The 459,438-nt window shown below is 65.5% G+C and carries 412 protein-coding genes and 1 tRNA gene (1 of these 413 only partly in view); 218 read left to right on the plus strand and 195 right to left on the minus strand.

Going from position 1 to position 459,438, the window contains the following annotated elements; genetic code table 11:
* Positions 1-222: 222 nt before the first annotated feature.
* The 4 genes from R2676_RS10210 to R2676_RS10225 all read right to left on the minus strand — a co-directional run bounded on the left by R2676_RS10210 (position 223) and on the right by R2676_RS10225 (position 4,703).
* On the minus strand, positions 223-2,409 hold the full coding sequence (locus tag R2676_RS10210) for a TonB-dependent siderophore receptor (protein WP_206274513.1): 2,187 nt from the start codon (positions 2,407-2,409) through the stop codon (positions 223-225).
* Between the two features lie 116 nt (positions 2,410-2,525).
* Complete coding sequence (locus R2676_RS10215) at positions 2,526-4,148, minus strand: PepSY-associated TM helix domain-containing protein (RefSeq protein WP_206274514.1); 1,623 nt, start codon at positions 4,146-4,148, stop codon at positions 2,526-2,528.
* A gap of 7 nt (positions 4,149-4,155) precedes the next feature.
* Positions 4,156-4,422 carry a hypothetical protein gene (locus R2676_RS10220; protein ID WP_027679673.1) on the minus strand — a complete coding sequence of 89 codons (267 nt, stop codon included), beginning with the start codon at positions 4,420-4,422 and terminating at the stop codon, positions 4,156-4,158.
* The gene (locus tag R2676_RS10225) at positions 4,419-4,703 is read right to left on the minus strand and encodes a hypothetical protein (RefSeq protein ID WP_027679674.1); all 285 of its coding nucleotides are present in this window, start codon (positions 4,701-4,703) and stop codon (positions 4,419-4,421) included. The genes R2676_RS10220 and R2676_RS10225 overlap by 4 nt, the downstream gene beginning before the upstream one ends.
* Positions 4,704-4,828: 125 nt before the next feature.
* Here R2676_RS10225 and R2676_RS10230 point away from each other — a divergent pair, with 125 nt between their 5' ends.
* On the plus strand, positions 4,829-5,062 hold the full coding sequence (locus R2676_RS10230) for a hypothetical protein (protein ID WP_206274515.1): 234 nt from the start codon (positions 4,829-4,831) through the stop codon (positions 5,060-5,062).
* A 13-nt stretch (positions 5,063-5,075) separates the two neighbouring features.
* Here R2676_RS10230 and R2676_RS10235 read toward each other — a convergent pair whose 3' ends face one another.
* Together R2676_RS10235 and R2676_RS10240 are read right to left on the minus strand one after the other, a co-directional pair.
* Positions 5,076-5,585 (minus strand): hypothetical protein, encoded by a 510-nt coding sequence (locus tag R2676_RS10235; protein WP_206274847.1) that lies wholly within the window; start codon positions 5,583-5,585, stop codon positions 5,076-5,078.
* The gene (locus R2676_RS10240) at positions 5,582-6,115 is read right to left on the minus strand and encodes a hypothetical protein (protein ID WP_410482494.1); all 534 of its coding nucleotides are present in this window, start codon (positions 6,113-6,115) and stop codon (positions 5,582-5,584) included. Before R2676_RS10240 ends, R2676_RS10235 begins: the two co-directional genes overlap by 4 nt.
* A gap of 214 nt (positions 6,116-6,329) precedes the next feature.
* Between R2676_RS10240 and R2676_RS10245 the strand changes: the two genes are divergently transcribed.
* Entirely contained in the window at positions 6,330-6,755 is a 426-nt protein-coding gene (locus R2676_RS10245; protein WP_206274516.1) for a MarR family winged helix-turn-helix transcriptional regulator, read from the plus strand.
* A 66-nt stretch (positions 6,756-6,821) separates the two neighbouring features.
* Positions 6,822-7,520: an SDR family oxidoreductase gene (locus R2676_RS10250; protein ID WP_206274517.1), complete on the plus strand. Its 699-nt coding sequence runs from the start codon at positions 6,822-6,824 to the stop codon at positions 7,518-7,520.
* Here R2676_RS10250 and R2676_RS10255 read toward each other — a convergent pair.
* A complete protein-coding gene (locus R2676_RS10255) occupies positions 7,505-8,344 on the minus strand; it encodes an AraC family transcriptional regulator (RefSeq protein WP_206274518.1) in 840 nt (279 codons plus the stop codon). The two genes, R2676_RS10250 and R2676_RS10255, sit on opposite strands and share 16 nt — an antisense overlap.
* Before the next feature lie 98 nt (positions 8,345-8,442).
* Between R2676_RS10255 and R2676_RS10260 the strand changes: the two genes are divergently transcribed.
* The 3 genes from R2676_RS10260 to R2676_RS10270 all read left to right on the plus strand — a co-directional run bounded on the left by R2676_RS10260 (position 8,443) and on the right by R2676_RS10270 (position 12,150).
* On the plus strand, positions 8,443-9,336 hold the full coding sequence (locus tag R2676_RS10260) for a DMT family transporter (RefSeq protein WP_206274519.1): 894 nt from the start codon (positions 8,443-8,445) through the stop codon (positions 9,334-9,336).
* A gap of 113 nt (positions 9,337-9,449) precedes the next feature.
* The gene (locus tag R2676_RS10265) at positions 9,450-10,490 is read left to right on the plus strand and encodes a LacI family DNA-binding transcriptional regulator (protein WP_009240151.1); all 1,041 of its coding nucleotides are present in this window, start codon (positions 9,450-9,452) and stop codon (positions 10,488-10,490) included.
* A 406-nt stretch (positions 10,491-10,896) separates the two neighbouring features.
* The gene (locus R2676_RS10270; RefSeq protein ID WP_206274520.1) at positions 10,897-12,150 is read left to right on the plus strand and encodes a hypothetical protein; all 1,254 of its coding nucleotides are present in this window, start codon (positions 10,897-10,899) and stop codon (positions 12,148-12,150) included.
* A 57-nt stretch (positions 12,151-12,207) separates the two neighbouring features.
* On the opposite strand, the gene R2676_RS10275 is transcribed toward R2676_RS10270, so the two are convergent.
* The 5 genes from R2676_RS10275 to R2676_RS10295 form a co-directional block, all read right to left on the minus strand.
* Positions 12,208-13,134 carry an NAD-dependent epimerase/dehydratase family protein gene (locus tag R2676_RS10275; RefSeq protein WP_206274521.1) on the minus strand — a complete coding sequence of 309 codons (927 nt, stop codon included), beginning with the start codon at positions 13,132-13,134 and terminating at the stop codon, positions 12,208-12,210.
* Between the two features lie 137 nt (positions 13,135-13,271).
* On the minus strand, positions 13,272-14,474 hold the full coding sequence (locus R2676_RS10280; RefSeq protein WP_206274522.1) for a sugar ABC transporter permease: 1,203 nt from the start codon (positions 14,472-14,474) through the stop codon (positions 13,272-13,274).
* A 6-nt stretch (positions 14,475-14,480) separates the two neighbouring features.
* Positions 14,481-16,028 (minus strand): xylose ABC transporter ATP-binding protein, encoded by a 1,548-nt coding sequence (locus tag R2676_RS10285; protein WP_206274523.1) that lies wholly within the window; start codon positions 16,026-16,028, stop codon positions 14,481-14,483.
* A gap of 42 nt (positions 16,029-16,070) precedes the next feature.
* Positions 16,071-17,081 (minus strand): D-xylose ABC transporter substrate-binding protein, encoded by a 1,011-nt coding sequence (gene xylF / locus R2676_RS10290; RefSeq protein ID WP_004632537.1) that lies wholly within the window; start codon positions 17,079-17,081, stop codon positions 16,071-16,073.
* A 31-nt stretch (positions 17,082-17,112) separates the two neighbouring features.
* Positions 17,113-18,468 carry a carbohydrate porin gene (locus tag R2676_RS10295; protein ID WP_027679690.1) on the minus strand — a complete coding sequence of 452 codons (1,356 nt, stop codon included), beginning with the start codon at positions 18,466-18,468 and terminating at the stop codon, positions 17,113-17,115.
* 297 nt (positions 18,469-18,765) lie between these two features.
* Between R2676_RS10295 and cynS the strand changes: the two genes are divergently transcribed.
* A complete protein-coding gene (cynS, locus tag R2676_RS10300; protein WP_027679691.1) occupies positions 18,766-19,209 on the plus strand; it encodes a cyanase in 444 nt (147 codons plus the stop codon).
* 4 nt (positions 19,210-19,213) lie between these two features.
* On the opposite strand, the gene R2676_RS10305 is transcribed toward cynS, so the two are convergent.
* Positions 19,214-20,068, minus strand: coding sequence for a FadR/GntR family transcriptional regulator (locus tag R2676_RS10305; protein WP_206274524.1), 855 nt, complete (start codon positions 20,066-20,068; stop codon positions 19,214-19,216).
* A gap of 355 nt (positions 20,069-20,423) precedes the next feature.
* Between R2676_RS10305 and R2676_RS10310 the strand changes: the two genes are divergently transcribed.
* The 7 genes from R2676_RS10310 (at position 20,424) to R2676_RS10340 (ending at position 27,773) form a co-directional block, all read left to right on the plus strand.
* A complete protein-coding gene (locus R2676_RS10310; protein ID WP_206274525.1) occupies positions 20,424-21,623 on the plus strand; it encodes an ABC transporter substrate-binding protein in 1,200 nt (399 codons plus the stop codon).
* Between the two features lie 84 nt (positions 21,624-21,707).
* A complete protein-coding gene (locus R2676_RS10315) occupies positions 21,708-22,565 on the plus strand; it encodes a branched-chain amino acid ABC transporter permease (protein ID WP_206274526.1) in 858 nt (285 codons plus the stop codon).
* Positions 22,565-23,533 (plus strand): branched-chain amino acid ABC transporter permease, encoded by a 969-nt coding sequence (locus tag R2676_RS10320; protein WP_206274849.1) that lies wholly within the window; start codon positions 22,565-22,567, stop codon positions 23,531-23,533. The genes R2676_RS10315 and R2676_RS10320 overlap by 1 nt, the downstream gene beginning before the upstream one ends.
* The gene (locus R2676_RS10325; RefSeq protein ID WP_206274527.1) at positions 23,530-24,300 is read left to right on the plus strand and encodes an ABC transporter ATP-binding protein; all 771 of its coding nucleotides are present in this window, start codon (positions 23,530-23,532) and stop codon (positions 24,298-24,300) included. The genes R2676_RS10320 and R2676_RS10325 overlap by 4 nt, the downstream gene beginning before the upstream one ends.
* Positions 24,297-25,013 carry an ABC transporter ATP-binding protein gene (locus R2676_RS10330; protein WP_206274528.1) on the plus strand — a complete coding sequence of 239 codons (717 nt, stop codon included), beginning with the start codon at positions 24,297-24,299 and terminating at the stop codon, positions 25,011-25,013. The genes R2676_RS10325 and R2676_RS10330 overlap by 4 nt, the downstream gene beginning before the upstream one ends.
* A gap of 11 nt (positions 25,014-25,024) precedes the next feature.
* On the plus strand, positions 25,025-26,278 hold the full coding sequence (locus tag R2676_RS10335; RefSeq protein WP_206274529.1) for a Zn-dependent hydrolase: 1,254 nt from the start codon (positions 25,025-25,027) through the stop codon (positions 26,276-26,278).
* Positions 26,279-26,297: 19 nt separating this feature from the next.
* Positions 26,298-27,773 (plus strand): M81 family metallopeptidase, encoded by a 1,476-nt coding sequence (locus R2676_RS10340; protein ID WP_206274530.1) that lies wholly within the window; start codon positions 26,298-26,300, stop codon positions 27,771-27,773.
* On the opposite strand, the gene R2676_RS10345 is transcribed toward R2676_RS10340, so the two are convergent.
* Positions 27,704-28,903 carry a cupin domain-containing protein gene (locus R2676_RS10345; RefSeq protein ID WP_206274531.1) on the minus strand — a complete coding sequence of 400 codons (1,200 nt, stop codon included), beginning with the start codon at positions 28,901-28,903 and terminating at the stop codon, positions 27,704-27,706. The two genes, R2676_RS10340 and R2676_RS10345, sit on opposite strands and share 70 nt — an antisense overlap.
* An 88-nt stretch (positions 28,904-28,991) precedes the next feature.
* On the minus strand, positions 28,992-30,347 hold the full coding sequence (locus R2676_RS10350; protein WP_206274850.1) for a polyhydroxyalkanoate depolymerase: 1,356 nt from the start codon (positions 30,345-30,347) through the stop codon (positions 28,992-28,994).
* Between the two features lie 256 nt (positions 30,348-30,603).
* On the opposite strand from R2676_RS10350, the gene R2676_RS10355 reads away from it, so the two are divergent.
* Positions 30,604-31,263, plus strand: a complete 660-nt coding sequence (locus tag R2676_RS10355; RefSeq protein ID WP_206274532.1) for a glutathione S-transferase family protein — start codon at positions 30,604-30,606, stop codon at positions 31,261-31,263.
* A 77-nt stretch (positions 31,264-31,340) separates the two neighbouring features.
* On the opposite strand, the gene R2676_RS10360 is transcribed toward R2676_RS10355, so the two are convergent.
* From R2676_RS10360 to R2676_RS10370, 3 genes are read right to left on the minus strand one after another with little or no spacing between them, the layout of a single operon-like run.
* Positions 31,341-32,594, minus strand: coding sequence for an NAD(P)/FAD-dependent oxidoreductase (locus R2676_RS10360; protein ID WP_206274533.1), 1,254 nt, complete (start codon positions 32,592-32,594; stop codon positions 31,341-31,343).
* Positions 32,595-32,607: 13 nt separating this feature from the next.
* On the minus strand, positions 32,608-32,964 hold the full coding sequence (locus R2676_RS10365; RefSeq protein WP_027679703.1) for a RidA family protein: 357 nt from the start codon (positions 32,962-32,964) through the stop codon (positions 32,608-32,610).
* 59 nt (positions 32,965-33,023) lie between these two features.
* Positions 33,024-34,616, minus strand: coding sequence for an N-acyl-D-amino-acid deacylase family protein (locus R2676_RS10370; RefSeq protein WP_206274534.1), 1,593 nt, complete (start codon positions 34,614-34,616; stop codon positions 33,024-33,026).
* Between the two features lie 342 nt (positions 34,617-34,958).
* Here R2676_RS10370 and R2676_RS10375 point away from each other — a divergent pair, with 342 nt between their 5' ends.
* Positions 34,959-35,888, plus strand: a complete 930-nt coding sequence (locus R2676_RS10375; protein WP_206274535.1) for a hypothetical protein — start codon at positions 34,959-34,961, stop codon at positions 35,886-35,888.
* Positions 35,889-35,891: 3 nt separating this feature from the next.
* Here R2676_RS10375 and R2676_RS10380 read toward each other — a convergent pair whose 3' ends face one another.
* From R2676_RS10380 to R2676_RS10395, 4 genes are all read right to left on the minus strand, one after another.
* The gene (locus tag R2676_RS10380) at positions 35,892-37,343 is read right to left on the minus strand and encodes an efflux transporter outer membrane subunit (protein ID WP_206274851.1); all 1,452 of its coding nucleotides are present in this window, start codon (positions 37,341-37,343) and stop codon (positions 35,892-35,894) included.
* Entirely contained in the window at positions 37,343-38,659 is a 1,317-nt protein-coding gene (locus R2676_RS10385; RefSeq protein WP_206274536.1) for an efflux RND transporter periplasmic adaptor subunit, read from the minus strand. The genes R2676_RS10380 and R2676_RS10385 overlap by 1 nt, the downstream gene beginning before the upstream one ends.
* Positions 38,652-41,858 (minus strand): efflux RND transporter permease subunit, encoded by a 3,207-nt coding sequence (locus R2676_RS10390; protein WP_206274537.1) that lies wholly within the window; start codon positions 41,856-41,858, stop codon positions 38,652-38,654. The genes R2676_RS10385 and R2676_RS10390 overlap by 8 nt, the downstream gene beginning before the upstream one ends.
* Before the next feature lie 171 nt (positions 41,859-42,029).
* Positions 42,030-42,503 carry a MarR family winged helix-turn-helix transcriptional regulator gene (locus R2676_RS10395; RefSeq protein WP_147217618.1) on the minus strand — a complete coding sequence of 158 codons (474 nt, stop codon included), beginning with the start codon at positions 42,501-42,503 and terminating at the stop codon, positions 42,030-42,032.
* Between the two features lie 187 nt (positions 42,504-42,690).
* Here R2676_RS10395 and R2676_RS10400 point away from each other — a divergent pair, with 187 nt between their 5' ends.
* From R2676_RS10400 to R2676_RS10425, 6 genes are all read left to right on the plus strand, one after another.
* A complete protein-coding gene (locus R2676_RS10400; RefSeq protein WP_206274538.1) occupies positions 42,691-43,524 on the plus strand; it encodes a p-hydroxycinnamoyl CoA hydratase/lyase in 834 nt (277 codons plus the stop codon).
* A 38-nt stretch (positions 43,525-43,562) separates the two neighbouring features.
* The gene (locus tag R2676_RS10405) at positions 43,563-45,026 is read left to right on the plus strand and encodes an aldehyde dehydrogenase (protein WP_206274539.1); all 1,464 of its coding nucleotides are present in this window, start codon (positions 43,563-43,565) and stop codon (positions 45,024-45,026) included.
* Positions 45,027-45,107: 81 nt separating this feature from the next.
* Positions 45,108-47,012, plus strand: coding sequence for a feruloyl-CoA synthase (locus tag R2676_RS10410; RefSeq protein WP_206274852.1), 1,905 nt, complete (start codon positions 45,108-45,110; stop codon positions 47,010-47,012).
* Positions 47,013-47,072: 60 nt separating this feature from the next.
* On the plus strand, positions 47,073-48,821 hold the full coding sequence (locus tag R2676_RS10415) for a tannase/feruloyl esterase family alpha/beta hydrolase (RefSeq protein ID WP_206274540.1): 1,749 nt from the start codon (positions 47,073-47,075) through the stop codon (positions 48,819-48,821).
* A gap of 29 nt (positions 48,822-48,850) precedes the next feature.
* Positions 48,851-50,071, plus strand: coding sequence for a 3-(3-hydroxy-phenyl)propionate transporter MhpT (mhpT, locus tag R2676_RS10420; RefSeq protein ID WP_206274541.1), 1,221 nt, complete (start codon positions 48,851-48,853; stop codon positions 50,069-50,071).
* Between the two features lie 122 nt (positions 50,072-50,193).
* Entirely contained in the window at positions 50,194-51,330 is a 1,137-nt protein-coding gene (locus R2676_RS10425; protein WP_316857219.1) for a porin, read from the plus strand.
* 21 nt (positions 51,331-51,351) lie between these two features.
* Here R2676_RS10425 and R2676_RS10430 read toward each other — a convergent pair whose 3' ends face one another.
* Positions 51,352-52,212 (minus strand): SDR family oxidoreductase, encoded by an 861-nt coding sequence (locus R2676_RS10430; RefSeq protein WP_206274543.1) that lies wholly within the window; start codon positions 52,210-52,212, stop codon positions 51,352-51,354.
* Positions 52,213-52,368: 156 nt separating this feature from the next.
* Here R2676_RS10430 and R2676_RS10435 point away from each other — a divergent pair, with 156 nt between their 5' ends.
* From R2676_RS10435 to R2676_RS10460, 6 genes are all read left to right on the plus strand, one after another.
* Positions 52,369-52,860, plus strand: a complete 492-nt coding sequence (locus R2676_RS10435) for a DUF421 domain-containing protein (RefSeq protein ID WP_206274544.1) — start codon at positions 52,369-52,371, stop codon at positions 52,858-52,860.
* 34 nt (positions 52,861-52,894) lie between these two features.
* Positions 52,895-53,161, plus strand: coding sequence for a hypothetical protein (locus R2676_RS10440; RefSeq protein WP_027679721.1), 267 nt, complete (start codon positions 52,895-52,897; stop codon positions 53,159-53,161).
* Between the two features lie 7 nt (positions 53,162-53,168).
* A complete protein-coding gene (locus tag R2676_RS10445) occupies positions 53,169-54,440 on the plus strand; it encodes an Nramp family divalent metal transporter (protein ID WP_206274545.1) in 1,272 nt (423 codons plus the stop codon).
* A gap of 98 nt (positions 54,441-54,538) precedes the next feature.
* Positions 54,539-55,810, plus strand: a complete 1,272-nt coding sequence (locus tag R2676_RS10450; protein WP_206274546.1) for a zinc-dependent alcohol dehydrogenase — start codon at positions 54,539-54,541, stop codon at positions 55,808-55,810.
* On the plus strand, positions 55,807-56,529 hold the full coding sequence (locus tag R2676_RS10455; protein WP_147217599.1) for a PIG-L deacetylase family protein: 723 nt from the start codon (positions 55,807-55,809) through the stop codon (positions 56,527-56,529). The genes R2676_RS10450 and R2676_RS10455 overlap by 4 nt, the downstream gene beginning before the upstream one ends.
* On the plus strand, positions 56,513-57,436 hold the full coding sequence (locus R2676_RS10460) for a glycosyltransferase family 2 protein (RefSeq protein WP_206274547.1): 924 nt from the start codon (positions 56,513-56,515) through the stop codon (positions 57,434-57,436). The genes R2676_RS10455 and R2676_RS10460 overlap by 17 nt, the downstream gene beginning before the upstream one ends.
* A 39-nt stretch (positions 57,437-57,475) precedes the next feature.
* Here R2676_RS10460 and R2676_RS10465 read toward each other — a convergent pair whose 3' ends face one another.
* The 11 genes from R2676_RS10465 to R2676_RS10515 form a co-directional block, all read right to left on the minus strand.
* Complete coding sequence (locus tag R2676_RS10465; protein ID WP_027679725.1) at positions 57,476-58,498, minus strand: UDP-glucuronic acid decarboxylase family protein; 1,023 nt, start codon at positions 58,496-58,498, stop codon at positions 57,476-57,478.
* Positions 58,495-59,487: a glycosyltransferase gene (locus R2676_RS10470; protein ID WP_206274548.1), complete on the minus strand. Its 993-nt coding sequence runs from the start codon at positions 59,485-59,487 to the stop codon at positions 58,495-58,497. Before R2676_RS10470 ends, R2676_RS10465 begins: the two co-directional genes overlap by 4 nt.
* Positions 59,484-60,629 carry a glycosyltransferase family 9 protein gene (locus tag R2676_RS10475; RefSeq protein WP_206274549.1) on the minus strand — a complete coding sequence of 382 codons (1,146 nt, stop codon included), beginning with the start codon at positions 60,627-60,629 and terminating at the stop codon, positions 59,484-59,486. Before R2676_RS10475 ends, R2676_RS10470 begins: the two co-directional genes overlap by 4 nt.
* Positions 60,626-61,678: a glycosyltransferase family 2 protein gene (locus R2676_RS10480; RefSeq protein WP_206274550.1), complete on the minus strand. Its 1,053-nt coding sequence runs from the start codon at positions 61,676-61,678 to the stop codon at positions 60,626-60,628. The genes R2676_RS10475 and R2676_RS10480 overlap by 4 nt, the downstream gene beginning before the upstream one ends.
* Positions 61,675-63,501 carry a carbamoyltransferase family protein gene (locus tag R2676_RS10485; protein ID WP_206274551.1) on the minus strand — a complete coding sequence of 609 codons (1,827 nt, stop codon included), beginning with the start codon at positions 63,499-63,501 and terminating at the stop codon, positions 61,675-61,677. Before R2676_RS10485 ends, R2676_RS10480 begins: the two co-directional genes overlap by 4 nt.
* A gap of 52 nt (positions 63,502-63,553) precedes the next feature.
* On the minus strand, positions 63,554-64,765 hold the full coding sequence (gene waaF / locus R2676_RS10490) for a lipopolysaccharide heptosyltransferase II (protein WP_206274552.1): 1,212 nt from the start codon (positions 64,763-64,765) through the stop codon (positions 63,554-63,556).
* The gene (locus R2676_RS10495; RefSeq protein ID WP_316857218.1) at positions 64,762-65,439 is read right to left on the minus strand and encodes a D-glycero-alpha-D-manno-heptose-1,7-bisphosphate 7-phosphatase; all 678 of its coding nucleotides are present in this window, start codon (positions 65,437-65,439) and stop codon (positions 64,762-64,764) included. The genes waaF and R2676_RS10495 overlap by 4 nt, the downstream gene beginning before the upstream one ends.
* Positions 65,430-66,191, minus strand: a complete 762-nt coding sequence (locus tag R2676_RS10500; RefSeq protein WP_206274553.1) for an SDR family oxidoreductase — start codon at positions 66,189-66,191, stop codon at positions 65,430-65,432. Before R2676_RS10500 ends, R2676_RS10495 begins: the two co-directional genes overlap by 10 nt.
* Positions 66,192-66,226: 35 nt before the next feature.
* The gene (locus tag R2676_RS10505; protein ID WP_206274554.1) at positions 66,227-67,540 is read right to left on the minus strand and encodes a glycosyltransferase family 4 protein; all 1,314 of its coding nucleotides are present in this window, start codon (positions 67,538-67,540) and stop codon (positions 66,227-66,229) included.
* Positions 67,541-67,907: 367 nt separating this feature from the next.
* Positions 67,908-68,342 (minus strand): hypothetical protein, encoded by a 435-nt coding sequence (locus R2676_RS10510; protein ID WP_316857225.1) that lies wholly within the window; start codon positions 68,340-68,342, stop codon positions 67,908-67,910.
* Between the two features lie 146 nt (positions 68,343-68,488).
* Positions 68,489-71,407 (minus strand): ABC transporter transmembrane domain-containing protein, encoded by a 2,919-nt coding sequence (locus R2676_RS10515; RefSeq protein WP_316857217.1) that lies wholly within the window; start codon positions 71,405-71,407, stop codon positions 68,489-68,491.
* Between the two features lie 238 nt (positions 71,408-71,645).
* Here R2676_RS10515 and R2676_RS10520 point away from each other — a divergent pair, with 238 nt between their 5' ends.
* Positions 71,646-72,881 carry a cystathionine gamma-synthase family protein gene (locus R2676_RS10520; protein ID WP_206274555.1) on the plus strand — a complete coding sequence of 412 codons (1,236 nt, stop codon included), beginning with the start codon at positions 71,646-71,648 and terminating at the stop codon, positions 72,879-72,881.
* A 518-nt stretch (positions 72,882-73,399) separates the two neighbouring features.
* On the opposite strand, the gene R2676_RS10525 is transcribed toward R2676_RS10520, so the two are convergent.
* The 7 genes from R2676_RS10525 to R2676_RS10555 all read right to left on the minus strand — a co-directional run bounded on the left by R2676_RS10525 (position 73,400) and on the right by R2676_RS10555 (position 79,307).
* Positions 73,400-73,726: a cytochrome C oxidase subunit IV family protein gene (locus tag R2676_RS10525; RefSeq protein WP_206274556.1), complete on the minus strand. Its 327-nt coding sequence runs from the start codon at positions 73,724-73,726 to the stop codon at positions 73,400-73,402.
* Between the two features lie 8 nt (positions 73,727-73,734).
* Positions 73,735-74,433: a heme-copper oxidase subunit III family protein gene (locus tag R2676_RS10530; protein WP_206274557.1), complete on the minus strand. Its 699-nt coding sequence runs from the start codon at positions 74,431-74,433 to the stop codon at positions 73,735-73,737.
* Positions 74,430-75,041: a cytochrome c oxidase subunit 3 gene (locus tag R2676_RS10535; RefSeq protein WP_206274558.1), complete on the minus strand. Its 612-nt coding sequence runs from the start codon at positions 75,039-75,041 to the stop codon at positions 74,430-74,432. Before R2676_RS10535 ends, R2676_RS10530 begins: the two co-directional genes overlap by 4 nt.
* Positions 75,038-76,834, minus strand: a complete 1,797-nt coding sequence (gene ctaD, locus R2676_RS10540) for a cytochrome c oxidase subunit I (RefSeq protein WP_206274559.1) — start codon at positions 76,832-76,834, stop codon at positions 75,038-75,040. The genes R2676_RS10535 and ctaD overlap by 4 nt, the downstream gene beginning before the upstream one ends.
* A 12-nt stretch (positions 76,835-76,846) precedes the next feature.
* Positions 76,847-78,004 (minus strand): cytochrome c oxidase subunit II, encoded by a 1,158-nt coding sequence (locus tag R2676_RS10545; protein ID WP_206274560.1) that lies wholly within the window; start codon positions 78,002-78,004, stop codon positions 76,847-76,849.
* A gap of 234 nt (positions 78,005-78,238) precedes the next feature.
* On the minus strand, positions 78,239-78,751 hold the full coding sequence (locus tag R2676_RS10550; RefSeq protein WP_147217571.1) for a hypothetical protein: 513 nt from the start codon (positions 78,749-78,751) through the stop codon (positions 78,239-78,241).
* Between the two features lie 97 nt (positions 78,752-78,848).
* Positions 78,849-79,307, minus strand: a complete 459-nt coding sequence (locus tag R2676_RS10555) for a DUF3293 domain-containing protein (RefSeq protein WP_206274561.1) — start codon at positions 79,305-79,307, stop codon at positions 78,849-78,851.
* Positions 79,308-79,444: 137 nt separating this feature from the next.
* Between R2676_RS10555 and R2676_RS10560 the strand changes: the two genes are divergently transcribed.
* Positions 79,445-79,900 carry a universal stress protein gene (locus R2676_RS10560; protein WP_102065550.1) on the plus strand — a complete coding sequence of 152 codons (456 nt, stop codon included), beginning with the start codon at positions 79,445-79,447 and terminating at the stop codon, positions 79,898-79,900.
* A gap of 105 nt (positions 79,901-80,005) precedes the next feature.
* Positions 80,006-80,704: a YceH family protein gene (locus R2676_RS10565; protein ID WP_206274562.1), complete on the plus strand. Its 699-nt coding sequence runs from the start codon at positions 80,006-80,008 to the stop codon at positions 80,702-80,704.
* 48 nt (positions 80,705-80,752) lie between these two features.
* Here R2676_RS10565 and edd read toward each other — a convergent pair whose 3' ends face one another.
* Entirely contained in the window at positions 80,753-82,582 is a 1,830-nt protein-coding gene (gene edd / locus R2676_RS10570; RefSeq protein ID WP_206274563.1) for a phosphogluconate dehydratase, read from the minus strand.
* A gap of 586 nt (positions 82,583-83,168) precedes the next feature.
* Here edd and zwf point away from each other — a divergent pair.
* The 3 genes from zwf to R2676_RS10585 are packed head-to-tail and all read left to right on the plus strand — an operon-like array spanning position 83,169 to position 86,387.
* Positions 83,169-84,638: a glucose-6-phosphate dehydrogenase gene (gene zwf / locus R2676_RS10575; RefSeq protein WP_027679746.1), complete on the plus strand. Its 1,470-nt coding sequence runs from the start codon at positions 83,169-83,171 to the stop codon at positions 84,636-84,638.
* Positions 84,638-85,342 (plus strand): 6-phosphogluconolactonase, encoded by a 705-nt coding sequence (gene pgl / locus R2676_RS10580; protein WP_027679747.1) that lies wholly within the window; start codon positions 84,638-84,640, stop codon positions 85,340-85,342. The genes zwf and pgl overlap by 1 nt, the downstream gene beginning before the upstream one ends.
* Complete coding sequence (locus R2676_RS10585; RefSeq protein WP_206274564.1) at positions 85,323-86,387, plus strand: glucokinase; 1,065 nt, start codon at positions 85,323-85,325, stop codon at positions 86,385-86,387. The genes pgl and R2676_RS10585 overlap by 20 nt, the downstream gene beginning before the upstream one ends.
* Positions 86,388-86,412: 25 nt before the next feature.
* Here R2676_RS10585 and R2676_RS10590 read toward each other — a convergent pair whose 3' ends face one another.
* Positions 86,413-87,246 carry a MurR/RpiR family transcriptional regulator gene (locus tag R2676_RS10590; RefSeq protein ID WP_206274565.1) on the minus strand — a complete coding sequence of 278 codons (834 nt, stop codon included), beginning with the start codon at positions 87,244-87,246 and terminating at the stop codon, positions 86,413-86,415.
* Between the two features lie 215 nt (positions 87,247-87,461).
* On the opposite strand from R2676_RS10590, the gene R2676_RS10595 reads away from it, so the two are divergent.
* From R2676_RS10595 to R2676_RS10610, 4 genes are all read left to right on the plus strand, one after another.
* On the plus strand, positions 87,462-89,186 hold the full coding sequence (locus R2676_RS10595; RefSeq protein ID WP_410482493.1) for a S53 family peptidase: 1,725 nt from the start codon (positions 87,462-87,464) through the stop codon (positions 89,184-89,186).
* Between the two features lie 94 nt (positions 89,187-89,280).
* Positions 89,281-90,024, plus strand: coding sequence for a response regulator transcription factor (locus tag R2676_RS10600; RefSeq protein WP_027679751.1), 744 nt, complete (start codon positions 89,281-89,283; stop codon positions 90,022-90,024).
* A gap of 3 nt (positions 90,025-90,027) precedes the next feature.
* Complete coding sequence (locus R2676_RS10605; protein WP_206274566.1) at positions 90,028-91,344, plus strand: sensor histidine kinase; 1,317 nt, start codon at positions 90,028-90,030, stop codon at positions 91,342-91,344.
* Between the two features lie 147 nt (positions 91,345-91,491).
* On the plus strand, positions 91,492-92,973 hold the full coding sequence (locus tag R2676_RS10610; RefSeq protein ID WP_102065542.1) for a DegQ family serine endoprotease: 1,482 nt from the start codon (positions 91,492-91,494) through the stop codon (positions 92,971-92,973).
* A gap of 124 nt (positions 92,974-93,097) precedes the next feature.
* Here the strand turns inward: R2676_RS10610 and R2676_RS10615 are convergent, their stop codons facing one another.
* Positions 93,098-93,676, minus strand: a complete 579-nt coding sequence (locus tag R2676_RS10615; protein ID WP_410482492.1) for a chorismate mutase — start codon at positions 93,674-93,676, stop codon at positions 93,098-93,100.
* Positions 93,677-93,884: 208 nt separating this feature from the next.
* Here R2676_RS10615 and R2676_RS10620 point away from each other — a divergent pair, with 208 nt between their 5' ends.
* The 9 genes from R2676_RS10620 to R2676_RS10660 all read left to right on the plus strand — a co-directional run bounded on the left by R2676_RS10620 (position 93,885) and on the right by R2676_RS10660 (position 100,717).
* A complete protein-coding gene (locus R2676_RS10620) occupies positions 93,885-94,235 on the plus strand; it encodes a hypothetical protein (protein ID WP_027679755.1) in 351 nt (116 codons plus the stop codon).
* Positions 94,236-94,304: 69 nt separating this feature from the next.
* Positions 94,305-94,631, plus strand: coding sequence for a hypothetical protein (locus R2676_RS10625; RefSeq protein WP_027679756.1), 327 nt, complete (start codon positions 94,305-94,307; stop codon positions 94,629-94,631).
* 157 nt (positions 94,632-94,788) lie between these two features.
* A complete protein-coding gene (locus R2676_RS10630; RefSeq protein ID WP_206274567.1) occupies positions 94,789-95,562 on the plus strand; it encodes an ABC transporter substrate-binding protein in 774 nt (257 codons plus the stop codon).
* Positions 95,563-95,668: 106 nt separating this feature from the next.
* Positions 95,669-96,841, plus strand: a complete 1,173-nt coding sequence (locus R2676_RS10635) for a GGDEF domain-containing protein (protein WP_316857216.1) — start codon at positions 95,669-95,671, stop codon at positions 96,839-96,841.
* 69 nt (positions 96,842-96,910) lie between these two features.
* Positions 96,911-97,471 (plus strand): dihydrofolate reductase family protein, encoded by a 561-nt coding sequence (locus R2676_RS10640; RefSeq protein ID WP_206274569.1) that lies wholly within the window; start codon positions 96,911-96,913, stop codon positions 97,469-97,471.
* A gap of 207 nt (positions 97,472-97,678) precedes the next feature.
* Positions 97,679-99,292, plus strand: coding sequence for an alpha,alpha-trehalase TreA (gene treA / locus R2676_RS10645; protein WP_206274570.1), 1,614 nt, complete (start codon positions 97,679-97,681; stop codon positions 99,290-99,292).
* 35 nt (positions 99,293-99,327) lie between these two features.
* On the plus strand, positions 99,328-99,591 hold the full coding sequence (locus R2676_RS10650; protein ID WP_027679760.1) for a DUF2164 domain-containing protein: 264 nt from the start codon (positions 99,328-99,330) through the stop codon (positions 99,589-99,591).
* A 45-nt stretch (positions 99,592-99,636) separates the two neighbouring features.
* On the plus strand, positions 99,637-100,008 hold the full coding sequence (locus R2676_RS10655; protein ID WP_102065535.1) for a 2OG-Fe(II) oxygenase family protein: 372 nt from the start codon (positions 99,637-99,639) through the stop codon (positions 100,006-100,008).
* 16 nt (positions 100,009-100,024) lie between these two features.
* Positions 100,025-100,717, plus strand: coding sequence for a Crp/Fnr family transcriptional regulator (locus tag R2676_RS10660; RefSeq protein WP_206274571.1), 693 nt, complete (start codon positions 100,025-100,027; stop codon positions 100,715-100,717).
* Here the strand turns inward: R2676_RS10660 and R2676_RS10665 are convergent.
* From R2676_RS10665 to R2676_RS10675, 3 genes are all read right to left on the minus strand, one after another.
* Entirely contained in the window at positions 100,714-101,727 is a 1,014-nt protein-coding gene (locus tag R2676_RS10665) for a 2-dehydropantoate 2-reductase (RefSeq protein WP_206274572.1), read from the minus strand. The two genes, R2676_RS10660 and R2676_RS10665, sit on opposite strands and share 4 nt — an antisense overlap.
* 27 nt (positions 101,728-101,754) lie before the next feature.
* Entirely contained in the window at positions 101,755-103,380 is a 1,626-nt protein-coding gene (locus tag R2676_RS10670) for an alkaline phosphatase D family protein (protein ID WP_316857213.1), read from the minus strand.
* A 244-nt stretch (positions 103,381-103,624) separates the two neighbouring features.
* On the minus strand, positions 103,625-105,043 hold the full coding sequence (locus R2676_RS10675) for a discoidin domain-containing protein (RefSeq protein WP_206274573.1): 1,419 nt from the start codon (positions 105,041-105,043) through the stop codon (positions 103,625-103,627).
* 940 nt (positions 105,044-105,983) lie between these two features.
* Here R2676_RS10675 and R2676_RS10680 point away from each other — a divergent pair.
* Positions 105,984-106,736, plus strand: a complete 753-nt coding sequence (locus R2676_RS10680) for an autoinducer binding domain-containing protein (protein WP_206274574.1) — start codon at positions 105,984-105,986, stop codon at positions 106,734-106,736.
* Positions 106,737-106,752: 16 nt separating this feature from the next.
* On the opposite strand, the gene R2676_RS10685 is transcribed toward R2676_RS10680, so the two are convergent.
* A complete protein-coding gene (locus tag R2676_RS10685) occupies positions 106,753-108,567 on the minus strand; it encodes a phosphodiesterase (protein ID WP_316857211.1) in 1,815 nt (604 codons plus the stop codon).
* Between the two features lie 226 nt (positions 108,568-108,793).
* On the opposite strand from R2676_RS10685, the gene R2676_RS10690 reads away from it, so the two are divergent.
* Positions 108,794-109,822, plus strand: a complete 1,029-nt coding sequence (locus R2676_RS10690; protein WP_206274575.1) for a MerR family transcriptional regulator — start codon at positions 108,794-108,796, stop codon at positions 109,820-109,822.
* 102 nt (positions 109,823-109,924) lie between these two features.
* Here R2676_RS10690 and R2676_RS10695 read toward each other — a convergent pair whose 3' ends face one another.
* The 8 genes from R2676_RS10695 to urtA all read right to left on the minus strand — a co-directional run bounded on the left by R2676_RS10695 (position 109,925) and on the right by urtA (position 117,415).
* Positions 109,925-110,224 carry an FmdB family zinc ribbon protein gene (locus tag R2676_RS10695; protein WP_206274576.1) on the minus strand — a complete coding sequence of 100 codons (300 nt, stop codon included), beginning with the start codon at positions 110,222-110,224 and terminating at the stop codon, positions 109,925-109,927.
* 66 nt (positions 110,225-110,290) lie between these two features.
* Positions 110,291-111,472: a formamidase gene (fmdA, locus tag R2676_RS10700; RefSeq protein ID WP_206274577.1), complete on the minus strand. Its 1,182-nt coding sequence runs from the start codon at positions 111,470-111,472 to the stop codon at positions 110,291-110,293.
* 25 nt (positions 111,473-111,497) lie between these two features.
* Positions 111,498-112,520, minus strand: a complete 1,023-nt coding sequence (locus R2676_RS10705) for an aliphatic amidase (protein ID WP_206274578.1) — start codon at positions 112,518-112,520, stop codon at positions 111,498-111,500.
* Between the two features lie 25 nt (positions 112,521-112,545).
* A complete protein-coding gene (gene urtE, locus R2676_RS10710) occupies positions 112,546-113,235 on the minus strand; it encodes an urea ABC transporter ATP-binding subunit UrtE (RefSeq protein ID WP_027679771.1) in 690 nt (229 codons plus the stop codon).
* Between the two features lie 16 nt (positions 113,236-113,251).
* The gene (gene urtD, locus R2676_RS10715; protein ID WP_316857209.1) at positions 113,252-114,013 is read right to left on the minus strand and encodes an urea ABC transporter ATP-binding protein UrtD; all 762 of its coding nucleotides are present in this window, start codon (positions 114,011-114,013) and stop codon (positions 113,252-113,254) included.
* A 14-nt stretch (positions 114,014-114,027) separates the two neighbouring features.
* Positions 114,028-115,164, minus strand: coding sequence for an urea ABC transporter permease subunit UrtC (urtC, locus tag R2676_RS10720; RefSeq protein WP_206274579.1), 1,137 nt, complete (start codon positions 115,162-115,164; stop codon positions 114,028-114,030).
* A gap of 10 nt (positions 115,165-115,174) precedes the next feature.
* Positions 115,175-116,092, minus strand: coding sequence for an urea ABC transporter permease subunit UrtB (urtB, locus tag R2676_RS10725; RefSeq protein ID WP_027679773.1), 918 nt, complete (start codon positions 116,090-116,092; stop codon positions 115,175-115,177).
* Positions 116,093-116,179: 87 nt separating this feature from the next.
* Positions 116,180-117,415 carry an urea ABC transporter substrate-binding protein gene (urtA, locus tag R2676_RS10730; RefSeq protein ID WP_027679774.1) on the minus strand — a complete coding sequence of 412 codons (1,236 nt, stop codon included), beginning with the start codon at positions 117,413-117,415 and terminating at the stop codon, positions 116,180-116,182.
* 263 nt (positions 117,416-117,678) lie between these two features.
* On the opposite strand from urtA, the gene R2676_RS10735 reads away from it, so the two are divergent.
* Entirely contained in the window at positions 117,679-121,077 is a 3,399-nt protein-coding gene (locus R2676_RS10735) for a hybrid sensor histidine kinase/response regulator (RefSeq protein ID WP_206274580.1), read from the plus strand.
* Positions 121,058-122,044 carry a response regulator gene (locus R2676_RS10740; RefSeq protein WP_206274581.1) on the plus strand — a complete coding sequence of 329 codons (987 nt, stop codon included), beginning with the start codon at positions 121,058-121,060 and terminating at the stop codon, positions 122,042-122,044. The genes R2676_RS10735 and R2676_RS10740 overlap by 20 nt, the downstream gene beginning before the upstream one ends.
* Positions 122,045-122,109: 65 nt before the next feature.
* Here R2676_RS10740 and R2676_RS10745 read toward each other — a convergent pair whose 3' ends face one another.
* Positions 122,110-122,994, minus strand: a complete 885-nt coding sequence (locus tag R2676_RS10745) for an aldo/keto reductase family oxidoreductase (RefSeq protein ID WP_206274582.1) — start codon at positions 122,992-122,994, stop codon at positions 122,110-122,112.
* Between the two features lie 116 nt (positions 122,995-123,110).
* Here R2676_RS10745 and R2676_RS10750 point away from each other — a divergent pair, with 116 nt between their 5' ends.
* Complete coding sequence (locus R2676_RS10750) at positions 123,111-124,013, plus strand: LysR family transcriptional regulator (protein ID WP_206274583.1); 903 nt, start codon at positions 123,111-123,113, stop codon at positions 124,011-124,013.
* A gap of 204 nt (positions 124,014-124,217) precedes the next feature.
* Here the strand turns inward: R2676_RS10750 and R2676_RS10755 are convergent, their stop codons facing one another.
* Entirely contained in the window at positions 124,218-125,057 is an 840-nt protein-coding gene (locus tag R2676_RS10755; RefSeq protein ID WP_206274585.1) for a DUF4349 domain-containing protein, read from the minus strand.
* A gap of 155 nt (positions 125,058-125,212) precedes the next feature.
* Positions 125,213-126,859 (minus strand): APC family permease, encoded by a 1,647-nt coding sequence (locus tag R2676_RS10760; RefSeq protein WP_206274586.1) that lies wholly within the window; start codon positions 126,857-126,859, stop codon positions 125,213-125,215.
* A gap of 361 nt (positions 126,860-127,220) precedes the next feature.
* On the opposite strand from R2676_RS10760, the gene R2676_RS10765 reads away from it, so the two are divergent.
* Positions 127,221-128,576, plus strand: coding sequence for an MATE family efflux transporter (locus R2676_RS10765; protein WP_206274587.1), 1,356 nt, complete (start codon positions 127,221-127,223; stop codon positions 128,574-128,576).
* A gap of 20 nt (positions 128,577-128,596) precedes the next feature.
* Here R2676_RS10765 and R2676_RS10770 read toward each other — a convergent pair whose 3' ends face one another.
* A complete protein-coding gene (locus tag R2676_RS10770) occupies positions 128,597-129,196 on the minus strand; it encodes a helix-turn-helix domain-containing protein (protein ID WP_206274588.1) in 600 nt (199 codons plus the stop codon).
* A gap of 87 nt (positions 129,197-129,283) precedes the next feature.
* On the opposite strand from R2676_RS10770, the gene kbl reads away from it, so the two are divergent.
* The 10 genes from kbl to R2676_RS10820 all read left to right on the plus strand — a co-directional run bounded on the left by kbl (position 129,284) and on the right by R2676_RS10820 (position 141,630).
* Positions 129,284-130,519 (plus strand): glycine C-acetyltransferase, encoded by a 1,236-nt coding sequence (gene kbl / locus R2676_RS10775; protein ID WP_206274589.1) that lies wholly within the window; start codon positions 129,284-129,286, stop codon positions 130,517-130,519.
* Complete coding sequence (locus R2676_RS10780) at positions 130,519-131,502, plus strand: NAD-dependent epimerase/dehydratase family protein (RefSeq protein WP_206274590.1); 984 nt, start codon at positions 130,519-130,521, stop codon at positions 131,500-131,502. Before kbl ends, R2676_RS10780 begins: the two co-directional genes overlap by 1 nt.
* A gap of 82 nt (positions 131,503-131,584) precedes the next feature.
* Positions 131,585-131,854 (plus strand): hypothetical protein, encoded by a 270-nt coding sequence (locus R2676_RS10785; RefSeq protein ID WP_316887250.1) that lies wholly within the window; start codon positions 131,585-131,587, stop codon positions 131,852-131,854.
* Positions 131,855-132,441: 587 nt separating this feature from the next.
* Positions 132,442-133,452, plus strand: coding sequence for a LuxR C-terminal-related transcriptional regulator (locus tag R2676_RS10790; RefSeq protein WP_206274592.1), 1,011 nt, complete (start codon positions 132,442-132,444; stop codon positions 133,450-133,452).
* Positions 133,453-133,525: 73 nt separating this feature from the next.
* Complete coding sequence (pgaA, locus tag R2676_RS10795) at positions 133,526-136,000, plus strand: poly-beta-1,6 N-acetyl-D-glucosamine export porin PgaA (RefSeq protein WP_206274593.1); 2,475 nt, start codon at positions 133,526-133,528, stop codon at positions 135,998-136,000.
* A gap of 5 nt (positions 136,001-136,005) precedes the next feature.
* Positions 136,006-138,201, plus strand: a complete 2,196-nt coding sequence (gene pgaB, locus R2676_RS10800) for a poly-beta-1,6-N-acetyl-D-glucosamine N-deacetylase PgaB (protein ID WP_410482491.1) — start codon at positions 136,006-136,008, stop codon at positions 138,199-138,201.
* Between the two features lies 1 nt (position 138,202).
* The gene (gene pgaC, locus R2676_RS10805; protein WP_206274594.1) at positions 138,203-139,489 is read left to right on the plus strand and encodes a poly-beta-1,6-N-acetyl-D-glucosamine synthase; all 1,287 of its coding nucleotides are present in this window, start codon (positions 138,203-138,205) and stop codon (positions 139,487-139,489) included.
* Positions 139,486-140,496 (plus strand): PgaD family protein, encoded by a 1,011-nt coding sequence (locus tag R2676_RS10810; protein ID WP_206274595.1) that lies wholly within the window; start codon positions 139,486-139,488, stop codon positions 140,494-140,496. Before pgaC ends, R2676_RS10810 begins: the two co-directional genes overlap by 4 nt.
* A gap of 380 nt (positions 140,497-140,876) precedes the next feature.
* On the plus strand, positions 140,877-141,107 hold the full coding sequence (locus tag R2676_RS10815) for a hypothetical protein (RefSeq protein ID WP_206274596.1): 231 nt from the start codon (positions 140,877-140,879) through the stop codon (positions 141,105-141,107).
* A 238-nt stretch (positions 141,108-141,345) separates the two neighbouring features.
* Entirely contained in the window at positions 141,346-141,630 is a 285-nt protein-coding gene (locus R2676_RS10820) for a hypothetical protein (RefSeq protein ID WP_316857203.1), read from the plus strand.
* Between the two features lie 106 nt (positions 141,631-141,736).
* On the opposite strand, the gene R2676_RS10825 is transcribed toward R2676_RS10820, so the two are convergent.
* Positions 141,737-141,931: a hypothetical protein gene (locus R2676_RS10825; RefSeq protein WP_206274597.1), complete on the minus strand. Its 195-nt coding sequence runs from the start codon at positions 141,929-141,931 to the stop codon at positions 141,737-141,739.
* 145 nt (positions 141,932-142,076) lie between these two features.
* On the opposite strand from R2676_RS10825, the gene R2676_RS10830 reads away from it, so the two are divergent.
* Positions 142,077-143,099, plus strand: a complete 1,023-nt coding sequence (locus R2676_RS10830; RefSeq protein WP_316857202.1) for an SDR family oxidoreductase — start codon at positions 142,077-142,079, stop codon at positions 143,097-143,099.
* 18 nt (positions 143,100-143,117) lie between these two features.
* Here the strand turns inward: R2676_RS10830 and R2676_RS10835 are convergent, their stop codons facing one another.
* Positions 143,118-143,501 (minus strand): hypothetical protein, encoded by a 384-nt coding sequence (locus tag R2676_RS10835; protein ID WP_206274598.1) that lies wholly within the window; start codon positions 143,499-143,501, stop codon positions 143,118-143,120.
* A 58-nt stretch (positions 143,502-143,559) separates the two neighbouring features.
* Positions 143,560-144,189 (minus strand): UdgX family uracil-DNA binding protein, encoded by a 630-nt coding sequence (locus R2676_RS10840; protein WP_206274863.1) that lies wholly within the window; start codon positions 144,187-144,189, stop codon positions 143,560-143,562.
* Positions 144,190-144,316: 127 nt separating this feature from the next.
* Between R2676_RS10840 and R2676_RS10845 the strand changes: the two genes are divergently transcribed.
* On the plus strand, positions 144,317-144,892 hold the full coding sequence (locus R2676_RS10845; protein WP_206274599.1) for a diguanylate cyclase: 576 nt from the start codon (positions 144,317-144,319) through the stop codon (positions 144,890-144,892).
* 11 nt (positions 144,893-144,903) lie between these two features.
* The gene (locus tag R2676_RS10850) at positions 144,904-146,154 is read left to right on the plus strand and encodes a phosphatidylserine decarboxylase family protein (protein WP_206274600.1); all 1,251 of its coding nucleotides are present in this window, start codon (positions 144,904-144,906) and stop codon (positions 146,152-146,154) included.
* A 36-nt stretch (positions 146,155-146,190) separates the two neighbouring features.
* Here the strand turns inward: R2676_RS10850 and R2676_RS10855 are convergent, their stop codons facing one another.
* The 4 genes from R2676_RS10855 to R2676_RS10870 form a co-directional block, all read right to left on the minus strand.
* Positions 146,191-151,125: an NAD-glutamate dehydrogenase gene (locus tag R2676_RS10855; RefSeq protein WP_206274601.1), complete on the minus strand. Its 4,935-nt coding sequence runs from the start codon at positions 151,123-151,125 to the stop codon at positions 146,191-146,193.
* A 159-nt stretch (positions 151,126-151,284) separates the two neighbouring features.
* A complete protein-coding gene (locus tag R2676_RS10860) occupies positions 151,285-151,614 on the minus strand; it encodes a DUF2322 family protein (protein ID WP_206274602.1) in 330 nt (109 codons plus the stop codon).
* Between the two features lie 77 nt (positions 151,615-151,691).
* Positions 151,692-152,084: a DUF1801 domain-containing protein gene (locus R2676_RS10865; protein WP_102065498.1), complete on the minus strand. Its 393-nt coding sequence runs from the start codon at positions 152,082-152,084 to the stop codon at positions 151,692-151,694.
* Positions 152,081-152,452 carry a hypothetical protein gene (locus R2676_RS10870; RefSeq protein ID WP_206274603.1) on the minus strand — a complete coding sequence of 124 codons (372 nt, stop codon included), beginning with the start codon at positions 152,450-152,452 and terminating at the stop codon, positions 152,081-152,083. Before R2676_RS10870 ends, R2676_RS10865 begins: the two co-directional genes overlap by 4 nt.
* Before the next feature lie 104 nt (positions 152,453-152,556).
* Between R2676_RS10870 and R2676_RS10875 the strand changes: the two genes are divergently transcribed.
* From R2676_RS10875 to R2676_RS10895, 5 genes are all read left to right on the plus strand, one after another.
* On the plus strand, positions 152,557-154,941 hold the full coding sequence (locus R2676_RS10875; protein WP_206274604.1) for a HAMP domain-containing protein: 2,385 nt from the start codon (positions 152,557-152,559) through the stop codon (positions 154,939-154,941).
* Complete coding sequence (locus R2676_RS10880; RefSeq protein ID WP_206274605.1) at positions 154,941-155,657, plus strand: methyl-accepting chemotaxis protein; 717 nt, start codon at positions 154,941-154,943, stop codon at positions 155,655-155,657. The genes R2676_RS10875 and R2676_RS10880 overlap by 1 nt, the downstream gene beginning before the upstream one ends.
* Before the next feature lie 11 nt (positions 155,658-155,668).
* Positions 155,669-156,202, plus strand: a complete 534-nt coding sequence (locus R2676_RS10885) for a hypothetical protein (RefSeq protein ID WP_206274606.1) — start codon at positions 155,669-155,671, stop codon at positions 156,200-156,202.
* 32 nt (positions 156,203-156,234) lie between these two features.
* Complete coding sequence (locus R2676_RS10890) at positions 156,235-156,600, plus strand: response regulator (protein ID WP_004631346.1); 366 nt, start codon at positions 156,235-156,237, stop codon at positions 156,598-156,600.
* 117 nt (positions 156,601-156,717) lie between these two features.
* A complete protein-coding gene (locus R2676_RS10895) occupies positions 156,718-157,050 on the plus strand; it encodes a hypothetical protein (protein ID WP_027679808.1) in 333 nt (110 codons plus the stop codon).
* Between the two features lie 11 nt (positions 157,051-157,061).
* Here R2676_RS10895 and R2676_RS10900 read toward each other — a convergent pair whose 3' ends face one another.
* The 3 genes from R2676_RS10900 to R2676_RS10910 form a co-directional block, all read right to left on the minus strand.
* A complete protein-coding gene (locus R2676_RS10900) occupies positions 157,062-157,922 on the minus strand; it encodes a class I SAM-dependent methyltransferase (protein WP_206274607.1) in 861 nt (286 codons plus the stop codon).
* A 48-nt stretch (positions 157,923-157,970) separates the two neighbouring features.
* Positions 157,971-158,636, minus strand: a complete 666-nt coding sequence (locus tag R2676_RS10905) for a glutathione S-transferase (RefSeq protein ID WP_206274608.1) — start codon at positions 158,634-158,636, stop codon at positions 157,971-157,973.
* Positions 158,637-158,700: 64 nt separating this feature from the next.
* Entirely contained in the window at positions 158,701-159,663 is a 963-nt protein-coding gene (locus R2676_RS10910) for a GlxA family transcriptional regulator (protein WP_206274609.1), read from the minus strand.
* 89 nt (positions 159,664-159,752) lie between these two features.
* Here R2676_RS10910 and R2676_RS10915 point away from each other — a divergent pair, with 89 nt between their 5' ends.
* The 6 genes from R2676_RS10915 (at position 159,753) to R2676_RS10940 (ending at position 166,725) form a co-directional block, all read left to right on the plus strand.
* Positions 159,753-161,012: an MFS transporter gene (locus R2676_RS10915; RefSeq protein WP_206274610.1), complete on the plus strand. Its 1,260-nt coding sequence runs from the start codon at positions 159,753-159,755 to the stop codon at positions 161,010-161,012.
* 107 nt (positions 161,013-161,119) lie between these two features.
* Positions 161,120-162,526: an alkaline phosphatase family protein gene (locus tag R2676_RS10920; protein ID WP_206274611.1), complete on the plus strand. Its 1,407-nt coding sequence runs from the start codon at positions 161,120-161,122 to the stop codon at positions 162,524-162,526.
* Positions 162,527-162,596: 70 nt separating this feature from the next.
* Positions 162,597-162,941 carry a hypothetical protein gene (locus tag R2676_RS10925; RefSeq protein WP_206274612.1) on the plus strand — a complete coding sequence of 115 codons (345 nt, stop codon included), beginning with the start codon at positions 162,597-162,599 and terminating at the stop codon, positions 162,939-162,941.
* A 52-nt stretch (positions 162,942-162,993) separates the two neighbouring features.
* Positions 162,994-163,398, plus strand: coding sequence for a GNAT family N-acetyltransferase (locus R2676_RS10930; protein ID WP_206274613.1), 405 nt, complete (start codon positions 162,994-162,996; stop codon positions 163,396-163,398).
* 152 nt (positions 163,399-163,550) lie between these two features.
* Positions 163,551-165,098 carry a methyl-accepting chemotaxis protein gene (locus R2676_RS10935; RefSeq protein ID WP_206274614.1) on the plus strand — a complete coding sequence of 516 codons (1,548 nt, stop codon included), beginning with the start codon at positions 163,551-163,553 and terminating at the stop codon, positions 165,096-165,098.
* Between the two features lie 190 nt (positions 165,099-165,288).
* Entirely contained in the window at positions 165,289-166,725 is a 1,437-nt protein-coding gene (locus R2676_RS10940) for a M20/M25/M40 family metallo-hydrolase (RefSeq protein ID WP_206274615.1), read from the plus strand.
* Between the two features lie 302 nt (positions 166,726-167,027).
* Here the strand turns inward: R2676_RS10940 and R2676_RS10945 are convergent, their stop codons facing one another.
* Together R2676_RS10945 and R2676_RS10950 are read right to left on the minus strand one after the other, a co-directional pair.
* Positions 167,028-167,801, minus strand: a complete 774-nt coding sequence (locus tag R2676_RS10945) for an SDR family NAD(P)-dependent oxidoreductase (protein WP_206274616.1) — start codon at positions 167,799-167,801, stop codon at positions 167,028-167,030.
* Between the two features lie 117 nt (positions 167,802-167,918).
* Entirely contained in the window at positions 167,919-168,500 is a 582-nt protein-coding gene (locus R2676_RS10950) for a CGNR zinc finger domain-containing protein (protein WP_206274617.1), read from the minus strand.
* A gap of 149 nt (positions 168,501-168,649) precedes the next feature.
* Here R2676_RS10950 and R2676_RS10955 point away from each other — a divergent pair, with 149 nt between their 5' ends.
* On the plus strand, positions 168,650-169,720 hold the full coding sequence (locus tag R2676_RS10955; RefSeq protein WP_206274618.1) for an NAD(P)H-dependent flavin oxidoreductase: 1,071 nt from the start codon (positions 168,650-168,652) through the stop codon (positions 169,718-169,720).
* A gap of 334 nt (positions 169,721-170,054) precedes the next feature.
* On the opposite strand, the gene R2676_RS10960 is transcribed toward R2676_RS10955, so the two are convergent.
* A complete protein-coding gene (locus tag R2676_RS10960; RefSeq protein ID WP_206274619.1) occupies positions 170,055-170,972 on the minus strand; it encodes a LysR substrate-binding domain-containing protein in 918 nt (305 codons plus the stop codon).
* 158 nt (positions 170,973-171,130) lie between these two features.
* On the opposite strand from R2676_RS10960, the gene R2676_RS10965 reads away from it, so the two are divergent.
* Entirely contained in the window at positions 171,131-172,396 is a 1,266-nt protein-coding gene (locus R2676_RS10965; RefSeq protein WP_206274620.1) for a serine hydrolase domain-containing protein, read from the plus strand.
* Between the two features lie 71 nt (positions 172,397-172,467).
* Here R2676_RS10965 and amaB read toward each other — a convergent pair whose 3' ends face one another.
* From amaB to R2676_RS11005, 8 genes are all read right to left on the minus strand, one after another.
* Positions 172,468-174,000, minus strand: a complete 1,533-nt coding sequence (gene amaB, locus R2676_RS10970) for an L-piperidine-6-carboxylate dehydrogenase (protein ID WP_206274621.1) — start codon at positions 173,998-174,000, stop codon at positions 172,468-172,470.
* Between the two features lie 67 nt (positions 174,001-174,067).
* The gene (locus R2676_RS10975; protein WP_051530925.1) at positions 174,068-175,132 is read right to left on the minus strand and encodes an ABC transporter substrate-binding protein; all 1,065 of its coding nucleotides are present in this window, start codon (positions 175,130-175,132) and stop codon (positions 174,068-174,070) included.
* A 26-nt stretch (positions 175,133-175,158) separates the two neighbouring features.
* Positions 175,159-176,292 carry an NAD(P)/FAD-dependent oxidoreductase gene (locus tag R2676_RS10980; RefSeq protein ID WP_206274622.1) on the minus strand — a complete coding sequence of 378 codons (1,134 nt, stop codon included), beginning with the start codon at positions 176,290-176,292 and terminating at the stop codon, positions 175,159-175,161.
* Positions 176,285-177,715 (minus strand): FAD/NAD(P)-dependent oxidoreductase, encoded by a 1,431-nt coding sequence (locus R2676_RS10985; protein WP_206274623.1) that lies wholly within the window; start codon positions 177,713-177,715, stop codon positions 176,285-176,287. Before R2676_RS10985 ends, R2676_RS10980 begins: the two co-directional genes overlap by 8 nt.
* On the minus strand, positions 177,715-178,041 hold the full coding sequence (locus tag R2676_RS10990; protein ID WP_206274624.1) for a (2Fe-2S)-binding protein: 327 nt from the start codon (positions 178,039-178,041) through the stop codon (positions 177,715-177,717). Before R2676_RS10990 ends, R2676_RS10985 begins: the two co-directional genes overlap by 1 nt.
* 13 nt (positions 178,042-178,054) lie before the next feature.
* On the minus strand, positions 178,055-178,849 hold the full coding sequence (locus R2676_RS10995; protein WP_027679828.1) for an ABC transporter permease: 795 nt from the start codon (positions 178,847-178,849) through the stop codon (positions 178,055-178,057).
* Positions 178,850-178,859: 10 nt separating this feature from the next.
* Complete coding sequence (locus R2676_RS11000; protein WP_092971011.1) at positions 178,860-179,717, minus strand: ABC transporter permease; 858 nt, start codon at positions 179,715-179,717, stop codon at positions 178,860-178,862.
* Positions 179,714-180,778, minus strand: a complete 1,065-nt coding sequence (locus tag R2676_RS11005) for an ABC transporter ATP-binding protein (RefSeq protein WP_206274625.1) — start codon at positions 180,776-180,778, stop codon at positions 179,714-179,716. Before R2676_RS11005 ends, R2676_RS11000 begins: the two co-directional genes overlap by 4 nt.
* A gap of 187 nt (positions 180,779-180,965) precedes the next feature.
* Between R2676_RS11005 and R2676_RS11010 the strand changes: the two genes are divergently transcribed.
* Positions 180,966-181,808, plus strand: a complete 843-nt coding sequence (locus R2676_RS11010; protein WP_206274626.1) for an IclR family transcriptional regulator — start codon at positions 180,966-180,968, stop codon at positions 181,806-181,808.
* Here the strand turns inward: R2676_RS11010 and R2676_RS11015 are convergent.
* Genes R2676_RS11015 through hglS form a run of 3 tightly spaced genes read right to left on the minus strand, consistent with a single transcriptional unit; the run spans position 181,793 to position 185,926 of the window.
* Complete coding sequence (locus R2676_RS11015) at positions 181,793-183,232, minus strand: FAD-binding oxidoreductase (protein ID WP_206274627.1); 1,440 nt, start codon at positions 183,230-183,232, stop codon at positions 181,793-181,795. The two genes, R2676_RS11010 and R2676_RS11015, sit on opposite strands and share 16 nt — an antisense overlap.
* Positions 183,233-183,269: 37 nt before the next feature.
* Positions 183,270-184,520: an aminotransferase-like domain-containing protein gene (locus R2676_RS11020; RefSeq protein WP_206274628.1), complete on the minus strand. Its 1,251-nt coding sequence runs from the start codon at positions 184,518-184,520 to the stop codon at positions 183,270-183,272.
* Entirely contained in the window at positions 184,517-185,926 is a 1,410-nt protein-coding gene (hglS, locus tag R2676_RS11025) for a 2-oxoadipate dioxygenase/decarboxylase HglS (protein ID WP_206274629.1), read from the minus strand. The genes R2676_RS11020 and hglS overlap by 4 nt, the downstream gene beginning before the upstream one ends.
* 135 nt (positions 185,927-186,061) lie before the next feature.
* Between hglS and R2676_RS11030 the strand changes: the two genes are divergently transcribed.
* Positions 186,062-186,982, plus strand: a complete 921-nt coding sequence (locus tag R2676_RS11030) for a LysR substrate-binding domain-containing protein (RefSeq protein ID WP_206274630.1) — start codon at positions 186,062-186,064, stop codon at positions 186,980-186,982.
* Between the two features lie 40 nt (positions 186,983-187,022).
* On the opposite strand, the gene R2676_RS11035 is transcribed toward R2676_RS11030, so the two are convergent.
* The 4 genes from R2676_RS11035 to R2676_RS11050 form a co-directional block, all read right to left on the minus strand.
* Complete coding sequence (locus tag R2676_RS11035; protein ID WP_316857196.1) at positions 187,023-187,988, minus strand: MBL fold metallo-hydrolase; 966 nt, start codon at positions 187,986-187,988, stop codon at positions 187,023-187,025.
* Between the two features lie 109 nt (positions 187,989-188,097).
* Positions 188,098-189,573, minus strand: coding sequence for an MFS transporter (locus R2676_RS11040; RefSeq protein ID WP_206274631.1), 1,476 nt, complete (start codon positions 189,571-189,573; stop codon positions 188,098-188,100).
* Positions 189,574-189,621: 48 nt separating this feature from the next.
* Complete coding sequence (locus R2676_RS11045) at positions 189,622-190,218, minus strand: TetR/AcrR family transcriptional regulator (RefSeq protein WP_206274632.1); 597 nt, start codon at positions 190,216-190,218, stop codon at positions 189,622-189,624.
* Positions 190,219-190,305: 87 nt separating this feature from the next.
* Positions 190,306-190,821, minus strand: a complete 516-nt coding sequence (locus R2676_RS11050) for a GNAT family N-acetyltransferase (RefSeq protein ID WP_206274633.1) — start codon at positions 190,819-190,821, stop codon at positions 190,306-190,308.
* A 161-nt stretch (positions 190,822-190,982) separates the two neighbouring features.
* Between R2676_RS11050 and R2676_RS11055 the strand changes: the two genes are divergently transcribed.
* Entirely contained in the window at positions 190,983-191,519 is a 537-nt protein-coding gene (locus R2676_RS11055) for a PadR family transcriptional regulator (RefSeq protein WP_027679836.1), read from the plus strand.
* A gap of 3 nt (positions 191,520-191,522) precedes the next feature.
* Here R2676_RS11055 and R2676_RS11060 read toward each other — a convergent pair whose 3' ends face one another.
* The 7 genes from R2676_RS11060 to R2676_RS11090 all read right to left on the minus strand — a co-directional run bounded on the left by R2676_RS11060 (position 191,523) and on the right by R2676_RS11090 (position 197,600).
* Complete coding sequence (locus R2676_RS11060) at positions 191,523-192,527, minus strand: NAD(P)H-dependent flavin oxidoreductase (protein ID WP_206274634.1); 1,005 nt, start codon at positions 192,525-192,527, stop codon at positions 191,523-191,525.
* A 20-nt stretch (positions 192,528-192,547) separates the two neighbouring features.
* A complete protein-coding gene (locus R2676_RS11065; RefSeq protein WP_206274635.1) occupies positions 192,548-193,018 on the minus strand; it encodes a nuclear transport factor 2 family protein in 471 nt (156 codons plus the stop codon).
* A gap of 115 nt (positions 193,019-193,133) precedes the next feature.
* On the minus strand, positions 193,134-193,601 hold the full coding sequence (locus tag R2676_RS11070) for a universal stress protein (protein ID WP_206274636.1): 468 nt from the start codon (positions 193,599-193,601) through the stop codon (positions 193,134-193,136).
* Positions 193,602-193,693: 92 nt separating this feature from the next.
* Positions 193,694-194,593 (minus strand): LysR family transcriptional regulator, encoded by a 900-nt coding sequence (locus R2676_RS11075; RefSeq protein ID WP_027679839.1) that lies wholly within the window; start codon positions 194,591-194,593, stop codon positions 193,694-193,696.
* A gap of 26 nt (positions 194,594-194,619) precedes the next feature.
* Positions 194,620-194,940, minus strand: a complete 321-nt coding sequence (locus R2676_RS11080) for an AtuA-related protein (protein ID WP_147213727.1) — start codon at positions 194,938-194,940, stop codon at positions 194,620-194,622.
* A 1-nt stretch (position 194,941) separates the two neighbouring features.
* The gene (locus tag R2676_RS11085; RefSeq protein WP_206274637.1) at positions 194,942-196,297 is read right to left on the minus strand and encodes an acyclic terpene utilization AtuA family protein; all 1,356 of its coding nucleotides are present in this window, start codon (positions 196,295-196,297) and stop codon (positions 194,942-194,944) included.
* Positions 196,298-196,301: 4 nt separating this feature from the next.
* Positions 196,302-197,600 carry a CitMHS family transporter gene (locus R2676_RS11090; RefSeq protein ID WP_206274638.1) on the minus strand — a complete coding sequence of 433 codons (1,299 nt, stop codon included), beginning with the start codon at positions 197,598-197,600 and terminating at the stop codon, positions 196,302-196,304.
* Positions 197,601-197,798: 198 nt separating this feature from the next.
* Here R2676_RS11090 and R2676_RS11095 point away from each other — a divergent pair, with 198 nt between their 5' ends.
* Together R2676_RS11095 and R2676_RS11100 are read left to right on the plus strand one after the other, a co-directional pair.
* Positions 197,799-198,347: an RBBP9/YdeN family alpha/beta hydrolase gene (locus tag R2676_RS11095; protein WP_206274639.1), complete on the plus strand. Its 549-nt coding sequence runs from the start codon at positions 197,799-197,801 to the stop codon at positions 198,345-198,347.
* Between the two features lie 56 nt (positions 198,348-198,403).
* Entirely contained in the window at positions 198,404-200,791 is a 2,388-nt protein-coding gene (locus R2676_RS11100) for a heavy metal translocating P-type ATPase (RefSeq protein WP_206274640.1), read from the plus strand.
* Positions 200,792-200,821: 30 nt separating this feature from the next.
* Here R2676_RS11100 and R2676_RS11105 read toward each other — a convergent pair whose 3' ends face one another.
* From R2676_RS11105 to leuA, 4 genes are all read right to left on the minus strand, one after another.
* Positions 200,822-202,399: a mucoidy inhibitor MuiA family protein gene (locus tag R2676_RS11105; RefSeq protein ID WP_206274865.1), complete on the minus strand. Its 1,578-nt coding sequence runs from the start codon at positions 202,397-202,399 to the stop codon at positions 200,822-200,824.
* A gap of 135 nt (positions 202,400-202,534) precedes the next feature.
* Positions 202,535-203,011 (minus strand): Cd(II)/Pb(II)-responsive transcriptional regulator, encoded by a 477-nt coding sequence (gene cadR / locus R2676_RS11110; protein ID WP_102065455.1) that lies wholly within the window; start codon positions 203,009-203,011, stop codon positions 202,535-202,537.
* Between the two features lie 16 nt (positions 203,012-203,027).
* A complete protein-coding gene (locus R2676_RS11115; RefSeq protein ID WP_027679847.1) occupies positions 203,028-203,414 on the minus strand; it encodes a four-helix bundle copper-binding protein in 387 nt (128 codons plus the stop codon).
* A 127-nt stretch (positions 203,415-203,541) separates the two neighbouring features.
* Positions 203,542-205,254, minus strand: a complete 1,713-nt coding sequence (gene leuA / locus R2676_RS11120; protein ID WP_102065454.1) for a 2-isopropylmalate synthase — start codon at positions 205,252-205,254, stop codon at positions 203,542-203,544.
* A 628-nt stretch (positions 205,255-205,882) separates the two neighbouring features.
* Here leuA and R2676_RS11125 point away from each other — a divergent pair.
* From R2676_RS11125 to R2676_RS11150, 6 genes are all read left to right on the plus strand, one after another.
* A complete protein-coding gene (locus R2676_RS11125) occupies positions 205,883-206,341 on the plus strand; it encodes a (2Fe-2S)-binding protein (protein WP_004631388.1) in 459 nt (152 codons plus the stop codon).
* A gap of 19 nt (positions 206,342-206,360) precedes the next feature.
* Positions 206,361-208,604 (plus strand): xanthine dehydrogenase family protein molybdopterin-binding subunit, encoded by a 2,244-nt coding sequence (locus tag R2676_RS11130; protein ID WP_027679849.1) that lies wholly within the window; start codon positions 206,361-206,363, stop codon positions 208,602-208,604.
* Positions 208,605-208,746: 142 nt separating this feature from the next.
* Positions 208,747-209,181 carry an organic hydroperoxide resistance protein gene (locus R2676_RS11135; RefSeq protein ID WP_027679850.1) on the plus strand — a complete coding sequence of 145 codons (435 nt, stop codon included), beginning with the start codon at positions 208,747-208,749 and terminating at the stop codon, positions 209,179-209,181.
* Positions 209,181-209,777, plus strand: coding sequence for a nucleotidyltransferase family protein (locus tag R2676_RS11140; RefSeq protein WP_206274641.1), 597 nt, complete (start codon positions 209,181-209,183; stop codon positions 209,775-209,777). Before R2676_RS11135 ends, R2676_RS11140 begins: the two co-directional genes overlap by 1 nt.
* Before the next feature lie 152 nt (positions 209,778-209,929).
* Positions 209,930-210,826: a LysR family transcriptional regulator gene (locus R2676_RS11145; RefSeq protein ID WP_206274642.1), complete on the plus strand. Its 897-nt coding sequence runs from the start codon at positions 209,930-209,932 to the stop codon at positions 210,824-210,826.
* A 94-nt stretch (positions 210,827-210,920) separates the two neighbouring features.
* Complete coding sequence (locus tag R2676_RS11150) at positions 210,921-211,979, plus strand: AI-2E family transporter (protein WP_206274643.1); 1,059 nt, start codon at positions 210,921-210,923, stop codon at positions 211,977-211,979.
* A 33-nt stretch (positions 211,980-212,012) separates the two neighbouring features.
* On the opposite strand, the gene R2676_RS11155 is transcribed toward R2676_RS11150, so the two are convergent.
* A complete protein-coding gene (locus tag R2676_RS11155; RefSeq protein ID WP_206274644.1) occupies positions 212,013-212,729 on the minus strand; it encodes a TetR/AcrR family transcriptional regulator in 717 nt (238 codons plus the stop codon).
* A 363-nt stretch (positions 212,730-213,092) separates the two neighbouring features.
* On the opposite strand from R2676_RS11155, the gene R2676_RS11160 reads away from it, so the two are divergent.
* From R2676_RS11160 to R2676_RS11185, 6 genes are all read left to right on the plus strand, one after another.
* Positions 213,093-214,259: an efflux RND transporter periplasmic adaptor subunit gene (locus R2676_RS11160; RefSeq protein WP_316857192.1), complete on the plus strand. Its 1,167-nt coding sequence runs from the start codon at positions 213,093-213,095 to the stop codon at positions 214,257-214,259.
* Positions 214,256-217,423, plus strand: a complete 3,168-nt coding sequence (locus tag R2676_RS11165; protein ID WP_206274645.1) for an efflux RND transporter permease subunit — start codon at positions 214,256-214,258, stop codon at positions 217,421-217,423. Before R2676_RS11160 ends, R2676_RS11165 begins: the two co-directional genes overlap by 4 nt.
* A 2-nt stretch (positions 217,424-217,425) precedes the next feature.
* The gene (locus R2676_RS11170) at positions 217,426-218,889 is read left to right on the plus strand and encodes an efflux transporter outer membrane subunit (RefSeq protein WP_206274646.1); all 1,464 of its coding nucleotides are present in this window, start codon (positions 217,426-217,428) and stop codon (positions 218,887-218,889) included.
* Positions 218,890-218,988: 99 nt separating this feature from the next.
* Entirely contained in the window at positions 218,989-220,314 is a 1,326-nt protein-coding gene (locus R2676_RS11175) for a paraquat-inducible protein A (RefSeq protein WP_206274647.1), read from the plus strand.
* Between the two features lie 47 nt (positions 220,315-220,361).
* The gene (locus R2676_RS11180) at positions 220,362-221,957 is read left to right on the plus strand and encodes a PqiB family protein (protein WP_206274648.1); all 1,596 of its coding nucleotides are present in this window, start codon (positions 220,362-220,364) and stop codon (positions 221,955-221,957) included.
* Positions 221,957-222,628 (plus strand): PqiC family protein, encoded by a 672-nt coding sequence (locus R2676_RS11185; RefSeq protein ID WP_206274867.1) that lies wholly within the window; start codon positions 221,957-221,959, stop codon positions 222,626-222,628. The genes R2676_RS11180 and R2676_RS11185 overlap by 1 nt, the downstream gene beginning before the upstream one ends.
* 43 nt (positions 222,629-222,671) lie before the next feature.
* Here the strand turns inward: R2676_RS11185 and R2676_RS11190 are convergent, their stop codons facing one another.
* Complete coding sequence (locus R2676_RS11190) at positions 222,672-223,427, minus strand: TetR/AcrR family transcriptional regulator (protein WP_206274868.1); 756 nt, start codon at positions 223,425-223,427, stop codon at positions 222,672-222,674.
* A 148-nt stretch (positions 223,428-223,575) separates the two neighbouring features.
* Between R2676_RS11190 and R2676_RS11195 the strand changes: the two genes are divergently transcribed.
* From R2676_RS11195 to R2676_RS11215, 5 genes are all read left to right on the plus strand, one after another.
* Complete coding sequence (locus R2676_RS11195) at positions 223,576-225,279, plus strand: bifunctional 3-(3-hydroxy-phenyl)propionate/3-hydroxycinnamic acid hydroxylase (RefSeq protein ID WP_206274649.1); 1,704 nt, start codon at positions 223,576-223,578, stop codon at positions 225,277-225,279.
* Positions 225,280-225,289: 10 nt separating this feature from the next.
* Positions 225,290-226,360 (plus strand): VOC family protein, encoded by a 1,071-nt coding sequence (locus R2676_RS11200; protein WP_206274650.1) that lies wholly within the window; start codon positions 225,290-225,292, stop codon positions 226,358-226,360.
* A 48-nt stretch (positions 226,361-226,408) separates the two neighbouring features.
* On the plus strand, positions 226,409-227,362 hold the full coding sequence (locus tag R2676_RS11205) for a fumarylacetoacetate hydrolase family protein (protein ID WP_206274651.1): 954 nt from the start codon (positions 226,409-226,411) through the stop codon (positions 227,360-227,362).
* 5 nt (positions 227,363-227,367) lie between these two features.
* Positions 227,368-229,308, plus strand: coding sequence for an acyl-CoA synthetase (locus tag R2676_RS11210; protein WP_206274652.1), 1,941 nt, complete (start codon positions 227,368-227,370; stop codon positions 229,306-229,308).
* A gap of 159 nt (positions 229,309-229,467) precedes the next feature.
* On the plus strand, positions 229,468-230,193 hold the full coding sequence (locus R2676_RS11215; protein WP_206274653.1) for an OmpW/AlkL family protein: 726 nt from the start codon (positions 229,468-229,470) through the stop codon (positions 230,191-230,193).
* A 602-nt stretch (positions 230,194-230,795) separates the two neighbouring features.
* Here the strand turns inward: R2676_RS11215 and R2676_RS11220 are convergent.
* Entirely contained in the window at positions 230,796-231,959 is a 1,164-nt protein-coding gene (locus R2676_RS11220) for a GGDEF domain-containing protein (RefSeq protein ID WP_206274654.1), read from the minus strand.
* A gap of 881 nt (positions 231,960-232,840) precedes the next feature.
* On the opposite strand from R2676_RS11220, the gene R2676_RS11225 reads away from it, so the two are divergent.
* A complete protein-coding gene (locus R2676_RS11225; protein WP_027679852.1) occupies positions 232,841-233,044 on the plus strand; it encodes a hypothetical protein in 204 nt (67 codons plus the stop codon).
* Between the two features lie 70 nt (positions 233,045-233,114).
* On the opposite strand, the gene R2676_RS11230 is transcribed toward R2676_RS11225, so the two are convergent.
* Complete coding sequence (locus tag R2676_RS11230) at positions 233,115-235,793, minus strand: putative bifunctional diguanylate cyclase/phosphodiesterase (RefSeq protein ID WP_316857190.1); 2,679 nt, start codon at positions 235,791-235,793, stop codon at positions 233,115-233,117.
* Positions 235,794-235,930: 137 nt separating this feature from the next.
* Positions 235,931-236,290 (minus strand): hypothetical protein, encoded by a 360-nt coding sequence (locus tag R2676_RS11235; RefSeq protein WP_206274656.1) that lies wholly within the window; start codon positions 236,288-236,290, stop codon positions 235,931-235,933.
* A 459-nt stretch (positions 236,291-236,749) separates the two neighbouring features.
* On the opposite strand from R2676_RS11235, the gene R2676_RS11240 reads away from it, so the two are divergent.
* From R2676_RS11240 to R2676_RS11250, 3 genes are all read left to right on the plus strand, one after another.
* Complete coding sequence (locus R2676_RS11240) at positions 236,750-237,040, plus strand: H-NS histone family protein (RefSeq protein WP_009240021.1); 291 nt, start codon at positions 236,750-236,752, stop codon at positions 237,038-237,040.
* Positions 237,041-237,146: 106 nt separating this feature from the next.
* Complete coding sequence (locus R2676_RS11245) at positions 237,147-237,875, plus strand: GntR family transcriptional regulator (protein WP_102065424.1); 729 nt, start codon at positions 237,147-237,149, stop codon at positions 237,873-237,875.
* A gap of 260 nt (positions 237,876-238,135) precedes the next feature.
* Entirely contained in the window at positions 238,136-239,197 is a 1,062-nt protein-coding gene (locus tag R2676_RS11250; RefSeq protein WP_027679856.1) for a porin, read from the plus strand.
* Between the two features lie 123 nt (positions 239,198-239,320).
* On the opposite strand, the gene R2676_RS11255 is transcribed toward R2676_RS11250, so the two are convergent.
* The 4 genes from R2676_RS11255 to flgA all read right to left on the minus strand — a co-directional run bounded on the left by R2676_RS11255 (position 239,321) and on the right by flgA (position 242,410).
* Positions 239,321-240,043, minus strand: coding sequence for a response regulator transcription factor (locus tag R2676_RS11255; RefSeq protein WP_316857188.1), 723 nt, complete (start codon positions 240,041-240,043; stop codon positions 239,321-239,323).
* Positions 240,044-240,500: 457 nt separating this feature from the next.
* Complete coding sequence (locus R2676_RS11260; RefSeq protein WP_206274657.1) at positions 240,501-240,962, minus strand: flagella synthesis protein FlgN; 462 nt, start codon at positions 240,960-240,962, stop codon at positions 240,501-240,503.
* 127 nt (positions 240,963-241,089) lie between these two features.
* On the minus strand, positions 241,090-241,410 hold the full coding sequence (gene flgM, locus R2676_RS11265; protein ID WP_206274658.1) for a flagellar biosynthesis anti-sigma factor FlgM: 321 nt from the start codon (positions 241,408-241,410) through the stop codon (positions 241,090-241,092).
* 121 nt (positions 241,411-241,531) lie between these two features.
* Entirely contained in the window at positions 241,532-242,410 is an 879-nt protein-coding gene (flgA, locus tag R2676_RS11270; RefSeq protein WP_206274659.1) for a flagellar basal body P-ring formation chaperone FlgA, read from the minus strand.
* 429 nt (positions 242,411-242,839) lie between these two features.
* On the opposite strand from flgA, the gene flgB reads away from it, so the two are divergent.
* The 12 genes from flgB to R2676_RS11330 all read left to right on the plus strand — a co-directional run bounded on the left by flgB (position 242,840) and on the right by R2676_RS11330 (position 254,353).
* Positions 242,840-243,295 (plus strand): flagellar basal body rod protein FlgB, encoded by a 456-nt coding sequence (gene flgB, locus R2676_RS11275; RefSeq protein WP_065855914.1) that lies wholly within the window; start codon positions 242,840-242,842, stop codon positions 243,293-243,295.
* Between the two features lie 208 nt (positions 243,296-243,503).
* Positions 243,504-243,911: a flagellar basal body rod protein FlgC gene (flgC, locus tag R2676_RS11280; protein ID WP_004631403.1), complete on the plus strand. Its 408-nt coding sequence runs from the start codon at positions 243,504-243,506 to the stop codon at positions 243,909-243,911.
* A 27-nt stretch (positions 243,912-243,938) separates the two neighbouring features.
* On the plus strand, positions 243,939-244,595 hold the full coding sequence (locus R2676_RS11285) for a flagellar hook assembly protein FlgD (RefSeq protein WP_206274661.1): 657 nt from the start codon (positions 243,939-243,941) through the stop codon (positions 244,593-244,595).
* A gap of 54 nt (positions 244,596-244,649) precedes the next feature.
* Positions 244,650-245,858 (plus strand): flagellar hook protein FlgE, encoded by a 1,209-nt coding sequence (gene flgE / locus R2676_RS11290; RefSeq protein WP_206274662.1) that lies wholly within the window; start codon positions 244,650-244,652, stop codon positions 245,856-245,858.
* Between the two features lie 45 nt (positions 245,859-245,903).
* Positions 245,904-246,641, plus strand: coding sequence for a flagellar basal-body rod protein FlgF (flgF, locus tag R2676_RS11295; protein WP_027679863.1), 738 nt, complete (start codon positions 245,904-245,906; stop codon positions 246,639-246,641).
* 40 nt (positions 246,642-246,681) lie between these two features.
* Complete coding sequence (gene flgG, locus R2676_RS11300; RefSeq protein ID WP_009240010.1) at positions 246,682-247,464, plus strand: flagellar basal-body rod protein FlgG; 783 nt, start codon at positions 246,682-246,684, stop codon at positions 247,462-247,464.
* Between the two features lie 33 nt (positions 247,465-247,497).
* A complete protein-coding gene (locus R2676_RS11305) occupies positions 247,498-248,232 on the plus strand; it encodes a flagellar basal body L-ring protein FlgH (protein ID WP_102065418.1) in 735 nt (244 codons plus the stop codon).
* Between the two features lie 10 nt (positions 248,233-248,242).
* Positions 248,243-249,361, plus strand: coding sequence for a flagellar basal body P-ring protein FlgI (locus R2676_RS11310; protein ID WP_206274663.1), 1,119 nt, complete (start codon positions 248,243-248,245; stop codon positions 249,359-249,361).
* A gap of 16 nt (positions 249,362-249,377) precedes the next feature.
* Entirely contained in the window at positions 249,378-250,463 is a 1,086-nt protein-coding gene (flgJ, locus tag R2676_RS11315; RefSeq protein WP_206274664.1) for a flagellar assembly peptidoglycan hydrolase FlgJ, read from the plus strand.
* Between the two features lie 115 nt (positions 250,464-250,578).
* The gene (gene flgK / locus R2676_RS11320; protein WP_206274665.1) at positions 250,579-252,516 is read left to right on the plus strand and encodes a flagellar hook-associated protein FlgK; all 1,938 of its coding nucleotides are present in this window, start codon (positions 250,579-250,581) and stop codon (positions 252,514-252,516) included.
* A 66-nt stretch (positions 252,517-252,582) separates the two neighbouring features.
* Positions 252,583-253,542, plus strand: coding sequence for a flagellar hook-associated protein FlgL (flgL, locus tag R2676_RS11325; protein WP_206274666.1), 960 nt, complete (start codon positions 252,583-252,585; stop codon positions 253,540-253,542).
* A gap of 67 nt (positions 253,543-253,609) precedes the next feature.
* The gene (locus R2676_RS11330; RefSeq protein WP_206274869.1) at positions 253,610-254,353 is read left to right on the plus strand and encodes a YoaK family protein; all 744 of its coding nucleotides are present in this window, start codon (positions 253,610-253,612) and stop codon (positions 254,351-254,353) included.
* Positions 254,354-254,367: 14 nt separating this feature from the next.
* Here R2676_RS11330 and R2676_RS11335 read toward each other — a convergent pair whose 3' ends face one another.
* The 9 genes from R2676_RS11335 to fliL form a co-directional block, all read right to left on the minus strand.
* On the minus strand, positions 254,368-255,030 hold the full coding sequence (locus R2676_RS11335; protein WP_206274667.1) for a hypothetical protein: 663 nt from the start codon (positions 255,028-255,030) through the stop codon (positions 254,368-254,370).
* Entirely contained in the window at positions 255,030-255,758 is a 729-nt protein-coding gene (locus R2676_RS11340) for a 3-ketoacyl-ACP reductase FabG2 (protein ID WP_206274668.1), read from the minus strand. The genes R2676_RS11335 and R2676_RS11340 overlap by 1 nt, the downstream gene beginning before the upstream one ends.
* An 85-nt stretch (positions 255,759-255,843) precedes the next feature.
* Positions 255,844-256,638, minus strand: a complete 795-nt coding sequence (gene fliR / locus R2676_RS11345; RefSeq protein ID WP_206274669.1) for a flagellar biosynthetic protein FliR — start codon at positions 256,636-256,638, stop codon at positions 255,844-255,846.
* A 33-nt stretch (positions 256,639-256,671) separates the two neighbouring features.
* Positions 256,672-256,941 carry a flagellar biosynthesis protein FliQ gene (fliQ, locus tag R2676_RS11350; protein ID WP_004631435.1) on the minus strand — a complete coding sequence of 90 codons (270 nt, stop codon included), beginning with the start codon at positions 256,939-256,941 and terminating at the stop codon, positions 256,672-256,674.
* 19 nt (positions 256,942-256,960) lie between these two features.
* Entirely contained in the window at positions 256,961-257,710 is a 750-nt protein-coding gene (fliP, locus tag R2676_RS11355; protein WP_206274670.1) for a flagellar type III secretion system pore protein FliP, read from the minus strand.
* Complete coding sequence (fliO, locus tag R2676_RS11360) at positions 257,707-258,108, minus strand: flagellar biosynthetic protein FliO (protein WP_206274671.1); 402 nt, start codon at positions 258,106-258,108, stop codon at positions 257,707-257,709. The genes fliP and fliO overlap by 4 nt, the downstream gene beginning before the upstream one ends.
* Positions 258,109-258,176: 68 nt before the next feature.
* The gene (fliN, locus tag R2676_RS11365) at positions 258,177-258,629 is read right to left on the minus strand and encodes a flagellar motor switch protein FliN (RefSeq protein ID WP_065855871.1); all 453 of its coding nucleotides are present in this window, start codon (positions 258,627-258,629) and stop codon (positions 258,177-258,179) included.
* Entirely contained in the window at positions 258,619-259,629 is a 1,011-nt protein-coding gene (gene fliM, locus R2676_RS11370) for a flagellar motor switch protein FliM (protein ID WP_102065409.1), read from the minus strand. Before fliM ends, fliN begins: the two co-directional genes overlap by 11 nt.
* 1 nt (position 259,630) lies before the next feature.
* The gene (gene fliL / locus R2676_RS11375; RefSeq protein ID WP_147213698.1) at positions 259,631-260,128 is read right to left on the minus strand and encodes a flagellar basal body-associated protein FliL; all 498 of its coding nucleotides are present in this window, start codon (positions 260,126-260,128) and stop codon (positions 259,631-259,633) included.
* A 513-nt stretch (positions 260,129-260,641) separates the two neighbouring features.
* Here fliL and R2676_RS11380 point away from each other — a divergent pair.
* Positions 260,642-262,378 (plus strand): putative bifunctional diguanylate cyclase/phosphodiesterase, encoded by a 1,737-nt coding sequence (locus R2676_RS11380; protein ID WP_206274870.1) that lies wholly within the window; start codon positions 260,642-260,644, stop codon positions 262,376-262,378.
* A gap of 5 nt (positions 262,379-262,383) precedes the next feature.
* On the opposite strand, the gene R2676_RS11385 is transcribed toward R2676_RS11380, so the two are convergent.
* Positions 262,384-263,019, minus strand: a complete 636-nt coding sequence (locus R2676_RS11385; protein WP_206274672.1) for a LuxR C-terminal-related transcriptional regulator — start codon at positions 263,017-263,019, stop codon at positions 262,384-262,386.
* Between the two features lie 406 nt (positions 263,020-263,425).
* On the opposite strand from R2676_RS11385, the gene R2676_RS11390 reads away from it, so the two are divergent.
* The 4 genes from R2676_RS11390 (at position 263,426) to R2676_RS11405 (ending at position 267,406) form a co-directional block, all read left to right on the plus strand.
* Positions 263,426-264,247, plus strand: a complete 822-nt coding sequence (locus tag R2676_RS11390) for a flagellin N-terminal helical domain-containing protein (protein ID WP_206274673.1) — start codon at positions 263,426-263,428, stop codon at positions 264,245-264,247.
* A gap of 197 nt (positions 264,248-264,444) precedes the next feature.
* Positions 264,445-266,493: a flagellar filament capping protein FliD gene (gene fliD, locus R2676_RS11395; protein ID WP_206274674.1), complete on the plus strand. Its 2,049-nt coding sequence runs from the start codon at positions 264,445-264,447 to the stop codon at positions 266,491-266,493.
* 60 nt (positions 266,494-266,553) lie between these two features.
* Positions 266,554-266,991 carry a flagellar export chaperone FliS gene (gene fliS / locus R2676_RS11400; RefSeq protein ID WP_206274675.1) on the plus strand — a complete coding sequence of 146 codons (438 nt, stop codon included), beginning with the start codon at positions 266,554-266,556 and terminating at the stop codon, positions 266,989-266,991.
* Between the two features lie 58 nt (positions 266,992-267,049).
* Positions 267,050-267,406, plus strand: coding sequence for a flagellar protein FliT (locus R2676_RS11405; protein WP_206274676.1), 357 nt, complete (start codon positions 267,050-267,052; stop codon positions 267,404-267,406).
* On the opposite strand, the gene R2676_RS11410 is transcribed toward R2676_RS11405, so the two are convergent.
* The 6 genes from R2676_RS11410 to fliE all read right to left on the minus strand — a co-directional run bounded on the left by R2676_RS11410 (position 267,400) and on the right by fliE (position 272,142).
* On the minus strand, positions 267,400-268,482 hold the full coding sequence (locus R2676_RS11410) for a glycosyltransferase family 2 protein (RefSeq protein ID WP_206274677.1): 1,083 nt from the start codon (positions 268,480-268,482) through the stop codon (positions 267,400-267,402). The genes R2676_RS11405 and R2676_RS11410 overlap by 7 nt on opposite strands.
* A complete protein-coding gene (locus R2676_RS11415; protein WP_024977608.1) occupies positions 268,479-268,922 on the minus strand; it encodes a MarR family winged helix-turn-helix transcriptional regulator in 444 nt (147 codons plus the stop codon). The genes R2676_RS11410 and R2676_RS11415 overlap by 4 nt, the downstream gene beginning before the upstream one ends.
* A gap of 76 nt (positions 268,923-268,998) precedes the next feature.
* On the minus strand, positions 268,999-269,178 hold the full coding sequence (locus R2676_RS11420) for an OsmC family protein (protein ID WP_316857180.1): 180 nt from the start codon (positions 269,176-269,178) through the stop codon (positions 268,999-269,001).
* An 80-nt stretch (positions 269,179-269,258) separates the two neighbouring features.
* Complete coding sequence (locus R2676_RS11425; RefSeq protein ID WP_206274678.1) at positions 269,259-270,608, minus strand: glycosyltransferase; 1,350 nt, start codon at positions 270,606-270,608, stop codon at positions 269,259-269,261.
* A 36-nt stretch (positions 270,609-270,644) separates the two neighbouring features.
* Positions 270,645-271,763, minus strand: coding sequence for a glycosyltransferase (locus R2676_RS11430; RefSeq protein ID WP_206274679.1), 1,119 nt, complete (start codon positions 271,761-271,763; stop codon positions 270,645-270,647).
* A gap of 37 nt (positions 271,764-271,800) precedes the next feature.
* Positions 271,801-272,142 (minus strand): flagellar hook-basal body complex protein FliE, encoded by a 342-nt coding sequence (gene fliE, locus R2676_RS11435; RefSeq protein WP_206274680.1) that lies wholly within the window; start codon positions 272,140-272,142, stop codon positions 271,801-271,803.
* Between the two features lie 281 nt (positions 272,143-272,423).
* Here fliE and fliF point away from each other — a divergent pair, with 281 nt between their 5' ends.
* From fliF to R2676_RS11465, 6 genes are all read left to right on the plus strand, one after another.
* Positions 272,424-274,259, plus strand: a complete 1,836-nt coding sequence (gene fliF, locus R2676_RS11440; RefSeq protein WP_316857177.1) for a flagellar basal-body MS-ring/collar protein FliF — start codon at positions 272,424-272,426, stop codon at positions 274,257-274,259.
* Positions 274,256-275,248 carry a flagellar motor switch protein FliG gene (fliG, locus tag R2676_RS11445; RefSeq protein ID WP_027679900.1) on the plus strand — a complete coding sequence of 331 codons (993 nt, stop codon included), beginning with the start codon at positions 274,256-274,258 and terminating at the stop codon, positions 275,246-275,248. The genes fliF and fliG overlap by 4 nt, the downstream gene beginning before the upstream one ends.
* A gap of 35 nt (positions 275,249-275,283) precedes the next feature.
* Positions 275,284-276,021: a flagellar assembly protein FliH gene (gene fliH, locus R2676_RS11450; protein ID WP_206274682.1), complete on the plus strand. Its 738-nt coding sequence runs from the start codon at positions 275,284-275,286 to the stop codon at positions 276,019-276,021.
* Complete coding sequence (fliI, locus tag R2676_RS11455; RefSeq protein ID WP_206274683.1) at positions 276,011-277,447, plus strand: flagellar protein export ATPase FliI; 1,437 nt, start codon at positions 276,011-276,013, stop codon at positions 277,445-277,447. Before fliH ends, fliI begins: the two co-directional genes overlap by 11 nt.
* Before the next feature lie 108 nt (positions 277,448-277,555).
* Positions 277,556-278,020, plus strand: coding sequence for a flagellar export protein FliJ (fliJ, locus tag R2676_RS11460; RefSeq protein ID WP_004631467.1), 465 nt, complete (start codon positions 277,556-277,558; stop codon positions 278,018-278,020).
* A 38-nt stretch (positions 278,021-278,058) separates the two neighbouring features.
* Entirely contained in the window at positions 278,059-279,639 is a 1,581-nt protein-coding gene (locus R2676_RS11465) for a flagellar hook-length control protein FliK (protein ID WP_206274871.1), read from the plus strand.
* 379 nt (positions 279,640-280,018) lie between these two features.
* On the opposite strand, the gene R2676_RS11470 is transcribed toward R2676_RS11465, so the two are convergent.
* A complete protein-coding gene (locus R2676_RS11470; protein WP_206274684.1) occupies positions 280,019-280,996 on the minus strand; it encodes a DedA family protein/thiosulfate sulfurtransferase GlpE in 978 nt (325 codons plus the stop codon).
* 168 nt (positions 280,997-281,164) lie between these two features.
* On the opposite strand from R2676_RS11470, the gene R2676_RS11475 reads away from it, so the two are divergent.
* The gene (locus R2676_RS11475) at positions 281,165-281,701 is read left to right on the plus strand and encodes a GNAT family N-acetyltransferase (protein ID WP_206274872.1); all 537 of its coding nucleotides are present in this window, start codon (positions 281,165-281,167) and stop codon (positions 281,699-281,701) included.
* A gap of 100 nt (positions 281,702-281,801) precedes the next feature.
* Here the strand turns inward: R2676_RS11475 and R2676_RS11480 are convergent, their stop codons facing one another.
* Entirely contained in the window at positions 281,802-281,969 is a 168-nt protein-coding gene (locus R2676_RS11480; RefSeq protein WP_175402352.1) for a DUF6726 family protein, read from the minus strand.
* Between the two features lie 420 nt (positions 281,970-282,389).
* Between R2676_RS11480 and R2676_RS11485 the strand changes: the two genes are divergently transcribed.
* The 4 genes from R2676_RS11485 (at position 282,390) to R2676_RS11500 (ending at position 285,040) form a co-directional block, all read left to right on the plus strand.
* Entirely contained in the window at positions 282,390-282,815 is a 426-nt protein-coding gene (locus tag R2676_RS11485) for a hypothetical protein (RefSeq protein ID WP_206274685.1), read from the plus strand.
* 127 nt (positions 282,816-282,942) lie between these two features.
* Complete coding sequence (locus R2676_RS11490; RefSeq protein ID WP_206274873.1) at positions 282,943-283,245, plus strand: hypothetical protein; 303 nt, start codon at positions 282,943-282,945, stop codon at positions 283,243-283,245.
* A gap of 89 nt (positions 283,246-283,334) precedes the next feature.
* Positions 283,335-284,006 carry a DUF1345 domain-containing protein gene (locus R2676_RS11495; protein WP_206274686.1) on the plus strand — a complete coding sequence of 224 codons (672 nt, stop codon included), beginning with the start codon at positions 283,335-283,337 and terminating at the stop codon, positions 284,004-284,006.
* Complete coding sequence (locus tag R2676_RS11500; protein ID WP_206274687.1) at positions 284,003-285,040, plus strand: AI-2E family transporter; 1,038 nt, start codon at positions 284,003-284,005, stop codon at positions 285,038-285,040. Before R2676_RS11495 ends, R2676_RS11500 begins: the two co-directional genes overlap by 4 nt.
* Before the next feature lie 289 nt (positions 285,041-285,329).
* Here R2676_RS11500 and R2676_RS11505 read toward each other — a convergent pair whose 3' ends face one another.
* The gene (locus R2676_RS11505; RefSeq protein WP_206274688.1) at positions 285,330-285,491 is read right to left on the minus strand and encodes a hypothetical protein; all 162 of its coding nucleotides are present in this window, start codon (positions 285,489-285,491) and stop codon (positions 285,330-285,332) included.
* Positions 285,492-285,778: 287 nt separating this feature from the next.
* On the opposite strand from R2676_RS11505, the gene R2676_RS11510 reads away from it, so the two are divergent.
* Positions 285,779-287,020: an MFS transporter gene (locus R2676_RS11510; RefSeq protein WP_206274689.1), complete on the plus strand. Its 1,242-nt coding sequence runs from the start codon at positions 285,779-285,781 to the stop codon at positions 287,018-287,020.
* A 185-nt stretch (positions 287,021-287,205) separates the two neighbouring features.
* Here the strand turns inward: R2676_RS11510 and R2676_RS11515 are convergent, their stop codons facing one another.
* Positions 287,206-287,832 carry a LysE family translocator gene (locus tag R2676_RS11515; RefSeq protein WP_206274690.1) on the minus strand — a complete coding sequence of 209 codons (627 nt, stop codon included), beginning with the start codon at positions 287,830-287,832 and terminating at the stop codon, positions 287,206-287,208.
* A 101-nt stretch (positions 287,833-287,933) separates the two neighbouring features.
* Here R2676_RS11515 and R2676_RS11520 point away from each other — a divergent pair, with 101 nt between their 5' ends.
* Positions 287,934-288,800, plus strand: coding sequence for a LysR family transcriptional regulator (locus R2676_RS11520; RefSeq protein WP_206274691.1), 867 nt, complete (start codon positions 287,934-287,936; stop codon positions 288,798-288,800).
* Between the two features lie 12 nt (positions 288,801-288,812).
* On the opposite strand, the gene R2676_RS11525 is transcribed toward R2676_RS11520, so the two are convergent.
* From R2676_RS11525 to R2676_RS11535, 3 genes are all read right to left on the minus strand, one after another.
* The gene (locus R2676_RS11525) at positions 288,813-289,085 is read right to left on the minus strand and encodes a hypothetical protein (protein WP_102065366.1); all 273 of its coding nucleotides are present in this window, start codon (positions 289,083-289,085) and stop codon (positions 288,813-288,815) included.
* A 126-nt stretch (positions 289,086-289,211) separates the two neighbouring features.
* Positions 289,212-289,976: an SDR family oxidoreductase gene (locus R2676_RS11530; RefSeq protein WP_206274692.1), complete on the minus strand. Its 765-nt coding sequence runs from the start codon at positions 289,974-289,976 to the stop codon at positions 289,212-289,214.
* 49 nt (positions 289,977-290,025) lie between these two features.
* Complete coding sequence (locus R2676_RS11535) at positions 290,026-290,700, minus strand: histidine phosphatase family protein (RefSeq protein WP_206274693.1); 675 nt, start codon at positions 290,698-290,700, stop codon at positions 290,026-290,028.
* Positions 290,701-290,931: 231 nt separating this feature from the next.
* Between R2676_RS11535 and R2676_RS11540 the strand changes: the two genes are divergently transcribed.
* A complete protein-coding gene (locus R2676_RS11540; RefSeq protein WP_206274694.1) occupies positions 290,932-292,155 on the plus strand; it encodes a M20/M25/M40 family metallo-hydrolase in 1,224 nt (407 codons plus the stop codon).
* A gap of 80 nt (positions 292,156-292,235) precedes the next feature.
* Here R2676_RS11540 and copD read toward each other — a convergent pair whose 3' ends face one another.
* Positions 292,236-293,165, minus strand: a complete 930-nt coding sequence (copD, locus tag R2676_RS11545; protein ID WP_206274695.1) for a copper homeostasis membrane protein CopD — start codon at positions 293,163-293,165, stop codon at positions 292,236-292,238.
* Between the two features lie 4 nt (positions 293,166-293,169).
* Positions 293,170-293,550, minus strand: coding sequence for a copper homeostasis periplasmic binding protein CopC (gene copC, locus R2676_RS11550; RefSeq protein ID WP_410482490.1), 381 nt, complete (start codon positions 293,548-293,550; stop codon positions 293,170-293,172).
* A gap of 200 nt (positions 293,551-293,750) precedes the next feature.
* Here copC and R2676_RS11555 point away from each other — a divergent pair, with 200 nt between their 5' ends.
* Positions 293,751-294,872 carry a beta-ketoacyl-ACP synthase III gene (locus R2676_RS11555; RefSeq protein ID WP_206274696.1) on the plus strand — a complete coding sequence of 374 codons (1,122 nt, stop codon included), beginning with the start codon at positions 293,751-293,753 and terminating at the stop codon, positions 294,870-294,872.
* A 28-nt stretch (positions 294,873-294,900) separates the two neighbouring features.
* On the opposite strand, the gene R2676_RS11560 is transcribed toward R2676_RS11555, so the two are convergent.
* The 3 genes from R2676_RS11560 to R2676_RS11570 form a co-directional block, all read right to left on the minus strand.
* Complete coding sequence (locus tag R2676_RS11560) at positions 294,901-296,013, minus strand: alpha/beta hydrolase family protein (protein WP_206274697.1); 1,113 nt, start codon at positions 296,011-296,013, stop codon at positions 294,901-294,903.
* A gap of 2 nt (positions 296,014-296,015) precedes the next feature.
* Positions 296,016-296,855, minus strand: a complete 840-nt coding sequence (locus R2676_RS11565; RefSeq protein ID WP_206274698.1) for an AraC family transcriptional regulator — start codon at positions 296,853-296,855, stop codon at positions 296,016-296,018.
* Between the two features lie 78 nt (positions 296,856-296,933).
* Positions 296,934-297,788, minus strand: coding sequence for a LysR family transcriptional regulator (locus tag R2676_RS11570; protein WP_206274699.1), 855 nt, complete (start codon positions 297,786-297,788; stop codon positions 296,934-296,936).
* A 102-nt stretch (positions 297,789-297,890) separates the two neighbouring features.
* Between R2676_RS11570 and R2676_RS11575 the strand changes: the two genes are divergently transcribed.
* The 3 genes from R2676_RS11575 to R2676_RS11585 are packed head-to-tail and all read left to right on the plus strand — an operon-like array spanning position 297,891 to position 298,988.
* Positions 297,891-298,283 carry a tautomerase family protein gene (locus R2676_RS11575; RefSeq protein WP_027679939.1) on the plus strand — a complete coding sequence of 131 codons (393 nt, stop codon included), beginning with the start codon at positions 297,891-297,893 and terminating at the stop codon, positions 298,281-298,283.
* 16 nt (positions 298,284-298,299) lie between these two features.
* On the plus strand, positions 298,300-298,866 hold the full coding sequence (locus R2676_RS11580; protein ID WP_206274700.1) for a DUF4865 family protein: 567 nt from the start codon (positions 298,300-298,302) through the stop codon (positions 298,864-298,866).
* Positions 298,863-298,988, plus strand: coding sequence for a hypothetical protein (locus R2676_RS11585; RefSeq protein WP_269321395.1), 126 nt, complete (start codon positions 298,863-298,865; stop codon positions 298,986-298,988). Before R2676_RS11580 ends, R2676_RS11585 begins: the two co-directional genes overlap by 4 nt.
* Here R2676_RS11585 and R2676_RS11590 read toward each other — a convergent pair.
* Positions 298,978-299,943, minus strand: coding sequence for an SRPBCC family protein (locus tag R2676_RS11590; RefSeq protein ID WP_206274701.1), 966 nt, complete (start codon positions 299,941-299,943; stop codon positions 298,978-298,980). The two genes, R2676_RS11585 and R2676_RS11590, sit on opposite strands and share 11 nt — an antisense overlap.
* Entirely contained in the window at positions 299,927-300,283 is a 357-nt protein-coding gene (locus R2676_RS11595) for an ArsR/SmtB family transcription factor (RefSeq protein ID WP_027679942.1), read from the minus strand. Before R2676_RS11595 ends, R2676_RS11590 begins: the two co-directional genes overlap by 17 nt.
* A 117-nt stretch (positions 300,284-300,400) precedes the next feature.
* Between R2676_RS11595 and R2676_RS11600 the strand changes: the two genes are divergently transcribed.
* Genes R2676_RS11600 through R2676_RS11610 form a run of 3 tightly spaced genes read left to right on the plus strand, consistent with a single transcriptional unit; the run spans position 300,401 to position 302,504 of the window.
* The gene (locus tag R2676_RS11600; protein WP_206274702.1) at positions 300,401-301,288 is read left to right on the plus strand and encodes an alpha/beta hydrolase family protein; all 888 of its coding nucleotides are present in this window, start codon (positions 300,401-300,403) and stop codon (positions 301,286-301,288) included.
* Complete coding sequence (locus R2676_RS11605) at positions 301,285-301,719, plus strand: MarR family winged helix-turn-helix transcriptional regulator (protein ID WP_027679944.1); 435 nt, start codon at positions 301,285-301,287, stop codon at positions 301,717-301,719. The genes R2676_RS11600 and R2676_RS11605 overlap by 4 nt, the downstream gene beginning before the upstream one ends.
* Entirely contained in the window at positions 301,716-302,504 is a 789-nt protein-coding gene (locus R2676_RS11610; protein WP_206274703.1) for an enoyl-CoA hydratase, read from the plus strand. Before R2676_RS11605 ends, R2676_RS11610 begins: the two co-directional genes overlap by 4 nt.
* A gap of 49 nt (positions 302,505-302,553) precedes the next feature.
* Here the strand turns inward: R2676_RS11610 and R2676_RS11615 are convergent, their stop codons facing one another.
* Entirely contained in the window at positions 302,554-303,486 is a 933-nt protein-coding gene (locus tag R2676_RS11615; protein WP_206274704.1) for a diacylglycerol kinase catalytic domain-containing protein, read from the minus strand.
* On the minus strand, positions 303,483-304,526 hold the full coding sequence (locus R2676_RS11620; protein ID WP_147215432.1) for an SPFH domain-containing protein: 1,044 nt from the start codon (positions 304,524-304,526) through the stop codon (positions 303,483-303,485). The genes R2676_RS11615 and R2676_RS11620 overlap by 4 nt, the downstream gene beginning before the upstream one ends.
* A 94-nt stretch (positions 304,527-304,620) precedes the next feature.
* Here R2676_RS11620 and R2676_RS11625 point away from each other — a divergent pair, with 94 nt between their 5' ends.
* The 12 genes from R2676_RS11625 to R2676_RS11680 all read left to right on the plus strand — a co-directional run bounded on the left by R2676_RS11625 (position 304,621) and on the right by R2676_RS11680 (position 328,493).
* Entirely contained in the window at positions 304,621-305,355 is a 735-nt protein-coding gene (locus tag R2676_RS11625; RefSeq protein WP_206274705.1) for an NUDIX hydrolase, read from the plus strand.
* 205 nt (positions 305,356-305,560) lie between these two features.
* On the plus strand, positions 305,561-306,274 hold the full coding sequence (locus R2676_RS11630; protein ID WP_316857173.1) for a TonB C-terminal domain-containing protein: 714 nt from the start codon (positions 305,561-305,563) through the stop codon (positions 306,272-306,274).
* Entirely contained in the window at positions 306,264-306,776 is a 513-nt protein-coding gene (locus R2676_RS11635; protein ID WP_206274707.1) for an RNA polymerase sigma factor, read from the plus strand. The genes R2676_RS11630 and R2676_RS11635 overlap by 11 nt, the downstream gene beginning before the upstream one ends.
* A gap of 170 nt (positions 306,777-306,946) precedes the next feature.
* Positions 306,947-307,954, plus strand: a complete 1,008-nt coding sequence (locus R2676_RS11640) for a FecR family protein (RefSeq protein ID WP_206274708.1) — start codon at positions 306,947-306,949, stop codon at positions 307,952-307,954.
* A gap of 127 nt (positions 307,955-308,081) precedes the next feature.
* Positions 308,082-320,408 (plus strand): filamentous haemagglutinin family protein, encoded by a 12,327-nt coding sequence (locus tag R2676_RS11645; RefSeq protein ID WP_206274709.1) that lies wholly within the window; start codon positions 308,082-308,084, stop codon positions 320,406-320,408.
* Positions 320,409-320,801: 393 nt separating this feature from the next.
* Positions 320,802-322,382 carry a ShlB/FhaC/HecB family hemolysin secretion/activation protein gene (locus tag R2676_RS11650; protein ID WP_316857171.1) on the plus strand — a complete coding sequence of 527 codons (1,581 nt, stop codon included), beginning with the start codon at positions 320,802-320,804 and terminating at the stop codon, positions 322,380-322,382.
* A 56-nt stretch (positions 322,383-322,438) separates the two neighbouring features.
* Positions 322,439-324,289, plus strand: coding sequence for a DUF2341 domain-containing protein (locus R2676_RS11655; RefSeq protein ID WP_206274711.1), 1,851 nt, complete (start codon positions 322,439-322,441; stop codon positions 324,287-324,289).
* A 7-nt stretch (positions 324,290-324,296) separates the two neighbouring features.
* On the plus strand, positions 324,297-324,710 hold the full coding sequence (locus R2676_RS11660) for an ExbD/TolR family protein (RefSeq protein ID WP_206274712.1): 414 nt from the start codon (positions 324,297-324,299) through the stop codon (positions 324,708-324,710).
* 13 nt (positions 324,711-324,723) lie between these two features.
* The gene (locus tag R2676_RS11665) at positions 324,724-325,440 is read left to right on the plus strand and encodes a TonB family protein (RefSeq protein WP_206274713.1); all 717 of its coding nucleotides are present in this window, start codon (positions 324,724-324,726) and stop codon (positions 325,438-325,440) included.
* Between the two features lie 40 nt (positions 325,441-325,480).
* A complete protein-coding gene (locus R2676_RS11670) occupies positions 325,481-327,262 on the plus strand; it encodes a putative porin (RefSeq protein WP_316857169.1) in 1,782 nt (593 codons plus the stop codon).
* 11 nt (positions 327,263-327,273) lie between these two features.
* Positions 327,274-327,978, plus strand: a complete 705-nt coding sequence (locus tag R2676_RS11675) for a hypothetical protein (protein WP_206274714.1) — start codon at positions 327,274-327,276, stop codon at positions 327,976-327,978.
* 32 nt (positions 327,979-328,010) lie between these two features.
* Entirely contained in the window at positions 328,011-328,493 is a 483-nt protein-coding gene (locus R2676_RS11680; protein ID WP_206274715.1) for a YbjN domain-containing protein, read from the plus strand.
* Between the two features lie 115 nt (positions 328,494-328,608).
* Here the strand turns inward: R2676_RS11680 and R2676_RS11685 are convergent, their stop codons facing one another.
* A complete protein-coding gene (locus R2676_RS11685; RefSeq protein WP_206274716.1) occupies positions 328,609-329,844 on the minus strand; it encodes a substrate-binding domain-containing protein in 1,236 nt (411 codons plus the stop codon).
* A 508-nt stretch (positions 329,845-330,352) separates the two neighbouring features.
* On the opposite strand from R2676_RS11685, the gene R2676_RS11690 reads away from it, so the two are divergent.
* On the plus strand, positions 330,353-331,096 hold the full coding sequence (locus R2676_RS11690) for a hypothetical protein (RefSeq protein ID WP_206274717.1): 744 nt from the start codon (positions 330,353-330,355) through the stop codon (positions 331,094-331,096).
* Positions 331,093-332,067 (plus strand): type II secretion system minor pseudopilin GspK, encoded by a 975-nt coding sequence (gspK, locus tag R2676_RS11695; protein ID WP_206274718.1) that lies wholly within the window; start codon positions 331,093-331,095, stop codon positions 332,065-332,067. Before R2676_RS11690 ends, gspK begins: the two co-directional genes overlap by 4 nt.
* 9 nt (positions 332,068-332,076) lie before the next feature.
* Here the strand turns inward: gspK and R2676_RS11700 are convergent, their stop codons facing one another.
* The 6 genes from R2676_RS11700 to R2676_RS11725 all read right to left on the minus strand — a co-directional run bounded on the left by R2676_RS11700 (position 332,077) and on the right by R2676_RS11725 (position 336,863).
* Positions 332,077-332,700 carry a PulJ/GspJ family protein gene (locus R2676_RS11700; RefSeq protein WP_206274719.1) on the minus strand — a complete coding sequence of 208 codons (624 nt, stop codon included), beginning with the start codon at positions 332,698-332,700 and terminating at the stop codon, positions 332,077-332,079.
* On the minus strand, positions 332,700-333,104 hold the full coding sequence (gene gspI, locus R2676_RS11705; RefSeq protein ID WP_206274720.1) for a type II secretion system minor pseudopilin GspI: 405 nt from the start codon (positions 333,102-333,104) through the stop codon (positions 332,700-332,702). The genes R2676_RS11700 and gspI overlap by 1 nt, the downstream gene beginning before the upstream one ends.
* Entirely contained in the window at positions 333,091-333,591 is a 501-nt protein-coding gene (locus R2676_RS11710; protein ID WP_206274876.1) for a GspH/FimT family pseudopilin, read from the minus strand. Before R2676_RS11710 ends, gspI begins: the two co-directional genes overlap by 14 nt.
* Before the next feature lie 3 nt (positions 333,592-333,594).
* Complete coding sequence (gspF, locus tag R2676_RS11715) at positions 333,595-334,806, minus strand: type II secretion system inner membrane protein GspF (RefSeq protein WP_206274721.1); 1,212 nt, start codon at positions 334,804-334,806, stop codon at positions 333,595-333,597.
* 109 nt (positions 334,807-334,915) lie between these two features.
* The gene (locus tag R2676_RS11720) at positions 334,916-335,371 is read right to left on the minus strand and encodes a DUF3005 domain-containing protein (RefSeq protein ID WP_206274722.1); all 456 of its coding nucleotides are present in this window, start codon (positions 335,369-335,371) and stop codon (positions 334,916-334,918) included.
* 73 nt (positions 335,372-335,444) lie between these two features.
* Positions 335,445-336,863: an aminotransferase-like domain-containing protein gene (locus R2676_RS11725; RefSeq protein ID WP_206274723.1), complete on the minus strand. Its 1,419-nt coding sequence runs from the start codon at positions 336,861-336,863 to the stop codon at positions 335,445-335,447.
* Positions 336,864-337,112: 249 nt separating this feature from the next.
* Between R2676_RS11725 and R2676_RS11730 the strand changes: the two genes are divergently transcribed.
* The 4 genes from R2676_RS11730 to R2676_RS11745 all read left to right on the plus strand — a co-directional run bounded on the left by R2676_RS11730 (position 337,113) and on the right by R2676_RS11745 (position 341,580).
* Positions 337,113-337,631, plus strand: a complete 519-nt coding sequence (locus R2676_RS11730; RefSeq protein WP_316857166.1) for a rhodanese-like domain-containing protein — start codon at positions 337,113-337,115, stop codon at positions 337,629-337,631.
* 48 nt (positions 337,632-337,679) lie between these two features.
* The gene (gene epsC, locus R2676_RS11735) at positions 337,680-338,705 is read left to right on the plus strand and encodes a serine O-acetyltransferase EpsC (RefSeq protein ID WP_206274724.1); all 1,026 of its coding nucleotides are present in this window, start codon (positions 337,680-337,682) and stop codon (positions 338,703-338,705) included.
* A 90-nt stretch (positions 338,706-338,795) separates the two neighbouring features.
* Complete coding sequence (locus R2676_RS11740; protein ID WP_004631502.1) at positions 338,796-339,734, plus strand: family 2A encapsulin nanocompartment shell protein; 939 nt, start codon at positions 338,796-338,798, stop codon at positions 339,732-339,734.
* Positions 339,709-341,580, plus strand: coding sequence for a family 2A encapsulin nanocompartment cargo protein cysteine desulfurase (locus R2676_RS11745; RefSeq protein ID WP_206274725.1), 1,872 nt, complete (start codon positions 339,709-339,711; stop codon positions 341,578-341,580). The genes R2676_RS11740 and R2676_RS11745 overlap by 26 nt, the downstream gene beginning before the upstream one ends.
* A gap of 691 nt (positions 341,581-342,271) precedes the next feature.
* On the opposite strand, the gene R2676_RS11750 is transcribed toward R2676_RS11745, so the two are convergent.
* The 3 genes from R2676_RS11750 to R2676_RS11760 are packed head-to-tail and all read right to left on the minus strand — an operon-like array spanning position 342,272 to position 344,893.
* Positions 342,272-342,925, minus strand: a complete 654-nt coding sequence (locus R2676_RS11750) for a methionine ABC transporter permease (protein WP_004631504.1) — start codon at positions 342,923-342,925, stop codon at positions 342,272-342,274.
* Positions 342,906-344,042: a methionine ABC transporter ATP-binding protein gene (locus tag R2676_RS11755; RefSeq protein ID WP_206274726.1), complete on the minus strand. Its 1,137-nt coding sequence runs from the start codon at positions 344,040-344,042 to the stop codon at positions 342,906-342,908. The genes R2676_RS11750 and R2676_RS11755 overlap by 20 nt, the downstream gene beginning before the upstream one ends.
* A gap of 20 nt (positions 344,043-344,062) precedes the next feature.
* On the minus strand, positions 344,063-344,893 hold the full coding sequence (locus tag R2676_RS11760; protein WP_206274727.1) for a MetQ/NlpA family ABC transporter substrate-binding protein: 831 nt from the start codon (positions 344,891-344,893) through the stop codon (positions 344,063-344,065).
* Between the two features lie 159 nt (positions 344,894-345,052).
* Between R2676_RS11760 and R2676_RS11765 the strand changes: the two genes are divergently transcribed.
* Positions 345,053-346,579 carry a M20 family peptidase gene (locus R2676_RS11765; RefSeq protein WP_206274728.1) on the plus strand — a complete coding sequence of 509 codons (1,527 nt, stop codon included), beginning with the start codon at positions 345,053-345,055 and terminating at the stop codon, positions 346,577-346,579.
* 10 nt (positions 346,580-346,589) lie between these two features.
* Here the strand turns inward: R2676_RS11765 and R2676_RS11770 are convergent, their stop codons facing one another.
* On the minus strand, positions 346,590-347,546 hold the full coding sequence (locus R2676_RS11770; protein WP_206274729.1) for a TauD/TfdA dioxygenase family protein: 957 nt from the start codon (positions 347,544-347,546) through the stop codon (positions 346,590-346,592).
* 252 nt (positions 347,547-347,798) lie between these two features.
* On the opposite strand from R2676_RS11770, the gene R2676_RS11775 reads away from it, so the two are divergent.
* Positions 347,799-348,161 carry a DUF2917 domain-containing protein gene (locus R2676_RS11775; protein WP_102065340.1) on the plus strand — a complete coding sequence of 121 codons (363 nt, stop codon included), beginning with the start codon at positions 347,799-347,801 and terminating at the stop codon, positions 348,159-348,161.
* 9 nt (positions 348,162-348,170) lie between these two features.
* Here R2676_RS11775 and R2676_RS11780 read toward each other — a convergent pair whose 3' ends face one another.
* Both R2676_RS11780 and R2676_RS11785 read right to left on the minus strand, forming a co-directional pair.
* Entirely contained in the window at positions 348,171-349,601 is a 1,431-nt protein-coding gene (locus R2676_RS11780; RefSeq protein ID WP_316857164.1) for a heavy metal sensor histidine kinase, read from the minus strand.
* Positions 349,601-350,275, minus strand: a complete 675-nt coding sequence (locus R2676_RS11785) for a heavy metal response regulator transcription factor (RefSeq protein ID WP_206274730.1) — start codon at positions 350,273-350,275, stop codon at positions 349,601-349,603. Before R2676_RS11785 ends, R2676_RS11780 begins: the two co-directional genes overlap by 1 nt.
* A 191-nt stretch (positions 350,276-350,466) precedes the next feature.
* On the opposite strand from R2676_RS11785, the gene R2676_RS11790 reads away from it, so the two are divergent.
* Genes R2676_RS11790 through R2676_RS11805 form a run of 4 tightly spaced genes read left to right on the plus strand, consistent with a single transcriptional unit; the run spans position 350,467 to position 356,497 of the window.
* A complete protein-coding gene (locus tag R2676_RS11790) occupies positions 350,467-350,820 on the plus strand; it encodes a hypothetical protein (protein WP_206274731.1) in 354 nt (117 codons plus the stop codon).
* Positions 350,820-352,091 carry a TolC family protein gene (locus R2676_RS11795; RefSeq protein ID WP_206274732.1) on the plus strand — a complete coding sequence of 424 codons (1,272 nt, stop codon included), beginning with the start codon at positions 350,820-350,822 and terminating at the stop codon, positions 352,089-352,091. The genes R2676_RS11790 and R2676_RS11795 overlap by 1 nt, the downstream gene beginning before the upstream one ends.
* 24 nt (positions 352,092-352,115) lie before the next feature.
* A complete protein-coding gene (locus tag R2676_RS11800) occupies positions 352,116-353,306 on the plus strand; it encodes an efflux RND transporter periplasmic adaptor subunit (protein WP_206274733.1) in 1,191 nt (396 codons plus the stop codon).
* 11 nt (positions 353,307-353,317) lie between these two features.
* Positions 353,318-356,497: an efflux RND transporter permease subunit gene (locus R2676_RS11805; protein WP_206274734.1), complete on the plus strand. Its 3,180-nt coding sequence runs from the start codon at positions 353,318-353,320 to the stop codon at positions 356,495-356,497.
* 9 nt (positions 356,498-356,506) lie between these two features.
* On the opposite strand, the gene R2676_RS11810 is transcribed toward R2676_RS11805, so the two are convergent.
* The 3 genes from R2676_RS11810 to R2676_RS11820 form a co-directional block, all read right to left on the minus strand.
* The gene (locus R2676_RS11810; protein ID WP_027679964.1) at positions 356,507-356,941 is read right to left on the minus strand and encodes an HIT family protein; all 435 of its coding nucleotides are present in this window, start codon (positions 356,939-356,941) and stop codon (positions 356,507-356,509) included.
* A gap of 96 nt (positions 356,942-357,037) precedes the next feature.
* Positions 357,038-358,483: an MFS transporter gene (locus R2676_RS11815; protein ID WP_206274735.1), complete on the minus strand. Its 1,446-nt coding sequence runs from the start codon at positions 358,481-358,483 to the stop codon at positions 357,038-357,040.
* Between the two features lie 41 nt (positions 358,484-358,524).
* Positions 358,525-359,190 (minus strand): TetR/AcrR family transcriptional regulator, encoded by a 666-nt coding sequence (locus tag R2676_RS11820; protein WP_206274736.1) that lies wholly within the window; start codon positions 359,188-359,190, stop codon positions 358,525-358,527.
* A 229-nt stretch (positions 359,191-359,419) separates the two neighbouring features.
* Here R2676_RS11820 and R2676_RS11825 point away from each other — a divergent pair, with 229 nt between their 5' ends.
* Positions 359,420-360,676, plus strand: a complete 1,257-nt coding sequence (locus tag R2676_RS11825; protein ID WP_102065330.1) for a branched-chain amino acid ABC transporter substrate-binding protein — start codon at positions 359,420-359,422, stop codon at positions 360,674-360,676.
* Between the two features lie 32 nt (positions 360,677-360,708).
* Here the strand turns inward: R2676_RS11825 and R2676_RS11830 are convergent, their stop codons facing one another.
* Positions 360,709-361,641: a 2-hydroxyacid dehydrogenase gene (locus R2676_RS11830; RefSeq protein ID WP_206274737.1), complete on the minus strand. Its 933-nt coding sequence runs from the start codon at positions 361,639-361,641 to the stop codon at positions 360,709-360,711.
* Positions 361,642-361,920: 279 nt separating this feature from the next.
* Here R2676_RS11830 and R2676_RS11835 point away from each other — a divergent pair, with 279 nt between their 5' ends.
* The 8 genes from R2676_RS11835 to R2676_RS11870 all read left to right on the plus strand — a co-directional run bounded on the left by R2676_RS11835 (position 361,921) and on the right by R2676_RS11870 (position 373,769).
* The gene (locus R2676_RS11835) at positions 361,921-362,625 is read left to right on the plus strand and encodes a glycine zipper 2TM domain-containing protein (protein WP_206274738.1); all 705 of its coding nucleotides are present in this window, start codon (positions 361,921-361,923) and stop codon (positions 362,623-362,625) included.
* A gap of 101 nt (positions 362,626-362,726) precedes the next feature.
* Positions 362,727-364,571 (plus strand): methyl-accepting chemotaxis protein, encoded by a 1,845-nt coding sequence (locus R2676_RS11840; protein WP_206274739.1) that lies wholly within the window; start codon positions 362,727-362,729, stop codon positions 364,569-364,571.
* A 741-nt stretch (positions 364,572-365,312) separates the two neighbouring features.
* Positions 365,313-367,424 carry a glycosyl transferase family protein gene (locus R2676_RS11845; RefSeq protein ID WP_206274741.1) on the plus strand — a complete coding sequence of 704 codons (2,112 nt, stop codon included), beginning with the start codon at positions 365,313-365,315 and terminating at the stop codon, positions 367,422-367,424.
* Complete coding sequence (locus R2676_RS11850; RefSeq protein WP_206274742.1) at positions 367,421-369,154, plus strand: bacteriophage N4 adsorption protein A; 1,734 nt, start codon at positions 367,421-367,423, stop codon at positions 369,152-369,154. The genes R2676_RS11845 and R2676_RS11850 overlap by 4 nt, the downstream gene beginning before the upstream one ends.
* 260 nt (positions 369,155-369,414) lie before the next feature.
* On the plus strand, positions 369,415-370,674 hold the full coding sequence (wecB, locus tag R2676_RS11855) for a non-hydrolyzing UDP-N-acetylglucosamine 2-epimerase (RefSeq protein ID WP_316857159.1): 1,260 nt from the start codon (positions 369,415-369,417) through the stop codon (positions 370,672-370,674).
* Between the two features lie 9 nt (positions 370,675-370,683).
* Positions 370,684-371,136 (plus strand): hypothetical protein, encoded by a 453-nt coding sequence (locus tag R2676_RS11860; RefSeq protein WP_206274743.1) that lies wholly within the window; start codon positions 370,684-370,686, stop codon positions 371,134-371,136.
* Between the two features lie 23 nt (positions 371,137-371,159).
* Complete coding sequence (locus tag R2676_RS11865; protein WP_206274744.1) at positions 371,160-372,878, plus strand: DUF2334 domain-containing protein; 1,719 nt, start codon at positions 371,160-371,162, stop codon at positions 372,876-372,878.
* Between the two features lie 3 nt (positions 372,879-372,881).
* Positions 372,882-373,769: a hypothetical protein gene (locus tag R2676_RS11870; RefSeq protein ID WP_206274745.1), complete on the plus strand. Its 888-nt coding sequence runs from the start codon at positions 372,882-372,884 to the stop codon at positions 373,767-373,769.
* On the opposite strand, the gene R2676_RS11875 is transcribed toward R2676_RS11870, so the two are convergent.
* The 3 genes from R2676_RS11875 to R2676_RS11885 form a co-directional block, all read right to left on the minus strand.
* Complete coding sequence (locus R2676_RS11875) at positions 373,759-374,892, minus strand: mechanosensitive ion channel family protein (protein WP_206274746.1); 1,134 nt, start codon at positions 374,890-374,892, stop codon at positions 373,759-373,761. The genes R2676_RS11870 and R2676_RS11875 overlap by 11 nt on opposite strands.
* 53 nt (positions 374,893-374,945) lie before the next feature.
* Complete coding sequence (locus R2676_RS11880) at positions 374,946-376,046, minus strand: GGDEF domain-containing protein (protein WP_206274747.1); 1,101 nt, start codon at positions 376,044-376,046, stop codon at positions 374,946-374,948.
* 142 nt (positions 376,047-376,188) lie between these two features.
* Positions 376,189-377,508 (minus strand): Nramp family divalent metal transporter, encoded by a 1,320-nt coding sequence (locus tag R2676_RS11885; protein WP_206274748.1) that lies wholly within the window; start codon positions 377,506-377,508, stop codon positions 376,189-376,191.
* Positions 377,509-377,742: 234 nt separating this feature from the next.
* Here R2676_RS11885 and R2676_RS11890 point away from each other — a divergent pair, with 234 nt between their 5' ends.
* From R2676_RS11890 to R2676_RS11900, 3 genes are read left to right on the plus strand one after another with little or no spacing between them, the layout of a single operon-like run.
* Positions 377,743-378,420 carry a response regulator gene (locus R2676_RS11890; RefSeq protein WP_004631528.1) on the plus strand — a complete coding sequence of 226 codons (678 nt, stop codon included), beginning with the start codon at positions 377,743-377,745 and terminating at the stop codon, positions 378,418-378,420.
* Positions 378,417-379,904, plus strand: a complete 1,488-nt coding sequence (locus R2676_RS11895) for an ATP-binding protein (protein WP_206274749.1) — start codon at positions 378,417-378,419, stop codon at positions 379,902-379,904. Before R2676_RS11890 ends, R2676_RS11895 begins: the two co-directional genes overlap by 4 nt.
* On the plus strand, positions 379,867-380,475 hold the full coding sequence (locus tag R2676_RS11900; RefSeq protein WP_206274750.1) for a hypothetical protein: 609 nt from the start codon (positions 379,867-379,869) through the stop codon (positions 380,473-380,475). The genes R2676_RS11895 and R2676_RS11900 overlap by 38 nt, the downstream gene beginning before the upstream one ends.
* On the opposite strand, the gene R2676_RS11905 is transcribed toward R2676_RS11900, so the two are convergent.
* The 4 genes from R2676_RS11905 to R2676_RS11920 all read right to left on the minus strand — a co-directional run bounded on the left by R2676_RS11905 (position 380,476) and on the right by R2676_RS11920 (position 382,690).
* Positions 380,476-381,087: an NAD(P)-dependent oxidoreductase gene (locus R2676_RS11905; RefSeq protein ID WP_206274751.1), complete on the minus strand. Its 612-nt coding sequence runs from the start codon at positions 381,085-381,087 to the stop codon at positions 380,476-380,478. It lies immediately after the preceding gene.
* A gap of 97 nt (positions 381,088-381,184) precedes the next feature.
* On the minus strand, positions 381,185-381,622 hold the full coding sequence (locus R2676_RS11910) for an Rrf2 family transcriptional regulator (RefSeq protein WP_102065315.1): 438 nt from the start codon (positions 381,620-381,622) through the stop codon (positions 381,185-381,187).
* Between the two features lie 74 nt (positions 381,623-381,696).
* Positions 381,697-382,341 (minus strand): FMN-dependent NADH-azoreductase, encoded by a 645-nt coding sequence (locus tag R2676_RS11915; protein ID WP_206274752.1) that lies wholly within the window; start codon positions 382,339-382,341, stop codon positions 381,697-381,699.
* Positions 382,342-382,360: 19 nt separating this feature from the next.
* Complete coding sequence (locus R2676_RS11920; protein WP_024541774.1) at positions 382,361-382,690, minus strand: DMT family transporter; 330 nt, start codon at positions 382,688-382,690, stop codon at positions 382,361-382,363.
* 294 nt (positions 382,691-382,984) lie between these two features.
* On the opposite strand from R2676_RS11920, the gene R2676_RS11925 reads away from it, so the two are divergent.
* The 8 genes from R2676_RS11925 to R2676_RS11960 all read left to right on the plus strand — a co-directional run bounded on the left by R2676_RS11925 (position 382,985) and on the right by R2676_RS11960 (position 392,778).
* Positions 382,985-384,073 carry a tartrate dehydrogenase gene (locus tag R2676_RS11925; protein ID WP_206274753.1) on the plus strand — a complete coding sequence of 363 codons (1,089 nt, stop codon included), beginning with the start codon at positions 382,985-382,987 and terminating at the stop codon, positions 384,071-384,073.
* A 27-nt stretch (positions 384,074-384,100) separates the two neighbouring features.
* Complete coding sequence (locus R2676_RS11930) at positions 384,101-385,570, plus strand: NAD-dependent succinate-semialdehyde dehydrogenase (protein WP_206274754.1); 1,470 nt, start codon at positions 384,101-384,103, stop codon at positions 385,568-385,570.
* 71 nt (positions 385,571-385,641) lie between these two features.
* On the plus strand, positions 385,642-386,043 hold the full coding sequence (locus R2676_RS11935; RefSeq protein ID WP_027680002.1) for a winged helix-turn-helix transcriptional regulator: 402 nt from the start codon (positions 385,642-385,644) through the stop codon (positions 386,041-386,043).
* A 64-nt stretch (positions 386,044-386,107) separates the two neighbouring features.
* Positions 386,108-386,635: a hypothetical protein gene (locus tag R2676_RS11940; RefSeq protein ID WP_024974200.1), complete on the plus strand. Its 528-nt coding sequence runs from the start codon at positions 386,108-386,110 to the stop codon at positions 386,633-386,635.
* A 113-nt stretch (positions 386,636-386,748) separates the two neighbouring features.
* The gene (locus R2676_RS11945; RefSeq protein WP_206274755.1) at positions 386,749-388,095 is read left to right on the plus strand and encodes a TolC family protein; all 1,347 of its coding nucleotides are present in this window, start codon (positions 386,749-386,751) and stop codon (positions 388,093-388,095) included.
* Positions 388,092-389,312, plus strand: a complete 1,221-nt coding sequence (locus R2676_RS11950) for an efflux RND transporter periplasmic adaptor subunit (protein WP_206274756.1) — start codon at positions 388,092-388,094, stop codon at positions 389,310-389,312. The genes R2676_RS11945 and R2676_RS11950 overlap by 4 nt, the downstream gene beginning before the upstream one ends.
* Positions 389,309-392,458, plus strand: a complete 3,150-nt coding sequence (locus R2676_RS11955) for an efflux RND transporter permease subunit (RefSeq protein WP_206274757.1) — start codon at positions 389,309-389,311, stop codon at positions 392,456-392,458. Before R2676_RS11950 ends, R2676_RS11955 begins: the two co-directional genes overlap by 4 nt.
* Complete coding sequence (locus R2676_RS11960; RefSeq protein WP_206274758.1) at positions 392,455-392,778, plus strand: P-II family nitrogen regulator; 324 nt, start codon at positions 392,455-392,457, stop codon at positions 392,776-392,778. Before R2676_RS11955 ends, R2676_RS11960 begins: the two co-directional genes overlap by 4 nt.
* Positions 392,779-392,885: 107 nt before the next feature.
* On the opposite strand, the gene R2676_RS11965 is transcribed toward R2676_RS11960, so the two are convergent.
* Positions 392,886-395,126, minus strand: coding sequence for a M1 family metallopeptidase (locus R2676_RS11965; protein ID WP_206274759.1), 2,241 nt, complete (start codon positions 395,124-395,126; stop codon positions 392,886-392,888).
* Positions 395,127-395,421: 295 nt separating this feature from the next.
* Here R2676_RS11965 and R2676_RS11970 point away from each other — a divergent pair, with 295 nt between their 5' ends.
* The 3 genes from R2676_RS11970 (at position 395,422) to R2676_RS11980 (ending at position 397,526) form a co-directional block, all read left to right on the plus strand.
* Complete coding sequence (locus R2676_RS11970; protein WP_206274760.1) at positions 395,422-395,610, plus strand: hypothetical protein; 189 nt, start codon at positions 395,422-395,424, stop codon at positions 395,608-395,610.
* Between the two features lie 81 nt (positions 395,611-395,691).
* Positions 395,692-397,179, plus strand: a complete 1,488-nt coding sequence (locus R2676_RS11975; RefSeq protein ID WP_206274761.1) for a sensor domain-containing diguanylate cyclase — start codon at positions 395,692-395,694, stop codon at positions 397,177-397,179.
* Positions 397,176-397,526 carry a hypothetical protein gene (locus tag R2676_RS11980; protein WP_206274762.1) on the plus strand — a complete coding sequence of 117 codons (351 nt, stop codon included), beginning with the start codon at positions 397,176-397,178 and terminating at the stop codon, positions 397,524-397,526. Before R2676_RS11975 ends, R2676_RS11980 begins: the two co-directional genes overlap by 4 nt.
* Positions 397,527-397,550: 24 nt before the next feature.
* On the opposite strand, the gene R2676_RS11985 is transcribed toward R2676_RS11980, so the two are convergent.
* Complete coding sequence (locus R2676_RS11985) at positions 397,551-398,387, minus strand: class I SAM-dependent methyltransferase (RefSeq protein ID WP_206274763.1); 837 nt, start codon at positions 398,385-398,387, stop codon at positions 397,551-397,553.
* 219 nt (positions 398,388-398,606) lie between these two features.
* Between R2676_RS11985 and R2676_RS11990 the strand changes: the two genes are divergently transcribed.
* Positions 398,607-399,869, plus strand: a complete 1,263-nt coding sequence (locus tag R2676_RS11990) for a TIGR03862 family flavoprotein (RefSeq protein ID WP_206274764.1) — start codon at positions 398,607-398,609, stop codon at positions 399,867-399,869.
* Between the two features lie 9 nt (positions 399,870-399,878).
* Here the strand turns inward: R2676_RS11990 and R2676_RS11995 are convergent, their stop codons facing one another.
* Positions 399,879-401,033, minus strand: a complete 1,155-nt coding sequence (locus R2676_RS11995; RefSeq protein WP_206274765.1) for a methyltransferase — start codon at positions 401,031-401,033, stop codon at positions 399,879-399,881.
* A gap of 299 nt (positions 401,034-401,332) precedes the next feature.
* On the opposite strand from R2676_RS11995, the gene R2676_RS12000 reads away from it, so the two are divergent.
* Genes R2676_RS12000 through R2676_RS12015 form a run of 4 tightly spaced genes read left to right on the plus strand, consistent with a single transcriptional unit; the run spans position 401,333 to position 405,658 of the window.
* Positions 401,333-402,064 (plus strand): DUF3348 domain-containing protein, encoded by a 732-nt coding sequence (locus R2676_RS12000; RefSeq protein WP_206274766.1) that lies wholly within the window; start codon positions 401,333-401,335, stop codon positions 402,062-402,064.
* Positions 402,065-402,082: 18 nt separating this feature from the next.
* Positions 402,083-404,389: a DUF802 domain-containing protein gene (locus R2676_RS12005; protein ID WP_206274767.1), complete on the plus strand. Its 2,307-nt coding sequence runs from the start codon at positions 402,083-402,085 to the stop codon at positions 404,387-404,389.
* A complete protein-coding gene (locus tag R2676_RS12010) occupies positions 404,386-405,039 on the plus strand; it encodes an OmpA family protein (protein ID WP_206274768.1) in 654 nt (217 codons plus the stop codon). Before R2676_RS12005 ends, R2676_RS12010 begins: the two co-directional genes overlap by 4 nt.
* Positions 405,017-405,658 carry a DUF2894 domain-containing protein gene (locus R2676_RS12015; protein WP_206274769.1) on the plus strand — a complete coding sequence of 214 codons (642 nt, stop codon included), beginning with the start codon at positions 405,017-405,019 and terminating at the stop codon, positions 405,656-405,658. The genes R2676_RS12010 and R2676_RS12015 overlap by 23 nt, the downstream gene beginning before the upstream one ends.
* Before the next feature lie 114 nt (positions 405,659-405,772).
* Here the strand turns inward: R2676_RS12015 and R2676_RS12020 are convergent, their stop codons facing one another.
* On the minus strand, positions 405,773-406,198 hold the full coding sequence (locus R2676_RS12020; RefSeq protein ID WP_206274770.1) for an HU family DNA-binding protein: 426 nt from the start codon (positions 406,196-406,198) through the stop codon (positions 405,773-405,775).
* Between the two features lie 193 nt (positions 406,199-406,391).
* On the opposite strand from R2676_RS12020, the gene R2676_RS12025 reads away from it, so the two are divergent.
* Together R2676_RS12025 and R2676_RS12030 are read left to right on the plus strand one after the other, a co-directional pair.
* A complete protein-coding gene (locus R2676_RS12025) occupies positions 406,392-407,594 on the plus strand; it encodes a DUF2252 family protein (protein ID WP_206274771.1) in 1,203 nt (400 codons plus the stop codon).
* A 135-nt stretch (positions 407,595-407,729) separates the two neighbouring features.
* The gene (locus R2676_RS12030) at positions 407,730-408,599 is read left to right on the plus strand and encodes an NmrA family NAD(P)-binding protein (protein ID WP_206274772.1); all 870 of its coding nucleotides are present in this window, start codon (positions 407,730-407,732) and stop codon (positions 408,597-408,599) included.
* A gap of 39 nt (positions 408,600-408,638) precedes the next feature.
* On the opposite strand, the gene R2676_RS12035 is transcribed toward R2676_RS12030, so the two are convergent.
* Complete coding sequence (locus R2676_RS12035) at positions 408,639-409,934, minus strand: Nramp family divalent metal transporter (protein ID WP_206274773.1); 1,296 nt, start codon at positions 409,932-409,934, stop codon at positions 408,639-408,641.
* A gap of 144 nt (positions 409,935-410,078) precedes the next feature.
* Between R2676_RS12035 and R2676_RS12040 the strand changes: the two genes are divergently transcribed.
* The 4 genes from R2676_RS12040 to R2676_RS12055 all read left to right on the plus strand — a co-directional run bounded on the left by R2676_RS12040 (position 410,079) and on the right by R2676_RS12055 (position 412,718).
* Positions 410,079-410,948 (plus strand): manganese catalase family protein, encoded by an 870-nt coding sequence (locus R2676_RS12040; RefSeq protein WP_206274774.1) that lies wholly within the window; start codon positions 410,079-410,081, stop codon positions 410,946-410,948.
* A gap of 87 nt (positions 410,949-411,035) precedes the next feature.
* A complete protein-coding gene (locus tag R2676_RS12045; RefSeq protein WP_037026699.1) occupies positions 411,036-411,218 on the plus strand; it encodes a hypothetical protein in 183 nt (60 codons plus the stop codon).
* Positions 411,215-411,460, plus strand: coding sequence for a DUF6566 family protein (locus tag R2676_RS12050; RefSeq protein ID WP_206274776.1), 246 nt, complete (start codon positions 411,215-411,217; stop codon positions 411,458-411,460). Before R2676_RS12045 ends, R2676_RS12050 begins: the two co-directional genes overlap by 4 nt.
* 88 nt (positions 411,461-411,548) lie before the next feature.
* A complete protein-coding gene (locus R2676_RS12055; RefSeq protein ID WP_206274777.1) occupies positions 411,549-412,718 on the plus strand; it encodes a zinc-dependent alcohol dehydrogenase in 1,170 nt (389 codons plus the stop codon).
* Positions 412,719-412,753: 35 nt separating this feature from the next.
* Here R2676_RS12055 and pdeM read toward each other — a convergent pair whose 3' ends face one another.
* From pdeM to R2676_RS12085, 6 genes are all read right to left on the minus strand, one after another.
* A complete protein-coding gene (gene pdeM, locus R2676_RS12060) occupies positions 412,754-413,413 on the minus strand; it encodes a ligase-associated DNA damage response endonuclease PdeM (RefSeq protein WP_206274778.1) in 660 nt (219 codons plus the stop codon).
* Positions 413,410-416,025 (minus strand): ligase-associated DNA damage response DEXH box helicase, encoded by a 2,616-nt coding sequence (locus R2676_RS12065; RefSeq protein ID WP_206274779.1) that lies wholly within the window; start codon positions 416,023-416,025, stop codon positions 413,410-413,412. The genes pdeM and R2676_RS12065 overlap by 4 nt, the downstream gene beginning before the upstream one ends.
* Positions 416,022-417,668 (minus strand): ATP-dependent DNA ligase, encoded by a 1,647-nt coding sequence (locus tag R2676_RS12070; protein ID WP_206274780.1) that lies wholly within the window; start codon positions 417,666-417,668, stop codon positions 416,022-416,024. Before R2676_RS12070 ends, R2676_RS12065 begins: the two co-directional genes overlap by 4 nt.
* Positions 417,665-418,729, minus strand: coding sequence for a ligase-associated DNA damage response exonuclease (locus R2676_RS12075; protein ID WP_206274781.1), 1,065 nt, complete (start codon positions 418,727-418,729; stop codon positions 417,665-417,667). Before R2676_RS12075 ends, R2676_RS12070 begins: the two co-directional genes overlap by 4 nt.
* 1,537 nt (positions 418,730-420,266) lie before the next feature.
* Positions 420,267-420,343, minus strand: a tRNA-OTHER gene (locus R2676_RS12080).
* Positions 420,344-420,441: 98 nt separating this feature from the next.
* Positions 420,442-421,503: an SDR family oxidoreductase gene (locus R2676_RS12085; RefSeq protein ID WP_206274783.1), complete on the minus strand. Its 1,062-nt coding sequence runs from the start codon at positions 421,501-421,503 to the stop codon at positions 420,442-420,444.
* 105 nt (positions 421,504-421,608) lie between these two features.
* On the opposite strand from R2676_RS12085, the gene R2676_RS12090 reads away from it, so the two are divergent.
* The gene (locus R2676_RS12090; RefSeq protein ID WP_206274784.1) at positions 421,609-422,514 is read left to right on the plus strand and encodes a LysR family transcriptional regulator; all 906 of its coding nucleotides are present in this window, start codon (positions 421,609-421,611) and stop codon (positions 422,512-422,514) included.
* A 117-nt stretch (positions 422,515-422,631) separates the two neighbouring features.
* Positions 422,632-423,585, plus strand: coding sequence for a chemotaxis protein (locus R2676_RS12095; protein ID WP_206274785.1), 954 nt, complete (start codon positions 422,632-422,634; stop codon positions 423,583-423,585).
* A 73-nt stretch (positions 423,586-423,658) separates the two neighbouring features.
* Here R2676_RS12095 and R2676_RS12100 read toward each other — a convergent pair whose 3' ends face one another.
* Together R2676_RS12100 and R2676_RS12105 are read right to left on the minus strand one after the other, a co-directional pair.
* On the minus strand, positions 423,659-424,171 hold the full coding sequence (locus R2676_RS12100; RefSeq protein WP_206274786.1) for a hypothetical protein: 513 nt from the start codon (positions 424,169-424,171) through the stop codon (positions 423,659-423,661).
* A 109-nt stretch (positions 424,172-424,280) separates the two neighbouring features.
* Entirely contained in the window at positions 424,281-425,432 is a 1,152-nt protein-coding gene (locus R2676_RS12105) for a zinc-binding metallopeptidase family protein (RefSeq protein ID WP_206274787.1), read from the minus strand.
* A gap of 244 nt (positions 425,433-425,676) precedes the next feature.
* On the opposite strand from R2676_RS12105, the gene R2676_RS12110 reads away from it, so the two are divergent.
* From R2676_RS12110 to R2676_RS12125, 4 genes are all read left to right on the plus strand, one after another.
* Positions 425,677-429,093 carry a transglutaminase family protein gene (locus R2676_RS12110; protein ID WP_206274880.1) on the plus strand — a complete coding sequence of 1,139 codons (3,417 nt, stop codon included), beginning with the start codon at positions 425,677-425,679 and terminating at the stop codon, positions 429,091-429,093.
* 21 nt (positions 429,094-429,114) lie between these two features.
* Positions 429,115-431,703 carry a circularly permuted type 2 ATP-grasp protein gene (locus R2676_RS12115; RefSeq protein WP_206274788.1) on the plus strand — a complete coding sequence of 863 codons (2,589 nt, stop codon included), beginning with the start codon at positions 429,115-429,117 and terminating at the stop codon, positions 431,701-431,703.
* Positions 431,703-432,605 (plus strand): transglutaminase family protein, encoded by a 903-nt coding sequence (locus R2676_RS12120; RefSeq protein WP_206274789.1) that lies wholly within the window; start codon positions 431,703-431,705, stop codon positions 432,603-432,605. Before R2676_RS12115 ends, R2676_RS12120 begins: the two co-directional genes overlap by 1 nt.
* 123 nt (positions 432,606-432,728) lie before the next feature.
* The gene (locus R2676_RS12125; protein ID WP_027680038.1) at positions 432,729-433,013 is read left to right on the plus strand and encodes a hypothetical protein; all 285 of its coding nucleotides are present in this window, start codon (positions 432,729-432,731) and stop codon (positions 433,011-433,013) included.
* On the opposite strand, the gene R2676_RS12130 is transcribed toward R2676_RS12125, so the two are convergent.
* The 3 genes from R2676_RS12130 to R2676_RS12140 all read right to left on the minus strand — a co-directional run bounded on the left by R2676_RS12130 (position 433,014) and on the right by R2676_RS12140 (position 436,043).
* Positions 433,014-434,399: an LLM class flavin-dependent oxidoreductase gene (locus R2676_RS12130; RefSeq protein WP_102065267.1), complete on the minus strand. Its 1,386-nt coding sequence runs from the start codon at positions 434,397-434,399 to the stop codon at positions 433,014-433,016.
* Positions 434,400-434,404: 5 nt separating this feature from the next.
* Entirely contained in the window at positions 434,405-435,244 is an 840-nt protein-coding gene (locus tag R2676_RS12135) for a hypothetical protein (RefSeq protein ID WP_206274790.1), read from the minus strand.
* A 154-nt stretch (positions 435,245-435,398) separates the two neighbouring features.
* Positions 435,399-436,043 carry a TetR/AcrR family transcriptional regulator gene (locus R2676_RS12140; protein WP_182594742.1) on the minus strand — a complete coding sequence of 215 codons (645 nt, stop codon included), beginning with the start codon at positions 436,041-436,043 and terminating at the stop codon, positions 435,399-435,401.
* Between the two features lie 125 nt (positions 436,044-436,168).
* Here R2676_RS12140 and R2676_RS12145 point away from each other — a divergent pair, with 125 nt between their 5' ends.
* The 9 genes from R2676_RS12145 to paaE all read left to right on the plus strand — a co-directional run bounded on the left by R2676_RS12145 (position 436,169) and on the right by paaE (position 443,307).
* On the plus strand, positions 436,169-436,600 hold the full coding sequence (locus R2676_RS12145; protein WP_027680042.1) for a YybH family protein: 432 nt from the start codon (positions 436,169-436,171) through the stop codon (positions 436,598-436,600).
* Positions 436,601-436,697: 97 nt separating this feature from the next.
* Positions 436,698-437,129 (plus strand): VOC family protein, encoded by a 432-nt coding sequence (locus tag R2676_RS12150; protein WP_009239862.1) that lies wholly within the window; start codon positions 436,698-436,700, stop codon positions 437,127-437,129.
* A 233-nt stretch (positions 437,130-437,362) separates the two neighbouring features.
* Positions 437,363-437,890, plus strand: a complete 528-nt coding sequence (locus tag R2676_RS12155) for an SRPBCC family protein (RefSeq protein WP_206274791.1) — start codon at positions 437,363-437,365, stop codon at positions 437,888-437,890.
* A 40-nt stretch (positions 437,891-437,930) separates the two neighbouring features.
* Entirely contained in the window at positions 437,931-439,379 is a 1,449-nt protein-coding gene (locus R2676_RS12160) for a DHA2 family efflux MFS transporter permease subunit (protein WP_206274792.1), read from the plus strand.
* A 166-nt stretch (positions 439,380-439,545) separates the two neighbouring features.
* Positions 439,546-440,565, plus strand: coding sequence for a 1,2-phenylacetyl-CoA epoxidase subunit PaaA (paaA, locus tag R2676_RS12165; protein WP_004635036.1), 1,020 nt, complete (start codon positions 439,546-439,548; stop codon positions 440,563-440,565).
* A gap of 17 nt (positions 440,566-440,582) precedes the next feature.
* On the plus strand, positions 440,583-440,870 hold the full coding sequence (gene paaB / locus R2676_RS12170; RefSeq protein ID WP_004635034.1) for a 1,2-phenylacetyl-CoA epoxidase subunit PaaB: 288 nt from the start codon (positions 440,583-440,585) through the stop codon (positions 440,868-440,870).
* A 9-nt stretch (positions 440,871-440,879) separates the two neighbouring features.
* Entirely contained in the window at positions 440,880-441,680 is an 801-nt protein-coding gene (gene paaC / locus R2676_RS12175; RefSeq protein ID WP_206274793.1) for a 1,2-phenylacetyl-CoA epoxidase subunit PaaC, read from the plus strand.
* Positions 441,681-441,703: 23 nt separating this feature from the next.
* Complete coding sequence (paaD, locus tag R2676_RS12180; protein WP_316857221.1) at positions 441,704-442,186, plus strand: 1,2-phenylacetyl-CoA epoxidase subunit PaaD; 483 nt, start codon at positions 441,704-441,706, stop codon at positions 442,184-442,186.
* A gap of 20 nt (positions 442,187-442,206) precedes the next feature.
* Positions 442,207-443,307, plus strand: coding sequence for a 1,2-phenylacetyl-CoA epoxidase subunit PaaE (gene paaE, locus R2676_RS12185; RefSeq protein ID WP_206274795.1), 1,101 nt, complete (start codon positions 442,207-442,209; stop codon positions 443,305-443,307).
* A 3-nt stretch (positions 443,308-443,310) separates the two neighbouring features.
* Here the strand turns inward: paaE and R2676_RS12190 are convergent, their stop codons facing one another.
* Positions 443,311-443,949 (minus strand): TetR/AcrR family transcriptional regulator, encoded by a 639-nt coding sequence (locus R2676_RS12190; RefSeq protein ID WP_206274796.1) that lies wholly within the window; start codon positions 443,947-443,949, stop codon positions 443,311-443,313.
* Positions 443,950-444,024: 75 nt separating this feature from the next.
* Positions 444,025-444,840, minus strand: a complete 816-nt coding sequence (pcaD, locus tag R2676_RS12195) for a 3-oxoadipate enol-lactonase (protein ID WP_206274797.1) — start codon at positions 444,838-444,840, stop codon at positions 444,025-444,027.
* Positions 444,841-444,951: 111 nt separating this feature from the next.
* Here pcaD and R2676_RS12200 point away from each other — a divergent pair, with 111 nt between their 5' ends.
* Positions 444,952-445,902 (plus strand): LysR family transcriptional regulator, encoded by a 951-nt coding sequence (locus R2676_RS12200; RefSeq protein ID WP_206274881.1) that lies wholly within the window; start codon positions 444,952-444,954, stop codon positions 445,900-445,902.
* Positions 445,903-445,957: 55 nt separating this feature from the next.
* Here the strand turns inward: R2676_RS12200 and R2676_RS12205 are convergent, their stop codons facing one another.
* Positions 445,958-446,563, minus strand: coding sequence for a cysteine dioxygenase family protein (locus tag R2676_RS12205; protein ID WP_206274798.1), 606 nt, complete (start codon positions 446,561-446,563; stop codon positions 445,958-445,960).
* 154 nt (positions 446,564-446,717) lie between these two features.
* On the opposite strand from R2676_RS12205, the gene metC reads away from it, so the two are divergent.
* Positions 446,718-447,962 (plus strand): cystathionine beta-lyase, encoded by a 1,245-nt coding sequence (gene metC, locus R2676_RS12210; protein ID WP_206274799.1) that lies wholly within the window; start codon positions 446,718-446,720, stop codon positions 447,960-447,962.
* A 30-nt stretch (positions 447,963-447,992) separates the two neighbouring features.
* On the opposite strand, the gene R2676_RS12215 is transcribed toward metC, so the two are convergent.
* The 12 genes from R2676_RS12215 to R2676_RS12270 form a co-directional block, all read right to left on the minus strand.
* The gene (locus R2676_RS12215) at positions 447,993-448,850 is read right to left on the minus strand and encodes an amino acid ABC transporter ATP-binding protein (protein ID WP_206274800.1); all 858 of its coding nucleotides are present in this window, start codon (positions 448,848-448,850) and stop codon (positions 447,993-447,995) included.
* Entirely contained in the window at positions 448,837-449,520 is a 684-nt protein-coding gene (locus tag R2676_RS12220) for an amino acid ABC transporter permease (protein WP_027680055.1), read from the minus strand. The genes R2676_RS12215 and R2676_RS12220 overlap by 14 nt, the downstream gene beginning before the upstream one ends.
* The gene (locus tag R2676_RS12225) at positions 449,513-450,295 is read right to left on the minus strand and encodes an amino acid ABC transporter permease (RefSeq protein ID WP_206274801.1); all 783 of its coding nucleotides are present in this window, start codon (positions 450,293-450,295) and stop codon (positions 449,513-449,515) included. The genes R2676_RS12220 and R2676_RS12225 overlap by 8 nt, the downstream gene beginning before the upstream one ends.
* A 14-nt stretch (positions 450,296-450,309) precedes the next feature.
* Positions 450,310-451,158 (minus strand): transporter substrate-binding domain-containing protein, encoded by an 849-nt coding sequence (locus R2676_RS12230; RefSeq protein WP_316857144.1) that lies wholly within the window; start codon positions 451,156-451,158, stop codon positions 450,310-450,312.
* A gap of 89 nt (positions 451,159-451,247) precedes the next feature.
* The gene (locus R2676_RS12235) at positions 451,248-452,375 is read right to left on the minus strand and encodes an acyltransferase family protein (RefSeq protein WP_206274803.1); all 1,128 of its coding nucleotides are present in this window, start codon (positions 452,373-452,375) and stop codon (positions 451,248-451,250) included.
* 49 nt (positions 452,376-452,424) lie between these two features.
* Positions 452,425-453,603, minus strand: a complete 1,179-nt coding sequence (locus R2676_RS12240) for a sigma-54 interaction domain-containing protein (protein ID WP_206274804.1) — start codon at positions 453,601-453,603, stop codon at positions 452,425-452,427.
* Between the two features lie 23 nt (positions 453,604-453,626).
* Positions 453,627-454,829, minus strand: coding sequence for an acyl-CoA dehydrogenase family protein (locus R2676_RS12245; protein ID WP_206274805.1), 1,203 nt, complete (start codon positions 454,827-454,829; stop codon positions 453,627-453,629).
* A gap of 30 nt (positions 454,830-454,859) precedes the next feature.
* Complete coding sequence (locus R2676_RS12250; protein ID WP_206274806.1) at positions 454,860-455,636, minus strand: ABC transporter ATP-binding protein; 777 nt, start codon at positions 455,634-455,636, stop codon at positions 454,860-454,862.
* Positions 455,637-455,647: 11 nt separating this feature from the next.
* A complete protein-coding gene (locus R2676_RS12255) occupies positions 455,648-456,904 on the minus strand; it encodes an acyl-CoA dehydrogenase family protein (RefSeq protein WP_206274807.1) in 1,257 nt (418 codons plus the stop codon).
* Between the two features lie 45 nt (positions 456,905-456,949).
* A complete protein-coding gene (locus R2676_RS12260; RefSeq protein WP_206274808.1) occupies positions 456,950-458,281 on the minus strand; it encodes an ABC transporter substrate-binding protein in 1,332 nt (443 codons plus the stop codon).
* Between the two features lie 58 nt (positions 458,282-458,339).
* On the minus strand, positions 458,340-459,419 hold the full coding sequence (locus tag R2676_RS12265; protein ID WP_206274809.1) for a branched-chain amino acid ABC transporter permease: 1,080 nt from the start codon (positions 459,417-459,419) through the stop codon (positions 458,340-458,342).
* 3 nt (positions 459,420-459,422) lie between these two features.
* Positions 459,423-459,438: the 3' portion of a branched-chain amino acid ABC transporter permease gene (locus R2676_RS12270; protein WP_206274882.1), read on the minus strand. It continues 866 nt past the right edge of the window; only the last 16 of its 882 coding nucleotides appear in the window; its start codon lies off the right edge, out of view; the stop codon is at positions 459,423-459,425.

Consider the following 459,438-nt stretch of genomic DNA (forward strand, 5'->3'; position numbering starts at 1 on the left):
AACCCCGTGCGTTTGCACTCAACCTTGGGCTACCTGTCGCCCTGCGCCTACGAGGCTAAACGAACAGCGAAACAACCTAGTGACGTGTCCGAAATTACTTGACCACGACAGCCATCTCGGGCGCGCCTTTCTTTGCTTACTTTCTTTGGCAAGACAAAGAAAGTGAGTCAGCCCCGGCAGGGGATGAAACAAGGGATGCGCCATCAACAAAAAACCAAAACATCAAAAATAAACCGTAGCACTAGCCCTAAACGTCCGAGGCGCCCCCTGCACCAAAATGAACCCCCAACTCGGCAACCAGTACTTCTCATTCGTCAGGTTGTCGACATTGAACCGCAGCGTCACCGGCTTGCCGCCCACCTTGGTCGAATACCGCGCCCCCACATCAAACGTGTGATACCCCGGCACGATGTTGCTGTTGTCCGCTTCAAGCGCCGAGTTGCCGACGTACTGCCCACCTGCCGACAGCACGAGCCCAGGCACCGGCGGCACGGCATATTCCACATAGGCCGTCGCCTTGAAGCGCGGCGACCCGTAGGCGCGCTTGCCCAGCACGGAGGCATCGGACTCCGTGTTCTCGGAATTCATGAACAGCACCCCGCCCAGCAGCGTCCAGTCCCGCGCGAGCTTGCCGCGCGCGCTCAATTCGAGCCCGCGATAACGCGTCATGCCGTCTTGCGTATAGACGTTGTCCGGCCGCAGATACGCCAGCCCGCGTTGTACCTGGAACAGCGCCGCGCCGAATGTCCAGTCGTGCAGTTCAGCCTTGGCGCCCACCTCGATCTGCTTGCTCTTGAGCGGCCCGAATACCGTGCCGGCGTTGAGTGCGGTGATCGGTGCGGTGGCGCCGGCTTCAAGCGATTCCACATAGCTGGTGTACAGCGTCACCGGCTGCACGGGTTTGAACATCACCGCCAGCGTGGGCGTGATCGGCTCGCGGGTGTATTTGGCCGAGGTGCTGCCGTCGGCGTTGTAGCCGGTCTGGTTGAAACGCGTATAGCGCAACCCGCCAAGCACCGACCAGTGCTCGTTGAACTTGGCCGTGTCGCTCGCAAAGACGGACGTCTGGTCGATCCGGGACGTGCGAGCCAGACCGTCGGACGCGGGCACCCGCATCGGTGTCGCCCCCGACGACACGAACGCCGACGTGTCGTACAGGTTGCCGGTGCCGAGCAGCGTGGAAGCAAAGCCGCCCGTGGCTTGCGTGAGACTCTGCCACGAGGTGCCGAAGACGAGTTCATGCTCGATCGGGCCCGTGCGCACCTTGCCGTTGGCCATGAGCTGCGCCTGGCTGTATTGGTAGCGCTGGTACGAGCTGTACTGCAGCTCGCTGAAGTTGCCCGCGTTGTCCGTCAGCTGGATCGCGCTGTCGGCGTTGCCTCGGTTCTGCTGCGTGTAGCGATAGGCGGCGCGCACGTTCCAATCCGGCGTGGCGGCCCAGTTCAGTTCGGTGCCGACGGATTTGATCTCGGTCTCGTAATACGACCCGCGCGACGACACGCGTTGGCTGCCGTCAATGGCGCGCGGCGTGCGAACGAATTCCGTGACCGGCACACCAAAATCCTGGCCGGGGATGATGCCGTAGTAGGCGCCCTGCACGTTGCGCTGCATGTACAGGCCGTCGAACGACCACTGCAGATCGGGCGTGATGCGCGCATCGAGTGCGAGCGATGCGGAGTCGCGCTTGATATGGCCGCCGTCGACAAAGGTGTCGCCCTCTTCATGCACCACACCCAGGCGCGCGCCCAGGGCCTTGGTGGGGCCGAAGCGTCCGCCCACATCGAGCGATTCCTTGAGCGTACCGCCGCTGGTGAAGCCGAACGTGGCGCTGCCGCCAAAGGTGTTGGTCGGGCGTTTGGTCACGAAGTTGGCGATGCCGCCCGGCGTGCCGAAGCCATACATGAAACCCGATAGCCCCTTGAGCAGCTCCACGCGTTCGAAGTGTTCGAGCGGCACATCGCTGCCCCAGTTGGGGACGGCCAGACCGTCGACCTTGTAGCCCTCCAGCAGGTCGAGCTGCAAGCCGCGGATCGTGATGTTCGACGCCTCGCCGATGTACCCGTCGTTGTTGGCCGTGACCGCCGGATCGCCCTTGAAAACCTCGCCGATGGTCTGTGCCTGACGGTTCTGGATCAGCTCCTGCGTGGCAACGTTGATGGTGAACGGCGTATCGAGCACGGCCTTGTCGCCCAGTGCGCCGGTGCTGGCCTGCTTCGCACCATAGGCGGCCGATTTGCCGGCGGTGACTTGCGTGGCGGGCAGGTCGACCTGCGTGGTGTTCTGCTGCGCGTAGGCCGATGCGCCTGCGCCCATGGCGGCAAAAGCCAATGCGAGCCTGCGTACCAGCGGCGTTGGGCGAAGGCGGTTGATGGAACGGCGTGAAGCGGGTGGTAAAGCAGCGGCTCGCATGATCAGCTCCCCTGAATCCATGTTGTGTGCAGGCGTGCGCAGTCGCGTGCGTGCCGGCGAGCGGCATGCGCGAATCCTGTGCGGGTGGTTGTGGTTTCTTGCGCCGGCGTGTGGCGCTATGGCTCTCTGGCGACGCTCGGATGCAGGTCGTTGCCGACGCGCGATTCGCGCACCGGCATGGCCCAGACGGAATCGGGCGCACCGTGGCGCGCCCGGCGCAGCGTCGCCCGTGCGAGGCCGACAAAGCCGCACGCGAGCGCCAGTGCGCCCAGGTCGAAACCGGCCACCATCCAGTCGCCGCGCGCCATCGTGCGCAGCAGGTGGTCGCCGGTCACGACGGCGTTGGTGACGGGCGCAAGCACCGCCGCGATGGCGGCAGCGCTCAGCAGTTCGACGGCGCCGCGTGCGGGCGGCCGCAGCATCGCCCACGCAATCGCCGCGAAGAACACGGTGTAGTACGTCACGCCCGCCGAGCGCTCCGGCCAAAGCAGCGCCGCTGGGAACGTCGCCATCACGCCGACGCAGCATCCGACGCACACGCCAACCGTGGCGCGGGCCAGCAGTTGATGCAGACGCGGTTGTTCGGCCTTGCGCTGCTTGCGGCGCGATTCGATCCACAGCAGGTTGCCCGAGTAGAAGACGAAGGCCCCCGCGAGGCCCATCACCAGATAGGCGAGACGCAAGGCGATGTCACCGTAAGTGCCGAAATGCAGGCCGTAGACGAGGCTGTAGAGGGCGTGATTGATGTCGCGCGCATCGGGCGTCTGGTTGCCGACGAGCTTGCCGCTGTTGGGCTGGTCGGCCGCTGCGTGAATTGCCACCGAGCCGTAGTCGCCGACCGCGCGCGTGCTGCTGCCGCGTAGTTCCGCCACGGCATTCGCATCGCCAATCTGCTGGTAGTGGATTGACTTGACGGTGAAGTTGGGGCCGGCCGCCTCGCGTGCACGGGCCAGCAGCAGCTCGGCCGGCAGCATCGGCGCGGCGCGCTTGGCGGCCACCACCGTGCCCGCCGCCGTGGTGACACGCGGCACCGCGTCGAACAGCTTGCCGTTGAGCGCCACGGTGTTGAACACGGTCATCAGCACGATGCTCAGACACAGCACCGGCGCGGTGATCGCAAAGATCAGGTGGAAGGGCAGGCTGAACAGTCCGAGCACGTTGTGCATGTCCATCCAGAAGCGCTTGAGATTGCGCCCCGGGCGCACGGCCAGCAGATCCTTCTTCAGGCGCGGCAGGTGCAGTAGCACGCCCGAAATGAGCGCCACGCCGTAGAGCACCGAGATCACGCCCATGAAGTACATGCCCGGCTCTTCCAGCCCCAGCGAGTAGTGCAGCCGGTTCAGGAAATTGGCCAGCTCGCCCTTGGAGGGTTCGATCGACAGGTCTTTCGGCGAGGTCTTGCCGGCCGCCAGCCCACTGCCGGTCGTCATTTGCCAATCGCCCTTGCTGTTCTGCCAATACGCAGAGAATTCCGGCTCGCCCTCGTTCGGGAAGATGACGTACGCGCTGGCTGCCGCGGCCGGATGCGTGCGCACCAGCGCGTTCACGAAGTGGTCGATATCGGCAGGCGTGGTGGCAACGGCCGCATGGTCGGCGCGCAGCGGGTTCTGCCACGCATGCAGCTCTTCATGGAATACGGTGAGCGCACCGGCAAAAAACGCGATGAACAGCGCCCAGCCCGCCATCAGGCCCACCCAGGTATGCAGCGTCTGATACAGACGTAAGGTCGTCGATTTCATGGCGAGGTCAGGCCACCATCAGGCGCGGCAGCCACAGCACGCCGAATGACACGGCATTGGCAGCCGCCAGCACGCCCCACGCGCGGGCGCTGGTCGGAAACAACACGCTCACACTGATGATCACCGCCCACAGCGGCAGGCAGACGAGCAGTGCCCCGATGACACCGCTTTCCCAGCCCCCCGGCAGCCACAGGATCGCCAGCGTGCACAGCGCAATCGACAGCGGCAGCCCCAGCACGGTACCGGCCAGCCACTTGGTGCCCATGCCGCTCATGACGGCGTCTCGCTGCTTGCGCGCCGTTGATGCGTCCACGCGCCCAACATGGGCCACAGCGACAAGGCCCCCGTGACCACCAGCGCCACGGCGATAACCGCCCCTGCCCAGCCGAGCACATCGTTCCACAGCACCACGGCGATGACCGAGAGCACACCGGCGATGCCGCACAGCAAGCGCCCGCGCAGGCGCGAGGCCGGTGCGAGCAACACTTGGTTGGGCGCGGCCGCATACAGGCAGCCCGCTGCAAGCAGCCCGAGCAGGAGGGCAATACCGTGCATGGCAGTGCTCAATTTAACTAAGAACACAAATGATAATGATTCGTATTAAAAATACAAGACGGGGCAGCATGACCTCGTAAGCGAAGGGGAGATGCGATGTGCATGCGCCGGCTGATCGTTGGCGCATGCTCAAAGGAGTGTGCCGGGCCGGCCTGTATCAGCAAGAGATGCGCAAAGGGCACGCGATCCTCGCGCAGCGTCTGGGGGACGACGATGCTGCGTGGGCGAAGATTGCGCAGTTGGTAGGTGCCATCCATATCGCGCGGGCCATGCCTGACGAGGCCATGCAGCGCATGATCGTCGAGGCGAGGAAGCGGTTTCTGCAGGATGCCGTGACGCGCCTTGCCGCCAAGTCCTGACGGACGATCGACGCTACTGCAGGTTGCCCCAGCGCGGCACGGCGGGCTCGGCGTTGGCCCATTGCCATGTGCTGCCGTTCTGACACGCGTAAATCGTGTAGCCGGCCCCCGGCGCGTTCTTGGGCGCGAGCGCTTCCTGAACGGTCAGCACCGCTTCGCGGCACGTGGCCAGCGGTGTCGTGAACGTGCGCACGAGCACGACCTGGCCGTGCGCCTTGGTGAAGCCCATCATGCGTTCGAGCGACCAGTTGAGCGACGGCGTGCTGTCGCTCAACCGCCCGACGGCCATGGCCAGCGCATCCTGCTCGCTGGCGGCCCATTTGCGGGTCGCATATTTGATCGACGCATCGGTCGCGGCGTTGACCGACACCGCCACGCCATAGGCCACCGCCGGGTTGCCTGTGACGGTGCCGGTGGCCACGCCCGCTGCGGCGCCGGTCAACGGCCCCACCGACGAGCAGCCGGCCATCAAGCCAGCCATCAGGCCCGCACACGCTGCTACAAGCCAGCGCGCGCGGCTCATTGCAGCGATCCCCATCGCGCCGTGGCCGGTTCTGCCGTCGCCCACTTCCATTGCTTGCCGTCATGGCAGATCGACGCGACGAAGAAGTCGACCTTCGCCGCACCGTCTTCAACGCCGTCCACGGTGAAGAGGATTTCCTTGCAATTGACGAGCGGCCCGTTGATCGAACGCGTGACCACCACGCGCCCGTGTTCGTCGGGCTCCAGGGGAATGCGGTGCTTGATCTGCCAGTTGCCGACGGTGTTGTCGGCCAGCGTCCCGGCGATCTGCGCGATGTGGTCTTGGGTTTCGGTGTGGACCACGCGCTGGCTGTGTTGCAATGCGGCCCGTGCGCCGGCTTGGACGCCCAAGCCGATGCCGGTGGCCACGGCCGCGTTGTCGGTCACCTTGGCGGCGAGGGCTGCACCGCCGATACCGGCCGCGGTGGTCGTGCCTTCCGACATCAGCGAACTGCAGCCGCTGAGTGCCAGCGTGCTCAGGGCGAGCGCGCTGCCCAGCATCCGGGCAGATGCGAACCGTGGTGTGCGCATGTGTGGACTTCCAAATCTGCAACAGACGAATTCTAAAGGACACAGCAGCCCGCAAACGGCGATGCGGCGCGGTTTCTCACAATTGTTTTGAGTTGTGCCGCGCGCGCCATCCAGTCGCCTGTCAGCGACGCACACAGCCTTTTGCTCGGTTGAATCGATATCGTCCGATACGGAATCGCTTGACATGTGCATATGCACTGATAAACTGCAGCGCATGTCGCAGTTACCTGAAACCCCCAAGTGCACCGCGCTTGCCGTCCGTCAGGCGGCGCGTTATGTCACGCAGCTTTACGACCGCCATCTGGGCGAGGTCGGACTCACGTCGTCGCAGTTTTCGGTGCTCGTCGCAATTGCCACGGCCGCCGCTGAACCGACGATGGCGTCGGTGGCCGAAGCCTTGGTGATGGATCGAACCACCCTTGTGCGCGCCCTGCAACCGATGCAGCGCGATGGCTTGCTCGTCCAGAAGGCCGCATCCAGAGGACGTGCGACGGCGTTGCATCTGACGCCGCGGGGGCTGGCGCTGCTCAAAGCCGCCGAGACGCATTGGCGGGCGGCTCAGCAGGAGATCGACGACAAATTCGGGGCTGAGCGGGCCAGCGCGCTTCGCGAAGCGCTGTTTGCCCTCACCACGACTTGAACCCGCGCCGGGCAACGACGCATTCTTTTGCAGCAAAACTGTGCATATGCACATATGGAGATCGACATGGATATCAAAGGTAAGACCATTCTTGTGACGGGCGCCAATCGTGGCTTGGGACGGCAGTTCACGCAGGCGCTGCTGGCCGCCGGTGCGGCCAAGGTCTATGCGGGTGCCCGCGACCCGCAGTCCGTCACGCAGCCGGGCGTAGAGGCCGTGCGCCTCGACGTAACCGACGCGGAGTCGATCACCGCCGCCGCAGCAGCGCTGACGGACGTGGATGTGGTCATCAATAACGCAGGCATCATGCAGCCGGCGTCCTTGCTTGCCTCCGGCGACATCGGCGCGATCCACAAGATCTTCGACGTGAACGTGTGGGGCCTGCTGGCTGTCACTCAGGCGTTTGCGCCGGTGCTCAAGCGCAACGGCGGCGGCGTCGTTGTCAATGTGCTGTCGGTACTGAGCTGGGTGGCGCTGCCGGGCAGCGGGGCCTACAGCGCATCGAAAGCCGCGGCCTGGGCGCTCACCAATGGCTTGCGGCCCGAGCTGCGTAGCCAGGGGACGCGCGTGGTGGGCGTGCACCCGGCCTACATCGATACCGACATGACGGCGGGCGTGACTGCACCGAAGTCGACCCCCGAGCAGGTCGTTGCGGAAGTGCTGCGCGCACTCGCGGACGGCCGCGACGAGGTGCTCGTCGATGACGTTGGCCGCCACGTGAAGCAATCGCTTTCGAGCGCAGCGCCCGCTTACCTTGCGGCCTGATCGGTGATGTGCATGGCGGGGCGTTCGGTCTCGCCGCACATCTGCCGTCGATAGCGTTCGGGCGAGAACCCGACCTGCTTGCGGAACATCGCAATGAACGCCGACGGTGCTCCGTAGCCCAGCGCGAGCGCAATGTCCTGCACCGATCGATCTTCCTTGAGCCACACCAGCGCCCGCAGCAGGCGCACGCGGTTGCGCCATTGCACGAAGCTCATGCCGAGTTCGGTCTGGAAGCGCCGCGCAAGGGTCCGTTCGGTGCTGTGCACGCGCTCGGCCCATTGCTGCAGCGTGGTGGTGTCGGCCGGGTCCAGGCGGATGGCTTGCAGAATGGGCTCCAGCTGGCGGTCGGTGCTGTCGGGCAGGTAGCTGTCGGCGTGGCCGGCACGCACCAACGTTTCGACCAGCAATTCGAACTGGCGCAAGTCCCACTCGTCAGCCATGGCGGTGACGCGGCGCGCGGCGAAGTCTTCGAACAGCGCACGCACCAGTGGTGTCTGCGGAATCAGGCAGGCCACGGGCGGCAGCCGCTGCGCGAGCGGTTCGGCCATGTACAGCGAAAGGAAATCCGTCGCCTGCCGGATCGATGCCGAATGCGGCCGGTTGGCCGGCACCCAGATCACGTATTCGGCAGGCGCCGTCAGCCGGCGGCCATCGACCACCACCTCCATCAAACCGAGGCTGATGCGGTTGATCTGGCCCCACGCGTGCGTGTGCGGCTCGATATCGGTTTCGGGCTCGAAATGGTCGTAGCGAAAGTAGAACGGCGCTCCCTTCGGCACCCGCAGATCGGCTTCTCGGTAGGCGGTGTATAGGGTGTCGGCCACGGTTGTCGCGTTCGAGGGGTGAGGTTGTCTGGTTTGCAGTCTATGTTTTGAACCGGACATTACTACACTGCGGTCTTCCAGTGCTCGAGGAGGCCGCTGTGCCTGTGCTGTATCCCTTGCTGGCGGTGCTGATCTGGGCCGCCAACACAATCGTGTCGAAAGCCGCGGCCGGCGTGGTGGACCCGGCGGCCATTTCGTTCTACCGGTGGTTGCTGGCGGCCGCCGTGCTCACGCCGTTCTGCGCCCGGCCGCTATGGCGCCAGCGTCATGCCGTGTTGGCACAGTGGCGGCGCTTTGCGGTGCTCGCCCTGCTTGGCATGGTGATGTACCAGTGCCTGGCGTACTACGCCGCGCACAGCACGAGCGCGACCAACATGGGCGTGATCGGCGCCCTGATCCCGATGCTGGGCCTGACCCTGAACGTGGTGGTATTTCGTCAGCCGGTCGGGGCGCAGGCCGTGACCGGCGTGGTGGTGTCGCTCCTGGGCGTGCTGTATCTGCTGGGGCGCGGCGAGCCGACCAACCTGTTCGACGGCGGCATCAACCATGGCGACGTGCTCGTGCTTGCCGGCGCCACGGCTTACGCGCTCTACAACATCCTCTATCGCCGTTGGGCGCTGCCGTTCGGGCAGTGGATCAACCTGTACGTGCAGGTGCTCATGGCCGTCGTCATGCTCGTGCCGGTGGCCATGACGGCGCACAGCCTGGCCGTGCCCGCCAAGGGCATCGGGCTGGTGGTGTTTGCGGGTATTGCCTCGTCGATCGTCGCGTCGTATCTGTGGATGCAGGGGCTCAAGCGCATCGGCAGCGAACGCACGGCGGTGTTGATGAACCTGATGCCCGTCTTCACGGCCGGCATGGCCGCGGTGATGCTGGGCGAAACGGTGCACGGCTATCACTGGATCGGCGGCGGCCTCGTCCTGCTGGGCGTGAGCCTGGCGCAAGGCATCGTCCGGCTGCCGATGGGCCGTTCGGGATTGAGCGCCCGTTAGTTTTTTTCGGCCGCGCCGCGTGGGGGTTGGCGGTAAAATCGAACACGTTGGCGGGCGCATGATGGCGCCCGTTCCGTGTTTCAGAACCACACTCGCCAGACCATCGCCAGACCATGAAGCGCAACGCCGGAGCCGTCACTGTCGATGATGTTGCCGCGCATGCGGGCGTGTCCATCAAGACCGTCTCGCGCGTGCTGAACCACGAGCCGAACATCAGCGAGAAGACGCGTGCGAAGGTGGTCGAGGCGATGCAGACGCTCGACTACCGGCCCAACCCGGCTGCGCGCCGACTGGCGAGCAAGCGCGCCGACATCATCGCGCTGGTCTACGACAACCCCTCCGACAACTACATCGTCAACATCCAGCATGGTGCGCTCGAAGCCTGCCAGGCGCTCGACTACAGCCTGCTGCTCACGCCGTGCAACTACCGCGATCCGAACCTCGCCGACCAGATCATCCAGAGTGCGCGCCAGCGTGCCCTGGCCGGCATCATCCTGACGCCGCCGGTGTCGGACGTGCCGTCGCTGATCACGGCGCTGGATGAAGCCGGCATCGACTACGTGCGCCTGGCCCCCGCCGATCGCGAGCACAAGGGGTTGTCCGTCAATACCGAAGACCGCGCCGCCGCGCGCGACATGACGCTGCACCTCATCGGGCTCGGCCATCGCCGCATCGGCTTCGTGGTGTGCGACCCCGCTCACGGCGCGGCGTATCAGCGCGTATTCGGCTATCGCGACGCGATGGCGCAGGCCGGCATCGAAGTCGACGAACGGCTCGTCGAGCAGGGCGAGCACTCGTTCGAATCGGGCGTCGCCTGCGCTGAGCGATTGCTGTCCTGCGAGCCACGCCCCACCGCCATCTTTGCCGGCAACGATGACATGGCCGCCGGCGTGCTCCGGGTGGCCCAGGCGCGCGGCATCAAGGTGCCGGAAGAACTCTCCATTTGCGGCTACGACGACACGCCGCTCTCACGCCAGCTCTGGCCGGCGCTCACAACGGTGCGCCAGCCGATCCAGGCGATGGCGCATGCGGCGGTGGAACAACTCATCGCGATTCATCGCCCGCACCTGCCGGGGCTGAAGCCGCATTCGGTGCACGAGAATTTGCAGTATGAGCTGGTGATTCGGGAATCGACTTGTGCGCCGGCGCGTTGAGGTTTTGCGACGTTGGTCAGGAAGTCAATCTGGCATCGGCCCCCGATAACGGTGACGTAACCATCGGCTTGCGGTGTCGTCGGGCGAATCCCTTCTCCGGAGAGGGGTCGCGGTTCGCTCATGAACTGCTATTTTGGTACGCCAAGCATCCAAGAGTGACGTCACGTGATGCAGCATTGGATATCAATGCGTATCGCTCCGCCAGCATGCCTCACTAATTGACATTCAGAAATCCTGATGGCTGGTATAACCACGCGACTTGTCGTACACGTGCGGGACCGGTTGAGCTGCCTTTGGTTTTGATGTTGGTGTTAAGGGCCAACGGTTATTCTCAAATGGCGGAGTCGAAAGCCTCGGAGTCGCACCGTGATTTCCAAAATTGCCGATATATAAAAGGAAAAAAGGGATGGGTGCGCCGACCGTTAAGGCTGACGACCGAAGTGCCAGCACAGAAGATGAGCTGCTCGATCTGTCAGTGTTGCTCAAACGTAGCTGGCGATTGCGTCGGCAAGTCTTTCCACTTTCAGTTGTTTTTGCACTGCTGATATTTGCAACTGTATTCTGGATGCGGTGCCAGTATTCCAGTGAAGGGTTTCTGCGCGCCCCGCGTAAATTTGCGGAATACAACGCCCATAAGGCAGCGCTGTGGGATAGGGAAACACTTCGAGGCTATCTCAGGGATAGCAAGAAACTCGACGACAAGAACAGCCGCTATTTCCTGGATGCGCTAAATGAGCGGTTTGTGCAGACCCATTTGAAGGCGGTCCAGCCGTTGTCGAAAGAGGATCTGCGTTACATCGCGGATGCAAAGAGTACAGCTGAGGCTGCGGGTATCTTGGGCTTCTGGATTTCGTTCTCCGATCGATCGCCCCAAAATGCGCAAGCTCGTGTGGAGTTGATGGGCAATTTCGTCAGGGACACCATGCTCAGTGAAGATCTGCGCGATATGATTTACACGAAGTCTGGCGAGACCAAGGCCAAGAAACAGCTCATCGATAACCAGATCATCCAGAAGCGGGTTGCATTAGAGCAGTCTGGCAGACGGCTCCAAGCAGCTCGGGCCATTGCGAGCAGGTACCCCCAAGCCTCGAAGATGGAGTCACGACAGTTGCTCTCAACCGGCAACGACAAAGATTCGTCGCGCTACTTGTCTCCAATGGCGCAGCTCGTCGGAACCGAGACGGAGATGGCGGAGCTGAAATCCCAGCTTGCGTTGCTTGAGCGTGATGCCGAACAGAATGCGCTGCGCGGTGAATTCTATGGGCGCATTGAGCAACGCAGCAAGCAAGTGGAGTCCGGTCAAGCGCTACTTGCAGAGTTCGTGAAAACCGGCCAGAGCGTTTTCAAGGATAGAAACCTTGAAGACGACAAGACGCGTGAGGTTTACAACCAGATCATGCTGGTTGCCGACCAAATGCAGAACAGGCACATCACGGAGGCGCGATTCGTGTCAGGCCCCACGCTTCCAGAGAATCGGTCTGGCCCCGGACCATTTGTTTTGGCGCTGTGGTCTGTGATGGGCGGGACCGTGTTGGCGATCATGATGGTGTTGTTATTCGACAAGGCGCGCATACCCGAGGTGCGCCGCCGTGCCGATGAGGCACCACCCGCAGATAAAGGGGCGCAGAAGGATACCCCCCAGCCATCGCATGCAGCTTGACGTCCAGCTGTACGCATGAAAAAGCCCGGTCATGTGCGCCGGGCTTTTTCACGCACCTTACTGCGGCTGCCGGATCAACGCATACAAATCATCCTGCGGCTCATACCCCAGCAGCTCGCGCCCGGTCTCCAGACCCCAATCCATTCCACGGTTGTTCGACACGCCGTTTACGACGATAGCCGGCGCAGGCCAGCGCGCCGGGTCCGCCGTGACGGAGCACAGGAACAGCCGGCGCAAATCCCCATTCGATAGCCACATGTTGCGGAACCAGCGCAGTGCGACGCGGCTGGCTTCGTCGGGCAGTTCGGTGGGGACGGGCGTGTCGGCGGTGCCGGAATAGTTGATGTCGTTCGGGTCGTTGTCGTCGGGCAGTGCCCAGCCGATGCGCAGCGACACGATCGACAGCTTGCCGCCGTTGGCTGCCGAGACAGCGCCCACCGCGCTGCAGAGCCGTTCGCCCATGGCCTTGGACGTTCCGTAGGCCAGCGAGTAGACGTCTTCCGTGCCGTTATTCCAGCGCGTGCCTGGGGCAGGGGCCAGCTCTGCGGTGAGTTTGCCGGGGCCGATGGTGCCGGCCAGGGGTTGGTCCTTGTATGCGCCCATCGCGTGGTTGGACGACGCAAACACGAAGCGGCGCACCCCGTGCGTGGCGGCGGCCTGCAGCACGTTGAGCGTCATGCCGTAGGAGGCCAGCGCCTGTTCCCACGTCGCGTCGGGCGTGGAGTGGATGGCGGCCAGGTGGATGACCGCATCGACGTTGCCCAGCAGATCCGTCCATGCGCCATCGGCTTGCGTGAGGTCGGCCGTGACCCATTGAAAACGTTCGGCCGCTTGCGGCGAAAACTCGACGTTCTGGGCAACCCAGTCGACGCCGATGATGGACGTGCACCACGGGGCGGAGGCCAGTGCCTCGACGACCTTGCGGCCCAGGTTGCCGGCGACGCCGGTCACAAGAACGCGAGCAGGGGTTTGGTAGTCAGCCACGATGTCGAATTCCGTTCGGGATGAGGAGAAAAAAGGACGATCGGCGGCTGGCGCTGCAACGTCGCGCGCCGCCGTGTCGTTCCGGATCAGGGAGGGTGGGCCGGATGGGCCCTGGAGTGATGTGAACCGAGCCGCTGTCAGCCCCGATTGGAGCCCGACAGCACGTCGATCAGCACCGCGACGACCAGCACCACGCCCTTGACGATCATCTGCCATGAGGCGTCGACGTTCATCTGCTGCATGCCGTTGTCGAGGCTCGCCATGACGAGCGCGCCGATCAGTGCGCCGTACACGGTGCCCGAACCGCCGCGCATCGACGTGCCGCCGATGAAGCAGGCGGAGATGGCATCCAGTTCGCCGCCCACACCGGCGGAGGGCGATCCCGCAGCCGAACGCGCGGTGGTGATGATGCCCGCGAAGGCGCACATCAGGCCCATCAGCACGAACACCAGCAGCTTGACGCGGCCGACGTTCACGCCAGACAGGCGTGTGGCCTCCATGTTGCCGCCGACCGCATAGACGTGACGGCCGAAGACCGTTTGTGTCGCGACGTACGAGAAGATGGCCAGCAGCACGAGCAGGATCAGCACCGGCAGCGGCACGCCGCTGGCCTGGTTGAGTACTGCGACAAAGCCGAACGAGGCGGCAGCGATGGCCAGGAGCTTGAGCCCGTCGGCCCACATCGGGGTGAGCGAGAGCGACAAGCGGGCGCGCTCGCGACGGCGGCGCACGGTCAGCACAACCGAACCCGCCACGATCACAGCCGCCAGCGACCACGCCAGCCATGCCGGCACGAAGCTCTGCGCGAGGTTGCCGAGGTCATCGGGCACCGGGGCGATGGTCACGCTGTCGGTGCTCCACTGCAGCAGGCCGCGGAACGCCAGCATGCCGCCCAGGCCGACGATGAACGACGGCACGCGCAGCTTGGTCGTGATGAAGCCGTTGACCACGCCAATGGCCGCGCCCGCCACGAGCACCGTCCCCACGGCCAGCCAGGTGTTCCAGCCCAGGTTGACGGTGAGGATGGCGACCAGCCCGCCCAGCAAGCCAAGCAGCGAGCCGACGGAAAGATCGATTTCCCCGGCGATGATGACGAACACCATGCCGCAGGCCAGCATGCCCGTCACCGACATCTGCAGAAACAGGTTGGAAATGCTGTTCGGCTGGAGGAACGTGCCGTTGGTCCGGAAGTAGAAGAAGACCCAGATGAGCGCCACGGCCAGCAGGAGCGCAAGCACCTTGTAGCGCACGAACAATTGCTGGATGGCGCGGCCGTCCAGGCGCGGGCCGCCACTGCCACCGTTCTGACGGGCGAGTTGGGATTGCAGGATATTGGACATGGCAATTCAAGCCGCTTGGCGGCCGGGTTCAGCGTTGATTGCAGCAGCCAGGATGCGCTCCTGGGTGAGGCCTTGGTTGACGAAGTCGCCGCGCAGCTGGCCTTCGCCCATGACCAGGACACGATCGCTCATGCCCAGGATTTCCGGCATCTCGGACGAGACCATGATGATGCCGACGCCGCTGGCGGCCAGGTCGGCAATCATCTTGTAGATGTCGTATTTGGAACCGACGTCGACACCGCGCGTCGGTTCGTCGAGGATCAGCACCTTCGGCATCGCCAGGACCATCTTCGTGACCACGGCTTTCTGCTGGTTGCCGCCGGAAAGGCTCGCAATCGCCAGCGCCGGGCTGGCGGTCTTGATGCGCAGGCGCTTGATTTCGCGGTCGACGGTGGTGAGTTCGGCGCCCTTGTCGACACGCAAGCCGCGCGCGTATTGCGCCAGGGTGGCGAGCGTGATGTTCTCGCCCACGGCCATCAGCGGGACGATGCCGTGACGCTTGCGGTCTTCCGGTACGAGGCAGATGCCGGCGGCGATTGCATCCGCCGGTGAGCCGACCTTGACGGGCTTGCCTTCCATGAGGATCTCGGCGCTGGAGCGGCCGGGGTACGCGCCGAACAGCGCAGACACCATTTCCGTGCGCCCCGCGCCGACGAGGCCCGCCACGCCGAGAATCTCGCCGCGGCGCACGGCAAAACTCACGCCGTCTGTGCGCTTGCGGTTGGGGTTGGTGACATCCCAGCAAGTGACGTTGCGCGCTTCCATCACCACTTCGCCCACCGTGTGTTCCACCTTCGGGAACAGCGACGTCATTTCGCGTCCGACCATCATCGTGATGATGTTGTCGATGGTCATGTCGGCGGCGGGGCGCGTGCCGATGTGCTTGCCGTCGCGGATGACGGTGACGGTGTCGCACACGCGCTTGACCTCATCGAGCTTGTGCGAAATGTAGACGCACGCCACGCCGCTGCGCTTGAGGTCGTCGATGATGGACAGCAGCACCTCGATTTCCTTGGCGGACAGCGACGACGTCGGTTCGTCCAGGATCAGCAGGCGCGCGTTTTTGGCGAGCGCCTTGGCAATCTCGAAAAGCTGCTGGTGGCCGCTACCGTAGTTCATTACGGGGGCGGCCACGTTCACGTCGGTCAGGCGCAGGCGGGCGAGGAGTTCTTCCGCCTTGGCGTGCATGGCGTCGTAGTCCATGCGGCCCCCCGGCTTGGTGATTTCGTTGCCGAGGAAGATGTTCTCCGTGACGGAGAGCTGCTGCACCAGCATCAGTTCCTGATGGATGATGACGATGCCGGCGCGCTCGCTGTCGCGCACGGAATGCGCGCGCAGCGGCTCACCTTCCCAGAGGATCTCGCCTTCGAAGGTGCCGTAGGGATAGACCCCCGACAGCACCTTCATGAGGGTCGATTTCCCGGCGCCGTTCTCCCCGCACAAACCGACGCACTCACCCGGCTTCACTGCCAGGCTGACGCCGTCGAGCGCGCGCACACCGGAGAACGACTTCACGATGTTGCGCATCTCGAACAGGGTGCCGTTACTGCTCATGGCGTTCTCCTACTGACTACCACTGACCACTGCATCGGCGGCTTACTTGCCGAAGATCTGCTGATGCGTATAGAAGCCATCCTTGACGACGGTGCTGTCCAGGTTGTCCTTGGTCAGCAGCGTCGGGGTCAGCAGCACGGTGTCGACATCCTTCTTGCCGTTGTTCAGCTTGGTGTTGAACTTCGGCGCCGTGCCCTTCACGAGGTCGACGGCCATCTCGGCGGCGGTGGCGGCGATCTGCTTGATCGGCTTGTACACCGTCATGGCCTGCGTGCCTTCTGCCACGCGCTTCACGGCGGCCAAGTCAGCGTCCTGGCCCGACACCGGCACCTTGCCCGCCAGCTTCTGGCGTGCCAGCGCCTGGATCGCGCCGCCGGCCGTGCCGTCGTTGGAGGCGACGATGCCCTGGATGTTGTTGTTGTTCGCGGTCAGCGCGTTCTCAACAATGTTCTGCGCCTTGGAGGGGTCCCACTCCGGCGTCCACTGCTCGCCGACGATCTTGATGTCGCCCTTGTCGACGTACGGCTTGAGCACCTTCATCTGGCCTTCGCGCAGCAGGCGTGCGTTGTTGTCGGTGGCGGCGCCGCCCAGCAGGAAGTAATTGCCCTTCGGTGCGAGCTTGACCACGCCCTGCGCCTGCAGCTCCCCGACCTTCACGTTGTCGAAGGTCACGTAGCCGTCGATGTCGGCGTTCAGGATCAGGCGGTCATACGACACCACCTTGATGCCTTTCTTCTTGGCGCTGGCAATGGCGTTGCCCAGCACCTTGGAGTTGAAGGGCACGATCACGAGCACGTCGACGTTCTGGGCGATCAGGTTTTCGATCTGGGCGATCTGCTTGGCTTCGTTGGCGTTGGCCGACTGCACGTTGACGGTCGCGCCCAGCTTCTTGGCCGATTCGACGAAGTAATCGCGGTCGTGCGTCCAGCGCTCCACGCGCAGGTCGTCGATCGAGAAACCGATGACCGGCGCTTCCTTGCTGGCATGGGCCGAGGTGGCGGCGAAGGTCAGGACCGCCGCAGCGGCGAGCGTGTTCAGTACGCGGGAAATCATAAAAGGTCTCCTATTGTGCGCAAATGCGTTCTTAGAACGTGACGCCGGTCTTCAGGCCGACGACGAAGGCATTCTTGTTTTGCGAAGTGCCGCCCGGATGAAGGATGTACTGCAGATTAGGACGGAAGTACACAGACTTCACCGGCGACCAGCTGTAATACAGCTCGCTCACGTATTCGTAGCCGTCACCCACCACGGTATTGGCGCCGGTGCGGGCATTTGTCTGTCGGACAAAGTCGGCATAGCGGCCGTTATTGTGCGTGGCACCCACGGCAAAGCCGACGGTGTCGGACAGGCGATCGAACGGTCCCTTGTACTGCACGCCCACCGAGATCTGGTGATCGGTCTGCGCCGTGTTGCGATCGGCCTGCGAGAAGTTCAGGAACACCGTGGCGCCGCGTCCGTCGGGCGCCCCCGTGATCTGCTGCTGCAGGTTCAGGTAGACGCCGTACTGGCCGTTGCGTTGCTTGGCGTCCAGGCCGGTGATGCCGCGCGCGTTGCCGTTCACGTCTTCGTACAGGTCTTTGCCGTTCGAGGTGTTGTACCAGACGCCTGCGCGGTACGTGCCCGGGCGGCCCTCGATGGTGGGCATCCAGCCGAATTCCAGCGGAATCAGCGCGCCGGTGGTGCCGCCGGGGTTGTTCAGCTTCCAGCCGTTGCGGCGGGCCCAGCCGTCATCCACGTAGTTCGGGTTGACCTGGTACACGCCGATCTGCGCATAGGTTTCGGCCGAGGTGTGCACCTTGGCGCGTGCGCCCCACTGGCTGGTCGGCCAGTTCACCCAGTAGCCGCCCACCAGGTTGCCCGGTTGCGAGCCGCAGAACGTCAGGTTCTGGAAATCGCACGAGAACGAGAAGAAGTCTTCACCCACCGTCACGCGGCCTGCCTTGATTTCCAGGCGGTCGTTGAGCAGCTTCTGGTTCAGCCAGAACTGCGTCAGGTGCCAGGTCTGGCCGCGGCCATAGACTTCCTGGATCAGCATGTTGTTGCCGATGTTCGCGTCGCTGCCCAGGTTGCGGCCGTTGCGGTCGGTGACGGTGGCCTGGAACGTGGCGCCCTGCCAGCCGACCAGTTTCTGCAGGTCCAGCGCCGTACCGATGACCCATTGATCGGTGTAGCGCGTGAGATGTTCGGTACCGCCGCTGAAGTTGTGCGCAACTTCGCTGCCGTAGCCGAGGTTGAAGGTCACGCCCTGTTCGGCCAGACGGGTTCGCAGGCCACCCCAGTCGCCGGTCAGATACGGGCTGGTGGTGATGTCATACGCGTGGGCGCTGCCTGCGCCCAGCGCGAGTACGGCGGCTGCAATGGCCGACGCGCCGACGCGTTGACCAAAGCGCGTGTTGCGGGATTGACGACGTGCGGCCGGACGTGCGGCTTCAAGCTCCATGGACTGTCTCCTGATATTGGACCGGCTGCCATGCATGACAGCGGTGTCAGCGTTCTCTTCGGAATCGTGTGGCGTGCCGACGGACGCAAGAATGGCCACAATTGACAGCGCTGTCAATCTCGGGGTTTGCCCTAGTTCGAGGCTTTCCGCAACGCGTTGAAACGGTTGCCGGACGGATGTTGCGATGCGGAAATTTTTACATCGGGCGCAAGCGTCGCCGCAGGCGCGGCGTTGCATGCATGGCATCGACCTTGCTCATGCTGCGCGCCGTTTCCTCAACCCACCGGAGGTGCCGATATGCAACGCGAAGATGTGACGGAAATGATCGTCCTGCAGAAGATCAAGAAGCAGTTGAGCTGGGCGCAGTTGGCCGAGGTGATCGGCCACAGCAAGGAGTGGAGCACTGCTGCGTTGCTCGGTCAGATGACGTTGACCGAAGCACAGGCCAAGGCCGTGGGCGCGGCATTGGATTTGTCGGAAGAGGCCGTCGCGCTGCTGCAGGTGCCGCCGTACAAAGGCTCGCTGCCGACGGCCGTGCCGACGGATCCGCTGATCTACCGCTTCTATGAACTCATCAGCGTGTACGGCACGACATTCAAGGCGCTGATCCACGAAGAGTTTGGCGACGGCATCATGAGCGCCATCGACTTCAACATGGATCTCCAGCGCGAGCCCGACCCCAAGGGCGATCGCGTGCGCATCGTCATGAGCGGCAAGTTCCTGCCCTACAAGACTTACTGAACCATCACGCGCGGTCTTCGCTGTGGTTGTGGTCGCTGTCGTCGTGATCGTCGATCAACGGCCGATGGCGGCGCGGCATCTCTGAGTCGAGCACGAGGCGGCCGTGCACGCGGCCCTTCATGCGCGTGACGTGATGCGTGCAGTCATCCATGTGCGTACTCATGAGTGCACGCACGGTGTCGGCGTCGCGCGCGCGGGCCGCATCCAGAATCTGCCGGTGGAACTTCACGTTGGAGGCGCCGAACTTCGCGTGGTCCTTCGGCGAGGTTTCGTTGCCGAACACCACAAGCTGCCGAATCATCTCGTTGATCAGCTCGCAGCAGAACCGCAGCATCGGGTTGGGATTGGCAGCGGCCAGGATGTCGTGAAAGCTCAGGTCTTCCTGGCGCTGGTCCAGCGGCGCCGCGGCCTTGGTCGACGCTGGGTCGCACAGGTCGATGGTGTGCTCGAGCGCGCGGAAATCGTCTTCGGTCAGATGCGGCACCGCACCCGCGGCCAGTTCAGGTTCAAGCAGACACCGCACGGTGTAGACGTCTGCAATGCCGATGTCTTTGAAGAACAGATAGTTCTGCATGAGCTGGAACGTGCGGTCCAACGGCACCTCGACGATGGTGCCGCCGCCGGCGGGCCCCGTGCTCACACTCACCAGCCCCTGCACCTCCAACGACTTGAGCGCTTCGCGGATGGTGCCCTTGCTGACCCCGAAGGTCTCCTGCAGCTTGACCTCCTGCGGGAGCTTGTCGCCGGGCTTGAGGTTGCGCTGCGTGATCAGCCGCTTGAGTTCTTCGGCAACGAGGTCGGCGCGCTTTTGCTTGCGGATGCCGATCGACGCCGTCTTGCCTGCTCCGAGTGTGGCCATGGATGTCCGTTCCTTGTAGCGCGCATTCTAACTGCGGGCCCGCGTCGTGCCGACTGGCCGGCGTGGTGCATGTGTGCCCCGCAATCGTGCGTGCGCACCGGTTTCCCACATCGTCGTGCGGGGCGGCCGTGTCGCACACCTTGGAGTAAACACCGACGCCTTTGCCGTTGACGCATCGCCGATGCGGCTTCTATGATGATTTCGCCTATTTATCATAACAAATATAAAAAACTGGTCTGGTTCTTGCTCGGCGTGATGGTCGGCGAAAACCTCGCCGGTCAAGGCTAGGAGGAAGCTGCCGCCGGTGGTGGCTCCGAGCGCTGTTCTGTATTCACACGAACTTGAGGAGTGCGCTTTGAATCGTCGAGATTTGCTCAAACTGGCGGCGCTGTCCGCCGTGCCCGCGTCGCTGCTGCAGGCCCGTTCTGCGTGGGCTGCCGACGCCATCGAACTGGGCTGTCCGGTGCCGATGTCCGGCCCGTTTGCCGCCAACGGCAAATTCGCCGACCTCGGCATGAAGCTGGCCGTGGAGCAATACGGCAAGGTGTTGGGGCGCCCGTTGGCGTACAGCGTGCTCGACACCGAAGGCAAGCCGGCGACGGCCGTGCGCAAGGTCCAGGAACTCGCGCAGCAGAAGAACGCGCGCTACTTCGCGGGCGGCATCCTGTCGTCCGAGTCGCTGGCGATGGGCAAGGAGGCGGAGAAGTTCGGCGGGGTGTTCATCACGACTGCGGGTGCCGATGAAATTACCGGCAAGGACTGCAACCGTGCGACCTTCCGCTGGTCGGTGCCCACATACGGCGCCATCGAGCGCACCGTGCGCCCGCTGATCGAATCGATGCCCAAGGCCAAGCGCTGGTACACCATCACGCCGCAATACGTGTTTGGCGACGGGTTGCTGTCGGCGGCCAAGAGCATCTTCAAGGAAAGGGGTATCGAGCATGTGGGCAACAGCTATCACGCGCTCACCGAGAAGGAATTCAGCGGCTACCTGACCAACGCGATGGCCGCCAAGCCCGACGTGCTACTGATCCTGAACTTCGGCTCGCAATCGTCCGACACGCTGCGCCAGGCGGTGAGCTTCGGCATGAAGAAGAACACGACGATCCTGGTGGCGTGGGCGTCTGGCCTGGAGCAGTTCGAATCGCTCGGCGCCGACCTGTGCGACGGCGTGTACTTCGGCGCGCAGTACTGGCACGACGTCGATACGCCTGCCAACCGCGATCTGGTCAAGCGCACGCAGGCGGCGTTCAAGACCAACCCGAACTACAGCCTGGCCGGCTCGTACACCTGCACCAAGATCCTGCTCGACGCGATGGCCAGGGCCGGCAGCGCCGATCCGAAGGCCGTGATTGCCGCGCTGCAGGGCATGAAGTACGACGGCCTGACGGGCCCCGAAGAAATTCGCGCGGCCGACCACCAGGTGCTCAAGAACTACTACCTGCTCAAGGGCAAGCCCAAGAACCGCATGAAGGACAAGGACGACTTCGCCGAAGTGGTCGCCGTCGGCAAGGCCTTCCTGCCGGTCGAACAGACGCAGTGCAAGCTGGCCTGAGGGTCTGATCTGCGGCACGCCCGGCTGGCTTCAGTTGTTGAAGCACGGGCGCTTGTCTTCCTGAGTGCCATTTCGGTCAACGCAATGAACGTCTACCTGCTCCAGGTCGTCAACGGCGTGGGGATCGGCATGCTCTACTTCCTGCTGGCGGTGGGGCTGTCGATCATCTTCGGGCTGTTGCGCTTCGTCAATTTCGCCCACGGCGCGTTTTATGCGCTGGGCGCGTATCTCTGCTTCCAGGCCCTGCAGATGGGCATGGATTTCTGGCTGGCGCTCGTGCTTGCGCCCATTGTCATCGGCGCGCTGGCGTGGGTGACGGAGAAAATGCTGCTGCGCCACGTCTACGCGCAGGCGCACGAATTCCACATCCTCGTCACCGTGGGTCTGGCCCTGGTCGTGCAGGAACTCATCATCGTGGCGTGGGGGCCGCTGGGCGTCGATGTACCGGCGCCCGATGCCTTGCAGGGCGTGGTGATGTGGGGCGATTTCGTCTACCCGAAATACCGCCTGTTCGTCATCGGTTTTACAGCCGTGCTGGCGCTCGCGCTGTGGTGGCTGCTGGAGGGCACGCGCCTGGGCAGCGCGGTGCGCGCGGGCAGTGAATCGACCGAGATGGTCTCGCTGCTCGGCATCAACGTGTTCCGCCTGTTCAGCTTGATGTTTGCACTGGGCGCGGCGACGTCGGCGGTGGCCGGTGTGCTGGCGGCGCCCATTCGCGGCGCGGAACCCTTCATGGGCGTAGAGGCCCTCGGCGTCGCCTTCGTGGTTGTGGTGGTGGGCGGCATGGGCAGCTTTGCGGGGGCGCTGGTCGGCGGCCTGCTGGTCGGCATCGTGCAGAGCCTGATGAGCACGCTGTGGCCCGAGGGCGCACGGCTGATGATCTACGTGGCGATGGCGGCCGTGCTGCTGCTGCGCCCGCACGGCCTGCTGGGGAGGGGATGATGCAAGCCGCATTCCATGGAATTTCGCGTCATCGCTTCTGGTGGCTGGCGCTGGGCGTGACGTTGCTCCTGCCGCTGGTGCTCAGGTCCGGCACGTTGGCCACCGAAGTGCTCGTCTACGCGATGGCCGTGATGGCCTGCAACGTGCTGCTCGGCTACACGGGGCTGCTGTCGTTCGGGCAAGGCATCTTCTTCGGGCTCGGCGGCTATGCCGCAGGCATCGGCCTCACACAACTGGCGCTGCCGACGCCGGTGGCACTTGTCCTGGCCGTGGTGGTGGGCGCGGTCGTGGCGGCGGTGGTCGGCTGGTTTGCCATCCGCCAGCGCGGCACGTACTTCGTCATGCTGACGCTGGCTTTCTCCCAGATGTTCTATTTCCTGGCCTACACCACGCCGTCGCTCACAGGCGGAGACAACGGCCTGCTAGACATTCCGCGTCCGGCGTTTGCGGCGTCGCCGTGGGCGTTCTACGCGTTTGTCGCAGCGCTGTTCCTCGTCGTGTTTTTCGTCGTGCAGCGGGTGACGGAATCGGTGTTTGGCCGCACGCTGCTGGCCATTCGCGACAACGAAGAACGTGCGCTCGCCGTCGGCTACAACGTGCGCGCCTTCAAGCTGCTCGCGTTTGTCATCTCCGGTGCGGTGACGGGGCTGGCGGGCGCCCTGCACGCCATGCTCACGGGCATCGCGCCGCTGGCCAATATCGACTACCACGTCAGCGAGATGATTCTGGTGATGACCGTCATCGGCGGCACGGGCAACGTGTTTGCCTCGGTGTTGGGCGCAGCGTTCTATGTGTTGCTGTCGGACTGGCTCTCGAGCCTGTGGCCGCGCTGGCTGATGCTGCTGGGCTTCCTGTTGATTGCGGTGAGCCTGTTCATGCAGCGCGGGCTGTTCGGGCTCGGGCAGAAGCTGTGGCAGCGCGTGCGCGCGCCGCGTCACGCACCGGCGGTGCAGGAGGAACGCGCATGACCACCACGCCCATCCTCCAGGCCACCGGCATCGTCAAGCAGTACGGCAAGTTCACCGCACTGGGCGGCGTCGATCTGCGCGTGATGCCCGGCACGGTCCACTCCGTCATCGGGCCCAATGGCGCGGGCAAGACCACGCTGTTCCACATGCTCACGGGCACGCGCATGATCACCAGCGGCACCATCGTCTTCGATGGCCACGACGTGACGCATGAAGCCGACTACCAGCGCGTGCAGCGCGGCATCGCACGTTCGTTCCAGGTGACGAGCCTGTTCCCGAGCCTGTCCGTGCGCGAGAACCTGCGCCTGGCCGCACTCGGCACCACGCCGCGTCGCGCCATGCACGGCTGGCGCCTGCCGCAGGGCGATCTGGCTTGCACCGATACGGTCGACCGCGTGCTCGATCGGCTTGAGTTGCCGCGCCTGGCCGACACGCCAGCCGCCGCGCTTTCGCACGGCCAGCAGCGGCGGCTGGAAGTCGGCATGGCGCTGGCCGCCAACCCGCGCGCGATCTTTCTCGACGAGCCGACCTCCGGCATGGGCGTGGACGACCTGCCCGCCATGAAGGCGCTCATCCGCGGCCTGGCGCAGGACCACACGGTCGTGCTGATCGAACACAACATGGACATCGTGATGGACATCTCCGACACGATCACCGTCATGCAGCAGGGCAAGGTGCTCATGGAGGGCACGCCCGACGCCGTGCGGTCGGACCCGCGCGTGCGCGCCGCGTATCTCGGCAACATGATCACGGGAGGCAAGAAATGAAGACGACGGCGATTCTCGACGTTGCAGACCTCCACGGCTATTACGGCAAGAGCCACGTGCTGCAGGGCGTGGCGCTCACGGTGGGCGAGGGCGAACTCGTGACGCTGCTCGGCCGCAATGGCGCCGGAAAGTCGACCACCCTGAAGACGATTGCCGGCGTGGTGACGCCGCGCGGCGGGCAGGTGCGTTTTCGCGGCAAGGACATCGCTGGGCAGCCGCCGCATCGCATTGCCGCGCAGGGCCTGTGCCTGGTGCCGGAGCATCGCGGCATCTTCAAGCTGCTGACGGTGGAGGAAAACCTGAAGCTCGGCGCGCGGCGGGATTCTCCGTGGCAGCTGGCCGACATCTATCGCATCTTCCCGCGCCTGCATGAGCGGCGGCGCAACGGCGGCGCCAACCTCTCCGGCGGCGAGCAGCAGATGCTCGCCATCGGGCGCGCGCTGATGAACCACCCGCGCCTGCTGATGCTCGACGAACCGGTCGAAGGTCTGGCGCCCGTCATCGTGGAAGAAATCGTCGCGCAGCTGAAGGTCATCAAGCAGGCGGGCGTGTCCATCCTGCTCGTCGAACAGAACCTCGAAGTCTGCACGCAGCTCGCCGATCGCCACGTGATCATCGAACAGGGCCGCGTGGTCTACACCGGCACCAACGAAGCCTTCCGCGCCGACGACGCCATCAAGGACCGCTACCTTGGCGTCGGCCTGGCCGCTTAAACGTACACATCATGACGACCACCCAACTCGATACCACTTTGCGCATCAACGGGGCGCGCCTGTGGGACACGCTCATGCAGCAGGCGCGCATCGGCGCCACGCCCAAGGGCGGCGTGCGCCGCCTCGCGTTGACCGATCTCGACCGGCAAGGCCGCGACTTTTTCGTCGCCCAGGCCGAAGCCGCGGGCTGCACCGTGCGTGTGGACGCCATCGGCAACCTCTTCGCGCGCCGGCCAGGGCGCAACAACGCGCTGCCGCCCGTCATGACCGGCAGCCATATCGACACGCAGCCGACGGGCGGCAAGTTCGACGGCAACTACGGCGTGTTCGCGGGCATCGAGGTGGTGCGCGCGCTCAACGATGCGGGCATCGAAACGGAAGCGCCCATCGAAGTGGCCGTGTGGACCAACGAAGAAGGCTCGCGCTTCGTGCCGGTGATGATGGGCTCCGGCGCGTTCATCGGCGAGTTTGCGCTGGACGCCGTGCTGGCCGCGCAGGACCGCGACGGCGTGGCCGTGGGCGAGGCGCTGCGCAGTATCGGCTACGCGGGGAGTGAGCCTGTCGGCGGCCGAGCCGTCGGTGCCTACTTCGAAGCGCATATCGAACAGGGGCCGGTGCTGGAGGCGCACGCCACGACCATCGGCGTGGTGACGGGCGCGCTCGGCCAGCGCTGGTACGACGTGGTCTTGACCGGCATGGAAGCGCACGCCGGCCCCACGCCGATGGAGCTGCGCCGCGATGCGTTGCTGCCCGCCGCAGAACTCGTCGGCATTGCCAACCGCATCGCGCTCGAGCGCCCGCCGCATGCGCGCGCCACGGTGGGCTGCCTGAGCGTGCATCCGGATTCGCGCAACGTGATTCCGGGCCAGGTATCGATGACGATCGATTTTCGCGCGGCCGACGACGCGGTGTTGTCCGACATGGATGCGGCACTGCATGACGCAGTGGCGGAGTTGCGCACACGCAGCGGCATCGACATCGCATTGCGCCAGGTCGTCTACTTCCCGCCGCAGCCGTTTGACGCCACGCTGGTGAACGCGGTGCGCAGCGGCGCGCGGCAGTTGGGGTTGTCGGAGATGGACGTGATCAGCGGCGCAGGCCATGACGCGGTCTATCTGGCGCGCGTGGCCCCCACCGCGATGATCTTCGTGCCGTGCAAGGACGGCATCAGCCACAACGAGATCGAAGACGCCCGCCCCGAACATCTGGAAGCCGGGGCCAACGTGCTGCTGCACGCGATGCTGCAGGCCGCTGGCCGCGTTTGACACAACCCCCCGACCGCCCATGCGCATCCTGATCGCCCGCTTCAATCACGAGACGAATACGTTCTCGCCGGTGCCGACGCCGCTGGCATCGTTCCATCCACACTACGGCGCCGACGCGTACCGCGCCGCCAAGGGCACGCGCACGGCGGCCGGTGCGTTCATCGATCTGGCGGAGGCGGCAGGCGCGGAAATCGTCGTGCCCGTCGTGGCCGGAGCGAACCCCAGCGGACGCGTCGCTGCCGAGGCGTACACCACGTTGTGCGACGCCATCGTCGCGGCGGCGCCGGGGTGCGATGCGCTGTTGCTCGACCTGCACGGCGCGATGGTCGCGGAGAACAGCGACGATGGCGAAGGCGACCTGCTCGAACGCCTGCGTGCGGTGGTGCCCGATGTGCCGATTGCCGTCGCGCTCGACTTGCACGGCAATCTCACGCAGAAGTTCATCGACTTGGCCGACATCGCCGTCAGTTTCAAGACGTATCCGCACGTCGACATGTACGAAACCGGCGAGCACGCCGGCCGCCTGCTGTTCGACAAGCTGGCCGGCCGCGCGAACCCCGTGCTCGCGTGGCGCCGCCTGCCGATGGTCACGCACACCCTACGCAGCCGCACCGACGAAGGCGCGATGCACCGCGCCGTGGCGCTCGCCAAACAGGCCGAGAACGACGGCATGCTGGCCGTGTCGGTCCTCGCCGGATTCGGGCTGGCCGACATTGCCGCGCCGTGCCTTTCCGTCGTGGTGGTCGGCAACGGCGACAAACATGCCGCCGACGCTGCAGCGCAACGCATTGCCGATGCCATCTGGGCTGATCGCGAAGGGTTCGTCTACCGCTCTGAACCGTTGACCGAATCGATCTCGCGTGCGGCCAAGTTGGCCGATGCCCCGGGCAGCGGCCCCGTGCTGCTGCTCGACCACGGCGACAACTGCATGTCGGGCGGCACGTGCGACGACATGCACGTCCTGCATGAAGCGTTGCGGCAAGGCTTGAGTGGCATCGCTGTCGGGCCGGTGTGCGACCCGGAAGCCGTCGCGGCGATGATCGAGGCGGGCGAGGGTGCCACGGTCACGCTGCCGGTGGGCGACAAGGTGCCGCTCGTGCAGCTCGGCATCTACCCGGTGCCGCGCGCGCTGACGGGCAAGGTTGTCGCTATCAGCGACGGCGAATACACCATCACGGGGCCGACCTATACGGGCCAGCGCATCCGCATGGGCCGCACGGCGCTGCTCGACATCGGCGCGGCGCAGATCGTCGTCACGGAGACGCCGCAGGAGCATTGGGACCTCGGCATCTTCACGCACATCGGCGTGGACCCGCATGCCGCGCGCTTCGTGCTGTTGAAGTCGCGCATGTATTGCCGGCCCGTGTTCGTGCCCATTGCCAAGGCCGTGGTGGAGTGCGACGGCGGCGGCGTGACGAGTTCCGACTACACCCGCTTTCCGTTTGCCACGCTCAAGCGGCCCGTGTTCCCGTTGGATGCCGCGACGGTTTCGTAGAGATACCCGACCGGCTTACCTTCGGTCCGTTGCGGGCGCGTCTCCGTCCTGTTGATGATCCGGCCCGCCAGGCCGTCGATCTCGTCGCATTGCGCGCGCGTCCAGCTGCGCAGCTTTTCGATGTTGCTCAGCAGGCCGAGGCGGAGGATCTGCGTGTCTTCGCCCATGCCGACGAGCCTGACCGAATGCTGGCCTGCCGTCACCACGTCGCCGGCGGCCAGCTCGAGCATGTTGCCCGCGCCGTCCTTGAATTCGGCCGTGCCGCGAATGACGCGGTAAACGACCACCTCGCCTTTCGAGAAGGACGCCGCGTCCACTGCCCCTGCCTGGCTCTTGGGGAGGCTCGACTGGCCGCGCGGGTCGGTGGCAATGATGTGTCCCGTCACAAGCTGGCCGCTGGGTGCTTCGATGCCGGTGTCGCGCACGTAGACCGGTCCGGGCGATTGGATGGAGCCGCCGGCAAGCGGCTTGTACAGCGCATGCAACTCCAGCGGGTCTTGCACCCAGAAATCTGCACCGGGCGGCCGGTCATGTGCTGGATGACTCCAGGCGATGCGCGGCGTCTCGGCTTCGTCGATCAGCGCAGACGGCACAATCGTCGGGTTGGGAAACGTTGTCGGATCGGTGATGAACGCTTCGAGAAACTTGCCCGAGCAGCCCATGGAAAGTGCGTCGGGCACCACGGTTTGCGGCGTGCTCAGGTTGTCTTCGGTCGACAGGCCCGACCACGTGTAGAAAAGCTGCCGATGCACGATCGCGCTTTGCAGTATCACCGAACCGGGGCCGACGTAATGCAGCCGGCCATCGTAGTCGAACGTAAATACGCCCGAGGTGACCAGCACAAACTGAAACGCGCCCGGCGGCAGATGCAGATGGAAATCGGTCGGGCCGGTGTCTTCCAGATAGATCGGCCGGTTGGTGGCGACCTCATGCAGCAAGAAGGCTTCGTTGTTGGCGGCAAAGCCTTCGTCGGCGCGGCTGTACAGCGCCTGTGGGCGATAGGTCGCTTCGTACTTGGCATCCTGGCGGCGATCGACCGCAACGAAGTCGCCTGTATTGAGCCGGATGGGATTGCCGTCCGGATGCAACAGGCTCGAAGCGCGTTGGAACTCCGTGGTGTGAGTGTTCATCGCAACCCTCCGTGAATCGATCAACATCGATGGAGAATGACCTGCCCCGCTTCGATACTCGCCCTGTTGAATGACGCCTCGCTGACAGTCAGTGCGTGAGCGCCATCTTGCGCGAGCGTCGGCGGGTGGCGGCCTGGCTCGACGTTCGCGCATCGAGCAGCGCGCGCAGTGTGACGCGGTGCGCGTTGTCTTCGTCACTGGCGGTGGTGCTGGCGTCGAAGGGCTCGTTGTCGTGGATGGTGGCGCGCACGATCGGGTAGATCTGCTTTTCCCATTTGCTGCCGTTGAACACGCCGTAGTGGCCCGCACCGGCCTGCACATGGTGCGTCTTCAGGTAGGGCGGCAGCCCCGAGCACAGATCCTGCGCGGCGACGGTCTGCCCGACCGCGCAGATGTCGTCCTTCTCGCCCTCGACCGTCAGCAGCGCGGTGCGATGGATCGCCGCCGGTTCGACCAGCCGACCGCCGACCATCAACTCGCCGCGCGGCAATGCGTATTGCTGAAAGACCTTCTCGACCGTTTCCAGATAGAACTCGGCGGTGAGGTCGCACGTGGCGAGGTATTCGTCGTAGAAGGCGCGGATCGTGTCGGCCTTGGCCGGGTCGCCCTTGGCGCGCTGGTAATACATCTCTTCAAACGACTGCACGTGGCGTTCCGAATTCATCGACATGAACGCGCTCAACTGCACGAAGCCCGGATACACGCGGCGCTGCTCGCCAGCAAAGCCGGGCGGCACCACGCCGATCAGGTTCTTCTCAAACCATTCGATCGGTTTGCTGTTGGCCAACGCATTCACCGCGGTGGGGCCCACGCGACAATCGATGGGGCCGGCCATGAGTGTGAGGCTGGCGGGCTGCGCGGGGTCGTTGTCGGCGGCCAGGAGCGAGACCGCCGAGAGCGCGGCCACGGTCGGCTGGCAGATGGCCAGTACGTGTGCGTCGGGGCCGATGTGGCGGATGAAATCGATCAGGTGGCCGACGTATTCATCGAAGCCGAAGCGCCCGGCTGACACCGGAATGTCGCGCGCGTTGTGCCAGTCCGTCACGTACACGTCGTGATCGGCCAGCATCGTGCGCAGCGTGCCGCGCAGCAGCGTGGCGAAGTGCCCGGACAAGGGCGCGGCAACCAGCACGCGCGGTTGCGGCGTGGGCGTGGTCTTGCGGAAGTGCACGAGGGTGCCGAACGGCGTTTGCATCGCGGTCTCTTCCACGATCGGCACCACGCGGCCGTCGACCTCGACGCTGTCGATACCGAACGATGGGCGGCGGTGCGTGATCGCGCTGCACTCCAGCAGTTCGAGCCACGCATCCACTGCCCGGGCAGTGGGATGCTCGGTCGACTGTGGCCACTGGGCCATCGCCAGCCGCGAGAACGAGGCCCATGCACGCGCGGGCCGCAGGCATTCGGACAGCCACTGGTAGAGGGGATACGCGAGCAGGTTCATGGCAGCTTCCGTGATGGCGTCGCAAGACACGTCAAGGCCGGTGGAACGAAGCAGGCAATACATGTGCCAACTCACATGCCGGTGGGCGCCAAACCGCATCCGCGCTGATGATGACTGGCACAGGCTTTGCGCGGCATCCACGCAGGGTGCGGCGTGGCACGCGTCTTTGCAGCGCGCGGGTGCAACCAGCGCACCGGCAAGGTGCTTGGCGCCGGTCATGCACCTGATTGGAAAACGGGGACAACCGGGGACCGATATGAGATCCGTCGACCTGACAACGCTGACGATCAGCAGTCGTAACTATTCGTCGTGGTCGATGCGCGGCTGGCTCCTCGCCAAGCTCAGCGGCCTGCCTTTCGAGACGGTGAGCGTGCCGATCGACGCCTCATCGCGGGCGGAATTGCTGCTGCTGTCGCCGTCGATCCTGGTGCCGTGCCTCACGCACGAAGGCCGCAAGGTGTGGGACGTGCTGGCGATTGCCGAATACCTCAACGAACTCTCGCCCGAGGCCAAGCTGCTGCCCGCCGACCGACATGCCCGCGCGCATTGCCGAGCGATCTGCGGCGAGATGCATTCGGGCTTCAGCGCGTTGCGCTCGGCGCTGCCGATGAACCTGCGCGCACATTTTCCGAACTTCCGCATCTGGTCCCGCGCGCAGCACGACATCGAGCGCATCACGCTCATCTGGCGCGAATGCCTCGCCCAGTACGGCGGCCCCTGGCTGTTTGGCGAAATCAGCATGGCCGACGCGATGTACGCGCCAGTCGTCATGCGGTTCCTGACCTATGACGTCAAGCTCGATCCGGAGATTGCCGAGTATTGCCTGCGCGTGCTTGAGCACCCGCACGTCGCCGAATGGATTGCCGGGGCGAAGGCTGAGCAGGCAGATATCGATGAGCTGGATATGGAGTTTTAGGCGGGCGAGGGCGCCGAAGGACCGGCGCGACGATGACCTGCCGATCAAATACCCGCCCCGCACCCGCGCGGATGGAACTAGCCCGCTGAATCCCAGAACCGCTGAGCACGGAACGGGCGAACATCCACAGCCGGTGTTTCGCCCATCATCATTTCCGCAATTAAGCGCCCGGTAATCGGACCCAACGTCAAGCCGTGGTGTGCATGGCCGAACGCGAACCACATGTTTGCGTGGTGCGGCGCCGGTCCGATGATCGGCAGCATGTCGGGCGTGCAGGGGCGTGCGCCCATCCAGGGTTCCGCATCCACACGTTCGGCCAGCGGAAAGAGCTTGCGGGCGACGGGCTCGACGGCATTGAGCTGCACGGGCGTCTTCGGAGCATCGCGGTGTGCGAGTTCCGCGCCCGTCGTCAGCCGGATGCCGCGTGCCATCGGTGCCAGCACATAACCGCCGTCCGCATCGAGCACGGGATGGTTCAACTGCGCACCTTGCGCGGGTGCGTAGTGCATGTGGTACCCGCGCTTGACGGCCAGCGGCAGGCTGTAGCCCAGGCGCGATGTCAATACATCCGCCCACGGCCCCGTCGCCACGACGACGTTGTCTGCGCGCAGCTCGCCTTCCTTGGTTTGCAACAGCCACGGGGCGTTGGGCGTCAGCGTGTTGGCATCGGCTTCAAACAGGCGGCCGCCGAGTTGCTTGAAATACGTTGCGTAGGCCGTGACCAGCGCGTTCGGGTCGCTCACGGAATCCGCTTCCGTATAACGCAGGCCGCCGAGCAGCGATGTGTCCAGATGCGGTTCAACGCTGCGCAGGCGCGCCGGGTCAAGCGCTTCAAAGGCGACGCCGTATTCGCGTTGCCAGCGCTCGACGTTGCGCGTTTCCTTGTCTTGCGTGGCGGCATTGCGGAAGACCTTGATCCAACCGCTGGGCCGGATCAGATGCATGGCGCCGGCGGCTTCGGCCAGCGCGCGGTGCTCGCTCACGCTGTGCGCGATCAGCGGCGCATACGCACGCGCAATCGCCGCGTGCCGCGTGGGGTGCGAGTTGCGCCAGTACTGCCACAGAAACGGCAGCAACCGCGGCAGGTCGCCGGGGTGGTAATGCACGTCCGCCGACGTGTTGCCCGCATAACGCAACAACGTCGACAGGTCGCGCGGAAACGCATACGGATACACACCCTCGCGCTGGATCAGCCCGGCATTGCCGAACGACGTCTCAAAGCCCGGCGCACGGCGGTCCACCAGCGCAACGGCGCGCCCGCGTTTCTGCAGATGCACCGCCACCGACACGCCGACAATGCCGGCGCCCAGCACAAGGGTGTCAAAGCGCATGGCGGCTGGCTCCTTAACCCTTGGCCAGCGCCGTGACGGCGATTTCCACATCGATGCCCGGGCGCATCAGGCCCGACTGCACGCAGGCGCGCGTGGGCGCGTGGCCGGCCGGCACCCACGCTTCCCACGCGGCGTTCAGCTCGGCGAAGTGCTTGGCGTCGGTCAGCCAGATGTTGGCGGAGATCAATCGCGTCTTGTCGACACCCGCTTCGGCCAGCAAGGCGTCGATGCGCGCGAGGATGTTGTTGGTCTGCTCGGTGATCGACTTGAAGTCGCTGTCGGGCACTTGGCCGGCCAGATGCACGATGCCGTTGGCGATCACGATCTGGCTCATGCGGGCGTTGGTGTGGAAGCGTTGGATGTCGGTCATGTCGATTCGGGTGTGGATAAAAAAAACCAAAGAAGCGTCGATGGTAGCGCTCCTGGGCGTCACTTGCGCAACGCCTGCCCCGCCAGCACATCCGGCACCGCCTTGCCATCGGCCACGGCCACCGTGCCGTTGACGAGCACCCACCGCACGCCCACGGGCGGCAGCCCAGGCCGTTCATAGCTGGCGCGGTCGGCGTAGGTGGCGGGGTCGAAGACGACCAGGTCGGCAAACTTGCCAGCCTGCACGGTGCCGCGGTCCTTGATGCCGAAGATTTCGGCCGTGCGGGCGCTGGCCTGGCGGATGGCAAACGGCAGCGTCATCACGTGCTTGCGCGTGACGTATTCGCCCACGCGGCGTGCGAAGGTGCCGGCTTCGCGCGGGTGTCCGGCAATGCCGTCGGAGCCGCCCACGACGAAGTCCTGCTTCATGAACGCTTCCAGGTCGGCATCGCTCATGTTGAACGACACGATGTTCGTGCCGCCGTGCTGGATCACGCTGATGGCCGCATCGACGGGGCTCACGCCGAGCTTCTTGCCCAGCGCCTCGAGCGACTGGCCGTTGTATTCGGGGTTGGCGGAGATCAGCACCTGCGCCGCCGGCCCGTTGCGCTGTTGCATGGCCTTTTCCATGTCGGTGGCAATGCGCGCGCGCGTGGCCGGGTCTTCCAGACGCTTGAGCAGCGCGTCGTTGCCGCCGTCACGCGCCCAACCCGGCACCAGCGCCGGAATGATGTGCGTGCTCGACGCCGTGTACGGATACTGGCTTGCCGATACGTTCATGCCGTTGGCCTGCGCCTGCCGAATCAGGCTGATGATCTCGGCGCTCTTGCCCCAAGAATCCACGCCCAGCGCCTTGATGTGCGAGATGTGGATCGGGATGCCGGACTGCTGGCCGATGTCCAACGCCTCCTTCACGGCGTTGACGAGGCCGGTGCGAAAGTTGCCCTCGTCGCGCAGGTGTGTGTCGTAGATGCCGCCACGCGCGGCCACGGTCTTGGCCAGCGCGACCACCTCGTCGGTTTTGGCGAACACGCCTGGCGTATAGACCAGGCCCGTCGACATGCCGAATGCGCCGTCGCGCATGCCGTCTTCCATCAGGGCTTGCATGGCCTTGAGTTCGTCGCCGGTCGGTGCGCGCGCCACGTCGCCCATCACGCGGTGGCGCACGGCGTTGTGGCCCACCAGCATGGCCACGTTGGTGCCGATGCGGTTGTCGTCCAGCGCCTTGAGCGTCGGCCCGATGCGGTCGAGATCCGGCCCGTCGCCTTCGAGCACGATGCCGTCGTTGCCGATCACCACCGTCGTCACGCCTTGCAGCAGGTACGGCAGGTTCTGGCGCCGGTCTTTGGAGATGAGGTTGTGATAGGCGTGCGTATGCGGATCGATAAAGCCCGGCGCCACCACCAGCCCGCGCGCGTCGAGCACCGTTTTTGCCGGCACGCCCGTGGCGGAGGGCTGCACCAGCACGATGCGGTCATTGCGGATGCCCACGTCGGCCACGAAGGGCGCGCCGCCACTGCCGTCGACCACCGTGCCGTTGCGGATGAGGATGTCGAGTGGTTCAGGCTCCGGCGCGGTACGGGCTGGGCCGGCAAGCGCCAGGCTCAGGGTGAGGGCGGACAGCAGGCACTGCGGCAGACGGTGTGGGCGCATATCGGCTTCCTGTGAGGTTGCAGCGAGTGTAAGGAGCCTCGTCGCACACATCGCATGCAAATGGTTCCGACCGGTATGCGCAGCGGACATGCGGGCCGTTGCCGGCCAATGCGCCCACATAAGGCGCCGATACAACACTCGGTGATTTCAACATCTGATTTAAGAACAACTAATCACCCGCAATCCCTTGCCGGCATTGGGCCTGGCAAGACATTGGCGACAATGTGCTGCCGCCCCCACTCTAGAGGGGGGCGCCCGCTTTGCCCCAATGACACAATCGCCGAAATTCAGAAATCCATGCTGCGCCGCGGCGCGGCGTGGCAGACCCGGATGAGGAGCTTCATGCAAGGAAGGTGGATTGCGATATCGGCGGCGCGTGCGCGGGCGCATCGGCTGTATGGCGTTCGCGGCTGGCTGGTGACGCTGCTGTGGCTGAACACGCTGCCGGCGCTGGTGGTGGTGCTGGCGATCGCCATGGTGCTGATATCGGGCGAGACGGGCGACGGCGCGGCGCGGTCGCTGCCGGCGCTGGCGGGGCTGGCGTTTCCGTTGGGGCTCGTGGTGGTGGCGTTCTTGCGTGTGCGCTGGTTTCCGTGGGTCTGGCTGGGATATTGCCTGCTGCAATTGGCCGCCACGCTGGGCATGAGCGGTGGGATCAAGGCGTGGGCCGCGCAGGCATCCGGTGCGACGTCGGCGGGATGGCCGCTTGCGCTGTTGCTCGCGGCGGAGGTGTTGGTGCCGATCGGGACGCTCGCGTATCTCGCCCGCTCGCGCCGCGTGCGCGTGACGTATCGGCACGAGGTGCGCGCGAGCGATCCGGCCGCCGCGCCTGCCGTGTTCGACAGGCTGAACCCGAACGAAACGCCGTCCGACGCCACCGACCACGCGCGCGAACGCGCTGCGCTGCGCCGCGTGACGCAGGAACTCAGTTCCGGCGTGCTCGACACGCAAACCTGGATGCACGTGATGCGCCATCACGCCGAGGCCACCGATGGGGCGCGCACCACGGCATATGTGCGGGCGCGCATGGCTGTGCTGTGTCCGCCGGCGCATGTGCATCCGCCGCTTGTACGCACACTCGCATCGGGTTTGGGCGCGCTGCTGGTCAGCCTGTTCGCGGCGGCTGCGTTGATGGCCGCAGTGATTGCGGTGGCGATGAGCGTGCCGGGCGATGCGACCGCGCTGCTTGAGTTGCTCGTTGCCGTGGCGCTGACGTTGAGCTGGCTGGCCGGGCTGTTTGTGGGCGCGCGCTTCCTGCGCGCCGTTGCCTGAGGCTTAACGGTTGGCCGTTGGCGGGGCCATTACGTGGTTCCAATCGCCGCCCACCGCCTTGACGAGGAACACGCTCGTCGTCATCTGCTGGCCGAGAATCTGCACCGCCGTGCGCTGGTTGTTCAACAGCGACTGCTGCGCGGTGATCACGTCCAACGACGTTGCCAAGCCGCCCTCATAGCGCGCGCTGGCAATGTCGTAGACCTTGCGGGCGCTTTCCACGGCGTGGCGCGCCTGGCTTGCGGCACGGTCCAGCGATTGCAGTCCGGCCAGACCATCTTCGACTTCCTGCAGCGCGCCCAGCACCGTCTGGCGGTAGTTGGCGATCGCACCTTGGTAGGCCGCGTTGGCAATGTCCACACGCGCCCGCGTGCGGCCGGCGTCAAACACCGTCTGGGCGATCTGCGTGCCGAACGACCACAGCAGCGTCGGCGCAGAAAATAGCAGGGCCAGATCGCGGCTTTCCCAACCGGCGCCGCCGTTGAGCATCACGCTCGGGAAGAACGCTGCGCGTGCCACGCCGACTTGCGCGTTGGCAGCGGCGGCCCCGCGTTCAGCGGCCGCCACGTCGGGGCGGCGTTCGATGACGTCGGACGGCAGCGCCACCGGAATCTGTGGCGCCGTGCCCTTGAGCGGGTTCGGGTCGAGATGGAACGCAGGCGCCGGTGTGCCGACCAATGTGGCCAGCGCGTGTTCGTACTGCGCGCGCTGCTTGGTCAGCAGTTCGGCCTGCGTGGCGGTGCTGTCGACCAGCGCCTGTTGCTGCGCCAGATCGAGCCCCGATGCCACGCCGTCCTGATGCCGTGAGGTGACGAAATCGAGCGCCTTGCGCTGCAGCGCCAGCCCTTCCTGCACCACGGCGATTTCCGCATCGGTCTCGCGCAGGTTGTACCAGGTGGTGGCGACCTGCGCGGCCAGCAGCAGGCGGAAGTTCTCGAGATTGGCGCCGGCCTGCGCTTCGCTTGCCGCCGCGTTGGCGACGGTGTTGCGCACGCGGCCGAACAGATCGGCTTCGTAACTTACGTCGGCGCGCACCACGAAATCGCTTTGCACGGTCGACATGGTGGGGCTGGTGTACGACGAAAGCGGCCGTTCCGACGAGGTGCGCGTGCGCGTGTCGTTGTTGGTGGCCGTGATGGTCGGCAGCAGGCTGGCGCGTGCCACGCGCGTCTGCGCCTGTGCCTGCTCCAGGTTCGACAGCGCAACCTTGAGCGATTGGTTTTCCTGCAGCGCCTTTGTGATCAGCCTGTCGAGCTGTGGATCGTTGAAGCGCTGCCACCACGGGCCTTTGGGCGTTGCATCGGCGGGTTGCGCGGCGCGCCACGGTGCTTCGGTCTGCCAGTGCGCCGGCACGTCCATGGCGGGGCGCTCGTACGTCGGTGCCAGCGAACAGCCGGCCAGCGAGACGAGCAGCCAAGCCGCCAGCGCGGCAGAGCGCAACCGCGGTCGACCCATCATGATGCGCGCGGCGCCGATGCCGCCGATGCCGCCGGTGCCGAAGCGGGCGCGGGCGTGACGATGGTCACCGCCTCGCCTTGCTCGATGGAATCCGCCGGGTTGAGGATCAGCGCGTCGTTGGGCTTGAGGCCCGAGACGATCTCCACCGTGCGGCCGTAGTCGCGCCCGATGGTGACGGGGCGCAGGTCGACGCGGCCGTTTTCTGCGATGGCGATGCGCGGGCCTTCCTTGCGGAAAAGCAGCGTGTTCGTCGGCACGAGGTAGGTGCCCTGTGCGCTGGCGCTCGCGCTCGCACTATCGCCGGACGATTTGCCCTTGATGGCGACCTGCACGTACGCACCCGGCAGCAGGCGGCCGTCCTTGTTGGGCAGCTGCACTTCCACCTGCATGGTGCGGGTCGTGGCGTCGATGGCGCCCGAGGCGCGTGCGATGGTGCCGTGGAAGGTCTGGCCGGGCAGCTCCGACAGCGTGACGGCCACGTCCTGCCCAACCTTCACCTGCTGCGAATACGCCTGCGGCACATACAGGTAGATGCGTAGCGGATCGGTCTGCGCCAGCGTGAACAGCTCGCGGTTGGCGCCCGCGTTGCCGGCATTGACGAGCGTGCCGACATCGACATTGCGCTTGGTCACCACACCCGCAAACGGTGCCACCACGCGGCGGAAGCCTTGCAGCTCCTGCAGGCGGCGCACGTTGGCTTCGGCGGCGGCCAGGTCGGCCTGGGCCTGGTTGGCGGCGCTGGTGCGCTCGTCCAGTTCCTGTTGCGAGACGGCGTCTTTCTGGCGCAGGTTCTGCCAGCGCGTGAGCGACGTCTGCGCCAGCGCCTTGCGTGCGGCGGCCTGGTTGCGTGTGGCTTGTGCCTGGTTCAGTTCCTGGTCGACTTCGGGCGTGTCGAGCAGCGCCAGCACTTCGCCCTTGTCCACATGGGCGCCGATGTCCTTGAACCAGCGCAGCACGTAGCCGCTGGTGCGGGCATAGATGGGCGATTCAACGTAGCCCTGCAGCGTGCCCGGCAGCGTCAGCTCGCGGCTGGCGTTGGCCGGTTTGGGTGCAGTGGTGGTGACGTAGCGGCTGGTCTGCGCGCTCACCTGACGCTCCAGCGCATGCGCGTTGTAGTAGCGGCTGACCAGCGTGCGCCCAGCGCCCAGCGCCAGCAGAACCACCACGACGATCACGACCCAGCGTGCACGGCGCATGGCCGGCGCGCGGTCCACCTGTTCGATCGGGTCGACGGTGACGACGTGGTGCGGCGGGCCGTCCGCTGGATGCCCGGAATGCGCCCCAGGATGGGCACTGGATGTTTGCTCAGACATGTCCTTCGCTTCCCCGCAAATCGTCACTACGCCGGGCGGCGCGCCGCTGCAATCTGTTGTGCACGCTGGCAAACACCACCGGAACAAAGAAAAGGGTCGAGACGGTCGCGAACAGCAGACCGCCGATCACCGCGCGCCCCAGCGGCGCGTTCTGCTCTGCGCCCTCGCCGAGGCCCAACGCCATGGGCACCATGCCGATGATCATCGCCAGCGCCGTCATCAGCACCGGACGCAGGCGGGTGGCGCCGGCTTCGAGCGCCGCCTGCACCGGCGCAATGCCTTCTGCCAATCGCTCGCGCGCGAACGAAATCAACAGAATCGAGTTGGCGGTCGCCACGCCCATCGTCATGATCGCCCCCGTGAGCGACGGCACCGACAGCGTCGTTCCCGTCAGGAACAGCATCCACGCAATGCCGGCCAGCGCGGCGGGCAGGGCGGTCACGATGATGAGCGGGTCGATCCACGACTGGAAGTTCACCACGATCAGCAGGTACACCAGCACGATGGCCATGACGAGCCCGACGCCCAGGCCAAGGAACGACGATTCCATCGTGTTGACCTGACCGCGCACGGTGACCTGCGCGCCGCGTGGCAGCTTCGGGCGGATGTCGTCGACGGCCTTCTGCACTTCCTTGGCGACGGCGCCCAGGTCGCGGCCCTGCACGGCAGCATAGACGTCCACCACCGGCGTGATGTCGTAGTGCGACACCACTTGCGGCTGCACCGCGGGGCTCACCTGCACGAGGTTGCCCAGCAACTGCGGCCCGCCTGCCTGTGCAGCGCCACCGCGCGAGCTTGCCACCGGCGTGCGCAGCAGTGCTTCGAGCGAATCGACGCGGTACTGCGGGCTGGTGACGGCCACCTGGTACACCACACCGTTGATCGGGTTGAGCCAGAACGTGGGCGAGGTCTGGAAGCTTGAGCTGAGCGACACCAGCAGGTTCTGCGCCACGTCGCGCCCTTCCAGGCCGACCTGCTGGATGCGCGTGCGATCCATGTTCAAGGCGAGCGTGGGCTGGTCGAAACGCTGGTGCACATGCGTATCCACCGCGCCAGGAATCTGCTTGATGCGGTTGGCCAGAATGCCCGCAAGCTGCTGGTTGGTCGCCACGTCGGCGCCGGAGAACTGCACGTCGATGGCCGACGGCAAACCAAAGTTCAGGATCTGGCTGACGATGTCTGCAGGCTGGAAGGCGAATTCCACACCGGGGAAGCGTTTCGGCAGTTCCTCGCGCAGGCGGCGGATGTATTCCGCGCTGGGTTTGCGCTCGCCCTCGTGCAGGGCGATGAGGATTTCACCGTCGAGCGTGCCGATGGTGCCCGCGTTGCTGTAAGACAGGTTGATCCCCGAGTTCGGCACGCCCAGGTTGTCGAGGATGGTCGACAGCTCCTGCTTGGGAATGATCTCGCGGATAGCGGTTTCCACTTCGTCGGCCAGCCGTGCGGTTTCTTCAATCCGCAGGCCCGACGGCGCGCGCATGTGCAGGCGGATCTGGCCGGCATCCACATCGGGGAAGAAGTCGCGCCCGAGCACGAGGTACAGGGCGCACGACGCCACGCAGAAGCCCAGGAACGACAGTGCGAACACGCGGCGGTATTCCAGCAGGCCGCCGAGGATGGCGGCGTAGTTGCCGCGCATGTGTTCGAACTGCGTGTTGAATGCCCGGTAGAGGCGGCCGAAGGTGCTCGGTTTTGCGTCGGCTTTCCGGGCGTCTTGCGTGTGGCCGGTCATGAGCATCATCACCAGCGTCGGCACCAGCGTGCGCGAAAGCACGTATGAAGCCAGCATCGCAAAGATCACCGCTTCGGCCATCGGCACGAACAGGTAGCGCGCCACGCCCGTGAGGAAGAACATCGGCACGAAGACGATGCAGATGCAGAGGGTCGACACGAAGGCCGGCACGGCGATCTCGGCGGCGCCGTCGAGGATCGCGGTGATCGGCTCCTTGCCTTCGTGCAGGTGGCGCTCGATGTTCTCGATGGTGACGGTGGCGTCGTCCACGAGAATCCCGACCGCCAGCGCCAGGCCGCCCAGCGTCATCAGGTTGATGGTCTCGCCGATCAGGTGCAGCACGATGATCGACGACAGGATCGACAGCGGAATCGACACCGCAATGATGGCCGTGCTGCGCCAGTTGCCCAGGAACAGCAGGATCATCGCGGCCGTCAGGCATGCGGCGATCAGCGCCTCGCGGATCACGCCTTCAATGGCCGCCTTCACGAACAGCGACTGGTCGAACAGCGGCGTGATCTTCAGGTCTTGCGGCAACACGGCGGCCGCGGCCGGCAGGAGCTTGTAGATGTTGTTGACGATATCGAGCGTCGATGCGCCGCCGTTCTTCAGGATGGAGAGCAGCACGCCGCGCTGGCCGTCCTGACGCACCACATTCGTCTGCGGCGAGAAGCCGTCGCGCACATTGGCCACGTCACCCAGATAGAGCGTGGCGCCGTTGCTCGTCTTGACCGGAATCGCATTGAGCGCGGCGATGCTGCCCGGCGTGCCGTTAAGCGTGACGCCGTATTCGGTGGCGTCGATCTTTTGCGTGCCGGCCGGCAGGATCAGGTTCTGCGCGCCCACGGCGTTGACGATATCCACGGGCGTCAGGCCCTGGGCCAGCAGCTTCTGCGTGTCGAGGTCGACCGTGATCTGCCGGCTCTTGCCGCCATACGGGAACGGCACGGCAATGCCCGGCACCGTGATCAGGCGCGGGCGCAGGAAGTTCACCGCCGCATCGTTGAGTTCCTGCTCCGACAGCGTGTTGCTCGACAGGCCCAGTTGCAGGATCGGAATGCTCGACGCCGAATACTTGATCACCAGTGGCGGCGTGGTGCCGGGCGGCAACTGCCGCACCTGCGCCTGCGTGCTCGCCACGATCTGCGCGAGTGCGGTCTGGATGTTGGCGTTGGGCTGGAAGAAGACCTTGATGATCGACACGCCGCCCAACGATTGCGACTCGATGTGCTCGATGTCGTTGACGGTGGTCGTCAGGCTGCGCTCCGTGACCGACACGATGCGGTCGGCCATCTCCTTGGCAGGCAGCCCGTTGTAGTTCCAGATGATGCTGGCGACCGGAATGTCGATTTCCGGAAAGATGTCCGTCGGCGTACGCATGAGCGTAAACGGCGTCGCCAGCAGGATCAGCAGGGCGAGGACGATGAACGTCAGCGGCCTTCGCAGCGCGAGTTGGACAATCCACATGGAGGCGTTTCAGAACCGCGGTGCGTTGATGGAGGGCGACGGTTGTTCGATCCGGCCCGACAGGCAGGGACCAACCATTCTAGCGCCGGGGGCCGCCGATCAATATGTCGCTTTGATCTGACTTTATTACATTGCATAACGGCAACTGCCGTGGCAACTGAAGGGCCCCGCTCAGCGCAGATTGCGCCCGCATTGCAGCAGCAGATCGTGCAGCAATGCCGCGTGCGCGGCGTCGATTCCCTGCAGCATTTCCTGCTCGAGCCGGCTGACGGCCTCGTCGCACAGCGCCAGCAAGGCGAGCGCTTCGTCGGTCAACCCGAGCATGACGATGCGTCCGTGCGTTGGGTCGGGCGTGCGCGTCACCCAGCCGCGCGCTTCCATCGCCTTCACCACTTCATTGGCCGACTGCGGCGACATGAACGAGCGCTCCGCCAGTTGCGCGTTCGACAGGCTGCCGCGCGCGTGCAGCACGGACAGCGCCGTGAATTGCGGCACCGTCAGCCCGTGCGGGGCGAGCGCCTCACCCAGGCGGCGCTTGACGATGCGGTCGGTGCGGCCGATCAGGTAGGGCAGTCGTGCAGACGTTGCGGGTGCGCCGTCTTGTGCGGGCTGAGGTGTGTTGCGTTTGGTTCGTGTGGCCGCCATGGATGTGAGTGGGTGTGCACCTATGCAGATGCGCACATTCTGCTACGTGTCGTTCGGATCAGGGTTTACGGCAATGATAATCTCCTTGTTATATCAGGCTACCTGATATTAAATTGGCACCAAGCTGAGACGCGCCGCACACAAGACGGCGGGCGTCTCAAGCAGCCGACAGATCAAGGAGACGGAAATGGCTGATTACCAAGGGCGCTGGCAAACCGTGGACGTAAAGGTGGACCAGGGCATTGCATGGGTGACGTTCAACCGCCCCGAGAAGCGCAATGCCATGAGCCCGACGCTCAACTCGGACATGATCCAGGTGCTCGAAGCGCTGGAGCTGGATGCCGATGCCAAGGTGCTGGTACTGACCGGCGCAGGCGATGCGTGGACGGCCGGCATGGATTTGAAGGAGTACTTCCGCGAAGTCGACGCCGGCTCGGAAATCCTGCAGGAGAAGATCCGGCGCGATGCCTGTCAGTGGCAATGGAAGCTGCTGCGCATGTATGCCAAGCCGACCATCGCGATGGTCAACGGCTGGTGCTTCGGCGGCGGGTTCTCGCCGCTGGTGGCGTGCGATCTGGCGATTGCGGCGGACGAGGCCACCTTCGGCCTGTCGGAAATCAACTGGGGCATTCCGCCGGGCAACCTCGTCAGCAAGGCGATGGCCGATACCGTGGGCCACCGCCAGGCGCTCTACTACATCATGACCGGCGAGACCTTCACCGGTCAGCAGGCCGCCGCCATGGGCCTCGTCAACGAGAGCGTGCCGCGTGCCCACTTGCGTGCGCGCACCGTGGCACTGGCCGAGAAGCTGCTGGAGAAGAACCCCGTGGTGCTGCGCGCCGCCAAGCACGGCTTCAAGCGCAGCCGCGAGCTGACGTGGGAGCAGAACGAGGATTATCTGTACGCCAAGCTCGACCAGGCCACGCTGCGCGATCCGGAGGGCGGCCGCGAGCAGGGCCTCAAGCAGTTCCTGGACGACAAGTCGATCAAGCCGGGCCTGCAAGCCTACAAGCGCGCCTGATCTGGCCCGCTCACGCCAACGCCCCCGGAGACGAACCCATGCCTGAGGTGACTCAGCTTGTGACCCTGCTGATCGGCGGTGAAAGCCGGCCAGCTGCCAACGGTGCCACCTTCGAGCGCCGCAACCCCGTCAACGACGCGGTCGCATCGCGCGCGGCGGCGGCCACGCTGGAAGATGCCGACGCCGCCGTGCAGGCTGCTGCCGATGCGTTCCCCGCGTGGGCGGCCTTGGCCCCGGGCGAGCGCCGCAAGCGGCTGCTTAAGGCCGCCGACCTGATGGACCAGCACACCGACGCCTTCATCCGCGCCGGCGCGGCGGAGACCGGCGCCAGCGCCAACTGGATCGGCTTCAACGTCATGCTGGCGGCCAACATGCTGCGCGAAGCCGCCTCCATGACCACGCAGATCGACGGCAGCGTGATCCCCTCGGATGTACCGGGCAACGTTGCGATGGCCGTGCGCCAGCCCTGCGGTGTGGTGCTCGGCATTGCACCGTGGAATGCGCCGGTGATCCTGGGCACGCGCGCGCTGGCAATGCCGCTGGCATGCGGCAACACGGTCGTGCTCAAGGCGTCGGAACTGTGTCCCGGCGTGCATCGGCTGATCGGCACCGTGCTGCAGGAGGCGGGCCTGGGCGATGGCGTGGTGAACGTGGTGACCAACGCGCCGGCGGACGCCGCCCAGGTGGTGGAGCGCCTGATCGCGCATCCGGCCGTGCGCCGCGTGAACTTCACGGGCTCGACGCATGTGGGGCGCATCATTGCGCAGCACGCGGCGCGGCACCTGAAGCCTGCGCTGCTGGAGCTGGGCGGCAAGGCGCCGGTGCTGGTGCTGGACGATGCCGACCTCGATGCCGCGGTGGACGCGATTGCGTTTGGCGCATTCTTCAACCAGGGGCAGATCTGCATGTCGACCGAACGCGTGATCGTCGAACGCAAGATTGCCGATGCCCTCGTCGACAAGCTGGCCGCCAAGGCGCGCACGCTGCGCGCAGGTGACCCGACTGACGCGACCGCGCAACTGGGCGCGATGGTGAGCGTAGATGCGGCCCGGCGCGTGCAGGCGCTGGTGGAAGACGCCCGCGCGCACGGCGCTGCGCTGCCCGTCGGCTTGCACATGGATGGCGCCATCGTGCAGCCGGCCATCGTGGATGGCGTGACGCCGGCCATGCGGCTGTACAACGAGGAATCGTTCGGCCCCGTGGTGACGGTGGCGCGCGTGGATGGCGATGAAGAGGCGATCCGCCTGGCCAATGACAGCGAATACGGCTTGTCGGCCGCCGTGTTCAGCCGGGATGTGTCGCGCGCCATGCGGGTCGCGCAGCGTATCGAATCGGGCATTTGCCACATCAACGGCCCCACCGTGCACGACGAGGCGCAGATGCCGTTTGGCGGCGTGAAGAGCAGCGGCTACGGCCGGTTTGGCGGCAAGGCGTCGATTGCCGAATTTACCGAGCTGCGCTGGATCACCTTGCAGAATACGCCGCGCCACTATCCGATTTAACCGATCTGAAGTTCGGCAGCCGCCCACCACAACCATAAAACGGGCGGCGCATTCAGGAGACAAGACGTGAATCACGTCGAAATGCAGGCTCAGGGCCCGCAGGTTCAAACCGGGCATCACACGCCGCCCCCGGCAGGTGTGCCCGATCACCCCTACAGGCAGGTTGCCGTGAGCGATGCGCCTGCGCGTTGCGAGATGGACGCGCGCGACCGCGGTGTCTGGCACGTGCGCAATACCGAAGCGCTTGCCGAGCATCCGGCGCGCATGACCGACTGCCTGGTCGCGGGCGCGCAGCGCCACCCCGATCGCGTGCTGGCGGCACGTCGGGGGCCGGACGGCGCATGGATCAAGCTGACCTATCGCGAGATGCTGGAGCGCGCACGCGCCATCGGCCAGGCGCTGCTGGATCGCGGCGTCTCCACCGAGCGCCCGCTGGCGATCCTGTCCGGCAACGATCTTGAGCACTTGCAGCTGGCGCTGGGCGCCATGTGGGCGGGTGTGCCGTACGCGCCGGTGTCGCCGCCGTATGCATTGGTGTCGACGGATTTCGGCAAGCTGCGCCACGTGTTTGACGTGCTCACGCCGGGGCTCGTCTATGCCGCCGATGGCGCGGCCTTTGCCAACGCCATCAGCGCGGTGGTGCCGCCCGGCGTGGAAGTCATCACGCGCGACGGCGTATTGCCCGGGCGCAGCGCCACCGCCTTCGACACGCTGCTGCACACCCCCGTGACCACGGCAGACGCCGCGCAGGCCGCAACCGGCCCTGATACGCTGGTCAAGGTGCTGTTCACCTCCGGCTCGACGCGCGCGCCCAAGGCCGTGCCGACCACGCACCGCATGCTGTGCAGCAACCAGCAGATGCTGCGCCAGACGATTCCCGAATTCGCCAAGGAGCCGCCGGTGCTGGTGGATTGGCTGCCGTGGAACCACACGTTCGGCGGCAGCCACAACGTCGGCATCGTGCTCTACAACGGCGGCACGCTTTACATCGACGACGGCCGTCCCGTGCCCGGCAAATTCGACGAGACCCTGCGCAACCTGCACGAGATCGCACCCACCGCGTATTTCAACGTGCCCAAGGGGTGGGAAGAACTCGCGCTGGCGCTGGAGCGGGACCCGGCGCTGCGCGAGACCTTCTTCTCCCGCGTGAAGCTCTACTTCTTTGGCGGTGCGGGCTTGTCGCAAGAAGCCTGGGACCGGCTGGAGCGCGTGACCGGCCAGCACTGCGGCGAACGCATCCGCATCATGGCCGGCCTGGGCATGACCGAGACGTCGCCGTGCTGCTTGTTCACGACCCGGCCGATCATGCGTTCGGGCTATGTCGGCACGCCAGCGCCGGGCTGCGAACTCAAGCTCGTGCCCGTGGGCGACAAGCTGGAGGCGCGCTTTCGCGGGCCGCACGTCATGCGTGGCTACTGGCGCCTGGGCGAAGAGCCTGGCGCACCGGTCTTCGATGAAGACGGCTACTACTGCAGCGGTGACGCGCTGCGTTTCTACGACGCGGACCACCCCGAAAAAGGCCTCGTCTTCGATGGCCGCATCGCGGAGGACTTCAAGCTCAGCTCCGGCACGTTCGTCAGCGTGGGCCCGTTGCGTGCGCGTGTGATCGCCGCGGGCGCGCCGTATGTGCAGGACGTGGTGATTGCCGGCATGAACCGTGACGACATCGGCTTGCTGGTGTTCCCGCAGATGGAGCGATGCCGGCGGCTATCGGGCCTGCCGCAAAGCGCAAGCGCAGCCGAAGTGCTGGCCGCCCCTGCCGTGCGCGCCGCATTTGCCGCACTGCTGCAAGAACTGAACGCCACGGCCACCGGCAGCGCGACGCGCGTGGCGCGGCTGCTGTTGCTCGACGTGCCGCCATCGCTTGACCGCGGCGAGATCACCGACAAGGGCACGCTCAACCAGCGCGCCGTGCTGGCCCACCGTGCCGAGCAGGTCGACACGCTGTATCGCGATGGCGATCCCGCGGTGATTCGCGCGGGCTGATTCCAACGCAGCACGACACCCAACCGGCAAAGACCGGTTCATCCACCCAGGAGGAGACTCATGAAGACCGTCATGTCACGGGGCATGGCGCTGGCCGCGCTCGCCCTCGCGCTGAGCTGCGCCGGCTGCAGCGACGACAGCACAGGCGACGCACCGTCGTCGCAAGCATCGCAGCTGCCGCAGCTTTCGCCTGCCACGGGTTTGAATCTCGCCAGCGCATGCGAGAGCTTTGCCGGCAAGCTGAGTTTTGCCAACACCAGCATCACCGCCATCTCGACCGTGGCCGCCGGCACGTTGAGCGTGGGCGGCAACGCCGTGCCCGAGCACTGCCTGATTACCGGCACCATGAACACGCGCGTGAGCCCGGTGGACGGCAAGACGTACGCCATCGGTTTCGAGATGCGTCTGCCCAAGGCATGGAACGGTCGCTTCTACTACCAGGCCAACGGCGGGCTGGATGGCGCGGTGGCCACGGCGCTGGGCGCGTTGGGCGGTGGTCCGGTCAGCAGTGCGCTCGGCTCCGGGTTTGCCGTCATCAGTTCGGATGCCGGGCATAACGGCAGCCAGGTGCCGCTGTTCGGGCGCGACCCGCAGGCCCGCCTCGATTACGGCTACAACGCCGTTGCCACGCTCACGCCGATGGCCAAGTCGATGATCGCGCAGGTGTACGGCAAGGCGCCGGACCGCAGCTACTTTGGCGGGTGCTCCAACGGCGGGCGCCATGCGATGGTGGCCGCCGCACGTTCGGCCAATGCGTATGACGGCATCGTGGCCGGCGACCCGGGCTTCCATCTACCCAAGGCGGCCATCAACGAGGTGTACAGCGCCCAGCAACTGGCGACGGTGGCGACCGCCAACACCAGCGCGGGCTTTCCAGACATCACCACGTCCCTGAGCGCCGCGGAGCGCGCCATGGTCGCCAGCCACGTGCTCGCCAAGTGCGACGCATTGGATGGCACGACCGACGGCATGATCAACAACCTCAAGGCGTGCCAGACCGCCTTCAGCCTCGCCAACGATGTCCCGACCTGCACCGGCGCCCGTGACGGCACCTGCCTGACCGCCGCGCAGAAAACCGTGATGGCGAACCTGTTTGCCGGCGCGCGCAACAGCGCAGGGCAGGCGTTGTACTCGGGCTTTTCGTTTGACGCCGGCATCAGCGGCAGCAACTGGGCGGCGTGGAAGCAAGGCAACTCGATCCAGCTGGATCCTGCAGCGCTGGCGTTCGTGTTTACGACCACGCCGCAGCCGGCGTCGGCCATCACGTCACTCACCGCGTATGGCTTGGCGTTCAACATGGACACCGACGCGCCGAAGATCTTCGCCACAGACGCCACGTACACCGAATCGGCGTGGTCGTTCATGACGCCGCCGGATGAGACCAACCTCGGCACGCTCAAGGGGCGCGGCGCCAAGCTGATGGTCTATCACGGCACGAGCGACCCGGTGTTCTCGTCCGACGACACGACCGACTGGTACCAGCGCCTGGCCGCAGCCAACGGCGGCGATGCCAGCAACTTCGCGCGCTTCTATCCGGTGCCCGGCATGAATCACTGCGCGGGTGGGCCGACCGCCGACCAGTTCGACATGCTCACGCCGCTGGTGGCCTGGGTGGAACGCGGCGTGACGCCCGACAGCGTGGTCGCCACCGCACGCGGCCCCGCCAACGCCGTGCCGAATGCCGAAGTGCCCAGCGACTGGAATGCCGCCGGCCACGACCGCACGCGCCCGCTGTGCGCCTACCCCAAGAACGCGCGCTACACGGGCACCGGCAGCATCAACGACGCCTCGAGCTTCAGTTGCCAATAACGGCCGGCCAACATCCGGAAGGAGACGCCATGCAAACCACCACCACGACGTTGAGCCGGGAGACCGTTGGCCCCGGCGTCGCCATGACGCTCGGGCTGTGCTTCATCGTTGCACTGCTTGAGGGGCTCGATCTGCAATCCATCGGCGTGGCTGCGCCGCGCATGGCGCGCGAGTTCGGCCTGTCGGTCGGGCAGATGGGCCTGGCCTTCAGCGCCGGCACGTTCGGCCTGTTGCCGGGCGCCATGCTGGGCGGCCGGCTGGCCGATCGCATCGGCCGCAAGCGCGTGCTGATCCTGGCGACGGCGCTGTTCGGCATCTTTTCGATCGCCACCGCGCACGTGTGGGATTTCAACAGCCTGTTGGCGATCCGCGTGGCCACCGGCATCGGCCTGGGGGCCGCCATGCCCAACCTCATCGCGCTGTGTGCCGAAGCGGTACCCGCGCGCCTGCGCAACACCGCCGTGAGCGTCATGTATTGCGGCATCCCGTTTGGGGGCGCCATCGCCGCGGTGGTCGGCATGTTGAGCGCCGGCGATGCCGGCTGGCGCCACATCTTCTACGTGGGCGGCTTCGGCCCGCTGGTGGTGGTGCCGCTGCTGCTGACGCTGCAGGAATCGCGCCGGTTCGACAGCGCGCAGCGCGGCGCCATCCAGCCGCCGCCGGTGTCTTGGGCGCTGTTTGGCGAGCGCCGCATGGCGGCCACGCTGTTCCTGTGGGTCAGCTATTTCTTCACGCTGATCGTGCTGTATTTCCTGCTCAACTGGCTGCCCTCCCTGATGGCCGCACAGGGGCTGAGCCGGCCGCAGGTTGGCATGGCGCAGATCCTGTTCAACATCGGCGGCGGTGCGGGCGCGCTGGGCATTGGCATGCTGATGGACGCGGCGCGCCCGCGCTGGGTGGTGTCGGGCATGTATGTCGGCATCATCGCGGCGTTGTCGTTGCTGGCTGCGGCGGGCGGCATGGCATCGATGTCGGCCGGCGCCTTCATGGCGGGGCTGTTCGTGATCGGCGCGCAGTCGGTGCTGTATGCGCTGGCGGCGGCGTACTACCCGACCGTGGTGCGCGGCACCGGCGTGGGCGCTGCGGTGGCGGTGGGCCGGTTGGGCTCGATCGCCGGGCCGCTGCTGGCCGGTCAACTGCTGGCGATGGGGCAGCATGCCACCACCATCATCGGCGCCAGCATCCCGGTCACCATCATCGCGGCGCTCGCTGCGCTGCTGCTGCTCAAGCGGCCGCGCGTGCAGGACTGACACAGCGGTTCTGTTTTTCGCGCCGTCCGGCCGGATGGCGCCTTCCACATCCACATATTCCAAACTGCCGGCCCGCCAGACATTGGGGGGCGGGACCGGCTCGACCCTAGGAGGGGCCCCACATGCAAACCACCAACTTGCGTACGCACTGTCTCGTGCTGGCTGCTGCCACGTGCGCGCTCGCCAGCGGCGCGGCCAATGCGCAGAGCGTCACGCTCTACGGCCTGATCGATACCGGCATCGAATACGTAAGCCATGCCAATACCAATGGCAACGGCCTCACGCGCATTCCGTCGGTCACGGGCACGCTGCCCTCGCGCTGGGGCCTGCGCGGCGCTGAAGACCTGGGCAACGGCATGAAGGCCGTGTTCACGCTGGAAAGCGGCTTCAACACCGACACCGGCACTTCCGGCCAGGGCGGCCGCCTGTTCGGCCGGCAGGCGTGGGTCGGCCTAGCCAGCCACTACGGCACCGTCACGCTGGGCCGGCAGTACAGCATGGTGTTTCTGTCGCTGGCCGATGCAGACATCCTCGGCCCCAGCCAGTACGCCATCGGCTCACTCGATGCCTACATTCCAAACGCGCGCACGGACAACACCATCGCCTACAAAGGCACCTTCAGCGGCCTGACGGTCGGCGCCACATATTCGTTCGGGCGTGACGCGGCGGGCGGTGTGCCGGCCTCCGGCACCTGCGCGGGCGAGGTGGCGGGCAATGCATCGGCGTGCCGTGCCATGTCGGCCATGGTGAAGTACGACGCGGCCACCTTTGGCGTGGCCGGCGCTTATGATGAGCAGCGCGGCGGCACTGGCGCCACCGCATCGTTCTTCAACGGCAGCGCGCCCATTGCGCTCACCGATGCGGGCGACAAAGACCGCCGCATCGTCGCCAATGGCTATGTGAAACTCGGCAACGCCAAGCTCGGCGTGGGCTGGATCGGTCGCCACGTGCAAGCCGTTGCCGGCGACGTCCGTTCCAACCTCTACTTCGTCAACGGTAGCTATCCGCTCACGGGTGCGCTCACGCTCGATGCGGGCCTGATCCGCCTGGTCAATGCCGACCGGAGCCGCAGCGCGACCATGGCCGTGCTGCGCGGCGTCTATGCGCTATCCAAGCGCACGGCGCTGTACGCGCAGACCGGCTATCTGTGGAACAGCGCCAACGCGCAGTATTCCGTCAGCGGTGGCGGCGGTGGAACCACGCCGGGCAAGGGCGTGAACCAGCTCGGCGCGATGGTGGGGATGCGGACGGCGTTTTGATGCGGCCGGGGGGCGGCACCGTCACCCGTTGACGATCTCGCCCCCATTCGGATGCAGCGTCTGCCCCGTCATGTAGCTCGCATCGGCAGACGCCAGAAAGATGTAGCACGGCGCAACCTCATCCGGCTGGCCGGCCCGGCCCAGCGGCTCGTTGCTGCCGAATTTGGCGACGTGCTCGGCGTCGAAGGTAGACGGGATCAGCGGTGTCCAGATCGGCCCCGGCGCCACGGCATTCACCAGGATGCCCTTGTCCGCCACCTGCTGCGCCAGCGAGCGCGTGAACGCCACGATCGCCCCCTTGGTGGCGGCGTAGTCCACCAGGTGGCCGCTGCCGCGAAACGCCGTCACTGACGTCGTCGTGATGATGCGCGCGCCTTCATGCAGGTGCGGCAGCGCGGCCCGGATCAAATAGAACATCGCAAAGACGTTCGTGCGGAACGTCCGTTCCAGCTGCGCCGCATCGATGTCGGCCAGGCTTTGCTGCGGGTGCTGTTCTGCTGCGTTGCTCACCACGATGTCGATCTTTCCAAACGTGGCGACCGCCTGCGTGACGACCGCGCGGGCGTGGGCCTCGTCGCCCAGGTCGCCGGCAATGGCTTCGCAGCGGCGGCCGGTCGCGCGGAGGAGGCGGCAGGTCTGGTTGGCGTCGTCGTGTTCGTCCAGGTACGCGATCAGCACATCGGCGCCTTCCTTGGCAAAGCCGATGGCGACCGCGCGGCCGATGCCGCTGTCGCCGCCGGTGACGATGGCAACCTTGTCTGTGAGCTTGCCGCTGCCGACGTAATTTTCCATCTCGGATTGCGGGCGGGGCGTCATGTTGCCTTCGGCGCCGGGCTGGCGGTCTTGGTGCTGTGGCGGTTGCTGTTGGGGCTGGTCGGGCATGGTCGGCTCGCTATGGAAGGGTGGAGATACCGGCTTTCAGCACGCGCCATGCCATTGCGCGCGAATGTGATGCGAGAGCGAAATCTCAGGTGCATGCCCGGAGGCACGCGGCTTGCTCCGTGGTGGAAAACACTTCACATCACCACGGGAGGCGCCATGGACACGCTGCTGTTCCTCTTTGGCGAAGGCAAGGATCTCAACCCGCTGCAAACCGCGATGCGCGCGGTGGTGGTGTTCGCCATCGGGCTGGCGCTGGTTCGCCTCTCTGGCCGACGCTCGTTCGGGCAGCGTGCACCGTTCGACTTTGTGGTTGCCGTGTTGCTCGGGGCGACGTTGAGCCGCGCGATTGTCGGCGCGTCGCCGTTTGTAGCAACGATATCGGCCTCACTCGCGCTGGTGGCCGTGCACCGTCTGCTTGGGTGGGCGTGCGTGCGGCTGCCTCAGCTCGAACGGCTCATCGCGGGCCGCCAACGCGAGGTCTATCGCGAAGGCCGTTTCAACCAGGGCGAGATGGATGCGGCACTCATTACCGTGGGCGATGTGCACGAGAGCGTGCGCCAGACCTTGGGCTCGCGCACGCTGGACGATGTGGAGGCCGCCATCCTGGAGCGCAACGGACAGGTCAGCCTGATCCGCAAGCGCCGCTGATTTTTCACACCTGCATACCACTGCGGAGCCAACCATGCGAGACAAGCAACAGAAGGAAAACCGGGACGCCGAACAGCGTCAGGCCGATTGGGAACAGGCCGAGTCGCACCGCAAACCGGACGACCGGCCCGCCAATGCGGAAGCGGGCCGCACCGGCAGCACGGCACCCAAGCCGCAAAGCCAGCACGACACGCTGCGCCGCATGCGCCAGGGCGAAGTGCCGCCCGGCATCACCCGCGACAAGCTGCACGACCCAGGCGAGCAGACGCCCGACGCGCCGCCCACCGACAACCGCAGCTGAGCCCAGCGTGCCCGCAGCAGACGACACCCCGTGGTACCGCCGGCTGGGGCCCGGCTTCATCACCGGCGCCGCGGACGACGATCCGAGCGGCATCGCCACGTACGCGCAGGCCGGGGCACAGGTCGGCACGGCCATGCTGTGGACGCTGTTGCTCACGCTGCCCCTGATGATCGCCATCCAGCTCGTCAGTGCGCGGCTGGGGCGGGTGTCCGGGCAGGGCGTGGTCGCCAACATCCGGCGGCATCATTCGCCGTGGCTGGCGTATGCGTTCGTGGCGCTGGTCACGGTGGCCAACGTCATCAATGTCGGTGCCGACATTGCAGCCATGGGCGACAGCGTGCGGCTGCTCGTGGGCGGTGCCACGGCGTGGTACGCCTGCCTGTTTGCGGTGGTGACGCTCGTGCTGCAAATCTGGATGCCATATCGGCGGTATGCGCGCTATCTGCAGTGGATTGCGTTGTCGCTGCTGGCATACGTGGCTACGGCATTTGTCGTGAAGGTCGACTGGGCGCATGCGCTGCACGACACCGTGGTGCCGCGAATGCAGTGGTCGAAGGAGTATGCAATGACGCTGGTGGCGGTGTTTGGCACCACCATCAGCCCGTATCTGTTTGTCTGGCAAGCCGCGGGCGAGGTCGAAGAAACGCGGCTGGCCGAAGACGAAGCCCCACTCAAGCAAGCGCCGTGGCAGGCGGAAGACCAGTTCGCACGCATCCGCATCGACACGACGGTCGGGATGGCGGTGTCGGCGCTCATCGCCTTCTGCATCATGCTGACGGCCGCCTATGCGCTGCACACACACGGCGTCACGCAAATCGAGACCTGTGCGCAGGCCGCCGAGGCGCTCAAGCCGGTGGCCGGCCGCTTTGCACAGATGCTGTTTGCCGTGGGCGTGATCGGCACGGGGCTGTTGGCGGTGCCGGTGCTGGCGGGGTCTGCGGCCTATGCCGCTGCCGAGGCCTTCAAGTGGCATAGCAGCCTGGAAGCCAAGGTGCACCACGCGCCCAAGTTCTACCTGTTCCTGACGCTGGTGATGGCGGCCGCCATGGTGATGGTGTTCCTGCCGATCGAGCCCTTCAAGTTGCTGTACTGGTCCGCCGTGCTCAACGGCGTGGCCGCCACGCCGGTCATGGTGATGCTGCAGTTGATGTCGCGTCGCAAGGCGGTGATGGGGCCCTTTCGCAGCTCGCCGCTGCTGCATGGCACGGCCTGGGTGGCGACGCTGTGCATGTGCGCCAGCACGCTGCTGTTCTTCGTACTGGCTGCGCGCGGTTCCTGAAAAAAAACAGCCGGCTGCGGCGCAGGCACCGGGGTTGCGTGTCTTGGGCGAAACCGCGTTTCCGGAGCGGTGTCCTGTTCACCAACCAGGGGTCAATCATGAAAGCTGTTGTATTTCACGGCATCGGCGATATCCGTCTGGAAGACGTGCCCGAGCCGACACTGCGCGAGCCCACCGACGCCATCGTGCGCCTGACGGCCAGCGCCATCTGCGGGACGGATCTGCACTTCGTGCGCGGCACCATGGCCGATGTGAAGGAGGGGCGCATTCTCGGCCACGAAGGCGTGGGCGTGGTGGAAGCGCTGGGCGACGATGTGCGCAATCTGTCGGTGGGCGATCGGGTGGTGATTCCGTCCACCATCGCATGCGGCGCGTGCGCATATTGCCGTGCTGGTTACACGGCGCAATGTGACGTGGCGAACCCGCACGGGCACCTGGCCGGTACCTCGTTCTACGGCGGCCCCGAAGAAGCCGGCGGGTTCGACGGCCTGCAGGCGGAAAAGGCGCGTGTACCGTTTGCGCACGTCAACCTCGTGAAGCTGCCCGACGAGGTGTCGGACGACCAGGCCATTCTGCTGTCGGACATCTTCCCCACCGGCTACTTCGGCGCCGATCTGGCCAACATCAAGCCAGGCCATACCGTCGCTGTATTCGGTGCGGGGCCGGTGGGGCAGTTCGTGATCGCCTCGGCCAAGCTGATGGGCGCGGGGCGCATCTTTGCGGTGGACCACCTGGCGGACCGGCTCGACATGGCGCGCGCCCAAGGCGCCGAGGTGATCGACTTCGAACGCGAAGACCCCGTGCAGGCGTTGCGCCGGCTCACCGGCGGCATTGGCGTGGATTGCGCAATCGATGCCGTGGGCGTGGACGCGCAGCATGCCGACCACGGCCCAGCCCGCCCCGACGACAAGACGGCCAAAGCCTTTGCCGCCGAGCGCAAAGCCACAACGCCGCAAGCGCGTGGCACGGGTGCCGTATCCGACGCCAACGAGAACGCACCGTGGCAAGCCGGCGATGCGCCCTCGCAAGCGCTGCGCTGGGCCGTCGAAGGCCTGGCCAAGGCGGGCACGCTATCGATCATCGGCGTATATCCGCCCAACGACACGACGTTCCCGATCGGCATGGCGATGAACAAGAACCTCACCATCCGCATGGGCAACTGCAACCATCGGCGCTATCTGCCCAAGCTGGTCGAGCTGGTGCGCACGGGCGCGATCGATCCGGCGACCGTGCTGTCGGTGCGCGAGCCGATGGCGGCGGCGCTCGATGCCTACCGCGCCTTCGACACGCGCGAGCCCGGCTGGATGAAGGTCAAGCTCGACCCGCAAGCCACTGACGGCGCTCGCACGCCCCGCGCCTCGCGCGCATGAGCCGGGCGCTGCACGATCGCGTCGCCAGTCTCGGGCCGGTGCTGGTGATCTCACCGCACTTTGACGACGCGATCTTCTCGTGCGGTGCGTTGCTGGCAGCGCATCACGGCAGCCGCACGGTCACGGTGTTTGGTGGGGCGCCTGAAACCCCGGTCTCAACGACCTGGGACCAGGAGGCGGGCTTTGCCGATTCCACCCAGGCGGTGGCGGCGCGCAGGCTGGAGGATGCGCAGGCGCACGCGCAGGTCAGCGCCACGGTGCATCACCTCGGTTTTTGCGACAGCCAGTACGGGCAGACGCCCACCGTGGCCGAACTGGAGCGTGCGCTCTATCGCCTGGTGGAAAGGCGCGCGGCAGACGCGGTGTTCGTGCCGCTGGGGCTGTTCCACAGCGACCACGTACTCGTGCACGAAGCGGCATTGCTGCTGCTGCGCAAGCTGCCGCAGCGGCTCTGGATCGGCTACGAGGACGCGCTGTACCGGCGTGGGCGCGGCGCCGTGCAGGACCGCATCGTCGCGCTGGCCGCGCAGGACATCGTGGCCACACCGGTATCGCCCGTCACGGCCGTCGATGGCCGTCAGAAGCGCCGCGCCGTGGCCTGCTACGCCAGCCAGCTGCGCGCCTTCGGCCCCGGCGGCGTGGAAGACCTGCACCAGCCCGAACGTTTCTGGCTACTGGAACCCAAGCAAGGAGAACCCGATCATGCAACCGTTGGATGACGCCCGCAGGGCGCAGGCACCGTGTTCCATCGTCGTGCTGACGTACAACCGTGCAGCCACCGTGCTTGAAACGCTGGGCAAACTCGTCGCGCTCGATGAGCCGTGGCCCATTGTGGTGGTGGACAACGGCTCGACCGACGGCACCGCCGACCAGATCGCCGCGCGCTTTCCCGACATCACACTCGTGCGTGTGCCGCGCAACTACGGCGCGGCGGGTCGCAACTTTGGCGTGGCCAGCGTCGATACGCCTTACGTGGCTTTCTGCGATGACGACACCGCGTGGCTGCCGGGCTCCGTGGCACGCGCGGTGGATGTGCTGCAGCGGTATCCGTCGGTGGGCGTGGTGGCGGCGCACGTGGTGGTCGGCCCCACGCGGCGCGACGACACTGCGTGCGAGCCCATGGCCACCAGCACGCTGCCTTCCGACGGCTTGCCCGGCCCGGCGTTGCTCGGCTTCATGGCCGGCGCCTGCGTGGTCCGCACGCGCGCCTTTACCGAGGCCGGCGGCTACCGGCGCGATCTCTTTATCGGCGGTGAAGAAAGCGTGCTCGCGCTTGACCTGGCCGACGCGGGCTGGCGCATCGTCTACTGCCGGGAGGTGGTCACCCATCACAACCCCTCGCCGGTGCGTGATGTGACCCAGCGGCGTGCGCTGCTGACGCGCAACGAGTTGCTGAGCGCCTGGCTGCGCTTGCCGCTGGATCTCGCCTGGCGGGTGACGGGCCGCGCCATCCGCGCGATGGCCGAACAGGGCGTGCTGGCGGAGGCATTGCCCGCCGCGCTGGTGCGCCTGCCGCGCACGTTGCTGCATCGGCATACCGTGCAGCCGGCTACGGTGGCACTGTGGCGGCAGATGGATGCCGACCGCCAGCGCCGCCGCGCCATCCCCACACTGTCGATCGGTTGAGCCGGCCGGAGAGAAACGCCCGCGGAGGCCGGCCGAACGTCACGCCAATGCGGGCATCGGCGCCAGGAAGAACTGCTGCCGGAAGTACTCCACCGTACGCGCCAGCCCAACTTCAAGTGCCGTGCGGGGTTCCCAGCCGAGCGCTTCCCGGGCCAGCGTGATGTCGGGGCAGCGCTGCGTCGGGTCGTCCTGCGGCAGCGGGTGGAAGACGAGTTCCGACGTCGAGCGTGTGCAAGCCACAATCTGCCGCGCGATATCGAGCATGCTCATCTCCACCGGGTTGCCCACGTTGACCGGTCCGGAAAAATCCGGCGGCGTGTTCATCAAGCGCACCAGTGCGTCGATGAGATCGTCCACGTAGCAGAAGGCGCGGGTCTGGCGGCCATCACCGTAGAGCGTGATCGGGTCGCCGGCCAAGGCCTGCATGATGAAGTTGGAGACAACGCGCCCGTCGTTCGGGTGCATGCGCGGGCCGTAGGTGTTGAAGATGCGCGCGACCTTGACGTCCAGGCCATGCTGGCGGCGGTAGTCCATGAACAGGGTCTCGGCGCAGCGCTTGCCTTCGTCGTAGCACGAGCGCACGCCGATGGGGTTGACGTTGCCCCAGTAGCGCTCGGTTTGCGGATGTTCGTGCGGGTCGCCGTACACCTCGCTGGTGGAGGCCTGCAGGATGCGCGCGCCCACCCGCTTGGCCAGCCCGAGCATGTTGATCGCACCGTGCACGCTCGTCTTGGTGGTCTGCACCGGGTCGTGCTGGTAGTGGATGGGCGAGGCGGGGCAGGCCAGGTTGTAGATGTCGTCCACCTCCACATACAGCGGGAAGGTCACGTCGTGGCGCAGCACCTCGAAGCGCGGGTGGCCCAACAGGTGGGCGATGTTGCGCTTGGTGCCGGTGTAGAAGTTGTCGACGCATAGCACATCGTGCCCGTCGCGCAGCAGGCGATCGCACAGGTGCGAGCCGAGAAAGCCCGCGCCGCCCGTGACCAGCACGCGGCGCTGGTCGCGCCAGTGGTGGTGCGGCTCGGGGTGGCCGGGGTGGTGTGCGTCTCCGTGGTGTCTCATGCCGCCTCCTTGTTGTTTTCCATGACGGTGGCAAACGCGTCCAGCCAATCGGCGACGAAGCGGTCGATGCCGAAACGCGTGCGGGCCGTCTCGCGCGCCGCGTCGCCCCAGCGGCGGGCCAGCGCCGGATCGCGCAGCAGCGTCTGCATGACGCCTGCCAGCGCATCCGGGCTGGTATCGACGTAGCCGTTGTGGCCGTTGCGAATGACCGTGCTCATCTCGGTGGTGGCCAGGCCGACGATCGGCATGCCGATGGTCATCGCTTCCACCACGGCCAGGCCCAGGCTGGTGTAGCGGATCGGGTTGAAGAAGAAGCGGTAGCGCGCGCAGAAGGCGGGCAGGTCGAGGTTGCCGACTTCGCCGATCCCGCCCGCGGCTTCCGCCCCCATGCCGACCAGATCAAGCGGCACGTGCTGGCGCAGCGACTGGAACACGTCGGCACCCAGCCGTCGCCCGCGCTTCTGCAAGTGGTTCACGACCACGATGCCGCGCTCCAGCTCGCCGGTGTAGCTCGCCGGCACGGGCAAGTGCACGCCGTGCTCGATCACGCGTGCGGGCGTGATGCCGCTGTCCCACATCAACGCGTTGAACGGCGTCACATGCACCAGCAGCACGTTCGGGTCTTGCACCCAGTGCCGTGTGTTGGTGGGGTGTTCCTGCGGCGGATCGTGTTCGAGATAGATCGTCGGCAGTGCCCGCTGCGCCGGGCTGAGCACCGACAGGCGATCGTTTTCCCAATGCGCGCGCGATTGATACAGCACCGCATCGAAGTGCTGCCCGGCAACGGCATCGAACGGCACTTCGTGCACGTTGTCACCCCAGGGCAGCACGCCGACTTTGCCCGCATAACCGGGCGGCACGCGGCCCGAGGCATCGGGCGGCCGCGTCACCAGATAGAAGTCGTGCGGCACCTGCGACAAGTAGTACAGGTAGTTGCCGTGCACGTGCCACGTCAGGATGCGCAGGCGTTGTCGCGTAGGGTGGGTCATGAGGTCGAATTCTCGATCGTGTGCGATGCGGTGGGAGCGTCGGCGGCTTGCGGTGCATGCGATGCGCGCAGGTGCACGTCGGGGTCGAACAGCGCGGCATACGCGGCGTCGAGCACTTCGTGCACCGTCACATCGCGCGCGCATTCGTGCCCGGTGGGGCACGTCCAATGCATGCAGGGCCGGCACGGCGGGTGCGCGGCCAGCACGCGGTGCAGCGTGCGGTCTGCCGGCGCCCAGCGCTCCACGTCGCTGCCGCAGGCAATGACGAGGCTGGGCGCCCGCACCGCCGCCGCTACGTGCGACACGCCGGTGTCGTTGCAGATCAGCAGGCGCGCCAGCCGCAGCAGTGCCGCGAGCCCGCCAAGCGAGGTTTGCCCGACCGCCGAGGCCGCACGCTGGCGCATGTGGCTGCGGACCTCTTCAACCAGCGCCGCCTCCGAAGGCGCACCCGTGATCACCACATGAAAACCGCTGACGATGAGCGTGTCGGCCACCGCAGCAAAGCGCTCCGGCCACCAGCGTCGCGTGGGCATGCGCGCGCCGGGGTGCAGGCAGACCAGGCGGTCGCGGTCCAGCGCGTGGTGGCGCAGCAGGGCAAGCGCTTCGGCATAGTCGTCGCGCATGAGCGGAAAGTCGGGCGTGGCCGACACCGCCGGCGCCCCCAGGTGATCGAGCAACGCCAGCAGGCGCTGCGCCTCAGGCAACTGCGTCGGCCACGGGAGCAACCCCGGATCGGGCTGCCGCGGGATCACGCCATTGGGTTGAAACCCGAACACATGGTGCGCACCAAACTGGCGGACCACCTCCGTCGATTGCGGTCCGCTGCCGTGCAGCTGGATGGAGACATCCAGGCAGCGTGCCCGCATGCCGGCATAGAACGCGTGTGTCGCGTCTGCATCGGCAGGCCCGGCTTCCGGAAAGCCGTCGCCGCCCGGAAAGGCGACAAAGTCGTCGAGCAGATCGGCATAGCGCTCTTGGAACTGGCGCGCCCACGGCAGGCCCACGAGCGTGATGTGGGCCTGGGGCGCGGCGGCCCGCAGCGCGTGCAGGGCGGGCACGGCGCACAGCATGTCGCCGAGTTGCAAGGCGCGAAAGACGGCGATGCGGCGTGCGCCGCGCAAAAGTTCAGCTGCGGGCGTCATAGGAACCAGACCCGAAAATGCCATGCACCGCGCAAGCGCCAGTACAGCGCGAGCGGCGGGATGGCGATGGATGTCCAGAACATTTCCAGCACGTGCCGCGCGGTGTGTGCGGTGCCGCGCAGCCGCATGGCGGTGAAGCGCAGCGTGAGTGCCAGCCACACCACGGCGGCCGCAGCGGCCACCCAGGGCAGATGCGCGGCCAGCGCGGCCACTGCAACCACCACGGCAGCCCCCACGCCGTAGTAATGCCACGGCGGCACCGGGCGGATGCGCGTGCGGTAGAGCCGGGGGTGTTTCTTGTAAAGCAGCGCGTCGTAAAACACCTTGCGCTGCTGCGACACGCTCACGCCCCACGGCGCCGGCCGCACGGGGTGATGCATCAAGGCGCGCGGCGCCTGCACGATGCGCCCGCCGGCATCGAGAATGCGGAACTGCAGGTCGGAATCTTCCCGCCACGCGAGCCGGAAGCGCTCGTCAAAGCCGCCGACGCGCTCCAGCATCGCGCGCCGTACAAAGCAGTTGGCGGTGACGAATTCGGCGCGGGTGAGGCCGCTGGCATCGCGCTCGTAGTCCGTCGGACGCTCGGGCAACGGCATGCGCACTGCGCCTGTGGCGGCGTCGGGCGGCCCGCCGTTCTCAGCACCGGCAGCGCTGTCGGCCGTGGTCATGACGCGCCAGCCTTCCGCCAGCCACGTCGGCGCCGGAATGGTGTCGTCGTCGGTGAAGGCGATGATGTCGCCGGTGGCGGCGCGCCAGCCGCGGTTGCGTGCGGCGGCGGGGCCTTGCGTTTCGCGCACGGGCACGTACTGCACGCGCCAGCCCGGGGACGCTGCGGCAAAGCCGTCCACGACCGCGCGGGTGGCGTCGTCGGGGCCGTCGTCGGCAACGACCAGTTCCAGCCGGTGCGCGTCGAACGTCTGCGCCCGCAGGCCGTCCAGGCAGCGTTGCAGCATCTGCGGCCGTCGCCATGTCGCAATCACGACGGACATGGCGGGCGCCCCTTGCACGGAGGTCACCGACGACACGTCAAACGGCATCGGCTGGTTCATGCGACCCCCGCCAGGCCGGGCACGCGCCGCAACCCGTCGACATTGCGCACGGCGCCGTCTTCCTGGGTCTGCGATTGCTCCGGGCGCAGGGCCGTCTTGCGCAGCAGGAACGGCCCGATTACCAGCGCGTCGAGCGGCGATGTCCAGAACGACTCCACCGCATCGCGCGGGCTGCACACCATGGGCTCGCCGCGCGTATTGAACGACGTGTTCACCAGGATCGGCACGCCGGTGCGCCGCTCGAACGCGGCCAGCAGGTCGTAGTACAGCGGATGCTGGCGCCGGTTGACGGTCTGCACGCGCGCGGTGCCGTCGACGTGGCGCACGGCCGGGATCTGCGTGGCACGGTCTTCGCGCACGTCGAAGATGAACAGCATGAACGGCGCGGCTTGCGCACCGACAAACCAGTCGGCGGCGCGTTCTTCCATCACCACCGGAGCGACAGGGCGGAAGTCCTCGCGGTCCTTGATCTCGTTCAACCGCGCCTGCATGTCGGCGGGGATGGGCGAGGCGAGGATGGACCGCGCACCCAGCGCGCGCGGGCCGAACTCCATGCGCCCCTGGAACCAGCCGATCACCTGGCCCTGCGCCAGCAGCTCCGCGGTCTGCTCGGCAATGTTGTCCAGGCGCTCGAACGGCAGCTTCGACCACGTCAGGAATTGCTCGATCTCTTCATCGGCATACGACGGGCCGAGATAGGCGTGGTCCATTTTCCACAGGCGCTGCTTGTTGCCGCGCGCCTGGTAATCCGTCCACAGCGCGGCACCGAGCGACGTGCCGGCATCGCCGGCTGCCGGCTGCACCCAGACGTTTTCGAACGGGCCGCGGTCGCGGATGCGCGCGTTCATCACGCAGTTGAGCGCCACGCCGCCGGCCATGGCCAGGTTGCGTGCGCCGGTGGCCTGATGCAGCCATTGGCTCATCGTCAGCACCGTCTCTTCCAGCACCTGCTGGAGCGAACGGGCGATGTCAAAGTGGCGCGGTTCCATCGGGCCGCCACGCTGGCGCGGCGGGCCGAAGCGCTCTTCCAGGCGCAGCGGTGCCACGGTGTAGCGGCCGTCGGGGTCAACGCGCACCATTTCGTGGAATGCGTCGACATAGCGGGGCTCCCCGTATGACGCCAGCGCCATCACCTTGTATTCGTCGGACGAACGCAGAAAGCCCAGGTAGTCCGTCACCTCTTCATAGAGCAGGCCGAGGGAGTGCGGCAGGTCGACCTGCTGCAGGCGTGTGTATTCGCCGTTGCGGAAGAGGCCGTAGGACGTGGTCGCGCGCTCGCCGCGTCCGTCCATCGTGAGCACGGCACAGTCGTCGTAGGGCGCCGCCAGGAATGCGCTGGCCTCGTGCGCCAGGTGGTGCTCGACAAACGACCAGCGGAACGGCCCGGTGTGCTTCACGTTGGCGAAGCGCGCCCGCAGATGATGCGGCGCGCCGTCGGCCAGCTGGCGCGGGGCGTTCAGCACGTACGACAGAAACAGCGGATCCCACGGCGCGGCGCCGGGCGGCAGATCCATTTGCGCCGACGGCTGCAGCGGCAGCGCGATATGCGTCTGCGCCTGCAGGTCGGTCAGCAGGGCCGGGTCGAGCGAGTAGGCGACCTGATCCACGCGCGCCAGGTCGATGCCGGCCTCGGCCAGGCAGTAATCGATGGCGTGATACGGCAACTGCCAGGTGGAAAACGGCACCGGCCGCTTGGCATGCTTGACGTGCGTGAAGCGTTCGTCTTCAGCGGCGGCGATCACCACACCGTCACGCACCAGCGTGGCGGAAGAATCGTGATACGCCGCGTTGATGCCGAGGGTGTAGAGCGGTTTGGCTTCCATGCGGGGCTCCATCAATCGGTTCAGTCAGTACAGGTCGGGGTCATGGGCAAACTCAAGCGACCGGCGTCGGCGCGTTCGACGCCGCTAGCGCAGCGGCAGCCGGTGCGGGCCACAACGCCCGCGCCACGCGCGACGACTGCCATAGCGGGTGCGCCGCCGCGATGACTTCTTCTTCCGTCACGCCGGTCAGACACGCCTGATGGCCGAGCGGGCACACGCTGCGGTAGCAATAGCGGCACGGCACCTGATGCGAGAGCACCGCGTGCGGCACGGCCCACGGCGTGTGCTGGGGATTGGTCAGCGCGTAGAGATCGACCACCGGTGTTTGCGTGGCCGCCGCCAGATGCACGGGGCCGCTGTTGTTGGACACCAGCAGCGCTGCACCTTCAATCAGCGCAGCCAGTTCGCCGAGCGTGAGCGCCCCCGCGAGGTTCAGCACGCGCTGCCCCGCGATCAGCCCGGGCAGGCACACCTGCTGCACCAGTTCCGCTTCAGCCGGCGCACCGGTCACCAGCACCGGACACCCATAGCGGTTTGCCAGCGTGCACGCGATGTGCGCGAAGCGTTCGGGCGGATAGCGCCGCGACGCCGCAGTCGCCCCCGGATGCAGCACGATCCACGGTGCGTCCGTGGTGATACCGCGCTCGGCCAACTTGGCGCGCACGGCATCGCGATCCGCCGCGCGTACGTTGAAGCGCAGCCGATGCGGCAGGTGCGCGGCCACGTCGGTCACGTGCTGCACGAGGTCCAACTGGCGTCGCACCTCGTGGCGCACGTCGCCGGGTGCGGTGGCGGCAATGCGCGCATCGGGGTCGGCAATCCAGTCGGTCAGCAGCGCGTACGGGTTCTCGCGGCAGTGCGCGAGGCGCAGCGGAATGCCCGCCAGAAAGCACAACATGGCGGCCGGCAAAGGGTTTTGCGTGTGCACGGTAAAGATGACGGCCGCGTCGAATGCGCCGTCGCGCAAGGTGTCGACCAGCGCGCGGGTCTGCTCGGCGTCTGCCGCGTTGGCGTGCTTGGCCCACGGCACATCGCAGACGATCACGTCGTCGATGTCGGACAGGTGCGGGGCCGCCGTGGCGCCCGATCGCGAGGTCAGCAACGTGAGATGACGGCTCGCGCCGCGCGCGTGTTCGTCGGCCTTCAGCGCATGAAAGGCCGGCGTGGTCATCACCACGTCGCCCAGGTTGTCCGGCCGCACGCACAGGATGCGGCTCGCGTTGGCCCACACCGCGCGGCGCTCGGGAATGCCAGCCGCGATCATGCGACAGCCCTCAGATGGTGCGCGGACGATGAGGGCGACGCGGGCGACGTGGGCGACGTGTGCGAAACGCGCGAAACGTGCGAAAGGTGTCGCGCCTGCTGCGCGATCACGATGGCGGCAGCCTCGTCAAAGCGGCCGACGATGTAGTCCGGCACGCGCAGGGGCCCCGGCTGCCACCGGGTCTCGTTGCCGTTGGCAATGAGGATGGTCTGGCAGCCCGCGCGGCGGCCCGCTTCCACATCGTTGAGGATGTCGCCGATCATCCACGAGCCTTCCAGGGTGATGCCGTGCGCGGCGGCGGCCTGGCGCAACATGCCATCGCCGGGCTTGCGGCAGGCGCAATGGATGCTGCCGTCAGCGGCGGGTGCATGCGGGCAGAAGTAGAAGCCGCCCAGCGTGGCCCCGTGCAGTGCAAACAACTCGCCGAGCCGCTGCGCGACACCTTCGAGCGCATGCTCGGGAAAGTAGCCCAGCGCAACGCCCGGCTGATTGCTCACCACGATGAGCGGCAAGCCCGTGGCGCCCAACAGCCGCAAGCCGTCGCCAGCGCCCGGGGCCAACGCAATGCGCGCCGGGTCGACGTTGTAGGGCACGTCTTCCAGCAACGTGCCGTCCTTGTCGAGAAAGATGGCCGGGCTCGGCTGCGGCCGCATCGGCCCGCGCATCAGGGCCATGACGTCTCCCGCATCGGCAGCACCATCACTTCCGGGATGACCGTCTCGGGCGGCTGCAGCAGCACGAAGCGCACGGCGGCGGCCACGTTGGCGGGGTCCTGCAGGTTGTTCACGTCGATGTCGGGAAAGCGGTCCAGCAGGAACGGCGTGCGCATGCCGCCGGCAATCACCGCAGAGACCTTGATGCCGTGCGGGCGCAGCTCGGCATGCAGCGCATGCGACAGCCCCAGCAGGCCCCACTTGGTGGCGTGGTAGACCGACGCATTCGGCCACGCGCGGCGCGATGCGGTGGAGGCGATGTTGACGATGGCGCCGCTCGCGCGCTTGCGCATCAGCACGCTGGCGTGCTTGGCCAGCAGGAACGGGCCGCGCAGGTTCGTGCGCACCACGCGGTCCCAGTCTTCGACGTTCAGTTCGTCAATGGGCAGCGTGATATCGATGGCCGCGTTGTTGATGACGGCATCCACGCGGCCAAAGCGGTCGACCACTTCATCGAGCGCGCTGCGCACGGCGGCTTCGTCGCCCACGTCCAGCCCTATGGCGTGCGACTGGCTCCCTTCGGCGATCAGCTCAGCGGCGGTGCGGTCAGCGGTGCCGGCATCGTAGTCGGTGGCGACCACCGTCGCCCCTTCGGCGGACAGCACGCGGCTGATGGCGGCCCCCAGCCCGCGCCCCGCGCCGGTCACGATGATGACCTGGTCGCGCAGCGTCGGTGTGGTGTTGGGATTGGAGTTCAAATCGGTCTGGGTCATGGCGGCGTGAAAACGCGGGAGTGGAAAAAATCAGGTCAGGCCGCAAGCCCCGCCAGCGCCGCAGCGTTGGTCGCGGGCGCGGCATCGGGCATGCGGCCCATGGCGCGCGCGTGCGTGTCGATGGCCTTGAGGTAGGCGCGCTCGAGTTGCCCTGCGACGCCCAGCCACGTGTAGAGCATGCGGGCGCGCACGAGCCCGGCCTGGCCGAGTTCGCGGCACAGCTCGGGCTGTTGAATCAGTTGCAGCAGGCGCGCGGCCAGGGCCTGCGGGTCCTTTGGCGGGACGAGGAAACCGGTGCGCTCGTGCCGCACGGTCGAGCGGATGCCGCCCACGTCTGCGCCAATTACTGCGCGCCCGCACGCCATGGCTTCCACCGGCGTGATGCCGAACGGCTCGTACCAAGGCGTGCTGACGAACACGTCACAGGCGCTGTACCAGGTGCGCAGATCGGCGCGGCCGCGCTTGCCGACAAAGGTGGTCTGTGCGCTCACACCGGCGCGTTCGGCAATGCCCTGCAGGCGGCCGAGTTCCGGCGTGGCGGCCACATCCGGCACCACGGTGTTGCCGCCCACGACATACAGGCGCACGCGCTTGCGCGCATCGGGCGGGAGCTTCCCGATGGCCTCGATGACGTTGTCCACGCCCTTGCGCGCCACCATGCGGCCCAGTTGCAGCACGACAAACGCATCGGCCGGCACGCCCAGGCGGCGTCGTGCTTCAGCGCGGTCGATGGGCGCAAATTCCGCGGCGTCAAAGCCGCAAGGCACCACGTCGATCTGCTCGGCGCGGGCGCGGTAGAGCGTTTCCAGATCCGCCTGATCCTGCGGGCATTCGGCAATGACGCGGTCGGCACGCTGCACCAGCATCTCTTCAATCGCGAAGCGCGCGTCGGGAAAGCCGTCCGCGCTGCCCTGGTGCAGCCGGCGCACGCGGCCCAGCGCGTGGAAGGTCATGACCAGCGGCAAGTGCAACCGGGTGGACGCCGCGAGCGATGCCAGGCCCGACATGAAGAAGTTGGCATGGATGACGTCGTAACCGTCGCCGCTGGCCTGGGCGCGCGCGCAGTGGTTCAACAGGTGGCGGCCAAAGGCATGCATGTGCGGCAGCAGCGCTTCCTTGGGCAGCACGGCCGCTGGCCCTGCCGGCACGTGGACGACACGGCATCCGTCGTCGAACGGCACCACCTCCGGGTCCCGCGGACGCTCGCGGCGCGTGAAGACATCGACACGATGGCCCAGCCGTGCAAGCTGGCGCGCGACATGGCGCACGTAGACGTTTTGTCCGCCGCAGTCGACACCGCCCAAGTCGGCGAGTGGCGATGCGTGTTCACTGACCATGGCGATCCGCATGTCGTTTCTCCTCTTATCGTCGCGGCCTGTGTGGTGAGGTGTTTGGAAGCCACGTGCGAAGACCCTCAGCAGTCGGCGTGCCATGGCGCGCAACCTTGTGCCGCAAGGCGTTCCGATAAGGAGAGACAAGCCGAGCCCGGGAAGCGCGTTTCGCTTGTCCGGACAAGCGATTGCGGGAAATGAAGCGCAGGGTGGCGTGCCAGTCGTGCACGCAGTGCCGCCGCCATGGCGCCCCGCGCTTGCATGTGCTGCTGTGGGGGGACCGCGCAATTCTTACGCGGCGTACAAGGAGAAACGGCGCGACGACGGCATCACGCCTGTCGCGCCGCGCGTGAACGAAGAGTCTGAGGAGACTGAGGAGACGACGTCAGGCGAGCCGCAGCGTGCCGCCCGTGGCGGCGGCGGCCTGCTTGGCGATGGCACGCAGGCACGCCGCCACCACGTGCGCAAAGGCTTCGTCATAGAACGGCAGTGCGCCGCTCACGCCCACCACGATGCCGTCGAGCACGGCGCTGCCCCACAGGTTGGTGTCGCCTGCGCGCAGCACGTGCGGGCGCAAGCTCTGCAGCGCGTGCGTGCTCATGCCGTGCTGCCACGCCAGCCGTGCCTTGGCGCGCGCGTAAGCGGCGTAGTCCGCATCCCATTGCGCACGGTCGCCCACCGAATATTCGTAGAGCACGGCTTCATCAAAGGCGCACTCCACCGGCGAGCGTGCGGGGTCCATCACCACGATGTGGAGGAAGCCGCTGTCGCCCACGTCCTGTGGACGCGTCATCGCTTGTGTAATGAGCGGCAGTGCCATCTCCACGGCACGGCGGGCGGCGTCTGCGCCGGCGAAGTACGAGGCGGGCTGTTGCGTTGGCTTGTGCGGTGCCTGTGGTTGCTGTGGTTGCTGTGGTTGGAGCGTTTCCTGTGCGGAGGCGGAAGGATCGAAATCGGCCAGCATGTTTATGGAGACTCCTGGGCTGATTGGAGGGAAACGGAGGCGTGCGATTCACGCGCGGGGGCACGTCGCGCGCGGATGACGCTGAGGATGGCGGTGACGAGTTCGCCGTGTTCGGTGGGCTTGGCCAGATGCAGCTGGAAGCCGGCCAGCAGGGCCCGCGTGCGGTCTTCCGGGCGGTCGTAGCCGGAGAGCGCGACGGCGGGCAGCCGGGCATCGAGCGGCATGTCGCGCTCGCTCTCCAGCAGGCGCACGTTGCGAAGCAGCGCGTAGCCGTCTTCGTCGTCACCCAGCGCGATGTCGGAGACCAGCACATCGGGCCACGAGTTGCTGGGCGCCGCGCGCAGGGCCGCGAGGGCGGGCTTGGCAGCGCCATACGCAGTGACGGTGGCGCCGTAGTCTTCCAGCAGCAGCTGGAGTATTTCGCGGGCGTCTTCCTGGTCGTCGACGATGAGCACGTGCACACCGGACAGCGCATCCGGCGGCGGCAGCGCGGTGCGCTCGGCCCGCGGCGCCTGCGGCGCGGTAGTGGGCACGGCCTCGCCCGGCGCGACGGGAAGCGGCGCCACCGCGCGGATTGGGAAGTCCATCACATACGTGGTGCCGTCACCGTGGGGCAGCGGCACGACGGCAAAGCGCCCGCCGTGCTGTTCCACCACCGAGCGAATCCACAACGGGTCAAGCGTGGCTGCAGGCGTGGCGGCCGTGTCCTGCGCGGTTGCCGCCAGCGCGGTGTCGAACGCACGCGGCTCCTGCCGCAACGGCGCGAGCGGATCCACCGGGTCCAGCACGTCGAACGGCGCGGGCGCCGGCGGGGTGGTCGTGGGCCCAAAGGCCGACAGGGCGGCGTCGGGCTCCATCTCTGCGGGCGTGTGCGACGCGGTGGGAATGGCGGCCGCCGCCACCGCCGGTATGGCAATCGTGTCGGTCACGCGCAACTGCGCCATCCCTTCCACGCGCTCCAGCACGATCTCGATGCGGCTGCCCGGGTGGCTGGCCAGCACGGCGTGGCTCAGCACATCGCCCACGATGCCTTGCAGGCGGCTCGGGTCGCCCGTGATGCTCGGCGTTTCCGAGCGGATGACGGAATACACGGTGATGCGGCGTGCGTCGATGGCCTCGCGCAGGCCGTCGAGCACGCTCACCACCAGCGCCACGAGATTGATCGGCTGCTGTGCAAGCCGGTGCTGGGCCTGCTCCAGGTCGGACTGCTGGCGTTGCAGCGTCCAGAGCTGGGCGTAGACGCCGTTGGCGGCCAGCAGGTCGGTATGGCGGCCGCGCTCGACAATGCGGCCTTTTTCCAGCACGACGATTTCGTGCGCGTCCACCACCGTGGAGAGCCGGTGCGCAATCACCAGCGTCGTGCGGTGTGCCGAGAGGCGATCCAGCTCGCGCTGGATGGCACGTTCTGAGCGGGTGTCGAGGGCGGAGGTCGCCTCGTCGAAGATCAGGATCGACGGGTTCTTCAGCAGCGCCCGCGCAATGGCAATGCGCTGTTTTTCACCGCCCGACAGCTTGAGTCCGCGTTCGCCCACCATGGTCTGGTAGCCCTCGGGCAGCGCGGCGATGAAGTCGTGCACATAGGCCGCGCGCGCCGCCTCGATCACCTCGGCCATCGTCGCGCCTTCGCGCCCGTAGGCGATGTTGTAGGCGATGGTGTCGTTGAAGAGGATGGTGTCTTGCGGGACGATGCCGATCGCGCGCCGCACGCTGTCTTGCGTGACCACGCGCAGGTCTTGCCCGTCGATGGACACGCGCCCCGCCCAGGGGTCGTAAAAGCGCAGCAGCAGCCGCGCCAGCGTCGATTTGCCCGAGCCGCTGCCGCCCACCACGGCCACCGTGTGCCCGGCCGGAATGTGCAGCGACAGGTCGTGCAGGATGGGCCGCGTGTTCTCGTAGCCGAAATCCACATGGTCGAACTGCACCTCGCCCTGCGTCACGCGCAGCGGTGCGCCGTTGGGCAGGTCCACCACGTCGGCCCGCTGTTCAAGCAGCTGGAACAGGCGCTCGGCGTTGATGGCAGCGTCTTTGGCCTCGCGGAACATGAAGCCCAGCGCGTTGAGCGGCAGGCACACCTGGATGATGTACGCGTTGATCAGCACGAGATCGCCCACCGAGAGCACGCCGCGCGTCACGTCCTGCCCGGCCAGCAGCATGACGGTCGCTACACCGGCGGCGATCACGCCGCTTTGCGACACATGCAGCAATGACAACGCGCGCTGGTTGGCGACCGCCGTCTCGATGCGCTGGCGCAGGATGTCGCGGTAGCGGTGGGCCTCGAAGCGCTCGCTGGTATACACCTTCACGGCTTCGTGATTGAGCATGCTGTCGAGCAGCCGGCTGCCCGCCATCGAGTCGAACTCGTTCATCTGCCGTTGCAGGCGCACGCGGCGCCGCGTGAGCAGCACGGTGGCGGTGCAGTAGGCGGCAAATGTCGCCAGGATGGTGACGAGATACCACCCGCTGTAGCGGCTCATCATGATGATGAGCACGGAGCCGATCTCCACCATGGTCGGCAGGATCGTGAACAGCGCGACACCCAGCAGGAACTCGATGCCGGTGGTGCCGCGCTCCACATCGCGGATCAGCCCGCCGGTCTGCCGGCTTGCATGGAAGCGCGGCCCGAGCTGGTGCAGGTGCTCGAACGCCTGCGCCATGAAGCCCGCCACCGTGGGCTGCGACACGCGCGAGAACACCATGTCGCGCAACTCGCCGAACAGCGTGCCGCCAAAGCGCAATACCGCATAGGCCAGCAGCAGGAAGGCCGGAAACACGCGCGCCCGCGTGGCATCGCCAAAGCCGTCGACGATCCACTTGAGCACGATCGGCACGCCCACCGCGCACAGCTTGGCGAGCACCAGCAGCCCCACGGCCACCAGCACGCGTTTGCGGTAGCGCCAGATGGCGCGCCACAGCGCGCCCACGATCCGCTGCTGCAGGCTCGTCGCCTCAGCAGGATGGGGAGGAGGGGAGGATGCAGGAGATGGGCTCGTCACCAGGCGTGGAATCCGGTCGGTCTTGCAACGCGAGGTGCGACGCAAGCCACGTTCCACGCCCGCCCGGCTTCCGGCGCCCAGGTGGCTCCGGAATCGCGCGATAATGCAGAACTTTCCTGCTGTTTCCAGCGCCTCCTAGCTTTTCCTGCCTTTCTGCTGCCCCGCCATGACCGGACTGACCACCGCCCTCCTGCACGCCGACCGCGAAGCCGGCGTCGAGCACTACGCCATTCACAAGCCGCTGCATACATCCACCACGTACGGCTATGCCGATACGCGCGAGCTGATCGACGTGTTCCAGGGCAAGCCCGGCTACACCTACGCGCGCCAGGGCAACCCGACCACGGCCGCACTCGAAGCCAAGATCACGATGATGGAATCGGGCGTGGCGACGGCGTGCTTCGCCACCGGCATGGCGGCCATCATGGCGGTGTTTTCCACCCTGCTGCGCGCGGGTGACCACGTGGTCTCCAGCGCCTTCCTGTTCGGCAACACCAACAGCGTGTTCGAAACGCTGCGCAACCTGGGCGTGGACGTGACGTTCGTCGATGCCACGTCGGCCCAGGCCGTGGCCGACGCCGTGCAGCCGAATACGCGCCTCGTCTTCGTGGAAACCATTGCCAACCCCCGCACGCAAGTGGCCGATCTAAAGGGCATTGGCGATATCTGCAAGGCTCGCGGCCTGATTTACGTGGTCGACAGCACGATGACGTCCCCATGGCTGTTCCGCGCGCGCGACGCGCAGGCGAGCCTCGTGGTGCATTCGCTGTCGAAGTACATCGGCGGGCACGGCAACGCGCTGGGCGGCGCGGTGGTGGATACGGGCCTGTTCGACTGGGCGGCCTATCCGAACATCTATCCGGCCTACCGCAAGGCCAAGCCGGAAATGCAGGGCATCCAGCAAATCCGCAAGAAGGGCCTGCGCGACCAGGGCGCCACGTTGATTGCCGATGCCGCGCACCGCATTGCCGTGGGCGCCGAAACAATGGCCCTGCGCGTCGACCGCACCTGCAGCAACGCGCTGGCGCTGGCCCGCACGCTGGCGGCGCACCCGAAGGTGGCACGCGTTTACTACCCCGGCCTGCCGGAGCACCCCCAGCACGCCCGCGCCACCGAGCTGTTCCGCCACTACGGCGGCCTGCTCAGCTTCGAGCTGGTGGACGGTGCTGATTACGTCGACATGCTCGACCACCTGCGCTACGCCGTGCGCGCCACGCACCTGGGCGATACGCGCACGCTGGTGATTCCGGTGGCACCGACCATCTACTGGGAAATGGGCGCCGAGCGCCGCGCGTCGATGGGCATTGCCGATTCGCTTGTGCGCGTGTCGGTCGGCATTGAGGATGAGGCCGATCTGGTGGCCGACTTCACGCAGGCGCTGGACGCCATCCATCTCGGCTAAATCTCATCGCCCTCGCAACGCGGCGGCCCCGGGGCAGGGCCGCCCGTTCGCCTGCGAGTGTTGGAGCATCGCGCTCCACGGTCGAACACTCGCATTCCACCCTCGGATGGTGGCGCTCCAGGCACAAACACTGGCGCTCCACCGTGCGAGCGTCGAGCGTGACGCTTTGAGGCTCGAACGCCACCGTCACGGGGTCGTGCCCCAATGTCAAACACACGATTGCCGCGCTCGGAGGCTGACGTTTCAGCCTCGGAGGCTCGAACGCCACTGTCCGAGGCTCACGCTCCGCCCAAAAACATTCGATCCATCCGCGGTCCGAGGCCCGCGCTCCGCCGTCGGAGGGTCAAGCTCGACGGGTTGAGGCTGGCGTTCCACGGTCTGAGGGTGGAATGCGACAGTCTGAGGTCGAAATTTTGGACCTCAGACTGCGGAGCGCGACGGTTTGAGGTCCACGCTCCGCCCTCCGGGGGCCGGATGCGAGCCTCGCCGGGCCGTGCTCGGCCCGCCCAGCCCGGGGCTCAATGGAAGAACAGCATGCGCATGCCAAAGGTGTGATGCGCTTCCGCCGCCATCAGCACCATCAGCACGAGCAAGGCCAGCGGCGGCAGCAGGATCGCGTACACCAGGGCCAGCCGCTCCCACAGCATGTGCATGAACACGGAGACGATCAGCCCGGCCTTGGCGATCATGAACACGATGATCAGCGTCCAGCGCATCAGCCCCTGCACGTGGAAATAATCGACGAGGTACGACATCGTGCTCAGCACGAACAACAGGCCCCAGATCTTCAGGTAGAGGCCGATGGGGTGTTGTTGCCCGTGGGCAGAGGGTTCCGTGTGGTCCATGACTGGCCTCACCACAGGTAGAACAACGCAAAGATGAACACCCAGACGAGATCGACGAAGTGCCAGTAGAGGCCCGCGATCTCCACGATCTGGAAGTTGCCGTGTTCGGCAAAGCCCGGCTGCACGATCTTGCGCGCCACCAGCAACAGGTAGATCACGCCGCACGTCACGTGAAAGCCGTGGAAGCCGGTGATCATGAAAAAGCACGCGCCAAACTGCGCCGCGCCCAGCGGGTTGCCCCACGGGCGGATGCCTTCGTGCACGATCAGCTTGGTCCACTCGAACGCCTGCATCGACACGAACGCCGCGCCCAGGATGGCGGTCGCCAGCATGAGCAGCGCCGCCCGCTTTGCCTCGCGCCGGTAGCCGAAGTTCACCGCCATGGCCATGGTGCCGCTGCTGCTGATGAGCACGAACGTCATGATGGCGATCAGCAGGAGCGGCACCTCCACGCCGCCCACCGACAGCCCGAACACCTTGGAGGGGTCCGGCCACGGCACGGTGGTCGACATGCGCACCGTCATGTAGCCGACCAGGAAGCTGCTGAAGACAAAGGTGTCCGACAGCAGGAAGATCCACATCATGGCCTTGCCCCACGGCACCTTGAAGGTTTCGCGGTCGGCCGACCAGTCGTTGACGATGCCGGGCCAGCCTTTGGCGGCATCTGCCGAGACGGCCGGGTCGGTTGGAAGCGTGGAGTGGCTCATGGCGTGGCTCCATACAGCGGCCCGCAGATGGCGCTGACGAATGCGGGCGTGATCCACCACATCGCGGCCAGCAGCACGAGCCACACGGCCAGCAGGAAGTGCCAGTACGTCGCGCAGAGGGCAACGGCCCGCCGGGTGCGATCGGCATCCTTGCGCAGGCGTGCGACCGTCATCGCCCAGACGACCAGGCCACCGACGACATGCGCCGCATGCAGGCCCGTGAACACATACAGAAAGCTGTTGGACGGGTTGACCGCCACGCCTTGCCCGGTGGCCGACAGTTGCTGCCACGTTGCCCATTGGCCGAACACGAACAGCGCGGCCAGGGCGCCACCGGCCAGCAGCCAGGGCGTGCGGCGCGCCTCGGTGCGCCTTGCCCCTTCCATGGCGACGCTCGCCAGCACCAGCACGCCGGTGTTCCACCACAGCAGCACCGGGTGCGGAACCGGCATCCAGTCGGGCTCGCGCATGCGCATGGCATAGGCGAGGACCAACAGCGAGAACAGCGTCGTCACCACGGCCATGAAGACGCGCAGGCCAATGCGCCCAGCGTGCGGCGGCAATGCAGGCGATGTGTCGGGCGCGAAGTGGCGGGGCAGGGTCGTCATGTGCGCACCCCGCTGGCGTGGAGGGGGATTCCCCGCTGCGCCTCCACCTCCGCTCCCATGTCGGGGGTGCCGGTGGGCGGTTCGTTCTGCGGCACGAAGTCATCCGCACGGCCGGGCGGGCTGTACTCGTATGCCCACCGGTAGACCACCGGCAGCGTCGGCCCCCAATTGCCGTGCACGGGCGGTGTCTGCGGCGTCTGCCATTCGAGCGTGGTGGCCCGCCACGGGTTGGCCTCGGCCTTCCTGCCGCGCGCGAGGCTCCACGCCAGGTTGAAGAGGAACAGCAGCTGCGCCAGGCCCACGATGATGGCGATGACGGTGATGAACGTGTTCAGCGTCTGCGCGGACGGCGGGATGAAGCTGTAGCCCTCATACGCGTAGTACCGGCGCGGCATGCCGAGCACACCCAGGTAGTGCATCGGAAAGTAGATCAGGTACGTGCCGACGAAGGTGATCCAGAAATGCGCGCGGCCGAGCGTGTCGTTCAGCATGCGGCCCGTCACCTTCGGGTACCAGTGATAGAGCCCGCCGAACACCACCAGGATCGGCGACACGCCCATCACCATGTGGAAGTGCGCGACGACGAAGTACGTGTTGGACAGCGGAATGTCCACGCTGACATTGCCGAGGAACAGCCCCGTCAGGCCGCCGATGACGAACGTGCTGATGAAGCCGATGGCAAACAGCATCGGTACGGTCAGGTGGATGTCGCCGCGCCAGAGCGTGAGCACCCAGTTGTAGACCTTGAGCGCGGTCGGGATGGCGATGATCAGCGTGGTGGTGGCAAAGAAGAACCCGAAGTACGGGTTCATGCCCGACACGAACATGTGGTGCGCCCACACGACGAACGACAGCACACCGATGATGAGGATGGCCCACACCATCATGCGGTAGCCGAAGATGTTCTTGCGCGCGTGCGTGCAGATGAGGTCGGACACGATGCCGAAGGCGGGCAGCGCGACGATGTAGACCTCGGGGTGGCCGAAGAACCAGAACAGGTGCTGGAACAGCAGCGGGCTGCCGCCGGCATGCTGGAGTGTTTGTCCCATCGACACCACCGCCGGCATGAAGAAGCTGGTGCCCAGCGTCTTGTCGAGCAGCATCATGATGGCCGACACGAACAGCGCCGGAAACGCCAGCAGCGCCAGCACCGTCGCGGTAAAGATGCCCCACACCGTGAGCGGCATGCGCATGAGCGTCATGCCCCGCGTGCGCGCCTGCAGCGTGGTGGTCACGTAGTTGAGCCCGCCCATGGTGGCCGCCACGATAAAGATGGCGAGCGACACCAGCATCAGCACGATGCCCCATTCGGTGCCGGGGGTTCCGGGCAGGATCGCCTGCGGCGGATACAGCGTCCAGCCTGCGCCGGTGGGCCCGCCCGGTACGAAGAAGCTCGCCACCAGCACCAGCACGGCCAGCAGGTAGACCCAGTAGCTGAGCATGTTCAAGAACGGAAACACCATGTCGCGCGCGCCCAGCATCAGCGGGATCAGGTAGTTGCCGAAGCCGCCCAGGAACAGCGCCGTCAGCAGATAGATCACCATGATCATTCCGTGCATGGTGACGAACTGGTAGTAGTGGTTGGCGTCGATGAAGGCGAACCGGCCCGGAAAGCCCAGCTGCAGCCGCATCAGGTTCGACAGCACGAGCCCCACCAGCCCGATGGCGATGGCCGTGAGCGAATACTGCACCGCGATGACCTTGTGGTCCTGGCTCCAGACGTAGCGCGTCCAGAAGCTCTGCGGTGCGTGATCGTGACCAGGGGACGCGGGGTCGGTGTGGGCGTAGGACATGGCGTCTCCTCGCTACGGTTTCGCCGTGGTCGATGCGGCATCGCCACCTTGCGCCTTGATGTACGCAACCAGCGCTGCGAGTTCCTGCTCGCTCAGGTCGAACGACGGCATGATCGGTGCGAAGCCTTTCACCACGCGGGCCTTCGGGTCGCGGATGAACGCACGCAGGTACGCCTCGTCGACGTGCGCGGTGCTGCCGTCGGCCATGGTTTCGGTCTTGCCGTAGAGCCCTTTCCACGTGGGGCCCACGCGCGGGCTGCCGTCGACGCTGTGGCAGGCAACGCAGCCCTTGGCCTGGGCGAGCGTCTGGCCCTGCTCGGCCAATGCCTGCGCGCTTCCGCCGGCAGCGGCGGGGGCGGCCTGCACCTTGGCCTTCTGGCGCTGCTCGAAGGTGGGCTGCTGGGCGAGCCAGCGTGCGAACGACGCCTCGTCTTCCACCACCACCACGCCGCGCATGTTGGAATGCCCGATGCCGCAGAGCTGCGCACACAGGATGTCGTAGCGCCCCGCCTTGGTCGGGGTGAACCAGAACGTGGTGATCATGCCCGGCACCATGTTCATGCGCGCGCGAAACGGGGGCACGTAAAAGTCGTGCAGCACATCACGCGAGCGCGCCAGCACCTGGATCGGGCGGTTGATCGGCAGGTGCAGCTCAGGCGTTTCGATCAGGTAGTTGTCGCGGCCGTTCGGGTCAGCCGGGTTCATGCCGAACGGGTTGTCGTTGCTCATGTAGCGCACGTCGGTCGTGCCGAGCTTGCCGCCGGGGCCGGCAAAGCGGAAGCGCCATTGCCACTGCTGGCCCAGCACTTCCATCTGCAGGGCGTTGGGCGGCGGGCGGACGTAATCCGCATAGACGAAGAGGCCCGGCGCGAGGAGCGCCGCCACACCCACGGTGGTGATACCGATCAGCCACCATTCCAGACGCTTGTTGTGCGGCTCGTAGGCGGCGCGCTGGTTGGGCTGGCCGTTGCGATGGCGATAGCGCAGGAGCGCTGCCACGACGAAGAGGTTGATGGCGACAAACAGCACGCCGGTGATGACGATGGTGATCGTCAGCGTGTCGTCCATGCGCACCCAGTTGGAGGCGATCGGGGTGATCCACCACGGGCTGGCAAAGTGAAACCCCACCGCCAGCACGACGATCAGCACGAGCGCAATCGCAAGGGCCATGGGCACCTCCCGGCGAGGGACTCCCTCAACACGCTAAAGACAGGCTAGGTCGCGCACCCCGATCGTGCAAGGCAACGTAAGGACGAGGCGCACCCCGCGTATGGATCGCCCCGATGCGGCATCTGCATGCTGCGCCGCAATGCAAAACGGCCGCCTCCGGCATAAGTTGCCCGAGGCGGCCGCCTCCTGAAGGCGCTGCTCTGCTTGCGGCGCCGCAGGAAAAAGGCGGGGGTGTCAGTGCATGGGTTTGGGCATGGGTCGCTCCAGCATGCCGTACGTGATCGCCGTCACGACGCCAAACAGCAGGTTGGCAAGCAACGGCCCTGAGCCGCGCTCCGACACGAACCACGGGAACACGGCGGTCATGCCGTAGAAGTTGACTACGTACGCCACGATCCCGAAGACCACGCCAATGGCCGCGAGCATGCCGGGGCTGGAGTCGAAGTGGAACGGCGCGATGATGGCCGCGAGGATCATCCCCATCAGGGCGCCCAGCACGAAGTGCAGCACGAGCGCCGTCCCCACGATGCTGAAGCTGAACAGGGACATCTCTTCCAGCGCGCCGCGACCCATGATCATGGCGGCGATCTTGTGGGTCGGGCGCCAGGGGCTTTCATTGAGCACCATGGTCGACCAGAAGAACTCCAGCACGATGACCAGCGCGCCGCCCACGATGCCGGCCACGCTGGCGGCCAGCCAGTCGGGCATGCGGCGCTCCCAATGATGCGATTGCATGTGCAGTTCCATACGAACCTCCTGCTGATGTATCTACGCCGGCACTTAGGAATCGGAAGCGCCACTTGCGGTGCTGCAAAGCGCTGTGCGCCAAGTGCCCTGTGCAGAATCAGTCTGGCAGATACGGGTGCCAACGCAAGGTACAAAAACCCTGCGCATCGCACAGCACGACGGCGTTCTGCTCGAACGTGAGCATCAGGGTGTCGGCGATGGCCGGGTCATCGATGAACAGGAGCAGGCTCGGTTCGGGCGACCACGTGTTCGCGGGCGCCTCTTCCGGCGGCCCGCCTTCACCCGAGAGCCAGGCCATGCCGCGTGCGGTGGCCCAGGCAAGCAGCTCGGCCTGGCGCGCAGCGTTTTCCTCGGCGGACACCGCGCGCGAGAAAGGCTGGTGCGCTGTCACGAACACGGCCCACGGCGCATCGGCTTGCGCGAGCATCGCCGCCACGCAGGGGTTGATGGCGTCGACCCGCAGCAGGACGTCGCCCTGCGGCGCGCTTACGCGATACCGGGCGGTGCGGTAGGCGGCAATCAATTCGGGTGTCGGCGCGGGCGGATGGCGGTGCATTGTTGCGTCGCATGGTCGCGGCCATCTGATTTGGCGCAACGCAAACGGGTGGTCGATGTCACAGAATAGCGTGTGGGTGGCCCAAGCGCCGCCCCAGAACAGTCTTCCGACAACCACTCTCCTGCGAGGCTCGAACCATGTACAAGAAAATCCTGGTCGCCATTGATGGCAGCGAAACCAGCAAGCTGGCCCTGGCCGAGGCCGTGCGCCTTGCCAAGGCGTTCCAGAGCACCATCCGCGCGGTCTATATCGTCGACAGCCCGGCCATGCTGTTCGACGTGGGCTATTACGACCCGACCGAGCTGCGCAAGTCGTTCATCGAAGCCGGCACCGCGTTGCTGGCCGACACCGCCGCCACGCTCACCTCCGCGGGCTTGCAGCAGGAAACGGTGCTGGTGGAAACCCAAAGTGTTGGCGAGGATGTGGCGGGTGCCCTGCAGGGTGAAGCGGTGCGCAGCGGCGCCGATGTGGTGGTGATCGGCACGCACGGCCGCCGTGGGCTGGCGCATGCGATGTTGGGCAGCGTGGCCGAAAAGTTCATCCGTCAGGCAACCACGCCGGTGTTGCTGGTGCGCGGTCCCGCCAAGGGCTGAGCTTCGGTTGTTGTTGCGCAGGCAGGGCCGCTTGCCTGCGCGCGGCGGATATGATGTCGGCGTTCGAATTTGCCCCAACACAACCGTATCCGTCGCCGCCCCATCATGAATATCCAATCCGACGCTCCACAGCGTCGCGCCATCCGTACCCTGACCGCGCTTGAAGGCCGCGTGCTGGGCGTCCTGGTCGAGAAGCAGCACACGGTGCCCGACATCTATCCGCTCACGCTGAACGCGCTGGCCGCCGGCTGCAATCAGAAGACCGCACGCGCGCCGGTCATGTCCGTGACCGAAGCCGAGATCCTCACCGCCATCGACGGGTTGAAATCGCTCAGCCTTGTCATGGAAGGCAGCAGCAGCCGCGTGCCGCGCTTCGAGCACAACATGAACCGCGTGCTGGGTGTGCCGAGCCAATCCATCGCGTTGCTCACGGTGCTGTTGCTGCGCGGCCCGCAGACGGCGGCCGAGCTGCGACTGAACGCGGCACGGTTCCACGCCTTTGCCGATATTTCATCCGTTGAAGCGTTTCTGGACGAGCTGGCAGAGCACGATCCGCCCTATGTCGTGAAGCTGCCGCGCATGCCGGGCGAGCGTGAAAGCCGCTGGATGCACTTGCTGTGCGGTGAAGTTGCGCAGGGCGAGATTCGGCAGGCCGGCGCCGCTGACGAGTCGATCGCGCCGTCGGAGTTCGAGGCGCTGAAAGCGGAGCAGAAGCAGTTGGCCGACAAGGTGGCCAGGCTGCAGGCACTTGTCGAGCAGATGGCCGGTGAATTGGGCATCTCGATCGACAAGTCGATGCTGTAAACGCAATCGGCCCCGGCGTTGTACCGGGGCCGATTGATCGTCTTCGGTTTACGCGCCGGCCGATACGAACAACGTGCAGGCGCCTTCTTCCGCGGCCGACACATTGCGGCGGAAGCCCGAGAACAGATCCCGCCCAACGCCTGCGTGGTAGTGCGACAGGTCCGGCGCGGTGACTTCGCGGGCATTCCACTCCGCCTCCGGCACGCGCACTTGCAGCGTGCCCGCTTCCGCATCCAATACGACGATGTCGCCATCGCGCACACGCGCGAGCGGCCCGCCGTTGAGCGCTTCCGGGGTGACGTGGATGGCGGCCGGCACCTTGCCCGACGCGCCGGACATGCGGCCGTCCGTCACCAGCGCGACCTTGAACCCGCGCTCCTGCAGCACCGACAGCGTCGGCGTGAGCTTGTGCAGTTCGGGCATGCCGTTGGCGGCCGGGCCCTGATACGGCAGCACGGCCACGAAATCGCGCTCCAGTTCGCCGGCCTTGAACGCGTTGATCAGATCGTCCTGCGCGAGGAAGACGCGTGCCGGCGCTTCCACAAAACGATGTTCCGGCTTGACCGCCGACACCTTGATGACCGAGCGCCCGATGTTGCCGTCGAGCACGCGCAGGCCGCCGTCCGGCGAGAACGGCTCGGCCACGCCGCGCACGATGTTGGTGTCGAGCGAGGCGGCGGCGCCATCGCGCCACACCAGCTTGTCGCCTTCCAGGAAGGGCTCTTGCGCATGACGGCGCAGGCCCTTGCCCATGATCGTCGTCACGTCGTCGTGCAGCAGGCCGGCGTCGAGGAGTTCGCGAATCACGATGGACAGACCGCCCGCGGCTTGGAATTCGTTCACGTCGGCCTTGCCGTTCGGGTAGACCCGCGCCAGCAGCGGAATCACGCCCGACAGATCGTTGAAGTCGTCCCACGTGAGCAGGATGCCGGCCGCACGCGCCATCGCCACCAGGTGCAACGTGTGGTTGGTCGAGCCGCCCGTGGCCAGCAGGCCGACGATGCCGTTGACGAACGCGCGCTCATCCAGCACGTCGGCAATGGGGGTGTACTGGTCGCCGCTGAAGACGAGCTTGAGCGCCTGGCGCGCCGACTCACGCGTGAGCGCTTCGCGCAGCGGCGTGTTCGGGTTGATGAAGGCCGTCCCCGGCAGGTGCAGGCCCATCACCTCCATCAGCATCTGGTTGGAGTTCGCCGTGCCGTAGAACGTGCACGTGCCCGGGCCGTGGTACGACTTGGATTCGGCTTCCAGCAGGTCGGCGCGCGAGAGCTTGCCCTCGGCGTACAGCTGGCGCGTGCGCGCTTTTTCATCGTTGCTGATGCCGGTGGTCATCGGGCCGGCCGGCACGAATACGGCGGGCAGGTGGCCGAACGACAGCGCACCGATCACCAGCCCCGGCACGATCTTGTCGCACACGCCCAGGTACAGCGCCGCGTCGAACATCTGGTGCGACAGCGCCACGGCCGTCGACAGGGCAATCGTGTCGCGCGAGAACAGCGACAGCTCCATCCCGTCCTGCCCCTGCGTCACGCCATCGCACATGGCCGGCACGCCACCGGCAAACTGCGCGGTGCCGCCCGCGTCCAGCGCGGCCTGCTTGAGCCACGCCGGAAACGCCTCCAGCGGCTGGTGCGCCGACAGCATGTCGTTGTAGGCGGAGACAATGCCGAGGTTCGGCCGCTCCAGCGCTTTCAGGCGGATCTTCGCTTCGCCCGGCATGGCCGCAAAGCCGTGCGCGAGGTTCGTACACGAGAGCAACGTACGCTCGACCTTGCGGCCGGCATTCTTGCGGGTCACGTCCAGATAGGCCTGGCGCGGGCCGCGGCTGCGGTCGATGATGCGTTGGGTGACGGCGGCCAGAGTGCGGTGCAGGGCCATGCGGGTTCTCCTGGAGGGGGTAGGTCCGGGCGGGACGGAATGCTGTAATTTTCCTACAAATGCGTCGGATGTGGTGCAGGGTTTTCCACAGGTACCCCATCCGATGCTCCGCCATTAACGCGGGCGAGCACGCGAATTGCGTGCCAGAAGCCACGCCGGAGGCCATGCTTCGGCGCAAAAGATTTGCCGGAAACGCTTGCCCGGGCAGTTTCACGAACGTCTTGCTCGCGATGTAGTAATACTACAAAATGAGCTGAAAAGACGTGGCCCGGGACCTGTCATCCAATGAAACGAGCACGCGTTGACCCGAGCCGGGGCCAGCTACGCGAAGGACGCCGCCGCAAATGGTCATTCCATTTGCAAGGCGAGCCGACAAAGTAGATGGCACCGGCCCGGGCCAACCCGGAGGGCAAGGGGCATTTGGGCCACATGGCGTCGTTGTGACCGGCTTGCTTAGCCGGCTAAGCGGCGCCGTCCACGCCTAGCCCTGCGACCCAAATGCCCCTTGCGCGTGCCCGTTTCATTGGATGACAGGTCCCAGTCAGCTAGGCTAGCCTAATCGATGGCTCACACACAGGAGATGACGATGTCGGTGCCCGCATTCGACATGGTGTTGTTCGGCGGTACGGGCGATCTTGCCCGCCGCAAGCTGATTCCGGCCTTGTTCGATGCGCATCAGGGCGGCGAACTGCACTCGCGCGGGCGGATCTTCGCCATCGGCACGCAGCCGCTGGAAACTGCCGGCTACCTCGCCCTGCTGGAGCGCGAAACGCGCCCGACCATGCGCCTGTACTCCGGCGCGCCCGTCTCCGACGACGCCTGGGCTTCGTTTGCCGAGCGCATCGTCTACCAGCAGGTGGACGCCCGCAAACCCGAGCAGTTCGACGCGCTGGCCGCCGCGCTGGGCGAGGACCGCGCGCCGGTCACGGTCTGCTACCTGGCCACGGCGCCCGGCATTTTCGTGGACATCTGCGCGCAGCTCGCCCGCGTCGGGCTGAATACGCCGAATGTGCGGCTGGTGCTGGAAAAGCCGCTGGGCACTGATCTTGCGTCGAACGAGCGCATCAATTCGGCCGTGGCGCAGTTCTTTGCCGAAGACCAGATCTACCGGATCGACCACTACCTCGGGAAAGAGTCCGTCCAGAACCTGATGGCGATCCGCTTCGGCAACGCGCTGTTCGAGCCGCTGTGGCGCCGCGAATGGATCAAGGACGTGCAGATCACGATTGCCGAGCAACTTGGCGTGGAAAAGCGCGGCGATTTCTACGACGGCGTCGGCGCGCTGCGCGACATGGTGCAGAACCACCTGCTGCAACTGCTGTGTATCGTCGCCATGGAACCGCCGTCGAGCCTGTCACAAGACGCCATCCGCGACGAAAAGCTGAAGATCTTGAAAGCGCTCAAGCCGATCCCGCTGCAAGAGGTGCCTGAAAAGACCGTGCGCGGCCAGTATCAGGAAGGCGCCATCGCGGGGCAGCCGGTGCAGGGCTATCTGCATGAGCAGGGCATTCCGCCGGACAGCCGCACGGAAACCTTCGTCGCCATCAAGGCCGAGATTGCCAACTGGCGCTGGGCCGGCGTGCCGTTCTACCTGCGCACCGGCAAGCGTATGCCGCAACGGCTGGCGGAGATTGTGGTGCGCTTTCATGACGTGCCGCATGCGTTGTTCCCCAAACCGCTGATCCAGTTTCCGGAAAACCGCCTCGTTATTCGCCTGCAGCCGGAAGAGAGCATCCGCCTGCAATTCCTGACCAAGACGCCGGGCGCGGCACTGGGCCTGCAGCCGTCCACGTTGGACCTGGACTTTACCGACCACGGCGGCGTGCGCCATGCCGGCGCGTATGAGCGTCTGCTGATGGATGCCGTCAACGGCAAGCTCGGCCTGTTCGTGCGCCGCGATGAGCAGGCCGAAGCGTGGCGCTGGGTCGAGCCGATCATCGAGGCGTGGAACGAAGCGCGCATTCCGCCCAAGGGTTACACCGCCGGCAGCTGGGGCCCGGCGGCATCGAGCGCGCTGCTCTCGCGCGACAACGCCGCGTGGCACGAGGAGATGTAATGGCGATGCGCTGGCACGCAGTTCCGGAGGCCGCCGCGCAGGTGCAAGCGCTGGCAGCGTCCATTGCGAACACGCTCACGCATGTGATCGAGGAGCAGGGCAGTGCGTGCCTGGCCGTCTCGGGCGGACGCTCGCCCATTGCGCTGTTTGCCGCGCTGCGCGTGTTGCCGCTACGCTGGGCCGACGTGTCGATCACGCTGGTCGACGAGCGTGCCGTGCCGCCTGAGCATGCCGACAGCAACGCGCGGCTCGTCCGCGAGCACCTCTTGCAGGATGCAGCAGCGGCGGCGCGCTTCTTTCCGCTGGTGTTGTCGCCGCATGTGCATGGCGAATCGGTTGACGTGGATGCATGCGTGGCGACCGCCAACGATCCGTTTCAGCAACCCGACGTAGTGATTCTCGGCATGGGCGACGATGGGCATACCGCATCGTTGTTTCCCGACGCGCCCGAATTGGACGATGGCATCGACCGCACGCGTGCGCCGGGGTATCTGCCGGTACGCCCGGGCGCCGCGCCGCATCGGCGGATCAGCCTGAATCTGTCTGCGCTGTGCGCGGCGCGGCGGCTGTTCCTGTCGATCTCGGGATCGGTCAAGCGCGGTGTGTTCGACGAAGCCGCGCGAGGCGTGGCACAGCGCGCACTGCCGGTGAGCTATGTCATTCATCAGCGGGAGGTGCCGCTCGATGTCTATTGGACTGCATGACGTGAACGCGGGCAGCGCGGCCGAGCTGGCCGACACCTTGGCCTACCCGCGGCTGGTGGCCGACGTGGGCGGCACCAACGTGCGCTTTGCGCTGGAGATGGCGCCCATGCGCCTGGCCCATATCGGTGTGCTCGCCGGCGACGATTACCCGTCGCTCGAAGCGGCGATGCGTGCCTACCTGGCATCGCTGCCGCCGGAAATCGCGGCGGCTGGCGTGCGGCATGCCGCCATCGGCATCGCCAACCCGGTGCTCGGCGACCAGATTCGCATGACCAATCGCGACTGGGCCTTCTCGATCGAGGCAATGCGCCAGTCGCTGGGCTTCGACACCTTTGTCGTGCTTAACGACTTCGCGGCGCTGGCGCACGCATTGCCGTATCTGCCCGCCGAAGAGCTGCAGCAGGTGGGCGGCGGTGCCAGCCTGGCCGATGCACCGCGCGCGCTGCTGGGCGCCGGAACCGGGTTGGGCGTTGCATCGCTGCTGCCGACACCGGAAGGCCGCTACATCGCCGTGGCCGGCGAGGGCGGTCATGTCGCCTTCCCGCCGATGAACGACGAGGAGGTTGTGATCTGGCGCTTCGCGCGTGAGCGCTTCGGCCACGTGTCTGCGGAGCGGCTGATCTCCGGCATGGGTCTGGAGCTGATTTACGAGGCGCTCGGCGCGTGCTTCGATCTCTGGCAGCAAGGCCCCACCTTGCGCCGCGCCGCCGACATCACCGCCATCGCATTGGGCGAGATGGAAGATGCCGCAGGCGATCACGCACGCTGCCGTTATGCCGTCGATACGTTCTGCGCGTTTCTCGGCACCATCGCGGCCAACCTGGCGGTCACGCTGGGCGCGCGCGGTGGCGTATATATCGGCGGCGGCATCGTCCCGCGTCTGGGGCCGGCGTTTGCCAACTCACCGTTCCGGCGGCGTTTTGAAGACAAGGGCCGCTTTTCGGCCTATGTGGCATCGATGCCGGTGTACGTGATTCATTCACCGTACCCGGGACTGATCGGCCTCTGCGCTGCCATGGACCACGCGGTGGCGCAGGGACACTGACGCCGCGTTGGCGCTGGCGTTGGTGTTACTCAGGCTGATCGGCGTGCTGCAGTGCGCTGCCCTTGCGCAGCGCCACTTCCAGCACCAGCGCATCGAGCAGCGCCAGGTGCAGCAGGCGCGCGACCATCGAGCGGTCGGCCACGGCATCGTCCACGCCGGCGGGTAGCACCACATCGGCGAGGGCCGCGAGCGGGCTGCCGGGCGCTGTCACGGCAATCACGCGCACGCCGAGTTCCCGCACGCGCTCCACCGCCGTCTGCAGTTCGGGCAAGGCGCCCGATTTTGAAATGGCGATCACCACGTCGCCCGCCTGCAGCACGTTCAACGACATCGACACCAGATACGGATCGCTATACGCATTCGCGGGAATGCCGTAGCGGAAGAACTTCGTCTGTGCATCGAGCGCCACCACGCCGGAGCTGCCGAAGCCGTACAGGTCGATGCGGTGCGCGCTGTCGACCAGTGCCACCGCCGCATCGAGCGTGCGCGGGTCGAATCGATCTTGCAGCGTAGTGAGCGCATCAATGGCGTTCTGCAGGACGCGCGTGCCCGAGGGCGACACGATGCGTGCCGGGGCGGTATCGCGGGCGACGTTGCCTTGCGCGAGCCGCAGCTTGAAATCCGACAGGCCATGGCAGCCCATTGAGCGGCAGAAGCGGATGACGGTCGGCTGGCTGACGCCGGCCTCACGCGCGATGGCAGCCACCGGCAGGCTCAGCACCGTGCCGGGCTGGCGCAGCACCCAGTCGGCCACCTGGCGTTCGGCCGGAGAGAGCGACGGGCGCGCCGCGCGAATGCGCTCGCGCAGGTCGGTCGGTGCATCAGGTGTGGCGGAGGAAGTGGCTTGCTGGGCGCTCATCTGCGCGCGGGTTCGAATGGCGGATCGCATCACGATAAAGGCAAGCGCACCCGTGCGCAACCGCCCGGCGAGGGGTTGCTAGATGCAGTGCGCTCCGACTGCAACTGACAGTTTTTGCACTGTTGCCAGGCGAGCGCGTTGGCTACGGTGAACGACGCCCACGTCGTCACAAGCGGCGTGGTTCTGCAACGTCGTACTCCTCAAAAGGACATCCGATGCTCCGTACTGCTCTCCCCATGCAGCGTTTTTCCACCCTGTGCCGCCATCTGGCGTATGCATGGCCGCTGGTGTTCGCGGCCGGGCCGCTGCATGCCGCCACCGATTGGGTCGATACCCACACCAAGGCGTTCGTGACCGGTCCGCAACTCATGGCGCGCGGTGCTGCCAACGAGGTCGCCCCCGGCCAGACCACCGATGTGCTGGTCAGCCTCAAACTGCGCAACGAGGCCACGCTGAAGGCGCTCGCGCACGATGTGAACGACCCGCGCAGCCCGCGCTACCGCAAGTACCTGACCAGCGAGCAGTTCCTCGCCGACCACGCGCCCACGCAGGCGCAGGTGGACGCCGTGGTGGGCTATCTGCGGCAGAACGGCTTTATCGATATCGATGTGGCGCCCAACCGGCTGCTGGTGTCGGCGCGCGGCACGGCAGGCACGGTCAAGGCGGCCTTCAACACGCCGCTGGTGCATTACCAGCTGGCCGGCCGCAGCGGGTTTGCGAACAGCGGCAAGGCGCAGGTGCCGCGCGCGCTGGGCGGTATCGTCGGCTCGGTACTGGGCCTGCAGAACGTGGCGCGCGCGCGTCCGCTGCTGCGTGTGGGCGATGTGGCGGAAGCGCGCACGCTGGCGGCGGGCACCGCGACGGGCCACTACCCGAAGGAATTTCCGGCGCTGTACGGCGCGACCGGCGTGCCGACGGCGGCCGGCACCACAGTGGGCATCATCACCATCGGCGGTGTATCGCAAACATTGCGTGACCTGCGGACGTTCACGAGCAGCAACGGCTACGCCGCGGTGTCCACCACCACGATCAAGACGAATGGCACCAGCGGCAACTACACCGATGACCAGGAAGGCCAGGGCGAGTGGAACCTCGACAGCCAGTCCATCGTGGGTGCGGCCGGCGGCGCGGTCGGCAAGCTGGCTTTCTACATGGCGGATCTGAATGCGCCCGGCAACACGGGCCTCACCAAGGCGTTCAACAAGGCGGTGACCGACAACACGGCCAAGATCATCAACGTGTCGCTCGGCTGGTGCGAGAACGACGCCAGCGCCGACGGCACGCTCGATGCCGAAGAGGCCATCTTCACCACGGCCGCAGCGCAGGGGCAGACGTTCTCCGTGTCTTCCGGCGACGAGGGCGTCTACGAGTGCAACAACCGCGGCTATCCGGACGGCGGCAACTACAGCGTGTCGTGGCCGGCATCGTCGCCGCACGTGCTGGCCATTGGCGGCACCACGCTCTACACCAGCGGATCGAGCTTCGCCAGCGAGACCGTGTGGAACGAAGGCCTGGACGGCAACGGCAAGCTGTGGGCCACGGGCGGCGGCATCAGCCAGATCCTGCCGGCACCGAGCTGGCAGGGTGGCAATGCGCGGCTATTGCCCGATGTGTCGTTCGACGCGGCGCAAAGCACCGGTGCCTACATCTACAACTACGGGCAGCTGCAGCAGATTGGCGGCACGAGTCTGGCCTCGCCGATCTTCGTCGGCTTCTGGGCGCGGCTGCTGGCGGCCAACGGCAACCTGGGCTTTCCGGCGGCGCGCCTGTACAGCGCCATTCCGGCCAACGCGTCGCTGCTGCGCTATGACGTGGTCTCGGGCAACAACGGCTACCAGGGTTACGGTTACAGCGCAGCGAAGGGCTGGGACTACCCGACGGGTTGGGGCAGCCTGAACATCGGTGCGTTGAACCAGTTGATCAAATCGGGCGGATTCTGATGCGGAGGTGAGTTTGCGGGCGGTTTCGCACAAAGCGCGAGCCGCCCGCGCGACGGTTCTACAATGAGCCTCCCCCGGCTTATTTTGATTCGTCATGCGCGTACTGCTCGTGGAAGACGACGACATGATCGGCGACAGCGTGCGCAAGGGCTTGCGCCACGACGGTTTCGCCATCGATTGGGTGCGCGACGGCGAGGCTGCCGTGCACGCCGTGACCGCCCCCAGTGCCGCCGGTGCCGCGGGTGCGGAACCGGGCACCACCATGTTCGACCTCATGCTGCTCGACCTCGGCCTGCCCAAGCGCGACGGGCTCGACGTGGTGCGCGAGGTGCGCCAGCGCGGCATCGCCATCCCCATCCTGATCCTGACCGCGCGCGATGCGGTGGCCGATCGCGTGGCCGGTCTCAATGCCGGCGCAGACGACTACCTCGTCAAGCCGTTCGACCTGCAGGAGCTGGCTGCACGCATGCACGCGTTGCTGCGCAGACAGGGCGGCCGTGCCGATCCGCTCATGCGCCACGGCGAGGTGCTGCTCAACCCCGTGACCCGCGAAGTGCTGCGCGCGGGTGTGCCGGTCAAGCTGTCGGGCCGCGAGTTTGCAGTGCTGCATGCCTTGCTCGCGCGGCCGGGCAAGGTGTGGTCGATCGCACAGCTGCAGGACAACCTCTACGGCTGGGATGAAGAGGTCGGCAGCAACACGGTTGAGGTCTACATCCATGCGCTGCGCAAGAAGCTCGGCAGCCATTTCATCCAGAACATCCGCGGCGTGGGGTATGTGATTCCACGTGAGGCGCCGACGTCGCCTGCGGAACCTGCCGGCGGCGACGCGCACCAATAACCCATGCAATCGATCCGTAAAACCCTGCTGTGGTGGCTGGCCGGCGGCCTGCTGGCGGGCATCGTCATCGCCACCGGCCTGATCTACGCACAGGCGCGCCAGGAAGCCAACGCGCTGTTCGACTACCAGATGCAGCAGGTGGCGGCCGCGCTGCCGAGCCAGTGGATCGACCCGCCGCCCCCGGCGCTCGCGGGCATTGCGCGTGACGACGACGTCGTGATCCGCATCTGGGACGGCACCGGCCGCAGCCTGTATCTCTCGCACGCGCGCCCCAATCTGCCGGACCAGGCCGAGTTGGGCTTTTCCGACGCAAATACGCCGGAGGGCCCCTGGCGCATCTACAGCGTCGCCTTCGGGCCTGCCGTGGTGCAGATCGCCCAGCCTTACAGTGCGCGGCACGAGGTGGCGGCGCGTATGGCATTGCGCACGGTGGCGCCGCTGCTGATCCTGTTGCCGCTGCTGGGCTGGATCGTCTGGCTGGCGGTCGGGCGCGGGTTGGCGCCGCTGGGCTCGGTGGCCAAGCAGGTGCAGGCGCGCGACGCGGCCGCGCTGTCGCCGTTGCCCACGCACGATTTGCCTGACGAGATCCGCCCACTGACAAACGCGTTGAACGATCTGCTGGCGCGACTCGGCACCGCACTGGCACACCAGCGCGCGTTTGTCGCCGACGCCGCCCATGCGCTGCGCACGCCACTGGCTGCGCTGAAGCTGCAGTTGCAGGTGGCCGACCGCGCCGAGAACGAAGACGAACGCCGCGCCGCGCATGCCGATCTGCATCGCGGCGTGGAGCGCATGATCCGCCTTGTTGGTCAGCTGCTGACGCTCGCGCGGCAGGAGCCGGGCGCTGCCGATACGCAGCGTGCAACGGTTGCACTCGACGCCGTAGCGGCCGACGTGGTTGCCGAGCTATCGCCAGCGGCAGTGCAAAAGCGCATTGACCTGGGGATCGCGGTGGAGTCGCGACCGGCCTCCGTGATCGGCAATGCCGATGCGCTGCGCGTGCTGCTGGTCAATCTGGTCGACAACGCACTGAAATACTGTCCGGCCGGCGCGCGCGTCGATGTGTCGACCGCGCATACGCCAGACGGTGGCGCCCAGCTCGTGGTCGAGGACAACGGCCCGGGCATCCCCGCCGACGAACGCGACCGCGTGCTGGACCGTTTCTATCGGCCTGCGCAGGCCCCCACCGGCGGCAGCGGCCTGGGGCTCGCCATCGTTCGGGAAATCGCACAGGCGCATGACGCGGCCCTCGCGCTGGAAGCGCGCGAAGGCGGCGGCTTGCGCGTGGTGCTGCGCTTCCCATTCAACGCCGGCGCGTAGAAACATTTCGTTTCGTGTGATGTCCGGGCGCGCCGCCCACCTTTAAGTCTCGTTTAAGTCTGCCCGCCTACGATGCCTTCAACCGATGGGCACGGCAGGCGACTCCGCAAGCCGTGACCCTCGTGCTCAGCAAGAGAGGACACGACAATGACGCGTCAAACCCTGGCACGCAGTGCGGCTGGCCTGGCCGCTGTGGTCGCCGTTGCAGGCGGCTATGCCTATCTTCAGAAAGACATGATTTCGCGCGCGGTGGCGGCACCCGTGGCCACCGCAACGGCAACGACCGCGCCTGCTTCCGGTGCGGCTCCGGTGGCCGTGGCCGCGCCGATGGATTTCTCCGGCATCGTCGACCGTTACGGCCCTGCGGTGGTCAACATCAGCACCACGGCGCGCGCGCAGCGCACCAGCATGCAGGGCCTGCCGCCCGGCATGAGCCCCGACGATCCGTTCTCCGAATTCTTCAAGCGGTTCATGCCGCAGATGCCGCAGCAGCGTGGCGACCAGATCGTGCGCGGTCTGGGCTCCGGCTTCATCGTCTCGGCCGATGGGCTGATCCTGACCAATGCGCACGTGGTGGACGGCGCCCAGGAGGTCAACGTCAAGCTGACTGACCGCCGCGAGTTCAAGGCCAAGGTGCTCGGCGTCGACAAGCAATCCGACGTGGCAGTGCTGCGCATTTCTGCCAAGAACCTGCCGGTGGTGCAGATCGGGAGCCCCGCCAACACCAAGGTGGGCGAGCCCGTGCTGGCGATCGGTTCGCCGTACGGTTTCGAGAACACCGTCACGGCAGGCATCGTGAGCGCCAAGTCGCGCTCGCTGCCGGATGACACCTATGTGCCGTTCATCCAGACCGACGTGGCCGTGAACCCCGGCAATTCGGGCGGCCCGCTGTTCAACCAGCGCGGCGAGGTGATCGGCATCAACTCGCAGATCTACAGCCAGACCGGCGGCTACCAGGGCCTGTCGTTTGCCGTGCCGATCGACGTGGCGATGAAGGTGGAGCAGCAGCTGGTGTCCACCGGCAAGGTCACGCGCGGCCGCCTGGGCATTGCGGTGCAGGAAGTCGACCAGTCGCTGGCCGATTCCTTCAACCTGCCCAAGCCCGAAGGCGCCCTGGTCAACTCCGTGGAAGACGGCGGCCCCGCAGCCAAGGCCGGCCTGCAACCCGGCGACGTGATCCTGCAGATCGGCGATGCGCGTATCGACCGGTCGGGCGATCTGCCTGAGCAGGTGGCTGACATCAAGCCGGGCTCTACCGTGCCGCTGCAGATCATCCGTCAGGGCAAACCGACCACCCTGACGGTGACCATCGGCGCCGCCAAGGACGCGAAGGTGGCATCCAGCGAAAAGGCTGCCCCGGACCAAGGCCGCCTGGGCCTGGCGGTGCGCCCGCTGCAACCGGAAGAAAAGCGTCAGAACGGTTTGCCCGGCGGCCTGGTGGTGATGGACGTGACCGGCCCTTCGGCCAAGGTCGGCATCCAGCCGGGCGATGTGATCCTGTCGCTCAACGGCACGCCGGTGTCGTCGGTGCAGGAACTGCGCACGCTGGTGGATCGCGCCGGCAAGCATGTCGCCCTGCTGGTGCAGCGTGACGACACGAAGATCTTTGTCCCTGTGGATTTGGGCTGAGGCCAATGCCGGCTTTGCAGTGCCGGGAACATCGCCTCGTCTCGAACAAGCCGGTCTTTTGGGCCGGCTTTTTTGTTCTAGTTTGCGGCGTGCCCGATGCTGGCCACGCCGTTCTTTCACTGGATCAGCGGGCGGTGCACAGCCGCGCCGTCGCACGATCCAGCGCAATGCGATGCAGGCTGTCGAGCGATTTCTCCTGCGACACTCGGCCGATTTCCTTTGCCACCTGCGCCGGGCAATCCGCCTGCCCGCGTGCCGGGGCTGCCTCGCGCAAGGCTTGCAGGATCGATTTCTGCAGTGCGTCCAGCTTGGGCCGGATCACATCCGGCAGGCTCTGCCGCTGCGCGGTGGGCGCGGCACCGGCCCGTCGCCAGTCGTTCAGAAGGGCGTACTGGACTTCCTTGTTCGCCTCGATCTGGTCTGTGAAGACATCGCTCACGTCGGCTGCGGCCAAGCCGTAGGCCGGCGCCTGCGCCGAGACATTGGCGATGACCTTGGCTTCGCGCGCCGGGTCGTAGACGGACTGGCCGCTGTCCCATTTGCTCAGCGCGACCTGGTCTGCGGTGACAAGGCGATCGGCCAGATGGCGCAGCAATGGCGCAAAGGCGCTGTCGTGCGCGTGAGCCGGAGCGACGCAGCTTGCCGCCAACAACAGGCCGCAAGCGATTCGGGGTGTCATCAACGTGTTAAAGGCGTTCTTCATGCTGGGTAGCGGTCGGTTGCCGCGCGTCTCGGGACGGGGAGCGGCCATCATACCGAAGCGCCGAGTGTGCGGCGTGCGCAGCGTTGCTCCGATGCGCGCCGCTAGGCCATTTGCACGTGCTGTCTGCCATAAACCCAGGTATCATGCGGGCTACGCGCCGTTTTTGTCTGCAAAGCCTGCGGCGGCGCGGCTAGCTGAGCATACGACGATGGATTTCTACCCCGATCTGGAAGGTTTGCCGCTGTTCGCCAAACCCGCTTTCGGCTGGGAGGAACCCGTGTCGGCATCGACAGCCGAAACGCCCCCCGCCAAACCCCGCCGCCTGCGCCGATGGCGCGGCCCAATCACGCATTGGGAACGCGGCTACCGCTCCCACTACTACCGTGACAAGCGCGGCAAGAAGCTCGGTGAAATTCACCTGAGCCCGCGCGGTCAGGCACCGTTGCTTTACCGCTGGCTGGCCGGCACGCTCTCGGGCATCGAGGGGTCGCTCACGCACGCGCGCATGCGGGTGGAAGAAGCGATCGGGTTCGGGATGCGCCAGATGGCGCTGTTCTGAGCCAAAAGTCGGGCGCGTCGCCGGGCACGGCCGATGCGTCAATTCTGGGTTCACCACGAGGAGAACCCCATGCCGACCATCGTCCGCATCTTCACAGACCATGCCGCTGCGGAAGCAGCCCGCCAAGCCGTATTGAATACCGGCCTCGCGCTGGATCGCGTCGCGCTGTCGCACCAGGGTGACGAGGCCGGTGCGTTGTGCGGCAACTTCCTGTGCGGCGACTACGAGCCCGGCGGCGAGAACGCCGAGACCTACGAACGCAAATTCCAGAACGTCGTGATCGGCGGGCGCTTTCTGCTCACCATCGACGCCGAACCCGCCCAGGTGGATGCCGCCGAAGCCGCCTTGCAGCCCGTCGGCGGCCATGCAGTAGACGATCTCGGCCCGAAACCGTGATCTTTTCGTGCGGTGGTTGTGGGATGCAGGCGTTGCAGTCACCGCCCCGCTTGTGTCGCGCCAAGGATGCATCGGGCATGATGCGCACATCTGCCCCACACGCGTGACGCCATCTCCAAGCGCTCTCGCGTCCTCACGCCTTAGCCGGCACATAACCATGGCCATCGACTCCGCCTTGCTTGCTGCCCTTGCGCCCACCGGCGTTCTGCGCGCTTCCATCAATACGGGCAACCCCATTCTGGCGAGGCCGGATGCGCAGGGGCAGGCCGTCGGCGTGTCCGTGGATCTGGCGCACGCGCTCGCCGAACGGCTGGGCGTCGCGTTGAAGCTGCTGGTGGTCGATGCGGCCGGCAAGTCGGTCGACGTGGTCTCGCAGGAGCAGGCCGACATCGGCTTCTTCGCCATCGACCCGCGTCGTGCCGCCAGCATCTCCTTTACCGAGCCGTATGTGCTGATTGAGGGCTACTACCTAGTGCGCAACGACTCGCCCATCCGTTCCAACGCGGATGTGGACCGCGCCGGCAATCGCGTTGTGGTCGGCAAGGGCAGTGCGTACGACCTGTATCTCACGCGCGAGCTGCAGCACGCAGAGATCGTCCGCGCACCCACCTCGCCTGCGGTGGTGCAAACCTTTCTTGAGACGCATTGCGAGGTGGCAGCGGGCGTCAAGCAACAGCTCGAAGCCGACGCAGCCAACGTATCTGGCGTGCGCCTGCTGGGCGAGCGCTTCATGGTCATCCGCCAAGCCATGGGCGTGCCGGCCAGCCGCGGCGCGCAAGCGGCGGCCTATGTCGTCGGCTTTGTCGAAGACATGAAGGCCTCGGGGTTTGTCGCGCAGGCATTGCAGCGGCATGGGGTGACGGGCGTCACGGTGGCACCGGCAATCAAGAATCCGGGCGCGATTGTTTCGCGGCTTTCGGGCCACGCTTGATCTGCACGGCGGTGGAGCCGCGCGCGCCTTGCCCCACCACCCGGTGATGTCCGCAAGGCGCCACTTTTCGTAGAATCCCGCCACAAAAGACCTTGCGGGAGTGCTCATGCTGGATCCAGGCGTCGCCATTGCCACGTCGGCGCTGATGAGCTTCGTACTGCTGGGGTTGCTCGGTTCATTGCTGCGCGCCGGCAAGCCGGGCATTGCCGAATGGTTTGGGGCCAATCTGGCCGTGGTGCTGGCGCTGCCGTTGATTCTGCTGCGCGGAAACATTCCCGACAGCCTGTCTGTCGTGGTGGCGAATGTCCTGTTGGCGCTGGGTGGGGCTGCCTACTACGCCGGCTGCGCGAGGTTTCTCGGGCGTCGGCCGCAGTGGCCCATCCTGCTGGCCGGTGTGGCGGCGGTGGGCGTGGCGGTCATCTACTGGCGCTACGCCGTCGACAGCATCCCCATGCGGGTGTTTTCGACCACGCTGTTTTCGGCGGCCTTCTGCACGGCCCTGGTGTGGATGCTGTTGCGCCATTCGCCCGCCGGTCGATCGACGTATCCGTATCGGGTCACGGCCGTCATTGCTTTTGTGTTCGGCGTTTGCCAGCTCGTGCGCGGCATCTATTTCCTGACGCTGGACTCGGCGTCCAGCCCCACCATGTTCGCCACCGCCGGCAGCGTGCTGCTGCTCGTGGTGGCGGCGGCCATCATGCCCATCCTGTCGATGTCGGCCATGCTCATGGTGCACGACGCGTTGCTGGCGGACGCCTGCGATGCCGCCAATCGTGATTTCCTGACCGGTGCGCTGTCGCGCCAGGGCTTCGAGGCGCTGGCACGCCGCCATGTCGGCCGTGTGCAACATCACGCCAGGCCGCTGGCATTGCTGATTCTCGACCTGGACCACTTCAAGCGCATCAACGACACCCTCGGCCACGCCGCTGGCGACGCCGTGTTGCGCGCGTTTGTGCAGATGGCGCAAGCGCAGTTGCGGCCTACCGACGTGCTCGGGCGCATCGGCGGCGAAGAGTTTGCGCTGCTGCTGCCCGACACGGACAGCAGCAACGCCATGCACCTGGCAGAACGCTTGCGCAAGGCCGCTGCCGCGCATGTTGTCGCGGCCGGAGCGCAGTCTTGCTGCTACAGCATCAGCGGTGGCGTGGCGGCGTGGCAACCCGGCGAATCGTTCGACCGGCTGAGCGCACGCGCAGACCGCGCGCTGTACGACGCCAAACACCAGGGGCGCAACCGGATCTGCGCGGCCGACGCGGTGAACATGGCTGCGGTGGCGTAGCGGCGCGCGCAAGGCAACGGCAATTCGCGCGGCGTAGCATTTCGCTCCTGAATATCAACGGGAGGCGACATGTCGAAAACGCAGTACTACGCCGCGGCGACCCTGGACGGCTTCATCGCCACGACGGATCACTCGCTCGATTGGCTGATGCAGTTTGGCTCGCTGGAAGGCACAAGCTACGACAGCTTCATTCGCGACGTCGGCGCGCTGGCGATGGGCGCGTCCACCTACGAATGGCTGCTGCGCGAACTGGCCAAGCCCGGCCCCGCGGGCGAAGCCCAGCCATGGCCTTACGCGCAGCCTGCGTGGGTCTTCACATCGCGCACGCTGCCGGCGGTGCCAGGTGCGGACATCCGGTTCGTGCGGGGCGATGTGCAGCCCGTGCATCGCGACATGCTGGCCGCAGCCGCCGGGCGCAATCTCTGGATCGTGGGTGGCGGTGAACTCGCCGGCAGGTTTCTCGATGCGGGGCTGCTGGACGAACTGATCGTGCAGGTGATGCCCGTCACGCTTGGCACGGGCCTGCCGCTGTTGCCGCGCCGCATCGTGCAGCCTGCGCTCAAGCTCACTTCCGCCGTGCCCTACAAGAACACGTTCGTCGAGATGCGCTACGAGGTCGTGCGCGGCTAGCGCGGTCTGACGCCGCACGCTCGCGCGGTCGAATGGGCGATCGAAGCATCGCCGCGCATCAGCAAGTTGCTTGCCCGCAGAGCTTGATATGGCGCCATTTCTAGCGCTTCCGTACGCGGCCGCTTTGCGCAAAAGCTGTCGATTTGACAACGCTGTCGGCGTCTCCTTTTCTGGACTGGCTTTCCGTCAATCAGGCAGGAGACGACGATGCATCGACAGGCTCACTTTTTGATCCGGCGCCGTGTGGCGAACGTTGCCGCATGGCTGGCGTTCGGTTTGGCGGCCTCGTCCGCGTTGGCCGATGTTGGCGTGGGCGCCGCGCTGCCGCCGTCGCCCGACAAGCTCTACGGCGACTTGTTCGTGGCGGTGCAGACCGCGCAGGTGTATCCCGATCAGAAGACGTTTGTCGATGCGGTGCCCAAGGCCGCGCCCGCGGTCATCCTGCAGGCGTATCAGGCGCAGAAGAACGTGCCGGGCTTCTCGCTCAAGGCGTTTGTCGACCAGTACTTCACGCCGCCGGTCGATACGCCCGTGACGCCGCCCGCGGGGCAGTCCTTACGCGCGCATATCAACTGGCTGTGGCCGGCGCTCACGCGCACAACGACCACCGCGCCCGACAACAGCTCGCTCATTCCCCTCCCCAAGCCGTACGTGGTGCCCGGCGGCCGCTTCCGCGAGGGCTATTACTGGGATACCTACTTCACCATGCTGGGCCTGCAGGAGGCCGGCCGCGAAGACCTGGTCGACAACATGCTCGACAACTTCGCCTATGCGATCGACCAGTTCGGCCACATCCCGAACGGCAATCGCACGTACTACCTGAGCCGTTCGCAGCCGCCGTTCTTTGCATTGATGGTGGAGCTGGCTGCGCAGAAGGAGGGCGACGCGGCGCTCAAGCGCTACCTGCCGCAGCTGCGCAAGGAATATGCGTACTGGATGCGCGGCGCGGCCACCACGCCTGCCGGACAGGCGAGCAGTAACGTCGTCGTCATGCGCGACGGCACTGTGCTCAACCGCTACTGGGACGATCAGGACACCCCGCGCCCCGAGTCGTATCTGCAAGACGTGACCACCGCGCAGCAAACACCCGCACGCCCCGCCAACGAGATCTGGCGCGACCTGCGTGCGGCGGCCGAAAGCGGCTGGGATTTCAGCTCGCGCTGGTTTGGCGACAACGCCACGCTGGGCACTATCCGCACAACGTCGATCGTGCCGGTGGATCTGAACAGCCTGATGTTCCAGCTTGAGAAGACGATCGCGCGCGGTTGCACAGCGGCGCGCGATTTTGCGTGCACGGTCGAATATTCCGTGCGCGCCGGAAAACGTGCCGTCGCCATCGAGCGCTACCTGTGGCACCCCGCCGGCTACTACGCCGATTACGACTGGCAGTTGGGCCGCGTGCGCGACAACAAGTCCGCCGCGATGACGTATCCGCTGTTTGTGGGTGCCGCGCGCCCCGACCGCGCGTGGAAGACATTGCAATGGACGCAGCAGGCGCTGCTGCAGGTGGGCGGGTTGTCGACCACCACCTTCAAGACCGGCCAGCAGTGGGATGCGCCCAACGGCTGGGCGCCGCTGCAATGGATCGCGTTGCGCGGCGCGCAGCGATACGGCTGGCAGCCGCTTGCCCAGGCGATCGGCGAGCGCTTTCTCGGCAGCGTCGAGCAGCTCTATGCCAGCCAGCAGAAGCTCGTCGAGAAATACATCGTCGATGGAACGGGCAGCGGCGGTGGCGGCGGCGAATATCCGTTGCAGGACGGCTTCGGCTGGACGAACGGCGTCACCCTCAAGCTGCTGGATGCGTATGGCCGCGGGCAGTAAGCTGGTGGCCTTGTCCGCCATCGCGAGCCCTGCGCATGCCCATCGAACTTGACCGCGACGTCCGCGAAGAGGCCGTCCAATCCATCCAGCGCTACTTCACCGAGCAGTTGGACGAGCGCATCGGCAACATCCAGGCCGGTGCGCTGCTCAGTTTCTTTCTTGAAGAGATCGGCCCCGCGGTCTACAACCTCGCCGTGCAGGAGGTGCAGGAACGTCTGCAGACGCGCGTGGCCGAGCTGGACTACGAGTGTCACCAGGAGCCGTTCGGGTACTGGAAGAAATTCGACAAGCGCCGATAGTTCCCGGCTACCATGCCCGGATTCCATTCCGGCCGCTTCGTTTCCATGTCTTCCTTGCGCGCATTCTTCAGCACCGCCTTTCGCTGGCAGCGCGGCCGCCAGGGCACGGGCTACGACAAGATGCTGCTGGCCACCGCGCCGTGGCCCATCCCGTTCGACAGCTACCTGATCCGCTATCCGGACGGCTCCGAAATTCCACCGCATACCGACCCCGTCACCAACGGCCGGCACTACCGGCTGAACATCGTGCTGAAGTCGCCACGCGCGGGCGGCGAGTTTGTCTGCGCGAAGCCGATCTTCCAGACACGGCGCATCAAGCTGTTCCGCCCCGACGCGTGCGAGCACAGCGTGACGCGCGTGGTGGGCGGCAGTCGATATGTGTTGTCGGTGGGTTGGGTGTTGGGGCGCCGCGGCTAAGTGCGGGAATTGAATCATGACGAACGCATTCGCCTCCAACCCCTGGTTCCGGAGCCTCCCGCCGCACGTTGCTGACGCGCTGCTCGAAGCCACGGTGCCCATGCACATCACAGCCGGCGCATTTCTGTTTCGTCAGGGCGATCCGATGGACGCCGGTTCGCATGCGTTCTTTGGCGTGGCGAGCGGTGCGCTCAAGCTTTCCGTCTTCAATGCCGAGGGCGACGAGGCGATCCTCACCTTGGTGGAGCCGGGCAACTGGTTCGGCGGGGTCTCGACGCTCGATCAGCAACCGCGCGGGCATTGCGCAATCGCGCTGGAAGATTCGGACGTGCTGGCCGTGAGCGTGGCGCAATTTGAAGCACTGATGCGCGATGCCGCATTTGCCGGCGCAATCGCGCGGCTGGTGGCGACGCGCTTGCGGCTGGCGTATGGCTCGCTGGCGAGTGCGGCGCTGCACGGTACGCGGGCGCGCGTGGCGCGGCGTATCGCTTCACTCGCGCACGGCGATGTGTCGCAATCGGCAGAGGGGCGCGCGAGCATCTCGACCTCGCAAGACGCGTTGGCGATGATGCTGGGCATCAGCCGGCAGACGCTCAGCAAGGAGCTGCAGGTGCTGGTCAAACTTGGCGCGATCCGCCTGCGCTATGGCCACATCGAGATTCAGGACATGGCGCAGTTGCTGGCTGCAAGCGAAGCCGGCACCGACTAACCTGCCGCCCGCAACTCTGCCAGGAGATCGTCGCCCGACCAGTTCGGGCGTGTAGCGGCGGATTCGGCGGCATGCACCAGCGCACACAGTTGCGCATTCACCGGCGCGCGTTGCCCGAGGCGCTCTGCCAAACGCACCACTTCTCCGTTGATCCAGTCGACCTCGGTCATGCGCCCGGCGGCCAGATCGTCGGACATGGATGAACGCGCGAGCGGATCCATGGCGAGCATCTTGCCGGCCAGCCGCGCAAACACGACATCCGGCGTGGCGAGCAGGCGTGGAATCCAAGCGGGCGGTATCGGCGTCAGCTTGGCAGGCCGGATGCCCGCGCGCGCCAGCAGCCGGAGTGCTTCCGTTTGTGCCAGCGCCAGGCAGCGCCGGTACGCACGCTGCGACAGCTCTTCCTTCAGCGGCCGGTTGGCCAGCGCGTTGATGGCGTTGTTCAGGTTGAGCAGCAGCTTGGCCCATTGCACGGCCGCCATGTCGGTGCGTTCCGTGAGCGGCAGACCCGCGCGGCGGAAGTCATCGAGAAACGGTTGCAACGCGGGGGATGCTGCCACTTCCAATTCACCGGCCGTGCCCTGATGAAAGGCACCGGGGCCAGGCTGCATCACGTTGAAGGGCACCATGCCGGCCAGCACGGTCTGCTGTGGCAGCGCGGCGCGCAGGATATCGGCATTGCGCAGACCGTTCTGAAAACTGACGACGATGGCACCCGCGCGCAGCACGGGCTTCAGTTCATCGGCAACGGATTGCGTGGCGGCGGATTTGACGGTCACCAACACCAGATCGGCATCGGCGGCGGCGCTGGGATCGGCCGTGTAGCGGATCGCCGCAGGCGGCACCTGCCAGCGGCCGTTGCGGTAGTCCGTCAAGGTCAGGCCGTGCGCGCTGAGTTCGTTACCGATGCGTGCGCGGCCCACGAGCGCAACATCGGCACCGGCCGCCAGCAGACGGCCACCCACGTAACAGCCGATCGAGCCGGCCCCCACGATGCAGATCTTCGCCATGCGTCTCCTTGTTGTTGTGCTGGCCCGTCACGCCAGGCGCGGCACCTCGTACACCAGGGCCGGCTGCAGCGTATCGATGGCGTCCACCGGCTCGGGCGGGCGCCACATGAACAGCGAGAACGTCATCTTCTCGGGCGTCACGTCGATGATGGTAAAGCCGTTTTTCTCTGTTGGGCGCAACGCTTCATGCATGGCGACCGACAACGCAGGCGTGGTTTCGATGCTGCGGAATGCCGAAGGGAAGGCGAGGTCGCCGGTGCCGAGCGTGCCGGTCATGACCGTGTGCACGGGCTGTGCGAAGGCGAGGTCTGCGGAGCGCGACATCGACCCGGCTGCTGATGCATGGAAGTCACCCTGCACGATGACGGCCGCGCGCTGTTTCTGCTGGGCAAGCGCAGCCACCAGGCGCTGGTGCTGTGCATGCCAGCCGCTCTGCCAGCCAGCTTTGGGCTCGTTGGCGACGAGGCGGCCGGTCTTCCTGTCGAGCAGGTCCGGATACCAGTCGCCCAGCTTGCCGGACGAATACGCAAACGGCAGCGAGGGCACGTGGAAGAAGTGCGCGGTGTCCTCAGCGCGGGTGCGCGCGACTAACCAGTCTTCCACCCATTGCGGGACCACGCGTGCATGCACGCCCTTGTTGTCGAGAAAGCGCCGGCAGTCGTACAGCACGGCTTCGAGCAGCGCGCCGTAGCGCAGCGTGCCGAAGGCGCTGTTGGTGTCGCTGGGCATGCCGGCCTTGTCGCCACCGGGCAGCCACACGGGCCGGTTGGCGTCGGGCAGGAACTCCGGGTAGTAGCGGCGCTGCGTCAGCTCTGCACCCACTAGGCCGTAAGGCTCCGGCGGCAGGGTGGCGACCTTGTCGTCGAACTCGTCGTTCTCGAAGGTGTCGTGGTCGTCGGTCAGGAAATACGCGGGCGTAGAGCGCAGCGTGGTGCCGTACAGACCGCTGATCTGGTAATCGCACACGCGCGTGAAGATGGCTTCGTTCTTCGGGTGCGACATCGGCACCGATGTGTCGAGCGGGCCGCCAAACTTTTCCCACATCAGTTCGCGCACCTGGCCTGCGAACGGCTTGTTCTGCGAGGTCTGCAGATCCCAGTAGATGTGATCGCCGTTGGCGATGACGGTGTCGGGCGCAAACGACATGCCGCGCGCGAGCAGCCGGCGGCGTGCGTTCATGTCGAGCCATGCGGTCTTGCCGGCCAAGGGTGGGCCGTCATAACCGCCGGCGCAGGTATAGGCGAGGATGCGCAGTCGCGCGGGCGTCGCATCCGGTGCCGGAAAGGTGCGCAGCGGCCAGGCGTCGGCCAGCGGCTTGCCGGCCGTATCGACAATGCGCAGCGCGTATTGCGTGGCGGGCTGCAGACCGCGCACGTCGAAGCGCCAGAAGCGGCCGGCGGCATCGGTCTGCTCGCCGGCGACGCGCTTGCCGTTGACCACCAGCCACGGCGCTCGCGCAAGCGGTGCCTGAAGCGACGCCTTGATGAGAAAGCGATTGTGGCTGGCCGCCGGGATCAGGTGCGCGAGCTGGCCGGCATGCCAGTTGGCGTCGGTGGCATGCGCGGCGGCCCGTGCGTTTTCCGGCAGGGTTACGCCCAGCGCGCCCAGGCCAGCTGCGGCGGTGCCAAGCGTCAGGAAATCGCGCCGGCTCATGCCGTGCGGGGGACTGTTCGGTGGTGTGCGGCAGGGCATCGTCATCCTCTGGCGTGGTGCGGAGACGCCATCGTGCCGAGCCGTGCCCAGGCTGAATGTTCAGCTTTTGACAATCTAGGGGTAGGTCCCGATGCGGGCCGGTCATCGACCGCGTGACCAATGACAAACGCCCCGATGGCCGAAGCCACCGGGGCGTTGTCATGTCAGGCGATGCTGATGCTGGTGCTGATGCAGATACCGCGGCTTAGTAGCCCCACACCTGCATTTCGTCCAGCGAGTAACCCCACTGCGTGGCGCGCTGCGTGCCGTACATGCGCACATAGCGACCGCTGCCCTTGAGGTTCGCCAGCGACGTGTGGCCCCACGAAGCGCCGCTCGACGTCGAGTAGATGTTCGTCCACGTCACGCCGTCGTTCGAGGTCTGGATGGAGTACACCTTGGCGCCTGCGTCCCAGTACAGGTCGACGCCGGTGATGGTGCGGGTCGAGCCCAGATCGACCATCAGCCATTGCGCGCCGGCCACGCCTTCCACCGAATCCCAGCGCGTGCTGGTGGTATTGCCGTCGAACGCGTAGGCCGGGCCGAGGCTGGCGCTGTAGCTGGACGACGCGCTCGCCGGCTTGCCCTGCGAGAGCAGCGTCACCGCCTGCGCCGCAGCCGTGGGCGTGCCAGCGTAGTAGTTCGAGCCGAGCTTGGCCTTGGTCGTGTCGGAGTTCACACCAAACTGCGACAGGCTCCAGCGCTGGCCCGTGCTCGCGTCGCCCAGATAGAGCTGATAGCCACCGGCGCTCGTCGACGAGAAGAACACGTAGTTCGTGTTATTCACGGGCGACGGGTCGGAGTTGTTGCTGTTGCAGTCGTTGAGCGTGAGCTGGTTGGGCGTGTCGCTCGGGTTGACCTTGGTGTAGATCTGGTCAGCCTGGCTCGTGGCGTCGTGCCAGCGGGCGTAGAAGACGGTGCCGTCGGCACGCACGACCGGGTAGTACGTCGCCAGGCCGGCAGGCGTGTCGAACGCCACCTTGGCGGTGCTGCCCACGGTCTGCTTGTACAGGCCCATGCCCGAGCCGGTGCCGGTGGTGTAGAAGACCGCCGTGCCGTCCGGCGTTGCATACGGCATGGAGTTTTCCAGCGTCGGTGCCGTGCGTGTCAGGTTCACCGTGGAAGTGAAGACCGGGCCCGAACTGGTGTACGACAGCGCGGCCTGGATGACATCGCCGTTCTGCTTGAAGAGCAGCGATTTGCCGTCGGTGCTGAACTTCGGGTCTTCATTGCGCGTCTGGCCGGTGCTGTTGGTCAGGTTGATCGGCATGCTGGTCGAGCCGACTTGCCAGAAGAACACGTTCCACGCGTTGTTGGTGATGCCCATGAAGGCGATCCACTTGCCGTCGGGGCTGAACACGGCGTTCATCGGGTCCTTGATGCCCCAGGCCGCCTTCGACACCTGTTGCAGCGTGCGGGCAGAAAAGTCGTAGATGAAGATCTGGCTCGTGCCGTCGCCGTAGCTGACGTAGCTGTGGTACGCGAGCTTGCCGGTCAGGCTGGCCGGGAAGGTGGTGTTGGATTGCGTGGGCGGATTGGCAACGCAGTTGGCTTGGGCGCCGGCCGAGAACAGGCCGAGTGCGGCAGTGGCGACGAGACCAAGAGACATCAGAGTGGAGCGCATGAAACGGGACTTCCTAAACAAGTGGGTCAGTGGGGCGGGACAACCGCCGCATTAAGTCCGCGTCACTTTTCTGAATTTGGGCAAAGCTCCGCCAATTCCGGGAAATCCGGATTTGAAAAAGCGCCACAAACCGGGGGAGTGACGAGGATGAAGACGCGCCTAAAAACCCTGTTGCTTCGTACCGTCGTGTTTCTTGTCGGGGTCTCGACCAGATCGAGGGGCGAGTCGCGGACCAGACTGTAAGGGTTTCGCTGACACTGTGAAACCCCAATAAGAAAGCCGTTCTCGCCCTAATTCTCTGCCGTGGGGGCAAATCGGCACACGTGCGTGTAAATCTGACACGTTAATTTTTCCGGACGTTGATTAATCTGCACGTACATCGCCGTTATTGTTATTTTTACTGCGGCGTTTTGCCGCATGACGGCGGTGCAATCCTTGCTGGGTGTCGCGTTCTCGCACCAAGCCAATGTGGCGTCGGCGCACGATTTGCGGCGTATTCGGCACGGCATTTACTGCATGCGTACCAAGGCGCATCTTTCGAACAAGGCCGAGCCATGTCGGAAGACGATAATACGAATTCCGCCTACGTGACTGTGTGAGAAATAACAGCTGCCCGTAGAGAAATTGCAATGGCGACTGGGGGTATGTCGCGCATAGGCGGAATATTCAAATACTGGTTGAGCATTTGCGTAAACGGATTGAATTATCAATTCACTTATTTCTGTGTTTCGGAATTCCGATATTCGAGAAACTCTACTAACTGCGTTCATCATGCGCTGCATGCAATTCGTTTCGGATTATGTATAGTTCGAGCACGCCAACGATTGCCATCAGCAAAACGCAAGACTGATCAGGCTTTCCATCCATTTGGAAATCAGGAGAGCTGCTGAGCGGGAGGAATCGGCATGGCGACTCAGCGTGTGTTCTGGAGGCCGATGGGATGGGCGCTCACAACCAATTGCCGCATGACCACGCGACATCCTGGCGTGCAGCATTGCTGCGCGAGTTGAACGCCTTGCACGATGCCGATGCGGTATTCCGCTGCCTGCAACCGGCCGTGGCGCTGCTCGGTTTCGACTATTACGCCTATGCCCTGCGCGGTGCGCTCCCGATCACGCGCTTTAACACCATCACGTGGAGCACGTATCCGGAGCCGTGGCGCGAGCACTATCGCGCGCGTGGCTATGCCGCCATCGACCCCGTGCTGCAGCACGGGCAGCGCTGCGTCAAGCCAATGCTGTGGTCCAGCATCGCCAGCGCGGATGCGCCGTTCTGGACCGACGCGCGTCAGCACGGGCTCAATCATGGGTGGTCACACACCATTCGCGATCACACCGGCATCTTCGGTACCTTCAGCCTGGTGCGCCGCGCCGGGCACATCACGGAAGACGAACTGGCTGCCTGCGAGCCCGAAATGATCTGGCTGAGCCAGCGCGCACACGCGAGCATCAGCGTGCTGATGGCCAACAAGGTCTTGCCGGATGCCGCCACACGCCTGAAAGACGTCGAGCGCCAGATGCTGCATTGGACGGCCGAAGGCAAGACGGTCGCGGAAGTTGCGGCCATCCTGGAGATGACCGAGCGCAACGTGAACTTTCACCTCCGCAACGCCATCACCAAGCTCAACGCCGCCAACAAGACGCATGCGGTGGTGAAGGCTGCGTTGCTCGGGCTGATCCCGGCGATGCTGTAGCGCCGGCCCGGCGGTGTCAGGCCATGGCCCGCACGGAGCGGCTTGGCCGCATGGCTTCCAGATAGAAACCATTGTCGCTTTGCTTGGCGCGCCGTTTGGCGAGGGCCGCGGCTGTGCCGATGTCGTCGCTGTTGTGGGCCGCGCCCGGGTGCACATGCAGCGCGCCAACCGCCATCGTCACGAAGCGGAAGAAGGCCGGCAGGCCCTTGCGGTCTTCAGCATGGATGCCGCCCGCCGCGCGGTCAGCGGGCGTGTACATGGCGAGTGCGTTGGCATTGAACGCGGCCATCGCTTGCGTGATGCGCGTCTGCCAGTCGGCGCTCTGGAACAGGATCAGGAAATCGTCGCCGCCCACGTGGCCGAGAAAATCGCGCGTGGGCTCGCATGCGGTGGCCAGTACGGCGGCGGCCATCTTCAGCATCTCGTCGCCCTGCCAATAGCCGTACTGGTCGTTGAAGGGCTTGAAGTGGTTCAGGTCCACATAGCATGCATAGAACTCCGCGTGCGCTTCCAGCAAACGTTCAATGTGCAGGTTCAACGGAATGTTGCCCGGCAGGAATGTGAGCGGATTGGCGTAGCGGGCGGCCTCGATGCGGATTTCGGTCACCGTGCGCACCAGCTCCTCGCCGGTGCCCAGGCCCAGGTAGCGGCCATGTTCGGTGATGATGAAGCCGTCGGTCAGGTAGCGCTGGTCTTCGCTCATCAGCAGTGCCGACATGTCTTCCAGCGAGGCGGATTTTTCCACCAGCACCGGCTGCCGGTTCGCAAACGCCAATGCCGGTTTCTTGCCGTACAGCTCGCGGTGATACGGCATCGCATAACGGTCGATGAATGCGCGGCGCGCGATCAGCGCGAGCGGGCGTTCGTCTTCGTCGAGCAGCGCCACGGCGTGCAGATCAGGGTGGCGGTTGAACAGGTGCAGTACGTCGTCGTTGCTGCTGCGCAAGGGCAGCGTGGGGGCGACGCGCAGCAGCTTGCTGGCCGTGATGGCACGCCAGCCCACGCGCACGGCCTGCGGAAACACCGCAATCTGCGAAGACTGCAGCACGCGCGCCGCCTGGCTCGACATGTCGCTGGCGGGTTTGTCCTGTGGGCGCGCAAGAAAGAAACCCTGGCCGAAACGGATGCCCAGGTCGCGCACCACGCCCAGTTCGTCTTCGGTCTCCAGCCCTTCGGCAATGATGCTGGTGGCGCCGCCCTTGAGCGTCTGTTGCAGCGTGCGGGCCATGTCCAGCTTGGCCGGATGTTTGGCAATGTCGCGCAGGAAATACTTGTCGAGCTTGATGAAGTCGGGCGTGAGTTCGATCAGCAGGTTCAGATTGGCATTGCCGGTACCGAAATCGTCCAGCGCGCATTGCAGGCCAAAGTCGCGCGCCACCGACAGGGCGTCGGCAAAGCTGGCCAGATCGTCGATGGGCGTCTGCTCGGTCAGTTCGATGACGATGCGCGACGGATGCAAGTCGTGGTCGGCAATCGCATGCAGCAGGCGGGCATGATCCTGCAGCAACTGGCGTACGCCCTGCGCGCTGAAGTTCAGGAACAGCTTGCCCGGCAGGCGCATGGCCGAGAAATTGGCAATGGCCAGACGCGCGGCGGTGGTCTCCAGGGCGATCGTGCCTGCCGTGTCCGAGGCTGCAGCAAACAGTGCCGCCGGCGATTCCATGGCCGAGCCCACCGGCCCGCGCAGCAGGGCTTCATAGCCGAGCACCTCGGTGGTCGACAGGCGGAAGATGGGTTGGAACACCGTGCGCAGCATCTCGGGCGCAATGCCCGCGGGCAAGGGAAGCGGTGAGAAAGTCATGACGTTGGCGGCAGACGCAAGATCGGACATTCCGCTAATCGACCCGCTGAACACAGAGTTGAATGAACTTTTTGTGACGCACGCAGCGGCGCGGGTTCGCGGGACGCGTTCCCCACCACAGAGGGGCGTCGTTCAGAATGCAGGATGCGCCTGCGTCTTCGCGGGGCGCTGCCTATTGCTGTCCATTCACGCCGTGCTTGACCCTCACATTGTGTGAGGTCCTAGCCTGTGTCCAAGCCAGAAGACAGGAGCCACCATGTTGTTGAAAGTGGGCGATCTCGCCAAACGCTGCGGCCTCTCGGTGCGCATGCTGCATCACTACGACACCATCGGCCTGCTCACGCCTTCGGCCCGCTCCGATAGCGGTTACCGGCTGTACGACAAGGCTGACGTCGCCCGTCTGCACAAGATCCAGGCGTTGCGGCGCTTCGGCATGTCGCTGGCCGATGTCGGGGCTTTCCTGGCCAATCCGGACATCCCCTTCACCACGATCGTGGAACGGCAGATTGCGATGCTCGATCAGCAGATCACGCAGGCCAGCGTGCTGCGCGATCGGCTGTCGCGGCTGCACGGCCAGCTCGTGCGCGAGGAGGAGCCCGAATTGACCGAGTGGCTCACAACCTTGGAATGGATGACCATGTACGACAAATATCTCTCGCAGGAAGAACGTGCCCGCGCCGAACGCATGGACGCCGATACCGCCCGTCATGCGCGGTGGGCGGCGCTGGTGTCGACTGTGCAGGATGCGATGAACCGCCAGGTGGCCTCACGCAGCAGCGAGGCGCAGGCGCTCGCCAGGCAATGGATGGCGCTGCTCGCGCAGGATGCGGCGCTCGACCCGGTGCTCTCGGCCAAGCTGCACAAAATGCACATCAACGAACCGGCATTGCAGGAGCGCACCGGTATCAGCCTGGAGATGCTCGACTTCATCATGGAGGCGGCCAACGAAACCAAGCTGGCGATCTACGCGAAGTATCTGTCGGCGCAGGAGCTGCAGTTCATGCGAGAGAACTTTGGCAAGCGCGCCAACGAGTGGCCGACCTTGATTGCAGAGGTGCGACAGCATCTGGCCAAGGGCACGCCGGCACATGCGCCTGCCATGCAGCAGCTTGCGCGGCATTGGATCGAATTGTTCCGCTCCTATGCGGGGGACGATCCGCAGACGCAGGCGAAGGTGCGCCTGGCGATGGAGCAGGAGCCCGAACTATCCGCCAGCCCGTGGATGGGCCCGGACCTGATCGCCTATGTGCGTGAGGCGATGGAAGGTTTGAAGGCCGCAGCGTAAGCCACGGCTCGCGCAACCCGGGGCGCCTGCCGGTCAAGCAGGCGCCTAGGGTGCGCGTTGTTGTGCGTGCAAGAGGCCACCATCAGGCGCCAGCGTCTGGGCTTACACGCCGCAGATCGAACAGTGCTTTCCGCCGCAGACATGGAGGACGCTGTTGCGGCGGCCGGAGCCACCCGCGCTGCCCGGCCCGGTGATTGGTTTGCCCGCCAACTGCTCATGCAGTGAACTGGGTTGCCAGCGTGAAACTGACTTCAATGCAACGCGCCCACCGGTCGGCATTGGCGCGGCGGCCGTGTCTTCGTCGCAATAGGGGCAGGGTGTGGGCGCGTGCAGTTTCGCAGCCGGAATCAGCCGTTCGAAAATGCCGTCGCAAGCGGTACAGCGGATGTCGTATAGCGGCATGCATGCCTCCGTTGCTGCGCCGGCCGCAGCGGTGCCGCCATGGCCGGCGCGTATTGGTCATCAACGTCAAGCGGGCTTGCGGCCCCAGTGCGATTTGTCGTTCAGCATGCCCTTGGGGGTGATGTCCTGATCGAAGATCGCCGTGGGAACCGACACCGTGCACGCGCAGTTCGGAATGTCCACGATGCCGCCGATGCGCCCCTCCACCGGCGCGGCCGTCAGCAGCATGTAGGCCTGGCTGGCGGTGAAGCCAAAGTGCGTGAGGTAGTCAATGGCCTTCAGGCACGCCTGCCGATAGGCGACGGTGGCATCCAGGTAGTAGTTGGTGCCGTTTTCCACGCTGATGCCCTCGAAGGTCAGCCACTGGTCGTAGCGCGGCTTGACGGGGCTCGGCATGAAGATCGGCGCGCTCAGGTTGTACTTCGCCATGCCGCCCTTGATGAGATCGAACCCGACACGCGTGGCGCCGTCCATTTCGATCGCGCCGCAGAAGCCGATTTCGCCGTCGCCCTGGGAGAAGTGCAGGTCGCCCATCGAGAAGCCGGCGCCCTTGACGTACACCGGGAAGAAGATGCGGGTGCCGATCGACAGATCCTTGATGTCGGTGTTGCCGCCGTGCTCGCGTGGCGGCACCGTGCGCGCGGCCTCGCCTGCCATGCGATCGAATTCCGCGCCGGACACGCCGCGCAGCACGGCGGTGCGCGGATCAGGCGGCTGGGCCAGGCCCTTGGCGGCCAGCGGTGCTTCGCGGCGGTTCCATTCGTCCAGCAGTTCGCGGGAGGGCAGGCAGCCCATCAGCCCCGGGTGCGTCAGGCCGGCCAGCCGGACGCCGGGAATATGGCGCGACGTGGCATAGACGCCTTTCAAGTCCCAGATGGCCTTGTCGGCATCGGGAAAGTAATCCGCCAGGAAGCCGCCGCCGTTGGATTTTGCGAACACGCCCGAAAAGCCGATCGGCGTGACGGGCTTGATGTCGAGCAGGTCTACCACCAGCAGGTCGCCCGGCTCCGCGCCTTCAATGTAGAAGGGCCCCGTGAGCGGATGCGCGCGGGTCAGGTCGACATTGCGTACGTCGTCGACCTTGTCGTCGTCGCGAATCTGCGCGTCGAGAAAATCCAGCGATTCGATGATGATCTCTTCGCCGGGCTTGACCTTGGAAAGGAACGGGATGTCCGGATGCCAGCGGTTATGGCCGAGTTCGGCCTGCTCTGCCAGCGGCTTGCCGGGCTGGATCTTGAAATGCTGCATGGTGGTTTCTCCTCAGGAAGTGGCGTCAGGCGTGGGGGATGCCATCGATGGGGCATTCGGGCGTGCCGGCGGTGCGGCGGGTGAGGGCCTCGACCTGGGCGCGCGCGGCGGACGGATCGTTCACCCAGGTCTTGTAGAAATCGAAGGGGCAGGCGGCCACGCCTTCCGGTGCTTCTCCGGAGTTGATGGTGCCGGTGTAGCCGCGGTGCAGCAGCTTATAAAGATGGTTTTGCGATTGCAGGTGCTTGCGCGCATCGCGGATCAGCGCGACCGACAGCTCGGCGTACTGGATGCCCATCTCTTCGGTGCCGCATTCGCCCAGCGTGCGGCCGTCGAATCCGACGATGGCCGAGTGCCCGAAATAGGAATACACGCCGTCGAAGCCGGCCGCGTTCGCCACGGCCACGTAGACGTTGTTCATCCAAGCCATGGCTTTGGACACCATCACCTGCTGCTCCTTGGCCGGATACATGTATCCCTGGCAGCGGACGATCAGCTCGGCGCCCTTCATTGCGCAGTCGCGCCAGATTTCGGGGTAGTTGCCGTCGTCGCAGATGATCAGGCTGATCTTCAGGCCCTTGGGGCCTTCCGATACGTAGGTGCAGCCGCCGGGGTACCACCCCTCGATCGGGCACCACGGCATGATCTTGCGGTACTTCTGCACGATTTCACCCTGGTCGTTCATCAGGATGAGCGTGTTGTAGGGCGCCTTGTTGGGGTGGTCTTCATGACGCTCGCCGGTGAGCGAGAACACGCCCCACACCTTCGCCTCGCGGCATGCCGCGGCAAAGATGGCGGTCTCCTCGCCGGGGATGGTGGCCGCCGTCTCGTACATCTCCGCAGCGTCGTACATGATCCCGTGCGTCGAGTATTCGGGAAACACCACGAGGTCCAGCCCCGGCAGACCTTGCTTCATGCCGACCAGCATCCGGCCGATGTTGCGCGCGTTCTCCAGCACCTCGGCGCGCGTGTGCAGGCGCGGCATCTTGTAGTTGACGACGGCCACGCCAACGCAGTCCTGGCTGCTTGAAATGTCCCCGTGACGCATGCTTGCTCCTATGGTGTGAGGTGAGTCAAACCGAGAGGTATCGGCTGATGGTGGCGGCATCGACCTTGTCGCGCGTTTCTTCGTAGACGAAGCGCCCTTTGTCGATGACGAGAAAGCGGTCGGCGATATCGAGGGTGAAGCTGAGCACCTGTTCCGACACGACGATGGTGAGCTGGCGGAGCTTGCGGATCTCCTTCAATGCCCGCGCGATGTCCTTGATGATCGATGGCTGGATGCCCTCGGTCGGCTCGTCCAGCAGCAGCACCTTCGGGTTGGTGGCCAATGCACGCGCAATGGCGAGCTGCTGCTGCTGGCCGCCCGACAGGTTCCCGCTCTTGCGCCCGCGCATGTCGTACAGCACGGGAAACAGCGCATACAGTTCGTCCGGCACGCGCCCGCCTGCGGAGGCCGGCAGGCCGGTCTGGATGTTCTCCAGCACCGTCATGCTCGAGAACATCATGCGGCCCTGCGGCACGTAGGCGATGCCGCGCGCCACGCGCTGGAACGAGGGCAGGGCCGTCAGTTCCTGGCCGTCGATCGACACGCTGCCCGAGCGCGTCGGAAGAATGCCCATCAGGGTCTTGAACAGCGTTGTCTTGCCCATGCCGTTGCGGCCCATCACGGCCACGATCTCCTGCGGCGCCACCTGCAGGTTGAGGGCATGGAGCACCTGGCTCTGGCCGTATCCGGAAACGAGGTCGGTCACGTTGAACATGTGCGGCTCCGGGGGCTCAATGGCCCAGATAGACTTCAATGACTTTCGGGTCGGCCTGCACCGCATCCATGCTGCCTTCGGCCAGCACCTTGCCCTGGTGCAGCACGGTCACGCGGTGGGCGATGCTCTTGACGAACTCCATGTCGTGCTCGATGACGAGCACCGAGCGCCCCTGGCTGATGCGGCCGAGCAGCTCCGCTGTCTTCTCGCGTTCCGACACGCTCATGCCGGCCACGGGTTCATCGAGCATCACGAGTTCCGGCTCCTGCATGAGCAGCATGCCGATCTCCAGCCACTGCTTTTGCCCGTGCGAGAGCAGGTCCGCCTGCTGGTGCAGCAGCTCGTGCAGGAAGATGTCGCGGGCCACGGCTTCCACGCGTTCCACCACGTCGGGCGAGCGGCGGAACGCGAGTGCGCCGAGCACCTTGCGCCCGCGCGGGAACGACATCTCCAGGTTCTCGAACACCGTCAGGTTTTCGTAGATGGACGGTGTCTGGAACTTGCGGCCGACGCCCGAGCGCACGATGTCGTGCTCGCGCATCTTTGTCAGCTCCAGGTTGTTGAAGCGGATGCTGCCGGAGGTGGCGCGCGTCTTTCCGCAGATCAGGTCCAGCACCGTGGTCTTGCCCGCGCCGTTGGGGCCGATCACCACGCGCACTTCGTTGCGGTCGACATACAGGTTCAGGCTGTCCACCGCCTTGAAGCCATCGAACGACACCGTCAGGTCTTCGATCGCCAGCACGGGCTTGGGCATTTCCACGCCGATCGGTTGGGTCATGGTGGTCTCCGGGTTTAGCCTTGTGCGGTGGCGCCGGGCGCCGGTTTTGCGGCCGCACGGCGGCCTTGCAGCAGCCGTGCGATCCATTTGCGGCCGTGGCTGTCGTACAGGCCGGCCAGGCCGTTGGGGAAGTACATGACCACGGCGATGAACAGGCCGCCCATCAGGAACAGCCACAGCTGCGGGAAGGACTCGGAGAAATACGTCTTGCCGAAATTGACGAGCAGCGTGCCGTACACCGCGCCCAGCAGCGAGAGGCGTCCGCCCACCGCGGCATAGATCACCATCTCGATCGACGGCACGATGCCGACGAACGACGGCGACATGAAGCCCACCTGCAGCGTGAACATCGCCCCGCCGATGGCCGACATGGCCGCCGCCACGCAGAACACGAACACCTTGAAGCTGGCGACGTCGTAACCGGAGAAGCGCACGCGCTCTTCCTTGTCGCGCATCGCCATCAGCAGGCGGCCGAGTTTGGAGCGCAGGATGAAGCGGCCGAGCACGATGCAGCCCACCAGCAGGCCGGCGGTGACGAAGTACAGGATCAGCTTGCCGGAGTCGGTGCGGATGTCCCAGCCGAGCAGCGTCTTCAGGTCGGTGATGCCGTTGACGCCGCCCGTCCAGCCCTGCTGCCCGATGATGAGGATCGACAGGATCGCCGCGATGGCCTGCGTGACGATGGAGAAATACACATCGCCCACGCGCCGCTTGAACATGGCGATGCCGATCAGCAACGCAAGGAGCGTGGGCACCAGCACCACTGCAACCACCGCGAAGCCGAAGTGGCGGAACGGCTCCCAGAACAGCGGCAGGGCGGTCAACTGGTTCCAATCCATGAAGTCGGGAATGCCGGGCGTGGATTGGATCTTGGTGCTGACCGGGTCGGAGGCTTCCAGCTTGAGGAACATCGCCATGCAATAACCGCCGAGCCCGAAGAACACGCCCTGGCCCAGGCTCAGGATGCCGCCGTAGCCCCAGCACAGCACCAGGCCGACGGCCACGAAGGCGTAGCTGAGGTACTTGCCGATCAGGTTCAGGCGGAACACGTCAAACGCCAGCGGCATGACGACGAAGATGACGGCGCAGAGTACGGCCAGGCCGAGCCAGTCGCGCCTGCGCTCTAGCCATGGATGAAGCGTGGGGTTCATGTCGGACTCCTTATTTGCGGACCTTGACCGAGAACAGCCCCTGGGGCCGCATCATCAGGATCAGGATCACAGCCGAGAGCGTCAGCACCTTCGCCATCGAGCCTGTGAGGAAGAACTCGGTGGTCGATTGCGTCTGGGCGATGGTGAAGGCCGACGCGATGGTGCCCAGCAGGCTTTGCGCGCCGCCGAACACCACCACCAGGAAGGTGTCGACGATGTACAGCGACCCCGAGGTCGGGCCGGTCGAACCGATGGTGGTGAACGCGGCGCCCGCCACACCCGCCACGCCGCAACCCAGTGCGAAGGTCATGCGGTCGACGCGCCGCGTGTCGATGCCGACCGCACCGCTCATCACGCGGTTCTGCACCGTGGCACGCACCTGCAGACCCCAGCGCGAGCGGAACAGCAGGAGGAACAGCGCACCGGTCAGCAGCGTGGTCAGTGCCATCACGAACAGGCCGTTGATCGGGATATCGATGCCGCCGCCCGGCGAGAACGATCCCATCAACCAGTCGGGCAGCGCGGGGCTGACCTCCTTCGCGCCAAAGATGGAGCGGAAGGCCTGCTGCATGGCGAGGCTCAGGCCCCAGGTGGCGAGCAGCGTGTCGAGCGGGCGGTTGTAAAGCCGCGAGATCATCAGCCGCTCGACTGCGTAACCGATGGCCGCTGCCAGGACGAACGACAGCACCACGGCCGCGAAGAAGTAGTAAGGCTGCAGTGCCGGCGCGTAGCTGGCGGTGAGCGTCGACAGCAGGTACGTGGTGTAGGCGCCGATGGTGAGGAACTCGCCATGCGCCATGTTGATCACGCCCATCTGCCCAAAGATGATGGCCAGGCCCAGTGCCATCAGCAGCAGCACACAGAAGAACGACAGGCCGTTGAAGCCCTGCATGGCGAAGATCGCCCCGAATTCCGACAACGAGGTCATGGCGGCTCCACGAAGACGATGGATGCGGTGGGAAGCGGTCCGTCCGGCTTGCAAACCCTGCTGCGGCCGGACCGCGTCTGCGGCGGGTTACTGGTAACCCTTCGGGAACGGATTCGGTTCGATCAGACCGGACTCGTAGACCACCTTGAACTGGCCATCCGTCTGCACTTGCCCGATGCGCGTCTTGCTCCACAGGTGGTGGTTGGCGTGCACCTTCACGTAGCCTTCCGGCGCGGTGTTCAGCTCGATGCCGGGCGAGGCCGCGACCACCTTGTCGACGTCAAAACTGCCGGCCTTTTCCACCGCCGCCTTCCACAGCCACGGGCCGAGGTAAGCCGCCTGCGTGACGTCGCCGATGACGGCCTTGGCGCCGTACTTCGCCTTGAAGGCCTCGACGAATTTCTTGTTGTTGGGGTTGTCCAGACTTTGGAAGTACTTCATGGAGGCGTAGAAGCCGGCCATGTTCTCGCCGCCGATACCGAGCAGTTCATCCTCCGTGACGGACAGCGTCAGCAGCGTCTGCTTGTCGGCGGTCACGCCCGCCGCCTTCATCTGCTTGTAGAAGGCCACGTTGGAACCGCCGACCACGGCGGCAAAAATCACGTCGGGCTTCTTCAGCTTCATCTTGTTGATCAGCGAGCCGAACTGCGTGTTGCCCAGCGGGTAGTACTCCTCGCCGACCACCTCGCCGTGCAGCACGTTTTCGATGTGCTTGCGCGCGATCTTCATCGACGTGCGCGGCCAGATGTAGTCGGAGCCGACCAGATAGAACGTCTTGGCCTTCTTCTCCTTGGCCACCCAATCCAGCCCGGCCAGGATCTGCTGCGTGGCTTCCTGCCCGGTGTAGATCACGTTCTTGGATTGTTCGAGCCCCTCGTAGAACGTGGGGTAGTACAGCAGGCCGTTGTCTTTCTCGAACACCGGCAGCACGGCCTTGCGCGAGGCCGAGGTCCAGCAGCCGAACACGGTGGCGACACGGTCAGCTTCGAGCAGCTTCTTCGCCTTCTCGGCAAAGGTCGGCCAATCCGATGCGCCGTCCTCCTGGATGATCTTGATCTTGCGGCCCAGCACGCCGCCCGCGGCGTTGATCTGGTCGATGGCCAGGCGCTCTGCCTGGATCGACCCGGTCTCGCTGATCGCCATGGTGCCGGTGGCCGAATGCAGTTGGCCCACGGTGACCTCGGTGTCGGTCACGGCAAGCTTGGTGGCATTGACCTTGGCGGTCGGGTACGACTGCGCGAGCGCGGCGAGCGGCGCCGCCAGCAGAGGCGTGACGGCAAGACACAAGGCGAGGCGCCGAAGGCGCGAGGGGTGGCGTGACATCGTGGTTTCTCCCGGTTACGGATGGTGGTCGTTGTGAACAGGCATGGAGGCAAGCCTAGGCGGGGGCCCCGATTGCCGGAATACGTCAACCGACGTACAGCGCAGCCGCATTGCACGGCGCAGCCATCCGCAATCAAGAACACAGCGACATCACAGGGGTGAACCGGCCGAGTGCGAGGGCGGAACGGAACTTGCATCGCCCGCCGCGCCTACTCGCCTAGAGCACGAAGCTCAGGCGCGGTTCACCGAAACGGGGAGCGTTCGTGCACCAATCCGGCACCCAGCGCATCGTCAAGATCCGTCGTGACTACAACACGTGGGTCGCCGACGAGACGCTGGAAGACTACGCATTGCGCTATACGCCGCGCGGATTCCGCAAATGGTCGGAGTTCCGCGTGGCCAACACCGCGCTGGGAGCCACGTCGTTCCTGGCGCTGGAGGCCATTGGCGGTTCGCTCGCCATCAACTACGGCTTTACCAATGCGTTCTGGGCGATCGTGGTGGTGAGCGTGCTGATCTTCCTGACCGGGCTGCCGATCAGCTATTACGCAGCGCGCTTCGGCGTCGACATGGATTTGCTCACGCGCGGCGCCGGCTTCGGCTACATCGGCTCGACGGTCACCTCGCTCGTGTATGCGACCTTCACATTCATCTTCCTGGCGCTGGAGGCGGCCATCATGGCGCTGGCCGTGCAGCTTTACATCGGGCTGCCGCTGCCTATCGCCTATGTGCTGTGTTCGCTGGTGATCATCCCGCTGGTAACGCATGGCATCACGGCCATCAACAAGCTGCAGAGCTGGACCCAGGTGCTGTGGCTGGTGTTGCTGGTGCTGCCCTACGCTGCGGTGTTGCTGCGCAATCCACGCGCCTTTGCCGACTGGCCGAGCTTCGGCGGCTTGTCGGAATCAGGCCGCGATTTCAACCTGCTGGCCTTTGGCGCCGGCTGCACCGTGGCCTTTGCGCTGATCGTGCAGATCGGCGAGCAGGTCGACTACCTGCGCTTCCTGCCCGAAAAGACGCGCGCCAACCGCGGCAAGTGGTGGCTGGCCTTGCTGGCGGCCGGGCCCGGCTGGGTGGTGCCGGGCGCGCTCAAGATGCTGGGCGGCTCCTTTCTGGTCTTCCTCGCCGTTCAGCACGAGGTGGGCACGGCGCGCGCCGTGGAGCCCACGCAGATGTACCTGGTGGCCTATCAGTATGTGTTCGGCTCGCCTGCGTTGGCGATGGCGGCCATGGCGTTGTTCGTGGTGGTGTCGCAGATCAAGATCAACGTCACCAACGCCTACGCCGGTTCACTGGCATGGTCCAACTTCTTTGCGCGCCTCACGCATAGTCATCCGGGCCGGGTGGTGTGGCTCGTCTTCAACGTGCTCATCGCACTGCTGCTGATGGAGCTGGGCGTGTTCGAGGCGCTGAGCGAAGTGCTGGCGCTGTACGCCAACGTCGCCATCGCCTGGATCGGCGCGCTGGTGGCGGACCTCGTCATCAACAAGCCGTTGGGATACAGCCCCGCACACATCGAGTTCAAGCGCGCTTACCTGTACGACGTCAATCCGGTTGGCGTGGGCGCCATGCTGATCGCCTCGGTGGTCGCGACGCTGGCTCACCTCGGGTTGTTCGGTGCCGTGACCGAAGCGCTGTCGCCGTTCGTCGCATTGGGCATGGCGTTCCTTTGCGCGCCGCTCATCGCCGTAGCCACGCGCGGGCGGTTCTACCTCGCCCGCAAGGTGCACGCCCCCGCCGACGCCGAACATGCGCATGCCGGCGCCATGCGCTGCGTCATCTGCGAGAACGTGTTCGAGCGAGAAGACATGGCGCATTGCCCCGCATACGCCGGCAGCATCTGCTCGCTATGTTGCTCATTGGATGCGCGCTGCGGCGATGCCTGCAAGCCGCACGGCAGACTGTCTGCGCAAATCGCACAGGCTTGGCGGCATTGGTTTCCAAACACTGAACTGCCGCGACTGCACGTGCGTGTAGCGCAGTACGCCGCCGTGCTGCTGATCGTGCTGGGCTTGCTGGCAGGCGTACTGACGCTGATCTACTACCAGACCGCCGTCACCCTGAGCGCAGACCAATCGCCGTTGCAATTGCTGGCGCGCGGTTACATCAAGGCGTTCTTTGCGCTGGCGCTGGTCGGCTGCGTGGGCGCATGGTGGCTGGTGCTCGCCAAGGAAAGCCGCAAGGTCGCGCAGGAAGAGTCCAACCGCCAGACCATGCTGCTGATGCGCGAGATCGAAGCGCACCGCAAGACCGACGCCATGCTGCAGCAGGCCAAGCAAGCCGCCGAGTCTGCCAACCGGGCCAAGAGCCGCTACGTGACGGGCTTGAGCCATGAACTGCGCACGCCGCTCAACAGCATCCTCGGCTATGCGCAACTGCTGATGCGCGATCCGTCGATGGAACCGGCGCGCCGCGAGGGCCTTGCCACCATCTTCCGCAGCGGCGAGCACTTGCTGGCCCTGGTCGATGGGCTGCTCGACGTGGCACGCATCGAGGCCGGCAAGCTGCAACTCGACGTGAGTCAGGTGGCGTTTCCAGCGTTCCTCACGCAGATCGAGGCGATGATGGAGCCGCATGCCTCGGAAAAAGGACTGGCCTTCCGCATGGAGCATGTAGGCCGCATTCCCGACGCGGTGCGCATGGACGAAAAGCGCGTGCGCCAGATCCTGATCAATCTGCTGGGCAACGCGGTGCGGTTTACCGAGAGCGGCACGGTGTCGCTGCGTGTGGCCTACGCGCGTGAGCTGGCGACCTTCGAAATTCTCGATACCGGCATCGGCATTGCTTCGGACGAATTGGAACGCATCTTCCTGCCGTTCGAACGCGGCGCCGCAGCGCACGCGCAGGACAACGGCGCCGGCCTCGGCTTGACCATCTGCCGCATGCTCACCACGCTGATGGGCGGCCAGCTGAGCGTGGACAGTGTGCCTGGCGAGGGCACGCGCTTTACCGTGCGGTTGTTCCTGCCGGAGGTGCGCGAGCCCCGCGCGGTCGACCGCATCCGCCATGTCAGCGGCTATCGCGGTGCGCGGCGGACCGTGCTGGTGGTGGATGACCAACGCGAGCAGCGCCGTATCGTGGTGGGCGCGCTCGCGCCGCTGGGCTTCACGCTCGTCGAAGCCGCCAGCGGGCCCGAGGCGATGCGCCAGCTCGGCACGTTGCAGGTCGACCTGATCGTGATGGATGTCTCGATGCCATCGATGGACGGCTTCGAGGCCAGCCGACTGATCCGCAAGCAGGCACTCAGCGTGGCGCCGATCCTGGTGTTGTCGGCCAATGCGTTTGCCGGTGACCGCGCACGCGGTGCCGCCGCCGGCTGCGACGACTACCTTGCCAAGCCTGTCCACCTGCCGCATCTGCTCGACAAAGTGGGCGAGCTGCTCAACCTCGAATGGATCGCCGACGGCGAAGCAGGTGCAGAAGCGCCGCCGCCGGCACGCTCGCACGCGCCGCTGCCGGCCGAGCTGGCCGCACAGTTGCGGCCGTTGCTCGAGATCGGTTACATCCGCGGGCTCATCGAATTGCTGGACGAAGCCGAACATCGCCATCCTGACCTTGCCGGCGCGGTGCAACCTGTGCGATCGGCCGCGCGGCGCTTCCGATTGACTGAACTGGATAGGTTGCTGAAAGGAGCCCCTTCAGATGAACACAGCGTGGATTGACCATGGCGGCGCGGCGGCGCTGCATCTGCCATCGGCCCCGCAGACGATCGGTGCGGCCGCTGGGGGTTCCGGCGTCGTGCTCATCGTCGACGATACGCCGGACAATCTGGCGTTGCTGTCCGATGCGCTCGACGCCGTCGGCTACACCGTGCTGGTGGCGCTGGACGGCCCCAGCGCGCTGGACCGCATCGAGCGTCTGACGCCCGACATCATTCTGCTGGACGCCGTCATGCCCGGCATCAGCGGCTTCGAGACCTGCGAGCACATCAAGGCCAATGCCCGCCACGCGCAGATTCCCGTGATCTTCATGACGGGGCTGACGGAGAGCGAGCATGTTGTGCGCGGCTTCCGTGCCGGCGGAATCGACTACATCACCAAGCCGATCCGCCCCGAAGAGGTGCTCGCGCGCGTCGCCGCGCATCTGGAGCGCGCCCGTGCGCACCGGCAGGCAGACGAAATCGTTGGCCTGGGCGGCCGCGCGGCGCTGGTGGCCGATGTGCATGGCGCGATCCACTGGCGCAGTTCGCGGGTCGCGCCGTTGTTGGCGCGCTTCTATCCGGACCACGGCGACATGCAACGGCTGCCGCCGGTATTGCAGCAGTGGCTGGCGCAGAGCGTGGGACCCGTCGGCGTACCCGAAGCCGGCCGGATGGCGGAAGACGGCGAGGGCGTGCGGCTGGTGGCGAGGCTGGCTGGCCCCGCGCCGCACAGCGCATGGGTCATCCAGTTGGAAGAGCACGACGACCGCAAGGTGAGCGATCGCCTTTGCGCAAGGTTTCGTCTGACCGCGCGCGAGGCCGAGGTGCTGCTGTGGATTTCACGCGGCAAGACCAACCGCGACATCGGCGACATCCTCGGTATGCGCCCGCGTACCGTCAACAAGCATCTCGAGCACATCTTCGAGAAGCTTGGTGTGGAAACGCGTGCGGCTGCTGCTGCGCTGGCTTTGCAGGCTCAGCCGGGTTGAGCGTCCGTCGGGCTGCGCCGGCTTTGTGGCGGCACATCGCCGGAGAACAACCGCCATGCGCAGCATCACGCCGCCTCGTTCGAGGCATGTGCGACGGCGCTGAGTTCGCGCATCGCGTCTTGCGGCATTGTCATCGCCGCCGCGCCCAGGTTCTCGCGCAGGTGGGCGACCGACGAGGTGCCCGGGATCACCAGGATGTTCGGCGACCGGTGCAGCAGCCAGGCGAGTGCGGTCTGCATCGGTGTTGCATCCAGCCGCGCTGCGACATCGTTGAGCGTGGACGACTGCAGCGGGCTGAACCCACCCAGCGGGAAGTACGGGACATATGCAATGCCGTCGCGGGCCAGTGCGTCGATCAGCGCGTCGTCGTTTCTGTGGGCGAGGTTGTAGTGGTTCTGCACGCAGACGATCTCGCAGATCCGCCGTCCTTCTGCGATCTGGTTGGCCGTGACGTTGCTCAGCCCGATATGCCGCACCAGCCCCTGACGTTGCAGTTCGGCCAGGGCCGTGAGGGGCGCCTCGATCGACCCTTCGGCGGGGCCGTGCGTGTCGAACATGATTCGCAGGTTCACCACGTCCAGCACCTCCACGCCGAGGTTGCGCAGGTTGTCGTGCACCGCTTCGGTCAGCGCCTGCGCAGAAAACGCCGGCAGCCACGCGCCCTTCGCGTCACGCCGGGCACCGATCTTGGTGACGATGAGCAGGTCGTCGCGATACGGATGCAACGCTTCGCGGATCAACTGATTCGTGATGTGCGGGCCGTAGAAATCGCTCGTGTCGATATGGTTGACGCCCGAGGACACCGCCTCGCGCAATACGGCAAGCGCCGCGTCGCGATCCTTGGGTGGGCCGAAGACGCCCGGGCCGGCGAGCTGCATGGCGCCATAGCCGAGACGGTGCACCTGGTGGCCGCCGATGGAAAACGTGCCGGACTGAACGATGGGGGACATGGTCACACTCCTGTGTTGAAGATCGACGAAGAAAAAGGGCATGACGGCAGAGTAGGCGCAAGCGCGGTGCGCGATAAGGGGACATAATCCGCACGGGTTGTGCGTAAAGGCGAACAATGAAAGTCGATCTGGGTGACCTGAATGCCTTCGTGGCGGTGGCGCAGGCCAAGGGCTTCCGCGAAGGCGCAAGGCTGATGGGCGCGAGCGCATCCGGGCTGAGCGAGGCGGTGCGGCGGTTGGAGACGCAGCTTGGTGTGCGCCTGCTGAACCGCACGACGCGCAGCGTCTCACCCACTGAAGCGGGGCAGCGTCTGCTGAGTCGCCTGCGGCCCGCCTTGAGCGAGGTGGAAGCCGCGCTCGATGTCGTCAACAGCTTTCGCGAAAGGCCCGCCGGCACGCTCAAGCTCAATGTGCCGATGAGCGCCGCGCGGCTGGTGCTGCCCGCCATCATCCCGGGCTTTCTCGACGCTTATCCCGAGATACAGCTGGAGGTCGTGGCCGAAGAGCGCTTTGTCGACATCCTGGCTGCAGGTTTCGACGCAGGCATTCGCTACGACGAGCGGCTCGAACAGGACATGATCGCCGTTCCGATCGGGCCGCGATCGCAGCGGTTCGCAACGGCGGCAGCACCCGGCTATCTCGATCGACGCGGCCGGCCCGCTCATCCACGCGACCTGCTCGACCACGCCTGCCTGCGCGGCAAATTTGCAAGCGGTGCGATGCCGCCGTGGGAATACGAGCGCGATGGTGAAGTGGTTCGGGTAGAGCCGTCGGGTCCGCTGCTCGTTCGCATTGGCGGCGCGACCGATCTTGTCGTGGACGCGGCCTTGGCCGGCGTGGGCGTTGTCCATCTGTATGAAGACTGGCTGCGTCCGCACCTCGCGAGCGGTGCGCTCGAGCCCGTGCTGGAGGATTGGTGGCGGCCGTTCCCGGGGCCGTATCTCTACTATCCCGGGCGGCGCCTGGTTCCGGCGCCCCTCAGGGCGTTCATCGATTTCATCAAGGCCGCCTCGGACTAGGACGGCGCTTGCCGTCGCGCAGCAGCGTCGCGTGATTGTTTCCACTCTTCGTGGACCAGGTTGCCGGACGACTTGGTGCGTGCCTCACAGCCGATACGAGCTTCTGGCGGTGCTTGGCGTGTGGAGCGCGCGGCAGCGGTGTTCATGGGGCGCGGCCAAGGCGCGAAGATCCACCGTTGCCGGGACTGCCGCTCAGCTTGATGCTTATGGCGTCGTCTTGCGCTGGCGCCATTTGCGCCGCAGCTTGATGAACAGGGCCACCACGATCGACAGAACGATCGCCCACGGCAATAGATAAGCCACCGCTTCAATCACGCTCGCACTCGCGCGCACCAGCGAAGGCAGGAATTCGCGGAACGCATTGCCGATGGGCGCCCACAGGCTGCGCGCTGCCGTCTGCCGCGTGCTCAGGTCGATCGAGAGCACCTCGCGGTTCACGCGGTCCATGAGGTGGGTGTTCTGGCCGGTGGCCGCCTCCAGCTCCGATTGTGTTTCCGCCAGCTTTTCTGCGATCAGGATGAGGTCTTCCACCTTGGTCGCCTTGCGCTGCAGGTCGAGCAGGCTCGCACGGTAGTTCTTCAGCATCTCCAGGCGCTTGCCGACTTCGGCAATCGGCTGGCCGAGGTCGTCTACGTGGGTGCCCTGGCTGACGACGCCACCGCTGTCCGCCAGGCGTTTGCGCATGGCACGGACGCCCTCCGGGCTGGCGCGCAGATTCAGATGGGCGGTACCGCCGCGCTGGTCCCGTTCGAGCTGGATGCTGGCATCCATGACCGTGCAGTGCCACGTGGCTTCGTTCACGCAGGCGTCCTGCAGTTCACGGTACAGGCGCTCGAGCTGCGGCGCGTCGACCTCCAATGAGACGCGATGTTCGTAGGCGAGAAAGCGCTGCTCGGCGCGATCGGCCATCTTGGCGCTTTCCGCAGCTACAGGCGCGGCAGCCATCATCGCGGGCGATGCACCGCCGCCTGGGCCGGATTCTTCTTTCTTGCTGCAAGCGCTCAGGGACAGCGCGATCAGGATCAGGCCGAGGAGTCGAGTCATGGGCAAATGAAATGGCGTGGGGTTGTACGCAAAGTCCGCGGGATTGCGGCGCAGTCTAGCGCACACAGCTGAGCAGACCCCACAGCCCGCAGACAAGAAAAAACGCCCGCCGGCAGAACCGGTCGGGCGTTTCTTTGCAGCGTGCAACCGTGGCGTCAGACGCCTTGCGGGACTTCGCGTGCGGCGCGCTTGCGGTCACGCACTTCAGTTTCTTCGTGCACGCTGTCCACCTCGTCCAGGTAGCGCGTGTGCCAGCCGCTGGCCACGCCCCAGTGGTAGAAGAACAGCGAAAGCACTGCGACGATGCCCATGTCCCAGCCGTAGGGGATGTAGCCGTGGCCGCCGAACTCCGTGCTGCCGCAGTACGACAGCGCGGCGATGGTCGGCAGGTAGGCGATCATCCACCACGCGCCCTTGAGTTCCGTCTTGAAGTCGGGCCAGCCGGCCTTGGCCTGGTAGTAGAAGTACACAGGCAGCGCCACCAGCATCAGCACGATGATCTCGCCGGTCAGCGGCCACTTGGCCCAGTACAGGATTAGCGATGCGCACACAAACGCGAACGGCGCGATGAGCGAGAGCCCCGGCAGACGCAGTGGGCGATGCAGTTCCGGCGACGTACGGCGCAGCGACATCACGCTGATCGGGCCGGTCAGGTACGAAATGACCGTCGCCACCGAGATGACCGCCGCCAGCGCACCCCAGCCGCGGAAGAAGAACAGGAAGATGAACGACACCGCCAGGTTGAACCACATGGCCGGGCGCGACACGCCAAACAGCGGGTGCACGCGACCGAAGATGGCCGGCATGGTGTTGTTGCGCTCCATCGCGTAGATCATGCGCGTGGTGGTGGCCATGTACGTGCTGCCGGTGCCCGACGGGCTCACGAACGCATCGATGTACAAGACGATGGCCAGCCAGTTCAGGTTCAGCGCGATCGCCAGCTGGGCGAACGGCGAGTGGTAGTCGATGCCGTGCCAGCCGTTGACGAGCGACTCAGGCGGCACCGCGCCCAGGAAGGCCACCTGCAGCGCCACGTAGATCACCGCGGCCAGCAGGATCGAACCGATCACCGCGATGGGCACGTTGCGCCCCGGGTTGCGTGCCTCGCCCGCCAGGTTGATCGGGCTCTGGAAGCCGTTGAATGCAAACACGATGCCGCTGGTGGCAATCGCGGTCAGCACTGCAGACCAGCCGTACGGGGCAAAGCCCTGTCCTGCCGCATTGGCGCCGGTGGCCGTGCCGAAGTTGCCCGGGTGGAAGCCCGCTGCAACCAGCGCCACCGCCGTGGCGGCGGGAATGATGAACTTGAAGATCGTGATGGCGTTGTTCGCCTTGGCAAACACCTTCACGCCCCAGTAGTTCAGCAGGAAGTACACCACGACCAGCACCGCCGACAGCACCAGGCCCGGCGGCGTCAGCTCACCGTGCTGGAAGAGCGACTGCGCCCAGGGCCAAGGCCAACTGCTCATGTACTGGATGGAAGCCTCGGCCTCGATGGGGATGACGGTGACGATGGCGATCCAGTTGGCCCAGGCCGCCACGAAACCCACCAGCGAGCCATGCGAGTAGCGCGCATAGCGCACCATGCCGCCCGATTCCGGGAACATCGCGCCCAGTTCGGCATACGTCAGGGCAATGGCGAGGATGACGACGGCGCCGATGACCCAGGTGAAGATGGCAGCGGGGCCCGCGACCTTTGCCGCGTGGCCGGCGCCAAACAGCCAGCCGGAGCCGATGATCGAGCCCAAGCCGGTCAACATCAATGCCCAGGCGCCGAGATTGCGTTGTACGTTTTTTTCCAAGAGGAGTCTCCGCCCCGGCGAGTCGGAAGTTCGACAGGGCACCGCGGTTTGCTTACCAGTCCGCTTAGTTCTACCGAGGCGACGCTGTTTGGGCGCCGCCCGCCGTCCTATGTGGTGGGTGTCACCAGCCCAGGACATGCGTGTGCTGGCTGACGCGTAGCATCAACCGCACCCGTCCGGCCGCGATGAAAGGCAGAACACGATGTCTGCCTTCCGGGGGGATTCGCGTATAGTCATCGGCGACGTTGTGCGGGGTGCCGCACTTGCCGCCCGATTCCGGAGCCCGCAATGGGGCGCAATGATAGCGAAATCGTGAGCGGTTGCACCGCCTTTTTCATCCTTCCGCGCAGTTTTTGTCCCCATGGAGTCCTCTCTCGCCACTTCGGTTGCACCTGCGTCACGTGCGCAGTGGCACCGGCGCGTGCTGATGCTGGCGTTTCCCATCGTGCTGGCCAACCTGACCCAGCCCATCCTCTCGGCGGTGGATACGGCCGTGGCGGGGCACTTGCCGGGGCCGGAATACATCGGTGGCGTGGCGCTGGGCGGGGTCTTCTTCAACTTCGTGTTCTGGGGGTTCGGCTTCCTGCGCATGGGCACCACGGGGCTGGTGTCGCAGGCGCACGGCGCGGGCGATACGCAGGCGTTGCGGGCGAGCGTGGTGCGCGCGCTGCTGCTGGCCTTTGCCATTGGCGCGGCATTGCTGGTGCTGCAGGTGCCGGCCATCCGCATCACGCTGGCGCTGCTCGGTGCGAGCGAATCCGTCACCCGCATGGCCGAGGTCTATTGCCACACGCGCATCTGGTCGGCGCCGTTTGCGCTGGCCAACTACGTCGTGCTGGGCACGCTGCTCGGGCGCCAGCAGGTGCGGCGCGCGCTGCTGCTGCAGGTGTTCATCAACGCCGTCAACATGGTCGCCGTGCTGACCCTGGTATTGGGCGCTGGCATGGGTGTCGCCGGTATTGGCGCCGCAACGGCGCTGGCCGACATTGCCGGGTTTGGGTTGGGCATGTTGCTGCTCTGGCTGCAACGGCCGATGGGGTTGCCGCCGCTCACCCGCGCCGAACTGCTCGCCCGTGACGCCTGGCGCCGCCTGATGGGGCTGAACACCGACATCTTCCTGCGCACGTTGTGCCTCCTGGCCGCCTTCGGCTGGTTTGCGCATGCCGGCGCCAAGCAGGGCGATGTGGTGCTGGCCGCCAACGCGTTGCTGCTCAATTTCCTGACCTTCATGGCCTACGGGCTGGACGGCTTTGCGCACGCGGCCGAAGCGCTGGTGGGCGCCGCCATGGGCGCGCGGGATCGTGCTGCGCTGCGCATGGCCGTGCGCGTGTCGACGTTCTGGTCGGTACTGGGCGCTGGGCTCTTTGCGGCCGTGTACGCGCTGGCGGGCGCCAGCATCATCGGCGTGCTGACCGATCAGCCTGCCGTGCGTGAAGCCGCACGTCACTATCTGGTTTGGGCGGCGCTGCTGCCCGTCGTGTCGGTATGGGGCTTCCAGTTTGACGGCGTGTTCATCGGCGCGACGCGCACGCGCGAACTGCTGGTGACGATGGCCGTGGCGGCCGCCGCGTTCTGGGGCTTGTCAATCACGCTGCAGCCGTTGTGGGGCAACCACGGGCTGTGGTTGTCGATGCTGGGGTTCATGGCGCTGCGCGGGCTGATGCTTGGGATGCTGCTGCCGCGCGTGTGGCGCGCGCCCGAACTGCAGACAGCCTAGGCAGCGCCAATCTGCGGCGCCTACTGCTGCGCGTATTCCACCACCAGCAACGCCGTCGCCACCGTCTTGCCAGCGTTCGAGATGGCGTGCTGCACATCCACCGGATAGCGCGCCGATTCCCCATGCCGCACCTTCTTCTCGCTCGGGCCGGATTGCACCGTCACCGTGCCGCTCAGCACGGAGATGTGCTCCTTCGAGCCCAGCTCATGCGGCTCTGACGCCAGCACGCCGCCGGGCTGGATCGCCAGTTCATACCATTCAAAGCGCGCCGCCAGGTCAACGGGGCCAAGAATCTTCAATTCGCACTTGCCATCCGGGCTTTTGATGACTGGGATGGAGTGAGCGGGGATGACCGTCACTGCGGGCGCCGCATCGGCCGCGCCTTCGGGCGAGAGGAAATCCGCCAGCCCGACGCCGAGCGCAGTGGCCAGGCGCCACAGCACGGCGACGGTCGGGTTGGCCAGGTTGCGCTCGACCTGCGAGAGCATCGATTTGGACACGCCCGCGCGGCGCGACAGTTCATCGAGCGACAGCTTGCGCGCCTGGCGCAGTGTCTGCAGCTTTGCGCCAACGGCCGGTGGGCCATCGGTGAGGGCATCGGTGGCGGGGGCTTGTGCCATCGGTTGGTATCTTGTAAATTGAACGAATTATTCGATATATCGAACTTGTTCGATTTATCGATCAACGCAGTCTACAGGAGCAGCACCATGGGGACAACGCAAGCCAACGCTTCCGCCGACGCCACCGGGGCCACCGACGCCTTCTACGCGCACATCCGCCGCGAGCTGAAGGCGATCGAGGAAGCCGGCCTCTACAAGACCGAGCGGATCATCACCACGCCGCAGGGCGCCGTGATCCGCACGGCTGACGGCAAGGAGGTCATCAACCTCTGCGCCAACAACTACCTCGGCCTGTCGTCGCACCCGGCGGTGCTGAAGGCCGCGCACGAAGCGCTCGACACGCACGGCTTTGGCCTCAGCTCGGTGCGCTTCATCTGCGGCACGCAGGATCTGCACAAGACGCTGGAAGCGCGGCTGGCGAAGTTTCTCGGCACGGAAGACACCATCCTCTACGGCTCGGCGTTCGATGCCAATGGCGGGCTGTTCGAAACGCTGCTCGGCGCGGAAGACGCCGTCATCAGCGATGAACTGAACCACGCGTCGATCATCGACGGCATCCGCCTGTGCAAGGCGCAGCGCTATCGCTACAAGCACAACGATCTTGATGATCTGCGCGCGCAATTGCAGGCCGCCGACGCGGCGGGCGCTCGCTTCAAGCTGGTGTTTACTGACGGCGTGTTCTCGATGGACGGCACCATCGCGCGGCTGGATGAGATCCGCGCCATCTGCGATGAATTCGGCGCGTTGCTGGGCATTGACGAATGCCATGCCACCGGCTTTCTCGGCAAGCGCGGTCGCGGCTCGCACGAGCACCGCGGCGTGTTCGGCAAGATCGACATCATTACCGGCACGCTGGGCAAGGGGCTGGGCGGCGCGTCGGGCGGTTTCACGAGCGCGCGCAAGGAAGTGGTGGCACTGCTGCGCCAGCGTTCGCGTCCGTATCTGTTCTCGAACACGGTGGCGCCGTCCATTGTCGGGGCGACCATCAAGGTGCTCGACCTGCTGGAAGCCGACACCGCGCTGCGCGACAAGCTGGAAGACAGCGCGCTATATTTCCGCCGCAAGATGGTCGAACTGGGTTTCGATATCAAGCCGGGCGACCATCCGATCGTGCCGATCATGGTGTACGACGCGCAGAAGGCGCAGGCGCTGTCCAAACGCCTGCTGGAACTGGGCGTGTACGTGGTCGGCTTCTTCTACCCGGTGGTGCCGAAGGGGCAGGCGCGCATCCGCGTGCAGATCAGCGCGGTGCACGAGCGCGCGCAACTTGATGCGGCGCTCAAGGCATTTGAAACCGCCGGCAAGGAACTGGGGATCGTCTGATGAGCACCGGTACGAGCGCGAATGTTGGAACGGCGCCGCGCATCCTCATCATCGGCGCCAACGGGCAATTGGGAACGGAGTTGGCCGTCGCGCTGGCAGAGCGCCACGGCAACGGTAACGTTGTGACGAGCGACATGGTGCCTCGCGGCCGCCATCCGCAGATTCGCCACGAAACGCTGGATGTGACCGATCGCGGCCAGTTGCGCGAGATCATCGAGCGCCACGGCATTACGCAGATCTATCACCTGGCGGCCGCGCTGTCGGCCGCGGCAGAGCAATCGCCCACGTGGGCCTGGGCACTCAATATGAATGGCCTGCTGAACGTGCTGGAAGCCGCGCGCAATCATCAGCTCGAGCGCATCTTCTGGCCCAGCTCGATTGCCGCGTTCGGGCCCACCACGCCCGCAGACAACACGCCGCAGAGCACGATCATGGAGCCCAAGACGGTCTACGGCATTTCCAAGCTGGCGGGCGAGGGCTGGTGCCGCTGGTATTTCGAGCACCACGGTGTGGACGTGCGCAGCCTGCGCTATCCGGGCCTCATCTCGTACAAGACCGCGCCGGGCGGCGGCACGACCGACTACGCCATCGACATCTTCCATTCGGCCGTGAAGGGCGAGCGTTATACGTGCTTCCTCGAGCACGACGAGGCGCTCCCCATGATGTATATGCCCGACGCTGTGCGCGCCACCATCGAGCTGATGGAGGCCCCCGCCGAGCGCATTACTGAGCGTGGCAGCTACAACCTGGCCGGCGTGAGCTTTACGCCAGAGCAACTGGCGGCGGAAATCCGCCGGCATCGTCCGTCGTTCGAGGTGGCCTACGCGCCGGATTTCCGTCAGGCGATTGCGGCCAGCTGGCCCAACTCCATCGACGATTCGGTCGCCCGCCGCGATTGGGGCTGGAAGCCCGAATACGGCGTGGCGGAGATGACGACCGACATGCTGCAGAACCTGGCGCACTTGGCCGCGCACCCCGCCTAGGCAGTTTCAGTCAGGGGAATTACGGGCATTGCACGGCGCTGTTTTCTGTTTCGCTTCGATCGGTTGTGTTCAACAATGCAGCATGGCCATCACTTCTCGCCCCTGCCGCATGCCCTGTTCGACGCCCGACCCCGCGCCGCGCCACCGCGACGACCCCCCCGCCAAGCGCACATGGTGGGTGCCGGTGCTGCGCATGTCGGTGGCGGCGGGCGTGGTGGCAGCGATTCCGCACACGTCGATCCAACTTCCGTTTGCCGACGGTGCCTGGATGCTGCATACGGCGGCCGGCCTCATCTTCATGGTGGGCGCCATCGATAGCCTCTTCCTCTTTGCCATGCGCCATAAGCCCTGAAGGCGGCGCATCGGTCATCTCCCGCCGACGGCGTCGCTCGATATGTGGCGCCCGCCGCGCCCGCTCGGTAAGTTTTAAAACAGGTTGTAAAAACGTTCAGTGGACAGCCGATGGCATGACGGCACCAGTCGTCACACTCCGCGAATTCGTAACTGAATCGTTACAGAAATGAAGCAATTTGCGGCACTGCACCAATCAAGGCGGCCGCCCAGCAATCCTTTGCCACAGCGGCTTTTTCGCCTGTTTCCCGCACCGCTATTTGTGCTGCAAGTGTAAGCAGATGTTGCGCTGCACGGAGGTGGCCCGATGCTTGCTCTATGTGGTGCGGTCAGTCTGTATGTGCAGGGCAGTTCCGCCACATGCAGAACACGTTTTTCCAAATAAGCGAATCCGGAACCGGATTGGTCCCCACGGTCACACGGTCCCCACGGCATTCGCACTTCGCTTCTCCACAGCCGGCATATCGCCGGTGGCAGGGCGCTTCTCTCGGACGGTCCCGGGGTTTCGACGGTCATGTGCGTGCTCGCCCGCAGCGGCTGGCCTGCGCGCGCCTGACCGGAATCGCTTCACAAGAGAACGAGGAAACCATGAAAGCAGTCCTGCTGGAGAATCATCCGTTGCTGCGAGCCGGACTTGCGCAGTTGCTCGCGCATCCGACCCTTGGTCTGGAGGTCGTCGCCCCGGCATTGCCTGCCGGCGTCCCCGGTGAATTGCCTGCTTGCGATGAACGAGCCGACCTGCTCGTCATCGGCCTGGACGAGGCCCATGGGCCGTTTGAGCCAAGCCAGTTCGCCGCCCAATTGCGCGAAGCCATCGACGCGAGCGAGGCCAGCCATGTGGTGCTGCTGGCCGCCAGCCTGTCTGCTGAAGAAGCGCACGTCGCCATGACGTGCGGTGTGGACGCCTATTGCGCCAAATCGCAATCGCCCGAAGTCCTGCTCGCCACGTTGCGGCTCGTGCTGGCGGGTGGCCAGTCCTATCCGGCGCTGATGCCGCGTGCCGCCAGTGCGGCCCTGCCGATGCTCTCGCTGGATGCATCTGAAGCGGCGCAGCGGCTGAATGTTTCGCTGCGCCAGTACGAAGTGCTGGTGCTCCTGTCGCGCGGCCACTCGGTCAAGGGCGTCGGCCGCCTGCTGGGCATTTCGGAAGCCACCGTCAAGACGCACGCCTGCACGCTGTATCGACGCCTGAACGTGCGCAACAAGAGCGAAGCGGTGTATGCCGCCATGCGCCTGGGCATTCCGCTGGAGCTGCAGGGCGGGGCTGCCGCCACCACCAGCGGTGCATCTGCGCAGACATCGGTCCAGGTGTCTGGCGATGCGCAAGACGCCGACGTGTTCGTGCACACCGCGGCACGCACACCGACTCCGCTCCCGGCCGGCGCACGGCCCCGGGACGCGGTCATGGCGTCTTCCTCCCCCCAGACGGGGGCGGTCGGCCGGACCACCGCATCGGTGTCCGCATCGGCCGCTGAACTGGGCGCTGAGTCTCGCTGGGCCGCCATGACGCGCGCCTTCGGGGGCGTGACCAGCGTGACGCCCGCCAAGCCCATGCGCGCCCCGGTGCGCACCGCCAACGGGACGGCCCGCCTCGGCTGACTCGGCCCAGGCAGCTCTTCATGCAATGCGGATGACGTGCGCCCGCACGCCCCGCTCACTGGACACGACAACAATGACAACCCACGAGCCAATTTCCTCGAGCCTGCCGGCCGCGCGCAGCGGCGCCGCTGCGGCATGGCATCCACGCCGCTGCGCAATTGCTGCCGCCACCGTTGTGGTCGTCGGCACGGCGCCGATGATCGCGCACGCCGCGATCGACGATGCTTCGAACGCCGCCACGCGGCGCCTGATCGACACGCAGTTGGGCGACGCGGCGGCCAAGGGCGCGGCCACGTCTGCATCCACCACCGTCATCGTCGGCGGTGACGATCTGCCGGCGTCGCCGGCCGGCACGCTGCTGGTGGCGCAACAGGCCGTGCCGGCCGCCGATTCGCCCCTGACGGCATCCCTGGCATCCCCGGCAGCCGCTTCGCCCGCCACCGCGGCGCCGATGCCGGCTGTTGAGGCAGCGCCCTCGGCGCCTCCGCCCGCACCGCAGTCGCCCACAGTGATCCTGCCCCCGGGCACGCCTTCGCCCGATGCAGCTGCACAGGCCCCGGCCGCGCCTTCAGGCCCGCGTGCACAAGGTCCGGGCGCGCTGGAACCGCTGCAGGTGTCGCCGGAAGCGGCCAACGCCGCGGCCACGCACGCCGCCGGCAATGCCCCCGACAACGCGCCCGTCGGCCCGATGCCGACCGACCGCCAGGCCTTCCACGATGAAGTCATGCGCGAGTCGCGCGAGGGCGCGGCCACGCTGGCGCAAGAGCACCTGCGCCAGCATCCCGACTGGTTCAAGGAAGCCGAGTCATGGCATGTGGACCATGCCGCCGCTGCCCAGCGCATCCGCTGGGGGCGTCAGCAGTTGAAGGTCATCAACGGGCCGGAACGCTTCGTCATCATCGATCAGGCGGTGGCCGAGATCGAGGCACTGCTCAAGAAGGTGCCCGATACGCCCGAGAACGCGGAGTTCCGGCAGGAAATCGTGGCGGATGAAGTGGTGGCACTGTCCTCACGCGGGCGCATGAAGGATGCCGTCAAGCGCTACGAAGCCATGTCGCAGACCGGCAAGGTGCCCGCGTACACACGCGTTGCTGCGGGCGATGCGTACGCGTATCTCGACACGCCGGACAAGGCCGCTGCGGCGTACGCGCAAGCGCTCAAGGATGCGAGCCCGGGCGAGATCGAAACGGGCGACGTCCAGGAAGGCCTCTTCTACGCCATGCTCGATACGGGCCGCTTTGAAGACGCCCGCGCGCTGCTCGACAAGATGAAGGCCGACAACCCGGAATACGTGCGCCTGGCGCCGGAAGCCGGCACGCCCAATCCCGATTACTCGCGCATCAAGCGCCTGGAAGCGCAGTACCTGATCCTGACGGGCCGCACGCACCAGGGCATTGCCGAGCTGGACAAGTGGCGCCACGAAGCACCGTTTGCCGCATCGCTCGTCAGCGCACGTGCCGACGGCGCGATGGTGCAGACCGAGCCGTATCGTTCGCGCGAGATGTACAAGACCGCGCTGGCCGAGCACCCGGATGACTTGAGCGTGGTGGCCGGCTATGGCCGCGCATCGTTGGCGGTGGACGATCTGAAGACCGCCAAGGATGTCGCCAACGGGCTGGACGAGCGCTTTCCCGAGAACGGCTCGGTGCGTGCGCTGCGCAAGGATCTGGATGTGTACCAGAGCCCGCAGCTGATCATCGAATCGACGGCGGACAAGGGCAATTCGGTGTTCGCCAACAACGAATTCGGGGTCAGCACCAAGGCCTACAGCGGGCCGTTTGCGGATCACTATCGCCTGTTCTTCCACAACTTTGCGGGCCGCGCGCAGTTTGACGGTGCCACGCAAAGCCGCGTGCGCAACGGCGCAGGCCTGCAGTGGTTCGACACCGGCGTCGAAGTGAACGGCGAGGTGCACCAGTCTGTTGGTGCGGCCGGCAAGACGGGCGGCACTTTGGATGCGACGTGGATCCCGAGCGACCACTGGAAGGTGTCGGGCTTGGTGACCACCGATGACCTGGAGGTGCCCTACAAGGCGTACCAGGTGGGTGTGACCGGCAAGACCTTGAGCGGCAACGTGCGCTACACGTGGGATGAAACGCGTTACGCGTCCCTGACGTACGGTGTGTCGCGCTACTCCGACGACAACCTGCGCCAGCGCTGGGCCGCGAACTTCTACCAGCAGGTGTTCACCTCGCCGCGCCACACGGTCGGCGTGCTGCTGGGTGCCGATACCAGCAACAACACCATGACGGGCCTGAACTACTTCAGCCCATCACGCGACTACAGCGGCACGGCCACCGCCATCTGGTCATGGACGCCATGGCGCTACGCCGACAAGTCGTTCACGCAGCGCCTGTACCTGACCGGCGGCCTGTACAACCAGCAGTCGTTCGGCAACAGCCCGATGATGGAAGCGCGGCTCGAACATGTCTGGCAGATCAATCGCAAGACGCAGGTTTCCTACGGCATCGGCTTTGGCCGCCATCGTTACGACGGCCAGCCCGAGAACCGCAAGTTCCTGTACCTGAACCTCAACATTCCGCTGTGATGCCCATGCAAGCTCTCCGACAACCGTCATTGCGACGATTCATCGCCTGGATGGCATTGACCGTGGCGCTGGCCCTCGTGGCCGCCGTTCGTCCTGCCGGCGCGGTCCAGGTGGACTTCCTCCCCAAGCCCGATCCGGACGACGGCAAGACCTTCCGCGTGCTGTGCTTCCACGACATCCGCGACAACCTGCGCGCCAGCTTCGAGACGTTGCCCGACGCGTTTGCCGTCGACACCAAGATGCTGACGAACATGTTCAGCTGGATCCAGGCCAACGGCTATCACCCCGTCACGCTCGCGCAGATCGACGAGGCGCGCCGTGGCGGCAAGCCGCTGCCGAAGCGGCCGATCCTGCTGACGTTCGACGATGGCTACGAGAGCCATTACACGAAAGTTTTCCCGCTGCTCAAGCAGTTCCGCTTCCCGGCCGTGTTCGGTCTGGTGACGGAATGGACCAACGCGCCGCCGGGGGCAAAGATCAAGCTTTCGAACACGCAGATCGTCGACCGCGATTTCTTCATGAACTGGAACCAGATCCGCGAGATGCAGGCTTCGGGCCTGGTCGAGTTCGCCACGCACACGCACGACATGCACCACGGTGCGCTCGGCAACCCGCAGGGCAACGAGATGCCGACTGCGACCACGCATGAGTATCTGCCCAAGCTCGGCCGCTACGAGACCGACGACGAGTATCGCAAGCGCGTGCGGGGCGACCTGCAGCGCAGCGTCGACATCATCCAGAAAAACGTCGGCACCAAGGTGCAGACGGTGGTGTGGCCGTATGGCGCCCACAACCTGATGGCTGACCAGGAGGCCGCCAACGTGGGCCTGAAGTACATGCTCACGCTCGAGCCGGGGCCGAACACGCCGGATGTGCCGCTCACTGCCATCCGCCGCAGCCTGATGGGCTACGACACCAACACGGGCGACCTCGAGCGCTCGCTGCGCGAGCCCGTGACGCACCACGGCATGATTAACCCCGTGCAGCGCGTGGTGCATGTCGACATGGATTACATCTACGACCCGGACCCGAAGCAGCAGGAGGCCAACCTCGGCAAGCTGATCGACCGCATCAAGGACCTCGCGCCGCGCGTGGTCTACCTGCAGGCCTTTGCAGACCCGAAGGGCAACGGCGCCGTGGACGCGGTGTACTTCCCGAACCGCCACATGCCGATGCGGGCGGACCTGTTCTCGCGCGTCTCGTGGCAGTTGAAGACGCGTGCGAAGGTGGAGGTGTACGCGTGGCTCCCGATGCTGTCGTACAAGCTGCCGGCCAACAATCCGGCGGCCACGCACCTGGTGCAGTCGGTGGCCGGTGCGCCGCAGAAGCCGGGCACGGTCAAGCCGCCGCGGCTGTCGCCGTTCGATCCGCAGGCGCGCCAGATGATTCGCGACATCTATGAAGACCTGGCCAAGAACGCGACCATCGACGGCATCCTGTTCCACGACGACGGCGTGCTCGACGACTACGAAGATGCCAGCCCCGCTGCGCTCAAGGCCTACGAGGCGATGGGCCTGCCCGGTGACATCAACCAGATTCGCCAGTCGCCCGAGTTGATGCAGAAGTGGTCGCGGGCCAAGACGGCTGCGCTGATCTCGTTCTCGAAAGAGCTGATCTCGGTGGCGCAGGGCTATCAGAACGGCCGCGACATGCTGACCGCGCGCAACATCTTTGCGGGCCCGGTGCTCGATCCGAAGGCTGAAACGTGGACGGCGCAGAACTATGACGACTTCCTGGAGGCGTACGACTACGTGGCGCTCGAAGCCATGCCGTACATGGAAGAAGCCAAGGATCCGAAGGACTGGATGAAGAAGCTGACGGCCGCCGTGGCCAAGCACAAGGACGGCCTGAAGAAGACCATCTTCGAGCTGCAGGCAGTGGACTGGCGCAACCAGGACAAGCCGATCCCGTCGACCGAACTGCGTGACCAGATGCGTGCGCTGCGCTCGGCCGGTGCGCTGAACTACGGCTACTACCCCGATGACTTCATTGCCGGTCGGCCCGATACCGAGGTGCTGCGCGAAGTGATGTCGCTCAAGACGTATATCGAGACGCGCAAGCCGGCCGGCGGCGACAAGGGCAGCGTTGAAAAGCTCAACAGCTCGTCGCTGCCGCAGAGCCAGCCGCCGAATGCGGGCGTGGACAGGAAACCTGCGACCACCGAAGCCGCAACGTCGTCCAACACCAAGGCGGGAGGCTGACATGGAAGTGGACTTCCTTCTGGCCAAGCGCTGGATCTCCGACTTCGTCTTCTACTACCCGTTTTTCATGTCGTATTTCTGGATGATCGGCGGGCTGCTGCACTACTTCCTGCTTGAACGCGGGACGGAGCACGTGCGGCACCCGCTGGCACTGCTGGGGGTGAAGAGCTACCCCAAGGTGTCGATCATCGTCCCTTGCTACAACGAAGAGGCGAACGTGCGGGAGGTGATCAGCCATCTCGCACGCATGCGTTATCCGAACTACGACATCATCGCCGTGAATGACGGCAGCTCCGACCGCACGGGCGAGCGGCTGAACGAACTCGCTGCGGAGTATCCGCAGCTGGTGGTGATTCACCAGTCGTCCAACCAGGGCAAGGCGATCGGCCTGACCACCGCCGCACAGGTGACCGATGCCGAGTACCTGATGTGCATCGACGGCGATTCGATTCTCGACGTGGATGCGATTGCCTGGATGATCCGTCACCTGATGGAGAACCCGAACGTTGGCGCAGTGACGGGCAACCCGCGCATCCGCACGCGTTCGACATTGCTCGGGCGCATGCAGGTGGGCGAGTTCTCGTCGATCGTGGGGCTCATCAAGCGGACGCAGCAGGTCTATGGTCGGCTGCTGACCGTGTCGGGCGTGGTCGTGATGTTCCGCAAGCACGCCATCGAGGATGTCGGCTACTGGAGCAACGACATGCTCACCGAGGACATCGACATCAGCTGGAAGCTGCAGGTGGGCGGCTGGATGATCCGCTACGAGCCGCGCGCGCTGTCGTGGATCCTGATGCCCGAGACCTTCCGCGGCCTGTACAAGCAGCGCCTGCGCTGGGCCAAGGGCGGCATCCAGGCGCTGATCAAATACGCACCGGCGATGGCGAGCCTGCGGCAGTCGATGATGTGGCCGATCTTCTTCGAGTACGCACTCTCGGTCGTGTGGGCGTACAACATGCTCATCGTCATCACGTGGTCGATGGTCAGCTTCTTCGTCGACTTGCCGCCCGAGTGGCGCATGGAAGCGCTCCCACGCTGGCACGGTACGTTGCTGTTCATCACATGTGTGCTGCAGTTGCTGGTCGGCTGCTTTATCGATCGCCGCTACGACGACAACATCCTGCGCTACTTCATCGACACCGTCTGGTATCCGGTTGCGTTCTGGATCCTGAACCTCGTCACCACGGTGATCGGCTTTCCGGCCGTTGCCTTCCAGCGTACGCGTGCGCGTGCCCGCTGGACCAGCCCCGACCGGGGCATCCAACAACAACAGGGGAATTCGCCATGACCATGCTCGTCATTGATGTTTCGCGAAACTCGATCCGACAGTCGTTCTCGGACAAGGGTGTCGTCGGTACCTTGCACCACGTACTGTGGTTCCGCATCTTCCGCCCCTTGCTCGTGATCTCGATCTGGGGGCTGCTGGGCCTGTATGTGGGCTACTCCATCAGCAGCGTGGGCCCGAGCGGCCTGCCGTTCGAACAACTGCGCATGTACGGCAACATCATCGCGGGCATGGGCGGCGTGCTCGTGGTGTGGATGATCCTGTCGCGCATGGACCGAGCGATCCGCCGCAAGATCGCGCGCGCGCCGGTAGCGCGGCCAGTGTCGGGCGGCGCTTCGGCGCGCGCCTCGCGTGGGACGCCGCATGCGCGGCAGCCTGCGTGGCAACGTCCGCGCAACACGCGCCTGCTGGTGGTCGACCACGACGATGATGGCGACATCACGCACGTGCGCTCGTGGCAGGAATGGGCAGGCCGCCCGGCACCTGCCGGCACCGCCACGCCGCCCACGCCGTTCACCCGCAGCCCGGAATACGACCCGGAAGAGCCGGTGCTCGGCTCCCGTCCTGTCGGCGAGGCGATCGTGCTCGAGAACCTCGATCGCGAAGAGCCGTCGCTGGCAGGTTCGGACGCACCTGCCCAGCCGCCGCGTGACATCGCGAAGGCCGTGGATGCCATCACGGCGGATGCAGCGGGCTTCCATCGCTTCGGCTATCGCGGCCGTCTGGGCCGCAGCGACTGGGTCGAGCCGACCGCAACTGAATCATCGGGCGCGCAGACGTATGCGATGCGCCCTGGCATGGCGCGCCACTACGGCAGCGTGACGGCCGTCGTGCATGGCCGTGCTGCAGTGCAGGCAGCGGACCGGGCGACCGAACACCACCGCACGTTGCATGCATTTGGTGCGCATGCACAAGTGGAGGATCCGTACGCGCGACTGCAACGCGTCGAGAAAATCGACCCGCTGCACGGCTTCGGCCGCCGCGCCAACATCGTCGCCAACGACGCGTAAGGTCGAATTCGAGCGCAGTCCCAGGCGCCCCGCTGACGCGAGTCACCGGGGCGCATTCTTTTGCGCAATTGACTTAGCGCAAACGGACGAGGGCGGACTTTTCTGCAATGCGCAATCGTTGCCGCCCGTGCGCTTCACCGCACGGCAAACGGTTGGCGCGGGGGCCTTGGCGATAGGGCGGGCGATGCCGACGGAAGAAACGCTCCATTGCCCTCTTGAATGCCGCTGCGCGGGTGCCTATGCTGGCTTCTCCTGCAAGCCCAGTTGCTCTCTCCCGGTGTTCTCGGCGGCTCTTGCAGTGCTCATGGTGTCAGTAAAAACCAAGCCCACCCACCGTCACGGATTGCGTGCCGTGGCCCACAGACAAGCTGGAGCCGACTGTGCTGAGTCCCCATGAATTTGCCGTCCTGCTTCTCGTCAACGACGGTGCCGAATCCGACGACCTCGACCGCGCCGATGTCGAAGCGCTCATCGAACGACAGCTCGTGACGCTGGAGCGCCGCGGCCCGGATCACTGCTATGCCCGGGTGACCCTCCAGGGTTACGTTCTGCTCAAGGCATCCGGACACGTTCGCAACGGCGGCCGCCGCGCGCTGGCCGTGTCCCACTAGACGATCCTTCCTCATCACAGTGCACGCGGTGGCTGCCCGGGCGCGAGTCCGGGCGTCCGCGTGACGTGCGCGCGATCGATACAAACAGAAACACACTGGTCGTGGCGCAGGCGCGGCGTATGCACGCCTGCGCCCGCCCAAGGGACGGCTTCTTGCTGAATTGCAGATGCCTATCCGCAGATTCGACGCAGCTGCGTCAGCGGGAAGGCACGCATGACCACTCAAGAGGAGCCACCCCATGAAGAAGAAACACACCCTGCTTGCGGCGCTGTTTGCGCTGACCGGTACGGTTGCGCTCGCGCAGCCCATGCCGCCGCCGCATCCCGAAGATCACGACCGCGATCACGACCACGAACGTGCCGAACGCATGGAACGCGAGCGACACATGGAGCGTCACGAAGAGCACCGTGAACTCCGTGCCGAGCACCGCGACATCAAGCGTGACCGTGAAGCCCTGCGACACCGCGAACACGACGCACGCGAGCGCGCACATGAAGTCCATGAAGACATGGAACATCGCTGATACAGCGTGACCAACCGGACGCCCGAGCGCGAATACGGCAACGCCGGCGCGTCGGGCGTCATCCTGATGCGGATTTTTCCGGCGCCGCCTGCGATCCGGTCAGCCGTCAGCCTCCGCCAATCCCCTGAATGATCTTGCCGCTGCCCTCGCACGACCGGCACGGGCTGCCGTCGTCGCGCTGGCCCGTTCCGTTGCACTCCGGGCAGACGGCTTCGCCGCTGCCGGGCGCGCCAGGTGCTGCTTCGTCACCCGGCGCAGCCGGTGCGGGCGGCGTGCCGGGGATGGGGTTTTCATTGTTCACGTGTCCTCCTGTCTGGCGGGTGTGTGAGGAGCGCAGCGCAGAAATCGTGCCGCTCTCACACCCTTCGCGAACGGGAATCGCCCTTGCTTGATGCAGCGTTCAGGCGGGCCGGTGTTCGGCCTGCTCCCCGATCAAGGAGCAGCTCGTGGCAGACGACGATTTCTTCAAGGCGCGCCGCAAGGTCATGCAAGGCGCGACCGCAGCACTTGCAGCGGCGGTGACAACGCCGGCACTGGCGCAACCCCAATCGCAACCCGGCACCGCAGCCGGCGCTGCATCCGCGAAGAGCGGCGTGCAGGACCCGCGCCCGCTGTACCCCCATCCCCCGTTTCCGGTGCAGTCGCAGCCGTGGCCAGGCCTGGCTGCGCGCATGACGCCGCGGCCCGATCACGGAGAACGCAGCTACCGGGGTAGCGGCCGCCTTACGGGGCGACGGGCGCTCATCACGGGCGGCGATTCGGGCATCGGCCGTGCGACGGCCATCGCTTTTGCGCGCGAGGGGGCGGACGTGGCCATCAACTATCTGCCGCAGGAAGAGGAAGACGCACGCGAAGTGGTGGAGCTGATTCGCGCGGCGGGGCGCAAGGCCGTGGCGTTGCCGGGCGACATCCGCGACGAAGCGTTTTGCAAATCGCTGGTCGATAAGGCGGTCAGCGCACTGGGCGGCTTGGACATCCTCGTCAACAACGCGGGGCGGCAGCAGAGCCACGATTCCATCCTCGACATCACGACGGATGCATTCGACTGGACGCTCAAGACGAACGTCTACGCGCTGTTCTGGATCACCAAAGCGGCCATCCCGCACATGCCGGCCGGCGCGGCCATCATCAATACGGCGTCGGTCAATGCATACGATCCTTCGGAAAACCTGCTCGACTATGCGTGCACCAAGGCCGCGATCGCCAACTTTACAAAGGGGCTGGCCAAGCAGATGGCCAAGCGCGGCATTCGCGTCAACGCCGTGGCGCCGGGCCCGTTCTGGACGCCCCTGCAAGTGAGCGGCGGACAGACGGAGGCCAACCTCAAGGAGTTCGGCGCGAAAACGCCCATGGGCCGCCCGGGCCAGCCGGCGGAAATCGCCACCGTCTATGTGCAACTGGCCAGCAGCGAGTCCAGCTATGTGACCGGTCAGGTCTACGGTGCCTCCGGCGGCAGCGGCCAGCCCTGAGCGCCTGCCCGCCGACGGTCAAGGGTGCGTTGCCGGAATGTTGGGCGGGCTGGCCGGCGGACGCTCGCGCCCCTGCGGGCTGCCGCCCGTGGATTGGTCTTTGACCACGTTGCCGTTCTTGTCCTGATGCGACGTGGAACCCGTGCGCGGTACGTATTCGCCGGAAGGGTTGGCGCTGTCGTTGCGCGTGCGGTTGCGGGTGGCATCGCGCCCCGTGGGGCTGTCGGTCCGGCTTGTGGTGCCGGTGGCGGTGGTGCTGTCTGGGCGGGCTGCGGGTGCGTTGTCGCTGCTGGCGGATTGGCCGCCCGTGGCTTGCGCGAACACTGCGCCGCTGGCGAGTGACACGAACATGGCTGCCGTCGCGCACAGCGCACGTGCCGGATAGGTAGTGCGGTTCATCATCGTCCTCTCGTGAAGTGTCAATGTCGATTCCACCGCCGCAACTCACGCGCCCGTGCTGCTAGTTGCCCGCGGCAAGCCGCCGAGCATGTTTGAGCCCAGTCACGATGTCGAGATAGGCGTGTTCCCGTGCGGCGGGGTCCGGGGCGCGAAGTGCGTAAGACGGATGCCATGTCGCGAGCACCATGCGGCCGTCATGGCGGACGGGCTTGTTGAAGTGGTCTTGCAGGCGCGCATGTGCATCGTCGAGCAGCGCCTTCAACGCAGTCGCACCCAGCGCGACGACCACGGCCGGCGCTTCCTGCTGCAGTTCGCGCTCGAGCCAGTACATGCAGGCCTGCACCTCCCGCTGGCCCGGCGTCTTGTGCAGGCGCCGCTTGCCGCGCAACTCCCATTTGAAGTGCTTGACCGCGTTGGTGATGAAGACGTCGTCGCGCGGGATGCCGGCGTCTTCCAGTGCGCGATCCAGCAGCTTGCCCGCGGGGCCCACAAACGGTTTGCCCGCGAGGTCTTCGCCGTCGCCTGGCTGCTCGCCGACGAGCATGATGCGCGCCCGTCGCTTGCCTTCACCGGGTACGGCTTGCGTGGCGTGGCGCCAGAGGTCGCACCGCCGGCACGCGTCGAGCGACGCCGGCTGCTGGGTCGGGTCGGTGTCGTCTTCTTCTGGTGGAGGGGCGGCGGGCTTTTTCATGGGCAGATCCGGCTGCGCAAGCTGCAGCAACGTCGATGCCACTGCCCGTGCCACTGCCGCTGGAACGCCGGTTGCGTGGGCAGTCGGCCTGCCAGACATGTCGCGCAATCTTCGTTGGAGCCGGCCCATGCATGAGCCATTTGAGTCGTACCTGATGTACTTCCTGATTCCGCTATGGGTGGCGGCCGGGGTGGCCGACTGGTGCTGCCATCGCGCCGCGCGCATTGAAAGAACCTCCGGCGCCAAGGAGTCGATGCTGCACCTGCTGATGCTTGCCGAAATGGGCGTGCCGGTGCTTGCAGCGTTGTTCCTGCGGATCAACGCGCTGGTGCTCGCGGCGATGGCCGTTGCCTATGTCGTGCATCAGGCCACCGCCATGTGGGACGTCAGCTTTGCCGTGGCCCATCGCACCGTGAAGCCATTCGAGCAGCACGTGCACAGCTTCCTGGAGATGATCCCGCTGATGGCGTTGTCCGTTGTCGCGCTGCTGCACTGGGACGAGGTGCTCGGCCTGTTCGGTATGGGGTCTGCGTCGCCCGATTTTTCGCTGCGCTGGAAAGATCCGCCGCTGCCGTGGGGCTATGTCGCGACTGTCTTGCTGGTTTTCGTGGTGCTGGAGCTGCTGCCGTATGCGGAGGAGCTGGTACGTTGCCTGCGGCAACGGCACGCTCCGCCTCTGGTTGCCGGGCAGCGGCGCGTTTAAGGAGAAGATTTTTGGAAGCTGCATCGAATGTTCCGCTGGACCGGCGCCGCCGGCTGGGCAACTGGCTGCCCGAAGGCGAAGCGCAGTTGGCCGCATTTCGCACCGAGCTGGTCGCGCAAGCGCTGTCACGCCCGTCGAAGACGCCCTTGGTGGCGGCTGTGCGCGCGCTCGCCAACCTGATCGACAGCGAGCCCGTATTGCGCATGCACCTTGCACGCGCCATCGACGAAGCGCGGGACCGGGGATACGAACTCGGCTACAAGGACAGCACGGAACTGCTGGTCGCCATCGACCACATCGTCACGTGCGCACCGCGCTTCAGCGAAAAGACGCTGGTGATCTGTCCGCTCAACGCGCTGCTCGACTGGCCGATGTGCATGCCTTCCGGCTACGCGCTGTTCCGTGATCGGCGCATCAACGATGCATTGAAGGCGGTGCTCAATGGCTGGAGCGCCTTCCTCAGCGGCCCGCACTCGCGGGCCTACCTGAACACCAACGAGCCGGACGGCTGGTTCAGCGCCGAAGCGACGCGCCGCGTCGGCATGGATCAGTTTCTGTGCGATCCATCCCTGCCGTATTGGGGCTTTACCTCGTGGAACGACTTCTTCACGCGCCGCTTTCGTGCCGGCATGCGGCCGGTCTCAGGCGAAGACGACAACAAGTTGATCGTCAGCGCGTGCGAGGCCGCACCCTACAACATCAGCCACGACGCACGCTATGAAGACGCCTTCTGGATCAAGGCACAGCCGTATTCATTGCGTGACATCTTCGGGTCGAGCAAGGCGCATCTGGCAGAGCGGTTTGCCGGCGGCAGCGTGTACCAGGCGTTCCTGAGCGCCTACAACTACCACCGCTGGCATGCGCCCGTTTCCGGCACCATCGTCGACACCTATCACGTGGAGGGTACGTACTACTCGTGTGTGGAATCGGAAGGCACCGACCCGGAAGGGTTGAACGATTCGCAGGGCTACAGCGCCGCCGTGGCCGCGCGCGCGGTCATCACCATCGCCTGCGACGACCCGGCGATCGGCACCGTGGGCTGCGTCTTCATCGGCATGGCGGAGGTGTCGTCGTGCATGATCGACGTCACGCCCGGCCAGCATGTCTGCAAGGGCGAGGAGCTGGGCTTCTTCCAGTACGGCGGGTCGACGTACTGCCTGTTCTTCGAACCCGGTGTGGTGGACACATTCTTCGTGCAGCCACCGTTTTCGCACGACACGCCGCCGGTGCGCGTCAATGCCGCGCTGGCGCGTGCCCGGTAGTGCCCGGAGCGCCCGCAGCGTCCGGGATTGACCTCATCACGCATCGACCTCGGCCAATGCCTTGAGCCCGACAGACAGCATCGCCAGGTCGGCCGAGCCCGCTGCAACCTGATCGGCAATCACACGGTTGTAGCGTGCCAGCGCCTCTTGGCGCGTCGTTCGCCATGCATCGATCAGGGCGTCCGCGCTCGCGCCGGGGGCTGCGCCTTGCAACACCGATTGCGTGAGACGGCGCCGCAGCTGCCCCAGCTCTTCGAGCAACGTGGCGCGCGCCAGCATCTGCCAATGCGTTTGCGTCGGCAGGCCGAGGATGCCGCCTTGCAGCCAGCCGTAACCGAGCGGTTGGTCGTGCGCAAAGTACACGCGCGCGGCCAGCCGCGCATCACAGCCGCCAGCAGCAGCCACTTCGGCAATGTCGAGCAACGACACGCGCGCGGGCACGCCGGTCGCCACACGCGCCAGCGTGTCGGGCACGCCGGCTTCGCTGAAGCTCTGCCGCTGTTGCGCGGCGGCCAGCGCAGATTCTTCGGTTTGCAGCGTGTCGATGTCGGGGGCGAGCGCATCCACCGCGGCCCGGAAATGTTCCACCGCGGCCGGCACATCCGTCACCCGGCGCCGCAGGAACCACAGCGTGGCGCGCTCATGCAATTGCGCCAGCGAAGTGAACAGGGCTGTTTGCGTTTCGTGCGGCACCTTCGCGTCCAGGGCATCGACGTCTTCCCACAACGCATCGAGCCGGTAGACGGCACGGGCCACGAGGCTGGCCCACACCACGGCAAGCGGTTCGGCGCCGGTTTCTTCGGCCATCCGGTGCACGAACGTCACGCCGGCGCGGTTGACGAGCGCGTTGGCGTGCATCGTCGCCAGAATCTCCCGCCGCAGCGTGTGGCGGGGGATCGACGTGGCGCAGCGCGTGTGCAGCGGCCGTGGAAAGTACGCCGGCAAGCCATCGGCCACGAACGGTTGATCGGGCAGGTCGCTGCCGAGCAGCACGTCGTACAGCCACATCTTGCTGTAGGCCATCAGCACCGCGCGTTCGGGCGTGGTCAGGCCGCCGCCGCTGGCCCGGCGGACGTCGATCTCTTCATCGGCAGGCAGGAATTCGATCGCGCGGTTGAGCCGACCGCTGCGCTCCAGATGCCGCATCAGCCGTGCTTCCGGGTCGAGCCACAACGCCGTGCGCGTGCGCGCAAGTGACAGCGCCTGCGTCTGGAAGTAGTTGTCGCGCAGCACCAGTTCGCCCACCTCGTCGGTCATCTCGGCCAGCAGCGTGTTGCGCTGCTTGAGCGTCATCTCGCCGTCGGCCACCACCAGGCCCAGCAGGATCTTGATGTTGACCTCGTGGTCGGAGCAGTCCACCCCGGCCGAGTTGTCGATGGCGTCGGTATTGATGCGCCCGCCATGCTGCGCGTATTCGATGCGGCCGAGTTGTGTGCAGCCGAGGTTGCCGCCCTCCGCCACGACCTTGCAGCGCAGCTCGGCGCCGTTCACGCGCAGGCCATCGTTGGCGCGGTCGCCCACCTGGGCATGCGTTTCGGTGCTGGCCTTGATGTACGTGCCGATGCCGCCGTTGTAGAGCAGATCGGCGGGTGCCTTGAGGATGGCGTGCAGCAGGTCGTTCGGCGCCATCTCGGTCGCCGTCATGTCGAGCATGGCGCGCACCTCGGGCGTAAGCGTGATCGACTTGACCGTGCGCGGGAAGATGCCGCCGCCCGGGCTGATCAGCGCCCGGTCGTAATCGGCCCAGCTTGAGCGCGGCAGGTTGAACAGCCGCTCGCGCTCCGCAAAGCTGGTGGCCGCGTCGGGCGACGGATCGAGAAAGATGTGGCGATGATCGAACGCCGCCAGCAAGCGGATATGGCGCGAGAGCAGCATGCCGTTGCCGAATACATCGCCCGACATGTCGCCCACGCCCACGACGGTGAAGTCCTGCGTCTGCGTATCGACGCCCATCTCGCTGAAGTGCCGCTTGACCGATTCCCATGCGCCGCGCGCGGTGATCGCCATCTTCTTGTGGTCGTAGCCCACCGAGCCGCCCGAGGCGAATGCATCGCCCAGCCAGAAGCCGTATTCGGCCGAGATGGCGTTGGCGTAATCGGAGAACGTGGCCGTGCCTTTATCGGCGGCGACAACAAGGTAAGGGTCGTCTTCGTCGTAGCGCACGACATCGGGCGGCGGCACGACGCGGCCGTCGACGTAGTTGTCGGTCAGGTCGAGCAGCCCGCGCAGGAAGGTCTGGTAGCACGCCACGCCCTCGGCCAGATAGGCATCGCGGTCGCTGGCCGGCGGCGGTTGCTTGACGACAAAGCCGCCCTTGGAACCGACGGGCACGATGACTGTGTTCTTCACCATCTGCGCCTTGACCAGCCCCAGCACCTCGGTGCGGAAATCCTCACGCCGGTCAGACCAGCGCAGCCCGCCCCGCGCGACCTTGCCGCCGCGCAGGTGCACGCCTTCCACGCGCGGCGAATACACCCAGATCTCGAACATCGGCTTGGGCTCGGGCAGGCCCGGCACGCGCGACGGGTCGAACTTGAACGACAGATACGGCTTGGGCTGTCCCTGTTCCTGTCCGCGCCCTGTGTCCGGCAGGCTCTGGAAGTAGTTCGTGCGCAGCGTGGCTTCCAGCACGCCCAGGAACTGCCGCAGGATGCGGTCTTCATCGAGGTTGGGTACGTCTTCGAGGGCCTCGTCGATCTGCTTGCGCAGCGTTTCAGCCGCACGCGAGCGCTCGGCCTCGGCCAGCGCGGGGTCGAAGCGCACCAGGAACAGCCGCACCAGCGCACGCGCAATCGACGGATTGCCGTTCAGCGCGCTCTCCATATACGCGTTGCTGAACGTCGAACCGATCTGGCGGATGTAGCGCGCATACGCACGCAGGATGCGAACCTCGCGCCAGGTCAGGCCGGCCTGCAGCACAAGGCGGTTGAGATCGTCGTTCTCCAGCTCGCCGGTCCAGATGCGCGCGAAGGCGTCTTCAAAGCGTGCGCGGGCTTCGTCGAGATCGACTTCGCTGCCGTCGATGGTCTCCATGCCGAAGTCGTGCATCCAGATCGGTGCGGCGTCGGCGGGTTCGATGCAGTAGGGGCGCTCCTCGTTGACGCGCACGCCCAGGTGCTCGAGCATCGGCAGGCTGTGCGACAGCGATGTCGGCTGCCCGGCGCGGTAGATCTTGAAGCGCAGCGCACCGGGCGGCGCTTCGAGCGGCCGGTAGAGCTGCATGGTCAACACGTTGTCCGCGGCGTTGGCGCCGAGCAGCGGCTCCATCAGTTCGATGTCGCGCACGGCAAGGCGGGCGGCGTAGTCTTCTCGGAAACCGGCGGGAAACGCGCCCGCATAGCGGCGCAGCAGGCGGTTGCCGCGCTCTTCGCCGCCACGTTCGAGCAGCGCGTCGGCCAGGTCGTCCTGCCAGCGCCGCGCCGCCTGCACGATGCGGTCTTCCAGCTCGGCCACGTCAACGTCGGGCACGTTGCCGGGTTGCGTGCGCACCGTGATGTGGATGCGCGCGAGCATCGACTCCGACAACTGCGGCGTGAACTCCACGGCGGTGCCGTGATACGCCGCCTGCAGCAGGCTCTGGATGCGCACGCGCAGGTCGGTGTTGAACTTCTCGCGCGGCACGAACACGAGGCACGACACGAAGCGGTCAAACGGATCCCGGCGTACGAACAGGCGCGTGCGCTGCCGCTCCTGCAATCGCAGGATGCCCAGGGCGATGTCGTGCAGCGCTTCGGCGTCCATCTGGAACAGCTCGTCGCGCGGATATTGCTCCAGGATCGTCACCAGCGTTTTGGCCAGGTGCCCGTCGGGAAGAAAGCCGGTGCGCCGGATGACGTCGGCCACCTTGCGACGCACCAGTGGAATGTCCTCGGCCGGCACCATGTAGACGTTCGACGTGTACATCCCCAGGAAGCGCCGTTGCCCGCAGACACGGCCCTCTGCGTCGAACAGTTTGATGCCGATGTAGTCGAGATAACCGGGCCGGTGCACGGTCGCGCGCGAATTGGCCTTGGTGAGAAAGATGGGCTCCGGTGCGTCGATGAACTTGGCTGCGCCGGGTGCCAGGCGCGTGGTGTCCGGCGTGGAGCTATCGCGCAGCGTTTCGCGCAGGACACCCAGGCCCGTGCCGGGGATGCCACGCAGGTAATGGCCGTCGTCTTGCGTGATCAGTTCGTAATCACGGTAGCCAAGGAAAGTGAAATGGCACTCGAGCATCCAGCTCAGGAACGCCTGCGTTTCGGCAATCTCGGCGCGTTCCACGTCGGCCGTGGAGGGCTGGGCCGCGCGTACGGCCAACCCGTCGATGGCGGCGTGGACGGCGGCCTGCATGGGCTTCCAGTCTTCCACCGCGGCACGCACGTCGCCCAGCACACGCATCAGGCCGTCGTGCAACGCCTGCAGGCGTTCGGGTTCGGAGAACCGGTCGACCTCGATGTGGATGGTCGACTCGAAGCGCGCCACGCCCTGGGTTTCCCTGTCCGCATCGGCGGGCGTGTCGGGCATGTCGCCTGACAGGGCCGCCGGGCGCTGTACGCCGCCGCCGGCCGAGACCGCCACGCGCATTCCGGCTGCATCGCGCTGCACGCGGTAGACCGGGTGGAAGGCGGAATGCAGCGCCAGCCCTTGCCGGTTGATCTCCATGGTCACGGAGTCAAACAGGAACGGCATGTCGTCGTTGACGATCTCGACGACCGTGTGACTGCAGTACCAGCCGTGCTGCTCGAGGCTCGGGTTGTAGACGCGAACGCGCGGTTGTCCCGACACGAATTTCTGGCCCAACTGCCAGTGCGCCATCGCCGCGCCGTAGAGATCGGCCACGCTGCGCGAGATCACGTCTTCGGGGTCTGCCAGACCGTAGTAGTGCCGCAGGAACGGCTCGAACAGGTCGGCAATATCGGGCGCGCGAACGCGCGCCAGGGCCACTGCATCCGCCATGTGCTGGCGGACCTTGTCTTCGTGCTGGTCAGGCATGAGGCGGCTCCCGAAGAAGGGCTGCCTCATGCTACGCCGCGTGCCCATGGCTGGCAATCAGCGTCCGCGGCGCTGCACTTTGTTGATGCGGCTGTGTGCAGTGCAGCGAGAAAACGGGTGGTTCACTCGCTACTTGCTGCCGGCATCAGCGATGCGTCATCAGGCCTTCACGACGTTGATGCGCAGTGCCGGCTCACCGGCCGCGATGGCCAGCAGGCGGTCGACATTCGGGTGGGCGCCGGGACGGTTGCGCGCGTCGATGGTGTGCTCGGCAAACACGGCCAGGCCGTGCTCGGCGGCCTTGGCATCGAGCTGGCCGAACGTCTGCTGCAGGTAGTGGTACACCGCCACCGAACCTTGCTTGCCCGGCTTGTTTTCGATGTCGGCGACCACGGCGCCCTGGCCGTCGACCAGATCGATGCGCTCGATGCCGTCAATGGCCGGCAGTTGGGCGAGGTTGTCCTTGAATACGTGGGTCGGTTGAATCACTGCGGTTGCTCCGTTGGTTGATCAGGCGGGCCGTATGTTAACGGCTCCGGCCCGACGCGCGCGAGCTTGCCTGTGCTTCAACGCTTGGCTCCGGCCTTGTTCACGGCGATGGCCGCCTGGATGAGCGCCTTCAACGCTTTCTCGTTCACCTTGTCGCCTTCGCGGAAATCGATGGCGCGGCGCGTGTTGCCGTCGAGGCTCGAATTGAACAGGCCCGCTGGGTCGGGCACGGAGGCACCTTTGGCAAACGTCATCTTGACGGTCTGCTTGTAAGCCTCGCCGGTGCAGATCAGGCCATGGTGCGACCACACGGGCACGCTCCATTTCCATTCCTCCACCACGTCGGGATCGGCCGCGCGGATGACGGCGCGCAGGCGGGCGAGCATGTCGCCGCGCCAGTCGTTCAGCTCTGCAATGCGTGCGTCGATCAGCTCGGACGCGGGTGCGGTGTCCTGCGTGCTTTTCTTCACGGATGTCTGCCTCCAGGTTGACCCAGCAGACCATTCTGGCAGGAACACAGGCCGGCAGCCAGCCGGCACTGACGTGAGGGGAACTGCGCCGGCCATTGAATGGAAACTTGGAAATGCCTTTTTTCCGTATTTGAAATATCGGTAAAAAAGTACCGGCGGAAATTAAAACGGAAATAAAGCGGCGGCAAGTAAACGGCGAGCCGGCAAATAACTTTAGCGCGCTTTCTAAATTCCCCACTTGAGGGGGGTGCTAAGAGGGCGTGCGCTGCGCTTTTGCCGAAAATCCAGGCTTGATGCGGGCTTGAAGCGTCATGTCCGTTTGCATCCATGCGATGTCGCAATGCCCCGACGAGCCGGATGGCGGTCATCGAATGTTCATCTTTCGACTTTAATAATTGCGCCTCCGATGTTTAGGCAAGCATATTGAATGACCCCCTTCTTTCAGGGGGTGGTTGAATCGAGAGAATTTCAAATGACCATTCGTCATCGCATTACATTGCTGGTGGTGCTGATGTTTGTCGCGCTGGCGGCCATCGGCGGATACGCGGTCTACCAGACCCGCGGCAGCGCGGCTGAGGTGCGCCAGGTGACGGAAGGCGTGGTGCCGAGCGCGCTGGCGTCGGCGGACCTTGTCTCGCTCGTCAAGGACGTGCAGCTGGCGACGATGGTGTTGGTGTATGCGCCTGACGCCAACATCGTCGCGCAGGCCAAGGACGATCTCAAGGCGAAAGAAGCCGCCCTGCGCGCAGCGTTGGACGTGCAGGCCAAGCGCGCCAACAGCCACGCGCAGGAAGGCCTGGTTGCGCAGGCCAAGGAAAGCGTCGACAGCTATGTGGAGGCGATCCAGCAGACCACCGACATGAAGCTTGCGGGCAAGGACGAACTGGCGCAGGCCTTCCTGTTTGCCAACGTGGCCAGTTACCGCGACGTGCTTGAGAAGATTGTCGAGACGCTGCGCATCGAGAAGAACCGCGAGAAGGACGAAGCCATTGCGGGCCTGAACGGCAAGCTTGCGAGCACCGCCACCACCATCGGCGTGGTGAGCGGAGTGGCCGTTGTGCTGCTCACCGCCATCGGCATGCTGCTGTATCGGCAGATCACCCGGCCGCTGACGCGCATGCAGGCCGAGATGAGCGAGATTGCTGCCAGCCAGGACTTCACGCGCCGCGTGCCGGTGGGCCGCATGGACGAGATCGGCCATTCGGTCGTCGCGTTCAACCAGATGATCGAGAAGATCCAGGAGAACGCGGCGCTGCTCAAGCAGAAGACGGCCGACATCCAGGCGATGCTGCAGAACATGCAGCAGGGCATCCTGACCGTGGTCGAGGGCGGCGTGGTGCACGAGGAGTATTCGGTCTACCTCGAATCGATCTTTGAGACGCAGGCCATCGCCGGCCGCCGGCTGATGGAGCTGATCTTTGCCGATACCAGCCTGGGCGCCGATACGCTGTCGCAGGTGGAGGCGGCGGTCGATGCGTGCCTCGGGCAGGACATCATCAACTTCGCGTTCAACCAGCATCTGCTGGCGAGCGAGGTGGAAAAGCGCATGCCGGACGGGCGCACGAAGACGCTCGACCTGTCGTGGTCGGCCATCACCGATGAGAGCGACACCATCCTGCGCCTGATGCTGTGCGTGCGCGATGTGACGGAGCTGCGCAAGCTGGCGGCCGAAGCCAGCGAGCAACGCCGCAACCTGGAGATGATTGGCGAGATCCTGGCGGTGAGCCAGGAGAAGTTCCAGCACTTCATCGACAGCTCCACCACCTTCGTGCACGAGAACGAACGGATCATCCGCCAGTATTCGCAGGCGGACAGCGCGGCCATTGCGGCGCTGTTCCGCAACATGCACACCATCAAGGGCAATGCGCGCACGTACAACCTGCAGCACCTGACCAACGTGGTGCACGAGACCGAGCAGACCTACCACGCGCTGCGCGAACCCGACGGCGAACACACGTGGGACCAGGACTGGCTGATGGAAGAACTGACGCGCGTGCGCGAAGCCATCGAAAACTACGCCCGTCTCAACGAGGTGAAGCTGGGCCGCAAGGGCGATGCGTCGCCAGGCCGGGCCATGCAGGCAGTGCCGGAGGTGACGACGCGCATTCAGGAAAGCCTGCGCCTGCTGGAATCGGCCAACCCGGCCAACCTGCACGAGCTTGTGGCGATGCGCGATTCCGTCCATCAACAGCTGCGCCTGCTATGCAGCGAGCCGGTAGATGCGCTGTTGTCCGGCGCGCTGCAGTCGCTGCCGTCGCTGGCGCAGGAGCTGGGCAAGGAGCCCGTGGCGGTGCGCATCGACGACAACGGCTACCGCGTGCGCACGGAGGCCCGCAGCATCCTGCAAAACGTGTTCACACACCTGCTGCGCAACTCGATCGACCACGGCATCGAACCCGCCGACGAGCGCATCGCGCACGGCAAGCCGGCTGCCGGCACGATCGACATCGAAGTCGGTGTGGACCAGGGCATGCTGCAGATCACGCTGTGCGACGACGGCCGCGGCCTCGCGCTCGACCGCATCCGCAGCATCGCCGTGGAGCGCGGCTGGATCGGTGCAGACCAACACGCCAGCGACGAAGACATCGCGCAGTACATCTTCCGCCCAGGCTTCTCGACCGCCGACAAGGTGACGGAGGTGTCCGGGCGCGGTGTGGGCATGGATGCCGTGCAGGCGTTTCTCCAGCGCGAGCAGGGCCGTATCGAACTGCGCTTTACCGACGACCGCAAGGGCGCCGCATTCCGCCAGTTCCAGACGGTCGTGTGCCTGCCGGAACGTTTTGCGGTCGACAGCGTGAACGCGACGCTGAGCGCACCGCCTGCGGTACGCGTGGATCTCGACAAGGAAGCATCGTGATGGGGACGATTGTTCTGGGTTTCATCGCTGGCGGCGTGGTGGCTGGCGTGCTGGTGTGGCTGATCCGTCAGCGCAAAGTGAATGCGATGACGCGCGCCTTGAGCGATGCCGATCGCCGCATCGCCGATCTGTCGGCCGATCTTGCGAAGCACGCCGCGCAGTTGGAAACGGGTGGGCGGGAAGTGGCCGCACTGGAAACCACCGTGGCCCAGATGCGCAATGCTGCTGCCGACCAACTGGAAGTCATCGAGCAACTGCGTACCGAATTGCAGTCGGCCACGGCAGCCAAGGAACAATGGGCGGGCCGCGCCCGGCAGATTGCCGAAGAAGCGGCGCGCCTGCGCGGCCTGGCGTTGACGTTCGAACGCTGGCACGAGCAGATGATCTCGCTCATGGAGCAGAACCACGACATGCACGCCAAGAACCAGGAGCTGCAGTCCATCGTGCGGCATGTGGTGATCGTCTCGCTCAACGCGTCCATCGAGGCTGCGCGTGCGGGGACGGCGGGGCGCGGCTTTGCCGTGGTGGCCAGCGAGGTGCGCGCGCTGGCCGCACGTTCGGAAGAGCTGTCGAAAAGCTATCGCAACAGCCTGCACCTGAACGACCTGACCACCACCGCCACGTTCCAGGACATCCAGGCGGGCGGCAAGATGATCACCGCGTCGCTGTCGAGCGTCGAGGCGCTGGCCAGCCAGTTTCAACACCAGCTTCACTAGGCAGGCCCGACGTGATCCGCAGCAACGCACAAGAGAGTTTTGATCGCATCTTCCGCAAGGCCGCGCGTACCCGGCTTGTCCGGCAGGCGGGCGACACGTGTCATATCGACACCGCCGCAGAAGGCGACACGCTCAGCGGAGACGAGGCCCTGATCCTCACCATCTCGTCCATCGCCTTCCGCCTGCTGCTGGTGCTGCGCTTTGATGCCTCCGAGGCCACGCGCGCGTATTTCACGGGCGACGGCGTCGGGCGTTCCTTTGAAGAGGCACGCCTGGAAATCGGCAACCTCTGCTGTGGCGCCGTGAACCAGGAACTGCTGCAGGTGTTTCCCGACCTGGGCATGTCCACGCCTTATGTGGTGAGCGCGCGCTGCCTGCCGTATCTGGACGTGCTCAAGCCCGGCTACGTAGCCGCTTATGCGGTGACCATCAACGACACCGTACGCGTGGATGCCACGGTGTGCGTGTGCGCCCATGCGCCGCTGGACTTCGTGGCCGATGTCAGCGACGAAGTGGAATCCGGTGGCGAGCTGGAATTGTTTTGATTGGAAAGAGTGAGAGCGAGGAAGGAATAGTCATGAGCAAGATTCTGGTTGTCGACGATTCGAGCACCGTGCGCGACGAGGTGGCGGGCTTTCTGAAGAAGCACGGCCTGGCGGTCGACACCGCAGTGGACGGCAAGGACGGTCTGGCGAAGATCAAGGCCAACCCGGGCGTCAAACTCGTCATCAGCGACGTGAACATGCCCAACATGGACGGTTTGACCATGGTCGAAAAGGTCCGCGGCGAGCTGGGCAACAAGACCGTCAACGTCATCATGCTCACCACCGAAAGCAGCCCCGCCATGAAAGACCGCGGCAAGGCTGCCGGCGTGAAGGGCTGGATCGTCAAGCCGTTCAAGGGCGACGCCGTGCTCGAAACGTTCAAGAAGCTGGCAAGCTGACACGCCGGCAGCACAGCCGGGTGCGCGATGGTCGACCCGGTGCGAGAGGGCATGGCGCCCGAGCGATTTTGGAGCCAAACTTGCTTGCCTGAAGCTCGTTTGGCCGAGGGAGCCATCATGCAAGAGCTCGCCTTTCGCACCCTGCTGTATCGCTACTTCTTCTTCGGCTGGCTGTTCAAGGATGCCAGCCGCGGCAACCTGTTCGAACGGTCGGCGGCATGGCGTTTCAACCAGGCGCACGCGCACTGGCTGCTGGCGTATATGCGGCGCTGGCTGTGGTGCGGGTTGCTGTGTTACGCACTCGGCGGCGTGCTTGAGCTTGGGCTCAAGACGCCGGGTCTGTCGGTGCTGTTCTATGTGCCGAGCGCGCTGAGTGTGCCGGTCAACGTCGTCATCGTGGTGTTGTGGATCGGCCTGAAGGCGCTGCCCGGGCCGCTGCGCGACCGGTAGGCATTTGGCGTCTAGACCGTCGCCAGCAACAGTTCCTCTGCATTGCGCGGCGGGCGCAGGCCATCGGCCCGGCCCGCGAAGTAGCGCTCCGTCAACATGTCTGCCGAGATGTGCTGGGCATCGCGAAAACCGTTTTCGCGCGCCAGCGCGAGCATCTCCGGCGGCGTAAAGAAGCTGATGAACGGTGTGCCGCTTGCGCGCGCGCCTTTCTCCGCCATCTCGAGGCCGGGGCGGACGTCCGGGTCGGCCATTTCGAGCGGCAGCAGGAACGTCATCGCCAACATCGAACCGGGCGCCAGCGACGCCACCTGCCGCAACGTGGCCGCATTGGCTTCCTTCGACAGATACATGCTCACGCCCGTGGACACCACGATGGCGGGCCGGCTTGCATCAAACCCGGCCGCGACCAGCGCCTCCTGCCAGGATTCGCGCGCCTCGAAATCCACCGGCACGAAGCGCAGCCACTGTGGAACGCCAAAGCCCAGTTCTGCCAAACGTTGGCGCTTCCAGCCTTGCGGGCCAGGCTGATCGACTTCAAACACCGTCATGCGCGATGCCACATCGGGCCGGCGTTGCGCAAAGCTGTCCAGCCCGGCGCCAAGAATCACATACTGGGTCCAGCCACGGCCCGCGTGTTCGATGACGAGGTCCTCGATAAAGCGCGCACGCGCCACGATGGACGCGCGAAACGGCCGCGTGAATTGCGGGTCCATGTCGCCACGTTGTTGCCAGCCCGGTTCCGGGGCGAGCAGCTTCAGGCCAACCTCGTCTTCCAGCACGTGCGGCGGTGCATCGCTGTGCACGTGCAAGGCGCGCCACAACGCGACGCGCGCTGCGGTGCTGTCGGGGGATGCTGTCTGTGGGTCGTTCATTGCACACACGCCTCCATCGGTGGACCTGCCGGTGAGCTGGTCAGTTGATCAATCGGGTTGGTGATACTCCGGAAATACGGCAACGGCCTGCACGGGCTGCTTCGTCATGCACACCTCGAACAGGCGGCTGGCGAGCCACTCGGCCAGCCAGGCTTGCACCGCGGGCAGGGGCTGGCCGGCAAACCAGTCGGGTTCCACCGCCGCAAACTGCCGCACGAACGGGAAGATCGCCAGATCGGTGGCGCACGGCGTCGCGCCACCAAGATAGCGTTGCGCAAGCAAGCGGGATTCCAGCGGTATCAGCAGCGTTTCGGCTGCCCGGGCACGGGCCGTCTCGCGCGGCGCGGTTTCTTGCGGATAGCGATCGGGGTATTTGTAGCGATCGAGCTGGCGCTTGAACTCGCTATCGTTGGTGCGCAGCAGCGCGAGGTTCTCGTCGGATTGCGCGCGGCTCCACCAGCCTTGTGGGTCGCGTGCTTCGAAGGCCCACTGCATGATGTCGAGGCTCTCTTCCAGCACGCTGCCGTCGGTCAAACGCAAGACGGGAACGGTGCCTTTCGGCGACAGCGCCAGCAGTTCGGCAGGCTTGTCGCGCATGACGATCTCGAAGGTCTGGAAGCGTCGATTGGCTTGCAGCATCGCCAGGCGCGCACGCATGGCGTAGGGGCAGCGGCGATAGCTGTAGAGCAGGGGCAGGGCTGGATTGTCGGACATCGGTACGAATGCGGGGCTACGGATTTCAGGCGCGTCAGGGTAGCGGATTCATGGGCGTGGCGTGCTAGGCGGCCAGACGTGTGTGCCCCGACCGCCCCGAGCGCCGCACCGATTGCGGCGGCTGCCCGAATACGCGAATGAACGCACGCCGCATGCGTTCGGGGTCTGCAAAGCCCACGGCGCGCGCGATGTGCTCCAGCGATTCATCGCCGGCTTCCACGCGCGGCCGGGCGATTTCGGCACGGAGTTTTTCGATGGCCTTGGCGGGCGTCTGGCCGGTCTCGGCCACGAAGGCGCGGTCGAACTGGCGGCGGCTCAGGTGAGCGACTTCGGCCAGGCGGTCGACGTCCAGCGCTTCGTGCAGGTGTTCGCGCGCGTAGCCCAGCGCACGCGCGATGCGGCTCGATGCGGGGTCCAGCTCCAGCAAGGTTGAAAACTGCGATTGCCCGCCGGGCCGCCGGTGATAGACCACCAGCTCGCGGGCCACGGCGCGCGACACGTCGACGCCAAGGTCTTCCTCGATGAGCGCCAGCGCCAGGTCGATGCCCGACGAGATGCCGGCCGACGTCCACACCGGCCCGTCGTGGATGAAGATGTGGTCGCTCTGCACCTGCACGCGCGGATAGCGCCGCTGCAGCAGCGCCGCCATGCGCCAATGCGTGGTGGCGCGGCGGCCATCGAGCAGGCCTGCCGCCGCCAGGGCAAACGCGCCGGAGCACACGCTCGTCATGCGCCGCGAGTGCGCCGCTGCTTCCCGCACGAAAGCGATCAGCCGCGGCGAGAACGCGTCTTCACGCGGGCCATTGCCGCCCGAAATGATCAACGTATCGAAGGCCGGATCGTCCAGCCCCTGCGTCTGCATGACGAGGCCGGGCGCGCTTTGCACCTGCGCGCCGCCTTCGGACAGCACGTCGATCCGGTACGCCGGCTGGGCTGCCAGGCGGTTCGCTACGTCAAAGGCCGTCAGCGGGCCGGTGAAATCGAGCAGGCTGCAGCCCGGAAACACCAAAAAGCCGATTCTGCGCATGATGGCTTGAAATGAGGGATTAACGTCATTTAGGCCTGATGTTGCTCCGCCAGACTGCTGCTGTCAAACGCATTTCTGGAGAGACGATCATGACAACCGCGATGTGCTTGCCGGCCACGTCGACGCCGATGTCGCGCCATCACCGCTGGAAGGTGCTGGGCGTGGGGGTGGCCGCCAATGCGAGTTTTTCGGCCGCGTTTTCGGGCATCCCGACGACGGCCGTGTTCATCCGCTCGGCGTATCACCTGGGCAATGCGGAGCTGGGCGTGGCGTTGGGCGCGCTGGGGCTGGGCATCGCCATCAGCGAGCTGCCGTGGGGCTTGCTGACCGACCGCTGGGGCGATCGCACGGTGCTGCTGGCGGGGCTAGGGCTGACCGCGCTGGCGCTGTTCGTGATGGCATGTTGCGTGGTGCCGCTGCATGGCAACGTGCCGCCGCTTGCGTGGCTGGTGGGCGGCATGCTGAGCGTCGGCCTGCTGGGCGGCAGCGTGAACGGATCAAGCGGCCGCGCGGTCATGGGCTGGTTTCGCGAAGGCGAGCGCGGATTGGCCATGAGCATCCGCCAGACCGCCGTACCGCTGGGCGGCGGCATTGGGGCGCTCGTGCTGCCGAGCCTGGCCGCGCATGCCGGGTTTGCCGCCGTCTACGGCGCGCTGGCGGCGGCGTGTGCATTGACTGCGGCGCTGACGTGGCTGTGGGTGCATGACGCGCCGGACATGGTGAATGCCGTTGCGCAAGCAGCCACGCCGGGCAGCACCGGCCCGCTGCGCGATCCAACGCTGTTGCGCATGGCGCTGGCCATCGGGCTGCTGTGCGTGCCGCAAGGGGCCGTCGTTGCGTTCGCCACGGTGTTCCTGCGCGACTTTGCGCACGCCAATGTGCTGACGCTCAGCCTGACCATGGCCGCGGTGCAGGGCGGGGCGGCCGTCATGCGCGTGTGGAGCGGCCGCTGGACCGACCGCCACGGCCATCGCCGCGCTTATCTGCTGGCGTGTGCGCGGTTGAGCGTCGCGCTGTTCGTCGTGCTGGCCGGCGTGGCATGGATGACCTCGGCGCTGTCGGTCGATCCGTCGGTCATGCGCGTGGCGCTGGTGGCGGCTGTGGTGGCGGGCGGCATCTGCGTATCGGCGTGGCATGGCGTGGGCTATACCGAGCTGGCGACACTGGCCGGTGCTCAGCGCGCCGGCACGGCGCTGGGGCTTGGCAATACAGGCGCGTTTGCCGCGCTGGGGCTCACGTCGCTGTGTCTGCCGCAGGTGCTGGCGTGGTCGTCGTGGCCGGTGGTGTGGCTCGTGGCCGCGGGCAGCGCGCTGGTTGCGTGGCGTGTGCTGCCGACGCAGCGTCCATAGGCGCACGCAGCGCCAATCCCCTCGTTTCTTCCTATAGTGAGCCGCAGGGCGCCGCCCGCCGCGGCCCCGCAAAACGAAGCAACGCAACGAAACGAGGGGGGGGCACCATGGCAGGCTTGGGCGCAATCGACCACGTGGTCGTGCTGATGTTGGAGAACCGGTCGTTCGACAACCTGTTCGGCACGCTGTATTCAAAGAGCGCGGAATTCGACGGTCTGTCGGGCGAAGAGACCAACCCCGACGGCGGTGGCCAGCCGATCCGCGTATGGACGACGCCCGCGCCGGCCAACGTGATGACGCTGCCCAATCCCGACCCGGGCGAACTCTTCACCGATATCAACCAGCAGCTCTTCGGACAGCAGATGCCGCTGGGGCAGACGCCCACCATGCAGGGCTTCACCACCAACTACGCCAAGAACGGTGGCGACCCGCGCGACATCATGCATTTCTTCACGTCGGACCAGCTGCCCGCGCTCAGCACGCTGGCACGCAATTACGCCGTGTGCGATGCGTGGTTTGCCTCGGCGCCGTGCCAGACGTGGCCGAACCGGTTCTTTGTCCACACCGGCACCGCGCACGGTTATCCGAACAACTCGCCGGTGCATTTTCCGTACTTGATGCCGACGCTGTTCAACGCGCTCGACGGCGTGGTGCCCGACGACTGGGCCGTCTATTACCACGACTTCGCACAGTCGCTCACGCTCACGCGGCTGTGGCTGCATCTGGACCACTTTCATCTGTTCGACGATTTTCTCGACGATGCATCCAGCGGCAAGCTGCCCTCGTACAGCTTTATCGAGCCCCGCTACTTTGCCGATCTCGACTGGCCCAACGATATGCATCCGCCGCACGATGTCGGCTACGGCGATGCCCTGGTCGCGCAGGTGTACAACGCGCTGCGCAGTTCGCCGCAGTGGCATCAGACCCTGCTCATCATCACTTTCGATGAGCACGGCGGCTGCTTCGACCACGTGCCGCCGCCCGCCGTGGTGCCGCCCAGCCCGCCGCAGCCGGGGCAGCTTTTCGCGTTCGACCGGCTGGGCGTGCGCGTGCCGGCGGTGGTGGTGTCGCCGTGGATTCCCAAGGGCACGATCTTCCGCTCGAATGTGGCGCAGCCGTACGATCACACCGCCATCATCAAGACGCTGCGCATGCGCTACAACATCCGGACTCCCCTCACCGCCCGCGACGCCAGTGCGCCGGATCTCGGCCACGTGCTCGAATTGAGCGCGCCCGATGACGACCGCGAGCCCGTCGTGGCCCGTGTCATGGCCGCGAACCCAGCCGGTTTGCAGGCCGCCCGCAACGCCCCGCTCAACGACTTCCAATGGGCCATGCACGAGTCGGCGTCGATGCTGGCGCCGCTGGGCACCGGCATCAGCATTGACGACCACGTGCGCAACCTGTCGACCGATCAGCAGCCGCCGGTGCCTGCTGCACAGAATGCCCAGCAGGCGGCGCAGCACATCAAGGACGTGCTGGCATCGATGGATTTGCCGTATGCGGGGCAATAAGGGCAGATTATTTTTTAGTGATAACCCGGGCATAATCGCCACGCCTAGTCATCTATAAAAAGGGGGTTACGTGGCGTCGGTTCATATTTCCGGTTTTCCGGCATTGGTTTGGGCAGCAGGCTTTGTGGCAGTTGCAACTGTGCCGGTTTGGTTTGGCGCACAAGCTGTGGGCGCAGATCGGGCGACCATGCCCCGCTCCGCACTCGCATTGGTGCTTGCCTTGGTGGCGTCTTATGCATCCTTGTTTGTTGCCGGTCCCGTCGCGATTATTGTGGCGCCGCTTCTCTGCATGGCGATCTTCAAATACGTCCTAGACAGCTCGTTTCTAGGTTCCTTCTTTCTAGTCGTGATTTCTGCCACTGGTTTGTGGCTGGCGGCCAAGTTGTTTATGTCTGGCATCACGCTTTCGGTCTAACGGGTTGCCGTGTTGCTACCAGCGTTGTTGATCCGTCCTGTTGGAGCTGGCGATGAACCCGCGCTCCACGCCCGAACAATGTGAAGCCTGGGCCCCGACCGACTACGACGTCGCCCAATGGAATGAGCGTTTCCGCCGCATCCAGCCCTTCGTGGCGGAACTCGACGGGCAGCCTGTCGCTTATGCCGATTTGCAGGCGAACGGCTATATCGATCACTTCTTCGTATCAGCCGCGCACGCGCGACGAGGCATTGGCCAACAACTCATGCATCACATCCTGGAGCTGGCGGCGCAGCGTGAGGTGTCGCGCATGCAAGCGCATGTGAGTTTGAGCGCCGAGCCGTTCTTTGCCAGCAACGGGTTTCGGGTGGTCGTGCGCCAGACCGTGACGGTGCGCGGTGTTCCGCTGGATAACGCGTTGATGGAGCGGATGCAGGCCGAGTGTTTCACCCGTTGAACGCGCGTGCAGCCAGCTGCAGTACCGACCGTATATTCAGTACAAACCACTAGAACTTGATTAAAGATTGCTGACTACCTGTCGTTAGTTTTGCTAAGGTCGGCGCCCCACCGGCAACCGCGACGTTTTACTCCTAGCAATCCACGGCAGATATGAAGACGCTCTCCATCAAGGCCCGGCTGGCGCTGGTCCTGTTTGTTCTGGCTGTATTCCTGGCGGGCGTCGGCGCGCTGGGGCTGTACGGCAACATGCGCTCCAACAACGCGCTCAAGGAAACCTATTCGAACCAGCTCGCATCCACGCGTGCGCTGGGCCAGGCGATTTCGCGGCTGGTGCAGGCCCGTACCGCGCTGGATCGAGCCGTCTATGAGACGAACGATGCCAAGATCGCCGACCTGGTGAAGGCGGCCCGCGAGCAGATCAAGGCAAGCGACGACGGCTGGAACGCCTACAACGCCCTGCCGTTTGCCACGCCGGAAGAGGAGCAGACCGCTGGCGAGGCCAAGCGCCTGCGCGATGCATTCTTCAACGACGGTCTGAAGCCTGCTCTGGCAGCGTTCGACAGCCACGACTACGCCACCGCGCGCCCGCTGGTGCTCGACAAGCTGTACGAACTGTTCGTCCCGTACGCCGTCAAGGCCGATCGCCTGAACGCCATCCAGGCGGAAATTGCCGCGACGGCTTACGGCAATGCCCAGTCGTTCTTCAGCGGTCTGGTGTGGGCGTTCATCATCGTGATTGCCGTGGGCGTCGCGCTGGCCGCCGGTTGCTACCTCGTCCTGTCGCGCGCCATCTCGCGCCCGCTCGCAGAGATGCTCGTGCACTTCCATGAAATTGCGGGCGGTAACCTGACCACCGACGTGCGCATCCACTCGCGTGACGAGATGGGCCTGCTGATGGAAGGCCTGCAGCAGATGCAAGCCAAGCTGAAGGAAACCGTGGTGACGGTGCGTCGCGGCAGCGAGTCGATTGCCTCCGCCACGCAGCAGATCGCCGCGGGCAACACCAATCTGTCGCAGCGCACGGAAGAGCAGGCCAGCTCGCTGGAAGAAACCGCATCGAGCATGGAAGAGCTGACGAGCATCGTGAAGCAGAACGCCGACAACGCGCGTCAGGCGAGCACGCTGGCCGTCAACGCCTCCGAGATTGCCGTGCAGGGCGGTGCGGTGGTGCAGGACGTGGTGACCACCATGGGCGAGATCAGCGAATCGTCGCGCAAGATCACCGACATCATCGCCGTGATCGAAGGCATTGCGTTCCAGACCAACATCCTGGCGCTCAACGCCGCGGTGGAAGCGGCGCGTGCCGGTGAACAGGGTCGCGGCTTTGCCGTGGTGGCCGGTGAAGTGCGCACGCTGGCACAGCGCAGCGCAGGTGCTGCCAAGGAAATCAAATCGTTGATCGAAGATTCCGCCGCGCGTGTGGAATCCGGCTCGACGCTGGTGGCACGTGCGGGCAAGACGATGGAAGAGATCGTCGTGGCCGTGAAGCGCGTGACCGACATCATGGGCGAGATCAGCGCGGGCTCGGCTGAGCAAAGCACCGGTATCGAGCAGATCAACGAAGCCGTCACGCAGATGGACGACGTGACGCAGCAGAACGCTGCGCTGGTTGAAGAAGCCGCGGCCGCTGCGCAGGCGCTGGAAGAACAGGCGGATGAGTTGCGTCGTGCGGTGGCGGTGTTCCGTGTGGCGATGTAAAGCACGTTCCTGATGGGTTGCCCCGGCAGCGAAATGGCTGCCGCGGCGCTACACTCCGGGGTCGGCCTTCGGGTCGGCCCCGCTTTGTTTTATGCGGTGCACTCAGAAGCCGCTCATGGCCTTGCTACGCCCCTCGAGCCGCTCGCGAAGAGCCATGAGCCGGTTCACATAACGATTATTCGGAGGTGTCATGCGTTTCCAGTGTCGTCGTGTTCCCGTTCGCGTCTTGGTGTCTGCAGCCGTGTTGGCATGCAGCGCCGGCGCGTTCGCTCAGAGCATTCCCGCCAGCAAGCCCGCGCCCACCACGCTCACGCCCGAGCAGCAGCGCTACCACGACATCTATAAAGAGCTGGTCGAGATCAACACGACGCATTCGGCCGGTGACACGACCAAGGCCGCCCGTGCGATGGAAAAGCGCCTGCGCGATGCCGGCTTTGCCGCCGCCGACATGCAGGTGTTGGAGCCCTTCCCGAAGAAGGGCAATCTGGTGCTGCGCTTCAAGGGCAGCGGTGCCAAGAAGCCGATGCTGCTGCTGGCCCACATTGACGTGGTGGAAGCCAAGCGCGAAGACTGGAAGACCGACCCATTCACGCTGCAGGAGACCGACGGCTATTTCACCGCGCGCGGCGCGATCGACGACAAGGCGATGGCCTCGGCTTTTGTGTCAGTGCTCGGGCAGCTCAAGCAGGAAGGTTTCAAGCCGTCGCGCGACATCATCCTGGCGTTGACCACCGACGAGGAACGCGGCGATGTGCCGACCAATGGCGCGTACTGGATCGTCAACAACAAGCCGGAGCTGGTGAAAGCCGAATTCGGCATCAATGAAGGCGGTGGCGGCGAGCTGCGCAACGGCAAGCCGGTGCTGCACCGCATTCAGGTGGCCGAGAAGATGTACACGACGTATGAGTTGGAAGTGCGCGACGTGGGCGGACACAGTTCGGTGCCGACGAAGACGAACCCGATCTATGCATTGTCGGCGGCGCTGGATCGGCTGGGGGCGTATCAGTTTCCCGTCAAGCTGGCCGACGTGACGCAGACGTACTTTGCCCGCAGCGCGCCGCTGGCCACGGGGCAACTGGCGGACGACATGCGTTCGGTCGGCACCGGCAAGCCGGACCAGGCCGCGATCGATCGGCTCTCGGCCATTCCGTTCTACAACGCCCAGTTGCGCACGACGTGCGTGGCGACCATGGTCAACGCCGGCCACGCCGAAAACGCGCTGCCGCAATCGGCCAAGGCCACTGTCAATTGCCGCATCCTGCCGCACGATGATCCGGCGGATATCGATCGTCAGCTGAAGCAGGTGATCGGCAACGAGAAGATCAGCGTGCGCTACATCAACAAGCCGCTGGCGAGTCCTGCGTCGCCGCTCAATGGCGACTTGGTGAAGACGGTGGAAGCGCTGACGCAGCAGATGTGGAATGTGCCGGTGATTCCTGCCATGAGCACCGGTGCGACGGACAGCCGGTTCATGCGCAATGCCGGCATTCCGATGTATGGCGTGTCGGGGTTGTTTACCGAGCCGGCTGACCTGCGCACGCATGGTCTGGATGAGCGTATCGAGATTGCGCGGTTGTATGACGGGCGGGAGTTTCTTTATCGGCTTGTGAAGCAGTTGGCTGAGTAAATCGTTGGGCGCGGCTTGTTCGTGTTGGTTTTTGTTGGGTTTCGGCCCCTGGCGGGGCCGACTTACTTTCTTTGTCTTGCCAAAGAAAGGTAAGCAAAGAAAGGCGCGCCCGATGCGGCGACCCCTTCCTTGAATTTCCGTGACCGCGCGGGGAAGGAGGCAAACTCGCTGCGCTCAGACAGCCTCCTTCCTTTTTCCGCCCGCTCACAAAAATTCAAGGCGCCGCATAGGGCAGGGTACGGCCACACCGTCCGTGTACCTGGGCTGGCGTCTTAGCCAGCCTCGGCAGGAGGAGCGGGTTGTTAGATGAAGCCGCCGTCGGTCATCAGGGTGCGGCCGGTGATCCAGCGGGCGTCGTCCGAGGCCAGGAAGGCGATGGCGTCGGCGATGTCTTCCGGCTCGGCCAGGCGGCCCATCGGGGTTGATTCGCGCATGCGCGCTTTCACTTCATCGGGAATCGGGGCGGTCATGTCGGTGCGCGTGAGGGCGGGGGCCACGGCGTTGACGGTGATGTTGCGGGGGCCCAGTTCTATGGCAAACGCGTGGGTGAGGGCGCTGACGGCCGCCTTGCTTGCCGCATACACCGCCAGCCCTGCGCGGGGCCGGTACACCAGGCTGGAAGACACGTTCACGATATGTCCGCCGCGTGCCGGCACATGCGGCAGCACCGCTTGCGTGACGAGAATCGTCGAGAACGCATTGGTGCGGAACTGTGCGTCGAACGATGCGAGGTCGATGCTGCCGACCGGCTGGTTTTCCAGAATGCCGGCATTGTTGACGAGGATGTCGATGGCGCCGAAGGCTTCGCGCACGGTGCTCACCATTGCGTCAACGGACACGGCGTCGCTCACGTCGGCCTGCACGGCAATGGCTTGTGCGCCGGTGCTGCGGATGCGGTTCACCACGGCGTCGGCTTCCGCAGCGTTGCTGCGATAGACCACGGCCACGCGCGCGCCGTCGGCGGCCAGTCGATGCGCTACGGCGGCGCCGATGCCGCGTGATCCTCCGGTGACGATGGCGGTGCGGCCCGCCAGGCGTTGCGCGTTCGTCGATGGGGTGGTTTGAGTTTCGGACATGCTGTTCTCCTGAATGGGTGCGATGTTTCGGGAGAACAGGTTACGAACCCGCCAGCTTGTGCGCAGCCCGTTTGGCCGCGACGCGGCGTTCCAGCATTGGAACGACCGAGGCTGCGATCAGCCCTGCTGGCGTTTGCGGTATTCCGCCACCTTATGCCGGTTGCCGCAGACGGCCATGCTGCACCAGCGGCGCTTGTGCGACTTGGTGCGGTCGTAAAACCACAGCGTGCATTCGGGGTGTTCGCACACGCGCACGAGCTGGAAATCGCCTTCGGCGAGCAGATGCGCGGCGGCTTCGGCCAGCGGCGCCAGGCATTGCTCGACCGAATCGGTGGGGCGCAGGCGCTCGACGCGCGGGGTGCTGTTTTCCCAGACCAACACAGGATGGCTTGGCGCCTGCCGCAGGAACACGTTCAGCGCATCGGCGTTGGCCGCACGGCCTGACTTGCGTGCTTCCACCAAGGTGCGAATCACTTCGCGCAGGTGCCGCGCCACGGCCAGCAGTACGCCAGGCGCATAGCCGCCTGCCACGGGCTCCGCGAGCCAACCGGCGCGCACCAGCCAATCGGAGACATCGACGTCGTTCTGCCAGAAATCGTGCGGCTGGCCGTTGACGTTGGCCACGGTGTTGAGCATGTCCAGCACCGGATCGTCGGCGATCAGCAGGGGAGCATCGGCGGCAGCAGCGGGTGCGGGCATGGCGGTGTTTAAGGAAGGCGGCGAGCTGAATTGTAACCAAGTTAACGCGCTATACAGGTTACCTGTTGCGACTGCGTTCCAGCGGTTCCATCCGGTGAAAAGCCTGCCGCATTACCATGTGTCATCCAAGTAACTCGCCGGAGACGATCATGAGCGCATGGCCCGATGCTCGCGTGCTGGAGTTGTTCAACATCGAAGTGCCCATCGTGCTGGGGCCGATGGCGGGCGTGGCCGGCGTGGAGCTGGCAATTGCCGTGGCGCGGGGCGGGGGCCTCGGATCGCTGCCGTGCGCGATGCTCAACGTCGACCAGATCCGCCAGCAGGTCGAGCAGTTCCGGGCGGCCGTGCGCGGCCCCATCAACCTGAACTTCTTCTGTCACACGCCGCCGCAGCCGGACCCCGAGCGCGATGCCAAATGGCGTGCTCATCTGGCGCCGTACTACGCCGAGTTCGGTATCGATTTGAATGCGCAAGCGCCGGCCGTCAACCGGGCGCCGTTCGACGAGGCGACCTGCGCGCTGGTGGAGGAATTGAAGCCGGAGGTGGTGAACTTCCACTTTGGCCTGCCGACACCGGAGCTGCAGGCCCGCGTGAAGGCCGCAGGCGCGAAGATCATCTCCGCCGCTACCACAGTGGAAGAAGGGCGCTGGCTGGAAGCACGCGGCGTAGACGCCATCATCGCCATGGGCAACGAGGCGGGCGGCCATCGCGGCATGTTCCTCGCCAAGACGATCGAATCGCAGGTCGGCACGTTCGCGCTGGTGCCGCAGGTGGCCGATGCGGTGAAGGTGCCCATCATTGCAGCCGGCGGCATCGGCGATGCGCGCGGCTTGGTGGCAGCGTTGGCGCTGGGGGCATCGGCGGGGCAGATCGGCACGGCCTACATGCTGTCGCCGGAGGCCAAGACGTCGGCCATTCATCGCGCGGCGCTCAAGCAGGCAACGGATGCCGACACCGCGCTCACCAATTTGTTTACCGGCCGGCCGGCGCGCGGCATCGTCAACCGGCTGATGCGCGAGATCGGCCCGATGAGCCCGTTTGCGCCGGCCTTCCCGACAGCCGGTGGCGCGTTGGCGCCGCTGCGCGCCAAGACGGAGCCGACCGGCTCGGGCGATTTCATCAATCTGTGGTCGGGCCAGGCCGGCCAGCTGGCCACGGAAGACTCGGCCGAAGCCATCACGCGGCGCATTGCGGCACAGGCGCTCGAGCGGCTCACCTGAGTTTTTCTGCTGCATTGTTTCCCGCGCGGGCGCGCCAGACGGCGTGCCCGTTTTGTTTCGCATCACAAATCGGCATGCGAGCGATGGGAAAATTTCATGTAACTTGAAAAACTAAATTTAAGGAGTTAGTCCGCCGCCGCCGCAGCAGCTGCTCGCGGTGTGGGCCGCAATGACACCATCTTCATTCCGCCCGACACGGAGGCCTTCCACCGCGACCTGCCGGATGCTGATCCACTTTGTCGACAGCGGCCACGTTGCGCTGGAGACGCACCATGCGGAAATTGGTGCCCGCATGCTCGACTTCCTTGGCCGCGCGGTGAAGTAACGTGCGGCGTCAAGGCATCGGCTGCATGGTGGCTTCGGCGGCAAAGCGTTCGCGCAAGAACGCCACCAGCGCCTTCACTGAAGGCGGCACGCCTGCGCGCGACGGATAGAGCGCGTGCAGGTCGGCCGGTTCAGGCGTCCAGCCGCGCAGCACCCTGCGTAGTTGGCCACTGGCAAGCGCCGCATGGCAGCAATGCTGCGGCAGGATGGTCAGGCCCAGGCCCGCGATGGCGGCTTCACGCAGGGCGATGATGTTGTCGCTGGCAAAGCGCGGGCGAATCGGCAGCGACAGCCGATGGCCGCGCGCATCCTGCAGCACCCAATCGCGGCTGCGGGTGAGCGAGCCCTGCCCCAGGCAGGGAAAGTCTTCCAGCGAAGCCGGCGTGTCCGGCTCGCCCACACGCGCAATCAACGCGGGGCTGGCCACCAGCACGCGCGGCGAGACCACCAGATGCCGCGCCACCACATCGCGCGAGGGCAGCGGCCCGGTTGCCGCGCGGATCGCCACGTCAATGCGCTGCTCGATCAGATCGACGTATGTGTTGGACAAGTCCAGCTCGATGCGCAGCTTCGGATGCGCATCGGCAAATTCGGCCAGCCAACCCGCCAGCAGCGTTTCAGCGAGCAACGGCGAGGTGCCGACGCGCAGCACACCGGCCGGTTCGCTGCGTGCTGCACCGGCCAGCGCTTCAATGGCCGCAGACGCATCGGCCATGTCGCGCGCATGCCGGTACACCGCCTCGCCAACCGGCGTGACCGATACGCGATGGCTCGAGCGCTGCAGCAGCCGCGTGCCGAGCTGCGCTTCCAGTTCGGCAATGCGCCGGCTCAGGCGCGACTTGGGGATGCCCGTGGCGCGCTCGGCGGCGGAAAAGCCGCCGGCTTCCACCACGCGCGTGAAGAGGTACAGGTCGTCGAAGCGCTTCATGTCGGGACGGGGTTGCGGTCGAACCGCATTGAAGCATAGGCGCCGGCAGGCGCACTCGCGGCCCATGGTTCGGCGCTGTACAGTGTCGCTGGGCGCGCTGCACGGGTCAGCGTCGGCGCAGGCCGGATCGGAGTCTGGCATCAATGCAAGGAGAAGGCATGGACAGGCAAGGCACGCAAACGCAGGGGATGTCCCGCGATCGGCTCGATCGCGTCGAGCGCTTTATCGACGACGCCTACATTGCGACCGGCAAGCTGCCCGGTACGCTCACTCAGGTGTGGCGGCGCGGCGCGCTGGCGTTGAACTCCGTGCTGGGTTGGGCCGACCGCGAGCGCCAAGTGCCGCTGGCTGAAGACTCGATCTTCCGCATCTATTCGATGACCAAGCCGATCACGTCGGTGGCGTTCATGATGCTGGTGGAGGAATGCAAGGTCGCGCTGGACGATCCGGTCAGCAGATTCATCCCCGCATGGAAAAACCTGGGCGTGCACGTTGGCGGCTTCATGGAAGGTTTCCAGTCGCGCCCGGTCAAGCGCCCGATGCGCATGGTCGACCTGCTGCGCCACACCTCCGGCCTGACTTACGGCTTCCACCAGAACACCAACGTCGATGCGGCGTATCGGCGGCTGAAACTGGGTGACGTCGTCACCGGTGGCACGCTCGACGAGATGATCGAGAAGCTGGCCGGCGTGCCGCTTGAGTTCTCGCCCGGTGAGGCGTGGAACTACTCCGTTTCCACCGATGTGCTCGGCTACCTCGTCGGCAAGATCAGCGGCATCCCGTTCGAGACGTTCCTGAAGGAACGGATCTTCGATCCGCTGGGCATGGTCGATACGGCCTTCCATGTGCCGGAGGAGAAGGCGTCGCGCTTCTGCGCGTGTTATGCCGTGGGCGCGCTTGGCACGAACGCGGTGTCCGATCGCGCGCCGGTCTTGCAGGACGATCCCCGCACCAGTCCGTATCTGAAGCCGCCCAGTTTCATCTCGGGCGGCGGTGGCTTGCTCTCGACGGCGGCCGACTACCTGCGCTTTTCGCGCATGCTGCTGCAGGGCGGTGAGCTGGACGGCGTGCGCCTGCTGGGGCCCAAGACGGTGGCGCTGATGACCGCCAACCATCTGCCGGGCGGGGCCGACATGTCGAGCTTGTCGCCGCATTCGATGTTCAGCGAGGCCGCGTATGACGGCGTCGGATTCGGACTGGGCTTCGCCACCACGATCTCGCAGGCCGCTACGTTGATTCCCGGCAGCACGGGCGATTTCTTCTGGGGCGGCGCGGCCGGCACCTTCTTCTGGGTGGATCCGCAGGAAGACCTGATCGGCCTGTTCCTGACGCAGGTGCTGCCTTCGTCTGCCTACCCTGTGCGGCGGCAATTGCGCACGCTGGTCTACAGCGCGATCACGGACGTGGGCGGCGCGGCGCGTTGAGCGCCTGTTGACCATCAAGGCGGCGGAGCATCGCGCGCCGCCGCCCGAACATCACATCGATCAGACGCGGATCAAACGTCGAACCGAACGCCCTGCGCCAGCGGCAGCGCGCCGCTGTAGTTGACGGTGTTGGTGGCGCGGCGCATGTAGCCCTTCCACGCGTCCGAGCCGGATTCCCGGCCGCCGCCGGTTTCCTTCTCGCCGCCGAATGCGCCGCCGATCTCGGCGCCCGACGTGCCGATGTTGACGTTGGCGATGCCGCAGTCGCTGCCCGCCGACGACATGAAGCGTTCGGCGTCGCTCAGGTTGGCTGTGAAGATCGCAGACGACAGGCCCTGCGGCACGCCGTTCTGGATCGCGATGGCCTGTTCGGTGTCGCCGTCGTACGTCACGACATAGAGGATCGGCGCGAAGGTTTCGCTTTCCATCACCTTGGTCGGCTTCGGCATCTTGACCAGCGCAGGACGGACGTACCAGGCGTCGGCGCCGAGGTCTTCACGCACGCGCTCGCCGCCCAGCACTTCGCCGCCTTCGGCGCGGGCCTGCGCGAGTGCCTGCTGCATGCCGTCGAAGGCGGCCTGGTCGATCAACGGGCCGACCAGCGTGCCGTCAGCCAGCGGGTCGCCAATGGCGATGCTCTGGTAGATCTTTTCCAGGCGAGCGAGCAGCGTATCGGCCACCGAGCGGTGCACGATCAAACGGCGCAGCGACGTGCAGCGTTGGCCCGCGGTGCCGACGGCGGCAAACGTGATGGCGCGCGCCGCCAATTCCAGATCCGCTGACGGCGTGACGATCATCGCGTTGTTGCCGCCCAGCTCCAGGATGGAGCGGCCGAAGCGTTCCGCCACCTTCACGCCCACCTGGCGGCCCATGCGCGTCGAGCCCGTGGCGCTGACCACCGGCACCAGGTGGCTGGCGACCAGCGCTTCGCCCACGTCGCGCCCGCCGATCAGCAGTTGGCTCAGTCCGGCAGGAATGGCGCCCGGCTTCTCTGCATTGAACGCGTCGACCACCTGCTGCATCAGGTGGTGGCATGCAATGGCGGTGAGCGGCGTCTTCTCCGACGGCTTCCACACGATGGCGTTGCCGCACACCAGGGCGAGCGCGGCGTTCCACGACCACACCGCCACCGGAAAGTTGAACGCCGAAATGATGCCCACCACGCCCATCGGATGCCACGTTTCCATCATCCGGTGCCCAGGGCGCTCGCTGGCGATGGTCAGGCCATGCAGTTGCCGCGACAGGCCGACGGCGAAGTCGCAGATGTCGATCATCTCCTGCACTTCACCCAGGCCCTCGGAGGTGATCTTGCCCGCCTCCAGCGACACCAGTTCGCCCAGCGCCGCCTTGTGCGTACGCAGCACCTCGCCCAGGCGGCGCACGAGTTCGCCGCGCACGGGTGCCGGCACGATGCGCCATGCCAGATACGCCTGATGCGCACTCTGGATGGCAGCCTCGGCCTGGCCGGCGGTATGCGATTTCACGGTCGCCAATACCGTGCCATCGCGCGGGGCGCGGCTCGTCCAGTCCGTGCCTTCATAGGCCTTCAGGTCCAGGCCGAGGGCCTTCAGTACGGTCTGCAATCGTGTTCGGGAATCTGACATGGCGTGAGTCCTTGCTCTTCTCTCGTGTTCAATCGAAAAACTGTTGCGATGCGGTGATGTGTAAGGCTCAACGCTCGACGATGCGGTTCCAGCGCTTGCTCCACTCGGGGCGCTCGGCGTTGATCACGTCCCAGTCCAGCGCAACGGCCGTCTTCAGGATGGTGTTCATCTTGTTTTGCTCTTCTGCCGCCTTGCCCTTGAGCGGGGCCTTCGGGTTGACTGGATTGTAGGAGCCGTTTTCCATGGCGAGCGCCTGAGCTTCGGGACTGATCAGATAGTCCGCCAGCTTCTGCGCCAGCTCGGCATCCGGATTGTTGGCCAGCACGCACTGCGCTGTGAGCAGAACGACGGCGCCTTCCTTGGGCGCGACGAATTCCATCGGGATGCCCTTGGACTTCATCAGCTCCACCTGCGTGAGCGTGTACGGGAACAGCGCCGCATCGCCGGCCTGCATCATCTCTACCACCTTCGACGAGTTGGGGATGTACTCGACCACGTTCGGGCCGATGGTGGTCGGCCATGCCTTGAAGGCCGGGTCGACGTTCTTTTCCGTGCCGCCCTTCATGCGGTTGAACATCAGGAAGGCATCGAGCCCGAACGAAGAAGCCGGCATGGATTGCACGACCACCTTGCCCTTGTATTTCGGGTCAGCCAGGTCGCCCCACGAGGTGGGCGGCGTCCAGCCCTTGTCGGCAAAGATCTTGGTGCTGTAGGCCAAGCCCGTCAGGCCCATCGACAAGCCCACCGCGTAGTCCCCCTTGAGGTGCGCAATGGCGGGCACCGCCGACAGGTTGGCCGAGGGCTTGAGCTTTTCGCACAGCCCCATGCCGATCGCGCGGAACATGACACCGTCGTCCAGCGTCATCACGTGCATCTGCGCCTTGCCTTTGGTGGCTTGCGCCTTGGCGAGGATGTCGGTCGAGGTGCCGGGCACGACGACGACCTTGACGTTGTTGGCCTTCTCGAACGGCGGGAATACGAACTGCGTGTAGGTGCGTTCCATGTTGCCGCCGTTCATGCCGATGTATAGCGTCTTGGTGTCGGCGTGGGCGGCGCCCGCGGCGAGCAGGGCCATACCGGCAGCCGCAGCAATGACGGACGTGAACGATGTTTTCGCGTGTTTCACAAGCATGGTGATCTCCTGGGGCATCAAGTGCATCAAGCTGCGGGTGGCAGAAAGCGTTGGATGGAAAAGGGCTCGATCGGCGTGGTGGTGCGGCCTTCGGCGATCAGCTCGGCCATGACATCGCCCACGCCCGGGCCGAGTTGGAAGCCGGCGCCGGCAAAGCCGAACGCGTGGAACAGGCCGGGGCGGCGGGCACTGGGGCCAATCACGGGCTGGTCGTCGGGCAGGTTGCCTTCGGTGCCGCTCCAGGTGCGGATGATGTGGGCACCGGTGAGCTGCGGCAGCAGCGCCGCCAGTTGCGGCAGCTGGCGCAGGATCGCCACGTGCGACGAGCGTGCGCGCTGGTCATCCAGCACGTAGCCGCGCCCGCCGCCGAACACCACATTGCCGCGCCGAACCTGGCGGCAGTAAATGCCGCCACCTTCCACGCCCAGGCTCCAGGGCAGGAAGAACGGCAGCGGCTCGGTCACGCCCATGGTGGGCGGGATGGTGAACATCGGTACGGGCTCGCCCCATTGCGCGGCAAACTGGGCGGCCCAGGCGCCCGCGCAGTTGACGAGCGCAGAGGCTTTGACCTCCAGATCGCGATCATGCTGGCGCGCATGGACGACGAAGCGCGCACCATCGTGCTCGACCGATTGCACCGGCGCGTGCTCGCGCACATCGGCGCCGGCAGCCTGCGCGGCGCGAGCGAACGCGGGCGACAGCAGGCGCGGATTGGCTTGTCCGTCTTCCGGGCACAGCGAGCCGCCGACGATCTGTTCGCCGCCCATCGGAAAAACTCTCTGCAGCGCGGCCCGGCCCTCGATGAGCTTCAGCCCGAGGCCAAACCCCTCGCTGCGCGCTGCATAGCTGGCCAGCGATTCCATGTCCGCCACGCTGCGCGCGATCTTGAAGTGCCCGCTGCGCTCGTACTCGGCCTCGGTGCCGATCAGCTCGGTCAGGCGCCCCCAGATCTCGTGCGAACGCTGGGCCAGCGGCAGCTGCTCGATGGAGCGCCCCTGGCGCCGTACACCGCCAAAATTGACGCCGCTGGAGCGCGAGCCGCACAGGTCGCGTTCGAGCAAGGTGACGGCCAGCCCGCGCCGCCGCAGGAACAGCGCCGTGGCGCTGCCCATGATGCCGCCGCCGATGATGGCCACGTCGCATGCAAGCTGCTCACGCATGGTGGTCCTCCGGTTCGATCACCTCGGTCACATCCAGCGGCAGCGGCTTGATCGGTGCCTGCCCGCGCAGTCGCCCCACCTGTGCCAGCGGCACGGACTGCGCGTGCGCCAGGATTTCTGCGGCCGACGCGCCGCACATCCGGCCCTGGCAGCGGCCCATGCCGACCCGGCACAGCGCCTTCAGGCGGTTCAGTTCATGCACGCCGCATTCCGCGGCCGTCTGGCGCAGGGTGCCCGCGGTGACGTTTTCGCAGCGGCACACCACCAGGTCGTCGCTGGCGTGCGCGGCCCAGTCATCGGGAAACGGGAAGGCGATTTCCAGCGCGTGGCGGAACCGCTCGATCTTCTGCAGGCGCTGGCGCAGCGCAGCCACACGATCGGTATCGACGGTGATTTGCCGATCCTGCAACACGGCGAGCGCGGCCAACTCACCGGAGTACTCGGCTGCGTCGGCACCCATGATGCCCGCGCCGTCGCCCGCCAGATACACGCCCGCGACGGAGCTGCGCCGCATCGCATCGATGCGCGGCACATGGCAGCGGTGCAGCGCAGAAAACTCGAACGCGCAGCCCAGCAGGTCGGCGAGTTGGGTTTCGGGCCGCAGCGCGTAGCCCAGGCCCACCGCGGAGCACGCCGTGCGCTGTTCGCGGCCGGCGCTGTCTTGCCACACGAGCTGCTCGACCGCCGCATCGCCTTCGGCGCGCAGCAGTCGCACGCCATGATGCATGGGAATGCCGTGCAGCTTGAGCCAGCAGACCAGCGCCAACCCCTTGGCCATGACGGCGGGCTGGCCCAGCATGGCCGGTGCCGCCTTGTAGCGCGCGGAGACCGGTGCGGTGTCGAGCACCGCCACGACATTCGCGCCGGCCTTCGCGTACTGGCAGGCCACCAGATACAGCAGCGGGCCGGTGCCGGCAAACACCACGGCATCGCCAATCGCACAACCCTGATATTTGAGCGCGACTTGCGCACCGCCCAGCGTATAGACGCCGGGCAGCGTCCAACCTGGGATGGGCAGCACGCGGTCGGTGGCGCCGGTCGCGACGATCACATCGCGCCAGGGCAGGCTGCTGACCGCGCGCGTTGGCACGTGCAGCAGGTCGAGCAGATCGGGCTGGGCATTCCAGACCAGGGTCTGCGGGTGGTAATCGATCTGCGGTTGGAGGCGGTCGAAGGTGGCGTGTATTGCCTGCGCACGTTCGGCTTCGGTGCCGTACAGATCTGCGGCGCTCCGGGCGAAGCCGTCCGGCTGGCGGCGATAGATCTGGCCGCCCGAGCGCGGCGCTTCATCCAGCACGACGGGTTTGAGGCCGTGCGCCAGCAGCGTCTGTGCCGCACGCACACCTGCCGGCCCGGCACCGATGATGACGGGCTGCAGGTCCACTTGCGATTGCCGCTGCAGCGTGGGGGCGGGTTGCGTCATCACGCGGCTCCCTCGTTGCCGGCCGGCTGCGTGCAGATGTGCATGCCGGGTTCGATCATGGTCTGGCAGGCGCGCAGCGATCTGCCGTCGGCCAGCCGCACCCAGCAGTCCTGGCATGCGCCCATCAGGCAGAAGCCGGCGCGCGGCTGCTGGCTGAATTCATTGATGCGCAACTGGCGTGTGTGCGTGAGCACGGCTGTCAGGACGGTGTCCCCGGCGAGGGCTTCAGCGGGCTGGCCGTCCAGCACGAAGGCCACCGTGGGGCGGTTGCGCTCTTTGAGGCGCTGGAGCTGCGCGCAGGCAGAGCGGTTTGCAGGAGCATTCATCGTGATCTCTGTCTCAATGCTTGCCGATCAGGATTCGGTCCAGGCCGTAGACCTTGTCCAGCAGCAGCATCAACGCGAGCGTGAGGAAGACGATCAGCGCCGAGACGGCGGCCATCATCGGGTCGAGCGATTCCGTGGCGTACATGTACATGCGCACCGGCAGCGTGACGGTGGCGGGCGACACCACGAAGATCGACATCGTCAGTTCATCAAAGCTGTTGATGAAGGCCAGCAGCCAGCCGCCCGTGATGCCCGGCAGGATCATCGGCAGCGTCATGCGGCGGAACACCGTCAAGCTGCTTGCGCCCAGCGAATAGGCGGCGTGCTCGACCGAGTGGTCAAAGCCCACCAGCGCCGCCATCACCAGCCGCATCGTGTACGGCGTGACGATCAGCGCGTGCGCGAAGATCAGCCAGCCGAAGCTGCCTTGCCCGCCCACCAGCGAGAACATGCGCAGCAGCGCCACGCCGAGCACAAGGTGCGGAATGATCAGCGGCGACAGAAACACGCCTTGCAGATACTGCAGCCCCGGCGCGCGGTAGCGCACGATGGCCATGGCTGCCGGCACCGCCAGTGCGGTCGACAGCGTGGCTGCCGCCAGGCCCAGCCAGAGGCTGTTCCAGAACGACTGCACGAAGTCGGGGTGATGCAGCACCTGGTCGAACCAGCGCAGCGAGAAATGACTGGTGGGCAGCGTGAGCGTTTCTTCGGGCGTGAAGGCGACGATGCACACGATCACCAGCGGGGCCAGCATGAAGGTGATGACGAGCGCGTTGAAGATGAGCGCGAGCGGTCCGTTCTTTTGCATGTGCGCTCCTTCAGCCCAACGTCTTCTTGTAGCGGCCTTCGATCATGCGGTTCCAGCCGAGCATGATGACGAGGTTGGCCGCCAGCAGGATCAGCGCGATGGCTGCGCCCAGCGGCCAGTTCAGTTCGTTCAGGTATTCGTCGTAGATGAGCGTGGCGACCATCTTCACGCGGCGCCCGCCCAGCAGGCCCGGAATGGCGAACGAGCTGGCCGCCAGGCCGAACACGATCAGGCTGCCCGACAGAATGCCCGGCATGACCTGCGGCAGCACCACACGGCGCAACGTCGTGAAGTGCGATGCGGACAATGAAAGCGCGGCGTTTTCCACCCACGGATCGAGCTTTTGCAGTGACGTCCACACCGGAATCACCATGAACGGCAGCATCACGTGCACCAGCGCAATCACCACGGCCGTCTCGTTGTACAGCAGCTTGACCGGGCCGATGCCGACCGCCTTGAACGCCGCATTGATCAGGCCTTCGGGCCCGAGCAGCATGCTCCAGCCGAATGCGCGCACCACGACCGAGATCAGCAGCGGCGCAAGGATGATGAGCAGGAAGATCGAGCGCCAGGGCTTGCGCATCCGGCTCAGGATGTAGGCCTCGGGCGCGCCGATCAGGATGCAGATCAGCGTCACGAGCGCCGAGACGCGCAGCGTGCGCCAGAAGATTTCGTAGTAGTACGGGTCTTGCACCACGTGCAGGTAGTGCGCAAACGTGAAGGTGCCCGCAATCGGGCCCTTGTCGGCGTCGAATGCGTTGAACGACAGCATCACGCTCAGCGCGAGGGGCACGAACAGCATCACGCCGAAGAGCGCCAGCGCAGGGCCGGTCATGCTCCACGGCACCCAGATCGGTCTGCGGCTCATGCTGCGGTCCCCTGGGTGCCGATCACGCGCACATAGCGGTCTTCCCAATCCACGCCGACGGTCTGACCCACTTCGCGCGGGGCATCGCCATCGTTCACGGCGGACACCAGCATCGCGCCAAGCGGCGTGTCGACGGTGTACATCCACTGATTGCCGAGGAAGAAGCGTTCGGTCACGCGGCCTTCGCAGCGGCCGGTGCCGTCGGCGTTGCACGTCATTTTTTCGGGGCGCAGCGCCAGCACGACCTTGTTGCCCAGGGGCGTGCCAGGCGGCAGTGCCAGTTGCACGGCCCCGACCGTTGCGCGACGTTCGCCATCGGCACCGGACACCACTGCCGCATGCAGCAGGTTGGCCTTGCCGACAAACGTCGAGATGAACGCGTTGCGCGGGTGCTCGTACACCGCCAGGGGCGTATCCACCTGCGTGATGCGGCCCGCTTCCATGACGACGACGCGGTCGCTGATCGACATGGCTTCGGCCTGGTCGTGCGTGACCATGATGGTGGTCGTGCCGACCTTGCGCTGGATTTCACGCAGCTCGAACTGCATCTCTTCGCGCAGCTTGGCGTCCAGGTTCGACAGCGGCTCGTCCAGCAGCAGCACCGGCGGTTTGATGACCAGCGCGCGTGCCAGGGCCACGCGCTGGCGCTGGCCGCCCGACAGCTCACGCGGGTAGCGGTCGATATGTTTGTCCAGATGCACGAGCGCCAGCGTCTGCAGGGCGCGCTCGCGGCGTTCCGCTGCCGGGCACTTGCGCATCTCCAGCCCGAACTCCACGTTCTCGCGCACCGTCATGTGCGGAAACAGCGCGTAAGTCTGGAACACGATCCCCAGGCCGCGCGCGTTGGCCTTTGCGCGGGTGATGTCCTTGCCGTCCAGCTCGATCGAGCCCTCGGTCACCTCTGCAAAGCCCGCAATCATCTGCAGCGTGGTCGTCTTGCCGCAGCCGGATGGGCCCAGCAGCGAGACGAATTCGCCCTTGTGCACGTTCAGGTTGAAGTCCTGGACGACCCGGAGGTCGCCGTACTGCTTGGAGACATGGTTCAGGCGCAGAAAACTCATCGGTGATCCTTTGCGACCGGGGGCGTCGCCAGACTCTTCCAATTGAACAATATGAATATGCTATTGCAACAGGTGTGCCAAAACATCGATTTCGCCTAGGTGTATACGCTGTAGTTGGAATTTTTCTCGTATTTATTCCGTTCATCGGAATACAATCGATCAACCAAATTCAGTCCATTCCAGCTTTATGTCCGTAGATTCCGACGACGACGCGCATCAGCGCAGCGCCATGCACCGCACCTTCCAGATCTTGCGCACCATGGCGGAGCAGCAGCACCAAGGTGTGCGCGTCACGTACCTGGCCAAGACGCTGGGAATGACGCCTGCCACCACGCACCGCCTGCTGCAGGGGCTGACGCAGGAGGGCATGGTCGAGCAGGATCAGCAGAACAAGCTGTACCGCCTGAGCCTGGATCTCTTCTGCCTGGCGGCCCAGGCGGGCGCGGTCAACGACTTGCGCTCCGTCGCCCGGCCGGCCCTGCTGCGGTTGAATGCCAGCCTGGGCGACACGGTGCTGCTGCTGGTGCGCTCGGGCTTCGATGCGGTATGCCTGGACCGCGTGGAGGGGCAATACCCGATTCGAACCTTCACCGGCGATGTGGGCGGCCGGATCGAACTCGGCGTCGGCCAGGGCGCGCTGGTGATCCTTGCGCACCTGCCCGAGGCCGAGCAGGAGGAAGTGCTGCGCTACAACCTGCCGCGCATCCGGCACTACAGCGTCTACGACGAGGTCTATCTGCGCTCCGAGGTCAGGAAGGCACGCGAGCGCGGCTACAGCGCCAAGACGGACGGGCTGCTCGAAGGCATGGCCGGTATTGCCGTGCCCGTGTTCGATCGCAACGGCAACGTCGTCGCCGCGCTTTCCGTGGGTACGCTCGCCAACCGCCTGAGCGCCGATCGTCTGCCCATCGTCTACGACATGCTGCTGCGCGAGGCCAATCGCCTGACTACGCAGATCAATCCGTTCGATCCGACGCTGCGCCGCCCGATGCAGTCGATGGCCGTGAGCGATACCTATCGCGCCATCTGACCCGGCCGCCGTTCGAGCACGCGCCCCGGGTTCAGCAGGCATTGCGGGTCGAGTGCCTGCTTGATCGTCTGCATCAACTGCAGGGCCACCGGCGCCTTGTAGTGCGGAAGGTGGTCGCGCTTGAGCGCGCCGATGCCGTGCTCGGCCGAGATCGAACCGCCAAAGCGGTGGACGGACTGGTACACCGCATCGCCAATCGCAGCCTCATGCGCGGCAACGAACGCCGCAGCGTCCGCACCGGCCGGCGGCTGTACGTTGTAGTGCAGGTTGCCGTCGCCCAGATGCCCGAAGTTGATGAGCCGCAGGCCGGGCGCGAGCGCGTGCAGTTGCGCATCGGTCTGCGCCACGAACTCGGGGATGCGCGAGATCGGCACCGAGACATCGTGTTTGATGTTGGGCCCTTCGGCGGCCTGGGCCAGGGTGATGCTCTCGCGGATGTGCCACAGGTCGTGCGCTTGCCGGATGTTTTCGGCAATGATCGCGTCGGTCACGATGCCGTCTTCCATCGCCGTTTCCAGCAGGTGTTCGAACTGTGCGCGGGCATGCGCCTCCGATTCACTGTCGGACGCTTCCAGCAGCACGCACCACATCGTTTCGCGCCACATCGGCACGCGCAGTTGCGGATAGTGCGTGTCGACCAGCCTGAGCCCTTCCTGGCTCATCACCTCAAAACCCGTGAGCGCCGCAGACAGATGCCGGTGCGACAACGCCAGCAATGCCGTGGCGGCTTGCAGCGAAGGCACCGCGGCCCACGCCGTCAATTGCGCGGCCGGTTGCGGATACAGCCGCAGCGTGGCCGCCGTGATGATGCCCAGCGTGCCCTCGCTGCCGATGAACAGATTGCGCAGGTCATAGCCGGTGTTGTCCTTGCGCAGGCCTTGCAGGTTTTCCCAGACCTGGCCGTCGGCCAGCACGACTTCCAGCCCCAGGCACAGCTCGCGCGCATTGCCATAGCGCAGCACCTGCGTGCCGCCCGCGTTGGTCGCCAGGTTGCCGCCGATGGTGCAACTGCCTTCCGCACCTAGGCTCAGCGGGAACAGCATGCCGGCATCGCTTGCCACGCCCTGCAGCGACTGGAGCACGCAACCGGCGTCCACCGTCATCGTCATGTTGGCGGCGTCGATGGCGCGCACGGTCTGCATGCGGCGCAGGCTCAGGATGATTTGCTCGCCGCTGGCATCGGGCACCGAGCCTTCCACCAGCCCTGTATTGCCACCCTGCGGCACGATGGACACACCGGCTTGTGCGCACGCGCGCACGACCGCAGCCACATCGGCCGTGCAGTCGGGCCGCACCACGCACAGCGCCTTGCCGCGCACGCGCTGGCGCCAATCGGATTCGTATTCGGCGCAGTCGTCGCCGGTCAGAACGTTGGCGTCGCCCACGATGTCGCGCAAGGCCGGAATCAGGTTGTCGGGAGTCATGGCAATGCGATGAAGGTGGTGTCTGTCTGAGGAGGCGTCAACGCATGGCCAGCGCGACGGCGGCCGCCAGCCGCTGCACTGCCTGTTCGATCTGCGGCACCTCGGGCGCGGCAAACGACAGGCGCATGGTGTTGAGTTGCGCGTTGTCCGGGTAGAACGCCTTGCCGGGCACATACAGCACCTTCTGCGACACGGCGGCGTCGAAGAGCGCCTGCGGGTCGATCGACGGTAAGAACGTGGCCCAGACAAACATGCCGCCCGCCGGCGCGGCGCACTGCACTCGGCCATCCAGCTGCGTGGCCATGGCCTGCACCAGCGCCTGCATGCGCCGCTGATATTCGACGCGTGTGCGCTGCACCGTGGCCGGATAGCGGCCGCTTTCCAGGTAGCGCGCCGCCACCATCTGCGCCAGAGGAGACGTGCACAGATCCACCGTCTGCTTGGCGATGGCGCAGCGGCGCAGCAGGCCGGCATCGGCCAGCATCCAGCCGATCCGCAGCGCAGGTGCGACGGTCTTGGAAAGGCTGGAGAGATACACCACCGGGTTCATGTCGCCGACGGCCAGCCGATCGCCCACTGCGCGCAGCGTGGGTGGCATGGCAGCGGCGTCGCCGTCTGCCGTATCAAAGCGCAGCTCGCCGTAGGGATCGTCTTCCACCACCCAGAAGCCGTGCGTGCAGGCCAACTCCACCAGGGCTTCGCGCCGCTGGGCGGCGAGCAGCGTGCCGCGCGGGTTGGAAAAATTCGGGACGGTGTAGAGCAGCTTGGGGCGCTGCGTGGCAGGCAGTTGATGCAGCAGGTCGGCCAGTGCATCGGTCTGCAGGCCGTGTTCATCCATCGGTACGGGCACGATGCGGGCCTGCGCCAAGCGCAAGGCTTGCAGCGTGGCAGGGTAGGCCGGCACTTCCACCAGCACCGTATCCCCCGGTTCGATCAACGCCCGCACCAGCAGGTCGAAGGCTTGCTGCGAGCCTGTGGTCACCATCACCTGTTCGGCGCTGGCCTGGATGCCGCGTGCTTCCATCAATGCGGCGAGGGCTGTGCGGAGGACGGGCAGCCCTTCAGTCGCGCCGTACTGCAAGGCCTGCGCATCGCCCGTCATGGCTTGCGCGGCGGCGTGCGCCAGGCCTTCAGCGTCGAACAGGCTGGGCGACGGGTAACCGCCCGCCAGCGAGATCATCCCCGGCTGGCTGAGGTACGGAAACAGTTCACGGATGGGCGAGCCGGCGGGGTTTGCAAACGGGGCGGCAAAGCCGGGCATGGCGGCAGGCGTGTGCGGGCCGGTCATGCGGCGTCCACCGCGGGCGTGCCGTGCAGCACGGCGCGCACCTGATCGATGGAGCGCTGCTGCGCGGCTTCGTACAGCGCGATTTCGTCATGCACGCGTGCGCCCAGCGCGGCCTTGAAGGCCTGCTGCGCCGCGTGGGCCTGATACTGCTTCTGCTCTTCGCCACCCAGGTTGGACTGGAAGATGCCGGCCGCGCTGACCGGCAGGAAATCTTCATACGTGATGGGGTCGGCCTGCACCCAGCCCTTGGCCAGGAGTTCATCCAACGACAAATCGGCTGCCGCGGCTGCGTCGGCCTCTGCATGGCCCGACGGCGTAAGCGTGTAGCGATAGAACGCCAGCCCTTGCGCACGCAGCGCGTCATGGCTGTCGGGAAAGGCGCGGAACGCCTGGGCCAATCGGCTTCCGTAGTTGGGTGCGGCACTGCCGGCATTGCCCATGCTGCGCACCTCGGCCAGCAGTTGGTCATACAGCGCGCGACCCGTGCGCGTGAGGGCCACGCCGCGCTGCTCGATTTCGCCAAAGCGCGCCGTGTGGGCGCCTGCATCGTCGGTAAAGCGCACCGCTTCCTGCAGCGCCTTGAAGCTGGTCTGGCGTAGCAGGATGGGGCAGTCGCGGCGCGGCGGGCCTTCCACCACATCCTTGGCATCCATGCCGCGTGTGGGCATGGCGGCCTGGGCGGCGTCGATGTCGAGCGTGCGCGGTGTCAGGTGGTTGATGTGCGGGCCGCGGAAGCACACGACGTCGGCCACAAGACGGTGTGCGGCTTGCAGCGCGCGATACGTCTCGGCGTCGACTGTGGCGGTGCTGTGCCAGCGGAAGGTCTCGAGCGCCTCGCGTACGAACGTGTCGGCATCTGCGTCGGACAGGCCGCCGTCCGCTTCGCATTGGGCGATCAATTCGAGCACGCGCGGGGTAAAGATCTGCCGGCGCGCCAGGATGGCAGCGGCCTTGTCGCGTAGGGCAGCGTCGGCAATCAACTCAAGCCGCAGCAGCGAGGTGAACACGCGAAACGGGTTGGCCAGCAACGCGGCGTCGGTCACTGGGCGGAACGCCGTCGAATGCACGGGCACGCCGGCCACCGACAGATCGTAGTAACCCACCGGTTCCATCCCCATGACGGCAAACAGCCTGCGCAGCGTGGCCAGCTCGGCGGCCGTGCCGACGCGGATGGCGCCGTGGCGCTCGATATCCAGCCGCTCCAGTTCGCCCGACTGCGCCATCTGCGCGCGCAGCGCGGGTTGGGCGTCCAGCGTGCTGGCGTTGATGTCTGCCACCAACTCGACCAGCGTGCCGTATTGCGGCACCTCCTCCCGGTACATGGCCGACATGGCCCGCGAAAAGCGCGAGCGGATTTCATTTGCGTGGATGAAGTTCGACGCGGGAAGTTGATGCGCAGCGCTCATGACTGAGTTGGATTGGGCAGTGGTGAAGCGATGCTAGGTTGGCTAATGAGCGGCGGTCAAACGATAATCCGGCCTGAGGTCATTCCAAATTAGAATGACCGGGCGACTTTCGCACCGCACAACTTCTGCGCTTCCATGTTCCTGTCTCGCCGCTTTCTGCCGCCGATGTCCCTGCTATGCGCGTTCGAGGCCGCCGCGCGCCACCAGAGCTTCACGGCGGCCGCCGCCGAGCTGCACCTCACGCAAAGCGCCGTCAGCCGCCAGATCCGCGCGCTGGAAGATCGCCTGGGCGCCGAACTGTTCGTGCGCGAACGCCAGACCGTGCGGCTGAGCGCGGCAGGCCAGGCGTATGCGGAGGAAATCCGCGGCGCGTTGATGCGCATCTCCAGCGCCACGGTGGGGTTTCGTACCAATCCGCAGGGCGGCAGCTTGAATCTGGCCATCCTGCCGACCTTCGGCACCCGTTGGCTGGCGCCGCGCCTGCCGGCGTTTTTTGACGAGCACCCCGGCATCACCATCAATCTGACGACGCGGCTGTCGCAGTTCGACTTTCAACTGGAGGCGGTGGACGCGGCCATCCATTTCGGTACGCCGCACTGGCCGGGGGCAGAGCTGGCCTTGCTGATGAGCGAAACCGTCGTCCCCGCCTGCAGCCCGGCGCTGCTGGCCCGTTACGACTTTGCGCAGCCGCGGGATCTGCTGCATGCGCCGCTGTTGCATCTGGCCTCCCGTCCCGATGCCTGGCCGCGTTGGCTGGCGAGCCATCAGGTGGCAGGTGCAGAACCCCAAGGCATGCTGTTCGACCAATTTGCCACCGCCGCGCAAGCTGCAGTGGCGGGGCTCGGCGTGGCGTTGCTGCCGCGTTTTCTGATCACCCACGAACTGCAGCAAGGCGATTTGGTGCGTGCATTGCCGCATGTGCCCGAGATGGAGAGCGCTGAGCGTTACTACCTCGCCTGGCCGACGAGCCGTGCCGACTACCCGCCGCTCCAGGCGCTGCGGACATGGCTTGTGAAAGCGGCACAGGACTTCATGCCGACGCAGGGCGCGGAGTGAGGTGTGGCGTTTTCGCGAAGGGGTAGAAACCCGTTGGCGCTTATTTGCCTGCCGAGTAGTTGACGGGAATCCAGCGAAAGCCGCGCTGGTCCGCCTGCAAGCGCCCGAGTCCGGGAAAAGGAACGTGCGCGGCGGCAAAGAGCATCTTGTCCTGTGCGATGCGATTGAATTCCTGGATGCGTTCCTGTTCCGCCAACCGGCTGTCGCTGTCGAACGAAACGGTAACGGTCGGATCCTCAAACTGGACGGCCGCGACATGAACGATGTCGCCCACCACCATCAAGCGATTTCCCTCGCTCTCGATCATGTAGCCCACGTGCCCGGGCGTATGTCCGGCGCTCTGGTACGCACGGATGCCGGGGCTCAGCGCTTGCTCGCCGTCAAACGGCTGTACGCGGCCCGCTTTGATGTAGGGCGCCATGATCGTCATGGCGCGACGATAGGTGCCCTTTTGGTCGCCGCGATTGCCCTCGGGCGCCTTGGCCATGTTCGCCTCGCTTAGCCAGTAATCCAGCTCACGACGATTGACGCGGACGATCGCATTAGGAAAGCACATCTCTCCATCCGTCGTCAGCCCGCCAATATGGTCTGCGTGCATGTGCGTTATGTAGATTTCATCGACCTCGGACGGCGCGTAACCGGAGGCCTTCATGTTGGCTGACAGCCGCCCCAGGTGCGAGCCGAAGAGGTGGCCTGCGCCGGTATCGACCAGAATCAGTTTGGCGCCGGTATTGATGAGGAACGCGTTGTAGGACGTTTCGAGCGGACTTTGCAGGTCATTCTTGGCCAGCGCTGCGTTGACCTTTTGCGGTGTGGTGTTCGTTAGGAACTGGTCAACGGGCAATTCCAGCGTGCCGTCATTCAGTGCGGTGATCTCATAACCGCCCAGCATGAAACGGTAGAAGCCTGGCGCGGAGGTACGTGCAAAAGGCGCGGCCGCGTGGGCTGCGCACTGCAGCAGCAGGGACATTGCCAGCAGGCTACAGAGCGCAAACAGCTTGGTCATTGGATGTCGACATCGCATGGTTGTCTCTTCTGTATCGGTGTCTGAGTCGATGTCAGTAGGCGCTGCCGGAGTGCCGTCGGGTTTGGCGATGCGCCGGCCGTTCTCCACATCACGGGCGCGTACCACTCGGCGCAGATGCGCGGGCCGCTCGGTTTGCACTAGGCGCGGTGGGCGCCCGTGCGAGCGAGATGCCAAGCGCGGCGCCGACGGCGAGGAACAACGCCATCGAGAGAAGCGCGACGACGAACGCGTGCGCAATGGCGGCCGGATCCTGGCGCGTGCCGAGGACCGTATAGAAAATTCCGCCGATGATCGCGACGCTGAGCGACGTGCTGACCTGCAGCGTCGAACTCGCGATGCCGGCGATCATGCCGGAAAGCGCCGGTGCGACGCGCCCGGTCACCATGCGCATCAGCGTGGGCAGCGCGAGCCCCTGTCCGAAGCCGATGACGAACAGTGCGACGGCGAGCGGCACGGACGCGAGCGGCATCCCGGCCGGCGTGGCATCGATCAACCATGCGAGGCCGACGAGCCCGGCGACCTCCAGCCCAATGCCGAACGGGTTGACATAGGCGCCGATGAGTCGTGCACAGAACGGCGTCGACAACGGGCCGAACAGGAACCCTAAGCCGAACGACAAGAACACCAGGCCTGCGCTCAGTGCGTCAACGTGCAGTGCATTCTGCAGATACACCGAGAACAGCAGGAAGAACGCGCCGATCGCATAGAGCAGCAGCGCGATCAGCAAGGCCCGGCCGAGGCCCGGTGCGCGCAGCGCGGCCGGATCGAGCAGCGGGGCGCCTCCCCGGCTGCCCAGCCTGCGCTCGTAGCGCCAGAAGAACCCGGCCAGCGCCGGCACGGCGATCAGCGACACCCATGCCCATACGGGCCAGCCTGCTTCGCGTCCCTCGATCAGCGGCACGATCAGCGCGCCCAGCGTCAGCATCGATAGCGCGGTGCCGCCCAGGTCGAGCTTGCGCGCATGCTGCGCACGCGTTTCCTTCAATAGCGGAACGCCGAACAGCACGACCAGGATCGCCAGCGGCAGGTTGACGAGGAAGATCGTGCGCCAACCCAGATTCAACAGGTTCAACGAGATCAGGACGCCGCCCAGCGCCTGGCCGACCACGGCGGCGAGGCCGAACACCGCGCCATACAAGCTGAGCGCGCGCGGCTTTTCCGCTTCCGGGAAGATCGCCTGGATCGAAGCGAGCGCCTGCGGCGCCATGATCGCGGCTGTCACGCCTTGCAACGCACGACCGACGATGAGCGTCCACGGCGAGTTCGCAAAGCCGCACAGCATCGAGGCCGTCGCAAATCCGATCAGCCCGAGAAAGAACACGCGGCCTCGGCCGAACAGATCGCCCAACCGCCCGCCGGTGATCAGCGTCACGGCGTACAGACCGGCATATGACGAAATGACCAGTTGCTCAGCCGATGAGGAGGCCCCAAGGTCCGTGCGGATCGACGGCAGTGCGACGTTGATGATGAAGAAGTCGAGCGGCGGCAGGAACGCGCCGACGAGCAGGATGGAAAACATGGCCCAGCGACGCGGGTCGGGTGAGGCGGGATCATTTCGTAGCATGGACCACTCCCATACGGAACCAATCAGTTCCAAATTGAGTAAAAAAATTCAGTCGAGGAGGCGCATCGTGCGGTCGACCAGCGCGAGCATGTCGCGCTCGGGCACGCCGGTTTTCCCCAGCACGCGCATGCCTTCGACCTGGCAGACGAGCAAACGCGCCAGCACCTGCTCGTCCTGCTCGGAAATCTCGCCGCTCGCCTGGCCGCGGACGATCGCGCCCGCATAGAGCTGCTGCAGGCGCCGGAACATGCGCCCCGTGCGCTCCGCGACACCCGCGTCGCGAGCGGCCAGTTCGGTGGTCATCGCGACCGCGAGACACCCCCGCCGGCCTTCCTCGCCGACGGACAGGCGCGCATAGCGCAACAGCGAGTCGCGAATGGCATCCTTCACGGGGCCGGGTTGCGAAAGGATGTCCGCTGTCGCCTTGAGCCCGTCGGCCATGTACAGGTCGAGCGCCGCCAGCAGCAGCGCCTTCTTGTCGCCGAATGCCTTGTAGAGACTCCCGCGCGACAAGCCGGTGCCGGCCATCAAGTCGGGCAGGGACGCCCCTTCATATCCGCGGTCCCAAAAAACGTCCATGGCGTCACGCACGGCATCGCCGAGTTCGAATTCGCGGGGGCGGCCCACGCCAGCCGAATTAGCCATCGATCCGTGCGCAAACGATGCGGTGTTTGAAAGTGGAATCGATTATATGGACCGATCGGTTCCGATGTCAATGACGGGCTCGCGGTGTCAGCTGAGATCGAGGCGGAAGAAGAGCGAATTGCGGTCGGGGTAGTCGTACTTCACGGGCACCTCGCTTTGCGGGATCTCCCGAAATCCATTTGCCTTGTAGAAGGCATGAGAGCGCGTTGCTAGCGATGGTGTGTCGAGCACGATAGTGACCATGCCAGACGCGCGAGCAAACGCGATGAGGGCGCTAAACAACTTCGCTGCGCACTGCGTTTGTTTGCCTCGGTAATCTGCCAGCACAAACAGCTTTTTCAGAATGCCGATGCCATTCGGCTTTGCCTGCAAGCCAATGGTGCCGACGACTCGGCCATCCTGCGCGAGGGCAACCCAGAATTGTCCGCCCGGCGCTACGTAATGCGTCTCGATGTCCAAGAGGTCGGGCTGGTCCTCTAGCGAAATTCCCACGTTGAACTCAACGTTTTGCACATAGAGGATGGTGTCGATGACTTGCTGCTGTTGCGTTGCATTGAAGACCTCGACGGTGACGCTGCCGGCGTGCGCGGCTGCTTCGGACATACGGTGACTCCACGAATTTAGGTCAGGGCGATTGCCGTTCGAAACGCCATCGCCAGTCGTCGATTGTATTGCGAACGAACACCGTGATTCCGTGGGAAAAAATCTTCCACGAAGCCGGTATTCTGCATTTAGAATCAACGGCTTACATAAAACACTCCACCATGTCCATCCAACACGCGCTGCTGACATCCCTGCTGGAAAAGCCCTCGTCGGGCTACGAGCTTGCACGACGCTTTGACAAGTCGATGGGTTATTTCTGGAGCGCCACGCATCAGCAGATCTACCGCGAACTCGGCCGCATGGCCGAAGCCGGCTGGGTGAGCGTGGAGGAAGAGGAAGATGGCCGCAAGAAGACCTACACCGTTCTGCCGCCGGGCCGGGACGAACTCGCGCGCTGGGTGCTGGAGCCGACCGTGTCGTCGGACAACCGCGAAGAAGTGCTGGTGAAGCTGCGCGCCGACGCCGTGATCGGCCCGCTCGGTTTTGCTGACGAGATGCAGCGCCTGATCGAGCAGCACCGCACGCGGCTGAACACCTTCCGCGAAATCGAGCAGCGCGATTTTGCGCGGCCCGATCTCACGCGTGCGCAGCAGCTGCAGCACGCGGTGCTTCAGCGCGGCATCGTTTACGAAGAAGGCTGGCTCGCGTGGGCAGACGATGTGCTGCCGTTGCTGGAGCCAGCCTCAGTGACTGCTTAAGAGTTAAGCCGTTGCCGTGCTATCGGTGGGGGCGCGCAGCGCTTCGATGTTGTTCAGGCGACGGCGTGCCACTTCGAACTCCTCGGCAAAGCGCTTGACGAGTTCCGCGGCCGGCACCACGCGCTTGACTGCGCCCACGCCCTGGCCGGCGCCCCAGATGTCCTTCCATGCCTTGGCCTTCGCGCCGCCGCCCGAGCCGAAGTTCATCTTGCTCGGGTCCGATTCCGGCAGCGCGTTCGGATCCAGTCCGGCGCTCTCGATGCTCTTGCGCAGGTAGTTGCCGTGCACGCCCGTGAAGAGGTTCGTGTAGACGATGTCGGTGGCGTTGGATTCGACGATGGCCTGCTTGTAGCCTTCCACCGCGTTGGCTTCTTCCGTGGCGATGAAGGCCGAGCCGACATAGGCCAGGTCGGCGCCGGCCGCCAGCGCCGCCAGAATGGCGTTGCCGTTGGCGATAGCGCCCGACAGCAGCAGCGGGCCATCGAACCACTCACGAATTTCATGGATCAGCGCAAACGGCGACGTCGTGCCCGCATGGCCGCCCGCGCCCGCTGCCACGGCGATCAGGCCATCCGCGCCCTTGTCGATCGCCTTCTTGGCGAACGTGTTGTTGATCACGTCGTGCAGCACGATGCCGCCGTAGCTGTGCACCGCGCGGTTCACGTCTTCGCGCGCGCCCAGCGAGGTGATGACGATGGGCACCTTGTACTTCACGCACAGCTCCAAGTCGTGCTCCAGGCGGTCGTTCGACTTGTGCACGATCTGGTTGACGGCAAACGGCGCCGACGGCTTGTCCGGGTGCTGCGCGTCGTATTCGGCCAACTCCGTCGTGATGCGCTGCAGCCAGGTTTCCAGCAGTTCGGCCGGACGCGCGTTGAGCGCCGGGAACGAACCGACCACGCCCGCCTTGCACTGTGCAATCACGAGGTCTGGGTTGGAAATGATGAACAGCGGCGAGCCCACCACGGGCACGGACAGGCGGTTTTGCAGGATCGGCGGCAGCGACATGGCAGTCTCCGTTGGAATCGTTATGGAATGAGGTGACGAGGTGAGCGGGTCAGGCTTCGGCCTTGAGCAGCGATCTTGTCGCCCAGCTTGGCGCCCATGGCCGCGCCGAGCGCCTGAAGCCCGGTGGCAGGACGGACCATGACTTCAAACTCGACGATCTTGCCGTCGGCATTGAAGCGGACCATGTCGATGCCCTTGAGGGCCTTGCCGCTCACGTTCGCGCTAAATTCGAGCACCACGCTGGCGCCGTCGTCGGTGGCGAAGCTGCGGTGGTAAGTGAAGTCTTCAAAGACGGTGTTGACGGTGCGCAGCACCAGCGTGGTCGCCGTGCGCCCCGGGTAAGGCGTGTGCGCCACGGGCGAGCGGAAGACCACTTCGTCGGCGAACAATCGGTCGAGATCGTCCATGTTGCCGCTCTCGAGCATGGCGTGCCAAGCCTCCAGCGTGGCCTGCGCGGGGGCGTTCAGTGTCTGGGGAATCGGCTGCGGCATGCTGGCTCCTGGGCAGAAAGTGCAACGGATTGCATCAACGTGGCATGCAACATAGCACAGCCAACTTTCTCTATGCAACAAGTTGCATAGTAGAGCCATTCGACTTCAGCCGAGGTCAGCCGACAGCGCTTTGTGGGTGCTGTGCACGTACCACGATGACGGTGCGGTGCGACAGGCGCGCCGTGCGCTCGGCCACGCTGCCCAGCAGAATGCGCGCGAGTCCGTGCTTGCCTTGCGAGCCCACGACGATGGTGTCGGCCTGCCAACGCTCGGCTTCATGCTCGAGTGCGTTGCCGATGTCGTCGTCGGTGGCGTCGAGCAGCAGCACGCCGGTTTCAGCAGCGGTGCCGTCAGCGTCGAACTGGCGCTGCAATTCGACCAGCGATGCGCTCGCCGTTCGGTGCGCCTCTTCGCGCAACGTGTCGACGCTGTAAATTTCGCGCGACTCCGGCATGGCCGGCGAGCCGATCGCCCAGACGACCCGGACCCGGCCGTTGAATGCGCGGGCGAGGGCAGCCGCTTCCTCCACCGCCAAGTGGGATTCATGGGTGCCGTCGAAGGCGGCAAGAATGCGCTGATGCATGGGGCGCTCCGTAGAATCGGAATAGGAATGCCTCACTGTAGCAGCGCAGGTGGGCGATGCTGCACCCCGGATGTGCCCGGGGTTGCGCGTCGTCAAACGGGAGTTGTCGTGCGCGCTGGGTGCGCCAGCAGCAAGTCGAGCAGCCCTTGCGCCGCCACCGACAGACTGCGCCCGTCGCGCCGGATGACATACAACGTGCGCACCAACCCGGGCAGCGGCAGGGGCCGCACCACCAGCTCGGGCAGCCGGAACTGGAACAGCGCCAACGCCGGAATGACGGTGATGCCCAGGTTGGCCGCCACCAGCGCGGCCGCCGTGGCCAGGTGCTCGACTTCCATGCCGCTGCGCAGTTTGGTCGGATGCAGCGCCGCATCCAGGTATTGCCGGATGCTGGTGTTGCGCGCGAGGTGGATGAACGGCGTATCGACAAGATCGCCCACGGCCAGGGCCCGCTTGCGCGCCAACGGGTGCGCCTCGTGGCAGACGAGATGGAAGTCGTCCGCGCAGAACGGTTGTGCGGCCAAGCCCGCCATGTCGGCGCCCATGGCCGCGATGGCGAAGTCCGCCGCCCCGCGCCGGACCATGTCGATGCATGAGTCGGACAGTTGATCGTGCAGCGCCAGCTGGATGCCCGGATGCTGCGCGGAGAACGCGGCCAGCACACCCGGCAGGATGCCCGCGGCAATCGACGGCAGCGCGGCCACCGTCACCCGCCCGGTGCGGGCTGCGGCGCGATCGCGCAGCTCGGAGAACGTCGCCTCGAAATCGGCCAGCAGGCGCAGGGCCGATTCGGCAAAGGCTTCGCCCTCCGGAGTCAATTCGACATGGCGCGTATTGCGGTCGAACAGGCGCACGCCGGCGTCGGCCTCCAGGTTCTGGATCAGCGCGCTGAAGGCCGATTGCGACAAGTGGCACGTCTGTGCCGCCTGCGTGAAGTTCTTGTGCTCGCGCAGCGCGGCAAAGGCGCGGAGCTGCTTGACGGAGAGGTTCATGGCGATGCCGGGCGTGGTGCGCCAGCTTAGCCTGGAATCTCCAGCGTGAGCAGCGCGCTGGACAGCGACTTGCCATGCGCGTCCAACGCCAGCGAGCGCGTCACGCCGCCGGCCAGCGCCCCGTGCAGCACGAAGTTCAGCGCGCCCAGCTGCGGGAGCACGTAGCGCTCGACCTCGCCGTGGACGAGTTCAGCGAAATGCGCGCGCACGCGCTCGGCCGTGACGTGTTGTTCGAGCAGGGCGAAGTCTTCGGCGCGGTCCGGACGAAGGGCGATCACGGAGATGCACGAGATGTCGCCTTTGTCGCCGGCGCGTGTGTGGGCGAGGTCGCGGAGGGTGCGGGGCATGTCAGCTCTCCAGAATGTGCACGGCGTGCGGGGCCAGTTCTGCGGGAATCAACGTCGATGCCACGGCGATGATTTCGCGCGCGCTCTTCGTTGCGCCGCCGCCGCCGGACGGGCCGCAGGTCAGCAGTGTTTCAACTTCGTTGCCGATGCGCACGGCTTCGGCCATCGATTCAGTGCGTGCCGCCACGCGCACGCGCACTTCGTACGGTTCGGCATCGGCGCGCGAAAGGGCTGCACCGTGCAGCGCATCCACGCCAATCAGCTCGAAGCGCGTTTCCGTCATCTGCACGCCGGTGAGTGCCAACCGCTCGCGCACGATGTCGAGCGCCAGCTTGCCGCGCGCCACCGCGTTTGGGCCGGCATAGCTGATCTGGCCTTCGCCGATATAGCTGTCGAGATAGCCAATGGAAACCTTCAACTGCCCCGTGCGCGGCGTGCCGGTGGCGCCTGCGATGACGACGCTGTCTTTGCCGTCGGCGTGCATGCGCACGTTGGAGAAGTCCGCCACCACATCGGGCGTGAGGTAGCGCGCCGGGTCATGGATTTCGTACAGCAACTGCTCCTTGCACGTGGCTTCGGTGACGAGACCGCCGGCTGTGGCGACTTTGGTGATGCGCACCGAGCCGTCTTCACCGACTTCGCCAATGGGGAAGCCCAGACGAGCGAGGTCGGGTACGTCCTTGATGCCGGGGTCCGCAAAGTAGCCGCCCGTGATTTGTCCCGCGCATTCGAGCAGATGGCCGGCCAGCGTGCCGCAGCCCAGGCGGTGCCAGTCGTCCATGCGCCAGCCAAACGCGTGAATGAGCGGCCCTACCGCCAGCGCAGGATCGGCCACGCGCCCCGTGATGACGACATCCGCGCCCTGCGCCAGCGCATCGACAATGCCCTGCGCACCCAGATAGGCATTGGCCGACACCATGCGCGCGTGCAGCGATGCGACCGGCGCGCCGCCATCCATGAGCGTGAAGTCGTGGCCGCGGGCTTGCAGCAGGTCGAATACGTCGTCGCCCGTCACGGCCGCCACGCGCAGCTTGAGGCCCAGCTCGCGGGCGATATCGCGCGTGCGCTCGGCCGCCGCCTGCGGGTTTGCTGCGCCCATGTTGGTGACGATGCGGATGCCGCGCGCCGCGCACGCCGGCAGCACGGCCCGCATGCGCGCTTCGAGCAGCGGGTCGTAGCCGTGCGAGGGGTCTTTGCGGCGCACCTGCTGTGCGAGCGCAATGGTGCGCTCGGCCAGGCATTCGAACATCAGCACGTCGATGTCGCCGTGCTCTGCGAGTTCCAGCGCCGGTTCGATGCGGTCGCCCGAATATCCGGCGCCGCCGCCGATGCGAAGTGTTTTCAACGCGGTCTTCATGCCATCACCACGGAAGCACGCCCAGCACCACGGCCACTGCGGTCATCAGCAGCGAGGCACCGAACAGGAAAGGGATCGAGAATTTCTGATGGTCGGCCAGCTCGATGCCGCACAGGCCCACCACGAGGAAGGTCGCCGGCGTAAGCGGGCTGACCGGGAAGCCGGTGGTCATCTGGCCGAGCACGGCAGCCTGCGCGACATGCACCGGCGCCACCCCCAGCATCTTCGACGCTTCGGCCACGACGGGCAGCACACCGAAGTAGAACGAATCCGGATCGAACAGCAGCGACAGCGGCATCGATAGCACGCCCAGCACCACCGGAATGTGGTGCGCCATGGCGGGCGGAATGAAATCGACCGCCGTCTTCGCCATCGCCGTGAGCATGCCGGACTTGCTCATGATGCCGGTGAACACGCCGGCGGCCAGCAGAATGCTCGCCATCATCAATGCGGCCTTGGCGTGGGCGTCCACGCGCTGGCGTTGCTGATCGACGTTGGGGTAGTTGATCAGCAGCGCGGCCACGACGCCCAGCATGAACATCACCACCGGGTCGACCTTGCCGCTCACCATCACGCCCATCACGACGACGGTGAGGAGGAGGTTGATCCAGAAGTTACGCGGGCGGCGCAGCGCCTGTTCCGCATCTGAGAGCGGGCGCGCGACGACCTGCGCGCCACCGGCGTGATCGGCGAGGCCCAGGCGTCTTTCTTCGCGCTTGCCCAGCAGCCATGCGCACGCAAACACGAAAGCGAGGCCCGCAATCTGCACCGGGATCAGCGGGTTGAAGATGTCTGTCACGGGCATGTGCAGCGAGGCGGATGCGCGAATCATCGGCCCCGTCCACGGCAGGAAGTTCACGCCGCACGCCATCGACGTCACGCACGCCAGGATGCGGCGGTCCATGCCCAGCCGGTCGTACAGCGGCAGCATGGCCGGAATGGTGATCAGGAACGCCACCGCGCCCGAGCCATCTAGATGAATCAGCAGCGCCAGCAGCGCCGAGCCAACCACGATGCGCGGCGGGCGGCTGCCCACGGTGCGCAGGATGCGGTCGATGATCGGGTCGAGCATGCCGGCGTCGGTGACGATGCCGAAGTACAGGATGGCGAAGATGAACATCCCCGCGACGGGCGCGACGTCCTTGATGCCGCCGATGATGAACTTGCTGGTGTTCAGTCCGAAGCCGCCCACAAGCGCGGCAATGACGGGAATGGCGATGAGCGCAACCAGCGGCGACATGCGCTTCGTCAGGATGACGACAAACAGCGCGACGATGGTCAGCAGCCCGAGCAGTGCGAGCATGGTCTCCTCCGAGTTTTTTTGGATTCGGAATCCCTGTTGGCGGGATTTCAGAGCGACTCTAGAAGTTGGCGATCTGCCTGTGAAACAGAATATTTGGATCGATTGAGCGGTTTTGTCGATGAGTGGTGCCAACGCCGCCCGCCAAATCGCGGCAGAATGTTCTGCATTCCAATCCAACCTTCCACTGACGGAGCCACCGTGAGCGCTACCCCCACCGTCCTGATCCTGCCGGGCTGGCAGAACTCCGGCCCCGAGCATTGGCAATCGCGCTGGGAGCGCGCGCATGGTGATCGCCGTGTCGAACAGCGCGACTGGTTTGTCCCCAAGCGTGCCGACTGGGTGGCGGCGCTGGGAGCTGAAGTCGGCGCTGCGCCAGGCGATGTCGTGTTGGTGGCGCACAGCCTCGGCTGCGTGCTGACGGCACATTGGGCGGCCACTTCCGCCCGTGCGGTGCGCGTGCGCGGCGCCTTGCTGGTCGCGCCTCCGCAGCTCGATCGTGCCGACATGCCGCCGGAGCTGGCGGACTTTCGGCCCATTCCGCAGCAGCGGCTGCCGTTTCCCGCCGTGCTTGTTTTCAGCACCAACGACCCGTTCAGCGACGCCGCCTGGAGCCACGCCCAAGCCCAAGCGTGGGGTGCGGAGCCCGTCGACGTCGGCGCGCGCGGTCATATCAATGCCGAATCGGGTTTGGGCGACTGGCCGGAAGCCCGCGCCATCGTCACCAAGTGGACGAAAGATCTTATTTGAGGTCGCCAGAATGCAGGGCTTGACCCTGAAGCTTCTTTAGGGTTTTGAATGGAGGCATGAAACCCGATCTCGCCTCCGCCCTGCCTATCCACGACCACGCCAAGCCGGAAGCCTCCGGCTGCGGCGGTTGCTGCGGTCATGCGCAACCGGTCGCCAGTGACGTCGCTGAACACGCCCATGACCATGACCATGGCAATCATGATCACGGCCATGACCACCACGATCATGGTCACGGCCACGCGCCGGTAGCGGCTGCCCCCGTCGACGCCGCCGCACGCGCAGCCGCCACCGGCCGCACCGTCGTGCGCATCGAACAGATGGATTGCCCGACCGAAGAGCGCATGATCCGCGCCAAGCTGGGCAGTGCGGATGGCGTCGTCGCGCTGGATTTCAATTTGCTCGAGCGCCATCTCACTATCCACCACACCGTTGACGATGTGGCGCCCTTCCTGGAAGCGCTGCGCGCCATCGGCATGGACGGCGAGGTGCTCGAGCAGCGCGATCGCCTGGCCGCCACACCCGCTGAGCCGACCCGCATCTCGCGCCGCACGTGGCTGCTCGGCATCGGTGGCGTGACCGCATTCGGCGCCGAGGCCATCGCCTGGTCGCTCGGCGATCACGCGTGGCCGGTGCTGGCGCTGGCATTAGCCTCCATTGCATTGGCCGGCGGCCCGACGCTGCGCAAAGGCTGGATCGCCGTGCGCGCGCTCACGTTCAACATCAACTTCCTGATGGCGGTGGCCGTCATCGGCGCGCTGCTGATCGGCAAGTGGGCCGAAGCGGCCATGGTGATCTTCCTGTTTGCCGTGGCAGAAGCCATCGAGGCCCGCGCGCTGGTGCGGGCTCGCGATGCCGTGCGCGCGCTGACGGCCATCGCGCCGGACACCGCAGAGTTGGCCGATGGCACAGGCGGTTGGCGCGATGTGGCGGTCGACAGCGTTGCCGTCGGCGCGCGCCTGCGTGTACGCACCGGCAGCCGCGTGCCGGTCGACGCGCGCATCGTGAGCGGCCGCGCCGCGCTGGACGAATCGCCCGTCACCGGCGAAAGCCTGCCGGTGGAAAAAACCGTTGGCGACACCATCCTCGCCGGCACGATCGTCACCGACGGCGTGGTCGAGGCGCAAGCCATGGCGTTGGCAGCGGACAGCACGCTGGCGCGTATTGCCGGGGCCATCCAGCAAGCGCAGTCGCAGCGCGCGCCCACGCAGCGCTTTGTCGACAAGTTCTCTTCCATCTACACGCCCGCGATGATGCTGCTGGCGTTGGCGGTGGCCGTCATCGGCCCGCTCGTCACCGCCGATGGTTGGCTGGCGTGGACCTATCGCGCGCTCGTCCTGCTGGTGATCGCGTGCCCGTGCGCGCTGGTCATCTCCACGCCGGTCACGGTCGTCAGCGGCCTGGCCGCCGCCGCACGCCGCGGCATCGTCGTCAAGGGCGGTGTGTATCTGGAAAGCGGCCGGCGCCTGCGCGCGCTGGCGCTGGACAAGACCGGCACGCTCACCGCGGGCCGGCCCGTGCTGGATGCGGTGATGTTGCCCGACGGCGCACGCCGCGCCGTCGCGGATCTGAACGCCGCGACCGACGCGACGTCGTTGCATGCGCTGGCAGTGGCCGCAGCGCTCGATGCCAACACCACGCACCCGATTGCCGTGGCCATCGTGCAGGCCGCGGCGGCGCATGGCGCGGTCGACGCAAATGCCGTGGAAGACCTGTCGGTGCTGCCGGGCCGTGGCGTGGCCGGCACGCTGGGCGGCGTACGTTGGCATCTGGGCAACGCGGCGCTCGTCGCAGAGCGTGGCTTCGATACCTCCGCCTGGCGTGCCGCTGCCGAGTCGCTGCAAGCGGAAGGCATGTCTGCCGTCACGCTATGCGATGCGAACGGCGCCGTGGCGCTCTTTGGCGTGCGCGACCGCGAGCGCCCCGAAAGCGCCGAGGCCATCGCCGCATTGCGCGCGCTTGACGTGACGCCCGTCATGCTCACCGGCGACGACCGCCGCGCCGCACAGGCCATCGCCAAGACGGTCGGCATCGACACCGTGCACGCAGAGCAGCTGCCTGCCGACAAGCAACGCGTCGTGGGCGAGCTGGCCGCGCAACACGGCTTCGTCGGCATGGTCGGCGACGGCATCAACGACGCCCCGGCGCTGGCGCGCGCCGACATCGGTTTCGCCATGGGCGCGGCTGGTACGGCCACCGCGTTGGAAGCCGCCGACGTGGCCATCATGGACGACGACCCCCGCAAGCTCGCCAGCTTTATCCGCATCAGTCGTCGCACGGTGGCGGTGCTGCGTCAGAACATCGTGCTGGCGCTGGGCCTCAAGGCGGTATTCCTGGCGCTGGCCGTGATGGGCGATGCAACGCTGTGGATGGCCATCTTTGCCGATGTGGGCGCGAGCCTGCTGGTGGTGTTCAACGGGCTGCGGGTGATGCGCACGCGCGCGTGATCAGCCGGCGCGCGTGCGGGGCCGACGCGATCAGCGCAGGCCGGTGATGCGCGCGTCCTTCGGGTAGGTGATGAGGTAGTCAGCCGAGAAGCGCGCGCTCTCGCCGGCCGGAATGGTCTGCTCCCACGCGATCACGCCGGCGCGGCGTTCCCAGTTGCGCTTGGCAGGTTCCGGCGTGAAGGTGGAGCGCACCTTGATATCGTCGGACTGGCTGACCGGCGTGGCCTCCAAAATCTGCACGTCGATAGCGTCGCGGTGGCGGTTGCGCACGGTGTAGAGCACCGCCAACTGGCGCTCGTTGCGGTTGTCCAGCAGGCCCACGCTTCGCTGGAAGGTCTTCGGCGTTTCCACCACCACGCTGACGAGATCATCGCGGCCAAAGGGCAGCGTGACCTTCTGGTCTTCGCCGGCCGGATTCCATTGCGTGCTGCCAACCACTGCGCCATCGCGGCGCAACTGCATGTTGCCGGCGGGCCAGATGCCTTGCGGGCGGTCCACCGTGGCGACCAGGTAGGCGGTGGCGTCCATGCGCGGCGTGCTGCGCGCAGCAAGTTTTGCGGGCAGCGTTTCGCTGGCCAACGTGAGCGTGACCTTCTGGGCGTCGGAGGGCAGTTCGGTCGCGCCCGCCACGTCGAACTCCGTGGCAAACGCGGTCTGGACGGCGTTCACTTCAAAAAGCGGTTCGCTGTCGGCCGTTTCGCGCAACCCCCAACGCTGAGCGTTGGGCGCTGGCGCCATCGCCGCTGCGGGTGCGGCGGGGTAGGGCATGGCCTGCGGCGGCGGTTGAATATCCAGTTGCCACGCATACGGTTCCGGCCCGCGTGGCGTGTTGCGCGGCTGGCCGGTCGACAGGCGCAGATGCACGCCGCGCCAGTCCTCGCCGGTGGATTGCGCAAGCGTGGCTTGCCGCTCGACGACCACGTTCGAACGTACCGAATCCACGCTCGCCTGATACGCGGGCCGCCAGCCAGCCCGCGATGTCTGATAGCTCACGCGCAATTCACCGCCGCGCGGCGCCGCTACGGCAATGCGCACGGTGCGCAGCGTGCTGGACGCCGAGCCGTGCGTGCGTTGCAGCGCGTCAAGCTGCGCCTTCAGTTCGGCGTCGCGCTTCTTCAGTTGTTCCTGGCGGGTGAAGACGTCTTGCGCATTACGGGCCAGCGCGTCGGTGGCGCGGCCCAGCGTGGAAAAATCGGTGGCCGGCGCACGGCCATCGCCGCCCGTGCGTTCGCTCACGGCCTTCAGGTAGCTGGCCGACAGCGCATTCGCCTGGATCTGCACGCCAAGCGCGGCGCGCTGGTCTTCCAGTGCGCGGATTTGTGTGTCCAGTGCCGTTCTGGCGCAGCCGCTGCCCTCGCTGGGAACGCTCTCCACACGCACATCGCCCACGCGGATGCTGCTGTCGCCTTCCACGCGCAGACTGTCGGCGTCGAACGTCATGGGCAGGCAGGCCAGCTCTACGCTGCGGGCGCCCGGCGCGACTGTGGCCGTGCGCACGACGGTGGCGCTATCCGGATACAACGTGACATCGGTGATGCGCGAAGGCGTCGCTGCCTGCGCCATGACAGCCGCAGCAGACGCGATGGCGCCAAGCGCGGCGCATGCCATGCGTTGTCGATGCTGGAATCGTGTTGCTGCAGCCGGCTTTGTCTTCATCGCCCCACCCACGTGTCGTGAAATGCGGCGAGTATCGCACGTCAAAGCGCACGTCAAAGTGACGTGCCCCGCAGGGGAAAAGACCGTTCAGCGATGCACGCCGCGAATATGCCGGTGCGCGTGTTCGCCCTCGCCATGTTCGTGGCTGTGGCCTTGATGAGGGGCAGCGACCGGCTCTTCGTGCAGCGATTGCAGCACGCCGCATTCGGCCACGGACGCGGCCGTCGTGCAGCGTTGCCCGATCGCCTCGATCTGGCCTTTGAGATCGGTCAGCTCGGCGATGCGCGCTTCAACGTGGCGCAGGTGCTCGTCCAGCAGGTTGTTGATTTCTTCGCAGGAGGCCTGTGGATTGGCCTGCAGCTCGAGCAGCCGGCGGATTTCAGTGTGCGCCATGTCGAGCGACCGGCACTTCGCGATGAAGGCCAACTGCTCGACATGCTCGGGCGTGTAGACGCGGTAGTTGTTGGCGGCACGCGCAGCCGGGGGCAGCAGGCCCTGCGCTTCATAGAAGCGGATGGTCTCGATGCTGATGCCCGTGCGCTGGGCGAGTTCGCCAATTTTCATACGCGTTGAAAAAGAATCAGAAGACAGTCGGCTCGGCGGTGATGGCTTCGACGCCGGCGACCTTCAGGCAGGCGTCCAAGCAGGCGCGGCAGGCCGTTGCACAGGCGCTGCAATGGCCTTGGCCGTGATGATCGCATTCTTCCGCGCACTGGGAGCAGATCTCGGCGCAGTCTTCCAGCAGCAGTTCTGCAAATTCGCTGTTGCGCTCGAGGAATTTGCGCGTCAGAGCGCAGTATTCCGCGCAATCGGTACACACGCCGATGCAGCGCGCCATGGCTTCGGCGTGGCCGTTCTTGCCGGATTCCGTCGCGCAGTGAGTGCAAGCGGCCTCGCATGCCTGCAGCGCCTGGATCACACTGGCAAAACGCTTGGCATTCTCTTTCGCGGTCGGACGAGTGGTCATGTCGGTTCTCCTGTGGCAGTGGATGTGCACGCGCGCGCGCTTGGCAAGGGATGCGCCCGGGCGTGGCCCGAGCGTCATCTCTCCAATTTAGCAACTCGCGCTCCACTGCGTGAGCCCGACTTGTGCTTTATACCGCTTCTGCCTCGCTCTTGCCGCTGCGCAGCATGCCGTTGCCGGCACGTGCAATGAGTCGATTGACGCCGCCCACCACGGCGCGGATCGAGGCCGTTGTCAGGTTGGCATCCACGCCCACGCCGAACACGCTGCCCGCCACGCCCGGCGCGGCCATTTCGGCAAACGCGATGGCATCGGCATTGGCGCCCTGGCCCAACGCGCGCTCTTCGTAGTGATGGATCGACACGGGCGCTGCCAGCACGTGCGACAGCGCATGCACCAGCGCATCGAGCGGACCGTTGCCGGTGCCTTCGCAGATGTGCTCGCGGTCTGCAATGTTGACCACCAGGCGGATGTGCTGGCTGCCATCATCGCGCTCGGTCAGGCGGTGCGATACGTAGCCGATCGCGCCATCGCCGCGCAGATAGGTCTGCTGGAACAGCGCCCAGATGTCGGCGCCCGTGGCTTCGCGGCCGCTCTCATCGGTCAGCTGCTGCACGGTGCTGCTGAATTCCACCTGCAGGCGGCGCGGCATGGCCACGCCATAGCCGGATTCCAGCAGGTAGGCGATGCCGCCCTTGCCGGACTGGCTGTTCACACGAATGATCGAGTCATACGTGCGGCCCACGTCGGCGGGGTCGATCGGCAGGTAGGGCATTTCCCACAGCGCATCGGGCTTCTGCACCGCAAAGCCCTTCTTGATCGCATCCTGGTGCGAGCCCGAGAACGCCGTGAACACCAGGTCGCCCACGTACGGATGGCGCGGATGCACGGGCAGTTGCGTGCAGTCCTCGCAGGTCCGTGCCACGTCATTGATGTGCGAGAAATCCAGCTCCGGATCCACGCCTTGCGAGTACAGATTCAACGCAAGCGTGACGAGATCCACGTTGCCGGTGCGCTCGCCATTGCCGAACAGGCAACCTTCCACGCGATCGGCGCCGGCCATCACGGCCAGTTCAGCCGCTGCCACGGCAGTGCCGCGGTCATTGTGCGGATGCACGGACAGGATGATCGAATCGCGGCGCGCCAGGTTGCGATGCATCCATTCGATCTGGTCGGCGTAGATGTTTGGCGTGGCCATCTCCACCGTGGCAGGCAGGTTGAAGATGATCTTGTGCTCAGGCGTCGGCTCCCAGACTTCGGTCACCGCGTTGCAGACCTCCAGCGCAAAATCCAGCTCAGTGCCGCTGAAGACTTCGGGGCTGTACTGATACGTCCACTGCGTCTCGGGCATCGTCTCCGCAATCTCGCGGATCAGCTTGGCGCTTTGCACGGCAATGCGCTTGACGCCTTCGCGGTCGGTGTTGAACACCGTGCGGCGGAACACCGGCGCGGTCGCGTTGTAGACGTGGATGATGGCGCGTTTGGCGCCGCGCAGCGATTCCATCGTGCGGCGGATCAGGTCTTCGCGGGCCTGCGTGAGCACTTCGATGGCCACGCCGTCGGGGATGTGCCCGCCCTCGATCAGCTCGCGGACAAAATCAAAATCGGTTTGGGAGGCAGCGGGGAAAGCGGCTTCGATTTCCTTGAAGCCGATCTGCACGAGCATCTTGAACATGCGCATCTTGCGCTCGGCGTTCATGGGCTCGAACAGGGCCTGGTTGCCGTCGCGCAGGTCCGTGCTCATCCAGATCGGGGCACGGGTGATCGTCTTGTTGGGCCAGGTGCGATCGGCGAGGGCGATGGCGGGGAAGGGGCGGTACTTGGTGGCGGGGTTCTTCAACATGGTGAGTGCGTCCTGTGAGATCGAGATCGGTTTCGTACAACGGGGACGGCCGCGCGGGCAGCGTCCGGGGTGGCCGGAATCGGGGTCGGGAGGTGGCGGCCAGACAGCCACGGGCGCGTGGTCTGGCAACCGGTCGGTAGTCGTAGCGAAAGCGGGATCGAGGCAGGCATGAGAAAGCTCCAACGATTCGGCGCACGGACTGCGCCACACACAAGGCCCGTCGCCGCTCAGGGCACGGACCGGTCAAACACCGGAACGAGGGGGAAAGAGAGATCTACGCGCTTACACGCGTAGTAGAGAAGCGGACAGCAGACCGCGCACGCACGAGAGGGTGCGGGCAGGAACGGTACGGAGGGTGGTCTGCTGAGAATGCATTTGGCGATAGTGATGGCGGCGGCGGGGTGTTGTCAAGCTGCCTGGGCGGGTTCCGGACGGTTTTTTGGGGCAGATGAAACGCCAGACCCAGAGCCGACGAAAACGTGTGCAGCCCGCCACAAGCCATGTGATGTGGGCGCCAGCAGAACCCATCCGAACCTGCTTTAATACACCCCGTCCATGCCGCCAGCCCGCTATATCAAGGGGTCTATAACGGCAAGACTCCCTCACGCCCCACAAGGAGAATCCCACAATGGTCACGTTGAACATCAACGGCAAACCGGTGGAAGTTGATGCCGATCCGTCGACGCCGCTGCTCTGGGCGTTGCGCGACAACCTCGGCCTGACCGGCACGAAATTCGGATGCGGCGTCGCATCGTGCGGCGCCTGCACGGTGCACCTGAACGGCCAGCCCACGCGCAGCTGCGTGCTGCCGATTTCTGCGGTGGCCGGCCAGCAGATCACCACGTCAGAACACATCGCCGATGACAAGGTCGGCAAGGCCGTGCTCGATGCCTGGGTCAAGCACGACGTGGCGCAATGCGGCTACTGCCAGAGCGGCCAGATGATGAGCGCGGTGGGTTTGCTGCGCACCAAGAAGAAGCCGACCGACGCCGATATCGATAGCGCGATGGCCGGCAACCTCTGCCGCTGTGCGACGTACCAACGCATTCGCGCGGCCATTCACGACGCCGCGAAATCGCTGGCCTGAGTCCACCGGAGAATTCACGATGCGTATTCGAAATCTTGAAGCGCTGGCCGGTGGCGGCGCGCAACATCAACCGGCGTCTGCGGAGGCCGGGTCGGCCACGCTTGACCGACGCAGTTTCCTGAAGCTCACGACGCTGGCCGGCGGCGGCCTGGCGTTGGGCGTGGTGCCGGTGTTGGCGGGCGCGCAGGACGCCAAGGCCAAGCCGCCATCGCCGCCGCAGGCATTCATCATCATTGCGCCGGACAACACCGTCACCGTGGCGGTGAACCGGCTCGAGTTCGGTCAGGGCGTACACACGGCATTGCCGATGGCGCTGGCCGAAGAACTCGACGTGGATTGGCGCAACGTGCGCGGCATGTTGGCGCCCGCAGGCGATCCGTACAAGGACCCGGGCTTCGGCATCCAGATGACGGGCGGCTCGACGGCGCTGAATCACTCGTTCCAGCAATACCGCGAGCTGGGCGGTCGCGCGCGTGCCATGTTGATCTCTGCAGCGGCGGAGCGCTGGAAGGTCGATCCGTCGACATGCCGCACCGCCAATGGCGTGGTCACGTCGGGCAGTCACCGCGCCACGTACGGCGAACTTGCTCAGGCCGCGATGGCGCTGCCGGTGCCGGCGCAGGTCACGCTGAAGAACCCGTCGCAGTTCCGCATTGTCGGCAAGCCCACGCCGCGCCTCGATGCGCGCGCGAAGCTCGACAGCTCGCTCAAGTTTGGTCTGGACACGCGCCTGCCCAACATGAAGGTCGCCGTGCTGGCCCGCCCGCCGCGCTTTGGCGGCAAGGTGGCCAAGTACGACGCGGCGGCGGCCAAGGCGGTGAAGGGCGTGGTCGATGTGCTGCAGATCCCGACCGACCGGGGCGGCACGGGCGTTGCCGTCATCGCCGACGGATACTGGCCGGCCAAGCAGGGCCGCGACGCGCTGCAGGTCACGTGGGAAGACGCCGGCTCGACGGTGTCCACGCCGGCGTTGATGGCGGAGTACAAGAAGCTCGCCGGTCAGCCCGGCACCGTCGCCAAGGCCGCGGACATGAGCGCCATCCAATCCGCCGCAACGCGCATCCAGGCCGACTACGAGTTTCCTTACCTCGCGCACGCGCCAATGGAGCCGCTGAACTGCACGATCGATCTGCAGAAGGACGGCGGCAAGACCACGGGCGCGAAGGTGTGGGTCGGCTCGCAGTTCCAGACCATCGACCAAGGCGCAATCGCCAAGGTGCTCGGCGTGTCGCCCGAGAAGATCGAGCTGAACACGATGATGGCTGGCGGTGGCTTTGGCCGGCGCGCGATCACCACGTCGGACTACGTGGTGGAAGCCGCCAACGTGGCGAAGGCCTATGCGGCCGCCGGACACAACGGCCCCGTCAAGGTGATCTGGAGCCGCGAAGACGACATCCGCGGCGGCTATTACCGCCCGATGCATCTGCACCGCGTCAACGTGGGCGTGGACAACAGCGGCAAGGTCGTCGGCTGGGATCACGTGATCGTCGGTCAGTCGATCCTCAAGGGCACGCCGTTCGAGGCCTTCATGGTCAAGAACGGGGTGGACGAGACCATGGTCGAGGGCGTGATCGAAAACGACTACGGCTTCCCGATGCAGCTGACGGTGCACCATCCGGACGTGAACGTGCCGGTGCTGTGGTGGCGTTCCGTGGGCCACACGCATACGGCCTACGTGATGGAAACGATGGTGGACGAGGTTGCGCATGCGGCCAAGCAAGATCCGGTCGCTTTCCGTCTCGCGCGCTTTACCGGCAAGGAGCATGAACGCCATCGCGCGGCGCTGCAGCTGGCTGTCGACAAGTCCGGCTACGGCAAGCGCAAGCTGCCCAAGGGCCAGGCCTGGGGCGTGGCGGTGCATGCGTCGTTTGAGTCGGTGGTGGCGTATGTGGTGGAGGTGTCGGTCGACCAGGGCAAGCCGCGCGTGCATCGCGTCACGGCCGGCGTGCATGCCAACCGCGTGGTCAACCCGATGGGCGCGGAAGCGCAGATCCAGGGTGCCTGCGTGTTTGGCCTGGCGATGATCCAGCCGGGCTTTGCCATCGACATCGAAAACGGTGCCACCAAGAACAGCAACTTCACCGACTTCCCGCCCGTGCGCATGCCGGACGCACCACCGGTGAACGTGTTCTTCGTGCCGTCGGAAGACAACCCGACGGGCCTGGGCGAGCCCGGCACGCCGCCGATTGCACCGGCGGTTGCCAACGCGCTGTTCACGCTGACCGGCAAGCGTCAGCGCAAGCTGCCGTTCGACACGGTGTAGTTGTCATCATCGCGTGATGAGATGGAAGCCGGCATGCAGTCCTGTGTGCCGGCTTTCTTGTTCTTGCAGCCTCGTATCCCCCAGTTTTGCGGACCGATTCTTGCGTCCGCGATTGCATCGTTCACCCACGGAGGAGCATGTCATGGCATTGAATATCCTGTACACCGCCCACGCCAAGGCCACAGGCGGCCGCAACGGCCACACGCAAACCGAAGACGGCCAGGTCTCGCACGACCTGTCGGTGCCCAAGGCCATGGGCGGCCCCGGCAAGCCGAATACCACCACGCCCGAAGACCTGTTTGCCGCCGGCTATGCCGCGTGCTTCGGCTCGGCGTGCGACTTTGTCGCCAAGAGCATGCTCAAGCTGAATCCAAGCAACATCGAGATCCACTGCGATGTCGGGATCGGCACGCGCGATGAAGGCGGTTTCGGACTGAAGGTGGGGCTGACCGCGCGGATCAGCGGGCTGTCGCAAGCCGATGCCGAGAAGCTGGTGGCCCAGGCGCATCAGGTGTGCCCGTATTCGAACGCCACGCGCAACAACGTGGAAGTCACCCTCAAGACCGAGGTGGTCTGATGCTGCAGCGGCCTGTTGTTGGCGTGTTGCTGGCCGCGGGCCGCGGCAGCCGGTTTGATGCGGCGGGCGTGGCCAACAAGCTGCTTGCCCCGCTGCCCGATGGAACGCCCGTGGCGGTGCAGGCCGCGCGGCACCTGAAGCAGGCATTGGGCGACGTGGTGGCAGTGGTGCCCGCCGCTGCCACGCATGGCGCGCAGGTCGATCAACTGGCCGCGTTGCTGGCCGAGGCCGGTTGCGAAGTCTTGCGCTGCCCCGACGCTGCACGCGGCATGGGCGCCAGCCTGGCTGCCGGCGTAGCCGCACGCCCCCAAGCCGGCGGGTGGATCATCGCCCTGGCCGACATGCCGTGGATTGCCCCGGACACCATCACCCAAATCGCCAACGCAGTGGACCCACGCCGTTGCGTGGCGCCCTTTCATGCCGGCCAGCGGGGCCACCCGATCGGCTTCGGCATCGACTTCTTCGCGGGCCTGACATCGCTCGACGGCGACGAGGGCGCGCGGCGGCTGATTGATCCTGCGAAGCTCATCCGCATCGAGACTGAGGATGCCGGCATCCTGCGCGATGTCGATACGCCGGCCGATCTCGCCCGCTAATGACAGGCGCTTCGTCGTAGTCTCCAGAGCCTCATAATCCATAAATCATCATAGTTGACAATAATATCAACTATGACTAGATTAAGCATACTCGCGGCGAAGCCGGGCCGCCATCTGCTGAGTGCTGCCTGCGAGCCATGTTTGAGGTGCTTATGGATCATTTCGAGAGCTTGCGACTCTTTCGTACGATCGTTGAGGTCAGGAATTTCAGGCGGGCGGGGCAGATGCTCGGGGTGTCCCCGTCTGTCGTTTCGCGGGCGATGACGTCCCTGGAAGAGCGGCTTGGGGCGCGCCTGTTCCACCGTTCGCCAAAGCAGTTCTCGCTGACGGACGCGGCGCACCGGTTTTATGACGGATGCTGCCGCGTGCTCGACGATCTGGACTGCCTTGAATCCGATGCACGCAGCCAGGGGCACCTGCCGGTCGGCGTGCTCCGGCTCGTCGCTCATACCACGGCAACATCTGCGTGGCTGGCCCCGCTGGTCGCGTCCTTCAAGCGGCGACACCCAAACCTCATGGTGGATGTGACGTTGGCGGAGGGCATTGTCGACCTTGCGACCGAGGGCTACGACATCGGCCTGGTCTTGCCGTTCATGCTGGCAACCGATCTGGCCGTGACCCGCATGCTGCAGCGCTTGCCATTGGCCATCGTGGCGGCACCCGACTACCTGGATTCGCATGTGCACCCGCGTCACCCGGTCGATCTGTCGGACCACGTTTTCGTGACGGTGCCGCCTTCGGTGCATAAGCCCGTCGTGACGTTCCGCGCAGAGGGGGCGCCGCTCGTGGTTCCACTGCAGTATGAAATCACGTCGAACAACGCCGCCTTCAACCGTGAAGTCGTGCTGGCCGGACTCGGCATGGGGCTGTTGCCATTGGCCTTGGTTGAAGACGATCTGCGCGAAGGGCGCCTCGTCCGGTTGCTTGGCGAACATGAAATCCTGGATACCGCAGCGGAGGTTCGCCTCGCTTACATGAGCCGATCGATGGTTCCCGCCAGGGTCCGCGCATTCATCGACCACGCCGTCGCGTATTTTGAGGAGAAGTGAGTTGCGGGTTCCGTCTCCTCGGCCAGGCACCGCTGCCCTGTGCGAACGGTGCAATGTCCATCATCGGGGTAGCGCACGTCTATCGAACACGTTGGTGTCTACTCTGATACGGCACCAGGCCTGGCTGTGGGGGCTTGTCGCGCTTGCCATCGGCGTTCTGATGTGGGCGCTGCGGCCGGTGCTGACGCCGTTCCTGCTCGGCGCGTTGATTGCATACATGCTGCAGCCCGGGGTGGAGTGGCTGGCGCGTCATCGCGTGCCCCGCTGGCTGGCTGCGTTGGCGATGATCCTCTGCTTTGCGGCGATGGCAGCGCTGCTCGTCACGCTGATGTTCGCGGTGGTCCAGACCGAAGGTCCGCAACTCCAGGCGAAGATTCCCGTGCTGCTTGCCAATCTGAATGCGTGGCTGCAGCCCAAGCTGGCCGTTGTCGGGCTTGGCGTGGACCTGGACTTGACGCATCTGCGCGATCTGCTGGCTGGGCCAAGCCACGGTGGCGAGGGCGCGTCTGCCGTTGCCATCTGGCAATACCTGCGCTCAAGCGGCAACGCAATGTTGACCGTGGTGGGCAACGTGGTGCTGGTCCCGCTGGTGCTGTTCTATCTGCTTTACGACCGCCACCAGATGTTTCGGCGCATGGAAAGCCTGGTTCCTCGCCGGTGGCTGGCCACGACGCGGGCATTCGTCATCGACATCGACCGCATGCTGTCGCAATACCTGCGCGGGCAACTTCTGGTGATGGTCGTGCTGGCCGCGTTCTACCCGTTCGCGCTGGCGCTGGCTGGCTTCGACATCGCCCTGCCGCTGGGTTTGTTCACGGGACTGGCGGTGTTCATTCCTTATGTCGGATTTGCCGCTGGCCTTGCGCTCGCCGTGTTGGCCGCCGTGCTGCAGTTTGGCGATCTTTACGGTCTCGGCGCCGTGGCCGTGGTGTATGGACTGGGTCAGATCCTTGAAAACGTCTTCCTCACGCCGCGCTTGATCGGCGAGCGCATTGGCTTGCACCCATTGGCGGTGATCTTTGCATTGCTCGCCTTTGGCCACCTGTTCGGATTCTTTGGCGTGCTGCTGGCGTTGCCCGCCAGTGCCATTCTTGCGGCCGCGCTGCGCGAACTGCGCCGCCGCTATCTGGCGAGCGACCTCTATCAAGCCTGATCGATGTGCGCCCTCGGCAGACAGCGCGAGGGCTCACACAGCGACCGCCGCGTCACCGTCTGCGACCGCCGGCAGCGGCAGTTGCGCAATTCTTTCTGCTTCAGCACGCTTGACGCCCAGTGCCTGGAGCACGAAGACGGCCGCACGTTCGGCCAAATGCTCGACGCGCATCGAAGCGGCCTGACGGCTGCGTCCAGGAACGGCCGAGGCCGCCGCAAAGTGCAGTTCGGCCGCAACACCCGCCAGCACCGTCCCAATCACGGAAACCACGCTGGTCAGCGGATCGGTCACCACAAAGCGCTTGGCGGCAAGCCCGCGCTTGCTGTCGCGTAGCAGGCGCAAGCCCAGGCCGCGGGTGAGGGCCCGTGTAGACACGCCTTCGCGCATCAGCAGCCGGCCCCAGACCGGCTCGCGCTGCGCCCGCAGCAACGTGTGCCGGACCGAGATGGCAACGACCTCGGCCGGATCCGTCAGGCCATGCGCAATGCCATCCAGCCTGTCGGCAAAGTCCTCGAACGCCCAGTCGATGAGCGCGGCAAAGAGCCCTTCCTTCGATTCGAAGTGGTTATAGAACGAGCCGAAGCCCACATCGGCGGCTTCGGTGATCTCGTTGATGGCGACGCGCTCGATGTTCCTTTCAGACAACAGCAGCAACGCCGCTTGAAGCAGACGTGCCCGTGTTTCTTGTTTGCGCCGTGTGCCGCGCCGCTCGCGGCAGCCTTCTGCCACGCGATTCGTGAGGTTCCGCATAGGGGTCTGGAATGGTGTTCTCATCCGCGATGATAGTGTCTCACGTCATAGTTGACAATATTATCAGTTATGAGTTTAATGTCGAAATGTAGGGTCGATCAGGGTGATGCGCCCTGAGTTAGGACGCGGTGATGGGGCAAGCCCCCAAGGCGAAAAGGCCAGAGAGCCGTCCGCCGTTGCTTGCCGGCTGAGTGCAGCCATTCGCCGAGAAGTGGTTCCTGAACGCCGTGGAGACAGGCGACTCGCGTACCCGACATCCGAGTTCCGTTACGCGTAGCCCGAGAGCCGATCGCGCAGAAGAGGCGCGGCTCCTGGGTGTGCGTTACCCATTGTTCGTTAGGCCATCACTTGCTTGGAAACATCGTGAAACATCCCGGTCGTCATGCGCAAACGACAGCGCGCCCCCACCTGTCCGTTGTCGGGCGTTCCAAACGTGCGCCCCTTGTCATTGCTGCCTGCTGCGCTGTACTGCTCGCGGGCTGTCACCACAGCGAAACCCTGGTCAGCGCGCCCAAACCGGTCGTTGCGCTGACGCTGCACCCGGACGGCAACGCCGTTGCCAACACACTGCCGGGGCAGGTGCAGGCGCGGTACTCCACGCCGCTGTCGTTCCGTGTTGCCGGCAAAGTGGTCGAGCGCCGCGTGCGCATCGGCGATACCGTCAAGCAAGGCCAGGTGCTGGCGATGCTCGATCAGGCCGACTTGCGCAACGACCTTGCCAACGCTCGGGCCCAGCTGGAAGCTGCTGAACATCGTCTCGTCTATGCCAAGCAACAGCTTGACCGCGACCGTGCGCAATCGCAGGCGAACCTGATTGCGCCGGCGCAGATGGAGCAGACGCAGGACGCCTACGCATCTGCGCTTGCGCAACGCGATTCGGCGCGCGCACAGGCTGCACTCGTTGGCGATCGCCTGCGCTACGCGACGCTGGTGGCAGACCACGATGGCGTCATCACGTCGGAGGACGCCGACACCGGTCAGAACGTCCAGGCAGGTCAATCGGTCTATCACCTCGATTGGACGGGCGACGTCGACATCGTTTGCGATGCACCCGAGAGCGCACTGTCCTCGCTGACCGTCGGCAGCAAGGCTCGCGTGAGCCTTCCCGCCGCGCCCTCGCAAACGTTCGAGGCGCGCGTGCGCGAGGTATCGCCGACGGCCGATTCGCAAAGCCGGACGTGGCGGGTCAAGTTGTCTCTCGTGGCGCCGAACGCGGCGGTGCGCATGGGCATGACCGCCACGATCGCTTTCGACGCCAAGGGCGAGGCGGGAGCCGCGCGCCCGTTCAAGCTGCCGGTCACGGCGCTCTTTCACCGTGGCGAGGAGCCCGCAGTCTGGGTGGTGCGCGCCAACACAGATACCTTGGAGCTGCGCCCAGTCACCATCGCGCGTTACGACGAGCGCAGCGTGCTGGTCGCCTCCGGCCTGCGCGACGGCGATCGCGTTGTGATGCAGGGCGTGCACGCCGTGAACGCCGGCCAACATGTGCAAGTGGTTGCCCCGCTGCACCCTGAGGACTTCGCATCATGAGCGCCGACGATCGCGAAACCGTGCAAGGCACGGCGCCGGCCGCGGCGTCTGCATCTCAGGCGGACGAAGGCGGCTTCAACCTGTCGGCATGGGCTCTGCGCCACCAGCAGCTGGTGATCTTCCTGATTGGGCTGGCGACGCTTTTTGGCGTGATTGGCTACACGCATCTCGCGCAGTCTGAAGATCCGCCGTTCACGTTTCGGACGATGGTGATCCAGACGTACTGGCCCGGCGCCACCGCGCGCGAAGTCCAGGAGCAGATCACCGACCGCATCGGGCGCCAGCTCCAGGCGGCGCCGTATGTCGACAACATCAAGAGCTATTCGCGCCCCGGCGAGTCGATGATCTTCTTCGCCATGAAGGACTCGGCGCCCGTGAAGGACGTGCCCGAGACCTGGTATCAGGTGAGAAAGAAAGTGGGCGACATCCGCGCGACATTGCCCAAGGGCACGGTCGGGCCGTTCTTCAACGATGAGTTCGGCGATGTCTACACCAATATCTATGCGCTGGAAGGCGATGGCTTCTCGCCGGCGCAACTGCACGACTATGCAGACAAGCTGCGGACCGTTCTACTGCGCGTGCCCGGCGTCGCCAAGGTGGACTACTTCGGCGATCCGGCACAGCACGTCTTCATCGAAATCTCGAACACGCAGCTGACCCGGCTCGCCATCACGCCGCAGCAGATCGCACAGGCCATCGACGCACAGAACACCGTGGCACCGGTCGGCACGATCACGACCGCCGATGACCGCGTCTTCGTGCGGCCGACCGGCGCGTTCAAGGATGTGCAGGCGCTGGCCGACATGCTGATCACCGTGAACAAGCGGACCTTCCGGCTGGGCGACATCGCCAAGATCACGCGCGGCTATGACGACCCGCCCGTGACGCAGATGCGCGCCAACGGCCATGCCGTGCTGGGCATTGGCGTCACGATGCAAAAAGGCGGCGATGTGATCGACCTCGGCAAGGCGCTCGATGCGACATCGGGCGAACTGCAGGCGACGCTGCCGGCAGGGCTGAAGCTGTCTCCGATTTCGAGCATGCCGCATGCCGTCAAGCACTCGGTGGACGAATTCGTGCGGTCGGTCGGTGAAGCCGTGGCGATTGTGCTGGTGGTGAGCCTTGTATCGCTGGGCTTGCGCACGGGCATGGTGGTGGTGATCTCCATCCCCATCGTGCTGGCGGTGACCGCACTGTGCATGCACATCTTCGGCATCGGGCTCGACAAGGTTTCGCTCGGCACGCTGGTGCTGGCGCTGGGCCTGCTCGTGGACGACGCCATCATTGCCGTCGAGATGATGGCCGTGAAGCTGGAACAAGGGTGGAGCCGCCTGCGTGCCGCCGCCTTTGCCTACTCGAGCACGGCATTCCCGATGCTGACCGGCACGCTGGTGACGGTGTCCGGCTTCCTTCCGATCGCGCTCGCCAAGTCCAGCACGGGCGAGTACACGCGCTCGATTTTCGAGGTGTCGGCCATCTCGCTGATCGTGTCGTGGTTTGCTGCCGTGGTGCTGGTGCCGCTGCTGGGCTATCACATGCTGCCCGAGCACAAGAACGGCGCCTCTGAGCATGGCCATGACCACGACATCTACAACACCGGCTTTTATCAGCGCCTGTCGGGGTGGATCTCGTTCTGCATTCAGCGCCGATGGGCGATCCTGGGTGTGACGGCGGTGCTGTTCGCACTGGCCATGGCGGCGTTCACGCGCGTGCCCCAGCAGTTCTTCCCGAATTCGGAACGCCCCGAATTGCTGGTGGATCTGCGCTTGCCCGAAGGGGCGTCGTTTGACGCCACGCTGCGCGAGGCAAAGCGCCTGGAGAAAGCGCTCGACGGTCGAAAGGAGATCGAACACTTTGTCGACTACGTCGGCACTGGCGCTCCGCGTTTCTATCTGCCGCTGGACCAGCAGCTTCAGCAGCCGAACTTCGCGCAGTTCGTGATCACAGCCAAGAACGTTGAAGAACGCGACGCGCTCTCGCGCTGGCTCAACGCCACGCTCGAGAAGGATTTCTCCGGCGTGCGCACCCGTGTGGCCCAGCTCGAGAACGGCCCGCCCGTGGGCTTCCCGATCAAGTTCCGCGTGAGCGGCGACGACATCGCGACCGTGCGCAGCATCGCCGACAAGGTGGCCGAGAAGGTCCGTGCCGACGCGCGCACGCAGAACGTGCAGTTCGACTGGGATGAACCGGCAGAGCGTTCGATGTCGTTCGAGATCGACCAGATCAAGGCGCGTCAGCTTGGCGTGACGTCGGAGGATGTCTCCAACTTCCTCGCCATGACGCTGTCCGGCTATACGGTCACGCAGTATCGCGAACGCGACAAGCTCATCAACGTCGACCTGCGGGCGCCGAAGACGGAACGCGTCGATCCCGCCAGGCTGGCCGGGCTGGCCATGCCTACGCCCAATGGCCCGGTTCCGCTCGGCGCGCTTGGGCATGTGCAGAACAAGCTCGAGTACGGCGTGATCTGGGAACGCGATCGCCAGCCGACCATCACGGTGCAGGCTGACGTCCGCGGCAACGCGCAGGGCATTGGCGTGACGCGTGACATCGACCAGGCCCTGGCCGCCGAACGCGCCAAGCTGCCGGTGGGCTATCGCATCCAGATTGGCGGCGCGGTGGAAGAGAGCGTGAAGGGCCAGACGTCCATCAATGCCGAGATGCCGCTGATGATCATTGCCGTGCTGACGCTGCTGATGATCCAGCTCAAGAGCTTCTCGCGCACGTTCATCGTCGTGCTGACGGCACCGTTGGGCCTGATTGGCGTGGTGGCTGCGCTGCTGCTGTTCGGCAAGCCGTTCGGGTTCGTGGCGCTGCTCGGGGTGATTGCCATGTTCGGGATCATCATGCGCAACTCCGTGATCCTGGTGGACCAGATCGACCAGGACATCGCGGCCGGCCAGAAACGCTTCGACGCCATCATCGGCGCAACGGTGCGGCGCTTCCGACCCATCATGCTCACGGCGGCCGCCGCTGTGCTGGCGCTGATTCCGCTGCTGCGCTCGGGCTTCTTCGGGCCGATGGCCACCGCGCTGATGGGCGGTATCACCATCGCCACGGTACTGACCATCTTCTTCCTGCCGGCGCTGTATGCCGCGTGTTTCAAGGTGCGCCCGGACGAACGGGAAGTGCCTCCGACCGGCACTGCAGCCCTGGAGAATTGATCATGAAACTCTCTCGTATGACGTATGCGCTTGCGGCGACGTCGGTGCTGGCTCTCACGGCGTGCTCCTTGGCGCCTACCGCGGTGCCGCCTGCCACGCCGTCGCCGGACCATTACGGCGTGACCACGCAGGCCGCCAAGACGGTGGAAGCGGCCGGCGTTGCCCAGCAGTTTGATGTGGGGGCCGCGCCCGTGCCGCAATGGTGGAAGCTCTATCGCTCCGATGCGCTGAACGCGTTGGTGGAAGAGGGGCTGCGCAACAACCCCACGCTGGCTGCTACGCAGAAGACCTTGTCCGCCGCGCAAGAGGAACTGCGTGCACAGGTGGGGGCTTCAACATTGCCGTCCGTGGACGCCGGGGCGCAGGTTGCACGCCAGCGCACGCCAAACTTCACGGGCGTGGGCCCCGATGCGCTGCGCTACAACGTGTTTGTTGGCCAGTTGCAGGCGCATTACACCTTCGACCTGTTCGGTGCGACGCGCTATGCCAATGCCGCGAGCGCGGCGCGGGTGGATGTGCGGGGCTGCGAACTGGAGGCAGCCCGGCGTGCACTCGCCGCGAATATTGTCGGCACGGTGATCAACGCGGCAGCGCTGGATCAGCAGATCGCCTTGACGGAACGTCTCGTTGTGGTGGCAGACGCCACGGCGCGGGACAGCCAGCGGCGGTACGAGCTGGGCGCGCTCTCGCATGCGCAGGCGCTGGCATCGACGCAGAGCGCCGCGTCGCTGGCGGCGACGCTGCCTCAGCTGCGTCAACAGCGTGCCGTGACCATCCATGCATTGGCTGTGTTGCTGGGCCGCACGCCGGACGCAGCGCCCGCGGTGCCGGAATTCAGCAGCCTTTCGTTGCCGAACCAGGTGCCTGTGGCGGTGCCGTCGGATCTGCTGCGGGCACGGCCGGATATCCGCGCTGCCGCCGCTGCAGTCAGGGCAGCGTCCGCAGACGCGGGCGAGGCCACCGCGCAGCTGTTCCCAAGCCTGTCGCTCACAGCCTCGCTCGGTCGCGGTGGGTTGAGCTGGCCGGCATTGCTCTCAGGTGCAGGCGGCTTATGGGCGGCGGGCGCCGGGCTGTCGCAGCCGATCTTCCACGGCGGCGCATTGATGGCGCACCGCCGGGCCAAGCTGGAGCTGTATGACGCAACGGTCCTGCAATACAAGTCGGCTGTGTTGTCGGCATTTGAGAACGTTGCCGATACGCTGGCCGCGCTCGAGAACGATGCGCAGTCGCTCGCTTCAGCCGAAGTGGCGTCGACCGCAGCGCGTACCGCGTTCAACGAGACCGCATCGCGACGCCGCCTCGGTGCGCTGCCGGCGTCCGCGGAGCAGTCGAGCGAGCAGCAGTACCTGACTGCGCAGCTCGACACGGTGCGCGCGACCAGCCGCCGGATGAGCGACACGGCGGCGCTGCTGCAGGCCATGGGCGAACTGCCCGCAACCACCGTTCAGACGATCGCCAAAGACTGACCTTGCCTTTGGTTGGGCTCGGCCTCCACGCCACGCGCGTGGAGTGCCGTGCTTCGCCTGCAATGTCGATTGGCTTGTCGATTGGCCTAGTCCACGCCCATGGAATCCGCCCACCTGATTGCCTGTCATGAGTGCGACCGCATGTTCCGGCGGCCGCCACGGTCGGACGGTTTGAACGTCCGATGCTCGCGTTGTGCGAGCGACCTGAGCAGCGCCCACAGCGCCCGCCCAACACTCGACGCCGTATCCGCAATGGCGGTTGCGGCGCTCATTACGCTGGGGATTGCGCAATGCTTCCCGATCATTGCCCTCAATGCGCAAGGGATGACGTCGCAAGCCACGTTGTTTGATGCCGTGTCTTCGCTATGGGCGGGGCACATGCGCGTCGTGGCTGCGGTCGTGTTGTTCACGACCACGTTGTTCCCGTCGATGGAGCTGGTTGCACTGCTCTACGTGTTGCTTCCCTTGCGCGCGGGGACTGTGCCGCCAGGCTTTCGCCACGTCATCCGCTTTCTGCAATGGCTGCGGCCTTGGGGAATGATCGAAGTGTTCATGCTGGGCGTGCTTGTCACAACGGTGAAGATGATCAGCCTCGCGCGGGTGATTCCCGGTGCCGGCCTGTTTGCATTCGCCGCGTTGACGGTGCTGCTGGCGCTTGTGTCGCGGTTCGATCCACACAGGCTCTGGCATGCCTGCGACGAGATCAGGGCAGGGGATGGCGCAACGCCGCCTGCCGAGCTGCGAGCTGACTCGCCGCAGAACGAAGCCGTCGTGGCCGACCCGGTCAAGGGCGTCTGCGCAAAGCATGTCGGGCTGGTGGCGTGCCACACATGCGGCAGCGTTCAACCGTTTCAGCGGGGCGAGGCACACCAGCGGTGCCATCGTTGCCATTCGACCCTGCACGAGCGCCGCCCGGCCAGCGTTTCGCGGACAACCGCCTTGCTGCTTGCCGCTGCGCTGCTTTACATCCCCGCCAACCTGCTGCCGGTGATGCACAGCACCTCGCTCGGCCGTTCGGAAGACGACACCATCCTGAGTGGCGTGGCGTACTTCTGGACCTCCGGCGATTGGGGTCTGGCCGCCGTCGTCTTCATCGCCAGCGTGGTGGTGCCGATGCTCAAGCTCGCCATTCTTGCGGTGCTGGTATTCGCGGCACATCGGCGCTCCACGTGGCGTCCGCACGAAAGGACACGGCTCTATCGCTTGGTCGAACGCATCGGCCGGTGGTCGATGCTCGACGTGTTTGTCGTGGCGCTCACGGTTGCGTTGGTGCACTTCGGCTCCTTCGCCGTCATCACCGCGGGCCCCGGCGCACTGGCCTTTGGCGCGGTGGTGATCCTGACCATGATCGCCTCCATGCAATTCGACCCCCGGCTTATCTGGGACCCGATCGCCGATGCCGACGCCGCGCAAAGCGACTCCTGAACGCATCCCGCGCCCACTCTTCGTTCGCCTCCTCTTCTTAGCAAGCAATGCGTCCTATCGATCTCCCCCTTCCCGACATCACGCCGCCGCGGCGCTGGCTTCCGTCCATTGTCTGGCTCGTGCCGTTGATTGCGGCGCTGATCGGGCTCGCGCTGGTCGCCAAGACCCTCTCCGAGAAAGGCCCGGCCGTCACCGTCACCTTTGCCAATGCCGAAGGCCTGGAGGCCGGCAAGACGAAGGTCAAATACAAGGATGTCGAGATCGGCACGATTCAGGCCATCTCGCTCACGCCGGATCTGAAGCGCGTGATGGTGAAGATTCAACTGGCGCGCGAAGCCGAGCGCTTTGCGGCCAAGGACACCCGGTTTTGGGTGGTCCGCCCGCGTGTGGGCGCGAGCGGCATCTCCGGGCTGGGCACGTTGCTTTCCGGCGCGTATATCGGCGTGGATATTGGGCATTCCAAGGATAGCCAGACCCAGTTTGTTGGGCTGGAGAGTCCGCCATCCGTCACCACCGATCAGCAAGGGCGCCAGTTTTCGCTGCACGGCGATTCGCTCGGTTCGGTCGATATTGGTGCGCCGGTTTTCTATCGCCATCTGCAAGTGGGGCAGGTGGTGGGTTTTGCATTGGACAAGCAAGGCGGGGGCGTGCAGGTGAAGGTATTCGTCAACGCTCCCTACGACAAATACGTCGGTACCAACACGCGCTGGTGGCATGCCAGCGGGGTCGACCTGCGCCTTGATTCCAGCGGCTTGAAGCTGAATACGCAGTCGCTTGCGACCGTCATCGTCGGCGGTCTGGCGTTTCAGTCGCCGCAAGGCCAGGCGGATGGGCCACCGCCGCCGGACAGCACCGTGTTCCAGCTGGCGTCCGATGAAGCCGACGCCATGCGCGAGCCCGACGGTGCGCCGCTGACTGTGGTCATGCGGTTCAACCAGTCGCTGCGCGGCCTGTCTGTTGGTGCACCCGTGGACCTGCGCGGCATTGCACTCGGCAACGTTACCGACATCGGTATCGAATACGACGAGGCTGGCAAAACATTCAGCATGCGCGTCACGATGGCGCTGTATCCATCGCGGCTGAGCCGGCGCACCAACACCTCGCTTCCCGCGCCGGATACGCCAGGCGGCCATGAACTGCTGCAGCACCTGGTCATGCAAGGGCTGCGCGGGCAGTTGCGCATGGGCAACCTCCTGACGGGACAGCTCTACGTGGCGCTCGACATGTTCCCCAAGGCGCCACGTGCGACGGTCGATGTCCACAGGTCGCCGGTCGAGTTGCCGACCGTGCCGACTTCGCTGGATGAACTGCAGGTGCAGCTTGCCGACATTGCGAAGAAGCTGAACCAGGTGCCGTTCGACAAGATCGGCAACAACCTGAATGGCACGCTCGAAAATGCGAACCGCCTGTTCGGTCATCTCGACGCAGACGTGGTGCCGGAGGCGCGGGACACGCTGGCCTCCGCACAGCAGACCTTCAATGCAGCGCAGGCGACGTTGCGGCAGGACTCACCGCTCCAGTCGGACGTGCATGACGCGATGCAGGAACTGACGCGCACGCTTCAATCGGTCAATGCGCTAACGGACTATCTGGAGCGTCACCCGGAATCGCTGTTGTTTGGCAAAAAAGGAGATGCACGGTGATGGTGTCGTGGCTCCCAATTTGCCGCGTCGTTGCCGGCGTGGTTGTCTGCGCAGCGCTCGCGGCATGCAGCTCGCCGCCGGCGCGCTTTCACAGCTTGCTAGGTGGTGATGCCGACAGCGTTGCGGTGGCCGCGCGGGCACAGGCACCTGCACGCGCCTTTTTCGTTGATGTGGTGTCGGTGCGCGTTCCGCCGTCGGTGGCGGGCAGGCGGCTGGTCGTCCAGGCCGGTTCAGGGCAGGTCGACGTCCTGGAAATGGACCGCTGGGCGTCGCCCGTGGGCGATGAGATCCGTGCGGCGCTGTCGTCCGGGCTGGCGTTGCAGACCCGCGCGATGGATCTGCACGGTCTTCCCTACGATGCGAAAAGGCCGATCTACCGCGTGGCCGTGGATGTACAGCTGTTTGATGCGTGGCGCGGCTCGCACGTCCTGATCGATGCCGTCTGGACGATTCGTACTGCGGAAGATCGTCAACTGCTGACGTGCCGCAGCGTCGTCCAGGAGGACGTCTCCGCTGGTATTGACGGCGTGGTAGAAGGCCATCGGCGCGCGCTGAAGGCGCTCGCTTCGCAGATGGCCGAAGCGGTGGTGGCTGACGCTGCCGAACCGTCAGAGGACGCGCGATCGAAGCGAGATTGCGTGGATTCGGCGGCCAGTACCGTCGCCAAGTAAGGTTATTTGCGTAGACGCCCGCGTTCCAACGCGGGCGCTCAGGTCAGCTTGCGCTGTCGGCTGTTTCCACAACGGGCAGCGGCCGGGCGGCCACTTTTTCGGCTTCAGCGCGCTTGAGCCCCAGCGTCTGCAGCAGCGCCGCCGCCGTGCGCTCGGGGAAATGGTCCCCAGAAAATCCCAGCTCCTTGACGACATCCGCGGCCGGTGCACCGGGCGCCAGAAAGTTGAGTTCGGCCGAGATGGCGGTCAGCACGGTGCCGCCGACCGACAGGAATCCGATGAACGGATCCACCACGACAAACCGCTTTGCCGCGATGCCGCGCTCGATATCGCGCAGCAGGCGCTGACCGAGGCCGTGCGTCAGCACGCGCGCCGAGAAGCCTTCGCGAATGAGGAAGCGTCCCCACACAGGCTCGCGCCGCGCCCGAACCAACGTATGCCGCACCGACACCGAGATGATCTCGGCCGGGTCGGACAACCCTTCCGTCAGCTTGTCGAGCGAATCGGCGAACTCCTCGAACACCGCGCTCACCAGCGCGGCGTAGATGGCTTCTTTCGACTCGAAGTGGTTGTAGAACGACCCGAAACCCACATCCGCGGCCTCGGTGATTTCGTTGATGGCCACGCCCTCCATGCCCCGATCCGCCATGAGCCGGAGCGCGGCGTCGAGCAGCCGCGCGCGCGTTTCCCGTTTGCGCCGTGCGCCGCGCGGCTCGCGCTCGTCGGCGGCCGGCGCCGCAGGGGTAGGCGTCTTTGCGACGGAGCGCTTCGGGGTTCGGCGAGTCTCGGTGGTGGCCATGATGGTCTTGGGGTCCGTCCTGTGGTCCTTGTCGTGGCCGCAATTATAGATTCGAATGTCGATATTGACAAAATCATCAGGGATGACTTTAATGTCAAAAAAGGTGACAAAAACCTGACCGAGACGTAGACAAAGAAACGGAGTAGCGGTGGAGACAAATGCACATGCGCGTGCCAGTTCACGCGCCACGGATGGCGCACGCCTCCAGGCGGCCGGCACGTTGCCATCTGAGGTGGACGTCCTTGTCGTCGGGCTCGGCCCCGTGGGGGCCATGCTGGCGCATCTGCTCGCGCGCCATGGCGTGAGCGTGATGGCGATCGACAAGGCGCCCGACATCTACATGGCCCCGCGTGCCATTGCGCTGGATAACGAGGCCCTGCGAATCCTGCAACAGGCCGGCATCGGGCAAGGCGATTTCGAAACGGTGGCCATTCCCCACGTCCGCATGCATTCGCCGTGGCTGGGCGAATTCGGGCGGGTCAACACGCTGGGCAGCCTGGATGGCCATCCGAAACTCGTCACGTTCTATCAGCCCGATCTGGAGCGCTGCCTGCGCGCACGCCTGGCCACGCACAGTGATGTGCATGTCGCGCTCGGCACCACGCTGCTCAGTCTCACGAATCTGCCGGATGGCGTACTGGCTTCACTGGACGTCGGCTCCGGGCAGGTGCGTCGCGTCCGCGCTCGCTACCTGGTGGGCGCAGACGGGGCGAGTTCGCTCGTGCGCCACCTGATCGGGCAGGAATTTCGCGGCACCACGTATGCGGAGGATTGGCTCATCGTCGATGCGCGTCACGTTCCACGGCCGATCGACCATGTGGAATTCCTCTGCGACCACCGGCGCCCCACGCCGCACATGGTCGCCCCAGGCGCGCGCGAGCGCTGGGAGTTCATGCTCCAGCCGGGCGAGCGACGTGAAGAGATGGAATCGGACGGCCGCATTCGCGACCTGCTGGCACCGTGGACCGACGTTGAGAACATCACGATCGAACGCAAGGCGGTCTATCGCTTTCATGCCAGAACCGTCGACCGGTTCAGCGTTGGCCGGGTGTTCCTCGTTGGCGATGCGGCGCACATCACCCCGCCGTTTGTCGGCCAAGGGCTGGTCGCCGGGCTGCGGGACGCCGCCAACCTGAGCTGGAAACTGGCCTGGGTGCTGCAAGGACGGGCCGATGCGCGGATTCTCGACACCTACGACGAGGAACGCCGCCCGCACGCGAAAGCCATGATCAATCTCGCGCGGTTCATGGGCAAGCTGGTGATGCCGCGCAGTGCGCCCATCGCGCTGCTGACGCACGGCTTGATGCGCTTGACGCGGCTAGTGCCCGGCCTGCGCTCGCAGTTTGAAGAGCTGCGCATCAAGCCGAAGAACGCGTTCAAGACCGGGCTGTTCGTCAAAGGATGTTCGTCAACCAAGCTGATGCGCGGTGGCGTGATCCCGCAGGGCTGGGTCAGGAATGCCGAGGGGCACACGTGCCTGAGCGACGAAGTGTTCGGCCACGGCTACACGCTCGTCGGTTTCGGCTGCGACGCCCGCGCGGCGCTGGAGCCCGCAACGGCAGCGGCATTCGAACGCCTGGGCGGCACGTTCGTTCGGATCGCGCATCGCGGGCAGCCTCTGCACCGCGAGGTGCCCGGCGTTTGGGAAGACCTCAACGGCACGTTCCTTCCCGACGCGGTGCCGGTGGGTTGGGCGGCCGTCGTGCGTCCGGACCGCACGGTCGCCCATGACGGGCCCGCTGCCGAGGCAGACCGCCTCGTTTGCGAAAGCCTGGCGCTGCTCGGCGACCAACCTGCGCCCATGCCCGCAGCGGACACCGCCGCTGCCGTGGCTGCCGTTCAATCCGCCTGAGTGCCTCGCCATGAAACTCACCACAGCACAGCCTGCACGCCATCCGCAGCCGACGACCAAGGCGTTGGCGCTGACCTACCTGATGTTCGATCGGCCCGACCTCGAGCGCGCCGAGCGGTTCCTCAATGACTTTGGTCTCGTGACGGTTCAGCGCGACGAGGCGACATTGCTCTTGCGCGGCACCGGCTCCGCGCCGTTCTGCTATGTCGTGCGCAAGGCGCCAAAGGCCGCCTTTGCCGGCTTCGGCTTGCAGGTGGCCGGACGCGCCGCCTTGGATGCCCTGGCGAAACTACCCGGAGCCTCGACCGTGGAGCCATCGAATTGGCCGGGTGGTGGCGATCGCGTGCGACTCGTCGATCCGTCCGGGTTCCGCGTCGATGCGATTGCGGGTCAGGCGCAGACAACCGAGTTGCCGCACCGTTCACCGTTGCCGCTCAACTCAGCAGACGCCGCCGTGCGCATCAACGCAACGCAGCGGCCACCCGTGGGCACGCCTGAGGTGATTCGCCTCGGGCATGTCGTCCTGGAGCTGGCCGACTTTCAGGCCACCTGCGCCTGGTACACGCAGCACTTCGGTTTCATCCCGAGCGACGTGCAGGTGTTGCCCGACGGCTCGCCAGCGGTTGCATTCATGCGGCTGGATCTGGGCGATACGCCGGCCGACCATCACACGCTCGCGCTGGCGCAGGGCTTTGTGTCGAAGTACAGCCACAGCGCCTTCGAACTGATCGACGCCGATGCCGTCGGCATGGGCCACCGCATGCTGCGCGAGCAGGGGTGGAAGCACGCCTGGGGGCTGGGCCGGCACATCCTCGGCAGCCAGATTTTCGACTACTGGCAAGACCCGTGGGGCGACAAGCACGAGCACTACTGCGACGGTGACCTGTTCACCGCCGATCTGCCCACCGGCATTCACCCCGTCAGCCGCGAGGCCATGTCGCAGTGGGGCCAGGCCATGCCGGCCAGCTTCACCAAGCCGAAGCTGACACCGGCGGCCATTGCGGCCCTGATCCGCAACCTGCGGCGCAGCCCCGACCTGACGCTGCGCAAGCTCGTCACGCTCGCCCGGATCTTTGCCTGAGGCCGCACAAGCGCCGTCGGCCGTCATCCATCCAACGCATCGTTCGCCATGTCCATCAATATCGTTCGCTTTGAATACCAGGATCAGACCCGATGGGGCGTGATCCGCGATACCCGCATCACGCCCGTGCCCGGCACTTATGCCACGACGGGTGACTTGGTTCGCAACACCACGTTTGCCGAGCTTGCCGCGCTGAGTGGAGAAACACTGCCTGTGTCGGCGGTGAAGCTGCTGTCTCCGGTCACGCGCAACCAGCAGTTCATCTGCCAGGGCGCGAACTACCGCCAGCACATGATCGAGTCCGGCATGGACCCGGACGTGAAGACGTACAACATGATCTTCACCAAGGCATCGAGCTGCATCGTCGCGGCCGACAGCGACGTGATCAAACCGCAGCGCGTGCAGTTTCTCGATTACGAGATCGAGCTTGGCCTGGTGATGCGCAAGGCGATTCATGGGCCAGTCGACGTGACCGAAGACAACCTGCACGACTATGTGGCGGGCGCCGTGATCGTGAACGACTATTCCGCGCGCGACGTCCAGATCCCGCAGATGCAGTTCTACAAGGGCAAGTCGTTCCGTACGTTCGGGCCGGTGGGCCCATGGCTCACGCTGCTGGAACCGCGCGAGATCCCGGCGCTCAGGAGCCTGCAGCTCAAGCTGACCGTCAACGACAAGCTGCGGCAGAACGACACGACGGCCAACCTCGTCTACGGCCCGGCCGAGACGCTGACCGAGCTGTCCCGCGTGCATGACCTGGAAGCGGGCGATCTGCTGGCCACGGGCACGCCGGCGGGCTGCGCGTTGTCGGTTCCGTCGCCGACCAAGCAGAAGATGGCCGCGATGCTGCCCGAGAAGGCGAAGTGGGAGATGTTCCTGAAAGTGCAGGCCGCGCGCCCTCAGTACCTGAAGCCGGGCGACGTGGTGGAAGCACGGATCCACTCGGCGGATGGGCGGATCGATCTGGGTATGCAGCGCAATCGCATCGTTGCCGAGGAGTAAGCGCCATGTCCGGTTTTTCCAGCCTGCAGGACGTGGAAGCCGCGGAAGGGCAGGGGCTTCCGCTCGATCTTCCGTCGAGCACCTACGAAATGATCCGTCGCGGCGCCAGCTTGAATCCGCAGGCGCCGGCATTGAGCTTCTTTCTGAGCGTCAATGACCACCGCACCCCGCAGACGTGGAGCTACGCGGCGCTTCTTGAACGCATCACGCAGACGGCCAATTTCTTCGACAGCATCGGCGTCAAGAAAGACAGCGTGATCGCGTTTGTGCTGCCCAACCTGCCGGAAACACATTTCGTGATCTGGGGCGGCCAGGCGGCCGGCATTGTCGCGGCGTTCAATCCGCTGCTCGAAGGGCTCGCGCTGGCCGAGCTGCTCAATGCCGCCGGTGCGTCGGTGCTGGTCACGTTGGCACCGTTTCCGGGCACCGATACGTGGGTCAAGTTGCAGCCGCACTTGCCCGCCATCAAGAGCCTGCGGCACCTGGTGCTGGTGAACCTGGCCGACCGCGTGCATGGCGCGGCGCAATGTGCTGCGCAGATCCAAAAGAACGAAGCGCTGCGCTTGCTGGGCCCGCAGGGCGTGCATGGTGCCGTCCCGGTGTGGGTGCGCATCCACGATTTCAACAGCGCGATCCAGGCGCAGCGTGCAGATGGCCTGGACAGCCGACGGCACATTGCTGCACACGATGCGTCGTCGTACTTCTGCACCGGCGGCACCACGGGCTTGCCGAAGATTGCGATGCGCACGCATGGCAATGAAGTCGCCAACGCGTGGAGCACGGCGCAGGTACTAGGCGACGGGATCGGCCCCGGCAAGGTGGTGTTTTGCGGCTTGCCGCTGTTCCACGTCAACGGCGTTCTGGTGACTGGGCTGCTGCCGTTTTCCAGGGGCGCACATGTCGTGCTTGGCACGCCGCAAGGCTATCGCGGCGACGGCGTGATCCAGCGCTTCTGGGAGATCGTTGAGCACCACCGCGTGAACTTCTTCAGCGGCGTGCCGACGCTCTACGCTTCGTTGTTGCAGGTGCCCGTTGGCGAGCGCGATGTGCGATCGCTCGAATACGGCCTCTGCGGCGCCGCGCCCATGCCGGTCGAGGTCTTTCGCCGCTTCCAGGAGCAGACCGGCATCAAGATTCTCGAAGGCTATGGGCTGACCGAAGCGACGTGCGTGAGCAGCGTCAACCCGCCCATGGGCGAGCGCCGTCTTGGCTCCATCGGCCTGCGCGTGCCCATGCAGCCGATGAAGACCGTCGTGCTGGACGAGGGGGGCGCGTACCTGCGGGATTGCGCGGTAGACGAGGTGGGCGTGGTGCTGGTGTCGGGCCCCAACGTCTTTTCGGGCTACCGCCAGGCCGCGCAGAACGAGGGGCTCTGGATCGATACGGGCGATGGCCGGCGGTGGCTCAATACCGGCGACCTGGCTCGGCAGGATGATCAGGGCTACTTCTGGCTCACGGGCCGCAAGAAGGAGCTGATCATCCGCGGCGGCCACAACATCGATCCGCAGACCATTGAAGCGCCGCTGCATCGTCACCCCGCCGTGCAGATTGCTGCCGCCGTCGGCCGCCCGGATGTGCATGCGGGCGAGTTGCCGGTTGCCTACGTGCAATTGCGCGCCGGTGCGTCCGCCACGGAAGCCGACCTGCTCGCCTTCCTGAAGGCGGAAATTGCCGAACGTGCGGCGCTGCCCCGGCAGGTCAACATCATTGAAACGATGCCCCTGACCGCGGTCGGCAAGATCTTCAAGCCGGCACTCAAGCACCGTGAAACGCGTGATGCCCTGTCTGCAGCGCTCCAGGATGCGGGCATCGCATTTGAGGCGCTGGAGGTGGCGGAAGACAAGTCCAGAGGTCTCGTTGCGTCGGTCAAGCTCGACGCCTGCGCATCGATTGCCACCGCGCGTGAAGTGCTTGGACGTTTCCCATTTCCCTTTTCCGTCAATTGAAGTGCGGAGGCGCCAGCGACTTGGCGCATCGAAACGAAGGAGGAATTCCTCGCCCGCCCACCGTCGCATCCAATGTCGCATGAGCGGGTGAAGTGCCCCGCGCCGCATCACGGCGCATTCCAGCAGTTGCAGTCCCTACATTAAAAAAACGGAGACAACATGAAGACCACACGCGCGGCAATGCTCTTGTCGCTCGCGGCGACCTCGCTCGCCCATGCGCAGTCGGCAGGGCAGTGGGTCGTCAACGCGGGCTGGGTGCATCTTGCCCCTCAGGATTCCAGCCAACCGCTGACGGTAAATGCGCTCGGGCAATCTGCCGTGGTGCCCGGCAGCGGGTCCACGCTGGCCAATGCCAATACCTTTGCGCTCACCACACGGTATTTCGTCACTGACCATGTAGCGCTGGAAACGGTGTTCGGCATTCCGCCCAAGCTGCACCTGCGCGGCACCGGATCGCTGGCGGCGGTCGGCGAAATGGGCACCGCACGGGCTTGGAGCCCGGCCGCGCAACTGCAATACCACTTTGGCGAACCGGATGCGCGCCTCAGGCCGTATCTTGGTGCGGGGCTGGCCTATGTCTGGTATCGGGACATCGAGTTGAGCCGGCCGCTGGCAACGGGGCAGATTCTCGCCTCGCCAACCACGGGCTCCATGCTGGTCGGCCCGACCACGGCATCGCTCAGCAAGTCGTTCGCGCCTCTCGTCAATGCCGGGTTGACGTACAACCTCGACGCACATTGGTCGATCGGCGCATCGGTGTCGTATATGTGGCTATCCACCAAGACCACGCTGACGACGCAAGCGCCCGTGGGCACCGTGACAACGACGACGAAGGTGCGGATCAACCCGTTGGCGAGCTTTCTGTCGGTGGGGTATCGGTTCTAAAACGGGGGAAGGGCGCAAAAGGCATGCGGCACGGGAGCCATACGCCTTCCACGGCTGACCCGGAGGTAACGGGAATGCAGGCATGCGTCGGGCGCCCACCTTGCGGGTTGGCATTCCGCCTCGACGCGGGAATGCGCCGGGCCGGCAGCGGCGAACCGGGCCCGTCGCGCCACGTCGTCTTCTTTCAGAGCGCCGAGCGCGACGGTGTTGGGCGCGTATGCCGATGTCAAACCTCCGATGTCGACAGTCCAACACCGGCGCGCCACCGTCAAACAGTGGCGCGCGGCCCTCAGAGGCCCGAACGCGGCCCAAAAACATCCGACCCATCGGAGCTTCGAGGGCCGAGCTTCGCCGTCAAAGACTCGACGTTGACCTGTTGAGGCTGAAGCGCCACCGTCCGAGGCTCGAAGGCGGCTGTCGGAGGTCGAAAATCTCGAGCTTGAAGAGCGGAAGGCGAGTGTTTGAGGTGCGTCTTCCACCCGCTGAGGGTCGATGCCGGATGTTGGAGGGGCATGTTCCGGCGTCAAGGGCTCGGGCACGGCGGTTTCAGGCTGACGTTTGCCTGTGGGCGACCGGTGCTCGAGGGGGATTTGTTCGGAGAGTCACTGCGTTACCACTTCAGGCACGTCGACCTCCGAGGCCATGACGACCCGATTACGCCCTTTCGCCTTCGCCACATAGAGCGCTGCATCGGCGCGACCGAGGGTGCCGGCCAACGTGTCTCCGGGCATGACGCATTCAATGCCCGCGCTGAAGGTGCACCGCACACCTTCTCTTGGCGATTGCTCGACCGCAAGCCGGAGTTCATCCATCACGGCCGCAGCGGCGGTCTTTCCGGTATCGACCAACACAATCGCAAACTCCTCGCCACCGAGGCGGCCGAAAAGGTCCCCCGGCTTCAGCCGCGTGGAAACAACCGACGTGACGTGCGTGAGGATGCGGTCCCCCACCGCGTGGCCGAAGTCGTCGTTGACGGCTTTGAACTTATCGATGTCCAGGACGGCAATCGACAGCGGTTTCCCGCCTGCCACCGCTTTGTGAAGCAAGTCGGTGGCCCTTGCCATGAACGCGCGCCGCATCAGTACGCCCGTAAGTTCGTCAATATTCGCGAGCTGCTCCATCCGCCGGGCGAGTTGATCGTGCGCGAGCATCACCATGCCTGTCGACAGGCACGGCAACGTGACGATTGCCAGTCCGAGAGAAAGAACGTTCCAGGCAGATGGTTGGAGAAAAGGCGTTTGCGGCATACCGAAAGCGATGGCAATCGCTCGCGTGAGGTGGAATAGCGCGCCCAGATACGCGGCCGCCGCAACAAATCGATATGGGTAACGCGCGCCATCCGGGGGCGCGTGGCGCAAGGCCAAGGTTCCAACGGTGATTCGCCCATAGGCGAGGATCAAGGACAGGACGCCGATCCTCGCAGCGGTGTTTTGCGTTTGGGTCGTCAGGTAGACCAGCGCAGCGGCGGCCATGACGAACGCACAGGTTTCGATCCGCCGCCCGGGCGCTTTGCCGAAGAACTGACGCATGCCGTGTACGAGCAACAGCACGGCGGTCAGCGTAATCAGTCCAGCGCAAAGTGTGACGGCCTGCTTGGGCGGGGTACCGGCAATCAATACCGAGGCGGATGCGATTGCCAATAGCCCATGAGCCAAACACCACCGAGCGATACCGGGCACCGCTGTCCGAAGCAGCGACCCCAGGATGGCGACGCTCATCATGCAAGACACCATCACGATACCTATCAGGACATCAGGATTGAGCATGAAATCGGACGGATGGCAGGAATGGACGGCGCTAGTAGGCGTACGGGATCAATTGAAATTGCCGCCCGACTGAACCAGATCGGCAGCTTGCACTGCTGTGAAAGGGATGGCGCTTAAATACCGCTGCGAAACGGGAGGGCCTGGCCGCGCAAGGATATTCGCCACAACATAGTCTTATCGGCGAATGTTTGGGCCTCTTAAGGCTCTTTTTCGGAAATATGCTGTGCCGCTCGGCGTCATACATTCGACTGCATTAGCGCAACGGAAGAATGTTCCCCGGTTGCACTGCGTTGAAGCACCGACGCAGTGCCTACGATTGCGATACGACGGTCTGGACTGGGCGAAGTGAGATGACGGCAGTGAACGGGCGCGGCTACGTTGGCATCGCCGGGGCGATGGTCAATCCGTGCATGCCGAGCGGCAACGAATCGCTCGCTTCACAAGGGCGCCGCCAGCCGCCCCCCACTTGTCCACAGCAACGCGCACACCGCTTGCAAAACCCACCGCAACCAATTGACGGAAAAGGGTTTGTTGCACGCTGTAACAGCGTCGTCCGATGTGGATAACTTTGTGCGGGTGCACCGGTTTCATGTGATCTGCATGTTTGCCCACACCCGTCAAGTCCTTTTGTGACTTGGGTCTTGGCAGACCGGGCGGGTTATGCACAGAACATGTGGATAAGTCTGTGGGAAACACCATCCGAGCCGCGTGGCGACGGCTTTCGGTCGGCGCTGCTTGCGAATGCGGCACGGCTGCTCAGCCGCCCCGGCGCTGCACATTGCAACGATTGATTACAACTTGAAACAGCATGTCGCGCACCCGTTGACCACACTCCCGATACGCGATTGCTGATCGCGACCGACGCATTCAAGGAGAAAAACATGGTTCGGGTACTGACGATTCTGCTGGCCGGTGCCACCTTGCTGAGCGCAACCGGCTGTGCCGACATGACGGCACGTCAACGCAATACCGCCATCGGTGCGGGTGTGGGCGGGCTGGCCGGCGCTGCGCTGATTGGCGGCCCCGGTGCCACGCTGGGCGGTGCCGCACTGGGCGGCTTGGTGGGCAACGTATCGACGCGTTGATTTCGGTTCGACCTGCGCGTCGAGCCCCAAAAAGAAACGGACCCGAGGTCAAACCTTTGGGTCCGTTTTTTTATGCCTGTGCGCGGCTTCGCGTGCGCAGCAGGTCTTCCACGGCCGACACCTCCAGCGGGCGCCCAAACAGAAAGCCCTGCACTTCGTCGCACGCATGCGCCGTCAGGAAGGCCGTTTGCTCGGGCGTTTCCACACCTTCGGCCGTGACGGTCATGTTCAGCGCGCGGGCCATCGCGATGATCGTCTTGGTGAGCGCAACGCAGTCGGCCACCCCAGGCACGCCGCTGATGAACGATCGATCGATCTTGATGTTGTGGATCGGCAAGCTGCGCAGATACGACAGCGATGAGAACCCGATGCCGAAATCATCGAGCGAGATGCGCACGCCCCGTGCGGCCAGGCTCATCAGCAGCCGCTGTGTCGATTGACGGTCGGCCAGCAGTACGCTTTCGGTCAATTCCAGCTCCAGCCGGCCGGGCGCCATGCCCGAGGCCTTGAGCGCCTCGTCAACGTCGCGCTCGATCACGCCGGCATCGCATTGCCGCGCGGACACATTCACCGCCATGCGCCCCGTGAAGCCGAACTTGCGCGCCCATGCTTCGCCCTGCGCGCAGGCCTGCATGAGCGCCCAGCGGCCGAGTTCGAGGATGTAGCCGGACTCTTCCGCCACGTCGATGAACTCGCTCGGTGACACGGCGCCCAGCTCGGGGTCGGACCATCGCATCAGCGCTTCAACCGCCACAAGCTCGCCTGAATGCAGCGCGTACTTGGGCTGATACACGAGCCGCACCTGACCGCGCCCCAGCGCGCGCCGCATGCGCTCGTTGAGGGTGAAGCGGCGCAGCATCTGCGTTTCCAGCGCGCGCGAATAACGGGCGATGCGATTGCGGCCGCTTTCCTTGGCGCGGTACATGGCGGCTTCGGCATGGCTGACGAGCGTGGCCGCATCGTCGCCGTCTTCCGGGTAGGCCGCCACGCCGATGCTGGCCGACAGATGCACTTCGCGGTCGCCGCCGGTAAAGGGGCGGGCCAGCGCGTCGAGCACCTGTTGCGCGAGCGTGTCGGCGGCGTTCGGATCGTCGATGGCCACGCAGAACTGGTCGCCGCCCAGGCGGGCCAGCAACGCACGCTGGCCCGCCTGGGCACGGATGCGCTGCGCCGCGGTGTTCAGCACCTGGTTGCCCATGTGGTGGCCGATCGCTTCGTTCACGGTCTTGAAGTGGTCCAGCCCGATATACAGCAGCGCCGATTCCCCAGTGGAGGGCAGCGCCAGCCGCGCATCGAGCCGCTCGATGAACGCCGCGCGATTGGGCAGCCCCGTGAGCGAATCCTTGGTTTCCAGCAGGCGCAGTTGCTCGTAGGCGGAGCGCTCGGCCGTGATGTCGGTAAAGATGACCAGCACCGCGTGCGGAGATGCGCTGTCCGGCGAGAACATCGGCAGCACCGATTCGCGCAGCCACACGATCTGGCCATTGCCTGCCGGCACGCCCACCACGACGTTGCTGATGGCGCGCCCCGTGCGCGCAGCCAGCGTGGAAGGCCATGCGGCGCGCGGCAGGATCGCGCCGTCTTCGCCCAACATCATGTCGCTCAGCGCCGCGCGCGGTCGGCCTTTCCAGGAGGCCCCCGACATGCGAAGGATCTCGGCCGCACTCCGGTTGTACGACAGCACACGGCCATCGGTGGACAGCGTCAGCACGCCCTCGCTCAGATGGTTGACGACCAGCCGATACTGATCGCGCAACTCGCGGGTCTGGCGATATTCGTTTTCCAGGCGCAGCAGCTTGACCAGCGCGGCGATATAGCGGCCGCACTCTGCGCGCAACGCCGCGTCGTCGGGCGGGGTGGCAGCATCGGCGGTGGCGAAGAAGAGGCAGAGGAGGTCATCGGCGACCGCCATGCCGCCATGCTGGGCCGGGATGCGGCACAGCCATGCCGGCTGCGCGGTGTCCAACACGCGGGTCAGCGCGTCGCGCAACGCAGCGGGCGCATTGGCCTCGCGAACCAGTTCGATCGGCGCCAGCTCATTGAGCAACGGTGCGATGCGGGCGAGCCCGATATCGACTTCGCCCTGCGCCGCGGCCGACAAATGCGCGGCATGGTCGTCCTGCAGCGCCAACTGCGCGCGGGCACGCTGGGTGCCATAGAGCCGCGCCCGGCCGGAAACGACACGCACCACCACACACAACGCCGATGGCAAGGCGGCTTCGAGCGCGCGCAACGCAGCATGCAGCCGCTCGCCCAGCGTCGCGGCGGAAGGCAGCGTGGAAAGCAGATGATCGAGATGCTCGTGCGGCAACGCGGCACCGATGGCGTCGGCGCTCAGCATGCGCTCGCCGGCCTTGCCCGGCAGCTGCGCATCGAGCGGCAGCGGCAACCCGTGTACGACGACCTGCTGCGCGGGCAATCCGTCAAAGCGGGTCGGCGTGACTGTCAGGCGGACGCTGACAACCTCGTGGGGTTCGCCGGCGGAGATGGCTGCGACGAGCTGCGCCGCCGGGATGCCCCGCCCGTCTGACGGCATGGCGTCGGCGTCTTCTTCGGTAGGCCGCCCCAGCCACGCAGGCACATCCTGGAAGAAGCGCGAGAAGGGCTCGCCCAGCAGTTGATCGGCAGACAGCGCCCGCACCATGCAAACGCCTGCGGCATTGGCAAAGACGATGCGGCCTTCGAGCACCACATAGAGCGGAACCGGAAGGCTTTGTGCCGACAACGGGTAGGAAATTTCGTCTTGCATCCCGCGCTCCAACCTGAGGTATTCCCGGTCATCTCTTTAAGCAGGGACTTCGGGCGAGGGAAGCAAAAACGCGCCGGCTGCCGGAAGTCGGGGGCAATGCTCTTCATGATGCGCAAAAGTCGTGCGCGGCGCAAAGTCTAGTTTGTGGTCGATACAACACATTCTGATTTCGTTTTGTCAGCCGCGCCGTTGTCTGTTTGTAGCGCGGGTTTCAAAACGGGTGGCTCGGATGCCGAGGCCTGCGGCGGTGGAAATTCAGTACTGGCGCCATGTTGACTTTCCCGCGCGGCGAAATGCTGATCCATCCAGCGATGCGCCAGCGTCAGCCCGATTGCACACATCAAAACGCATGTTCCCATTGTCAGGATGAAATAGGCGCTGATCCGTTCGATCGAACGTTCCGGAAAGAAGAAAGTCGCGGCGGCAAACAGGGTGCCTGCCAGCAGGCCAAAGAGCAAAAGCAGATAGTAAAAACGACGCGGCAAGAGCGAATTCATTGTTGTCTCATCCAACTGCAACCAAGGGTGTGCTGTTTTGAATCGTTTTACCGTCGGGCCAAATGGACATGCCGCATCGCTGCAATCGCGGTGCGATGGCGTGCCGGCACGCGGCGCCGTGCGGATGAATCGGTATTGCGTTTGCTGGACTGCTGCAGACTGCCGCCCGGGGAAAAAACCAGAATTGCGGGACCCGGTAGCGCTTGCTATGGTGGTGGCACTGAAAAGCAATGCGATACGTGCTTGTAGCTTGAATGATCTCGTACGCTAATCCGAGGCGTCAATCTGACTTTCCGGTTGAAACTGAGCATCGGGCGTGCCACAAGTTGATTCTTGGCGGAGTGGTGTTCTTTGAAGGGCCTCGATCAAAAATATTGAAATTTGATTTCAGTTATGAATACAATTGATCTAATATCTGGTTCGCACCAGATTTCACACCAGACTTTATCGGGAGCCCCTATGGCGACATACAAGGAATTGATTGCACAAAAGGCCAAACTGGAAGAGCAGATCGAAACTGCGCGCGCCAAGGAGCTGGAAGCGGTGATCCAGCAAGTGCGCCAGACGGTTGCCGAATATGGCCTGACGGCTGAAGACCTGGGCCTGGCCCAGCGTCGTGGCCGTCGTGCCGGTGCCAAGGCTCCGGTGCCGGCCAAGTATCGCGACCCGAAGACGGGCGCGACGTGGTCCGGCCGCGGCCGTGCCCCGGCCTGGATTGGCAAGAACCGCGATAAATTCCTGATCGCCTGATCTGTCGGCCCTGCCTGACGCGCAAGTGCCGCAATGCAAATGGCCCACCTGCCCGGTGGGCCATTTGCATTGCGGCACGCGATGATCGTTCCTGTATAACGACGGCATGACGCCCCGCCTGCCCAAATACCTCGAACTGGCCGATCGCATTCGGCTCGACATCCTGCACGGAGCGCTGCCGGCCGGCAGCATCGCGCCCAGCGAGAACGAAGTCGCCCAACGCTACGGCGTATCCCGTTTGACGGCGCGCCGCACGCTGAACGAGCTGGCGGCGCGTGGTCTGCTCAAGCGCTCGCGGGGGCAGCGCAGCGTGGTGCTCGATCGCGTGGGGCCGCATCGGCCGGTGCTGTACGCGCCGGGCCAGTCCGATGCGGCGCTGGAATATGTGCCGGGCGCTGTCTATACGGTCAGTGCTTTTCGACTGGAAGCGGCGGACGCGACCGTGGCGGCCGCACTCGACCTGGCGGTAGGCGCGCAGGTGGCATTTGTGGAGCGCCGTGCCCAGGTCGAGGGGCAGCCCATCATGCTGCTGCGTACCTGGCTGACGTCGCGGCTGGCGGCGATGCTCGAGGCGCGCGACTTTGAGGATCGCCTGTTCGTGCAGGTCTTCCAGCGTGCCAACCTGACGATCGCCCGCTCGCGCGAGGCGCCCCTGGCGTGTGTGGCCGATGCCCACCAGGCCGCACAGCTGGGTGTGGATGCGGGCGTGCCGCTGGTGCGCGTGCGGCGCATCGGTTACAGCGTCGCGGACACGCCCATTTCCCTCACGTACTGCGATTTTTCGCCCGAGCGTTATACGCGCGAAGTCGATATCCGCGTGCTTCAAAACGACTGAAAGCGCACTGCGCCAGACCGGTGCAGAAACGGCGCCACACACCCTGCAATGGGGACTTGTCCGCCTGGGGTATTCAAGCTAGTCTGCGCCCCTTCCCGAGAAAACACATTCATTTGTGAAGCGACGCTTTGCCGACGGCGTATTGGCACGGCAGTTGCATTCACGGCGCCATCTCAGCGGCGGCGGGTTGAGCCACCTGCCGCCTCCACGCTGATTCAGTCGATTCAACACAACGGAACCACAAGAGGGAGAACTCAACAATGCAACTCAAGCGACGTTTTTCGCTGGCCGTGCTGGCTGCCGCCGCCGGTTTGACCGCAGGCGCAGCGCAGGCCCAATCGTCTGTGACGCTGTACGGCCAGGTGGACGCCTGGGCGGGCGCCACCAAGAACCTGGGCCAGGACCGCGCCTGGGGTGTCAATTCGGGCGGCATGTCGACGTCGTACTGGGGCCTCAAGGGCAGCGAGGATCTGGGCAACGGCCTGAAGGCGATCTTCACGCTCGAAGCGTTCTTCCGCCCCGATACGGGCAAGTCCGGCCGTTTTGACGGCGACCACTTCTTCGCACGTAATTCGTTTGTCGGCCTGCAGTCGAATAGCTGGGGCTCGATCAAGCTGGGCCGCAACACGCCGCCGTACTTCGTTTCGACGATCCTGTTTAACCCGTTCATCGATTCGTACACGTTCTCGCCGATGGTGTTCCACACCTACCTCGGCAACGGCCGTTCGGGCGCAGCAGGCATCTCGGGCCTGGTAGGCGATTCGGGCTGGGATAACTCGATCATGTATTCCACGCCGGACATGGGCGGCCTGACGGGCACCCTGATCTACGGCGCTGGCGAGCAAGCCGGCCACAACGGTCAGAACAAGTGGGGCGGCAGCCTGCTGTTCTTCCGCGGCAATTTTGCGGCCACGGCGGCGTTCCAGCAGGTGCGCTACGACGGCGCGCCGGGCGATCTGAACAGCCTGGTGGCGGGCTTTGCGCGCCAGACGGCGGGGCAGCTGGGTGCGACGTATGACTTTGGCGTGGTCAAGCTGTACGGCCAATACCAGTACATCAAGAACACGATCAGCACCGGCGACGCCAAGAGCAACGGCGGCCAGCTGGGCGTGTCGATTCCCGTGGGCCCGGGCAGCATCCTGGCGTCGTACGCGTACACGAAGACCTCGGGTGCGGCCGACGTGAAGCGCAACACCTGGGCGGTCGGTTACGACTATTCGCTGTCCAAGCGCACCGATGTGTATGCGGCGTATTTCCGCGACAAAGTGTCGGACCTGTCCACGGCCGACACCTTCGGCGTAGGCATCCGCGCAAAGTTCTAAGCCTTTCGCGTTCTGCTTTCCTTGTCACCGCCCGCGTTTCGACAGCGTGGGCGGCCATTTGCAACGGCGTCCGAATTTCGGGCGCCGTTTTTTGTTGTGCGGAAGACGGGTGAGGGCGGAGGGTCAGCCCGTGCGGGCCAGGCGCAGCGGCGGTGAGGGGGGCGAAGAGGACTCTGCCCCAATGTTCGGCTGATTCAGCAGCATGGCGCCGCGCTGCGTGGCCACGAAGACGGCCTCGGTGCGGCTGCGCACCTCCAATCGGCGATACAGCGCGTTGATATGCGCCTTCGTTGTCGCCTCGGAAATGCTCAGCATGCGGCTGATGGTTTTGACCGGATGCCCGCGTGACAGCAAGACGAGAATTTCATATTGACGCTGCGTCAGGCCGAGCAAGGCGCAATCGTCATTACCATTTGAGCCGGACGAACCTGCTGCAATGGCTTCGGGCCTTGTCAGCACAATCGACGCCGGCACATAACGGCCGCCGGCGAGCACCAATTCCAATGCCGCCGCAATCAATTTGCCGGAATAGCTCTTCAGCAGATAGGCCGAGACATTCAATTGCATCAGCGTGCGCACATGCGCGGCGGAATCGGTTTCACCGAGCACGGCAACATGTCGGGGATGTGGCTGTTGCAACAGCCGCGAGAGGGCGGGCAGATCGTCGATGCCCGGCAAGGGCAGGCCGATCAGGGCCAATTCGGCGTCCGCATGCGCCGCGAGATTCTCAAAGAGGGCTTCGTCCGGCTCCACGCTGACCACCTCGGTAATGGCCGGCAGAGATTGCAACACATGGGTTGCGCCGGCACGCACCAAAGGGTGTGCCTCCACTACGATTGATTTCACTGCGCCGCCTGTCTGGTTATGGTTTGTTTGTCCATTTCCGGAATCAGCCTGTTGCCGCGTCTATTTGAACTTGTGGTCCAAAATCAATGCAGCCGTGCCCTTGGAAATGCTTTTGGCGCGCGGTCTCGGTATATTTCCCCGTTCAACCGGCAGTCACCGCAGTACGGTGCCGCCGGGCCGAAACCTTGGCACGCCATTCAGGCGCAATTTCCTTCCGGTTTTTCTTGTTTATGTCGCCAGGCGCGGAGGATTAACTCCGCCAAAATCGCAGAATAAATCCCCAGCATGCTTGTTGCACCCATCAATGGGATGTAAACCTTTTTGTTTACCCCGATCGGTGGTGTGCTAGACCCCCCTATAGATAGCAGGATCAGACGGCAGCAGCTAGCCCCACTTCACGCCCATTGACGTGAGCGTAAAGCGCGGCTTTTGTACCCAAAAAGCGTGTTTTGGTGGCTTATTGCGCGACCACCGAGAAGCGCGGCATCGACAGCGGCTGTTTGCCGTCGCGGCCGTACGGTGTGCCGCCGCCGTTGTTGGCAGCATGCAGGACGGACAGCGCGTTCTGCGTGGCGCGCAGGCGCAGGTCGATCAGGGTGCCGTTGTCGATGTTGCGCTGGCGCAGCAGGCGGGCCAGCGCGAGGTTCTCGTCGAACAGGCGGCTGGCGGTTTCGTCGGTGCGCAGGTATTTGACCAGCCCGTACGGATCGGCACCGCCGTGCTGGGCCCACCACAGACGGCGATCACGGTCGGCTTCGCCCAGGGCGGCGAGCTGTTTTTGCTTGGTCTGGGTGACGCGCTCGAGTTCGGCCATGTCGCCATCGCGCAACGCCTGCGCTTCGGCATCCAGGGTGAGGGTGGCTGCGCGCAGCAGCTCCTGCTCGTCGGCAAGGGTGCGGATCAGCAGTGTGTTGTCCATGGTGACTACCTCAGGCTCAGTCTTGGAAGCTTGGGCAGCCGCCGGCTGGCACACCGCCCCGCCGCGATGAGTCCGAACAGACCGGCGGCGTCAGAAAATACAGGGGACGGACGACGGGAAACCCCCGTCAGACCTTCTTGGAGCGCGTGGAGAGCAGCGATTGCGCGTCGGAAAGCGCCGCATCGGCGATCTTGCCGGCGTCCATCTTCAGCGTGCCGTTCTGAATGGCACTGCGGATCTGCTCGACGCGTGCGGCGTCGAAGTCGCCGCTGCCCACTTGGCGCGAGACTTGTTGGACCGACAGCGACGGCGAATCGCTGGTGTGGCGCGTGGTGCCGGAAGCCGTCGTAGCGGCGGGGGTCGAGCCGGTCGCGCGCGTCGACCCGGACGCAGCGTCCTTGGTCGGCGCAACGGCCGGCGTGTTGTTCACGATATGGTTGATTTTCACGGGTGTCTCCGAAGAGCGCGTTCATCCTAACACCCATATCGGCCAACCCCGGCCCAAACTTTAGCGGCAGGTATCGATCACGCATCACAATAGAAAAGTGATCCGCCGTTATCAATCTGGTCTAAAACTGGATCGCCACGACGCCGGCGGACTGTGCAATGCCCGAGACGACATTGCCGTTGGCGGTGCGCACCTGCGCCACCTGGCCCACGGCGGCCTGGTTCAAGGCCCGGCCGTCGCTGCTGACCTGGAAGCCGCCGCCCTCGGCGACGATCTTGACGGTCTGGCCAGCCTGCACCGCAACGGGCAGGCGCAGGCTTTCGGCACGCAGCGGCTGGTTGGCGGCCACGCTCGTGAGCAGTACACGCCCCACTACATCGGCCGGCTGCTGCACGACCGACGCCGGCAGCGTGGAGAGATCGCCGGTACGGGCCTCCAGATCACCCATATCGAGCGTCTTGCCGGGCGGCAACGGGTGGGAAGCGACGTAGTACGTCCCCGTGATCTGGATCGTGGCCGGCACCCAGGCCGCCCAGGCATGCGGCGAGCGGCAGCGCACGCCCACTTGTATACGGCCGCGCAGGCGGTTGGCCGCCGGCAGCATCAGGTCGATCTGGTCGCAGGGCTGGTTGGCCACGCGCGGGTCAATAGGGCCGACTTCCACGGAGGCACGTGGCGCACCCGTCTCGTTCGTGCCGCCCAGGATGTCCAGTTGCGACTGCAGCTGTTGCTGAATCTGCATCTGGATGGCGTTCGGCCCCTGGATGGTCGTGGCTTGCGGCTGTTGCGCGGCTTGGGCAGGCATGGGCGCGTTGGCAGCGGCCGGCGGATAGCCGACGCGCATCATGCCCTGGGCGTGCGCCAGGATCGGGTGCACGAGGCTGGCCAGCAGGCCCAGCGCCAGGATCAGCAGCAGCTTGCGCTGACGCCCCGCCAGCGGCAGGGCCGCAGTGACAGGTCGGATCGGGTGGTGCGTGCTGCGTGCAAACCGCGTGGACATGGAAAGCCCCTTCATCAAAAGTCCGGTGAAGTGTAGCCACGCGTGCGCGAGGGCCAAATGCGGAAATGTCGGCCAATCCCCCCCTTATTCCAACGAATGGTCTTGCACACCGGCCCCTAGACTTTGCAACGTGGTGAAGTCCCTGGCGTTGCGCGGTTCCTGGCCGTGCAGCCTGCCCCGGTGGATCGGTTTCCCGGCCAGACACCGGATTCGCAGACAGGTCTTTTCCATTGAGGCTGCATGACGGCAACTCAGCAAGACAAGCGGTTCAGCGGTTTTGGAGACGGCATCGGCGGTTTTGAAGGGGCCGCTGATGCCGGGTTCTCCTGCCCAAGGGAACGCGCAATACGCAAACGCAAACGCAAGACAGAACGCAACCCCGGCGGGTGGCTGTAATCACCAGGACGCCACGCGCAAGGAATGACAGACATGGTCGACAAGCTGGATCAGTTGTTCGGTTTTCAGGAGCAGGCGCTGCACCTGCGCTCGCAGCGCCACCAGATTCTGGCCTCGAACATCGCCAACGCCGATACGCCCAACTACAAGGCGCGCGACTTCGATTTTCAGTCGGCGCTGCAGAAGGCGGTCGGCCAGCAAGGCGGTAACAGCCTGCCGATGACGGCAACGGCTGCGGGCCACCTGAGCGTGGATGGCGCGCCGGCCGGCGATGTGTCGCTGATGCAGGCGTCGCTGTCGCAGCAGACCAAGGCGCTGCAGGGCGAAGTGCAGTACCGCACGTCGCAGCAGCCGTCCATCGACGGCAACACGGTCGACATGGATGGTGAGCGCATGCGCTTTGCCGACAACACCGTGCGCTACGAGGCCGATCTGAGCATCGTGACGCAGAAGATCAAGTCGATGCTGGCGGCCATTCAGAACAGCTAGCGCGCGATGTAGCAACAGCAGCAAGAGCAGCAAGAGCAGCAGACAGGCATTAAGACGACCGCGCAGCGATCACGCGCGGCGAAAGAGGGGCGGGAACTGTGTGGCGCTCCGGGCCGGGAAAGTTCGGTCCGGAGCAAGCCGCCATACAGAACACCGGATCGGTCCGGCAGTCATGCCGGCAACAGTGTTTGAAGACATCGGAATCAACATGTCGCTATTCAAGGTGATGGATGTAGCTGGCAGCGCGCTCACCGCGCAGTCCAAGCGCATGAACGTGGTCGCCTCCAACCTGGCCAACGCCGAAAGCGTGACGGGCCCGGACGGCAAGGCGTATCGCGCCAAGCAGGTGGTGTTCTCGCCCGCGCAGGAGTCTGACGACTACGCCACCGGCGTGTCGGTCGACCGCGTGGTGGAAGACACTGTCACCCCCATGAAGCGCATGCACCAGCCGGGCAACCCGCTGGCCGATGCCGACGGCTACGTGACCATGCCGAACGTCGATGTGGTGGACGAAATGGTCAACATGATTTCTGCGTCGCGCTCGTACCAGGCCAACGTCGAAGTCGCCAACACCACCAAGACGATGGCCTCCAAGGCTCTGACCCTGGGCCAGTAAGCGGCACCTTCCTAGCGAGACACGAACATGACCGTCAGCTCAACGACCAACACGACCAGCACCGCGGGCACGACCTCCGGCAACCAGCTTGCCATCACCAAGGGCAGCGACCTGCAGAACACGTTCATGCAACTGCTCGTGGCGCAGTTGAAGAACCAGGATCCGCTCAACCCGATGGACAACTCGCAGATGACCTCGCAGCTTGCGCAGATCAACACTGTGAACGGCATCCAGCAGCTGAACACCACGATGTCGAGCATGCTCACGCAGAACGCCGCAACGCAGGCTTCGTCGATGATCGGCCGCACGGTGCAGGTGCCGACCAACAACCTGACGCTGGCCTCGGGCGCTGCCAACTTCGGCGTCTCGGTGCCCAACGGCGCCGACGACGTCGTCGTCACGATCACGAATGCCGCCGGCGTTGCCGTGCGCACCGTCGACCTCGGCCAGATGACGGCCGGCAGCGGCAACTACACCTGGAACGGCAAGGACGACAAGGGCAACCAGCTTGCCGACGGCGCCTATTCCATCAAGGTGACGGCCACGCAGGGTGGGAAGGTCGTCACGGCAAACGCGCTGGGCGCCGACAAGGTGGCCGGCGTCACGATCAACAACGGCACGATGCAGCTGGCGTTGGCGTCTGGCGGAACCGCCAAGCTGTCCGACGTTGCATCGATTCAGTAATCACCGGTCAACTGCGGGCAGACCCCGCGCTTTTATCTTCTACGGGAGAACACTATGGGATTCCAGCAAGGCCTGAGCGGTCTCGACGCCGCCGCTGCCAACCTCGACGTGATCGGCAGCAACGTTGCAAACGCCAACACTGTCGGCTACAAGAAATCGACCGCCGAATTTGGCGACGTGTACGCACGTTCGCTGGTGGGTGCGTCCGACAACCAGATCGGCCAGGGCGTGAGCGTGACCAAGGTGTCGCAGTCGTTCACGCAGGGTAATGTGACCAACACGGGCAACCCGCTGGACATCGCGATCAACGGCACGGGCTTCTACCGTATGGTCGACCCGTCGAGCGGCCAGGTGTCGTACACGCGTAACGGCCAGTTCCAGACCGACAAGAACGGTTTCATCATCTCGGCCACCGGCCAGAACCTGACCGGCTACGGCGTGGATTCCACCGGCAAGGTCAACACCGCCGTGCTGACCAACCTGAAGATTCCCGTCAACGACCTGGCCCCGCTGGCCACCACGAACACCGCATTCGGTGTGAACCTGGACGCCGCCGCCACGGCGCCGACCACCACGCCGTTCTCGGCCACCAACTCGGCCACGTTCAACCATTCCGTTTCGGAACAGGTCTACGACGGCACGGGTACGGCCCACATGCTGACCAACTACTACGTGCGCACCGCCACTGGCTGGGACGTGTATTCGCAGGTGGATGGCAACAACCCGACGGGCGGCAACCCGGTGACGTCGCTCACGTTCAACAGCAGCGGCCAGCTCACCTCGTCGCCCAGCAAGGTCAACGTGGCCTTTGGCGGCATGAGCATTGCCACCATGGATTTCACGGGCACCACGCAGTACGGCGGCGGCTACAACGACACCGCCCCGGGCGTGACGCAAGACGGTTACGCCACCGGCCGCCTGGCTAGCTACGCGGTTGGTACCGATGGCACCGTCACCGCGCGCTACTCCAACGGCCGCACCTCGACGCTGGGCCAGATCGCCATGGCCAACTTCAAGGCGCCGGAAGGCCTGCAGAACATCGGCGGCAACCAGTGGGTGGAAACGTCCAACTCGGGCGCGCCGAACCTGGGCACGCCGGGCATGGGGTCGTTCGGCCTGCTGCAGTCGTCGGCGGTGGAGCAATCCAACGTGGACCTGTCTGCCGAGCTGGTCAACATGATCATTGCGCAGCGTTCGTACCAAGCCAACGCGCAGACCATCAAGACGCAGGACACCATTCTGCAGACGCTGGTGACGTTGTAATTGTTGTTGCCTGAAGCTGACTGACCGCACACCAAGGACACTCGCATGGACCGCTCGATCTACGTGTCGATGACTGGCGTAAAGCATCTGTTTGACCAACAGGCTGCCAGCGCCAACAACCTCGCCAACGCCAGCACCACCGGCTTCAAGGCGCAAATCGACGCGTTCCATACGGTGGGTGTGCAAGGCGATGGCTCGCCCACGCGCAGCTACGTGATGGCCTCGGCCATCGGGACGGACCTCGCGCCCGGCCCGATCGAGACCACCGGCCGCAGCCTGGACGTGGCCATCGACGGCCCCGGCTTCTTTGCCGTGCAGACGCCGGAGGGCGGCGAGGCTTACACCCGCGCCGGCGCCTTCCAGCTCGGCCCGGACGGCACGATCCAGACGCTCTCGGGCCAGCCCGTGCTCGGCGACGGCGGCCCGATCACGCTGCCGCCCGACACCACGGTGCAGTTTGCCAAGGACGGTACGGTCAACGCGATCAGCGCCGACAGCCGTACGCCGCCGGTGTCGCTGGGCCGCCTGAAACTGGTGAACATTGATCCGTCGAACATCGACCGCGGCGCCGACGGCCTGTTCCGCCAGCGCGACGGCCAGGACGCCGACGTGGATGAAAAAGTCCGCATCACCGGCGGGGCGCTGGAGGGCAGCAACGTCAACCTGACCGACTCGCTGGTCAACATGATTGCCATCTCGCGCCAGCTCGAAATGCAGATGAAATCGCTGCATACGAGCGACACGAATGCCCAGTCGGCCAATGAACTGCTGCGCCACGCCTGAACGGCCGGCGCATTGAATTGAATCAACCAAGGACTCGAACATGATTCGCTCCCTGTGGATTTCCAAAACCGGGATGGACGCCCAGCAATCGCAGCTGGATGTCATCTCGAACAACCTGGCGAACGTCAACACGACGGGCTTCAAGCGCTCGCGCGCCGTGTTCGAAGACTTGCTGTATCAGAACGTGCGCGAGCCGGGTGCCCAGTCGTCGCAACAGACCACGCTGCCTTCGGGCATGCAGATCGGTACCGGTACGCGCATCGTCGCCACCGAGCGTCTGCACACGCAGGGCAACCTGCAGCAGACCGGCAACTCGACCGATGTGGCCATCAACGGCAACGGCTTCTTCCAGGTGCAGATGCCCGACGGCACGCTGGCCTACACGCGTGACGGCAGCTTCCAGATCAACGCGCAGGGCCAGCTGGTGACCTCCAGCGGCTACCCGGTCCAGCCGGCCGTGACGGTGCCGCAGAACGCCACCAGCCTGACGATCGGCAAGGACGGCGTTGTGACGGTCACCACGCCCGGCACGGTCAACAACACGCAGGTGGGCACGTTCCAGCTGGCGAACTTCATCAACCCGGCCGGCCTGCGCAGCATGGGCGAAAACCTGTACGCCGAAACCGAAGCGTCGGGCACGGCCAACCTGGCCAACCCGGGCTCGAACGGCGTGGGCGCGCTCAACCAGAACTACGTTGAAACGTCGAACGTGAACGTGGTGGAAGAAATGGTCAACATGATCCAGACGCAGCGCGCGTACGAGATCAACAGCAAGTCGGTCCAGACCTCGGACCAGATGCTGGAGAAGCTGTCACAGCTCTAAGCTGGGCGGCGTTGTTTTTAAGGAAGTCTTGCGATGCATACCCCCCCGGTTTACTCGCTCACGCACAGCGGCCGCGCCGTGCGTATCGTTCGATTGGCTGTGCTTGGCACGGCCGCCTTGCTCGCTACGGCGTGCGGCATGCTGCCGCCGCCGGCCCCGATCGTGCAGGGTCCGACAACCGCGCGCCCGCCGATGCCGGTAATGGCGCCGCGTCAGAACGGGGCGATTTACCAGGAAGTGGCATCGGGCAGCGGTGGTTTTCGCGGCATGTTCGAAGACCGCCGCGCGCACATGGTGGGCGACACGATCACCATCGTGATTACCGAGAACACCGCAGCCAGCAAGCAGACTTCGGGCAGCGTCAACCGCACGGGCAGCATGACGGCTTCCGTGCCGACGTTTGCGGGCATGAACCCGGGCGTGCTGTCGCTGCTGGGTGTGTCGGCCAGCGACGCGAACAAGTTCGACAGCAAGGGCGCCAACGGTGCGCAGAACAACTTCACGGCCACGATTACCGTAACGGTGGTCGAGGTGCTGGGCAACGGCAACCTGGTGGTGAGCGGCGAGAAACAGATGGCCGTGGGCCAGGGCACCGAGTCGATCAAGTTCTCCGGCGTGGTCAACCCGACCACCGTCAACAATCAAAACACCGTGCTGTCCACCCAGGTGGCGGACGCACGCATGGAATATCGCGGCACGGGCTATGTGGCCGAAGCCCAGCAGATGGGCTGGTTGTCGCGGTTCTTCCTGACCGTGTCACCGTTCTGAGGGATCAGCCATGACTTTGCATCGACTCATCGGCGCGGCCCTGGTGGCACTGAGCGCAGTTTCAGCGGTTGTTCCGACCGCGGCACACGCCGACCGCATCAAGGATCTGACCACGGTTGCGGGCGTGCGCGACAACGCGCTGATCGGCTACGGCCTGGTCGTCGGCCTGGACGGCAGCGGCGACCAGACCACGCAGACGCCGTTCACGGTCCAGAGCTTCAACAACATGCTCACGCAGTTCGGCATCAATGTGCCGGCCGGCGCGAGCATCCAGCTCAAGAACACCGCCGCCGTGGTGGTGACGGCCACGCTGCCCGCCTTCGTGCGGCCGGGCCAGACCATCGACGTGACGGTGTCGTCCATCGGTAACGCCAAGAGCCTGCGCGGCGGCACGCTGCTGCTCACGCCGCTCAAGGGCGTGGACGGCCAGCTCTACGCATTGGCGCAGGGCAACGTGGTGATTGGCGGTGCAGGCGCATCGGCCAATGGCAGCAAGGTGCAGATCAACCAGCTCGGCGCCGGCCGTATCGCCAATGGCGCGACGGTGGAGCGCGCCGTGCAGGCCACGGTGGGCGAGGCCGGCAGCATCCAGCTCGATACCGGCACGACGGATTTCGGCACCGTGCAGAACATCGTCACCGCCATCAACAAGCAGTTCGGCACGGATACGGCGCAAGCGGCCGACGGCCGCACGATCAACGTGCGCGCACCGGCCCTGGCGTCGGACCGCGTGGGCTTTCTGGCCAAGCTGCAGAACATCGACGTGACCCCGGCGCTTGCCGCGGCACGCGTGGTGGTCAACGCCCGCACGGGCTCGGTGGTGATGAACCAGCTTGTCAAGCTCGAGCCCTGCGCGGTGGCGCACGGCAGCCTGTCCGTCACCATCAGCACGGACCCGGTGGTGAGCCAGCCGGCGCCGTTCTCGCAAGGGCAGACGGTGGCGGGTGCGCGCTCGAACATCGAGGTCAAGCAGCAAGGCGGCAGCCTCATCAACGTGAAGGGCGGCACCAACCTGGCGGACGTGGTCAAGGCCATCAACGCGATTGGCGCCAACCCGCAAGACCTGATCTCGATCCTGCAGGCGATGAAGGCGGCCAACGCGCTGCGCGCCGACCTGGAAATCATCTGACGCTGCGGAGGCCACGATGAACCAAACCGACCTCACCAGCCGCCTGGCGCTCGATTCCCGAGGGTTCGAGTCGCTCAAGCAAACGGCACGTACGGATCCGACCGGCGCCGCCAAGACCGTCGCCAAGCAGTTCGACGCGATCTTCGTGAACATGATGCTCAAGCAGATGCGCGATGCATCGCCGCAGAACGGGCCGCTCGATTCGTCGTCGAGCAAGATGTACACGTCGATGCTCGACCAGCAGCTTTCGCAGACCATGGCCTCGCGCGGCGTGGGCGTGGCAGACCAGCTTCTGAAGCAGATGCTGCGTCAGGCCAACCATGTGAACCCGGATGCGGGTGGCAAGGTGAATACCGCGCTGTCCAACACGACGGCCACGAATACCGCGCTGCCGGGCGCTGCCGGTGCCACGAACGATGCCGCCAAGGCGATCGCCCGTTCGTCGCTCAACAGCATGGCCGCGGCCGTCGCGCCGGGCACGGAAGACGACGGCTCGGGCATCAGCACCGTGCCGCGCCCGGGCCTGGAAGAACGCGTGCAGCGTGCGCTGGCCGCCCTGCGCAAGCAGGCGGATGCCCAGGCACAGACCGCCAGCGCACCGCCCGAGGTCGACCTGTCGACGGTGGCATCGGAGCCGCGCGGCGACCGCATGAGCAGCTTCTACAACAAGCTGATCGGCCACGCATCGCAGGCCGCGCAGGAAACCGGCATTCCGGCCAACTTCATGATCGGCCATGCCGCGCTGGAGTCCGGCTGGGGCCGCCGCGAGATCAAGGCAAAGGACGGCACGAACACGCACAACCTGTTCGGCATCAAGGCCGGCGGCTCGTGGGCAGGCAAGACGGCCACGGTGACCACCACCGAGTACATCGGCGGCGTCACCCACAAGGTGCAGGAGAAATTCCGCGCCTACAGCTCGTACGCCGAGGCGTTCAAGGACTACGCCAACCTGTTGGCCAACAACCCGCGCTACAGCAACGTCGTGGCAGCCGGCAACGGCAACGATGCGGCGTCGTTCGCCAAGGGTTTGCAGCGCGCAGGCTACGCCACCGACCCGAACTACGCCCACAAGATCATGGCGGTGATCAAGCAGATCGCATAAGTGCTTTAGGAAGCATATTTTGGCAACATCGGCCGGCTCAAGTTTGTTCTTGTCCGGCCGATGTTGTTTCTAGAGCTTATTTCGGCGGCTTCGTGCTGCCCGCACCGAGACAACTATGAGCAGCTCCCTTCTGAATATTGGCGCGTCGGGCCTGCGGGTGGCCGATATCAACCTGCAGGTGACCGGCAACAACATTGCCAACGCCAGCACGCCCGGTTATTCGCGCCAGGAAGCCGTGCAGACGGAGAACATTCCGCTGTACGCCGGCGTGGGCTATCTCGGCCAGGGCGCCAACGTCACGACCGTCAAGCGCATCTACGATCAGTTCCTGACCGCGCAGGTGCAAAGCGGCCAGGCCTCGACCAGCGCGGCCGACCAGCTCAACAGCCTGGTGTCGGGCCTGAGCAAGTACATGTCGGACAGCAACAGCGGCCTGACTTCGTCGCTCACCAGCTTTTTCAATGCCGCCGATGGCCTGGCTTCCAAGCCGTCGGACACCACTGCGCGCCAGGTTTTCCTGAACGCCGCCGCAGGCCTGCAAAGCCGCTTCAATTCGATTGCCGGCCAGCTGAGTTCGCTCAACAGCCAAGTCAACACGCAGGTGCAGACGCAGATCAGCACGGTCAACGGCACCGCGCAGCAGATCGCCTCGTTGAACGACCAGATTTCCAAGGCGGAGGCATCGACCGGCCAGCCGGCCAACGACCTGCGTGACCAGCGCGACCAGCTTGTCCAGACGCTCAATCAGTCGATCAAGGCCAGCGTGGTGCAGACCGGCGACGGCCAGTTCAACATCTACGTTGGCAACGGCCAGGCGCTGGTGCAGGGCAACAAGAGCTACCAGCTGACGGCGGTACCGTCGCAGTACGACCCGACGCAACTGTCGGTGGGCTACAAGAGCCCGGGCGGTACGGTCAACATCGACGACAGCCAGCTCGGCGGCGGTGCGCTGGGCGGCCTGATGGACTTTCGCAACAACACGCTCATTCCGGCGCAGAACAGCCTGGGCCGCCTGGCCACGGCGGTGGCGGCCGACGTGAATGCGCAGAACAAGCTCGGCATGGACGCCAACGGCAAGATGGGCACGGACCTCTTCTCCGTGGCCAGCCCGAGCGTCGCGCCCAGCACCAACAACACCGGCACCGGCTCGCTGACTGCCAGCATCACCAACGCCAATGCGGGGCAGGGCTACGACTACCAGGTCAAGTACCAGGGCGGCGCCTACACCGTTTCGCACTATCCGGATGGCTCCGCTTCCGTGACGGTGACGAGCTGGCCGACCACGATTGACGGCGTCACGCTCAACCTGTCGGGCACGATGAACAGCGGCGACTCCTTCCTGGTGCGCCCGACCGCCAACGCGGCCGCCACCATGCAGACGCTCACCACCGACTACCACGACGTGGCCGCGGCCTCGCCGGTGGTGCTCAACCAGGGCAGCAACAACACGGGCAGTGCCTCGGTGTCGTCGCTGGGCGTGGACAGCACGTATGCCGGATCGCCGCTCACCTCGCCGATCAACCTGACGTACAGCTCGGCCGTTGGCGGCTCGCTGTCGGGGTTCCCGGGCAGCGTCACGGTGACGGTGGGCGGCACGTCGACCACGTACACCGGCGGCACGGCACCGTACACCCAGGGCGCGACGTACGCGTTCAACGGCGTGCAAATGACGCTGTCGGGTTCGCCCGGCAACGGCGATACGTTCGCCATTTCGGCCAACACCGCCAACAGCACCGACAACCGCAACGCCAGCGCGCTGGCCAAGCTGCGCAACAGCACGCTGCTGGACGGCGGCACGACCTCGATCGGCTCGGCGTGGAACAACCTCGTCACCCAGGTCGGTGTGCAGGCCAACCGTGCCAGCACCAACCTGACCTCGCAGAAGGCGCTGCTGGCCAGTTCCACGCAACAGCAGCAGTCCGTGTCGGGCGTGAACCTCGATGAAGAGGCGATGAACCTGATGAAGTATCAGCAGGCCTACCAGGCATCCGCCAAGGTGATGCAGACGGCCAATTCGCTATTCGCGAGCCTGCTGTCGATTGCCGGCGGCTAATGGGCGCAGCTGAAGAAATCGCCCCGCCTGCCGATAACGTCCTAAAGCCCTTCGTCCGGACCGATCATGCGAGTCAGTAGCGCCCAATTCTTTGCCGCGTCTTCCGCTTCGATGCAGAACACGCAATCGAGCCTGCTCACGCTGCAGCAGCAGATTTCGAGCGGTATCGCGCTCAACAGCGCGGGCGACAACCCCGGCGCGTTTGGCCAGATGGCGCAACTGCAGCAAACGCAGGACGCCAACGACCAATACCAGTCCAACCGTGACGCCACCGACGCGCGCCTGACCAGCGTGTCTTCGGCGCTGACCAACCTGGTGACGACGCTGCAGCAGGGCAAGCAGACATTGGTGGGGGCCAATACCTCGCTGATGACGGATTCGCAGCGCATCGGCGTGCTGGCGCAGGTCAAGCAGCAGTACCAGCAGTTGCTGTCGACGGCCAACCAGCGCGATGCCTCGGGCGTGGCCCTGTTTGGCGGCGCCAACGGCACGGCCGATCCGTTCACCAACACCAGCGGTTCCGTGCAATACGTCGGTAGCGGCCAGCCGCCGGTGGTGCAGGTTTCGCAGAACATCTCGATGCCGAATTCGGTGTCGGGCGATTCGGTGTTCGTGCGCATCCCCAACAAGGATCCGTCCAACCCGAACGCCAACCAGAGCATCTTCAAGACGTACGAGAACCTGATCACGGCGCTGTCGACTCCGATCAATGCCGCGACCCAGGCCACCGACGTCGCAAACCTGCAAAAGGCCGTGCAGACGGCGCAGGGCAATCTGGACAACGCCTATCAGGTCGCGCTGCAAGCGCAGGTGACGGTGGGCACGCAGCAGGCGCAGATCACCACGCTCAACAGCAGCGGCTCGAACTACGGCGAGCAGTTGAAGGAGCAGATCTCGAAGCTGCAATCGGTGGACTACACCTCCGCCATCTCGCAGTTCTCGCAGCAGCAGGTGTCGCTGCAGGCCGCCCAGAAAACCTTCACGGCCATGCAGGGCATGTCGCTGTTCCAGTACATCAATCCTTGATGCGGCGCGGTCGGGCGGTCGGAGGGTGCGGCGTATCATGTCGGCTCACCTACCGTCAGGACTGGCCATGCCCATCCAGTATCTTCGCCGCCTGACCAGCCCGGAACGCTCAGAAGACGCCAACCGGCGCCTCGGTCAGTCACTGGCCTTCGTGGCGGGCGCCGCCAACGCAGGCGGATTCCTCGCCGTCAAGCAATACACCTCGCACATGTCCGGCATCGTCTCGGCGATCGCCGACGACCTTGTGCTGGGCGACGTTGTCCTCGTGTTGGCGGGCTTTGCGTCGCTACTGGCGTTTCTGTGCGGCGCGGCGTGTACGGCGGTGCTCGTCAACTGGGGGCGCCGCCGCAGCACGCAGAGCGAATTCGCGCTGCCGCTCATGCTGGAGGCCGCGCTGTTGCTGCTCTTCGGCCTGATGGGCACAACGCTCGGTCAATACCGCGTCGTGTTCGTGCCGGCCACCGTGGCACTGCTGTGCTTCTTGATGGGGCTGCAGAACGCCATCATCACCAAGATCTCGAAGGCGGAAATCCGCACCACGCACGTGACCGGTCTGGCCACCGACATCGGCATCGAGATCGGCAAGGCGCTGTACTGGAACCATGGGCATCCCAATCTGCCGGCCGTGGTCGCCAACGGGCCCAAGCTGCGGCTGCTGGTGTCGTTGCTCGGGATGTTCTTTGTGGGCGGCGTGGTCGGTGCGTTGGGCTTCCGGCACCTCGGCTATACGGCCACGATTCCGCTGGCGTCGATTCTGATGCTGCTGGCGGTGGTGCCGGTGGTGGATGATCTGCTGGCGCGACGTCGGTAGCAAACAGGCGCCCGTCAGCGCAGCAGCAGGCCGATCGCAATCGCGCAGCCCAGCACGATCAACCAGGGCACCGCTGTTCGGACGACCACGGTGCGCAGCCAGTCTGCGTCATTCGCGCGGCGTGCGGAGCGGATGAGCCCGCCCGCCAGCATGACTTCGAACGCTGCTTCCGACAACAGCATGGGCCCTTGCGTGTAGAAGTACGTGAGCACGCCAAGCGATGCGGCCACCACGGCCACAATCACCGCAATCACGATCGCCAGCGGCAGGAATTCGTCGGCCGATGCCAGGCCTTCGGCCACGGTCTCCGCGCCGCCACCGCCACCGCTCGGCAGCGGAAGATCGAACGCCAGGTCCACCGCCGCGTCGGCGGTGTCGGCGGCCCACTCGCTGTGCTCGCGCGGCACCTGGCGCTGTTGCGTAAATCCGGCGTAAGCGAGCCAAAGCTTGAAGGCGGCGAGCATGGCCAGCCAGGCGGCCACCGTTGCCACGCCATACCGCACCGGGGGCGCATCGAGCCCCGCCATGCGCAGCAGCTTGTTGCACGCCACACCCCACGCCAGCGACCACAGCACGATCAGGACGACGTGCATGCGCAGCGCGAAGCGGCTCGCCAGTCGGCGCGCGAAATGGTCCTTGAGCATGGGCGCGGCGCCCGGTGGGGCGGCCTTGCGCATCACACCATCCCGCCATTCACGCCGATCACCTGCCGCGTGAGGTACGACGCCGCATCCGACATCAGGAAACCGACCACCGCAGCCACTTCCGCAGGCTGTCCGACCCGCTGCATCGGGACGGCCTGCAGGGCTTGGTCTACGTGTTCCATGTGGGCGAGCATGTCCGTTTCGATCAGCCCGGGCGCCACACAGTTGACGGTGATCTTGCGCGACGCAAGCTCGACGGCCAGCGCCTTGGTGGCACCGATCAGCCCGGCCTTGGCGGCGCTGTAGTTGACCTGCCCGCGATTGCCCATCACCCCGGAGACGGACGCGATGGTGACGATGCGGCCGCCTTTGCGCGCACGCACCATCGGCATGGTGAGCGGGTGGACGACGTTGTAGAAACCATCGAGACCGGTCTCGAGGACGATGTCCCAGTCTTCGTCGGTCAGGGCCGGGAAGGCGGCGTCGCGCGTGACGCCCGCACACAGGACGATGCCGTAGTAGGCGCCGTGGGCTTCAACGTCGGCGTCGAGCTGGCTGCGGCAGGCGGCGCGGTCGCGCACGTCGAACTGCAGCACGCGGGCGCTGCCGTTGTTTGCGTGGATGTCTGCGACGATGGCGTCAGCCTCGGCACGGCCACTGCGGCAATGCACGGACACGTCAAACCCGTCGGAGGCGAGTTGGTAGGCGATGGCGCGGCCAATGCCGCGGCTGGCACCCGTCACAAGAACGCGGCGGCTCATGTGGTGAGACTCCCTTGAAGATCGGTCGACGGAATACCGCGATCATCGCACGCGCGGCAGGCGTTGCCGCGGCGGCGCGCGGTGCCTATCGAGGCAGGGTGCTGAACTGGCCGAACGCCCGCCCACCGAGGTCCAGCGCATCCATCACAGACCGCTCCACCACCGGCGCCAGCGACGTCATCATCACCATGACCAGCATCAGCCCCACCACCAGCGTGGCGGCGATGCCCACGGCAAACGGGTTGAGCGCCTGCGCCGTGCGCGACAGCACGGCAAAGCCGAGGTTGACGATCATCATGATCGCGATGATCGGCAGGGCGATGCGCAGGGCCAGCGCAAAGACGATCGTGCCGCCGCCGGCCAGCGTCTGCCAGCCCGGGTTGCCCAGCGGCGCCGCCGAGACGGGCAGGGCGGTAAAGCTGTCGAACAAGGCATGCAGCAGCACGAGATGCCCGTCGCCGGCAATGAAGGCGGTGACGGCCGTGAGGCTGAGGAAGCGCCCGAGCAGCATGCTGCTCTCGGTTTGCGTCGGGTCGAGCAGGGATGCAAAGCCCAGGCCCATCTGCACCGACATCACCTCGCCCGCGCCGCTGATGGCGGAGAACACGAGCTGCACGCAAAAGCCCAGCGCCAGCCCGATCAACACCTGCACCAGCGTGATCCACAGCCCTTCATAGGAGCCCACCGACACGCCCGCCGGCACCGGCAGCATGGGCGCCAGCGCCACCGTGATGACCACGCCGAAAGCCACCTTGATCGACGTCGGGATCTCGGTATTGGCAAACGGCGGTGCAATGGCGATAAACGCCAGCACGCGCACCAGCGGCCACCAGTACATGGCGATCCAGCCGTTGAGCTGCGTGGCGGTGAATTGGATCATCGTGGATTGCGCGGCTGCGTCAGCTTGCTGACGTCAATTCACGTAGTTGGGAATGTTGGTCAGCACGCCGCGCGTGTAGTCGACGATCACGGCGACGATCCACGGGCCGGCCAGCACCATCGTGGCAGCCACGGCCAGCAGCTTGGGGATGAACGATAGCGTCTGCTCGTTGAGCTGCGTGGCAGCCTGGAATACCGCCACCAGCAGGCCGACCACGAGCGACACCAGCAACATCGGCGCGCCCACCATCATGGCGACCTGCATGGCCTGACGGGCCATATCGAGAACGTACTCGGGTGTCATGTCGGTTTCCTATCGACGCTCATTGCACAAAGCTCTGGGCCAGCGAGCCCAGCAGCAGGTGCCAGCCATCCACCAGCACGAACAGCATGATCTTGAACGGCAGCGAGAAGATCGACGGCGTGACCATCATCATCCCCATCGACATCAGCACGGCCGCCACCACGATGTCGATCACCAGGAACGGGATGAAGATGGCAAACCCGATCTGGAACGCGCTTTTCAGCTCGCTCGTGACGAAGGCCGGAATGAGCGCACGCATGGGCGTTTGCTCCGGCGAGGCAATGGCCGGCATGTTGCCCATCTTGACGAACAGGGCGAGATCGGGCTCGCGGGTCTGCTTGAGCATGAACTGGCGCAGCGGCGTGGCGGCCGTGTCCATGGCCTGCTCGACGGTGATCTTGTTGTCACGCAGCGGCACGTAGGCGTCGGTGTACACCTTGTCGAGCACCGGCGACATGACGAAGAACGTGAGGAACAGCGCCAGCCCGATCAGCACCTGGTTGGGCGGCGTGGTTTGCGTGCCAAGCGCATGGCGCAGCAGCGACAGCACGATGATGATGCGCGTGAAGCTGCTCATCATCAGGATGATGGCCGGCAGAAACCCAAGCGACGTCAGGAAGACCAGCGTCTGCACGGGCAGCGAATAGCTCTGGCCGCCGGCGGTGCCCGTGAGCAGCGGCAGACCCGGTTGTGCCTGTGCAAACACCGCGGGCGCAGCGCCCAGCAGCGCCAACGCCATCAGGCAACGGAGGAAGATACGCACGTTCATTCCGACTTCCCCGTCAGGTGACGCTTGAGCTGGATGGACAGTGCATCGGCAAAGCGGGGTGGCTTGCCGGAGCCGGAAGTGCCGTCGCCGGATGGGTCGTCCGGGGTGGAAGCGGCTTCTGCCGGGCGCGGCAGCGTGTGGAGCGTCTGCACGTGCTGCTGCGTGACGCCCAGCACGAGCCATGTCCCTTCCACATCGACGACGACAACCTTCTCGCGCGCGCCCAGCATATGCTGCGCGACCACGGTAATCACCTGGCTGCGGCGCCGGCCCAAACCCGCAGGGCCCATGCCCGCGCGCTGCTGCAGGCGGCGCAGCAGCCAGCCGGCCGCCACGATCATCGCCAATACTACAAACAGCCCGCCTAGGGTGCGGGCCCAATCCACTGCATGGTTCATTTCAACACCTTGCCCGGGGGGAGCATTGGTTGCTGTCAGGGTGCCGAGTGACGGCGTATTTGTGCGGCTTAACGGTTCAACTTACGGATGCGTTCCGACGGCGTGATGATGTCGGTCAGCCGGATGCCGAACTTTTCGTTGACCACCACCACTTCACCTTGGGCGATCAGGTAACCGTTGACAAGGACATCCATCGGCTCACCGGCCAGTGCGTCGAGTTCCACCACCGAACCCTGCGCAAGCTGCAGCAGGTTCTTGATGGGCACCTTGGTGCGGCCCAGTTCCACCGTCAGCTGCACGGGGATGTCCAGGATCATGTCGATGTCGTTGCGCTGCGCAGCACCCAGGCCATCGGCCGTCAGGGGCTTGAACACCGGGCTGGACTCGGCGGCGGGCGCGGCGGCCGGCGGGTTGGCCGCCGCACGCTGCGCGGCTTCCAGGGCCATGGCCTCTTCCATCGTCATCTCGACATCGACGTCGTCGGCGTTGGCTTCGGGGTTCATGGTCGGTTCAGTTGTCATCGTCAGACTCCGTGGCAGGCTCGCTGCCGCTCATATTCAGCATGCGGTTGACCCGCAGCGCGTATTGGCCGTTGAACGTGCCGTAGTTGCATTCCATGACGGGCACGCCGTCTACCTTGGCGGTCACGCAGTCATCCAGCTCCAGCGGAATGACGTCACCCACCTTCATGTTCAGGATGTCGGACACCTGCACCTTGGCCGTCGCGAGGTCGGCAATCAGCTCCACCTCGGCCGTTTGCACCTGTTGCGACAGCAGCCGCAGCCAGCGCTTGTCCACTTCCAGCGCTTCGCCCTGGATGGCGGAAGTGAGCCGGTCGCGGATCGGCTCGATCATGGTGTAGGGCATGCAGATGTGCACGTCGCCGCCGTTGCTGCCCAGCTCGATGCTGAAGCTGGTGGTGACCACCACTTCATTGGGCGTGGCCACGTTGGCGAACTCCGTGTGCATTTCCATGCGCAGGAATTCGAAATCGATCGGGTAGACCGGCTGCCACGCCTTGGCGTAGTGCTCGAAGACGAGATGCAGCATGCGCTGGATGATGCGCTGCTCGACGTCCGTAAAGTCGCGGCCTTCCACACGCATGTGGAAGCGGCCGTCGCCGCCGAACAGGTTGTCGACCACCAGGAAGATCAGGTTGGGGTCGAACACGAACAGCGCCGTGCCGCGCAGCGGCTTGACGTGCACCAGGTTGAGCGAGGTCGGCACCACCAGGTTGCGGATGAACTCGCTGTACTTCTGCACCTTCACCGGCCCGACGGAGATCTCCGCGTTGCGCCGCATGAAGTTGAACAGCCCGATGCGCCAGTTGCGCGCGAACCGCTCATTGATGATTTCCAGCGTGGGCATGCGCCCACGGACGATGCGCTCCTGCGAGCCCAGGTTGTACGAGCGTATGCCCGAGGGATCGGCGGCTTCGACGGGGTCGTCGTCCGCGTCATCGGACACGCCCTTCAGGAGCGCGTCGATTTCCTCCTGGGAAAGAAACTCTTCCTTGAGCATGTCACTGGATCACAAAGTTGGTGAACAAGACATCGGCCACCGGCGATTCCTTGCCGACAGCCTTGAAGACGTGTTCGCACAGTTCAACGATTTCCTTGGCGAGCTTGACCTTGCCGTCGGCCGGGTACAGCTCGGTGGGCGTCTTGCTGGCCAGCAACATCAGGACCTTGCTGCGCAGCTCGGGCGTATAGGTCTTGATCTCTTCTTCGGCATGCTTGTCGAAGCTCTTGAACGTGATGCCGATCTGCAGGTAGCGGTCGTTGCCCTCTTCGGGCTGGAGGTTGACGGTCAGGGTCTCCATGGCCACGAACACCGGCTGTTTTGGCTTGGGCGGTGCGGCGGGGCCGGATGCGGCGTGATTGCCGCCTCCGAGGAAGAACCAGGCAGCGGCGCCGCCCATGCCGACGAGCAGGAGCACGATCAGGATGATCAGCAGCAGCTTGGTGGAGCCGCCCTTTGCGGGGGCGGGGGCGGTAGTGGCGGCAGCGGCTTCGGCCATGGGGATCACTCGGGGACTAAGGGGGGGGTGGACTTTCCCGGCTCGCGTCGCGCAGACACCGTAAAACAACGCAACGCACAGAGTCGGGTTCTCGGATGGCATTCTTCCCCACCTCTGTCCAGCTCATTCCAGCAAGAAACGCGGTCAATCCCGCTTATCTCGGGCGTTTGCGATACGGGCGGTGGCGCGGCCGCATTGGCTAAAGTGATTTATTTGGCACTTTTATGCCGCGCCCAGCCTGCGCCCAGTGCATTGCCAGCCGCACGGGCGCGCGACAACGCCGAAAAGTGACGTTGGCCCGAAAGATTTGCCGGCGCTTGCCGTTGTAATGGAGGAAGGCGCCGGCTCGTTCCGGCCCTGCATACCCGCGTTGCCTTGCCGGAAGCCGCCTTGAATTCCTTGCCCTTTCCCACCCGTGTTGACCTTGCGCTCGTCGATGCCGATGGCTTGCCGGCCGACTGTCCTGCACGCGGCGCGCCGCCGGGCTTCTGCCCGAAGCTTGACCTGCTGTCGATGGTCAATGCGCTGACGGAGGGCATCCTCGTGTGCGGGGTGGATCGCCGCGTCACCTATGCCAACCCGAGCGCCGCACGGCTGCTGGGTTTGCCGGTGGACGCCCTGGTGGGACGCCTGCTGCCTACGGTGGTGACTTCCGCCGTGGACGAATTCGACGCGTCCATCCATGAAGCCGACTGGCCCGATCAGGACGTGATCGCCGAAGGCCAGCCGCAGTTGAACCAGATTTTCGGAATGCACTGCGTGGATGGCCGCACGGTGTGGGTTTCCAGCAACTGGACGCCGCTGTATGCCGACGGCGGCCATTCGATGACGGCCTCGCGGCGGGCCTCGGAAGCGGGGGCGACGCCCTATTCGGTGCTGGTGTCGCTGGTCGACATCACGCAGATCCGCGAAGCGCAGCAGCGCATCCGGCATCTGGCCACGCACGACACGCTGACCGGTTTGCTGAACCGTTCCGCGCTGGAAGATCGCCTGGAGCACGCGCTGGCGCTTGCGCGCCGCAACCGCTCCCGCGTCTCGGTCATGTTTCTCGACCTGGATCGTTTCAAGAACGTCAACGACACGCTGGGCCACCAGTTTGGCGACATGCTGCTGCGTGAAGTGGCAGCCCGCCTGCAGGCCTGCGCGCGTGAAGCCGACACCGTTGCGCGCCTGGGCGGCGATGAATTTGTCGTCATGCTCGAAGCCCTCGATGGCCTGGGAACGCGCCGCGTGGCCGAGCGCATCCTCTCGGCCATCAGCGCGCCGTTCCATATCGAAGGGCAGGAGCTGTATCTAGGCGTGTCGATCGGCATTGCCGTGGCACCGCACGACGGCGACGATCCGAACACGCTGCTGCGCAAGGCCGACGCCGCCATGTACCTGGCCAAGGAGCGCGGGCGGAACAACTTCCAGACCTTCACCAGCGACCTCGACGACCGCGTCTCGCGCCGCTTCCGCATTGAATCGGGCCTGCGCCGCGCGAGCGACCGCAACGAGTTCTACGCCGACTACCAGCCGCGCGTGGATGTGCGCAGCGGCCGCATCGTCAGCGTGGAAGCGCTTATCCGCTGGAACTCGGCCGATTTCGGCCGCATGATGCCCGGCCAGTTCATTCAGGACGCCGAAGAAACCGGCCTCATCGTCGAGATCGACCGCTGGATCCTGCGTGCCGCCTGCGACCAGCTTGCACGCTGGCGCCGCATCGGGCTGCCGGACTTGCGCATGTCGATCAACCTCTCGGGCCAGGCATTCAGTTCCGGGCAGCTGAGCGGCATGGTGCGCGGCGCGCTATCGACAAGCGGCTTGCCCGGCAACGCGGTCGAGCTGGAGATGACCGAAGGCATTCTGATTCGCGACGATCCGTCCTTGCATGCGCTGCTGACCGAACTGCGGGCGATGGGCGTATCGCTGGCACTGGACGATTTCGGCACCGGATATTCATCGCTGTCGTATCTGCACCGCTTCCCGATCGATACGCTGAAGATCGACCGGTCGTTCGTGCAGGACCTGCCGCACGTGGCCGAGCGCGCGGCCATCACGCGGGCCATCATCATGATGGCGCAAGCCATGGGCATGAAGACCGTGGCCGAAGGCGTGGAGACCACCGGCCAGCTTGAATTCCTGCGCGAAGTCGGCTGCGACGAGTTTCAGGGCTATCTGCTGACGCGGCCGCTGGAACCGGCAGCGGTGCAGGACCTCGTGCGCGAGAACGCCCGCCGCTACGGCGAGCGCATTCCGCGGTTCTTATAACGTGCTCAGATCTGCAAGCCGTTGCTGACCACGTACATGGTCAGCTCGGCGTTGTTGCGCAGCTTCATCTTTGAGAGCACGCGCCCCCGATACACGCTCACTGTCTTGACGCTGATCTGCAGTGCCTCGGCAATCTCGCCGAGCGTGCGGCCGGAGCCCAACATGCGCAGCGTCTGGAATTCGCGGTCGGAGAGGATGTCGTGGCGGGGCTTGTCCCAATCGACGTTCAGGTTGTCGGCCAGGACTTCCACGAGATCCGAAGGCAGGTATTTCTTGCCCTTGGAGATGGCGTTGACGGCCGCCAGCAGCTGCGGCTGGCTGGCGTCCATCGGCAGATAGCCGGCGGCGCCCGCCTTGAGCGCCCGCACGGCCAGCAGCGCCTCAGGGTGCCGGCCCAGTGCCAGCACCGCCAGGCGGGCATGCTGCTGGCGTACGGACTTGATGATCTGGAATTCGTCTCCGGTGGCCGATTCCACCGAGAAGAGCATGACGTCCCACTCGCGCTGGGCGAGGAGGTCGTTGTTGGCATCGCGCAGGTCCGGCACGGCCTCGATCTGGCGGGCCAGACGCGAATCCTTGAGGATCTGGCGCAGGCCGACACGGGCAATATCGTGCGGTTCGACGATCAGGACATTGAGCATGGTGGGTGTTGCGGGTCAAACGCGGGCTCGCTTCGAGCTCTTCTTTCCGTCAGCAGGCCTTGGGCCGTCTGGCGGGCTTGCAACTCCCCATCTGTGCCGTGTGTGGCGCTCTATATAGAGAGATGCAGGCGCCTATGAACTGATCGAACGAGTATAGCCGAGGGCCTGCCGGCCAAGAAGCAGGCGCACCGCCTCTTTTGGAGGGGTGTCGGGAGTCAGGCGGCCGCAAGCCCAAACCGCCGCCGACGCACAAATTTGTCAAGGCGACCCTAAACTTTCCTCAGAGGCCACCGATAACCTGAGTACAACGCAGACCTGATCCCCTTCAAGTTGCAGGTCACGTTGCCCGGCCTAGCCGGAATTAGCAAACACGGGCAACAAACCATCGGGAAACTTAGGAGCCGTCATGTCCCTCAGCCTCAATACCAACATCTCGTCCCTGCAAACGCAGCAAGCACTGTCGGCATCGAAGGATGCCCTGCAAACCTCGCTGCAACGTCTGTCGACCGGCCTGCGCGTGAACAGCGCAAAGGACGATGCCGCTGCCTACGCTGTGGCCTCCAGCCTGACGACCACGCTGAACTCGCAAACCCAAGGTATCCAGAACGCCAACAACGCACAGTCGTACCTGCAAACGGCCGACTCGTACCTGGGCCAGGTTGAAAACAACCTGCAACGTATGCGCCAACTGGCTGTGGAAGCCAACAACGGCGGTCTGTCGACCACCGACCAGGCCAACCTGGACAAGGAATACCAACAGCTGGCCACGGCCAACAAGAACATCGAGCTCAACGCCAACTACAACGGCGCCAAGCTGTTCGACGGCACGGTGACCTCGACGACGTTCCAATACGGTCAGAACGCATCGACCGACGTCGCTACCGTCACCAACGCCAACCTGGCCAGCTTCGGTACGCTGACCGGTACGAGCGTGACGTCGACCGCCAACGCAACGGCAGCCCAGGCCAAGATCGACACCGATCTGGCCAGCCTGAAGGCAGCCCGCGCTGACTTGGGCGCGCAGCAAAGCGGTCTGACCTCGACCATCAACACGCTGACCTCGTCGAACACCGCGCTGTCGGCCGCCAAGTCGGTGATGATCGATACGGACTATGCGTCGGAAACGTCGAACATGACGCGTCAGAACATCCTGCAGCAAGCGGGTACGGCGATGCTGGCGCAAGCCAACTCGGCACCGAACAGCATCCTGAGCCTGCTGAAGGGCTAATCAGGCAGTTGGATGCAGTCCAGCCGCCTGGCGGTTGGGCCAAGGGCCGGCGCTCCTCGGGGCGTCGGCCTTTTTTCTTTTGTCGGATACCCCTCTTTTTCGTGGGTGGCGCGCGCATAACCTGCCCTAAAGAAGCTGCGGCCCGTGCCGTTGTGTAGAGAGACTTCCGCCGGCGCAGATGCTTATCGGACCCGATCATGGCGACTACCACTACCACCTCCTCGACCAGCACCTATGTTCCGCCGATCTCGATTCCCGGTATCGGGACGAGCATCGACGTCAACTCGCTGGTGTCCAGCCTCATGAAGGTGGAAAGCCTGCCGCTGACGCAGTTGCAAACGCAGCAAAGCTCGTACCAGACGCAGCTGTCGGCGGTGGGATCGCTCAAGAGTGCGCTGTCGACCTTCCAGACCACGCTGTCGAACCTGAGCAGCGCGTCAAGCTACAGCGCCATGAAGGCCAGCGGCTACGACAGCTCGATGCTGAGCGCGTCGGTGACGGGTTCGGCGCCGGCAGGTTCCTACGCGGTCAATGTCACGCAACTTGCGCAATCGCAGGTGCTGGCGGCGCAGGGGCAAACCTCCACCACGACGGCCATCGGCAGCGGCGCATCGACCACGATTTCGTTCTCGTTCGGCACGGTGTCGGGCGGCTCGCTTTCCGGCGGCAAGTACACCGGTTCGACGTTTACGCAGAACGGCAACCTAGCGGGGGGCTCGATCACGATCGACTCGTCCAACAACACGCTTGCCGGCATCCGTGACGCGATCAATTCGGCCAACCTGGGGGTCTCGGCCAGCATCGTCAATGACGGCAGCGGCAGCCCGTACCGTCTGGTGCTGACGTCCACCGCGGGCGGCTCCAGCTCGGAGATGAAGATTTCGGTCTCGGGCGACTCGACGCTGCAATCGCTGCTCTCGCAAGATCCGGCCGGCACGCAGAACCTGACCGAGGTGACCACGGGCCAGAATGCCCTGGCCACCATCAACGGCATTGCCGTGCAAAGCCCGACCAACACGTTGTCGAATGTGGTGGACGGCACGTCGTTCACGCTGTCCAAGACGGGCAGCACCAACGTGACCGTGGCCAACGATCCGACCGCCACCACCACCGCCGTCACCAACTTCGTGAACGGCTACAACGCGCTGCGCACGCAACTGAATTCGCTCACCAACATCGACACCGCCAACAAGGCCAACAACGGCCCGCTGGCTGGCGATGTGAGTACCAAGACGCTCATCAACCAGATTACCGACGTGCTGGGCCAGGCGGTGGGCAACGGCAATTACCAGTCGCTGGGCAGCGTGGGTGTGACGATGAATTCCGACGGCACGCTGTCGGTGGACAACACCAAGCTGTCGGCTGCCATTGCAAAGTCGCCCAGCCAGGTTGCCGGTTTGTTTGCTGGTACCGGCACGGCCACCGATTCCCTTGTGAGCGTGCCGACTTTCTCGGATTCCACGCAGGCCGGCAGCTACGCCGTCAACGTCACGCAGCTGGCCACGCAGGGCACGCTCACCGGTTCGGCGGCTGCCAACACCACCATTACGGCGGGTGTGAACGACACGCTCGCGTTCAACATCAGCGGGATGTCCGTCAACGTGACGTTGGCGGCCGGCAGCTACACCGCGACGACGTTGGCTGCCCAGATTCAGAGCCAGATCAACGCATCGACCACGCTGCAGAACGCCAAGGTCAACGCTTCGGTGTCGGCCAATGCCAGCGGCGTACTGAGCATCACCGACAGCCAGTTCGGCTCGGTGTCGGCGGTCTCGGTATCGGGCGCGGGGGCTTCGTCGCTCTTCGGTGCGAGCCCGACGGCCGCCAACGGTGTGGATGTGCAGGGCACCATCAACGGCGTGGCTGCGACGGGTTCGGGGCAGAACTTGTATGGCATCGCCGGCTCCGCCACTGACGGCTTGAGCGTGCAGATTGCCGGCGGCCCGCTGGGCGCACGGGGCACGGTCACGGTGCAGCGGGGTTACGCCGCGCAGTTCAACAAGGTGATGACCAATTTGCTGTCTTCCGGCGGCATGGTGCAGAACGAGACCGACTCGATCAACAGTTCGCTGACGTCGCTTGCCAGCCAGATCACCGCCATGCAGACGCGCCTGGATAACAAGCAGGCGCTGTACTACACGCAGTTCAATGCGTTGTCCTCTGCGGTGGCCAGCATGACGAATACCAGCAATTACCTGACGACGCAGCTCGCCGCCATTACAAAGCAGACTTCGAGCAACAACTAAGCCGGGTTTAGGTTTAGAGCACAACCCATAACAAAACAGACTACAGCGAGGACCATTTCCATGTACGCTGCACGCCGTGCCATCGGTGCCTATGCGCAAGTCGGCATCGAGACGTCCGTGGTAGACGCCAATCCGCACCGCCTGATCGCCATGCTGTTTGAAGGCGCGCGCGCCGCCATCAACCTCGCGGGCGCCGCCATCCAGCGCGGCGACGTGCTGGCCAAGGTGCGGGCGTTCGACAAGGCCATCTCGATCATCGGCCAGGGCCTGCAGGCCAGCCTGGACCACCAGCGCGGCGGCGACATCGCCGTGCAACTGAACACGCTGTACGACTACATGCTGCGCCGCCTGCTGGTGGCCAACACCAACAACGATCTGACGATCCTCGCCGAGGTGGATGCTTTGCTGGTCCCGCTGCAGGATGCGTGGCTCGCCATCGGCCAGACCGGCCAACCGGCTGCCGCGGTGGCAAACAGCCACCTGAGCGTTGTGAGCTGATTGCCGGTCGTTTGTAGTCAGGCGACCTTTGACTGAATTCGGCCCAACTGGAGCCACTATGCACCGCAACATCCCGATCAAGGACAGCGAAAGTCTGTTCGCCTGCTACGAAGCCATCGCGAGTCTGACCGCCGAAATGGTCAGCGCAGCCGAAGTGGGTAACTGGGAAGTCGTCAGTACGCTGGAACGCGAAAGCGCCGCCTATGTGGATGCGCTGCGCCGTTCCGAGCCGCATCCGGAACTCTCACGGGCAGACGTGGAGCGCAAGCGCACGCTGCTCGTGCGCATCCTGGAAGATGACGCACGCGTGCGCGCCATGGTGTATCCGCGCCTGGACCGCCTGCAAAAGCGCATCGACACGGCGCGCCGCGCCACCAACGCAAGCAACGCCTACGGCAGCATGGCGCGTTATTGAGACGACGCGTCTTGCAGTTGTTTTGACAGCGTCAGATAGTGCTCGGACTTGCGTGCGAGCGCTTGGCTCTGCATCTGGTACACGATCGCCAGTTGCTGCGCAGCGAGGAAGCTGCCCCGGCCGACGACGCTGCCGTCCATCTCCGGCTGATCGCCGATCTCCAGGCAGCGGTTGAAGACCTGTTCTGCCAACGGTAGCCACCGTGAGCCTGCCTCGTCAGGGTGCTTGGCCGCCGCATCCAGCAAGACCAATCCCAGCGCAAAGCACAGATCCGGAAAGTCCGGCCACGTCTGGATGGCGACGTCGCCTTGCGCCAATGCCTCGTCAATGCGGTCGGCCTTGCCCAGGCTGTACACATAACGCAGCGCCAGGTTGCGGCGGTACGGCGCATCTGCCGGCGCCAGGCTGAAGGCGCGCGCGTAGTACGTCGCGGCCTTTGCGTAGTCTTCGTGATGCAGCTCGGTTTCCTTGCCGAGCTGATACAGCACATACGGGTCGTCCGGCCGATGCGCGAGCTCATCGAGCAGCAGCTGCGTATTGCGCTCGCCTTTCTTCTGCATCTTGGCCGCGGTATAGCCGTCGTGGCGCACCACGATCGGCACGCGCGTCGCGGGCAAGGACGACACCGGCTGCTCATGGATGCGCCCCGTGTAGTGCACGCCACGCGGCAGCAGCCGCGGAATCCACGCAATCAGCTGGCTGGCGGATTCGGTTGCATCGGTATCGTTCTTGACGCACACCACGCCGACGGACGGCTCCGCGCCGCCGAGCGTGCGCAGGTGCTCGCCGCCGCTTTCCAGCCATTCGTCTGCGTCGAGGATGAGGTTCCAGTCGGCATTGGCGGCCTGCAGCGCCGTGTTGCGCGCGGCCGAGAAGTCGTTCGTCCAGGCCATGTGGCTGACAAGCGCGCCGCACGACTGCGCAATGGCGACGGTGTCGTCAGTGGACCCCGTATCCAGCACCACCATGCGATCGACAAACGGCTTGGCGCTGAGCAGGCAGCGGGCAATGCTGGCGGCTTCATTGCGGGCGATGACAACCAGCGCCAGATCGGCGGAAGCGGACGGTGCACTCATTCGCGATCGTCCGCTGTGGCCAGTGCGTCAAGCAGCTTGCGCAGCACGTTGCGCGTGGCGCCGATCTCGTCCAGTTCCAGCGGAATCTTGCAGGCCAGGGCTTCGGGCACCTTGGCGGCACGTTCGCGCAAGGCGCGGCCCGCATCGGTCAACTCGATGACGACGCGGCGCTGGTCATCGGGATCGCGCGTACGGGTGACGAGGCCTTGTTCTTCAAGCCGCTTGAGCAGCGGAGTGAGCGTGCCCGTATCGAGGTACAGCGTGCGGCCGAGGTCACCCACTGCGCAGGGCGCCTGCTGCCAGCACGCCAGCATCACCAGGTACTGGGGATAGGTCAGGCCCAGTTCATCGAGCAGCGGGCGGTAGAGGCGCGTCAGCAAGTGGCCGGCGGCATACAAAGGAAAGCAGAGCTGCTGATCGAGCGCCAGCACGTCGTTCACGGAAAACTCCCGGGGGGAACGGCCTGGCGCTCGAGCGGCGAGTGCCGCGTCGGCCCAACAGGGCTGAGCGAGAGGCTCAGCGCGTGACCGTGTTCAATTGGACGTCAATATTGCCACGGACGGCATGCGAATAGGGGCATACGCCATGCGCCGCAGCCACAAGCGCTTCAGCCGTCGCCTGATCGACGCCGCCCAAGGTGGCCGACAGCGACACCGTCAGCGCAAAGCCGCCGTCTTCGCGCGGGCCGATGCCCATTGCGTTTTGGGCCAGGCGCCTCACCTCAATCGAGGGGCGGCTCGCGTGATCAACACGTCGCAGGGGCGCGGCGTGTACGGTCAGTGCATCGGGCGCTTGCTGGCCAGCGTGAACAGCGAGATCGCGTTGAAGAACCACATCCCATCAATATTCCACGGGGTGTACTTCTTGATCGTGTTGGAGAGGGTGAACGGCGTGTACCAGCAGTTGTGGTCAGGGTGAACGACTTCGACGAAGGTTTGCGTGTCGTTCAGGTAATCGAAGTGCCGCGGATGACATTGGAAGGCGTCCGGCACGGTGATCACGTAAGAGTGCGTGTCGAGAGAGTCCAGCTGCTTGAGAAAGCCTGCCACATCGGGCACGTGCTCCATCACCTCGGGCACCAGCACGAGGTCGTACTGATCCCGGATGTCCTCAAAGCGCGAAAACAGCCGGCCGCGTGTAAGGGGCGCCAGCGGCTCAAGAGCCTCGGCGTGGATGTCGAAGCCGTCGAGCTTGGCGCACACGGGCTCAAGCGCCAGGTGTAGCGAGGTCTTCGGATCGGTAATCGGCCAATCGGCGCAGCCGATGTGCAGGACGCGCTTGCCTGCACACAGCGTTTTGAACACGTCGACGCGGCTACGGTTCATCACGTCGCTGCTGACTTGCACGCGCTGCACGAAGTACGGGTCGTGCACGGCTTCGAGCCTTGAGCGCGAGGGCGGCGTCGCCTGTGCTGCGGGCGCGGCCGCTGGGGCGACGGCTGCCAGGGCGGCGGCCGTCTGTGCGGCTTGTACCGGTTGACCGTCGGCGTCGAATTGCTGCTGGTACAGGCTGTCGTAGCTGCGCTTGGTACTGGCCCACATCTGGTTGGCGTACACGGGGCCGGGGCCGCTGTATTTCACGCCCGAGAAATGCTCGGGGATGAAGAAGTGGCTCGGCAGGATGCGCAGCGAATGGTACTGATAGCGCCGGTATGACTCCGTCAGGCGCAGCGGGCCCACGGTCTTCCAGGCCATGTCGTGCACCACGGACGGTTCGTTGTGGATATCCAAAACGATCTGCTGCACGAACGGGTTGCCAGGCTTGCAGCCGAAGTAGCCGGCGGCAATCAGGCCCGGGCGTGCGATTTCGCTTTCCCAGCAGGCGAAGGCTTCGCACTCGAGCAGCGCATCGTCCAACGGGCGCAGGCAGATGCTGTCTGCGTCAAGCACGATCCCGCCTTCTCTGTGAAGAATCTCCCAGCGCATCATGTCGGCCACGCCGTTGAGCTCGCGGTCCAGCATGGCATCCATGTGCTTTGCGTTGAACCATTGGTATTCGGCCAGTGTTGTGTTGCCCCAGATCTTGATCTGGTAGCCGGGGTTGAGCTTGGCCCAGCTCTGGATGCAGTTGTCGGGGCGCTTGGTTTCGTCGCCCACCCAGATGAAGTGCAGTGTCTTGGGGATCATGGTGGTCTTGAGGTCTGGTGGCCGGTCTGGTGGAAATTATGCGGCGGCGACTGCGCTGCGTTCCTGCATCTGCCGCGCGAGGTCGGAATATTGGTTCGACTTGATGGCCAGCGTGTCGGCCAAGGCGCGGTAGGTCAGCGCCAGGTACTTTGCTGCGGCAAAGCTGCCGCGCCCGAATACGGCGGCGTCCAGCTTGGGCTGCTCGCCAATCTCCAGGCACTTCAGGAAGGCGTTTTCCGCCATTGGCAGCCATTGCTTTTCGGCTTGGGCAGGGTCCTGGGCGGCGGCTTCGAACATCAGGTGGCCGAGCATGTAGAAGTAGTCGGGCGAGCCGGACCACTCTTCCATCCATTCCCCCGCCAGCGTGATGGCTGCGTCGAGCTGCTTCGATTTGGAAAGACACGCCAGCAGGCAGATGCACAGGTCATGCCGATATGGCGCCGCCTTGGGCGCCGTGGCCAGCGCGCGCTGGTAGTGCGCAGCGGCCTGGGCCGGGTCTTTCTGGTTGATCTCGAAATCCTTGCCGAGCTGGTAGAGCACATACGGGTCATCCGGATGCGCGGCCAGTTCCAGTTGCAGCAGGGCGTGATTGCGCCCGTGCTTCTTGTCCAGCTTGGCGTTCATGTAGCCGTCGTGACCAATCACGAGCGGCAGGCGCACGCGCTGCAGGTTGGCCGCGGTTGGCACCGGCTGCTCATGGATGCGGCCCCTGTAGCGCACGCCGCGTGGCAACAGGCGGGCGATCCAGCTGTTGGAATGTTCGACGTGGCCGGAAATGTCGTATTCACTGCGGATGCACACCACACCCAGCAACGGGCCGAACGTGCAGGCGTTGCGGAGCTCTTCCGTGCCGGCCTCGATCCATTCGTCGGCGTCCAGCACGAGGTTCCAGTCCGCATTGGCGGCGTCCAGCGCGGCGTTGCGGGCGGCGGAAAAGTCGTCCACCCACGTGAAATGGTGCACCTGGGCGCCGCACGCCTTGGCGATCGCCACGGTGTCGTCGGTCGAGCCGGTGTCCAGCACGATCATGCGATCGACGTGCGGCTTGGCGCTCATCAGGCAGCGCTCGATGCAGGCAGCCTCGTCGCGGGCGATGACGACCAGCGCAAGACTGCCCCGGGCAGGCTTGGCGTGGTGTTTGGCGTGTTTGGACATGCGGCGCGAAGAAAAAAGTGAATCTATAGAAGTGACGTCAAATCGACATGCTCATGATGCTCTGGTACGCCGAGACAAACTTGTTGCGCACCTGCACCGCCGTCTGCATGTCGATGTTGGCCTTTTGCAGCGAGAGCATCACGTCATGCAGGTCCACGTCGTTGTTGCCCATTTCGAAGCTGCGCGAAATGGATTCGGCCTTCTGCTGCGAGGCATCCACCCGGTCCAGCGACGACTTGAGCACCGCGCCAAAGTCGACGCTGACCTTGGCGTCGTCGCCGGAGGCCGCGCCGCCCGCGCCAATGCCGCCCACCTTGGTGGAGGGCGCCAGCACGCTGTTCATCAGCGAGACCACTGAATTGGCGTTCGTAATATCCATGTGAAGTCAACTCCTCTTTGCTCGTATTGCTTGCGGCGCCGCTGCTTGGCTGCCTGGGCCGGCTTTCTTGGTCGCTTTCCGCCCGGGCCGGCTGGTCGCTATGGCGCCACGGTGATGCAAAGGTAGCCGCCCGGCCGCCGTTCCCAAGCGCCCAAAAGAACGGGAAAACGCCCTCTTCTTGGCAATTTGCTTGCGCACCCGCTGCCGATAATGGCAACCACGGAGCCATGCCCACACGTTGGGCGAGCGCTCAAGCAACGTAGTCAGTCAGGAGATTTGGGATGCCAACGACAGCCGATTCGGTTGCTGTCGCCGACACGCTCGGTACGGTGGATATGCCGGCGGTGGGCCAGGGCGCGATGACGCGCCAGAACGCGGGAGGTGCAGGTGCGCTGGGCGCCCTGGGCCCGCTCGGCCGTCTGTCGCCGCGTCTGCTGATGATCATCGGCGGGGCAGCACTGGTGGCTGTCATTGCCGCCGCGATGCTGTGGAGCCGCGGTCCGGACTATCGCGTCCTGTACAGCAATGTGTCCGACAGCGACGGTGGGGCGATCATCGCCGCGCTGCAGCAAATGAACGTGCCGTACCGCTTTGCCGAAGGCGGCACCGCCATCATGGTGCCCGAGACGAGCGTGCATGAAGCCCGCCTGAAACTCGCTTCGCAAGGTCTGCCCAAGGGCGGCCAAGCCGGTTTCGAGCTGATGGAGAACCAGAAATTCGGTACCAGCCAGTTCACCGAGCAAGTCAATTACCAGCGCGCCCTGGAGGGCGAACTGGCCCGCACCATCCAGGCCATGCAGGAAGTGCAATCGGCCCGCGTGCATCTGGCAATGACCAAGCCGTCGGTATTCGTGCGCGAGCAGGCCAAGCCCAGCGCGTCGGTGCTGCTCAAGCTCTATCCGGGCCGCATGCTCGACCGCTCGCAGGTGCAGGCCATTGGCCACCTGGTGTCGAGCAGCGTGCCGAACCTGCCGCTGGCCAACGTAACGGTGGTCGACCAATCCGGCCGTCTGCTGTCGTCGTCGTTCCAAGACAACGCCTCGGGCCTTGACCCGACGCAGCTGAGCTACGTGCGTGACGTCGAGCAGGGCTACATCAAGCGCATCGAAGCCATCCTCGGCCCCGTGGTGGGCGAAGACAACGTGCGCGCGCAGGTGACGGCCGACGTCGATCTGGACAACACCGAGCAGATGGCCGAGACCTATCGTCCGAACCAGGACCCGGCCAACGCTGCCGTGCGCAGCACGCACACCGCAGAAGCCACGCAGAACAAGGCCGACGCCCAGGGCGGCGTGCCGGGCGCGCTGTCCAACCAGCCGCCGACCGCGCCGCGCATGCTGCCGACCGCACCGGCTCCGGCCTCGGCGTCGCAACCGGCCGCGACCGGCCCGAACGGCCAACCGCAGCAAGCGGCCGCTGCCAACACGAGCGGCACCGCAGCCAACGGCAATTCGTCGAGCACCCGCGACACCACGACCAATTACGAAGTCGACAAGACCGTGCGCCGCACACGCGCCGCAGTGGGCACCGTGCGCCGCCTGTCGGTGGCCGTGGTGGTCAACTACCGTGGCGACGGCAAGACCTGGAAGCCGTTGTCGGAAGCCGAGATGGCGAAGCTCAACGCATTGGTCAAGGACGCCGTGGGCTTTGACGCCAAGCGTGGCGACTCCGTGAACGTGGTCAACAGCCAGTTCTCGGGCACGCTGCCCACGCCCAAGGACGACCTGCCGCTGTGGAAGCAGCCGGAGATGATCCAGTACGGCATCCAGGGCGCCAAGTATCTGGCACTGGCCATCGGTTTCCTGATCCTGGTGTTTGCGGTGATCCGCCCGGCGATCCGTTCGATGGGCAAGAAGGACGAGCCGGCCACGCCCACGTTCGTGGGCCGCGAAGGCGAAGACCCGAACGCCCCGATCATCACCGGCGCAGCGGCTTCGGCCGGGCCGGAGCTGGAAGGCCCGGCGGCTGCCGGCGCCGAATCCGAAGAGCTGCCGGACGCGCTGCCGCAACTCAAGAACAACGACTTCGAGAAGAAGCTCGAGACCATGCGCCGCGTGGCGCAGAGCAACCCGCGCGCCGTCGCGGCCGTCATCAAACAATGGGTGAGTAACGAATGAGCGCCGAAGGACTCCAACGCAGCGCCATCCTCATGATGTCGCTGGGCGAAAGCGAAGCCGCCGAAGTGCTCAAGCACCTGGGCCCGCGCGAAGTGCAGAAGCTGGGCGCGACCATGGCCGCGCTGAAGAACGTCTCGCGCGAGCGTGTGCTCGATGCGTTTGACGCGTTCTTCGTTGAAGCCGAAGACCTGCCGCTGGACGTGGATTCGAACGAGTACATCCGCACCGTCTTCCGCAAGGCACTGGGCGACGACCGCGCCGCCAACATCATCGACCGCATCCTGTCGGGCGGTGACACCAGCGGCATCGAAGGCCTGAAGTGGATGGATGCCTCGTCGGTGGCCGAACTGATCCGCAACGAACACCCGCAGATCATCGCCACGATCCTGGTCCACCTGGACCGCGATCAGGCTTCGGAAATCCTGACCTATTTCACCGAGCGCCTGCGCAACGACACCATCCTGCGTATCGCCACGCTCGACGGCATTCAGCCCAGCGCCCTGCGCGAGCTGAACGACGTGCTGACCAAGCTGCTGCAAGGCAACGACCACCGCAAGAAGAACGCGATGGGCGGCGTGCTCACGGCAGCGGAAATCCTCAACCTGGTGCCGAGCGCCGTGGAAAGCTCCGTCATCGAAGGCGTGCGTTCGCGCGACCCGGAACTGGCCGACGCCATCGTCGAGAAGATGTTCGTGTTCGACAACCTGATCGATCTGGACGGCCGAGCGCTGCAGACGCTGCTGCGCGAGATCAGCCAGGACGTTCTGGTGGTGGCGCTCAAGGGCGCCAAGCAGGAGTTCCGCGACAAGGTGTTTGCCAACATGTCGCAGCGTGCCGGCACGATGCTCAAGGAAGAGCTGGAAGTGCTGGGGCCCGTCAAGGTGTCGGAAGTCGAAGCGCAGCAGAAGGAAATCCTGGTCGTTGCGCGCCGCCTGGCCGACGAAGGCGAAATCACCATCGGCCGCAAGGCGGAGGACGCTTATGTCTGACCGTGCTGGCCGCTTTGCTGTGACGGGGCGTTGAGATGCCGCGTCCGCCGATCATCCCGCGCGACACGCTGGTCGAATACCAGGCGTGGGAGCCGACCGACTTCCGCCAGCAGGCCGCAGAGGCTGCTGCTGCAGCCGCGCCGCCGCCTCCGCCGCCCGAGCCCGAAGAGCCGCCGATTTCCGAAGAGGAATGGCAGGCCGCGCTGGACGCGGAGCTTGCCACCGCCCGCGACGAAGGCCGCCGCGATGGTTTCGCGCAAGGCTTTCAGGATGGCTTTGAACAAGGCCGCCGCCAGGGCGAGGAAGATTCCAAACACATCGCCGCGCTCATGCAATCCGTGCGCGAGGCGATCGACCAACTGAACGGCAGCGTTGCCGAAGAGCTGGTCGATCTGGCGCTGCAGCTGGCGCAGCAGTTTCTGCGCGGCGCGCTGCATGCGCAGCCCGAGCGGATCCTGCCGATGGTTCGCGAAGTGCTGGGCGATGCGCCCACCGCCCCGGCGCCCGCCATGCTGCGCGTGCATGCCGATGACGCCGAGCTGATTCGCCAGACGCTGGGCACGGAGTTGGCCGCCGCCGGCTGGACGCTCATCGTCGATGCCGCCATCGAGCGCGGCGGCTGCCGCGTGCAGACCCGCTTTGGCGAAACCGATGCCACGCTGCAAACGCGCTGGGCCGAATTGACCCGCGCGCTGGGCCGCGATACCGCATGGCTTGCCAGCGAACGCTCGGAAGCCGAACGCGTTGCAGGAGGCGCACTCCATGTCGCCTGAGACCGTGCAGCCCGCCGCCAACAATCCCAACCTGCGCGTGTGGCAAGCCCACCTGCAGCAGACCGCGCAGCGTGCGCGTCTGGCGCGCCCGGTGGTGACGTGCGGCAAGCTCACGCGCGTGGCCGGCCTGGTCATGGAAGCCGTTGGCCTGAAGCTGCCGGTGGGCAGCGCGTGCCGCGTGGAACTCCCGCACGGCCGCCACGTGCTGGCTGAAGTGGTGGGCTTTGCCGAAGAACGCGCCTTTCTGATGCCGCAAACGGATCTGGTGGGCGTGGTGCCCGGTGCGCGCGTGTTCCCGCTGGAGCCGCAACGCCTGCCGGTGTCGAGCGAAGACGGCGCCGACCCGACGATTTCGCACAGCAAGTTCCTGCCCGTGGGCCCGCGCCTGCTGGGCCGTGTGGTGGACGCCAACGGCGAGCCGCTCGACGGCAAGGGGCCGCTGGGCGCGCATGAAGATCTCGCCTGGGGCACGCTGAACCCGGCACCGCTGAACCCGCTCAAGCGCAAGCCGATCGAGCATGTGCTCGACGTGGGCGTGCGCGCCATCAATGGTTTGCTGACCGTTGGCCAGGGCCAGCGTCTGGGCCTGTTTGCCGGCTCCGGCGTGGGCAAGAGCGTGCTGCTGGGCATGATGGCCCGCTACACGGAGGCCGACGTGGTGGTGGTCGGCCTGATCGGCGAGCGCGGCCGCGAAGTGAAGGAATTCATCGACGAGATTCTTGGCGACGAAGGCCTGGCACGATCAGCCGTGGTGGCTGCGCCGGCCGACACCTCGCCGCTGATGCGCCTGCAGGGCGCCGCTTACGCCCACACGATTGCCGAATACTTCCGCGACCGCGGCTGCAACGTGCTGCTGATCGTCGATTCGCTTACGCGTTATGCGATGGCGCAGCGCGAGATCGCCCTGGCCATCGGCGAGCCGCCGGCCACCAAGGGCTATCCGCCCTCGGCCTTTGCCAAGCTGCCGGCGCTGGTTGAGCGTGCCGGCAACGGCATGGTCGATGCCAACGGCCGCGGCGGCTCCATCACCGCGTTCTACACCGTGCTGGCCGAAGGCGATGACCAGCAGGATCCGATTGCCGATGCGGCGCGCGCCATTCTGGACGGCCACTTCGTGCTCTCGCGCAAGCTGGCGGAGCAGGGCCACTACCCGGCCATCGATATCGAACAGTCGATCAGCCGCGTGATGTCGGCCATCGTGCCGCGCGAGCAGCTCGACACGGCGCGCCGCTTCAAGCAGCTCTACGCCCGCTACCAGCGCAACCGCGACCTGATTGCCGTGGGCGCCTACGCGCGCGGCAGCGACCCGGTGACCGACCAGGCCATCGCGCGCTACCCCGACATGGAAGCGTTCCTGCAGCAGGGCATGTTCGAGAACGAAAGCCGCGAGCACACGCTGGAGAAGATGCATGGAGTGCTGGCGTGATGTGCCCGCTTGACACTGTGAAGCCGCAAGCGTTGCGCAAGCCGAAGGCTAAAGCCGCCGGGTTTGCGTCCGATGGGTTGATGTAACGGGAAGCTGGAGGGTCCACCGATGACCACCATGAACAAGCCGTTCCGCCTCGAGACCGTGCTGGAACTGGCCCAGAAGGACACCGAAAAAGCCACGCAGGAAGTCGGCCGCCTGATGAACACGCGCGAGGCCGCCACGCAAAAGCTGGCACTGCTGTCCGACTACCGCAACAACTATCACCAGCAGATGCTGAGCACCGCCGAAGGCGGCATGGACGTCACGCGTTTGCGCAACTACGCGGCCTTTATCGACCGCCTGGGCAACGCCGTGCACCAGCAGAAGGGCACCATCAATGCGCTGGAGCAGCAGCTTGCGATGAGCCGTGCCAACTGGCTGGAAAAGCAGCGCCGCGAGCAGTCGTTCGACATCCTGCGCCAGCGCCACATTGAAGAGCAGCGCCTGGACGAAGAACGCCGCGCCCAGCGCGACAACGACGAACACGCCGCCAAGGTGATCCGCATGCGTGCGGCACAGGGCGGCAATTGAAGACCAACGCGAACACGCAGTCGCAAGATGGAGTCAACGTGGGCTTGAGTGCCACCCCCAACGCCGCTGCCAAAGACCTGGGCGCCATGCTGTCGGCCGGCAATACTGCCGCCGCCGACAAGACGCAGGCTTCCTCGTCCGGCACCGATACCTTCGGCAACCTGTTGTCGGACCGCCTGGCCCAGGACGCCGCGCGCCGTCGCGCGGACGCACAGTCTGCCGCCGACGATGCCGGCCGCCGCGCCGATATCGCGCGCAAGGACGCGACGCGCACCAGCGCCGCCAGCAACGATCAGGACGCCAAGCCGGCCGATGGCAATACGCCCGTGCCGAGCATCACCACGCCTGCCGCCAGCACCGCCGATACGGCCCATGCCAAGCCGGCCCAGCCGGCCAGCGCCAAGGATCTCGATACCGCTGCACAGCAGGCGGTGGTCGACCCGGCTGCCCAACTGGCGGCTCAGATCGAAGCCGCACGGCAGGCCGCGCAGCAGGCGGCCGCAGTCGTGCAGCAGCCGGTTGCGCAACCGGCGCCCCAAACGAATACCAAGCCCGATACCGACGCCGCAACGCTGGCTGTCGCCAAATCGTCGGCAAATGACGCTGCTGCGTTGGCTGCCGCAAACGCTGCGGCCAACGGAGCCCAGGGCGCCGCTGATCCGGCCACGACGGCGCAAGCCGCCTCGGCTGGCTTGCCGGCTGCGAAGGACAGCCAGGCCAACGCTGCAAACACGCCGACGCCGCCTGCCACCGCGCTGCCCGACAGCGGCACGCTGGCCCAGACCATGGCCCGCACGCGTGCCGTTGCCGACAACACGCCGCCCGCCGTGCGCCAGCTCGGCAGCACGTCGTCTGTGCAGGGCGCCAATGCCGATCACGGCCTGCCGCGCCGCAACGACCTGAGCGCACACAACACCGTCACGCAAACGGCCGCGACCGCCGTCGCTGATGCCACCAGCCACGCCAGCAATGGCGGCAGCGCCGGCAACACGGACAACGCCGGTACGCAAGCCAATGCGCAGGGCAGCGGTACGCTGTTCCAGGGCGCACTGTCGCGTGCCAATGGCGATGCCGGCATGGCCGCCGCACCGACCTTTGCGGTGGGTGGCGCCAACGCAGGCGCTGCGGCAGGTGCATCGATCACGCCGCAGCAAGTCCACACGCTGCCCACCTTTGGCGACGCCGCATGGCCGCAGAGCATGGCGAGCCAGCTCGCCTTCATGCAAGTGCACCGTCAATCGTCGGCCGAACTGCAGTTGAACCCGGCCGAGCTGGGCGGCATGCACGTCAAGCTGGAAGTCGACAACGGTGCTGTCAATGCGAGCTTCGTCTGCCAGCACCAGGCGGTGGCCGAACTCGTGCAGGACGCCATGCCGCGCCTGCGCGACGCCATGCAGCAAGGCGGGATGCAGCTTGCGCAAACGTCGGTCAGCACGGGTGACTTCAGCCAGCAGCAGAGCGCATCGCAGGGTTCATCGGCGCAAAGCCAGGGCAGCGGTTCGGGCAACGGGAATAGCGGCAGCCGTTATGGCGGCGGCTCGCAAGACCGCGCCGATACGCTGGCGGTGGCACCGCGTCGTGTGTCCACCCACGAAGGCGCCATCGACACTTTTGCCTGACCGGCCGCCGGCCACGCGGCGTCTAAAGTTCGGTGCAGCCCTGCCGTTAATACGCAGGAGTGCCATGCAAAAATGGCCAGCCGCAAGGCAATGAAAGAAGGGCGGGAAATAACAACGCGAGCACGCCGCGCATACGTTTGACGCGGCAGCGTTGCAAATGAATAACAAGGGGGTCAAGTCCGACTGGCGAAGAAGGGATCAAACGGGGATCATTTCGCCACATCCGTCTTCGGGCGGATGCACACGGACCGATGCGGGGTGTCCGAGCCGGGGGGCTGGCGCACCGCATGTTTGCCGTACTTACGGGAGAGCGCACCGCGAGGTGCGCTTTTTGTTTTTGTGCGTCTGCTTCGTCGTCGCGGCGCACATGCGGGCAGCCTCAGGCGCCCGCTTCCGCCGTGGTCAGTGTGGCGGGCGTGACCGATACCACGTGCTCCACGCCATAGCCGCGCTCCACCCATGCGTCGATACCGCCATGCAGCGGACGCACGCGCTTGAAGCCGCGGCCCATCAGCGTGCGCGCCAGCATCACGGCAGACGCCTCGTTGGGGCAGGCGCAGTAGATGATGATCTCGCGGTCGGGGCCGTCGATCTCGATCGCGCGGTTGCTGCTGGACATGTCATACAGCATCGCCCCCGGAATGCGTTGCGGCTGCAGCATGCGCGAGCTGTCTGCGCGCACGTCGATGATGACGGGTGCCGCGCCCGATTCGATCAACGCATGCAACTCGTCGGGCGAGATGCGCGCCATCTCCAGCATCTTGCGAAAGCGCCAGCGCTGCAGCCAGCGCGCCGCTACATATACCGCCGCCAGCAACGCGATCAGCAGCACGGCGCGCGTGCCGAGCAGGTCGAGCTGGCGCAGCGCCTGGTCGATGCTGTCGTGCGCTACGCGGCCCAGCAGCAACCACAGCGTGGCCCACACCGCCGAGCCCACCAGGTTGTACAGCGCAAACGTGCTGAACGGCGTGCGCATCGTGCCCAGCAGCGCAGACGACACGGTCGACAAACCCGGAATGAACTTCGCGATCAGCAGCATCGGGGCGCCCCAGCGCTCGAACTGCGTGCGGGTGCGCCGCACGCAGGAATCGGGCGACAGCGACACGCGGCACAGCAGTGCCATGACGTGCCGGCCATAGCGCTTGCCGGCGAAATACCACAGCCCGTCGCCAAGCAGCGCGCCCGACACGGCGGCCGGTGCCAGTTCCATGAGGTAAAGCGGTCCGTGGAAGGTGAGCGCGCCGGCCACGAGCAGCGTCGGCACGGCCGGCAGCGGCGCGCCGGCTTGCGTCAGCAGCACATTGAGGAACACGGCAAACGCGCCGTATTCGGCGATCAGGGGAAACAGGTCATGCATGGCAGAGGGGGGCGCGGCGGGGCAAATGCGTTTGCCAAGTTACCGCATTCCGGCGCCGCCCGATAGCCATGCCACCAGAATGCGCTCGGCGATCTGCGGTTCGCGTGAAATTGGCGTGACAATGAACGCTTCACACCGCTTCCACATCCTGCCGCCATGTCTTCTGCAATGCCCATCGATGCTTCCCGGTCCGTACGCGAATCCGGTGCCGTTGCCATTCGCCCTGCTACCGAGGCGGATCTCCCGACTATCGTCGGCATTTACGCGCATCACGTGCGTACTGGCACCGCCAGCTTTGAAATCGATGCCCCCGACCTGGCCGAGATGACGCGCCGCTTCCGCGCATTGCGGGATGCCGGCATGCCCTACGTGGTGGCCGAAGCCGGCGGCGTGCTGCTCGGCTACGCGTATGCCGGTCCGCATCGCGCGCGGCCCGCGTATCGCCACACGGTGGAAGACTCCATCTACCTTGATGCCGCCGCGCAGGGGCGGGGCGTTGGGACATTACTGCTGGAGGCGCTGATCCGCGAATGCCAGACGCGCGGTTTCAAGCAGATGGTGGCTGTGGTGGGTGGCGGTCGCGAAAACCCCGGGTCAGCCAAGCTGCACGCGCGCTGCGGGTTTCGGGAGGTGGGCGTGCTGGAGGCGGTGGGCTACAAATTCGGCCGCTGGCTCGATTGCCTGTTGATGCAGCGGGCCTTGTGAGGCACGGCTGCTCAATATGAGAATGACGCAGCCTTCCGGAATGGACGCTTTCCGACGCTGGCAGGCGTGACCTTCAGTCACAGGCTATCCGAGACTCCAATCAATCGATGATGTCCGCGCAGGCGTCGGTGGGCGCGGCCGCCACATGGCCGACCAGCGGCACCATCTTCAGGCCCGCCGATGCCACGCGGCACGGCGCGGCCACCACACCGCAGCCGGAAATGCATGCAGCACCAAGCAGGGACACAGCGAGCAGAAGGCGTTTCATCGTGGGCGAGTTCGAAAGCGAATGCCGCGCAGTGTGACACAGAGTCACTCGCCAACCTGTGCGCGTTTGTATCGGGAAATGACAATCTGTGCGTGTTCCAAAACGATGATGCGATGCGTCAGAACGCAACAATCCGATACGTTCGAGGGCCGCACAACGCTGACTTTAGGCGAAAAAGTCACATCCTTGGTTTGCGCAAATCGAACCGCCACCCGTTGCTGCAGGCCGCAGAACCACTGTTGATGCGGGTTTTCCCGTAATTTCACAAATCGCAACAATAAATTGTCTGTCGCGACATTTATTGTCTGAACAGGCTCGCCTACGATGACTCCATCGAATGCGGCGCCGCAGCGAAAAAGACGATCCAGGAAACGTCCGGATCACCTGCCCGACGCGCTGCGCCCATCTGGAGAAGACATCATGAAAGCCCAACGCACCCTGATCGCTGCCCTGATCGCCCTGGCAAGTGTGCCGGCCCTGGCAGCAGCCAAGTTTGACGTGTACACGCAAGGCGCCGCGCAAGTCAGCCAACGCTTCGACGTGTATTCGGATGGCGCCAAGGTTGGCGAGAAGTTCGACCCGTACACTCAAGGCGCAAAGGTCGGCGACAAGTTCGATCCGTACACCCAAGGTGCGAAGGCCGGCAGCAAGTTCGACCCGTACACCGAAGGCGCCCTGGCTCGCGTCGGCAAGTTCGATACCTATACCGAAGGCGCCAAGGCTGGCAGCAAGTTCGATCCGTACACCGAAGGTGCACTGGCCCGCGCAGGCAAGTTCGACACCTACACCGAAGGTGCCAAGGCCGGTAGCAAGTTTGATCCGTACACCGAAGGCGCCGTGGCCTGAGCCCGGTTTCTTCCGCAGGAACGCCCGCGCACTGCGGGCGTTTTTATTTGCGTCAGCGGAAAGCGCAATGATTGCGAACTGAGTCGCCCTTGTTGCGTCTCACTCTCATCGCAACCAGGAAGCCATGATGATTCGTTTCCGTCGTCCAAACCGCTCCCTCCAATGCCTTACGCTGGCCACGGCCGCCATGCTGGCCGGCTGCGCGACCGTCACGCCGGGCCCATTCCAGATCACCGTGCGTGATGCCGATGACTCGGTGCTGGAGCAATTCCAGTTCCAGGCCGGCTCGCAGGGGTCGCTCGAGACGGCCATGATCGGCATGTGCCGCGTCTATCCGGATGCCACCGTCATCGCGGAGCAGCTCTCGACGCACGAGCGTCTGCAGGAGCGCTGCAAGCGCTCGTTCGCTTCCATGCTTTCGCTGTCCTGATGCGGCGCTGAAGCGGCTACCATGTCGCCTCATCGGCTGGCGTTGCCGGCCTTGTGTGAACACCCCCGAGGCACGCACCTGAGGCGCATGTGAACCCGCAAGACAAGTCTTCCGAGATTCCCCAGCTTTCCCGCTTCGCTGCGACGCGACCGCGTCTGCTGTCTGCGTTCGCGCTGGGCGCCGTCGCGGTCGCCGTCGTACCGGCGCATGGTTGGCTCGCGCGCCTGCTGCTCGGCTGGGACGTCGCCGTGTGGGCGTACCTGATCCTGATCACGGTGATGATGTTGCGCGCCGATCCGCACCGCATCCGCGCCGTTGCCCGCCGTGAAGACGCGCGCGCTTCTGCGGTGCTGGCGGTGGTCTGCCTCGGCGTGGTGGCCAGCATGGTGGCCATTGCGTTTGAACTGGCGACCGCCAAGTCGGCGGGCCATGCGCAGACGTCGCACTACGTATTTACCGGCATCACGGTGTTGGGTGCGTGGCTCATGGTGCCGATGATGTTCACGGTGCACTACGCGCATCTGTATTACCGTGCCCCGCACGAGCCGCCGCTGCGGTTTCCCGATGATCAGCTCGAGCCGGATTACTGGGATTTCCTCTACTTCTCCTTTACGATCGCGGTCGCCAGCCAGACGGCCGATGTCAGCATCCGTTCGGGCGCTATGCGGCGGGCGGTGCTGGGGCAATCGCTGCTGTCGTTCTTCTTCAATACGAGCATCCTCGCGCTCTCCATCAACATTGCTGCCGGTCTGTTTTCATGACGATGCTGCCTTCCGAGCTTCCGCCCAAGGCACACACGCGCCCGATCAACGCCGTCAGCTATGTGCTGGTGGCCGCCATGATTGGGGCCGTGCTGTGGCTGCATTTGCTGCCGGCCGCCATTGCCGGCTTTCTTGTGTATGCGTTGGCGCGCAAGCTGGAGGCGCGCCTGCGTGCGCGGCACACGGTTTCCAAGCGCGCCAGGGCGATTGCGGTGATCTGTGTTTTCCTGATCGCCGCGCTCATTCTTGCGGCGCTGGGCATCGGGATCGGCCGTCTGGTCGAGCACGGGCATGGGCTGGAAGGCATGCTCACGCGCATTGCCGACGTGCTCGACAACCTGCGCGAGTCGCTGCCGGCGGCGGTCGTCAACTATGTGCCGCAGTCGGTGACCGAGCTGCGTGTGCAGCTGGTGCAAATGCTCAAGGAGCATGGCCACCAGGTGTCGACCATAGGTATCGACGGCCTGCGCGCCAGTGCATTGATGCTGGTGGGGCTGATCCTGGGTGCGATGGTGGCCTGGTCGGAAACGCCGGATGCCGAGCACCACAAGCCGCTGGCCGCTGCACTGGTGAACCGGCTGAGCCGGCTGACCGATGCGTTCGAGGCCGTGGTGTTTGCGCAGGTGAAGATCTCGGCGCTCAACACGGCGCTCGCTGCCATCTACCTGCTGGGCGCGCTGCCGCTGTTCGGGCAGCACGTGCCGTATTCCAAATCGCTGATCCTGTTGACCTTCGTGGCGGGGCTGATTCCGGTAGCGGGCAACCTCATCTCCAATACAGCGATCGTGGTGATGAGCGTGACCGCCTCATTGGAGCTGGCAGTGGCATCGCTCATCTTCCTCGTGGTGGTGCACAAGCTGGAGTACTTCGTGAACGCGCGCATCATCGGCAGCCGCATCGATGCGCGCGCGTGGGAACTGATTCTCGCGCTGATCGTGATGGAGGCGCTGTTTGGCGTGGGCGGCGTGATTGCCGCGCCAGTGCTGTACGCCTACATGAAACGCGAGCTGACGGACGCCGGGTTGATCGGCTGACGCGTTTCTCGTTGATGCGCGGGGTGACCCGCCAGCGCCCCCGCGCTGACGGCATCGGCAGAAAAGAGCGCGCCCTACGGGACGAGGGGCGCGCAATAACTCGCTGACCGAGAGACGTCAGCGAGCCGAGGGTCGGTACACGGGGACGAAGCGGGCGGCGGGCGCGTGGCGTTGCCGGTGACATCCACGGCTTCGGATGTGACGAAGCAGCAGACGACCCGGTCGTCGAGCAGGGCCTGATAGAAAAGGTCTCCCATCGCGCGGCATAGCGTTCCCGTTAGCAGGATCATCATGGCTTCCCCTCCCATGTCGGCCGATGTGCGGCATCGTCGATGCAGGTCATCGGTTCGGGTTGCGGATCGTCGTGCGCGTGAAGTTGCCGCGCATCGGGCTCCGTCAGGCCGTCGGCACTGGCGCCTGGCTGGTATTCCGGCGTCGTGCTGCAGTCCATGCTGGCGAGTATAGAAAGCGTCTCCTGAGCGGCCATGCTCCGAACGGAGTAGCCCTGCGCGAGAAAACGGCTAACAGGTTAGCTGCCTGCCAGGGCAAGCGGGGCAAGGGTTTGCGGGAAGATGCCCCACGTTTTGGTGAAACCGGCGCGGCGTGGGGTGACGCTTCTGCCCCGACAATAAATTGTCCGGTTTGCGCTAATCGTTGTCGAATTTGCGGTAACACGCCTGCACCGTTTAGGCGCAAGATTGAACGCTTCCTCGCCTCAATCTCGTGACCTCAAACATCATGCAAACCACCGCAAACGGCACGGCCGCTGCATCGGCGACGCCCGCCGCGCAGGCCGACAAGACCGGCTTTGGCGTGATCGGCGCCATCAGCTTCGCGCACTTCCTCAACGACATGATGCAGTCGTTGATCCTGGCGATCTATCCGCTGCTCAAGGGCAATTTCCATCTCGATTTTTCGCAGATCGGGCTGATCACGCTCACGTATCAGATCACCGCCTCGCTGCTGCAGCCGATGGTCGGGCTGTATACCGACAAGCATCCGAAGCCGTATTCGCTGGCGGTGGGCATGGGCTTTACGCTGGTGGGGCTGTTGCTGCTGTCGGTGGCACCCAACTTTGGCACGGTGCTCCTGGCGGCGGCGCTGGTGGGCACCGGCTCGTCGATCTTCCATCCGGAATCGTCGCGCGTGGCGCGTATGGCGTCGGGCGGACGTCATGGGCTGGCGCAGTCGCTATTCCAGGTGGGCGGCAATGTGGGCAGCGCGATGGGTCCGCTGCTCGCCGCAATCATCATCATGCCGTATGGGCAGCACAGCCTGGCGTGGTTCTCCATCGCTGCGCTGATCGCCATCTTCGTGCTGTATCACGTGGGCGGCTGGTACAAGCGTGAACGCGCTGCAGGCCATGGCCGCAAGGCGGGCGGTCGCGCACATGCCGCGGTCAAGCTGTCGGGCGGGCAGGTCGCGTTTGCGATGACGCTGCTGGTCGTGCTGCTGTTCTCGAAGTACTTTTACCTGGCGAGCCTGAACAGCTATTACACGTTTTTCCTGATCACCAAGTTCCACCTGTCGGCGCAGACGTCACAGCTGTTCCTGTTCCTCTTCCTGTTCTCGGTGGCGGTGGGCACGATCGTGGGTGGTCCGATTGGGGATCGCGTGGGCCGCAAGGTCGTGATCTGGGTGTCGATCCTCGGGGTGGCGCCGTTCACGTTGCTGTTGCCGTACGCCAACCTGTTCTGGACGGCCGTGCTGACGGTGATCATCGGGCTGGTGCTGGCCTCGGCGTTCTCGGCCATTCTCGTGTATGCGCAGGAGTTGATTCCCGGCAAGGTCGGGATGGTGTCGGGCCTGTTCTTCGGGTTTGCGTTCGGGCTGGGCGGCATTGGCGCTGCGGTGCTCGGCAAGCTGGCCGATGCAACCGACATCTACAACGTCTATCACCTGTGCTCGTTCCTGCCGCTCATCGGCTTGCTGACGGTGTTCCTGCCGGATATCGAACGCAAGCGCCAACAGGCGGCGTAACGCGACACACGTCGCACACGGATGCAGCGCGGCGGACGTCCCCTCCCGGACGATCCGCCGCTTTGCTTTCTGCTGTTGGGCGCTATTTCTGTGCGATGTGGGTCGGGCCCGGCCACACGCCGGTCATCTCGATCTCGCGCCGGGTCAGGATGCCCTGGCAGCGTACGAGGCCGCCGTGCGTGGCATCACGCAAGCCGCGCGAGCCCCAGCGCCAATCCCAATCCGATCAGGATCACGCCGATCACGCCGTCCACAATGCGTTGCCGTGCCAGCAGCGAACGTCGCAATGCGCCTGACGCAAACACTGCGGCCACCAACGCAAACCACACCGCGTGCGCCGCCGACATGAAGAGGCCGTAGCCAAACTGCGCGAGCAGCGGCGTGCCCGCGTGAACGACCTGCGTGTACGTGCTGATCACGAAGAGCGTCGTTTTGGGATTGAGCGCATTGGTGAGAAAGCCCATGCGCAGGGCTGCGAAGGTCGTCAGCGTCGGGGTGCCGACGCTGTTACCGGCAGTCTCGCCGCTGGGCGACGGCTTGGCCGACAGCGTCTTCCAGCCAATCCACACCAGGTACGCCGCGCCCACCAGCTTGATGCCTTGCAGCAGCGTTGGCGCATGCGCGATCAGCAGCCCCACGCCGAACATGGTGTAGAACACGTGCACCTGCACGCCGAGCGCAATGCCCAGCGCGCACAGCACGCCGGCGCGCCGCCCATGCAGCAGGCTGTTGCGCGTGACCATGGCAAAGTCCGCGCCCGGGCTGACGACAGCCAGGATCGTGATGATGGCAACAGCAAGGAGTTCTGTCATGTCGGGCGCAATCGCAAAGTGGAGGTGCGCCGATTCTGGCGGCATCCGTCATTGCTGAAAATCGATTTATGATGCCCTTTTTAGGTGAGAAAAACTGACAGATGGCACTGCCTCCACTGAATACGCTGCGTGTGTTTGAAGCTGCGGCGCGGCATGGCAGCTTCGTGCGTGCGGCGCAGGAGCTGCACGTGACACATGGTGCGGTTAGCCGCCAGATACGGCAGTTGGAAGCGTCGTTAGGCGTGGACTTGTTCGAGCGTCGCAATCGGGCGGTCTTCCTGACATCGGCGGGCGAACAACTGCATGCCGCTGCCACCGATGCGTTCGGAATTCTCACCGATAGCATCGACCGGATTGCCCGTCGGGCAACGTCTTCAGCGCTAGTGGTGTCATGCGAACCGACGCTGGCGATGCGATGGCTGATCCCGCGGCTGTCGCGCTTTCAGGCCCGGCATCCGGCCATCCAGGTGCATCTGTTCGCGGCGGGCGGCCCGATCGATTTCGTGCGCAGCGGTGTGGACGTCGCCTTGCGCCGTGATGACTTTGCATGGCCGGCGCACGTGCATGCAGCACCCATTTGCGACGAGTGGATCGGCCCGGTGCACGCTCCGCAAGCGGATCCCGCCGCGCGCCGACGGCTGCTGCATACCGCCACGCGCCCCGATGCATGGCAGGCGTGGTGGCGTGCCAGCAGCACGGCCCGACCGCGCGGCCGGTTGCCCGAGGCGCGCTATGAACATTTCTATTTGAGTTTGCAGGCGGCCCTGGCTGGGCAGGGCACGGCCATCGCGTCAAAGCTGATGGCCGGTGACGATTTGCAAGATGGGCGGCTGGTCGCGCCCGAAGGGTTCCGCCGCGACGGCTCTGGCTACTACTTGCTGGCCGATGCGCCGATTGCTGCCGAGAGCGGGGCCGGCGCCTGGCTCGCGTGGCTGCGCGAAGAAACCGCCGCCACGCTGGCGGATTAACGCAAACGGGCCTTACGCTGCTGCGTGTCCGCCGCGCAGGATGCCCCGAATCGTGGCCAGATAGGCCTCGCCCACGGCACGGTTGAGCGGCCGCGCGCGGGGTGTCGCCCGCTTGCGCGGCGGCGGCGTCAGGCCCAGCGTGCGGCAGACTTCCGACGCATAGGGCCGCCCGCGCACCTCCATGCGCAACACGACTTCGTTCAGCGCCTGTTCACCCAGACGCTCGCGCAGCCAGAGCACCGTCTGGCGGTCGTACTCGTTTTCGATGCGGATCAGGTCGTCCATGGCAGTGCTGTATAAATTTACAGTTACTGTAAATATATACAGGTATCCACAGATTTCAAGGACGATGTTGCGGCCGCGCCGCACTAGCGTGACGGGCGGCTCAGTGGATGCGGTAACCGCCCCGTTTCAGACCGTCATGCCGCCATCGACGACGATGCATTCGCCGTTGGTGTAGCTCGCCGCATCCGACACGAGATAAAGCACCGTGCCCGCCATCTCGCGCGGTTCGGCGTGGCGGCGCAGCGGGATCTCGCTGATCCAGCGGTCGTATGTAGCCTTGTCTTCAAAGAGGGCGCCTGCGAACTTGGTCTTGGTCAGGCCCGGCAGCAGCGCGTTCACGCGAATGCCGAAGGGCCCGCATTCCTTGGCGAACGCGCGCGTCATGTGGGCCACGGCGGCCTTGGTGATGGAATAGATGCCCTGCTTGTCGCCCGGGTGCAGCGCGTTGACCGATGCGGTGTTGACGATCGCACCGCCGCCCTGGGTCTTCATCATCTTGCCGGCTTCGACCGACATGAAGAAGTAGCCGCGGATGTTCACTTCCACCGTCTTCTCATAGGCCGCCAGATCCGTGTCCAGGATGTGGCCGAAGTGCGGGTTGGCCGCGGCGTTGTTGATGAGAATGTCGAGCCGGCCGTGCGTGCGGCGGATGGTGTCGAACGCCGCGGCAATGTCTTCCATGCGGCCGACGTGGCAGGCGAGGGCTTCAGCTTTGCCGCCCGCAGCGCGGATGCGTTCGGCCACGATTTCGCAGTCGGCCAGCTTGCGGCTGGACACGATGACGTGCGCGCCTTGTTCTGCCAGCAGCTTGGCAATCTCTTCGCCAATGCCGCGGCTGGCGCCGGTCACGAGGGCGATCTTGCCGGTCAGGTCGAACAGGTTCGTGCTCATGGTGTGCTCCTCCAATGGTGATGTGTTGTGGGCGTCTGCGCGTGGGCGTTCAGCCGTAGGTCTGGAACGCGCGCCGTGCCGGGTCGTCCAGATGCGGGATGCCATTGAAGGTGGCGAGCTGGAACGATTCCGCGTTGAAGAAATACTGCGAGACGCTGCTGTTGCGGATCTGCAGGTTCAGCGCGATGGCGCTGGCGGGCGGTGCGGCCAGCACCTGCTGTGCGGTCACGGCGATCGGCCCGCCGGAACTGATGGCGAGCACACGCTGCCCACCGCCGGCCTGGATGGCCGCGCGCGCATCGGCCACGCGTTGCTGGAAGGCGGCCCACGTCTCGGGCAGCGGCCCGCGGATCTTGTCGTCCGACCACAGGTGCAGCACCTGCTTGAGCGCGCGGTAGTGATCGCGCATCGAGCCCGAAGCCAGCTGTGTCAGCTCCGGAAAATCTTCGCCGAGCGCGGCAAACAGCCCTTGGAAGTCGTATTCGTTCAGCCCGGCATGCTGCTCAACCGCCGTGCCTGACATGCCCATGCCGCGCAGGATGCCGTCGACGGTCTGCTCATGGCGGCGCAAGGTGCCGCAAATGACGCGATCAAAAACAATGTCCTGCCGCGCGAAATATTCGCCGAGCCAGACGCTCTGCTGCTCGCCGCGCTCGGAGAGCCGGTCGTAATCTGCCGCGCCAAACGAGGCCTGTCCGTGCCGCACGAGATAAAGCTCCGCCATCGTCTGCTCGCCAAAATCAACAGGGGACCCAGATTAGCGGTGCGACCATTATTTGTGAAATTTATTCTTTGAATGACCGGTAATGCATGCAATGAATAGTTTTGCCACTGCATGAGTTGCGGCGCGAGAGCAAGCGGCGGGTAACGACCGTGCGCCGCACGCAACATGGCTGCCCGCGCGCGCCGATCTTGTGTGTAATGGCCGTTTCGCCACTCGCTACAAAGGTCCTGTATGAAACCGTCTCGCCTTGCCGTTGCTGCGCTGCTGCTGTGTGCCTCAGGTCTGTCTTGTGCCGCCGATGCCAATCCCAAGGTGCTGTCCGCCGCCGAGGGCTACCGCGGCGACGCGCTGCAATTGCTGGAGCGCCTGGTGAACATCGACTCGGGCACGGGCAACGAAGCGGGGCTCAGCCAGATCGGCACCATCGTGACCGACGAACTGCGCAAGGCCGGCGCCCAGGTGGAAACGGTGTCTGCGGCGCCGGCAGTGGGCAACAACATCCTGGCGACCTGGAAGGGCACCGGTAAAACGCGCATTCTGCTGATGGCCCACATGGACACCGTCTTCAAGGACGGCACTGCCCGCGCCAAGCCGTTCACCATCAAGGACAAGCGCGCCTACGGCCCCGGCGTGATGGACGACAAGGGCGGCGTGGTGGCGGGTTTGTATGCGATGAAGATCCTGCAGCAGCTCGACTTCAAGCAATACGGGCAAGTCACGCTGCTGCTCAACACGAACGAGGAAACCGGCTCCAAGGGCACGCGCGCGTTGATCGAGCGCGAAGCCAAGCAACATGACGTGACGCTCAACCTGGAACCGGGCCGGCCTGCCGACGGCTTGGTCGTGTGGCGCAAGGGCAGCGGCACCGCGGAGATCGACATCAAAGGCAAGGCCGCGCACGCTGGCGTGGCGCCCGAATCCGGTCGCAACGCCGCCAACGAACTGGCGCACCAGGTGCTGCAAGTCGGCAAGCTGGGCGACAGCGCCAAGCAGACGACCTTCAACGTGACGGTGCTCAAGGCGGGCGATGCGACCAACGTCATCCCCGACCATGCAACGGCGTACGCAGACGTGCGCGTGGCCGTGCCGGAGGAATTCGACCGTGTGGAGCGCGACCTGGCGCGCGTATCGGCCAACAAGTTGATTCCGGACACGGAAGTGAAGACCTCGCTGGTGCGCAGCTTCCCGCCGATGCCGCGCAATGACGCGTCGGACAAGCTGGCCGCCAAGGCGCAAGCCATCTACGGCGAGATCGGCCGCAAGCTCACGCTCGAGGGCAGCGGGGGCGCCGCCGATTCCAGCCTGTCGGCCGGTGTCGGCACGCCCACGCTCGATGGCTTCGGGATCGTCGGCGGCGGCATCCACACGCCGGACGAATACGCGGAAGTGGAGAGCGTCGTGCCGCGTCTCTATCTGCTGTCGCGCATGATCATGGAGCTTGCGGCGAACAAGTAAGCGCCGCGCCGACGGTAAGCAACAACGAACGGGTGACGGCGCCGCGCTGTCACCCGTTTTTTTGTTGACCGCGTGAGACGCTACGCAGCCACTGGCGAAAGCAGGCCCAGCCACGCCACCAGCGCCAAGATCAGCACGGCGAGGCAGGTTTCCGTCTGCAGGCTTTTATGCAGCGCTCTCACCGCACCTGTGGAATCGCCCGCGCGAATTGCAGCCGCAAGCCGCGGGCTCAATCGATAGCGATTGCCCGCCGCCAGTGCAAGCATCAGCGCAAACAGCGCCAGTTTGCCGAGCAGCAACCGCCCATACGGCGTGGTGAACAGCGCATCGAACGTCGGGCCGGCAACCAGCACATAGTTGACGACGCCCGTCGCAATCAACATCGCGACGATGCACGTGCCGATGGTCGCGAAGCCGCTGGCGGCACGGCTGAGCGTTTGCACCGTATGCGGCGTGCCGGTCCGGCGGGCCGACGACAGCACCACGAAGGCGACCAACGCACCCACCCACATGCCAGCGGCCAGCAGATGCGTCACGTCAACGGCGAGATGCAGCACGCCGCGCAAGCCATCGTCCATGGCGCCGTGCCCCGCCCATGCAAGCGTGGCCAGCGCGATGGCGCCCGACGCGGCCAGCCCGATCTGTCGGCGGCGCGCATTTCGGCGCCACGCGATTGCCGCGACCACGCCCGCTGCAAGCACTGCTAGCCGCACCAGCCAGGCCGCGCCGACTGCCGTGCCGGTCAGGATCATGTCGAAGACATGGCTGGTCAGCTCGCTGTAGCGCGTGGCGCCGCTCATCGACTCAGCCATCGCCACCACGTCCCAGATCGACAGCACGATGCCGGCCAACGCCGCTGCCTCCGCCACCCTGCCGTACAGCCGAGAGATGCCCGACGATGGATTGGTTGGGCCAAGCGCGTAAAGGCTGAAAAGCGATACGCCAAAAAGCACCATCAAATCCAGATACAGCGCAAAGCGCAGGGTGACGGCCAGCCAGTCCTCCGGCATCGCGTTACTTCACCTGGAACGTCAGGTTGCCGGCTACGCGGTGCGTGTCTGCGGCCACGACATGCCAGTCGACGCGGTAGGCCCCGGGCGCGAGCGGCTGCGTGGGCGAGACGGTCAGCGTCCGCCCGTCGGTGCTCGTGGCGACCTTGGCGGCCACATTCGTCGTCGAGCCGGAGCCTGCGTTCATGACCAGCGTGGCATCGCAGAACTGGGCAACGAGTTTTTCCGAGAAATGGAGCGCAATCTGGGCCGGTGCCGGGCCAACGGACTTGTCGGCGGGACTGGCCGAGAGCAGCTTCGGATGGGCCAGCGCCAGCGAGGCAGCGAGGGCAGCGGCAGCGGCCACGCACGCGTGGGCGATGCGTGAAGGGTTGAGCATCGGCATTGGAGACCTGCGGAGTTCGGGGCTGACGGCTAGCGTAACGCATTGTTTTCGGCCCAGGGCGCCGAAGCGGGGATGCGCGCCCGCCCATGTGCGCGCTGCAGCGCAACGCCAAAGTAGATGTAAACGACCACATCCCGCAGCCCGCATTGCCGGGCCGATGTGCTATCGTCGCCGCCACGAAAAATTCACAAATTCCGGGTATGCACGACGTCGTCATCAGCGGCACGGGCCTGTGGGTCGCGCCCGAGGTCATCACCAACGAGGAGCTGGTCGCCTCGTACAACGCCTACACCCAGCTCTACAACGCGCAGCACGCGGCGGCGATTGCGGCGGGCGAGTTGCCGGCGCTGGCGGAATCGTCGGCGGAGTTCATCGAGAAGGCGTCGGGTATTCGACAGCGCTACGTGATCGACAAGGCCGGCGTGCTGGACCCGACGCGCATGCGCCCGCATCTGACGCCGCGCCCGGACGATGCGCTGTCGCTGCAAGCCGAGATTGGCGTGGCCGCGGCGCGCGACGCATTGGCCGCTGCCGGGCGCGATGCGGCCGACGTCGACATGCTGCTGTGCGCCACGTCCAACTTCCAGCGCCCGTATCCGGCGTTGGGCGTGGAAATTCAGAACGGCATTGGCGCGGGCGGTTACGCGTTCGACATGAACGTCGCGTGCTCGTCGGCCACGTTCGGGCTGGAGCAGGCCATCAACGCCGTGCGCAGCGGCACGGCGCGCGCCGCGCTGGTAGTGAGCCCGGAAATCACCTCCGGCCACCTCGATTGGAAAGACCGCGATTGCCACTTCATCTTTGGCGACGTGTGCACGGCCGTGCTGGTCGAGCGCGCGGAAGACACGCGCTCTGCGGACGCCTGGCGTGTGCTCGGCACCAAATGCGCGACGAGCTTTTCCAACAACATCCGCAACAACGCCGGCTACCTCTCGCGCAGCGAAGACCGCAACCCCGACGACCGCGATCAGCTCTTCCGCCAGGAAGGCCGCAAGGTCTTCAAGGAAGTCTGCCCGATGGCGGCGGAGCACATTGCCGGCCATCTGCAGCAATTGGGCCACGCTCCGGCCGACGTGCGCCGCTTCTGGCTGCATCAGGCCAACCTGGCGATGAACCAGCTGATCGGCAAGCGCCTGCTTGGGCACGACGCATCGGCCGACGAGGCGCCGGTCATTCTCGACGAGTTCGCCAACACGGCATCGGCGGGTTCCATCATTGCGTTCCACCGCCACCGTGCCGACCTGAAGTCGGGTGACCTGGGCATGATCTGCTCGTTTGGCGCGGGTTATTCGATCGGCAGCGTGGCGGTGCAGAAGCAGTAATCGATCTGCACCGAATCGCGGGCGACGCTCAGGTCTGACCGGGCAGCGTCGCCTCAAAAAAATCCAGCGCCCGCCGCACGGCCTCGGCATGCACCGCATCGCGATCGACGCCGGGGTTGTCCTTGCACAGCAGCGGCACATGGGGCGCTGCACCCGGCAAGCACGTGTCCACGAACGTGTAGTGCGACGCCCCCGGCACCAGCAGCAGATCGGCCTTGGGCAGCATCTTGGCGACGCGTCGTACGTTGGTGTCGACGGGCACGGTGACATCCGCGTCTCCGGCCATCAGCGAGACGGGGATGCTGATGTTGCCAAGCGACGTGGCGTTCATCGCCATGCCCAGGGCGGGCGCCATCGCAAAAACGGCCTTGATGCGTGCGTCGCGGTAAGACGCACCGGAGCGAGCGAGGGACGCTTCCGTCTGCGGTGACCTCGTGGTGTCGGCAGCGGGGTTGATCTGCGCTCGGGCCATCTCCGGCGGGTGGCAGATGGCGTCTGCCTGTGGCGAGCCGCAGAACGCCATGAAGGCTGCGACATCCGTGCGTGCGCCGGCCAGTTCCAGCACGGTATAGCCGCCCAACGAAAAGCCCACGGCGCCGATGCGTGTGCGATCGACATGCGCGCCCAACACGGGGTCGGCGAGCACGCCATCGAGCACTTCGCTCACATCGGTGGCGCGCTCCCACCAGAGCATGAAGCCCTCCCGCGTGAGCGGTTCCAGCGCCGTGTTGCCCGGATGGTTCACGCCCGCGACGATGTAGCCGTGCGCCGCCAGGGCGGCTGCCATCCAATCGAGGCTTCCTGCCGTGCCGCCGGTGCCGTGCGAAAGCAGCAGCAGCGGATATTGCGCCTGCGTTGCCGCGAAGGGCGCTTCGGCCGCAGATGGCTGCATGCGGAACGGCGACCGGCCCGGCGCATCGACGTTGTGCGAAACCTCCGGCACGGAAATGTCCGCTGGATACCAGACGTTGGTGATGAGCGCCTGGGTGCGTGCCCCGCGCCAATGGCGCTCAGCCTGCGGATGAAATGCGCGGGTGGTTTCCCCCACGTGGTACGGCGCAGCAGGCTCATCAGCGGAACCGGCATAGGCAGCGCCCATGGCTAAGGCCGCCAGCGCGGCGGCAAGGCAACGACGCAACATCTTTACTCCTTGCGGATGGGGATCATCAGGTCGGTCACGCAGGCGCGCGGCGGGTGATGCCGCCCGGGGCTGCGATACAGCTCAAGCGCCGGGCGGTCGTCCGGTTCGAAGCCGTAGCTGGGGAGGCAGCCGCCGTAGAGCGCCTGCATGGTGGGCGCGATCAGCGCGTAAGGGCCGATCAGCCGGTGACAAGCGTAGCGGCCGCCTTCGATGCGCATCGGCTGCAGGCGGCCAGTGATTGCGCGCGGCGTATCGAGGATCACGCCCGCGAAGTATTCGAACGAGCCGGGCGTTTCCGGATCGCCATAGCAGACGCCAATGCGGTCGGGCGCATCCGCCGATTCCATATCGATGCCGAGCAACTGCCGCAGCATGACGAACGTCTGACGAATCGTCGCAACGGGGCCGTCGTGGCGCAGGCAGAGCGCGTGCAGAGGCGGCTGTTCGATCAGCTCGATGGGCGGCAGGTCTGCGGTCTCGGTGCTGCGCACATTCAGCGCCTGCTGCCGCGTCTGGAACGCGCGCGGGCTTACGCCGGTGAACTCGCGGAAAGCGCGGGCGAATGCCTGCGGGCTGCCGTAGCCGACGTTGAGTGCGACATCGGTGACGGAGTCTTCCGCGCCGCTCAAACGGTGCGCAGCCTGCGCCAGCCGCAGGCGCTGGACGGTCTCGAACACGCCTTCGCCGGTGAGCGCGCGGTAGATGCGATGAAAGTGAAATGGCGACAGGTGCGCCACCGCCGCCAGGCTCTGCACGGTATGCGGTGCCGCGGGGTCGGCCAGGATCGCCTCGATCACGCGGGCGATGCGGCGGTGGTAGTCGTGTTCAGTGCGGGGCTTCATGCGGCAAAGCATAGTCGCCCCGCCGCCGTCGCGCGGTGCAGCGATTGCGCAAAATGCGCGGGCGGGAGGGGCGTCCCGCTACCGTCCGCCCGTGGCCCGCAAGGTGGTGGCGAAGGTCCGCAACGCCTTCTTTGCGGCTGGATCGGCGAGCCGTGAATGCAGCACCACGCTGCGCGACGGAAGCGGCGGCAGGCCAAGCGCATCGCCCACATCGATGGTGCCGGTGGGTGCGACGCGTCGGCTGAGTGCCGCCACTGCAAGGCCGGCCGCCACCGCCGCGCCGATGGTGGCTACGCCACCGCCGATAAACACCTCTTGCCAGGCGATGCCCGCGGCGTCCAATGCCGTCGTTGCCATCTGCCGGATGCGGCACGTTTCGGTTTGGTTGGCCAGGCGGACCGGTTCGCCCGCGCGGTGCTCGAAATCGGGTGCGGCCATCCAGCCGAAAGGCTCTTCCATGAGGATTTCGCCGTCGGTGCGGCGGTTGTCGTGGCGCAGCACGATGGCGGCATCCAGCACGCCGCCTTCGAACATCTCCAGGACTTCCCAGGAACTGGCGATGCGGATCTCCAGTGTGAGCGTCGGTTCGGCCCGGCCCATCTGTCGCAACAGGCGCGGCAGTTCTGCGCCGACGATGTGGTGGCTCATCCCGACCGACAAGCGCCGCCGTTCCACGCCAAAGGAGCCCAGCGCGCCTTCGTGCGCCGCGACCAGGTCGCGCGCTGCCGCGAGAAACGCCGCGCCATCCTGCGACAGCCGAACCAGGCGCGGCGTGCGCTCCAGAAGCCGGCGGCCCAGTGCATCTTCCAGCCGCTTGATCTTCAGGCTCACCGCGGACTGCGTGGAGTCCATGGCCTCCGCCGCGCGCGTGAAGCTCTTCAGATCGGCCGTCAGCACGAAGGCCTGGACAGCCTCCAGGTCGAGCATTCTCATGTTCAATCATTTTGAAATCGAATGATTGAAATATCTTAGGATGTCTTTTTGCAATGATCAATGTGAGGCATGCTGTGGTCACTGCAAACCAAGGAGTGGACCATGCCCCTCGTTCAAGTGTCGCTGCGGCGCGGCAAGCCTGCCGCTTATCACCAGGCCATTTTCGACGGCGTCTATCGCGCCATGCGCGAAACATTCAACGTGCCGGAAGACGACCGCTTCATGACGCTGACCGAGCACGACGCGAGCACCTTCAGCGTCAGCCCGACCTACTTCGGCATCGCGCGCAGCGACGACGTGGTGATCATCCAGATCACCGCCAACAACACGCGCAACCGTGAGCAGAAGCAGGCGCTCTATCGCCGCATCGTCGAGTTGCTGGGCGACAAGCCCGGCGTGCGGCCCGAAGACGTATTCATCAACCTCGTCGAGGTGCTGCCCGAGAACTGGTCGTTCGGCCACGGCATCGCGCAGTACGCAGTGGACCCGCGCTGAGAGGGGAGGGCGCCGCATGCTGCTCGCTCACTACGTCCACCATCTGCCTGCCGATTACGACATGGCGCGACTGCATGCGCGGGCAAGTCAACGCGGCCCGTTGTGGGATGACGCGCCTGCCTTGTTCTTCAAGGCTTTCCTGCTGCGCGAACGTGGAAAGCTGGGCGCGACGGCCAATCAGTATGCGTCGCTTTACCTGTGGCAGCAGGATGCGGCCTTCCGCGATTTCCTCGTCAACGGCCGCTACCACGTGGTGACGGAAAGCTTTGGCCGCGCAGCCATTCGCACACACGTTGCACTCGACGCGCGCAAAGGCCCCGCCCATGCGGCGCGCTTTGCGTACGTTGAAGAGGAAGACATCGCCCCCGATGTGGAACTCACCGGTGTCTTTCGCCAAGCCATCGAACGCAACCGTGCAACGGCGGAGCAGGCGGGAACGGTGGCCGCGGTGATTGGCGTCGATACGGCGGCGTGGCGCTTGACGCGCGTGCGCTTGTCGGAGGCGCCACCCGCTGACGATGAGATCGCGGCCTGCCACCAGTTGCTGCACCTCGCACAGCCGTTGCTGGAGACCTTGCCATGACCACGCGTCAGATCCTGTTCGCCTATGTGGGCGGCTTGCTCTGGGGAATGCTGCTCATCGTCGGCGCGGCGGTCACGTTGGCGGCCGTCGCGCGCGACGTGTTGCCGAGGCTCAGTCCTTGAGCGAATTGCCCAGCATGTCGAGCAGGAACTGCGTGCCGCGCTCGCGCGATCCGGAGTCGTCGTAGCCATCCAGGAAGGCGCCTTGCTCGGTCATGACGAGGTGCGTGCCGCCGGAGCCGTCCTTGGGCTCGCGCAATTCCAGCGTGGCGAGCGAGGCGGAGATCTTGCGATCGTCCAGGTGCATCACATACGAATAGACGACGCGTTCGTTCGGGATGACGTCGTGATACAGCGCCTCGAAGCTGGAGACGACACCGCTGTCCCACCGGCCCTTGACGACCTCGCGGCCGCCGGGCGTGGCATCCATTTCACCACGCACGAGCAGCGTGTAGCCGTTGCCGCCGGCAAACCACTTGGCCTTGGCGGCCGGGTCGGTCAGTGCCTTGAACACGCGCGAGCGCGGTGCGTCGTAGGTGCGTTCCACCGTAAAGGTGGCATGCACCACCGACCGCTGGATGCCATCGGCCACCGGCACGCTTGCGGCTTCGCGTTCCAGCTTGTCGAGCGTCTGCTTCCAGCCCTCGGACGCGCCCTTGATCATCATCTCGGCAATCGGCGCGAGCGGCGTGTGGGTCTGCGTGACTTCCATGCGCGTGCCGCCGCCGGTTGCCTCGGCAAAGGTCACGACGGTGTGGGCGTTCATCAGCGGGCGGTTGTCGCCATCCACCACGTTCATGTCGATGACGAGCCGCGCGTTGGGCACGATCTCGAGAAAGTGGCCGCGCGACCAGTGGTCTTGCCCCTCGGGCGAGCGCATGCAGACGTCAAACTTGCCGCCCACGCGAAACTCGACTGTTGCGTCCGGTACCGTGAAGTGCGTCGGGCAGAACCAGCGCTTGATGTGGTCGGCGGTGCTCCAGGCCTTGAAGACCCAGTCGCGCGAAACGGGGAAGGTGCGTGAGATCACGAGCGGGCGCAGGGTCGTGCCGGCGGGGCCGTCAATGGTCGTCGTCATGCAAGTCTCCTTGGGTTTTGAGCGTTTCCAGATAGGCGCCTAGGCGGTCGAAGTGCTGTTCCCACTCCAGGCGTCGTTGGTTGATCCACTGCTCGGCGAGGCTCAGCGCCTCGGGTTCGATACGGCAAGTCCGCACGCGGCCCACCTTTTCCGATCGCACGAGACCGGAGTTCTCCAGCACCGACAGGTGCTGCATCACCGCGGGCAGCGAGATATCGAGGGGCTGGGCAAGTTCGCTCACCGACGCCGGCCCGCGCACGAGCTGCACCAGCATCGCGCGCCGATTGCCGTCGGCCAGGGCCTGGAAGGCGAGATCGAGGGAAGTGTCATGGTTAAGCATGTGGTTAACTATAGCGACTCTGAATAGTTAAGCAAGTACTTTATCTTTCTGTCGTTGACACACCGATTTACTTCGCATACAAAGTAAAACACTTCGCATGCGAACTAAATCAACGTCATGGACAGCACACCGCACACCATTCCCGCCACGGACGGCTACCCCCTGGGCGCCATGCTCTGGACGGCTGCCGGCGCGCCGCAGGGCGTGGTGGTCATGCACCCGGCCACCGGCGTGCCCCAGCGCATCTACCAAGCCTTTGCCAAGTTCCTGGCCGAGCACGGCTTCCACACGATCACGTACGACTACCGCGGCATCGGCGCATCGCGGCCCAAGAGCCTGCGCCGCTTTGCTGCCCGCATGCGCGACTGGGCGCTGCTCGACGCCGAAGGCGTGATGCGATGGGCAAGGGCGCGTTATCCGGCATTGCCGCAACTGGCGGTCGGGCACTCGGTGGGCGGCCACGCCATCGGCCTGTGCTGCGCCGACTGGGATGTCGCGGGCGTGGTGCAAGTGGCCTGCCACACGGGCAACTCGCGCTTCATCCGCCAACGCGGCGAACGCTGGCGCGTGGAGTTGATCCTGCGCGGCATTGGTCCGTTGATGGCGCGGTTGATGGGGTACGTGCCGGGCAAGCGCATGGGCCTGGGCGAGGACCTGCCGGGCGGCGTCGCCATCGAATGGGGCGCATGGGCCGGCATGCAGCGCTACTTTTTCGATGACCCCACGCTCGGCGCCATCGAGCGCTTCAACCGTGTCACGCATCCCGTGCTCGTCTACGGCTTTGACGATGACCCGTGGGCCACGCCCGCCGCCATCAACGCGTTGACGATGCACTTCACGAACACGTGGGTCGAGCGGCGGCAGATCACGCCTGCGCAGGCCGGCGGCGCCGTGGGGCACATGGGCTTCTTCCGCGCGCAGTTTGCCACCACGCTGTGGCCGGGGTTGGTCGATTGGCTGCGCGAGCGTGCCGCCGCCACACGCAACGAAGCGGAGGCTGCATGACAGCACCCGACCGCCGCCTTGTGTATCTGATCAGCGTTGGACAACGCCGCTTGCAGCGCTGGATTCAATCGCGCACGGGCGAGGGCGTGACCGCCGCCCAATCCGGCCTGCTGTTCTTCCTGGAGAAGAACGACGGCGCATTGATGCGCGAAGCCGGCGCCGCGCTGGACCTCGGCCCCTCCGCCATGAGCGGCCTGGTCGATCGCTCTGTCGACGCTGGCCTCATCGAGCGCCGCGCCGATGCCAAGGATGGCCGCGCTTGGCAACTCTGGATCACGCCCGCCGGCCGCGACGCCCTGGCCGAAACACGCACCGGCCTGGCTGAGCTGAACGCGCGGCTGACCGACGGTTTTACCGACGCCGAGATCGACGTCGTCGCACGCTGGCTGGCCAGCCTGCAAACCAAGTTCCCCAACGGAGACGAGCAATGAGTGAACACATCCAGAGCCACCACGCCGACGGCGTGCTGACGCTCACCCTGGCGCGCGCCGACAAGAAGAACGCCATGACCGACGCGATGTACGGCGCGCTGGCCGATGCGCTGAGCGCCGCCGAGCGCGACAACACCGTGCGCGTGGTGCTGTTGCGGGCCGAGGGCGACATGTTCTCCGCCGGCAACGACATCGGCGAATTCGCATCGATCGCCATGTCGGGCGGCAAGAGCAACAAGGGTGACGCCGAGCGCAACGTCGTCCGCTTCCTGCATGCGCTGGCCAGTGCGACGCGTCCGCTGGTGGCGGCGGTGCAAGGCCGCGCGGTCGGCATCGGCACGACCATGCTCCTGCATTGCGACTTCGTGCTGTTGGCGGACAACGCGCAGCTGTCCACGCCGTTCGTCAATCTGGCGCTGGTGCCGGAAGCCGCATCGAGCCTGCTGATGCCGGCGCGCCTCGGCCACGTGCGCGCGTTCGAGATGTTCGCGCTGGGCGACGCGGTGAGCGCCGAATCGGCACTCGCGTGGGGTTTGGCGAATCGGGTGGTGCCGCTGTACCAGCTCGGCACGGAGGCGCAGGCCATTGCGGCGCGATTGGCGCGCCAGCCGCTGGGCGCGCTGACTGAAACCAAGCGCCTGATGCGCGATGCCGAACTGCTCAAGCAACAGATGGATGCGGAGAGCGCCTGCTTTGCGCGGCGGCTGCAATCGCCAGAGGCGCATGAAGCCTTCCGGGCGTTTGCCGATCGACGGCCGCCCAATTTCAACGCCGTGGCGCACTGAGCGCGGCGGTGTCTCCTTCGGCGGCCCTGGTCCGGCCGCCTTTTTTCATTCAGACAGCCAAGCGCCCTTGCGTGGCTGCCACCGAAATCGTCGCTTCCATGCCGGCGGTAAAACGCAGGTAATCGGCCTCCATGCCGTCGGAAAAGATCACGCCGTTCTCTGGCATGCGCGAGCGCAGCTTGAGCGGCTGGTCTGCATCCACATGGCCAAACACGAGCGTGGCCTGCGATGCGCGGCTCGGAAACGGCTCGCGCACGGCGAACGTCAGTTGCGGGGTGTCCCACGGTTCGGGTTCGTAACGAAAGCCATCGCCGCCGGCATGCATGGCGCGTGCGACGCCCATCGAGCCCGTCACGATGCTCTTCAGCCACGCCGTCGAACCGAGCCCCGTGGCGACGATGATGCCCGACGACGATTGCGCTTCACGCCGCTCTCCTAGCTCGATTTCATACAGCGCGGACGCATGCGTGCGCGGCCCGATGAAGAGGTCGTTGACGGCGCGCAGCACCTGCCCGTCCGACAGCCGTGCTTCGGCCATCGTCACCGCTTTGGTGGGGCGCTTGTCGCGCGCCACGTCGGCCAGCACGGTGCCGAGATCTTTCGGCTCGAAGGGCAGCAGCACGCCGTCCCAGCGGCCGGGCTCCGGGTTCAGGCCGATCAGCGGCTGGCCATCGAGATACTTCATCGAGTTGGCGACCAGCCCGTCTTGCCCGAGCGCCACGACGATATCGTCCGGCGCAAAGATGAAGTTGGGCAAGTAGCCGCGATCCACCACCTGATAGCGGCCCCAGGCTTCCAGCGCGCGCACGGTGATTTCGAGGCTGCGCGCGTAGGCGGCGTTCTCGGCCAGGTAGTCGGAAAAATCGGCGCCCAGGTGTTCGAGGTAGAACTTCGCCTGCGCCAGCGTGTGGTGGCGCGCCACCAGCTCTTCAAGTCGCGTGCGGCGCGTCACCAGCACGACCTTGCGGCCTTCGGTGCTCATGATGCGACCCGTGCGGTGGCGTTGGGGGACGTGGCGTTCATCAGCCCCTGCAGCAGGTCCGGCGACACGTTCAATTGGCCGATGCGTTCTGCACGTTCGGCAATGCCGCCAAAGGCCTGCGCGATGAGCTGGCCGGGTTGCATGCCGGCCGCAGCCAGCGCGTTGACGATGCGCGGGTCGGCCTTTTCCAGCGCCTGCATGACGGCGGCCACGCGATAGGCCTCGGCTTCGGCCAGCGTGCGGCTGTTCTCGGCCTGCCCGGCCACGAAGGCCTTGCGCTGGCCTTCGAGTTCCACATCGGCGGCCATCTGTTCGTTGCGCAGGGCATTTTCCTTGCGCATCAGCGTGGCCTTGGCTTCCATCTGCGTCTCGCGGATCTGGCGCTTCTTCTGCTCGACTGCGATGTCGGTGTCCAGCTCGTTCTGGCGAATGGCGCGTTCGTTTTCCACGGCCGACATGCGACGCAAGTAGACGGCGTCATCCGCGGCCTTGAGGTTGGATTCGCGTGCTTCGGCTTCCAGCGCGCGGGCGATGTCCGGGGTCGGCTTGACCGCCATGACCGACACTCCCAGGATTTCCAACCCCAACGCGGCAATTTCAGGCTGCGCAGCCAATTCGGCTTGCGCGGTGCGCGCGATAGCCGCCGATGCGCGCAGCGCGGCCTTCAGTTCCATCGCCTGAACGGCTTGCTGCACGATCACTTCCACTTGCTGAGCCACGCGATCGCCCAGACGCTTCGGGTCTTCCGACACGTAGGTCTGGCCGTTCTTGGCGAGCGAGAAATCCATCATGGCGGCGGTGCGGCGCGGGTCGCTGATGCGGTACGTCACCTGGCCCTGCACGGTCACGCTCTGGAAGTCGGCCGTCACCAGTTCAAGGATGAAAGGGCGGTCCTGACTCGCTACCGGCACCGCCACCAGCGTGGTCGTCGGGCCGTAGTAGAAGAACGACAGGCCCGAGCCTTCGCGCACTACCTTGCCGGCGCGGAACTGCATGAGATGAACGGTGGGCTGCGACTTGATGAAGCGGATGCCGAACATGATGACCTCCTTGTTTGTAAGTTGTACAGTACAACTTGTATGGGTTGGACAATACAACTTACTATGGGGGCCGTCAAGACATTTGTGATGCGCCATGGCTACCCGAACCTCCGCGAAGTCCTTCCCGCTGCCGTTCACCACCGTCGATGTCGTCATCTTTACGGTGCTGGATGACGTGTTGCGCGTGCTGCTCGTGCAGCGTCCCAATACGGAAGGGGAGCCTTTTCCCGGCGCATGGGCGCTGCCGGGGGGCTTTGTCGATACGGCCGTCGATGCCACGCTGGAAGACTGCGCGCGCCGCAAGCTGCTGGAGAAAACCGGTGTGGGCAGCCCGTATCTGGAGCAGCTGGGCAGCTGGGGCGGTGCAACGCGCGACCCGCGCGGCTGGTCTGCCACGCATGTCTACTTTGCGTTGATGCCCGCACAGGGCGTGGCGCTGGCCAAGGGCGCCAATGCGGCCGACGTAGCGTGGTTTGCGGTGGACGACGTGCTTCGCGCGCCTGAACTGGCCTTTGACCACGCGGACATCCTGCGCGCCGCCGTCGAGCGTTTGCGCAGCAAGGTCGAATACACCTCGTTGCCCGCCTTTCTGCTGGCCGAGCCGTTTTCGCTGCCGCAGTTGCAGCGCATGTACGAAATCGTGCTTGGCCGCCCGGTCGACAAAAGCGGTTTTCGCACCCGCATGCTGGCCGCCAACTTTCTGGAAGAGTCTGGCGTGGCGGAAGGGGATTCGTACCGTCCTGCCAAGGGCTACCGGCTGATTGATCGGAGCCAGCCGGTCGTTTTTCCGCGCACCTTCAGCCCGCGCGGGGGCGATTCAAACGGCTGAGCACCGCCTTGGCGCCGCACCCCTCCAGCGGGTGCTGTAACAGAACAGTCACGTTGCATTACTACCCTACGCGCTTACTTCACACTTGCGCGCTGTGAAACACGCCTGCAGACCGGGCGATGACGCACGCGTCTTTCACTGACCGGGTATGGCTGGAAACGTCGCATCGGGTGGTGCGCGGCGGATACTGCCTTGGTGCATCGCGATGATCGGCATCTGCGCTTTCCAACCTGCCGTGCTGGCCGGTCCGCTTGAGGCGGAGCCGGCTGCCATTGCCGGCGCGCCGCCTGCCGATGTCGAGCGCTGGTTCGACATCGAGGCGCAGCCGCTGCAACGCGCGCTGGAGCACTATGGCGCCGTCACCGGAATATCGCTGCTGTATGACAGCGCGTTGACGTCGGGCCGTTCAGCCCCTGCGGTGCGCGGCACGATGACGCCCCATATGGCATTGCTGCGTTTGCTGGAAGGCAGTGGCCTCGCGCCGCGCTATACCGGCAACGATGCGCTGGTGCTCTTGCCGGTGCGGCCGCAAGCGGGCCCTGATGCAAACGATACCGGGGCAACAGACCTGCCGGCGCAGCGACGCTACTACGGCTTGATCCAGCGTCGCATCCGCGATGTGTTCTGCGCAAATGCGATCCTGGCCCAAGGCCGCCACCGCATCGCGCTGCGCCTGTGGGTCGATGCGTCGGGCAGCATCGGCACGGTGCGGTTGCTCGATTCCACCGGCGATGCCGTGCTCGACAGGTTGGTCGTGACCGCCCTGCAAGGCGCGCCGGTGGGTGAGCCGGTGCCCGCATTCGTGCCGCAGCCTTTTACGCTGGTGGTGATGCCGCGAGCATCGGGCCAGAGCTGGGGATGCCCGGCACCGGCCACGTCGGTCTCCGTGCTTTCCATGGGGAGGCGGCATGGCGGATAGCGGCCGCGCGATGCTGCGCGATTTCCTCCTTGAGCGGTACAGCCACCTCAAGTTTCTGTTGTCGCGGCGGCTCGGCAACCCCGACCTTGCCGGCGACGCGCTGCAAGACATCTGGCTGCGCCTGGAGAACCACGGCAGCGGCGAGGCCATCGAGCCGGTGCAAAACCCCGGTGCCTATCTTTATCGCATGGCGTTCAACGCGGCCATCGACCAGCAGCGCGCCGAAGACCGCCGCCTGAGCGTCGGCGAGGTCGAAACCATGCTCGATCTGGTGAGCCCCGCGCCGGGCCCCGCTGAAGTTGCGGAGGCCAATTCCGAACTCGATGCGCTGATCCGGGCAATGGAGCAGATGCCTGCCCGCCGCCGCGACATCCTGCTGGCCGTGCGGCTGGAAGGCACGCCGCAGCGCGAGGTGGCTGAGCGCTTCGGCATCTCGCTGCGGCTGGTCGAGCTGGAACTGCAACGCGCCCAGGAGCACTGCGCCGCCAAGCTGGGCCGTTAGCCGAGCGCCTTCGCAAGCCACAACCTGCCGCGGCAATCGATTCAAAAAAACTCTCGAAAAAATGCTTGCGGGTTTGTGTGCCGGGCGTCGTCTTACCCATAAGACCGTCGAAGTGGCGGCAGAGGCAAGCCGCGCCCACGAAGACGGCCGTATGACAGATGGTTGAACGCATGAAGGCAGCACCCGAACCCAACACGACGACGCTGAAGATTTCGCATACGCTGCGCCGCGAAGCGCATGCCTGGGTGCGTCGTCTGACTTCGGGCGACGCTACCGTGGCAGACGCGCAGGCGCTCAAGCGCTGGTGCGAAACGAGCGACGCGCATGCGGCAGCGTTTGTGGAGGCGCGCCGGTTGTGGAAAGACTTTGGCCCCGCCGGTGAAGCCGTGCGGCGCAGGCAAGCCGCACGGGCCACCCAGGCCCCCAACATGCAGCGCGTGCCCGCGTTTGGCCGCCGCGCGTTTATCGGCGGTGCCTTCGCAACCGCGGCGGGCGCTGCCGTGGCGGTGGCGGCGCCGGCTGGACTGTGGGGCGCGTTTCCCGCCTTGGCGGCAGATTTCCGCACCAGGACGGGCGAGCAGCGCCAACTGGCGCTCGCACCCGACGTGACGGTCGACCTCAACACACACACGAGCGTTGCGCTGCGCCGTGACGCAACAGCGAATGCGCTCCAAGGCGTCGAGCTGCTCGACGGCGAGATCGCAGTCAACACCACGCGCGCCGCGGCGCAACCGTTCATCGTTGCGGCGGGACCGGGCCGTGCGATGGCCACGCAGGCCAACTTCGAAGTGCGTCATCTCGATACGCGCGTGTGCGTGACATGTCTTTCAGGCGACGTGCGGGTCGACGTCAATGGCCGCAGTGTCATGCTGACGGCCAATCAGCAAGTGACTTACGGCAAGCACGCCATGAGTGCCGTGACGGCTGCTGATGCGGCCACCACGTCGGCGTGGCGCAGTGGGGTGCTGGTGTTCCGTCAGACGCCGTTGTCCGACGTGGTGGATGAGATCAATCGGTATCGCCCCGGCCACGTGCTGGTGGTGGACCGCAAGCTCGAGCGCAGCCGCTTGAATGGGCGTTTTCGCATCGACAAGTTGGACACGGTGTTTGCGCAGATGCACGAAGTGCTCGGCGCCAAGGTGACGGAGCTGCCCGGCGGCATCGTGCTGCTGGGATAAGCCGGGCGGCGAGCATGCGCCGCTGACATGTTTCTGTCATTGCGGGTTGGGGCTGTGACCTTCGTCATAGCAGGAGAGGCCGCAAGGTGAGTGTGGCCGCCGTTCGATCGTCCGTTCGCCACCCGACATGCAGCCGAGCCCGTCCGCCAAGCTTTCTTTTGCCAATACTGCGTTGCATCGCCAGCGCAAGCGTCACGCGTGGCGCCTCAAGCCACTCGTGCATGCCGCCGCACTGACGCTGCTGGCGGCCAATGCGCACGCAGCGCCACGGGCCTTCAGTGGCGCTTGGTTCGCAGAACGCGGGGCGGCACAGAACACGGCAGCGGCCACGGGGCGCCTGCCCAACGGCACGCCGGTCGCGCTGCTGAACGATCCTCAGCAGCAATCGCAACAGGCGCGCCAACAGTTGCAGCAGTCGCTTGCCAACCTCAACGGTGTGGCCGCAGCCATCGCCGCGCAGCAGGCGGCACAGAATGCGGCGCGGCAAGCCGCGCTCAGCGGCCCCTCCGACGTGCCCGACGGTCTGGCGGACGGCGGCCTGAAAGTCGACACGAATTCGCTCACGCGCGGCTGGGTCAACGCCAATGCGCCGGTGCAGTCCAACAAGGACGGCCGCGTGAACGTGGCCATCCGGCAGACCGACGACAAGGCGGTGCTGAACTGGGAGACCTTCAACGTCGGCCGCAACACGACGGTGGAATTCCAGCAGCAGTCCAACTGGTCGGCACTGAACCGGGTGAACGATCCGAATGGGCGGCCGAGCGAGATTCGCGGCCAGATCAAGGCCGACGGTACGGTGCTTATCGTCAACCGCAACGGTGTGGTTTTCACCGGCAGCAGCCAGGTCAATACGCGCAACCTCGTGGCTGCCGCTGCCAACATCACCGACGAGCAGTTTCGCAAGGGCCTGTACGGTGACAATGCCACGCCCACGTTCACGAACGCGGGCGGCAAGGTCAAGGTGGAAGCCGGTGCGCAGATCACCACGCAGACGCCGCAGTCCGTGACGCAGGGCGGCGGCTACGTGCTGCTGGTGGGCACCGAAGTCGAGAACGCAGGCACGATCACCACGCCCAAGGGCCAGACGCAACTGGCCGCGGGCGACAACTTCATCATCCGCAAGGGCGTGGGCACGGACGGCAATACGCCGTCCACCACGCGCGGCAACGAGATTGCGCCGCAGTTCGTCGCCAACAGCACGGCCGGCCATGTCGTCAACAACGGCCTGATCGTCGCCAACCAGGGCGACATCACGCTGGCTGGGCGTGATGTCGTGCAGAACGGCGTGGCGGTCTCCACCAGCACCGTCAATACGCGCGGCACGATCCATCTGCTGAACTCGGCCACCGATACGCAGGGGCGAGTGTCGATGGGGCAGGGCGCAACCACGGCCATCCTGATCGAGCAGGACGGCAGTACCGCGCTCGATAGCCAGCGCAACGCGCTGCTGCAGGAATCCGCTGCGCAAGACAAGGTGCGTGCGGATACCGCGCAAGGTGTGTTCGACAACCTCTCGCGCTTGTCGGACCGGCGCGACCAATCGCGCATCGAGATCGTCTCGGGCGGTGACGTGTTCTTTGCCGACAGCTCGCTCTCGCTCGCCACGGGCGGGCAGATCCAGGTGAGCGCTGCACGCCGCACGCTGGTGAATGACCGCGCGCGGCTGGACGTGGGCGGCGCGGTGGGCGTGCAGGTGTCGATGGAATCCAACAACGTTGCCGTGAACGTGCAGGGCAACGAGCAGCGCGATGCCCCCGGCAACCGTGACAGCGGCGCGCTGAACAACGCGACGGTCTGGATCGACCGCCGCCGCCTCATCTACGTGCCCGCCAAGCCCGGCGTCTATGACAAGGATCGCTACTACACCGCCGGCGGCCTGCTGGAAGTGGGTGGCTACCTCGACAACGCCGGCCACAGCATCGGCGAGTGGGCGGCACAGGGCGGCACCGTCACGCTGGGCGGCAAGGAAGTCGTCACGCAGCGTGGGTCGTCGATCAACCTGTCGGGCGGTTCGTTGGATGTGCAGAGCGGCTACCTGCGCCAGACTTTCCTCAAGGGGCGTGACGGACAGCTTTACGATGCGTCGTCCGCGCCGATGGACGTGCTGTATAGCGGCGTCTATCAGGGTTTTGAAGCAGCGCATCCGCGCTGGGGCAACAAGACCACCGAGTACTACTACAGCCCGTTGATCGCACCGCGCCAGAAGTTGGAGAACGGCTATACGGCCGGGCGCGATGCCGGCCAGCTGATCCTCTCCACGCCGACCGCGGTGGTGGATGGCGACATCGTCAGCGCCGTCTACAACGGGCCGCGCCAGAACCAGGCGCACGTGCCCGGCGCGGCCGATGGCTACGGCCAGGCGCAGACCGCCGTGGCCATTCCGGCCACGCTGCGCATCGGCCGTTACGACGCGTACGGACTTGCCGGCGCTTACGACACGCAAGTGCGCATTGGCGAAGTGGCCGCGGCGGCACCGATCTCGCTCAAGGACGCGCTGCCGGCAGACCGCGTCAACACCATTCAGCTCGATGCTCAGCGCCTGAACGACATGGGGCTGGGTGGGCTCGCCATCGCCACGCAGGGCAATGTGTCGATCGACAAGCGCCTGGCGTTGGCCGATGGCGGCACGGTCTCGGTGTCTGCATCGTCCATCGATGTGAATGCAGACGTGGTGGCGCACGGCGGCAACGTTGCGTTCAGCAATGTGCTGCGTGCTGCCAACCCGGCCACGCAAGCGGCGCCGCTCACCAAGGATGGCAAGTCGCGCATCGCGCTCGGCAAGGATGCGACGGTGGATGTGAGCGGCCTGTGGGTGAACGGCGCGCTGGATCCGACCGCGGTGGCCGGCATGGCATGGCTCAACGGCGGCAACGTCAGCATGGAAGGCGTGCAGGGCATTGCGCTGGCCGGCGGCAGCACGATCGATGTGTCGTCGGGCGCGGGCATTCTCGCCAGCGGTACCGTGCGCGGCGGCAAGGGCGGCAACCTGACGCTGACCGCCAACACGCCGCCGTTTGCGCCCGCAACGGCGGATGGCAGCACGCTGCAACTCGGCAGCACGCTCAAAGGCTACGGCGTAAGCAGCGGCGGCACGCTCACGGTGGCGGCCGACAAGGTGCTCATTTCCGACGGCACGGGTGCACAGGCGGGGCAATTGCTGCTCACGCCCGATTTCTTCCGCCAGGGTTTCTCCGCCTATGACGTGAACGGGTACCGTGGCCTGAACGTCGCGCCGGGCACGGCATTGAATGTGGAAATGCCGGTCTACTTCGTGCCCGACGCCGCGCGCAAGATCGCCACCGGTGCACGCCCGGCCGACGTGCTCACGCTGTGGACGCCGCCGGTGTATCAGGAGAATGCGGTCAACGCCAAGCTGATCCAGCGTGGCGGGGCGAGCCTGACCCTGGAGTCGAACAGCAGCCTGAACCAGACAGTGGGATCGCACCTGCAGGTCGGCGAAGGCGCGCGGATTGTGGTGGACCCGGGCCAGACGGTGACGTTGCAGACGCCGGGGCAGATCACGATTGATGGTTCGATTACGGCGCCGGGCGGCACGATCAAGGTGCTGCAGATGAACGCTGCGGACGCGGCCAACGGGCGCGCGGATTACGCCGACCTTGCCCGTTCGATCTGGATCGGCGATCACGCCGTTCTGGATGTGAGTGCACGTGCCGTCCATGCGGTGGACACCCTTGGCCGTCGCTATGGTGAGGCGGGTAACGGCGGCACCATTGCAATCGGCCCGAAAGGCCCGGCAACGGCCAACGGCACTGCCCCCGCCGCCAATGCGTTCATCGTGATTCGGCCAGGCGCGTTGCTGGATGCGTCCGGTACGCACACCACCGTAGATGTGTTGGAAGGCGCAGGCGCATTGCCCGCTTTCGGGCAGGCGTCTCGACCTGTCGAGTTGGCGGGGGACGGTGGAACGATTTCGTTGGCATCGTTTGCAGGGCTGCAGATTGATGGAACCTTGCGCGCTTTCGCTGGCAGCGCGGCGGCTGCAGGCGGCACGCTGTCGCTCACGTTGGAGACGCCGCATTACCTGGCTGCCGAGGGGGTGCCATTTCCCAGTGCAGTCGTTGTGCCGCGCGAGTTGGAGATCGGCTCGACACATCGGTCGGCGTTGCCGGCAGATCTGCGTCCGGGAGAGTCGAGCGCCGCGCTTGCGTTCGGCAAGGCCCGCATCGGCATGGACCAGATCGGAGCCGGCGGCTTTGACGCACTCTCGGTCTATGCCGACATGATTACGTTCGATGGGTCGGTCAACGTCTCAATGGGTCGCAGCCTGCAGGTACAGAGCAACGCGCTGTCTGCTCGCGACGGTGCATCTGCCGTCCATCTTGCGGCGCCTTACATCAGATTTGGCAACACCCTGGTTGGCGAAAATAGCGCGATCTACCCGCTCGTGGGCGGTGCGATCGATCCCGCGCAGCGACTGCGGATCGGCTCAATACAGCCGGTGCCGACAAGCGCTGCACTAACGGTCGATGCCAATATGATCGACCTGGGGTTCCTCTACACCGCGGGCGTAAACGGAACGGTTGCCCAGTACCAGCAGTCACCGTTGCAGGTGACGCGTGCGGGGTTCGACACGCTTACGCTCAACAGCGCGGGGGATATTCGAGTCAACCTCGGCGGCGGTGCTTCCCGTCAGGTCACGCTGAATGCTGCTCAGGTCTATCCAGTCAGCGCAAGCCTGGGCAGGCTGGTGGCCACGGAACATCTCACGCTCGGCCGCACCGCACAGGGCACGCCCGATATGCCGGACAGCGTTTTCGGCACGCTCTTGTTGAACGCGCCCACCATTGATCAAGGTGGCGTATTGCGCGCGCCGCTGGGGAATCTGCTGCTCGGTACAAACAACCAGATCGATTTGCCCACGCCCACGATCCGCATCAATCTGCTCCCGGGCAGTCTGACTTCAGTAAGCGGCGCGGGTCTGGTACTGCCTTACGGTGGTACGACCGACGGGGTCGCTTACACCTACAACGGCGCGCCGATCACGGGCGCTGCAGCCATTGACATCTTCCATTCGAACATCCTGCGCCTGACGGGCCAATCGTTCGACGTGGCTCCGGGCGCAGTGCTGGACCTCTCCGGCGGCGGCACGATCGCCGGTGCAGGGTTTGTCAGCGGCCGTGGTGGATCGGTCAACGTACTGGCAACGCCATTGATCAACGCCAACCCGGCGCTGACCTACAGCGCCAGCAATAACGGCGTATATGCCATCGTGCCCGGTTATCGCAGCAGCTACGCACCATTCAGCAGTGCGGGCGGGATGGCGGATGTTGGTCGCCAGATCACGATCGGCGACGGTGTCCCCGGGCTGGCGCCGGGCGTCTATACCTTGCTGCCCGCGGCCTATGCGTTGATGCCGGGGGCATACCGCATCGAGCTGGGGCAGACCAACCCGCTTGCGACTGGCGCCACCACATTGGGCGGAGGCTCATGGTTGGCAGGCGGAATCCTTAGCACGGCCAATACCGGTGTTCAATCGCCATTGCCCTCGCAGATCATCGTCACGCCTGGCAGCGTGGTGCGTCAGCTGTCTCAGTACAACGAGACCAGCTATGCCGATTTCGTCCGGGCGAACGCGAAGCTGTTCAGCGCAGCCAGGCCGTTGCTGCCCTCTGACGGCAGGACACTGGAATTGCTGTACAGCAATACAACGACCGATACTCCAGCGCTCCGATTTGCCGGCACTGCGCGTTTTGACGCCGCGCCGGGCGGGTATGGCGGTACGTTGTCCGCCGATACCATGGGTACGGCAAGGTCGATCGAGATTACTTCAGGGGCAACCGGGGCCACGCCGGGTTTCGTTTCCATGGAGGCCAACGCGCTCAATGCGATGGCTCCCGCCCGGATGGTCATCGGCGGAGGTGTGCAAGCACAGGGCGCCGTGCAGAGCGATCTGGCCGGCAATACCGACAGTGTGTTCGTCCGTTCCGGCGCCAGCCTGAGCGCGCGCGAGGTGCTCCTACTGGCGCAGGCAGGCGGCATCACTGTCGAGGACGGCGCTCGCATCAGCACCTTGGGGCGGGGCGCGGACACTCCGCGGCCGTCCACGGACGGCTACGTCTACTCGACCTCTGCCAATCTCGTGGCGGTTTCCAATGGGTTGCTCAACGTGGTCCAAGGACAACCCCTGGGGAGTTCGAATGGCGTTTCGATCGGAAAGTCCGAGTTGTATGGAGAGGGCTCGCTGCTGTTCTCTACCCGCGGCAACGGTCAACTGACGCTGAGCGACGGCGCCCGCTACGGCGCAAAGTACCTCACGCTCTCGATGCCCAGCATCAACATCGGCGAGCAGGCAGCACTGGATGCTGCCGTCAACGTGCTTCCGAACGGTTTGCGCCTGAATCAGGATTTGCTCACCCGTCTGCTTGCGGGCAATACGGGCATTGGCGTGCCCAAGCTTGAAAACCTCGTGCTGACGGCCTCGCAGTCGGTCAACTTCTACGGCACCACGGCGCTCAATACGATTGATCCGCTGACGGGCAAATCGTCGCTGGCGTCGTTCGTGCTCAATACGCCGGCCATCTACGGCGTGGGCAATGCCGGTGACGTTGCCACCATCACGACTGACAAGCTGGTGTGGAACGGCGTGAGCGATGGTGTCATTCGGGCGGCCAATCAAGCGCCGTCGAGCGCAAAACCGGGCGGAGTCATCGCGGGTGGCGCCGGCACCGGCAGTGGCACGCTGAACCTCGTTGCCCGCGACGTGGTGTTCGGCTACGGCCCGTTCAGTCAGCCCGACACGCAAGTCACACTGGATCGCCTGGTGCTCGGCTTTGCCAACACGAACGTGCAGGCCAGCGACAAGATCACGGCAAACAATCGCAATACCTTGTCGGTGTATCAATCGCAGGGCGCATATCAAGCGGGTACCGGCTACCAGTACAGCGGTGGCAATCTCAATCTCATTGCACCGCTGCTGACGGGCGAGTCCGGCTCCATCAACCGCTTCACGGCAGGCGGAGCGCTCAACGTTGCTGCGCCAAGGGGGGCGGGTACCGTCAGCACCGATGCACTCGGTGCTGAGATCGGCCTCAAGGGCAACACCGTCAACGTCGCCAGCGCCATCGTGCTGCCGAGCGGCAAACTGACGATTTCCGGTGACAACGGCGTCACGCTGGCCGACGCATCGCGCATCGACGTAGCGGGGCGCGCCGTGCCGATGAACGACGTCACCAAGTACAGCGCTGGCGGCGACGTGCTGATCGACAGCGCACACGGCAACGTGAGCCAGGCGGCGGGCGCGGTCATCGATGTCTCCGCACAGAACAACCATGCGGGCAGCGTGTCAGTCACCGCATTGGATGCTGGAGGGGGCCGCGTCGATCTGGCCGGCACCATTCGTGGGACGGCAAGCGGCCGCTACGACGCGGGCGGTACCGATGTGCCATGGCAAGCCGGCAGCGTCGATGTGCGCGCACAAGTGCTGAACGACTTCGCCGGCTTGAACCAGCGCCTGACGACGAACGGCGTCACCGGCTCACGCAGCTTCCAGATCAAGCAGGGCGATCTCTCCATTGGTGACGAGCTGAAGGCGAATGCAATCAACATCTCGCTCGACGGCGGCAGCCTGACCGTCAACGGCCGTGTCGATGCCAGTGGCGACCAGCCGGGCACGATTCGACTGGCGGCGCGCAATGGGCTGACGCTCGGCGCGGGTTCCGTGCTGGATGCTCACGGTACGCGTTTGCGTGTCGACAGCTACGGTTTGCCCATCGACGCGCCCAACCGCGGCATCGTTGAGCTGCGCGCCACAGAAGGGCGCCTGACACTGGCGCCCGGTGCGGTCATCGATGTGCGCGCCGCTGACAACGTGGCGCGCGGCACGGTCACGCTCAGCGCGCCGCGCATCGGTGCAGACGCCCAGGGCGACATGGCGATCGACGCGTCTGGCGCGGTCGACATCCGCGGCGCCAGGAGCATCGCCGTGCAGGGTTTCCGCCGCTACGGCAACGCGCCGCTCGAAACGGCGCCCACGGTGGACGGCAAGCCCACCCAGGTCATCACGCAGGGCTGGATGGACGGCGTCGATGCTGACAGCCGCACCTTCATCAATGCCGCGTGGAACAACGCCGATCTGCAGGCGCGCCTCGCTGGCCTGAAAACCTATGGCGGCGCGTACCACCTGCGGCCCGGCGTTGAGATCGTCAGCGCCACGCCGGACGGCAATCTGCTCGTGCGCGGTGATCTGGATTTCTCGGGCTACCGCTATGGCCCGAATGTCGATCCGGGCGTGCGTGGTTCGGGCGAACCCGGCGCGCTGGTGATTCGGGCGGGAGGCAAGCTGCAGGTGCTCGGCAGCATCAACGATGGCTTTGCGCCGCCGCCGGCGACGCAGGATGATGCAGGCTGGCTGCTGACCTCCGGCAAGCAGCCCTACGGCAACGACATCATCGTGCCCCGCAGCGGCATCACACTGGCCGACGGCACGCTGTTTGCCCCCGGCACGATGCTCAACTACGACGTGCCGCTGCGCTCGTTCACGCTGCCGGCCAACACAACGGTGCCTGCCAGCCTGACCTTGGGCCAGGTGCTGAACCTGCCTGCCGGCACGGTGCTGCGTGCCGCCGTGCGCGATGCAACCGGCAATGTGGTGTACCCCGCCGGCACGGTCTTGCGGCAGGACACCGCGCTCGCGGCCGGCATGGTGCTGGATGCAGGCAGCGTGGTCGCTACGCCCGTGTCGGTGGCTTCGATTGTCTGGCCGAAGGGTGTGTCGATGGCAGCGCCGTTGGGCACACCCGGCATTGCGCTGGACGGTGCATTGGCCCTGCCAGTGGGGGCGCTGATCCCCGGCTCTGCCGATGTGAAGCTGCCCGGCGACGTCAAGTTTGTCGAGCTGCGCGATACGGTGAACGGTTCGCAGGGCAGCAACTGGGCGATTGCGCCCATGTTGAAGGCGGGCACTGAGTCGTGGTCGATGCGGTTGGTGAGCGGGGCGGATATCAGCGCAGCAGACAGCCGCGCGGTGCGGCCCGACGCGAAGCAAGCCGGTCATCTCGTGTTGGGAGATGCGCATTTGTCTGCACAGGCTGTGGCGACTGAGCCGGGTTGGCAGTTCACGCAGGCTGCCCAGGATGCGGGGTTCGGTACTGCCGGGGACACCATTCCTCCCGAACTGGTTGATTTCTACCTGACCTTCTTTCCCGATTTTTGTGCGCCTAAACCCGGCGAAACCATTCTGAGTCCCCGTTTTCCACTCTTCAGCGTGCTGCGCACCGGAACCGGCGATCTCGACCTCGTCAGCGGCGGCAGCATCGACATGCGTTCCACCTACGGCGTCTACACGGCCGGAACGCAATCCGCATCGTTGCTCGACAGCAGTGGCAGCAACCCCTACAACCAGCGACGCGGCACCGAGCGTACAACCGGCAACTCGGTCCTTGGCGCTGACGGTGCTGCATATGAACCGTTCGTCAACGGCGATCCGGCAACCAGCCTGTACCAAGCGTGGTATCCAGAGCGCGGCGGCAATGTTGTGCTCTCCGCGCAAGGTGCCATCACCGGGCACACGTTGGGAAGCGGTCCGACCTTCAGTAATAACCCTGGCGATTGGCTTTGGCGCCAGGGCGGTACGGGTTCGGGCCTTCCTACGGCATGGTGGGTGAATTTCGGCACGTACGTGTTATCGGCGCCGAATAGCAGTACGGCAGCTTCCCCACGGCTCGTGGGCTTCACGGGAATTGGCGCACTGGGTGGTGGCAACGTTCAGGTGATTGCGGGCGGTGACGTCGGTGTGCAATCGGACCCGGGTGCTCGATCGCAGCCGACAAGCGAAGCACTGAACGTGGCCGTGGCCAGCACGGGGCGAATTGGTACGGACGGAAAACCCGTGCTGACCGGCGGGGGCGACCTGCAGCTCGATACACAGGGCGCGATCAATCCGCTGGACTCAGCTTTCCGCAAGTCATACCTCAATAGCCCCGATATCAATGGTGTGCTGACGAACCTGCGCGGCAACCTGAGCGTGGAAGCGGGCGCCATTGGTCGCCTGGAGCTGACATATGGATCCGCGATTCCAAACGACCCGCGCGGGCAGGATGTCTTTGCCGCCACCAAAGCAACGCCGCTGGGCGGGCTGACGATCGTGCCGGGCGATGCGACGGTCAATATGTCGAGCCGTGGGGATCTGGTGCTCGCTGCAGTGGGGGATGCGGGCCGCCTCACCCAGATGAATGCCACACCGTATCTGCCGACGTTGGGCGGCACGCTGACGCCACAAACGGGTGGTGGCTACAGCTGGTTCTCGCTGTGGACCGACAAGACGGCGCTGAACCTGTTCTCCGCTGGCGGTAACCTCACACCCACCACGCAGAGCCTTGATTCCTCGGTGGCAGCGGGTGTCGGCGCTGCAACGGACGGTCGCTTCGTCTATCCGGGCACGCTGCGGGCAAGTGCGGCGCGAGGCAACGTGTACTACGGCGGCGGAAGTGGTAGCGTTGCCAACACATCGCTCGTGCTCGCGCCCGCTCCGTTCGGCCAGTTGGAAATTCTGGCCAACGGTTCGCTGTATGCAAACGGCTACGGAATCACCCAGTCCGGCGCATCGCAAAATGCGCTCGTCACGCCGTTCAACCCAGGTTTCATTGGCTATGGCATCGGCGCGGGCACTGTGCTGTTGGTAGACAACACCAGCGCAGACGGCACGGCTGCCTCGCGGGGAAGCGGTGGAGCGTTGTTCGCGTTTGGCCCCGATACGGCTTCCGGCACGTTGCACGCGAACGATAGCGAGCCAGCACGTTTCTATGCGGTGAATGGCGACATTGTCGGACTGCGCACCGGCGAGATATTGGATTTCACCAATGGCGGCCAGAATGCTTCGCCGAAATCTCTGAAGAATTGGTATGTCGCAGCCAAGCCGACCTGGATTCTGGCCGGCAGGGACATCGTGGGTGCCGGCACCCCGCCAGGCACATCCACACCGACCGGCTTCTCCGCCACGACTTCCACCGGCAACCTCCTCCTCAACAACAACCCCAACGACATCTCCGTCGTCTCTGCAGGCCGCGACATCCTCTTCGGCAACTTCCGCGTCGCCGGCCCCGGCACGCTGGAAGTTACTGCGGGCCGCAACCTGTATCAGGCGGACAAGGGTTTGCTGGAAAGCATCGGTCGCATCGGAACGGGCATCTCCGTCAACGCGGGGGACCGCAGCAGCGGCGCGGGCATCAGCGTGATGGCGGGCGCGGGCGCAGCAGGCGCGGACTTCTCGACGTTCGCGCGCCGCTACCTCGACGCGGCCAACCTGGCCAACCCCAATGCGCCGCTGGCCGACCAGGCAGGCAAGGTCGTCAAGACGTACGACAAGGAACTGCTCGACTGGCTGCAAACACGCTTTGGCTACACCGGCCCGCAAGACGGCGCGCTCGCGTTCTACCTGGGCTTGCCGGCGGAGCAGCAACGCGTGTTTGCGCGCTCGGTGTACTTCAGTGAACTGCGCGCAGGCGGCCGCGAATACAACGACCCAGGCAGCCGCCGCTTCGGCAGTTACCTGCGCGGGCGCCAGGCCATCGCATCGCTGTTCCCCGACAAGGATGCCGAAGGCCGGCCGATCCAGCGCGAGGGCACGATCACGATGTTTGGGCCCTCGGGCATCCGCACGGATTTCGGCGGCGCCCTCCAGGCGCTCACGCCGGGCGGCCAGCTCATCGTAGGTGTGGAGGGGCAGGTACCGCCGGCCACGTCGGGCCTGCTCACGCAGGGCGCGGGCGACATCCAGGTCTATTCCAAAGACAGCGTGCTGCTGGGTCTGTCGCGCATGATGAGCACGTTTGGCGGCGGCATTCTTGTGTGGTCGGCCGAAGGCGATATCAACGCGGGGCGCGGGTCGAAAACGTCGCTGCTCTACACGCCGCCGCTGCGGGTGTACGACAGCGTGGGCAACGTCACGCTGTCGCCACAGGTGCCGAGTTCAGGCGCGGGCATTGCCACGCTCAACCCGATTCCGGAAGTGCCGCGCGGTGACGTGGACCTGATCGCGCCGCTCGGCACGGTGGACCCCGGCGAAGCGGGCATCCGCGTGTCAGGCGACATCAACGTGGCGGCGCTGCGCGTGGTGAATGCGGCCAACATTCAGGTGCAGGGCGAATCGCGCGGTGTGCCGACGGTGGCGTTGGTCAACGTGGGGGCGCTCAACTCGGCCGGTGCCGCAGCCAACTCGGCCACGCAGGCGGCGCAAGACGTGATGCGCCAGCAGCAGGCTGCAGCGCGTAACGGCTTGCCTTCCATCATCACCGTGCAGGTGCTCGGCTACGGTGGCACGGGCGGGGCGAGCGGCGATGGCGGCGAGGGCGGTAATGGCGCACCGAAGGCTCCGGAGCCCGAACGCCAGGACCGCTCCAGTTACGACCCCGGGAGCGCCTTCCAGATGATCGGCAATGGCGAGCTGAACGAGCGCCAGAAGATGCGGCTCACCGCTGCCGAGCGTAAAAACCTGTGATGCCATAAGCGGCAGGCAAGCGTTCTTCATCGACGCGTCATCGTGTGGTCATACACCGCGCGATGCCCACCAAGCTGCGGCGCACCGCGTTATGTGGATGCGCCGCAGCGTCAATCTTCATGCGCCTTCATGGTCCGCGTGCCATGTCGCCATGACAACGCACGCAGCGCTCCATGAACTTTGCGTGACATCACAAAATGTTTGCGGATTTGCGTTTCAGCAAACGTCATTCCTGTGAAGACCGACGGCTGACGAACGACGCGGCCGGCCGGCGCACAACACACGAATGATGCCGAATCGGCACCGAGCCAACGCATGTCCGAGTTCAACCAACGCTGCAAACAACGCCGCAACCAACGCAGGTCTGGGGGGAGTGTCCGGCTGGCAGTCCTGATGCTGCTGTTGCCGGGCGTGGCTCTGGCGCAAGAGCCGACCCCGCCCGCTGCCGCATCGGTTGCTGCGCCCACCGCCGAGCCCGCACCGCAACGCAAGGTCAACATCAACGAGTACGTCGTGCGCGGCAACACGATGCTCGACGTGCGCACCATCGAGAAGACCGTCACGCCGTTTCTCGGGCCCGATCGCACGCTCAAGGACATTGAAGACGCACGTGCTGCGCTGCTGGCGGTGTATCAGGCCAAGGGCTATCAATCCGTCTATGTCGATCTGCCCGAACAGCAGGTGACCGGCGGCGTGGTGATCCTGCAGGTGAACGAAACACGCGTGGGCCGCGTGCGTGTAACGGGCGCCGAGTACACCTCGCCCCGCATCGTGCGTGAAGCGGTGCCGGCGCTGCAGGAAGGCAAAGTGCCCGATTTTGCGCAGGCGCAGAACGAGCTGGCAACGCTCAACCGCGCAGACCGCCAGGTGATTCCGGTGGTGCGCCAGGGCGCGCTGCCCGGCACGATGGATGTTGACCTGAAGGTGGATGACAAATCGCCGGTGCATGCCAGCATTGGCCTGAACAACGATCACAGCGCTGATACGCGCCCGCTGCGCATGACGGCCTCCGTGAGCCACGACAACCTGTGGCAGCTTGGCCATCGCGCATCGCTGTCGTTCTTCGGTGCGCCGCAAGACTTCAGCCAGGCGCGGGTGTGGTCGGGTGCTTACACGGCACCGATTCCCGATACCAACTGGAGCCTGGAGTTCTCCGGCTACAAATCCGACAGCAACGTCGCGACGGTCGGCGGCACCAGCGTGCTCGGCAAGGGCCATGCAGTAGGCGTCAAGGCCAACTACGTGCTGCCGATGGCGGGCGCGTGGTGGCAGCAGCTCGGCGTCGGTATCGACTTCAAGGACAACGCCGAGAGCCTGCGCTTCGGCAGCACGAGCGACCACGTGCCGCTCAAGTACGCGCCCATCTCGCTCTACTACACCGGCTATCGGCAAACCGAGCGCGACACGCTCAGCTTGAACCTGACCGCCACCGCCGGCACGCGCAGCCTGTTCGGTTACGGCAGCAGTGAAGAGGCCTACGACTACAAACGTGTGAACGCGCGTTCGAGCTTCCTCGTTTTCAAGGCCGACGCCACCGAGACGCACACCTTCCAGGGCGGCTCGCAAGCGGTGGTGCGCGTGGCAGGGCAGTTGTCGGATTCGCCGCTCGTTTCCAGCGAGCAGTTTGCCGCTGGCGGCATGAGCAGCGTGCGCGGTTATCTGTCGGCGGAGACCACGGGCGACTATGGCGCGCTTGCCTCGCTCGAATGGCGCACCGCACCGTTCAACAAATTCGCGCCTGCACTGGATGAACTGCGCTTCTACCTCTTTACCGATGCGGCCTACTTGCGCCTGAGGCAGCCGCAGGTGGAGCAGGCCAGCAGCTTCACGCTCGCCTCGCTGGGATTCGGCACCAGCTTCAAATTGACCGACTACGTGCGCGGCCGTCTCGAGTTCGGTTATCCGCTGCGCGACGGCCCGAGCACGCGGGCGCATTCGCCCAGCGTGAACTTCAGCGTGAACGCAAGTTACTGAGCCGTCTTGAGCCCATCACTGAGCCACGTCCTTTTTTGTTTCGGAGAGTTTCTGCCATGCGACGCATTCTGTTCCTGCTCACGCTGCTGAGCGTCTTCCTGCCCGGCACCGCGCTGGCGTGGTGGCAGCCCGATTGGGCGTATCGCAAGCCGATCACCATCGACGCCGGCCCGCAAGGCGGCGCGCTCAAGAGCGATGCCGGCCGCACGCCCGTGCTGGTGCGCCTGCATACCGGCAACTTCAGCTTTGACGGCACGAGCGAGAACGGGGCCGACTTGCGCTTCATCGCCGGCGACGACAAGACCGTGCTGAACCACCAGATCGAACAGTTCGACCCGCTGCTCGGCATCGCGCTGGTGTGGGTGGATGTGCCAACGGTGACGACCGGCGCGCCGCAGCACATCTGGATGTACTACGGCAACCGCAAGGCACCGGCCGCGGGCAATGGCCAGCTGACGTTCGACCCCGACTACACGCTCGTCTATCACTTTGGTGAGACCGGCGCACCGCCGCGCGATACCACCGCCTATGGCAATCACGCGCAAACGCCGGTGACGACGCTGGACGGTGCGGTGATCGGCAAAGGCGCGCAGTTCAACGGCGCACCGCTGATGCTGCCGGCATCGCCGTCGCTGACGACGCAGGCCAACGGCACCTTTACCGTTTCGGCGTGGGTACGGCCCGAGAAGCTGGCGGCCGGGCAGGTGATCTACGCACGCCGCGATGGCGCCAACGAATTCGTGCTCGGCGTGGACAACGGCGTGCCCTTCGTGCAGGTGAACGGCCAGCGCAGCGCACCGGGCCAACCCGTGCGCGATGGACAGTGGTCGCACCTCGCGGCCTCTGCCGATGAGCAGGGCGTGCATCTGTATGTGAACGGTGCAGGGGCAGCCACGCTCGCAGCGCATATGCCGGCGCTCAACAGTGCCGCAGCCGTCGGTGGCGACGCCCCCGGTGGCTCGGGCCTGAACCCGTTCAGCGGGGCGATCGATGAACTGCGCCTGTCCAAGACCGCACGCCCCGCCGGGCTGATCCAGGCCGATGCGATCGCGCAGGGCGCTGAGTCGCGCCTCGTGGTGATGGGCCCGGATGAGCAGCAGGCCGGCAAGAGCCACTTCGGTTTCATCCTCGCGGCCATGCCGGTCGACGCATGGGTGGTCGTGTGCGTGCTGGGGCTGATGATGGCCGGTTCGTGGGCCATCATGATCACCAAGAGCCGTTACTACAGCGCGGTGTCGCGTGCCAATGCGCGGTTCATGGCGGTGTTTCGCGAGACGGCCGGTGCATCGCTCGATTCGCTCGTGCGCGGCGGCAAGATCGGCGCGGATGTACGGCAGGATTCGTCTCTGTGGCGCCTGTACGAAATCGCCATCCGCGAGATGCAGTTGCGCCACGAGCGCGGCTTCGACATCAACGCGGTGTCGGCCGCCACGATTGCGGCCATTCGCGCCGCCATGGAAGGTGTGATGGTGCGCGAGAACGAGCGCATGGCACGCCGCATGAATTGGCTGTCCACCACCATTGAAGGCGCGCCGTATGTGGGCCTGTTCGGCACGGTGATCGGGATTATGCTGGTGTTCGTGGTGGCGGCCATGGCCGGCGCGGTGGACATCAACTCGGTGGCGCCCGGCATGGCAGCGGCACTGCTGTGTACCGCAGCGGGCCTGGGCGTGGCCATACCGGCGCTGTTCGGCTACAACTGGCTCGCCTCGCGCTCGGAAGCCATCGCCGCGGACATGGCCGTGTTTGTCGACGAGTTCGCCACGCGCCTGGCTGAAGAGCACGGCGACGGCCGCGCCACCATCGTGATGGGCGACACCGCCGCGCACAGCGCGCCATCCGGTCACCGCACCGATGCGCCGGGCAGTGGCTTCGTGGCCAGCCCGGCCGCGCCGCACCGCGAGTGAGGGCGCCATGTCCACAGCATCCCGCTTTGGCCCCAAGAAGCGCTCCAGCGGCATCAACATCACGCCGTTTGTCGATGTGCTGCTGGTGGTGCTGGTGATCTTCATCCTCACCAGCAACGCGAGCATTCCCGGTATCAAGGTCAACCTGCCCAAGGCCAGCGCCAGCGTTGCGCTGGAAAAGCCCAAGACCAAGGCCATCACCATCGACAACAACGGGCAGGTGTTCCTGGATGCGTATCCGGTGACGCTGCCCGAGCTGGAAGACCGCCTGCGCACCGAGAAGGCCATCACGCCGGACTTTCCCGTGATCGTGCGCGGCGATGCCTCCGTGCAATACGCCAAGGTGGTGGAGGTGCTCGACCTGCTGCGCAAGATCGAGCTGAACCAGATCGGTCTGGTGACCGGCAAGCCGGCGGCATGAGGGCGGCGCGATCATGCAGCTCGACCTGAATCCGTCCACATCCGCGGCCAAGGCGCCGCCCGCCTTCTGGCGGCGCTGGGGCGGCTATGCGATCGGCGCCGTGGTGGCGCTGATTGCGGTGGCGGTGGTGTGGTACCTGCTGGCGGGCACGGCCAGCACCAAGCGCGAGGCGCCTTCCACGCCCATGCTGGTATTGCAGCCGCCGCCTCCGCCGCCGCCGCCTCCGCAGCCGGAGAAATTGCCCGAGCCCGAAAAGGTGAAGCCCGAAGTGGTGGAGCCCAAGCCCCAGCCCACGCCGGCAGAACCCAAGCCGGCTGAGGACACGCCCAACCCCGCGAAGGACCTGTCCGACCCCGTGACGATGAACGCCGACGGCCAGGCCGGCACGGACGCTTTCGGCATTGGCGCAGGCAAGGGCGGCGGCATGAGCGGCAGCGGCGCCGGCGGAGGCAATGCCACGTACGGCCGCTATTTCGGTTACGTGCTGCAGCAGGCTCTGTCACGCGATGAGCGGGCGCGCCGCCTCGTCTTCCTGATGCAGGTGAACGTGTGGCTCGACCCGAACGGCCGCCTCACGCGCGTCGAACTCGTACACGGCAGCGGCAATGCCGACACCGACCAGGCCGTGCTCACCGCCCTGCGCAGCATCGAGAAGGTGGATGAACGCCCACCGGCATCGCTGCAGTTTCCGCAGCGCGTGACGCTGCAAGGCAAGCGGCCCGCCGGTTAACAACGACATGCCGGCTTGGCAGTCGCACCGGCACTCCAGCATGCAACGCACCTCTTCCAACAACATGGCACTCAACCCAATCACTCATCCCTTCCGCGCTGCGGCGCTGGCCTCGGCGGTCGGTCTGCTGATTGCATCAGGCACCGTACACGCGCAAGCCACCACGGGCGACAGCACAATGGTCAAGCTGATCCGCGGCCTGATCCAGAGCGGTGCGCTCAAGAAAGACGTGGGCGAAGCACTGCTCGCACAGGCCCGCGCAGAGGCCCAAGCCACGCAGCAGCTGCAGCGCCAGGTCGCCGCGCAAGCCACGGCGCAACCCACGCAAACCGCGGGCGGCGTCAAGCCTGAGCCCGGCGATGTGCGCGTGCCCTACGTGCCGCAAACCGTGCGCGATCAGATTCGCGACGAGGTCAAGACCGAAGTGCTCGCGCAGGCCAAGTCCGAACGCTGGGCCGCGCCGGATTCGATTCCCGCCTGGACGCAGGGCATTCGCGTCGAAGGCGATGTGCGCGTGCGCAACGAGTCCCGATTCCTCTCGAGCCAGAACAGCAACATCGAAATCGACTGGGCGGCCATCAATGCCGGCAGCGGTTTCGACGTCAACACCAACACGAACACCAAGCTCCCGCCGCTGCTCAACACTTCGCAGAACCGGCGCAACCAATGGAAGGTGCGTGCGCGGCTGGGCATCTTTGCGGACATCTCCGAAAGCACGCAGGCCGGTGTGCGGCTGGCATCGGGCAGCGACAACAACCCGGTGTCGACCACGCAGACATTGGGCGGCGGCCTGAGCAAGAAGAACGTGTGGCTCGATCAGGCCTGGATTTCGCACAAGCCTGCAGACTGGGTGACGATCACGGGCGGGCGCTTCGGCAATCCGTTCTGGTCGACCGACACGCTGTTCTCGCAAGACCTGAACTTTGACGGCATTGCCGCCAACTTCAGCAAGACGCTGCGCGGCGATTCGCTCACGCTGTTCGGCACGGTGGGCGTGATCCCGCTCGAGTATTCCGCCGACGGCTTCCCGAGCCGCAGCCAGGACAAGAGCGCCAGCGAGAACAAGTGGCTCTTCGCGGCCCAGGCCGGCGCGGAATGGAAGCTCGACAGCCGCAATACGCTGCGCGGTGCCGTCGCGTACTACAACTTCAACAACGTGAGCGGCCAGGTGTCACAGCCGTGTGCGCTGTATGCCGGCCAGGACAGCTGCAGCACGGATTGGTCCCGCCCCGCCTTCATGCAGAAGGGCAACACGCTGATGCTCCTGCGCAGCATCGCGCTCAACCCGCTTGACCCGGCCAACACGCCGATGCCGCAGTACGTTGGCCTGGCTTCGGAGTTCCACCTGCTGGACCTGAACGCCCGCTGGGACACGAAGGTTATGGGTAACTACGGATTGCGGCTGGACGGCAACTACATCCGCAACCTGGCTTACGACCCGGACAAGATGTGGAATCGCGCGGGGCCGAACGGCATCGTCAACAACTTCGGCGGCACGGGCGGCACCAGCCGCTCCGACTTCCGCAGCGGCGGCAATGCGTACATGTTCCAGGCGACCTTCGGCAAGCCTGCCCCCACGGCTCGCGGCGACTGGAACATCCTCGCCGGCTACAAGCGCATCGAGGCCGACTCCATGCCAGACGGCTACAACGATTCGACTTTCCACGGTGGCGGCACCAATGCGCGCGGTTACTACTTCGGCGGTTCGTATGCGGTGGACAAGAACGCGTGGTTTACCGGCCGCTGGATCTCCACGCGTGAAGTCACCGGCCCGCGCCTGTCGATCGACACGCTGCAGCTCGACTTCAACGCCAAGTTCTAAGGGGATTTGCCGTGGATGAGACCCGAATCGCTTCGCGCTTGCTGCTGGCGTTGCTGGCAATGGCTTCGCTGTCGCCCTGCATCGCGCGGGCGCAGCAGCCGAGCATGGAGGAGCGCCTGCGTGCGCAGTTGCGCGCGACCACCACGCAGCTACAGCAAACACAAGCGCAGCTCGCGCAACTGCAGGCAGCCGGTGGCGGCAACGCGCCGGCGTCTGATGCCTCCAAGAAAGAGCTGGCCGACCTGCGCGCGCAGCTCGATGCAGAACGCGTCCGCACCCGCCAACTGAGCGAAGGCAGCGCCGCAGCGCATCGCGAAGCGCAGACCGTGGCCGACAAGGCCAACGCGCAGATCACGCAACTGCGGGCTGCGTACGACGAACTCCTGCGCCGCGCCCGCGCCAGCGAAGCCGAGCGGCAGAAGCTGGTCACCGCATCCGTCACACAGCAAACGGCTTTGCAGCAATGCGAGGCTAAGAACGCCAAGCTCTACGCCGTCGGCCAGGAAGTCCTGAACGCGTATGAATCGATGGACGTGACCACCGTCATCGCCGCCCGCCAGCCGTTCGCCACAAGGTCGCGCGTCAAGTACGAGCAAATCGCGCAGGCGTATGGCGACAAGCTGTACGACGGCCGTTTCGACCCGCGCGCTGTTACCACGCCGGCGCCCGCGTCAGACGCCTCCGCCCCACACGCAGAAGCGCCCAAGGCGCCCTGAGTGTTCCTCTCCCTCCTGTTTGATTTACGCACATGACAACCATGTCCATGCTGACCACGCTTTCCCCCAACGATGTCGCCGATGCCATCAAGGCCGCCGGCGGCGCCGTCAACGCCATCGAGCAGGGCGGCATCACGTACCTCACCAGCGCCAGCCATGGCATCAGCTTCCAGATTCTGTGGGGCAACGCCATCGAACCGGGCCGCTATGCAGACCTCACGCTGAGCTGCCCGCTACGCGTGCAGGGCGGTACGCTGCCCGAAGGTTTGATTGCCGATTGGCACCGCTCGCGCCGCTTTGCGCGTTTGGCGCAGCATGGCGATTTCGTGGTGCTGGAGATGGACGTAATCGCTGCCGGTGGCATCTCCACCGAGCACCTCATCACGCAGATCCGACTGTGGATGCAGATGATGGGCGAGTTCTTCGTGTACTTGCGCAACTACCGCGATGAGCCGGTAACGCAGGCCGCACCGGATGCGGGCGTCGCCCAACCCACAGAAGCAGTTACGCAGTAACGCGGTCAATCGCTTCGCTTTGATGTTGCTGCATCGGCATCACCATGAAAAAGGCCCGGCATTGCCGGGCCCAAACCTCATGACAGCGGCCAACCGCTGCCCGTGCCGCTATCGATCAACGACCGGCCTTGCCTGCGCAAGCCGTAGCGTTGCCGACGTTGACGTTCTTGCCGTTGACGTTGTTGAGCAGGTTGTCACGAATCAGGCTGACCAGAGCGCTTGGCAGCGGGGCGAAGCCGTTGCCTTGGATGCGGGTCGTGTTGCTGTTCGTGCCCGAGTACGTGGTGTGACGATCCAGGAACGTCTGGATCTTGCTCAGCACCGTGGCGTCGGAGTAGCACTGAACGTGGTCCAGGTAGGTCAGACCGGCGATGGGGTAGCCGGTAGCCGGGTTGGCAACCGTCAGCGCCCAGGTGTTCGGATCAGCCAGGTTAGACGACAGCGTCGGCAGCGTGAGGTTGCCCAGGGCCGTGGTGGTGTTCGGCGACGTCGGCGCGTAGGTCACTCCGTTGTTGCTGTTCACCAGGCTGGCAGCCGTCAGGCTTTGCGTCGCAACGGTCGACAGCGGAGCCAGGGTCTTGTTGATGTAGTCCGGGCTCAGGTAGCCGATGGCGTTGCCTGCGCCAACACCGTCACGCACGCCGGCGCTCAGGTTGCCGCCGACGAAGTTCGACGGCACCACGCCACCCGGGAAGCTGTCGGTGAACTTCGTGCTCGTCACGAAGGCCACGTTGGAGTTGCCCGAGGCGCCCGTCGTGCAAACGGCATTCAGGTGACGCGTGAAGATTTCCGACGTGCCGCTGCCATCCGAACGGTACACAACGGTGATCGGGCCCGAAACAGCACCGCCCGTGATCGCGCTCCAGTCGGTGATCTTGCCGGAGAACACCCCGCACAGCTGGTTGTCGTTCAGCGTCAGCGTCGACAGGCCGGTCTTCTTGAACGGAATGCCAACCGCCGTACCCACCGACGGGATTTGCACCAGGGCGCCGTCCGTGCCGGCGCGCGGCGAGAAGGCGCTGATGTCCGAAGCGCTCAGGATCGAGTCGCTGCCGGCGTAGTGCACGGTCGTGTCGGTGCGGGGCGTGACGTAGGCGGCGTTGAACGCAGCCGGGTTGTTGGTGGTCAGCGCGGTCTTGCCACCGCCGCTACCCGTCACGGCGTAGATGTGGTTCGGGCCGAACACGGCGATTTCCGAGCTGTACAGAAACTCGGGCAGCGACGCGCCACCACCCACGACGACCGGCGATGCCGGGCTCGGGTTCGGTTGCGTACCGGCAAATGCCACGGCGGCCGAGCCCATGGCCAGTGCGGCGCAGGCGGCTTGAATCATGACTTGCTTCAGCTTCATGGAGTGCTCCAGAGGAATGGGTATCAGCAAATACAAGTGTTGTTGTTTGCCGATGCGCATTCATGCGGTGCATCCATGCGTCGATTCACATCGGCATGCAAAGTATTGATGCCGCGCATGAATCAGACGGGATAAGCAGATGAAGAAACGATGGAGCCGCCTCATGCGCTGCGGTCATGAGGCTGCACGAAAAAGAAAGCCGAAAACTATATGCGTTATGCGGGTTTGCGGGGCGGCGTTCGTCAATTAGAAGCGAACGGTGCGTTTGAGTTTCAGGCGTGAACGACGCATGGCATTGCGCCATGCATGCATGCGGAATGCAATCCAAACAATTGAATCGCATGACTGCATTCTGATTGAAATTCAATTGAATACAAGCATGGCGTGGTTAGCCAGGGATGCGTGTTGCTTTTAGATCCTGTTCCAAAGCAGAGCAGGGCGTCTTGCATCATGCAAAGCCTTGCAGGAAGGGGAGCGCTGCGGAGTCATTCAACCATGAGGTCCATTCATGAATCTGGCTTTGCATCCGACCGAAGAACGCATGTTGACGGTAGCGATGTATCTCGAGGAGTGTGGTCATCTGGCAAGGGCAGAACACGTGCCCCGCGCGCGTTGCCCCATCTGCCACGGGGCGCTGTATGTGATTGGGTCGAAGAGCGACAAGCTCAAGCCGCGCTTCAGCCATCTCAGCGGCGAGCGGTTGCGCTGCCCGCTGGTGCGCAATGGTGAAGCGCCCTCCGACATCACCGTCGAGCAGCAGGCCGATATCGCACTTGCGCAGCGCAACCGCGAGCGCTTCCTTTCGCAATGGCAGTGGCACTTCGCGTTCATGAAGCGGCCGCAGCATGCGCCTACGCTGTCCATTGCGCGCTTCATTGCGCTGTTGGACTACGCGACCCTGCGCAACCTCTGGGCGTACGAAGCACTGCAGCCTGCGAGCGTGCCGTACATCTTGTTGTCGTATGCCGGGTTCATTCTGGCGGGGCGGCAGCGTGGTGGGCGCTGGCTGCATTTTTGGTTCGACTCTTCGGTGCGGGACGTGCATGACCTGCATGTGGCTCGCGCATCGCCGCCGCGCTTCTTTCGCGCGCACTACGCCCACCCGCGCGCAACGCTGCTGCCGTCACAACAACATCTGTTCCATATGGAGGAGGTGAGCTTGTCGCAGTCTTATCTGGAGGACACGCAGCCCGCCGTGAGTGCGGAAGACGTGGGTGCATTCTGGGCCTACCTGCGGCGGAGCGAAGCATGACGCGCGCATTGCAGCAGCGCGGCGCAGCAGTGGTCACCGCGCTGCTCGTGGTCGCCATGGCGGTCACGCTCGTGGCGACGATGTTTGCCGGCCAGCGCGCTGCCATCCGCACGGTGGAAGCGCAGCGTCTGCGCACCGATAGCGTCTGGATGCAGCGTGCGTCTGTTGAATGGGCGCGCCTGCTGTTGCGCGAGAACGCCCGTACCACGCCAGCCGATCATCTCGGCCAGCGCTGGGCGTTGCCCGTGCATGACCTACCCGTGGCGACCGTGCTGGGAAAGACTGCGGTGCAGAGCTTCAACGCCGCGAACGACATGCGCGTCGACGGCACGATCGAAGATGCGCAGGCCCGCTTCAACCTCAACACGCTGGTGACAGCGGCCGAAGGCGGCAAGCCGCCGGGTATCCGGCCCGAGGGTGTGCGCGTGTATCAGCAGTTGCTCACCAGGGCCGACCTCGATCCCACCCTGGCAGCGCTGACGGCGACGGCCATCCTGCGCGGTTTGGATGCAAAGACATCATCGGCATTGCCGTTGGAGCAGCCGGAAGACCTGCTGCGCATTCCCGGCTATTCCCCCGAGGGTGTTCGCAAGCTGGCGCCGTACGTGGTCGTGTTGCCTGAGCCCACGTCGGTCAATCCGAACACGGCGGGGCCGGAAGTGCTGCAGGCAACCATCCAGGGTCTGTCGCCGGGGCAGGCAGCGGCGCTGGTGTCGAGCCGCGAGCGCGCGTGGTTTCGTGATGCGGCCGATCTCACCAATCGGCTGAAAGCCATTGCGCCGGCATTGCCCGAGCAGCAAGACATCCTGCTAGAAACGCGCAGCCGCTACTTCATTGCGCACAGCCGGCTGCGCAACGGGCGCGCGACGCGCTTGCTCGACGCGTTGATCCTGCGCGAAGGCATCGGCGAGCGGTATCGCACAACGGTGCTATGGGTGCGGGAGCCCGCCATGCCCGGCATCGACGGTTAAGGCTCCGCGTCAAAGGTCTGACAGCACCACCTTGGTATAGGGCGCGTTGCTCACCGTGATGGTGACTTCCAGGCCAGTGACGGTGTTCGGTGACATCCGCCGCAGCATGCCCGGTACCGCCGCCGGAGACGCCGGCTGCGATGCATCCGGCGGCGAGGCGAGCCAACCCTGCCTGGACCAGCCACGCACCTGCAGCGCTGAAGTGTGCTCGACCAGCACCAGCCGTTCCGGAAGCGCCTCCTTGATGGCGTCGCGCGCAGCGCCACGGGCATTGAGCGGCGCGGAGGTTTCACGCACCAGCGCATCCCCTTCAAGGCGATACCGGACAACCTGCCAGCGCGTGGGCAGTGTGGCCTCGCGCAGCCATCGCACGATACGCAGGTCGCCCCCGCCAAACGCGACTGCGGGTTCGCCAAGATCATCGTCTCGTACGGCCTCGCCAAAATCCGTATCGAGCTGCTCGAAAAGCTGATCGATGGCGCGCGTCTCCTGCAGGTTGTCTGCCAGTGCGTGCTGGCCGCGGATGATGCCGTCCAGCGAGCGCCACGAGATCAACGCAATGATCGCGAGGATGGTGATGGCGATCACCATCTCGATGAGCGTGAAGCCGCCCGGCGAACGCGCGCGCCGCATCACGGGGCCGGACTGGTGGGGGCGGTGAGCACGGTGGCGACCTGCGCGAGTCGCACGCGTGTGTCGACGCCTTCATCAGCGCGATAGACCGACACGACGACGAGGTGGAAGGCGGGGTTCTCCAGCGTGATCACGGTGTCTTCGCAGACGAGCGCAATGCGCCCCTGACTGCATTGGGTGCGCTGCAGGCCGGGCGGCGGCAACACGCCCATCAGTCGCATGCGCGCAAGATGGTTCGTGGCACTCCATTGCGCCAGCGTGCGCTCACGCATGCCGGCGCTCGAATCGGCCAGCATGCCGGTCGCGCGCAGGCAGGCGCCCAATGCGACGGCGACGATCACAAGCGCCACCAGCACTTCAAGCAGCGTGAACCCCTCGCTGCCGCGCACGCTACTGCACGACATAGCGCCCGGGCCCCGTGGTGACGATATCGACCTGGGCATCGTCGCGCGCGAGGCGAATCGTGATGGCGGGCTCGATGGCTTCACGCCCGAACAGCACCCGCACGGTGCCGGACTGCGGCGCGCGCCCCGCCTGCATGAACGACAGCGCCGACAGCGGCTCACGCCAGGCACCGCCGCGCAGGACGTCATCCTGCAACGGCTGCCAGGTATCACGTTCGCGGACGAGGAAGCGGTAGCCCTGCGGTGTCGCCTCCCAGACGATGGGCTGCGCGCGCAGGCGTGCCTCGTCGCGGGCAGCGTACAGAAGGAAGACGAGCTGCTGGGCCTGCTGCTCCAGGACATTGCGCTTGCTCGGCTGCGCGTTGACGACCACCGCACCCATCACGATGCCGATGATGACGACCACCACCAGCATCTCCAGCAGTGTGAAGGCACGAGAGCGGTCACGACCGCGGATACGGATACGGATTCGGGGCCACAGGCTCATGTTTCAGCGCACCATCTGGTTGATGTCGAGAATCGGCATCAGCACCGCCAACACGATCAGCAGCACCATCACCCCCATGCTGAGGATGAGCGCCGGCTCCAGCAGGCTCGTGATGAACAGGGTGCGGCGCTCAAGCTCGCGCGTTTCGCCTTCGGCGGCACGGTCAAGCATGGGCGCGAGGTTGCCGGTGGATTCGCCCGAGCGGATGAGATGCACCAGCACCGGCGGGAACCGGTTGGCCTGCGCCAGCGCACGCGAGAGCGAGGTGCCTTCACGCACGCGGCTGATGGCGTCTTCTACGTTATGGCGCAGGACGACGTTGTTCAGCGTTTCTCCCGCCGCCTGCAGCGCCCGCAGGATCGGCACCCCCGCGCTGATCAGGATGGCGAGCGTGCTGGCAAAGCGCGCGGTGTTGTAGCCGCGCACGAGCCGCCCGACCAGTGGCGCGCCCAGCAGCCAGCCATGCCATGCTCGCTGAGGGCCGGGTCGCTTCAGCAGCCGCTTGATGCTCACCACCATGCCGGTGACAAAGAGCGCCGCAAGCCAGCCCCAGTCCCGCGCAAAGTCGCTGCACGCGAGCATAACGACGGTCAGCGTCGGCAACTTCTGCTTGGTCGTCGTAAACACGCCCACCACCTGCGGCACGACATAAGTCAGCAGGAAGACCACGATGCCGAATGCCACGACGGTCACGACGGCGGGGTAGGTGAAGGCCAGCTTGATCTTTTGCGTGAGGGCGTTGCGGCCTTCGATGTAGTCGGCCAGACGTGCGAGCACCACGTGCAGCTTGCCCGTGTGTTCGCCTGCGGAAACGAGGGCGCGATAGATGTCGGGAAAGTCGCGCGGGTGCCGGGCCAATGCGCCGGAAAGCGACTGGCCGCCGACCACCTCGGAACGCAGCGTGCTGACCAGGTCGCGCACGTAGTCGCGTTCGGCTTCAGCGGCCAGCGCGGAGAGCGCTTCGTCCAGCGGCAGGCCCGCCGTCAGCAGACTGGCAAGCTGCCGCGTGAACAGCGCCTGTTCTGTCGTGCCGAGCCGCGGGCCCAACAGCCCGAGGCGACTGCCCGCGGTGCGCTCCGCCACCGCCGATACGTCGATCGGAGTCATGCCGCGCGAGCGCAGCAGCGCCCGCGCACCGCGGCTGCCGTCCGCGTCGATGACGCCACGGCGAAGTTGTCCGGCCGGCGTAACGGCCTCGTAGCGGAAGGTCGGCATGAGCTTGAACGAGCGATTGCGGGTTCATCAGCAAAGCCGGACCGACTTTAGGGAAGAAAGATGGCGCCTCGGTGTGGGAAAGTTTGCACGGACGTGTCAACGCCCCATGCTACGGCTGCTCATCGTCTTCGAGCGAAAACCGCTGTGCAGCGCGTGTGCCGTTGCGGGCCGTTTCATCGACCACGCCTCGCATGACCACCCGCTGGCCGGGCTCCGCAGCGATGGTGGGGCGCCCCCGGTTGGGCCGGCTGTCGATCCCGGCGATGGGGGCTTCCGGGTCCGGCTCAGGGCGGCTGTTGTCGAGGGACGCATTCGAGTAGATGACGTTGTCTTGCCACTGTGACGCGCTCTTCGCAGCCTCCAGGCCCTTGCCGTCGGTGTCGACGGTGTTGTCCGTCGCTTCTGCGCCGGCGGCGTCGACGGAAAGGATGCGGCGGGACGCGCGCGCAAGCGGGTCGTCGCGCGGCGAATCGGGAGGCGGTTGCGTCAGCTTGGCGCCTTCGGGCCGGCGCGTCACGGGTTCTTCGGGCTGAGGCTGCGCTTGGTTGTGCTCGGCGTTGTGCATGATCGGGCTCCTGCGCCGCTGCATGCGGCATGAACCTCAGCAGCGCCGCAACGTGCGTGCCCGGCCTTATGCGTCAGGCGCGTTTGCGGCCCGGCCGGCGCCCGGCTTCTTCCAGGAAGGCCACCGCACGCGGCTCCGTCGCATAGGCGCTGTTGATGCGCACCCACGGCGAGACCTCCAGGTTCGGGCGGAAGTAATGGCCGGGCGCCAGCGTCACGCCGTGCTTTTCTGCGGTGGCTGCCAGATCGCGCGAATCTTCCACGTGCGGCACACGCGCCCAGAGGAAGTTGCCGCCCGACGGATGGTGAAACACCTCCCAGCCGGCATCGGCCAACACATCCAGCGACGCGATGACGGAGTCACCCGCGCGCTGGCGCAGCCGCTCCACATATTTGCGATAGGCACCGCGCTCCAGCAGCGTGCTGACCACGGCCTCGGCAAAGCGCGAACCGCCCACGCTGGTCAGCATCTTCACGTTGGTCAGGTCATGTACCAGCTCGCGCTTGGCAATCAGGTAACCCACCGGCAGCGATGCCGACACCGTCTTGGAAAACCCGCCCACGTAGATCACATGATCGAGCTGGTCCAGCGTGGCAAGCCGTGCGGTCGGATCGGCCTGCAGGTCGGCAAAGATGTCGTCTTCGAGAAACGTGAAACCGTGGCGCCGCGCCAGTTCAAGCAGGCGGAACGCGACCGGCGGTGACACCACCGAGCCCGTGGGGTTCTGCAGCACGCTGTTGATGAAGAACAGCTTGGGCCGGTGCTCGCGGAGCATGGCTTCGGTGACTTCCACGTCGGGCCCGTCGCTGCGGCGCGGAATGCCGACCAGCTTCACGCCGTGCAGCCGCAGCAGCCCAAACACGGTGTAGTAGCCAGGGTCTTCCACGAAGACCGTGTCGCCGGGTTTGAGCAGGTGCCGCATCACCAGGTCGATGGCCTGGCTCGTACCGGCGGTGATCAGCACATTGGGCTGGTCGGCCTGGATGCCGAGCTGGCGGGCACGCATCATGACCTGATGCCGCAGCGCCGTGTTGCCCAGCGGCGAGGAGTAGTCGATCACCGCGTGCGTGTCGGTGCGCGACACCTGGCGGATGGCCTGCGTCAAGCCGTCAACGTCGCGCCAGTCGGCCGGCACGAACCCGCCGCCGAGCTTGAGCATGCCGTCGGGGTAGCTGAACTGCTCGAAGATGTGTTTCGACTCGGCCTCCGCCCGGCGCGGGTCGGACCAGCCGCGTCCGTCGCGCCCGGTCAGGTTGCTCTCCGCCACGTAGAAGCCCGAGCCGTGACGCGAGTCCAGCAGCCCGAGCGAGACCAGCCGGTCATACGCCTCGATCACGGGGAAGCGGCTGATGCCGTAGTCGGCCGCCAATTGCCGGATCGACGGCAGCTTGGCGCCGGGGCGCACGTCGTTGTCGCGAATCCACGCCTGCACGCCGGCCACGATCTGGTCGGCAATCGGTACGCGGGTGCTGGCATCGATAAGGAGTTTCATGGCGCGGGTCGGGTCGGTGGGGCGGAAGATGCCGAACAGTCATCTCAAACTGTTCAGCAGTGTTCGTATTGTAGTGGGGCCGCGTGCAACGGAAAGCCGATCGGCCGGGCGAGGCGCCCGGGGCTCGCTTATGCATTCGGCAACCATCGAAGGGCGGTTTTATTCGTTTTGGCAAATATCACCCACGGCTAGAGTGGGCTTGTCCGTCACTCATTGCGCGCTCGTTGCGATTATTCAGTCGGAGGTTCGATGTCTGCCACCACCATTCAAACTGCGCCACGCGACCCGGCTGTGCAGGCCGTGCTCGATAGCGTTCTGTCTACACCCTCGTCAACGCTGCTGGAGCGTGCGCGCAGCCACGCTAGCGCGCAGGGGCTGCGCTATGCAGGCGGCCTGACGCCGGCCGAAGCGTGGGCCTTGGTCAGCCGTGGCGATGCCGTACTCGTGGACGTACGTACCGCAGAAGAACGGAAGTTCGTGGGTCGTGTGCCGGATACCCCGCACGCGGCGTGGCAGACCGGGCCTGCCATGATCAAGAACCCACGCTTCCTGCGCGAGCTGGAGAAAGCCGCGCCCAAGAGCGCCGTGGTGCTGCTGCTGTGTCGCAGTGGCAAACGCTCTGCTGCCGCAGCGCAAGCCGCCACCGCCGCCGGATTCCAGAACGTGTTCAACGTGCTGGAAGGCTTCGAGGGCGACCTGGACGAACAGCAGCAGCGCGGCGAAGCCGGCGGCTGGCGCCGCTGGGGCCTGCCCTGGCAGCAGGACTGAGCGCCGCGGCACCGCCAACAACCAAACCAACAAAACAGGGGAGCGACGATGAGCGATCGCGTCATCGCGGGGAAGCCTGCGCCCGCGCACGACCCAGGCTGGCAATTGGACCGCATCGTCAGCGAGCTGCGTGCGGCCCGGGCCGATTGGCGCGCCCGCAACGGCCGTACCGAAGTCACGGGCCGCGAGTTGCCCTCGCGCGAGGCGGTGCGGCAGATTCTCGAGGCACTGCGTGGGGCACTGTTCCCCATGCGGCTCGGCCCCACGGACCTGCGTGAAGAAAGCGAAGACTTCTACGTCGGCCATACGCTCGACGCGGCACTCAATGCGCTCGTCGCACAGGTGCGGCTGGAGCTGCGTCACACGGTGCGCCAGGCGCGTGCCGTGGATCGCGATCCCGATGCCGAGGCGGTGCAACTCGTGCGCGACTTCGCGTCGGCACTGCCCACGCTTCGTCGCCTGCTCGACACCGACGTGCTGGCTGCCTACCACGGTGATCCGGCAGCGCGCAGCGTCGACGAGGTGCTGCTGTGCTACCCCGGCATCCTCGCCGTCATCCATCACCGCATTGCCCATCACCTGTACCGCGCCGGCTTGCCGCTGCTCGCGCGCATGGTGGCCGAGACCGCGCATGCCGACACCGGCATCGACATCCACCCGGGCGCGCAGATCGGCAGCGGCTTCTTCATCGACCACGGTACGGGCGTGGTGATTGGTGAGACCGCCGTGATTGGCGAGCGCGTGCGTATCTACCAGGCGGTGACGCTGGGGGCCAAGCGCTTTTCCGCCGATGCCGATGGCCACCTCGAGAAGGGCGCCCCACGCCACCCGGTGGTGGAAGACGACGTCGTCATCTACGCCGGCGCGACCATCCTCGGGCGGATCACCATCGGGCGCGGTTCCTCCATTGGCGGCAACGTGTGGCTCACGCGCAGCGTGCCGCCCGGCAGCAGCGTCACCCAGGCAAACGTGCAGAGCGGCATTCAGGACGGCGTTCAGGACGGAACTCGGGACGCCGTTCGGGACCCTCGGCCGCACACGCACAGCGACAGCGAGGCACACCCCGCCCGCTGATCCGCCAGACGCGCCTTTCCCACCGGTTTTATCCACCGCACCCGCCAGAGAAACGGGGGCATTTTTTCAAATGAAGTTGGGAGTCATTGCATGGCAGAAGCAGATACCCAGGACGTGCGCACTGCGCTAGGCGACAGCGCCGCACGCCAATTGGCGAACGCGACCAAGACCGTTCCGCAGCTTTCCACCATCAGCCCACGCTGGCTGGTGCACCTGCTGCAGTGGCAGCCGGTGGAGGCCGGCATCTTCCGCCTGAACCGCGTGAAGAATCCGCGCGATGTGCGCGTTGCCTGCTCGCAGCGCGACGAGGCAGAGCTGCCGCAGACCTTTGTCGACTACGACGAACATCCGCGCGAGTACTTCCTCAACGCGGTGACGACGGTGCTGGACGTGCATACGCGTGTCTCCGATCTGTACAGCAGCCCGCACGACCAGATTCAGCAGCAGCTGCGCCTGACCATCGAGACCATCAAGGAGCGTCAGGAAAGCGAGCTGATCAACAACCCCGACTACGGCCTGCTGGCCAACGTGGATGAAACGCAGCGCATCTCCACGCTCACCGGCGCGCCCACGCCTGACGATCTGGACGAGCTGATCACCAAGGTCTGGAAAGAGCCGGCGTTCTTCCTTGCGCATCCGCTGGCGATTGCCGCGTTTGGCCGCGAATGCACGCGCCGTGGCGTGCCGCCGCCGACCGTCAGCCTGTTCGGCTCGCAGTTCCTGACCTGGCGCGGCCTGCCTCTGATTCCGTCGGACAAGGTGCCCATCGACGAGAACGGCCGCACGAAGATCCTCCTGCTGCGCGTGGGCGACAAGCGCCAGGGCGTGGTCGGCCTGTATCAGCCGGGTGTGGCGGGCGAGCAGAGCCCGGGGCTGTCGGTGCGCTTCATGGGCATCAACCGGAACGCCATCGCGTCGTATCTGATTTCGCTGTATTGCTCGCTGGCCGTGCTGACCGAAGACGCGCTGGCAGTGCTCGAAGACGTGGAGATCGGCAAGTACCATGACTACCCCGACACCTACAAGTAATGCGCCCGGCGTGAGCGGCCTGGCACCGCCGGCGGGCGATGTGCCGGCAGGTTTGCCGGACGTGGCCGCGCTGGCGCAACTCGCCAACGCGTTCTTCACGGCGCTGCCGGGTCGTGAGCCGGAGCCCGCTATCGATCTGGCGCCGGCCGGTACGTCGCCGCAACTCAGTGCGTTGCCCGTTGCGGAGACCGCACCGATTGCACCACAGGTTCCTGTGCTGGGCGTGCCGACGCAGTACGCGGCAGCATTGCCGCAGGCGGCATCTGGCCACGGTTTGCCGGGGCCTGCGCATTCCGTCTCGGCACCGAGTTCGCCGTACTACTTCTTGGGTGAGGCGAGCGGCTACCAGTCCGCTGCGCCGCATGCGGGGGTGGCGGCGTCGGAGGCGGGTGTGCCGGAGGATCGTCTCTCGGCGCAGCCGTTTCAGCTGCCGGGCACCGATGCGCTGGCACGGTTGATCGATGGTGCATCCGGCACGCCGCCTGCGGGGCCGGATGCATTGCGGCAGCCGGGCGGGGCCGCGCAGGCGGGGCAGTTCTACTTCCTCGCGCCAGCCGGCGGCGCAGCCGCACCCACGCTGGAGGCACCGCGCAATACGAGGGACGAGCAGAGCCACCAGCCGCATCGCGTTGGCGCCTTCGATGTGCATGCCGTGCGGCGGGATTTTCCGATCCTGGCCGAGCGCGTCAATGGCCGGCCGCTGATCTGGCTGGACAACGCTGCCACTACGCACAAGCCGCAAACGGTGATCGATCGGCTGGCGTATTTCTACGCGCACGAGAACTCCAACATCCACCGCGCGGCGCATGAGCTGGCCGCGCGTGCGACGGATGCATACGAGGGTGCCCGCAACAAGGTGGCGCGGTTCCTCGGTGCACGGTCGGCAAGCGAGATCATCTTCGTGCGCGGCGCCACCGAGGCGATCAACCTCGTTGCGCAGACGTTTGGCCGTCAGCAGATCGGCGCAGGGGACGAGATCATCGTCTCGCACCTGGAGCACCACGCCAACATCGTCCCGTGGCAGCAGCTGGCCGCGCAGGTGGGCGCGCGCATCCGCGTGATTCCGGTGGACGACAGCGGGCAGGTGCTGCTGGATGAATACCGCAAGCTGTTGAGCAGCCGGACGAAGCTGGTGTCCGTCACGCAGGTGTCGAATGCGCTGGGGACGGTGACGCCCGTGCAGGAGATCATCGCACTGGCGCATGCGGCCGGCGCGCGCGTGCTGGTGGACGGCGCGCAGGCGGTCTCGCACTTGCGTGTGAACGTGCAGGCGCTGGACGCGGATTTTTACGTGTTCTCCGGCCACAAGGTCTTCGGCCCGACGGGCATTGGCGTGGTCTACGGCAAGCAGGATCTGCTCGACACGCTGCCGCCGTGGCAGGGCGGCGGCAACATGATTGCCGACGTCACGTTCGAGAAGACGCTGTACCAGCCCGCACCCGCGCGCTTTGAAGCCGGCACCGGCAACATTGCCGACGCGGTGGGACTGGGCGCTGCGCTCGATTACGTCGAGCGCATCGGCCTGGAACACATCGCGCGCTACGAGCACGACCTGCTGGTCTATGCCACACATGGGCTCTCGCGCATTCCTGGTGTGCGGCTGATCGGCACGGCTGCCAACAAGGCCAGCGTGCTGTCGTTCACGCTGGCCGGGTACCGCACGGAAGAAGTGGGCGCGGCGCTCAACCGCGAAGGCATTGCCGTACGGTCGGGCCATCACTGCGCGCAGCCGATCCTGCGGCGCTTTGGGGTGGAGGCGACGGTGCGGCCATCCCTGGCGTTCTACAACACGTGCGAGGAGGTGGATGAACTCGTGCGCGTGGTGGGGGCGCTGGCCCGGCGGTGAGGGGTTTTGGGCTGTTGAAGAAGGACGCCCTGTTGGTCCGATGCATCACGGGCTGGCGGGGCGTTTTTTTGTTTTGGCTTTTGGCTTTTGGCTTTTGGCCTTTGGCGGGGCGGGGGGTGGTGGTGCATCTCTTTTTCACCCCCTGCCGGGGGCGACTCACTTTCTTTGTCTTGCCAAAGAAAGTAAGCAAAGAAAGGCGCGCCGGAGATGGCGACTTCCCCTTGGATTTTTGTAACCGGGCGGAGACGGGGAAAACTCGCTGCGCTCAGACAGTTCCCCGTCTTTGTTCCGCCCGCTTACAAAAATCCAAGGCGCCATCAAGGGCAGGAACGTCAACGGCCACACCGACGGTGTACTGGCCTACGTGGCACTTATTTCTGCTTCCGTGGCTCGCTTTGCTTCGCGTTGTGTTGGTGGTGCCTGCTGCACGGGTGATCGATGGTCTGGCCTTTGACGTTCCTGCCCTATGCGGCGCCTTGAATTTCTGTTGCAAGGAGGAAAAAGGAAGGGAAACTGTCTGAGCGAAGCGAGTTTTTCCCTTCCCCTCCTTGCGACAGAAATTCAAGGAGGGGGTCGCCGCATCGGGCGCGCCTTTCTTTGCTTACTTTCTTTGGCAAGACAAAGAAAGTGAGTCAGCCCCGGCAGGGGATGAAACCAAGAATGGACCACCAGCAAAAAAATCAACGACCCCTCAACGCGCCTTCAGCCGCCGCACCGAGACATCCCCCACCCACTGCACCAGGCTCACCAGCCCGATCAGCACCACGATCACCACTGCCATGACGGTGGTGTCGAAGCGTTGATAGCCGTAGCGGATGGCGATGTCGCCCAGCCCGCCTGCGCCGACGGCACCCGCCATGGCCGATGCGCCAATCAACGACACCACGGTCAACGTAAAGCCGCCGATGATGCCGGGCAGCGCTTCGGGCAGCAGCACGTGCCAGACGATGTGGCGGCGTTCGCAGCCCATGGCCTGCGCCGCTTCCATCAGGCCGCGGTCGACCTCGCGCAGGCTGATCTCGGCAATGCGCGCGAAGAACGGCGTGGCGCTGATCGACAGTGGTACGACCGCTGCCCATACGCCAATCGTTGCGCCCACCACCAGCCGCGTGAACGGCAGCAGCGCCACCAGCAGGATGATGAACGGCGTGGCCCGAAAGCCGTTGATGAGCGCGCCCAGCACGCGATGTACGCGCGGCGATTCCAGCGCATTGCCCGGCGCCGTCAGCACCAGGATGAGCGCCAGCGGAATACCGGCCAGCACGGCGATCAGCGCGGAGGCCGACACCATCGTGAGCGTGTCGAGCAAGCCCTGCCAGATGCGATCAATCGTGAGCGGCGACATAGCCGAGGCTCCGGGTGTGTTGGGATAACTGCAGCGCGGCAAGCGCATCCGCCGAGAGCGTGCTGCCCGCTGCTGCCACCAGCAGGCGCCCTTGCGTGCGGCCCTGGATGCGGTCAAGGTCGGCGCGCAGCAGGCGGGTGGGTTGGCGCAGCGCCTGGGCAATCTGCGCGAGTTCCGGCACGGCGGCGGCGCCGGTGTAGCTGAGTTCGATCAGTTGCTCAAACGGAGCGCGCGCGGGCGGCGTGGGCTGCAACTGCAAGGCCACGTCTTCGGGCAAGCCGCCGCGCAGCGGCTCGAGCAGCGCCCGTGTGGCGTCGTGCTGCGGGTCGCCAAAGACGCGCCATACGGGGCCTTGCTCGGCAATGCGGCCGGCTTCGAGCACGAGCACGTTGTCGCAGATATCGCGGATCACGCCCATCTCGTGCGTGATGAGCACGATCGTCAGCCCCAGGCGGCGGTTGATGTCGCGCAGCAGGGCCAGGATGGCGTCGGTCGTCTCGGGGTCGAGCGCGGAGGTGGCCTCATCGCACAGCAGAATTTCGGGGCGATGCACGAGCGCGCGCGCAATCCCCACGCGCTGCTTTTGCCCGCCGGACAGGCGCCCCGGATACACGTGCTGCTTACCCTCAAGCCCGACCAGTGCGAGCAGCGCATCTACCCGCTGTGCGATCTCGGCGGCCGGCACACCAGCCACCTTCAGCGGCAGCGCGACGTTTTCCCATACCGTCTTGGCGGAAAGCAGGTTGAAGTGCTGGAAGATCATGCCGATGCGCCGGCGCAGCTGCACCAGTGCGGCCCTGCCGAGCGTGCCGACATCGACGCCGTCCACCAGCACCTGCCCGCTGGTGGGCTGTTCCAGCCCGTTGATGGTGCGCAGCAGGCTGGATTTGCCCGCACCGCTGCGCCCGATGATGCCGAAGATGCCTCCAGCCGGAATGTCGAGGTCGATGCCTTGCAGTGCATGCACATCGCCCGCCGCTGCGCGATACGTCTTGCCGACGTTGCGGAACGTGATGGTGCCGGCAGTGGGGGCGGAGATTGCGGCATCGGCGTGTCTGGCATGCGGCGCGATCGCGTCGGTCCAGATGTGCGCGGGGTTCGAGACGAGTGTGGTCATGGCCTTGGCGCTTTACCGTTTTACCGTTTCACCCAGGGCAGAGTGAAGAGCTTGTCGTCGTTGGCATAGGACGTGCGCACTTGCTGGCGCACGGCTGGCGAATCCTGGTACAGCTTGATGAAGCGGGCGATGCGTGGGTCGTTGGCGTTGTCGTTGCGGGCAACGAAGCGGATGGCGAAGTACTCGTCGTCGATGCCCGAATACAGCAGGCCGGCGCTCGCGACGTCCGGTTTTCCGGCGTTGACGAAGTGCGCGGGGTAGCCCTGGGCAAGGTCCACGTCATCCAGCGCGCGTACAAGCTGCGGGCCTTCGATTTCGACAAACTTCAGCTTCTTCGGATTGCCGACCACGTCGTTGAGCGTGCCGCGCGCACCCACGCCATCGCGCAGTTTGATCAGCCCCGCCTTCTGCAGCAGCAACAGCCCACGGCCCTGGTTGACAGGGTCATTGGCCACGGCCACGCGCGCGCCGTCCTTCAGATCGCTCAGGCGTTTGATCTTGCTGGAATACAGGCCGATATTGCCCAGCACGCCGATGCCGACGCTCTTGAAGGCATAGCCGCGTTCCTTGATCGCGTTGTCGAGAAAGGCCTGGTGCTGGAAGTAGTTGAGATCCAGATCGCCCGAGGCGAGTGCGACGTTGGGGGTGGTCCAGTCGGTCAACTCGACCACCTTGACTTCCAGCCCCTGCTTGCGGGCTTCGGCGGCGCCCACCTCCACGGAATCGGCCAGCGCACCCGGCGTGACGCCGATGCGCAGTGGCGCCGCCTGTGCGGCAGCTGTCATGCCGAGGCCAGCGAGGGCCATCACGGCCGGAGCGATGAAATACGCGAGTCGTTGTACGAGTTTCATGAGCGTGGGGCATGGTTGCCGCAAAAGGAACATGCGGTGATTCCAGCATGGCAACCGGCCCCATTCCCACGAATATTTGCGTAGATGGTTACTCGGTCTGGGTTAGGGTGATACTTGCGGTCGGCCGTGCCGTTCAATCAAAAAGGAGGGGACTTTTCAATGCGTGCATCTTTCAAACGTCGCCGGACAAGGGCGGGGCGGGTGGTGGGGCGTCTGCTGTTGGCAATCGCCGTCATCCTGGTGGGCCTTGCGGCGGTTGTGGGGGTGAATACATGGCGACACGACTCGCGCCAGCTGGATGTGCCGGCCGTCACGCCGGTTGCGGTGGATGGCGCGGCCGCTGCGGCGCACCTGGCCGAGGCCGTGCGCGCACGGACCGTGTCGAGCGCGACCGATGCGCAACTGAATGCCGACCAGTTCCGCCAGTTGCATGCCATGCTCGCGGCGCGCTACCCCCAGGCGCACGCCGTGCTGTACCGTGAGCAGGTGGGCGACTTCGCGTTGCTCTACACCTGGAAGGGCACTGACCCGTCGCTCAAGCCCATCATGCTGATGGCGCACCAGGATGTCGTACCGATCGCCCCTGGCACCGAAGGCGACTGGACCCAGCCGCCGTTCGACGGTGTGGTGAGAGACGGCATGGTCTGGGGCCGCGGCGCGTGGGACGACAAGGGCAACCTGATCTCGCAGATGGAGGCCATCGAGCTGCTGGCCGCCAGCGGCTTCAAGCCGCGCCGCACCATCCACCTGGCGTTTGGTGCCGACGAGGAAGTGGGCGGCGACCGCGGCGCCAAGCAGATCGCCGCGCTGCTCAAGTCGCGCGGCGAGCGTCTCGACTTCGTGATCGACGAAGGGCTTCTGATTACCGAAGGCGTGCTGCCGGGGCTCACCAAACCGGCGGCGCTGATTGGCGTGGCGGAGAAGGGCTTTCTTTCCGTGCAACTCAAGGTCGGGGCCACGCCGGGGCATTCGTCGATGCCGCCGCCGCACGGGCAGAGCGCCATCGCCATGATGAGCGCCACGCTCAAGCGGCTGGATGACGATCAGTTGCCCGCCGGCATTCGCGGTGTAGCGCAGGAGATGTTTGCAACGCTGGCGCCCGAGATGCACGGTTTCAGCCGCGTGGCACTGTCGAATCTGTGGCTGTTCGGGCCGCTGGTGCAGAAGCAACTGGAGGCGTCAGGCAGCTCCAACGCCATGCTGCGCACCACGACTGCGCTGACCATTGTGCAGGCCGGCAATAAGGACAACGTGCTGCCTGGCCGCGCCGAGGCCACGGTCAACTTCCGCTTGCTGCCGGGCGATACCATCGCCTCCGTCACCGCGCACGTGGAAGACGCCGCCAAGGCGGCAGCGCCCCACGGCAAATTCGAACTGAGCCGGCTGCCGGGTTCCAGCGAAGCCTCGCCGGTGTCGCCCACGCAGTCGGCGTCGTACCAGTTGATCAACAAGACGGTGCGCGAGCTGTTCCCGGGCACGGTCGTGGCGCCCGGGCTGATGATCGGTGCGACGGATTCGCGCCACATGATCGAGATTGCCGACCATGTGTATCGGTTTTCGCCGGTGCGCGCCAAGCCGGAAGACCTGCCGCGCTTTCATGGCACCAACGAGCGGATCACCGAGGCCAACCTGGTGGAGCTGATCCGGTTCTACCACCGGCTGGTGCAGCAGGCGGCCGGGGCTTGATATCGGTGGGTCAGTGGGCGTTGGCCACCAGCGTGTCGATGTGCGCGTCGTTGGTGGCTTCGGGGCGGCGCAGTTGCGTGCTGCGGCTGCCGTCCACTGAGATGGCCGTGTCGCCGTGCACGGTCACGCGGCGTACCAGGCGCGGCTGGTTGCCGTAATCGTTGATGGCGTAGTGCTGCGTGGCGCGGTTGTCCCAGATGGCGACGTCGTGCTGGCGCCATTGCCAGCGCACGGTGTTGTCCAGCCGCGTCACGCGGTTCTGCAGCAGTTCGAACAGCCGCGTCGATTCGCTGCCCGGCAGGCCGGTGAAGCGCTTGACGAAATGCCCGAGCAGCAGGGCGCGCTCGCTGGTCTCGGGGTGCACGTGCACCACCGGGTGCGAGGCTTCATATACCGAGGCGGTAAACACATCGCGGTGGTGCCGCAGGCGTGCGCTGTCGATCTGCGTGCGTTCGGCACCGTAGTCGTAATCGTTGGTGTGCACGGCCCAGAGCTGCTCGGCAAGCTGCTTGAGCGGGTCGGGCAACTGCTCGTAGGCGCGGGCGGTGTTGGCCCAGACCGTGTCGCCGCCGTAAGCCGGAATCGTCACCGCGCGCAGGATCGAGACCTTCGGAAACGCATCGAGAAACGTCACGTCGGTGTGCCACGAGTCGGCACGGCCACCGCCCTTCGATGCGTCCAGTTCAAACAGCTGCGTGCCGGTGGGCGCTGGCACGGTCGGGTGGGCGACGATGCGGCCGAAGCGCTTGCCGAAGGCCTGGTGCCGGTCATCGTCCAACTGCTGCTGGTCGCGAAAGAACAACACCTTGTACTTGAGCAGCGCCGCATACAGGCTCGCGAACGTGTCTTCCGCCAAGTCGGCGCCGAGCTTGAGGTCGAGCACCTCCCCGCCGATATGTCCGGCCACGCGGCGTACGCGCAGAGTGCCGAACGTGGTGTCGATGGCGGCGTTGTGATCGTCTGGCATGGCAGCTCCGGCAGAAATGGCGATGGATCATGCTAGCCACCCGATGCCCGGCCGAAAACGAACGGTTTGACATATCCAAATGCAGTTCTGTCGGTCATGCCGATGAACTGTTCGCGAAAGATGCTGAACAGTTCAGCCAAACTGTTCACAACTGTTCATGTCAACCGGTTGCGCTGCCGCGCAAGATGGAACCGTGCCGATCCGCAGTCCCCATAAAAACCCACCACGAACCCCGGCACAGGAGTCTCAATCATGCGCGAAATCAGAATCTTCGAACTGGACCGGCCGGGCGTGCCGGTGAGCTGGCGGTCGGCACGGGCCCAAACCATCGCCGCACAAGCCGGGCTGTTGTGGGTCACGCAAGAGCATCAGCGCCAGGACATCTGGCTCAAGCCCGGGCAGGCGATCGACGTGCCGGCGGGCGTGCGCTTCTGGCTGTCGGGTGAGCCGATGGACGGCACGCCTGCGCGCTTTTCGGTGACCGAAGACATCAATGCGCCGCGCCGCCTGCTGCGTTTTATCGGCGCGATGGTCGTGGCTGCATATCGGCAGGTTCTGCGCGACGACGGGCAGGATGCCGCGCGTATACCGTCGGCGCAGCGGATCGGCACCTGAAGCCTGGCATCAAGCCGGAAACATGAGCCGGAACTCGGTCCGCCCACCCGGCGGGCTGCTGGCCTGCACGCTACCGCCGTGCAGTTCCATGATGGTTTTGACGATGGCCAGTCCCAACCCGGTCGACTGGCTTGATTGCGCCCCGGACTGCGCCCTCGAGGGGTCGCTCCGGTAGAACCGCTCGAACAGCAGCGGCAGGGCGGTCGGCGCAATGCCCGGCCCAGGGTTGTGCACGGCGATTGCGATGCCCTGCGGCGCTGTCTCGATCGTCACGTCGATGCGCTCGCCGGTGGGCGTGTGACGCAGCGCGTTGTCGAGCAGGTTGTTGATGGCCCGGCGCAGCAACGTGGCGTCTGCGTGCAGCCGCGCATCGCCGCGCACATCGATGGTGATGTCGCGATCGGCAGCCACTGCCTCGAAATAGTCGACCAGCACCTGCACCTCGTGGCGCGCATCCAGTGGCTCGATGGACAGCGCCACGCGGGCATGGTCGGCGCGTGCCAGAAAGAGCATGTCTTCGATCATGTGCGACAGGCGCGCGTATTCCTCCAGGTTGGATTCGAGCACGCTGCGGTATTCCTCGCCCGTGCGCGGGTGTGCGAGCGTGACTTCGGTCTGGCCCACCAGGTTCGCCAGCGGCGTGCGGAAGTCGTGCGCCAGGTCCGCAGAGAACTGCGACAACCGCGCAAAGCCGTCCTGCAGGCGCGTGAGCATGGCGTTGAGCGATGCCAGCAAGTCGGCCAATTCGCGTGGCGCGCCTTGCAGCGTGAGACGGGTGTCGAGCTGGCTCGGCACCACGGCCGCAGCCTGGCTGCCGATCCGCGCCAACCCGCGCAGCGTGCCCCGCACGAGCAGCAGGCTCAGCAGCGCCACCGCCGCCACGCCGCCCATGACGGCAAAGACGATGTGGCGCTGGTACTGGGTCAGCAATGCCGCGCGGCTGTCGCCATCCTGCGCGACCAGCACGATCACTTTTGCGTTGTTCTGGCCCAGCCAGGCCTCCGCCGCTGCAGCGCGCGAGGCCATGCCGGTCATCGACGTCCATGTCTGTACGGACGACTCCGACGGCGGCACCGCAGCCGCAACCACGGGCGGCATCGTCACCTGTTCGCCCTCGGGGTTCACTTCGACCAGCGTGCGGCCTTCGGGCGTGGCAATGCGCAGGATCAATCCATCGTGGCCCGACACCACATCGGTATAGCGGTGTGCGGTGTGCACCAGATCGTCGGCGCTCGGTGCCTCGCTGGCGAGGTGGCGCAGCTGGGCGATCTTGCCGATCAGCATGGCATCGTCGGTCGCGCGCAGCTGTGCGTTGAGCGCGAAGTACAGATACGTGCCAGCTGCGGTGAGCGTGACCGATGCCACCACCACAAACGCCAGCACGAGCCTGCCCGCAAGCGATGCGGGCCAGCGCATGAGCGTGCCAGTGCGCGACGCCATCAACGGCCCACCGCGTCGAGCACGTAGCCCATGCCGCGCAAGGTGTGGATCAGCTTGTGCTCGAACGGATCGTCCACCTTGGCACGCAGGCGCCGGATCGACACGTCGACCACGTTGGTGTTGCTGTCGAAGTTCACGTCCCACACCTGCGAGGCGATCAGCGAGCGCGAGAGCACCTCGCCCGCGCGCCGCGCCAGCAGATGCAGCAGCGCGTATTCCTTGGCGGTCAGGTCGATGCGTTGTCCTGCCCGCGTCACGCGGCGCTTGATCGTGTCGATCGTCAGGTCGGCAATTTCGAGGATCTCGCTTTCGCGCAGCGGGCCGCGCCGCAGGATGGTGCGCACACGCGCCACCAGTTCGGCAAAGGCGAAGGGTTTGACGAGGTAATCGTCTGCGCCCAGTTCCAGGCCCTTCAGGCGGTCGGCAAGTTCGTCGCGCGCGGTCAGGCACAGCACCGGCGTGCTCTTGCGGCGGCGCAGTTCCTGCAGCACCTGCCAGCCTTCCATGCCGGGCAGCATGATGTCGAGCACGATCAGGTCGTAGTCGTGCTCCATGGCCTGGAAAAGGCCATCGGGGCCAGTGCGGGCGAGGTCGGCCACAAAGCCGGATTCCGTCAGGCCCTTGAGCAGGTAATCGCCCGCTTTGGGCTCGTCTTCAACAATGAGCAGTCGCATGGTGAAAAGTGGCGCGCTGGGTGTCTGCGCCAATGCCGCCACGATATGCCAAAACCTCGGGCCCGGGCACAAAGATGACAAGTTTGTCATCTTCGAGTCATGCCCGCGTGGTGCACCGCTCCCTAGACTGGCCCCACTGACATCGCCCCCCTCCCTCTTTGCTGATGTCAGGCCTTTCCAAGGAGATCCTCATGGCAATTCGATTCCAACGCGTGCTTCCCCTGGCTGCCCTGGCCGCAATGCTGGCAACCGGCACGGCCGTGGCCGCGCAAGGCGATCACGATGCGTGCTGCGCGCCGCAGGCCACGTCGATGGCCGCGCCGTTGGCCAAGACCAGCGTCCGTGACCCGTACACCGATGGCGCCCGGACCGGCACGCGCGACCCCTATACCGATGGCGCCAAGGCCGGCGCGCGAGATCCGTACACGGACGGTGCAGCGCAAACCGTGCTCGATGCCCGCGTCGGCACACGTGACCCTTACACCGATGGCGGCTTGAGCAACCCGCGCAGCCCGGATCCGTACACCGACGGTGCGATTGCGTAATGCGCGGTTTCCAGCCCGCCGGGGCAGCCCTCGCATGCCTTCTGGCTGCCCCGTTGGCCACCGCTGCGGCGACTGACCCCGTTGCTCCGGTGGCCCTTTCTATGCCCGGTGCATCAGCGGTTGCGGCAACGGAGCGCGTGACGCTGCAGCAGGCCGTTGAGCGTGCTCTGCAGACGCATCCGGCGCTGGCCGCTGCGGGCTATGCAGTGGCCGCCAGTGAGGGCGCGCTCGACCAGGCCCGTCGGTTGCGCAATCCTGAAGCGGCCTTTACGACGGAAGACGTCCGCCGCGACCGCGCCACGATGACGGCGCAACTGAATATCCCGTTGGAACTGGGCGGCAAACGCAGCGCCCGCACACGCGCCGCAGAAGTGGCACGAGACGCCACCGCGCAGGATGCTGCCGTGCTGCAGGCCGAGTTGCGCGCGGATGTCACGCGGGCCTTCTTCGACTTGGTGATCGCCCAGGAGCGTTTGACGCTCGCGCAGGCGTCGGATGCGTTGGCCGCCCAGGCTGAATCCGCCGCCGCGCGCCGCGTGCAGGCGGGCAAGGTGTCACCGGTGGAGCAGACCAAGGCAGGCGTAGCGCGCGCCAGCGCCGCCATCGAACTGCGTGACGCGGATGCCGAGTTGCGGGTCGCCCAACGCGCCCTGGCGGCCTTCTGGGGCACGCCTTCTGCCGCGCCCGAAGCGGACGGGAGCGCAGAGACGCTGCCCGTCGTGCCGCTCGAAGCGCGTCAGGCCACCGGCACGTTGGAAAACACGCCCCGCGCCATCCGCGCCCGTCTGGAGATCGACCGCCGCCAGGCACTTGCCAACGTGGAGCGCAGCAAGCGCGTGCCCGACGTGACGCTCACGGTGGGCGCCAAGCGCGACAGCGCCGCGAACAACAACATGGCGGTGCTCGGCATTGCCGTGCCACTGCCGTTGTTTGATCGCAACCAGGGCAGCCAGCTTGAAGCGCAGCGTCTGGCCGACAAGGCGTTTGAAGACTACCGCGCCCTGCAGCTTGAACAGAACGCAACGCTCGCGCAGGACGTCGCGCGGCTCGATGCGGCGCGCGCCGCCGTGCAGTCGCTGCGGCAAGACGTGTTGCCGGGCGCGCAACGAGCGTATGACGCTGCACGCATCGGCTTTGATGCCGGCAAGTTCAATTTTCTCGACGTGCTGGATGCCCAGCGCACGCTGTTTCAGGCGCGCGCGCAATACCTGGCCGCGCTGTCGCGCGCGCATCAGGCGGCTGCCGGCATCGATCGCATCCTCGGCCGGTAGTGCGGCCTTTCTCTTTCTGCTGACATGACACTTCCACCGCAACAACGGCGCGCCATCGCGCTCATCGTCGTGCTCGGGGCGCTGGCCGCTGTCGGGCTGTGGTTCGGCATGGGCGCACGCCAGGCGCCGACGTCCGATGCTGAGGCAGCACCTGCACCGGCCGCCACGGAGCAAGCCGAGGCTCCCCACGCCGAGACGCTTGCCATGACGGCCGAAGCCATCGCCAATGCCAAGATCGGCGTGGACACCGCCGGGGCTGCCGACTTGCGAACGCAGGTGGTCCTGCCCGGCGAGATCCGCCTGAACGAAGACCGCACCGCGCACGTGGTGCCGCGCGTGGCGGGTGTGGCCGAGAAGGTGGCGGTGGAACTGGGCCAGCCCGTGACGCGCGGCCAACTGCTGGCCGTGCTCTCCAGCCCAGCGCTGTCCGATCAGCGCAGCGAACTGCAGGCCGCCCAGCAACGCCTTGCGCTCGCGCAGGAAACACACGCACGCGAAAAGCGCCTCTGGGAGCAGGGCATCGCCGCCGAGCAGGATTACCAGCAGGCGCGCACGTCGCTGCAGGAAGCGCGCATTGCGGCCGACAACGCCCGCCAGAAGCTGACGGCCATTGGCGCTGCGCCGGCGGGGTCGGCGCTGAATCGCTTCGAGTTGCGTGCGCCGTTTGATGGCGTCGTGGTCGCAAAGCACCTGTCGCAGGGTGAGGCCGTGCAGGCGGAGACAGCCGTTTTTACCGTGGCGGACCTGCGCACCGTGTGGGCGGACTTTTCCGTCACCGCCAAGGATCTGGAAGCGGTCACAATCAACGCTGCCGCCACCGTGCGCGCCACGGCCACGGGCACCGCCGTGCAAGGCAAGGTCTCTTACGTTGGCACCTTGCTGGGCGAACAGACCCGCACCGCGCCCGCCCGCGTCACGCTCGACAACCCGAAGCTCGCTTGGCGGCCCGGCATGTTCGTCAACGTGTCGGTCGAATCGGGGCGCGTGCAGGTGCCCGTGGCCGTGCGCGCCGACGCCGTGCAGACCGTCGATGAGAAACCCTCGGTGTTTGTGCCTGTGCCGGCCGGCTTTGAAGTGCGCCCCGTCAAAACGGGCCGCACCGACGGCACCTGGACGGAGATTCTCGATGGGCTTCCCGCCGGCACGCGCTACGCCGCGACCAACAGCTACGTGCTGAAGGCCGAAGCCGGCAAGTCCGCCGACCACGGTCATTGAAAGGAGGCGCCATGTTTGAACGCCTCTTGCGCACCGTCATCGCCCAGCGCTGGCTGGTGCTGCTGGCCGTGCTGGCCGCCGCCGCGTTCGGCGCGTACAGCTATACGCGTCTGTCGATCGACGCGGTGCCCGACATCACCAACGTGCAGGTGCAGATCAATACGCCGGCACCGGGCTATTCGCCGCTGGAGACCGAACAGCGCATCACCTATGCGCTGGAAACCGCCATGGCCGGCTTGCCGAAGCTGGAGCAGACGCGTTCGCTGTCGCGCTATGGCCTGTCGCAGGTGACGGTGATCTTCAAGGAGGGCACCGACATCTACTTCGCGCGCCAGTTGGTGAGCGAACGCTTGCAGGCCGCAAAGGAGCAGTTGCCCGACGGCATTTCGCCGAGCATGGGGCCGGTCTCCACCGGCCTGGGGGAGATTTACCTGTGGACCGTGGAGGCCGACGCCAATGCGCGCAAGCCCGACGGCACCGCCTACACCCCCGCCGACTTGCGCGAGCTGCAGGACTGGGTGATCCGCCCGCAGATCCGCAATGTGCCGGGCGTGACGGAGGTGAACACCATCGGCGGTTTTGCCAAGGAATTCCTGGTGGCGACGAGCCCCGAACGCCTGGCGTCGTACAAGCTCACGCTGGCCGATGTGGTGACCGCGCTGGACCGCAACAACGCGAACGTCGGCGCTGGCTATATCGAGCGCAAGGGCGAGCAATACCTCGTGCGTGCGCCCGGCCAGTTGCGCGATGCGGCCGACATCGGCAACGTGGTGCTCGCCAGCCCCAACGGCACGCCGGTGCGCTTGCGCGACGTCGCCAGCATCGAAAGCGGCAGCGAACTGCGCACGGGCGCCGCTACCAGCAATGGGCGCGAGGTGGTGCTCGGCACGGCGTTCCTGTTGATGGGCGAGAACAGCCGCACCGTCTCGCAGGCCGTGGACAAGCGCATGCAGGAGATTCGCAAGACGCTGCCGGCGGGCATTCGCGTGGAGTCGGTGTACGACCGCACGGTGCTCGTCGACAAGGCCATCGCCACGGTCAAGAAGAATCTGCTGGAAGGCGCCATTCTCGTCATGGCGGTGCTGTTTCTCTTCCTGGGCAACCTGCGTGCAGCCGTGCTGACGGCGCTGGTGATTCCCTTGTCGATGCTGATGACGTTCAGCGGCATGGTGTCGGCCAAGGTAAGCGCCAACCTGATGAGTTTGGGCGCCCTGGACTTCGGCATCATCGTCGACGGCGCGGTGGTGATCGTCGAGAACTGCGTGCGGCGCCTTGCGCATGCGCAGGAATTGCGCGGTCGACCGCTCACGCGCGCCGAGCGTTTCGACGAGGTATTTGAAGCCGCCCGCGAAGCGCGCCGCCCGTTGCTGTATGGCCAGCTCATCATCATGGTGGTGTACCTGCCGATCTTTGCGCTCTCGGGTGTGGAAGGGAAGATGTTCCACCCGATGGCGATCACGGTGGTGCTGGCGCTGGCTGCGGCCATGATTCTGTCCATCACGTTTGTACCGGCCGCCGTAGCCTTGTTCATTGGCGAGCGCGTGGCCGAGAAAGAGAACCGCCTGATGGGTTGGGCGCGCCGCATGTATGCGCCGCTGCTCGAACGCGTGCTGGCTGCGCCGGCCGTGGTGTTGACGTTTGCCGCGGTGGCGGTGTCGGTCTCGGTGGTGGCAGCCACGCGCCTGGGAGCCGAGTTCGTGCCCAATCTGAACGAAGGCGATCTTTCCATCCAAGCCATGCGCGTGCCGGGCACCGGCCTGGCGCAGTCGCTGGACATGCAGATGCAGATCGAGCGCACGCTCAAGACGAAGTTTCCCGAGATCGAGCGTGTGTTTGCGCGCACCGGTACCGCAGAGGTCGCGACCGACGTGATGCCGCCCAGCATCTCTGACGGCTACATCATGCTCAAGCCCGAGCGCGACTGGCCCACCGGCGCCGATGGCAAGCGTCGCAACCGGGATCAGTTGCTGGCCGACATTCGCGCCACGGTCGAAGCGCTGCCCGGCAACGCGTACGAGTTCTCGCAGCCGATTCAGTTGCGCTTCAATGAACTGATTTCGGGCGTACGCAGCGACGTGGCCGTCAAGCTCTTCGGCGACGACATGGGCGTGCTGGAAGCCCAGGCCGAGCGTGTTGCGGCGCAGCTCGGCAAGCTGGCCGGCGCGACCGAGGTGAAGATCGAACAGACCGGCGGCCTGCCTTTTTTGAACGTCGACATCGATCGCGACAAGGCCGCGCGTTATGGCCTCTCCATCGGTGCGATTCAGGACACGGTGTCCGCCGCCATCGGGGGAAAGGATGCGGGCACGTTATTCCAGGGCGACCGTCGTTTCGGCATCGTCGTGCGGCTGCCGGAAACCGCGCGCAGCGACCCGGCCGCGCTGGGCCGCTTGCCGCTGGCATTGCCCAACGGGCAGGGTTACGTGCCGCTGTCCGAGGTGGCCACGCTCAACGAGGTAACCGGCCCCAACCAGGTCAGCCGCGAAGACGGCAAGCGCCGCATCGTCGTCAGCGCCAACGTGCGCGGGCGCGATATCGCCTCGTTCGTCGAAGAAGCGCAGGCGGTGCTCGATGCGCAGGTGCGCCTGCCGGCCGGTTACTGGATGGCGTGGGGCGGGCAGTTCGAGCAATTGCAGTCGGCCACCGGGCGCCTGCGGATCGTGGTGCCGCTGGCGCTGGCCATGGTGTTCACGCTGCTGTTCATGATGTTCGGTAACCTGAAAGACGGCTTGCTGGTGTTTTCCGGCATTCCATTTGCGCTGTCGGGCGGCATCCTGGCGCTGGCGTTGCGCGGTATTCCGCTGTCGATTTCCGCGGCGGTGGGCTTCATCGCGCTGTCGGGCGTGGCAGTGCTCAACGGGCTGGTGATGCTGAGCTTCATCCGCAGCCTGCGCGAGAACGGCAAGCCCGTCGACGAGGCCGTACGTGAGGGCGCGCTGACGCGCTTGCGCCCAGTGCTGATGACCGCGCTGGTGGCGTCGCTGGGCTTCGTGCCCATGGCACTGGCAACCGGCACGGGCGCTGAAGTGCAGCGGCCGTTGGCCACGGTGGTGATCGGGGGGATTCTGTCGTCGACGGCGCTGACGCTGCTGGTGTTGCCGGTGCTGTACCGGCTGGCCTATCGACGGGACGCTGGGCGGGAAGGTGTTACGGCGCGGGCAGAGCCGGCGGTGCCATCCGCCGCGCCGTAACGGTGGCGCTTATTCGGCCTGCAGCGCGGCGATGATCTTTTCGGCTTGGGCCTTCAGCTTGTCGGTGTCGGCCTGCACGCGGGCGTGCGGTTGCAGCGGGGTGTCGCTGTAGCGCGGCAGCACGTGAAAGTGCACGTGCGGCACCGTCTGCCCGGCAGCGCTGCCGTTGAGTTGGAAGATGGCGATGCCCGGCGGCGTGAACGCGGCGCGCACTGCGCGCGCCAGCTTGCGCGTGGTGCGGATGGCAGCCGATGCCGCATCGTCGGACAGGTCGAACAATTCCGCTGCGCCTTCCTTGGGCAGCACCAGCACGTGGCCGTCGGCCTGCGGCATGATGTCCATGAAGGCGATGGTGTGATCGTCTTCGTACACCTTGATGCAAGGCAGCTCGCCGCGCAGGATCTTGGCGAAGATGTTCTGGTTGTCGTAAGTCGCGTCAGGCATGAAGTGTCTCCAGTAAGCGGAAAAAGCACAGGAAAGCGCTGCGCGAAAGTATATAGGCGAGCGGCGGCGACGCGCCGCGCACAGGTTTAGCGCAGATCAAGCCGGGGTGTCATCAAGCGACAACGGCGCAGCCACGTGTTCCAAGGGTTTGCGCTCCGCGGCCGTCCCCCAGAGCGCCTGCATCACGGCCGCCAGCAGCATCAGCACGGCGCCGAATGCATAGCCGACGAATACGGCACCGCGCGAGTGCGTATCGATCAGCCAGCCGAACAGCGCAGGTCCGGCCACACCGCCGAGCCCGGTGCCCACGGCGTAGAACAACGCGATGGCAAGGGCGCGTACCTCGAGCGGAAAGGTCTCGCTCACCGTCAGATACGCTGAGCTGGCGGCGGCCGATGCAAAGAAGAACACCACGGTCCACGCGATCGTCTGCGTGGTTCCATCGAGCACACCGGCCTTGAAGAGCGCGCCACTCGCCAGCAACAGCAGGCCGCTGATCGCATACGTGGCGGCAATCATCGTGCGCCGGCCCACCACGTCGAACAATCGCCCCAGCAGCAGCGGCCCGAGGAAGTTGCCCAGTGCGAACGGCAGCAGGTAGGTGCCGACCTTCGTCGCGGGCACGTCGTAGAAATCGGTCAGCACCAGCGCGTAGGTGAAGAAGATCGCGTTGTAGAAGAACGCCTGCGCTGCCATCAGCGCGAGGCCCACCAGCGCGCGTTGCCGGTGCTGCACGAACAGCACGCGGGCGACTTCGGTCAAGCGTGGATGGCCGCGGCTGCGCATGCGCAATGCCGGCAACGGCGCAGTATCGAAGCGATGGCCGCGCGATGCAATCTCGCTTTCGATATCGCGCACGATGGCCTGGGCTTCTTCGTGCCGGCCGCGCGTGATGAGCCAGCGTGGGCTTTCCGGAATCCAGAAACGCATGACCAGAATGATGAGCCCCAGCACTGCGCCGATGAAGAAGCACAGCCGCCAGCCCGTATCCACGCTCATGTGTGCGGGGTCCAGCAACCACAACGAGGCGCCTGCACCCAACGCCGCCCCGACCCAGAACGTGCCGTTGATGGCGAGGTCCGTCCAGCCGCGCACGCGTGCCGGCGTCAGCTCCTGGATGGTCGAATTGATGGCCGCATATTCGCCGCCGATCCCTGCGCCCGTGAGCACACGAAACACGACGAGGCTGGCAAAGCTCCACGAAAACGCCGTGGCGAACGTGGCAAGGATGTACACGCCCAACGTGATGAAGAACAGCTTGCGGCGGCCAAGCCGATCCGTCATCCAGCCGAACAGCAGCGCGCCGAACACCGCCCCGACCAGGTAGGCACTGCTGGCAATGCCGACCTGCGCATTGGTGAGATGCAAGGCGGGGCTTTGCTTGAGGGCGCCCGCCACGGCACCGGCCAGCGTCACCTCCAGGCCGTCGAGCAGCCACGTAATGCCCAGCGCAATGACCACGCGCGTGTGAAAGCGGCTCCACGGCAGGCGATCGAGCCGGCTGGGCAGGTCGGATGTGTGGAAGGCTGGCGATTCGGGCATCGCGGCGCACTCGAACTGGAATGCGCACGACGCAGCACGAATTATTCCCGCACAGGTGCGGCCGAGTCTTCTTGCGGTGCGCCGGCGAGCAGCGTGTCTTCAAAGAAGCGGCGGCGCGCGTCCTTGTCGGGCTTGCTGCCCTGGTGCCAGAGCGTGGCCTCCGACAGCTGGTAGGCGTACAGCATGAAGGCGCGCGTCTTGGCGTCCTTGCGCGTAAAGCCGATCGCCTGGAAGTGCTGGACGTAGTAATCCATGCGGTGTTCATCGACGGCTTCGACCGCCTCTTGGGCCATCGGGTCGCGCCGCGCCCAGGCACGGATGGCGAACTCGATCATGGCGGTGCGGCGCGCGCTGCGTCCGCGAAACGGCAGTGCGAGCAGATCGCGCACCAGACCCTGCACCGATGCGTTCTGCCGCTCCAGCTTGGGGCCGACGCGCGTGCGCTCGCTCCAGTCCTGCAGCACCTGGTGCAGCAGGTCGTCGCGGTTCTTGAAGTGCCAGTAGAAACTGCCGCGCGTGACGTCCAGCTGCTTGGCGAGTACGTCCACGCGCACCGCATCGATGCTCTTGGTGACGAGCAGATCGGTGGCGGCGCGCACCCAGTCGTCGGGCGTGAGCTGGGCACGCGGCGCGGCAGGGGTGGAGGTTTCGGCATCGACGTCGACGGCTGCGTCGTGTTCGTCGATCAGCAAGGAAGGCTTGGGCATGAAGGCGGATTCTAGTCCCGCTGACAGGGCTGTCCAGCGCTTAAATCATGCTGAGGCCCCCAGGTTTGCGCGGGTTGACACGGCAATAAACGCACTCCTACCATGCACATACGTTTGTGTATGGAAGGATCGAGCTACCGTAAGCCTCGGTTTGCGGTTTAGTACAAGAACCATGCTCGACGATGCCTTCTGCACGGCGTCTAACGATAAGACATCAGGAGACATTTGCATGAAGGCATTCCGACTCGCGCTGTGCGCGGCGGCAGCAGTTGGCACATTCGCGGGCGCATTCTGCCCGAGCACCGTCCACGCCGAGACCGTCAAGATCGCGTGGATCGATCCGCTGTCCGGGCTGATGGGCGCGCTGGGCCAGAACCAGCTGCGCAGCTGGCAATACGCGGCCGATCTGGCCAACCAGCAGAACTGGAGCGGCAACGGCACCAAGTTTGAAGTCGTCGGCTTCGACAACAAGGTGTCGCCGCAAGAAAGCCTGACGATCCTCAAGCAGATCACCGACCAGGGCATCCGCTACGTCGCGCAGGGCGACGGTTCCAGCGTGGGCATGGCGCTGCAGGACGCGATCGCCAAGTACAACGACCGCAACCCGGGCAAGGAGATCATCTATCTCAATTACGCCGCGGTCGATCCGGACATGACCAACAGCAAGTGCAACTACTGGCACTTCCGCCTGGACGCCAACTCCGACATGAAGATGGAGGCCCTGACCAGCTACCTGGCCAAGGACCCGAACATCAAGAAGGTCTATCTGCTCAACCAGAACTACTCGTTCGGGCACCAGGTTGCGCGTGCGGCCAAGGAATACCTCAAGCGCAAGCGCCCGGACATCCAGGTGGTGGGTGAAGACCTGCACCCGCTGGCACAGGTGAAGGACTTCTCGCCGTATGTCGCGAAGATCCGCGCATCGGGCGCCGATACGGTCATCACCGGCAACTGGGGGAGCGACCTGGCGCTGCTGATTCGCGCGTCGAAGGATGCGGGCCTCACCACCAACTTCTATACGTACTACGCAGGCACCACCGGTGTGCCCACGGCGATGGGGGCTTCGGGCGCCGACCGCGTGAAGGTCATCAGCTACTTCGCGCCGAACGACGGCAACGCCAAGACGAGCGCCGTGCTCGACGGCTTCAAGAAGAAGTACAACGACGACTTCTTCAACGCCGATGTCTACACTGGCATCGCCTTCCTGGCCAAGGCCATCAAGACCAGCGGTTCGGCGGAGCCAGCTAAGGTGGCCAAGGTGATGGAAGGCATGACCGTCGATGGCCTCAACGGCCCGATCGAGATGCGCAAGACCGACCACCAGGCCCAGCAGACGCTGTACGTGACCACCTGGGTGAAGGCCGACGGCAAGAAGATCAAGTACGACCAGGAAAACACCGGCTACGGCTGGCGCACCGACGTCACGCTGGAACCGCACCTCGCGGCCCAGCCGACGTCGTGCCAGATGAAGCGTCCGGCGTCGTAACTGCGTGATCGACGTGTCCCCGGGTCAGTTCATTAGACCGGGGACACCAAGCCTGTGCCCGCCAGGTGTCCGCGGGCGTTCTCCAGAAATCGATCCACCGTTGCCCGCACCGATTCCGGCGACCAGCCGGCAATGTGCGGCGTCAGCACGACCTGCTCCAGGTCCAGCAGCCCGGCCGGCGGCTTGGGCTCGCTCTCATACACATCCAGCCCCGCGCCGCCCAGCTTGCCTGCGCGGATGGCCGCTTCCAGCGCCGCCGTATCCACCACGCTGCCGCGCGCAATGTTGACCACGTAGCCGCTCGGGCCCAGCGCCTCCAGGATCGACTGGTTGACCAGATGCTTCGTCTGCGCACCACCCGGCGTGGCAACGATCAGGAAGTCCGCCCACTCCGCCATGTCCTTGAGCGCATCGAAGTAGCGGTATGACACGCCGTCGCGCGGCTTGCGATTGTGATAGCCGATCTGCATGTCGAAGCCGGCAGCGCGGCGCGCGATCTGCATGCCGATGGTGCCCAGGCCGACGATGCCCAGGCGCTTGCCGCATACGCCGGGCTGCAGCGGAATGTCGTCGCGCCAGACGCCGTTGCGTGTGGATCGATCCAGCTTGGGAATGCCGCGCACGGTGGCCAGCAGCAAGCCAAAGGCGTGGTCGGCCACGCAGGCATCGTTGGTGCCGGCGCCATTGGCTACCGCCACGCCACGCGCGCGAGCGGCGTCCACGTCGATGTTCTCGTAGCCGGCGCCCAGAGCGCAGGCAAGTTCCAGCTTGGGCATCGCGGCGATCTCTGCGCCCGTCAGGCCCGTCGAGCCGTTGGTGAGGACGATGCGGACATCCTGCCCGTGGCGGGCGATCGCGGCGTCGCGTTCGGCGCGGGTGGGCGCATGGATGACCTGGAAATGTTCAGCGATCTGCGCCACGTTATCGGGCGTCATCGCAATGAGGAGCAGCAGGGTCGGTTGCATGAATAAGGAGGGGAGGCGGAGCGCAAGGCAAGAATAGGGAGACGCCAGTAAACGGGTAACAGGTGCGTCGCGCGGCGCTTGGCGATGATAACGCGCGACCCGCCTGCCTTGCTGGAAGCCATGCCCCGCATGCGGTTACACGCCGTTACCGATGAGCAGGTTTGGTTGCACGGGTTTGCCAGACCGCGGCATAGACTTTGCGGCAAGAGGCGCATGGCGCAGGCCGCAGACCAGACCGCGGGTCGGCCCCGACGCCTCGTTCACCAGACGGGAATCATCATGCGAGCAACGAACAAGTCGGACCGTGCAGGGCACGCAGCGCGTTGGGTGGCAGTGGCCGCATTGGCCGCCGTGGCAGCCGGGCTGACGGGCTGCGTGACGGCGCCGGCGTACCCCGGTTATGGCGCGGGCTACGGTGCAGGGTATGCCGCCGGCAGCAATGCTTACGCGAACAGCACAGGCCCGACCACCTATAGCAGCGGCTATACCAGCGGGTACGACAACACGTACAACAACGCATACAACAACGGGTACGGCAGCTATGACCCCAACGCGCCGCAGCCGTATCCGCAACAGCCTGCGCCGGCGTACTCGCAGCCGAACTATTCGCCGTATCCGAGCAGCAGCGACCCGTCTTACCAGGCGCCGGCGGATAACCGCTACGGCGTTGTCGAATACGTCGAAGCCGTGCCGGTGCGCGGCCAGCCGAGCGGCGTGGGAGCAGTGCTCGGCGGCGTCGTGGGCGGCTTGCTGGGTCACCAGGTGGGCGGCGGGCGCGGCAACACCGTGGCCACCATTGGCGGCGCCGTGGCCGGCGCCATGGCGGGCAACGCCGTGGAAGGCAACACGATGGTCGGGCAGACCTACCGCGTCACCCTGCGGCTGAACGACAACTCGCGCGTCACGCTCACGCAGAACAATCCGAACGGCTTGCGCACCGGGGATCGCGCCCGTATCGAAAACAACATGGCTGTGCCGTACTAGCCACATCCTGCATGGGAGGCCGCCCAGCCCGACGCTGAACGGGCTTCAGAAACGGCACGGGGCGGCCGATATAGCGGAGGCAATAACCCGCGGTGACTCCCATGCTCAATCGACTTTCCATCCGTTTCCGACTCAACGCAGCGCTGGCGGTCCTGGCCGCGCTACTGGCTGCCACCGGCACCATCGGCGTGATCGGAATGCGCGCGTCTGACGCGAACATCAACGAGATCTACACCAATCAGCTCGCTTCGACCTCGCTGGTCGGCAAGTCGCAGCTGAATGCGGCGATCGTGCGTACAACGCTGGATCGCGCGGTCTTCCATCCGGATGCGGCCGACGTGCCGGCCATCCTCGACAAGGCCAACGGCTACCGCGCCAAGTCTGACGACGCGTGGAAGCAATACAAGGCGCTGCCCATGAGCGCGGATGAAGCGCGCCTGGCCGCCGACATGGAAGCCAGGCGCAACGCGCTCTTCCGCGACGGCATCGAACCGTTGATGAGCGCATTGCGCGCCCGCGATGCCGCAGCCGCCGACAAGGTGGTGATGAATGTCATCCCGCCGCTGTCCGTGGCGCTGACTGCTGCTGCCGACGCGCTGGACCGCAGCCAGGTCGAACAGGCCAAGGCTGCCTACGAAAGCGCGGCGGCCCGCTCGCATGCGTTCCTGATGTTGATCATTGGCGCCATCGCGGTCGGCATTGCAGCGGCGCTCGGCTGTGCATTCGGCTTGCACCGCGCGATCTCGGTGCCGCTGTCGAAGATGCTGGGCCACTTCAGCGCGATCTCGAACGGCAACCTGACGGAACACATCACCGTCAGCAGCAAGGACGAAATGGGCGCGCTCACGCAAGGTCTGATCGACATGCAGCACGGCCTGATCCGCACCATCCTGACCATGCGCGGCGGCAGCGAATCCATCGCCAGCGCGACCAAGCAGATCGCGGCGGGCAACATGGACCTGTCGCAACGCACCGAGGAACAGGCGTCGTCGCTGGAAGAAACCGCATCGAGCATGGAAGAACTGACGAGCATCGTGCGCCAGAACGCCGACAACGCGCGTCAGGCCAGCCAGCTTGCGGGCAATGCATCGGACATCGCCGTGAAGGGCGGTGAAGTGGTGGGCCGCGTGATCGAGACCATGTCGGGCATCAACGACAGCAGCAAGAAGATCGCCGACATCATCGGCGTGATCGAAGGCATTGCCTTCCAGACGAACATCCTGGCGCTGAATGCGGCAGTAGAGGCTGCCCGCGCGGGCGAGCAGGGCCGCGGCTTTGCGGTGGTGGCCGGCGAGGTGCGCAGCCTCGCGCAGCGCTCGGCCACGGCGGCCAAGGAAATCAAGGAACTCATCAGCGATTCGGTTGGCCGCGTTGAAAACGGCACGACGCTGGTGGCCGAAGCGGGCAGCGTGATCGACGAGGTGGTCGTTGCCGTCAAGCGCGTGACCGACATCATGGGCGAGATCAGTTCGGCATCGGACGAACAGAGCGCCGGTATCGAGCAGGTCAACCAGGCCGTCACGCAGATGGATGAGGTGACGCAGCAGAACGCCGCGCTGGTGGAAGAGGCTGCAGCCGCTGCGCAATCGCTGGAGGAGCAGGCCGGCGTGCTGCGCGAGGCCGTGGCGTCGTTCCGGCTGCCGGCGGCGGGTGTGCATGCGGGCCCGGTGGTGGCTCCCGTTGCTGCCAACCCGGTGAACGTCGCGAAGGTGTCGCCTGCGGTATCGGCGGCGGCTTCGTCCAGCCAGACAGCGAAACCGGTCGCGCGCAAACCGGCCGCAGCGACGGCACGTACAGCACGCAAGCGCCTGGCAGCGCCCGTCAAGCCGGCCGCTGTGCCGGCTCCGGAGGCGAAAGCACTGCCTGCTGCGGCAGCCGAGCCCAAGCCAGGCAAACTTGCCCTGGCTGCGGTGTCCAGCGATGCCGACGACTGGGAACAGTTCTGACACGCCAGCCGACACGCTTTTTTTTAACAAGCCGCGCCCTGAGCGCGGCTTTGTGTTTCAGCGCTGCAACCGATTTGCCGAATTGCGTGGGTTGACGTTGTCGGTCCGTCCGGCAATTTGCGCGGCGCAATCGCTGCCGCCTCGCTCGTCCGCGTCGCCCGCCGTCTCCGCGGGGCGTTTCGTCTGGCAGACCCTTTGCGCATCAGGCTTTGCAGCCTGCATGCCGTTGCACGCCGCCATTCATGCGCCAACATGCGCGCCCTGCCGGTCCGGTGCACTTCTCGCTCGCCTAACCCAAACACCCTGCACTTGATCGCTCACCACCTCGGTCATTTGTATGGAGGCCTTGTCCACTGGCCGGACGAATGTCGATCGCGCCAGACCGTATTGCATGCCGTGGCGTTGATCTCGGCACGCGCGCCACGCGCGTCTTGCGTTCACGCATGCAACAACCCGACCCATCCGATCCCCGTCTGACGACGTATGCGGCGTGCTGCACCGCATAACGGCGCGCCTCGGTGGGAGTTGGTATGGTCCTCGCGTTCCTCCTCGCGAGAAGCAGGCTAGAGAGCGACGCACCGACCTGATCGATGGCAGGCGATTGGGCCGGATGCCGCGGCGCAAGCGGTTGCGTCGCACGTCGAAAAAAGACCTTGGGGGAAGCATGAGCGCCACAGCGCAAGGCGGGGGTTACGTCGGACACTGGCAACGCGCCCACCGGGCCGGGGCAGGGGAGCGGCCATGAGCGATCTGCCATGGGAGCTTTACCTTGCGTTGCTCAATACCTTGACGGTGGCAACGACGCTCGTCATCTTCATCAGCACCGCCGACGACTTTTTCCTGGATGCCTTCTATTGGGTGCGCGAACTGTGGCTCTGGCCGCAGCGCGGCCGCACGCCGGTCACGATCTCGGCGCAATCGCTGCGCGAACGAGAAGAGCAATGGCTCGCCATCATGGTGCCGGCGTGGAAGGAGTACGACGTCATCGCCAAGATGGTCGAAAACACCCTGGCGACGATGGAGTACACGCGCTTCATCATCTTTGCCGGCGCGTACCGCAACGACGCGGAGACCACCACCGAGGTCGAGCGCATGGTGCGCCGCTACCCGGGCCGCGTGGTGCGCGCCGCCGTCACGCACGATGGCCCGACATGCAAGGCCGACTGCCTGAACACCATCATCCAGACCATCATCCGGCACGAGGCCGGCCACGGCATCCGCTTTGCGGGCGTGATCATGCACGACTGCGAAGACGTGATCCATCCGCTGGAGTTGAAGTACTTCAACTACTTCATCCTCGATCAGGATCTGGTGCAGCTGCCCGTGCTCTCGCTCGAGCGCAAGTGGTACGAGTGGGTGGCCGGCACGTACATGGATGATTTTTCCGAGACCCACCAGAAAGACCTCGTGGCGCGCCAGGCGCTGACCGGCACGGTGCCCGGGGCGGGCGTCGCGCTCTGCTACAGCCGCCGTGCGATCGAAGCTGTGATGAAGGTGCGCGGCGATTCGCCCTTCAACACCAGCACGCTCACCGAAGACTACGACTTCAGCTTCCGCCTGCGCGAACTCGGCATGCGCGAAGCATTCGTGCATTTTCCGATTTGCGAGAACGCAGAGCCGGCCCAGGACGCCGACGGCAAACCACGCACACGCTGGCGCCTGGGGCGGCGCAGGGGGGCTCGCCCCCAACTGCTGGCGACGCGCGAGTACTTTCCCAGTACCTTCCGCACCGCGTACCGGCAACGTGCGCGCTGGGTGCTCGGCATCGCGTTCCAGGGCTGGCTGCAGATGGGGTGGAATGGCAACCTCATCACCCGCTACATGTTCTTCCGGGACCGCAAAGGCGTGCTCACGGCGCTGTTCTCCATCCTGGCCTATGTGCTGTCGCTGAACTATCTGGCGCTGGGCGCGCTGATGTTCAAAGGCGTGATCACGATTCCCGATGGAACGTTCCTGGTCGGCACCATCTGGATGCAGGATTTGCTGGCCGTCAATGCGGCGCTGCTCTTCAACCGGCTGGCGCAGCGCGTGTACTTTGTCGGGCGGCTCAACGGCCCGCTGCAGGGCGTGCTGTGTCTGCCCCGGCTGGTGGTGAACAACTTCATCAACTTCTTTTCGGTATGCCGGGCTTGGAAGATCTTCCTGATCTACTGCCTGACCGGCAAGCCCATCGCCTGGGACAAGACGCAGCACACCTATCTGTCGAACGACGCGCTGGGCCGCACGCGCTGCAAGCTGGGCGAAACGCTCATCAAGTGGGAAGTCCTCACGCAGGCGCAGCTGGATGCCGCCCTCGCCATTCAGAGCCAGACCGGGCGCCGGCTGGGGCAAGTGCTGGTCGAGCAGGGTTTGGTCACGCCCGACACGCTGGCCGATGCGCTGGCCGAGCAGGTCGACCTGCCACGCGTGAGCCTGACCAACGTGGTGCTTGGCGCGCTGGCCGATTGCCTGCCGCGTGATCTCGCTGTGCGGCATCACGTGGTGCCGTTCTCGATTGGCGAAGACGGCTCGCTCAACATTGCCGTGTCGGAGCTGCCCAACGGCGAAGTGCTCGAGGAGCTGGCACGTGCGGCGGGCCGCAAGGTCGCCTGCTTCATGGCCTGCGACCACGAGATGTCGGCCGAGCTGGCGCAGATGGCCGATCCCAACCGCCGCGCCACGGTCGTATTCGGACCGTCGGCGCACTCGGCCATGTTGGCCGTCGAATCCATGACGGGCGCCGGCCCAGGCATTGCAGCCAGCACGGCACCCGCACCCGAGGCTTCCACCATCCCCCCGATTCCTGTGCCGCCCGATCTGCCCCCCGGGGCAGGGCCGCGGCCCAACCCATCTGTTGCGGGAGGTGTGGCATGACACACGAGAGAGCCAACCGTTTAACCGTGCGCCGCTTGCGCTGGCCGATTGCCGCGGCAGTGTGGGCGCTGTGTCATGGCGTATCGCTCGCCGAGCAGCCCGCGCCGTTGCAGCCCGACGCCTACTTTCGCGCCGACCGCGCCTACCGCGCCATCGAAGCCAACAAGCTCGACGATGCCGAAGCCGCCACGCGCGCCGCATTGGCCGCGCAGCCAGACAACCTGCAACTGAACCTGCTGCTGCTGGATGTGTTCACGCGCAAGGGCCAGCTGGATTCGGCACGCGCGCAGGCCGATGCGCTGCTGCGGAAGTACCCCGACGAGCCGCGTGTGTTTGCACAGCACGGTTTCCTCGCGCAGAAAGCGAACGACCCCGCTGTCGCTGAACAGGACTTCGCACGCGCCGTGCAAGGCACGGACTGGACCCCCCAGGAGCAACACAATCTGCGTCTGGCCTGGTCGGACAGCGCATATTCCGCCAAGCACCCGCAGGCTGCCATCGATGCGCTCAGCGCCATGAAGGACGAACCCGATGCCGATGTGCAACTGCGCCTCGCGCAATCGCGCCTGCAACTGGGTGATCGCGATGGCGCAGCCCACGCCGCCACGCTGGCTGCCGAACATGCGGCCGACCCGGCGCGACAACGCTATGCCAAGGCGCTGCTTGCCCAGGCCACCGCGCCCGAAGCGCAGGGCGATGCCGCGTCTGCCAACGACCCGCGCGTGACCGGCCAGCGCGAGTTGAATGACGCCTACAGCCATCTGCGCGCGCGCGACGACCGTGCCGCGCTGGCAGCGTTCCAGCGGGGCTTTGCCACGGGTCAGGGCAGCTGGACCCACTACGCCGATGCCGCCTATGCAGCCAAGCGCCTGGGCGACAACCCGACCGCGATCGGACTTTTCCGCCAGAGCCTCGACCGCGCCGATGCCGACGCCAAGGGCGACAGCGGCGGCAATGGCGACGACCGCCTTCCGGCAGACCGCCGGTTCGGCTACCGGCGCGAAGTCGAACAGATGCAGCGCAACTTCGGCATGGTCATCTCGGGCGCCTATCAAACCTCGGCGTTCGGTTTGCCAAACACCGTGAGCGTGGGCCAGGCGGGCGCAGAGGTGTACTGGCAGCCGCCCGGCATCGGCTATCGCGACGGCAGCATCTTCCAAGTCTTTGCGCGTGGCTACGACAACGTATATGACCGCAATGGCCACACAGGCCTGCCGACCGCCCAGGGCTCAGTGGGCGCACGCTACAAGCCGATCAAGGACATCAACCTGGTGTTCACCGCCGAGCGCCTTTTCCGCATTGGGCAGCTGACGACCAACGACACGCTGCTGCGCATCGGATTCTCAACCGACCAGGGGCTCGACCTGCAGGTCACCAAGCCGCGCTGGCAGACCTGGCAGGTGTATGGCGAGGGCGCCTATTTCCTCAACCAAGGCCGGATGATCATCAGCACGGAGATGCGCTACGGACACACGTGGCTACTGAACTCCATCAGCGATCGGCTCACGGTCTACCCGCACATCGTGCTGGCGGGCGATCACGACAACAAGGCCATCGATCGCCAGCTTGCGCTGGGTGCCGGCCCAGGCATCAACTTCCGCTACTGGTTCCGTGAGTCGCACTACGCGGCGCCGGCCAGTTGGCTGGACTTGACCGTGCAGTACCGCTTGCCGTTGACGCACGCGGATCGAGCAAAGGGGGTGGTCGCGCGCGCCATTCTTTGGTTCTAAGGCGCTCCCGAATGGATGCAGACCCCAGTCAGAGGTGTCGCAGATGAAACGTTTTTGACGGCCGAGGGAAACGGGTAACGAAGAGAAACGGCAGCGACGTCCGTTGGATGGCGTCGCGGCGCCATGGTGAATCAAAGCGGGATGCATGGCACGGCCTTCGCTCAGTAACGGGGTCTGCCCGGCATCAGAAGCGACACGCGCGTCCGCGCGCCCGTCGTGGTTTGCAGGCGCGCCGGAGCAGACGACAGGGGAGTGCAGTGATGATGGGAAAAATTCTGACCGTATTCGGCACACGCCCGGAGGCCATCAAGATGGCGCCGCTCGTGCAGGCATTGCAGGCCGAGGCAGGCTTTACGTCGGCGGTGTGTGTGAGCGCGCAGCACCGGCAGATGTTGGATCAGGTGCTGGAACTCTTCGGCATCGTGCCGGAGTTTGACCTCAACCTGATGCGGCCCGGGCAGACGCTCTCCGATATCACGTCGAACGTGCTGGGCGGCATCGACGGCGTGCTCGACGCCTACAAGCCCGATGCCGTGCTGGTCCACGGCGATACGACCACCACGCTGGCGGCAAGCCTTGCGGCGTTCTACCGGCGCATTCCGGTCGGGCATGTGGAAGCGGGTTTGCGTACGGGCAACATCTGGTCGCCATGGCCGGAAGAACTGAACCGGCGCGTTACCGACTCGGTCACCACGTGGCACTTCGCGCCTACCGCTGAATCGCGCCAGAACCTGCTGGACGAGGGAATCGACCCGGAGCAGGTCACGCTTACCGGCAACACCGTCATCGATGCGTTGCTGGCCGTCAAGCAGCGGCTGGACGACGATGCCGCGCTGTCGGCGCAGATGGCGGCGCGCTATCCGTTCCTGGAGGCCGGCCGGCGGATGATCCTGGTGACAGGCCACCGCCGCGAGAACTTTGGCGAGCCGTTCGAGAATTTCTGCGTGGCGCTGCGGCTGCTGGCGGCACGCCATCCGGATGTGCAGATCGTGTATCCGGTGCACCTGAACCCGAACGTGCAGCAGCCGGTCAACGCCATCCTTTCCGGCCACGACAACGTCCATCTGATTGCGCCGCAGGACTACCTGCCGTTCGTCTACCTGATGGACCGTGCCTACCTGATCGTCACCGATTCCGGTGGCATTCAGGAAGAGGCGCCCGCGCTGGGAAAACCTGTGCTGGTGACGCGCGACACCACCGAGCGCCCCGAGGCCGTGGCTTCCGGCACCGCGCGGCTGGTGGGCACCGACACGCAACGCATCGTCGACGAAGCCGAAACGCTGCTGTGCAACCCCGACGAATACGAACGCATGGCACAGGCGCACAACCCCTATGGCGACGGCCACGCCTGCCGGCGCATTGTCGATGCGCTGAAGAACGCCTTCACCACGCAGCCGCAGAAGGCAGCGCGTGGCCCGCAGCTCATTCGCAAACCGGCCATCGAGGCCGAGATCATCGATCTGGAAGCGGCGCGTGCCACCGCGCAAGGGTCGTCAACACAGCACCGCCTGAACGGTTAGGAGGCTTTGATGAAAGCGAAGCAAATCGGGGGCGGCGTGTTGGTTGCCTCCGCACTTGTCGCCGGTTGGCTGATTGTCGCGCCGCCGGGTGCCCGGGATGGTGGCGTACCCGCCGTCGTGACCGGCGCGACCGACCAGCGCAGCCCCGACGCCGACACGGACAAGAAAGCCCCACCGCCCGCGTCTTCAAAGGCGACGGCCACGGCTGCGCAACCCATACAGCCCACCGTTGTGGCAGCAGCAACACCCAGGCCCGTGACTGGAGGCGCGCGCGCCTACGGCTACGGCGTCATGGATGAGAACGGACAGGTCATCCCACCACCACGCCCGGCAGTCGTGACCGAAGTCCGCCCTGGCATGCCGGAAAACGAGACGACAGGTACCGAACGTGGCCACGATCGTGGCCCCAACTTCAACCTCGGGCTCTACCGCCAAGCGGATGGCTCGATTTATCGCCCATGATCGCCATGAGTCGGAGAGTCATCATGAAAACATTGCTACGAAAGTTCCTCTGCGCGCTCGTCTTTGCGGGCGGCATGCTCGGGGTCTCGCTTACGGCGCCAGTGCAGGCCGCCACCTGCACGATCGGGCTCGGGCCCATCTGCGTGACCATCGGCGGATCGGCATCGGCCCAGACCGCGCCGGCCCCGATGCTCGTGCTGTACGACGCCCCGCCAAACGACCCTTACACCAACCTTGGCAAGTCGTACGCGATCATGCTGTACAACCTGCTCGCGCACTTCAACACCACCATCACGCTGCTGCCTGTGCAGAACTACACCGCAGGCATGACCGAGCAATACACCGCCATCTTCTACATGGGGAGTTACTACAACAATCCCATCCCGGCGGCATTTCTGTCAGACGTGACGACCACGCAGAAGACGGTGGTCTGGTTCAAGTACAACCTGTGGGAACTTGCCTGGAATACGGCGTATCCGTTCACCTCGCGCTACGGCATTTCGTTCTCCAACCTGGCAGGCATGAACGCCGCGCCGTCGGCCAGCGCACCGAATCCTGGTTTCTTTGACACGATCACGTACAAGAACCAGACGATGACGAAGTACTACGCCTTCAACTCCACAACCGGGGCGATTTCCGCAGACCCCGACATTGGCGTGACGGCCGTGGCCGATGCCACCAAGGCGACGAGCCTCGTCACGATCACCAACTCGGTGACCAAGGCAACGGCTCCGTATGTGATCCGCTCAGGCAACTTCTGGTACTTCGCGGACATGCCGTTCTCGTACATCGGACCGCGAGACCGCTACCTCGTGATGTGCGACATGCTGCATGACATTCTGGGCACCAACGCACCGACGCAGCATCGCGCGCTCGTCCGTCTGGAAGACATCAACGCCACCAACACGGTGACGTCCATCAACACGCTCACGGACTTCCTGTACAGCAAGAAGATTCCGTTCTCGCTCGCCACCATCCCGCTGTACAAGGACCCGAACGGCGTCTATAACGGCGGCGTTGCGCAGTCGATCCACCTGGTCAATGCAACGGGGCTCAAGTCTGCGCTGAACTATGCGTTGTCACATGGGGGCAAGATCCTGATGCACGGCTACACGCACCAGTACAGCAACATTCCGAACCTCATCAACGCCGTCAGTGCGAACGACTTCGAGTTCTGGCTCGCCACGCAAAACCGGCCTGTGAACGAAGATTCAACGCAATGGGCAGCGGGGCGACTGTCGTCGGGGCTGCTGGAGTTCCAGCTCAATGGCTACGCGCCGTTCGCGTGGGAGGCGCCGCACTATCAGTCGTCTCCGCTCGCCATCAAGGCGGTGCCGCAGTACTTCAAGAACACGTATCAGCGCGTGGTGTACTACACCTCCGACAATCCGCAGACGCTGAATGCCACGACACCGGGCCATGATTTCTCGGTTGGCCAGTTCTTCCCGTACATCATTCAGAAGGACTACTACAACCAGCGCATCATTCCGGAAAACCTCGGCAACGTGGAATACAACATCTGCAATATCGATCCGTCGTCATGCCTGACCTACACCGCACAGGACATCCTGACCAATGCGACGTATGCGCAGGTGGTGCGAGACGGCTTTGCCTCGTTCTTCTTCCACCCGTTCTGGCTTGAACCGGAGGTCGGCACGCCGGGCTATGCGGATTTCCAAACCATCATCAACGGCATCACCGCGCTCGGCTTTACGTGGGTCGATGCCAGCACGGCGCAGTAGGCCATGCTGCGGATGCGCTCGGGTCTGGCCACAGCCATGCTGGTCTTGAGCGCATCCACCCAAGCTGCAGGGCCGGTGGGCGCAATGCCTGCCGGCCCTGCGCCGTTGTATGGCGTGACGCTCGATGCCGTCGACAACGTGCCCGCCGTGGTCGACGCGCTGTCGCACCTCTCGCGCACGCCCACGGTGCGCGTCGTCTTTGATGAGGGCATGGATGCGCCGCATTACGTCGGGCCCGTGGTCGCCATCCGCGACGTGGCTTACGTGATGGGCGAACTGGCCGATTCATCCACGCTCAAGCAATACACCGCGCCGCAACTGCGCCAGCGCGCCGCGGCATACCTGCACACGCTCGGCAGCAACGTCGACGTTTGGGAAGTCGGCAACGAAATCAACGGGGAGTGGGCCGGCACCTCGCGCGATGTCGTCGACAAGACGATGGCCGCCTACGAGGTCATCAAAGCGGGCGGCGGCCGCACCGCGCTCACGCTGTACTACAACGAGGGCTGCGCCGAGTCGCCTTCCCGCGCGATGTTCGACTGGGCGCAGCACAATCTGCCGCCACGCTTGCGCGATGGGCTGGACTACGTGTTCATCAGCTTCTATGAAGACGACTGCAAGATCGCGCCGCCCGACTGGAACGCCGTATTCACCCGGCTGGGAGAACTGTTTCCGCACGCCGCGCTGGGCTTTGGCGAAGTCGGGACGCGGCATGCGATGCGCAAGGCCACGCTCGTGGCGCACTACTACGGGCTTGCGATCGCGCATCCGCGGTTTGTCGGCGGGTACTTCTGGTGGTACTTCCGGCAAGACATGGTGCCGCGTTCGAGGCCGCTGTGGCGCAGCCTCGATGCGGCGTTTCTCGGCATGCCCGCAGCGGTCAACCGCTAGCCCGCGCGCTCACGCGCTGCGCGTTGGCGGGAGGGTTGCGATCTGCCAACGCTTCGGGGCCAACGGGCTCGCCGTCACGGCGCACGAGCTGGATCGTGCGCGTGGGCAGGGCGAACGAGGTGCCCAGATTTTCCAGCCCTTCCAGGATCGTCAGGTTGATGCGCTGCTGGATATCCATGTACAGATTGAAGTCCGGATCGGTCACGAAATACACAACCTCAAAGTTCAGCGCGTTCTCGCCAAACTCCTTGAAGTGCGCACGATCGAAGCGCGTGTTGCCGGCGGCTTCTACGGCGCGGCGCACGATGTCCGGAATCTTCTGCAGCTGCGCGGCCCGCGCATCGTAGGTCACCCCAAAGGTGAAGACGATGCGTCGTTCCGACATCCGTTTGTAATTATGAATCGTGCTTTTGAGCAGCGCCGTATTCGAAGCGACGATCTCTTCGCCCGACAGGCTGCGAATGCGCGTGGTCTTGAGCCCGACGTTCTGGACCGTGCCGGCGATGGATTCGAAGACGATGAAGTCGCCGATCTCGAACGGCTTGTCCAGCCCGATCGCCAGCGACGCAAACAGGTCGCTCAGAATGCTTTGCACCGCCAGCGCCACCGCCACGCCGCCCACGCCCAGGCTGGCAACGAAGGCCGTGATGTTCACCCCCACGTTGGCCAGGATGGCCAGCAGCAGCATCGACCACAGCGCAAACCGCAGCACCCACGCCGTCATCGACGTGATCACCGGGTTGCGCGTGGCGTGCGTCTGTGTCGACAGCCGGTCGCGTGCCCACAGCTTCACGCCGCGGTTGAGCCACAGTGCAATCTGAAAGCCGATGATGACGAACCAGATGTGGTCGAGCTTGTTGGCAAGGCGCGTGGGCAGATCGATGAAGTACGAACCGGCAAGCAATGCGGCCAGGGCAATGAAGAGCGGATGCGTATCGCGCAGCACCGCAGTGACGAGAATGTCAAAGCGGTGGCCTGTCCGGCGCGCGCGCGCATCGAACCGGTTGCAGATGAGGCGCAACACGCTCGACAGCACTGCATACGCGGCGATGACGGTCAAGGCGGCGGCGGCCCAATCGCGGGCCGGCACGCGCAGGAAGGTGTGGGCGTTGAGCCACTCCATGGGCTTCTCCGTGCAGAAAACACGGATGCTGCGCCGCACATAACGTGCCTGCGCTACGGCCGCACCGGTTCCGCCGGGTCGGCGTCAGTCGATACGCACACGCGGTTGCGGCCCTGGCGCTTGGCTTCCATCAGGCCGAGATCGGCATCGGCCAGCAGGCGCGCAAGGTCTTGCCCGGGGCGCAGCGCTGCCGCGCCCACGCTCACCGTCAGGGGCCCGACGGGCGTTTGCGTGCGGGCCACGGCAGTCTTGAGCCGTTCGACCACCGCAAGCGCGCCGGTCAGGCCGCAGCCCGGCAGCAGCACGGCAAACTCGTCGCCGCCCAGGCGGCCGAACAGGTCGGCGGGGCGCAGCACGCCCGCCAGTGCATCGGAGAGCGCAACGAGCGCTTCGTCGCCGGCGGCGTGTCCCCACGTATCGTTGATGGATTTGAAGTGATCGACGTCGAGGTACAACGCGCACAACGGCTCGGCATGATGCTGCGCGCGCTCGACCGCGAAGCTGCCGAGTTCAAAGAAGCGCTGCCGCGCGAGCATGCCGGTCAGGTGGTCCGTGTTGGCGCGATCGGCCAGGCTGCGTTCGGCCGCAAAGTGCCGGGCCATGGCGCGCAGCAGGTAGTGATGAATGACCGCCGCGGCGGCAATGCAGATCGGCAGATAAAGCACCAGACCAAGCCAGCCGTGGTGGATTGCCGCGGCCGGCTCCGGCGCGATGAGCAGCGCGACGAGCGGCCCGGCGGCGCACATCACCATGGCAATGCAGAAATCGCGCCGGGTGAGCCACGCGGGGCTGGTGGCAAGCGGCATCAGGTAGAACGCCGGGAGCACCCATTGGAGCCCGGCCTGATAACCGAACGCGATGATGGCCACCTCTTCGGCAAACAGGTGCGTGAGCGCCAGCAGCCCCCACAGGCCGGTATGCCGATGCCGCTGCGCCGTCACCACGATCGCCATCAGCAAAAGCAGCAGTCCAAGCAACGGCTCGGGCCGATGCAGCAGCCCGACCGACCAGCCCAGCATGATCGCGAAGCCGTAACCGAGCACGCCGCATTTGCTCAGCGCGAGGATCATCGGCACGAAATGGCGCGCCTGATAGTCGAGCGAGGGCGTGCGGGCGTCGGGCAGGTCGGAGGCGGTAGGCAGGTTCGCGCTCAAGGCAAGACAAAAGAGGCCTTCGGGCGCGACGGGATGATGCGGGCGCGGGCGTGGCCGGATTGCGCAACAAAGCGCGCATTCTAATGGCGGCGGGCAGCCCCGTGCGCGGATTTTTAGTGGGGGGAATCCCGCAATGCGCGTATCAGCCCGTCAGTACCTGCCATACCAGCCACACATTGGCGACGCCGATGACGGCGAACAGGCCCCACGCCAGCCACGACGTGAATCGGCTGTTAACAAAGACGCCCATCAGGGTGCGATCGCCCGTCATGCGGATCAACGGAAACATCGCGAACGGCAACTGCAGGCCCAGCACCACCTGGCTGATGACCAGCAGCTTGCCGATGGCGTGGTCGCCCAGCATCGCCACGCCGATGAACGCGGGAATCAACGCCAGGGCCCGCGTGATCAACCGCCGCTGCCAGCAGGGAATGCGCAAATCGAGGAAGCCCTCCATGAGGATTTGCCCCGCGATGGTGCCGGTAAAGGTCGAGCTTTGCCCCGCCGCCAGCAAAGCGATACCGAACAGCAATCCTGCCAGCGCCGTCCCGACGACGGGCTCCAGCAGGTGATAGGCATCCTGGATGTCCGCCACGTTCTGATGGCCATGCGCGTTGAATGCCGCTGCGGCCAGGATCAGGATCGCGCCGTTCACCAGCAGCGCCAGCCCCAGCGACACGATGGTGTCCAGCCGCGACAGGCCGATGGCCTCGCGCTTGGCGGCTTCGGTGTTGGCCGTCATGCGGGTCTGCACGATGGACGAATGCAGGTACAGGTTGTGCGGCATCACCGTCGCGCCCAGGATGCCGATCGCCAGGTACAGGGGCTCGCGCTGGCTCACGGCCTGCCACGACGGCATCAGCCCGGCCGCCACCGAAGGCCAATGCGGCTTGATGAGCACCAGTTCAACGAAATAGCAGAGCCCGATCGTGAGGATGAGCCCCAGCACGATGGCTTCCAGCTGGCGAAAGTTCTTGCCCTTCAGGCCCAGCACGATCAGCGTGTCGAGCGCGGTGAGCGCCACGCCCCAGAGGATGGGCACGCCCAGCAGCAGGTGGAAGGCCAGCGCGCAACCGAGCACCTCCGCCAGGTCGCAGGCAATGATGGACAGCTCCGCCAGCAGCCACTGCACGCGCAACGGACCGGGCTGATAGCGGTTGCGCGACGCGCGCGCCAGGTCCATGCCGGTGACGATGCCCAGCCGGGCCGACAGGCACTGCAGCACCATCGCCGCCAGGCTGGAGAGCACCACCACGAACAGCAGCGCATAGCCGTAGCGCGAACCGGCTTCGATGTCGGTGGCCCAGTTGCCCGGGTCCATATAGCCGACCGACACCAGCAGCCCCGGCCCCGCAAAGCGCAGCAGCTTCTTCCACAGCGGCAGGCCGGGCGGGACGGCAACGGTGCCACGCACCTCGGAGGGGCAAAACGGCGCGGTGGCGGTGGTGGGCAGGCGGAACATGCGCGGCGGCTTTAAGGAAAATGCAATCGGAATTCCGGAATGATAGCCAAATGCCACGTTGCATGCGCGAACCCGCACTGGGAATGTGTTCGCGGGGCGACTTTCCCGTCACGTGTCTCCACACATTTAAGGCAAAGCTCAGTCCGTTGCGGTAGATTTCGACCTTCGCCGGCGCCTGTTTCCCAGGTGCCGGTTGTCCGTTTACCGTCATTACCGCCGCCGAGATTCCCGCGCATGAACGCCATCCTCCTTATCGAAGACGATTTGCCGCTGGGCACTGCGCTGGCCCGCGCGCTGCGTCAGGCCGGCTACAACGCGACCTGGGTGCGCCGCCTGGTCGACGCGCAGAAATGGATCACCACCAACACCTTCGAAGCCATCGTGCTCGACCTGGGGTTGCCCGATGGTGAGGGTCATACGTTCCTGGAAGAACTGCGCGCGGCGCACAGCGACGTGCCCGTCATCATTGCGAGCGCGCGCGATGCGCTGTCGGAACGCCTGAAGGGCCTGGATTCCGGCGCGGACGATTTTCTGGTCAAGCCGTTTCCCGTGGACGAACTCATCGCCCGCCTGCGCGCCGTGCTGCGTCGCCATGCCGGGCAGAGCACCAATCAGTGGAACGTCGGCAACCTGGTGGTGGAGCCCTCGCAGAAGCGCGTGACGCAAGAGGGGCAGGTCATCGAACTCACGCCGCGCGAATATCAGCTGCTGCTTGAGCTTGTGCGCCGCGCCCACCGCTGGGTGCCGCGCGAAACGCTGATGGACGCGCTCTATCGTGAGGGCGACAGCGTCAGCGCCAACGCGCTCGAAGTCGTCATCCACCACCTGCGCCGCAAGCTCGGCAACGAAACCATCCAGACCATTCGCGGTGTCGGCTACATGATCGGCGGCAACCGCGGGGCCGCCCAATGAAGCTGGCGGTTCCAGCCATCCTGCGGGTTCGCTCGCTGTCGTTTCGCCTGTATGTGCTGATCCTGCTGGCGCTGGTGTTGATGCTGCTGGTGCAGCTCGTCATCGCGCATCTGGAAATCTCGCGCACCAACAGCCGCCAGGTGGTGAGCGATCTGCGCATGTCGGCGCAGGCCTATGCGGACCTCACCACGCTCAACATGGATGACGTGCCGCGCCGCGAAGAATTCCTGCGCCGCCTCACCGACATCAAACTGGGCTTGTCGCTGCCCAACATCCTGCCGGGCGAATTCCGCTACGTGCTGTGCGATCGCGCCGGCAACGTCATCACCGCGTTCCCCGGTGCGCCGACCATGCCATGCGGCAAGGCGCACGGCACCGTCGTCGAGATCATGCTGGAAGGCAAGCCGTGGCGCAGCTACACGGTCGACAGCGTCGACGGCAAGATCTCCGCCACGGTGGCGCAGCCGCTGACGGCCTATGAACGCGCCATCCGCGATCTGTTCCAGGAAGTGGCGGTGGCGCTGGCCATCCTGGCGAGCGCGCTGATGGTGATGGTGGGTTGGGCCGCGCACCAGGGCCTCAAGCCGCTGCGCACGCTCACGCGCCAGGTTGAGGCGCGCGACTCCGCCGACCTCGACCCCGTGCAGAGCGTGGAACATGCCGAACTGAAGCCGCTGGTCGAAGCCTTGAACGGGTTGTTCGCGCGCGTGCGTCGCGGTATCGAGGCGGACCGCCGTTTCTTTGCCGATGCCGCGCACGAACTGCGCACGCCGCTCGCCGCCATTCAGGCGCAGGCGTATGTCGTGTCGCATTCCGACAGCGAAGACGATCGTTCGACCGCGCTGCGCGAGTTTGATCGCGGCATTTCGCGTGCAACGCAGTCGCTTGCCAAGCTGCTCGCCATTGCACGGCTGGACGCGCGCCGCGTCGAGGCGCAACTTGCGCAGGGCGCGTTGTCCGACCTGGCAGGCTGCGCGCGCAGCGGGGTGATCCAGCAGGCGTCGCGGGCCGAGCGTCGCAACATCACGCTGTCGTACGACGGCGCCAACCAGGCGTGGGTCTCGGTCTCGCATGAAGATGCCGCGACGCTGGTGGAAAACGTGCTCGACAACGCCGTGCGCGAAACACCCAACGGTGGCGAGGTGCGCGTGGCCGTCAAGCGCATCGAGCAAGCCGGCGCGCCGATGGTCGAACTGCGCATCGAAGATTCCGGCCCCGGTATCCCGCCCGACGAGCGCGATCGCGTGTTCGAGCGTTTCTACCGCCCGCGCACCAGCCAGTCGCAGGGCAGTGGCCTGGGCCTGGCGATCGTGCGCCGTATCGTTGAACTGGGGAATGGCTCGGTGGCCATCGAAGACGGCCTGGCGCATGCGGAGGGCAGGGGCTGCGCGATCGTGATCCGCCTGCCTGCGCTGGATTCCGCGCCCGAGCCGATCGAGCCTGACGATGCGCCTCCCGGCATGGCCGACACGCCCAGCCATTGATTGGCGCGGCTCGCGTTGGGTTGTCCTGGCACTGGTGGCGCTGGGGCATCTGATGCTGCTGGCGTGGTGGCGCGATCGGCCGGCGCCGATTCCGCACGATGCATTCCCGGTGCTGCAAGGGCAGTTGCTCAGCGTCGAGATTCCGCATGCGCCGACGCTGCAGGCCGAGCGCAGCCGGCCGCCGACAGCGCAGTTGCCTCCAACCCATTCCATGCCGCACTCGACCGAGCCAGCGCAGCAGCGTATGCCTGCCGCGCCGGCGGGTGCCGATGCGGTTGAGGCACGCACGCTCGATCTGGGTGCACCGCCGATGCCCAGCCCGCACGCGCAGTCCCATGCCGAAAACAACATCGCCCAGAGTACCGCGCGGGGTACTGGCCACGCGTTCCGGCCAGACGTCGCCTCGTCCCCACGTGCCGCAAGGCCGATCGAGGAATCGCGCGGCGCTGCGGGCCGTTGGCAAGCCCGCGTGCAAGTGGGCGGCAGCGCTTACTGCCTGAGCGCGCAAGACCCAAGCCTGCGCCGCGATCCCTTTGAAAAGGCACTGGCCGTGCCTTCCCTCTGCCGCTGATCAGTAACCGACCGTGAAACGCTGACGCGGGAGCGCCGGCTTTTCCGTTTCGTCGAGGAAGGCGATGGCGAAATCCTCCATCGAAATCCAGGGCTTGCCGTTCGCATCCACCAGCAGCGAATCCTTGCCGACGCGGAAGTGCCCCGTGCGCTCGCCCGGCTCGAAGATGGCCGACGGCGAAACGAAGGTCCAGTCCAGCTCGGTTTCCTTGCGTAGCGCATTGAGGAAATCGCGGCCGGCCGAGGCTTCTTCAAAGTACTCCTTGGGAAACTGCGGCGTGTCGATCAGCGCCACGCCCGGCGCCACTTCCAGGCTGCCGGCGCCACCGACGACCAGCAGGCGCGGCACGGCGGCCTTCTTCACCGCGCCAACAATCTGGTCGGCATTTGCCTGCAGGAAACGCACGGTGCTGTAGACCACATCGTTGCCGGCAAGCGCCGCCACGAGGCCCGCCTGGTCGGCCACGTCGACATCCTTGGTCGTCAGGCCGGCACGCGCCGGCAGCTTGGAGGCGGTGCGCGCAATGGCCGTCACCTGATGGCCGCGGCGCAGCGCTTCGTCGATCAGGCGGGTGCCCACGCGCCCCGTGGCGCCGATGATTGCGATCTTCATGGTCAATTCCTTGTGGTTGGTCTGGGTGGTTGAAACGTTATATGTAATTAATGCAGTTACATATAGGGATAAAAAAATAGGCCGACATGCGCCCCGGCTAGGCCCGACGGCGGCGGCGCTGCGCGTGCCCCACCTCGCTGAGGATGCTGGCGATGGTCTGCGCAGCCAGCTCGGCCTCCAGCGCGGCCTGCGCGCGCTCCGTCACGCGCTCCAGCACGCCGGTGATCTCACGGCCGACCTCGCACGCCGGGTTGGGCGCGTTGGGTGGAAGCGCAATCAGCACCGGAGATTCCACCACCCGAAAGACGTCGAGCAGCGTGATGCGATCTGCTGGCCGCGCCAGTGTGGCGCCGCCTGTTGCGCCCATCTGCGAGGTCACAAAGCCGGCATCCGCCAACTGCGCCACCAGACGCCGGATCAGCGCCGGGTTCGTGCCCACGCTGCCAGCAATGAGCGAAGACGGCACCGGCCCCTCGGCGCTGGCAAGCAGGGTGAGGATATGCACGGCGACGGCAAAGCGGCTGCTGGTAGACATGGAGTTAGGCGCTAAAGTGTAACCATGTTAGATACACGTTGGCGCGCAGTCAACCCGGCGGCCAGACGTGCATTTCAGAAGGCTGCGCCCAATGCCGCCGCCCGCGCTTTGGCCTCGGCCTTGGTCGCCGCCAGCAGATCGGGCGCCGTCAGCGTGGGGGCGGCGCTGATTTCGGTCACGTCTTCAATGCCGAGAAAACGCAGCCAGCGGCGCAGATAGGGCTTCTGGAAGTCGTCCGGCGATTCGCTGGCACCTTCCGTGTGTGCGGCGTACGCCCCGGCGCTGGCGTAGACGAGCGCCGCCTTCTTGCCCGAGAGCAGCGCCTGATAACCCGTGGCGGGCGACCAATTCCAGTTCTGCCCCGGCAGCGTCACCACATCAATGAAGTGCTTGAGCCGATACGGCACACCGAAATTCCACATCGGTACGGAAAAGAGGTAATGGTCGGCGGCGTTGAACCGCTGCGCTAACGCCACGGCGCGCCGCCATTGCGCACGCTGCTGCGGCGTGGCGGTCTGGGTGCGCAAGACGGCAAACTTGGCGCCGATCATGTCGGCGTCGAACTCGGGCAGGTCGATGTCCCGGCTCCACAGGTCGATCGTGTCCATCTCGTGGCCGGGGTGCGCGGTGCGGTACGCGTCGAGAAACTGCTTGGCCACGTCGATGGAGTGGGACAGCGTTTTCATGGGGGAAGCTTCGATATAAAGCAGGCGGGTCATGCTGGGCTCCTGATACGTTTTACGCAGCGTTGAAGAAGTTGAGGCCCACGGTGCCGGCAATCACCAGCCCGATGCAGGCCAGGCGCGCGGGCTGCATGCTCTCACCAAAGAGCACGATGCCCAGCACCGTTACGCCCACCGAGCCGATGCCCGTCCAGATGGCGTAGGCGGTGCCTGCGGGCAGGCCGCGCATGGCATGCGTGAGCAGGAAGACGCTCGCAAGCGCCGTCACGATGCCGAGCACGCTAGGGATGGGGCGGGTCCACCCTTGCGCAAATTTGAGCGAGACCGCCATGGCGATCTCCACAGCCCCGGCTGCCAGCAGCCAGAGCCAGGCGGTTTGAAGCATGGGACCTCCGAGATGTCCGCCGCCGGGCCGGCAAGCGGATGCGTTGCGATGCACTCAGAGTAAGGACGGTGTGGTGCGGCAACAAGTACGCACCTGGAGGTAACCACCATGGGCGGCGCGGGTATGGGTGTCAGGGCATCCGACGTGTGATCTCCATGGCGGGCCACATCATCCATACTACGAACAACTTGCCAACTCGGTGCCCGAACTGCGCCAGGGCTGGCTTGACGAGCGGGACCGCACGGTGACCCATTCCGCGGCGGTCTCCATCTAACAGAGAAAAAAAGGAACGACATGATTCCCGCATTCCGCATCGCGATCATTCCAGGAGACGGCATCGGCAAGGAGGTCATGCCAGAAGGCCTGCGCGTCATCCAGGCGGCGGCCGAGCGCTTTGGCTTCGAGCTTGAGTGCCACACCATCGATTGGGCCAGCTGCGACTACTACCAGCAGCACGGCCAGATGATGCCCGACGACTGGAAGGCGCAGCTCAAGGGCATGGACGCGATTTTCTTTGGCGCGGTCGGCTGGCCCGCCACGGTGCCCGATCACGTTTCGCTGTGGGGTTCGCTGCTCAAGTTCCGCCGCGAATTCGACCAATACATCAACCTGCGCCCCGTGCGATTGTTTGAGGGCGTGCCGTGCCCGCTCGCCAACCGCAAGCCCGGCGACATTGATTACTACGTCGTGCGCGAGAACACCGAAGGCGAATACACATCGCTCGGCGGCGTCATGTACGAAGGCACGGATCGCGAAATCGTCATCCAGGAATCGGTCTACTCGCGCAAGGGTGCAGAGCGGCTGCTCAAGTTCGCGTTTGACCTTGCACACAGCCGCCCGCGCAAGCACGTGACGCTTGCCACCAAGAGCAACGGCATCGCCATCAGCATGCCGTGGTGGGACAAGCGCGCCGAGGAAGTCGCGCAACACTATCCCGACGTCACGCTCGACAAGCAGCACATCGACATCCTGACCGCGCGCTTCGTGCTGCAGCCGGGCCGCTTCGACGTGGTGGCCGCTACCAACCTGTTCGGCGACATCCTTTCCGATCTCGGCCCTGCGACGACCGGCACGATCGGCCTGGCGCCTTCGGCCAACCTAAACCCCGATCGCACGTTCCCGTCGCTGTTCGAGCCGGTGCACGGCTCGGCGCCGGACATCTACGGCAAGAACATCGCCAACCCGATTGCGATGATCTGGTCGGGCGCGTTGATGCTGGATTTCCTGACGCAAGGGCAGGGCGCGGGGCGTGCGGCGCACGACGCCATCGTCGCGGCCATCGAAGCCGTGTTGAAGGACGGCCCGCGCACGCCGGACCTGGGCGGCACCGCCAACACCACGCAGGTGGGCGAGGCGATTGCCGCGCACGTTGCGGGTGCCTGATTTTCATTTGCTGTGGACTAGAACACCATGTCTCTCTCGCTCGATCGCGCGGACCTGATCCGCAGCGGCAACTACATTTCCGGCGAATGGCTGAGCGCAACCGGCCCGCTGCTGGACGTGACAGACCCCGCCACCGGCAACCTCATCACACGCGTGCCGGACTCCGGTGCGGACGAGGCACGCGCCGCGCTGGAGGCCGCGCATGCCGCCTTCCCGACGTGGCGGAAGGTGCCGGCCAAGCAGCGCGCGCAGATCATCAAACGCTGGAACGATCTCGTGTTGGCGCATCAGGAGGATCTCGGCAAGCTGATCTCGCTGGAGCAGGGCAAGCCGCTTGCCGAAGGCAAGGGCGAGGTGGCCTACGCCGCGAGCTACATCGAATGGTTTGGCGAAGAAGCCACGCGCATGAACGGCGAGGTCATTCCCGCGCCCGTGCCGGGCCGGCGCATGTTTGCGCTCAAGGAGCCGGTGGGCGTGGTGGCGGCCATCACGCCGTGGAACTTCCCGGCGGCGATGATCGCGCGGAAGATCGCCCCGGCGCTCGCGGTCGGCTGCACCGTCGTTTGCAAGCCCGCCGAAGACACGCCGCTGACATCGCTCGCGCTTGTGCGCCTGGCACAGGAAGCCGGCGTGCCACCGGGCGTGCTGAATATCGTGACCGCCTCGCGCGAGCGGACGCCTGAAGTAGTGGACGTTTGGCTGGACGATGCCCGCGTGCGCAAGATCACGTTCACGGGCTCCACGCCCGTCGGCAAGCATCTGGCGCGCCGCAGCGCCGACACGCTGAAGAAGCTGTCGCTCGAACTTGGCGGCAATGCGCCCTTTATCGTGTTCGAAGATGCCGACGTCGATGCCGCCGTGGATGGTTTCATGGCGGCCAAGTTCCGCAACGGCGGGCAGACCTGCGTGTGCCCGAACCGCGTGTTCGTGCACGACGCAGTGCACGATGCGTTTGCCGCCAAGTTGGCCGCACGCGTGGCCGCGCTCAAGGTCGGGCCGGCCGCCGACCCCGCTTCGCAGATCGGCCCGATGATCAACGCGCGTGCAGTCGAGAAGATCGACCGGCACGTGCAGGACGCCATCGCAAAGGGCGCCAAGGTGTTGACCGGCGGTGCGCGCCTGACCCAGCTCGGCGCCAACTACTACGCACCCACGGTGCTGATCGACGCCGATGCCACCATGGCTTGCGCCTGCGAAGAAACCTTCGGCCCCGTCGCACCGCTCACGCGCTTCACCACCGAAGACGAGGTGATTGCCGCTGCCAACGACACGCCGTTTGGGCTCGCCGCCTACTTCTATAGCCAGAACGTGCGTCGCATCTGGCGCGTGGCCGAAGCGCTGGAGACCGGCATTGTCGGCATCAATGAAGGCGCGCTGGCCGCCGAGGCCGCGCCGTTTGGCGGCGTGAAGGAATCCGGCTACGGCCGGGAAGGCTCCGTCCACGGGCTGGACGACTACCTCCACACCAAGTACGTCTGCCAGGGCCAGCTCGACTGACGGGGGCGCGTTGCAGGGCGGCACGATTGGCGCTACGGTCACGCGTATCCCAATCGTGTTCCGGAGGCCCCATGGCCGACAACCTGGCTCCGTCCTCTTCGTCTACGCCGGAAAGTCCCGCTGAAGGCACCGTGGACGCCTGCCCGTCGACGCGCGCACTCGAACTGGTCGCCGGCAAGTGGGCGCTGCGCATCTTCCCCGCGCTGGAAAACGGCCCCGTGCGCAACAACGAACTCCTGCGCCGCGTGGGCGACGGCATCTCGCAAAAAATGCTCACGCAGACGCTGCGCGAGCTGGAAGCCAACGGTCTCATCCTGCGTACCATCTACGACAGCGTCCCGCCGCACGTCGAATATCGTCTCAGCCCGCTCGGTGAATCGCTCAACCGCACGCTCGTCGGCCTGGACGACTGGGTACGCGCGCATTGGCCCGAAATGGAACGGATTCGCAAAAGTCAGGTCGATTCCGATTGACATCCGGCCGATCTGCCCGACGTTGTGTGCAGATGCAGCATTTTTCCGATAGTATTCGGAGCCTATGTTTGTGACGAATCTTTCCTCCGCCTTGCCGACGTTGTCTCGCGCCACCGCGCGGGGCGTGCTGTCGCGTGCGCGCGGCGTGCGGTGGATCGTCACGATCTGGTGCCTGTTGTTCACGGTTTCGGTGTTCTCGGCCACGCATTTTCCCGATGGCCAGGCTGCGGACGACGCGCTGGAAGCCATCGAAGCCGTGGTCGACGACATGCCCGGCGATGCCCCGCCGGTTGCCAAGCCCAGCAAGGGTTTCGAGCGCGCCATCAAGGTCGCGCTCGGCAAGGCGGTCAAGCAGCCCGGCCAGTGCTTCAGCGTCGAACACTGGGTTGCGCACGCTCCCGATGCGCCTGATGCGCCCACCACCAGCGCCGCCGCCCCCGATCACCCCAGCGACGCGCCAGAACTCTGGCTGCCGCCGCCGCCCATGGTGTTGACGCCCGGCCTGCGTGTCGCGCGTGTCCGTGTTTCGCTTCCTCCGTTCCAGGCCGGCCCCACGCCGGCCCCCATGCTGCGCCCGCCCGCACGCGCCTGATCTCCGGCATTCGCCGGAAACCATCCCCTTGAGTTGCTAGTGCTGCGCCAACCGGCCCGTTGACCGGCTGGGCGTTCGCGCTTGCCTGTTCTTCTTTTTCAGGATGATTTCGGATGTTGTCCAATCAGGATGCGGCCAACCCGCGCCCCGCAGCAGGCGCGCGCGCGTCGCGGCGTGCTGTTCTTTCCGCTGTGCTGGCCGCGATGGCTGTCCATGCCAATGCAGCGCCCCCGACACCGTCGCTACGTGGTGCCCAGACCGCCACCGCCCGTGCCGACGAGGCGCTCCCGCAGCCGCGCTACACCTTGCAGCAGTTGCTGGAACTGGCACGCGCCAACCACCCGGCGCTCGCCGCTTCACAGGCGCAGGTGCAGGCTGCGCAGGCGGGCATCGCCACCGCACGCGCCTGGCCCAACCCCGAGGTGGAAGCCATGGCCGGCCGCCAGCGTGCTCGCATGCCGGGTGCGGCGGAAGGCCGCACCAATAGCGTGTCGATCACGCAAAAGCTCGATTTGCCGTGGCAGCGCGCCGCCCGTACGCAAGCCGCCGACGCCGCGTACGAAGCGTCGCACGCCACCGCCCGATCGCAGGCACGCGACGTGGAAGCCGATCTCAAGCTGCGCTTTTACGACGTGGTGCGTCGCGAGGCCGAGCAGCGCAACGCGCGCGAAGACGTGACGCTGGTCGAGCAAATCCGCCGTGGCGTGGCCGTGCGTGTGGAAACCGGCGAAGCCCCGCGCTACGAACTCATCCGTGGCGACGCGGAGTTGCTCAACGCGCAGCGCAACGAGCAGGCCGCCGCACTGCGTGTGCAGCAGGCGCTGGCCGAACTGCGCCGCGCCGTGGGCGCCGATCTGCCGCAGACGTTCGATGTCGATGCCGGTGCAGAGACGCCGTCCGTCGCGCATCTGCCGCCGCTGGCGGATCTCGTCAGCGCGGTGCTCGCCACGCATCCGGAACTGGAAGCCGACCGCGCCGCCATGCGCGAGGCCGAAGCGCGTCTTGCGCACGAGCGCAGCCAGCGTTGGCCGTCGCTGGCGCTGCGCGGGTCGGTCGACGGCCAGCCCGATCTGCAGGACAGCCGCGTGGGCTTGGTGATGTCGATTCCGTTGTTCGACCGCCGCGATGGTCCCGTCGGTGAAGCCGTGGCCGCCCGCGAACGCGCCCGCGCCCTGTTGCGCGACCGGGAGTTGCGTACGCGCCAGGCGGTGGAATCGGCCTATCGCCAATACGAGATTGCGGAGTCGCAAGTCAGCGCACTGGAATCCGGTGTCATCAAGCAGGCCGAATCGGCGCTGCGCGTGGCCGAAGCCGCATACCGCCACGGCGAGCGCGGGATTCTCGACTACCTCGATGCCCAGCGCGTCTTCCGCCAGGCACGCAATGACCTGATTGCCGCACGCGCAGACCTGCGCGCCGCCGCCGTTGAACTCGACCGCCTGCGCCCGGAGGCCCCATGAAACGCCCCAGCCATCGCGTTGCCTCCCGAACTCTCGAATCCAGCCAGACCATGACCGTACCTTCTTCTTTCTCTTCTTCGATCCGGCTGGCCGGCGTTGCCCTGGCGGCGATGCTGCTGCTGGGCGCTTGCGGCAAAGATGCCGCCAACGATGCCAAGGCCGCGCAACAGGCCGTCGACCCGAATCTCGTGGTTGCCCAGCCCACGCTGGTGCAGCGTTTGAAAGTGGCGCCGGTGGGCAAGCAGCCGATTGCCGAGCGCCTGCGCGTGCCGGGGCAGATTGCGTTTGACGAACAGCGCGTGGCGCGCATCGGCGCCACCGTCACGGGGCGCGTGACGGAGCTGGTCGCCACGCCGGGGCAGAGCGTGAAGGCAGGCGACATCCTCGCGCAGCTGCACAGCACCGAGCTTGGCGCCGCGCAGCTCGCCTACCAGAAGGCCGCAGCGCAGCGCGACCTGCAGGCGCGTGCGCTGGAACGCGCCAAGCTGCTGCTGGCTGCCGACGTAATCGGCTCGGCCGAACTCCAGAAGCGACAGAGCGAACTGGCGATGGCCGATGCCGAAGTGCGCGCGGCCGTCGACCAATTGCGCGTGATGGGCGTGTCGCCCGGCACGCTGGCGAAGATGCGCACGGGCGGCATGTCGTCGATCTCGCCCGTGGTGGCGAGCATCAGCGGCACGGTGGTGGAGCGCAAGGTGACGCGCGGCCAGGTCGTGCAGCCGGCCGACGAGCTGTTCACCGTGGCCGATCTGTCGCGCGTGTGGGTGGTGGGTGAAGTGCCCGAAAACGCCGCTGCCGGCGTGCGCGCGGGCCAGGCCGTGGAGATCGACACCGGCGCGGGCGATCGCATTGTCGGCAAGCTGATCTGGGTGTCGGACATTGTCGACCCGCAAACGCGGACGGTCACGGTGCGCACCGAAGTGGACAACGCAGAGCGCACGCTCAAGCCGTCGATGCTGGCCACGCTGCTCATCCAGTCGCGGCCGGAAGAACGCGTGGTGGTGCCGACGTCCGCCGTGGTGCGCGAAGACAACCGCGACTACGTGTTCGTGCGCGCCAGCGAGACGAACTACCAGCTCACGCCGGTCAAGCTGGGCGATGAATCGAACGGGGTGCGCCCGGTCATCTCCGGCGTGCAGGCCGGGCAGCCGATCGTCGTTGAAGGCGGTTTCCATCTGAACAACGAGCGCAAGCGCGCCGAGATGGAGGGCGCATGATCGACGCATTGATTCGCGGCGCGCTCAAGCAACGGCTCGTGGTGGCAGTGATTGCCGCCGTGCTGCTGTTCTTCGGGTTGGATGCCGCACGCAAGTTGTCGCTTGACGCGTTTCCGGACGTGACCAACGTGCAGGTGCAGATCGCCACAGAGGCGCCGGGCCGCTCGCCGGAAGAGGTCGAGCGCTTTGTGACCGTGCCGGTGGAAATGGCGATGACCGGCCTGCCGGCGCTGACCGAGATGCGCTCGCTCAACAAGCCGGGCCTGTCGCTCATCACGCTCGTCTTTACCGACGAGACCGATGTGTACTTCGCGCGCCAGCTCGTGATGGAGCGGCTGATCGAGGTGCAGTCGCGCATGCCGACGGGCGTGACGCCGGTGCTCGGCCCCGTATCGACGGGGCTGGGCGAGGTGTATCAGTACACGCTCGACAAACCGGATGACGGCGACAAAGAGCTTTCGGTCGAGGAACTCACCCAGCGCCGCATTGCGCAGGACTGGGTGGTGCGGCCGCTGCTGCGCTCCATTCCGGGCGTGGCCGAGATCAACTCGCAGGGCGGTTACGAGAAGCAGTACCAGGTGCTCGTCAATCCGGAGCGCCTGCGCCACCACAACGTGACGGTCAAGCAGGTGTTCGAGGCGCTGGCCGCCAACAACGCCAACTCGGGCGGCGGGGTGCTGCCGCACTTTGCGGAGCAGTACCTGATCCGCGGCGTGGGTTTGGTGCGCGACACCAACGACATTGCCGCCATCGTGCTCAAGGAGGTCAACGGCACACCCCTCACGATTCGAGACGTGGCCGATGTGAAGATCGGCACGGCGGTGCGCGCGGGGGCAGTGGTCAAGAACGGCGTGACGGAATCCGTCGGCGGCGTCGTGATGATGATGCGCGGCGGCAACGCGAAGGAAGTCGTCGCCCGCATCCAGGATCGCGTGAAGGCCATCAACAACGACGGCATGCTGCCCGACGGCCTGAAGATCGTGCCGTACTACGAGCGTTCGGAGCTGGTGGATTCGGCCTTGCAGACCGTCATCAAGGTGCTGGCCGAAGGCGTGGTGCTGGTGGTGATCGTGCTGCTGCTGTTCCTCGGCGACATCCGTTCATCGCTCATCGTGGTCGGCACGCTGATCCTCACGCCGCTGCTGACGTTCATGGCGATGAATAAGCTCGGCATCTCGGCCAATCTGATGTCATTGGGCGGCTTGGCCATCGCCATCGGCTTGATGGTCGATGGCTCGGTGGTCGTGGTGGAGAACGCCTTTGCGCACCTCGCCAAGCCGCGCGATCCGAACGAGAGCCGCGCGCGCGTGATCCTGCATGCCGTGACGGAAGTGGCCACGCCCGTGATCTTTGGCGTGGGCATCATCATCCTGGTGTTTCTGCCGCTGATGACGCTGGAGGGCATGGAAGGCAAGATGTTTGCGCCGCTGGCCTTCACCATTGCGATTGCGCTGTTCTTCTCGCTGGTGCTGTCGCTCACGCTGACGCCGGTGTTGTCGTCGTATCTGCTCAAGCCCAAGGTGCACAAGCACGTGGAAGGTGAGCACAGCGACGACCCCCACGCCGAGCACGACGCGCATGACACGTGGCTGATCCGCAAGATGAAGAAGCCGTATCTGCGCTTGCTGGAGCTGAGCCTGAACAACGGCCGCAAGACCGTCATCGTGGCCGTGGCCGTGTTTTTGGCCACCGGCGCGCTGATGCCGTTCCTGGGCACGGCGTTCATCCCCGAGATGAAGGAAGGCTCGGTGGTGCCCGGCATCAACCGCGCGCCGAACATCTCGCTGGAAGAGTCGATCCGCATGGAGATGGAAGCCATGCGCCTGGTGATGCAGGTGCCGGGCGTGAAGTCGGCCGTCTCGGGCGTGGGCCGAGGCGAGTCTCCGGCCGACCCGCAGGGCCAGAACGAATCGACGCCGATCGTGTCGCTGAAACCGCGCGATGAGTGGCCCAAGGGCTGGAACCAGGACGACATTGCCGAGGCGATGCGCCGCGCGCTGCAGGTGCTACCCGGCGTGCAGATCGTCATGGCACAGCCGATTTCCGATCGCGTGGACGAGATGGTGACCGGCGTGCGTTCCGACGTGGCCATCAAGGTGTTCGGCGACGACCTCAACACGCTGCGCGAGAAGGCCGAGGCGATTGCCAAGGTGGCGCAGGGCATCCAGGGTGCGCAGGACATGCGCGTGGAGCGGATCACCGGTCAGCAGTATCTGCAGATCGCGATCGACCGTCAGGCCATTGCACGCCACGGCCTGAATGCGGCCGACGTGCACAACGTGATCGAGACCGCCATCGGCGGCAAGGAAGCCACGGAAATCTTCGAAGGCGAGCGTCGCTTCAGCGCGGTGGTGCGCCTGCCGGACGCATATCGCGGCAGCGTGGAGGCCATCCGCAACCTGATCGTGGCCGCCCCCAATGGCGCACAGGTGCCGATGGAAAGCATCGCCCGCATCGATGTGACCGACGGCCCCGCGCAGATCAGCCGTGAGCTGGGCAAGCGCCGCGTGGTGGTGGGCGTGAACGTGCGCGACCGCGACTTGGGCGGCTTCGTGGCCGAGCTGCAGGCGGCCGTCGCGCAGAAGGTCAAGCTGCCCGAGGGGTACTACCTGGAGTGGGGCGGCCAGTTCCAGAACATGGAACGCGCCATGGGCCACCTGAAGGTGATCGTGCCGATCACGGTGGCGGCCATCTTCTTCCTGCTCTTCCTGCTGTTCAACTCCGTGCGCTACGCCACGCTGATCATTCTGGTGCTGCCGTTTGCCTCGGTGGGCGGGATCATCGGCCTGTTCGTCACGGGTGAGTACCTCTCCGTGCCGGCGTCGGTCGGCTTTGTGGCGTTATGGGGCATCGCCGTGCTCAACGGCGTGGTGCTGGTCAGCACGATCCGCAGTCTGCGCGAGCAGGGCATGTCGGTGGAGGAATCCGTGCGGCTGGGTTCACGCATGCGCTTCCGGCCCGTGATGATGACGGCCACCGTGGCCATGCTGGGCCTGATCCCGTTCCTGTTCGCCACAGGGCCGGGCTCGGAAGTGCAACGGCCGCTGGCCATCGTGGTGATCGGCGGTCTGCTGACCTGCACGCTGCTCACGCTGGTGATGCTGCCCACGCTGTACAAATGGTTTGATGAGGAGTCGAAGGCATGAAGGAAATCCGCATCGTAGTGCGCCCGCAACTGCTGGAACGCATGCATGAAGCGCTGCGCAGTTGCCCGGGTTTTCCGGGCATGACGGTGGGCGAGGTGAATGCCTATCCGCCAGCGGCTTCACAGGCCGGCGCGCATTCCATCAAGGAAGACCTGACGGAGTTTGTGCCGCGCGTGCGCATCGAGATCATCGCTTCCGATGCGCTGGCCAGCGTGCTGTTCGAAAGCGCCATCAAGGTGCTGGAGCACGGCCAGACTGGCGAGAGCGCCATCTGGATGACCGACGTGATTCAGGCCACCTTCCTGCATCGCACGGGTTGATGGTCGTGTGACGCGCGCATGAAAAACGGCGGACCATGTCCGCCGAAAATCAGGAGCCACCCTTGCAGCGGGTCGCATCGTAAGACGCGGCCCGCTTGCTTTGGCGCTTACCGCTTGATGTCGGTCAGATGCTTCATGAGACCTTCGTAGCGGAACTTGTGGATCGGGCGATCCATCGACTGCATTTCCTGCAGCTGCACCGCTTGCGGACGTAGCGAGCCGGTCGGCTTCACAGACTGGGCGGCCAGGGTTGCCACCGCAGGCTGGAAGTTCTTGATGCCGACGATCTGGTCGTACTGCGCCTTGGTGATGAGCTGCGCGTTATACAGCTGCGTGGCATCGCCTGCGATGTTGGTCTTGGCCGCATCGCTGCTGATGGCCCCGGCCTGTGCCAGCAGGTTGCTCCACAGCGTCGGGCTGTAGTTGGTCACGTAGTAGTCCAGGCCCGACGGGTTGGCCAGCACGGCCGAGCACGTCGGCAGCGTGACCTGCGCGGTCTGCTGGTCGAGCACGATGGTCTGCGATTGACCAAAGTTGTCGCCATAAGCCAGCGTGAGCGGCACGTTCCACTGGTAGCCCGAATAGACGTTCTTGTTCGGGAAGGCCTTCTGCGTGATCGTCAGCACGTTCTGGTTGGTGGCCGGATTGCACTGCGCATCGATCGTGACGAGCGGCAGGCCGGTCTGGCGCACGAAGCTGTCGCCCACCTTGCCCACCGGCTTGCCGCTGGCCGCTTCCAGTTCTGCCCACAGGCGCGGCGGCGTGCCGTTGCCGAACTTGTATTTGTTCAGGTAGCTCTGCAGGCCCTTGCGCATGGCGTCCTTGCCGACGTAGTTCTCGAGCATCTGCAGGACATGGCCGCCCTTGTTGTAGGCAAAGCTGTCGAGGAAGTCCATCGAGCCGGCGTCGCTCAGGTTGTGCTGCACCGGCACGGCTGTCGGCTGCAGATCCAGTGTGATCACGCGTTGCTTGACCGCCGCGTAGTTGGCCCACGTGTTGCCCTGGAACTCGGGGTGCAGCGTGATCTTCGTGACGTTCTCGAACCAGTTGGCGAAGGACTCGTTCAGCCAGATGTCGTCCCACCAGTCCAGCGTGACCAGGTCACCAAACCATTGGTGGGCCAGTTCATGCGACACCACGACGAACGAGCGCGCCTTGCCCATCGAGTGGACCGTCGTCGGTGCGCCATCGGGCGGCACCAGCACCTGGTCGGCAAACTCGAAGATGGCGCCCCAGTTCTCCATGCCGCCAAAGCCGGCATTCTTGTTGTCGTAGCTGTCGTTGGCGACGATGGTGTCCATCTTGTCGAACGGCAGCGGGATCTGGAAGTAGTTGTAGTAGTGGTTCAGCGCTTCCTTCGTGAACTGCATGCCGGCCACCGCCGAGTGCGCCTCGCCAGGCGGCACCCACCAGCGCAGGCGCATGCTGCTGCCGTCGAGCGGGTTGGTGAACTGGTCTTCCAGGATGTCGAACTTGCCGCCGCCGAAGAACAGCAGGTACGCCGGCATCGACGGTGTCTTGGCAAACGACACCTGCTGATAGCCATCCGGCAGCTTGGTGGCGCCCGTCTGCCTGCCGTTGGCCACGGCCTTCCAGTCGCCCGGAATTTCCGCCGTCACTTCGAAGGTGTTGCGGAAGGCCGGCTCATCCCAGCTCGGGAACCATTCACGCGCGAAGTTCGATTCGCCCTGCGTGACGATGGCGTCCGAACTCTCACCCGTTGCCGCCTGCAGACCCAGCTTGAAGATGCCCTCGGCCTTGGTGAAGTTGATCGTGCCCGTCCATTCCATGTGCAGCACGTAGTTGCCGGGCTTGATGTCTCCGGTCGGGTCGCGCAGGTCATAGAAGGCGCCTTGCGATTGCGGAATCGGCACGAGCACGCGCGATGCGCCATTGCCCGAGGTGGGCGTGAGCGTCAGGCGCGAGGCGTCGAGCTTGAGGTCGCGCACGGCCAGCGTCACGGCGCCGGTCTGCTTGGTGACCTTGATCTCCACATCGGCGCGGCCCGAGAAGCTGTTCAGGTCTGCGCTCGGACGGAACCACAGCTTGTAGTTGACCGGCCTGATGTAGTCCGGGAGTTCGACCGGCGGCACCGTCGCGTCGACGGCAGGTGCCTGCGCATTGGTGTTGCCGGTATTGGTATTGCCCTGCTGCTGCGAGCCGTTTGCGTCCAGCTTCCCGCCGGCCGGCGTGAGCGCGTCATCTCCGCCGCCGCCGCAGGCGGCCAGAATCAGCGCGGCCGCAGCCTGAGCCACGAGTGCCAGCTTGAATGAACGACGTGTCCGGGCGTCGTACGCGCGCCCGGTGTCTGTCGTGGCCGTACGACGGTGCGTTGTCGAATCCCGCATTGCATTTCTCCTGAGGTGGAAACGAATCGGCGGCCCAGGGCTCAAAAGAAATTGGGGGGGCAGGCCGCCGAATCGGGACAAGGAATTACCCGCTTCTTGCGCGGTGCAAATCACAGCCCGCGCACGGGATGCACGGATTCTGGAGGAAACGGCCTGCGAATCGAGACGAAGTTTTTTAAATCACGTGCGAGAGAATCTGCTGCGGAATTTGCAGTTTTTGGTATGCGCGTCCACGAAGCTGCGCGCGCCTTTCCGAGCGATGGGCGACTTCTTCAACGTGCGTTGAAAAAACGAAATGCGACTCCCGTTTCATGAAAATATCTTAAAAATCGAAGCGGCGATTTTTACAACGGCAGATAAAGCAAAACTAAATACGGCATGGCGTCGGAAAATCCCGCCGGGGAACTTTCCCGGTATTCGGCGAGGTATTGCGCTGCAGCAGCTGACCGCGCATCGCCTGCATGGGGGTAATCCTTCCGGGTGAGCGGGGCGCTGTGCGCGGTTTTACACAAAACCGGTACGCTCGCAACGTTTGCGAAGTGTTTCCGTTTCCGTAGAGCGATTCATGCAATCCGCGTCCGATAGCGTTAGCAGCCCGGCGGCTGTGGGTGTCGACCTGATCGACTTCTTCGATGTCACCCCCACGTCATTGTGGCTGGAGGACTACAGCGATCTGCACCGCCTCTTTGCCCAATGGCGGGCGGCGGGCGTGACCGACCTGCAGCGCTTTCTGGAAGAGGACACCTCTCGCGTGGCGGCGTGTTCGGCCTGCATCAAGGTGCTGCGCGTGAACCGGCGCACGTTGTCCATGTACGCCGCCCCGGATGCCGAAACGCTCACCGCGCGGCTGGCCGACGTCCTGCGCGACGACATGCTCGAGGCCCACGTGGGCGAACTCGTGCAGCTCTGGTCTGGCGAGCCGTCGTTCGAGAGCCGCAGCGTCAATTACACGCTCGACGGCCGCCGTCTCGACATCCTGCTCAAGGGCGTGGTCCTGCCCGATCACGATCAGCCGTGGGACCGCGTGCTGGTAGCCGTGGACGACATCACCGAACTCGAAGACGCCCGCCGCCGTGCCGCGGCCAGCCAACTTTATGCGCGCGGCGTGTTCGAGCATGCGCCGGTGTCGTTGTGGGTGGAAAATTTCAGCACCATCAAGATGCTGCTGGACGAAGTGCGCATGCAGGGCATTACGGATTTCCGCACCTTTACCGACGTGCATCCGGAGTTTGTTGAACGCTGCATGCAGGAAATCCAGGTGCTCGACGTCAACGGCTTCACGCTGGAGATGTTCAAGGCGCGCAACCGCAACGACTTGCTTGGCCGCTTGCCAGAAATCTTTCGCGACGACATGCGCCCGCATTTTCGCGAGCAGTTGATCGACCTGTGGGAGGGCAAGCTCTTCCAGCAGCGCGAGGTCGTCAATTACGGGCTGGATGGCAACCCTCTGAACATCCACCTGCAGTTCTCGGTGTTCCCGGGCCGCGAGCAGGATTGGGACATGGTGCTGCTGGCGCTGACCGACATCACCGCGCGCAAGAAGGCCGAGTCGTATTTGGAATATCTCGGCAAGCACGACGTGCTGACCAAGCTGAAGAACCGCTCGTTCTACGTGGACGAGATCAACCGGCTGGAGCGCAAGGGCCCGTTCCCGGTCACGGTCATCATGATCGACCTGAACGACTTGAAGCGCGTGAACGACCAACTCGGCCACGCGGCGGGCGACGCGCTGCTGCGGCGCGCCGGCGAGGTGCTCGGCAAGGCCATCGACAAACCGGCACACGCCGCGCGCATTGGCGGCGACGAGTTTGCTGTGCTGCTGCCGGGCGCCGACGCGCAGGCCGGCACGGCGCTGGTGGAAAGCCTGCGCAAGCTGGTGGAACTCAACAATCAGTTCTATCCGGGTGCGGAGCTTGGGTTTTCCATGGGCTGCGCCACCTGCCACGAAGGCGGGCGTCTGGAAGAAACGCTGCGCGAGGCCGACGTCGCGATGTACGAAGACAAGCGGGTGCAGCACGAAGGCCGGAGAGGCGAGAGTCGCTCACCTGCATGACGCTTGACGAACAGAGTCGCGCATCGGCGATAGAGGACAGCGAAGGCCGGGATCTGATCCGGCTCTACGAGGCCGTGGCCGAACGTTGTCAGTCCCGTGACCCGGAAGACTACAAGCGCGAATTTTTGACGACGCTTGCCGGCCTGATCGCCATCGGCCGGTTGACTGTCAGGCTGGCGCCCAGTCTCACATCGGGCGCGCCTGAATCATTCGAATCGTCCGACAAGATCGTCGACTGCCTCGAGCGACACTGGCCGCAGCACATTTCGAGCGACCCATACGATGTTGAGATGCTCGCGTTCATCGAGTCCAACTGCCTGATCGAGTGGTCGTCCGCGCCGCGATGAGACATGAATTCGCCGACGGGTGGCTCAAGCCGGCGCAAAAAACCGTTCGTGCAGTTCCTCCAGCCCCAGCGTGCTGATCACCTGGTTCAGCCGCTCGGTGGGGCGGCGGCGCGGCAGGTCTTTGTACTGCGCGATGATCAGCTCGTTCTTCATCGAGTGCTCCCATCCGACGAGTTCCGTCACGCTGACCTGATAGCCGTGCGCTTCAAGCTGCAGGCAGCGCAGCACGTTGGTGACTTGGCTGCCGAATTCGCGTGTGTGCAGCGGGTGGCGCCAGATTTCCGTGAGCGCATTGCCGAGCGACTTGCCCTTGTTCTTGCGCAGCACGCCGGCCACCTCCGCCTGGCAGCACGGCACGAGCACGATGTACTGCGCCTTCTTCTCCAGCGCGAAGCGGATCGCATCGTCCGTGGCGGTATTGCACGCATGCAGCGCGGTCACGATGTCGATCGTCGCGGGCAGTCGGTCAGATGTAATCGACTCCGCCACCGACAGGTTCAGGAACGACATCCCCTTGAAGCCGAGCCGGGCGGCCAGTTCGGTCGATTTGGTGACCAGTTCTTCGCGCGTTTCGATGCCGTAAATGTGCGAGGTTCCATCGCCCGGCTGCTCCTTGCAGAACAGGTCGTACAGGATGAAGCCGAGGTACGACTTGCCTGCGCCGTGGTCGACCAGCGTGACATGCCCCTTGGCTTGCTGCACGTCGGCCATCAGCGGTTCGATGAACTGGAACAGGTGATAGACCTGCTTGAGCTTGCGGCGGCTGTCCTGGTTCATCTTGCCGTCGCGCGTCAGGATGTGCAGTTCCTTGAGCAGTTCGATCGACTGGTTGGGGCGGATTTCGTGGGTCTTGTTGGACATCGTCAGGACAGCCTGGGCGACATGTCGCACGGAATGGGACCGGTGCGGCGGCGCGGAGAAAAACGGAAAGAGGGCGCCAGTTTACCGAAAAGCGGGGTGGGCGACGGCAAGCGCACCCCAGGCGGCGTCATGCGCGACCTCGTTTGCCCGCGCCCAGTGGGGATGTGACAATAGCGCCCCGCTTGTCTGCCCTGCGCGATTCGATCCGTTCCTCCCCGCATGTCCGAAACATCCAACGCCCCTCTCGTTGCCGTCATCGGCGCCGGCCCCGCCGGGCTCATGGCCGCTGAAGTCCTGTCGCGCAACGGCGTGCGTGTGGAGGTGTTCGACGCCATGCCTTCGGCCGGGCGCAAGTTCCTGCTGGCCGGCATCGGCGGGATGAACATCACCCATTCGGAGCCCATCGACGCGTTTCTCGGCCGCTATCGCACGCGGCGCGAGGCGCTGGCGCCGTTCATTGGCCGCTTCGGCCCCGATGCCCTGCGTGCGTGGATCCATGGGCTGGGCATCGACACGTTTGTCGGCAGTTCGGGGCGTGTCTTTCCGACCGAGATGAAGGCCGCGCCCTTGCTGCGCGCATGGCTGCACCGGCTGCGCGAGGCGGGCGTGCAGCTGCACATGCGGCATCGCTGGGTGGGCTGGGCAGAACCATCAGACCACGCGCAGGTGCTGCGCTTTGAAACTGCCGATGTTGAACGGCTGGTGCAAGCCGATGCGGTGGTGCTGGCCATGGGCGGCGGCAGTTGGCCGCGCCTGGGCTCCGACGGCGCCTGGGTGCCGTTGCTGGAGGCGCGCGGCGTGCAGGTGCAGCCATTGCGACCTGCCAACTGCGGGTTCGACGCCGATTGGAGCGCGTATTTCCACGAGCGTTTCGCTGGGCAGCCCGTGAAATCGGTCGCCATCGGTTTGCCGTCGGGCGATGGCGGTGCGCTGCAATTCCGCCAGGGCGAGTTCGTCGTCACGCAGACCGGCATTGAAGGCAGCCTGGTCTATGCGTTGTCGGCGCCCATTCGCGACGCGCTCGCCGCAGAGGGCAGTGTGACGATCTGGCTCGACCTTGCGCCAGGCTGGAGCGCGCAACGTGTGACGGATGAACTGATGCGCCCGCGCGGCGCGCGTTCGATGTCGAGCCATCTGCAAAGCAAGCTGAATATCACGGGCGTGAAGCTCGGCTTGCTGCGCGAGTGCCTGAGCAAGGAAGCGTTTGCCGATCTGGCTCAACTCGCGAAGGCCATCAAGGCGTTGCCGTTGCGGCTCACACGCACGCGGCCCATCGACGAGGCGATCAGCACCGCGGGCGGCGTTGCATTTGAAGCGTTGGATGCGAAGCTGATGATCGAGCGTCTGCCGGGCGTGTTCTGCGCCGGCGAGATGCTCGACTGGGAAGCGCCCACGGGCGGCTATCTGCTGACGGCGTGTTTTGCGAGCGGCGCCGCTGCGGGGCAGGGCGCGCTCGACTACCTGGCGACGATGGCGCGCTGATTCAACGGTTTATTGGCGCGCCTTCAGGCGCCACAGCGACGTGACCTCGGCAACCCGCGCACGATAGAGCGGGTCGCTTTCATCGGACGCCTTCGGGTGCTTCGGCTTGATGTCCTCCCGTCCCACCACCTGCAGGCCGGCAGCGTCGATCATCGCCAGCAGGGCATCGCGCGTGCGCAGGCCAAGATGCTCGGCAAAGTCCGACAGGATCAACCAGCCTTCGCCATTCGGCTCCAGATGGGCGGCTAGGCCGTCCAGGAAGCCGCGCAGCATGCGACTGTCCGGGTCGTAGACGGCGCGCTCGATGGGCGAGCTGGGTCGCGCCGGCAGCCACGGCGGGTTGCACACGATCAGCGGCGCACGGCCTTCGGGAAACAGGTCTGCATCGACAACGTCCACCCGCGCTTGCAGACCGAGACGCGCCAGATTGTCGCGCGCACAGGCCAGCGCGCGCGGGTCCTGATCGGTGCCGATGACGTGCTTCACGCCGCGTTTGGCCAGCACCGCTGCCAGCACGCCCGTGCCCGTGCCGATATCGAACGCCAGGGTTTTCGAAGGCAACGGCGCATTCGCCACGAGATCGATGTATTCGCCGCGCACGGGTGAGAACACGCCGTAGTGCGGGTGAATGCGCTCACCACCGAGCGCGGGAATCTCGACCCCCTTCTTGCGCCACTCATGCGCGCCGATCAAACCAAGCAGCTCGCGCAGCGAGACGACAGAAGCGGCGTGGCTGGTGCCGTAGGCCTCGGTGCAGGCCTCGCGCATATCAGGGGCGCGGCGCAGCGGGATCGTGTAATCCGCATCCAACGGAATCAGCAGCATGCCGAGCGTGCGGGCGCGCTGAGATTGCGCCTGTCGATGCAGGTTGAACGCATCGATGGGCGAGGCGGGTTCCTTGCGCGCCTTGCCGGGTTTGCGATCCGTGCGGCGCGACATGGCCTGCAGCAGTTGGCGCGCGTTCTGGAAGTCGCCTTGCCAGAGCAATGCCGTGCCTTCGCAGGCGAGGCGGTAAGCGGTATCGGCGGGAGTCCGATCATCTGCGATGACCACGCGCTTGGGCGGCGGGTTGCCGGCTTCTGACCGCCAGACAGCGGTATGGACGGCGTCGCTGCTGGCTTCAGGGCGGTCGTCGGTCCAGGTGAGGGTGGGGTGATCGGTCACGGGGGAAATAGGCGGGAAAGCGGGGAGGGTGCGGTAGTGGGCGACACGATACCGCTGTCGGCCTGATCGCACAAATGCTGGCGGGCAACCGAGCGGCGCGGCACTGACGCCGTTTCGGTGGGGCCCCTGTCAGAAAAGGCCCAATGCCTCGCTATGAGCCGAAGGACGTCGCCCCCGTATTGCCCGCGAGCCGATTGACCGCTGCGATTCTTCTGGCGAAGTGATTCTTCTGCCACCCAAAGACGCCAGTCCGACCCGGCAGGCAGTGTAAACTCCAGCCTTTTTTCGGCACTCGTAGCATGGCGCACGCCCAGCAACGCAGGGCGCTCAGCGGCCCCGCGCTGATCCGCATTCTTGCTCGCCTGACGGACGTCGACGTTTCCGCATCTGCGCAGCCCCTTTCTGACCGGTTAAGCCAATGGCTCAGCTGGACGGATGCCATCACGCTTTCGTCGGCATTGAGCGCGGCACCGCCCGCCGGTGCCTCCAGCACGCGGCCCGTCGGCCCGGACGCCGAGACCATCGGCGGCCGTGTCCGCGCGGCGTTGACGAAATCCATCGCGTCCAGCTGCGCGCCAGAGACAAGGCCCGGGCCACGCGCACCGATTCAGACCCCGGCGGTGCCAGTGGTCGACTATGCCGACTTCCGGCAGCGCTACGTGCTGATGCAGCAGACGATGGAGCTGGAGATCGGCGACCTCCGTGGCCGTCTGCGACGCCTATTGGCTGCCAGGACGCCCGACCTCGCGCGGCTTGCAGTGCTGGATGCCAGCATGGAGCAGGCGCTCGCCGGCCGCGAACGTTCGTTGCTGGGGGCCATTCCGTCGATGCTGGGGCCGTACTTCGAGCGCCTGCGCGCGGCCGAGCAGCAGCGGCAGGCCGAGCTGCCCGCGCAGGGCCAGGCCACCCCATCCACATCCCGCGCCTGGCTGGACGCGTTCCGCAAGGATATGCAGAGCGTGCTCCTGGCCGAGCTTGATGTTCGTTTTCAACCGATCGACGGGTTGCTCGCAGCCCTTCGCCCCCGCTAAGCGGGACAGACACCATTCATGTCCAGACATCACCTGAATCTCATCGTTTTTTCTGTCGGGCTGGCGGCCTTGGGATGGATTGCCGTCGGCTACATCGTCGGCGGAAACCTGCTGGCGCTGGCCGTCACGCTCGTGATCGGTGCCGCCTATGTGGCAGGCGCGCTCGAGCTGCGCCGCTATCGTCAGGCGACCGGCACGGTCACGCAGGCCGTGGCGGGGCTGAACGAGCCACCGTCCAATCTGGCGGCGTGGCTGGAGCAAATGCACCCGAGCCTGCGCAATGCCGTGCGCCTGCGTGTGGAAGGCGAGCGCTCTGCGCTGCCGGCGCCCGCGCTGACGCCGTATCTGGTGGGCCTGCTGGTGCTGCTTGGCATGCTCGGCACGCTGCTCGGCATGGTAGTGACGCTCAAGGGCACGGGCGCAGCGCTGGAAAGCGCGACGGATCTGCAGGCGATCCGCGCTTCGCTGGCCGCCCCGATCAAGGGTCTGGGATTCTCGTTCGGGACCTCGATTGCGGGTGTGGCAACGTCGGCCATGCTCGGGCTGCTGTCGGCGCTGTGCCGGCGCGAGCGCTTGCAGGCAGTCCAGGCGCTCGACGCGAACATCGCCACCACGCTGCGCATCTATTCGCACGCGCATCAGCGTGAAGAGACGTTCAAGCTGCTGCAGCGGCAAGCCGATGTGATGCCCGCATTGGTGGACCGCCTGCAGGCGATGATGGTGTCGCTGGAGCAGCAGGGCGCAGCCAGCAGCGAGCGGCAGATCGCCGCGCAGCAAGCGTTTCTCGACAAGACGGAAGTGGCCTACAGCCAGCTCGCGTCTTCGGTCGGCCAGTCGTTGAAGGACAGCGCAGCCGAAAGCGCGCGGGTTGCCAGCGCGGCGCTGCAGCCTGTGGTGGAAACGACGATGGCGGGCCTCGCGCGCGAATCGGCCGCGCTGCAGGAGACGGTCACGCACGCGGTGCAGCGTCAATTGGATGGCTTGTCGTCACGCTTTGAGGCTACGGCGCAGGCGGTCTCCGGCATCTGGAACAACGCCCTGTCGGCGCATCAACGCTCGAGTGAGGCGCTGGTCGGTCAGGTCGGCACGTCGCTGGACCGGTTTGCCGAGACATTCGAGCAACGCTCGGCGCGGTTGCTCGATGGCGTTGCCGAGCGACTGGACGCCACCGCAGGCGGCCTGTCCGCTGCCTGGCGCGATGCGCTGGCCCGCCAGGAGCACGCCCACGCCGAGCTGGCCACCCAGAACCAGCGCGCGCTCGAGGCGGCTGCCGCCACGTTCGAGCAGCACGCCGTGTCGTTGCAAGACGCATCGCGCCAGTCGCATACGGCGCTGCAAGCCGCACTGGAAGCACGAGACGCGCAACGTCTGGCGGCCTGGACCGAGGCGCTCAGCGCAACGGGCGAAAAGCTGAGCCAGGCGTGGGAGAAGGCCGGCGCCGATACGGCGAACCGTCAACAAGACATCTGCGATGCGTTGGCGCAGACCGCGCGCGATATCGCCGCGCAGCAGGACGCATCGCGTCAGTCGCAAGCCGCGTTGCAAGCGGCGCTGGAAGCACGAGACGCACAACGTCTGGCCGCCTGGACCGATGCCCTCGGTGCGATGGGCGAGAAACTGACCCAGGCATGGGAAAAGGCCGGTGCCGATACGGCGAGCCGTCAGCAGCAGATTTGCGACGCACTGGCGCAGACCGCGCGCGACATTTCCGCGCAAACGCAGGCGCACGCCAACGACACGATCGGCGAGATTTCGCGCCTGGTCCAAGCCGCGTCGGAAGCGCCCAAGGCCGCGGCCGAAGTGGTGGCCGAACTGCGCCAGAAATTGTCCGACAGCATGGTGCGCGATACCGCGATGCTGGACGAGCGTGCGCGCCTGCTGGGCACGCTGGAAACGCTGCTCGACGCCGTCAACCATGCGTCGACCGAGCAGCGCACGGCGGTGGATGCGCTGGTGGCGACGTCGGCGGATCTGCTCGAGCGTGTTGGTGTGCGGTTCACCGATCGGGTGGAAGCCGAGACCGGCAAGCTTGGCGCGGTGGCTGCGCAGGTGACCGGCAGTGCGGTGGAGGTGGCGAGCCTGGGCGAGGCGTTTGGCGCGGCCGTGCAGCTGTTTGGCGAGTCGAACGACAAGCTTGCAGCCCAGTTGCAGCGCATCGAAGCTGCGCTCGACAAGTCGCTCACCCGCAGCGACGAACAGCTTGCCTACTACGTGGCCCAGGCGCGTGAGGTGATCGACCTGAGCATGTTGTCCCAAAAGCAGATCCTCGAAGACCTGCAGCGCCTGGGTGACCAGCGCGCGCTGGCCGGGGCCGAAGCGGCATGAACGACGAGATTGACGGTGGCATCGACGCCACGGCGCCAGTCTGGGCCGCGTTTGGCGACCTGATGTCGGTGCTGCTGGGCGCGTTTGTGCTGATTTTGGTGGGCGTCATCGGCGTGCAGCTCGAGCTGTCGTCCAAGCTGGAAAACGAGGTCAAGCAGCGCGAGGCCGAAGCCCAGCGCCGCAAGACGCTAGAACAGGCCCTGGCCGGCCCGCTGGCGGCCGGGCGCGTGACACTCGTCAACGGGCGCATCGGCATCAATGGCAATGTGCTCTTTGCGATCAACTCCGATCAGTTGCAGCCGGAAGGCCGCGCGCTGATGAAGAGCCTGGCGGGGCCGCTAGCGGCGTATCTCACCTCGCGTGAAGAAATCCTGATGGTGAGCGGCTTTTCCGACGACCAGCAGGTGCGTGCCGGTAACCGGCTGTTTGCCGATAACTGGGAGCTGTCCGCCAAACGCGCCTTGACGGTGACGCGTGCGTTGATCGACGAGGGCATTCCGGCGTCGAGCGTGTTCGCGGCAGCGTTTGGATCGCAGCAGCCGGTGAGTTCCAACGCAGACGACGTCGGGCGCGCCAAGAACCGGCGTGTGGAAATCGCGCCCGTGCCGAGGCAGGCTGCTTCCAACGGTGGACGTCGTGAGCCGCATTGAGGCGTCGACGCAGGCCACGCTCGACAGTTGGCGCGCAAGCGGCGCGGACCGGCTGGATCGCGTGCGCTTTTGCTTCATCGAGGCATTGCATCGACGTGCGGCCGGACAAACCGGCGAGGCGCGGCGCATTCTCGATGCGCGGCTCGACGAGCTGATCGCGGCCTACGCAGCAGACGTCGACCGAACGACGGCAACGTCCGACGCGAGCGACGCAAAAGCGCCCGCCGATAGCGCATTGGCGCAGCTGCTGCGCGACATTGCCAGCCGGCAACGCACGGATGTCGGCGAGGCTGCCGATGGCGGATCGGGGCCGCAACCGCGTGCATTGCCGGAGCTGAAGATTCTCGAAGACGTGCGCGACACGTGGTCCCGCGTCAGCGCCGAGAAACAGTTGCGTGACGCGCTGGACAAGGTGCCGGTCAATGCCGGTCCGCTGAATTCGAGCAGTCTTGTGCATCGGTCACTGGTATTGATGCGCGAGGTGTCGCCCGATTATCTGCGGCAGTTCTTGTCGTACGTGGACGCGCTTTCCTGGCTGGAACGTATGGGCGGCGACGGCGCTGTCGGGGGGCAGGAAGCAGCTCGCAGCGCTGGAAAGGCGGCGCGCAAGGCGCGCTAGGCATCACAGCACAGCGCCTTCGGCCATGCCGATCGGTTTGCGCCTGCCGCGTCTTCCAGACCGGCAAGCACGCAAAAAAGGGAGCCGAGGCTCCCTTTTTCTTTGCGCTGGCGATCAGCCGTTGAGGGCTGCGTCCTTGACCTTTTTCAAGGCGCGGACCTTGACGCGCACGGTTGCCGGTTTGGCTTCGAACCACTGCTCCAGGCCGGTGAAGGGGTTCTTGCCGAAGCGGCGCTTCGTTGCCGGCACCTTGACCGACGTCACCTTGAAGAGGCCCGGCAGCGTGAATTCGCCGGCGCCCTTCTTGTGCAGCGAAGCCACGATGGTGTTCTCCAGATGGAGCAGCACCGCCTTCACCGCCTTGGCGTCGACGGCAGCCTGTTCAGCCAGATGGCTCACCAGGCTCGCCTTGGTAAACGTGTCCTTCAAGGGCTTGAGAGTCGGCGTCGATGCAGCAGGCTTCTTTGCTGGCGCGGCCTTCTTTGCCGGCGAGGCCTTCTTTGCAGCGGTCTTGGCAGCGGTCTTGGTTTTGGTGGCCATAGTGAAAATAGATGGTTGGGTAAAGTTGACCATTCAATGGAAGCGACGCCTGTGCAGCGCGCTTCGAGCAAGCATAGCAAAGGTTGAGCGCCGTGGAGGCGTTATCTAAGCTGTTTTTGGGGGGCGGGGAACACTTATTGCATGCGGTTTGGCGTCCATCACCCAGTTGAAGCATCCCAGGTTCAGCACAGACATGTCCCAACGAAAATCGTCGCACAGCGCGGTGAGCCCCAAGAACCGTGGACCCATACTCGCCCGGTTGCGCCAATCGAAGATGACGCGCTCCACCCACGCGTACGTTCGCGGCAACACCGTGAAGTTCTACGAGTGGCTGAGCGAGGTGCAGCCGCACACGTTTCCCGAAGGGCCGACCATCTGGATCTGCGGCGATTGCCATGTCGGCAACCTCGGCCCGATCGGCCATACATCCGGCGCCGCGCGCATACAGATCCGGGACCTGGACCAGACGGTGCTTGGCAATCCCGCGCACGACCTGATCCGGCTGGGCGTTTCGTTGGCGACGGCCGCGCGCGGGTCGGACCTTCCAGGCATCGTGACTGCACGGATGGTGGAAGCGCTGATGGCGGGATACCTGCACGGCATCGATCCCGACGCAGCGTTGCGGATGCCGCCGCGCCCCACATCCGTGCGCACAGCCATGAAAGCGGCGACTGCGCGTACGTGGAAAGAACTGGCCAAGGAGCGGCTGAGCGACACGTCTCCATCCATTCCTCTCGGGCGCCATTTCTGGCCGCTCTCCCGTGAAGAACGGCGCGAACTGAAACACCTGGTGAGCCAGCATGAGGTGCTTGCCCTGGTGGCGCGTCTTTACGAGATGCCCGGCGAAGCGTCGGTCAGCATCGTGGATGCGGCGTACTGGGTCAAAGGATGCAGCTCGCTCGGGCAGCGGCGCTATGCCGTCTTGCTGGCCGTCGATCAGGACCGCGGGCCCCGGTATCGGCTGATCGATATCAAGGAGGCGGGCAAGGCCGCGGCGCCCAGCGCTTCCGGAGGGGAGATGCCCCGCATCAACGGCGAGCGCGTCGTCACAGGCGCGCGGCATCTGTCTCCTGACCTGGGCGAGCGAATGGCCTGGGGACGCATGCTGGGCGGTAGCTTTTTCATGCGCGAGTTGCAGCCCCAAGACCTGAAGCTGTCGGTCGACAAGCTCGATCACAAAGATGCCACGGTCCTGGCGGCCTATCTGGGCAACGTCGTCGGCCTGGCGCACGGCAGCCAGATGCCGCGGGATGTTGCGAAAGCATGGCACCGTGAACTGCGAGCGCGCCATGGGCGCTCCATCGAAGCGCCGTTCTGGCTCTGGTCCTCGATTGTCGATCTGCTCGGACTGCACGAGCGCCAGTATCTCGAACACTGTCGCGCCTGGGCGGGCTGATCGGCTGCGCTGCATCCCTCCACGGGCACAAACGCTGCTATCCAGCCTTCTGAGCCATTGCGTGCCGACGATGGCCGATGGCGGTCGGCGTTCAGGCTGCCGAAGTGCGCAGTCAGACAGCGACAAGGAGGCGCAATGTACGTGGTGATGGGCGCAACCGGACATGTAGGCGCCGCTGTTGCGGACGCGTTGCTGGCCGGTGGAGAAGACGTCACGATCGTGACTCGGCGGCCGGAGCGCGCAGGTCGGTGGCGGGACAAAGGGGCATCGGTCGCGACGGCTGACGTGGAGGACGTCGCCTCGTTAAGGGCGGCATTCCGACGCGGGCGCCGCGCCTTCCTGCTCAATCCACCCGCCGATATTGCCGGCGACACCGACGCCACGGAGCGCCGCACGATCGCCAACATCCTCGCCGCGCTGGAAGACTCTGGACTGGAGAAAGTGGTGGCCGCTTCAACTTTTGGCGCTCGCCCGGGGCAGGGCATCGGCGACCTCACCACGCTGTGGGAGTTGGAAGAAGGCCTGCGCCGCCAGCCCATTCCGGCCGCAATCAATCGCGGCGCTTACTACATGAGCAACTGGACGAGCATGCTCGAGGCCGTGGCGGAGACCGGCACGCTGCCGAGCATGTTCCCCGCCGACATGCGCATACCCATGGTGGCGCCCGCCGACCTTGGTGAGGCAGCTGCGGCGCGGCTTCTGACGCCACTTGACGATGTGGGCGTGCGCTACGTCGAGGGCCCGCAGCGCTACACACCGCAAGACGTTGCGCGAGCCATGTCCCGCACGCTCGGCCGCGACGTGGTGCTCGAAGTGGTGCCGCGAGACCGATGGGAGGCCGTCTACAAAGGGTGGGGATTCTCTGCCGAAGCGGCGGGCGCCTACGCAAAGATGACCGCCGTGACCCTGGACGAAGATTTCGACCAGCCGGCGGACGTCGTGCGCGGCCATGTTTCGCTGGCCGACTTCATTGCGGCAGCGTGGGTACGCGCGGCCCACGCCTGACCAGACCCGCAGTGCCGCCGCTGTCCAGCATCGGCATCGCTATGCGATGAGATGGACGAGCAGCGCGCCGTTCAACGCCGCCACCAGGACCGCCCCCACCGTCGCCAGTCGCACCAGGCCGCGACTGGCGGCATGCTGGCCCATCAGGTCTGGCCGGCGTGCCAGCCAGATCAGCGCCGCCATCGGAAACGGCACCACCATGCTCAGCACCACCTGGCTGAGTACGAGTGCGCGTGTGACATCCATGCCCGCGCCGATGACGATGAACGCTGGCACCATGGTGATCAGTCGGCGCATCCATACCGGCAGGCGCACACGCAGGAAACCTTGCAACACCATCTGGCCCGCCATCGTTCCGACCACGGAGCTTGAGAGCCCCGATGCGATCAGCCCAACCAGAAACACCAGCCCGGCCGATGCCCCAAACAACGGCGCCAGGGTGATATAGGCATCCTCGATGCCGGCCACCTCCGCATGTGCGCCGTGAAACGCGCCTGCCGATACCACCACCATGGCGAGGTTGATGCAGCCCGCGGCGGCCAGCGCTGCCACCACCTCGCGGTTGGAATAGCGAAGCAGTTGCGATGTCTCCGACGCACTCCGGGGGCGCACGCGCGTATTGACCAAGCCCGAGTGGAGAAAGAGCGCGTGAGGCATCACCGTGGCCCCGACAATGCCGGCCGCCAACATGAACGCGTCGGGCGGGAGTGCCGCTGGAACAAAGGTTTGCCGCAGCGCCGCCGCCCACGAAACAGGCAAGATCCACACTTGGATGATGTAAGAGATACCGATGACGGCCACCAGCGCGCCGATCATCAGTTCAATGGAACGGAAGCCCCGCCCCTGCAGCATCAGCAAAAGATAAGTCAGCACACCGGCGACGACCATGGCGTGCAGCAGAGGCATCCCGGTCAGGAGCGCGATGCCCACAGCGGCACCGACGAACTCGGCAAGGTCGGTCGCCATGGCCGCCAGCTCGCTGATGAACCACATACCAAGACCGGCTGGCGCAGGCAGGTGCGTGCGGCAGAGTTGCGCCAGATTCTGGCCCGTCACAATGCCCACGCGTGCAGAGAGCATCTGGAACAGCATCGCCACCAGGCTCGATGCCAGCACGACCCAGAGCAGCTGATATCCGTAGCGGGCGCCGGCCTCGATGCCCGTGGCGATGTTGCCCGGGTCGGTATACGCCACCGATACCACCACGGCCGGGCCAACGAACGGCGTGAACGTGCGCCAGCCGCGTCGCCGGCCTTCCAGCGCTTCGCGCGCGTGGGCGACAACGCCTCTTGATGCAGAAGAACTGTCGCGTTCAAGCGCGAGGGTTTCGTCCATGGAGGCTCCGGAAGATAGGCGGCGCAAGGGCCTTCGCAACGTGCGTACCCGACAGCGCCACGCGAGGCGTGCGGTACGCGATGGAACGGGTGTTGCGGAAAGGGTTGCGCCATGAAGGCATCCACCCATTCCCGGAGAACATCCATGTTCATGCACAACAAGCGATTGCAATACACCGTTCGGGTCAGCGAATCCGATCCCGGACTGGCCAATCTGCTGCTGGAGCAGTTCGGTGGCCCGCAAGGCGAGCTTGCCGCGGCGATGCGCTACTTCACGCAAGCCGTTGCAGAAGAGCATGCAGGCCGCAAGGACATGCTGTACGACATCGCGACGGAAGAACTCAGTCACCTCGAGATCATCGGCTCCATCGTCGCCATGTTGAATCGCGGTGCCAAAGGCGAACTGGCCGAAGCGGTGGATGAGCAGGCGGAGTTGTATCGCAAGCTCAATGGCGCTGGTAACGACAGCCATGTGACGCAGGTGCTCTATGGCGGGGGCCCATCGCTGACGAACTCCGGGGGCGTGCCATGGACAGCCGCCTACATCGATTCGATCGGCGAACCCACGGCGGACCTGCGCTCGAACATTGCAGCCGAAGCACGCGCCAAGATCATCTACGAACGATTGATCAACGTCACCGATGACCCGGGTGTGCGCGAAGCACTTGGCTTTCTCATGACGCGCGAGGTAGCGCACCAGAAGTCGTTCGAGAAGGCGCTCTACGCCATCAACGGCAACTTCCCGCCGGGCAAGCTGCCGCCGGTGCCGGAGTTCAGCGATGCGTATTTCAAGATGTCGCGCGGTGGCCCGATCGTGCAGGCCCCTTGGAATAGCGGCACCGGTCTTGAGCTGGTGGCAGACCCGCCGGTGCCCGCGGACGGCGGAGACGGCAACGCAGCGGTCAACCTGACCGATGCCGAACTCGAAACGCTGGAGGCCATGAAGACGCGTCTGGCTTCAGACCCGGCGGTCGATCCGACCACCGGCGCGGAGCTTGGTGAAGGGAAGGCGTAACGACCGCCTCCGGGCTCGGGCAAAGCGCCGCCCGGGCCTGGACGTTGCGTCTACGCCAGGAACAGCCCGTTTCAAGCACGAACAGACATGGAGACGCTCATGCATATGCAAGAACTCCTTGCGATCGCGGCGCTCACTCTTGCCGTGATTGCCATGTATTCGCTCGCCCGCGGCTTGCCTGCCGGCGTGTTCGGGGCCGGTGTGCAATCCGTCGCGCCGGTGTATTCGGGTGTTCAGCCCCCGCACCCCTTCCTGAACGGAAAGCGATGATGCAGAACGAGACGACGCACGAAGGCGAAGCGCGCTTCGAGTGTGCGGGCCAGACCGTGACGGTCACTGCGGAGCAGGACGCGCAGGGCGTGTGGGTGCCTCGCATCTCGGTCGCAAACGGGGCGCGGCAGTTCGAAATCCGAGAAATATCCCAGACATGGCGAGGCTGGCACACCAAAGGCGAGGCCGTTCGAGACGGCATGGAGCAAGCCCGGCTGCTGCTCACGCATGGGCGGTCCTGAGTCCTGAACCGAGCACTGAACCGAGCAACTGCGCGGCACGGCTTCGGCATGGCGCCGTCGCCCCGACTGAATCGACAAGGAGTTTGTGATGAAGGCACTCTGCTGGCACGGCAAACATGACATCCGCTGCGACACCGTTCCGGACCCGACGATCCAACACGGCCGCGACGCCATCATCAAGGTCACGGCGTGCGCCATCTGCGGGTCGGACTTGCACCTCTTCGACGGTGTCATGCCCGGCATGGAAAGCGGCGATGTGGTCGGCCACGAAACGATGGGCGAAGTCGTGGAAGTGGGGCCCGAGAACACCAAGCTGAAAGTCGGCGACCGCGTTGTGGTGCCCTTCACCATTTCCTGCGGCGAGTGCTTTTTCTGCAAGCGCGGGTTTTACTCCGGATGCGAGCGAACCAACCCTGACCACGCCAAGGCCGCCAAGCTGTGGGGTCATTCACCGGCAGGTCTGTTCGGCTACTCGCACCTGCTGGGCGGATATGCCGGCGGCCAGGCGGAATATCTGCGTGTGCCGTACGCAGACGTCGGGCCCATTCGCGTGCCGGAAGGCGTGGATGACGAGACCTTGTTGTTCCTGTCGGACATCTTCCCCACCGGCTATATGGCCGCTGAGAACTGCAATATCCAGCCCGGCGACACCATCGCCGTGTGGGGTTGCGGCCCCGTTGGGCAGTTCGCGATCCGCAGCGCGTTCCTGCTGGGCGCGGAACGCGTGATCGCCATCGATACGGTGCCCGAGCGCTTGGCCATGGCCCGCGCGGCCGGCGCACAGACGCTCGATTTCAAAGCCAGCGATGTGCAGGACGCGCTCAACGAAATGACGCAGGGCCGCGGCCCCGATGCCTGCATCGATGCGGTGGGCACTGAGCCCGAGACGACCGCCAGCTTCGACTCCGTGCTCGACCGCATCAAGGTCGCCACCGCGCTCGGTACGGATCGGCCCCACGTGCTGCGGCAGGCCATTCAGTGCTGCCGCAACTTCGGTACGGTCTCGATCGTCGGTGTGTATGGCGGGCTGCTCGACAAGGTGCCCTTTGGGTCAGCCATCAATCGCGGGCTGACGTTCCGGATGGCGCAAACACCGGTTCAGCGGTATCTGCCGATATTGCTCGAACGCATTGAGCGCGGCGAGATCGACCCGTCGTTCGTAGTCACGCATCGCGGCACGCTGGCGGATGGCCCGGACCTGTACAAGACCTTCCGCGACAAGCAGGACGGATGTGTGAAGGTGGTGCTGAAGCCCTGAGGCCAGCGGCGCCCCTTTGCCCGGCAGGAAGCGCCCTAACTGCGCAGCGGCCAGACGCAGTCGTCGGCCACGGCAAAAAGCGCTTCTCCGGGCGCAGCCGGCGCCGTCCACAAGCCGGTGAACTCGCCGAATGCGGGGAGCAGGGCGCCGCTCGTTCCAAACCGGAAACACGGCAGCCGGAGGCGGTCCCGAGCCGGCCCGCTGATGACGACGCCCGGGTGCACGTGGCCGGCGATGACGTAGCGACCGGGCACCGCCTGCGGTTCATGGCATAGCGCGAAGGGGCCGATCGCCCACGGCTCTTCGACCACGTCGAAGCGCAGGTCCGCAGGTGGGTCGCCCGCGTGGCGGTCGTGGTTGCCGCGGACCAGCGTGCATGCGATATCGGCATGGCGCGCGCGCCAGGCGGCGAGTGCACCAATGGCGGCGTGCGCTTCGCGCGCGTGGAGAAGGTCGCCCAGCCACGCGATATGCGCGACCGGCAATCGGGCGAGCATGGCGTCCAGGCGGGCGACTGCCTGGCTGGTGCTGCCGGCCGGCACCGGCACCCCGCGCGCGCGGAACGTTGCCGCCTTGCCGAAATGCGCATCGGCCACCATCAGCATGCGTTGCGCAGGCCACCAGAGCGCACGCTCGGGCAGCAGCCATACCGTCTCGCCTGCGCACTGCATGGCGACGTCATTGGGTGCAGTCATAGCAGTGGCAGCGGCTTCGATGTCTTGCGTGGCCGGCGCGCGCGGCGGGTGGATTTGCCCGCAGTGTCTGGCGATTCAGTCAGGCGCAGGGCGGCCTGGACATCGTTTTCGATCTCCGGCCGTGTCGCGGCATCCGGGTCGGTGGGTTCTGGGCCAGCGGCGCGCTCCGCTTCGGCGAGCATGCGTGCGATCCGATCAGCGAGTTTCTCCGTCGAAAGCTGCTCGCGAAACCGCTCCACCATCAACGGAAAACCGAATGGCGAGGGCCGCTTCAGTGCGCAAAGCTGGAGCTGCAAGGCGCGCATGCGGACGAGGGCCGCTTCGATGCGGTCGAGGTCCAATTCCTGGCGCAGCACTTCGGTTTCCGCCTGCGACAGCAGCAGGTTGCCCGGGTCGTGGCGCCGGAAGACTTCATAGAACAGGCCCGAAGATGCCTGCAACTGGCGCGCGCTCTTGTGCGCGCCGGGGTAGCCCTGAAACACCAGGCCCGATACACGTGCGATCTCGCGAAAGCGGCGTTGCGCCAGTTCTCCGGCGTTGAGGCTGGCGAGTACATCGTGCATCAGCGTGTGCGTGGCAAAGAGTTCGCCGCTGGCCAGCAGCGCCGGCCAGTCGATGGGCGTGGCCGACAGCAGTTCGAGGCCGTAGTCGTTGAACGCCAGTGAAAAGGTGGCCGGCGTGCGATTGGCCGCGCGCCAGCCAAGCAGGCTCGCGAGCCCCAGGTGCGCATGCCGCCCGGCAAACGGGTACAGAAACAGATGCCAGCCCTCGCGCGACTGCAGCGTCTCGGCCACCAGCGTTGCCGTGGTGGGCAGCGCAGACCAGCGCGCCTGCAACTCCAGCAAGGGGCGCGCGGCCTGCATTTCGGGGCTGTCGAAGCGGGCATGTGCTGCCGCATCGAGCTGCGCCACCACCGCGTGCGCCAGCTCGGTGGAAAGCGGCATGCGACCGCCGTTCCAGCGCGGCACGGCGGCGCGCTTGCCGGTGGCGCGCCGCACATAGGCGGTCATGTCCTGCACGCGCACCAGCTCCAGCAGGCGGCCTGCAAACAGGAAGTTGTCCCCGGGGCGCAGCCGCGCAATGAAACCTTCTTCAATCGACCCCAGCGCGCCGCCACCGGAAGCGTGCCACCAGCGCACGGTCATCGTTGCATCGCTGACGATGGTGCCGATGCTCATGCGGTGTCGCCGCGCAAGGCGTGCGTCGGGCACGCGCCAGACGCCGTGTTCATCGGGCACGACGCGGTGGTAGTCGGGATACGCCGTGAGGGAGTGGCCGCCCTGTCGTACGAAGTCGAGCGCCCATTGCCATTCGTCGTCGCGCAAGTCGCGGTAGGCCCAGGCGCGGCGCACTTCCTCCAACAGCGCGTTGGGCACGAAGCCACCGCCCAGCGCCACCGTCACCAGATGCTGCACCAACACGTCCAGCGGCTTATGCGGCGAGGTGCGGGCCTCCACCTGGCCCGACATGGCCGCTGCGCGGGCGGCCGCGCCTTCCACGAGTTCAAGGCTGTGCGTCGGCACCACCGTTACGCGAGACGGGCGGCCGGGCGCGTGCCCAGATCGCCCAGCGCGCTGCAACAGCCGCGCCACGCCCTTGGGCGAACCGATCTGCAGTACGCGTTCCACGGGCAGAAAGTCGACACCGAGATCGAGGCTGGACGTGCAGAACACGGCCTTGAGCAGGCCCTGCTTGAGGCCGGTCTCGACCCAGTCGCGCGTTGCACGGTCCAGCGAGCCATGATGCAACGCAATCAGCCCCGCCCATTCCGGCCGCGCGTTGATGACGGCCTGATACCACAGCTCCGCTTGCGACCGCGTGTTGAGAAACACCAGCGCGGTGCGGGCGCTTTCCAGCTCCTCCAGCACATGCGGCAGCATCGCCATGCCCAGATGCCCGGCCCACGGAAACCGCCCCACGCCGTCGGGGAGCAGCGTATCGATCTCCATGCGCTTGGGCAGGTGGCCCTGCACCAGCGTGCCGGGGGCGGGCGTTCCTGCATCGCCCAGCGCGTCCATGGCTTCCGCCAGGTTGCCCAGCGTGGCGGACAACCCCCACACGATCAGGTCCGGCGACCACGTGCGCAGCCGGGCCAGCGCCAACTGCACCTGTACGCCACGCTTGTTGCCGACGAGTTCATGCCATTCATCCACGACCACCACGCGCACCGAGCCCAAGGCCTCGCGCGCATCGGCACGTGCAAGCAGCAACGACAGGCTTTCGGGTGTGGTCACCAGGGCGGTGGGCAAGCGGCGTGATTGTGCGGCACGTTCGGCGCTGCCGGTGTCGCCGGTGCGCAAGCCGAGCGTCCAGTGCGGCGCCAACGCCTGTGCCGCTTCGGTCAATGCGCGCGTGGTGTCGGCGGCCAGCGCGCGCATGGGCGTGAGCCACAGCACCGACAACGGCGGTGCGCCGCCACGTCCGCGCACCTGCGCCAGCCGCTGCAACGCCCCGAGCCACACCGCATAGGTTTTCCCCGCGCCGGTGGTGGCATGCAGCAGGCCCGATTCGCCGCGCGCCATGGCCGACCACACCGTGCGCTGGAACGGCATGGGCGTCCAGCCACGCGCAGCAAACCACGTATCAAGATCGGGCGATGCAGGTGCGTTCATGACGGCGGTAGCAGGCTTTCCAGCGTCTGCAGCGTATCGGCTTCTGCGACGGGCTTGTCGTGTCGCCAGCGCAGCATACGCGGAAAGCGCACCGCGATGCCGCTCTTGTGCCGAGGGCTGCGCGCAATGCCCTCAAAGCCCAGTTCGAACACCAGCGTCGGCGCCACGCTGCGCACGGGGCCAAAGCTCTCGACCGTCGTCTTGCGGATGAGCGCGTCGACCTGGCGGATCTCTGCGTCGCTCAGGCCGGAGTACGCCTTGGCAAATGGCACCAGCTTGCGCTCGGGCACGTCGGGCGGCGCATCCCACACGGCGAAGGTGTAGTCGGTATACAGGCTCGCGCGCCGGCCGTGGCCGCGTTGTGCATAGATCAGGACGGCGTCTACCGAGAACGGATCGATCTTCCACTTCCACCACACGCCCACGTCCTTGGTGCGGCCCACGCCGTAGCGCGCGTCGCGCCGCTTGAGCATCAGCCCCTCCACGCCAAGCTCGCGGGACGCCTCGCGCTGCTGCGCAAGATGCTGCCAGTCGTCGCCTTGCAGCAGAGGTGACAGCTCCAGCGCCGGATGGATGCATTCCGCAATCACGCGTTCGAGTTGCGCGCGCCGTTCGCTCTGCGGGCGTTCACGCAAGTCTTGCCCCTGCCATTCCAGCAGGTCATACGCCAGCATCACGGCCGGCGCATCGCGCAGCACGCGGGCATTCAGCGTCTTGCGGCCGATACGTTGCTGAAGCAGGGCAAACGGCTGCACACGGCCCGCCTGCCAGACCACGATCTCGCCATCGAGCACGGTGCCTGGCGGCAGCACCTCCGCCATGGCGGACAGTTCGGGAAAGCGATCGGTGATGAGTTCCTCGCCGCGCGACCACAGCCATGCGCTGTCGGCGCGCCGCACGAGCTGCGCGCGGATGCCATCCCACTTCCATTCGATCTGCCACTCAGCGGGCGTGCCGAGCAGGGTGTCGAAGGCTTCCACGTCAGCCTGCAGCGGGTGCGCGAGAAAGAACGGATACGGGTGCCCGGTATCGAGCGCGTGGCCATCGACGCTGGCATCGGCCAGCAGCGCGCGATAGCGCTCGGCGGTGGGCGCCTGGCCGATGTCGGTATAGCCCATCAGCCGTTGCGCCACGTGCTTGGGGTCGGTGCCGCCCACCTCCGCCAGCGCGCGCGTGACCAGCAGTTTTGACACCCCCACGCGAAACGCCCCCGTGATCAGCTTCATCAACACCAGCCGCGCATGCAGCGGGAGCCCACGGCACAGCTCCGCCAGGCGCGGCAGCACCGCTTCGGGCGGCTGCCCGCGCAACGGCAGCAGGCGGGCCTCCATCCATTCGGCCAGGCTGGCGTCGTCTGCGTGATCTGCATCTGGCAGGACGAGGGCGATGGTTTCGGCCAGGTCGCCCACGGCTTGGTAGCACTCGTCAAACAGCCATTCGGGCAGGCCGGAGGTGGTCTGCGCAAAGCTGGCGAGCACGCGCACCGGCACAAGCTGGCGCGGCTTGCCCCCGGCCAGGAAGTAGACCGCCCACGCGGCGTCAGCATCGGGCGCCGTACGCAGGTAGGCCACCAGCGCGGCCAGCTTGCCGTTGCTCGAAGTGGTGGCGTCGAGCTGCGCGTACAGATCGGCGAAGGCTTTCATGACGCGGACGTGTCCTCTGGCGCGCTTGCCGTGGGCGTATCAGCTGTTTCAGCGGCATTGCCTTCTTCGGCCTCGTCGCCATACTCGGTGGCGAAGGCGCGCGCATCCAGGCCGCGTTCGCACAGCCAGCGCACCATTGGCGCGACCTGGCCGTGCGTGACATAGACACGCGTGGCGCCCGTGGCGTCGATGGCCTGAAGCAGGCCGGGCCAGTCGGCATGATCGGACAGCACGATGCCGCGATCGACGCCGCGCCGCCGACGTGCTCCGCGAAGCTGCATCCAGCCGCTGGCAAACGCATCGGCGTAGTCGCCAAAACGGCGCATCCACGCCGTGCGTTGTGCGGAGGGCGGTGCCAGCACGAGCGCGCGCCGCAAGTCCGCGCGCGGCACGTCGGTCGCGAGCTGCGTGGGCGGCAGCGCCACGCCCGCGTGCCGATACGCGGCATCCAATTGCAGCATGGCGCCGTGCGAAACGATGGGCCCAATGCCGGTATCGAGCCCGGAGAGAATGCGCTGCGCCTTGCCGAAGGCGTAGCAGAACACCACGCTTGCGCGGCCCGCGTCGGCGTTGTCCCGCCACCATGCGTTGAGCTGCGCAAAGATCTCGGTCTGCGGGCGCCAGCGGTAAATCGGCAGCCCGAAGGTGGATTCGGTGATGAAGGTATTGCATCGCACCGGCTCGAACGGCGTGCAGGTGCTGTCAGCCTCCACCTTGTAATCGCCGGACACGACCCACACGTCGCCGCCGTATTCCAGCCGCACCTGCGCAGAGCCCAGCACGTGCCCCGCCGGATGGAAGCTCAGCCGGACGCCGTGGTGGACGATGGATTCGCCGTATGGCAGCGTCTGCAGGGGGAGGTCGTCACCCAGCCGCGCGCGCAGCACGCCCGCCCCCGGAGCGGCTGCCAGGTAATGCCGGTGCCCCACACGGGCATGGTCACTGTGGGCGTGCGTGATGACGGCGCGGTCAACCGGCCGCCATGGGTCAACGTAGAAATCGCCTGCCGGACAATACAGGCCGCTGGGCGTGGTTACGATCAGGTCCGCTGCGCTGGTCATCGATTGCTCTCATTGGATGCCCCTCATCCGACGCCCGGGACAGCCGCCCGCGACAGCATTAACGCAATGGCTGCTTGCGCACAGGCTCCGCCCGCATGTCGGCCGGGCCCCCGGGGCCTGCGGCGGCGGCACTGGGGCCGGCCGAATCGCCACCACCAGGCTGGCGCGTTCCCGCGGAAGCGTCCGCGGACTGCGCGGCGGGTGCCTTTGGCGGTGAGGCCGGCAGGGTGTCCGGATACCGTGACAAGGAGTGCTTTGCCGTCTTGGGTTGCGCCGTCGGAGCGGCGTCTGCAGACGCCGGCTGCGGCTCAGTCGGTTGCGCGAGTGAAAGCCCGCTGCCGGTTGTCGATACCAGAAAGAATAGCCAACCTGCGGCTGCTTGTTTTGTCACTCGTAATGCTTGATGCATGCGTGGCCTCCGTTGCGCTCTCGTGGCGGGAAGCAGTCGGCATGCCAGGGGTGTGGGGGCGTGGTTGCCGTGTGGCCGGTGCGGAGGCGGCGTAGCGGCTGGGCGTTTTTTCAATGATGAGGAAAAAGCGGCGCTCGGCTGCCGACAATGTCGACTGCCCGAGGCAATCTGCCGCACTCGACATCAGCATGGAAGGGGCAAGCACGGGCCTGAAACCCTCGTCGACGGAGGTTTGTGGCCCGGAGGTGAGCCTCAAACAGTCGGGGGCGGCCCTCTGCGGGGCGAATGCGGACCTCAAACAGTCGCCTGCCACAGTCGGAGGTCGAAATTTTCGACCTCCGAGAGCCGGCTTTGAGGCTTGGACGGTGGAACGTCAGCCTCAACGGGGCGACGTCGGGTGTTTGAGGGCGAAGCGCGGGCCTCGGAGCTCCGATGGGTCGGATGTTTTTGGGCCACGTTCGGGCCTCTGAGGGCCGTACGTGGCTGTCTGACGGCGGAATGTCGTGCTCAGACAGTCGACATCGAGTGTTTGAGGGTGGCGCACGGGGCTGAAACAGTGGCGCTCGGCGGTCTGCGGAGAATCCGTGGGAAAGCCACAGTGGGTTTGCGGGGCCGTGGGTCAAGCAGTGGGGCTATCCAGTTGCCGAACGTGAAGGCCGCGGTGAGCGGTCGAGCAGGCACCCTGACTAGGTCACGTCCTTCAAGGACAGAACCGCTGCATGGCTGTACGCGCGTAGAGCGCACCCTCATGCTGTTATGAGGCCCGGCGAACAACGGACGGTTTCATTCTCGTCGCCATTCAACCCAAAATCGCACTCAGTTCCGATTCAGCGCTGACAGGCAATCGACCAGGCCGCGTATTTACGTTGCGTTCTTCTGTGGGTTGTCGAACATGGGAGTACGCAGGCAGTTAGCTACCCCCGCAATTGCGTCTCCTCTGCGCCTGCGTCTTCCGACGTCCATTTCGAAGGCAAAGGCGTCAGCGCCCGGTGTGCAGGGCGCATTTTTTTTGATTGAGGTGCGAGCCACCGGCGGGCTGGCGTGCCGACTTCTTCCGACGACAATCGCCCGCACAGCCCGGTCATGGCGCGATGAGTGAGTGTTGTCGTTCCTCAATCAATCATCAGATGGTGGGACGTACAGGATTTGAACCTGCCTGCCTGCGCCGGTAAACCGTCGCCGCTCGACCCATGAGCTACCGTCCCGTCTTCACTATATCGACGCTTCCTGTGGAAACCCGAGTCGGGACATCCCCTTAGCCGGATCGGCCGGTGCGCCTTGCAGGCGGGGGCATCCGGATGCTCTACGCCGGAATGATTCTGCGCCGGCGCAAGTCGTTGAAGATCCGCATGAACATCGCTTCCGTCTCTACGTATTCGTGAAAGCCGAAGCGGCGGGCCTTGGAGCCGTCGCCGAACATGTCGTAATCCCACGAGAAGACGAAGTCGGCAAAGCGCCACGAAGACACATCGCGGTAGGGCGTGTCTGCCAGACCATGCCTGGCGATCATGCCCTGCCAGAGCGGCGCCTTGTCGGCCATGACGGTGTCGAGCGACAACGGCAGCGGCGGTGCGACTTCCAGATCAAAGTAGCGCGCGATCCGGGGCCACATTTCGCTCCAGCGGAACAGGTCGCCGTTGTTGATGTTGAACGCCTGGTTGGCGCAGCGCGGGTCGGTGGCAGCCCACACGGTGGCGCGGGCAAGCAGGCCGGCGTCGGTCATTTCCAGCAGGTGGTCGTACGCGCCGGGTTTGCCGGGAAACCGCAGCGGCAAGCCCAGCTCTTTCGAGATCGACGCGTACATGGCAATGGCCACGGCAAGGTTCATCGGGTTGCCCAGCGCGAAGCCGCCTACCACCGACGGGCGGATGGCCGACCACGTCCACGCCTTGCCCTGCTGGCGCGCTTCCAGAAAGGTCTGCTGATCGAACATGAATTCGGGCGGCATGAAGTGCGCATCGGTTTCGCGCGCCGGCGTTTTGAACGGCCCGAGGTGACCGCCGTAGACCTTGTAGCCCTGCATCAGGCTGATGTGCGCGAGGTGGGGCGACGCGGCCTCGATGGCGTCGACCACGTTGGTCAGCATGGCGAGGTTGGGCGGCACCAGCTCGGCCCAGGTCGGACGGTCTTGGTACGCGGCGTAGAAGACGTGGGTGACGTTGCCCAGTGCGCCCAGCTTGATGCGCGTGTCAGCCGCGTCGAGCAGGTCGACGGCGATGTGGCGGATGCGCTCTGTCGATTCACCGCCGCGACGCGACAGGCCCACGATGCGCCAGTCGTCCAATGTGGCGAGGTGCTCGATCAGGTTGCGGCCGATCACGCCCTGCGCGCCCACGACGAGCGCGACTTTGTCCTGTGCAGTCATGTTGGTGTTGGGTGGAACTGAATCAGCAATGACCACCAGTATGAGAACGCCAGCATCTGTGCGATAGACTGCCCGCCAGCTCAATATCTATGAATTGAAATCACAATGGCGCGGCTCGATGTCAATCGCTTTGGCGAGATGGAAGTCTTCGTGCGGGTGGTGGAAGAAGGCGGTTTCTCCGCCGCGGCGCGTGCGTGCCGGATGACGCCGTCGGCGGTGAGCAAGCTTGTGGCGCGGCTGGAGGCCCGCCTTGGCGCGCGGCTGGTGAACCGCTCCACGCGGCGCTTCCAGCTCACGCCTGAAGGCACGGCGTTCTACGAGCGCAGCGTGTCGGTGCTGGCCGATCTGGACGAGGCAGAGCGCGAGGCTTCCGCCGGGGCGCAGCCTTCAGGGCGCTTGCGCATCAATGCGAATGTGCCGGTCGGCACGCATGTGTTGCTGCCGATCGTGCCGGCGTTTCTGGCGTGTCATCCGGAGGTGTCGCTCGACATTGCACTTACGGATCGCGTGGTCGATCTGCTGGAGGACCGCACCGATGTTGCACTGCGCAGCGGGCCGCTGAAGAGTTCGCGGCTGGTGGCGCGCAAGCTCGGGCAGACGCGCTTGATGGTGGTGGCCTCGCCCGCCTATCTGGCGCGCGCCGGCACGCCCCGCACGCCGGCTGATTTGGCAAGCCACAACTGCCTGACGTTCAGCTACGCCCGCGCCACAAACGCGTGGCCCTTTATCAAGCGCGGTCGCCGCACCGAATTCACACCCCAGGGCAACACGCAGATCAGCGATGGCGAGGCGCTGCGGGCGGTGGCGGCCGCCGGCCTGGGCTTGGCGCGCCTGGCCGAGTTCCAGGTGCGCGCCGATCTGGAGTCAGGCCGCCTCGTGCCCGTCCTGGAGGATTACAACCCTGGCGAGACCGAAGACATCCACGCCGTCTATGTCGGCCAGGGCGCGCATCTGCCAGCCCGCGTGCGGGCGTTTCTCGATTTTCTGGTCGCGCACGTGAAGATTGCCTAGGCGCGCTTCCCCCCTCCCAGGAAGGGCGTGCGCTTCACATTCGCAAAACCCCTTCAAGTTGCCAAATGCCGTGCCGTTTACCGCCACATAACGTGTGCATGAACGGGGGAAGACGCGATGTCACAGCATTCGCAGCACGAAGTCGATGAACGGACCAATCTGACGAACAACAACCGCTTTGAGCTGTTGTTGTTCCGCCTGGGGGAATCTGCGCGCTCCAATCAGCGCGAGATGTTCGGCATTAATGTGTTCAAGGTGCGCGAGATCATGGTCATGCCGCCAGTGACGCATGTGGCGGACGCCGGCGCCCATATCCTGGGTGCGGTCAATGTGCGCGGCCAGATCATTCCCGTGATCGACCTTGCCAGCGTGATCGGCACCCGGAACGGCAATGCGAACATCCTGTTGATTACCGAATACGCCCGCTCCACCCAAGGTTTTGCGGTGGAGGAAGTGGACGAGATCGTGCGCCTGGAATGGAGCCAGATCTTCCCGGCCGAGGCGAGCGTGGGGAGCAGCAATATCACCAGCCTGGCCCGCCTGGATGGCAACGCCGACAACTCGCGCCTGGCACAGGTGATCGACGTTGAACAGATCCTGGTGGATGTCTTCCCGGCACGCCACACCGATCTGGCGCCCGACAATGACGACCGTCCGATCAAGCTGCCGCCCGGTGCCAAGCTGCTGGTGGCGGATGACTCCGGCCTCGCGCGTTCGCTGATCGCCAACGGCCTGGAAGCCATGGGCGCGCCGTACGTCATGACCAAGAGCGGCCAGGAAGCGTGGGATACGCTGCAGAACATTGCACGTGACGCGGCCCGCGAAGGCAAGACCGTGCGCGACAAGATCGCGCTGGTGCTGACCGATCTGGAAATGCCCGAGATGGACGGCTTCACGCTCACGCGCAAGATCAAGACCGAGCCGGCGTTCCAGTCGATTCCGGTAGTGATCCACTCGTCGCTGTCGGGCTCGGCCAATGAAGACCACGTGCGCCGCGTTGGCGCCAACGGCTACGTCGCCAAGTTCGAAGCCAACGAACTCGCGCAGGCCATCGCTTCTGCACTGGGCTAAAGGCTAAGGCTCAGACCAAGCGCTGAGCAGCATCAGGGCCCGGGCGGCGTGCAATGCGCCACCGGGCCCTGTGTCATTTCCGGCTGTGGTGGCCGCCGCCCAGCGGATCGACCACGATCATGGTGCGATCGAGCAGACCGTTGTCGTCAAACAGGGCGTTGAAGTGCGCCTGCTGAGACCCGAGGACGTACATCCGATATGACCACGCTTCCCGCTTCATGAGCGGGTAGTACTGCGTCGGCTCTTTCGGTGTGCCGAAGCGCTGGAGCACATCGCGTTTGGTCCACACACCAGGGCGCGCCTCATAGATTTCCTTTTCCGTCAGCATCTGCCGATAGTTGGTCAGCTTGCCGTTGGCGTCAAAATCGGCGGCATAGACCTCGTGCCCGAGCGGCTGCTTGGAGTAGATCCAGCGGTGCGTGCCGTCCGCAAGCTGATAGGTCTCGGTGGGTGCGCCAAAGGTTTCTCGCACGGCACTTTCCGGCTGGCCGATCATCTTCTGCGCGGTCTGCACAGGGGCGAGCGAGGCACACGCGCACAGGGCGAGTGCCGTCAGGCTGATCCATCTGCTGAGGTGTCTTGGCATGGCGTTCTCCGGGGATGCTGGGATTGACCTTCCGGATGGTAAACGCGGCAGCTGCACGAAATATTCCCCACGATCCAAACTGGCGCTTTGCCGCACAACATTGGTGCGGTCAACCGGGTTTCTTGGCCGAGGCAGCGATGATGCGGTGCACGAAACGCAGCTTGTCGATCACGGGGGATGCCAGCGTAAACGGGTAGCCGTCGGGCTGGCCCAGGCTCCGATTCAGGCTGTTGAGCACGTAGGTGAGCGGAAACCAGCGGCTCATCAGGTTGTTGAAGCTGGCTTCTTCGACCGGGGTCTGGTCGGTCAGCTCGGGCTCTTGCGGATGGTCGGGCAGCAGTGCCAGGCCGTATGACACGGCGGTGTCCAGCGTGTCGACCATGTGCAGGTAGTGCGCCCACGTTTCGGCCCAGTCTTCCCACGGGTGCATGGTGGCGTAGGCGCTGATGTAGTGCTGTGCCCAGTCCGCCGGCGGCCCATTGTCGTAATACGCCTTGAGGGCGTCGGCATAGCTGGCGCGTTCATCGCCAAAGCGCTCGCGGAAGGCTGCTTCCCACATCGGCTTGCCGGCAATCAGGCGATCAAAGAAGTAATGCCCGGATTCGTGCCGGAAGTGGCCAAGCAGCGTGCGATAGGGCTCGCGCAGCTCGGTGCGGGCCTTCTCGCGCGCGGCATCGTCGGCTTCGGCAATGTTGAGCGTGATGCGGCCGTGGTTGTGGCCGGTCATCACAGGCCCGCTGTCTTCCTTGCTTTCCAGAAACGCGAACTCCAGCCCGGTCTCGGGGTTCTCCAGCCGCGACTCCAGTGGCAGGCCCAGCGTCATGAGCGTATAGAGCAGCCGGCGCTTGGCGACCTCCATCTTGTACCAATAGAACCGGTTTTCCGGCACGGTCAGGTCGGGGATCGTTTCGGTGAACTGGCAGGCGCGACACAGCGTGTCGGGCGAATCGGCCGGGATCATCCAGTTGCAGACGTTTTCGACCGCGTAGTTGTGGCATTGGCGGTAGAGCTGGCCTTGTGCCTCGGGATGCAGGCTGCGCCAGCGCTTGTCTGAGGCCGTTGCTGTCTCGGGTGTCTGCGCTGTCTCTGCTGGCTGCGGTGTCTGCGGTATCTGCGCTGTCTCTGGCAGCTCGTCGGCAGGTTCGAATGCGCTGATCTCGCCCACGTCAGGCAGGTAGCCGAGCAGGGCGTTGCAGCGCTCGCACAAGACGTTTTCAAAGAAGACGAGTTGCTGGCAACGGTTGCAGTGGAACGTTTTCATGGCGGTCCAGGGGCAGGGCAAGGGCTGGCTTTCGGGGGGCTTCCCTACCAAGATGGTGGTGGGGCAGCGGCCAGCTGTCCAGCAAGCGTTGTACCGCATCGGCGTGTCATACGCACGGCCGTGCACGCGTGGCACGATGGCCCGTCGTTCCGAGCCGGGTATGCCGCACAAACGGCATGAACCTTGCTTGAACCGCCCGCCGGCACCGCGCCGGCACGCCATTACGAGCCACCGAGGAGTCCGTGTGTCGATCCGAGTCGCGCTGAACCACGTTACCCATTATCGCTATGACCGGCTCGTCGAGCTGTCGCCGCAGGTGGTGCGCCTGCGGCCGGCGCCGCACTGCCGCACGCCCATCCATTCGTATTCGATGCGGGTGGAGCCGGCCGAGCATTTCATCAACTGGCAGCAGGACGCGTTTGCCAATTACCAGGCGCGGCTGGTGTTTCCGCACAAGACGCGCGAGTTCAAGGTCACCATCGACCTGGTCGCCGAGATGGCGGTCTACAACCCGTTCGATTTCTTCCTGGCGCCCGAGGCGGAGTCGTTCCCTTTCAGCTACGCCGACGACCTGGCTGCCGAGCTGGCGCCGTACCTCGTCAAGCGCGAGATGACGCCGAACTTTGCCGCGTTTGTTGCCAGCATCGACCGCACGCCGCGCCGCACGATCGATTTTCTGGTGGGGCTGAACCAGCGCCTGCAGCACGACATCCGCTACCTGATCCGCATGGAGCCCGGGGTGCAGACGCCGGAAGAGACGCTGTCGCTGGGCTCCGGCTCGTGCCGCGATACGGGCTGGCTGATGGTGCAGACGCTGCGGCAACTGGGGCTGGCGGCGCGCTTTGTGTCCGGCTACCTGCTGCAGCTCACGCCCGACGTGAAGGCCGTCGATGGCCCCAGCGGCACCGAGGTCGATTTCACCGACCTGCACGCCTGGTGCGAGGTCTACCTGCCGGGCGCCGGCTGGATCGGCTTTGACCCCACCTCCGGCCTGCTGGCGGGCGAGGGGCATATTCCCGTGGCCTGCACGCCGGAACCCGGCAGCGCGGCGCCCATCTCGGGCGCGGTGGACGAATGCGAGGTCGAATTCGAGCACACGATGTCGATCACGCGCGTGCTGGAAGCCCCGCGCGTGACCAAGCCCTACACCGAGGCGCACTGGGCCGATGTCGTTCGCATGGGTGCAAAGGTGGATGCCGAACTCGACGCCATGGACGTGCGCCTGACCATGGGCGGCGAGCCCACCTTCGTGGCCGTGCGCGACCGCGATGCCGCCGAGTGGAACACCGATGCCCTCGGCCCCACCAAGCGCAGCTACGCCGTGGGGCTCATGGACAAGCTGCGGCAGCGCTACGGCGCCAACGGCTTCCTGCATATCGGCCAGGGCAAGTGGTACCCGGGCGAGCAACTGCCGCGCTGGGCGCTGTCGCTCTACTGGCGTACCGACGGCCAGCCCTGCTGGAACGATCCAACGCTGTTTGCCGACGAGCGCGAGCCCGGCCGCTACACCTCTGCCGATGCGCAGCGCTTTCTGCATCATCTGGCGCGCAAGCTGTCGGTGGACGAACAATGCATCCAGGCCGGCTACGAAGACACGTGGTACTACCTCTGGCGCGAGCGGCGCCTGCCCGTGAATGTCGATCCGTTTGATTCGCGGCTCGACGATGAGCTGGAACGCGTGCGCCTGCGCCGCGTGTTCGACGCGGGCCTGTCGGCCGTCACCGGCTACGTTCTGCCGCTGGCGCGCGAATACGATGCCGCGCTGGCCGGCGCGCGCTGGGTGACCGGCCCGTGGTTCTTCCGCGATGAGCGCATGTACCTGATCCCGGGCGATTCACCGATGGGCTATCGCCTGCCGCTCGACTCGCTGCCGTGGGTCAGCAAGAGCGACTATCCGTATCAGCATGCGCACGATCCGTTCGGCCCGAGTGCGCCGCTGCGCTCGGCAGCGGAATTGCGCATGCAATATCAGGGTGAGTCTGCCGACGCGACGCCCGGGGCCGCAACCAAAGGCGCATCGGCCGCGCGCGGTACCGGCGCGGCCGTAGATGCCCGTATCCCGGCGCACAGCGAATCCGCGTCATGGGTCCATCGCACCGCGGTGTGCGTGGAAGCGCGCGACCCCGCCCGCGCCGCCGGTCCCAAGGTCGAGAACGACACCTTCGGCTCCGGGCACAGCCAGCTGCACGTATTCATGCCGCCGCTGACGGTGTTGGACGACTATCTCGACCTGCTGACCGCAGTGGAGGCGACCGCCGCCGAGCTGCAGGTGCAGGTCGTCGTCGAAGGGTATCCGCCGCCGCGCGACCCACGCCTGAAGCTGCTGCAGGTAACCCCCGACCCCGGCGTGATCGAGGTCAACATCCACCCCGCCAGCAACTGGGAACAGTTGGTCGACCATACGGAATACCTGTACGAATCGGCCCACCAGTCGTATCTGAGTACGGAGAAGTTCATGCTCGACGGCCGCCACACGGGCACCGGCGGCGGCAACCACTTCGTGCTGGGCGGGGCCACGCCGGCCGACAGCCCGTTCCTGCGCCGGCCCGATCTGCTGGCCAGCCTGATTGCGTACTGGCATAACCATCCGTCGCTGTCCTATCTGTTCTCGGGGCTGTTCATCGGCCCGACCAGCCAGGCGCCGCGCGTGGACGAAGCGCGCAACGATCAGGTGTACGAACTGGAGATCGCCTTTGCGGAGCTGCAGCACCAGCTGGACCGCCTGGGCGCCACAAACATTCCGCCTTGGCTGATCGACCGCATCCTGCGCAACATCCTCATCGACGTGACCGGCAACACGCACCGCGCCGAGTTCTGCATCGACAAGCTCTATTCACCTGACGGCCCGACGGGGCGCCTGGGCCTGCTGGAGTTGCGCGGCTTCGAAATGCCGCCGCACGCGCGCATGAGCCTGGTGCAGCAACTGCTGCTGCGCGCGCTGGTTGCCCGCTTCTGGAAGACGCCGTACACCACGCGGCTGACGCGTTGGGGCACCGAGCTGCACGATCGCTTCCTGCTCGGCACCTTCGTGCAGATGGACTTCGACGACGTGCTGGCTGATCTGCGTGAAGCGGGTTACGCCTTTGAGCGCGAGTGGTTTGCACCGCATTTCTCGTTCCGCTTCCCGCTGGTGGGTGAGCTGCATACGGGCGGGATCTCGCTCACGCTCAGCGGGGCGCTGGAACCCTGGCACGTCATGGGCGAGGAGGGTGCCCAGGGCGGCACGGTGCGCTACGTCGATTCGTCGGTCGAGCGGCTCGAGGTGCGCGTGCTGGGCCTGAACGAAAACCGGCACGTCGTGACGGTCAACGGGATTCCCTTGCCATTGCAACCAACCGGCCGCGTGAGCGAGCAGGTGGCGGGGGTGCGGTTCCGGGCGTGGTCGCAGGCGTCGGCGCTGCACCCGACCATCGGCGTGCATGCGCCGCTGACGTTCGACCTGGCCGACACCTGGACTGGCCGCTCGCTGGGCGGTTGCCAGTATCATGTGGCGCATCCGGGTGGGCGCAACTACCAGACGTTTCCCGTCAACGCTTACGAGGCGGAAAGCCGCCGCCGCGCGCGCTTCTTCACCATCGGACATACGCCCGGACCGCTGCAGGTGCGGTCGCCCGAGCGCAGTCTGGAGTTTCCGTTTACGCTGGATTTGCGCCGCTACTAATTTCATCCAGCCAAGCCGATCTTGTCTTACCAGTCGACCCTGCCGCTCGAACCCACTGCCGCCCACGCGGATGTGCTGGCCCTCCTTCGCATGTTGCCCGGGCGGGAGGGCCACTGGGATGAGCTGCGTGACGCCACGGGCGCGTTGCGCGAACCGTGGCGGCAGTTTTTCGAGCATGTGCGCGACGGGGGGATCGGTGGCCTAGTCGGGCTGGAACAGGCCCGCGCCTCCGTCGCACAGCAGGTGCGCGACAACGACATCAGCTACAACGTCTACGCCGACAAGGGCGAGCCGCGCCCGTGGGCGCTCGATCTGCTGCCTTTCCTGATCGACCACGACAGCTGGGCCGTGATCGAGCAGGGCGTGATGCAGCGCGCGCGGCTGCTCAATGCCATCGTGGCGGATACCTACGGGCCGCAGTCGTTGCTCGCGCAGGGGCTGGTGCCGCCCGCGCTGGTGTTTGGCCATCCGGGGTACCTGCGTGCGGTGCGCGGCTTTACGCCGCCGGGCGGCCAGTACCTCCACATCGTGGCAGTGGACTTGGGGCGGACGCCCAGCGGCGACTGGATGGTGGTCGGCCACCGCACCGAAGCCCCTTCGGGCCTTGGCTATGCGCTCGAAAATCGGCTGATCGTCTCGAGCCTGTTTGCCGATGCCTTCCGTGAGTTGCGTGCCACGCGCCTGGCGCCGACGTACTCACAGCTGATCAGCACGCTGGCCGCCGCCGCGCGCACCACCATGTCCGACGACGAGCCCGGCGATTCGCCGCACATTGCGCTGCTCACGCCCGGCCCTTTCAGCGAAACCTATTTCGAGCACGCCTTCCTGGCGCGATACCTGGGCGTGACCCTGGTGGAGGGCAAGGACCTGACGGTGCGTGGCGACAAGCTTTACCTGAAGACCTTCAACGGCCTCGAACGCGTGCACGCCGTGCTGCGCCGCCTGGACGACGTGTTCTGCGACCCGGTGGAGCTGCGCGCCGATTCCACCATCGGCGTACCGGGCTTGCTGCAGGTGATGCGCGCAGGCAACGTGATGGTGTCGAATGTGCCCGGCGCGGGGTTTGTCGAATCGCCGGCCATGCTGGGATTCTTGCCGGGGATTGCGCAGGCGCTGCTCGGCGAGCCGCTCGCCTTGCCCAGCGTGCCGACATGGTGGTGCGGCGAGGCATTGGCGCGCGACGAGGCGCAGGCCCGCCTGTCTGCCGGGCTGCTGTTGCCAACCTGGCCCGGACACTACCCCGACGGCCCACCCGGTATGGCAAGCGGCCCGCAATCGCTGGCCGACTGGCGCGCACGCATTGACAGCGCGCCGGACACCTTCACCGTGCAGGTCCCGTTGCCGTATTCCTGCACGCCTCGCTACGAGGCGGGCATGCTCGCGGGCCGGCCTTCCGTGTTGCGCGTGTTTGCCATTGCGGATATGGCCGGCGGCTGGCACGTCATGCCCGGCGGCTTTACGCGCCTGGCGGCCGAGCGGCAGGCTTCGGCGTCGATGCAGATGGGCGGCAGCAGCGTCGATACCTGGGTGTTGTCGAATCAGCCGCAGCCGGCTGCGCCCTTTTCCTTGCTGCCATCGCCGATGCGGCCGGCCGACCTTGCTCGCAAGCACCGCACGGTGTCGAGCCGCGCGGCAGAAAACCTGTTCTGGTCCGGCCGCTATGGCGAGCGCGCTGAAAACGGCGTGCGCCTATGCCGCCTGATTCTCGGCTCGCTGGAGGCCAACGACGCCGACACGATGTTCGGCACGCTGACGGAGCTGGCGGCGGAATGCGGCCTGATCTTCAGCGCCGATGTGTTCGCGCGCAGCAGCCCGAGCGCGTTTGAGCGCGCGCTGGTGGCGGGCTTGAGCGAGCAGTCGGGGACGGCCGGGATCGGGCAATGCCTGGCCGCGCAGGCGCGCTCGTCGGGTGAGGTGCGCGGGCGTCTGTCGAACGACCATTGGAGAACTATCCTCGCCGCGCGCAACGATTTTCGCGATGGGTTGGCCAACCTCACGGCCGAAGGCCCGCACGACCGTGTGGCGCTGGTCGATCTGCTCGAATATCTGGCGACGCAACTCTCCGCCATCAGCGGTGCGCAGGGTGACCGCATGACGCGTGACGAGGCGTGGCGCCTGCTGTTTGCCGGCCGCCATATCGAGCGCGTGTGGGCCATGGCGACGTTCCTGCGCGTGATTGCCGAGCAGGGCAAACTCGCCACCGCCGAGGGTTTTGACCTGCTGCTGCAGCTGTTCGACAGCACGCTCACCTACCGGTCGCTGTATCCGGGGCGGCTGGAGGTGCCGGCGCTGCTCGACCTGCTGGTGGTGGAGTCGACCAACCCGCGCGGGCTGTACGGCGTGTACGACCGGCTGCGGACCAAACTGGCGCAGATCGAACGCGCCGCTGCCCCGATGTCCGCCCAGCGCCGCCCGCCGTTTGCCGACCTGATGCCCGCGGTCGATGTGCTCCCGTCGCTGGAGGCGCTGTGCGAAGCCGATGCCGACGGCCGCTACGCCAACCTCATCGCCCTGTGCGACAAGCTGTGCGACTACGTGGCCGCCGCATCCAACGAGATCAGCGCGCGCTACTTCAGCCACGCCAGCACGCCAACCGCACAGGTGGCCTGATGGACGCACGCGCGGCGCTGCTGACGGTATCGCACAGCACGGTCTATCACTACGCAACGGCTGTCGAGACGGCGCAGCATCTGGCGACCATTCGCCCGCGTGCGTGCCAGTGGCAGGAGGTGGTCGAGCACGCCGAGCAGATCGAGCCTGCGCCCTCGTATCTGACCAGCCGCGTCGATGGCTTTGGCAACGACGTGCTGTATTTCTCGCTCGATACGCCGCACGACAGCCTGCGCATGACCACCAAGACCACGGTGCGCCTGCAACCGCGCTGGACCAATCTGGACCCGGCCGCCACGCCGGAATGGGAGTCGGTCGCGCAGCGCCTGCGGTATCAGGCCGGTTCGGTGTTCTATCCCGAGGCCGAGTTCTGCTTTGCCTCGCCCAACATTGCACTGAGCCCCGAGCTGGAGCGCTACGCACGTGCAAGCTTTGCGGCCGGCACGCCGGTCGTGGCAGGCGCCATCGACCTGATGCATCGGCTGCATGCCGACTTTGAATACGCGCCCACCGCGACCGCTTTCGATACACCGGCCACGCAGGCGTTTGACCTGCGCCGGGGCGTCTGCCAGGACTTTGCGCAAGTGATGATCGGCTGCCTTCGCGCGCTGGGGCTGCCCGCACGCTATGTGAGCGGCTATCTGCGGACCGAACCACCGGCCGGGCAGCCGCGCCTGATTGGCGCCGATGCCTCGCACGCGTGGGTGTCGGTGTTCTGCCCGCAAAGCGGCTGGGTGGATCTCGACCCGACCAACGACGTGCTGGCCGACCTGGACCACGTCACCCTGGCCATCGGGCGCGATTACAGCGACGTGTCACTGCTGCGCGGCATGATCCTTGGCGGCGGCGAGCATCAGGTGGACGTAGCGGTCAGCGTGCGGGAAGTGACGACCGATGAGTGATGAGTAACGAGTAACGAGTAACGAGTAACGAGTAACGAGTAACGAGTAACGAGTAACGAGTAACGAGTGATAGCCGCCTGAAAGCGGGATCGGAAGGCGGATTGGCAGCGCAGTGGGGGCATCATGAAAAAAGACATCTCTTGGCAAGACCTGCCCGACCCGGCAGACGTGTCGGGCGTCTTCGCCTTTGCCATGTCGTTCAACGGCTATGAAGAGCTCGGCTCGTTTGAAGCCTGCACCAGTGCCGCGCGCGAACGACGGCGCGCATCGCTGGTGGATTTGCGCAACGAGCTGTTCTGCGCCGCACGCGCGTCGCGCCATACCGGTTCCATCGGCTATCTGGCGACATACGAAGCGCTGCTTCCGCTCTTTCAGCAGATGCTGGGCGCGCCCACGACCAATGCTTAGTCAGGGGTGGTCCGCCAGCTCCTGTGCGGGGTGCCGGCGCCGTTGCGCGCCGGGGTGGGCGTCGGGCAAGCGATCGGTACCAAACAGCTTGCGGCGCAAGGTGCCCGGCGCATACGCGGTCTTGTAGACACCGCGATTCTGCAGCTCCGGCACGACCAGGTCGATGAAGTCCGCGTAGCTTTCCGGCGTGACCGTACGCGCCAGGTTGAAGCCGTCGATGTCGGTCACATCCATCCACTGCTGCAAAGCGTCGGCGACCTGCTGTGGGTCACCGACGATGGTGGCGTAGCGGCCCCCCAGCGCGAGTTGATCGAGCAGGCGCCGCACCGTGAACTGCGTGTCGCCGCCGGTGGCGCGGCGGATGGATGACTCGATCGCATTCGTCTTCACCGCACGCAGCGGGTCGTCCAACGCATAGGTCGAATAGTCGACGCCGGAGCCCGCGGAGAAATGCGCAAGACCGGCTTCCGCGCTGGCATAGCGTTGGTATTCGGCAAGCTTTTCGCGCGCAAGCTTTTCAGTCTTGTCGACCACGACGGTGATGCCCATGAAGACTTTGACGTCATCCGCCCGGCGCCCGGCCTGCACGGCAGCCTGACGCAACTGCGCCACCTGATCGCGTGTGGCCGATTGGCTCTGGCCCGACAGGAACACGCACTCCGCATGCTGCCCGGCAAAGGTCTGCCCACGCGCGGACGAGCCCGCCTGGAACAGCACCGGCGTGCGTTGCGGCGACGGCTCGCTCAAGTGGTAGCCCTCCACGTCGTAATAGCGGCCGTGATGCCGGATGCGGTGCACTTTGTCGGGCTGCGCAAACACGCGTGCGGCGCGATCACGCAGCACCGCATCGTCTTCCCAACTGCCTTCCCACAGCTGGTAGACCACATCGAGAAACTCATCCGCGCGGTCGTAGCGCTCGTCGTGTGCGATCTGCTCGCGCAGGCCCATGGCGCGTGCGGCGCTGTCCAGATAACCCGTGACGATGTTCCAGCCGACGCGGCCTTCGGTCAGGTGGTCGAGCGTGGAGAACCGCCGCGCAAACAGGTACGGCGCCTCATAGGTCAGGTTGACGGTCAGGCCAAAGCCGAGATGCTCCGTCACGCCCGCCATGGCCGACACCAGCATCAGCGGATCATTCACCGGCAGTTGGATCGACTCGCGCAGCGTCAGGTCGGCAGACTGCTGATACACGTCGTACACGCCAACGATATCGGCGATGAACAGACCGTCGAACAAGCCGCGTTCAAGCAGCCTGGCGAGGTCCGTCCAATAGCTGAGCTTGCGGTAGTCGGCCGATGTATCGCGCGGATGGGTCCACAGGCCGTGGTTGATGTGGCCCACGCAGTTCATGTTGAACGCGTTGAGCAGGATCGGTTTCTTGGACATCGCGGTCAGCTGGCGAGGCTGGTGAGGGCGGGCAGGGTGTCGGCGGGGCGTTGCAGCAATACGCCCAGAATCTCGCGCCGCCATGCGTCGTACAGCGGTACGTAGTTGCGCGTGTCGATGCCGGCGGCGCGTTCGTTCAGCGCCCACGATTCGCGCAGGTAATCACCGAGCAGCACTTGCAGCCTGTCGTCGGCTTCCAGCACTTCGCCTACGAGCTGTTCGCGCTCGCCATCCGACGCGGCGTCGAGCCGGTCGTGCCACCACTCGGTGATGAGGATGCGGTGCACCTCCTCGTCCGGCATGATGCGGTTCTCGGCAAAGTCGCGGTTGGCAACATCGAGCACGCGCGACGTGCGCCGGTTGACCTGCAGCCGCGCGAGGATGTGATGCTCGTAGTGGAATTCCCACGCGAGAAACGCGGCCTGGCTTGTCAGCGGGTAGTCGCCAAGGACATCCCAGTGGTGGCGCACATCCCGCGTGATGCGTTCGATCTGGTCATGTCCGGACAGCACGCGAATACGCTCGCGCGAGGCCACTGCGTGAAAGCCGTCATCGCCAATCTGGCGCGACAGCGCGAGCTGAAAGTCGGGCGTGTCGCGAAACAGCCGGTCCAATCCCGCGCTCGCCAGTTGCACGATGAACAGGTCGTGGGCGGCGTTCCACACCGCGTAGTCGATCACGCCTTCGAGTTCTTCCGCCGTCTGTGCGTCGCGCGGCGGTTCCGTGCGCGCGGGCGGCAGGTGCGGCGCATGCACGGCGGCAACGCGGTCGAACAGGTCTTTTTCCAGCGCGGCGCCGTAGCGCGTGTGGCCGGTGGCTATTGTTTCGAGATGGGCTTGGGTCATGCTGACATCCTCGTCGCGGAGGGTCACTCCGGTTGATGGGGCATGCACCGGCCGGGTGAGCGGGTGCAGCGAGGCTGTCATCGTTGCATTGAAGCTTGCGCTGGCAAACGAAGCGTTGCGCATGTCGTCAGACGCTGCACGCACATGGCGCGCTTTAGAGGCCGTTCTCCACCATTTCGACCACGCGCAAGGCGATGGCGCCGGTTTGCTCCGGCGGGCGGCTGCGCAGGGGGCCGTCGATGATGAGCAACGCGAGCCCATGCACGGCAGACCAGGCGAGATATTCGGCGCCGGGGCGGCGCTCGGCAGGCAACACGCCTGCGGCGGTCATGCGATCCAGCGCGAGGCTCAGCAGCTGGAACGGGTTGAGCCCGCTGTCGCCTGCCTTGGCGGGGTCGGCGTCGTTCTCCACCTCGTCCGGGACGGCGAAGGCAGTGCGGAACAAGCCGGTCTCCATTTGCGCAAAACGCAGATAACCCACACCGATGGCCCGCAGTGAAGCGCGCGCCTGTGCGTCGGCCGGCCACGTGGGGTCGATGGCATTCAGTTCGGCCTCCATGGCGCGTGCGAGCGCCGCGAGTGACGCTGCGCGTACCCCCTGCAGCAAATCGAGCCGCCCCGCGAAGTGGCGGTAGGCGGCATTTGGCGCGACACCGGCACGGCGCGTGGCCTCGCGCAACACGATGGCGTCCGGCCCGCCGGCACGTGCCAGCTCAATGCCTGCGTCAAGCAGCGCGCGCCGCAAGTCGCCATGGCGATACGTTGCGCGCACGGGCGGGCGGGGTGGTTCCTGAGTCATGCGATGAAACTCCGCAAAAGCGATGTGGACACTGTCCATTATGTCTGCTATCGTTTGTGGACAGTGTTCACAAATCAACAGTAGGTGCTGTCACGCAGGATGCCAAGCACTTTCAGGAGGTCGATATGACAAACGCGAGCGAGGCCGCGGGCGATGCATCGCAGCTGCGCAGCCTGATTGAAGCGTGGGCAGAAGCTGTGCGCGCCAAGGACATTGATGCCGTGATGCGTCACTACGCGCCGGACGTGGTGGTCTTTGATGTCATGCCGCCGTTGTTTGTGAAAGGCGCAGAGGCGTATCGCCGTCACTGGCAGGGTTGGTTCGATGCGCTGGAGGGTCAGGCGGATTTCCAGTTTGTCGAACTGCACCTCGAGGTGAGCGGCGACCTGGCCTATTGCTTCAGCGTGAATCGCCTGCGTGCGCGGTATCGGGACGGTGCAAAGCACGATGCGCAAACGCGCGCCACCGTGTGCTTTCGCAAGATCGATGGGCGCTGGCTGGTGGTTCACGAACACGCCTCGGTTCCCATGCCGGTACCCGAGACCGCTTGCAGTTGAGTTCAGTGAAAGGCGAGCAAACGCTTTCCCCAACCGCGCGTTCAAGTTGCCCGGTGCGCGGCTTTGCAGTCCCCCAAGTCCACCTCAAGGAGTTGTGATGCAAGTTCAACCGTATCTGTTCTTCGAAGGTCGTTGTGAAGAGGCGCTGGAGTTTTACAAGAAGACGCTCAGCGCCAAGGTCGACGTGGTGATGCACTACAAGGACGCGCCCAAGGACGCGCAGCCCACGGCGGAGCAATGCGGCGGCATGGCACCTCCGCTCGACAAGGTCATGCACGCCGCCTTCCGCGTGGGCGAAACCCAGATCCTGGCATCCGACGGCATGGCTGGCGGCAAGACGGATTTCAAGGGTTTCGGGTTGTCCGTGAGCGTGGCCGACAACGCCGCTGCCGAGCGTACCTTCAAGGCGCTCGGCGACGGCGGCCATGTCACGATGCCGATGTCCGAAACGTTTTTCGCCCACGCATTCGGCATGGTGACCGATCGTTTTGGCATCACGTGGATGGTGATCGCGCCCAAGCCGATGTAATGGCCGCGCGTATGAAAACGGCCGCCGCGCGGTGGCCGTTCTACGCAAACTCGTAGTCGGCCTGCCTTGGCGCAGGGCCGTGGCCCGGTGCTAGACTGCGCGGTCACCGGGGCCTTACCAATATCAACGAAACCACCCCCCGGGTGACGATCGGCTGTTCTCGCCGCGACCCTTTGCATGGCCCGCGCAAAGGCGTCTATTCACCTGCTGCCCCATCTTTTGGAGCGTTCTTCATGCTGAAGATCATTGCGATCGTCATCGTCGTTGCGATCGTCGCTGTGCTGGGTTTTGCTGCCACGCGTCCGGACACCTTCCGCGTGCAACGCGAGATCGACATCAAGGCGCCGCCTGAAAAGGTGTTTGCCTTGATCGACGATTTCCACCGCTGGACGGCGTGGTCTCCGTGGGAGAAGCGTGACCCGGCGATGAAGCGAACCTATGGCGGGCCGGTCAGTGGCAAAGGCGCGAACTATGCGTGGGATGGCTCGCGGGAAGTTGGCGCAGGGCGCATGGAGATCGTCGATGCAGCATCGCCCAGCCGCATCCAGATTCAGCTGGATTTCCTGAAGCCGTTCGAAGCGCACAACACGGCGGAATTCACGCTGAAGCCTGCCGGCGACGGCACCCACGTGACCTGGGCCATGTACGGCCCGAGCCCGTTCATCTCCAAGGTGATGGGCCTGTTTTTCAGTATGGACGCGATGATCGGCAAGGACTTTGAAGCCGGTCTCGCCAACCTCAAATCGGCGGCGCAGTCCTGAGCCACATTCAGGCGCAGCAGCCAAGCATAGGAGTGATTCCATGACGCATGGCATCGACGAACGCAAGCGTTGGCTTGCCCTCATCGTGCTCTGCCTGGGCGTGCTGATGATCGTGCTGGATACGACCATCGTGAACGTTGCGCTGCCGTCCATCCAGGCAGACCTGGGCTTTACCGAAACCTCGCTCGTATGGGTGGTCAACGCCTACATGCTCACGTTTGGCGGCTGTCTGTTGCTGGGCGGCCGATTGGGTGATCTGTTCGGGCATCGCAAGCTGTTCCTGCTGGGGCTGACGCTGTTCACGCTGGCATCGGCCGCATGCGGGCTGGCGAATTCGCAAGGGCTGCTCATTACGGCGCGCGCCGTGCAGGGGCTGGGCGGCGCGGTGGTGTCGGCGGTGTCGCTGTCGCTGATCATGAATCTGTTCACCTCGCCGGCGGACCGCGCCAAGGCAATGGGCATCTACGGCTTTGTCTGTGCGGGCGGCGGCAGCATCGGGGTGTTGCTCGGTGGCCTGCTGACGAGCACGTTGAGCTGGCACTGGATCTTCCTGGTCAACCTGCCGATTGGCGTGGCGGTGTACGCCGCCTGCGTGGCGTTGCTGCCGGTGGGCAAGCCGTTGGCCGATCGCACAAAACTGGACGTGGCAGGCGCGATTGCTGTGACCGCATCGCTGATGCTCGCGGTGTACGCCGTCGTGCACGGCAACGAAGCCGGTTGGACATCGACGCAGACGCTCACGCAGCTGGGCATTGCCATTGCGTTGATGATCGCGTTCCTGGTCATCGAATCGCGCGTGTCGCATCCGCTGATGCCGCTGCGTATGTTCGCGCTGCGCAACGTGGCCACGGCCAACGTGGTGGGCGTGCTGTGGGCGGCGGCGATGTTCGCATGGTTCTTCATCTCGGCGCTGTACATGCAGCGTGTGCTCGACTACAGCGCGATGCAGGTGGGGCTGGCCTTCCTGCCCGCCAACATCATCATGGCGGTGTTCTCGCTGGGGTTGTCGGCCAAGCTGGTGATGCGCTTCGGCATTCGCGCGCCGCTGTCGATCGGTTTGCTGGTGGCAGGCATTGGGCTAGTGCTGTTTGCACGCGCGCCCGCGGGCGGCAGCTTTGTGCTCGACGTGCTGCCCGGCATGCTCTTGCTGGGCTTGGGCGCCGGTGTGGCGTTCAACCCGGTGCTGCTGGCCGCCATGAGCGATGTGGCGCCCGATGAATCGGGCCTGGCGTCGGGCGTGGTCAACACGTCGTTCATGATGGGCGGCGCGTTGGGCCTGGCCATCCTGGCAAGTCTGGCTGCCGCGCGCACCGAAGGTCTGGCTGCGGCAGGGGCCGATGCCACGACGGCACTCAATGGCGGGTATCACCTCGCGTTCCTGCTGGGGGCGGTTGCCGCCGTGCTGGGTTCGGTGCTGGCGGGCGTGTTTGTGCGCACGCGCACGCAAGGGGCCGGGCAGGGCGAAGCTTCGTCGGCAGCGCCAATCTGAGTCACAGAAAAGGAACCCGAGGAGCAGGGCGCACCGCATGCCTCACACGAGGCTTGCGGTAAAAACCGTTATTGACCGACCGGTCGGACGGTTTATAATCGATCCATCCAAAACACGGTGCGCATGACGTGCCGTGCACATGCCGCGCCAGCGGCCGGAGGATCGCATGTACACCCAAAGCCTCGACCAGCCCGGCGGTCTGCCCACGGAGCAGGAACTGGCTGCCGCCTCTCAAGGCGAAGCCGATTTGCAGGCGCGCTTCGATGCACGCATCGGGGCTGACCACAAGATCGAGCCGCAGGACTGGATGCCGGCGCCGTACCGCAAGACGCTGCTGCGGCAGATTTCGCAGCACGCGCACTCCGAGGTGGTCGGCATGCTGCCCGAGGGCAATTGGATCAGCCGGGCGCCGTCGCTCAAGCGCAAGGCCATCCTCCTGGCCAAGGTGCAGGACGAAGCGGGCCACGGCCTCTATCTCTATTCCGCCGCTGAAACGCTCGGCAGCTCGCGCGACGAGATGATCGACGCGCTGCACGAGGGCCGCGCGAAATATTCGTCGATCTTCAATTACCCGACGCTGTCCTGGGCAGACGTGGGTGTGATCGGCTGGCTGGTCGATGGCGCGGCCATCATGAACCAGGTGCCGCTGTGCCGTTGCTCTTACGGCCCGTATGCGCGCGCCATGATCCGCATCTGCAAGGAAGAGTCGTTTCACCAGCGCCAGGGCTATGAATCGTTGCTGACGATGATGGGCGGCACGCAGGCGCAGCGCGACATGGTCCAGGAAGCCGTCAACCGCTGGTGGTTTCCAGTGCTGATGATGTTCGGGCCGCCCGATACCGCATCGCCTAATAGCGCGCAGACCATGGCCTGGGGCATCAAGCGCATCTCGAACGACGATCTGCGGCAGCGTTTTGTCGACGCCACCGTCGAGCAGGCGCGCGTGCTTGGCGTGACGCTGCCCGACCCCGGCCTCACGTGGAACGAAGCGCGCGGCCATTACGATTTCTCGCCGCTCGATTGGTCCGAATTCAAGCGCGTGCTCGATGGTCACGGCCCGTGCAACCGCGAGCGCCTTGCCACCCGCAAGCGCGCACACGAAGAAGGCGAGTGGGTGCGCGAAGCCGCGCTGGCCTACGCGCGCAAGCAGGCCGAACGCGCTGCCGCCAATCAACAAGCTGCCTGAACCGGAAGGAACCCACAATGCATCAACACGAATGGCCGCTGTGGGAAGTGTTCATCCGCAGCAAGCAGGGCCTGGAGCACAAGCATTGCGGCAGCCTGCACGCCGTGGACGCCAAGCAGGCGCTGCAGATGGCGCGCGATGTCTACACGCGCCGGCAGGAAGGCGTCTCGATCTGGGTGGTGCCGTCGGCTGCCATCACCGCCAGCGAACCTGACGACAAGCCGATGCTGTTTGACCCGATGGCCGACAAGATCTATCGCCACCCGACGTTCTATCGGCTGCCCGATGAAGTCAACCACATGTGAGCCGCGGTGATGACTTCCGACGCGCATCTGCAATACATCCTTCGCCTGGCCGACAACGCGCTTATCCTCGGCCAGCGCAACGCGGAGTGGACGGGCCACGGCCCCGTGCTGGAAGAAGACATCGCGCTGTCCAACCTCAGTCTTGATCTGATCGGCCAGGCGCGGTTGCTCTACACGCGCGCAGGGCAGATCGAAGGCGAGATCACAGGCACACCGCGCACGGAAGACGACTATGCCTATTGGCGCGCCGAGCCGGCTTTCCGCAACTACACGCTGCTCGAGCTGCCCCATGCCGGGCCATTGGTCGCGACATCGGCGACGACGCGCGACTACGCCGTCACCATCGTCCGCCACTTCCTGTACGCCGCGTTGATGGTGCCGTTATGGGACGCATTGACGCGTTCGACCGATACCGAGCTGGCCGCCATTGCCGCCAAATCCGTGAAGGAGATGCGTTACCACCTCGCCCATGCGCGCGACTGGCTCGTGCGCTTCGGCGATGGCACCGAGGAATCGCATGCACGTGCGCAGGCCGCGCTCGATTGGCTGATGCCGTACACGAACGAATTTTTTGCCGCGGACGACGTTGAAACGGCCGCGGCCGAAGCCGGCATCGGCGTGCGTCCGGCAGACCTGCGCGACGCATGGGAGGCGACGGTGCGTGACGCGCTGGACGAGGCCACGCTGCGCTGGCCCGAGCCGGGTCCCTATGTCAGCACCGGCAAGCACGGCGTGCATTCCGAGCATATGGGCTATCTGCTGGCCGAGATGCAGGGATTGGCGCGCCAGTTCCCGGGGGCATCGTGGTAAGCGAGCGATTGCAGCGCGCGCGCATCGCGCTGGAGGCCGTCACCGACCCGGAGATTCCCGTGGTGACGATTGCCGAACTCGGCATCCTGCGCGATCTCCAGCTCGACGAGGCCGGCACACTGGTCGCGACGATCACGCCCACGTATTCCGGCTGCCCCGCCATGGAGCAGATTTCCGATGACGTGAGCCGGGCGTTGCGGGCAGCGGACGTGGGTGCGTATCGCGTGCGTTCGGTGCTGTCGCCGGCATGGACGACGGATTGGATTACCGCTGAAGGGCGGCGCAAGCTGCGCGACTTTGGCATTGCCCCGCCGGCGCACGTGGCGGACGATGGCGGGGCTCGCCCAATTCGTCTCACGCGTCCCGCGCAGGCCGAGCAGATTGCCTGCCCGCAATGCGGGTCGCACGATACGGCGCTCATTTCCGCCTTCGGCTCCACTGCCTGCAAAGCGCTGTACCGCTGCCGCGCGTGCCGCGAGCCGTTCGACTACTTCAAGCCTTACTGAGCCCACCGGGCACGACCGCCATGACCCCGCAATTCCACCCCTTGCGTGTTGCCGAAGTGCGCGGCGAGACGGCCGATACGATTTCCGTGCGCTTTGACGTGCCAAATGACCTGCGCGATGCGTACCGCTTTACGCAGGGCCAGTTCCTGACGCTGCGCGTGCCGCCGGGCCAATTGCCCGGACATGAAGAACTGCGGCGTTCGTATTCGATCTGCTGCGCCGTGCAGGACTACGACGCGCACGGCGAGTTGCGTGTGGCGGTCAAGCGCGTCGATGCGGGGGTCTTCTCCAACCACTTGCACGACCGCATCCGCGTGGGCCAGACGCTCGACGTGCTGCCGCCGGATGGCCGCTTCTACGTGCCGCTCGCGGCCGAAAGCGCGCGCCACTACGTCGCCTTTGCGGCCGGCAGCGGCATCACGCCGATCCTGTCGCTCATCAAGACGACGCTGGCGGCGGAGCCGCAGAGCCGCTTCACGCTGGTCTACGGCAATCGCAGCGTCGACAGCATCATCTTTGGCGAGGCCCTCGAAGACCTGAAGGACCGCTATCTCGATCGCTTCGCGCTGTATCACGTGCTGTCGCGCCAGGCGCAGGAGATTGCGCTGTTCAACGGCCGGCTCGACGGTGCGAAGGTGCATGCGTTTCTGGATGCGCTGATTCCGCCGGACGATATCGATGCCGCTTTCATCTGCGGCCCCTCGACGATGATCGATGCCGTGGAAGCCGCGCTGCTCGAGCGCGGTGTGCCGCGCGAGCGCGTGCATGCCGAACGCTTTGGCGTACCGGTGGGCGATGCGACGACAGCGGCCACACCACGCAAGCATGCCGCCGTCGCGGGCGATGTGGCCCTGACCGTTGTGCTCGACGGCAAATCGCACGAGGTGCCGATGGCGGGCGATGCCAAGGTGCTGGACAGCGCGCTGAGCGCGGGGCTGGATCTGCCCTATGCGTGCAAGGGCGGCGTGTGCTGCACGTGCCGCGCCAAGGTGCTGGAAGGCCGTGTGGAGATGGAGAAGAACTTCACGCTGGAAGACTGGGAGATCCAGCAGGGGTTTGTGCTGACCTGCCAGGCGCGGCCGCTCACGCAGCGCGTGGTGGTCAGCTACGACGAGCGTTGAACGTCAGCCCTTCTTGCCGTCCGGGCCGCCCAGCCCCCCGAACCCGCCGAGCCCGTTCTCCAGCATGTCGATCACCATTTCCGCATAGCCTTCATACGAAAGTGGCCCGTCGGGTTTGAGCCAGGTGAAGGTCCAGTTCATCATGCCGAACAGCATCATCGTGATGGGCGTGCGGTTGGCCTCGTCCACCTTGCCCGGGTAAGCCGTCCCGAGCTGCCGGCCCACCGCGGCCACCACGTCGCGTTCACGCGCGAGCACGATGTCACGCTGCTCCGGCGCCAGGTATTTCACATCATTGAGCAAGGCCACATGCCGCGTGCGCGATGTGGCGTATTCGGCCAGGAACGTACGGATCAGCAGATGCAGCGTGGCGCGTGCCGAGAGCTTGGCGTGGCGCGCGTCGCTCTCGGCGCGTTCAACCAGATCGGCCAGCCGGCGCGTGTAGCGGTCGAGCAGGTCGAACAGGATGGCTTCCTTGCCCTCGTAGTAGTGATACAGGCGCGATTTGGAACCGCCGCACGCAGCGGCAAGCTGGTTCATCGACACGCTCGGGTAGCTGTCGGCCGCAAAGGCTTCGGCGGCGGTGTCGAGCACGCTTTCGCGGCGCAACTCGAATTCGTCTTCGTTCTTGACGCGGGACATGGCGGGCGGCACATCGGTTGGATGGCCGCCATGTTAACCGCCTGGGTTGCGGTGTGTCGATGCTGCGCCGAGGCGTCAGACGGTTTCGTGCACGCCCAGGAAATCCAGCACGGCTTCGACAAACGCGTCCGGCTGCTCCACGTTGGCGAGATGCACGGTGTCGAGCAGGCGCAATTGCGCGCCCGGAATGGCAGCGGCAATCTCCTCGCCATGGCGGGCAGACGTCACGGTGTCGTGCTGGCCGGCAATGACGAGCGTCGGATGCGTGATCAGCGTGATCGTGCGGCGCAGGTCGGCATCGCGCACGGCTGCCCAGCCGCCGATGATGCCCTCGCGCGGCGTTGCGAGCAGCGTGCGGCGGAACGGCGCAACGGCCGGGTCATTGGCCTCGAGCATGCGCGCCGGAAACCAGTTGCGTAGAAACGTTTCCGTTGTTGCCTGCATGTCGGGCGCTTGCTGAAGCTCGGCGATGGCCTGATCGAAATACTGCGTCGGGCCGATGTGCGCGGCCGTATTGGAGAGAATCAGCCGGTCGATGCGTTCCGGCACATGGATCGCCAGCCACTGCGCCACGATGCCGCCGAGCGACAGCCCCAGCATATGCACGCGCTGGATGCCCAATGCATCGAGCAGCTCCACTACGTCACGACCGAGCCGATCGATCGAATAGGCGCCGGCTGGCGCGTCCGAAGCGCCGTGGCCGCGCGCGTCGTAGCGCAGCACGTGAAAGTGTTCGGCGAGGCGCGGCACGGTCACGTCCCACATGTGCAGGTCGGTGCCGATGGAGTTGGACAGCAGCAGGACGGGCTTGCCGGCGGTGCCGTCAAAGCGATAGGCGAGGCGTGTGCCGTCACCGGCGGTGATGAAGGAGAGGTCGTTGCGGGGGGTCATGTCGGGCTCCTGGGAAAGACGGTGGAAACGATTGGGATGCCGTCATCCTAGAAGCCGACGCGGTTGGCGGATACTATGAAGTTTGGACGAACTTTGTAGCTTTTGCCGACAATGCAGAACTTCACGCTTCATGAGCTGCAGTGCTTCGACGCGGTGGCCACCGGTGGCAGTTTCCAGGCAGCGGCCGAGCGGTTGCATCGCTCGCATCCGTCTGTGTTTGCGGCGGTCGCCAAGCTGGAAGGACAGTTGGGTCTAAACCTGCTGGATCGCAGCGGTTATCGCGTGCGCTTGACGGAAGCGGGGCGATCGTTCCACCGCAAGGTGCAGTCGTTGCTGCGTGAGAGCGAGGAGCTGCGGACCCACGCAAAACAGCTTGCGATGGGCGAGGAGGCCGAGTTGCGCGTGGTGCTGGGTGACCTGTGTCCGCTGCAGCCCGTGCTGGCACTGCTGAGTCAATTTTTCGGCCAGCGTCCGCAAACGCGGCTGCAATTGCAGTTCGAAGCCGTCACCGGGCCATGGGAGCGCTTGCTGGAAGACGATGCGGACCTGATCGTGCACCGCGTGCCGAAAGGCGACGTGCGCATGGAGTGGATCGACTTGGGCAAGATCGCTATGGTGCCGGTGGTGGCGCCCGGGTTTTTGCCGTTCGCCATCACGTCGGCGATCACGCCTCAGGAGATGCAGCGCTTCATGCAGTGCGTCATCAACGATTCCGCGCGGAACCCGCCCGAGCAATCCCATTACGTCATCGACGGTGCGCCGCAGTGCGCTGTGCCGGACCAATTGATGAAGAAAGAGTTGATCGTCCACGGCATGGCATGGGGGCATCTGCCGCGTTTCCTGATCGAGACGGAGCTGCGCGAGGGGACGTTGCTGTCGATTGCGGCGCGCCATTTTCCCGGCATGTTGCAGGAGCTGGTGGTCGCGCGCAGGCGCGATCAGCCGCATGGGCCGGTCGCCAACCGGCTGTGGGATTTTCTGGGGCACCATGCGCCGGTGCTGAAGCCTGCGTTGGGCCGCATGCCGCGTCAGCCGGGCGCGGCGGCTCGGCAACGCGCGTGATTTGCCCGCACGTCGGCGCTTGGTAAGACACTCCGCTAAAGCTTGACGCGACCGATCATGCGGCTTGCTTGGTCGCGCTCATGTAGTTGCGGTTGTAGTTGAGCACCCGGCCCGTGGCCAGGTCATAGCCGACGCGCCCCGTCAGCGTTTCGAGCGCTCGGCCATACAGGTGGAAATGGCGGGTGGGTGTGTTGCCCAGCACGTGGATGCTGTGGATGTCGTCGTCGAGGAACGTGATGGGCGTGCCGGGCTGTACCACGACTTCGCGCGACAGGGCCAGTGTTGCGCGCTCGGGGTCGCGGCCGTCGTCGGTGCGTGTGTAGATGCGGTTCAACTCTTCGCCTTCGAGCGCCACGATGACGGCCCACGTGGTGTGGTTGTGCGGCGGCGTGGTCTTGCCCGGGTTGATGGAGTTCAGGTACAGCGCAAAGGTCTGGTCGGGCTCCACGTGCAGCAGGTAACGGCTGGAGGCATCGGCATCGCCCGCAGCGGGCGGTGGGAAAGCATCGAGCGGGAACAGCGCTTCCTGTGCGGCAAGTTCATGCAGGCGATCGGCAATGCGCGCAAGCGATGCCTGCGTAATGCCATCTTGCGCGGCAATGGCGCGGATGGCGACGAGGGTCTGGCGGACGGCGTGGTCGCGTTGCTGGGCAAGGCTCATGGCAGCTCAAAGCGGATCGGTGAGGCACTCAGTGTAGGGCGTCGGCACCGCACGACCAACGCAGCATCCTGCATATGGTTAGACGCATCGGTTCGTTCTCGGGCGCGGGCTAGCGTGCCTAACATGGGCGCCTTCAGAAACGCGCGAGGCCTGCATGACACGCTCTTCCATCGACGCCCATTCCAACGCGCCGGATGCCTCGAATTCTCTTGCAACACGCCTCATCCACGCAGGCAGCCCGCCGTTTGTGGAGGGCACTGCGCCGGTCAACGTGCCGGTGGAGCGCACCAGCACCGTCCGCCATGCCAGCACTGCCACGCAGCATGACGTCCACGCGCGCCGCAAGGCCGGTGAGAACATCGCCAGCTACGGCCGCCACGGTTCACAAACGCATCGCGCGCTGGAAGATGCGCTGCTGGCCCTTGAAGGCGGCGTGCGCGCGTTCCTTGTGCCGTCTGGCTTGTCGGCGATTTCGCTGACGTTCCTGGCGCTGTTGTCACCCGGCGACCACGTGCTCGTGACAGACAGCGTGTATGCGCCCGTGCGCCGGCTCGACACCGGTCTGCTGCAACGCCTGGGCATTGAACTGACCTATGTGGACCCGCGCGACGGGCAGCTCGAAGCGGCCATCCGGCCGCACACGCGGCTCATCTATACGGAATCGCCGGGGTCGCTGCTCTATGAAATCTATGACTTGCGGGCCATCGCGCGAATAGCACAACGGCACGGCATCGCGCTGGCCACAGACAACACCTGGGCGTCTGGCATTCTCTTCCGGCCGCTCGATGCAGGTGCGGACATTTCAATCCTGGCCGCCACGAAGTACGTGGCCGGGCATTCCGATGTGATGCTGGGTGCCGTCATTGCCCGCACCGATGCCGTGGCCGCGCGTATTGCCGCCGCACATGATGTGCTCGGCCTCACGATCGGCGCCGATGATGCTTATCTGGCGCTGCGCGGCGTGCGCACGTTGCCGGTGCGCATGGCCCAGCACCAGCGCAATGCCACGCGCGTGGCGCAGTGGCTGCAGGGGCAGCCGGGTGTGGGGCGGGTGTTTTATCCCGCGTTGCCGGGTGACCCGGGTTACGCGCTGTGGCAGCGGGATTTCTCGGGCGCCAACGGGCTGGTTTCATTCGTGCTGGAAGGCGCGGATCAGTACGCCGCAGAACGGGTCGCCGATGCCTTGCGGTTGTTTGCGATTGGCGCGTCGTGGGGCGGGTACGAAAGCCTCGTCACCGTGGTTGCGCCCGAAAGGCTGACGGACCATGCCCAGTGGGACCAAGCCGGTGCCGTGCTGCGCCTGCATGTCGGTCTGGAAGATGCCGATGACCTGATTGCCGATCTGGAGCAGGCGCTGCAGCATGCGCCCGTGGCCGCGCTGCACGCGATTGGCGGCTGAAGGTCAGAGGTCACAGTCAAAGGTCGAAGGTCAGACGGCAAACGTCGCGCTGGTGAAGGCAGCGTGCCATGGTGCATGCACGGTCGGCCGCGCACCTGCATGACCCGATAGCGCGCGCGATAGGAATGCACGCGTGCGGTCGCTCGTCGGGGAGGAGAAAACCTGTTCTGCCGAGCCGCGTTCCACCACGACACCGTGTTCGGTGAATACCACCTCGTCGCTGATCGCCCGCGCGAAAGCCATTTCGTGCGTGACCAGCACGCAGGTCAGGCCATCGTCGACCAATTCCCCGATGACGTTGAGCACTTCGCCCACCGTTTCCGGATCGAGCGCGGACGTCACTTCATCGAACAGGATCAGTTCCGGTTTCATGGCCAGCGCACGCGCAATGGCCACGCGCTGTTGCTGCCCGCCGGACAGCTGCCCCGGGTATGCGCGCGCCTTGTCTGCCAGGCCCACTTTCTTAAGCAGCGCATGCGCGGTGGCTTCAGCCTCCGACCGCGCTTTGCCGAGCACGCGCACGGGGGCGGCGACGAGGTTGTCGAGCACGCTCAGGTGCGGAAACAGGTTGTATTGCTGGAACACAAAGCCGATGCGCTTGCGCAGGGCAATGGTGTCTTCTTCGGTGTTGAGCTGGTCGACGCGGATGCCGTCCACGGTGATGCTGCCGCGCTGCGGCCGAAGCAAGCCGCTGATGCAGCGCAGGAGCGTCGACTTGCCCGAGCCCGACGGCCCGATGATCGACACGGCCTGGCCACGCTGCACGTCGAGGTCGATGCCCGACAGCACGGGCGTGATGCCGAAACTCAAATGCACGTCGCGGAGTGAGACAAGCGGTGGGGCAACCGGCGTAGATGCATCGAGAGGAAGAAGATCAGGCAGCGACATGCGCGCGCTCCATGCGCCGGGTCAGGCGCGAAATCGGGTAGCAGTAAACGAAGAACAGGGCGAGCACGGTGAAGTAGGTCAGCACCGTAAACGGCGTGCGATTGACCGTGTTGCTGGCGATCTGGGCGGTGTCGAGCAGATCGTGCACGCCCACCAGCGACGCCAGTGCCGTGCCCATGGTGATGACGGCGTACAGGTTCATCCACGAAGGCAGCATGCGCCGCACGCACTGCGGCAGCACGATGCGCCAGAGGATGTCGCGCCGTGTAAACGCCAGCGACGCTGCGGCTTCCCACTGCGTATGCGGGATCGACTGCACCGCGCCACGGAAGATTTCCGCCACGTGTGCACTTGCCGGCAATGCCAGCGCGAACGTCACCTTGAGCCAATCCGGAAACGGGATCACATGGCCGCGCACGACAATTTCGAAGGGCACCGCGTACGCAATGCCGTAGACCAGTACAAGCCACGGTGCATTGCGAAACGCAACGACATAGCCACCAGCGAGCTGCCTTAGCCCGCGCACAGACGACAAATGCAGTGCGCCGATCGCCAGCCCGACCAAGGTGCCGAGCCCGACGGCCAGCAAACTGATGCCGACGTTGATGCCCAGCCCTCGCAGCAAAGCTGGCGACCAATGCAAAAGCGTGGCGAGAAGGGTGTCAGGCATGCGCGGCGCTCCCCAATGCGGTGTGGCCAGCGGCGCCGTAACCGGGCATTCGCAGCCGGCGTTCGATCCATACGCCCAGCGCATGCACGGCATAGGTCACCACGCCGTAGAACAGCAGCAACAGCACCATGCATTCGAGCACGTTGTCGCGCTGTGTCCAGATCATCAGCGCGCTATACGTGAGGTCGCCCACGGCAATGGCCGATGCCAGCGACGATGCTTTTACCAGCTCGACGGTGTTGTTCATCAGCGAGGGCCATGCCGCACGAAGTGCGAGCGGCAGTTGCACGCGCCACAGGCGCTCGCGTGCACTGAAGCCGAGAGAAGTTGCGGCTTCCAGCATGGCGGGCGGCACGGCTTCAATGCCGGCACGCAGGGCTTCCGCATGAAACGCCGCCTTGTGTAGCGAGAGCAACGTCACCGCCCAGAAGAACGGCGTGAGCGGATTGGTCAACTGCCACTGCGCCAGCGTTTGCGTGATCAGCGTGTTGACGACGAGAAACGCGCAGCACAACTGCACGAGCGTGGGCGTGTTGCGCGTCAGTTCGATAAAGCCCTGCGCCAGCCATCTCACGCGCTTATGCGGCGACACCAGCAGCCGCGCGAGCCCAACACCAAAGACCAGGCTCAGCACCACGGTGCTCAGCATCACCAGCAGCGAAACCTTCGCGCCTTGCAGCAGCGCATTACGCTCGTACGCCTCCGCCAGAAAGCCGTAGTCGAGGCCGGTGTGGCGGACCAGCGCAATCGCCCGCGCGAGCAGATCGTCAGTCAACTGCAGCCTCTCGATCAGCCTCGCGTGGCCTTCAGCTTGTCATGCCATTCGACCAGCGCGGGCGAAGGCGGCAGGATGCCGTTCTTCTTCTCCGTTTCGATCAGCCAGCCGGTGCGGTGCCAGCCCTGGACGATGCGGTCGAGGGCGGCCACGGTGTCGTTCTCGCCCTTGCGCGCCCAGATGACTGTGGGCGAAGGGATGAGGTCCGGGCCGACGATGCGGTAGTCCTTCCATTCGGGGTTGCTGCGGGGCAGCGGCTGCAGCAGCGTGGCATCGTGCACGGCGGCAGCGCAGTTGTTGCCGCGCAGGGCCAGCAAGGACTCGGCCGGGCTCTTGAACCCCTTGGGTGTGGCGCCAATGTCGGCTGCCAGCGGCTTGGCATAGCTGCTGCCTTGCGACAGGCAAACGTCCTTGCCTTTCAGGTCGCTCCACTGGTGCACCGCGCTGTCTTTCGGGACCAACGCCACGCCGCCCACGCGGTAGTACGGCGTCGGCACGTGGGCGAGCAGGTCTGCGCGCTCGGGGTTCAGCTCCATCGCCGCAACCAAGACGTCAACACGCCCCTGCTGCAGAAATTGCACGCGGTTGGAAGGTTGCACCTGCACCGTCTCCACTTCCACGCCAAGCCCGCGCCCGAGTGCCTGTGCGAGGTCGATGTTGAAGCCCGTACCGCGCTGCGTGACGGGATCGATGGAGCCGAATGGCCCGCCCGACAGCACCACGCCCACGACAAGCTTCTTGCGCTGCTGGATCTTGTCGAGCGTGGCATCAGCATGTGCCGCTGTTGCACTGAACGCGGCGGCCGCTGCCAACGCGACGGAAGCGAAGACGGATCGGCGGAACGAGGAAGAAGGGGCGGACATGGCACGCGACAGATTGTTTCTGAAGCAGCCATTGTCCGAGACGCCCGTCGTGCAACGAACGAATAAAAACCGGAAACGTTATGCGTCGCTCATGGCTTTTGCGGCCCGAGGCGGGTCCGCAAGGCCCGCCGGCGGTTGCGCATCCAGTCGACGGCGCGCCGGCCGAGGGCGATGGATGGCAGTTCGACATAGCGATGCAGCAGCAAGGCCAGCGCCAGCGTGAGCGCGAGGTTGAAGGCAAACAGCATCAACTGCGTGCCGAGCCACTCCGGCGCGAGCCTACCCACCACGCGGTGCGTGGCTTCAATCACGCTCGGGTGCACGAGGTACAGCGCATACGACAACTCGCCCAGCCAGACGGCGACGCGCGGCACGCGAAGCTCGCCGCAGTGCTCCATGGCCACCATGCCGATCAACAACGCGCCGGCGGGCAGGCCCCGCGCGAGCAGATCGAATTTCGGAACCGGGCCGACGACCGACATCACGAACGTTGCCACGCCAATCGCCATCAGGACACGCGCAACGGCCGGTGTCAGGCGATGCCGATGTGCCGCATACAGCCATGCCAGCCCGGCGCCCAACAGGAACTCCAGCACCAGCGGGTTGGCTGCCATGGCCTGCAATGGCGTGGCCCAGTCGTACAACGCTTCCGGGTTGCGCTGCACGACGCCGTTGTGCCAGAACGGCACGATGATCGTTGTCGTGAACAGCGCCAACGCCACCAGCCCAAGCGCGCGCCGTCCGAACAGCGCTAGCCCCATCGCGCACAACGCGTAGAAAAACACTTCGTAGTTGAGCGACCAGCCGACGTACAGCGCCGGATAGCCGAAGTACGGCGCATCCACATTGGCCTGCGGCACAAACGCCAGCGAAGTGAGCAATACGCCCGACGAGACGGGATTGAGCCACGTCGAATGCAGCACCGACATCAACCAGTAGGGCGGCGCCAGGCGGAACGCCCGCTTGACGAGAAATTCGTCGGCCGGTTCGGGCCCCTTGGGGCCGAGGATCGCCACCCACGCAATGATGAAGCCGCTGATGACGAAGAACACGTCCACACCGACATGCCCGCGCTTGATCACATGCGACGTCAGCCACGCAAGCGCAGGGACGTCGGCATGGGCCAGGGCAAGTCCGGAATGGAAGACCACGACATACAGCGCAGCGAAGCCCCGCAGCGCCTGGATGCTGAGTAGAGAAGACGAAGAACGGTTCACGCGGGATGGCTATCGATAACGCAGAGAGCAACCCACGCTGGCAAGCAAGCTACGTGCCCATCACGTCTTCGTGTGCCGGTGTTGCGGGCGTTGAGGCAAAAGGTGATGTGCGCGGCGCGCCAACCTCGCCCAGGCGAATCAGCCGGGCCCGCACCACGTTGCGGCTGACCCCGAGCACGCGCGCGGCGTCGCTTTGGCTGTAGTGGCAGTACCGGAATACCTCCCGGAACAGCGCGTCTTCCACCACCTGATAGACATTCCCGACGCTGTCGTTGCAGAGGTGCTGGATCGCCTGGCATAGCAGGGCAGCTTCGTCTGCACTGGACGGGTCCGGCGGTTGCGCGGTCGGCGGGGCGGTGGAGGCGATTGGCGGCTCGGTCTCGGGCCGGGCCTGCGCCACCGCCTGCGCCGGGGAACTGGCAGGGCGGCTGGACAGCCGCAGGTCCGACGCGTCGATGGTGTTTCCATCGCAGAGCAGGAGCGTCCGATGAATGACGTTTTCAAGCTCCCGCACGTTGCCGTGCCACGGGCTCTGCGTCAGCAGGCGTTCGGCCTCCGGTGTGAGTGTGGCGCGCGCGTGGCCCAGTCGCTTGCTGTAGGTGTTGATGAAGTAGCGTGCCAGCGGAACGATGTCGCCCGGACGCTCCTTCAGCGTGAGGACGTTGAGATTGACGACGTTCAGCCGGTAGTAGAGATCCTTGCGAAAGCGCTTCTCCTGGACCAGCGTTTCCAGGTCGACGGTCGTGGCCGCGACGATCCGGAGATCGACCGGAATGGGCGTGCGCCCGCCCAGGCGTACGATTTCACGCTCCTGCAGCACACGCAGCAGCTTGTTCTGCACAGGCAAGGGCAGGTCGTTGACCTCGTCGAGGAAGATCGTCCCACCGTTCGCCTGCTCGAACCACCCCACCTGCGTGCCGAATGCGCCGGCGAACGCGCCGTTTTCGTGGCCGAAGAGTTCTGCATCGACCAGGGTGTCGGAGAACGCACCGCAGCTCACCACCACGAAAGAACCACCCTGCCGCGCGCTGCGGTTGTGCAGGTAGCGGGCAATCAGCTCTTTGCCCGTGCCGGTTTCGCCAGAGATCAGCACCGCCGCGTCGCTGGGCGCGACCTGTTCGACTTCATCGAGCAGGGCGCGGGAGCGCGGGTCCTCGAAGATCCATTCTGGCGTGCTGGCCGCCGGCTCCTGGCCAGGCGGCGGAGGCCATACAGGGAACGTCGCCATGATTTTCCATTCAGCGCGTGGGATCAGGAATAGAAAGAAGGTTCGGGCAGCGTGCCGTTCAGCGCCCAGTCGCCCAACTCGTGCAGCTTGTAGTCGACAGGGTCGTGCAGCGTCTGCGTGCGCAGATTGCGCCAGAAGCGGTCCAGCGCGAGCGCGCCGTGGGTGGCGCGTGCGCCGGTGGTCTCGAACATTCGGCTGGTCAGATCGAGACCGACCCGCGTGGCTGCAACCTTGGCGGTGGCGATGGCAACACCAACGTGGCCGCGCGCGCGTGACGTCAACGTGGGGCCTTGCACCCACGCTTCGTCAAACCGTGTGGCCGCTTGCCGCGCCAGCAGGCGCACGCTCTCCAGGCCGACAAAGAACTCACCGTAGTGGGCCAGCGTGTACGGGTCTTCGCTCGCCCGCTTTGCTGCGGACCGATGCCACGGTCGCGCCTCGTGCAGCGTGTAGTGCCGGGCCTGCTCGAACGCACCTTCTGCCAGACCCAGGAACAGGTGCACGAACACCAGCTGCGCCAGCAACGGGCGCAACGACGAAAAAGGCGTGGTGAGCGGCCCCGGATCGCGGAGCAGTTCGTTTTCTTCCACACGGACCTTCTCGAACAGCGCGCTGCCGCTGTCGGTCTGGCGCTGCCCGAAGGCGTTCCAGTCGTGGTTGAGCGTGATGCCGGCGCGTGCAGTCGGCACCGCTGCAACCAGCAGCTTGCGACTGTGTTCATCGATGCCCGAGGCAATCAGCATTTGCGAATCCAAGGCGCCCGAGCAGAAGCTCTTCTTGCCGGAGAACTCGTACCAGCCGTCGAACCGGCGCACGATGGTGCGATCGTCCAGCGGGTTCAGCGCGTTGCCCCAGAACCAGTGCTTGCGCGCGGTCTGCTCGTACCACGGCTCCCACTGGTCTGGCCGCGCAAACAGGCGCACGGTCGCCAAAAGCAGATGGTGGAAGCCGTAAACGTGGGCGATGGAGCTATCCACCTGTGCCAACTCGCGCACGGTGTCCAACGTCTCGGCCCAACTGGCGCCGTGCCCGCCATAGCGCTTCGGAATCGCCAGGGAGAGCAGGCCGCTGCGCCGCAACGCGTCGCGTTCGGCCAAGGGCGTGCCGCCCGCGGCATCGCGTTCCACCGCCGTCCGGGCGAACTCGGCAGCCAGTGTCTTGGCGGATGGCGGCGCCGGCACTGCAAGGGTTTCGGTGTCAGGAAAGATTGCCGTTTCTGTTGTCATGAACAATCGGGAAAGACGAATGGACGCCGCTCACGCCAAGGCTGGTGCTTGGTGCGCAACATCGCGGCCGAAATAGAAATGCTGGATGTCCTCACGCTCGCGCAACGCCTCAGCCGTGTCATTGAGCACGGTGACGCCTGCCTCCAGCACCGTGGCGCGATCGGCGTATTGCAGGGCCACCGTGGAGTTCTGTTCGGCCACCAGGATCGACAGCCCGTCTTCACGATTGAGCTGCCGCAGCCTCGCAAAGATGTCCTGCACGACCAGGGGCGCGAGGCCCATCGATGGCTCGTCCAGCACCAGCAGGCGCGGGCGTGACATCAGCGCGCGCCCAATGGCGGCCATCTGCTGCTCACCGCCCGACGTGAGGCCGGCGGCAACCCGGCGCCGTGCTTTCAGGCGCGGGAAGATCGCGTACACGCGTTCCAGGTCGGCGGCCGTCTCCGCGCGCGAAGCGCTGCGCCCGAGCGCACCGGTAACGAGGTTCGCTTCGACGGACAGGTTCGGAAAGCAGCGCCGGCCCTCCAGCACCTGAACGAGCCCCAGGCGCACCAGCTGCGCTGGCGTGGTGCGAGCGACGTCATGCCCGTAGAAACGGATGGTGCCCGCAGTGACCTGTCCGCGTTCGGGCACCAGCAGGTTCGAGATCGCCTTGAGCGTGCTCGACTTGCCCGCACCGTTTGCGCCCAGCAGTGCGTGCACCTCACCGCGTTGCACGGTGAGGTTCACGTTGTGCAGGGCGACGATGGCATTCTGGTACGTCGCTTCGACACCGTTGACGTGCAGCAGCACAGCAGGATCGCGCATCGTCATCACGCTCAGGCCGCTTTGGCGATGGGCGGTGTCGCCGTGGTACCCGGCCCCGCACCGATCTGCCAGACATACGGCGGTTCGGTGCCGTTGATGTGCCAGTCGCCGATGATGCGCGCCTTGTAGATCAGCGGATTGTGCGAGGCCACCGTGCGCGCGTTGCGCCAGTGGCGGTCCAGCGCCTTGCCCGAGGCCGTGGCGGATGCGCTGAGCGCATTGAAGAACTGCGTGGACGCACGCAACACGAGATCGGAAATCGCCACCTGCCCTTGCGCGGATTCGAGTTCGGCGTCGATGTTGGCCTGTCGCTCCTGCGCAGCGTCGCCGGCCCAGCGGGCGTCATAGGCACGTTGCGCGGCGAAGGTGGCGCGAATGGCCGTGGCCTCCGCCGCGTAGGCCAGTGCCGACACCTCGCCAACCACCTGCTGCACCTGCACGTCTTGCGCCACCGCCGGGGCGTTGCCGGTGCTGAAGATGCGTTTGCGCTCGCGCACCTGCTGCGCAACCTCGCGCGTGATGGCGCGCGCAATGCCAGCCAGCGTGGCCAGGTGGAACAGCTGGTAGAACGCGGTCTGATACTTGAAGCGGCTGCTGAACGGGAAGATGTTTTCGTCTTCCACGGCGGCGTTCTCATACACCGAGGTGCCGCTGCCGGTGGTGCGCTGGCCGAAGCCGTTCCAGTCGTCGTGGTGCGTCACGCCGGGCTGGTGCGAGCTGACGGCGGCGATCACGTCGGTGCCGTCTTCCAGGCGTGCATACAGGTCGACCCAATCGGCAAAGATGCTTCCGGTGCTGTAGTACTTGCGCCCGTTGGCAACCCAGCGGCCGTCCCGTTTGGAGATGCGCGTGATGACATCGCCAATGGCCACGTCGCCGACTTCCGTCCACGCGTTGCCGACCAGATCGCCGGCCACGAAGCGCCGCAGCCAGACTTCGTTGCCGGCATCGCGCGGTGCGTTCAGGCGATCTTCCACGAAGGCGAAATGCCCGCGCAGCGCCTGCACGATGTTGGAGTCGGCGTCGGCCAGCTCAATCAGCAGCTGGAACAGTTGGGGCAGGGTGGCGCCGTCGCCGCCATATTCCACCGGCACGCGCACCGCGCCGAAGCCCGCCTGCTTGAGCCGCTGGATGGCGTCGACGCCGAGCTGGCGGTTGTGCTCGCGCTGCAAGGCGGTATCGCGGATGCGCTGGAAGACGGGGCGGTACTTCTGCGCAAGGGTTTCGTAGGGAGCGCCGAACAGGGTCTCGGCGTGCGGCTGCGTCATGGCGAACCTCCAGGTGGGTCGGGCAGGGTGGAGAGACAGCGGAATTCAATCGTTGATGCTCGTGCGCACCTTGATGTTTTTCTCTTTGGCGTACGCCAGCGACGATTTCTCGATGATGGGCCGCAGCAGTTTCCAGTCCGGTGCGATCCAGTCGGAGATCACGTTCCATTTCGTGCCATCCCACTGCTGGAAGGCGACGCGGCCGTCCCCTTCATGGTTGTCCCACGTGACGTTGATGGAGTGGAACAGGCCCTTGGCGCCCAGCGCGGCGGCGCGGGCTTCGTCAATCTTCAGGTTCTCCAGGCCCCAGCGGACTTCGTCGCCCGTCAGCGTGCGCTTGCCGAACTTGGCCTGCGCGATGCGGATGGCTTCCACGTTCAGGATGCCGTTGAGCACGCCCAGATTGTGGTACACGCTGCCGATGCGCTTCTTGTCTTGCAGGTTGCCCTTGCCGTGGTCGTACAGCGTCTTGGTGATTTGCTGAACCACGGGGTATTGCGAACCCGCAGCCACCGTCGTGATGGCGACGTAGCCCTTGGCGGCATCGCCGGCCGGGATCACGTCTTCTTCGGAGTTGGACCACACGTTGCCGATGATGTGGTCGGCCGGAAAGCCGGTCTTCTGTGCCGTCTTGAGCGCCACCGGGTTCATCACGCCCCAGCCGCGCAGCACGACGTAATCGGGTTTGGCGCGGCGGATGGCCAGCCATTGCGACTGCTGCTCATTGCCCGGGTGCGGCACTTCGATCTGCTGCACCGTGAAGCCGTATTTCTTCGCCAGCAGTTCATAGATGGGGATCGTCTCTTTGCCGTACGGCGAGCCGTGATACAGCACGACGATCTTCTTGCCCTTGAGCTTGTCGACGCCGCCTTCCTTGGTGCCGATGTAGTTGACGATGCCCGAGGTCTCGCTGTACGGGTTGAGCAGCAGCGGGAAGATGTACTTGAACACGCGGCCGTCGGTCGTGTCGGTGCGGCCGTGGTTGATGGTGAGCAGCGGCACCTTGTCGGCCGTCACCCGGTCGAGCAGCGCATACGCAATGCCGACCGACAGCGGGTTCCATGTGGCGATGCCGGGGTGCGTCTTCAGGCGTTCATACACCTCCACGCCGCGTTCCACTTCGTACTGCGTTTCGCCTTCTTCCCAGGTGAGCTTGACGCCGCCCACGCCGCCGTCTCGCGTGTTGACAAGGTTCAGGTAATCGATGAAGCCGCCAAAGAACCCCGTGCCGCCGGCTGCATATGGGCCGACGCGGTAGCTTTGCAGCGGAAAGAACTGCTCATCCGCATGGGCGGCTTGTACGCCCAGACCGGTCAGGCCAGAAAGGGCCAACGTGCCGGTCAGCAACGCCATCTTGATGGTGCGGGGGAGGGACATGGTGCAGATGCTCCTGGTATCGATGCGACGTAGGTTGAGTGGAAGACAGAGGACGGAATCAGCGCCGGGAAGCGGGGCGCACGACATTGCTTATCCGGCGCAGCACCCGCTGCCACAGGGCGGCAAGGCCCTGCGGCTCGGCAATCAGAAAGGCCACGATGAGCGCACCGATCACGATGCGCTGGCTGAGGTCCAGCACGCCGGAGTCGAACCGGCTGCCGAACACGAAAGCCCCAAAGCGGGACAGCAGCAGCGGAAACACCACCACCAGCGCCGCGCCCAGGAACGCGCCCCGGATGGTCGCCAGGCCGCCGATGATGACGATGAACAGGATCTGGAACGATCGATCGAGATTGAAGCCCGCCGGCTCCACCGTGCGCAGATAGACGAAGCCCCACAGCACACCCGCCACGCCAATGACGAACGATGAGATGGCAAAGGCGAGCAGCTTGGTCCGCAGTACGGGCACGCCGGTGACGCGTGCCGCCATTTCGTTGTCACGCACGGCAATGAAATGGTGGCCAGTGGGCGTTTGCACGAGTCGCCAGACCAGCGCCGTGAGGATCGCCACCACCGTGAGCGCGAACACGTAGCGCAGCGCTGGCGTGTCGAACGCGAAGCCCGCCACCACGATGGGCGGCGCGTCGATCACGCCCGATGCGTTGTTGTTGCTGAACCAGCCGTACTTGGTCAGTGCCCACTGCACGAAGAATTGCGCGGCGAGGGTCGATACGGCCAGGTAGAAGCCGCGCAGGCGCAGACTGGGCAACCCGAAGGCGACGCCGATGGCGGTGGCGGCTAGCCCGGCCAGCACGATGCTGACAGGCAGCGGCAGACCGTCAACGCGCAGGTTGAAGTTGTACGCGGCGAATGCGCCCACTGCCATGAAGGCGGCCGAGCCCACCGACAATTGCCCCGCGTAGCCGGTCAACAGGTTCAGGCCCACCGCCGCAAGCGATAGCGCGAGGAACGGAATGAGGATGGCATCCAGCCAATAGTCCGATGCCACCAGCGGCACGACGAAGTAGGCCAGCAGCAGCGTCACCGCGGGCGTTGCCCATGCGGGCCAGGACAGGTGCTTCCGCGCAGTGGCGGGGCGCGTGGTGTGCCCGGATGGGGCGTCCAATGCAGTCGACATGGCTCAGGCTCTCTCGACA

The organism is Ralstonia flatus, assembly GCF_958439105.1.
In the GTDB taxonomy this organism is placed as follows: Bacteria; Pseudomonadota; Gammaproteobacteria; order Burkholderiales; family Burkholderiaceae; genus Ralstonia; species Ralstonia flatus.

Bases quoted from the DNA above. Each gene is read 5' to 3' on its own strand.
- R2676_RS11970 (WP_206274760.1), top strand. From the start codon at position 395,422: ATGCGACTCCCGTTTCATGAAAATATCTTAAAAATCGAAGCGGCGATT.
- R2676_RS10555 (WP_206274561.1), bottom strand. From the start codon at position 79,307: ATGCACCGCCATCCGCCCGCGCCGACACCCGAATTGATTGCCGCCTAC.
- R2676_RS10550 (WP_147217571.1), bottom strand. From the start codon at position 78,751: ATGGAACTGCACATGCAATCGCATCATTGGGAGCGCCGCATGCCCGAC.
- zwf (WP_027679746.1), top strand. From the start codon at position 83,169: ATGTCGGTGCCCGCATTCGACATGGTGTTGTTCGGCGGTACGGGCGAT.
- R2676_RS10605 (WP_206274566.1), top strand. From the start codon at position 90,028: ATGCAATCGATCCGTAAAACCCTGCTGTGGTGGCTGGCCGGCGGCCTG.
- R2676_RS12255 (WP_206274807.1), bottom strand. From the start codon at position 456,904: ATGACGCAGCCGCACGCCGAGACCCTGTTCGGCGCTCCCTACGAAACC.
- R2676_RS11535 (WP_206274693.1), bottom strand. From the start codon at position 290,700: ATGGCGGAGCTTTATCTCGTGCGGCACGGACAGGCCTCGTTTGGCGCG.
- R2676_RS11475 (WP_206274872.1), top strand. From the start codon at position 281,165: ATGCCCATCGATGCTTCCCGGTCCGTACGCGAATCCGGTGCCGTTGCC.
- R2676_RS11065 (WP_206274635.1), bottom strand. From the start codon at position 193,018: ATGCCGCAGCCGATTCCCCAGACACTGAACGCCCCCGCGCAGGCCACG.
- R2676_RS11530 (WP_206274692.1), bottom strand. From the start codon at position 289,976: ATGAGCACGAACCTGTTCGACCTGACCGGCAAGATCGCCCTCGTGACC.
- R2676_RS11800 (WP_206274733.1), top strand. From the start codon at position 352,116: ATGACACTTCCACCGCAACAACGGCGCGCCATCGCGCTCATCGTCGTG.
- R2676_RS10685 (WP_316857211.1), bottom strand. From the start codon at position 108,567: ATGTCCGATCTTGCGTCTGCCGCCAACGTCATGACTTTCTCACCGCTT.
- R2676_RS11425 (WP_206274678.1), bottom strand. From the start codon at position 270,608: ATGATCCCCAAGACACTGCACTTCATCTGGGTGGGCGACGAAACCAAG.
- R2676_RS10380 (WP_206274851.1), bottom strand. From the start codon at position 37,343: ATGGGTCGACCGCGGTTGCGCTCTGCCGCGCTGGCGGCTTGGCTGCTC.
- R2676_RS11210 (WP_206274652.1), top strand. From the start codon at position 227,368: ATGTCCGGTTTTTCCAGCCTGCAGGACGTGGAAGCCGCGGAAGGGCAG.
- R2676_RS12065 (WP_206274779.1), bottom strand. From the start codon at position 416,025: ATGAACGCACCTGCATCGCCCGATCTTGATACGTGGTTTGCTGCGCGT.
- R2676_RS10660 (WP_206274571.1), top strand. From the start codon at position 100,025: ATGACGAACGCATTCGCCTCCAACCCCTGGTTCCGGAGCCTCCCGCCG.
- R2676_RS11565 (WP_206274698.1), bottom strand. From the start codon at position 296,855: ATGAAGCCCCGCACTGAACACGACTACCACCGCCGCATCGCCCGCGTG.
- R2676_RS10975 (WP_051530925.1), bottom strand. From the start codon at position 175,132: ATGCTTGTGAAACACGCGAAAACATCGTTCACGTCCGTCATTGCTGCG.
- R2676_RS10585 (WP_206274564.1), top strand. From the start codon at position 85,323: ATGTCTATTGGACTGCATGACGTGAACGCGGGCAGCGCGGCCGAGCTG.
- R2676_RS11485 (WP_206274685.1), top strand. From the start codon at position 282,390: ATGAAAGCCCAACGCACCCTGATCGCTGCCCTGATCGCCCTGGCAAGT.
- R2676_RS12105 (WP_206274787.1), bottom strand. From the start codon at position 425,432: ATGAAAACGTTCCACTGCAACCGTTGCCAGCAACTCGTCTTCTTTGAA.
- R2676_RS11790 (WP_206274731.1), top strand. From the start codon at position 350,467: ATGGCAATTCGATTCCAACGCGTGCTTCCCCTGGCTGCCCTGGCCGCA.
- R2676_RS11605 (WP_027679944.1), top strand. From the start codon at position 301,285: ATGACAGCACCCGACCGCCGCCTTGTGTATCTGATCAGCGTTGGACAA.
- R2676_RS11225 (WP_027679852.1), top strand. From the start codon at position 232,841: ATGGTTCGGGTACTGACGATTCTGCTGGCCGGTGCCACCTTGCTGAGC.
- R2676_RS12030 (WP_206274772.1), top strand. From the start codon at position 407,730: ATGTACGTGGTGATGGGCGCAACCGGACATGTAGGCGCCGCTGTTGCG.
- R2676_RS12250 (WP_206274806.1), bottom strand. From the start codon at position 455,636: ATGCGCGATCCTGCTGTGCTGCTGCACGTCAACGGTGTCGAAGCGACG.
- R2676_RS10945 (WP_206274616.1), bottom strand. From the start codon at position 167,801: ATGTCCGAAACTCAAACCACCCCATCGACGAACGCGCAACGCCTGGCG.
- kbl (WP_206274589.1), top strand. From the start codon at position 129,284: ATGGGGACAACGCAAGCCAACGCTTCCGCCGACGCCACCGGGGCCACC.
- gspI (WP_206274720.1), bottom strand. From the start codon at position 333,104: ATGTCGTGCAGTAGCGTGCGCGGCAGCGAGGGGTTCACGCTGCTTGAA.
- R2676_RS12100 (WP_206274786.1), bottom strand. From the start codon at position 424,171: ATGCCAAGACACCTCAGCAGATGGATCAGCCTGACGGCACTCGCCCTG.
- R2676_RS10525 (WP_206274556.1), bottom strand. From the start codon at position 73,726: ATGGACCACACGGAACCCTCTGCCCACGGGCAACAACACCCCATCGGC.
- R2676_RS10460 (WP_206274547.1), top strand. From the start codon at position 56,513: ATGCAACCGTTGGATGACGCCCGCAGGGCGCAGGCACCGTGTTCCATC.
- R2676_RS10670 (WP_316857213.1), bottom strand. From the start codon at position 103,380: ATGAGCCGGCGCGATTTCCTGACGCTTGGCACCGCCGCAGCTGGCCTG.
- R2676_RS10455 (WP_147217599.1), top strand. From the start codon at position 55,807: ATGAGCCGGGCGCTGCACGATCGCGTCGCCAGTCTCGGGCCGGTGCTG.
- R2676_RS10770 (WP_206274588.1), bottom strand. From the start codon at position 129,196: ATGGCACAAGCCCCCGCCACCGATGCCCTCACCGATGGCCCACCGGCC.
- amaB (WP_206274621.1), bottom strand. From the start codon at position 174,000: ATGTCAGATTCCCGAACACGATTGCAGACCGTACTGAAGGCCCTCGGC.
- R2676_RS10210 (WP_206274513.1), bottom strand. From the start codon at position 2,409: ATGCGAGCCGCTGCTTTACCACCCGCTTCACGCCGTTCCATCAACCGC.
- waaF (WP_206274552.1), bottom strand. From the start codon at position 64,765: ATGATCGCGGCTGGCATTCCCGAGCGCCGCGCGGTGTGGGCCAACGCG.
- R2676_RS11560 (WP_206274697.1), bottom strand. From the start codon at position 296,013: ATGTTGCGTCGTTGCCTTGCCGCCGCGCTGGCGGCCTTAGCCATGGGC.
- R2676_RS11645 (WP_206274709.1), top strand. From the start codon at position 308,082: ATGCAGCCGAGCCCGTCCGCCAAGCTTTCTTTTGCCAATACTGCGTTG.
- R2676_RS12055 (WP_206274777.1), top strand. From the start codon at position 411,549: ATGAAGGCACTCTGCTGGCACGGCAAACATGACATCCGCTGCGACACC.
- R2676_RS11890 (WP_004631528.1), top strand. From the start codon at position 377,743: ATGAACGCCATCCTCCTTATCGAAGACGATTTGCCGCTGGGCACTGCG.
- R2676_RS11725 (WP_206274723.1), bottom strand. From the start codon at position 336,863: ATGAAACTCCTTATCGATGCCAGCACCCGCGTACCGATTGCCGACCAG.
- R2676_RS10470 (WP_206274548.1), bottom strand. From the start codon at position 59,487: ATGACCCACCCTACGCGACAACGCCTGCGCATCCTGACGTGGCACGTG.
- R2676_RS10245 (WP_206274516.1), top strand. From the start codon at position 6,330: ATGTCGCAGTTACCTGAAACCCCCAAGTGCACCGCGCTTGCCGTCCGT.
- R2676_RS10305 (WP_206274524.1), bottom strand. From the start codon at position 20,068: ATGGCCACACTCGGAGCAGGCAAGACGGCGTCGATCGGCATCCGCAAG.
- R2676_RS12005 (WP_206274767.1), top strand. From the start codon at position 402,083: ATGTCCAGACATCACCTGAATCTCATCGTTTTTTCTGTCGGGCTGGCG.
- paaB (WP_004635034.1), top strand. From the start codon at position 440,583: ATGCATCAACACGAATGGCCGCTGTGGGAAGTGTTCATCCGCAGCAAG.
- R2676_RS10510 (WP_316857225.1), bottom strand. From the start codon at position 68,342: ATGGCACTGCCGCTCATTACACAAGCGATGACGCGTCCACAGGACGTG.
- R2676_RS12200 (WP_206274881.1), top strand. From the start codon at position 444,952: ATGCAGAACTTCACGCTTCATGAGCTGCAGTGCTTCGACGCGGTGGCC.
- R2676_RS10315 (WP_206274526.1), top strand. From the start codon at position 21,708: ATGAACGTCTACCTGCTCCAGGTCGTCAACGGCGTGGGGATCGGCATG.
- R2676_RS11835 (WP_206274738.1), top strand. From the start codon at position 361,921: ATGCGAGCAACGAACAAGTCGGACCGTGCAGGGCACGCAGCGCGTTGG.
- urtA (WP_027679774.1), bottom strand. From the start codon at position 117,415: ATGTCACGCCACCCCTCGCGCCTTCGGCGCCTCGCCTTGTGTCTTGCC.
- urtB (WP_027679773.1), bottom strand. From the start codon at position 116,092: ATGACCTCGTTGTCGGAATTCGGGGCGATCTTCGCCATGCAGGGCTTC.
- edd (WP_206274563.1), bottom strand. From the start codon at position 82,582: ATGGCCCTGCACCGCACTCTGGCCGCCGTCACCCAACGCATCATCGAC.
- R2676_RS11220 (WP_206274654.1), bottom strand. From the start codon at position 231,959: ATGCTCAATCCTGATGTCCTGATAGGTATCGTGATGGTGTCTTGCATG.
- R2676_RS10500 (WP_206274553.1), bottom strand. From the start codon at position 66,191: ATGACCCAGACCGATTTGAACTCCAATCCCAACACCACACCGACGCTG.
- R2676_RS11250 (WP_027679856.1), top strand. From the start codon at position 238,136: ATGCAACTCAAGCGACGTTTTTCGCTGGCCGTGCTGGCTGCCGCCGCC.
- R2676_RS12085 (WP_206274783.1), bottom strand. From the start codon at position 421,503: ATGACTGCACAGGACAAAGTCGCGCTCGTCGTGGGCGCGCAGGGCGTG.
- fliF (WP_316857177.1), top strand. From the start codon at position 272,424: ATGCCAACGACAGCCGATTCGGTTGCTGTCGCCGACACGCTCGGTACG.
- R2676_RS12000 (WP_206274766.1), top strand. From the start codon at position 401,333: ATGGCGCACGCCCAGCAACGCAGGGCGCTCAGCGGCCCCGCGCTGATC.
- R2676_RS10675 (WP_206274573.1), bottom strand. From the start codon at position 105,043: ATGCGCTCCACTCTGATGTCTCTTGGTCTCGTCGCCACTGCCGCACTC.
- R2676_RS12155 (WP_206274791.1), top strand. From the start codon at position 437,363: ATGCTGAAGATCATTGCGATCGTCATCGTCGTTGCGATCGTCGCTGTG.
- copD (WP_206274695.1), bottom strand. From the start codon at position 293,165: ATGCCGGAGGACTGGCTGGCCGTCACCCTGCGCTTTGCGCTGTATCTG.
- R2676_RS11390 (WP_206274673.1), top strand. From the start codon at position 263,426: ATGTCCCTCAGCCTCAATACCAACATCTCGTCCCTGCAAACGCAGCAA.
- fliJ (WP_004631467.1), top strand. From the start codon at position 277,556: ATGACCACCATGAACAAGCCGTTCCGCCTCGAGACCGTGCTGGAACTG.
- fliD (WP_206274674.1), top strand. From the start codon at position 264,445: ATGGCGACTACCACTACCACCTCCTCGACCAGCACCTATGTTCCGCCG.
- R2676_RS10425 (WP_316857219.1), top strand. From the start codon at position 50,194: ATGCAAACCACCAACTTGCGTACGCACTGTCTCGTGCTGGCTGCTGCC.
- R2676_RS12260 (WP_206274808.1), bottom strand. From the start codon at position 458,281: ATGTCCCTCCCCCGCACCATCAAGATGGCGTTGCTGACCGGCACGTTG.
- R2676_RS11420 (WP_316857180.1), bottom strand. From the start codon at position 269,178: ATGGGCATCGGCCCGCGCGAAGACGGCGGCTTTGCGCTGACGGTGTCG.
- R2676_RS10535 (WP_206274558.1), bottom strand. From the start codon at position 75,041: ATGACGACCCTGCCCCGCCACTTCGCGCCCGACACATCGCCTGCATTG.
- R2676_RS10635 (WP_316857216.1), top strand. From the start codon at position 95,669: ATGCTGGATCCAGGCGTCGCCATTGCCACGTCGGCGCTGATGAGCTTC.
- pgaA (WP_206274593.1), top strand. From the start codon at position 133,526: ATGACAACCCACGAGCCAATTTCCTCGAGCCTGCCGGCCGCGCGCAGC.
- fliR (WP_206274669.1), bottom strand. From the start codon at position 256,638: ATGATCCAATTCACCGCCACGCAGCTCAACGGCTGGATCGCCATGTAC.
- fliG (WP_027679900.1), top strand. From the start codon at position 274,256: ATGAGCGCCGAAGGACTCCAACGCAGCGCCATCCTCATGATGTCGCTG.
- R2676_RS10350 (WP_206274850.1), bottom strand. From the start codon at position 30,347: ATGAACCTGCTCGCGTATCCCCTCTACCAGTGGCTGTCCGAATGCCTG.
- R2676_RS11180 (WP_206274648.1), top strand. From the start codon at position 220,362: ATGCGTCCTATCGATCTCCCCCTTCCCGACATCACGCCGCCGCGGCGC.
- treA (WP_206274570.1), top strand. From the start codon at position 97,679: ATGCATCGACAGGCTCACTTTTTGATCCGGCGCCGTGTGGCGAACGTT.
- pdeM (WP_206274778.1), bottom strand. From the start codon at position 413,413: ATGACTGCACCCAATGACGTCGCCATGCAGTGCGCAGGCGAGACGGTA.
- flgA (WP_206274659.1), bottom strand. From the start codon at position 242,410: ATGTCCACGCGGTTTGCACGCAGCACGCACCACCCGATCCGACCTGTC.
- R2676_RS10870 (WP_206274603.1), bottom strand. From the start codon at position 152,452: ATGACCGCCATCCGGCTCGTCGGGGCATTGCGACATCGCATGGATGCA.
- R2676_RS12095 (WP_206274785.1), top strand. From the start codon at position 422,632: ATGTCACAGCATTCGCAGCACGAAGTCGATGAACGGACCAATCTGACG.
- R2676_RS11045 (WP_206274632.1), bottom strand. From the start codon at position 190,218: ATGGCTAATTCGGCTGGCGTGGGCCGCCCCCGCGAATTCGAACTCGGC.
- R2676_RS11750 (WP_004631504.1), bottom strand. From the start codon at position 342,925: ATGTCGCCGCTCACGATTGATCGCATCTGGCAGGGCTTGCTCGACACG.
- R2676_RS11910 (WP_102065315.1), bottom strand. From the start codon at position 381,622: ATGTCTACCAGCAGCCGCTTTGCCGTCGCCGTGCATATCCTCACCCTG.
- R2676_RS10820 (WP_316857203.1), top strand. From the start codon at position 141,346: ATGAAGAAGAAACACACCCTGCTTGCGGCGCTGTTTGCGCTGACCGGT.
- R2676_RS11580 (WP_206274700.1), top strand. From the start codon at position 298,300: ATGCTGCTCGCTCACTACGTCCACCATCTGCCTGCCGATTACGACATG.
- pgl (WP_027679747.1), top strand. From the start codon at position 84,638: ATGGCGATGCGCTGGCACGCAGTTCCGGAGGCCGCCGCGCAGGTGCAA.
- pgaB (WP_410482491.1), top strand. From the start codon at position 136,006: ATGCAAGCTCTCCGACAACCGTCATTGCGACGATTCATCGCCTGGATG.
- R2676_RS10955 (WP_206274618.1), top strand. From the start codon at position 168,650: ATGAGCGCATGGCCCGATGCTCGCGTGCTGGAGTTGTTCAACATCGAA.
- R2676_RS10280 (WP_206274522.1), bottom strand. From the start codon at position 14,474: ATGTCCAATATCCTGCAATCCCAACTCGCCCGTCAGAACGGTGGCAGT.
- R2676_RS12145 (WP_027680042.1), top strand. From the start codon at position 436,169: ATGACAAACGCGAGCGAGGCCGCGGGCGATGCATCGCAGCTGCGCAGC.
- R2676_RS10690 (WP_206274575.1), top strand. From the start codon at position 108,794: ATGTTGTTGAAAGTGGGCGATCTCGCCAAACGCTGCGGCCTCTCGGTG.
- R2676_RS10785 (WP_316887250.1), top strand. From the start codon at position 131,585: ATGGCCATCACTTCTCGCCCCTGCCGCATGCCCTGTTCGACGCCCGAC.
- fliQ (WP_004631435.1), bottom strand. From the start codon at position 256,941: ATGACACCCGAGTACGTTCTCGATATGGCCCGTCAGGCCATGCAGGTC.
- R2676_RS10630 (WP_206274567.1), top strand. From the start codon at position 94,789: ATGGCCATCGACTCCGCCTTGCTTGCTGCCCTTGCGCCCACCGGCGTT.
- R2676_RS10965 (WP_206274620.1), top strand. From the start codon at position 171,131: ATGGACAGGCAAGGCACGCAAACGCAGGGGATGTCCCGCGATCGGCTC.
- R2676_RS10495 (WP_316857218.1), bottom strand. From the start codon at position 65,439: ATGGCCCTGATGCGCGGGCCGATGCGGCCGCAGCCGAGCCCGGCCATC.
- paaE (WP_206274795.1), top strand. From the start codon at position 442,207: ATGACCCCGCAATTCCACCCCTTGCGTGTTGCCGAAGTGCGCGGCGAG.
- R2676_RS10560 (WP_102065550.1), top strand. From the start codon at position 79,445: ATGTACAAGAAAATCCTGGTCGCCATTGATGGCAGCGAAACCAGCAAG.
- R2676_RS10285 (WP_206274523.1), bottom strand. From the start codon at position 16,028: ATGAGCAGTAACGGCACCCTGTTCGAGATGCGCAACATCGTGAAGTCG.
- R2676_RS12230 (WP_316857144.1), bottom strand. From the start codon at position 451,158: ATGTCCGCCCCTTCTTCCTCGTTCCGCCGATCCGTCTTCGCTTCCGTC.
- R2676_RS11505 (WP_206274688.1), bottom strand. From the start codon at position 285,491: ATGGACTGCAGCACGACGCCGGAATACCAGCCAGGCGCCAGTGCCGAC.
- R2676_RS10680 (WP_206274574.1), top strand. From the start codon at position 105,984: ATGGGCGCTCACAACCAATTGCCGCATGACCACGCGACATCCTGGCGT.
- R2676_RS10385 (WP_206274536.1), bottom strand. From the start codon at position 38,659: ATGTCTGAGCAAACATCCAGTGCCCATCCTGGGGCGCATTCCGGGCAT.
- fliE (WP_206274680.1), bottom strand. From the start codon at position 272,142: ATGGATATTACGAACGCCAATTCAGTGGTCTCGCTGATGAACAGCGTG.
- R2676_RS10390 (WP_206274537.1), bottom strand. From the start codon at position 41,858: ATGTGGATTGTCCAACTCGCGCTGCGAAGGCCGCTGACGTTCATCGTC.
- R2676_RS11185 (WP_206274867.1), top strand. From the start codon at position 221,957: ATGGTGTCGTGGCTCCCAATTTGCCGCGTCGTTGCCGGCGTGGTTGTC.
- R2676_RS10485 (WP_206274551.1), bottom strand. From the start codon at position 63,501: ATGGAAGCCAAACCGCTCTACACCCTCGGCATCAACGCGGCGTATCAC.
- R2676_RS11105 (WP_206274865.1), bottom strand. From the start codon at position 202,399: ATGGCATGCGCCGCGCTTGGCGCCATCGCGTCTGCTGCGGCTGTCATG.
- R2676_RS10880 (WP_206274605.1), top strand. From the start codon at position 154,941: ATGGGGACGATTGTTCTGGGTTTCATCGCTGGCGGCGTGGTGGCTGGC.
- R2676_RS10405 (WP_206274539.1), top strand. From the start codon at position 43,563: ATGCCTGAGGTGACTCAGCTTGTGACCCTGCTGATCGGCGGTGAAAGC.
- R2676_RS11115 (WP_027679847.1), bottom strand. From the start codon at position 203,414: ATGACCACTCGTCCGACCGCGAAAGAGAATGCCAAGCGTTTTGCCAGT.
- R2676_RS10745 (WP_206274582.1), bottom strand. From the start codon at position 122,994: ATGTCCCCCATCGTTCAGTCCGGCACGTTTTCCATCGGCGGCCACCAG.
- R2676_RS11700 (WP_206274719.1), bottom strand. From the start codon at position 332,700: ATGCGGCGCGCGCGTTCGCCGGGCGGCTTCACGCTCATCGAGATGGTG.
- R2676_RS11920 (WP_024541774.1), bottom strand. From the start codon at position 382,690: ATGCTTCAAACCGCCTGGCTCTGGCTGCTGGCAGCCGGGGCTGTGGAG.
- R2676_RS11985 (WP_206274763.1), bottom strand. From the start codon at position 398,387: ATGTCCAACAAGACCCACGAAATCCGCCCCAACCAGTCGATCGAACTG.
- flgG (WP_009240010.1), top strand. From the start codon at position 246,682: ATGATTCGCTCCCTGTGGATTTCCAAAACCGGGATGGACGCCCAGCAA.
- R2676_RS10990 (WP_206274624.1), bottom strand. From the start codon at position 178,041: ATGAATGCTCCTGCAAACCGCTCTGCCTGCGCGCAGCTCCAGCGCCTC.
- R2676_RS11260 (WP_206274657.1), bottom strand. From the start codon at position 240,962: ATGGACAACACACTGCTGATCCGCACCCTTGCCGACGAGCAGGAGCTG.
- R2676_RS10920 (WP_206274611.1), top strand. From the start codon at position 161,120: ATGGCAGGCTTGGGCGCAATCGACCACGTGGTCGTGCTGATGTTGGAG.
- R2676_RS11125 (WP_004631388.1), top strand. From the start codon at position 205,883: ATGGTCACGTTGAACATCAACGGCAAACCGGTGGAAGTTGATGCCGAT.
- R2676_RS11205 (WP_206274651.1), top strand. From the start codon at position 226,409: ATGTCCATCAATATCGTTCGCTTTGAATACCAGGATCAGACCCGATGG.
- fliN (WP_065855871.1), bottom strand. From the start codon at position 258,629: ATGACAACTGAACCGACCATGAACCCCGAAGCCAACGCCGACGACGTC.
- R2676_RS11585 (WP_269321395.1), top strand. From the start codon at position 298,863: ATGACCACGCGTCAGATCCTGTTCGCCTATGTGGGCGGCTTGCTCTGG.
- R2676_RS11060 (WP_206274634.1), bottom strand. From the start codon at position 192,527: ATGTCGCTGCCGCCGATCCTGCAAAACCGCCTGTCCGTGCCCGTGGTG.
- R2676_RS10895 (WP_027679808.1), top strand. From the start codon at position 156,718: ATGCAAGAGCTCGCCTTTCGCACCCTGCTGTATCGCTACTTCTTCTTC.
- R2676_RS11760 (WP_206274727.1), bottom strand. From the start codon at position 344,893: ATGAAACTCGTACAACGACTCGCGTATTTCATCGCTCCGGCCGTGATG.
- R2676_RS10520 (WP_206274555.1), top strand. From the start codon at position 71,646: ATGACCGGACTGACCACCGCCCTCCTGCACGCCGACCGCGAAGCCGGC.
- R2676_RS11680 (WP_206274715.1), top strand. From the start codon at position 328,011: ATGACAACCATGTCCATGCTGACCACGCTTTCCCCCAACGATGTCGCC.
- paaA (WP_004635036.1), top strand. From the start codon at position 439,546: ATGTACACCCAAAGCCTCGACCAGCCCGGCGGTCTGCCCACGGAGCAG.
- R2676_RS12135 (WP_206274790.1), bottom strand. From the start codon at position 435,244: ATGACCCAAGCCCATCTCGAAACAATAGCCACCGGCCACACGCGCTAC.
- R2676_RS11660 (WP_206274712.1), top strand. From the start codon at position 324,297: ATGTCCACAGCATCCCGCTTTGGCCCCAAGAAGCGCTCCAGCGGCATC.
- R2676_RS11575 (WP_027679939.1), top strand. From the start codon at position 297,891: ATGCCCCTCGTTCAAGTGTCGCTGCGGCGCGGCAAGCCTGCCGCTTAT.
- R2676_RS11615 (WP_206274704.1), bottom strand. From the start codon at position 303,486: ATGAGCACCGAAGGCCGCAAGGTCGTGCTGGTGACGCGCCGCACGCGA.
- R2676_RS10985 (WP_206274623.1), bottom strand. From the start codon at position 177,715: ATGACGCAACCCGCCCCCACGCTGCAGCGGCAATCGCAAGTGGACCTG.
- R2676_RS11310 (WP_206274663.1), top strand. From the start codon at position 248,243: ATGACTTTGCATCGACTCATCGGCGCGGCCCTGGTGGCACTGAGCGCA.
- R2676_RS11865 (WP_206274744.1), top strand. From the start codon at position 371,160: ATGAAAACATTGCTACGAAAGTTCCTCTGCGCGCTCGTCTTTGCGGGC.
- R2676_RS10375 (WP_206274535.1), top strand. From the start codon at position 34,959: ATGCAAGGAAGGTGGATTGCGATATCGGCGGCGCGTGCGCGGGCGCAT.
- R2676_RS12010 (WP_206274768.1), top strand. From the start codon at position 404,386: ATGAACGACGAGATTGACGGTGGCATCGACGCCACGGCGCCAGTCTGG.
- R2676_RS11015 (WP_206274627.1), bottom strand. From the start codon at position 183,232: ATGACTCCCGACAACCTGATTCCGGCCTTGCGCGACATCGTGGGCGAC.
- wecB (WP_316857159.1), top strand. From the start codon at position 369,415: ATGATGGGAAAAATTCTGACCGTATTCGGCACACGCCCGGAGGCCATC.
- R2676_RS11335 (WP_206274667.1), bottom strand. From the start codon at position 255,030: ATGCGCAAGGCCGCCCCACCGGGCGCCGCGCCCATGCTCAAGGACCAT.
- R2676_RS11305 (WP_102065418.1), top strand. From the start codon at position 247,498: ATGCATACCCCCCCGGTTTACTCGCTCACGCACAGCGGCCGCGCCGTG.
- R2676_RS11100 (WP_206274640.1), top strand. From the start codon at position 198,404: ATGAAACCCGATCTCGCCTCCGCCCTGCCTATCCACGACCACGCCAAG.
- R2676_RS10590 (WP_206274565.1), bottom strand. From the start codon at position 87,246: ATGAGCGCCCAGCAAGCCACTTCCTCCGCCACACCTGATGCACCGACC.
- R2676_RS10565 (WP_206274562.1), top strand. From the start codon at position 80,006: ATGAATATCCAATCCGACGCTCCACAGCGTCGCGCCATCCGTACCCTG.
- R2676_RS12070 (WP_206274780.1), bottom strand. From the start codon at position 417,668: ATGAAAGCCTTCGCCGATCTGTACGCGCAGCTCGACGCCACCACTTCG.
- R2676_RS10960 (WP_206274619.1), bottom strand. From the start codon at position 170,972: ATGAAGCGCTTCGACGACCTGTACCTCTTCACGCGCGTGGTGGAAGCC.
- R2676_RS11010 (WP_206274626.1), top strand. From the start codon at position 180,966: ATGTCCGTAGATTCCGACGACGACGCGCATCAGCGCAGCGCCATGCAC.
- R2676_RS12050 (WP_206274776.1), top strand. From the start codon at position 411,215: ATGATGCAGAACGAGACGACGCACGAAGGCGAAGCGCGCTTCGAGTGT.
- R2676_RS11850 (WP_206274742.1), top strand. From the start codon at position 367,421: ATGACACACGAGAGAGCCAACCGTTTAACCGTGCGCCGCTTGCGCTGG.
- R2676_RS10330 (WP_206274528.1), top strand. From the start codon at position 24,297: ATGAAGACGACGGCGATTCTCGACGTTGCAGACCTCCACGGCTATTAC.
- R2676_RS11080 (WP_147213727.1), bottom strand. From the start codon at position 194,940: ATGCCCCGCACCCTCCGCGACCTCGCCCACACACGCGCCGGCGACAAA.
- R2676_RS11885 (WP_206274748.1), bottom strand. From the start codon at position 377,508: ATGTTCCGCCTGCCCACCACCGCCACCGCGCCGTTTTGCCCCTCCGAG.
- R2676_RS11720 (WP_206274722.1), bottom strand. From the start codon at position 335,371: ATGCACAACGCCGAGCACAACCAAGCGCAGCCTCAGCCCGAAGAACCC.
- R2676_RS11030 (WP_206274630.1), top strand. From the start codon at position 186,062: ATGTTCCTGTCTCGCCGCTTTCTGCCGCCGATGTCCCTGCTATGCGCG.
- pcaD (WP_206274797.1), bottom strand. From the start codon at position 444,840: ATGACCCCCCGCAACGACCTCTCCTTCATCACCGCCGGTGACGGCACA.
- R2676_RS11055 (WP_027679836.1), top strand. From the start codon at position 190,983: ATGTCCATCCAACACGCGCTGCTGACATCCCTGCTGGAAAAGCCCTCG.
- R2676_RS10665 (WP_206274572.1), bottom strand. From the start codon at position 101,727: ATGGCGAAGATCTGCATCGTGGGGGCCGGCTCGATCGGCTGTTACGTG.
- flgK (WP_206274665.1), top strand. From the start codon at position 250,579: ATGAGCAGCTCCCTTCTGAATATTGGCGCGTCGGGCCTGCGGGTGGCC.
- fliP (WP_206274670.1), bottom strand. From the start codon at position 257,710: ATGAACGTGCGTATCTTCCTCCGTTGCCTGATGGCGTTGGCGCTGCTG.
- R2676_RS10650 (WP_027679760.1), top strand. From the start codon at position 99,328: ATGCCCATCGAACTTGACCGCGACGTCCGCGAAGAGGCCGTCCAATCC.
- R2676_RS11965 (WP_206274759.1), bottom strand. From the start codon at position 395,126: ATGCGGGATTCGACAACGCACCGTCGTACGGCCACGACAGACACCGGG.
- R2676_RS11765 (WP_206274728.1), top strand. From the start codon at position 345,053: ATGCGTGCATCTTTCAAACGTCGCCGGACAAGGGCGGGGCGGGTGGTG.
- R2676_RS11825 (WP_102065330.1), top strand. From the start codon at position 359,420: ATGAAGGCATTCCGACTCGCGCTGTGCGCGGCGGCAGCAGTTGGCACA.
- R2676_RS12040 (WP_206274774.1), top strand. From the start codon at position 410,079: ATGTTCATGCACAACAAGCGATTGCAATACACCGTTCGGGTCAGCGAA.
- R2676_RS11245 (WP_102065424.1), top strand. From the start codon at position 237,147: ATGACGCCCCGCCTGCCCAAATACCTCGAACTGGCCGATCGCATTCGG.
- R2676_RS10480 (WP_206274550.1), bottom strand. From the start codon at position 61,678: ATGAACCAGCCGATGCCGTTTGACGTGTCGTCGGTGACCTCCGTGCAA.
- R2676_RS11665 (WP_206274713.1), top strand. From the start codon at position 324,724: ATGCAGCTCGACCTGAATCCGTCCACATCCGCGGCCAAGGCGCCGCCC.
- R2676_RS10295 (WP_027679690.1), bottom strand. From the start codon at position 18,468: ATGGAGCTTGAAGCCGCACGTCCGGCCGCACGTCGTCAATCCCGCAAC.
- R2676_RS11840 (WP_206274739.1), top strand. From the start codon at position 362,727: ATGCTCAATCGACTTTCCATCCGTTTCCGACTCAACGCAGCGCTGGCG.
- R2676_RS11470 (WP_206274684.1), bottom strand. From the start codon at position 280,996: ATGCATGACCTGTTTCCCCTGATCGCCGAATACGGCGCGTTTGCCGTG.
- R2676_RS10640 (WP_206274569.1), top strand. From the start codon at position 96,911: ATGTCGAAAACGCAGTACTACGCCGCGGCGACCCTGGACGGCTTCATC.
- R2676_RS11915 (WP_206274752.1), bottom strand. From the start codon at position 382,341: ATGACCCGCCTGCTTTATATCGAAGCTTCCCCCATGAAAACGCTGTCC.
- R2676_RS11085 (WP_206274637.1), bottom strand. From the start codon at position 196,297: ATGAAGACCGCGTTGAAAACACTTCGCATCGGCGGCGGCGCCGGATAT.
- R2676_RS10450 (WP_206274546.1), top strand. From the start codon at position 54,539: ATGAAAGCTGTTGTATTTCACGGCATCGGCGATATCCGTCTGGAAGAC.
- R2676_RS12240 (WP_206274804.1), bottom strand. From the start codon at position 453,603: ATGGCGACGTTCCCTGTATGGCCTCCGCCGCCTGGCCAGGAGCCGGCG.
- fliI (WP_206274683.1), top strand. From the start codon at position 276,011: ATGTCGCCTGAGACCGTGCAGCCCGCCGCCAACAATCCCAACCTGCGC.
- R2676_RS11200 (WP_206274650.1), top strand. From the start codon at position 225,290: ATGAAACTCACCACAGCACAGCCTGCACGCCATCCGCAGCCGACGACC.
- R2676_RS11780 (WP_316857164.1), bottom strand. From the start codon at position 349,601: ATGGCGTCGCGCACTGGCACGCTCATGCGCTGGCCCGCATCGCTTGCG.
- R2676_RS10440 (WP_027679721.1), top strand. From the start codon at position 52,895: ATGCGAGACAAGCAACAGAAGGAAAACCGGGACGCCGAACAGCGTCAG.
- R2676_RS10270 (WP_206274520.1), top strand. From the start codon at position 10,897: ATGGGTGCGCCGACCGTTAAGGCTGACGACCGAAGTGCCAGCACAGAA.
- R2676_RS11785 (WP_206274730.1), bottom strand. From the start codon at position 350,275: ATGCGACTGCTCATTGTTGAAGACGAGCCCAAAGCGGGCGATTACCTG.
- R2676_RS11975 (WP_206274761.1), top strand. From the start codon at position 395,692: ATGCAATCCGCGTCCGATAGCGTTAGCAGCCCGGCGGCTGTGGGTGTC.
- R2676_RS10395 (WP_147217618.1), bottom strand. From the start codon at position 42,503: ATGGCGGCCACACGAACCAAACGCAACACACCTCAGCCCGCACAAGAC.
- R2676_RS10625 (WP_027679756.1), top strand. From the start codon at position 94,305: ATGCCGACCATCGTCCGCATCTTCACAGACCATGCCGCTGCGGAAGCA.
- fliL (WP_147213698.1), bottom strand. From the start codon at position 260,128: ATGGCCGAAGCCGCTGCCGCCACTACCGCCCCCGCCCCCGCAAAGGGC.
- R2676_RS11035 (WP_316857196.1), bottom strand. From the start codon at position 187,988: ATGACCAAGCTGTTTGCGCTCTGTAGCCTGCTGGCAATGTCCCTGCTG.
- R2676_RS12130 (WP_102065267.1), bottom strand. From the start codon at position 434,399: ATGTCCAAGAAACCGATCCTGCTCAACGCGTTCAACATGAACTGCGTG.
- paaC (WP_206274793.1), top strand. From the start codon at position 440,880: ATGACTTCCGACGCGCATCTGCAATACATCCTTCGCCTGGCCGACAAC.
- R2676_RS12090 (WP_206274784.1), top strand. From the start codon at position 421,609: ATGGCGCGGCTCGATGTCAATCGCTTTGGCGAGATGGAAGTCTTCGTG.
- R2676_RS10600 (WP_027679751.1), top strand. From the start codon at position 89,281: ATGCGCGTACTGCTCGTGGAAGACGACGACATGATCGGCGACAGCGTG.
- R2676_RS11900 (WP_206274750.1), top strand. From the start codon at position 379,867: ATGCGCCTCCCGGCATGGCCGACACGCCCAGCCATTGATTGGCGCGGC.
- mhpT (WP_206274541.1), top strand. From the start codon at position 48,851: ATGCAAACCACCACCACGACGTTGAGCCGGGAGACCGTTGGCCCCGGC.
- R2676_RS11405 (WP_206274676.1), top strand. From the start codon at position 267,050: ATGCACCGCAACATCCCGATCAAGGACAGCGAAAGTCTGTTCGCCTGC.
- R2676_RS11155 (WP_206274644.1), bottom strand. From the start codon at position 212,729: ATGCGGAACCTCACGAATCGCGTGGCAGAAGGCTGCCGCGAGCGGCGC.
- R2676_RS11905 (WP_206274751.1), bottom strand. From the start codon at position 381,087: ATGAAGATCGCAATCATCGGCGCCACGGGGCGCGTGGGCACCCGCCTG.
- metC (WP_206274799.1), top strand. From the start codon at position 446,718: ATGACACGCTCTTCCATCGACGCCCATTCCAACGCGCCGGATGCCTCG.
- R2676_RS10250 (WP_206274517.1), top strand. From the start codon at position 6,822: ATGGATATCAAAGGTAAGACCATTCTTGTGACGGGCGCCAATCGTGGC.
- R2676_RS12265 (WP_206274809.1), bottom strand. From the start codon at position 459,419: ATGTCGACTGCATTGGACGCCCCATCCGGGCACACCACGCGCCCCGCC.
- copC (WP_410482490.1), bottom strand. From the start codon at position 293,550: ATGCCGATGCTCAACCCTTCACGCATCGCCCACGCGTGCGTGGCCGCT.
- epsC (WP_206274724.1), top strand. From the start codon at position 337,680: ATGAGCGATCGCGTCATCGCGGGGAAGCCTGCGCCCGCGCACGACCCA.
- R2676_RS10835 (WP_206274598.1), bottom strand. From the start codon at position 143,501: ATGATGAACCGCACTACCTATCCGGCACGTGCGCTGTGCGCGACGGCA.
- R2676_RS11770 (WP_206274729.1), bottom strand. From the start codon at position 347,546: ATGCCAGACGATCACAACGCCGCCATCGACACCACGTTCGGCACTCTG.
- R2676_RS11600 (WP_206274702.1), top strand. From the start codon at position 300,401: ATGGACAGCACACCGCACACCATTCCCGCCACGGACGGCTACCCCCTG.
- R2676_RS12025 (WP_206274771.1), top strand. From the start codon at position 406,392: ATGTCCCAACGAAAATCGTCGCACAGCGCGGTGAGCCCCAAGAACCGT.
- R2676_RS11175 (WP_206274647.1), top strand. From the start codon at position 218,989: ATGGAATCCGCCCACCTGATTGCCTGTCATGAGTGCGACCGCATGTTC.
- R2676_RS10415 (WP_206274540.1), top strand. From the start codon at position 47,073: ATGAAGACCGTCATGTCACGGGGCATGGCGCTGGCCGCGCTCGCCCTC.
- R2676_RS11745 (WP_206274725.1), top strand. From the start codon at position 339,709: ATGACTACCCCGACACCTACAAGTAATGCGCCCGGCGTGAGCGGCCTG.
- R2676_RS11385 (WP_206274672.1), bottom strand. From the start codon at position 263,019: ATGCTCAATGTCCTGATCGTCGAACCGCACGATATTGCCCGTGTCGGC.
- hglS (WP_206274629.1), bottom strand. From the start codon at position 185,926: ATGAGCGCTGCGCATCAACTTCCCGCGTCGAACTTCATCCACGCAAAT.
- R2676_RS10890 (WP_004631346.1), top strand. From the start codon at position 156,235: ATGAGCAAGATTCTGGTTGTCGACGATTCGAGCACCGTGCGCGACGAG.
- R2676_RS10230 (WP_206274515.1), top strand. From the start codon at position 4,829: ATGCTCAAAGGAGTGTGCCGGGCCGGCCTGTATCAGCAAGAGATGCGC.
- R2676_RS10595 (WP_410482493.1), top strand. From the start codon at position 87,462: ATGCTCCGTACTGCTCTCCCCATGCAGCGTTTTTCCACCCTGTGCCGC.
- R2676_RS11410 (WP_206274677.1), bottom strand. From the start codon at position 268,482: ATGAGTGCACCGTCCGCTTCCGCCGATCTGGCGCTGGTTGTCATCGCC.
- R2676_RS11795 (WP_206274732.1), top strand. From the start codon at position 350,820: ATGCGCGGTTTCCAGCCCGCCGGGGCAGCCCTCGCATGCCTTCTGGCT.
- R2676_RS11215 (WP_206274653.1), top strand. From the start codon at position 229,468: ATGAAGACCACACGCGCGGCAATGCTCTTGTCGCTCGCGGCGACCTCG.
- R2676_RS11945 (WP_206274755.1), top strand. From the start codon at position 386,749: ATGTTGTCCAATCAGGATGCGGCCAACCCGCGCCCCGCAGCAGGCGCG.
- R2676_RS10355 (WP_206274532.1), top strand. From the start codon at position 30,604: ATGAGATCCGTCGACCTGACAACGCTGACGATCAGCAGTCGTAACTAT.
- R2676_RS10530 (WP_206274557.1), bottom strand. From the start codon at position 74,433: ATGAGCCACTCCACGCTTCCAACCGACCCGGCCGTCTCGGCAGATGCC.
- R2676_RS11590 (WP_206274701.1), bottom strand. From the start codon at position 299,943: ATGACGACGACCATTGACGGCCCCGCCGGCACGACCCTGCGCCCGCTC.
- R2676_RS10935 (WP_206274614.1), top strand. From the start codon at position 163,551: ATGAAGACGCTCTCCATCAAGGCCCGGCTGGCGCTGGTCCTGTTTGTT.
- R2676_RS11340 (WP_206274668.1), bottom strand. From the start codon at position 255,758: ATGAGCCGCCGCGTTCTTGTGACGGGTGCCAGCCGCGGCATTGGCCGC.
- R2676_RS12035 (WP_206274773.1), bottom strand. From the start codon at position 409,934: ATGGACGAAACCCTCGCGCTTGAACGCGACAGTTCTTCTGCATCAAGA.
- R2676_RS10855 (WP_206274601.1), bottom strand. From the start codon at position 151,125: ATGCCTGACCAGCACGAAGACAAGGTCCGCCAGCACATGGCGGATGCA.
- flgL (WP_206274666.1), top strand. From the start codon at position 252,583: ATGCGAGTCAGTAGCGCCCAATTCTTTGCCGCGTCTTCCGCTTCGATG.
- R2676_RS11005 (WP_206274625.1), bottom strand. From the start codon at position 180,778: ATGAGTTTTCTGCGCCTGAACCATGTCTCCAAGCAGTACGGCGACCTC.
- R2676_RS11655 (WP_206274711.1), top strand. From the start codon at position 322,439: ATGCGACGCATTCTGTTCCTGCTCACGCTGCTGAGCGTCTTCCTGCCC.
- R2676_RS10840 (WP_206274863.1), bottom strand. From the start codon at position 144,189: ATGAAAAAGCCCGCCGCCCCTCCACCAGAAGAAGACGACACCGACCCG.
- R2676_RS11330 (WP_206274869.1), top strand. From the start codon at position 253,610: ATGCCCATCCAGTATCTTCGCCGCCTGACCAGCCCGGAACGCTCAGAA.
- R2676_RS11480 (WP_175402352.1), bottom strand. From the start codon at position 281,969: ATGAAACGCCTTCTGCTCGCTGTGTCCCTGCTTGGTGCTGCATGCATT.
- R2676_RS11635 (WP_206274707.1), top strand. From the start codon at position 306,264: ATGGCGGATAGCGGCCGCGCGATGCTGCGCGATTTCCTCCTTGAGCGG.
- R2676_RS10410 (WP_206274852.1), top strand. From the start codon at position 45,108: ATGCAGGCTCAGGGCCCGCAGGTTCAAACCGGGCATCACACGCCGCCC.
- R2676_RS11040 (WP_206274631.1), bottom strand. From the start codon at position 189,573: ATGCTACGAAATGATCCCGCCTCACCCGACCCGCGTCGCTGGGCCATG.
- R2676_RS11775 (WP_102065340.1), top strand. From the start codon at position 347,799: ATGCGCGAAATCAGAATCTTCGAACTGGACCGGCCGGGCGTGCCGGTG.
- R2676_RS11500 (WP_206274687.1), top strand. From the start codon at position 284,003: ATGACGATGCTGCCTTCCGAGCTTCCGCCCAAGGCACACACGCGCCCG.
- R2676_RS11170 (WP_206274646.1), top strand. From the start codon at position 217,426: ATGAAACTCTCTCGTATGACGTATGCGCTTGCGGCGACGTCGGTGCTG.
- R2676_RS11830 (WP_206274737.1), bottom strand. From the start codon at position 361,641: ATGCAACCGACCCTGCTGCTCCTCATTGCGATGACGCCCGATAACGTG.
- R2676_RS11815 (WP_206274735.1), bottom strand. From the start codon at position 358,483: ATGCCCGAATCGCCAGCCTTCCACACATCCGACCTGCCCAGCCGGCTC.
- R2676_RS11230 (WP_316857190.1), bottom strand. From the start codon at position 235,793: ATGCAAGACGAAATTTCCTACCCGTTGTCGGCACAAAGCCTTCCGGTT.
- R2676_RS11140 (WP_206274641.1), top strand. From the start codon at position 209,181: ATGCTGCAGCGGCCTGTTGTTGGCGTGTTGCTGGCCGCGGGCCGCGGC.
- urtD (WP_316857209.1), bottom strand. From the start codon at position 114,013: ATGACCCAACCGATCGGCGTGGAAATGCCCAAGCCCGTGCTGGCGATC.
- fliS (WP_206274675.1), top strand. From the start codon at position 266,554: ATGTACGCTGCACGCCGTGCCATCGGTGCCTATGCGCAAGTCGGCATC.
- R2676_RS12205 (WP_206274798.1), bottom strand. From the start codon at position 446,563: ATGAGCCTTGCCCAGCAACGCGACCACGCCGTCCGCCAGACCCTCGTC.
- R2676_RS10430 (WP_206274543.1), bottom strand. From the start codon at position 52,212: ATGCCCGACCAGCCCCAACAGCAACCGCCACAGCACCAAGACCGCCAG.
- R2676_RS11135 (WP_027679850.1), top strand. From the start codon at position 208,747: ATGGCATTGAATATCCTGTACACCGCCCACGCCAAGGCCACAGGCGGC.
- R2676_RS10905 (WP_206274608.1), bottom strand. From the start codon at position 158,636: ATGTCCGACAATCCAGCCCTGCCCCTGCTCTACAGCTATCGCCGCTGC.
- R2676_RS11925 (WP_206274753.1), top strand. From the start codon at position 382,985: ATGATTCCCGCATTCCGCATCGCGATCATTCCAGGAGACGGCATCGGC.
- R2676_RS11525 (WP_102065366.1), bottom strand. From the start codon at position 289,085: ATGGACGACCTGATCCGCATCGAAAACGAGTACGACCGCCAGACGGTG.
- flgC (WP_004631403.1), top strand. From the start codon at position 243,504: ATGTCGCTATTCAAGGTGATGGATGTAGCTGGCAGCGCGCTCACCGCG.
- ctaD (WP_206274559.1), bottom strand. From the start codon at position 76,834: ATGTCCTACGCCCACACCGACCCCGCGTCCCCTGGTCACGATCACGCA.
- R2676_RS10435 (WP_206274544.1), top strand. From the start codon at position 52,369: ATGGACACGCTGCTGTTCCTCTTTGGCGAAGGCAAGGATCTCAACCCG.
- R2676_RS10655 (WP_102065535.1), top strand. From the start codon at position 99,637: ATGTCTTCCTTGCGCGCATTCTTCAGCACCGCCTTTCGCTGGCAGCGC.
- R2676_RS12125 (WP_027680038.1), top strand. From the start codon at position 432,729: ATGAAAAAAGACATCTCTTGGCAAGACCTGCCCGACCCGGCAGACGTG.
- cadR (WP_102065455.1), bottom strand. From the start codon at position 203,011: ATGAAAATTGGCGAACTCGCCCAGCGCACGGGCATCAGCATCGAGACC.
- R2676_RS10765 (WP_206274587.1), top strand. From the start codon at position 127,221: ATGGAGTCCTCTCTCGCCACTTCGGTTGCACCTGCGTCACGTGCGCAG.
- R2676_RS11510 (WP_206274689.1), top strand. From the start codon at position 285,779: ATGCAAACCACCGCAAACGGCACGGCCGCTGCATCGGCGACGCCCGCC.
- R2676_RS11990 (WP_206274764.1), top strand. From the start codon at position 398,607: ATGTCCGAAACATCCAACGCCCCTCTCGTTGCCGTCATCGGCGCCGGC.
- R2676_RS11380 (WP_206274870.1), top strand. From the start codon at position 260,642: ATGGTCAATGCGCTGACGGAGGGCATCCTCGTGTGCGGGGTGGATCGC.
- R2676_RS11950 (WP_206274756.1), top strand. From the start codon at position 388,092: ATGAAACGCCCCAGCCATCGCGTTGCCTCCCGAACTCTCGAATCCAGC.
- fliM (WP_102065409.1), bottom strand. From the start codon at position 259,629: ATGCTCAAGGAAGAGTTTCTTTCCCAGGAGGAAATCGACGCGCTCCTG.
- R2676_RS10345 (WP_206274531.1), bottom strand. From the start codon at position 28,903: ATGAACACTCACACCACGGAGTTCCAACGCGCTTCGAGCCTGTTGCAT.
- R2676_RS10610 (WP_102065542.1), top strand. From the start codon at position 91,492: ATGACGCGTCAAACCCTGGCACGCAGTGCGGCTGGCCTGGCCGCTGTG.
- R2676_RS11870 (WP_206274745.1), top strand. From the start codon at position 372,882: ATGCTGCGGATGCGCTCGGGTCTGGCCACAGCCATGCTGGTCTTGAGC.
- R2676_RS10340 (WP_206274530.1), top strand. From the start codon at position 26,298: ATGCGCATCCTGATCGCCCGCTTCAATCACGAGACGAATACGTTCTCG.
- R2676_RS10465 (WP_027679725.1), bottom strand. From the start codon at position 58,498: ATGAGACACCACGGAGACGCACACCACCCCGGCCACCCCGAGCCGCAC.
- R2676_RS11570 (WP_206274699.1), bottom strand. From the start codon at position 297,788: ATGAGAATGCTCGACCTGGAGGCTGTCCAGGCCTTCGTGCTGACGGCC.
- R2676_RS11670 (WP_316857169.1), top strand. From the start codon at position 325,481: ATGCAACGCACCTCTTCCAACAACATGGCACTCAACCCAATCACTCAT.
- flgB (WP_065855914.1), top strand. From the start codon at position 242,840: ATGGTCGACAAGCTGGATCAGTTGTTCGGTTTTCAGGAGCAGGCGCTG.
- R2676_RS11930 (WP_206274754.1), top strand. From the start codon at position 384,101: ATGTCTCTCTCGCTCGATCGCGCGGACCTGATCCGCAGCGGCAACTAC.
- R2676_RS10325 (WP_206274527.1), top strand. From the start codon at position 23,530: ATGACCACCACGCCCATCCTCCAGGCCACCGGCATCGTCAAGCAGTAC.
- R2676_RS10900 (WP_206274607.1), bottom strand. From the start codon at position 157,922: ATGAACGACCCACAGACAGCATCCCCCGACAGCACCGCAGCGCGCGTC.
- R2676_RS11130 (WP_027679849.1), top strand. From the start codon at position 206,361: ATGCGTATTCGAAATCTTGAAGCGCTGGCCGGTGGCGGCGCGCAACAT.
- R2676_RS10365 (WP_027679703.1), bottom strand. From the start codon at position 32,964: ATGACCGACATCCAACGCTTCCACACCAACGCCCGCATGAGCCAGATC.
- R2676_RS10705 (WP_206274578.1), bottom strand. From the start codon at position 112,520: ATGCGTCACGGGGACATTTCAAGCAGCCAGGACTGCGTTGGCGTGGCC.
- R2676_RS11640 (WP_206274708.1), top strand. From the start codon at position 306,947: ATGAAGGCAGCACCCGAACCCAACACGACGACGCTGAAGATTTCGCAT.
- R2676_RS11610 (WP_206274703.1), top strand. From the start codon at position 301,716: ATGAGTGAACACATCCAGAGCCACCACGCCGACGGCGTGCTGACGCTC.
- gspF (WP_206274721.1), bottom strand. From the start codon at position 334,806: ATGCCGACCTTCCGCTACGAGGCCGTTACGCCGGCCGGACAACTTCGC.
- R2676_RS10475 (WP_206274549.1), bottom strand. From the start codon at position 60,629: ATGACGCCCGCAGCTGAACTTTTGCGCGGCGCACGCCGCATCGCCGTC.
- R2676_RS11875 (WP_206274746.1), bottom strand. From the start codon at position 374,892: ATGGAGTGGCTCAACGCCCACACCTTCCTGCGCGTGCCGGCCCGCGAT.
- R2676_RS11810 (WP_027679964.1), bottom strand. From the start codon at position 356,941: ATGCCTGACGCGACTTACGACAACCAGAACATCTTCGCCAAGATCCTG.
- urtC (WP_206274579.1), bottom strand. From the start codon at position 115,164: ATGAACCCCACGCTTCATCCATGGCTAGAGCGCAGGCGCGACTGGCTC.
- R2676_RS10335 (WP_206274529.1), top strand. From the start codon at position 25,025: ATGACGACCACCCAACTCGATACCACTTTGCGCATCAACGGGGCGCGC.
- R2676_RS11935 (WP_027680002.1), top strand. From the start codon at position 385,642: ATGGCCGACAACCTGGCTCCGTCCTCTTCGTCTACGCCGGAAAGTCCC.
- R2676_RS10235 (WP_206274847.1), bottom strand. From the start codon at position 5,585: ATGAGCCGCGCGCGCTGGCTTGTAGCAGCGTGTGCGGGCCTGATGGCT.
- R2676_RS10695 (WP_206274576.1), bottom strand. From the start codon at position 110,224: ATGCCGCTATACGACATCCGCTGTACCGCTTGCGACGGCATTTTCGAA.
- R2676_RS11020 (WP_206274628.1), bottom strand. From the start codon at position 184,520: ATGACCGGCCCGCACACGCCTGCCGCCATGCCCGGCTTTGCCGCCCCG.
- R2676_RS12190 (WP_206274796.1), bottom strand. From the start codon at position 443,949: ATGTCCCGCGTCAAGAACGAAGACGAATTCGAGTTGCGCCGCGAAAGC.
- R2676_RS12150 (WP_009239862.1), top strand. From the start codon at position 436,698: ATGCAAGTTCAACCGTATCTGTTCTTCGAAGGTCGTTGTGAAGAGGCG.
- R2676_RS10930 (WP_206274613.1), top strand. From the start codon at position 162,994: ATGAACCCGCGCTCCACGCCCGAACAATGTGAAGCCTGGGCCCCGACC.
- R2676_RS10940 (WP_206274615.1), top strand. From the start codon at position 165,289: ATGCGTTTCCAGTGTCGTCGTGTTCCCGTTCGCGTCTTGGTGTCTGCA.
- R2676_RS11050 (WP_206274633.1), bottom strand. From the start codon at position 190,821: ATGTCCGAAGCAGCCGCGCACGCCGGCAGCGTCACCGTCGAGGTCTTC.
- R2676_RS11000 (WP_092971011.1), bottom strand. From the start codon at position 179,717: ATGAGCCGCAGACCGATCTGGGTGCCGTGGAGCATGACCGGCCCTGCG.
- fliH (WP_206274682.1), top strand. From the start codon at position 275,284: ATGCCGCGTCCGCCGATCATCCCGCGCGACACGCTGGTCGAATACCAG.
- R2676_RS11070 (WP_206274636.1), bottom strand. From the start codon at position 193,601: ATGCATCAGCGCATTCTTGCCGCCTTCGACGGCACCCATGAATCCCAC.
- R2676_RS11740 (WP_004631502.1), top strand. From the start codon at position 338,796: ATGGCAGAAGCAGATACCCAGGACGTGCGCACTGCGCTAGGCGACAGC.
- fmdA (WP_206274577.1), bottom strand. From the start codon at position 111,472: ATGCAGCATTTCAAGATCCAGCCCGGCAAGCCGCTGGCAGAGCAGGCC.
- R2676_RS12245 (WP_206274805.1), bottom strand. From the start codon at position 454,829: ATGACAACAGAAACGGCAATCTTTCCTGACACCGAAACCCTTGCAGTG.
- xylF (WP_004632537.1), bottom strand. From the start codon at position 17,081: ATGATTTCCCGCGTACTGAACACGCTCGCCGCTGCGGCGGTCCTGACC.
- R2676_RS11285 (WP_206274661.1), top strand. From the start codon at position 243,939: ATGACCGTCAGCTCAACGACCAACACGACCAGCACCGCGGGCACGACC.
- flgJ (WP_206274664.1), top strand. From the start codon at position 249,378: ATGAACCAAACCGACCTCACCAGCCGCCTGGCGCTCGATTCCCGAGGG.
- R2676_RS10360 (WP_206274533.1), bottom strand. From the start codon at position 32,594: ATGCGCTTTGACACCCTTGTGCTGGGCGCCGGCATTGTCGGCGTGTCG.
- R2676_RS11685 (WP_206274716.1), bottom strand. From the start codon at position 329,844: ATGAAGCTGAAGCAAGTCATGATTCAAGCCGCCTGCGCCGCACTGGCC.
- R2676_RS12160 (WP_206274792.1), top strand. From the start codon at position 437,931: ATGACGCATGGCATCGACGAACGCAAGCGTTGGCTTGCCCTCATCGTG.
- R2676_RS10370 (WP_206274534.1), bottom strand. From the start codon at position 34,616: ATGCGCCCACACCGTCTGCCGCAGTGCCTGCTGTCCGCCCTCACCCTG.
- R2676_RS10915 (WP_206274610.1), top strand. From the start codon at position 159,753: ATGACAACCGCGATGTGCTTGCCGGCCACGTCGACGCCGATGTCGCGC.
- R2676_RS11430 (WP_206274679.1), bottom strand. From the start codon at position 271,763: ATGTCCAAACACGCCAAACACCACGCCAAGCCTGCCCGGGGCAGTCTT.
- R2676_RS11955 (WP_206274757.1), top strand. From the start codon at position 389,309: ATGATCGACGCATTGATTCGCGGCGCGCTCAAGCAACGGCTCGTGGTG.
- R2676_RS11690 (WP_206274717.1), top strand. From the start codon at position 330,353: ATGAATCTGGCTTTGCATCCGACCGAAGAACGCATGTTGACGGTAGCG.
- R2676_RS11625 (WP_206274705.1), top strand. From the start codon at position 304,621: ATGGCTACCCGAACCTCCGCGAAGTCCTTCCCGCTGCCGTTCACCACC.
- R2676_RS11980 (WP_206274762.1), top strand. From the start codon at position 397,176: ATGACGCTTGACGAACAGAGTCGCGCATCGGCGATAGAGGACAGCGAA.
- R2676_RS10875 (WP_206274604.1), top strand. From the start codon at position 152,557: ATGACCATTCGTCATCGCATTACATTGCTGGTGGTGCTGATGTTTGTC.
- R2676_RS11555 (WP_206274696.1), top strand. From the start codon at position 293,751: ATGCACGACGTCGTCATCAGCGGCACGGGCCTGTGGGTCGCGCCCGAG.
- R2676_RS11805 (WP_206274734.1), top strand. From the start codon at position 353,318: ATGTTTGAACGCCTCTTGCGCACCGTCATCGCCCAGCGCTGGCTGGTG.
- R2676_RS10790 (WP_206274592.1), top strand. From the start codon at position 132,442: ATGAAAGCAGTCCTGCTGGAGAATCATCCGTTGCTGCGAGCCGGACTT.
- R2676_RS11620 (WP_147215432.1), bottom strand. From the start codon at position 304,526: ATGTTCGGCATCCGCTTCATCAAGTCGCAGCCCACCGTTCATCTCATG.
- R2676_RS11895 (WP_206274749.1), top strand. From the start codon at position 378,417: ATGAAGCTGGCGGTTCCAGCCATCCTGCGGGTTCGCTCGCTGTCGTTT.
- R2676_RS11240 (WP_009240021.1), top strand. From the start codon at position 236,750: ATGGCGACATACAAGGAATTGATTGCACAAAAGGCCAAACTGGAAGAG.
- R2676_RS10810 (WP_206274595.1), top strand. From the start codon at position 139,486: ATGACCATGCTCGTCATTGATGTTTCGCGAAACTCGATCCGACAGTCG.
- R2676_RS10620 (WP_027679755.1), top strand. From the start codon at position 93,885: ATGGATTTCTACCCCGATCTGGAAGGTTTGCCGCTGTTCGCCAAACCC.
- gspK (WP_206274718.1), top strand. From the start codon at position 331,093: ATGACGCGCGCATTGCAGCAGCGCGGCGCAGCAGTGGTCACCGCGCTG.
- R2676_RS11845 (WP_206274741.1), top strand. From the start codon at position 365,313: ATGAGCGATCTGCCATGGGAGCTTTACCTTGCGTTGCTCAATACCTTG.
- R2676_RS11490 (WP_206274873.1), top strand. From the start codon at position 282,943: ATGATTCGTTTCCGTCGTCCAAACCGCTCCCTCCAATGCCTTACGCTG.
- R2676_RS12120 (WP_206274789.1), top strand. From the start codon at position 431,703: ATGGACGCACGCGCGGCGCTGCTGACGGTATCGCACAGCACGGTCTAT.
- R2676_RS11755 (WP_206274726.1), bottom strand. From the start codon at position 344,042: ATGACCACACTCGTCTCGAACCCCGCGCACATCTGGACCGACGCGATC.
- R2676_RS11515 (WP_206274690.1), bottom strand. From the start codon at position 287,832: ATGACAGAACTCCTTGCTGTTGCCATCATCACGATCCTGGCTGTCGTC.
- R2676_RS10740 (WP_206274581.1), top strand. From the start codon at position 121,058: ATGAACACAGCGTGGATTGACCATGGCGGCGCGGCGGCGCTGCATCTG.
- urtE (WP_027679771.1), bottom strand. From the start codon at position 113,235: ATGTTCAACGTGACCGACCTCGTTTCCGGATACGGCCAGAGCCAGGTG.
- R2676_RS10755 (WP_206274585.1), bottom strand. From the start codon at position 125,057: ATGACTCGACTCCTCGGCCTGATCCTGATCGCGCTGTCCCTGAGCGCT.
- R2676_RS12140 (WP_182594742.1), bottom strand. From the start codon at position 436,043: ATGACTCAGGAACCACCCCGCCCGCCCGTGCGCGCAACGTATCGCCAT.
- R2676_RS12220 (WP_027680055.1), bottom strand. From the start codon at position 449,520: ATGCCTGACACCCTTCTCGCCACGCTTTTGCATTGGTCGCCAGCTTTG.
- R2676_RS12020 (WP_206274770.1), bottom strand. From the start codon at position 406,198: ATGGCCACCAAAACCAAGACCGCTGCCAAGACCGCTGCAAAGAAGGCC.
- R2676_RS10845 (WP_206274599.1), top strand. From the start codon at position 144,317: ATGCATGAGCCATTTGAGTCGTACCTGATGTACTTCCTGATTCCGCTA.
- R2676_RS10225 (WP_027679674.1), bottom strand. From the start codon at position 4,703: ATGCACGGTATTGCCCTCCTGCTCGGGCTGCTTGCAGCGGGCTGCCTG.
- R2676_RS10950 (WP_206274617.1), bottom strand. From the start codon at position 168,500: ATGCCCGCACCCGCTGCTGCCGCCGATGCTCCCCTGCTGATCGCCGAC.
- R2676_RS10910 (WP_206274609.1), bottom strand. From the start codon at position 159,663: ATGCGCAGAATCGGCTTTTTGGTGTTTCCGGGCTGCAGCCTGCTCGAT.
- R2676_RS11190 (WP_206274868.1), bottom strand. From the start codon at position 223,427: ATGGCCACCACCGAGACTCGCCGAACCCCGAAGCGCTCCGTCGCAAAG.
- R2676_RS11165 (WP_206274645.1), top strand. From the start codon at position 214,256: ATGAGCGCCGACGATCGCGAAACCGTGCAAGGCACGGCGCCGGCCGCG.
- R2676_RS10220 (WP_027679673.1), bottom strand. From the start codon at position 4,422: ATGAGCGGCATGGGCACCAAGTGGCTGGCCGGTACCGTGCTGGGGCTG.
- R2676_RS10505 (WP_206274554.1), bottom strand. From the start codon at position 67,540: ATGCGGATCGCCATGGTCAGTGAACACGCATCGCCACTCGCCGACTTG.
- flgF (WP_027679863.1), top strand. From the start codon at position 245,904: ATGGACCGCTCGATCTACGTGTCGATGACTGGCGTAAAGCATCTGTTT.
- R2676_RS11710 (WP_206274876.1), bottom strand. From the start codon at position 333,591: ATGAGCCTGTGGCCCCGAATCCGTATCCGTATCCGCGGTCGTGACCGC.
- R2676_RS11595 (WP_027679942.1), bottom strand. From the start codon at position 300,283: ATGCTTAACCATGACACTTCCCTCGATCTCGCCTTCCAGGCCCTGGCC.
- flgE (WP_206274662.1), top strand. From the start codon at position 244,650: ATGGGATTCCAGCAAGGCCTGAGCGGTCTCGACGCCGCCGCTGCCAAC.
- R2676_RS12075 (WP_206274781.1), bottom strand. From the start codon at position 418,729: ATGACCAGCGCAGCGGACCTGATCGTAACCACGCCCAGCGGCCTGTAT.
- R2676_RS11540 (WP_206274694.1), top strand. From the start codon at position 290,932: ATGAAACCGTCTCGCCTTGCCGTTGCTGCGCTGCTGCTGTGTGCCTCA.
- R2676_RS12045 (WP_037026699.1), top strand. From the start codon at position 411,036: ATGGAGACGCTCATGCATATGCAAGAACTCCTTGCGATCGCGGCGCTC.
- R2676_RS11075 (WP_027679839.1), bottom strand. From the start codon at position 194,593: ATGAACCTCTCCGTCAAGCAGCTCCGCGCCTTTGCCGCGCTGCGCGAG.
- R2676_RS12215 (WP_206274800.1), bottom strand. From the start codon at position 448,850: ATGTCGCTGCCTGATCTTCTTCCTCTCGATGCATCTACGCCGGTTGCC.
- R2676_RS11960 (WP_206274758.1), top strand. From the start codon at position 392,455: ATGAAGGAAATCCGCATCGTAGTGCGCCCGCAACTGCTGGAACGCATG.
- R2676_RS11730 (WP_316857166.1), top strand. From the start codon at position 337,113: ATGTCTGCCACCACCATTCAAACTGCGCCACGCGACCCGGCTGTGCAG.
- cynS (WP_027679691.1), top strand. From the start codon at position 18,766: ATGCAACGCGAAGATGTGACGGAAATGATCGTCCTGCAGAAGATCAAG.
- R2676_RS10980 (WP_206274622.1), bottom strand. From the start codon at position 176,292: ATGCGTGAGCAGCTTGCATGCGACGTGGCCATCATCGGCGGCGGCATC.
- R2676_RS11090 (WP_206274638.1), bottom strand. From the start codon at position 197,600: ATGCTCGCACTGCTCGGGCTGCTGACCATCGTCGCGCTGTTTGTCGTC.
- R2676_RS10995 (WP_027679828.1), bottom strand. From the start codon at position 178,849: ATGCAAAAGAACGGACCGCTCGCGCTCATCTTCAACGCGCTCGTCATC.
- R2676_RS11650 (WP_316857171.1), top strand. From the start codon at position 320,802: ATGCTGCTGTTGCCGGGCGTGGCTCTGGCGCAAGAGCCGACCCCGCCC.
- fliO (WP_206274671.1), bottom strand. From the start codon at position 258,108: ATGAACCATGCAGTGGATTGGGCCCGCACCCTAGGCGGGCTGTTTGTA.
- pgaC (WP_206274594.1), top strand. From the start codon at position 138,203: ATGGAAGTGGACTTCCTTCTGGCCAAGCGCTGGATCTCCGACTTCGTC.
- R2676_RS10615 (WP_410482492.1), bottom strand. From the start codon at position 93,676: ATGAAGAACGCCTTTAACACGTTGATGACACCCCGAATCGCTTGCGGC.
- R2676_RS11630 (WP_316857173.1), top strand. From the start codon at position 305,561: ATGATCGGCATCTGCGCTTTCCAACCTGCCGTGCTGGCCGGTCCGCTT.
- R2676_RS11940 (WP_024974200.1), top strand. From the start codon at position 386,108: ATGTTTGTGACGAATCTTTCCTCCGCCTTGCCGACGTTGTCTCGCGCC.
- R2676_RS11520 (WP_206274691.1), top strand. From the start codon at position 287,934: ATGGCACTGCCTCCACTGAATACGCTGCGTGTGTTTGAAGCTGCGGCG.
- R2676_RS10545 (WP_206274560.1), bottom strand. From the start codon at position 78,004: ATGGCCCTTGCGATTGCGCTCGTGCTGATCGTCGTGCTGGCGGTGGGG.
- R2676_RS10780 (WP_206274590.1), top strand. From the start codon at position 130,519: ATGAGCACCGGTACGAGCGCGAATGTTGGAACGGCGCCGCGCATCCTC.
- R2676_RS10750 (WP_206274583.1), top strand. From the start codon at position 123,111: ATGAAAGTCGATCTGGGTGACCTGAATGCCTTCGTGGCGGTGGCGCAG.
- R2676_RS11820 (WP_206274736.1), bottom strand. From the start codon at position 359,190: ATGCCCAAGCCTTCCTTGCTGATCGACGAACACGACGCAGCCGTCGAC.
- R2676_RS10240 (WP_410482494.1), bottom strand. From the start codon at position 6,115: ATGCGCACACCACGGTTCGCATCTGCCCGGATGCTGGGCAGCGCGCTC.
- R2676_RS11860 (WP_206274743.1), top strand. From the start codon at position 370,684: ATGAAAGCGAAGCAAATCGGGGGCGGCGTGTTGGTTGCCTCCGCACTT.
- R2676_RS11145 (WP_206274642.1), top strand. From the start codon at position 209,930: ATGGATCATTTCGAGAGCTTGCGACTCTTTCGTACGATCGTTGAGGTC.
- R2676_RS11235 (WP_206274656.1), bottom strand. From the start codon at position 236,290: ATGAATTCGCTCTTGCCGCGTCGTTTTTACTATCTGCTTTTGCTCTTT.
- leuA (WP_102065454.1), bottom strand. From the start codon at position 205,254: ATGTTGAAGAACCCCGCCACCAAGTACCGCCCCTTCCCCGCCATCGCC.
- R2676_RS10400 (WP_206274538.1), top strand. From the start codon at position 42,691: ATGGCTGATTACCAAGGGCGCTGGCAAACCGTGGACGTAAAGGTGGAC.
- R2676_RS10265 (WP_009240151.1), top strand. From the start codon at position 9,450: ATGAAGCGCAACGCCGGAGCCGTCACTGTCGATGATGTTGCCGCGCAT.
- R2676_RS10320 (WP_206274849.1), top strand. From the start codon at position 22,565: ATGCAAGCCGCATTCCATGGAATTTCGCGTCATCGCTTCTGGTGGCTG.
- R2676_RS10215 (WP_206274514.1), bottom strand. From the start codon at position 4,148: ATGAAATCGACGACCTTACGTCTGTATCAGACGCTGCATACCTGGGTG.